General features: G+C 70.7%; 428 protein-coding genes, 5 tRNA genes, 2 pseudogenes and 4 riboswitches (2 of these 439 running past the window's edge). Of the genes and pseudogenes, 272 read left to right on the forward strand and 163 right to left on the reverse strand.

Features of this window, described 5'->3' with window-relative positions:
• Both LX12_RS01285 and LX12_RS01290 read left to right on the forward strand, forming a co-directional pair.
• A protein-coding gene (locus LX12_RS01285) for an acetoin utilization protein AcuC (protein WP_253652693.1) crosses the window boundary here: on the forward strand, window positions 1–743 show its 3' portion. 565 nt of this gene lie to the left of the window's left edge; 743 of the gene's 1,308 nt are visible here — the last part of the coding sequence; its start codon lies off the left edge, out of view; its stop codon occupies window positions 741–743.
• Complete coding sequence (locus LX12_RS01290) at window positions 736–3,435, forward strand: bifunctional acetate--CoA ligase family protein/GNAT family N-acetyltransferase (RefSeq protein WP_253652694.1); 2,700 nt, start codon at window positions 736–738, stop codon at window positions 3,433–3,435. The genes LX12_RS01285 and LX12_RS01290 overlap by 8 nt, the downstream gene beginning before the upstream one ends.
• 32 nt (window positions 3,436–3,467) lie before the next feature.
• Here the strand turns inward: LX12_RS01290 and LX12_RS01295 are convergent, their stop codons facing one another.
• From LX12_RS01295 to LX12_RS01305, 3 genes are all read right to left on the reverse strand, one after another.
• The gene (locus LX12_RS01295) at window positions 3,468–4,457 is read right to left on the reverse strand and encodes a sigma-70 family RNA polymerase sigma factor (protein WP_253652695.1); all 990 of its coding nucleotides are present in this window, start codon (window positions 4,455–4,457) and stop codon (window positions 3,468–3,470) included.
• 161 nt (window positions 4,458–4,618) lie between these two features.
• The gene (locus tag LX12_RS01300) at window positions 4,619–6,130 is read right to left on the reverse strand and encodes a DUF7782 domain-containing protein (RefSeq protein WP_372504893.1); all 1,512 of its coding nucleotides are present in this window, start codon (window positions 6,128–6,130) and stop codon (window positions 4,619–4,621) included.
• Window positions 6,127–6,540, reverse strand: a complete 414-nt coding sequence (locus LX12_RS01305) for a DUF3099 domain-containing protein (protein WP_253652696.1) — start codon at window positions 6,538–6,540, stop codon at window positions 6,127–6,129. Before LX12_RS01305 ends, LX12_RS01300 begins: the two co-directional genes overlap by 4 nt.
• A gap of 125 nt (window positions 6,541–6,665) precedes the next feature.
• On the opposite strand from LX12_RS01305, the gene LX12_RS01310 reads away from it, so the two are divergent.
• A complete protein-coding gene (locus tag LX12_RS01310; protein ID WP_253652697.1) occupies window positions 6,666–6,899 on the forward strand; it encodes a DUF3039 domain-containing protein in 234 nt (77 codons plus the stop codon).
• 6 nt (window positions 6,900–6,905) lie between these two features.
• On the opposite strand, the gene LX12_RS01315 is transcribed toward LX12_RS01310, so the two are convergent.
• A complete protein-coding gene (locus tag LX12_RS01315; RefSeq protein WP_372504894.1) occupies window positions 6,906–8,141 on the reverse strand; it encodes a YihY/virulence factor BrkB family protein in 1,236 nt (411 codons plus the stop codon).
• Between LX12_RS01315 and LX12_RS01320 the strand changes: the two genes are divergently transcribed.
• Window positions 8,116–9,825, forward strand: coding sequence for a DEAD/DEAH box helicase (locus tag LX12_RS01320; protein ID WP_372504914.1), 1,710 nt, complete (start codon window positions 8,116–8,118; stop codon window positions 9,823–9,825). The two genes, LX12_RS01315 and LX12_RS01320, sit on opposite strands and share 26 nt — an antisense overlap.
• A 68-nt stretch (window positions 9,826–9,893) precedes the next feature.
• Here the strand turns inward: LX12_RS01320 and LX12_RS01325 are convergent, their stop codons facing one another.
• A complete protein-coding gene (locus LX12_RS01325) occupies window positions 9,894–10,100 on the reverse strand; it encodes a DUF7455 domain-containing protein (RefSeq protein ID WP_253652699.1) in 207 nt (68 codons plus the stop codon).
• Window positions 10,101–10,280: 180 nt separating this feature from the next.
• On the opposite strand from LX12_RS01325, the gene LX12_RS22330 reads away from it, so the two are divergent.
• The gene (locus LX12_RS22330; protein ID WP_372504895.1) at window positions 10,281–11,597 is read left to right on the forward strand and encodes a DUF952 domain-containing protein; all 1,317 of its coding nucleotides are present in this window, start codon (window positions 10,281–10,283) and stop codon (window positions 11,595–11,597) included.
• A gap of 100 nt (window positions 11,598–11,697) precedes the next feature.
• Entirely contained in the window at window positions 11,698–12,246 is a 549-nt protein-coding gene (locus tag LX12_RS01340) for a hypothetical protein (protein WP_253652700.1), read from the forward strand.
• A gap of 61 nt (window positions 12,247–12,307) precedes the next feature.
• Here LX12_RS01340 and LX12_RS01345 read toward each other — a convergent pair whose 3' ends face one another.
• Both LX12_RS01345 and ppgK read right to left on the reverse strand, forming a co-directional pair.
• Window positions 12,308–13,678 carry an RNA polymerase sigma factor gene (locus LX12_RS01345; protein WP_253652701.1) on the reverse strand — a complete coding sequence of 457 codons (1,371 nt, stop codon included), beginning with the start codon at window positions 13,676–13,678 and terminating at the stop codon, window positions 12,308–12,310.
• Window positions 13,679–13,858: 180 nt separating this feature from the next.
• The gene (gene ppgK / locus LX12_RS01350; RefSeq protein ID WP_253652702.1) at window positions 13,859–14,653 is read right to left on the reverse strand and encodes a polyphosphate--glucose phosphotransferase; all 795 of its coding nucleotides are present in this window, start codon (window positions 14,651–14,653) and stop codon (window positions 13,859–13,861) included.
• Between the two features lie 176 nt (window positions 14,654–14,829).
• Here ppgK and LX12_RS01355 point away from each other — a divergent pair, with 176 nt between their 5' ends.
• A complete protein-coding gene (locus LX12_RS01355; protein ID WP_253652703.1) occupies window positions 14,830–15,681 on the forward strand; it encodes an inositol monophosphatase family protein in 852 nt (283 codons plus the stop codon).
• 16 nt (window positions 15,682–15,697) lie between these two features.
• Here LX12_RS01355 and cei read toward each other — a convergent pair whose 3' ends face one another.
• Window positions 15,698–16,402 (reverse strand): envelope integrity protein Cei, encoded by a 705-nt coding sequence (gene cei / locus LX12_RS01360; protein WP_253652704.1) that lies wholly within the window; start codon window positions 16,400–16,402, stop codon window positions 15,698–15,700.
• A 381-nt stretch (window positions 16,403–16,783) separates the two neighbouring features.
• Here cei and LX12_RS01365 point away from each other — a divergent pair, with 381 nt between their 5' ends.
• Window positions 16,784–17,083 (forward strand): DUF4193 domain-containing protein, encoded by a 300-nt coding sequence (locus LX12_RS01365; protein WP_253652705.1) that lies wholly within the window; start codon window positions 16,784–16,786, stop codon window positions 17,081–17,083.
• A 104-nt stretch (window positions 17,084–17,187) separates the two neighbouring features.
• On the opposite strand, the gene LX12_RS01370 is transcribed toward LX12_RS01365, so the two are convergent.
• Window positions 17,188–17,712, reverse strand: coding sequence for a DUF3093 domain-containing protein (locus LX12_RS01370; protein WP_253652706.1), 525 nt, complete (start codon window positions 17,710–17,712; stop codon window positions 17,188–17,190).
• 106 nt (window positions 17,713–17,818) lie between these two features.
• Between LX12_RS01370 and dut the strand changes: the two genes are divergently transcribed.
• A complete protein-coding gene (gene dut / locus LX12_RS01375) occupies window positions 17,819–18,307 on the forward strand; it encodes a dUTP diphosphatase (protein ID WP_253652707.1) in 489 nt (162 codons plus the stop codon).
• 2 nt (window positions 18,308–18,309) lie between these two features.
• Window positions 18,310–19,173, forward strand: a complete 864-nt coding sequence (locus LX12_RS01380) for a DUF3710 domain-containing protein (RefSeq protein WP_253652708.1) — start codon at window positions 18,310–18,312, stop codon at window positions 19,171–19,173.
• Between the two features lie 13 nt (window positions 19,174–19,186).
• Here LX12_RS01380 and LX12_RS01385 read toward each other — a convergent pair whose 3' ends face one another.
• A complete protein-coding gene (locus LX12_RS01385) occupies window positions 19,187–19,933 on the reverse strand; it encodes an alpha/beta fold hydrolase (protein ID WP_253652709.1) in 747 nt (248 codons plus the stop codon).
• A 182-nt stretch (window positions 19,934–20,115) separates the two neighbouring features.
• Here LX12_RS01385 and LX12_RS01390 point away from each other — a divergent pair, with 182 nt between their 5' ends.
• Together LX12_RS01390 and LX12_RS01395 are read left to right on the forward strand one after the other, a co-directional pair.
• On the forward strand, window positions 20,116–20,487 hold the full coding sequence (locus LX12_RS01390; RefSeq protein ID WP_253652710.1) for an OB-fold nucleic acid binding domain-containing protein: 372 nt from the start codon (window positions 20,116–20,118) through the stop codon (window positions 20,485–20,487).
• Between the two features lie 55 nt (window positions 20,488–20,542).
• A complete protein-coding gene (locus LX12_RS01395; protein ID WP_253653141.1) occupies window positions 20,543–21,229 on the forward strand; it encodes a DUF3159 domain-containing protein in 687 nt (228 codons plus the stop codon).
• Between the two features lie 10 nt (window positions 21,230–21,239).
• On the opposite strand, the gene LX12_RS01400 is transcribed toward LX12_RS01395, so the two are convergent.
• Both LX12_RS01400 and LX12_RS01405 read right to left on the reverse strand, forming a co-directional pair.
• Window positions 21,240–21,899 carry a potassium channel family protein gene (locus LX12_RS01400; protein ID WP_253652711.1) on the reverse strand — a complete coding sequence of 220 codons (660 nt, stop codon included), beginning with the start codon at window positions 21,897–21,899 and terminating at the stop codon, window positions 21,240–21,242.
• Window positions 21,896–22,561, reverse strand: a complete 666-nt coding sequence (locus LX12_RS01405) for a potassium channel family protein (RefSeq protein ID WP_253653142.1) — start codon at window positions 22,559–22,561, stop codon at window positions 21,896–21,898. Before LX12_RS01405 ends, LX12_RS01400 begins: the two co-directional genes overlap by 4 nt.
• A 122-nt stretch (window positions 22,562–22,683) precedes the next feature.
• Between LX12_RS01405 and LX12_RS01410 the strand changes: the two genes are divergently transcribed.
• From LX12_RS01410 to dxs, 3 genes are read left to right on the forward strand one after another with little or no spacing between them, the layout of a single operon-like run.
• Complete coding sequence (locus tag LX12_RS01410; RefSeq protein ID WP_253652712.1) at window positions 22,684–24,720, forward strand: APC family permease; 2,037 nt, start codon at window positions 22,684–22,686, stop codon at window positions 24,718–24,720.
• Window positions 24,717–25,991, forward strand: a complete 1,275-nt coding sequence (locus LX12_RS01415; RefSeq protein WP_253652713.1) for a class I SAM-dependent RNA methyltransferase — start codon at window positions 24,717–24,719, stop codon at window positions 25,989–25,991. Before LX12_RS01410 ends, LX12_RS01415 begins: the two co-directional genes overlap by 4 nt.
• A 54-nt stretch (window positions 25,992–26,045) precedes the next feature.
• Window positions 26,046–27,959, forward strand: a complete 1,914-nt coding sequence (dxs, locus tag LX12_RS01420) for a 1-deoxy-D-xylulose-5-phosphate synthase (protein WP_253652714.1) — start codon at window positions 26,046–26,048, stop codon at window positions 27,957–27,959.
• A 13-nt stretch (window positions 27,960–27,972) separates the two neighbouring features.
• Here dxs and LX12_RS01425 read toward each other — a convergent pair whose 3' ends face one another.
• Together LX12_RS01425 and LX12_RS01430 are read right to left on the reverse strand one after the other, a co-directional pair.
• Window positions 27,973–29,262 (reverse strand): HRDC domain-containing protein, encoded by a 1,290-nt coding sequence (locus LX12_RS01425; protein ID WP_253652715.1) that lies wholly within the window; start codon window positions 29,260–29,262, stop codon window positions 27,973–27,975.
• Window positions 29,263–29,267: 5 nt separating this feature from the next.
• On the reverse strand, window positions 29,268–29,879 hold the full coding sequence (locus LX12_RS01430; RefSeq protein ID WP_253652716.1) for a DUF3000 domain-containing protein: 612 nt from the start codon (window positions 29,877–29,879) through the stop codon (window positions 29,268–29,270).
• 120 nt (window positions 29,880–29,999) lie between these two features.
• On the opposite strand from LX12_RS01430, the gene hemE reads away from it, so the two are divergent.
• From hemE to hemQ, 3 genes are read left to right on the forward strand one after another with little or no spacing between them, the layout of a single operon-like run.
• Window positions 30,000–31,025: a uroporphyrinogen decarboxylase gene (gene hemE / locus LX12_RS01435; protein ID WP_253653143.1), complete on the forward strand. Its 1,026-nt coding sequence runs from the start codon at window positions 30,000–30,002 to the stop codon at window positions 31,023–31,025.
• A complete protein-coding gene (hemG, locus tag LX12_RS01440) occupies window positions 31,022–32,437 on the forward strand; it encodes a protoporphyrinogen oxidase (protein ID WP_253652717.1) in 1,416 nt (471 codons plus the stop codon). Before hemE ends, hemG begins: the two co-directional genes overlap by 4 nt.
• The gene (hemQ, locus tag LX12_RS01445) at window positions 32,434–33,129 is read left to right on the forward strand and encodes a hydrogen peroxide-dependent heme synthase (RefSeq protein WP_253652718.1); all 696 of its coding nucleotides are present in this window, start codon (window positions 32,434–32,436) and stop codon (window positions 33,127–33,129) included. Before hemG ends, hemQ begins: the two co-directional genes overlap by 4 nt.
• 9 nt (window positions 33,130–33,138) lie before the next feature.
• On the opposite strand, the gene msrB is transcribed toward hemQ, so the two are convergent.
• The 4 genes from msrB to LX12_RS01465 form a co-directional block, all read right to left on the reverse strand.
• The gene (gene msrB / locus LX12_RS01450) at window positions 33,139–33,564 is read right to left on the reverse strand and encodes a peptide-methionine (R)-S-oxide reductase MsrB (RefSeq protein WP_253652719.1); all 426 of its coding nucleotides are present in this window, start codon (window positions 33,562–33,564) and stop codon (window positions 33,139–33,141) included.
• Window positions 33,561–34,748, reverse strand: a complete 1,188-nt coding sequence (locus LX12_RS01455; RefSeq protein ID WP_253653144.1) for a glycosyltransferase family 87 protein — start codon at window positions 34,746–34,748, stop codon at window positions 33,561–33,563. The genes msrB and LX12_RS01455 overlap by 4 nt, the downstream gene beginning before the upstream one ends.
• 95 nt (window positions 34,749–34,843) lie before the next feature.
• Window positions 34,844–36,427, reverse strand: a complete 1,584-nt coding sequence (locus LX12_RS01460) for an alpha/beta hydrolase (protein WP_253652720.1) — start codon at window positions 36,425–36,427, stop codon at window positions 34,844–34,846.
• A 47-nt stretch (window positions 36,428–36,474) separates the two neighbouring features.
• A complete protein-coding gene (locus LX12_RS01465; RefSeq protein ID WP_253652721.1) occupies window positions 36,475–37,209 on the reverse strand; it encodes a pyrimidine reductase family protein in 735 nt (244 codons plus the stop codon).
• Between the two features lie 35 nt (window positions 37,210–37,244).
• On the opposite strand from LX12_RS01465, the gene zapE reads away from it, so the two are divergent.
• Complete coding sequence (gene zapE, locus LX12_RS01470; protein ID WP_253652722.1) at window positions 37,245–38,258, forward strand: cell division protein ZapE; 1,014 nt, start codon at window positions 37,245–37,247, stop codon at window positions 38,256–38,258.
• An 11-nt stretch (window positions 38,259–38,269) separates the two neighbouring features.
• Here the strand turns inward: zapE and LX12_RS01475 are convergent, their stop codons facing one another.
• The gene (locus tag LX12_RS01475; RefSeq protein ID WP_253652723.1) at window positions 38,270–38,827 is read right to left on the reverse strand and encodes a GNAT family N-acetyltransferase; all 558 of its coding nucleotides are present in this window, start codon (window positions 38,825–38,827) and stop codon (window positions 38,270–38,272) included.
• A 339-nt stretch (window positions 38,828–39,166) separates the two neighbouring features.
• On the opposite strand from LX12_RS01475, the gene LX12_RS01480 reads away from it, so the two are divergent.
• The 3 genes from LX12_RS01480 (at window position 39,167) to LX12_RS21845 (ending at window position 39,905) form a co-directional block, all read left to right on the forward strand.
• Window positions 39,167–39,397: a hypothetical protein gene (locus LX12_RS01480; RefSeq protein WP_253652724.1), complete on the forward strand. Its 231-nt coding sequence runs from the start codon at window positions 39,167–39,169 to the stop codon at window positions 39,395–39,397.
• Between the two features lie 123 nt (window positions 39,398–39,520).
• Window positions 39,521–39,655, forward strand: coding sequence for a hypothetical protein (locus LX12_RS21840; RefSeq protein ID WP_301284029.1), 135 nt, complete (start codon window positions 39,521–39,523; stop codon window positions 39,653–39,655).
• Window positions 39,656–39,779: 124 nt separating this feature from the next.
• Window positions 39,780–39,905: a hypothetical protein gene (locus LX12_RS21845; protein ID WP_301284030.1), complete on the forward strand. Its 126-nt coding sequence runs from the start codon at window positions 39,780–39,782 to the stop codon at window positions 39,903–39,905.
• 55 nt (window positions 39,906–39,960) lie between these two features.
• Here LX12_RS21845 and LX12_RS01485 read toward each other — a convergent pair.
• The 3 genes from LX12_RS01485 to LX12_RS01495 all read right to left on the reverse strand — a co-directional run bounded on the left by LX12_RS01485 (window position 39,961) and on the right by LX12_RS01495 (window position 40,222).
• Window positions 39,961–40,035, reverse strand: a tRNA-Val gene (locus tag LX12_RS01485).
• 19 nt (window positions 40,036–40,054) lie between these two features.
• Window positions 40,055–40,128, reverse strand: a tRNA-Cys gene (locus LX12_RS01490).
• Between the two features lie 21 nt (window positions 40,129–40,149).
• A tRNA-Gly gene (locus LX12_RS01495) sits at window positions 40,150–40,222 on the reverse strand.
• 195 nt (window positions 40,223–40,417) lie between these two features.
• On the opposite strand from LX12_RS01495, the gene LX12_RS01500 reads away from it, so the two are divergent.
• From LX12_RS01500 to LX12_RS01560, 13 genes and pseudogenes are all read left to right on the forward strand, one after another.
• A tRNA-Val gene (locus LX12_RS01500) sits at window positions 40,418–40,489 on the forward strand.
• A 99-nt stretch (window positions 40,490–40,588) separates the two neighbouring features.
• The gene (locus tag LX12_RS01505) at window positions 40,589–41,056 is read left to right on the forward strand and encodes a TIGR02611 family protein (protein ID WP_253652725.1); all 468 of its coding nucleotides are present in this window, start codon (window positions 40,589–40,591) and stop codon (window positions 41,054–41,056) included.
• Between the two features lie 111 nt (window positions 41,057–41,167).
• Window positions 41,168–43,222, forward strand: a complete 2,055-nt coding sequence (gene thrS / locus LX12_RS01510; RefSeq protein ID WP_253652726.1) for a threonine--tRNA ligase — start codon at window positions 41,168–41,170, stop codon at window positions 43,220–43,222.
• Window positions 43,219–43,776, forward strand: coding sequence for an ATP adenylyltransferase (locus LX12_RS01515; RefSeq protein WP_253652727.1), 558 nt, complete (start codon window positions 43,219–43,221; stop codon window positions 43,774–43,776). Before thrS ends, LX12_RS01515 begins: the two co-directional genes overlap by 4 nt.
• A 1-nt stretch (window position 43,777) precedes the next feature.
• A complete protein-coding gene (gene pgsA, locus LX12_RS01520) occupies window positions 43,778–44,452 on the forward strand; it encodes a phosphatidylinositol phosphate synthase (RefSeq protein ID WP_253652728.1) in 675 nt (224 codons plus the stop codon).
• The gene (locus LX12_RS01525; RefSeq protein WP_253652729.1) at window positions 44,449–45,372 is read left to right on the forward strand and encodes a phosphatidylinositol mannoside acyltransferase; all 924 of its coding nucleotides are present in this window, start codon (window positions 44,449–44,451) and stop codon (window positions 45,370–45,372) included. The genes pgsA and LX12_RS01525 overlap by 4 nt, the downstream gene beginning before the upstream one ends.
• Window positions 45,369–46,493, forward strand: coding sequence for a glycosyltransferase family 4 protein (locus LX12_RS01530; RefSeq protein WP_253652730.1), 1,125 nt, complete (start codon window positions 45,369–45,371; stop codon window positions 46,491–46,493). Before LX12_RS01525 ends, LX12_RS01530 begins: the two co-directional genes overlap by 4 nt.
• A gap of 30 nt (window positions 46,494–46,523) precedes the next feature.
• Window positions 46,524–47,012, forward strand: a pseudogene (locus tag LX12_RS01535) (exopolyphosphatase); the annotation flags it as partial.
• A 155-nt stretch (window positions 47,013–47,167) separates the two neighbouring features.
• A complete protein-coding gene (gene pdxS, locus LX12_RS01540) occupies window positions 47,168–48,100 on the forward strand; it encodes a pyridoxal 5'-phosphate synthase lyase subunit PdxS (protein ID WP_253652731.1) in 933 nt (310 codons plus the stop codon).
• Window positions 48,101–48,162: 62 nt separating this feature from the next.
• Window positions 48,163–48,948, forward strand: a complete 786-nt coding sequence (locus tag LX12_RS01545; RefSeq protein ID WP_253652732.1) for a PP2C family protein-serine/threonine phosphatase — start codon at window positions 48,163–48,165, stop codon at window positions 48,946–48,948.
• A gap of 91 nt (window positions 48,949–49,039) precedes the next feature.
• A complete protein-coding gene (locus LX12_RS01550) occupies window positions 49,040–49,900 on the forward strand; it encodes an acyl-CoA thioesterase (RefSeq protein WP_253652733.1) in 861 nt (286 codons plus the stop codon).
• Window positions 49,897–50,499: a pyridoxal 5'-phosphate synthase glutaminase subunit PdxT gene (pdxT, locus tag LX12_RS01555; RefSeq protein WP_253652734.1), complete on the forward strand. Its 603-nt coding sequence runs from the start codon at window positions 49,897–49,899 to the stop codon at window positions 50,497–50,499. Before LX12_RS01550 ends, pdxT begins: the two co-directional genes overlap by 4 nt.
• A 116-nt stretch (window positions 50,500–50,615) precedes the next feature.
• Window positions 50,616–51,368, forward strand: a complete 753-nt coding sequence (locus tag LX12_RS01560; RefSeq protein ID WP_253652735.1) for a YebC/PmpR family DNA-binding transcriptional regulator — start codon at window positions 50,616–50,618, stop codon at window positions 51,366–51,368.
• 7 nt (window positions 51,369–51,375) lie between these two features.
• Here the strand turns inward: LX12_RS01560 and LX12_RS01565 are convergent, their stop codons facing one another.
• Complete coding sequence (locus LX12_RS01565) at window positions 51,376–51,981, reverse strand: nucleoside/nucleotide kinase family protein (protein WP_253652736.1); 606 nt, start codon at window positions 51,979–51,981, stop codon at window positions 51,376–51,378.
• 128 nt (window positions 51,982–52,109) lie between these two features.
• On the opposite strand from LX12_RS01565, the gene ruvC reads away from it, so the two are divergent.
• The 8 genes from ruvC (at window position 52,110) to LX12_RS01605 (ending at window position 60,761) form a co-directional block, all read left to right on the forward strand.
• Window positions 52,110–52,655, forward strand: a complete 546-nt coding sequence (ruvC, locus tag LX12_RS01570; protein ID WP_253652737.1) for a crossover junction endodeoxyribonuclease RuvC — start codon at window positions 52,110–52,112, stop codon at window positions 52,653–52,655.
• Window positions 52,652–53,257, forward strand: a complete 606-nt coding sequence (ruvA, locus tag LX12_RS01575) for a Holliday junction branch migration protein RuvA (protein WP_253653145.1) — start codon at window positions 52,652–52,654, stop codon at window positions 53,255–53,257. Before ruvC ends, ruvA begins: the two co-directional genes overlap by 4 nt.
• On the forward strand, window positions 53,254–54,357 hold the full coding sequence (gene ruvB / locus LX12_RS01580) for a Holliday junction branch migration DNA helicase RuvB (RefSeq protein WP_253652738.1): 1,104 nt from the start codon (window positions 53,254–53,256) through the stop codon (window positions 54,355–54,357). The genes ruvA and ruvB overlap by 4 nt, the downstream gene beginning before the upstream one ends.
• Window positions 54,358–54,479: 122 nt before the next feature.
• The gene (gene yajC, locus LX12_RS01585) at window positions 54,480–54,848 is read left to right on the forward strand and encodes a preprotein translocase subunit YajC (RefSeq protein WP_253652739.1); all 369 of its coding nucleotides are present in this window, start codon (window positions 54,480–54,482) and stop codon (window positions 54,846–54,848) included.
• Between the two features lie 204 nt (window positions 54,849–55,052).
• Window positions 55,053–56,543: a protein translocase subunit SecD gene (secD, locus tag LX12_RS01590; RefSeq protein ID WP_253653146.1), complete on the forward strand. Its 1,491-nt coding sequence runs from the start codon at window positions 55,053–55,055 to the stop codon at window positions 56,541–56,543.
• Window positions 56,540–57,730, forward strand: a complete 1,191-nt coding sequence (secF, locus tag LX12_RS01595) for a protein translocase subunit SecF (RefSeq protein WP_253652740.1) — start codon at window positions 56,540–56,542, stop codon at window positions 57,728–57,730. Before secD ends, secF begins: the two co-directional genes overlap by 4 nt.
• Entirely contained in the window at window positions 57,727–58,290 is a 564-nt protein-coding gene (locus tag LX12_RS01600) for an adenine phosphoribosyltransferase (protein ID WP_253652741.1), read from the forward strand. Before secF ends, LX12_RS01600 begins: the two co-directional genes overlap by 4 nt.
• Window positions 58,291–58,319: 29 nt before the next feature.
• Window positions 58,320–60,761: a RelA/SpoT family protein gene (locus LX12_RS01605; protein ID WP_372504897.1), complete on the forward strand. Its 2,442-nt coding sequence runs from the start codon at window positions 58,320–58,322 to the stop codon at window positions 60,759–60,761.
• A gap of 230 nt (window positions 60,762–60,991) precedes the next feature.
• Here the strand turns inward: LX12_RS01605 and LX12_RS01610 are convergent, their stop codons facing one another.
• Complete coding sequence (locus tag LX12_RS01610; protein ID WP_253652742.1) at window positions 60,992–62,032, reverse strand: peptidylprolyl isomerase; 1,041 nt, start codon at window positions 62,030–62,032, stop codon at window positions 60,992–60,994.
• Between the two features lie 223 nt (window positions 62,033–62,255).
• On the opposite strand from LX12_RS01610, the gene LX12_RS01615 reads away from it, so the two are divergent.
• Together LX12_RS01615 and hisS are read left to right on the forward strand one after the other, a co-directional pair.
• Window positions 62,256–62,978, forward strand: a complete 723-nt coding sequence (locus LX12_RS01615; RefSeq protein ID WP_253652743.1) for an MBL fold metallo-hydrolase — start codon at window positions 62,256–62,258, stop codon at window positions 62,976–62,978.
• Window positions 62,975–64,279, forward strand: a complete 1,305-nt coding sequence (hisS, locus tag LX12_RS01620; RefSeq protein WP_253652744.1) for a histidine--tRNA ligase — start codon at window positions 62,975–62,977, stop codon at window positions 64,277–64,279. Before LX12_RS01615 ends, hisS begins: the two co-directional genes overlap by 4 nt.
• Before the next feature lie 18 nt (window positions 64,280–64,297).
• Here the strand turns inward: hisS and LX12_RS01625 are convergent, their stop codons facing one another.
• Genes LX12_RS01625 through ypfJ form a run of 3 tightly spaced genes read right to left on the reverse strand, consistent with a single transcriptional unit; the run spans window position 64,298 to window position 68,491 of the window.
• Window positions 64,298–65,941: an ABC-F family ATP-binding cassette domain-containing protein gene (locus tag LX12_RS01625; RefSeq protein WP_253652745.1), complete on the reverse strand. Its 1,644-nt coding sequence runs from the start codon at window positions 65,939–65,941 to the stop codon at window positions 64,298–64,300.
• Window positions 65,938–67,593 carry a DUF885 domain-containing protein gene (locus LX12_RS01630; RefSeq protein ID WP_253652746.1) on the reverse strand — a complete coding sequence of 552 codons (1,656 nt, stop codon included), beginning with the start codon at window positions 67,591–67,593 and terminating at the stop codon, window positions 65,938–65,940. The genes LX12_RS01625 and LX12_RS01630 overlap by 4 nt, the downstream gene beginning before the upstream one ends.
• 34 nt (window positions 67,594–67,627) lie before the next feature.
• Window positions 67,628–68,491 carry a KPN_02809 family neutral zinc metallopeptidase gene (gene ypfJ, locus LX12_RS01635; protein WP_253652747.1) on the reverse strand — a complete coding sequence of 288 codons (864 nt, stop codon included), beginning with the start codon at window positions 68,489–68,491 and terminating at the stop codon, window positions 67,628–67,630.
• A gap of 113 nt (window positions 68,492–68,604) precedes the next feature.
• Here ypfJ and aspS point away from each other — a divergent pair, with 113 nt between their 5' ends.
• From aspS to aroB, 15 genes are all read left to right on the forward strand, one after another.
• A complete protein-coding gene (aspS, locus tag LX12_RS01640) occupies window positions 68,605–70,398 on the forward strand; it encodes an aspartate--tRNA ligase (RefSeq protein ID WP_253653148.1) in 1,794 nt (597 codons plus the stop codon).
• 10 nt (window positions 70,399–70,408) lie between these two features.
• Window positions 70,409–71,338, forward strand: coding sequence for a DUF389 domain-containing protein (locus LX12_RS01645; protein WP_253652748.1), 930 nt, complete (start codon window positions 70,409–70,411; stop codon window positions 71,336–71,338).
• 142 nt (window positions 71,339–71,480) lie between these two features.
• Window positions 71,481–74,918 carry a transglutaminase family protein gene (locus LX12_RS01650; protein ID WP_253652749.1) on the forward strand — a complete coding sequence of 1,146 codons (3,438 nt, stop codon included), beginning with the start codon at window positions 71,481–71,483 and terminating at the stop codon, window positions 74,916–74,918.
• Complete coding sequence (locus LX12_RS01655) at window positions 74,915–77,563, forward strand: circularly permuted type 2 ATP-grasp protein (RefSeq protein ID WP_308213952.1); 2,649 nt, start codon at window positions 74,915–74,917, stop codon at window positions 77,561–77,563. Before LX12_RS01650 ends, LX12_RS01655 begins: the two co-directional genes overlap by 4 nt.
• A gap of 17 nt (window positions 77,564–77,580) precedes the next feature.
• Window positions 77,581–78,567 (forward strand): transglutaminase family protein, encoded by a 987-nt coding sequence (locus LX12_RS01660; protein ID WP_253652750.1) that lies wholly within the window; start codon window positions 77,581–77,583, stop codon window positions 78,565–78,567.
• 41 nt (window positions 78,568–78,608) lie between these two features.
• Window positions 78,609–79,742, forward strand: a complete 1,134-nt coding sequence (locus LX12_RS01665; RefSeq protein WP_253652751.1) for a hypothetical protein — start codon at window positions 78,609–78,611, stop codon at window positions 79,740–79,742.
• A 16-nt stretch (window positions 79,743–79,758) separates the two neighbouring features.
• Window positions 79,759–81,159 carry a replication-associated recombination protein A gene (locus tag LX12_RS01670; protein WP_372504898.1) on the forward strand — a complete coding sequence of 467 codons (1,401 nt, stop codon included), beginning with the start codon at window positions 79,759–79,761 and terminating at the stop codon, window positions 81,157–81,159.
• A gap of 234 nt (window positions 81,160–81,393) precedes the next feature.
• Window positions 81,394–84,063: an alanine--tRNA ligase gene (alaS, locus tag LX12_RS01680; RefSeq protein WP_253652752.1), complete on the forward strand. Its 2,670-nt coding sequence runs from the start codon at window positions 81,394–81,396 to the stop codon at window positions 84,061–84,063.
• Window positions 84,060–84,554: a Holliday junction resolvase RuvX gene (gene ruvX / locus LX12_RS01685; protein ID WP_253652753.1), complete on the forward strand. Its 495-nt coding sequence runs from the start codon at window positions 84,060–84,062 to the stop codon at window positions 84,552–84,554. Before alaS ends, ruvX begins: the two co-directional genes overlap by 4 nt.
• A complete protein-coding gene (locus LX12_RS22140) occupies window positions 84,551–86,260 on the forward strand; it encodes an endolytic transglycosylase MltG (RefSeq protein WP_253652754.1) in 1,710 nt (569 codons plus the stop codon). Before ruvX ends, LX12_RS22140 begins: the two co-directional genes overlap by 4 nt.
• A complete protein-coding gene (locus tag LX12_RS01695) occupies window positions 86,257–87,102 on the forward strand; it encodes a shikimate dehydrogenase (RefSeq protein ID WP_253652755.1) in 846 nt (281 codons plus the stop codon). Before LX12_RS22140 ends, LX12_RS01695 begins: the two co-directional genes overlap by 4 nt.
• A gap of 93 nt (window positions 87,103–87,195) precedes the next feature.
• Complete coding sequence (locus LX12_RS01700) at window positions 87,196–87,594, forward strand: A24 family peptidase (protein WP_253652756.1); 399 nt, start codon at window positions 87,196–87,198, stop codon at window positions 87,592–87,594.
• Between the two features lie 87 nt (window positions 87,595–87,681).
• Window positions 87,682–88,902 carry a chorismate synthase gene (gene aroC, locus LX12_RS01705; protein ID WP_308213953.1) on the forward strand — a complete coding sequence of 407 codons (1,221 nt, stop codon included), beginning with the start codon at window positions 87,682–87,684 and terminating at the stop codon, window positions 88,900–88,902.
• Entirely contained in the window at window positions 88,899–89,477 is a 579-nt protein-coding gene (locus tag LX12_RS01710; RefSeq protein WP_253652757.1) for a shikimate kinase, read from the forward strand. The genes aroC and LX12_RS01710 overlap by 4 nt, the downstream gene beginning before the upstream one ends.
• Window positions 89,474–90,589: a 3-dehydroquinate synthase gene (aroB, locus tag LX12_RS01715; protein WP_253652758.1), complete on the forward strand. Its 1,116-nt coding sequence runs from the start codon at window positions 89,474–89,476 to the stop codon at window positions 90,587–90,589. The genes LX12_RS01710 and aroB overlap by 4 nt, the downstream gene beginning before the upstream one ends.
• A gap of 1 nt (window position 90,590) precedes the next feature.
• Here the strand turns inward: aroB and LX12_RS01720 are convergent, their stop codons facing one another.
• A complete protein-coding gene (locus tag LX12_RS01720; protein ID WP_253652759.1) occupies window positions 90,591–91,076 on the reverse strand; it encodes a B-4DMT family transporter in 486 nt (161 codons plus the stop codon).
• Between the two features lie 82 nt (window positions 91,077–91,158).
• Between LX12_RS01720 and LX12_RS01725 the strand changes: the two genes are divergently transcribed.
• The 25 genes from LX12_RS01725 (at window position 91,159) to LX12_RS01845 (ending at window position 116,747) form a co-directional block, all read left to right on the forward strand.
• The gene (locus tag LX12_RS01725; protein ID WP_253652760.1) at window positions 91,159–92,274 is read left to right on the forward strand and encodes an aminopeptidase P family protein; all 1,116 of its coding nucleotides are present in this window, start codon (window positions 91,159–91,161) and stop codon (window positions 92,272–92,274) included.
• A 71-nt stretch (window positions 92,275–92,345) separates the two neighbouring features.
• A complete protein-coding gene (efp, locus tag LX12_RS01730) occupies window positions 92,346–92,909 on the forward strand; it encodes an elongation factor P (RefSeq protein ID WP_253652761.1) in 564 nt (187 codons plus the stop codon).
• A gap of 13 nt (window positions 92,910–92,922) precedes the next feature.
• Window positions 92,923–93,402, forward strand: a complete 480-nt coding sequence (gene nusB, locus LX12_RS01735; protein ID WP_253652762.1) for a transcription antitermination factor NusB — start codon at window positions 92,923–92,925, stop codon at window positions 93,400–93,402.
• A gap of 118 nt (window positions 93,403–93,520) precedes the next feature.
• The gene (pyrR, locus tag LX12_RS01740; protein ID WP_253652763.1) at window positions 93,521–94,114 is read left to right on the forward strand and encodes a bifunctional pyr operon transcriptional regulator/uracil phosphoribosyltransferase PyrR; all 594 of its coding nucleotides are present in this window, start codon (window positions 93,521–93,523) and stop codon (window positions 94,112–94,114) included.
• Window positions 94,114–95,055, forward strand: a complete 942-nt coding sequence (locus LX12_RS01745) for an aspartate carbamoyltransferase catalytic subunit (RefSeq protein WP_253652764.1) — start codon at window positions 94,114–94,116, stop codon at window positions 95,053–95,055. Before pyrR ends, LX12_RS01745 begins: the two co-directional genes overlap by 1 nt.
• A gap of 2 nt (window positions 95,056–95,057) precedes the next feature.
• Window positions 95,058–96,377: a dihydroorotase gene (locus LX12_RS01750; protein WP_372504899.1), complete on the forward strand. Its 1,320-nt coding sequence runs from the start codon at window positions 95,058–95,060 to the stop codon at window positions 96,375–96,377.
• Entirely contained in the window at window positions 96,374–96,940 is a 567-nt protein-coding gene (locus LX12_RS01755) for a PH-like domain-containing protein (protein WP_253652766.1), read from the forward strand. Before LX12_RS01750 ends, LX12_RS01755 begins: the two co-directional genes overlap by 4 nt.
• Window positions 96,937–98,118: a glutamine-hydrolyzing carbamoyl-phosphate synthase small subunit gene (carA, locus tag LX12_RS01760; RefSeq protein ID WP_253652767.1), complete on the forward strand. Its 1,182-nt coding sequence runs from the start codon at window positions 96,937–96,939 to the stop codon at window positions 98,116–98,118. Before LX12_RS01755 ends, carA begins: the two co-directional genes overlap by 4 nt.
• Window positions 98,118–101,444: a carbamoyl-phosphate synthase large subunit gene (carB, locus tag LX12_RS01765; RefSeq protein WP_253652768.1), complete on the forward strand. Its 3,327-nt coding sequence runs from the start codon at window positions 98,118–98,120 to the stop codon at window positions 101,442–101,444. Before carA ends, carB begins: the two co-directional genes overlap by 1 nt.
• Window positions 101,441–102,265, forward strand: a complete 825-nt coding sequence (gene pyrF, locus LX12_RS01770) for an orotidine-5'-phosphate decarboxylase (protein ID WP_253652769.1) — start codon at window positions 101,441–101,443, stop codon at window positions 102,263–102,265. Before carB ends, pyrF begins: the two co-directional genes overlap by 4 nt.
• A gap of 417 nt (window positions 102,266–102,682) precedes the next feature.
• Window positions 102,683–103,000, forward strand: coding sequence for an integration host factor, actinobacterial type (mihF, locus tag LX12_RS01775; protein WP_253652770.1), 318 nt, complete (start codon window positions 102,683–102,685; stop codon window positions 102,998–103,000).
• 79 nt (window positions 103,001–103,079) lie between these two features.
• The gene (gmk, locus tag LX12_RS01780) at window positions 103,080–103,673 is read left to right on the forward strand and encodes a guanylate kinase (protein ID WP_253652771.1); all 594 of its coding nucleotides are present in this window, start codon (window positions 103,080–103,082) and stop codon (window positions 103,671–103,673) included.
• Window positions 103,674–103,752: 79 nt separating this feature from the next.
• Window positions 103,753–104,040: a DNA-directed RNA polymerase subunit omega gene (gene rpoZ / locus LX12_RS01785; protein WP_253652772.1), complete on the forward strand. Its 288-nt coding sequence runs from the start codon at window positions 103,753–103,755 to the stop codon at window positions 104,038–104,040.
• Between the two features lie 37 nt (window positions 104,041–104,077).
• Window positions 104,078–105,343 (forward strand): bifunctional phosphopantothenoylcysteine decarboxylase/phosphopantothenate--cysteine ligase CoaBC, encoded by a 1,266-nt coding sequence (gene coaBC, locus LX12_RS01790; protein WP_253652773.1) that lies wholly within the window; start codon window positions 104,078–104,080, stop codon window positions 105,341–105,343.
• Between the two features lie 172 nt (window positions 105,344–105,515).
• Window positions 105,516–106,742 (forward strand): methionine adenosyltransferase, encoded by a 1,227-nt coding sequence (gene metK / locus LX12_RS01795; protein ID WP_253652774.1) that lies wholly within the window; start codon window positions 105,516–105,518, stop codon window positions 106,740–106,742.
• 58 nt (window positions 106,743–106,800) lie between these two features.
• Window positions 106,801–108,828: a primosomal protein N' gene (locus LX12_RS01800; RefSeq protein WP_253652775.1), complete on the forward strand. Its 2,028-nt coding sequence runs from the start codon at window positions 106,801–106,803 to the stop codon at window positions 108,826–108,828.
• Between the two features lie 75 nt (window positions 108,829–108,903).
• The gene (gene def / locus LX12_RS01805; RefSeq protein ID WP_253652776.1) at window positions 108,904–109,491 is read left to right on the forward strand and encodes a peptide deformylase; all 588 of its coding nucleotides are present in this window, start codon (window positions 108,904–108,906) and stop codon (window positions 109,489–109,491) included.
• Window positions 109,488–110,435 carry a methionyl-tRNA formyltransferase gene (locus tag LX12_RS01810; RefSeq protein WP_253652777.1) on the forward strand — a complete coding sequence of 316 codons (948 nt, stop codon included), beginning with the start codon at window positions 109,488–109,490 and terminating at the stop codon, window positions 110,433–110,435. Before def ends, LX12_RS01810 begins: the two co-directional genes overlap by 4 nt.
• Window positions 110,432–111,844: an RsmB/NOP family class I SAM-dependent RNA methyltransferase gene (locus LX12_RS01815; protein ID WP_253652778.1), complete on the forward strand. Its 1,413-nt coding sequence runs from the start codon at window positions 110,432–110,434 to the stop codon at window positions 111,842–111,844. The genes LX12_RS01810 and LX12_RS01815 overlap by 4 nt, the downstream gene beginning before the upstream one ends.
• A gap of 10 nt (window positions 111,845–111,854) precedes the next feature.
• Entirely contained in the window at window positions 111,855–112,544 is a 690-nt protein-coding gene (gene rpe, locus LX12_RS01820) for a ribulose-phosphate 3-epimerase (RefSeq protein WP_253652779.1), read from the forward strand.
• Window positions 112,545–112,597: 53 nt separating this feature from the next.
• A complete protein-coding gene (gene ribD / locus LX12_RS01825; protein WP_253653152.1) occupies window positions 112,598–113,584 on the forward strand; it encodes a bifunctional diaminohydroxyphosphoribosylaminopyrimidine deaminase/5-amino-6-(5-phosphoribosylamino)uracil reductase RibD in 987 nt (328 codons plus the stop codon).
• Between the two features lie 62 nt (window positions 113,585–113,646).
• Window positions 113,647–113,798: riboswitch (FMN riboswitch) on the forward strand.
• Between the two features lie 54 nt (window positions 113,799–113,852).
• Complete coding sequence (locus LX12_RS01830; RefSeq protein ID WP_253652780.1) at window positions 113,853–114,494, forward strand: riboflavin synthase; 642 nt, start codon at window positions 113,853–113,855, stop codon at window positions 114,492–114,494.
• Window positions 114,491–115,795, forward strand: a complete 1,305-nt coding sequence (locus LX12_RS01835; RefSeq protein ID WP_253652781.1) for a bifunctional 3,4-dihydroxy-2-butanone-4-phosphate synthase/GTP cyclohydrolase II — start codon at window positions 114,491–114,493, stop codon at window positions 115,793–115,795. Before LX12_RS01830 ends, LX12_RS01835 begins: the two co-directional genes overlap by 4 nt.
• Window positions 115,792–116,277 carry a 6,7-dimethyl-8-ribityllumazine synthase gene (gene ribH, locus LX12_RS01840; RefSeq protein ID WP_253652782.1) on the forward strand — a complete coding sequence of 162 codons (486 nt, stop codon included), beginning with the start codon at window positions 115,792–115,794 and terminating at the stop codon, window positions 116,275–116,277. Before LX12_RS01835 ends, ribH begins: the two co-directional genes overlap by 4 nt.
• Window positions 116,274–116,747 (forward strand): PH domain-containing protein, encoded by a 474-nt coding sequence (locus LX12_RS01845; RefSeq protein ID WP_253652783.1) that lies wholly within the window; start codon window positions 116,274–116,276, stop codon window positions 116,745–116,747. The genes ribH and LX12_RS01845 overlap by 4 nt, the downstream gene beginning before the upstream one ends.
• A 144-nt stretch (window positions 116,748–116,891) precedes the next feature.
• Here the strand turns inward: LX12_RS01845 and LX12_RS01850 are convergent, their stop codons facing one another.
• Window positions 116,892–118,880: a gamma-glutamyltransferase family protein gene (locus LX12_RS01850; RefSeq protein WP_253652784.1), complete on the reverse strand. Its 1,989-nt coding sequence runs from the start codon at window positions 118,878–118,880 to the stop codon at window positions 116,892–116,894.
• 107 nt (window positions 118,881–118,987) lie between these two features.
• On the opposite strand from LX12_RS01850, the gene uvrC reads away from it, so the two are divergent.
• From uvrC to ppc, 9 genes are all read left to right on the forward strand, one after another.
• Window positions 118,988–121,057: an excinuclease ABC subunit UvrC gene (gene uvrC, locus LX12_RS01855; protein ID WP_253652785.1), complete on the forward strand. Its 2,070-nt coding sequence runs from the start codon at window positions 118,988–118,990 to the stop codon at window positions 121,055–121,057.
• 26 nt (window positions 121,058–121,083) lie between these two features.
• Window positions 121,084–122,013, forward strand: a complete 930-nt coding sequence (gene rapZ, locus LX12_RS01860) for an RNase adapter RapZ (RefSeq protein ID WP_301284105.1) — start codon at window positions 121,084–121,086, stop codon at window positions 122,011–122,013.
• Window positions 122,010–123,053, forward strand: coding sequence for a gluconeogenesis factor YvcK family protein (locus LX12_RS01865; protein ID WP_253652787.1), 1,044 nt, complete (start codon window positions 122,010–122,012; stop codon window positions 123,051–123,053). Before rapZ ends, LX12_RS01865 begins: the two co-directional genes overlap by 4 nt.
• 88 nt (window positions 123,054–123,141) lie before the next feature.
• Entirely contained in the window at window positions 123,142–124,119 is a 978-nt protein-coding gene (whiA, locus tag LX12_RS01870) for a DNA-binding protein WhiA (protein ID WP_253653153.1), read from the forward strand.
• A gap of 113 nt (window positions 124,120–124,232) precedes the next feature.
• Window positions 124,233–125,249, forward strand: a complete 1,017-nt coding sequence (gene gap, locus LX12_RS01875; protein WP_253652788.1) for a type I glyceraldehyde-3-phosphate dehydrogenase — start codon at window positions 124,233–124,235, stop codon at window positions 125,247–125,249.
• A gap of 11 nt (window positions 125,250–125,260) precedes the next feature.
• The gene (locus LX12_RS01880; protein ID WP_253652789.1) at window positions 125,261–126,472 is read left to right on the forward strand and encodes a phosphoglycerate kinase; all 1,212 of its coding nucleotides are present in this window, start codon (window positions 125,261–125,263) and stop codon (window positions 126,470–126,472) included.
• Window positions 126,473–126,476: 4 nt separating this feature from the next.
• Window positions 126,477–127,265 carry a triose-phosphate isomerase gene (gene tpiA / locus LX12_RS01885; protein WP_253652790.1) on the forward strand — a complete coding sequence of 263 codons (789 nt, stop codon included), beginning with the start codon at window positions 126,477–126,479 and terminating at the stop codon, window positions 127,263–127,265.
• A 104-nt stretch (window positions 127,266–127,369) separates the two neighbouring features.
• Window positions 127,370–127,603: a preprotein translocase subunit SecG gene (secG, locus tag LX12_RS01890; protein ID WP_253652791.1), complete on the forward strand. Its 234-nt coding sequence runs from the start codon at window positions 127,370–127,372 to the stop codon at window positions 127,601–127,603.
• Window positions 127,604–127,671: 68 nt separating this feature from the next.
• Window positions 127,672–130,488, forward strand: a complete 2,817-nt coding sequence (gene ppc / locus LX12_RS01895; RefSeq protein WP_253652792.1) for a phosphoenolpyruvate carboxylase — start codon at window positions 127,672–127,674, stop codon at window positions 130,486–130,488.
• A 28-nt stretch (window positions 130,489–130,516) separates the two neighbouring features.
• Here ppc and LX12_RS01900 read toward each other — a convergent pair whose 3' ends face one another.
• On the reverse strand, window positions 130,517–132,247 hold the full coding sequence (locus tag LX12_RS01900; RefSeq protein ID WP_253652793.1) for a nitroreductase family deazaflavin-dependent oxidoreductase: 1,731 nt from the start codon (window positions 132,245–132,247) through the stop codon (window positions 130,517–130,519).
• A gap of 90 nt (window positions 132,248–132,337) precedes the next feature.
• On the opposite strand from LX12_RS01900, the gene LX12_RS01905 reads away from it, so the two are divergent.
• The gene (locus LX12_RS01905; protein WP_253652794.1) at window positions 132,338–132,886 is read left to right on the forward strand and encodes a TetR/AcrR family transcriptional regulator; all 549 of its coding nucleotides are present in this window, start codon (window positions 132,338–132,340) and stop codon (window positions 132,884–132,886) included.
• An 11-nt stretch (window positions 132,887–132,897) separates the two neighbouring features.
• Here the strand turns inward: LX12_RS01905 and pgl are convergent, their stop codons facing one another.
• From pgl to tkt, 5 genes are read right to left on the reverse strand one after another with little or no spacing between them, the layout of a single operon-like run.
• Window positions 132,898–133,638: a 6-phosphogluconolactonase gene (pgl, locus tag LX12_RS01910; RefSeq protein WP_253652795.1), complete on the reverse strand. Its 741-nt coding sequence runs from the start codon at window positions 133,636–133,638 to the stop codon at window positions 132,898–132,900.
• Window positions 133,635–134,558, reverse strand: coding sequence for a glucose-6-phosphate dehydrogenase assembly protein OpcA (gene opcA, locus LX12_RS01915; RefSeq protein WP_253652796.1), 924 nt, complete (start codon window positions 134,556–134,558; stop codon window positions 133,635–133,637). Before opcA ends, pgl begins: the two co-directional genes overlap by 4 nt.
• Window positions 134,559–134,589: 31 nt before the next feature.
• Window positions 134,590–136,131, reverse strand: coding sequence for a glucose-6-phosphate dehydrogenase (gene zwf / locus LX12_RS01920; RefSeq protein WP_253652797.1), 1,542 nt, complete (start codon window positions 136,129–136,131; stop codon window positions 134,590–134,592).
• Between the two features lie 7 nt (window positions 136,132–136,138).
• Window positions 136,139–137,257, reverse strand: a complete 1,119-nt coding sequence (gene tal / locus LX12_RS01925) for a transaldolase (RefSeq protein WP_253652798.1) — start codon at window positions 137,255–137,257, stop codon at window positions 136,139–136,141.
• The gene (gene tkt / locus LX12_RS01930; protein WP_253652799.1) at window positions 137,254–139,362 is read right to left on the reverse strand and encodes a transketolase; all 2,109 of its coding nucleotides are present in this window, start codon (window positions 139,360–139,362) and stop codon (window positions 137,254–137,256) included. Before tkt ends, tal begins: the two co-directional genes overlap by 4 nt.
• 293 nt (window positions 139,363–139,655) lie before the next feature.
• Here tkt and LX12_RS01935 point away from each other — a divergent pair, with 293 nt between their 5' ends.
• Window positions 139,656–140,633 (forward strand): heme o synthase, encoded by a 978-nt coding sequence (locus LX12_RS01935; protein WP_308213954.1) that lies wholly within the window; start codon window positions 139,656–139,658, stop codon window positions 140,631–140,633.
• 18 nt (window positions 140,634–140,651) lie between these two features.
• Here LX12_RS01935 and LX12_RS01940 read toward each other — a convergent pair whose 3' ends face one another.
• Entirely contained in the window at window positions 140,652–141,635 is a 984-nt protein-coding gene (locus LX12_RS01940) for a quinone oxidoreductase family protein (protein WP_253652800.1), read from the reverse strand.
• Window positions 141,636–141,695: 60 nt separating this feature from the next.
• Between LX12_RS01940 and LX12_RS01945 the strand changes: the two genes are divergently transcribed.
• Window positions 141,696–142,046, forward strand: a complete 351-nt coding sequence (locus tag LX12_RS01945; RefSeq protein WP_253652801.1) for a hypothetical protein — start codon at window positions 141,696–141,698, stop codon at window positions 142,044–142,046.
• On the opposite strand, the gene LX12_RS01950 is transcribed toward LX12_RS01945, so the two are convergent.
• Genes LX12_RS01950 through mptB form a run of 4 tightly spaced genes read right to left on the reverse strand, consistent with a single transcriptional unit; the run spans window position 142,047 to window position 146,629 of the window.
• Window positions 142,047–143,036, reverse strand: coding sequence for a COX15/CtaA family protein (locus LX12_RS01950; RefSeq protein WP_253653155.1), 990 nt, complete (start codon window positions 143,034–143,036; stop codon window positions 142,047–142,049). It abuts the gene before it with no gap.
• A gap of 26 nt (window positions 143,037–143,062) precedes the next feature.
• Window positions 143,063–143,866 (reverse strand): ABC transporter permease, encoded by an 804-nt coding sequence (locus LX12_RS01955; protein WP_253652802.1) that lies wholly within the window; start codon window positions 143,864–143,866, stop codon window positions 143,063–143,065.
• Entirely contained in the window at window positions 143,863–144,798 is a 936-nt protein-coding gene (locus LX12_RS01960; protein WP_253652803.1) for an ABC transporter ATP-binding protein, read from the reverse strand. The genes LX12_RS01955 and LX12_RS01960 overlap by 4 nt, the downstream gene beginning before the upstream one ends.
• 58 nt (window positions 144,799–144,856) lie before the next feature.
• Window positions 144,857–146,629 (reverse strand): polyprenol phosphomannose-dependent alpha 1,6 mannosyltransferase MptB, encoded by a 1,773-nt coding sequence (mptB, locus tag LX12_RS01965; RefSeq protein ID WP_372504915.1) that lies wholly within the window; start codon window positions 146,627–146,629, stop codon window positions 144,857–144,859.
• Between the two features lie 256 nt (window positions 146,630–146,885).
• Here mptB and LX12_RS01970 point away from each other — a divergent pair, with 256 nt between their 5' ends.
• Genes LX12_RS01970 through LX12_RS02010 form a run of 9 tightly spaced genes read left to right on the forward strand, consistent with a single transcriptional unit; the run spans window position 146,886 to window position 154,482 of the window.
• Complete coding sequence (locus LX12_RS01970) at window positions 146,886–147,698, forward strand: helix-turn-helix transcriptional regulator (RefSeq protein ID WP_253652804.1); 813 nt, start codon at window positions 146,886–146,888, stop codon at window positions 147,696–147,698.
• Window positions 147,685–149,136 (forward strand): Fe-S cluster assembly protein SufB, encoded by a 1,452-nt coding sequence (gene sufB, locus LX12_RS01975; protein ID WP_253652805.1) that lies wholly within the window; start codon window positions 147,685–147,687, stop codon window positions 149,134–149,136. The genes LX12_RS01970 and sufB overlap by 14 nt, the downstream gene beginning before the upstream one ends.
• A gap of 26 nt (window positions 149,137–149,162) precedes the next feature.
• The gene (sufD, locus tag LX12_RS01980) at window positions 149,163–150,353 is read left to right on the forward strand and encodes a Fe-S cluster assembly protein SufD (protein WP_253653157.1); all 1,191 of its coding nucleotides are present in this window, start codon (window positions 149,163–149,165) and stop codon (window positions 150,351–150,353) included.
• A 31-nt stretch (window positions 150,354–150,384) separates the two neighbouring features.
• The gene (gene sufC, locus LX12_RS01985; protein ID WP_253652806.1) at window positions 150,385–151,158 is read left to right on the forward strand and encodes a Fe-S cluster assembly ATPase SufC; all 774 of its coding nucleotides are present in this window, start codon (window positions 150,385–150,387) and stop codon (window positions 151,156–151,158) included.
• Window positions 151,159–151,194: 36 nt separating this feature from the next.
• A complete protein-coding gene (locus LX12_RS01990) occupies window positions 151,195–152,469 on the forward strand; it encodes a cysteine desulfurase (protein ID WP_253652807.1) in 1,275 nt (424 codons plus the stop codon).
• A 4-nt stretch (window positions 152,470–152,473) separates the two neighbouring features.
• A complete protein-coding gene (gene sufU / locus LX12_RS01995) occupies window positions 152,474–152,962 on the forward strand; it encodes a Fe-S cluster assembly sulfur transfer protein SufU (RefSeq protein WP_253652808.1) in 489 nt (162 codons plus the stop codon).
• On the forward strand, window positions 152,959–153,318 hold the full coding sequence (locus LX12_RS02000; protein WP_253652809.1) for a metal-sulfur cluster assembly factor: 360 nt from the start codon (window positions 152,959–152,961) through the stop codon (window positions 153,316–153,318). The genes sufU and LX12_RS02000 overlap by 4 nt, the downstream gene beginning before the upstream one ends.
• Window positions 153,319–153,364: 46 nt before the next feature.
• Complete coding sequence (locus LX12_RS02005) at window positions 153,365–154,063, forward strand: SDR family NAD(P)-dependent oxidoreductase (protein WP_253652810.1); 699 nt, start codon at window positions 153,365–153,367, stop codon at window positions 154,061–154,063.
• The gene (locus tag LX12_RS02010; RefSeq protein WP_253652811.1) at window positions 154,060–154,482 is read left to right on the forward strand and encodes a MarR family transcriptional regulator; all 423 of its coding nucleotides are present in this window, start codon (window positions 154,060–154,062) and stop codon (window positions 154,480–154,482) included. Before LX12_RS02005 ends, LX12_RS02010 begins: the two co-directional genes overlap by 4 nt.
• A 9-nt stretch (window positions 154,483–154,491) precedes the next feature.
• Here the strand turns inward: LX12_RS02010 and LX12_RS02015 are convergent, their stop codons facing one another.
• Window positions 154,492–155,685 carry a lycopene cyclase family protein gene (locus LX12_RS02015; protein ID WP_253652812.1) on the reverse strand — a complete coding sequence of 398 codons (1,194 nt, stop codon included), beginning with the start codon at window positions 155,683–155,685 and terminating at the stop codon, window positions 154,492–154,494.
• A complete protein-coding gene (locus LX12_RS02020; protein ID WP_253653158.1) occupies window positions 155,678–156,439 on the reverse strand; it encodes an SDR family oxidoreductase in 762 nt (253 codons plus the stop codon). Before LX12_RS02020 ends, LX12_RS02015 begins: the two co-directional genes overlap by 8 nt.
• 105 nt (window positions 156,440–156,544) lie before the next feature.
• Between LX12_RS02020 and LX12_RS02025 the strand changes: the two genes are divergently transcribed.
• A complete protein-coding gene (locus LX12_RS02025) occupies window positions 156,545–158,173 on the forward strand; it encodes an ABC-F family ATP-binding cassette domain-containing protein (RefSeq protein WP_253652813.1) in 1,629 nt (542 codons plus the stop codon).
• Window positions 158,174–158,179: 6 nt separating this feature from the next.
• Here the strand turns inward: LX12_RS02025 and LX12_RS02030 are convergent, their stop codons facing one another.
• From LX12_RS02030 to LX12_RS02040, 3 genes are all read right to left on the reverse strand, one after another.
• The gene (locus LX12_RS02030) at window positions 158,180–159,703 is read right to left on the reverse strand and encodes an acyl-CoA synthetase (protein ID WP_253652814.1); all 1,524 of its coding nucleotides are present in this window, start codon (window positions 159,701–159,703) and stop codon (window positions 158,180–158,182) included.
• Window positions 159,704–159,771: 68 nt separating this feature from the next.
• Window positions 159,772–160,344 carry a TetR/AcrR family transcriptional regulator gene (locus LX12_RS02035; RefSeq protein ID WP_253652815.1) on the reverse strand — a complete coding sequence of 191 codons (573 nt, stop codon included), beginning with the start codon at window positions 160,342–160,344 and terminating at the stop codon, window positions 159,772–159,774.
• 100 nt (window positions 160,345–160,444) lie between these two features.
• The gene (locus LX12_RS02040) at window positions 160,445–163,249 is read right to left on the reverse strand and encodes an aconitate hydratase (RefSeq protein WP_253652816.1); all 2,805 of its coding nucleotides are present in this window, start codon (window positions 163,247–163,249) and stop codon (window positions 160,445–160,447) included.
• 273 nt (window positions 163,250–163,522) lie between these two features.
• Here LX12_RS02040 and LX12_RS02045 point away from each other — a divergent pair, with 273 nt between their 5' ends.
• The 8 genes from LX12_RS02045 (at window position 163,523) to LX12_RS02080 (ending at window position 172,108) form a co-directional block, all read left to right on the forward strand.
• The gene (locus LX12_RS02045) at window positions 163,523–164,152 is read left to right on the forward strand and encodes an Rv1476 family membrane protein (protein ID WP_253652817.1); all 630 of its coding nucleotides are present in this window, start codon (window positions 163,523–163,525) and stop codon (window positions 164,150–164,152) included.
• A 317-nt stretch (window positions 164,153–164,469) separates the two neighbouring features.
• Complete coding sequence (locus LX12_RS02050; RefSeq protein ID WP_253652818.1) at window positions 164,470–166,086, forward strand: NlpC/P60 family protein; 1,617 nt, start codon at window positions 164,470–164,472, stop codon at window positions 166,084–166,086.
• Between the two features lie 127 nt (window positions 166,087–166,213).
• Window positions 166,214–167,392: an AAA family ATPase gene (locus LX12_RS02055; RefSeq protein ID WP_253652819.1), complete on the forward strand. Its 1,179-nt coding sequence runs from the start codon at window positions 166,214–166,216 to the stop codon at window positions 167,390–167,392.
• The gene (locus LX12_RS02060) at window positions 167,379–168,332 is read left to right on the forward strand and encodes a DUF58 domain-containing protein (RefSeq protein ID WP_253652820.1); all 954 of its coding nucleotides are present in this window, start codon (window positions 167,379–167,381) and stop codon (window positions 168,330–168,332) included. The genes LX12_RS02055 and LX12_RS02060 overlap by 14 nt, the downstream gene beginning before the upstream one ends.
• Window positions 168,329–169,303: a VWA domain-containing protein gene (locus tag LX12_RS02065; protein ID WP_253652821.1), complete on the forward strand. Its 975-nt coding sequence runs from the start codon at window positions 168,329–168,331 to the stop codon at window positions 169,301–169,303. The genes LX12_RS02060 and LX12_RS02065 overlap by 4 nt, the downstream gene beginning before the upstream one ends.
• 67 nt (window positions 169,304–169,370) lie before the next feature.
• Window positions 169,371–170,126: a 3-oxoacyl-ACP reductase FabG1 gene (gene fabG1, locus LX12_RS02070; RefSeq protein WP_253652822.1), complete on the forward strand. Its 756-nt coding sequence runs from the start codon at window positions 169,371–169,373 to the stop codon at window positions 170,124–170,126.
• Between the two features lie 72 nt (window positions 170,127–170,198).
• A complete protein-coding gene (gene inhA, locus LX12_RS02075) occupies window positions 170,199–171,032 on the forward strand; it encodes an NADH-dependent enoyl-ACP reductase InhA (RefSeq protein ID WP_253652823.1) in 834 nt (277 codons plus the stop codon).
• A 32-nt stretch (window positions 171,033–171,064) separates the two neighbouring features.
• On the forward strand, window positions 171,065–172,108 hold the full coding sequence (locus LX12_RS02080) for a ferrochelatase (protein WP_253653159.1): 1,044 nt from the start codon (window positions 171,065–171,067) through the stop codon (window positions 172,106–172,108).
• 31 nt (window positions 172,109–172,139) lie between these two features.
• On the opposite strand, the gene LX12_RS02085 is transcribed toward LX12_RS02080, so the two are convergent.
• Entirely contained in the window at window positions 172,140–172,958 is an 819-nt protein-coding gene (locus LX12_RS02085; RefSeq protein ID WP_505011336.1) for an Rv1486c family protein, read from the reverse strand.
• A gap of 111 nt (window positions 172,959–173,069) precedes the next feature.
• On the opposite strand from LX12_RS02085, the gene LX12_RS02090 reads away from it, so the two are divergent.
• From LX12_RS02090 to LX12_RS02100, 3 genes are all read left to right on the forward strand, one after another.
• Window positions 173,070–173,912, forward strand: coding sequence for a DUF3097 family protein (locus LX12_RS02090; RefSeq protein ID WP_253652825.1), 843 nt, complete (start codon window positions 173,070–173,072; stop codon window positions 173,910–173,912).
• Between the two features lie 114 nt (window positions 173,913–174,026).
• Window positions 174,027–174,455: an NfeD family protein gene (locus tag LX12_RS02095; RefSeq protein WP_253652826.1), complete on the forward strand. Its 429-nt coding sequence runs from the start codon at window positions 174,027–174,029 to the stop codon at window positions 174,453–174,455.
• Between the two features lie 39 nt (window positions 174,456–174,494).
• Window positions 174,495–175,697, forward strand: a complete 1,203-nt coding sequence (locus LX12_RS02100) for an SPFH domain-containing protein (protein WP_253652827.1) — start codon at window positions 174,495–174,497, stop codon at window positions 175,695–175,697.
• 9 nt (window positions 175,698–175,706) lie between these two features.
• Here the strand turns inward: LX12_RS02100 and LX12_RS02105 are convergent, their stop codons facing one another.
• Genes LX12_RS02105 through LX12_RS02120 form a run of 4 tightly spaced genes read right to left on the reverse strand, consistent with a single transcriptional unit; the run spans window position 175,707 to window position 178,224 of the window.
• Window positions 175,707–176,273 carry a chorismate mutase gene (locus tag LX12_RS02105; protein WP_253652828.1) on the reverse strand — a complete coding sequence of 189 codons (567 nt, stop codon included), beginning with the start codon at window positions 176,271–176,273 and terminating at the stop codon, window positions 175,707–175,709.
• A 10-nt stretch (window positions 176,274–176,283) separates the two neighbouring features.
• On the reverse strand, window positions 176,284–176,841 hold the full coding sequence (locus LX12_RS02110) for a hypothetical protein (RefSeq protein WP_253652829.1): 558 nt from the start codon (window positions 176,839–176,841) through the stop codon (window positions 176,284–176,286).
• On the reverse strand, window positions 176,838–177,437 hold the full coding sequence (locus LX12_RS02115; RefSeq protein ID WP_253652830.1) for a hypothetical protein: 600 nt from the start codon (window positions 177,435–177,437) through the stop codon (window positions 176,838–176,840). Before LX12_RS02115 ends, LX12_RS02110 begins: the two co-directional genes overlap by 4 nt.
• A gap of 49 nt (window positions 177,438–177,486) precedes the next feature.
• Window positions 177,487–178,224, reverse strand: coding sequence for a TVP38/TMEM64 family protein (locus LX12_RS02120; protein WP_253652831.1), 738 nt, complete (start codon window positions 178,222–178,224; stop codon window positions 177,487–177,489).
• A 186-nt stretch (window positions 178,225–178,410) separates the two neighbouring features.
• Here LX12_RS02120 and LX12_RS02125 point away from each other — a divergent pair, with 186 nt between their 5' ends.
• The 9 genes from LX12_RS02125 to LX12_RS02165 all read left to right on the forward strand — a co-directional run bounded on the left by LX12_RS02125 (window position 178,411) and on the right by LX12_RS02165 (window position 190,524).
• Window positions 178,411–180,330: a methylmalonyl-CoA mutase family protein gene (locus LX12_RS02125; RefSeq protein ID WP_372504902.1), complete on the forward strand. Its 1,920-nt coding sequence runs from the start codon at window positions 178,411–178,413 to the stop codon at window positions 180,328–180,330.
• On the forward strand, window positions 180,327–182,597 hold the full coding sequence (gene scpA, locus LX12_RS02130) for a methylmalonyl-CoA mutase (protein ID WP_253652832.1): 2,271 nt from the start codon (window positions 180,327–180,329) through the stop codon (window positions 182,595–182,597). The genes LX12_RS02125 and scpA overlap by 4 nt, the downstream gene beginning before the upstream one ends.
• Before the next feature lie 11 nt (window positions 182,598–182,608).
• Window positions 182,609–183,598 carry a methylmalonyl Co-A mutase-associated GTPase MeaB gene (gene meaB, locus LX12_RS02135; RefSeq protein WP_253652833.1) on the forward strand — a complete coding sequence of 330 codons (990 nt, stop codon included), beginning with the start codon at window positions 182,609–182,611 and terminating at the stop codon, window positions 183,596–183,598.
• Window positions 183,599–184,320: 722 nt separating this feature from the next.
• Window positions 184,321–185,232, forward strand: a complete 912-nt coding sequence (locus LX12_RS02140) for an LLM class flavin-dependent oxidoreductase (protein WP_253652834.1) — start codon at window positions 184,321–184,323, stop codon at window positions 185,230–185,232.
• On the forward strand, window positions 185,229–186,479 hold the full coding sequence (locus tag LX12_RS02145) for an amidohydrolase family protein (RefSeq protein WP_253652835.1): 1,251 nt from the start codon (window positions 185,229–185,231) through the stop codon (window positions 186,477–186,479). Before LX12_RS02140 ends, LX12_RS02145 begins: the two co-directional genes overlap by 4 nt.
• Window positions 186,480–186,573: 94 nt before the next feature.
• Window positions 186,574–186,750, forward strand: coding sequence for a hypothetical protein (locus tag LX12_RS02150; protein WP_253652836.1), 177 nt, complete (start codon window positions 186,574–186,576; stop codon window positions 186,748–186,750).
• Entirely contained in the window at window positions 186,747–187,994 is a 1,248-nt protein-coding gene (locus LX12_RS02155) for an FxsB family cyclophane-forming radical SAM/SPASM peptide maturase (RefSeq protein ID WP_253652837.1), read from the forward strand. Before LX12_RS02150 ends, LX12_RS02155 begins: the two co-directional genes overlap by 4 nt.
• Window positions 187,991–189,025: a radical SAM protein gene (locus tag LX12_RS02160; RefSeq protein ID WP_253652838.1), complete on the forward strand. Its 1,035-nt coding sequence runs from the start codon at window positions 187,991–187,993 to the stop codon at window positions 189,023–189,025. Before LX12_RS02155 ends, LX12_RS02160 begins: the two co-directional genes overlap by 4 nt.
• Before the next feature lie 80 nt (window positions 189,026–189,105).
• Window positions 189,106–190,524, forward strand: a complete 1,419-nt coding sequence (locus LX12_RS02165; protein WP_253652839.1) for a radical SAM/SPASM domain-containing protein — start codon at window positions 189,106–189,108, stop codon at window positions 190,522–190,524.
• A gap of 9 nt (window positions 190,525–190,533) precedes the next feature.
• Here the strand turns inward: LX12_RS02165 and LX12_RS02170 are convergent, their stop codons facing one another.
• Both LX12_RS02170 and LX12_RS22145 read right to left on the reverse strand, forming a co-directional pair.
• Window positions 190,534–191,325, reverse strand: coding sequence for a spermidine synthase (locus tag LX12_RS02170; protein ID WP_253652840.1), 792 nt, complete (start codon window positions 191,323–191,325; stop codon window positions 190,534–190,536).
• A gap of 652 nt (window positions 191,326–191,977) precedes the next feature.
• A complete protein-coding gene (locus LX12_RS22145) occupies window positions 191,978–193,039 on the reverse strand; it encodes an aKG-HExxH-type peptide beta-hydroxylase (protein WP_253652841.1) in 1,062 nt (353 codons plus the stop codon).
• A gap of 80 nt (window positions 193,040–193,119) precedes the next feature.
• On the opposite strand from LX12_RS22145, the gene LX12_RS02180 reads away from it, so the two are divergent.
• The 10 genes from LX12_RS02180 (at window position 193,120) to LX12_RS02225 (ending at window position 203,376) form a co-directional block, all read left to right on the forward strand.
• Window positions 193,120–193,983, forward strand: a complete 864-nt coding sequence (locus tag LX12_RS02180) for an LLM class F420-dependent oxidoreductase (RefSeq protein WP_253652842.1) — start codon at window positions 193,120–193,122, stop codon at window positions 193,981–193,983.
• A 277-nt stretch (window positions 193,984–194,260) separates the two neighbouring features.
• Window positions 194,261–195,157, forward strand: coding sequence for a carbon-nitrogen hydrolase family protein (locus tag LX12_RS02185; protein ID WP_253652843.1), 897 nt, complete (start codon window positions 194,261–194,263; stop codon window positions 195,155–195,157).
• The gene (locus LX12_RS02190) at window positions 195,150–195,464 is read left to right on the forward strand and encodes an MSMEG_0570 family nitrogen starvation response protein (RefSeq protein ID WP_253652844.1); all 315 of its coding nucleotides are present in this window, start codon (window positions 195,150–195,152) and stop codon (window positions 195,462–195,464) included. Before LX12_RS02185 ends, LX12_RS02190 begins: the two co-directional genes overlap by 8 nt.
• Complete coding sequence (locus LX12_RS02195) at window positions 195,461–196,738, forward strand: MSMEG_0569 family flavin-dependent oxidoreductase (RefSeq protein ID WP_253652845.1); 1,278 nt, start codon at window positions 195,461–195,463, stop codon at window positions 196,736–196,738. The genes LX12_RS02190 and LX12_RS02195 overlap by 4 nt, the downstream gene beginning before the upstream one ends.
• Before the next feature lie 3 nt (window positions 196,739–196,741).
• Window positions 196,742–198,157, forward strand: coding sequence for an AMP-binding protein (locus LX12_RS02200; RefSeq protein WP_253652846.1), 1,416 nt, complete (start codon window positions 196,742–196,744; stop codon window positions 198,155–198,157).
• 168 nt (window positions 198,158–198,325) lie between these two features.
• On the forward strand, window positions 198,326–198,850 hold the full coding sequence (locus tag LX12_RS02205; protein WP_253652847.1) for an MSMEG_0572/Sll0783 family nitrogen starvation response protein: 525 nt from the start codon (window positions 198,326–198,328) through the stop codon (window positions 198,848–198,850).
• A gap of 7 nt (window positions 198,851–198,857) precedes the next feature.
• Window positions 198,858–199,925 (forward strand): MSMEG_0568 family radical SAM protein, encoded by a 1,068-nt coding sequence (locus LX12_RS02210; RefSeq protein WP_253653161.1) that lies wholly within the window; start codon window positions 198,858–198,860, stop codon window positions 199,923–199,925.
• Window positions 199,922–201,361 carry an MSMEG_0567/sll0787 family protein gene (locus LX12_RS02215; RefSeq protein ID WP_253652848.1) on the forward strand — a complete coding sequence of 480 codons (1,440 nt, stop codon included), beginning with the start codon at window positions 199,922–199,924 and terminating at the stop codon, window positions 201,359–201,361. Before LX12_RS02210 ends, LX12_RS02215 begins: the two co-directional genes overlap by 4 nt.
• Before the next feature lie 42 nt (window positions 201,362–201,403).
• Window positions 201,404–202,288 (forward strand): carbon-nitrogen hydrolase family protein, encoded by an 885-nt coding sequence (locus LX12_RS02220; protein WP_253652849.1) that lies wholly within the window; start codon window positions 201,404–201,406, stop codon window positions 202,286–202,288.
• Window positions 202,285–203,376, forward strand: coding sequence for an MSMEG_0565 family glycosyltransferase (locus LX12_RS02225; RefSeq protein ID WP_253652850.1), 1,092 nt, complete (start codon window positions 202,285–202,287; stop codon window positions 203,374–203,376). The genes LX12_RS02220 and LX12_RS02225 overlap by 4 nt, the downstream gene beginning before the upstream one ends.
• On the opposite strand, the gene LX12_RS02230 is transcribed toward LX12_RS02225, so the two are convergent.
• The 3 genes from LX12_RS02230 to LX12_RS02240 are packed head-to-tail and all read right to left on the reverse strand — an operon-like array spanning window position 203,352 to window position 206,349.
• Window positions 203,352–204,413: a nucleoside hydrolase gene (locus tag LX12_RS02230; protein WP_253652851.1), complete on the reverse strand. Its 1,062-nt coding sequence runs from the start codon at window positions 204,411–204,413 to the stop codon at window positions 203,352–203,354. The genes LX12_RS02225 and LX12_RS02230 overlap by 25 nt on opposite strands.
• Before the next feature lie 11 nt (window positions 204,414–204,424).
• Window positions 204,425–204,901: a mycothiol transferase gene (locus LX12_RS02235; RefSeq protein WP_253652852.1), complete on the reverse strand. Its 477-nt coding sequence runs from the start codon at window positions 204,899–204,901 to the stop codon at window positions 204,425–204,427.
• The gene (locus LX12_RS02240) at window positions 204,895–206,349 is read right to left on the reverse strand and encodes an SDR family NAD(P)-dependent oxidoreductase (protein ID WP_253652853.1); all 1,455 of its coding nucleotides are present in this window, start codon (window positions 206,347–206,349) and stop codon (window positions 204,895–204,897) included. Before LX12_RS02240 ends, LX12_RS02235 begins: the two co-directional genes overlap by 7 nt.
• A 71-nt stretch (window positions 206,350–206,420) precedes the next feature.
• On the opposite strand from LX12_RS02240, the gene LX12_RS02245 reads away from it, so the two are divergent.
• Window positions 206,421–206,942, forward strand: coding sequence for a gluconokinase (locus tag LX12_RS02245; RefSeq protein WP_253652854.1), 522 nt, complete (start codon window positions 206,421–206,423; stop codon window positions 206,940–206,942).
• A 5-nt stretch (window positions 206,943–206,947) separates the two neighbouring features.
• Here the strand turns inward: LX12_RS02245 and LX12_RS02250 are convergent.
• Window positions 206,948–207,033, reverse strand: a tRNA-Leu gene (locus LX12_RS02250).
• An 86-nt stretch (window positions 207,034–207,119) separates the two neighbouring features.
• Between LX12_RS02250 and LX12_RS02255 the strand changes: the two genes are divergently transcribed.
• Window positions 207,120–208,460, forward strand: a complete 1,341-nt coding sequence (locus LX12_RS02255; RefSeq protein ID WP_253652855.1) for a M20/M25/M40 family metallo-hydrolase — start codon at window positions 207,120–207,122, stop codon at window positions 208,458–208,460.
• A gap of 11 nt (window positions 208,461–208,471) precedes the next feature.
• On the opposite strand, the gene LX12_RS02260 is transcribed toward LX12_RS02255, so the two are convergent.
• Entirely contained in the window at window positions 208,472–209,833 is a 1,362-nt protein-coding gene (locus tag LX12_RS02260) for an HNH endonuclease signature motif containing protein (RefSeq protein ID WP_253652856.1), read from the reverse strand.
• Between the two features lie 132 nt (window positions 209,834–209,965).
• Here LX12_RS02260 and LX12_RS02265 point away from each other — a divergent pair, with 132 nt between their 5' ends.
• Together LX12_RS02265 and LX12_RS02270 are read left to right on the forward strand one after the other, a co-directional pair.
• Window positions 209,966–210,460, forward strand: a complete 495-nt coding sequence (locus LX12_RS02265) for a hypothetical protein (protein WP_253652857.1) — start codon at window positions 209,966–209,968, stop codon at window positions 210,458–210,460.
• Window positions 210,461–210,565: 105 nt separating this feature from the next.
• Complete coding sequence (locus tag LX12_RS02270) at window positions 210,566–211,108, forward strand: YbhB/YbcL family Raf kinase inhibitor-like protein (RefSeq protein WP_253652858.1); 543 nt, start codon at window positions 210,566–210,568, stop codon at window positions 211,106–211,108.
• Between the two features lie 21 nt (window positions 211,109–211,129).
• Here the strand turns inward: LX12_RS02270 and LX12_RS02275 are convergent, their stop codons facing one another.
• Genes LX12_RS02275 through LX12_RS02285 form a run of 3 tightly spaced genes read right to left on the reverse strand, consistent with a single transcriptional unit; the run spans window position 211,130 to window position 213,582 of the window.
• Window positions 211,130–212,248, reverse strand: a complete 1,119-nt coding sequence (locus tag LX12_RS02275) for a quinone-dependent dihydroorotate dehydrogenase (protein ID WP_308213956.1) — start codon at window positions 212,246–212,248, stop codon at window positions 211,130–211,132.
• On the reverse strand, window positions 212,245–212,523 hold the full coding sequence (locus tag LX12_RS02280) for a DUF5703 family protein (protein ID WP_253652859.1): 279 nt from the start codon (window positions 212,521–212,523) through the stop codon (window positions 212,245–212,247). The genes LX12_RS02275 and LX12_RS02280 overlap by 4 nt, the downstream gene beginning before the upstream one ends.
• 24 nt (window positions 212,524–212,547) lie before the next feature.
• Window positions 212,548–213,582, reverse strand: a complete 1,035-nt coding sequence (locus tag LX12_RS02285; RefSeq protein ID WP_253652860.1) for an NHL repeat-containing protein — start codon at window positions 213,580–213,582, stop codon at window positions 212,548–212,550.
• 75 nt (window positions 213,583–213,657) lie between these two features.
• On the opposite strand from LX12_RS02285, the gene LX12_RS02290 reads away from it, so the two are divergent.
• The 6 genes from LX12_RS02290 to LX12_RS02315 all read left to right on the forward strand — a co-directional run bounded on the left by LX12_RS02290 (window position 213,658) and on the right by LX12_RS02315 (window position 218,530).
• Window positions 213,658–214,500, forward strand: a complete 843-nt coding sequence (locus tag LX12_RS02290; protein WP_253652861.1) for an undecaprenyl-diphosphate phosphatase — start codon at window positions 213,658–213,660, stop codon at window positions 214,498–214,500.
• Between the two features lie 25 nt (window positions 214,501–214,525).
• Window positions 214,526–215,251 carry an MSMEG_4193 family putative phosphomutase gene (locus LX12_RS02295; RefSeq protein ID WP_253652862.1) on the forward strand — a complete coding sequence of 242 codons (726 nt, stop codon included), beginning with the start codon at window positions 214,526–214,528 and terminating at the stop codon, window positions 215,249–215,251.
• 79 nt (window positions 215,252–215,330) lie between these two features.
• Window positions 215,331–216,008, forward strand: a complete 678-nt coding sequence (locus LX12_RS02300) for a DUF3090 domain-containing protein (protein WP_253652863.1) — start codon at window positions 215,331–215,333, stop codon at window positions 216,006–216,008.
• Window positions 216,005–216,862 carry an SCO1664 family protein gene (locus LX12_RS02305; protein ID WP_372504903.1) on the forward strand — a complete coding sequence of 286 codons (858 nt, stop codon included), beginning with the start codon at window positions 216,005–216,007 and terminating at the stop codon, window positions 216,860–216,862. The genes LX12_RS02300 and LX12_RS02305 overlap by 4 nt, the downstream gene beginning before the upstream one ends.
• A 75-nt stretch (window positions 216,863–216,937) precedes the next feature.
• On the forward strand, window positions 216,938–218,197 hold the full coding sequence (gene mshC / locus LX12_RS02310; protein WP_253652864.1) for a cysteine--1-D-myo-inosityl 2-amino-2-deoxy-alpha-D-glucopyranoside ligase: 1,260 nt from the start codon (window positions 216,938–216,940) through the stop codon (window positions 218,195–218,197).
• A gap of 9 nt (window positions 218,198–218,206) precedes the next feature.
• On the forward strand, window positions 218,207–218,530 hold the full coding sequence (locus LX12_RS02315; RefSeq protein WP_253652865.1) for a hypothetical protein: 324 nt from the start codon (window positions 218,207–218,209) through the stop codon (window positions 218,528–218,530).
• Here LX12_RS02315 and LX12_RS02320 read toward each other — a convergent pair.
• The 4 genes from LX12_RS02320 to LX12_RS02335 form a co-directional block, all read right to left on the reverse strand.
• Entirely contained in the window at window positions 218,523–218,861 is a 339-nt protein-coding gene (locus LX12_RS02320) for a Rieske (2Fe-2S) protein (RefSeq protein WP_253652866.1), read from the reverse strand. The genes LX12_RS02315 and LX12_RS02320 overlap by 8 nt on opposite strands.
• Window positions 218,858–221,335 (reverse strand): nitrite reductase large subunit NirB, encoded by a 2,478-nt coding sequence (gene nirB / locus LX12_RS02325; protein WP_308213957.1) that lies wholly within the window; start codon window positions 221,333–221,335, stop codon window positions 218,858–218,860. Before nirB ends, LX12_RS02320 begins: the two co-directional genes overlap by 4 nt.
• A 20-nt stretch (window positions 221,336–221,355) precedes the next feature.
• The gene (locus tag LX12_RS02330; RefSeq protein ID WP_253652867.1) at window positions 221,356–221,700 is read right to left on the reverse strand and encodes a molybdopterin oxidoreductase; all 345 of its coding nucleotides are present in this window, start codon (window positions 221,698–221,700) and stop codon (window positions 221,356–221,358) included.
• A 105-nt stretch (window positions 221,701–221,805) separates the two neighbouring features.
• Window positions 221,806–222,684, reverse strand: coding sequence for a PAC2 family protein (locus LX12_RS02335; RefSeq protein WP_253652868.1), 879 nt, complete (start codon window positions 222,682–222,684; stop codon window positions 221,806–221,808).
• Between the two features lie 51 nt (window positions 222,685–222,735).
• Between LX12_RS02335 and metH the strand changes: the two genes are divergently transcribed.
• Both metH and LX12_RS02345 read left to right on the forward strand, forming a co-directional pair.
• Window positions 222,736–226,344, forward strand: coding sequence for a methionine synthase (gene metH / locus LX12_RS02340; protein ID WP_253652869.1), 3,609 nt, complete (start codon window positions 222,736–222,738; stop codon window positions 226,342–226,344).
• 67 nt (window positions 226,345–226,411) lie between these two features.
• On the forward strand, window positions 226,412–227,857 hold the full coding sequence (locus tag LX12_RS02345; protein WP_308213958.1) for a putative hexosyltransferase: 1,446 nt from the start codon (window positions 226,412–226,414) through the stop codon (window positions 227,855–227,857).
• On the opposite strand, the gene LX12_RS02350 is transcribed toward LX12_RS02345, so the two are convergent.
• The gene (locus tag LX12_RS02350; protein WP_253652870.1) at window positions 227,803–229,356 is read right to left on the reverse strand and encodes an MFS transporter; all 1,554 of its coding nucleotides are present in this window, start codon (window positions 229,354–229,356) and stop codon (window positions 227,803–227,805) included. The genes LX12_RS02345 and LX12_RS02350 overlap by 55 nt on opposite strands.
• A gap of 97 nt (window positions 229,357–229,453) precedes the next feature.
• Between LX12_RS02350 and LX12_RS02355 the strand changes: the two genes are divergently transcribed.
• On the forward strand, window positions 229,454–230,506 hold the full coding sequence (locus LX12_RS02355) for an Lrp/AsnC family transcriptional regulator (protein ID WP_253652871.1): 1,053 nt from the start codon (window positions 229,454–229,456) through the stop codon (window positions 230,504–230,506).
• Here LX12_RS02355 and LX12_RS02360 read toward each other — a convergent pair.
• Window positions 230,488–231,069 (reverse strand): dihydrofolate reductase family protein, encoded by a 582-nt coding sequence (locus LX12_RS02360; protein ID WP_253652872.1) that lies wholly within the window; start codon window positions 231,067–231,069, stop codon window positions 230,488–230,490. The genes LX12_RS02355 and LX12_RS02360 overlap by 19 nt on opposite strands.
• Before the next feature lie 67 nt (window positions 231,070–231,136).
• On the opposite strand from LX12_RS02360, the gene LX12_RS02365 reads away from it, so the two are divergent.
• From LX12_RS02365 to hisG, 3 genes are read left to right on the forward strand one after another with little or no spacing between them, the layout of a single operon-like run.
• Entirely contained in the window at window positions 231,137–231,850 is a 714-nt protein-coding gene (locus LX12_RS02365; protein ID WP_253652873.1) for an HAD family hydrolase, read from the forward strand.
• A gap of 6 nt (window positions 231,851–231,856) precedes the next feature.
• Entirely contained in the window at window positions 231,857–232,120 is a 264-nt protein-coding gene (locus tag LX12_RS02370) for a phosphoribosyl-ATP diphosphatase (protein WP_253652874.1), read from the forward strand.
• A gap of 45 nt (window positions 232,121–232,165) precedes the next feature.
• On the forward strand, window positions 232,166–233,011 hold the full coding sequence (gene hisG / locus LX12_RS02375; RefSeq protein WP_253652875.1) for an ATP phosphoribosyltransferase: 846 nt from the start codon (window positions 232,166–232,168) through the stop codon (window positions 233,009–233,011).
• A gap of 4 nt (window positions 233,012–233,015) precedes the next feature.
• Here hisG and LX12_RS02380 read toward each other — a convergent pair whose 3' ends face one another.
• Window positions 233,016–233,831 (reverse strand): thioesterase family protein, encoded by an 816-nt coding sequence (locus tag LX12_RS02380; RefSeq protein ID WP_253652876.1) that lies wholly within the window; start codon window positions 233,829–233,831, stop codon window positions 233,016–233,018.
• Window positions 233,828–234,700, reverse strand: a complete 873-nt coding sequence (locus LX12_RS02385; protein WP_253653166.1) for a RecB family exonuclease — start codon at window positions 234,698–234,700, stop codon at window positions 233,828–233,830. Before LX12_RS02385 ends, LX12_RS02380 begins: the two co-directional genes overlap by 4 nt.
• A 129-nt stretch (window positions 234,701–234,829) precedes the next feature.
• Between LX12_RS02385 and LX12_RS02390 the strand changes: the two genes are divergently transcribed.
• From LX12_RS02390 to LX12_RS22150, 13 genes are all read left to right on the forward strand, one after another.
• On the forward strand, window positions 234,830–235,663 hold the full coding sequence (locus LX12_RS02390) for a tRNA (adenine-N1)-methyltransferase (protein ID WP_253652877.1): 834 nt from the start codon (window positions 234,830–234,832) through the stop codon (window positions 235,661–235,663).
• Between the two features lie 157 nt (window positions 235,664–235,820).
• On the forward strand, window positions 235,821–237,575 hold the full coding sequence (gene arc, locus LX12_RS02395; protein ID WP_253652878.1) for a proteasome ATPase: 1,755 nt from the start codon (window positions 235,821–235,823) through the stop codon (window positions 237,573–237,575).
• A gap of 94 nt (window positions 237,576–237,669) precedes the next feature.
• A complete protein-coding gene (gene dop / locus LX12_RS02400) occupies window positions 237,670–239,169 on the forward strand; it encodes a depupylase/deamidase Dop (RefSeq protein ID WP_253652879.1) in 1,500 nt (499 codons plus the stop codon).
• A gap of 117 nt (window positions 239,170–239,286) precedes the next feature.
• Entirely contained in the window at window positions 239,287–239,481 is a 195-nt protein-coding gene (locus tag LX12_RS02405) for a ubiquitin-like protein Pup (protein WP_253652880.1), read from the forward strand.
• Window positions 239,478–240,311: a proteasome subunit beta gene (gene prcB, locus LX12_RS02410; protein WP_253652881.1), complete on the forward strand. Its 834-nt coding sequence runs from the start codon at window positions 239,478–239,480 to the stop codon at window positions 240,309–240,311. The genes LX12_RS02405 and prcB overlap by 4 nt, the downstream gene beginning before the upstream one ends.
• Window positions 240,308–241,102, forward strand: a complete 795-nt coding sequence (prcA, locus tag LX12_RS02415; RefSeq protein ID WP_253652882.1) for a proteasome subunit alpha — start codon at window positions 240,308–240,310, stop codon at window positions 241,100–241,102. The genes prcB and prcA overlap by 4 nt, the downstream gene beginning before the upstream one ends.
• Before the next feature lie 60 nt (window positions 241,103–241,162).
• Window positions 241,163–242,521, forward strand: coding sequence for a Pup--protein ligase (pafA, locus tag LX12_RS02420; protein WP_253652883.1), 1,359 nt, complete (start codon window positions 241,163–241,165; stop codon window positions 242,519–242,521).
• A 66-nt stretch (window positions 242,522–242,587) separates the two neighbouring features.
• Window positions 242,588–243,577 carry a helix-turn-helix transcriptional regulator gene (locus LX12_RS02425; protein WP_253652884.1) on the forward strand — a complete coding sequence of 330 codons (990 nt, stop codon included), beginning with the start codon at window positions 242,588–242,590 and terminating at the stop codon, window positions 243,575–243,577.
• Window positions 243,574–244,551, forward strand: coding sequence for a helix-turn-helix transcriptional regulator (locus tag LX12_RS02430; protein ID WP_308213959.1), 978 nt, complete (start codon window positions 243,574–243,576; stop codon window positions 244,549–244,551). Before LX12_RS02425 ends, LX12_RS02430 begins: the two co-directional genes overlap by 4 nt.
• A 102-nt stretch (window positions 244,552–244,653) precedes the next feature.
• Window positions 244,654–244,926: a Sec-independent protein translocase subunit TatA gene (gene tatA, locus LX12_RS02435; protein WP_253652885.1), complete on the forward strand. Its 273-nt coding sequence runs from the start codon at window positions 244,654–244,656 to the stop codon at window positions 244,924–244,926.
• A 151-nt stretch (window positions 244,927–245,077) separates the two neighbouring features.
• Complete coding sequence (gene tatC, locus LX12_RS02440; RefSeq protein ID WP_253653168.1) at window positions 245,078–246,007, forward strand: twin-arginine translocase subunit TatC; 930 nt, start codon at window positions 245,078–245,080, stop codon at window positions 246,005–246,007.
• The gene (locus LX12_RS02445; protein WP_253652886.1) at window positions 245,994–248,837 is read left to right on the forward strand and encodes a DEAD/DEAH box helicase; all 2,844 of its coding nucleotides are present in this window, start codon (window positions 245,994–245,996) and stop codon (window positions 248,835–248,837) included. Before tatC ends, LX12_RS02445 begins: the two co-directional genes overlap by 14 nt.
• 109 nt (window positions 248,838–248,946) lie before the next feature.
• A complete protein-coding gene (locus tag LX12_RS22150) occupies window positions 248,947–249,669 on the forward strand; it encodes a DUF4333 domain-containing protein (RefSeq protein WP_253652887.1) in 723 nt (240 codons plus the stop codon).
• Between the two features lie 25 nt (window positions 249,670–249,694).
• Here LX12_RS22150 and LX12_RS02455 read toward each other — a convergent pair whose 3' ends face one another.
• Window positions 249,695–250,651 (reverse strand): 5'-3' exonuclease, encoded by a 957-nt coding sequence (locus tag LX12_RS02455; RefSeq protein WP_253653169.1) that lies wholly within the window; start codon window positions 250,649–250,651, stop codon window positions 249,695–249,697.
• A gap of 60 nt (window positions 250,652–250,711) precedes the next feature.
• Between LX12_RS02455 and LX12_RS02460 the strand changes: the two genes are divergently transcribed.
• Window positions 250,712–251,827 (forward strand): M24 family metallopeptidase, encoded by a 1,116-nt coding sequence (locus tag LX12_RS02460; RefSeq protein WP_253652888.1) that lies wholly within the window; start codon window positions 250,712–250,714, stop codon window positions 251,825–251,827.
• A 127-nt stretch (window positions 251,828–251,954) separates the two neighbouring features.
• Here LX12_RS02460 and LX12_RS02465 read toward each other — a convergent pair whose 3' ends face one another.
• Window positions 251,955–252,365 carry a pyridoxamine 5'-phosphate oxidase family protein gene (locus tag LX12_RS02465; protein ID WP_253652889.1) on the reverse strand — a complete coding sequence of 137 codons (411 nt, stop codon included), beginning with the start codon at window positions 252,363–252,365 and terminating at the stop codon, window positions 251,955–251,957.
• Between the two features lie 68 nt (window positions 252,366–252,433).
• On the opposite strand from LX12_RS02465, the gene dprE2 reads away from it, so the two are divergent.
• The 4 genes from dprE2 to LX12_RS02485 are packed head-to-tail and all read left to right on the forward strand — an operon-like array spanning window position 252,434 to window position 255,937.
• Window positions 252,434–253,216, forward strand: a complete 783-nt coding sequence (dprE2, locus tag LX12_RS02470; RefSeq protein ID WP_253652890.1) for a decaprenylphospho-beta-D-erythro-pentofuranosid-2-ulose 2-reductase — start codon at window positions 252,434–252,436, stop codon at window positions 253,214–253,216.
• Window positions 253,213–254,421: a precorrin-6y C5,15-methyltransferase (decarboxylating) subunit CbiE gene (gene cbiE / locus LX12_RS02475; protein ID WP_253652891.1), complete on the forward strand. Its 1,209-nt coding sequence runs from the start codon at window positions 253,213–253,215 to the stop codon at window positions 254,419–254,421. The genes dprE2 and cbiE overlap by 4 nt, the downstream gene beginning before the upstream one ends.
• The gene (gene cobM / locus LX12_RS02480) at window positions 254,418–255,176 is read left to right on the forward strand and encodes a precorrin-4 C(11)-methyltransferase (protein WP_253652892.1); all 759 of its coding nucleotides are present in this window, start codon (window positions 254,418–254,420) and stop codon (window positions 255,174–255,176) included. The genes cbiE and cobM overlap by 4 nt, the downstream gene beginning before the upstream one ends.
• Window positions 255,173–255,937, forward strand: coding sequence for a cobalt-precorrin-6A reductase (locus LX12_RS02485; protein WP_253652893.1), 765 nt, complete (start codon window positions 255,173–255,175; stop codon window positions 255,935–255,937). The genes cobM and LX12_RS02485 overlap by 4 nt, the downstream gene beginning before the upstream one ends.
• Here LX12_RS02485 and LX12_RS02490 read toward each other — a convergent pair.
• The 3 genes from LX12_RS02490 to cobG are packed head-to-tail and all read right to left on the reverse strand — an operon-like array spanning window position 255,885 to window position 259,211.
• A complete protein-coding gene (locus tag LX12_RS02490) occupies window positions 255,885–257,417 on the reverse strand; it encodes a precorrin-2 C(20)-methyltransferase (RefSeq protein ID WP_253652894.1) in 1,533 nt (510 codons plus the stop codon). The genes LX12_RS02485 and LX12_RS02490 overlap by 53 nt on opposite strands.
• On the reverse strand, window positions 257,414–258,037 hold the full coding sequence (locus LX12_RS02495; RefSeq protein ID WP_253652895.1) for a precorrin-8X methylmutase: 624 nt from the start codon (window positions 258,035–258,037) through the stop codon (window positions 257,414–257,416). Before LX12_RS02495 ends, LX12_RS02490 begins: the two co-directional genes overlap by 4 nt.
• Before the next feature lie 13 nt (window positions 258,038–258,050).
• The gene (gene cobG / locus LX12_RS02500; protein WP_253652896.1) at window positions 258,051–259,211 is read right to left on the reverse strand and encodes a precorrin-3B synthase; all 1,161 of its coding nucleotides are present in this window, start codon (window positions 259,209–259,211) and stop codon (window positions 258,051–258,053) included.
• 161 nt (window positions 259,212–259,372) lie between these two features.
• Here cobG and cobN point away from each other — a divergent pair, with 161 nt between their 5' ends.
• From cobN to LX12_RS02525, 5 genes are read left to right on the forward strand one after another with little or no spacing between them, the layout of a single operon-like run.
• Window positions 259,373–262,975, forward strand: a complete 3,603-nt coding sequence (gene cobN, locus LX12_RS02505; protein WP_253652897.1) for a cobaltochelatase subunit CobN — start codon at window positions 259,373–259,375, stop codon at window positions 262,973–262,975.
• 54 nt (window positions 262,976–263,029) lie between these two features.
• Window positions 263,030–263,497 carry an FxsA family protein gene (locus tag LX12_RS02510; protein WP_253652898.1) on the forward strand — a complete coding sequence of 156 codons (468 nt, stop codon included), beginning with the start codon at window positions 263,030–263,032 and terminating at the stop codon, window positions 263,495–263,497.
• A gap of 35 nt (window positions 263,498–263,532) precedes the next feature.
• Complete coding sequence (locus LX12_RS02515) at window positions 263,533–265,143, forward strand: amidohydrolase (protein ID WP_253652899.1); 1,611 nt, start codon at window positions 263,533–263,535, stop codon at window positions 265,141–265,143.
• Window positions 265,140–266,834 carry an apolipoprotein N-acyltransferase gene (gene lnt, locus LX12_RS02520; protein ID WP_372504904.1) on the forward strand — a complete coding sequence of 565 codons (1,695 nt, stop codon included), beginning with the start codon at window positions 265,140–265,142 and terminating at the stop codon, window positions 266,832–266,834. Before LX12_RS02515 ends, lnt begins: the two co-directional genes overlap by 4 nt.
• Window positions 266,815–267,648 (forward strand): polyprenol monophosphomannose synthase, encoded by an 834-nt coding sequence (locus LX12_RS02525; protein WP_253652900.1) that lies wholly within the window; start codon window positions 266,815–266,817, stop codon window positions 267,646–267,648. Before lnt ends, LX12_RS02525 begins: the two co-directional genes overlap by 20 nt.
• Window positions 267,649–267,719: 71 nt before the next feature.
• On the opposite strand, the gene LX12_RS02530 is transcribed toward LX12_RS02525, so the two are convergent.
• On the reverse strand, window positions 267,720–268,067 hold the full coding sequence (locus LX12_RS02530) for an RNA polymerase-binding protein RbpA (RefSeq protein ID WP_253652901.1): 348 nt from the start codon (window positions 268,065–268,067) through the stop codon (window positions 267,720–267,722).
• A 182-nt stretch (window positions 268,068–268,249) separates the two neighbouring features.
• Here LX12_RS02530 and LX12_RS02535 point away from each other — a divergent pair, with 182 nt between their 5' ends.
• The gene (locus LX12_RS02535) at window positions 268,250–268,585 is read left to right on the forward strand and encodes a hypothetical protein (protein WP_253652902.1); all 336 of its coding nucleotides are present in this window, start codon (window positions 268,250–268,252) and stop codon (window positions 268,583–268,585) included.
• Window positions 268,586–268,618: 33 nt separating this feature from the next.
• On the opposite strand, the gene LX12_RS02540 is transcribed toward LX12_RS02535, so the two are convergent.
• The 6 genes from LX12_RS02540 to LX12_RS02565 are packed head-to-tail and all read right to left on the reverse strand — an operon-like array spanning window position 268,619 to window position 275,473.
• Window positions 268,619–269,857 carry a TerD family protein gene (locus LX12_RS02540; RefSeq protein ID WP_253652903.1) on the reverse strand — a complete coding sequence of 413 codons (1,239 nt, stop codon included), beginning with the start codon at window positions 269,855–269,857 and terminating at the stop codon, window positions 268,619–268,621.
• Window positions 269,854–270,666, reverse strand: coding sequence for an HAD hydrolase family protein (locus LX12_RS02545; RefSeq protein WP_253652904.1), 813 nt, complete (start codon window positions 270,664–270,666; stop codon window positions 269,854–269,856). Before LX12_RS02545 ends, LX12_RS02540 begins: the two co-directional genes overlap by 4 nt.
• On the reverse strand, window positions 270,659–271,777 hold the full coding sequence (locus LX12_RS02550) for a cysteine protease StiP family protein (RefSeq protein WP_253652905.1): 1,119 nt from the start codon (window positions 271,775–271,777) through the stop codon (window positions 270,659–270,661). The genes LX12_RS02545 and LX12_RS02550 overlap by 8 nt, the downstream gene beginning before the upstream one ends.
• A complete protein-coding gene (locus tag LX12_RS02555; RefSeq protein ID WP_253652906.1) occupies window positions 271,774–273,048 on the reverse strand; it encodes a phosphoribosyltransferase family protein in 1,275 nt (424 codons plus the stop codon). Before LX12_RS02555 ends, LX12_RS02550 begins: the two co-directional genes overlap by 4 nt.
• Window positions 273,045–274,268 (reverse strand): HpcH/HpaI aldolase/citrate lyase family protein, encoded by a 1,224-nt coding sequence (locus LX12_RS02560; protein WP_253652907.1) that lies wholly within the window; start codon window positions 274,266–274,268, stop codon window positions 273,045–273,047. The genes LX12_RS02555 and LX12_RS02560 overlap by 4 nt, the downstream gene beginning before the upstream one ends.
• On the reverse strand, window positions 274,265–275,473 hold the full coding sequence (locus LX12_RS02565) for a hypothetical protein (RefSeq protein ID WP_253652908.1): 1,209 nt from the start codon (window positions 275,471–275,473) through the stop codon (window positions 274,265–274,267). Before LX12_RS02565 ends, LX12_RS02560 begins: the two co-directional genes overlap by 4 nt.
• A gap of 189 nt (window positions 275,474–275,662) precedes the next feature.
• Between LX12_RS02565 and LX12_RS02570 the strand changes: the two genes are divergently transcribed.
• From LX12_RS02570 to LX12_RS02585, 4 genes are all read left to right on the forward strand, one after another.
• Complete coding sequence (locus LX12_RS02570; protein ID WP_253652909.1) at window positions 275,663–276,238, forward strand: TerD family protein; 576 nt, start codon at window positions 275,663–275,665, stop codon at window positions 276,236–276,238.
• Between the two features lie 94 nt (window positions 276,239–276,332).
• Window positions 276,333–277,448, forward strand: coding sequence for a DUF475 domain-containing protein (locus tag LX12_RS02575; RefSeq protein WP_253652910.1), 1,116 nt, complete (start codon window positions 276,333–276,335; stop codon window positions 277,446–277,448).
• 47 nt (window positions 277,449–277,495) lie between these two features.
• Window positions 277,496–278,608, forward strand: a complete 1,113-nt coding sequence (locus tag LX12_RS02580) for a ferredoxin reductase (RefSeq protein ID WP_253652911.1) — start codon at window positions 277,496–277,498, stop codon at window positions 278,606–278,608.
• Between the two features lie 10 nt (window positions 278,609–278,618).
• The gene (locus LX12_RS02585) at window positions 278,619–279,458 is read left to right on the forward strand and encodes an adenylate/guanylate cyclase domain-containing protein (protein ID WP_372504905.1); all 840 of its coding nucleotides are present in this window, start codon (window positions 278,619–278,621) and stop codon (window positions 279,456–279,458) included.
• Window positions 279,459–279,471: 13 nt separating this feature from the next.
• Here the strand turns inward: LX12_RS02585 and LX12_RS02590 are convergent, their stop codons facing one another.
• Entirely contained in the window at window positions 279,472–280,155 is a 684-nt protein-coding gene (locus tag LX12_RS02590; RefSeq protein WP_253652912.1) for a YoaK family protein, read from the reverse strand.
• A gap of 176 nt (window positions 280,156–280,331) precedes the next feature.
• Between LX12_RS02590 and LX12_RS02595 the strand changes: the two genes are divergently transcribed.
• Window positions 280,332–281,429, forward strand: a complete 1,098-nt coding sequence (locus tag LX12_RS02595; protein ID WP_253652913.1) for a glycosyltransferase — start codon at window positions 280,332–280,334, stop codon at window positions 281,427–281,429.
• A 3-nt stretch (window positions 281,430–281,432) separates the two neighbouring features.
• Here LX12_RS02595 and LX12_RS02600 read toward each other — a convergent pair whose 3' ends face one another.
• Window positions 281,433–282,296: a cyclopropane mycolic acid synthase family methyltransferase gene (locus tag LX12_RS02600; RefSeq protein WP_253652914.1), complete on the reverse strand. Its 864-nt coding sequence runs from the start codon at window positions 282,294–282,296 to the stop codon at window positions 281,433–281,435.
• Between the two features lie 145 nt (window positions 282,297–282,441).
• Here LX12_RS02600 and LX12_RS02605 point away from each other — a divergent pair, with 145 nt between their 5' ends.
• Genes LX12_RS02605 through LX12_RS02615 form a run of 3 tightly spaced genes read left to right on the forward strand, consistent with a single transcriptional unit; the run spans window position 282,442 to window position 284,828 of the window.
• Window positions 282,442–282,870, forward strand: a complete 429-nt coding sequence (locus LX12_RS02605; protein ID WP_253652915.1) for a type II toxin-antitoxin system Rv0910 family toxin — start codon at window positions 282,442–282,444, stop codon at window positions 282,868–282,870.
• 49 nt (window positions 282,871–282,919) lie between these two features.
• On the forward strand, window positions 282,920–283,390 hold the full coding sequence (locus LX12_RS02610; RefSeq protein ID WP_253652916.1) for a nitroreductase family deazaflavin-dependent oxidoreductase: 471 nt from the start codon (window positions 282,920–282,922) through the stop codon (window positions 283,388–283,390).
• A 25-nt stretch (window positions 283,391–283,415) separates the two neighbouring features.
• Window positions 283,416–284,828, forward strand: coding sequence for a glucose-6-phosphate dehydrogenase (locus LX12_RS02615; protein ID WP_253652917.1), 1,413 nt, complete (start codon window positions 283,416–283,418; stop codon window positions 284,826–284,828).
• 277 nt (window positions 284,829–285,105) lie between these two features.
• Here LX12_RS02615 and cynS read toward each other — a convergent pair whose 3' ends face one another.
• The 4 genes from cynS to LX12_RS02635 all read right to left on the reverse strand — a co-directional run bounded on the left by cynS (window position 285,106) and on the right by LX12_RS02635 (window position 289,273).
• Window positions 285,106–285,558, reverse strand: coding sequence for a cyanase (gene cynS, locus LX12_RS02620; RefSeq protein ID WP_253652918.1), 453 nt, complete (start codon window positions 285,556–285,558; stop codon window positions 285,106–285,108).
• A 33-nt stretch (window positions 285,559–285,591) separates the two neighbouring features.
• A complete protein-coding gene (locus tag LX12_RS02625) occupies window positions 285,592–287,409 on the reverse strand; it encodes a glycoside hydrolase family 15 protein (protein ID WP_253652919.1) in 1,818 nt (605 codons plus the stop codon).
• 69 nt (window positions 287,410–287,478) lie between these two features.
• Window positions 287,479–287,979, reverse strand: coding sequence for a CoA-binding protein (locus LX12_RS02630; protein ID WP_253652920.1), 501 nt, complete (start codon window positions 287,977–287,979; stop codon window positions 287,479–287,481).
• Window positions 287,969–289,273 (reverse strand): O-acetylhomoserine aminocarboxypropyltransferase/cysteine synthase family protein, encoded by a 1,305-nt coding sequence (locus LX12_RS02635; protein WP_253652921.1) that lies wholly within the window; start codon window positions 289,271–289,273, stop codon window positions 287,969–287,971. The genes LX12_RS02630 and LX12_RS02635 overlap by 11 nt, the downstream gene beginning before the upstream one ends.
• A gap of 148 nt (window positions 289,274–289,421) precedes the next feature.
• On the opposite strand from LX12_RS02635, the gene LX12_RS02640 reads away from it, so the two are divergent.
• The 3 genes from LX12_RS02640 to car all read left to right on the forward strand — a co-directional run bounded on the left by LX12_RS02640 (window position 289,422) and on the right by car (window position 297,677).
• A complete protein-coding gene (locus LX12_RS02640; protein ID WP_253652922.1) occupies window positions 289,422–293,477 on the forward strand; it encodes a bifunctional nitrate reductase/sulfite reductase flavoprotein subunit alpha in 4,056 nt (1,351 codons plus the stop codon).
• Window positions 293,478–293,541: 64 nt separating this feature from the next.
• Complete coding sequence (locus tag LX12_RS02645) at window positions 293,542–293,946, forward strand: hypothetical protein (RefSeq protein WP_253652923.1); 405 nt, start codon at window positions 293,542–293,544, stop codon at window positions 293,944–293,946.
• Window positions 293,947–294,143: 197 nt separating this feature from the next.
• Window positions 294,144–297,677, forward strand: a complete 3,534-nt coding sequence (car, locus tag LX12_RS02650) for a carboxylic acid reductase (protein WP_253652924.1) — start codon at window positions 294,144–294,146, stop codon at window positions 297,675–297,677.
• Window positions 297,678–297,725: 48 nt separating this feature from the next.
• On the opposite strand, the gene LX12_RS02655 is transcribed toward car, so the two are convergent.
• A complete protein-coding gene (locus LX12_RS02655; protein ID WP_253653172.1) occupies window positions 297,726–299,030 on the reverse strand; it encodes a cytochrome P450 in 1,305 nt (434 codons plus the stop codon).
• Between the two features lie 107 nt (window positions 299,031–299,137).
• Between LX12_RS02655 and LX12_RS02660 the strand changes: the two genes are divergently transcribed.
• Entirely contained in the window at window positions 299,138–299,743 is a 606-nt protein-coding gene (locus LX12_RS02660; protein WP_253652925.1) for a luciferase domain-containing protein, read from the forward strand.
• Window positions 299,744–299,751: 8 nt separating this feature from the next.
• On the opposite strand, the gene LX12_RS02665 is transcribed toward LX12_RS02660, so the two are convergent.
• From LX12_RS02665 to LX12_RS02680, 4 genes are all read right to left on the reverse strand, one after another.
• The gene (locus LX12_RS02665) at window positions 299,752–300,762 is read right to left on the reverse strand and encodes a fumarylacetoacetate hydrolase family protein (RefSeq protein ID WP_253652926.1); all 1,011 of its coding nucleotides are present in this window, start codon (window positions 300,760–300,762) and stop codon (window positions 299,752–299,754) included.
• Between the two features lie 77 nt (window positions 300,763–300,839).
• Window positions 300,840–301,010, reverse strand: a complete 171-nt coding sequence (locus tag LX12_RS02670; protein ID WP_253652927.1) for a hypothetical protein — start codon at window positions 301,008–301,010, stop codon at window positions 300,840–300,842.
• 102 nt (window positions 301,011–301,112) lie between these two features.
• Window positions 301,113–302,246, reverse strand: coding sequence for a nitronate monooxygenase (locus LX12_RS02675; RefSeq protein ID WP_253652928.1), 1,134 nt, complete (start codon window positions 302,244–302,246; stop codon window positions 301,113–301,115).
• A 76-nt stretch (window positions 302,247–302,322) separates the two neighbouring features.
• Window positions 302,323–303,066, reverse strand: coding sequence for a dienelactone hydrolase family protein (locus tag LX12_RS02680; RefSeq protein WP_253652929.1), 744 nt, complete (start codon window positions 303,064–303,066; stop codon window positions 302,323–302,325).
• Between the two features lie 130 nt (window positions 303,067–303,196).
• On the opposite strand from LX12_RS02680, the gene LX12_RS02685 reads away from it, so the two are divergent.
• Window positions 303,197–303,856 carry an ANTAR domain-containing protein gene (locus tag LX12_RS02685; RefSeq protein WP_253652930.1) on the forward strand — a complete coding sequence of 220 codons (660 nt, stop codon included), beginning with the start codon at window positions 303,197–303,199 and terminating at the stop codon, window positions 303,854–303,856.
• An 18-nt stretch (window positions 303,857–303,874) separates the two neighbouring features.
• Here the strand turns inward: LX12_RS02685 and LX12_RS02690 are convergent, their stop codons facing one another.
• Both LX12_RS02690 and LX12_RS02695 read right to left on the reverse strand, forming a co-directional pair.
• A complete protein-coding gene (locus LX12_RS02690) occupies window positions 303,875–305,431 on the reverse strand; it encodes an AMP-binding protein (RefSeq protein WP_253652931.1) in 1,557 nt (518 codons plus the stop codon).
• Window positions 305,432–305,449: 18 nt separating this feature from the next.
• On the reverse strand, window positions 305,450–306,370 hold the full coding sequence (locus LX12_RS02695) for an AurF N-oxygenase family protein (RefSeq protein WP_253652932.1): 921 nt from the start codon (window positions 306,368–306,370) through the stop codon (window positions 305,450–305,452).
• A gap of 122 nt (window positions 306,371–306,492) precedes the next feature.
• On the opposite strand from LX12_RS02695, the gene LX12_RS02700 reads away from it, so the two are divergent.
• Window positions 306,493–307,140, forward strand: coding sequence for a GyrI-like domain-containing protein (locus tag LX12_RS02700; RefSeq protein ID WP_253652933.1), 648 nt, complete (start codon window positions 306,493–306,495; stop codon window positions 307,138–307,140).
• A 4-nt stretch (window positions 307,141–307,144) separates the two neighbouring features.
• Here the strand turns inward: LX12_RS02700 and LX12_RS02705 are convergent, their stop codons facing one another.
• The 3 genes and pseudogenes from LX12_RS02705 to LX12_RS02715 all read right to left on the reverse strand — a co-directional run.
• A complete protein-coding gene (locus LX12_RS02705) occupies window positions 307,145–308,440 on the reverse strand; it encodes a lipase family protein (RefSeq protein WP_253652934.1) in 1,296 nt (431 codons plus the stop codon).
• A 147-nt stretch (window positions 308,441–308,587) separates the two neighbouring features.
• Window positions 308,588–309,199 carry a lipase family protein gene (locus LX12_RS02710; RefSeq protein WP_253652935.1) on the reverse strand — a complete coding sequence of 204 codons (612 nt, stop codon included), beginning with the start codon at window positions 309,197–309,199 and terminating at the stop codon, window positions 308,588–308,590.
• 109 nt (window positions 309,200–309,308) lie between these two features.
• Window positions 309,309–309,425 (reverse strand): annotated as a pseudogene (locus LX12_RS02715) (hypothetical protein); the annotation flags it as partial.
• Between LX12_RS02715 and LX12_RS02720 the strand changes: the two are divergent.
• Window positions 309,370–309,570, forward strand: coding sequence for a hypothetical protein (locus LX12_RS02720; RefSeq protein ID WP_253652936.1), 201 nt, complete (start codon window positions 309,370–309,372; stop codon window positions 309,568–309,570). The pseudogene LX12_RS02715 and the gene LX12_RS02720 sit on opposite strands and share 56 nt — an antisense overlap.
• A gap of 499 nt (window positions 309,571–310,069) precedes the next feature.
• Here the strand turns inward: LX12_RS02720 and LX12_RS02725 are convergent, their stop codons facing one another.
• Window positions 310,070–310,780: a cutinase family protein gene (locus LX12_RS02725; RefSeq protein WP_253652937.1), complete on the reverse strand. Its 711-nt coding sequence runs from the start codon at window positions 310,778–310,780 to the stop codon at window positions 310,070–310,072.
• Between the two features lie 95 nt (window positions 310,781–310,875).
• Between LX12_RS02725 and LX12_RS02730 the strand changes: the two genes are divergently transcribed.
• Together LX12_RS02730 and LX12_RS02735 are read left to right on the forward strand one after the other, a co-directional pair.
• Window positions 310,876–311,760: an SDR family NAD(P)-dependent oxidoreductase gene (locus LX12_RS02730; RefSeq protein WP_253652938.1), complete on the forward strand. Its 885-nt coding sequence runs from the start codon at window positions 310,876–310,878 to the stop codon at window positions 311,758–311,760.
• A gap of 98 nt (window positions 311,761–311,858) precedes the next feature.
• The gene (locus tag LX12_RS02735; RefSeq protein WP_253652939.1) at window positions 311,859–312,407 is read left to right on the forward strand and encodes a hypothetical protein; all 549 of its coding nucleotides are present in this window, start codon (window positions 311,859–311,861) and stop codon (window positions 312,405–312,407) included.
• Window positions 312,408–312,457: 50 nt separating this feature from the next.
• On the opposite strand, the gene LX12_RS02740 is transcribed toward LX12_RS02735, so the two are convergent.
• Window positions 312,458–313,915, reverse strand: a complete 1,458-nt coding sequence (locus tag LX12_RS02740) for an MFS transporter (RefSeq protein ID WP_253652940.1) — start codon at window positions 313,913–313,915, stop codon at window positions 312,458–312,460.
• A 104-nt stretch (window positions 313,916–314,019) separates the two neighbouring features.
• The gene (locus LX12_RS02745; protein ID WP_253652941.1) at window positions 314,020–314,742 is read right to left on the reverse strand and encodes an aquaporin; all 723 of its coding nucleotides are present in this window, start codon (window positions 314,740–314,742) and stop codon (window positions 314,020–314,022) included.
• Window positions 314,743–314,903: 161 nt separating this feature from the next.
• Between LX12_RS02745 and LX12_RS02750 the strand changes: the two genes are divergently transcribed.
• Window positions 314,904–315,368 (forward strand): SRPBCC family protein, encoded by a 465-nt coding sequence (locus LX12_RS02750; RefSeq protein WP_253652942.1) that lies wholly within the window; start codon window positions 314,904–314,906, stop codon window positions 315,366–315,368.
• A 57-nt stretch (window positions 315,369–315,425) separates the two neighbouring features.
• Here LX12_RS02750 and LX12_RS02755 read toward each other — a convergent pair whose 3' ends face one another.
• Window positions 315,426–315,722 (reverse strand): DUF503 domain-containing protein, encoded by a 297-nt coding sequence (locus LX12_RS02755; protein ID WP_253652943.1) that lies wholly within the window; start codon window positions 315,720–315,722, stop codon window positions 315,426–315,428.
• 24 nt (window positions 315,723–315,746) lie between these two features.
• Entirely contained in the window at window positions 315,747–316,361 is a 615-nt protein-coding gene (locus tag LX12_RS02760; protein WP_253652944.1) for an NAD(P)H-dependent oxidoreductase, read from the reverse strand.
• A gap of 100 nt (window positions 316,362–316,461) precedes the next feature.
• On the opposite strand from LX12_RS02760, the gene LX12_RS02765 reads away from it, so the two are divergent.
• The 7 genes from LX12_RS02765 (at window position 316,462) to LX12_RS02790 (ending at window position 322,011) form a co-directional block, all read left to right on the forward strand.
• A complete protein-coding gene (locus LX12_RS02765) occupies window positions 316,462–317,040 on the forward strand; it encodes a TetR/AcrR family transcriptional regulator (protein ID WP_253652945.1) in 579 nt (192 codons plus the stop codon).
• 38 nt (window positions 317,041–317,078) lie between these two features.
• Window positions 317,079–318,218 carry a metallophosphoesterase gene (locus LX12_RS02770; RefSeq protein WP_253652946.1) on the forward strand — a complete coding sequence of 380 codons (1,140 nt, stop codon included), beginning with the start codon at window positions 317,079–317,081 and terminating at the stop codon, window positions 318,216–318,218.
• Between the two features lie 38 nt (window positions 318,219–318,256).
• Window positions 318,257–318,388, forward strand: a complete 132-nt coding sequence (locus tag LX12_RS21870; protein WP_301284038.1) for a hypothetical protein — start codon at window positions 318,257–318,259, stop codon at window positions 318,386–318,388.
• Window positions 318,389–318,393: 5 nt separating this feature from the next.
• A complete protein-coding gene (locus LX12_RS02775; protein WP_253652947.1) occupies window positions 318,394–319,428 on the forward strand; it encodes an LLM class flavin-dependent oxidoreductase in 1,035 nt (344 codons plus the stop codon).
• A gap of 63 nt (window positions 319,429–319,491) precedes the next feature.
• Window positions 319,492–320,106 (forward strand): class I SAM-dependent methyltransferase, encoded by a 615-nt coding sequence (locus LX12_RS02780; RefSeq protein ID WP_253652948.1) that lies wholly within the window; start codon window positions 319,492–319,494, stop codon window positions 320,104–320,106.
• Window positions 320,107–320,145: 39 nt separating this feature from the next.
• Window positions 320,146–321,639 (forward strand): glutaminase A, encoded by a 1,494-nt coding sequence (gene glsA, locus LX12_RS02785; protein WP_253652949.1) that lies wholly within the window; start codon window positions 320,146–320,148, stop codon window positions 321,637–321,639.
• 66 nt (window positions 321,640–321,705) lie between these two features.
• On the forward strand, window positions 321,706–322,011 hold the full coding sequence (locus LX12_RS02790) for a GlsB/YeaQ/YmgE family stress response membrane protein (RefSeq protein WP_253652950.1): 306 nt from the start codon (window positions 321,706–321,708) through the stop codon (window positions 322,009–322,011).
• A 15-nt stretch (window positions 322,012–322,026) separates the two neighbouring features.
• Here the strand turns inward: LX12_RS02790 and LX12_RS02795 are convergent, their stop codons facing one another.
• Window positions 322,027–323,484: an MFS transporter gene (locus tag LX12_RS02795; RefSeq protein WP_253652951.1), complete on the reverse strand. Its 1,458-nt coding sequence runs from the start codon at window positions 323,482–323,484 to the stop codon at window positions 322,027–322,029.
• Window positions 323,485–323,634: 150 nt separating this feature from the next.
• Between LX12_RS02795 and LX12_RS02800 the strand changes: the two genes are divergently transcribed.
• The 5 genes from LX12_RS02800 to mhpA all read left to right on the forward strand — a co-directional run bounded on the left by LX12_RS02800 (window position 323,635) and on the right by mhpA (window position 329,493).
• Complete coding sequence (locus tag LX12_RS02800) at window positions 323,635–324,525, forward strand: oxygenase MpaB family protein (RefSeq protein ID WP_253652952.1); 891 nt, start codon at window positions 323,635–323,637, stop codon at window positions 324,523–324,525.
• 70 nt (window positions 324,526–324,595) lie between these two features.
• Window positions 324,596–325,795, forward strand: a complete 1,200-nt coding sequence (locus tag LX12_RS22155; protein WP_253652953.1) for a cytochrome P450 — start codon at window positions 324,596–324,598, stop codon at window positions 325,793–325,795.
• A 73-nt stretch (window positions 325,796–325,868) separates the two neighbouring features.
• A complete protein-coding gene (locus LX12_RS02810) occupies window positions 325,869–327,005 on the forward strand; it encodes a VOC family protein (protein WP_253652954.1) in 1,137 nt (378 codons plus the stop codon).
• Window positions 327,002–327,940 carry a fumarylacetoacetate hydrolase family protein gene (locus tag LX12_RS02815; protein ID WP_253652955.1) on the forward strand — a complete coding sequence of 313 codons (939 nt, stop codon included), beginning with the start codon at window positions 327,002–327,004 and terminating at the stop codon, window positions 327,938–327,940. The genes LX12_RS02810 and LX12_RS02815 overlap by 4 nt, the downstream gene beginning before the upstream one ends.
• Window positions 327,937–329,493: a bifunctional 3-(3-hydroxy-phenyl)propionate/3-hydroxycinnamic acid hydroxylase MhpA gene (gene mhpA / locus LX12_RS02820; protein ID WP_253652956.1), complete on the forward strand. Its 1,557-nt coding sequence runs from the start codon at window positions 327,937–327,939 to the stop codon at window positions 329,491–329,493. Before LX12_RS02815 ends, mhpA begins: the two co-directional genes overlap by 4 nt.
• A 24-nt stretch (window positions 329,494–329,517) precedes the next feature.
• Here mhpA and LX12_RS02825 read toward each other — a convergent pair whose 3' ends face one another.
• A complete protein-coding gene (locus LX12_RS02825) occupies window positions 329,518–329,925 on the reverse strand; it encodes a hypothetical protein (protein ID WP_253652957.1) in 408 nt (135 codons plus the stop codon).
• 143 nt (window positions 329,926–330,068) lie between these two features.
• On the opposite strand from LX12_RS02825, the gene LX12_RS02830 reads away from it, so the two are divergent.
• Window positions 330,069–330,494 (forward strand): NAD(+)--rifampin ADP-ribosyltransferase, encoded by a 426-nt coding sequence (locus tag LX12_RS02830; RefSeq protein ID WP_253652958.1) that lies wholly within the window; start codon window positions 330,069–330,071, stop codon window positions 330,492–330,494.
• Here the strand turns inward: LX12_RS02830 and LX12_RS02835 are convergent.
• Complete coding sequence (locus tag LX12_RS02835; RefSeq protein ID WP_253652959.1) at window positions 330,487–331,020, reverse strand: DinB family protein; 534 nt, start codon at window positions 331,018–331,020, stop codon at window positions 330,487–330,489. The two genes, LX12_RS02830 and LX12_RS02835, sit on opposite strands and share 8 nt — an antisense overlap.
• Before the next feature lie 123 nt (window positions 331,021–331,143).
• On the opposite strand from LX12_RS02835, the gene LX12_RS02840 reads away from it, so the two are divergent.
• The gene (locus tag LX12_RS02840; protein WP_253652960.1) at window positions 331,144–332,178 is read left to right on the forward strand and encodes a zinc-binding dehydrogenase; all 1,035 of its coding nucleotides are present in this window, start codon (window positions 331,144–331,146) and stop codon (window positions 332,176–332,178) included.
• Between the two features lies 1 nt (window position 332,179).
• Here the strand turns inward: LX12_RS02840 and LX12_RS02845 are convergent, their stop codons facing one another.
• Window positions 332,180–332,668 carry a nuclear transport factor 2 family protein gene (locus LX12_RS02845; RefSeq protein WP_253652961.1) on the reverse strand — a complete coding sequence of 163 codons (489 nt, stop codon included), beginning with the start codon at window positions 332,666–332,668 and terminating at the stop codon, window positions 332,180–332,182.
• A 96-nt stretch (window positions 332,669–332,764) separates the two neighbouring features.
• Here LX12_RS02845 and LX12_RS02850 point away from each other — a divergent pair, with 96 nt between their 5' ends.
• The 9 genes from LX12_RS02850 to LX12_RS02890 all read left to right on the forward strand — a co-directional run bounded on the left by LX12_RS02850 (window position 332,765) and on the right by LX12_RS02890 (window position 339,501).
• Window positions 332,765–333,361 (forward strand): TetR/AcrR family transcriptional regulator, encoded by a 597-nt coding sequence (locus LX12_RS02850; RefSeq protein WP_253652962.1) that lies wholly within the window; start codon window positions 332,765–332,767, stop codon window positions 333,359–333,361.
• Between the two features lie 44 nt (window positions 333,362–333,405).
• A complete protein-coding gene (locus tag LX12_RS02855; protein WP_253652963.1) occupies window positions 333,406–333,591 on the forward strand; it encodes a hypothetical protein in 186 nt (61 codons plus the stop codon).
• Window positions 333,588–334,124: a DUF2231 domain-containing protein gene (locus tag LX12_RS02860; protein ID WP_253652964.1), complete on the forward strand. Its 537-nt coding sequence runs from the start codon at window positions 333,588–333,590 to the stop codon at window positions 334,122–334,124. Before LX12_RS02855 ends, LX12_RS02860 begins: the two co-directional genes overlap by 4 nt.
• Window positions 334,125–334,247: 123 nt before the next feature.
• A complete protein-coding gene (locus LX12_RS02865; protein ID WP_253652965.1) occupies window positions 334,248–334,544 on the forward strand; it encodes a putative quinol monooxygenase in 297 nt (98 codons plus the stop codon).
• 112 nt (window positions 334,545–334,656) lie between these two features.
• On the forward strand, window positions 334,657–335,808 hold the full coding sequence (locus tag LX12_RS02870) for a glutathione-independent formaldehyde dehydrogenase (RefSeq protein WP_253652966.1): 1,152 nt from the start codon (window positions 334,657–334,659) through the stop codon (window positions 335,806–335,808).
• 108 nt (window positions 335,809–335,916) lie between these two features.
• Window positions 335,917–336,492, forward strand: coding sequence for a type 1 glutamine amidotransferase domain-containing protein (locus tag LX12_RS02875; RefSeq protein WP_253652967.1), 576 nt, complete (start codon window positions 335,917–335,919; stop codon window positions 336,490–336,492).
• A gap of 451 nt (window positions 336,493–336,943) precedes the next feature.
• A complete protein-coding gene (locus tag LX12_RS02880) occupies window positions 336,944–337,654 on the forward strand; it encodes a phosphatidylserine decarboxylase (RefSeq protein ID WP_253652968.1) in 711 nt (236 codons plus the stop codon).
• A gap of 441 nt (window positions 337,655–338,095) precedes the next feature.
• Window positions 338,096–338,389, forward strand: coding sequence for a hypothetical protein (locus LX12_RS02885; protein WP_253652969.1), 294 nt, complete (start codon window positions 338,096–338,098; stop codon window positions 338,387–338,389).
• A 245-nt stretch (window positions 338,390–338,634) separates the two neighbouring features.
• Complete coding sequence (locus LX12_RS02890; RefSeq protein WP_253652970.1) at window positions 338,635–339,501, forward strand: glycosyltransferase family A protein; 867 nt, start codon at window positions 338,635–338,637, stop codon at window positions 339,499–339,501.
• Between the two features lie 16 nt (window positions 339,502–339,517).
• Here LX12_RS02890 and LX12_RS02895 read toward each other — a convergent pair whose 3' ends face one another.
• On the reverse strand, window positions 339,518–340,900 hold the full coding sequence (locus LX12_RS02895; RefSeq protein ID WP_253652971.1) for a wax ester/triacylglycerol synthase domain-containing protein: 1,383 nt from the start codon (window positions 340,898–340,900) through the stop codon (window positions 339,518–339,520).
• A gap of 176 nt (window positions 340,901–341,076) precedes the next feature.
• Here LX12_RS02895 and LX12_RS02900 point away from each other — a divergent pair, with 176 nt between their 5' ends.
• On the forward strand, window positions 341,077–342,468 hold the full coding sequence (locus LX12_RS02900; protein WP_253652972.1) for a hypothetical protein: 1,392 nt from the start codon (window positions 341,077–341,079) through the stop codon (window positions 342,466–342,468).
• Window positions 342,469–342,535: 67 nt separating this feature from the next.
• On the forward strand, window positions 342,536–343,402 hold the full coding sequence (locus tag LX12_RS02905; protein ID WP_253652973.1) for a glycosyltransferase family 2 protein: 867 nt from the start codon (window positions 342,536–342,538) through the stop codon (window positions 343,400–343,402).
• A gap of 226 nt (window positions 343,403–343,628) precedes the next feature.
• Here LX12_RS02905 and LX12_RS02910 read toward each other — a convergent pair whose 3' ends face one another.
• Both LX12_RS02910 and LX12_RS02915 read right to left on the reverse strand, forming a co-directional pair.
• On the reverse strand, window positions 343,629–344,057 hold the full coding sequence (locus LX12_RS02910) for a DUF6924 domain-containing protein (protein ID WP_253652974.1): 429 nt from the start codon (window positions 344,055–344,057) through the stop codon (window positions 343,629–343,631).
• A gap of 1,098 nt (window positions 344,058–345,155) precedes the next feature.
• Window positions 345,156–345,557 (reverse strand): hypothetical protein, encoded by a 402-nt coding sequence (locus tag LX12_RS02915; RefSeq protein ID WP_253652975.1) that lies wholly within the window; start codon window positions 345,555–345,557, stop codon window positions 345,156–345,158.
• A 451-nt stretch (window positions 345,558–346,008) separates the two neighbouring features.
• Here LX12_RS02915 and LX12_RS02920 point away from each other — a divergent pair, with 451 nt between their 5' ends.
• The 4 genes from LX12_RS02920 to LX12_RS02935 all read left to right on the forward strand — a co-directional run bounded on the left by LX12_RS02920 (window position 346,009) and on the right by LX12_RS02935 (window position 348,649).
• Window positions 346,009–346,602, forward strand: coding sequence for a hypothetical protein (locus LX12_RS02920; RefSeq protein ID WP_253652976.1), 594 nt, complete (start codon window positions 346,009–346,011; stop codon window positions 346,600–346,602).
• 152 nt (window positions 346,603–346,754) lie between these two features.
• The gene (locus LX12_RS02925; RefSeq protein WP_253652977.1) at window positions 346,755–346,982 is read left to right on the forward strand and encodes a hypothetical protein; all 228 of its coding nucleotides are present in this window, start codon (window positions 346,755–346,757) and stop codon (window positions 346,980–346,982) included.
• A 55-nt stretch (window positions 346,983–347,037) separates the two neighbouring features.
• On the forward strand, window positions 347,038–347,649 hold the full coding sequence (locus LX12_RS02930) for a hypothetical protein (RefSeq protein ID WP_253652978.1): 612 nt from the start codon (window positions 347,038–347,040) through the stop codon (window positions 347,647–347,649).
• A 403-nt stretch (window positions 347,650–348,052) separates the two neighbouring features.
• Window positions 348,053–348,649, forward strand: coding sequence for a hypothetical protein (locus tag LX12_RS02935; RefSeq protein ID WP_253652979.1), 597 nt, complete (start codon window positions 348,053–348,055; stop codon window positions 348,647–348,649).
• Window positions 348,650–348,680: 31 nt separating this feature from the next.
• On the opposite strand, the gene LX12_RS02940 is transcribed toward LX12_RS02935, so the two are convergent.
• On the reverse strand, window positions 348,681–349,256 hold the full coding sequence (locus LX12_RS02940) for a TetR/AcrR family transcriptional regulator (protein WP_253652980.1): 576 nt from the start codon (window positions 349,254–349,256) through the stop codon (window positions 348,681–348,683).
• A 128-nt stretch (window positions 349,257–349,384) separates the two neighbouring features.
• On the opposite strand from LX12_RS02940, the gene LX12_RS02945 reads away from it, so the two are divergent.
• The 3 genes from LX12_RS02945 (at window position 349,385) to LX12_RS02955 (ending at window position 352,171) form a co-directional block, all read left to right on the forward strand.
• Window positions 349,385–350,263 (forward strand): alpha/beta fold hydrolase, encoded by an 879-nt coding sequence (locus tag LX12_RS02945; RefSeq protein ID WP_372504906.1) that lies wholly within the window; start codon window positions 349,385–349,387, stop codon window positions 350,261–350,263.
• Window positions 350,264–350,324: 61 nt separating this feature from the next.
• Window positions 350,325–351,068: an SDR family oxidoreductase gene (locus LX12_RS02950; RefSeq protein ID WP_253652981.1), complete on the forward strand. Its 744-nt coding sequence runs from the start codon at window positions 350,325–350,327 to the stop codon at window positions 351,066–351,068.
• A 74-nt stretch (window positions 351,069–351,142) separates the two neighbouring features.
• A complete protein-coding gene (locus tag LX12_RS02955) occupies window positions 351,143–352,171 on the forward strand; it encodes an NADPH:quinone reductase (RefSeq protein ID WP_253652982.1) in 1,029 nt (342 codons plus the stop codon).
• Between the two features lie 39 nt (window positions 352,172–352,210).
• Here LX12_RS02955 and LX12_RS02960 read toward each other — a convergent pair whose 3' ends face one another.
• On the reverse strand, window positions 352,211–352,519 hold the full coding sequence (locus LX12_RS02960) for a hypothetical protein (protein WP_253652983.1): 309 nt from the start codon (window positions 352,517–352,519) through the stop codon (window positions 352,211–352,213).
• Between the two features lie 185 nt (window positions 352,520–352,704).
• Here LX12_RS02960 and LX12_RS02965 point away from each other — a divergent pair, with 185 nt between their 5' ends.
• The 3 genes from LX12_RS02965 (at window position 352,705) to LX12_RS02975 (ending at window position 355,602) form a co-directional block, all read left to right on the forward strand.
• Window positions 352,705–354,330, forward strand: a complete 1,626-nt coding sequence (locus LX12_RS02965; protein WP_253652984.1) for a bifunctional 3-(3-hydroxy-phenyl)propionate/3-hydroxycinnamic acid hydroxylase — start codon at window positions 352,705–352,707, stop codon at window positions 354,328–354,330.
• 86 nt (window positions 354,331–354,416) lie between these two features.
• Window positions 354,417–355,172 (forward strand): HD domain-containing protein, encoded by a 756-nt coding sequence (locus LX12_RS02970; RefSeq protein WP_253652985.1) that lies wholly within the window; start codon window positions 354,417–354,419, stop codon window positions 355,170–355,172.
• Window positions 355,173–355,344: 172 nt separating this feature from the next.
• On the forward strand, window positions 355,345–355,602 hold the full coding sequence (locus tag LX12_RS02975) for a hypothetical protein (protein ID WP_253652986.1): 258 nt from the start codon (window positions 355,345–355,347) through the stop codon (window positions 355,600–355,602).
• 25 nt (window positions 355,603–355,627) lie between these two features.
• Here the strand turns inward: LX12_RS02975 and LX12_RS02980 are convergent, their stop codons facing one another.
• Complete coding sequence (locus LX12_RS02980; protein WP_253652987.1) at window positions 355,628–356,410, reverse strand: COG4705 family protein; 783 nt, start codon at window positions 356,408–356,410, stop codon at window positions 355,628–355,630.
• 76 nt (window positions 356,411–356,486) lie between these two features.
• Between LX12_RS02980 and LX12_RS02985 the strand changes: the two genes are divergently transcribed.
• Window positions 356,487–357,632 carry an epoxide hydrolase family protein gene (locus tag LX12_RS02985; RefSeq protein WP_253652988.1) on the forward strand — a complete coding sequence of 382 codons (1,146 nt, stop codon included), beginning with the start codon at window positions 356,487–356,489 and terminating at the stop codon, window positions 357,630–357,632.
• A gap of 50 nt (window positions 357,633–357,682) precedes the next feature.
• Window positions 357,683–359,074 (forward strand): NAD(P)/FAD-dependent oxidoreductase, encoded by a 1,392-nt coding sequence (locus tag LX12_RS02990; protein ID WP_253652989.1) that lies wholly within the window; start codon window positions 357,683–357,685, stop codon window positions 359,072–359,074.
• Window positions 359,075–359,099: 25 nt separating this feature from the next.
• Here LX12_RS02990 and LX12_RS02995 read toward each other — a convergent pair whose 3' ends face one another.
• Together LX12_RS02995 and LX12_RS03000 are read right to left on the reverse strand one after the other, a co-directional pair.
• Window positions 359,100–359,870, reverse strand: a complete 771-nt coding sequence (locus tag LX12_RS02995) for an SDR family NAD(P)-dependent oxidoreductase (RefSeq protein WP_253652990.1) — start codon at window positions 359,868–359,870, stop codon at window positions 359,100–359,102.
• A gap of 97 nt (window positions 359,871–359,967) precedes the next feature.
• Window positions 359,968–360,849: an SDR family oxidoreductase gene (locus LX12_RS03000; protein ID WP_253652991.1), complete on the reverse strand. Its 882-nt coding sequence runs from the start codon at window positions 360,847–360,849 to the stop codon at window positions 359,968–359,970.
• A 121-nt stretch (window positions 360,850–360,970) separates the two neighbouring features.
• Here LX12_RS03000 and LX12_RS03005 point away from each other — a divergent pair, with 121 nt between their 5' ends.
• Window positions 360,971–361,546 (forward strand): TetR/AcrR family transcriptional regulator, encoded by a 576-nt coding sequence (locus tag LX12_RS03005; protein WP_253652992.1) that lies wholly within the window; start codon window positions 360,971–360,973, stop codon window positions 361,544–361,546.
• 52 nt (window positions 361,547–361,598) lie between these two features.
• Window positions 361,599–362,153 carry a YceI family protein gene (locus LX12_RS03010; protein WP_253652993.1) on the forward strand — a complete coding sequence of 185 codons (555 nt, stop codon included), beginning with the start codon at window positions 361,599–361,601 and terminating at the stop codon, window positions 362,151–362,153.
• 13 nt (window positions 362,154–362,166) lie between these two features.
• Here LX12_RS03010 and LX12_RS03015 read toward each other — a convergent pair whose 3' ends face one another.
• Both LX12_RS03015 and LX12_RS03020 read right to left on the reverse strand, forming a co-directional pair.
• Window positions 362,167–363,153 carry a phytanoyl-CoA dioxygenase family protein gene (locus LX12_RS03015; RefSeq protein ID WP_253652994.1) on the reverse strand — a complete coding sequence of 329 codons (987 nt, stop codon included), beginning with the start codon at window positions 363,151–363,153 and terminating at the stop codon, window positions 362,167–362,169.
• Window positions 363,144–363,956: a class I SAM-dependent methyltransferase gene (locus tag LX12_RS03020; RefSeq protein ID WP_253652995.1), complete on the reverse strand. Its 813-nt coding sequence runs from the start codon at window positions 363,954–363,956 to the stop codon at window positions 363,144–363,146. Before LX12_RS03020 ends, LX12_RS03015 begins: the two co-directional genes overlap by 10 nt.
• 70 nt (window positions 363,957–364,026) lie before the next feature.
• On the opposite strand from LX12_RS03020, the gene LX12_RS03025 reads away from it, so the two are divergent.
• Together LX12_RS03025 and LX12_RS03030 are read left to right on the forward strand one after the other, a co-directional pair.
• Complete coding sequence (locus LX12_RS03025) at window positions 364,027–364,887, forward strand: class I SAM-dependent methyltransferase (protein WP_253652996.1); 861 nt, start codon at window positions 364,027–364,029, stop codon at window positions 364,885–364,887.
• Window positions 364,888–365,154: 267 nt separating this feature from the next.
• Window positions 365,155–365,616 (forward strand): hypothetical protein, encoded by a 462-nt coding sequence (locus tag LX12_RS03030; RefSeq protein ID WP_253652997.1) that lies wholly within the window; start codon window positions 365,155–365,157, stop codon window positions 365,614–365,616.
• 17 nt (window positions 365,617–365,633) lie between these two features.
• Here LX12_RS03030 and LX12_RS03035 read toward each other — a convergent pair whose 3' ends face one another.
• Both LX12_RS03035 and LX12_RS03040 read right to left on the reverse strand, forming a co-directional pair.
• Window positions 365,634–366,041 (reverse strand): hypothetical protein, encoded by a 408-nt coding sequence (locus LX12_RS03035; protein ID WP_253652998.1) that lies wholly within the window; start codon window positions 366,039–366,041, stop codon window positions 365,634–365,636.
• Between the two features lie 109 nt (window positions 366,042–366,150).
• Window positions 366,151–367,101, reverse strand: coding sequence for an SDR family oxidoreductase (locus tag LX12_RS03040; protein ID WP_253652999.1), 951 nt, complete (start codon window positions 367,099–367,101; stop codon window positions 366,151–366,153).
• A gap of 174 nt (window positions 367,102–367,275) precedes the next feature.
• Here LX12_RS03040 and LX12_RS03045 point away from each other — a divergent pair, with 174 nt between their 5' ends.
• Window positions 367,276–368,109 carry a helix-turn-helix transcriptional regulator gene (locus LX12_RS03045; protein ID WP_253653000.1) on the forward strand — a complete coding sequence of 278 codons (834 nt, stop codon included), beginning with the start codon at window positions 367,276–367,278 and terminating at the stop codon, window positions 368,107–368,109.
• Between the two features lie 386 nt (window positions 368,110–368,495).
• On the opposite strand, the gene LX12_RS03050 is transcribed toward LX12_RS03045, so the two are convergent.
• The gene (locus tag LX12_RS03050; RefSeq protein ID WP_253653001.1) at window positions 368,496–370,421 is read right to left on the reverse strand and encodes a primary-amine oxidase; all 1,926 of its coding nucleotides are present in this window, start codon (window positions 370,419–370,421) and stop codon (window positions 368,496–368,498) included.
• A gap of 31 nt (window positions 370,422–370,452) precedes the next feature.
• Window positions 370,453–371,937, reverse strand: coding sequence for an APC family permease (locus tag LX12_RS03055; protein WP_253653002.1), 1,485 nt, complete (start codon window positions 371,935–371,937; stop codon window positions 370,453–370,455).
• Window positions 371,938–372,146: 209 nt separating this feature from the next.
• On the opposite strand from LX12_RS03055, the gene LX12_RS03060 reads away from it, so the two are divergent.
• The 7 genes from LX12_RS03060 to LX12_RS03090 are packed head-to-tail and all read left to right on the forward strand — an operon-like array spanning window position 372,147 to window position 378,864.
• Entirely contained in the window at window positions 372,147–373,613 is a 1,467-nt protein-coding gene (locus LX12_RS03060) for an APC family permease (protein ID WP_253653003.1), read from the forward strand.
• Complete coding sequence (locus tag LX12_RS03065; RefSeq protein ID WP_253653004.1) at window positions 373,610–374,293, forward strand: helix-turn-helix domain-containing protein; 684 nt, start codon at window positions 373,610–373,612, stop codon at window positions 374,291–374,293. Before LX12_RS03060 ends, LX12_RS03065 begins: the two co-directional genes overlap by 4 nt.
• 53 nt (window positions 374,294–374,346) lie before the next feature.
• Entirely contained in the window at window positions 374,347–375,720 is a 1,374-nt protein-coding gene (locus tag LX12_RS03070; RefSeq protein ID WP_253653005.1) for an APC family permease, read from the forward strand.
• 14 nt (window positions 375,721–375,734) lie between these two features.
• Window positions 375,735–376,211, forward strand: a complete 477-nt coding sequence (locus LX12_RS03075) for a nucleoside deaminase (RefSeq protein WP_253653006.1) — start codon at window positions 375,735–375,737, stop codon at window positions 376,209–376,211.
• A gap of 17 nt (window positions 376,212–376,228) precedes the next feature.
• Complete coding sequence (locus LX12_RS03080; RefSeq protein ID WP_253653007.1) at window positions 376,229–376,594, forward strand: UBP-type zinc finger domain-containing protein; 366 nt, start codon at window positions 376,229–376,231, stop codon at window positions 376,592–376,594.
• Window positions 376,595–376,625: 31 nt separating this feature from the next.
• Complete coding sequence (locus tag LX12_RS03085) at window positions 376,626–378,074, forward strand: MFS transporter (RefSeq protein ID WP_253653008.1); 1,449 nt, start codon at window positions 376,626–376,628, stop codon at window positions 378,072–378,074.
• 10 nt (window positions 378,075–378,084) lie between these two features.
• On the forward strand, window positions 378,085–378,864 hold the full coding sequence (locus LX12_RS03090) for a sulfite exporter TauE/SafE family protein (protein ID WP_253653009.1): 780 nt from the start codon (window positions 378,085–378,087) through the stop codon (window positions 378,862–378,864).
• Window positions 378,865–378,868: 4 nt separating this feature from the next.
• On the opposite strand, the gene LX12_RS03095 is transcribed toward LX12_RS03090, so the two are convergent.
• The 3 genes from LX12_RS03095 to LX12_RS03105 all read right to left on the reverse strand — a co-directional run bounded on the left by LX12_RS03095 (window position 378,869) and on the right by LX12_RS03105 (window position 381,897).
• Entirely contained in the window at window positions 378,869–379,663 is a 795-nt protein-coding gene (locus LX12_RS03095; RefSeq protein WP_253653010.1) for an SDR family NAD(P)-dependent oxidoreductase, read from the reverse strand.
• 72 nt (window positions 379,664–379,735) lie between these two features.
• Window positions 379,736–381,325: a carboxylesterase/lipase family protein gene (locus LX12_RS03100; RefSeq protein ID WP_253653011.1), complete on the reverse strand. Its 1,590-nt coding sequence runs from the start codon at window positions 381,323–381,325 to the stop codon at window positions 379,736–379,738.
• Between the two features lie 92 nt (window positions 381,326–381,417).
• Complete coding sequence (locus LX12_RS03105; RefSeq protein ID WP_253653012.1) at window positions 381,418–381,897, reverse strand: MarR family winged helix-turn-helix transcriptional regulator; 480 nt, start codon at window positions 381,895–381,897, stop codon at window positions 381,418–381,420.
• A gap of 44 nt (window positions 381,898–381,941) precedes the next feature.
• Here LX12_RS03105 and LX12_RS03110 point away from each other — a divergent pair, with 44 nt between their 5' ends.
• The 3 genes from LX12_RS03110 to LX12_RS03120 are packed head-to-tail and all read left to right on the forward strand — an operon-like array spanning window position 381,942 to window position 385,307.
• The gene (locus tag LX12_RS03110; RefSeq protein ID WP_253653013.1) at window positions 381,942–382,472 is read left to right on the forward strand and encodes a phenolic acid decarboxylase; all 531 of its coding nucleotides are present in this window, start codon (window positions 381,942–381,944) and stop codon (window positions 382,470–382,472) included.
• Entirely contained in the window at window positions 382,472–382,936 is a 465-nt protein-coding gene (locus tag LX12_RS03115) for a DUF3237 domain-containing protein (RefSeq protein ID WP_253653014.1), read from the forward strand. The genes LX12_RS03110 and LX12_RS03115 overlap by 1 nt, the downstream gene beginning before the upstream one ends.
• A gap of 40 nt (window positions 382,937–382,976) precedes the next feature.
• Complete coding sequence (locus LX12_RS03120) at window positions 382,977–385,307, forward strand: thiamine pyrophosphate-binding protein (protein ID WP_253653015.1); 2,331 nt, start codon at window positions 382,977–382,979, stop codon at window positions 385,305–385,307.
• Here LX12_RS03120 and LX12_RS03125 read toward each other — a convergent pair.
• Window positions 385,300–386,256, reverse strand: coding sequence for an NAD(P)/FAD-dependent oxidoreductase (locus LX12_RS03125; protein WP_253653016.1), 957 nt, complete (start codon window positions 386,254–386,256; stop codon window positions 385,300–385,302). The two genes, LX12_RS03120 and LX12_RS03125, sit on opposite strands and share 8 nt — an antisense overlap.
• Before the next feature lie 104 nt (window positions 386,257–386,360).
• On the opposite strand from LX12_RS03125, the gene LX12_RS03130 reads away from it, so the two are divergent.
• The gene (locus LX12_RS03130) at window positions 386,361–386,951 is read left to right on the forward strand and encodes a helix-turn-helix domain-containing protein (protein WP_253653017.1); all 591 of its coding nucleotides are present in this window, start codon (window positions 386,361–386,363) and stop codon (window positions 386,949–386,951) included.
• Window positions 386,952–386,955: 4 nt separating this feature from the next.
• Here the strand turns inward: LX12_RS03130 and LX12_RS03135 are convergent, their stop codons facing one another.
• Window positions 386,956–389,322, reverse strand: a complete 2,367-nt coding sequence (locus LX12_RS03135) for an ATP-binding cassette domain-containing protein (RefSeq protein WP_253653018.1) — start codon at window positions 389,320–389,322, stop codon at window positions 386,956–386,958.
• Window positions 389,323–389,332: 10 nt separating this feature from the next.
• Window positions 389,333–390,067 (reverse strand): acetoacetate decarboxylase family protein, encoded by a 735-nt coding sequence (locus tag LX12_RS03140; protein WP_253653174.1) that lies wholly within the window; start codon window positions 390,065–390,067, stop codon window positions 389,333–389,335.
• A 145-nt stretch (window positions 390,068–390,212) separates the two neighbouring features.
• Between LX12_RS03140 and LX12_RS03145 the strand changes: the two genes are divergently transcribed.
• The 3 genes from LX12_RS03145 to LX12_RS03155 are packed head-to-tail and all read left to right on the forward strand — an operon-like array spanning window position 390,213 to window position 393,464.
• The gene (locus LX12_RS03145) at window positions 390,213–391,421 is read left to right on the forward strand and encodes an alcohol dehydrogenase catalytic domain-containing protein (RefSeq protein ID WP_253653019.1); all 1,209 of its coding nucleotides are present in this window, start codon (window positions 390,213–390,215) and stop codon (window positions 391,419–391,421) included.
• Window positions 391,422–391,473: 52 nt separating this feature from the next.
• Window positions 391,474–392,358, forward strand: coding sequence for a DUF1295 domain-containing protein (locus tag LX12_RS03150; protein WP_253653020.1), 885 nt, complete (start codon window positions 391,474–391,476; stop codon window positions 392,356–392,358).
• Complete coding sequence (locus tag LX12_RS03155) at window positions 392,355–393,464, forward strand: FAD-dependent oxidoreductase (protein WP_253653021.1); 1,110 nt, start codon at window positions 392,355–392,357, stop codon at window positions 393,462–393,464. The genes LX12_RS03150 and LX12_RS03155 overlap by 4 nt, the downstream gene beginning before the upstream one ends.
• Window positions 393,465–393,712: 248 nt before the next feature.
• Here LX12_RS03155 and LX12_RS03160 read toward each other — a convergent pair whose 3' ends face one another.
• Entirely contained in the window at window positions 393,713–394,132 is a 420-nt protein-coding gene (locus tag LX12_RS03160) for a VOC family protein (protein WP_253653022.1), read from the reverse strand.
• A gap of 54 nt (window positions 394,133–394,186) precedes the next feature.
• On the opposite strand from LX12_RS03160, the gene LX12_RS03165 reads away from it, so the two are divergent.
• A complete protein-coding gene (locus LX12_RS03165; RefSeq protein WP_253653023.1) occupies window positions 394,187–395,248 on the forward strand; it encodes a YncE family protein in 1,062 nt (353 codons plus the stop codon).
• A gap of 54 nt (window positions 395,249–395,302) precedes the next feature.
• Here LX12_RS03165 and LX12_RS03170 read toward each other — a convergent pair whose 3' ends face one another.
• From LX12_RS03170 to htpG, 4 genes are all read right to left on the reverse strand, one after another.
• On the reverse strand, window positions 395,303–395,962 hold the full coding sequence (locus tag LX12_RS03170; protein ID WP_253653024.1) for an MspA family porin: 660 nt from the start codon (window positions 395,960–395,962) through the stop codon (window positions 395,303–395,305).
• A gap of 51 nt (window positions 395,963–396,013) precedes the next feature.
• On the reverse strand, window positions 396,014–396,721 hold the full coding sequence (locus tag LX12_RS03175; RefSeq protein WP_253653025.1) for an MspA family porin: 708 nt from the start codon (window positions 396,719–396,721) through the stop codon (window positions 396,014–396,016).
• A gap of 319 nt (window positions 396,722–397,040) precedes the next feature.
• Window positions 397,041–398,318: an ammonium transporter gene (locus LX12_RS03180; RefSeq protein WP_253653175.1), complete on the reverse strand. Its 1,278-nt coding sequence runs from the start codon at window positions 398,316–398,318 to the stop codon at window positions 397,041–397,043.
• A 73-nt stretch (window positions 398,319–398,391) separates the two neighbouring features.
• Complete coding sequence (gene htpG, locus LX12_RS03185) at window positions 398,392–400,371, reverse strand: molecular chaperone HtpG (RefSeq protein WP_253653026.1); 1,980 nt, start codon at window positions 400,369–400,371, stop codon at window positions 398,392–398,394.
• Between the two features lie 194 nt (window positions 400,372–400,565).
• On the opposite strand from htpG, the gene gad reads away from it, so the two are divergent.
• Genes gad through LX12_RS03200 form a run of 3 tightly spaced genes read left to right on the forward strand, consistent with a single transcriptional unit; the run spans window position 400,566 to window position 403,585 of the window.
• Entirely contained in the window at window positions 400,566–401,945 is a 1,380-nt protein-coding gene (gene gad, locus LX12_RS03190) for a glutamate decarboxylase (RefSeq protein WP_253653027.1), read from the forward strand.
• Window positions 401,946–402,000: 55 nt separating this feature from the next.
• The gene (locus LX12_RS03195; protein ID WP_253653028.1) at window positions 402,001–402,768 is read left to right on the forward strand and encodes a PIG-L family deacetylase; all 768 of its coding nucleotides are present in this window, start codon (window positions 402,001–402,003) and stop codon (window positions 402,766–402,768) included.
• Window positions 402,769–402,796: 28 nt separating this feature from the next.
• Window positions 402,797–403,585, forward strand: a complete 789-nt coding sequence (locus LX12_RS03200) for a glycosyltransferase family 2 protein (RefSeq protein ID WP_253653029.1) — start codon at window positions 402,797–402,799, stop codon at window positions 403,583–403,585.
• Here LX12_RS03200 and recD read toward each other — a convergent pair.
• The 7 genes from recD to LX12_RS03235 form a co-directional block, all read right to left on the reverse strand.
• The gene (recD, locus tag LX12_RS03205; protein ID WP_253653030.1) at window positions 403,582–405,387 is read right to left on the reverse strand and encodes an exodeoxyribonuclease V subunit alpha; all 1,806 of its coding nucleotides are present in this window, start codon (window positions 405,385–405,387) and stop codon (window positions 403,582–403,584) included. The genes LX12_RS03200 and recD overlap by 4 nt on opposite strands.
• Window positions 405,384–408,713: a UvrD-helicase domain-containing protein gene (locus LX12_RS03210; RefSeq protein WP_253653031.1), complete on the reverse strand. Its 3,330-nt coding sequence runs from the start codon at window positions 408,711–408,713 to the stop codon at window positions 405,384–405,386. Before LX12_RS03210 ends, recD begins: the two co-directional genes overlap by 4 nt.
• Window positions 408,710–412,018 carry an exodeoxyribonuclease V subunit gamma gene (gene recC, locus LX12_RS03215; RefSeq protein ID WP_253653032.1) on the reverse strand — a complete coding sequence of 1,103 codons (3,309 nt, stop codon included), beginning with the start codon at window positions 412,016–412,018 and terminating at the stop codon, window positions 408,710–408,712. Before recC ends, LX12_RS03210 begins: the two co-directional genes overlap by 4 nt.
• Window position 412,019: 1 nt before the next feature.
• Window positions 412,020–412,484 carry an acyl-CoA thioesterase gene (locus LX12_RS03220; protein WP_253653033.1) on the reverse strand — a complete coding sequence of 155 codons (465 nt, stop codon included), beginning with the start codon at window positions 412,482–412,484 and terminating at the stop codon, window positions 412,020–412,022.
• A gap of 149 nt (window positions 412,485–412,633) precedes the next feature.
• Window positions 412,634–413,878, reverse strand: coding sequence for an SAM-dependent methyltransferase (locus tag LX12_RS03225; protein WP_253653034.1), 1,245 nt, complete (start codon window positions 413,876–413,878; stop codon window positions 412,634–412,636).
• Window positions 413,875–414,642 (reverse strand): DUF1365 domain-containing protein, encoded by a 768-nt coding sequence (locus LX12_RS03230; protein WP_253653035.1) that lies wholly within the window; start codon window positions 414,640–414,642, stop codon window positions 413,875–413,877. The genes LX12_RS03225 and LX12_RS03230 overlap by 4 nt, the downstream gene beginning before the upstream one ends.
• Window positions 414,639–415,934: an NAD(P)/FAD-dependent oxidoreductase gene (locus tag LX12_RS03235; RefSeq protein WP_253653036.1), complete on the reverse strand. Its 1,296-nt coding sequence runs from the start codon at window positions 415,932–415,934 to the stop codon at window positions 414,639–414,641. Before LX12_RS03235 ends, LX12_RS03230 begins: the two co-directional genes overlap by 4 nt.
• A 176-nt stretch (window positions 415,935–416,110) precedes the next feature.
• On the opposite strand from LX12_RS03235, the gene LX12_RS03240 reads away from it, so the two are divergent.
• The 3 genes from LX12_RS03240 (at window position 416,111) to LX12_RS03250 (ending at window position 419,851) form a co-directional block, all read left to right on the forward strand.
• Entirely contained in the window at window positions 416,111–417,454 is a 1,344-nt protein-coding gene (locus LX12_RS03240; RefSeq protein ID WP_253653037.1) for a TIGR01777 family oxidoreductase, read from the forward strand.
• 165 nt (window positions 417,455–417,619) lie between these two features.
• Window positions 417,620–418,213, forward strand: coding sequence for a GNAT family N-acetyltransferase (locus LX12_RS03245; protein WP_253653038.1), 594 nt, complete (start codon window positions 417,620–417,622; stop codon window positions 418,211–418,213).
• Window positions 418,214–418,372: 159 nt separating this feature from the next.
• Entirely contained in the window at window positions 418,373–419,851 is a 1,479-nt protein-coding gene (locus LX12_RS03250; protein WP_253653039.1) for an NAD(P)/FAD-dependent oxidoreductase, read from the forward strand.
• Window positions 419,852–419,854: 3 nt separating this feature from the next.
• Here the strand turns inward: LX12_RS03250 and LX12_RS03255 are convergent, their stop codons facing one another.
• The 7 genes from LX12_RS03255 to LX12_RS03285 form a co-directional block, all read right to left on the reverse strand.
• Window positions 419,855–420,529 carry an urease accessory protein UreD gene (locus LX12_RS03255; protein ID WP_253653040.1) on the reverse strand — a complete coding sequence of 225 codons (675 nt, stop codon included), beginning with the start codon at window positions 420,527–420,529 and terminating at the stop codon, window positions 419,855–419,857.
• A gap of 5 nt (window positions 420,530–420,534) precedes the next feature.
• Window positions 420,535–421,212 (reverse strand): urease accessory protein UreG, encoded by a 678-nt coding sequence (gene ureG, locus LX12_RS03260; protein ID WP_253653041.1) that lies wholly within the window; start codon window positions 421,210–421,212, stop codon window positions 420,535–420,537.
• Between the two features lie 67 nt (window positions 421,213–421,279).
• Window positions 421,280–421,939: an urease accessory protein UreF gene (locus LX12_RS03265; protein ID WP_253653042.1), complete on the reverse strand. Its 660-nt coding sequence runs from the start codon at window positions 421,937–421,939 to the stop codon at window positions 421,280–421,282.
• A complete protein-coding gene (locus LX12_RS03270; protein WP_253653043.1) occupies window positions 421,939–423,660 on the reverse strand; it encodes an urease subunit alpha in 1,722 nt (573 codons plus the stop codon). The genes LX12_RS03265 and LX12_RS03270 overlap by 1 nt, the downstream gene beginning before the upstream one ends.
• A complete protein-coding gene (locus LX12_RS03275) occupies window positions 423,657–423,968 on the reverse strand; it encodes an urease subunit beta (RefSeq protein ID WP_253653044.1) in 312 nt (103 codons plus the stop codon). The genes LX12_RS03270 and LX12_RS03275 overlap by 4 nt, the downstream gene beginning before the upstream one ends.
• Window positions 423,965–424,267: an urease subunit gamma gene (locus tag LX12_RS03280; RefSeq protein ID WP_253653045.1), complete on the reverse strand. Its 303-nt coding sequence runs from the start codon at window positions 424,265–424,267 to the stop codon at window positions 423,965–423,967. The genes LX12_RS03275 and LX12_RS03280 overlap by 4 nt, the downstream gene beginning before the upstream one ends.
• A gap of 314 nt (window positions 424,268–424,581) precedes the next feature.
• Complete coding sequence (locus LX12_RS03285; RefSeq protein WP_253653046.1) at window positions 424,582–424,995, reverse strand: PaaI family thioesterase; 414 nt, start codon at window positions 424,993–424,995, stop codon at window positions 424,582–424,584.
• A 299-nt stretch (window positions 424,996–425,294) separates the two neighbouring features.
• On the opposite strand from LX12_RS03285, the gene LX12_RS03290 reads away from it, so the two are divergent.
• The 9 genes from LX12_RS03290 (at window position 425,295) to LX12_RS03330 (ending at window position 436,526) form a co-directional block, all read left to right on the forward strand.
• Complete coding sequence (locus LX12_RS03290; RefSeq protein WP_253653047.1) at window positions 425,295–425,684, forward strand: BlaI/MecI/CopY family transcriptional regulator; 390 nt, start codon at window positions 425,295–425,297, stop codon at window positions 425,682–425,684.
• Between the two features lie 135 nt (window positions 425,685–425,819).
• A complete protein-coding gene (locus tag LX12_RS03295) occupies window positions 425,820–426,767 on the forward strand; it encodes a M56 family metallopeptidase (RefSeq protein ID WP_253653048.1) in 948 nt (315 codons plus the stop codon).
• Between the two features lie 49 nt (window positions 426,768–426,816).
• Window positions 426,817–428,277 carry an NADP-dependent phosphogluconate dehydrogenase gene (gnd, locus tag LX12_RS03300; RefSeq protein ID WP_253653049.1) on the forward strand — a complete coding sequence of 487 codons (1,461 nt, stop codon included), beginning with the start codon at window positions 426,817–426,819 and terminating at the stop codon, window positions 428,275–428,277.
• A 9-nt stretch (window positions 428,278–428,286) separates the two neighbouring features.
• A complete protein-coding gene (guaB1, locus tag LX12_RS03305; RefSeq protein ID WP_253653050.1) occupies window positions 428,287–429,726 on the forward strand; it encodes a GMP reductase in 1,440 nt (479 codons plus the stop codon).
• A 7-nt stretch (window positions 429,727–429,733) separates the two neighbouring features.
• Window positions 429,734–431,131, forward strand: a complete 1,398-nt coding sequence (locus LX12_RS03310; RefSeq protein ID WP_253653051.1) for a hemolysin family protein — start codon at window positions 429,734–429,736, stop codon at window positions 431,129–431,131.
• Complete coding sequence (locus LX12_RS03315; RefSeq protein WP_253653052.1) at window positions 431,128–432,204, forward strand: hemolysin family protein; 1,077 nt, start codon at window positions 431,128–431,130, stop codon at window positions 432,202–432,204. Before LX12_RS03310 ends, LX12_RS03315 begins: the two co-directional genes overlap by 4 nt.
• On the forward strand, window positions 432,201–433,100 hold the full coding sequence (locus LX12_RS03320) for a 3-methyladenine DNA glycosylase (RefSeq protein ID WP_253653053.1): 900 nt from the start codon (window positions 432,201–432,203) through the stop codon (window positions 433,098–433,100). Before LX12_RS03315 ends, LX12_RS03320 begins: the two co-directional genes overlap by 4 nt.
• 78 nt (window positions 433,101–433,178) lie before the next feature.
• On the forward strand, window positions 433,179–435,341 hold the full coding sequence (locus LX12_RS03325) for a malate synthase G (protein ID WP_253653054.1): 2,163 nt from the start codon (window positions 433,179–433,181) through the stop codon (window positions 435,339–435,341).
• A gap of 12 nt (window positions 435,342–435,353) precedes the next feature.
• On the forward strand, window positions 435,354–436,526 hold the full coding sequence (locus LX12_RS03330) for a type 2 periplasmic-binding domain-containing protein (RefSeq protein WP_253653055.1): 1,173 nt from the start codon (window positions 435,354–435,356) through the stop codon (window positions 436,524–436,526).
• Window positions 436,527–436,593: 67 nt separating this feature from the next.
• Here the strand turns inward: LX12_RS03330 and gcvP are convergent, their stop codons facing one another.
• The 11 genes from gcvP to LX12_RS03385 all read right to left on the reverse strand — a co-directional run bounded on the left by gcvP (window position 436,594) and on the right by LX12_RS03385 (window position 448,482).
• Window positions 436,594–439,458 (reverse strand): aminomethyl-transferring glycine dehydrogenase, encoded by a 2,865-nt coding sequence (gene gcvP, locus LX12_RS03335; protein WP_253653056.1) that lies wholly within the window; start codon window positions 439,456–439,458, stop codon window positions 436,594–436,596.
• A gap of 52 nt (window positions 439,459–439,510) precedes the next feature.
• Window positions 439,511–439,623: riboswitch (glycine riboswitch) on the reverse strand.
• A riboswitch (glycine riboswitch) is annotated at window positions 439,624–439,724 on the reverse strand.
• A 28-nt stretch (window positions 439,725–439,752) separates the two neighbouring features.
• On the reverse strand, window positions 439,753–440,322 hold the full coding sequence (locus LX12_RS03340) for a MerR family transcriptional regulator (RefSeq protein ID WP_253653176.1): 570 nt from the start codon (window positions 440,320–440,322) through the stop codon (window positions 439,753–439,755).
• 386 nt (window positions 440,323–440,708) lie between these two features.
• Window positions 440,709–441,209 (reverse strand): bifunctional nuclease family protein, encoded by a 501-nt coding sequence (locus tag LX12_RS03345; protein WP_253653057.1) that lies wholly within the window; start codon window positions 441,207–441,209, stop codon window positions 440,709–440,711.
• Between the two features lie 143 nt (window positions 441,210–441,352).
• Window positions 441,353–442,036: a transcriptional regulator FtsR gene (gene ftsR, locus LX12_RS03350; RefSeq protein WP_253653177.1), complete on the reverse strand. Its 684-nt coding sequence runs from the start codon at window positions 442,034–442,036 to the stop codon at window positions 441,353–441,355.
• A 75-nt stretch (window positions 442,037–442,111) separates the two neighbouring features.
• Entirely contained in the window at window positions 442,112–442,570 is a 459-nt protein-coding gene (garA, locus tag LX12_RS03355) for a glycogen accumulation regulator GarA (protein ID WP_344017444.1), read from the reverse strand.
• Between the two features lie 200 nt (window positions 442,571–442,770).
• Window positions 442,771–443,175 (reverse strand): glycine cleavage system protein GcvH, encoded by a 405-nt coding sequence (gene gcvH / locus LX12_RS03360; RefSeq protein WP_253653059.1) that lies wholly within the window; start codon window positions 443,173–443,175, stop codon window positions 442,771–442,773.
• Between the two features lie 10 nt (window positions 443,176–443,185).
• A complete protein-coding gene (locus tag LX12_RS03365) occupies window positions 443,186–443,803 on the reverse strand; it encodes a CDP-alcohol phosphatidyltransferase family protein (protein ID WP_253653060.1) in 618 nt (205 codons plus the stop codon).
• Window positions 443,804–443,839: 36 nt separating this feature from the next.
• Window positions 443,840–446,239, reverse strand: a complete 2,400-nt coding sequence (secA2, locus tag LX12_RS03370) for an accessory Sec system translocase SecA2 (RefSeq protein WP_253653061.1) — start codon at window positions 446,237–446,239, stop codon at window positions 443,840–443,842.
• 161 nt (window positions 446,240–446,400) lie between these two features.
• Window positions 446,401–447,315 (reverse strand): alpha/beta hydrolase, encoded by a 915-nt coding sequence (locus LX12_RS03375; protein ID WP_253653062.1) that lies wholly within the window; start codon window positions 447,313–447,315, stop codon window positions 446,401–446,403.
• A 7-nt stretch (window positions 447,316–447,322) separates the two neighbouring features.
• Window positions 447,323–447,895: a DUF1990 domain-containing protein gene (locus LX12_RS03380; RefSeq protein WP_253653063.1), complete on the reverse strand. Its 573-nt coding sequence runs from the start codon at window positions 447,893–447,895 to the stop codon at window positions 447,323–447,325.
• Complete coding sequence (locus LX12_RS03385) at window positions 447,892–448,482, reverse strand: mismatch-specific DNA-glycosylase (protein ID WP_253653178.1); 591 nt, start codon at window positions 448,480–448,482, stop codon at window positions 447,892–447,894. Before LX12_RS03385 ends, LX12_RS03380 begins: the two co-directional genes overlap by 4 nt.
• Window positions 448,483–448,510: 28 nt before the next feature.
• Between LX12_RS03385 and LX12_RS03390 the strand changes: the two genes are divergently transcribed.
• Window positions 448,511–448,954, forward strand: coding sequence for a VOC family protein (locus tag LX12_RS03390; RefSeq protein ID WP_372504907.1), 444 nt, complete (start codon window positions 448,511–448,513; stop codon window positions 448,952–448,954).
• Between the two features lie 25 nt (window positions 448,955–448,979).
• On the opposite strand, the gene LX12_RS03395 is transcribed toward LX12_RS03390, so the two are convergent.
• From LX12_RS03395 to LX12_RS03415, 5 genes are all read right to left on the reverse strand, one after another.
• A complete protein-coding gene (locus LX12_RS03395; protein WP_253653064.1) occupies window positions 448,980–450,137 on the reverse strand; it encodes an endonuclease/exonuclease/phosphatase family protein in 1,158 nt (385 codons plus the stop codon).
• 15 nt (window positions 450,138–450,152) lie between these two features.
• Window positions 450,153–450,455 carry an antibiotic biosynthesis monooxygenase family protein gene (locus LX12_RS03400; RefSeq protein WP_253653065.1) on the reverse strand — a complete coding sequence of 101 codons (303 nt, stop codon included), beginning with the start codon at window positions 450,453–450,455 and terminating at the stop codon, window positions 450,153–450,155.
• Between the two features lie 22 nt (window positions 450,456–450,477).
• Window positions 450,478–450,972, reverse strand: coding sequence for a phospholipase A2 (locus LX12_RS03405; RefSeq protein ID WP_253653066.1), 495 nt, complete (start codon window positions 450,970–450,972; stop codon window positions 450,478–450,480).
• A gap of 80 nt (window positions 450,973–451,052) precedes the next feature.
• A complete protein-coding gene (locus tag LX12_RS03410; protein WP_253653067.1) occupies window positions 451,053–452,060 on the reverse strand; it encodes an alcohol dehydrogenase catalytic domain-containing protein in 1,008 nt (335 codons plus the stop codon).
• Between the two features lie 27 nt (window positions 452,061–452,087).
• The gene (locus LX12_RS03415) at window positions 452,088–453,059 is read right to left on the reverse strand and encodes an aldo/keto reductase (protein WP_253653068.1); all 972 of its coding nucleotides are present in this window, start codon (window positions 453,057–453,059) and stop codon (window positions 452,088–452,090) included.
• Window positions 453,060–453,560: 501 nt separating this feature from the next.
• Here LX12_RS03415 and LX12_RS03420 point away from each other — a divergent pair.
• A complete protein-coding gene (locus LX12_RS03420) occupies window positions 453,561–454,385 on the forward strand; it encodes an SDR family oxidoreductase (protein WP_253653180.1) in 825 nt (274 codons plus the stop codon).
• A gap of 51 nt (window positions 454,386–454,436) precedes the next feature.
• Window positions 454,437–455,903, forward strand: coding sequence for an aldehyde dehydrogenase family protein (locus LX12_RS03425; RefSeq protein WP_253653069.1), 1,467 nt, complete (start codon window positions 454,437–454,439; stop codon window positions 455,901–455,903).
• A gap of 43 nt (window positions 455,904–455,946) precedes the next feature.
• On the opposite strand, the gene LX12_RS03430 is transcribed toward LX12_RS03425, so the two are convergent.
• The 3 genes from LX12_RS03430 to LX12_RS03440 all read right to left on the reverse strand — a co-directional run bounded on the left by LX12_RS03430 (window position 455,947) and on the right by LX12_RS03440 (window position 459,839).
• Window positions 455,947–456,420, reverse strand: a complete 474-nt coding sequence (locus LX12_RS03430; RefSeq protein ID WP_253653070.1) for an OsmC family protein — start codon at window positions 456,418–456,420, stop codon at window positions 455,947–455,949.
• 105 nt (window positions 456,421–456,525) lie between these two features.
• On the reverse strand, window positions 456,526–458,070 hold the full coding sequence (locus LX12_RS03435) for a carboxylesterase/lipase family protein (protein ID WP_253653071.1): 1,545 nt from the start codon (window positions 458,068–458,070) through the stop codon (window positions 456,526–456,528).
• 23 nt (window positions 458,071–458,093) lie between these two features.
• Window positions 458,094–459,839 (reverse strand): DUF3556 domain-containing protein, encoded by a 1,746-nt coding sequence (locus tag LX12_RS03440; RefSeq protein WP_253653072.1) that lies wholly within the window; start codon window positions 459,837–459,839, stop codon window positions 458,094–458,096.
• A gap of 121 nt (window positions 459,840–459,960) precedes the next feature.
• A riboswitch (cobalamin riboswitch) is annotated at window positions 459,961–460,125 on the forward strand.
• Between the two features lie 208 nt (window positions 460,126–460,333).
• On the opposite strand from LX12_RS03440, the gene LX12_RS03445 reads away from it, so the two are divergent.
• A complete protein-coding gene (locus tag LX12_RS03445; protein WP_253653181.1) occupies window positions 460,334–461,338 on the forward strand; it encodes a FecCD family ABC transporter permease in 1,005 nt (334 codons plus the stop codon).
• Window positions 461,335–461,373, forward strand: the start of a protein-coding gene (locus LX12_RS03450) for an ABC transporter ATP-binding protein (RefSeq protein WP_253653073.1). 753 nt of this gene lie beyond the right edge of the window; the window shows 39 of its 792 coding nt (coding positions 1–39); it begins with the start codon at window positions 461,335–461,337; its stop codon lies off the right edge, out of view. Before LX12_RS03445 ends, LX12_RS03450 begins: the two co-directional genes overlap by 4 nt.

Genomic DNA, 461,373 nt, shown 5'->3' on the forward strand with positions numbered 1-461,373 from the left:
ACGTCGACGCGCACCACGGCGACGGCGTGCAGCGCCGGTTCGCCGCCGACCCACGGGTGCTGACCGTCTCGGTGCACCAGCACCCCGCGACCCTCTTCCCGGGCACGGGATACCCGGAGGAGGTCGGTGACGGCGACGCCGCCGGCACGTCGGTCAACCTGGCCCTGCCGCCGAGCACACCGGACCGTCTGTGGCTGCGGGCCTTCCACGCGGTCGTCCCGTCCGTCGTCGCCGACTTCGCGCCGCAGGTGATCGTGTCGCAGTGCGGTGTCGACAGTCATCGGGCCGACCCCCTGACCGACCTGCACCTGTCCGTCGACGGTCAGCGCGCGGCCATGCAGGCCATGCGCGACCTCGCCGACGAGCACTGCGACGGGCGGTGGCTGGCGGTCGGCGGCGGGGGGTACGGCGTCGTCGACGTGGTGCCGCGCAGCTGGACGCACCTGCTGGCGGTCGCCCTGGACCGCGACCTGGACCCGGCGACGCCGACTCCCGCCGCCTGGCGGGAGTCCGCCGCGCAGGCGGCGCTGACCGTGGCCGCCGACTTCGCCACCGATGTCGGGGTCGACACGATGGGCGACGGGGCGACGGTCGACTTCGACCGCTGGGAGGGCAACTGGGGACAGCAGGCACCCGAGGGGGTGTCGGCCCATCTGCAGCAGGCGACCGACGCCGCGATCATGGCGACCCGCTCCGCCGTGTTCCCACTGCGCGGTCTCGACCCGGGGGACCCGCGTGACTGACGACCCCGGCACGGCGCCGCCCCGCCGCCCCGACACCGGCGCCCCGTTCCCCCGGCACTGGAGTGCCGACGTCCTGGCCTCCGACGGTGGCACGGTGCACCTGCGCCCGATCTCACCGTCGGACGGGGATCGCGTCGTCGCCTTCCACGCCGGCCTGTCCGAACGCACCCGCTACATGCGGTGGTTCGGGCCCTACCCGGAGATGTCCGCGCGCGACGTCGCCCACATGACCGGCGTGGACCACCACGACCGCGTCGCGCTGGTCGCTGTCCTGGGCGGGCGCATCATCGCGATCGGCATCTACGAGAGCCTCGCGGGTTCGGGCCGCCCCCAGGCCGCCGAGGTCGCCTTCGTCGTCGCCGACGACCACCAGGGACGCGGGCTCGGGACCGTCCTGCTCGAACACCTCGCCGGGGCGGCCGCCGAGAACGGCTTCACCCTCTTCGAGGCGGAGGTGCTCGCCGAGAACCGCGCGATGCTGTCGGTGTTCCGCGACGCGGGGTACCAGCTGAGCCGCAGTTTCGACGGCTCGACCGTGCACGTCGAGTTCGCGATCGACCCGACCGACGCGTTGCTCGCCGTGCGCAACGCCCGCGAACTCGGGTCCGAGGCGCGCAGCGTCGCGAACCTCCTGCGCCCCGGGTCGGTCGCGATCATCGGCGCGTCCACCGATCCCCGGAAGGTGGGGAACGCGCTGCTGGCCAACGTGATCGCCGGCGGCTTCCAGGGGCCGGTGTTCCCGGTGAACGCCGAGGCGCGGGCGGTGCGCGGCATCCGCAGCTACCCGTCCGTGCGGGACATCCCCGACCCGGTGGACCTCGCGATCGTCGCCGTCCCCGCCGAGACGGTCGGCGACGTGCTGCAGGACTGTCTGGCCAAGAACGTCAAGACGATGGTCGTCGTGTCGGCGGGCTTCGCGGAGTCCGGCGAGGCCGGGGCCGTCGCCCAGCGCACCCTCGTCCACGAGATCCGCGCGCACGGGATGCGGCTCGTCGGGCCGAACGCGTTGGGTGTCATCAACACCGATCCCGAGGTCGCCCTGAACGCGACGCTCGCACCCCGTGTGCCCGGTCGGGGACGGGTCGGTTTCTTCTGCCAGTCCGGTGCCCTGGGGATCGCGATCCTCGACACCGCGGCCCGCCGACAGCTGGGGCTGTCGACTTTCGTGTCCGCAGGCAACCGCGCCGACCTGTCCGGCAACGACCTGCTGCAGTACTGGGACGCCGACGACGCGACCGACGTGATCCTGTTGTACCTGGAGAGCTTCGGCAACCCGCGCAAGTTCTCCCGCCTCGCTCGGCGGGTCTCCCGCAACAAGCCGATCATCGCGGTGAAGGCCGGACGGACCGCGGTGGCCCCGTCGCAGATCCGCAGCGACTCCGGCATCGACGACGAGAGCGCCCGGGCCGTGCTCGAGCAGTCGGGCGTGATCCAGGTCGACACCATCGCCGACCTCTTCGACAGTGCCTCCGTGCTCGCGCATCAGCCGTTGCCGGCCGGGCCGCGGGTCGCCGTCGTCGGCAACTCGACGGTGCTCGGCGTGCTCGCGTCGAGCGCGGGGGAGCCCTTCGGCCTCACCGTCGTCGCGCAGACCGACCTCGGCCCCGGCGCGGGTGTCGACGAGTTCGGGGCCGCCGTCCGCGCGGCCACGGGCGACGACGGCGTCGATGCGGTCATCGCGGTGTTCGTCCCGCCCGTCGCGGTCGGGGCCGAGGCCTACGCCCGCGCGCTGGTGGCCGCAGCCCGCGACTGCGGCAAGACCGTCGTGTCGACGTTCCTCGGTGTCGAGGGCATCCCCGACGCGTTGGCCGTGCACGACGACGGGGTCGCCGGCCGGGGATCGGTGCCGTCCTATCCGGGACCGGAGCGCGCTGCCGCGGCCGTCGGTCGGGCGTGGCGGTACGCACGGTGGCGGGCGCGTCCGGAGTCCGAGGTCGAACGGCCCGAGGGCCTCGACGTCGACCGCGCTCGGGCGCTCGTCGCCGCGGAATGGGGTGACTCGGTGGGCCACGGCGACGACGCCCGCGCGCTCGACGAGCCCACGTCGGCCGAGCTGTTGCGCTGCTACGGCATTGAGGTCGCGCCGTTCCGGGAGGTCACGACGGCCGACGAGGCGGTCCGCGCCGGTGCCGATCTGGGCTACCCCGTCGTGGTGAAGGCCGTCTCCGCGGTGTGGCGGGGACGACTCGACGGGGAGGGTGCGCGCCTCGACCTGCCGGGGCCGGACGCCGTGCGCGCCGCCTTCGCCGAGCTGGCGGCACTGACGGGGGAGAGTGCCCTGCACGTGCAACGCATGGCTCCCCGCGGGGTGCCCGTCGTCATCCGCGTGCGCGACGACCCGTCACTCGGGTCGCTCATCTCGTTCGGACTCGCCGGCGCCACCTTCGAGTTGCTCGGCGACCATGCCCACCGTGCGGTCCCGCTCACCGCCGTCGACGCCGACGAAATCCTGCTCGCGCCCCGCGCGGCACCGCTGCTCGACGGCTTCCGCGGGCAGGCCGCGGCCGACCGGTCGGCCGTCCGCGATCTGCTGGTGCGCGTGTCGGCACTCGCCGACGACCTGCCCGAGGTGCGGGAACTCGCGCTGGACCCGGTTCTCGCCGCGCCCGACGGCGCCACGGTCGTCTCGGCACGGATACGCCTCGGCCCGGTGCCGTCGAGGACGGACACCGGGCCGAGGCGGTTGAGCTGATCGCTCCGCGACCGCGCGGCTGAGCTGGGCTGTCAGCTGGCGTAGGCGCGCAGGCGATCGGCACGATCGCCCTGGCGCAGCTTCACCATCACCTCACGCTCGATCTGACGCACCCGCTCGCGCGAGAGGCCGAAGAGTCGGCCGATCTGGTCCAGGGTGCGGGGCTGCCCGTCGTCGAGGCCGAACCGCAGGCGGATGACCTGCTGCTCGCGCTCGTCGAGAGTGGCCAGCACCGACCGGACGTCGGTGTGCAGGAGACCGGCGATCACGGCGCTCTCCGCCGACGTGGCCTCGGCGTCCTCGATGAAATCGCCCAGCGGCGCCTCCTCGTCAGACCCGACCGGCATGTCCAGGCTCACCGGGTCGCGGCTGTGGTCGAGCAGGTCGGCGATCTTCTCGGCCGGGATGCCCGACTCGGCGGCGAGCTCGTCGTCGGTCGCCTCGCGGCCGAGCTGCTGGTGCAGCTCCCGCTTGATCCGGGCGAGCTTGTTCACCTGCTCGACGAGGTGGACGGGCAGGCGGATGGTGCGGCTCTGATCGGCCATGCCGCGGGTGATCGCCTGCCGGATCCACCAGGTGGCGTAGGTGGAGAACTTGAACCCCTTGGCGTAGTCGAACTTCTCCATCGCACGGATCAGACCGAGGTTGCCCTCCTGGATGAGGTCCAGCAGCGGCATGCCCCGGCCGGTGTAGCGCTTGGCGAGCGACACCACGAGGCGCAGGTTGGCCTCGAGCAGGTGCGCACGGGCCGACTCGCCCTCACGCACCAGCTGGGCCAGGTCGCGCTTCTTGGTGGCCGACAGACGCTTCTTGGTCGCGAGCACGTGCTTGGCGTACAGGCCGACCTCGATGGCCTTGGCCAGCTCGACCTCCTGCTCGGCGTTCAACAGGGCCGTGCGGCCGATCCCGTTCAGGTAGACACGGACCAGGTCGGCGGCGGGGCTCTGCGCGTCGAGGTCGGCGTCGGTCATCTGCGGGCGCGGCGTGTCCGACGTGCGGGTCGGAGCGGTGGTGCTGGGCATGGCGGCCTCCTCGCGAGCGTGGCGTCTTCACCGGGTACAACGGCATGCGGGGCGGGTTTAGTTCCCGGAAAGGTTGTTCACTTTCCCGATCGGCGACGCCCTGACCTGCACGGATTCCCGGGCCGATCTGAGAAGTTCCTAAGAGACCCGCACGCTGGAGCTCAGGCGGGGACGAGCACGCCGTGGCGGACGAGACCGGCGATCACCTCGCCCACCGACGCGGGGTCGATCTCCTCGCCGCGCGCGGCCCCCAGGAGGTCGACGACGTCGGCCACGGGCAGTCCGTCGTGCCGCAGTCCGGCGACCAGTGCGGCGACGCGATCGTCGACGTCGTGGGACCACCGCGGTCCGCCGGTCCGGACCAGACGGGTGGCCACCTCGACCCACGGGCCGGCGCGGTCCGACGTCGGCGGCGTCCACACACGGTCGAGCGCGACATCGGGGGCGGCGGCCAGGCGCGCGGTGAGGACGTCGTGGCGACGAAGCCACGCCACGCGGTCGAGGTAGGCGAGCGCCTCGTCGCCGAGCGGGTCGTCGAGCGCATGCGACAGTTCCTCGGCGAGCAGGTCGGTCGGTTCCCCCGTGGTGCGCAGGAACACGAATCCGAAGCCGATCCCCTCGACGTCGGAGCGGGCGAGATGGTCGAGCCACTCGTCGGCCAGCGCCGCGCCGCGCCCGGTGCGGGGGTCGTAGCCGGCGTCGCGCAACCAGGTGCCGACATACAGTGCGGGGTCGGCGACGTCGCGCTGCACTACCCACGCGTCGACGCCGTGGTCGGGGATCCAGGACGCGACCCGCTCACGCCAGTCGTCGCCGGTGACGACCCAGGACGCCAACATGCAGGCGATGCCGCCGTCGTTCAGGTGGTCGACGACGCCGGACACCATGACCTCGCTCGCACCGTCGAGGTCGAGCCCGGAGTCCCGGTAGCTGTGCGTCACGGTCGGGGGACCCACCACGAACGGCGGGTTCGCGACCACGCGGTCGAAGCGGCGTCCGGCCACCGGCTCGTACCACGACCCGCGGAGCAGGTCGGCGCGGTCGGCGCCGATCCCGTTGAGCGCCATGGTGGCGCGCGCCAGCGACAGCGCGCGATCGGTGATGTCGGTGGCGGTCACGTGGTCGGCGGTGTCCAGTGCGTGCACCGCCTGCACCCCGCACCCGGTCCCGACGTCGAGGACGGACCCGCGGGCGGGGATCGTCGCCCGCAACAGCGACAGAGAGGCGTGACCGACACCGAGCACGTGGTCGGGGGCGATGTCGACGGGACGCATCGAGCCGTCCAGATCCGACACCATCCACCGGGTGCCGTGTCCGGCGTCGAGGGGGCGGACGTCGACCGCCGCGCGCACCGAGTCCCCGTCCGCCTCCAGGAGTCCCGCGGCGACCGCGTCGTCCACCGCGATCGGACCCAACGCGGCGCCGACCGTCGAGCGATCGAGACTGTCATGCACCAGCAGCAGTCGGACGAGCGTGCCGAGTTCGCCTCCGTCGGCACATGCACGCCGCACCGGGACGGGTTCACCCCGTCCGAGTGCGGCGTGGACGTCGTCGCCCAAGAGGTCGAGCACGCCGTCGGCGTCGTAGCCGTGGGTGTGGAAGACGTCCAGCAGTCGCGGGGCGAGGTCGGCCAGGCCGTCCGTCGGGGTGTGCACCCGACCGGCGGTCGTCACCGCTGGTCGTCGGTGTGCGTACGCCGGTCCTCGCCGGCACGGGAGCCCATGTCGGGTGTGTCGAACTCGCCCGTGTCGAAGGTGCCCAGTTCGCGGTGGTTCCTGCCCGCGATGGCGGTCGCCGCGTGGTCGCCGGACCACTTGTACTGGCGCACCTCACCCTTCTCGCGCGGTGGGCGGTCGTTCGCGATGAGGACGGCGACCCAGGGCAGCGGGATGGACAGTGCGATGACGGCGAGGGCGAGCAGGCCGTTGCCGGTGGCGCCGTACACGACCCCGGCCAGGATGAGGGCCGGGACTCGGAAGGCCATCAGGCTCAGATAGCGACGCACCCGTGCCCGTTGCTGGTCCTCCTGGGACGGCTGCGCCTGGGTGATCAGGATCGCTTCGCGTGCCTCTTCGTGTGCCACGTACTCCACTGTTGCACTTTCCGTTCACCAGCGCATCGTCGCTGATAACACACCCCGTGACGGGAATGCTCCCGGGGTCTCGAGGGTCTGCTGCGCGGTGTGTCGTATCAGGCACAATGGTCCGCATGGGAACCCAGACGATCGAACGCCCGGACGTCGACACCGAGGAGACCACCGACGACGACGCGCCGAAGTTCTTCCACTACGTCAAGAAGAACAAGATCGCCGAGAGCGCCGTCATGGGGACCCACGTCGTGGCGCTGTGCGGGGAGACCTTCCCGGTGACGAAGTCGCCCAAGCCCGGATCGCCGGTGTGCCCGAAGTGCAAGAAGATCTACGAGAAGATGAAGAAGGACTGAGGTCCCTCACCGCTCGTCGTCGGGCCGCGGTGACCGGCGTATCGGTCCGCTCTGGAACTTCTTCGGCACCGCCCGCAGGCGGTCGGTGATGTCCGTGGTCTGCTGGGTGGCCCATTCCCGGACCTGTTCGATGTGCGTGGGCCCCGCCGCGGGCCAGATCGACTGGATGGCCGCGTTGAACTGTGCGCCGATCACGATCGCGAACCCGAGGAAGAACGTGAAGAGCAGGAACGCGATGGGGGTCGCGAGCGCGCCGTAGGAGTACCCGGTCTTGGTGATCGAGCCGAGATAGACGCGCAGACCCGCGCTCGCGAACCAGAACACGACCGCCGCGAGCACGGCCCCCGCGACCAGGCGGTGCCAGGGCAGCGGTTTCGGCAGCGACACGCGGTACAACGTCGTCAGGCCGAGGATCAGCAGCACGCCGACGGCGGGGTAGTAGGCGATGTGGATGATCTGCCCGCTCACGGGTTGCCACGAGTCCGGGGCGATGTCGGACGCGTAGGTGGGGCCCAGGGCGACGAGCGGCAGGATGAACGTCGACAGGATCAGGAACCCGATGTAGAGGTTCAGGGCGAAGATCCTCTGCCACACCGCGTGCCGCACGTTGTGTTGGTCGTGCGCCTTGTTGATCGAGTCGACGAAGCTCGACATCGCCGACGACCCCGACCACAGCGACAGCACGAAACCCAGGGAGATGAGTTCCCCGCGGCCGCGGGCGAGGACGTCGTTCACCGTGGGCGTGATGATCTCGGTGACCACGTTCTCCGAGAAGGTGCGGCCGGCGAAGCTGATGATGCGGCTGCGGATCATCTCGGTCGTGCCCGGCCCGAACCAGTCGCCGACGTAGCCGATCGAGCCGAGCACACCGAGGAGCAGGGGCGGGAGCGACAGCGTCTGCCAGAACGCGGCCTGCGCCGACATGCCGAAGATCGAGTCGTCCCAGGCCTTGACGATGGTGCGCCACACCAGGCGGGGGAGGGTACGCACCACCGGCGGACCGCCCGCGGACGACGCTGTCGTCGCGGGAGGCCGGGCATGGGTGGGGTCGATGGCGGCGATCCACCCATCGTCCCCGATGCCGACGCGCTCGGTGCGGATGCCCCCGCCGCCGTGTCGTGGATCCGACGGCGCGAGCCGGTACAGTCGACCGCGGCCGTCACCGGCTGCGGGCGTATGACACACGCCGGCACCGCGAGCACGCAGGAGTTCCCCGATTTCGCAGACCAGGGTCTTTGACACCGGCGGGTCGTTGCGGACGTGGCAGCGACGCGCGCTGACCAAGTACCTCGCCACCAAACCCCGCGACTTCCTCGCGGTGGCCACACCCGGCGCCGGCAAGACCACCTTCGGTCTGCGCATCGCGTGTGAGCTCCTCATGGACCGGACGGTCGAGACCGTCACCATCGTCGCCCCGACGGAGCACCTGAAATTCCAGTGGGCGCAAGCGGCCTCCCGTGTCGGGCTCGCCCTCGACCCGCGGTTCAGCAACACCACCGGCGTCACCAGCTCCGACTTCGACGGCGTCGTGGTCACCTACGCCCAGGTGGCCGCACACCCCAGCCGGCACCGGGTGCGCACCGAGAACCGGCGCACGCTGGTCATCCTCGACGAGATCCACCACGGCGGTGACGCGAAGACGTGGGGCGACGCGATCAGCGAGGCGTTCTCCGACGCCACACGCCGCCTCGCGCTGACCGGCACCCCGTTCCGCTCCGACGACTCGCAGATCCCGTTCGTGACCTACGAGCCGGACGGGACGGGCGCACTGCGGTCCAAGGCCGACCACAGCTATGGCTACTCCGATGCGCTCGCCGACGGTGTGGTGCGGCCGGTCGTGTTCCTCGCGTACTCGGGGGAGGCCAGCTGGCGCACCAACGCGGGGGAGGAGTTCACCGCCCGTCTCGGCGAACCGTTGTCGGCCGAGCACACCGCCCGTGCCTGGCGCACCGCGCTCGACCCGCACGGCGACTGGATCGCCGCCGTGCTGCGCGCCGCCGACACCCGACTGGGTCAGTTGCGCGCCTCGGGCGTGCCCGACGCCGGTGGGCTGGTCATCGCCGGTGACCAGAAGACCGCCCGCGACTACGCGGAACTGCTCGAGGCGATCTCGGGGACCACGCCCAGCGTCGTCCTCTCCGACGACCCGTCGTCGTCGTCGCGGATCGAGGAGTTCGCCCGGTCGGACGCACGGTGGATGGTGGCGGTGCGGATGGTGTCGGAGGGTGTCGACGTGCCGCGCCTGGCCGTCGGCGTCTATGCGACCAGTGCGTCGACCCCGCTGTACTTCGCGCAGGCGATCGGTCGCTTCGTGCGGTCGCGGCGCCCGGGGGAGACCGCGAGCGTGTTCCTGCCGTCGGTGCCGGTGCTGCTCCGTCTGGCGAGCGAGCTCGAGGCGCAACGCGACCACGTCCTGGGCAAGCCGCACCGCGAGTCGACCGGCTTGGACGACGAACTCATCGCGGCGGCGAACAAGCAGGAGGACGAGCCCGGCGACGACGACCCGGCGTTCATCTCGTTGCACGCCGACGCCGAACTCGACCAGGTGATCTTCGACGGGTCCTCGTTCGGGACGGCGACGTTCGCAGGCAGCGACGAGGAGTCGGACTATCTCGGCCTACCCGGCCTGCTGAATGCCGACCAGGTTCGCGACCTGCTACGCACCCGACAGAGTGAGCAGGTCGCCGCGCGGTCGGCCGCGGCGGAGGCGCCGTCGGCACCCCGACCCGACGCGACGACCGGTGCGCAGTTGACCGCGCTGCGCAAGGAGCTGAACAGCCTGGTGGCCATGCACCACCACCGCACCGGCAAGCCGCACGGTGTCGTCCACAACGAACTGCGGTCCAAGCTGGGCGGGCCACCGACGGCGATGGCAACCGCTGACCAACTGCGGGAACGGATCAGCGCGCTGCGACAGTGGCGGTGACCGAGACGACGATGGCGGTGACCGTGCTGAACACGGTCACCGCCATCGGTGGGTCTGTCGGTCTGACGTCAGACGAGTTCCTCCGAGTCGGTGGACACCGTCGCGCCGAGATCGGCGAGACGGGCCTCGTGCTCGTTGTAGTGGTGACGGCAGAACAGGAGTTCGCCCCCGGCGGGGAGAACGGCACGGACGCGGGCAGCGGCGCTGCACCGGTCACACCGATCGGCGGCGGTGAGGGGCATCGAGATCGTGGGCGTGGTGATGACGTCTGACATGACTCCTCCGTCCCGGGCCAGCGCGAGCGCTCCCCTTCGCGAACTCCTCCACCTGGAGTGGTGGGGTGATTCCACTCTGTCAGACGTTCGCGGAGTTCGTATTGTTCCCGCGTCCGCCGCATCCACGATTCATGCACACGTAACACGGGTCGAGAGATCGCTCACGCGCCCGGAGGTGTCGTGACACGGTCCCCGTCGACCTGGTCGTCGCGTCTGTCCGCGGCTCCGGTCTGGCCGGCGTTCGTCGCCGGTGCGGTCGCCCAGTACGGCGGCGCCGCGGTCGCCGTCGGACTGTTCACGCAGGCACCTCCGTCGATGGTGGGCTGGCTGCGCACGTTGTTCGGCGGGCTCGTCGTCGTCGCGGTGACGCGACCGTCGTGGGTGCTGTCCGCCCCGCGGCGGGTGGTGCGCGCGGCGATGCTCGGCCTCGTCACCCTCTCCATGAACATCGTTTTCTACGAAGCGATCTCGCGTGTGGACCTCGGTGTCGCGGTGGCCGTCGAGTTCCTCGGTCCCGTCGCCGTCGCGGCGGTCGGCACGAGGGGGGCGCGCGGCGCGGCGTCGCTGGTGGCCGTCGCCGTCGGGGTGGTCCTCGTGTCCGGCGCGCCGGCCGGCACGGTCACCGTCGGGGCGCTCTGGGCGGTCGGCGCCGGGGTGCTGTGGGGCGGGTACATCGTGCTCGGGGCGAGAGTGTCCGCGGCGCACGAGGGGGCGGTCGGCAGGGGCCGTCGCGGGATCGAGGATCTCGGCGTCGGACTGTCCGTGGCGGCGGTGGCGACCGCGCCCGTGGTGGTCGGTGTGAGTGTCCTCACCGGCGTGTCGACGCCGCCGGCAGCCGCCGTGGCCCTGTGCGTGGTCGTCGGGGTCCTGTCGAGTGCCGTCCCCTACGTGCTCGACCAGGTGGTGCTCACCCGGGTCGGCCGGGCCCGGTTCGCGCTGCTGCTCGCGTTGCTGCCCGTGACCGCCGCGCTGGTGGGCGCCGCGGCGCTCCGGCAGGCACCGTCGACCCCGGAGATCCTGGGGATCGCGGCGGTCGTCGGGGCGATCCTCCTCGCGCCCCGCGAGGTCCCGGCTTTCGGAACGCCGAGGTCGCCGCGACGCGGTGTGGCACCGTGGACGGTGATGCCGCAGCAGACGAACACGCCGCCCGGGCCCCTGGTCCACCTCTGCCCGAAGCCGACGTGGCTGGCCGCACACAGCCACGGACGGCTGGAACCGGATTCGTTGCACGACGTCGGCTTCATCCACCTCTCCGCCCTGTCCCAGGTGCACGTCCCCGCGAACGCGCTGTTCCGCGGCCGCGACGACCTCGTCCTGCTCGAGATCGACCCACAGCGGGTGCCGGCCGAGATCCGATGGGAGGACGGCGACCCGCCCCATCCGGACGGCTGGCAGTTCCCACACCTCTACGGTCCGCTGCCGGTCACCGCGGTGACCCACGTGCACCCGTACCGTCCCGGTCCCGACGGGACGTTCAGTTCGCGCGCCAGCTTCTGATAGACCTCGCCGGATACCGCGCGATCTCATCCCTCCGTCGGAGGGCGCTCCACCCTCCGGCCGATGCGCACGGCGTACCCGACCCGGCAGGGTCGCCGACATGGACGTCTCACCGGTTCTCGTCGCGATCGTCGCCTGCGAGGTGGGCTTCTGGCTGGTCCTCGGGGCAGGTCTGACGATTCGGTACGGCCTGCGACGCCCGTCGGCGTCGACCTGGGTCCTGCGGTGCGTCCCCGTCCTCGACGTGGCCCTGCTCGCCGCCGTGGCCGCGGACATCGCCGGCGGCGCGGAGGTGGGTCAGGTGCACCGGCTGGCCGGCATCTATCTCGGGGTCACCGTGGCGTTCGGACACAGCATCGTCGCGTGGGCCGACGTCCGGGCGGCGCATCGCTTCGCCGGGGGACCCCCGCCGGAACCGGCCCCGCGGGGGCGGGCGGCACTCGGACGCGAGATCGCCTCGTTCACACGGTGGATCGTCGCCGCCACGATCGCCCTCGCCGCGACGGGATTGCTCGCGATCACCGTCGCCGACGACCGGCAGGCGTCGGCGCTGTGGGGGATCGCGGGACCGCTCGGCGTCGTGACGGTGATCTGGGCGGTGACCGGTCCGCTCTGGGCCCTGGCCTCCCCGGCTCGCGCGGCGCGGTGAGGACCCCGCAGACGACGATCGCCCCGGGGATTCCCCGGGGCGATCGTCGTGTGGGTGCTGGTCAGTCGAGGTAGTCGCGCAGGACCTGCGACCGGCTCGGGTGCCGCAGCTTCGACATCGTCTTCGACTCGATCTGACGGATGCGCTCACGCGTCACGCCGTAGACCTGGCCGATCTCGTCGAGGGTGCGCGGCTGACCGTCGGTGAGGCCGAAACGCAGACGCACGACGCCGGCCTCGCGCTCGGAGAGCGTCTCGAGCACCGACTGCAGCTGATCCTGCAGGAGGGTGAACGAGACGGCGTCGACCGCGACGACGGCCTCGGAGTCCTCGATGAAGTCGCCGAGCTGGCTGTCGCCCTCGTCGCCGATGGTCTGGTCGAGCGAGATGGGCTCCCGTGCGTACTGCTGGATCTCCAGCACCTTCTCCGGGGTGATGTCCATCTCCTTGGCGAGCTCCTCGGGGGTGGGCTCGCGGCCCAGGTCCTGCAGGAGCTCACGCTGGATGCGACCGAGCTTGTTGATGACCTCGACCATGTGCACCGGGATGCGGATGGTGCGGGCCTGGTCGGCCATGGCGCGCGTGATGGCCTGGCGGATCCACCAGGTGGCGTACGTCGAGAACTTGTAGCCCTTGGTGTAGTCGAACTTCTCGACCGCGCGGATCAGACCGAGGTTGCCCTCCTGGATGAGGTCCAGGAACGCCATGCCGCGGCCGGTGTAGCGCTTGGCCAGGGAGACGACGAGTCGCAGGTTGGCCTCGAGCAGGTGGTTCTTGGCGCGGTTGCCGTCGCGGGAGATCCACGACAGGTCGCGACGCTGGGCGACGGTGAGCTTCTCGCCCGCCTCGGCCATCCGCTTCATCCGCTCGGTGGCGAACAGACCGGCCTCGATGCGCTTGGCCAGCTCCACCTCCTCCTCGGCGTTGAGGAGGGCGACCTTGCCGATCTGCTTCAGGTAGGCGCGGACCGAGTCGGCGGACGCGGTGAGCTCGGCGTCCTTGCGGGCCTGCCGCAGCGCCTCGGACTCGTCCTCGTCCCAGACGAAGTCGCCGGACTTCTTGTCCTCCTCGGAGGGCTCCTCGATCTCGTCCTCGTCGGCCTTGGCCGGCTTCTGCACCTTCGCGGTGGGCTCGGCCTCAGCGTCGTCGGAGTCGACGTCGTCGACGACGACCTCGTCGTCGGCACCGACCGCGTCGGGCCCGTCGATGTCGTCGATCGACTCCGGTGACTCGTCGACCTCGTCGGTGTCGGCGGGTGCGGAGGCGGCCTTCGCCGCGGCCTTGCGGGGTGCCTTCTTCGCCGGCGCCTTCTTGGCGGGTGCCTTTTTCGCCGCCGTCTTGCGCGCGGTCTTCTTCGCCGGCGCGCGCGGTGCGGTCACCTCGGCGGCGTCGTCTGCCGCGGTGTCCTGCTGGCGGGTTTTGGTGGCTGCCACGTACGACCTTTCGAGACGTCGTCCTGGGGGCGCAACACCGAGGCGGTCCTCGGCGGCGCGGGGGTCTTGTGTGGCCGGCGCACTGGCCGACCCGAGTCATTGTAGGCGATCAGGGCGCAGGTACCCGCCCGGCCGGACGGGACCGCCCGCCACGGCACGGGCTGTTGCCGGGCCCGGGGGTCAGGGTCGCAGGCCGGCGGTCACCGCCATCGCCGCGCCGACGATACCCGCCGTGTTCTGCAGCGTCGCGGGCACGACCGGGGTGCGGACGGTGAGGTGCGGCACCCACTTGTCGGCCTTGCGGCTGATGCCGCCGCCGACGATGAACAGGTCGGGCCAGAAGAGGTCCTCGTAGGCGTTCAACACGGTCGACACGTGCTTGGCCCACTTCTCGTACGACATCTCCTTGTCGTCCTTGACCTTGGACGACGCCTGGTGCTCGGCCTCCTTGCCGCCGACCTCCATGTGCCCGAGCTCGGTGTTGGGGACGAGGTTGCCGTGGAACAGGATCGCCGACCCGATCCCGGTCCCGAACGTGAGCAGCATGACCAGCCCGGACTTGTCCCGGCCGGCGCCGTAGGCGTCCTCGGCCATCCCGGCCGCGTCGGCGTCGTTGAGGACGCAGAACCCGCGGTCACCGAGCGTCGACGCCAGCAGCGGATAGGGATCGGTGCCGATCCACCCCTTGTCGATGTTGGCGGCGGTGCGCACCACCCCGCCGGACACGACGCTCGGCAGGGTCACACCGACCGGGCCGGTCCAGCCGAAGTGGTCGACGACCTCCTTGATCCCCCCGACGACGGCCTCCGGCGTCGACGGCTGGGGGGTGAGGACCTTGAACCGCTCACCGACGAGTTCCCCGGTGCCGAGGTCGACCACACCGCCCTTGATCCCCGAACCGCCGACGTCCACTCCGAACGCCTGGGTCGGGACGGCTGCGCCGGACGCGTCGTCTGCCGGGGTCTCGGGGGCCATGGTCGTCTCCTGGTTCTGCACGGCGTGCGGGGGACAGCGGGCGGGAGGACGGCAGGTCGGCGACGCCTGCGCGCCACGTCACACCGGTTCGCGCTCAAGGCTAGTCACGCGGCCTGTGCGGTGTCCTGGCGTCCACCGACGTCGCGGGTCGGTGGTCGTCGTGCTGACATTGTGGGGTGACGACAGCTGAGGAACTCGCCGCCATCGCGGTCGAGGTCGCCCGTGGTGCGGCCGACCATGTGCGTACGCGCAGGGCCGAACTCATCGACGACGTCTCGTCGGCCTTCCGGTCCGACGCGGTGACGACGAAGAGCACGCCCACCGACCCGGTGACGATCGTGGACACCGAGACCGAGGAGCTGATCCGGCGCGAGTTGGCGCGGCTGCGACCCGACGACGACGTCCTCGGGGAGGAGGACGGCGGGTCGGTGGACGTGCCCGACGGCGTGCGATGGGTGGTCGACCCGATCGACGGCACCGTCAACTTCCTGCACGGGGTGCCCGCCTACTCGGTGTCGGTCGCCGCGCAGGTCGGCGGCGAGTCGGTGGCCGGCGCCGTCGTCGACGTCGCGCGCGGCATGGTCTACCGGGCGCATCGCGGGGGCGGTGCCTGGCTCGAGGCGGGCGGCGGGACGGACCCGGTACGGCTGCGGGCGACACCCGTCGAGTCGGTCTCGATGGCCCTCGTCGCAACGGGTTTCAGCTATCAGGCCGACCGTCGCGCCGCGCAGGGGGCGCTGATCGCGGCGCTGCTGCCGCGGGTGCAGGACGTCCGACGCATCGGGTCGGCGGCACTGGACCTGTGCATGGTCGCGGCGGGGATGGTCGACGCCCACGTCGAACACGCGCTGAACCCGTGGGACTGGGCGGCGGGAGCTCTCGTCGCCGCGGAGGCGGGTGCGGTCGTCCGGACACCGGCGCCCACGTCGCGCAGCGCCGACGGGCTGCCGACCGTCGCGGTCGCCCCGGGGATCGCCGACGAGTTCCTCGCCCTGCTGGAGGAGTTGGGCGGGCTCGACCCGCTCTGACCGTCGGCGCCGGTGGTCAGCAGGCGCTGCTGTGCACCGCGCGCACGAGCGAGGGGTCGGCGCCGGTGGCCGCGCCGCCGGTGCGACCCGACGTGTCGGTGGACCGCAGGGCCTCGAGCACGGCCTGCTGGTCCTGGGTCTGCTCCTTGCTCGAGAACTGACGACCCAGCGCGAGGTCCACGACGGTGCCGGGGCGACCGTCGTCGACGAGTTCCGCGCACGGGACCGCGACCCACACGGCGGCGGCCGCGGCGCGTCCGGCCGGTCCGAACCGGATCTGACCGACGCAGTCGAGGTCCTGGTCCGGGTAGACGGTGTCGTCGGCGTACGGGGTGTCGGTCGCCGGCGTGAACCCCTGGCCGGTGAGGTCGTCGAGCACGCTGCGGGCCTCGCCTCGGCGGGCCGAGGCGTTGAGGACGCGCACCTGGAACGAGGCGAGGGGGGCGGGGGCGACCTCGACGAGCTGGTTCGCCGCGACGGTGGTTCGGGGTGCGGCGGAGGTGGGGGCCGCGGAGGACGACGCGGACGCCGACGGGGCGGTGGGCTGGTTGCACGTCGTCGCGACCGGGTCCGACGAGCCCTTGCTCAGCGCGCTCACCCACACGATCATCGCGAGGACGAGCAGCACGACGACGGCGATGACGAACGGCACCCATCGGCGACGCTGGAACGGCCGTCCGCGGTCGTCGGTCGGGTACCCCAGGGTGATCTGCGAAACCACGAGGCGTGAACTCTCCTCTGCGTGAACTCTCCCCGGGGGGACGTGCCGCCGGGACGGGCGACGCGCGTCACACAGTAGACGGCGGACCGGTGTGCGGCGCCGCGACAGGCGGTGGTTGACCCGCGGCTCGTCGCGAGCTAACCTCTGGCCGCCTTCGCGATGCAGAGATGTTGGACGATCAGTTCGGCAACAGTGGCGAACGTCACACCCCGCGACGTCGACGATGGCAATGAATTCGACAGGGATGTCGTTGCGAGATGGGCACTCCGCGGCTCGCGGAGACGACTCGAAGCAGCAGGGTCGACGACACCTCGACACCCCATCCACCGCGAACCCCGCGTGGGAGAGGTGTCACTCGATGGGATGGAGTGAAGGCGAAAGATGGCTACTGATTACGACGCTCCTCGCCGCACCGAGACCGAGGACCTCGGCGAGGACTCGCTCGAGGAACTGAAGGCTCGTCGCAGCGAGGCGCAGGCCGCCTCGGTCGACGTGGACGACAGCGACACCGCCGAGTCGTTCGAGCTGCCCGGCGCGGACCTCTCCGGTGAGGAGCTGTCGGTGCGTGTCGTGCCGAAGCAGGCCGACGAGTTCACCTGTACGAGTTGCTTCCTCGTGTACCACCGCAGTCGTCTGGCCCGTGAGAACGGCGCCACGCGGATCTGCGTCGACTGCGCGTAGGTCGCACCGGTCCGGTCCAGCGGTGGGCCGGACCCACCGACACGGACGGCGCCGCACCCCATCGGGGTGCGGCGCCGTCGTCGTGTCCGGGGTGCCGGCGACGGTCAGGCGCTGGGCGGGTCGAGCGCGGCGTCGGTGCGGCCGAGTGCCGCGATCAGCTCGGCGGGCCGTCGGGTGGAGACCAGCCAGTAGGGCGTCGGGTCGTCCGGGTCGTCGAGGACGACGAGCACCATCGTCTTCACCCACGCACGGTGCATCAGGTAGGCGGCCGGGTCGAGCTGGCGACCCAGCGCCGCGCTCTTCGCGGTGGCCGGGATCGACGCGGTGCGGGCGATGACCGACGGGGGCAGGTGGGCCTTGTTCGCCCACAGCTCCCCGTCGGCCGCGACACGCACGCGCGTCCGCCCCATCGACCACAGCAGCCACGCCGCGAGCAGGGCGACCAGGGGGTAGGCGATCGCCGAGACCGCCGCATGACGTGCCGCGAGCTGGATCTCGTAGCCGAACACCCCGACGACGACCGCAGCGGCGGCCCACCACCACAGGGGGACCGTCAGACGCTCGCTGAACCGGTCCTCCGCCGCGGACGGCGTCGACGTCGGATGCGGCGTGGCGTGCTGGTCACTCATGGGTCCTGCCGGGGGTCATCGGGTCTCACGGTTCGTCTCGGGGGCGGAAACGGGTCGGGCCCAGGGTGTCCCGGGTCGGCCACCGGCGCCAGCGTAGTCTTCTCCCGTGGCAGTCGACGCGCAGGTCAGCACGGTTGCGTTCCGACGACTCGATCCGAGTCTCCCGCCGCCGCGGCGCGCACACCCCGGTGACGCCGGGGTCGATCTCTGCAGTGCGATCTCGACCATCATCGGCCCGGGGGAGCGGGAACTGGTGCCGACGGGCGTCGCGGTGGCGCTGCCGATGGGCACCGTCGGCCTCATCCATCCCCGGTCGGGGTTGGCCGCTCGGGCGGGCCTGTCGATCGTGAACACGCCCGGGACGGTCGATGCCGGGTACCGCGGGGAGATCAAGGTCTGTCTGATCAACCTCGACCCGCGGGAGCCGATCGCGGTCACGAAGGGCGACCGCATCGCCCAGCTGCTGGTGCAGCGGGTGGAGCTGCCGGAGTTCGTCGAGGTCGACACACTCGACGAGACCAGCCGCGGGACAGGTGGGTACGGGTCGAGCGGCGGTCACGGACTGCTCGAGGCCGGCGACGAGCGGAGAGGGTGACGATGAGCGACGCGACGGAGGGACCGCGCATCGGCGACGGTGCGGGCCCCTACGACATCTCCGACCTCGGCGACGAGCTCGGGCTGGACAACTCCCACCTGGATCTCGGGTCGGTGCTCGTTCCCGTGGTCGAGGGTGGGCAGGTCACCGTCGAGATGACCGCCGACCACCAACCGCAGGCCGTCTACCTGGTCACCCCGCACGGACGGATCAGCGTCGCCGCGTTCGCGGCTCCGCGGTCGCCCGGGCTGTGGGCCGAGGTCGTCGGCGAGCTGGTGGAGTCGCTGCGCACCGACGGGGCGACCGCGGCGACGGAGTCGGGGCACTGGGGCCGCGAGGTGATCGGCACGGTGCCGGGCGCGGTGCACCGGTTCATCGGTGTCGACGGCCCCCGCTGGATGGTGCGCTGTGTGGCGAGCGCCCCGGCCGAGTCCGCCGACGACCTGGCGCTGGTCGCCCGCGCGGTGCTCAGCGAGACCGTCGTCCGCCGGGGGAGCGACCCGTTCCCCCCGCGTGAACCCCTGCCCGTCGTCCTGCCGCCCGTCCTGGCCGAGCAGGTCGCCGCGGCCCAGCAGCAGATGGCCGACCAGGGTGCCTTCGCCGAGAACGGCATGGTCGACCCCCAGGCACAGACACCCGTGCCGTCGGCGCCGGAGGCCCCGGCCCACGAGGTCGACGAAACCGACGCGGCCGACCCCGAGGGCGCGCTCGGACAGATCGCGCGGGCTCAGGTGGTGGCCGAGGACGGCGCCCCGGTCGTCGACCCGGCGGCACCCGCCCAGGGCGACGAGGCGCCGGCGCCGCAGGGCAAGCGTCGGTCGTCCGGGTCGGCAATGCAGCGTCTGCGTCGACGTCAGGGCCGCTGAGCGACAACAGTTCTCAGCGGGTCGGCGGACGCAGGTCTCGCAGGGCGTCGGCCGCCGCACGGCCGATCGAGCCGGGGTCCTCGGCCCAGGTGTCGAAGTCGATCACCCGGGGTGCCACGCCGAGCATCTCCGCCCAGCCGATCGCGACCTCGGTCGGGTGCACCGCATCGCCGTCGACCGCCACGACGGCGGTCGCGACACCGAGGTCGGCCGACCTGCTCATGTCGGCCGCCGTGGGCACCGACGCCGACGCCGCCTCACGGAGGTGCGGTGCGAGCAGATCACCGAGCGCCGTCCAGGACCGACCGAGTTCGTCCCCGAGCCACCCAGGACTCGAGGCCCGCATCGCCGCGATCGCGGCCGCGAGACCGTCCTGCTCGATCGCCGCGACCGTCGCGCGCGCTGCCGCCGCCGCGGGGGAGTGGCCGGCCCCGCCCGGCGGCCACGGGGGACTCGCCGCGACCACGGCGGCGCACGCCCCCGGCCGTGTCGCCGCCCAGTGCACCGCGACGCACGCGCCGATGGAGATCCCGGCCGCGATCACCGGGCCGTGCCGCGCGGCCTCGTCGAGGGCGTCCAGACAGGTCGCGACGATCCCGGCGGGGCCCGGGTCGACGGCGATCAGCGGCACGCCGACCGTCTCGGCCAGAGGGCCCAGCGCGCGTCGCGCGTAGTCCCCGTCCGAGCCGGCCCCGGGCATCGCCACCAGCGACGACGCGGTGATCGCGACCCGGTCCGGGGGGGTGTGGAAGGTGGCCATCCGACGATGGTCCCCCGCAGGTGGTGCGCTCGTTCGGCGAGGTCTACCCTGAGGGTCCGACGACGGCAGGGTGCCGTTGTCGCAGTGTTCCGACGACGCCGTCGGGACGTCAGAAGGGTGATGATGATCGGTGGCCGGAGGCCCGCAATGATCGTTCCCGTCCCGCACACCGGAGGCCGCGCATGACCGCCGCCGGATACCTCAAGCGTCTGAGCAAGCGGCTGACCGCCGACCTCGAGGAACTCGACGCCGAGCGGATCTCCGAACAGTCCCAGGCCACCGGTGCGCAGCGCGCGTGCGACTGCGGCCAGGGCGAGGAGGTCAGCATGCTCGGTGAGCTCCGTTCCGTGCAGACCTGTTCCAAGGCCGCGAAGACGGGCGTCGTCGCCGAGTTCTTCGACGGCACCGACGTCGTCGTGCTCAAGTGGATCGGCCGCAACCGCATCCCGGGCATCGAGCCGGGGCGCAAGCTGACCGTTCGCGGTCGCCTCGGGGTGAAGGACGGCGTGAAGGTCGTCTACAACCCCTACTACGAGCTCATCGGTGACGACTGACCCCTCCCGGTCGGGCGCGCCCGCGGACGACGCGACCGCCGGTGGCGGCCCGGGCGTGACGTCGGACGACGTCTCCGAGGCCGTGCCGACCCTCCTCGAGCAGATGGGTGGCATCGCCGGCCTGATCTACTCGACGGTCCCCATCGTGGTGTTCGTCGCCGTCAACGCGCTGTCTTCGCTGACGCCGGCGATCGTCGCCGCACTCGCCGTCGCGGTGCTCATCGCGATCGTCCGGGTCGTCCGCCGCGAACCGGTCCAGCCGGCGGTGTCCGGTGTCTTCGGTGTCGCGATCTGCGCCTTCATCGCCTACCGCACCGGAGACGCCAAGGGGTTCTTCCTCTTCGGGATCTGGAGCACCCTCGTCTACGCGGGTGCGTTCGCACTCTCGATCCTCGTGCGTTGGCCCCTCGTCGGCGTGATCTGGAACGTCGTGAACGGCAACGGCACCGACTGGCGTAAGCACCGGCGGACGCTGCTCGCCTACGACCTGGCGACCGCGGTGTGGGCCGTGTTGTTCGCGCTGCGGTACGTGGTGCAGTCGTTTCTGTACGACTCCGACCAGACCGGGTGGCTCGCCGCGGCGCGTATCGGGATGGGGTGGCCGCTGACGGCCGTGGCCGCGCTCGCGACCGTGCTGCTGGTCCGGTGGGCCGAACGGACCGAGGAGTCCGAGGACGCAGCCGACGACGCGAGCGTCGCCGGCGGCGAGATCAGCGGCGCGGAGACACCGCCGACCCGCTGACCGGCCGGGCTCAGGACTGCAGGATCGCGGCCTGGAGGTCGTCCTCGACCTCCGCCGGTGCGATGAACACGAGCTCGTCGCCGCCCTCGACCGGGTCGTCGGGTTGGGGCACGATCACCCGACCGCCCCGCAGGATCGCCACCAGCGCGGCGTCGCGGGGGAGCACCAACTTGCGGACGGGCTTGCCCGCGAACGACGTGTCCTGCGGCAGCGTGATCTCGACGAGGTTCGCCTGGCCCTGACGGAACGTCATGAGGCGCACCAGGTCACCCACGGAGACGGCCTCCTCCACCAGCGAGGCCAGGATGCGCGGGGTGGACACGGCGACGTCGACGCCCCAGTCCTCCCCGAACAGCCACTCGTTGCGCGGGTCGTTCACCCGCGCCACCACGCGCCCCACCGCGAACTCGGTCTTGGCGAGCAGGCTGACCACCAGGTTGGCCTTGTCGTCGCCCGTCGCGGCGATCACGACGTCGAACGTCTGCAGCTGCGCCTGCTCGAGGTTGTCGAGCTCGCAGGCGTCGGCGTGCACCCACGTGGCGCCGGCGACGGCGTCGACGTCGATGTTCTCCCGACGACGTTCCAGCAGGACGACGTCGTGGTCGCCGCCGATGAGTTCCCGCGCGATGGACCGGCCGACGGCACCGGCGCCGGCGATGGCGACCTTCATTCCCCGCCCTCCCGCTGCGCACCTGCGACCGCGAACGCCTCGTCGCGGTGGTCACGCAGGACGGCCACGTAGACCGTGTCGTCCTGCTGCAGGACGGTGCGCGGCTCGGGCAGCAGGCTCGAGCCCACCCGGCTGATGAACGCGATGCGCGCGCCCGTCTCCTCCTGAAAGACCTTCGCGGTCTGCCCGATCCAGCTCTCGTGCACCGTGATCTGGGTGACGAGCACCTGGCCGGACGGATCCCGCCACGCGGTGGCGGCGTCGCCCACGCCGAGCGCGGCGACGAAGCGCTGCGTCGTCCACGGGACCGTCGCGACGGTGGGGATGCCGAGGCGTTCGTAGACCGCCGCACGCTTGGCGTCGTAGATGCGGGCGACGACCCGCTCGACGCCGAAGGTCTCGCGGGCGACCCGGGCGGCGATGATGTTCGAGTTGTCCCCCGAGGAGACCGCGGCGAACGCGTCGGCGTCGGCGATACCGGCCGCCTCGAGGACGTCCCGGTCGAAGCCGACGCCGCGGACTGTGGTGCCGCCGTAGGACTGGCTGAGGCGCCGGAAGGCGGACTCCTCGCGGTCGACGACGGCGACCGTGTGGCCCTTGCTGTCGAGGGCCTGCGCGAGGGACGACCCCACGCGCCCACAGCCCATGATCACTACCCGCACCGTGTCTGTGCTCCTCATCCGGTGGACGATCGCTCGTCGTGGGTCGGGTGTGCATCCCGCCACGTGCGGCGAACGCTACCGCCCGGCGTCGACGATCGTGTGTCCGCGTCTAAGGTTGCCTGGTGTCCACGGTGTCCACCGTCTCGGTCGCGGCCAAACGGCTGTTGCTGGGCCGTCCGTTCCGCAGCGACAAGCTCGGGCACACGCTGCTGCCCAAGCGGATCGCCCTCCCCGTCTTCGCGTCCGACGCGATGTCCTCGGTGGCCTACGCGCCGCAGGAGATCTTCCTGGTCCTCTCCGTCGCCGGTCTGTCGGCGTACGCGTACACGCCGTGGATCGGTCTCGCTGTCGCGATCGTCATGGCCGTGGTCGTCGCCAGCTACCGGCAGAACGTGCACGCCTACCCCTCGGGCGGCGGCGACTACGAGGTCGCCACCGTCAACCTGGGCCCGAAGGCCGGACTGACCGTCGGCAGCGCACTCCTCGTCGACTACGTGCTGACGGTGGCGGTGTCGATCTCGTCGGCCGCGGAGAACATCGGGTCGGCGATCCCGTTCGTCGAGCAGCACCGCGTGCTGTTCTGTGTCGCGGCGATCGTCCTGCTCACCAGCGTGAACCTGCGCGGCATCCGGGAGTCCGGCACCGCGTTCGCCATCCCCACCTACGCGTTCATCGGCGGGATGGTGGTGATGTTGATCTGGGGGTTCGTGCAGATCTTCGCCCTCGGCGACTCGGTGCGGTCGGAGACCGCCGACTTCACGGTCAAGGCCGAGAACAGCCACCTCGTCGGCATCGCGTTCGTGTTCCTGATCGCCCGCGCGTTCTCCTCCGGGTGTGCCGCGCTCACCGGTGTGGAGGCGATCAGCAACGGTGTCCCGGCGTTCCAGAAGCCGAAGTCCCGCAACGCGGCGACGACACTGCTGCTGCTCGGCGGCATCGCGATCGTGTTGCTCATGGGCATCATCGTGCTGGCCCGCAGGATCGGCGCGAAGTACGTCGAGAACCCCTCGGCCGACCTCGTCGGCGCCCCCGACGGGTATCAGCAGAAGTCCCTGGTCGCGCAACTCGCGCACGCGGTCTTCGCCGACTTCACGCCGGGCTTCTACTTCGTCACCACGGTGACCGCGCTGATCCTCGTGCTCGCGGCCAACACCGCGTTCAACGGGTTCCCCGTGCTCGGGTCGGTCCTCGCGCAGGACCGCTACCTCCCGCGTCAGCTGCACACCCGCGGCGACCGTCTCGCCTTCAGCAACGGCATCCTCTTCCTCGCCGTCGCGGCCATCGCGTTCGTGGTCGCGTTCGGCGCACAGGTGACCGCGCTGATCCAGCTGTACATCGTCGGTGTCTTCGTCTCGTTCACGCTGTCGCAGATCGGCATGGTGCGGCACTGGACCCGCCACCTGCGGTCCGAGTCCGACCCGCAGGCCCGCGGTCGGATGCAGCGGTCGCGCGTGATCAACTCCATCGGCCTGTTGATGACGGGCACCGTGCTGATCATCGTGCTCATCACCAAGTTCCTCGCCGGGGCCTGGATCGCGATCGTGGCGATGGTGGCGATCTTCGGGCTGATGCAGCTCATCCATCGGCACTACGCCTCCGTACAGCACGAACTCGACACCACCGACGAGGACGTCGTGTTGCCCAGCCGCACGCACTCGGTGGTGCTCGTGTCGAAGATCCACCTGCCGACCAAGCGTGCTCTGGCCTACGCCCGCGCCACGCGCCCGGACACGCTCGAGGCCATCACGGTCAACGTCGACGACCGCGACACCCGGCGCCTGGTCGCCGAGTGGGAGGCCAGCGACCTGACCGTGCCGCTCAAGGTCATCGCGTCGCCGTACCGCGAGGTGACCCGACCGGTCATCGACTACGTGCGCCGTATCCGACGGGACTCGCCGCGCGACGTCATCACGGTGTTCATCCCCGAGTACGTCGTGGGGCACTGGTGGGAGCAGATCCTGCACAACCAGTCCGCGCTGCGCCTCAAGGGACGCCTGCTGTTCGAGCCCAACGTGATGGTCACCTCGGTGCCGTGGCAGCTGTCGTCGTCGGACCGGCGCAAGGACAACGACCGCGACTACAACGCCCCCGGCGACATGCGCCGCGGTGTGGTCGACATCCCGCCCGCGGCGATGTCCGCCGACGACCGCACCCCGTGACGGCCGAGTCGGCCGGCCCGGGCGCCGGGGACCTCGTCGAGTTGTCCGGGCTCCGTGCCGGCAACGGCGGCGTCATGGTGGGCCGCCACGACGGCCGCGTCGTGTTCGTGCGTGGAGCGCTGCCCGGCGAACGGGTCCGCGTCCGCGTCGTCGACGACCGACGGTCGTCGTACCTGACCGCGACCGTCGTCGACGTGCTCGACGCCTCGCCGCACCGCGTCACCGACCGCTGCCCGGCCGCCGCGGCGGGGGCGGGGTGTTGCGACCTCGCCCACGCCGACGACACCGTCGCGGCCGACATCCGGCTGACCGCCGTGCGGGACGTGCTGGCGCGGATCGGGAAACTGCCCGACGCGGTCGTCGCCGGCGTCCAGATGCAGGTCCTCGCGCCGACGTCGCACTACCGCACCCGGGTACGGATGCCGGTCGACGGCGCCGGGGTGGCCGGCGTGCACGTCCGCGCGGGCAGCGGCGTCGTCACCGACGCTCCCTGTGCGCAACCGGTCCCGGACCTCGTCGAGGCGGTGGGTCGGCGGTCGTGGACGCCGGGAGCGGAGGTCGTGGCGGTCCACGGTGACGACGGCGGGATCCACCTCGCCGAGCGCGCACCCGAGGCCGGTCGCCGAGGGTCGTCACGGGCGCGATCGCAGCGCGCCCGGTCGCGGAGACCGCGCCTGACGCCGCGGACGGTCGCAGGCGGCGACCACGTGACACGCCGCGTCGGGGGCCGCGAGTGGGCGGTGCCTGTCGCCGGCTTCTGGCAGGCGCACGTGCGTGGCGCCGACGCCTACAGCGCTCTCGTGGCGCAGATGGCCCGTGACGCCGCGCCGGATTCACGAAGCGCGTGGGACCTCTACGGCGGCGTCGGGGTGTTCGCGGGGTCTCTCGTCGACGCCCTGCCGTCGCTGGAGCACGTGACCGTGGTGGAATCCGACGCCGACGCCGTCGCCGCGGCGCGCGAGACCTTCGCCGGCGACGACCGCATCGCCTGCTACCGCGGGCCGGTGGGGCCCGCGCTGGGGTCGCTGCCCGGGCCGGACGTCGTCGTGACCGACCCACCGCGGTCCGGGCTCGGGGCCGACGTCGTGGCCGGGATCGTGTCGGCGCGACCGCGGGCGGTGGTGCACGTCGGGTGCGACCCGGCCGCCGCGGCCCGTGACCTCGGTCTCCTCGTCCGGCAGGGCTACGAGGTGGAGCGCGTCGTCGCCGTCGACGCGTTCGGTCTGACCCATCACGTCGAGGTGGTCGCCGCCCTCGTTTCCGTAGACTGATCGACACGATGTGCCCGGGCGGACGCCCAGGCGCGGAAGGGAGCGTCGAGGACGATGGGCGTGCTGGAACGTGTGGGGTCACCGCGGGACCTCCGGGACCTCACCGACGACGAGCTCGACGACCTCGCCTCGGAGATCCGCGCCTTCCTCATCGACAAGGTGTCGGCCGTCGGCGGACACCTCGGCCCGAACCTGGGTGTCGTCGAGCTGACGCTCGCGGTGCACCGCGTGTTCGACTCCCCACACGACGCGGTCATCTTCGACACCGGCCACCAGTCGTACGTGCACAAGATCGTCACCGGCCGCCGCGACGCCTTCGACACGCTTCGCCAGAAGGGTGGTCTCACCGGCTACCAGGAACGCGCGGAGAGCGAGCACGACTGGGTCGAGTCGTCCCATGCCTCGGCTGCGCTGTCGTACGCCGACGGGCTGAGCAAGGCCTTCGAACTCGACGACCTCGACCGGCACGTCGTGGCGATCGTCGGTGACGGCGCACTCACCGGCGGCATGTGCTGGGAGGCGCTCAACAACATCACCGCCGGCGACCGTCCCGTCGTCGTGGTCGTCAACGACAACGGCCGCTCCTACGCGCCGACCATCGGCGGGTTCGCCAAGAACCTCGCCGCGCTCCGGCTGCAGCCCGGCTACGAGAAGGTCCTCGGTGAGGCGCGCAAGGTGCTCACCGGTGTGCCGATGGTCGGTTCGCTGGCGTACGCGATCCTGCACAGCATGAAGAGCGGCGTGAAGGACTTCCTCGCGCCCCAGGCGATGTTCACCGACCTCGGCATCAAGTACGTCGGCCCCGTCGACGGTCACGACCGTGGCGCGATGGAGAGCGCGCTGGCGCACGCGAAGGCGTTCGGCGGACCCGTGATCGTGCACGCGGTCACCCGCAAGGGGATGGGCTACGCGCCGGCCGAGAACGACGAGGCCGACCAGATGCACGGCATCGGCATCATCGACCCGCGCACCGGTCGAGCGACGAGTGTGCCGCCGCAGGACTGGAGTTCGGTGTTCAGCTCCGCCCTCGTGGAGGCCGCGGCACGTCGGGAGGACGTGGTGGCGGTGGTCGCCGCGATGGCCGGGCCCACCGGTCTCGCGCCGTTCGCGGAGCGGTTCCCGGACCGCTTGTTCGACGTCGGCATCGCCGAGCAGCACGCCCTGACCTCCGCAGCGGGGCTCGCGCTCGGCGGCAAGCACCCCGTGGTCGCCATCTACTCGACCTTCCTCAACCGGGCGTTCGACCAGCTCCTGATGGACGTGGCGCTGCTGAAGCAGCCCGTGACCCTCGTGCTGGACCGTGCCGGTGTCACCGGCCCGGACGGTCCGAGCCACCACGGGATGTGGGACCTGTCCCTGATGGCGATCGTCCCGGGGATGCGGGTCGCCGCCCCCCGCGATGCCCTGCGGTTGCGTGAGGAGCTCGGCGAGGCCCTCGACACCGACACCGGTCCGACGGCGCTGCGCTACTCCAAGGGCGCTGTGCCCGAGGACATCCGGGCCGTCGAGCGTCTCGACGACGGCGTGGACGTGTTGCACCGGTCGTCCGGGTCCGATCCCGCGGACGTCCTCATCGTCGGTGTGGGCGCGTTCTGTGCGCTCGCCGTCGACACCGCCGAGCGGCTGGCGAAGCAAGGCATCCGGGCGACCGTGGTGGATCCGCGGTGGGTGCTGCCCGTGCCCGACAGCGTCGTGATGCTGGCCCGGGAGCACCGGCTCGTGGTGACCCTCGAGGACTCCGGGGTGCACGGCGGTGTCGGGTCGGCCGTCGCCTCGCGGCTCCACGCCGAGAACGTCGACGTGACCATCCAGCAGCGGGGCATCCCACAGGAGTTCCTCGAGCACGCCTCGCGCGGGGAGTTGCTCGCCGAGATGGGCCTGACCGCACAGGATCTCGCCCGTGGGATCACGGCCACGGTCGCCACCATGCAGTCGACGCCCCTGACCGACGACATCACCGCGCGCTGAGCGCGCGGCGGTCTCAGTCCGCCGTCTCGGTCCCCGCCGTCCGCAGTGCCTCGGCGACGACCGGCCCGCAGGTCTGTGCCTGCCACGGCCGTGCGCCGAGTGAGCGCAGCCGCTCGGCGACCGCCTCGTCGGTTGCGGGTTCCACACCGTCCCAACAGATCTGACGCAGGATGTCCGGCTGGAGGAGGTTCTCCACCGGCGTCGAGACCTGCTCCGACAGTGCGGCCATCGCCGGCCGGGCGGCGCCGATCCGCGCGGCGGCGGCCGGGTTGCGGTTCGACCACCGGTTGACCGCGGGCAGGCCCACGCTGCGGGCGGTGCGGGGTGGGAGCTCGGAGTCGGGCAGACGCCGCGCGCGGTCCAGTGCGTCGAACCACCGCCGTGCGGAACGACGTTGGCGGTGACCGCCGAAGACCGGGAGCGACGTGAGCTCCTCGACCGAGGTCGGCGCGGCGGTCGCCGCGGCGACGATCGCGGAGTCGGGCAGGACGCGACCGGGGGCGATGTCGCGCTGCTCGGCGACCTGTTCGCGGGCGGTCCACAGTTCGCGGACCGCGGCGAGCACGCGCGGGGACTTGACCGTGTGCAGCCCCGAGGTCCGTCGCCATCGGTCCGGTCGGGGTGCGGGCTCGGGCTTGGTGCGGACGTGGTCGAACTCCTGTGCCGCCCAGTCGGCCTTGCCGGCCTCGTCGAGCGCGGTGGCGACGGCGTCCCGCAGCTCGACGAGGACCTCGACGTCGAGCGCGGCGTAGTTCAGCCAGTCGTCGGGGAGGGGTCGCCGCGACCAGTCGGCGGCGCCGTGTCCCTTGGCCAGACCCATGCCGAGGAAGTGCGCCACCATCGCCGCCAGGTTCACGCGGGGCAGTCCGAGCAGCCGACCGCCCAGCTCGGTGTCGAACAGGTCGGCGCAGACGAAGTCGAGGTCACGCAGGCACGGTAGGTCCTGGTCGGCCGCGTGCAGCACCCACTGCGGCCCGTCGAGGGCCGCGATCAGCGGTGCGAGTGCGTCGGGGTGGTCGATCGGGTCGATGAGGAAAGACCCGGCGCCGCGGCGGCGGATCTGGATCAGGTACGCGCGGTTGGAATAGCGGAACCCCGACGCACGCTCGGTGTCGAGGGCGATCGGTCCCTCGCCCTCGGCGATGCGTCGCGCCGCGTCGGCGAACTCCTCGGGCAGCGACAGCACCGGCGGCACACCCTCGGCCGGGTGCTCCAGCGCCACGACGGTCGGCTCGTCGACCGCGGTGGGATCGTCGGCGGCGGTGTCGGTCCCCGAGGGATCACCGCCGGTGGGAGTGGTCATCCGCGTCAGGTGACGCGGTCGCCGACACCGAGTGTCGTCACACCGCTCGGCGGCAGACCCGCGGCCAGGGACAGGACGTCGCAGAACGCCTCGACGTGGGCGGCCAGATCCACCGACAACGCCGTCCACGACGCACGCAGCTCCAGCTGGTGGGCGCGCGGCGGTCCGGCGATGTCGCCGTAGCGGACCGACGTCGTCGAGGTCACCGTGCCGCCGAGCGCGGTGACGCTGTCCTCCGACAGCGGCCCACCGGACAGGGCGTCGACGAGCCAGCTCCACGCGACCTCCGGGAGCAGGGGATCGGTGGCCAGGGCGGCCTCCACCTCGGCCTGGATGAACGCGACGAGGCGCATCGTGCCGTTCCAGGCGTCCTGACCCTCGGGGTCGTAGAGGAGGATCAGTCGACCGAAGGCGCTGCCCTCGGAATCGGTGGGGATCTGCGCGGAGTCGGGGTCGATGGTGCGGACCTCCGCCCCGATCGCGTGGCTGAAGGGCGCGAGTCGCTGGGGCGGACGAATGCTGCCGACCTCGATGTCGGGGCGGATACGCGCAGCGTGCATCGAGTCGACGGCGCTACGGAAGTCGTCGGGCTCCGTGCGAGCCCCGGATGAGGTCACGTGAGGCACGGTAGGCCGAGCGACCCCCTGTGCGCAGGAGGCGCGCCGGGCGGGGACCTGCGGGCGCCGTGGGACCATGGGTGCGTGAAGACGCAGCAGACGCCGGGCAGTGTGCGCCGTATGCCCCTGATCGCGGCCGCGACCGGCGCCACCCCGTCCCGTCGTCCCATCTGGTTCATGCGTCAGGCCGGGCGGTCGCTGCCGGAGTACCGCGCCATCCGAGCCGACCGGGGGATGCTCGAGTCGTGCTTCGACGCCGACCTGCTCGCCGAGATCACCCTGCAGCCCGTTCGCCGTCACGGCGTCGACGCCGCCATCCTCTTCTCCGACATCGTCGTCCCGCTGCGTGCAGCGGGCATCGACCTCGACATCGTCGCCGGCACCGGTCCGGTGATCGCGTCGCCGGTTCGCGACCGGGGCGCGGTCGAGGCGATCCCGCGTCTGATCCCCGGCGAGGTCGGTTCGATCGCGACGGGCATCGGCACCATCCTCGGCGAGCTGCCCGAGGACACCGCACTCATCGGCTTCGCGGGTGCCCCGTTCACCCTCGCGTCCTACCTGGTGGAGGGCGGCCCGAGCCGCACCTACGAGCGCACGAAGGCGCTCATGCACGGGGATCCGCAGATCTGGGAGCGACTGCTCGCCGCCCTGGCCGACATCACCATCACCTTCCTGCGCGTCCAGCTCGACGCCGGTGTGCACGCGGTGCAGCTGTTCGACTCGTGGGCGGGTGCGCTGTCGCTGGCCGACTATCGCCGGTTCGTCGCGCCGCAGACCCGTCGTGTCCTCGCGGAGGTCGCCGAGTACGGGCGTCCCCGCATCCACTTCGGCGTCGGCACGGGGGAGTTGCTGCACGAGATGGGTGCCGTGGGCGCCGACGTCGTGGGCGTCGACTGGCGGATCCCGCTCGACGACGCCGCGCGGCGCGTCGGACCGGGGAAGGCGCTGCAGGGCAACATCGACCCGTCGATCCTGTCCGCGCCGTGGGAGGTCGTCGAGGCGGAGGTCCGCCGCGTGCTGGCCGAGGGCGAGGCCGCGGTCGCGGCGGGTGCCACCGGACACATCGTCAACCTCGGACACGGCGTGCTGCCGTCCACCGACCCCGACGTGCTGACCCGGATCGTCGAGCTCGTCCACACGGCATGAGCGACGGTCCCCGCGTCGCCGTCGTCGGTGCGGGCATCTCGGGACTGGCGGCCGCGCTCGCGCTGCGTGACGCGCTCGGGTCGACGGCCCGCATCGACGTCCTGGAGGGGTCGTCGCGGCCCGGAGGCCTGCTGACGTCGCGCTCCGTCGCGGGCGTCGACGTCGACGCGGGCGCGGAGTCGTTCATCGTCCGGCGTCCCGAGGCGGTGCGGCTGATCGAGCGGCTCGGGCTGTCGGGGCATGTCGTCACGCCGACGACCCGCCGCCCCGCCGTCCTCGCGCGCGGCGCCCTGCAGCCGCTGCCGCGTCCGACCGTGATGGGTATACCGGCCACGCCCGAGGCGGTGGCCGCGGTCGCCGACGCCGACGACCTCGCGACGATGGCATCCGAGCCGGACCGCCCGTGGTCGTGGACGCCGGGGGACGACGTCGCGATCGGCGAGCTCGTCGCCGACCGCTTCGGTCGCTCGGTCGTCGACCGCAGCGTCGACCCGATGCTGTCGGGGGTGTACTCCGCCCGCGCCGACGACATCGGACTGCGCGCGGCGTTGCCACAGATCGCCGCCCGCCTCGATGCCGGGGCGCCCAGCCTCACCGCGGCGGTGTCCGCCGTTCTGCCCCCACCGTCGGACGCGCCGGTCTTCGGCGCACTCGACGGCGGGTACCGCACGCTGATCGACGCTCTCGTCGACGCCGCCGGAGTCGAACCGCGCTACGACACGCCGGTCACCGCGATGACCCGGGACGGGAACGGGTGGGCGGTGTCGGTCGAGGGGGAGCCCGACCTCACCTGCGACGCCGTCGTGCTGGCGGTCCCGGCGCCCGCCGCGGCCGCTCTGCTCGATCCCGATGCGACGCAGTCTGTGTCGGCCCTGTCCCGGGTGCAGGTCGCCGGGTCTGCGCTGGTCGTGCTGGCGCTCGACGAGGCGACGACGCTGCCGGACCACTCGGGTGTCCTCGTGGCGACGGGGGAGGCGACGACCGCGAAGGCGATCACCCTGTCGTCGCAGAAGTGGCCGCATCTCGGCATTGGGCCGCGGTTGGTCCGGGTGTCGTTCGGACGCCTCGGCGACCCGGTCGATGCCGTCGCCGACGACGAGCTGATCGGCGCGGCCGTCACCGACCTCGGGCTCGTGTGCACCCTCGCCGGCGGGAGTGCGCCGCGACCGGACGAGGTGCTCGACGCCGTCGTGCAGCGGTGGCCGGTCGGGTTGCCGCGCTACGGGCCCGGGCATCTCGCCCTCGTCGCGGAGGCCGACGCCGCACTGCCGGACGGTGTCGCCACCTGCGGTGCCACCTACGCGGGCGTCGGCGTCCCCGCCTGCATCGCCCGCGCACAGGTCGCGGCGGCGCGCATCGTCACGCATCTCACGGCCGACGCCCCCGGCGCCGGTGGCACGATGGGCACATGAGCCGTCTCGACTACGCCGCGCTGAACTCCACCGTCCGCTACCTGATGTTCTCGGTGTTCGCGGTCCGTCCCGGTGAGCTCCCCGACGATCGCGCCGACGTCATCGCCGAGACGCGCGAGTTCGTCGACAAGCTCGAGACCAGCGGCGTCGTGGTCCGCGGTCTCTACGACGTCGCGGGGATGCGCGCCGACGCCGATTTCATGATCTGGTGGCACGCCGAACACATCGAGGACCTGCAGCGCGCCTACGCCGACTTCCGACGGTCGACGACCCTGGGGCGCGCGTGCACCGCGGTGTGGAGCAATGCGGCGCTCCACCGCCCGGCGGAGTTCAACAAGAGCCACGTTCCGGCGTTCCTCGCCGGGGAGGAGCCGGGTGCGTACATCTGCGTCTACCCGTTCGTCCGCAGCTACGAGTGGTACCTCCTGCCCGACGCCGAGCGGCGGAAGATGCTCGCCGACCACGGCAAGGCGGCCCGGGAGTACAAGGACGTCCGAGCGAACACCGTCGCGTCGTTCGCCCTGGGCGACTACGAGTGGATCCTCGCCTTCGAGGCCGCTGAACTGCACCGCATCGTCGACCTCATGCGCGACCTGCGTGCCACCGAGGCGCGGCTGCACGTCCGCGAGGAGATCCCGTTCTACACCGGCCCCCGCGTCGAGGTGGACCAGCTGGTCGCCGCGCTGCCCTGACGGTGGGGCTCAGGCCTCCTCCAGGCGCATCGAGATGGAATTGATGCAGTAGCGCAGGTCGGTCGGGGTGTCGTAGCCCTCGCCGGAGAACACGTGCCCGAGGTGGCTGCCGCAGTTCGCGCAGAGGACCTCGACGCGCAACATCCCCATCGACCGGTCCTCGCGCTCGATGATCGCGTCACCGGCGAGGGGGCTGAAGAACGACGGCCAGCCGCAGTGCGAGTCGAACTTCTGCTCGCTGCGGAAGAGCTCGGCGTCGCAGGCGCGGCAGCGGTAGACGCCCACGGTCTTGGTGTCGGTGTACTCACCGACGAAGGGCGCCTCGGTGCCTGCCTGCCGCAGCACCCGGTACTCCTCGGGGGTGAGCTGGGCGCGCCATTCCTCGTCGGATTTCTGGACGGGGGGAGTGATGCTGCTGGTGCGGTCGACGCTCATGCGTCCACGGTAGCGCGCGGGCTGTCGACCGCCGGGGTGTCGCGCTGGGCGCGGAGGTCCAACCAGCGGAACAGCAACACACAGAAGATGGCGATGAGCAGCAGTGACCATCCCCAGGTCACCTTGTTGTACTCGAGCATGCGGCCGAAGGCCGCGAACCGTTTCGAGATGAACGAGTCGAACGTCATGCACCCGACGACGCCCAGCCACGCGGGCCAGTTGCGCATCACCGACCCGGGCCGGACGACGGTCATCAACAGGGGGAACAGCATCATCGAGTAGTAGCCCTGGCCCAGCGAGGACACGAGGAACGAGGTGGCCAGGAGGACACCGCTCGAGGTGGCCGCCCACAGCAGCTCGTCGGTGCGGCGGTACTGCGTGTAGAGGAACCACAGGCAGAAGATCGCCATCAGCACGAACGCGATGCGGAGCACGTAGAGCAGCCACGACTGGACGCCGAAGTACGCGCCGTTGCCCGCGATCGAGCTGTTGTAGTAGTCCCGCGCCTCGCCGAGATACGGCACGGTGCGCTTGATGAAGTCGACCGGGTCGGCCGAGATCGGCCAGGCGAGGGCGGTGAGGACCAGCGGGATCCCGACGGCGCCGGCGAACACCCGCCACTGCCGGTTCAGCAGCGGCAGCAGGAGCAGCGGTGCGAGCACCGGCTTGACGGCCAGGGTGATGCCGATGGGGACCCCGGCCCACCAGTCGCGCCGCTTCAGCATCAGCATCAGGAACGCCACCTCGCCGAGCAGCACGAACGAGTTGAAGTTCGTGAAGATCAGTGTGTGCGCGACGGTCTCGGTGCAGAAGAAGAAGAACAGCACCACCGGGAAGGCGACCGAGCGGGCGTCGAAGCCGAACATCCGGATCAGCAGGTAGGCCGACGCGATGAGGGCGACCACGGACACAGCGATGAAGATCCAGCGGGCGCGTTCGGGATCGATGTAGGCCATCGGGGACATCAGCAGCGTGCCCGACGGCGGGTACAGGTAGTGCGGGTCGACGGTGTCGTAGTTCTCGCCGTACACCGCGCGCCCGTTGAGGAAGGCCAACGCCGCGTCGTAGACGGGGCGGAAGTCGTCGGTGCGATCGCCGTTGACGCCCATGATGATCGACCGCTGCAGGATGATCACGACGGTGATCGGCCACAGGATCAGCGCGACGATCCGCTGGGTGGACATCGAGGGGAACAGACGGGCATCGCTGCGCGCAGAGAGGTCAAGCGGCACCCGCGCACCGTACTACGACTCGCGCCGGCGTTCCCTGAGGCGGCGGGTCAGGACGGGCACGCGCCGGACGGCGGTACGTCGCCCGACCGTGCGTAGCGGTTCACGATGTCCGCGGCGCAGTCGGAGTGGGCGGTCACGCCGAAACCGGGCCCGTCGTAGGTGATGGTCGACGCGGTGCCACCGGCGGTGATGATCAGCGGGGTGAGGGCGCCCGCACCTGTGCCGCCGTTGATGGTGTCGAAGCCGCTGGTGAGCACCAGGAGGGGGACGTCAAAGCCGAGTGGGCGCGGCGCGGCGGGTCCGGCGGGCCACCCGGAGCACCGCAGCAGCGAGAGCGCCGTGTCGGACCCGGTGTAGGGGTACCGGCTCTGCCACGCCTGCTGCAGCGCGCTCACGTCGGAGCGACCGATCGAACTGCTCGCGTCGTTGCAGCGCGACAGGAGCTGGCCGTCGGTGCCGCGCAGTGCCCGTGCGCGGTCCACGGCGGCCGCGAATGCGGGTGACGCCGGCTCGGCCAGCAGCCCTGCGACGCGGGTGATCGTCGAAGCGCGGTCGGTGGTGGTCAGCGCGATCTCGGTGGACAGCGCTGCGAGCACGTCGCTGTCGGTGAGGTCGCCGAGACCCCCCTGCGCACCTCGCTGCACCAGCGAGCGGATCGCGGCACCCGGATCCGACCCGAGGGGGCAGCCCTGCGAGGCGCAGTCGGACGCGAACCCGGCGACGGCCGCGTCGGTGCCCGCGGCGACCTGTTGCGCGCGATCACGCACCGACGCCCCGTAGGCGGTGGGGGTGTCGAGGATCAGTCGCCCCACGCGATCGCGGTAGAGCCCGGCGTAGGCCAGCGCGACGTCGGCCCCCGAGCCCACGCCGAGGATGCCGATGCGGTCGACACCCCAGGTGCGGCGCAACTGCTCGAGGTCGCCCGCGGCGTTGGCGGAGGTGAACGCGAGTTGATAGGGGCTGATCGTCTCGGTGCAGGCGTCGGCGGCCTCACCGGCGGTGGTGGCGAGCAGGTCGCCCCGGGCCTGCGCGTCGCGGGTCGACGGGGTCAGGCCGTTGGCGAGGACCACCGACCGTTCCTGGCTGGTGAAGCAGTCCAGCGGACCGCTCGAGCCGGTCCCGCGTCGGTCGACGGCGACGAGCGGGTGGTCGGCGAGCAGCGCACGTCCCGGTCCGTCGGCCAGGAGCAGGCCGGCCACCGCCGACGGCATGTCGGTGCCGGAGGTGACGACGAGCGGCGCCCCGGACGCCGGGGTGGAGGTCAGTCGGAACCGGACGGCGGCCACGCTGACGGTGTCGCGTGTCGCGACGCCCGGGGTGACGGTCGCCTCGAATGTCGCGCAATCGACCCGGACGTCGCCGCCGGGCGCGGGCAGCCCGAACCGGGATGCCAGGTTCGTGGGACAGGTTCGCCACGCCAGATCGCTGCGCGGTGCCGACAGCGTCGGCGGTCGCGGGGGAGTGGACGTGGCGCCGGCCCCGGCGCCGCCGCCGTCCTGGACGATCAGCGGAGGGCCGGTGTCCGGACCGACGGCGCAGCCCGCCATGGTGATCGCAGCCAGCACCAGACAGAGCGCACCGAGGAGGCGACGGCGCGGTCGACGGGTCCGCGGCGTCGTGGTCGGGCGCATGTCGGCGACTGTAGTCACGTGGGCGTGGCGGCCCGCCTCGTCGCGGGTCAGCGGTCGTCGGTGGCCCGGGACCACCGTGTGAACAGGAACCCCTCGTCGTCGGCGAGGACGTGGTCGCGGGTCATCGTGCGGGGGTCGATCTCGTCGTCGCCGTGTGCGATACGCCCGGCGGACCCGGCGAGCATCGTGGGGCCGATGGTCAGGCACAGCTCGTCGACGAGGTCGGCGGCCGCGAGCCGGCCGAGCAGTCCGGGCCCGCCCTCGCTGAGCACACGCCACCGGCCGCGGGACGCGAGATGGGCGAGCGCGCGGGGCAACTCGACGTTGTCGCCCCCGCAGTCGACGAGGGTGGCCCCGGCGTCGACGAGGCGTCGCCGACGGTCCTCGGGCGCCGACGAGCAGGTGAGCACGGTGGTCTGCGGGGCGCGGACGGCCTCGGAGTCGGGGTCGAGGCTGAGCGAGCCGGACACGATCGCGAGCGTCGGCAGCGTCGGGTCGGATGGGTCGGCGTCGATCGGGCCGTAGCCCTCGCCGGTGACCGTGCCGGAGCCGACGAGGACGACGTCGGCGAGATCGCGCAGGACGCCGAAGATCCGCTTGTCCCCGTCGCCGCCGAGCCCGGCCGACGCGCCGTCGCGGTTCGCGGCACCGTCGAGGGAGGAGACCATGTTCACGCGCACGTGACACCGCGGATCGGGATGCTCGGGATCGGGGTACGCGTACAGCCGACGCAGCTCGGCGTCGTCGACTGTGACCTGGGTCGCCTTCTGGACGAGGTACATCCGTTCATTGTCCATGTCGTCGCTACTGTCAGCGGATGACCGCACGTCTTGTCGACCGCACGCCGCAGGTGTCGCCGGAGGACCTGGTGCACCAGATGGTGCCGCCGCCGATGTTCGACGACGTGAGTTTCGACTCCTACATCCCGGACCCGGACGAGCCGTCGCAGGCGGCGGCGGTCGAGGCAGGTCGCGAGTTCGTCGAGAAGGCGCAGAAGGCGCGGGCGGGCAAGAAGAGCCTTTTCGGCAAGCGCACACCGGGCCAGGGCGTCGGCCTCTACCTCGACGGCGGGTTCGGCGTCGGCAAGACCCACCTGCTCGCGTCGATCTTCCACCAGATGCCCGAGCCGAAGGCGTTCGCGACGTTCGTCGAGCTGACCCACGTCGTCGGTGCGCTGGGTTTCACCGCGTCGGTCGAACGGCTGTCGCAGCACAGCGTCATCTGCATCGACGAGTTCGAACTCGACGATCCCGGTGACACGATGCTCGTCTCCCGACTGCTCACCGAGCTGACCGCAAAGGGTGTCTCGATCGCCGCGACGTCGAACACGCTCCCGGGACAGCTGGGCGAGGGGCGGTTCGCCGCCCAGGACTTCCTGCGCGAGATCCGCAAGCTCGCCGGCGTCTTCGACACCGTGCGCGTCGACGGCCCCGACTACCGCCACCGCGACCTGCCACCCGCGCCCGAGCCCCACTCCGACGCCGAGCTCGCCGAGCTTGCCGACCGCACCGAGGGCGCCACGCTCGACGAGTTCGACGCGCTGTGCAAGCACCTGGGGACCCTGCACCCGTCGAAGTACAAAGCGCTGGTCGAGGGCGTCACGCTGGCCTGCGTATCCGGTGTGCACGCCGCCCCGGATCAGACCGTCGCGCTGCGGCTCGTCGTCCTCGCCGACCGCCTCTACGACGCGAACATCCCGCTGATGGTGTCGGGCGGCAAGCTCGACGAGCTGTTCACCGAGGAGATGCTCGCCGGCGGATACCGCAAGAAGTACCTGCGCGCGACGTCCCGCCTTCTCGCGCTGTCGCGGTTCGCCGAGTCGAAGAACTAGGCCGGGACCGACTAGTCGGGACGCGGGTCTGCGAGGTCGCGGACCATCACATAGTCGCGTTCCTCGATCCCGCCGAGCCAGAACGACTTCCGGCCGGCGATGCGGAAACCGGTCTTGGTGTAGAAGCGCTGGGCGCGGACGTTGACATTGCTCACACCGAGCCAGGCGGCGACGCTGCCGCGGTCGACGGCGCGGTCCAGCGACGCCGCGACGAGCGCCTGCGCGGTCCCCGTCCCGTGCGCGGCCGCCACGACGTAGACCTTCGAGATCTCGCTGACCGGTCGCATCGGGACCGCCTCGCGTACTTCGGGATCCGACGGGTCGGCGTGCACGACGAGGGTGTACCCGACGATGGCCCCGCCGGCGTCGCGGGCGATCAGCACATCACGGTCGGGTGCGGCGATGTGCTCGGCGAAGTGGGCGGGCGTGAGGTTCGCCGCGACGAACGCGTCGGTCGACTCGCTCGTCGTCCCGGGTGGACACGCGAGCGGGAACGTCACCGCCGCAACGGATGCCACGGCCGCGGAGTCGTCGACGTCGGTCACGGTCTCGATCTGCGGGGACGCCATGGGCACATCTCAGCACAGGAGACCGCGTCCGCGACGCGGCGGTCAAGACGCCCGTCCACACCCTCGCCGCCTGTGGACAGACCGATTGGCCGACGGCGGTGAGAACGTCATGGTTCCGTGCATGGACATCGACGACCCGATCCCGCCTCTCGAGACCGCCGAGGACCCGTTCACGTCTCCGGAGGAGCTCCGGCAGCGTTGGCGCGCCCTGATGGGACCGCTCGGCTTCTCGGAACCGCTCGTGTGGGTGGCGCCCGTGCATCCCGATCGCACGCTGCACAAGGCGCTGATCCAGGTGGAGCGGACTCTCGTGCCGAACCGTGTCTCGCCGACCTGCTCATGCTGCGGTTGTCGGAGCTGCTCGACGGTAGGGAGGACCACGTCTGTGGGTTCGCGCTGCTGCTGACACGACCTGGGCGCAACGGCGTCTCCCCGTGGGACCGCGGGTGGACCCGTCTGCTCGCGAATGCGGCCGGAGCCGTCGACGTGCCCCTCGAGCCGGTCTTCCGCGCGAATGCCCGGGACGGACGAGAGGTCCCCCTCGTCGTCGACGAGCGCCCCGCTGCATGAGCGACGCGGCGAACCAGTTGCGACGAGCCGAAACTTTGATGAATCGGATCAGATCTTCGCGATACGACACCTACGGTCGCGGTGCGGACGCCGTGGGGCATCCCGTTCGGGAAAGGATCGATCGTGGGCTCTCTGGAGAACATCAACGCACTGCTCACCCTGTGGAACAGTCTCGGCGGCGCCCCCAGCGCCGGCGTCGGCGGGTTGGGCCTCGCTCAGCTGCTCGGCGGCCTGTTCGGCGGCCTCCTGGGAGGCTGACCGCGTAGCTCGAACCACCCGCAACATCCGAAAAGTTTGTTAAATCGGACACAAACTTTGTCATTTGACATTTACCGTCACGGGACGGACGCACCGCCGCGTCCGATTCGGGAAAGGATCGACCATGGGTTCTTCAGACCTCGCCGCACTGCTCGGACTGCTGTCGTCGGGGAGCGCGGGTGGTGGCGACACCGAGCCGACCACCGGCCTCGGCGGTCTGCTGAGTGGCCTCCTCGGCCTGTTCGGCTGACCCTTCGACACGACGACGCCCCCGGAGCAGTGGCTCCGGGGGCGTCGTCGTGTTCTGGTGCGCGATACTGGGATTGAACCAGTGACCTCTTCCGTGTCAGGGAAGCGCTCTCCCACTGAGCTAATCGCGCGGGTATTGAGTTGACGATCTGGAGGCGGCGACGGGAATCGAACCCGTGTGCACGGCTTTGCAGGCCGTTGCCTCACCACTCGGCCACACCGCCACGGTGAAAATTCATCCTCCGAGCGGATGACGGGATTCGAACCCGCGACCCTCACCTTGGCAAGGTGATGCGCTACCAGCTGCGCTACATCCGCGTGCCCGCGCTGCCTTGTGGGCCTCGCGGTGCGAAAGGGAACACTATCCGAGGCCCGGACCGCTTACAAATCGCCTGGTGAGCGTCATTTCGCCGATCGGGTCCGGGTGGTGCGGGCGACAGGCCGGCGATGCGGGGGCACCGGAATCACCGTGATAGTGTTCTGCACCTGTCGGAGCGCATCGCCGCTCCACGCGGTCCCGTGGCTCAGTGGAAGAGCGTCCCGTTCACACCGGGGAGGTCGCTGGTTCGAACCCAGCCGGGACCACCCACCTCGCCCCAACACCCACCTTTCGGCTGTACCGCCGCCGGTGTCCGATTCCGTACTCTGTGAGGCGACCCTGTCGCCGACGCGAGGACGCCTGAGATGACCGAGCAGACCGACGCCGCGGTGTCCCGTCCCCGCGCGGCCGACGACGTCGACGAGCCCGGCAGCCTGCTTCCCGACAGCCTGCAGCGCCGGCGACAGAAGCTCGCGGAGAAGCCGGCGCTGGATCTCGCCTACCGGATCGGTGTCGGTGTCGTCGGCACCGCGGTGCTGATCGTCGGAGTCGTGCTGATCCCGTATCCCGGGCCGGGCTGGCTGATCGTGTTCGCGGGCCTCGGGATCCTCGCGACCGAGTTCAGCTGGGCGCACCGCCTTCTCCGGTTCGCCCGCGCCAAGTACGACGCCTTCGCCGAGTGGCTCAAGGTGCAGCACTGGTCGGTGCAGCTGCTGTTCGGGCTCTTCACGTTCGCCGTGGTCGTCGCGACCCTGTGGATCCTGGGCGCGCTGAAGCTGGCCGCGGGGTGGGTCGGCATCGAGTGGTCCTGGCTGGCCAGCCCACTGTTCTGACGCACCGCCGCCCGACGGCTCCGAGGCCGGCCCCGCGCGGCCGATACGATCTACCCGGCCGCCACCGGTGCCTGGTGACGGCTGCCCCGTCACCTGCGAGGAGTCACCACCGTGCCCGAGAACGTCCTGCCCGCATCCGTCCGCGTGTCGGCCGGGACCACTGCGGGCACCGCTCTGCGGGACGCGGGTGCGCCCAACAAGGGACCCGACGCCATCGTCGTCGTGCGTGACCCCGACGGCGCTCTGCACGACCTGTCGTGGGCGCCGGAAGCCGACGTCGACGTCGAACCGGTTCGCGCCGACTCCGAGGCCGGTCGCTCGGTCATCCGGCACTCGACCGCCCACGTGCTGGCCCAGGCCGTGCAGGAGCTGTTCCCCGACGCGAAGCTCGGCATCGGCCCGCCGATCACTGACGGCTTCTACTACGACTTCGACGTCGCCGAGCCCTTCACGCCCGAGGACCTCACGGCCCTCGAGAAGAAGATGAAGCAGATCATCAAGAGCGGCCAGCGGTTCTCGCGCCGGGTCTACGCGTCGCCGGAGGAGGCCAAGGCCGAACTCGCCGGCGAGCCGTACAAGCTCGAGCTCGTCGACGACAAGGGGTCGGCCGACGACCCCGAGGTGATGGAGGTCGGTGGGGGGGAGCTCACCGCCTACGACAACCTCAATCCGCGGACGGGTGAGCGCATCTGGGGCGACCTGTGTCGCGGCCCGCACGTGCCGACCACCAAGTACATCCCCGCCTTCAAGGTCACCCGTAGCTCGGCGGCGTACTGGCGTGGTGACCAGTCGAAGGCCGGCCTGCAGCGCATCTACGGCACCGCCTGGGAGTCGCAGGAGGCCCTCGACACCCACCTGGAGCGCCTGGCGGAGGCCGAGCGTCGCGACCATCGCCGCCTCGGCGCCGAGCTCGACCTGTTCAGCTTCCCCGACGAGATCGGTTCGGGGCTCCCGGTGTTCCATCCCCGGGGCGGGATCATCCGCAAGGAGCTCGAAGACTACTCGCGACTGCGCCACGCACAGGCCGGCTACGAGTTCGTCTACTCACCGCACGCCACGAAGGGCTCGCTGTTCGAGCTGTCCGGGCACCTCGACTGGTACGCGGAGGGCATGTATCCGCCCATGCAGCTCGACGAGGAGCGCAACGCCGACGGCACCATCCGGAAGCCCTCGGTGGACTACTACCTCAAGCCGATGAACTGCCCGATGCACAACCTGATCTACCGGTCGCGTGGGCGGTCGTACCGTGAGCTGCCGCTGCGGCTGTTCGAGTTCGGCACCGTCTACCGCTACGAGAAGTCGGGTGTCGTGCACGGTCTGACCCGTGCCCGCGGGTTCACCCAGGACGACGCCCACATCTACTGCACCCGCGAACAGATGGGCGACGAGGTGCGCTCGCTGCTGCAGTTCGTCCTCGACCTGCTGCGCGACTACGGCCTCGACGACTTCTACCTCGAGCTGTCCACGCGCAACCCGGAGAAGTCCATCGGTTCCGACGAGGCATGGGCCGAGGCGACCGAGGTGCTGCGCGACGCGGCGTCGAGCTTCGGTCTCGACCTCGTCGACGACCCCGGCGGCGCGGCGTTCTACGCGCCGAAGATCTCGGTGCAGGCCCGCGACGCGATCGGGCGCACCTGGCAGATGTCGACCATCCAGGTCGACCTGATGCTGCCCGACCGCTTCGAGCTGGAGTACACGGGCACCGACGGCGCCAAGCACCGTCCGGTGATGATCCACCGGGCGCTGTTCGGGTCGATCGAGCGCTTCTTCGGTGTCCTCACCGAGCACTACGCGGGGGCGTTCCCGGCGTGGTTGTCGCCGGTGCAGGTGGTCGGCATCCCGGTCGCCGAGGACTACGTACCGCACCTGCAGTCGGTGGTCGACGCCCTGCGCGAGCACGGGATCCGCGCCGAGGTCGACGCCTCGGAGGACCGGATGCAGAAGAAGATCCGCAACCACACCACGGGTAAGGTCCCGTTCATGATGCTCGCCGGCGACCGCGACCAGCAGGCCGGCGCCGTCAGCTTCCGGTTCCGCGACGGTACGCAGGTCAACGGCGTGCCGGTGGCCACCGCGGTCGACGCGATCGTCGACTGGGTGCGCACGCGCCGGAACGCGTCGCCGACGGAGGCGTTGTTCGAGAACCTGGTCCCGGGGTCGGCGTGAGTGACGACTCGATCCGCGACGAGGGGGCCGGTGAACCCGACCGGTTGACCCGACTGTGGAGTCCGCACCGGATGTCCTACATCACGGGGTCCATCAAGGCGCCCGCGGGCGGTTCCGCGGGCTCGAGCCATCCTTTCATCGACATCCCGCTCATGTCCGACGAGGACGGCCTCGTCGTCGCCCGCGGCGAGAGCGTCTACTGCGTGCTGAACCTGTACCCGTACAACCCGGGCCACTCGATGATCGTGCCGTACCGGCAGGTCGCCGACCTCGAGGACCTCACCCAGGCCGAGAGCACCGAGTTGATGGCCTTCACGCAGCGACTGATCCGCGCGATCAAGTCGGTGTCGCGGCCGCACGCCTTCAACGTCGGCCTCAATCTCGGTGCCGCGGCGGGTGGCTCGCTGGCCGAGCACCTGCACATGCACGTGGTGCCCCGGTGGGGTGGCGACGCCAACTTCATCACGGTCATCGGCGAGACCAAGGTGATGCCGCAGCTGCTCCGCGACACCCGCTCCCTGCTCGCGCAGGCGTGGATCGACGTCGAGGCCTGAGATGGCCCGTTTCCTGAGCATCCGTGGCCGCGCCGGCATGGGCCGCATCAACGAGCCCATCGCCCGGGCGCTGCTGCGGGTGGGTCTCACGCCCGACTCCATGACCATCATCGGGACGGTCGCATCGGTCGCGTCGGCGATCGCGCTGTTCCCGACCGGTCACCTGCTCATCGGGGCGCTGCTCATCTGGTTGTTCGTCATGTTCGACATGCTCGACGGCACCATGGCCCGCGCCCGCGGCGGCGGCACCCGCTACGGCGCCGTCCTCGACGCCACCTGTGATCGCATCGCCGACGGTGCGATCTTCGCCGCGCTCGGCTGGTGGTCGGTGGTGCACACCGATCACCCGGTCTTGTTCGTCGGTCTGATGATCTGCCTGGTCACCTCGCAGGTCATCTCCTACGCGAAGGCCCGCGCCGAGGCCAGCGGGCTGAACGGCAACGGTGGTCTCATCGAGCGCCCCGAACGCCTGATCATCATCCTGGTCGGCGCGGGCTTCACGGGGATGGGTCTGCCGTGGGCCGTCCACGTCGCGACGTGGGTGCTCGCCGTCGGCAGCGTCGTCACCGTCGGCCAGCGGATGCTGTCGATCTCACGATCCCCGGGTGCGCGCGACCTCCTCCCGCTGGGCACCCCGGCGCCCTCGCAGACCGGAGAGCAGGACCCGACCCGGTGAGTCTCGCCGAGCGCGCCGCCGACCTCGGCTACGGCGCGGGATGGTCCGTGGTCCGACGCCTGCCCGAGCCCTGGGTGCGCGCGGTCTTCGACGCCGCGGGCGGCCGAGCCGGGGCCAAGGGTGGCCCGGAACAGCTGCGGCGCAACCTCTCCCGTGTGCTCGGTGTCGACGCCGCAGAGGTCCCCGACGACCTCATGCGGGCCGCGACGCGGTCCTATACGCGGTACTGGCGCGAGGCGTTCCGCCTGCCCTCGATGGACTTCGCGCAGGCCGCGTCCCGCGTCCACGTCGCGCCGCAGGACCTCGCGAACTTCGAGGAGGCGTACGCCCGGGGCAAGGGCGTCGTGTTCGCGCTGCCACACAGCGGCAACTGGGACATGGCGGGCGTGTGGCTGGTGAACCGCATCGGCGGGTTCTCCACCGTCGCCGAGCGACTCAAGCCCGAGTCGCTGTTCGAACGGTTCGTCGCCTACCGCGAGAGCCTCGGATTCGAGATCTTCCCGCTGTCCGGCGGCGAGCAGCCGCCGTTCGGACAGCTCGCAGAGCGCCTCCGGGCAGGCAGGGTGGTGTGCCTGCTCGCCGAGCGCGATCTCGCCGAACACGGTGTGCCGGTGACGTTCTTCGGTGAGCCCACGCGCATGCCGGCCGGTCCCGCCAAGCTCGCCATCGAGACCGGGGCCGCGCTGCTCCCGGTCCACCACTGGTTCACCGACACCCACGGTTCGCAGATCTCGTGCGACCCGCCGGTCGACGTCTCGGGCGGGTTGCAGGCGGCGACACAGGCGATGGCCGACGTGTTCGCCCGCAACATCGCCGCGCACCCCCAGGACTGGCACATGCTGCAGCCGCTGTGGGAGGCCGACTGGTCCCGGGGTCGCCGCGAGCGACTCGGTGTGACGGGCGAGGATGGCGCGCCATGAGGATCGGCATGATCTGCCCGTACGCCTTCGACACCCCCGGCGGTGTCCAGGCGCACGTCGTCGAGCTCGCGCAGGTGTTCATCGAGCGCGGCCACACCGTCAGCGTCCTCGCGCCCGCCGGGGACGACGTCGCCCTGCCCGACTACGTCGTGTCCGTCGGTCCGGCGCTGGCCATCCCGTACAACGGCTCGGTCTCGCGGGTGAACTTCGGCCCCGAGGCCTACCGCCGTCTGCGGACGTGGTTGCGCGACGGGCAGTTCGACGTGTTGCACGTCCACGAGCCGAACGCGCCGAGCATCTCGATGTTGTCGCTCATGGTGGCGCAGGGCCCGATCGTCACCACGTTCCACACGTCGACGACGAAATCGTTGTGGCTGAGCATCTTCCAGGGCATCCTGCGGCCCTACCACGAGCGGATCGTCGGCAAGATCGCCGTGTCCGAGCTCGCCCGACGGTGGCAGATGGAGTCCCTCGGATCCGACGCGGTCGAGATCCCCAACGGCATCCACGTCGCGGCGTTCGCCGACGCCCAGCCACTCGACGGTCATGCCCGACGGGGCCGCACCATCCTGTTCCTCGGGCGCTACGACGAGCCCCGCAAGGGCATCGACGTCCTCATGCGCGCGCTGCCGTCGATCGTCTCGGCGATCCCGGACGTGCGCGTCCTGGTCGTCGGCACCGGGCACGAACGCGCGCTGCGTCGTCGCGCCGGCGCACTGTCCGACCACCTCGAGTTCCTGGGCCAGGTCGACGACGCGACCAAGGCCCGCGCCCTGGCGTCGGCCGACGTCTACGTCGCCCCCAACCTCGGTGGCGAGAGCTTCGGGATCGTGCTCGTCGAGGCGATGGCCTCGGGCGCGGCCGTGGTAGCCAGCGACCTCGACGCGTTCCGCCGTGTGCTCGACGACGGCCGAGCCGGCCGCCTGGTGCGGGCGGGGGAGCCGGCGGCGCTCTCGTCCGCCGTCGTCGACCTGCTCCGTGACGACGACGCCCGCGCGGCGCTCGTCGCCACCGCCCACGAGGTGGCCCTGCGCTACGACTGGTCGCGCATCGCCGACCGCATCCTGCAGGTCTACGAGACCGTGGTGGTCGGTGCGGACCCCGTGTTCGTCAGCGACTGAGCCCGTGACCCCGACCAGGAGAACCCGCCCATGACGGTGTCCGCACTGACCATCCTCGTGACCGCGATCGTGGTGGTCGTCGTCGGCGTCGGGGTGGGGTGGGTCTACAAGACGGCGAACCGTCTGGACCGACTGCACGTCCGGGTCGACCTCGCCTGGCAGGCTCTGGACGCCGCCCTGGCGCGGCGCGCGGTCGTGGCGCGCGCGATCGGAGCCGGGCTCGGTCCCGACGGTCGCGAGCTGATCGCCTCGGCCGACCGGGCCGAGCGTGCGGACCGCGAGGACCGGGAGGTCGCGGAGAACACGGTGTCGGCGCAGCTCTCCCAGGTCGACCACTCGACGCTCCGGGCGCAACTGGTGTCCGAACTCGCCGACGCCGAGACCCGCGTGATGATCTCGCGGCGCTTCTACAACGACGCGGTCCGCGACACCCTCGCGCTGCGGCGGCGCCGACCGGTCCGCTGGCTGCAGCTCGGCGGGACCGCCCCCGAGCCGCGCTACCTGGAGATCGTCGAGCGCGTCTCCTCCTGAACAGTTCGTTCGACATCTCACCTGTGAGCCCCCGCACTCCGCGTGGGTGAGGCCGGTGGGCGTACGCCTAAACTCTCGGTGGACACCAGCTGTACGCACTCGATGGTGCGCCGGATCGGCGCACGTCAGGAGACGAGAAGACGATGACCACCGTCAACGGACACGGGCCCGACGCGACCGAGGGCACCGCACCGACGGGAGCGGGCACCGCGCGCGTCAAGCGCGGCATGGCCGAGATGCTCAAGGGCGGCGTGATCATGGACGTCGTCACCCCCGAGCAGGCGAAGATCGCCGAGGACGCCGGTGCGGTCGCCGTCATGGCGCTCGAGCGAGTCCCCGCCGACATCCGTGCCGAGGGCGGCGTGTCGCGCATGAGCGACCCCGACATGATCGACGGCATCATCGCGGCCGTCTCGATCCCGGTGATGGCCAAGGCGCGCATCGGCCACTTCGTCGAGGCGCAGATCCTGCAGAGCCTCGGCGTCGACTACATCGACGAGTCCGAGGTGCTCACCCCGGCCGACTACACCCACCACATCGACAAGTTCGCCTTCACCGTCCCGTTCGTCTGCGGCGCGACCAACCTGGGCGAGGCGCTGCGGCGCATCACCGAGGGTGCGGCGATGATCCGGTCGAAGGGTGAGGCCGGCACCGGCGACGTCTCGAACGCGACGACCCACATGCGCACCATCGGCGGGGAAATCCGTCGTCTCACGTCGCTGCAGTCCGAGGAGCTCTACCGGGCGGCCAAGGACCTGCAGGCGCCGTACGAGCTCGTTGCCGAGGTCGCCCGCCTCGGGCGCCTGCCGGTCACGATGTTCACTGCCGGTGGCATCGCCACCCCGGCCGACGCCGCGATGATGATGCAGCTCGGCGCGGACGGCGTGTTCGTCGGCTCCGGCATCTTCAAGTCGGGCAACCCGGCCGAGCGTGCCGCGGCGATCGTGCAGGCCACCACCTTCCACGATGACCCCGACGTGCTGGCCAAGGTGTCGCGCGGCCTCGGCGAGGCGATGGTCGGCATCAACGTCGAGCAGCTGCCGCAGCCGCACCGGCTCGCCGAGCGCGGCTGGTAGGCACCGCACATGGGTCGGGGGACCACACGCGCACCGAGGTCGCCTCGTCCGGGGTCGGCGCGGTGAGCGCCGCGCCGATCCGCGACGCGACCGTCGCCGGTGTCCATCACCGCGGCGACCTCGAGTTGCTGTGGTCGGCGGTCAGCGACGTCGGGCTGGTCCGCGAGACCAACGAGGACGCCGCGCTGGTGTCAGAGGGTCGGTTCCTGCTCGCCGACGGCATGGGCGGACACGATCGCGGTGAGGTGGCCAGCGAGAGTGCGCTGAGCGCGCTCGGCGAGGTCGAACTCGCCGACATGGCGACCACCCGCGACGGCGTGGTCGCCGCCCTGGACTCCGCGCAGGAGACGATCGCGGGGATCTCGTCACGCAACGGCCGCCGGGCCGGCACCACCGTCACCGGCGCGGTCCTGGTCACCTACGACGACGCCGACCAGTGGTTGGTGCTCAACATCGGCGACTCGCGGACCTACCGCTGGTCCGACGGCACCCTCGAGCAGGTCACCGCCGACCACTCGCAGGTCCAGGAACTCGTCGACGCCGGATACCTCACCCCCGAGCAGGCCCGGGTCGACCCCCGGCGCAACGTCATCACCCGCGCGCTGGGTGCCGGCATGGACGCCGAGGCCGACTTCTTCCTGTTCCCGGTGGTGCGCGGGGACGTCCTGCTGGTGTGCTCCGACGGCCTGACCGGCGAACTCCCGGACGGTGAGATCGCCGCGATCGTCGCCGAGCACGCGACGACCGAGAACCCCGACCCCCAGGCGCTGGCCACCGAACTCGTCCAGGCGACGCTGTCGCTCGGCGCGCGGGACAACGTCACCGTCGTCGTCGTGATGGTGCGCTGACCCACATCCGACGACGCGGATGCGGGATCGCGCCGCGCCAGGTGAGAAGATCGTCCACCGTGACGAACGATCCCCGGGCGGTGCAGGGCTGATGGCGACCATCGAAGAGATCCTCGAACTCGAGCGCATCGACGCCGACATCTACCGCGGCAAGGCGTACACCAGCCAGCTGCAGCGCACGTTCGGCGGACAGGTCGCCGGTCAGGCTCTGGTGTCGGCGACGCACACCGTCGCCGACGAGTACCGCGTCCACTCGCTGCACGGCTACTTCCTGCGGCCCGGCAACCCCGACGCCCCCACCGTCTTCCTGGTCGACCGCATCCGGGACGGTCGCTCGTTCTGCACCCGCCGGGTCACCGGCGTGCAGGAGGGTGAGGCGATCTTCACGATGTCGGCGTCCTTCGGCAAGCCGTCGGAGGGCCTGGTCCACCAGGACACGATGCCCCAGGCACCCGACCCGGAGGGCCTGCCGGACGAGTCGACGACGATGACCGAGGCGCAGCGGTCGGTGTTCCGCGAGTGGGAGAACTTCGACCTGCGGATCGTGCCCCGCGACCAGCTGGTCACCCACCCGAACTTCGCTGCCCAGCAACGGGTCTGGTTCAAGTACCGGCACCCGCTGCCCGACGACCAGGTGTTCCACGTGTGCACCCTGGCCTACATGAGCGACATGACTCTGCTCGGCTCCGCCAAGGCCGCCCACCCCGGCGAGAACCCGCAGAGCGCCTCGCTCGACCACGCGATGTGGTTCCTGCGTCCGTTCCGTGCCGACGACTGGTTGCTGTACGACCAGACGTCGCCGTCGGCCGAGGACGGCCGCGCCCTCACCCAGGGCCGCATCTTCGACCGCGAGGGTCGGATGGTCGCCGCGGTCACGCAGGAGGGTCTCGCGCGCACCGGACGACCCATGCCCGTCGACCAGCACGCCAGACGCGCCGGTCAGGACGCGTGACGCCCCGCGTCGGGGTCCTCGCGCTGCAGGGCGACGTCCGCGAACACGTCTGGGCGCTCGCCGACGCGGGCGCGTCCGCGGTGGCCGTCCGACGGCCCGAGGAACTCGCCGACCTCGACGGCATCGTGCTGCCGGGTGGGGAGTCGACCACGATGAGCCGGCTGCTCGGCGTCGTCGGGTTGTTCGAGCCCCTGCGCGACGCGATCGCCGGCGGGCTGCCCGCGTACGGTTCGTGCGCCGGGATGATCCTGCTCGCGTCGGAGGTCCTCGACACCCGACCCGACGCCCGTCACCTCGACGCACTCGACATCACCGTGCGGCGCAACGCCTTCGGTCGGCAGGTGCAGTCCTTCGAGACCGACCTCCCGCTCGCCGGGCTCGACGACGGTCCCGTGCGCGCGGTGTTCATCCGCGCCCCGTGGGTGGAGGCGACAGGCCCGGACGTCGAGGTGCTCGCCCGGGTCCCGGACGGACCCGCGGCCGGTCGGGTGGTGGCCGTCCGACAGGGCCGGGTGCTCGCGACGTCGTTCCATCCCGAGGTCACCGGTGACCACCGGGTGCACCGTCTCTTCGTCGACATGGTCTCGGCGACCGTCTGAGGGCCGATGACGTGCGGGTAGACTCGGCCCGCTGAGGACGAGCGTGCACGCACCCCGGGTCGGCGGACGTCAGGTCCGGTGACGTCGCGGCGGGTGCGAGGAAAGGGGCATGTGCGATGAGCGGCCACTCCAAATGGGCCACCACCAAGCACAAGAAGGCGGTGATCGACGCCAAGCGCGGGAAGATGTTCGCCAAGCTGATCAAGAACATCGAGGTCGCGGCGCGCACCGGTGGCAGCGACCCCGCGGGCAACCCCACGCTCTACGACGCCATCCAGAAGGCGAAGAAGTCGTCGGTGCCCAACGACAACATCGAGCGTGCGCGCAAGCGCGGCGGTGGGGAAGAGGGCGGTGGCGCCGACTGGCAGACCATCACCTACGAGGGGTACGGCCCGAACGGTGTCGCGATCCTCATCGAGTGCCTGACCGACAACCGCAACCGCGCCGCCGGCGAGGTCCGCACCGCGATGACCCGCAACGGCGGGACCATGGCCGACCCCGGGTCGGTCGCCTACCTGTTCACCCGCAAGGGCGTGGTGACGCTGGAGAAGAACGGGCAGAGCGAGGACGACGTCCTGATGGCCGTGCTCGACGCCGGCGCCGAGGAGATCACCGATCTCGGTGACGCGTTCGAGATCCTCTCCGAGCCCACCGATCTCGTCGGCGTCCGCAGCGCGCTGCAGGAGGCCGGCATCGACTACGACTCGGCCGAGGCCAGCTTCCGCGCATCGGTCGACGTCCCCGTCGACGCCGAGGGTGCCCGCAAGGTGTTCAAGCTCATCGACGCCCTCGAGGACTGCGACGACGTCCAGGAGGTCTACTCCAACGTCGACGTCTCCGACGACGTGCTCGCCGAGATCGACGCCTGACCCGACCTCACGCCACCCGGACCGCCGGGCGGTCGGGGTGGTCCCATCGCACCTCGATGTCGGCGGGTCCCGTCTCGTCGGCCTGCTCGAGCAGCGGTGCGATCGTCCAGTGCTCCGCCTCCGGCGTGCGCCGTCGCAGCGCCCCCTCGGTCATGCGCAGCGCCACCGTCAGATCGACGTCCAGGCCGCTCCCGACGAGCATCGGGCCCGCGAGCACGATCACCTGATCGGGGCCTGCAGGACTCGGTTCGTCCCGGAACGAGCGGTCGCGCTCCGGATCCCACAGCCGCGGCAGCCATTCCCCGCGCGACCGCAGTGCGTCGATCACCTCCCGCCCGATCGCGGCGAGGTCGAACCAGGCGGTGCGATAGCTCTCCGCGTCGGTGTGTCCCCACTCCATCCGCGTCGAGGCGGGCCGCAGCCAGTGGTGGAGGTCGACGACGTCGGCGGCGCGCCCGGTGGCGCGCAGTCGGCGGGCGAGCGCGTCGGCGAGGGTGGCGGGCTCCGCGGCGTCGGCACCGTCGACCGCGACAACCCGCCGGCCCGGCAGGTCCGCGATCGCCGCGACACACTCGTCGACGAGACCGTCGGGGCTCAGAGGTCGGTAGCGCATCGCCGTCCATCCTCCCGTGACGTGTCGGCGGGACGCGGGGGCCCCGGCCGTGTCGGTACCGGGCTGAGACGGACCCGCTGGATAGGATCTCGAACAACTGTTCGTCTCGTCGGGAGCGGAGGTCGGGTGTGCGTGTGATGGGTGTCGACCCCGGACTGACCCGGTGCGGTATCGCGCTGGTCGAGTCCGGGGCGGGTCGCGCGGTCACCGCCCTCGACGTCGACGTGGTCCGCACGCCCACCTCGATGGATCTGGCCGAGCGGCTCCTCGCCGTGCACACCGCGGCCTGTCACTGGCTCGACACCCATCACCCCGACGTGGTCGCGGTCGAGCGGGTGTTCGCGCAGAACCAGGTGAGCACCGCGATGGGCACGGCGCAGGCCGGCGGGGTCATCGCGCTCGCGGCCGCGCAGCGCGGGATCCCCGTCCGCTTCCACACCCCCAGTGAGGTGAAGGCCGCGGTCACCGGGAGTGGTCGTGCGGACAAGGCCCAGGTGACGGCGATGGTGACGCGGATCCTCGGCATGCAGACGAAGCCGAAGCCCGCCGACGCGGCCGACGCGCTGGCGCTCGCCATCTGCCACTGCTGGCGCGGACCGATGGCCGAGCGCCTGGCCGCGGCGCAGGCACGGGCGGTCGGTGCGGGCACACGGAACTCGTGGGTGCAGCGGTGATCGCGTCGTTGCGGGGGCCGGTCGTCCACGTCGCCCTCGACCACCTCGTCATCGAGTGCGCCGGCGTCGGCTACCGCGTGCTCGCCACCCCGTCGACGCTCGCGAGCGTGCAGCGCGGCGCCGAGACGACGCTGCTCACCGCGATGATCGTCCGCGAGGACTCGATGACCCTGTACGGGTTCACCGAACCCGACGCGCGCGACCTGTTCGCGCTGCTGCAGACGGTCACCGGTGTCGGACCGCGTCTGGCGATGGCGACCCTGGCGGTGCTCGAGCCGTCGGCGCTGCGCGCGGCTCTCGCAGACTCTGACGTGAAGGCTTTGTGCACCGTGCCCGGGGTGGGGAAGCGCGTCGCCGAACGGCTCGTCGTCGAACTGCGCGACAAGGTCGACCGTCCGCAGTCCGGTGCGGCGGATCCCGCCGGGATCGGCCTCGCCGCGTCGATGAGCGTGCGCGACCAGGTGGTCGAGGCACTGGCCGGACTCGGGTTTCCCGTGCCGGCCGCGGAGAAGGCGGTCACCGCGGTCCTCGCCGACGACCCCGACGCCGACTCCGCCCGGGCGCTGCGCGCCGGGCTCGCGCTGCTGGGGAAGACCCGATGAGCGACGGGTACGACCCCACGGCGGGCGACGACGACCGGACGGTGAGCCCGTTCACCGTCGCATCCGACGGCGACCTCGACGCCGGTCTGCGACCGAAGTCGTTGGCGGACTTCATCGGTCAGCCGCGGGTGTGTGAGCAGCTGGAGCTGGTGCTCGCCGGCGCGCGCGGCCGTGGCGGTACCCCCGACCACATCCTGCTGTCGGGACCGCCGGGCCTGGGCAAGACGTCGCTGGCCATGATCATCGCCGGAGAGATGGGGTCGGCGATCCGCGTGACGTCGGGTCCGGCCCTCGAGCGCGCCGGTGACCTCGCCGCGATGCTGTCGAACCTCATCGAGGGCGACGTGCTGTTCATCGACGAGATCCACCGCATCGCGCGGCCGGCCGAGGAGATGCTCTACCTGGCGATGGAGGACTACCGCGTCGACGTCGTGGTGGGGAAGGGGCCGGGTGCGACGTCCATCCCACTCGACGTCGCACCGTTCACCCTCGTGGGCGCGACCACCCGGTCGGGGTCGCTGACCGGACCGCTGCGGGACCGGTTCGGGTTCACCGCGCACATGGAGTTCTACGAGCCGTCGGAGCTGGTCCGGGTCCTCGACCGGTCCGCCGGGATCCTGGGTGTCCGGATGGTCCCCGACGCCGCCGCCGAGATCGCGGGCCGCTCGCGGGGGACGCCGCGGATCGCGAACCGTCTGCTGCGACGCGTGCGCGACTACGCCGAGGTCCGGGGCGACGGGACCGTCACGCTCGCGGTCGCCCGCGCCGCGTTGGCGGTCTACGACGTCGACGAGCTCGGCTTCGACCGTCTCGACCGGGCCGTGCTCGACGCCCTGGTGCGCGGATTCGGGGGCGGGCCGGTCGGTGTCTCGACGCTGGCGGTGGCGGTCGGGGAGGAGCCCACGACCGTCGAGGAGGTGTGCGAGCCGTTCCTCGTCCGGGCCGGGATGATCGCACGGACCCCGCGCGGCCGGGTCGCGACCGCAGCGGCGTGGCACCACCTCGACCTGACCCCGCCTGCGGGGGCGATGACCGGCGCCTACGGGGTCCGGACCCGCGATCTGCAGAGCGAGGCCCTGTTCGACCCCGACGCCGGCTGACCGGGGAGTACCGCGATCTCGCGCCCGGAACGTCCGATTCTTGCGTGGGGTGGCACACTGGAGCGGTCCCGGCACGCCGTCGTGCGTCGCCCACCCGAGTTCGTCACGAGGTTCGTCACCCCATGGAATTCCTGTTCCCGGTCATCCTGCTCGTCCTGGTCGGCTTCATGCTGCTCACCGCCCGCCGCCAGAAGAAGGTGCAGGCGCAGACCCAGCAGATGCAGGACTCGCTGACCATCGGCGACCGCGTGCAGACCACCTCCGGCGTGTACGGCACCGTGACCGGCGTCGACGACGGTGTCGTCGACCTCGAGCTCGCCACCGGCTACGTCACCCGCTGGAACCGTCTGGCGGTCCGAGAGGTCGTGCACGAGGACGACCTGGCCGCGTCCTACCCTGGTGCGCCGACCTCGGTCGCGCCCTCCGACGACACCGAGGGCGGCGACGACCGCCCGGTCGCGCTCGAGAAGGACTCCGAGCGGGAGCGCTGACCGGCACACCGCGCCTCCTGCGCACGTCGGCGGTCGCCTCGGGGCGACGGCCGATGATGTCGCGTGTAGGCGCCACGTAGCCTGTCTGCGGACCGTCGGCACCCCGACGGCGTCCCCCCGCTTCACCGAGGAGTCGTTGCACTCGTGGCACCGTCCAAACGCGAGACCCCGCCCCTGGTCATCGTGGGCGCATTCCTGCTGCTCATGGTCATCGTCTACGTCCTCGTGTTCTTCACGGGCGGGGGCGGGACCAAGCCCAAGCTCGGCATCGACCTGCAGGGCGGCACCCGGGTCACGCTGACCGCGCGCACCCCGGACAACACGGCCCCGGCCAAGGACCAGCTCGACCGCGCCAAGCAGATCATCGAGCAGCGCGTCAACGGTCTCGGTGTGTCGGGCTCCGAGGTCATCATCGACGGCAACAACCTGGTCATCACCGTGCCCGGTACCGACGGTCGTCAGGCCCGCACCCTCGGCCAGACGGCTCGTCTCTACGTGCGACCCGTCGTCGACGTGAAGGCCGCGACGCCGATGCAGGCGGTGCAGCAGCCGGCGGGGGAGACGAACGCGCAGGCGATCGCGGCGGCGAAGGCCGCCCGCCAGGCCCCGGCGAACGCGAACACGACGCAGCTCGAGGCGCAGATGGCGAAGACGAACTGCAACCCCGGGAGCGCGGACCCGTTGCAGGGCAACGACGACCCGAACCAGTACCTGGTCGCCTGCTCGCAGGACGGCGCGCAGGTCTACCTGCTCGGCCCGGAGATCATCGACGGCCGCGACATCGCGAGCGCCACCGCCACCACCACGCAGCAGAGCGGCGCGTGGATCGTGCAGGTCGGCTTCAAGGGGGCGGCACAGAGCTTCTGGCCGAAGTACACCGGTGAGAACGTCGGCAAGCAGACCGCGTTCACCCTGGACTCGAAGGTGGTCAGCGCGCCGCAGATCCAGGGTGCGATCACCTCGCCGACCACCGAGATCAGCGGCAACTTCAGCCAGACCACGGCCACCGACCTGGCGAACGTCCTGAAGTACGGGTCGCTGCCGCTGTCGTTCAAGTCGTCCGACGCCGAGACCGTCTCCGCCACACTCGGTCTCGCGTCGCTGCGGGCGGGTCTGATCGCCGGTGCGATCGGTCTCGTCGCGGTGCTGGTGTACGCGCTCCTCTACTACCGCATGCTCGGCTTCCTCACGATGCTGTCGCTCATCGCCTCCGGTGTGATGGTGTACGGGATCCTCGTGCTGCTCGGACGGTGGATCAACTTCACCCTCGACCTGTCGGGCATCGCCGGCCTCATCATCGGCATCGGCATGACCGCCGACTCGTTCGTCGTGTACTTCGAACGGATCAAGGACGAGATGCGGGAGGGCAGGAGTTTCCGGTCCGCGGTGCCACGCGGTTGGGCACGCGCCCGGCGGACCATCTGGTCGGGCAACGCGGTCAGCTTCATCGCGGCCGCCGCGATCTACTTCCTCGCGATCGGCGAGGTCCGCGGGTTCGCGTTCACCCTGGGGCTCACGACGATCCTCGACATCGTGGTCGTGTTCCTGGTCACCCACCCGCTGGTCGTGCTGGCCAGCCGGTCGTCGTTCCTGTCGAAGCCGTCGGTCAACGGGCTCGGGGCCGTCACGCAGGTCGCCCGTGAGCGGCGTGCCGCGGCCACGGGTGCGACGAAGAAGGAGGAGGCGGTCCGATGAGCAAGGACACCGACACCCGCCGCGACACCGACATCGTCATCGAGGACGACGCCACCGAGGCGCGGAACCGGACCGTCGCGCAGAAGCACTCGCTGTTGTCCCGGCTCTACACCGGCACCGGTGCGTTCGAGATCGTCGGCAAGCGGCGGATGTGGTTCTCCATCACCGCCGGCATCGTCGCGATCTGCCTGCTGTCCATCGTGTTCCGCGGCTTCACCCTCGGCATCGACTTCGAGGGCGGCACCCAGATCTCGTTCAAGGACACCGCTCAGACGTCGACGTCGGCGGTGGAGTCGGTCTTCTCCGAGACCCTGGGTCGCGATGCCGAGTCGGTGCAGACCGCCGGGTCGGGATCGAGCGCCACCGTGCAGGTCCGTACGTCGACGCTGTCGCAGGCGGAGACCGAGAAGATCACCGCGGCGCTCGCGCAACGCTTCGGTCCGGCGTTGACCGCGGACGACATCAACTCCTCCGACGTGAGTTCGACGTGGGGTGGCGAGGTCACCCAGAAGGCCTTGATCGCACTGGCGGTGTTCCTCGCGATCGTGCTCGTCTACATCGCGGTGCGGTTCGACAAGGAGATGTCGGCGGCGGCGATGGCCACCATGATCTTCGACATCGTCGTCACCGCCGGCGTCTACTCGATCGTCGGCTTCGAGGTCACCCCGGCCACCGTGATCGGCCTGCTCACGATCCTCGGCTTCTCGCTCTACGACACCGTCGTCGTGTTCGACAAGGTGGAGGAGAACGTCCGAGGGGTTCTGCACACGACCCGTCGCACGTACGCCGAGCAGGCGAACCTCGCCGTGAACCAGACCCTCATGCGGTCGATCAACACGACGGTCATCTCCGTGCTGCCGATCATCGCGCTCATGGTGATCGCCGTGTGGTTGCTCGGCGTCGGCACGCTCAAGGACCTCGGTCTGATCCAGCTCGTCGGCGTCGTGGTGGGCACCTTCTCGTCGGTGGCGTTCGCGACGCCGCTGCTGGTCACGCTCAAGGAGCGCCGCAAGGACATCCGTGAGCACACGCAGCGGGTGCTGTCGCGCCGCGCCGGTGCCGATGCCCCGGCGGACGCCGCGACGGCGTCGGCGGGCGCGCGGACGTCGCTGTCGAAGGCCACGGCCACGGCCACGCCCCCCGCCGCGGGCGACCGCCCGTCGGGCAAGCGAAACCGTCGCCGGTGACCGCGTCCCAGACCGGCGACGCGCTCGCCCGGGCACGTCAGGCCATTGCCACCCACACGCGTCTCGTGCCGGACTTCCCGGAGCCGGGCATCCAGTTCAAGGACCTCACCCCGGTCCTCGCCGATCCCGAGGGCCTCGCCGCGGTGACCGCGGCACTGGCCGAGGCGGCCGGCGACGCCGACCTCGTCGCCGGGATCGACGCCCGCGGGTTCCTGCTCGGCGGGGCGATCGCGCTGCACCTCGGTGTCGGCGTCGTGGCGGTCCGCAAGGCCGGCAAGCTGCCCCCGCCGGTGCACGCCGAACGCTACGACCTCGAGTACGGCTCGGCCTGCCTGGAGATCCCGGCGGACGGCGTGTCGCTGGCCGGGCGGCGGGTGTTCGTCGTCGACGACGTCCTCGCGACCGGCGGGACGCTCAACGCGGCGATCGCCCTGCTGAGCGCGGCCGGTGCCCGCGTCGACGCCGCGGCCGTCGTGATGGAGATCGAGGGCCTCCCGGGCCGCGAGGCGGTCCGCACCGCACACCCCGACCTCGTGCTGACCGGTCTCACCACCGGGTGAGGACTACCATCGCCTCCGAGGAGGTGTAGATGGCCGACGACACCACCGCGGGTCCGCGCGACGCGTCCACCGACGTCGCCCCCGACACCGGTGTGTCCGAACCCGCCTCGCGCACCACCGCGACGGACGTCACGGCCACCGCCCCGGTCGTCCCCGAGCCCGCACCGACGGCGCCGATGCCCACCGCCGCCGAGTCCGTCGCCCAGACGTCGGGGTCGTCGGCGTCGCGCAGGGTCCGTGCCCGCCTCGCCCGCCGGATGACGGCGACGCGCAACCCGATCCGGCCCGTCCTCGAGCCGCTCGTCGCCCTGCATCGGGAGCTGTACCCCAAGGCCGACGTCGCACTGCTCCAGCGCGCCTACGACGTCGCCGAGCGCCACCACGACGGTCAGTTCCGCAAGTCCGGGGACCCGTACATCACCCACCCGCTCGCCGTCGCCACCATCCTCGCCGACCTCGGGATGGACACGACGACGCTCGTCGCCGCGCTCCTGCACGACACCGTCGAGGACACCGGGTACAGCCTGGACGCGCTCGCGACCGACTTCGGCGACGAGGTCGCCCACCTCGTCGACGGCGTCACCAAGCTCGACAAGGTCGCCCTCGGCCACGCCGCCGAGGCGGAGACCATCCGCAAGATGATCATCGCGATGGCCCGCGACCCCCGTGTGCTGGTCATCAAGGTCGCCGACCGCCTGCACAACATGCGCACCATGCGATTCCTGCCGCCGGAGAAGCAGGCACGCAAGGCCCGCGAGACGCTCGAGGTGATCGCCCCGCTCGCGCATCGCCTCGGCATGGCCACCGTGAAGTGGGAACTCGAGGACCTGGCGTTCGCGATCCTGCACCCCAAGCGGTACGAGGAGATCGTGCGGCTCGTCGCCGACCGCGCACCCTCTCGCGACACCTACCTCGCGAAGGTTCGCACCGAGATCACCGCGTCGCTGAACGCCGCGCGGATCACCGCGACCGTCGAGGGTCGCCCGAAGCACTACTGGTCGATCTACCAGAAGATGATCGTCAAGGGCCGCGAGTTCGACGACATCCACGACCTCGTCGGCATGCGCATCCTGTGCGACCAGATCCGCGACTGTTACGCGGCGGTCGGCGTCGTGCACTCGCTGTGGCAGCCGATGGCCGGCCGGTTCAAGGACTACATCGCGCAGCCGAGATTCGGTGTGTACCAGTCTCTCCACACGACGGTGGTCGGGCCCGAGGGCAAGCCGCTGGAGGTGCAGATCCGCACCCGCGACATGCACCGGACGGCCGAGTTCGGCATCGCCGCGCACTGGCGCTACAAGGAGACCCGTGGCCGCAACGGGGCCAAGGGCGACGACGCGGCCGAGATCGACGACATGGCGTGGATGCGTCAGCTGCTCGACTGGCAGCGGGAGGCCGCCGACCCGGGTGAGTTCCTGGAGTCGCTGCGCTACGACCTGGCGGTCAAGGAGATCTTCGTCTTCACCCCCAAGGGCGACGTGATCACCCTGCCCGCGGGGTCGACGCCGGTCGACTTCGCCTACGCGGTGCACACCGAGGTGGGTCACCGTTGCATCGGCGCCCGGGTGAACGGCCGCCTCGTCGCGCTCGAGCGCACGCTCGAGAACGGTGAGGTCGTCGAGGTGTTCACCTCGAAGGCGCCCAACGCCGGGCCGTCGCGGGACTGGCAGGGGTTCGTGGTGTCGCCGCGGGCCAAGGCCAAGATCCGGCAGTGGTTCGCGAAGGAGCGCCGCGAGGAGGCGCTCGAGGCGGGCAAGGACGCCATCGCAAAGGAGGTCCGCCGGGGCGGACTGCCGTTGCAGCGCCTGATGAACGCCGAGTCGATGGGCGCCATCGCCGCCGAGCTCCGCTACGCCGACGTCTCCGCGTTGTACACCGCAGTCGGGGAGGGGCACGTGTCCGCCCGTCACGTGGTGGGCCGCCTGGTCACCGCCCTCGGTGGAATGGACGACGCCGAGGAGGAGCTGGCCGAACGGTCGACGCCGTCGACGATGCCGTCGCGGCCCCGGCAGACGGGCGACGCCGGCGTCGTCGTACCCGGTGCCGACGGGGTGCTCGCGAAGCTCGCCAAGTGCTGCACGCCGGTGCCCGGCGACGAGATCATGGGCTTCGTCACGCGCGGTGGCGGCATCAGCGTCCATCGCACCGACTGCACGAACGCCGATGCGCTGCAACAACAGTCGGAACGCATCATCGAGGTCAAGTGGGCGCCGTCCCCGTCGTCGGTGTTCCTCGTCGCCATTCAGGTGGAGGCGCTCGACCGCTCACGGCTGCTGTCGGACGTGACCCGCGTGCTCGCCGACGAGCGCGTCAACATCCTGTCGGCGTCGGTGAACACCAGCCGCGACCGGGTGGCCATCAGCAAGTTCACTTTCGAGATGGGCGACCCCAAACACCTCGGTCACGTGCTCAACGTGGTCCGCAACGTCGAGGGCGTCTACGACGTCTACCGGGTGACGTCGGCCTCCTGAGGCACACGCCCCGACGAGACCTCGCCGAGCGTGCACCAGATCCGCGCCAGCGTGCACTTCTGACGCCACTCGACGCGACGACTGCACGACCGGCGCGATCTGATGCCCGGTCGACGGGATCTACTGCACGGTCGGGGAGTTCGCGCCGGGCGCGCCCTGGGGAGTTCGCGCCGGGCGCGCCCCGGGGAATTCGCGCCGGGCGCGCCCCGGGGAGTCGACGAGCGGCCAGGTCAGCTGACGGTGGCCTTCTCGATCGTCGTGGTGAGCTTCGGGGTGCCGTCGCCCGGGGTGGGGGCGTAGGTGACCGCGCCGGTGTTGGGGTCCTGCTGCGGGCGGATCGACGGGTTGATCCCGCCCTTCGAGATCTTGTCGAGAACCGACAGGCCGGCCTGGTCGACCGAGCCGACGACACTGTAGTTCGGCGGCAACTGGCTGTCGTTGATGACGATGAAAAGCTGCGACGACCCGGTGTTCGCGCCCTGCGTCTGACCGCCGGCGCCCGCCTGGTATTGGTTCGCGATGGCCACCGTGCCGCGCGGGTACACAGCGGTGGCCGGCACGCCGAGCGCGGCCAGCTGCGGGTCCTGGGGGACTGTCTTGAGGTTCGTCGGGAACTCGTCCGGGCTCGACCACCCGGGCCCGCCGGCGCCGGTGGCGGTGGGGTCACCGCACTGCAGCACGGCCACCTTGCCCGCCCCGCCCTCGGTGAGGCGGTGGCACGTCGTGTCGTTGTAGTAGCCCTCGGTGATCAGCGACGCGATCGCGCCGACGTTGCACGGCGCCTCGGCTCGCTTCAGCGTCATCGGGATGGTGCCCTGCGTCGTGTCGAACGTGGCCTGCAGGTCACCCTTCTTGAGCTGGCGGTCGGCGGGCAGCGGCGCCTTGCGCTGCTTGTCCTTGCCGGCGGCGATCTCGTTCCGGTACTGCTCGGCCAGGGTGCGCTGCTCCGGCGACAGGTTCGGCGGGATCTGCGGCAGGTTGGCGAACGGGTCCTGCCCGGCGGGCTCGGGCGTGTACTGGCACGCGGTGTAGCGGGCCCGCTCGCGGTCGTCGAGGACCTTCTTGGTGATCAGGGTGGCGCCGGTCGCGACCACGACAACCGCCACGACGATCGAGGTGGTCACGATGATGCGCTTTCGGCGACGCGCGGCCGCCTCCTGAGCGCCGAGCTTCTCCTCGAGCTTCCGCTTGGCCTCGGCACGTCGCTGTTCGTTGGTGAGCTGGTCGCCGCCGTCCGGGATGTCCTCGCCGGGATTCTCGGTGTTCGGCACAGCTCTCCTGACCTCGATCGATGACTCCTGGCCCGACGGGTGGTCGGGGCCCACGCAGGGGGCGCGGGGCGCGGTCGGCGGCCTGCCGACGGGCATCGCCCGGGCTGGGTCGCCGGTGTGAGTGTGCCAGCCCTCCCTGTGAATCGTCCCGACCGGGTCTCGGCGACGACGGCCTCCATCGCCGGTTTGCCATGATGGAGGTTCCGACCACGACGGGAGACGCATGCTGATCACCGGGTTCGCCGCGGGTGTGTTCGCGACGAACTGCTATGTCGTCGCCGATCGACCGGGTGCGGATGCGGTGATCATCGACCCCGGACAGGACGCGGCGCCCGCGGTGACCGAGCTGCTCACCGAGCACGGTCTCACCCCGGTCGCCGTACTGCTCACCCACGGCCACCTGGACCACACGTGGAACGCGGCCACGCTGTGCGAGCAGTTCGGGATCCCCGCCTACATCCACCCCGCCGACCGCCCGATGCTGGCCGATCCCGCGGCGGGCATCGGTCCGGCGTTGTCGTCGCTCATCGGTGACCTGACGTTCGCCGAGCCGGACAAGGTCGTCGAGTTCGTCGACGGCCAGGCTGTGGAACTCGCCGGCATCCGGTTCGACGTGGCGGAGGCGCCCGGCCACACGCAGGGGTCGGTGTTGCTCACCGTGACCGCGCCGACCGACGACGCCGAGGTACCGGTGTGCTTCTCCGGCGACGTACTCTTTGCGGGTTCCATCGGCCGGACGGACCTGCCGGGCGGCGACCACCAGCAGCTGCTGGGCAGCATCGCCGCCACGCTGCTCACCCGCTCCGACGACACCCAGGTGCTGCCCGGCCACGGGCCGCAGACGTCGGTGGGACGCGAGCGCGCCACCAACCCGTTCCTCGCCGATCTGCCGGGGGCCGGGCGCGACGCCGCCGCGCACCCCCGGAAAGGACGACACGGACTGTGAGCGCAGACGCGCCCGGCACGACCCCCACCACCGCGACCCCGTCGGCGTTCCAGGCGCCCCGCGGCGTCCCCGACTACCTCCCGCCGACGTCGGCGACCTTCCTCGCGGTGCGCGACACGCTGAGCCAGGCGGGACGCCTCGCCGGTTACTCCCATGTCGAGCTGCCGGTGTTCGAGGACACCGCGCTCTTCGCCCGCGGTGTCGGCGAGTCCACCGACGTGGTGTCGAAGGAGATGTACACCTTCGCCGACCGCGGCGAACGGTCGGTGACCCTGCGCCCGGAGGGCACGGCCGGCGTCATGCGCGCGGTGATCCAGCACGGTCTCGACCGCGGTCAGCTGCCGGTCAAGCTCACCTACCACGGCCCCTTCTTCCGGTACGAGAAGCCCCAGACCGGTCGCTACCGCCAGCTGCAGCAGGTCGGCGTCGAGGCCATCGGCGTCGACGACCCCGCGCTCGACGCGGAGGTGATCGCCATCGCCGACGAGGGCTACCGCAGGCTCGGGCTGACGGGCTACCGCCTGGAACTGACATCGCTCGGCGACGACACCTGCCGCCCGCAGTACCGGGAGGCATTGCAGCAGTTCCTGTTCGGCCTCGATCTCGACGAGGAGACCCGGCGGCGTGCGGAGATCAACCCGCTGCGCGTCCTCGACGACAAGCGGCCGGAGATCCGCGCCGCGACGGCCGACGCGCCGCTCATGCTGGACCATCTGTCGGAGTCGGTCGCCGAGCACTTCGCCGCGGTGCGACGGCATCTCGACGCCCTCGGGGTCCGCTACGAGATCAACCCGCGCCTGGTGCGCGGCCTCGACTACTACACGAAGACCACGTTCGAGTTCGTCCACGACGGGCTCGGGGCCCAGTCCGGCATCGGTGGCGGCGGTCGCTACGACGGGCTCATGCGGCACCTCGGCGGCAAGCAGGAGCTGTCGGGCATCGGCTATGGGCTCGGCGTCGACCGCACGGTGCTGGCGTTGGAGGCCGAGCAGCTGACCGCGACGACGGGCGGTCGGTGCACGGTGTTCGGCGTCCCGATGGGCGACGCCGCCCGTGATCGCATGGTCGCGCTCGCCGGCGAGTTCCGCGCCCGCGGCGTCGCGGTCGACATCGCCTACGGCGGACGGGGACTCAAGGGCGCGATGAAGGCCGCCGACCGCTCCGGTGCGCGCTGGGCGCTCGTGCTCGGCGACCGTGAGCTCGAGGCCGGACAGGTGGAGGTCAAGGACCTTTCCGACGGGTCGCAGCGCACGACGTCGCTCGACGCGGTCGTCGGCGAGATCGCCGCGCCTCAGGCCTGACCTGCCGTCCAGCGACGCTCAGACCAGCCGGTCGTCGAGCCGTCCTGCGTCCATCGTCCAGCGACGCGTGGCCCGGACGGTGTCGAGCATGCGGCGGTCGTGGGTGACCAGCAGCAGGGTGCCGTCGAACGTGTCCAGTGCGGACTCGAGCTGCTCGATGGCGGGCAGGTCGAGGTGGTTGGTCGGTTCGTCGAGGACCAGCAGGTTCACCCCACGGGCCTGAAGCAGGGCCAGGGCCGCGCGTGTGCGCTCGCCGGGGGAGAGGTCGGCGGCCGGTCGGAGCGCGTCGTCGCCGCGGAGCCCGAACTTCGCGAGGAGGGTGCGGACGTCGGCCTCCGTCTCGTCGGGAACCCGGTCGCGGAACGCCTCGGTGAGCGACTGCGGCCCGGTGAACGCCGCCCGCGCCTGGTCGATCTCGCCGAGCTCCACACCCGAGCCGGTCGAGACGGTGCCGCGATCCGGCGGGGTGCGTCCGAGGATCACCGACAGCAGCGTCGATTTCCCGGACCCGTTGCGGCCGGTCACCAGGATCCGGTCGCCCGCGTCGATGCTCGTCGAGATCGGTCCCAGGGTGAAGTCCCCGCGCTCGACGACGACGTCGTGCAGGGTCGCGACCACGCCGCCGCCGCGGGGCGCGCGGGCGATCTCCATGCGCAGCTCCCACTCCTTGCGGGGCTCCTCCACGACGTCGAGGCGCTCGATGCGCCGCTGGGTCTGCCGCGCCTTCGCGGCCTGCTTCTCCGTCGACTCCGCGCGGTGCTTCCGGGTGATGGTGTCGTTGTCGGTCGCCTTGCGGCGGGCGTTGCGGACCCCGTGTTCGAGCCAGTTGCGTTGCGTGCGTGCGCGTTCCTCGAGCCCCGCCTTGGTGTCGGCGTACTCCTCGTACCGCTCGCGGGCGTGCCGGCGCGCGATCTCGCGCTCGGCGAGGTACGCCTCGTACCCGCCGGAGTACGCCGCCACGGTGTTCTGCCCGCGGTCGAGCTCGACGATGCCGGTCGCGGTGCGCGCCAGGAACTCCCGGTCGTGGCTGACGAGCATCATCGCCGCGGGCGCCTCGGCGACGAAGCGTTCGAGCCGCGCGAGCCCGGCCAGGTCGAGGTCGTTGGTCGGCTCGTCGAGGAGCAGCACGTCGTGTCGCGACAACAGGATCGCGGCGAGACCGGCGCGGGCGGCCTGCCCGCCGGACAGTGCGGTCATCGCCGTGCCGGGGTCCACGTCGAGCCCGACGTCGGTGAGGACGCCCGCAACCCGGTCGTCGAGGTCGGCCCCGCCCAGGGCGAGCCAGCGCTCGAGCGCCGGGGTGTACGGGTCGTCGTCACCGACGGCGTCGGCGAGCGCCGCCGCCGCGTCGTCCATGGCCTGCTGTGCGTCGGTCACGCCGGTGCGTCGCGCGAGGAACGCGTGCACGGACTCGCCGGGTCGGCGGTCGACCTCCTGGGTCAGCAGCCCGACGGTCGCGTCGGGCGGTGTGACCGTGACCGCTCCGGTGTGGTCGGCGTCGGTGTTGCCCGCGATCACCCCGAGCAGCGTCGACTTCCCGGCACCGTTCGCGCCGACGAGGCCGACGACGTCGCCCGGTGCCACGACGAGGTCCAGACCCTCGAAGAGGACGCGGTTGCCCCGGGACGCCCCGACGTCGTCGAGGTGCAGGACCGCGCTCACGCCCCGATCAGTTCCGAGCGCAGCACGTCGAGGGTCACGCCACCGAGACGCAGTGCGCGCGTGTGGAACTCCTTGAGCGTCCCGTCGGGATGGGTGGCCCGGAACTCGTCGCGGGCCTGCTCCCACACGCGTTGGCCGAGTGCGTACGACGGCGCCTGACCGGGCCAACCGAGGTACCGGTTGCGCTCGAACATGAGGACCGTCCGGTCCATCGCGACGGCCTGCGACAGGAACGTCCACACCTTGTCGGCGTCCCACGTCCCGCCACCGACCGACTCGGGCGCGTCGAGGCCGCAGTGCAGGCCGATGTCCACGACGACGCGCGCCGCGCGCAGGCGCTGGGAGTCGAGCATGCCCATCCGGTCTCCGTCGTCGTCGAGCCAGCCGAGATCGGCCATGAGTCGCTCGGCGTAGAGGGCCCAGCCCTCGCCGTGGCCGGAGGTGAACGAGGCGAGCTTGCGCCAGCGGTTCAGTTCGGGGCTGACCATCGCCGACCCGATCTGCAGGTGGTGACCGGGCACGCCCTCGTGGAAGACGGTGGTCGTCTCCTGCCAGGTGTGGAACACGTCCTGTTCCGGCGGCACCGACCACCACATCCGGCCCGGGCGACGCATGTCCTCGCTCGGGGCGGTGTAGTAGATGATCCCCGTCGCGGACGGTGCGAGCATGCACTGCAGCGCGGTGAGATCCGACGGGATCTCGAAGTGCGTGTCGCGCACCGCGTCCAGGGACCGGTCCGACAGGTCCTGCATCCAGGCGACGAACGCGTCGCGGTCGGTGACGCGGTAGCGGGGGTCGTCGTCGAGGGCGGCGAGCGCGCCCGCCACCCCTGCTCCGGGGGCGATGCGTTCGGCCAGCACCTCCTGTTCGGCGACGATCCCCGCGAGGTGGTCCAGACCCCAGGCGTAGGCCTCGTCGGGATCGATCTCGGTGCCGACGAACTCGGCCGAGTGCAGTCGGTAGCGGTCCCGACCGACCGCGTCGGCGGGGTCCGCGCGGTCGGCGACGGACTCCCGCAGGTGCCGTTGCAGCCGCTCGAACGCCTCGCCGGCGGCGGCGTGGGCGAGGTCGAGGTGACGCTGCATCGACGCGTCCTGCGCCACGACGCGGTCGACGGTGGCCCGGACGGCGTCGGCGGCGGTGCCGCACTGGTCGGCGACGAGCCCGACCTGGCGGCGCGCGATGGGGGGACCCGAGGCCAGTCGGTGCTCAAGTCCGGCGATCACCGTGTCCACCGCGGTGGGGATCGCGGTGACACGCGCGAGCACGGCTCCGCGGTCGGCCTCGTCGTCGACGGGCATCAGGTCGAACACGTCCCGGATCGCCTGCAGCGGTGAGGCGATGACGTTGATCTCCCCGACGCGCAGGCCCGCGTCGTCGACGGCCACGGCACGCGACAGCTGGTCGGTCATGGTCGCGATCGTCACGCGGTCGACGTCGTCGGCGGGGGTCACCGCGGCCAGGCGCCGCAGGGTGTCGCGGAGGATGTCGGTCCGGTCGGCGACGGCGGCGGGGGAGAAGTCGGTGAGCCGGCTCTCGTGGCCCCCGACACCCAGATCGGTGGCGGCGATCGGATCGGCGGCGCACACGCGCGCGAGGTGGTCCTCGGCGATCGCGTCGACCTCGGTGGGTGTGCGGGCGGTCGTGCTCACGGACGGGTCCTCCTCGGGTCGGTGACGGTCGTGTCTACAGGCTGCGCGCCGAGAAGGTGTCGCACGACGCCGGGTCACCGGTGCGGTAGCCCGTCTGGAACCACCGCACACGTTGGGCCGAGGACCCGTGGGTCCAGCCCTCGGAGTCGTTCCTGCCGGACAACGTGTCGTCGCCGATGGCCTTCGCGGTCTGGATCACCTCGGAGATCTGCTCCTGCGAGATCGGCGCGAGCATCGCGTCGGGACCCTTGTCGGCGTGCTCGGCCCACACCCCGGCGTAGCAGTCGGCCTGCAGCTCGAGCCGTACCGAACCCGAGGTGGCGCCGCGTGATCCGAGGCGCTGCGCCTCCTCCATCGTGCCCATCAGGTTCTGGACGTGGTGGCCGAACTCGTGCGCGACCACGTACTCCTGGGCGAGCGGGCCGTTGCTCCCGCCGAGCTGGTCGGACAGCGTGGTGAAGAAGGTCGGGTCGAAGTAGGCGGTGCGGTCACCGGGGCAGTAGAACGGTCCGACCGACGACGTCGCCGAGCCGCATCCCCCGGTGCTCACCGCGTCGGAGAAGATCACGGTCTTCGGCTTCGTGTAGCCCTGCATCAGGGTCGGCCACACCTCGTCGAGGCTGTTGGTGGTGGCCACGATCCGACAGATCGTGTCGGTGTTGGCCTTCGCGATCGTGCAGCTGTCGATCTGCTGCTGGATGGCCTGGTTCGACGTGCCCTGCGGCGCCGCGGTCCCGCCGTCGCCGCCGAGGATGTCCCCGGGGTTCACGCCGAACAGCACCGCGACGATCGCGACGATGAGCCCGGCGCCGCCACCGAGGGCGATGCGCCCGCGCCCACCGCCCCCACCACCGGACACGCCACTGGTGTCGAGCGGTCCGTCTCCCTGGAACGTCATGCCACCCTCCCGTGCGCGCCGCCGACGGCCGTCGAGTCGGACATCTGATCGTACGTAGGATGAGCGGCGCCGTGGGGCCGACCGTCCCGCCCACCCGTCTCGAGAGGACACCAGTGCTGCGCACCCATTCCGCCGGATCCCTCCGTGCCGACGACGCCGGGGGATCGGTCACGGTCGTCGGCTGGGTGGCCCGTCGACGCGACCACGGTGGCGTGGTGTTCATCGACCTGCGCGACAGCACCGGCCTCGTGCAGGTCGTCTTCCGCGACGAGGCCGTCGCCGAGGCCGCCCACCGCCTGCGCGCGGAGTTCTGCGTCCGCGTCGTCGGCGACGTCGAGGTCCGCCCCGAGGGCAGCGAGAACGCCGCACTCGCGTCGGGCGCGATCGAGATCAACGCCACCGAGCTCGAGGTCCTCAACGCCGCCGCGCCGCTGCCGTTCCAACTGGACGAGGCGCCCGGTGAGGAGGCGCGTCTGCGCTACCGCTACCTCGACCTGCGTCGTGAGGGTCCCGGCAAGGCCCTGCGCCTGCGGTCGAAGGTGAACGCCGCCGCGCGCGGCGTGTTGGCCGAGCACGACTTCGTCGAGATCGAGACCCCGACGCTCACGCGGTCCACCCCCGAGGGCGCCCGCGACTTCCTCGTCCCGGCACGCCTGCGGCCCGGGTCGTTCTACGCGCTGCCGCAGAGCCCGCAGCTGTTCAAGCAGTTGCTGATGGTCGCGGGGATGGAGCGGTACTACCAGATCGCCCGCTGCTACCGCGACGAGGACTTCCGCGCCGACCGGCAACCGGAGTTCACCCAGCTCGACGTCGAGATGAGCTTCGTCGACCAGGACGACGTCATCGCCCTCGCCGAGGAGATCCTGGTCGCGCTGTGGTCGCTCATCGGCGTGCAGGTGCAGACGCCGATCCCGCGGATGACCTACGCCGACGCGATGCGCCGCTACGGCAGCGACAAGCCCGACCTGCGGTTCGACCTCGAACTCGTCGAGTGCACCGAATTCTTCGCCGACACCCCGTTCCGCGTGTTCCAGGCGCCCTACGTCGGCGCCGTCGTCATGCCCGGCGGCGCGAGCCAGCCCCGCCGCACGCTCGACGCCTGGCAGGAGTGGGCCAAGCAGCGCGGCGCGAAGGGACTGGCCTACGTGCTCGTCGCCGAGGACGGGACGCTCGGCGGGCCGGTCGCGAAGAACCTGTCCGACGCCGAGCGCGAGGGCCTCGCGGCCCACGTCGGCGCGAACCCCGGCGACTGCGTGTTCTTCGCCGCCGGGCCGGCGAAGGCGCAGCGTGCGCTGCTCGGTGCCGCGCGCGGCGAGATCGCATCCCGCCTGGGGCTCATCGACCCCGACGCGTGGGCGTTCACCTGGATCGTCGACGCGCCGCTGTTCGAGCCGACCGCCGACGCCACCGCGGGCGGCGACGTCGCGGTCGGGTCCGGCGCCTGGACCGCCGTGCACCACGCGTTCACCTCACCCAAGCCGGAGTCGCTCGACACGCTCGAGGAGGACCCCGGGGCCGCGCTCGCCTACGCGTACGACATCGTCTGCAACGGCAACGAGATCGGCGGCGGCAGCATCCGCATCCACCGTCGTGACGTGCAGGAACGGGTCTTCGCGATCATGGGCATCAGCGCCGAGGAGGCACAGGAGAAGTTCGGCTTCCTGCTCGACGCCTTCTCGTTCGGCGCCCCGCCGCACGGCGGCATCGCGTTCGGCTGGGACCGCATCACCGCGCTGCTCGCGGGCGAGTCCTCGATCCGCGAGGTCATCGCGTTCCCGAAGTCCGGCGGCGGCGTCGACCCGCTCACCGACGCGCCCGCGCCGATCACCGCGGCGCAGCGCAAGGAGTCGGGCATCGACGCGACGCCCGCCCCGCGCGGCGGCGACGCCGCACCCACCGCCGGCTGACCCCCGCCGCATGCTGCACCTGCGGGTGATCGTGCCGGCCGACGAGTCCGCCGAGATCGTCGACCATCTGCGGGACGCGGTCGGGGTCACGCACCTCGTCGTCAGCCCCGGTGCCGCGATCGAGCCCGCCGGGGACCTCGTGCAGGCCGACGTCACGCGCGAGGCGGCCGACGCGGTCCTCGACGCCCTGACCGCCCGGGGCCTGCAGCGCCGCGGCGCGATCACGATGGAGCCGCTGGACACGGTCCTGTCCGACGCCGCGGTGCGCGCCGAGAAGGAGGCGCCCGGCGACCCCGACGACGCGATCGTGTGGCACGAACTCACCGGCCGCACCCGCGACGACGCCACCCTCAGCGTCACGTTCCTCGCGTTCCTGACCATCGCGTGTCTGCTCGCGGCCGTCGGTGTCATCACCGATTCCCCGGTCACAGTGGTCGGCGCGATGGTGGTCGGACCCGAGTTCGGGCCCCTCGCCGGCATCGCCGTCGGGTTGGTGGCGCGTCGTGCCGACCTGGCGCGCCGGTCGCTGATCGCCCTGATGATCGGGTTCCCGCTCGCGATGGTCGTCACCGGACTGGCCGCGCTGCTCGGGGAGGTCAGCGGGCTGATCGAGCTGAGCGACGTCACCGCCGCCGACCAGGTCGACTTCATCTACCAGGTGGGCGTGTTCTCCTTCGTCGTCGCGGTGCTCGCCGGCGCGGCCGGGATGCTGTCGCTGGTGTCGGCGAAGTCCGCGGCCCTGGTCGGGGTGTTCATCTCGGTGACGACGGTGCCCGCGGCCGGGTACGCGGTGGTCGCGGCGACGCTCGGGCAGTGGGCGGTCGCCGCGGAGTCGGCCGCGCAGCTGGCGGTCAACATGGTCGGCATCGTGCTGGCCGGGGTGGGTGTTCTGTGGGCGCACCGAGCGGTCGGGCGACGGCGGTCGGCGCGCGTGGGCTGACGCGAAACCTCGTGGGCGAGCGGCCCGCCCGACGAGCGACGTCACACCTGCTCGTGCGGTGGACCGCGCGCGGGTGTGGTGGGATCGAGGGCACCGCCGGACACGGATCACTGGATGCCGGCGCCGGGAAGGACTCTCCGCCGTGACGATCAAGGTCGCCCTCGAGCACCGGACGAGCTACGCCTTCGACCGCCCCGTCACCATCCACCCGCACGTGGTCCGGTTGCGTCCGGCACCGCACTCGCGGACGCCGATCGAGGCGTACTCGCTGCGGGTGGAGCCCGACGGCCACTTCGTGAACTGGCAGCAGGACGCGTTCAGCAACTACCAGGCGCGCCTCGTGTTCCCGACCCCGGCGACCTCGCTGACGATCACCGTCGACCTCGTCGCCGACCTGACCGCGGTCAACCCGTTCGACTTCTTCGTCGAGGAGGCCGCGCAGGAGATCGGGTTCACCTACACCGACGATCTCCGGGCCGACTTGGAGCCGTACCTGCGTGATGTCACCCCGACCGGTCGGCACGCGGAACGGTCCGCGGGCGCGGACGGTCCCGCACCCCTGCTCGACGAGTGGGTGGCCGCGCACCGCCCGACACCGGGCACCGGGACCATCGACCACCTCGTCGCCGTCAACCAGGCGCTGCGCGACGACATCGGCTACACCGTGCGTCTCGAGGCCGGCGTGCAGACCCCCGAGCACACGCTGTCGACGGCGATCGGCTCGTGCCGCGACTCGGCCTGGCTGCTCGTCGCGATCCTGCGCCGCATGGGCCTCGCCGCGCGCTTCGTGTCGGGCTATCTCGTACAGCTCACCTCGGACGTCAAGGCCGTCGACGGCCCGTCGGGCCCGTCCGCGGACTTCACCGACCTGCACGCCTGGACCGAGGTGTACCTGCCCGGCGCCGGCTGGGTCGGCATGGATCCCACGTCGGGCCTGTTCGCGGGTGAGGGCCACATCCCGCTCGCCGCGACACCGGCGCCCGGCGGTGCCGCGCCGATCACCGGGGCAACCGGCCCGTGTCACGCCACGATGGACTTCTCGAACACCGTCACGCGGTTCCACGAGGACCCGCGGGTCACGTTGCCCTACACCGACGACCAGTGGCAGCGCGTCGTGGACCTCGGAGCCCACGTCGACGAGCTGATGACGACCCACGCGGTCGACCTGACCATGGGCGGCGAACCGACCTTCGTCTCCGTCGACGACCAGACCGCACCGGAGTGGACGACCGCGGCCGACGGCCCGCACAAGCGACGCCGCGCATCGGTGCTCGCGGAGAGCCTGCGCGAGAAGTACGCGCCGCGGGGACTCGTCCAGCGCAGCCAGGGCAAGTGGTACCCGGGGGAGCCGTTGCCGCGCTGGCAGATCGCGCTGATGTGGCGCACCGACGGCGAACCGCTGTGGACCCGGCCCGAACTGCTCGCCGACCCCTGGCCCGACGACGACGCCGCCCGCCGCTCCATGTCGGGCGAGGCCTCGACACCCACCGCCGCGTCGTCGGCGCGGTCGCGGGCGTTCACCGAGGCCATCGCCGCCGCACTGCACCTGCCCACGACGACCGTTCAGCCCGCCTACGAGGACCCGCTCGTCGCACTGGCGGAGTCGCTGCGTCGACCCGCGGGGACCCCGACACCCCCGGCGTCGGACACCGACGGCGGGGACACGCCCGATCTCGGACCCCACGTCGACTCCCCGGATCGACGGGCGGAGCTGCTCGCGGCCCTCGACGGCCCCGTCGTCGACGCCACCGCCCATGTGCTGCCGATCAGCCGCACCGAGGACGACGTGACGTGGGAGTCCATCCCGTGGGCGACGCGCCGCGAGCGGCTCGTGTTGACCGCCGGGACGTCCCCGGCCGGACTGCGGCTGCCGCTGGACTCGCTGTCGTGGTCGGCGCCGCCGGTGCTGCCCGACACCGACCCGACCGCACCGGCCCCGGCGCTGCGCGCGCCCGGGCCGCCGCCGGAGGTGACCATCGTGACGCCGGGGGCCACACCGCCGCCGCCGGCGCAGGACCCCGCCGACCGTCCGTTGCCGCGGACCGCGGTCGTCGTCGAGGTCCGTGACGACGTCCTGTACGCGTTCCTCCCGCCCACCCAGTCCCTCGACCACTTCGTCGACCTGGTGTCGGCGGTGGAGGAGGCCGCCGCCCGCACCGGAGACCCCGTCGTGGTGGAGGGATACGGCCCGCCCGCCGACGCGCGGCTCCAGTCGCTCTCGGTGACACCGGATCCCGGGGTCATCGAGGTCAACGTCCAGCCCACGGCCTCGTTCGCCGAGCAGTCGGAACTGTTGGGCGAGTTGTACTCCCAGGCGCGACTGGCCCGTCTGGGCACCGAGTCGTTCGACCTCGACGGCTCGCACGGGGGGACCGGCGGCGGCAACCACATCACGCTGGGCGGCGTCACCCCGGCGCGCTCGCCGCTCCTGCGTCGCCCCGACCTGCTGGTCTCGATGATCGCCTACTGGCAGCGGCACCCGTCGCTGTCCTACCTGTTCTCGGGCCGCTTCGTCGGGACGACGTCGCAGGCACCGCGGGTCGACGAGGGGCGGGAGGACGCCCTCTACGAACTCGAGATCGCGTTCGCCGAGATCGACCGTCTCGCCGGTGCCGGGCACACAGCGCCGTGGACCGTCGACCGTGCGCTGCGACATCTGCTCACCGACATCACCGGCAACACCCACCGGGCCGAGTTCTGCATCGACAAGCTCTACAGCCCGGACTCGGCGCGTGGCCGCCTGGGCCTGCTGGAGCTCCGCGCGTTCGAGATGCCGCCGCACCACCGGATGGCGATGGTGCAGTCGCTGCTGGTGCGGTGCCTGGTGATCTGGTTCTGGCAGCACCCGTTCCGTGGTCGCCTCATCCGGCACGGCGCGGAACTGCACGGCCGACACCTGTTGCCGCACCACGTGATCGCCGACATCGCCGCGGTCGCCGCCGACCTGCGCGACGCCGGGCTCGAGTTCGACACCGCCTGGCTCGACCCCTTCACCGAGTTCCGCTTCCCGCGGTTGGGGACCGTCGCGATCCGCAACCACGAGATCGAGCTGCGCGGTGCGATCGAGCCGTGGAACACGTTGGGGGAGGAGTCGACCGGCACCGGCACCGCGCGCTACGTCGACTCGTCCGTGGAGCGGGTGCAGGTGCGTGTCACCGGCAGCGACGACGACCGGTTCGTGCTCACGTGCAACGGGATCCCCGTCCCGCTGGCCGCCACCGAGCGTCCCGGGGAGCGGGTCGCCGGGATCCGGTTCCGTGCGTGGCAGCCGCCGAGCGCGCTGCACCCGACGATCACCGTCGACTCGCCGCTCGTGTTCGACCTCGTCGACACCGTCGCCGGCCGGTCGGTCGGCGGCGCGACCTACCACGTCGTGCACCCGGGCGGGCGCGCCTACGAACGTCCCCCGGTCAACGCGGTGGAGGCCGAGTCCCGGCGCAACGGTCGGTTCGAGGCGATCGGGCACACACCGGGGCCGGTCGACGTGGCCGCGATCCGGGAGATGCGGGCCCGCCTCGCCGTCGACCTCGGAGTGCCGGGGATCCTCGACCTCCGGCGAGCACGTACGGTCCTGAGGTGACATCGGCCCGGACACCCGTCGGCGCGACGTCGGCCCCGGTCGACGACACACAGGCCGCCGGCATCGTCGAGACCTATCGCGCCGACCGCTTCGGCCTGTTCGACGCCCGCGACCCCCGGCATCTGGGCGCGACCGGCCTGCCCCACGACGAGTTCGTCGACGCCGACGGCGGCATCCGCCCGCAGTGGTCGGAACTCGTCGACGCCTACGCCCGGGCCGGTGAACCCGGGCTGACGCGCACCGACGCACGGTTGGCCGCGATGGTCGCCGACGAGGGCATCACCTACACGCCGGTCGGCGACGGCATGGAGCTGCCGACGTCGCCGGTCCCGTGGCAGCTCGACAGCGTGCCCCTCGTCCTCGACGGCGAGACCTGGGCGACCGTGGAAGCCGGTGTGGCGCAACGGTGTCGGCTCCTCGACGCGCTGCTCGCCGACCTGTACGGCCCGCAGCGGACCCTCGAGGAGGGCATCGTCGCCCCGGAGATGGTGTTCGGCCACCCCGGCTGGATCGCCAAGGTGGGTGCCGGCGCGTCGGCCGGTGTCCGGTCGCTGGTGCTGCACGCCGCCGACCTCGGACGCCTGCCCGACGGGTCCGTCGCGGTGTGGGGTGACTACACCGGTGCGCCGTCGGGCATCGGGTACGCGATGGCCGACCGTCGGATCGTCTCCCGGGTGCTCGCCGGGCCGTTCGGACGCGCCGTACCCCGTCCGATCACGTCGTTCGCGGCAGCGCTGCGGGTCGCCCTCGTCGACGCCGCCCCGAGCGGTGTCGACGACCCCACGATCGTCGTGCTCAGCCCCGGATCCCTGTCGGAGACGTACTTCGACCAGGTCACCGTCGCGACCCACCTCGGCGTCCCGCTCGTCGAGGGCTCCGACCTGCTGGTCCGCAACGGTGCCGTCTACATGCGCTCGCTCGGCAGCTTCAAGCGCGTCGACGTCGTCCTGCGGCGCGTCGACGCCGCCTGGTGCGACCCCCTGGACCTGCGCACCGACTCCCGTCTCGGTGTCGCCGGGCTCGTCGAGGCGGTCGCGCGCGGCGCGGTCACCGTGGTGAACACCCTGGGCAGCGGCGTCGCGGAGAACCCCGCGCTGCACACCGTCGCCGACGCGCTCGCGCGGACCCTGCTCGACGAGGAGCTGATCCTGCGGCCCGTCGACTCCTGGTGGGCCGGGGATCCCACGGGCGCCGCCGAGGTCCGGCGACGGGCGGCCGACCTCGTCCTCGACAACGTGCGCACCGGTGAGCGGGTGATCGGCCCGGAACTCGACGCCGCCGCGCTCGACGCGACGCGCGACCGCGTCGAGGCACAGCCGTGGCAGTGGGTCGGACGCTCCTGCCCGGCGTTCTCGGTGAGCCCGAGCGCCGTGCGGTCCCCGGGCGGGACGTCGCGGCTGCGCCCGGCATCGGTGACCCTGCGCACCTTCGCGGTCGCGCACGGCACCGGCTACACGGTCATGCCGGGTGGTCTCGGACAGGTCCTCGCCGACGGCCCGGCGGGCGCGGGACTGCGGTCGGTGGCCGCCAAGGACGTGTGGGTGGTGGCGCCCGAGCCCGCCGGCGACGCCCGCGTCACCGAGACCTCGGTGGCCATGTCGGTGCCGAGCACCGGTGCCGCCATCGACCGGTCGGCGTTGTCGCCACGCGTCCTGGCCGACCTGTTCTGGCTCGGCCGCTACGGGGAGCGGACCGAGGCGACGGTCCGCATGGTGCGTGTGGCCTCCGAGCGCCACCAGGCGCAGCGGTACCGCCCCCGCGCCGACGACACCGCCGTCGTGGCCCGCTATCTCGCGGGTGTCGGTGCGGCCACCGGGACCGGTCACCTCATCGACGACGACGCCACGGACCTCACCGCCACGCTCGCGGCGATGACGACGGCGCGGACCGTCCCGGGGACCGTCGCGCACGCCCTCGACCGCCTCGCCTCGTCGGCCCGCGCGGTCCGTGACCAGATGTCGACGAGCACGTGGATGGTGCTGGGCACCGTCGAACGGGCCATGGCCGAACTCCGTGGCGGGGGACCGCCGGATCTCGGCGACCTCGCCCGCGGTCACGAGCAGATGCTGCACGGGATGCTCGCCCTGTCCGGTCTGCAGGCCGACTCGATGGTCCACGACCCCGGGTGGCTGTTCATGGACGCCGGGCGTCGGCTCGAGCGGATCATCCTGGTCGCCGAGCTGCTCCGCGGGATCGCCGCCCGGCGGTCGGACCCGGTCGTCGAGCAGGGCCTGCTCGAGGCGTTCCTCGTCGCCAACGAGTCCGCGGTCATCTACCGCCGGCGGAACCGCGCGGTCATGGGTCTGCGATCGGTCATCATGTTGTCCGTGCTCGACGAGACCAACCCGCGGTCGGTGATCTACCAGCTGGACGCGCTGCGCGACGACTGGGACGCGATGCCCGACGAGGTGCGTTCGGCGTCGGTGGAGCGCACCGTGGCCGACATGGTCGCCGACGTCCGGCGTGTGGAGATCGGCGACCTCGTCGCGACCGACGACACCGGTGTCCGCCGCGACCTGGACCGGCTGACGGCGGGACTCGCGGAGGGGGCACGGTCGGTGTCGGACCAGCTCGGCCGCACCCGTTTCGCGCCACCGCGTGACCTGCAGCCGCTGTGGGGCGGCGCGCGCGCCCTGGTCCCGTGACGCCGGGGTCCGCCACGGTGGACGCTGTCGCGGCGGGCACCCGTCGCTACGCCGTCACCCACCGCACCACCTACTCCTACGACGACGTCGTGAGCTCGTCGTTCGGTCGCTGTCATCTCCTGCCGCGTGACCTGCCGGGCCAGCGGGTTCTCGAGGCGGCCGTCGCCGTCGACCCCGAACCGGCCGACCGGTCCACCGGCACCGACGTGTTCGGCAACGCCGACACCTACTTCCACGTGCGCACCCCGCACCGGCGACTCGAGGTCACCGGCACCTCGATCGTCGACGTCGACCCGATCGCTTCCGACATCGTCGAGCGGGGTCCCGCCCTCGACGCGTGGGAGTCGCACCGGCCCGGCCGGGACCGACATCCCCGGTCGGTGGCGTTCGTCCTCGATCTCGACCCGCCGGAGATCACACCGGCCGTGCACGACTACGCCGCGCAGGTCCTCGTCCCCGGCCGGCCGCTGATCGACGTCGTCGTCGACCTCACGTCCCGGATCCACGCCGACTTCACCTACCGGTCCGGTTCGACGGCGGTGAGCACCCGTGTCGCGACGGTGATGCAGCGGCGCGAGGGGGTGTGTCAGGACTTCGCGCGTGTGGCCGTGGCCTGCCTGCGGAGTCACGGGCTGGCCGCGCGGTACGTGTCGGGGTATCTGGCGACCGAACCGCCACCCGGTCGCGACCGCGTCGTCGGCGCCGACGCCAGCCACGCGTGGGCGGCCGTCGGCACCTCCGACGGCCGCTGGATCGCGTTCGACCCGACCAACGACACGCTCGTGGGTGAGAGGCACGTCACAGTCGCCGTCGGACGGGACTATGATGACGTACCGCCCCTGCGGGGCGTGATCTACACCGACGCGACATCGAGCTCCATCGAGGTCTCCGTCGACGTCGCCCCGCAGCCGCCGACGCCCGAGAACCGGGCGGACACCCGCGCGCAAGCAGCGACGCCCGGGTCACCGCACACGACTACTGCGAACGGACCCGACACCGTGTGAGCGGATGGGCGTGTCCGTCGCGTTGGGTAGGTTGAACGGCGATGACCGTGATCAGCGAGACGCGCCTGTCGGGGGCCGTCCGGACCGCCGAGCGTGTCCTGAGTTCCCGTGCCGGGGTGCAGGTGGATCTCACCGACCCCGTCGATCTCGGGGGCAGCGGTCGCACCGACGTCGTCCGTGTCCGCGTCGCACCGAACCCGGTGACGATGGACCGCACGCTGGTGGTCAAGGTCTGGCCCGTCGACGAGCCGGGCGACGCCTTCGCCCGCGAGCTCGCCTCGTACAAGTACGCGACGGCCCTGCCGACGCCGTCGCGGCCGGGACCGCACCTCATCGCCTTCGACCACCGCGCCCGGGTCATCGTCCTCAGCGACCTCGGGCACGGACGGTCGATGGCCGAGATGCTCGCCGCGACCGACGTCGACGCCGCCCATCGCGCGGTGAGCGCCTGGGGGCAGGCCCTGGGCCGGATGCACGCGGCCACCGTCGGCGGCGAGCAGGACTTCGCCGCGCTGCTGCGCCACGGTCCGGACCGCAGCACCGCCGAGTCGCTCGCCGTCCACCTCGACACCGGGGTGGCGTTGGCGCCGGAGGTGCTCGCCGACGACCTCGGGGTGGGCGACGCGCCGGAGTTCGTGGAGGTGCTGCGCCGCGGGGCCGGGTTGGTCCGCGAGGGCGACCACCGCGCGTTCAGCCCGTCGGACGTCGGGCCGCCGAACATCCTCCTCAACGACGACGGCGTGCAGTTCATGGACTACGAGTGGGGCGGCTTCCGGGACGCCACGCTCGACATCGCCTACGCGTGTCTGACCTGCACCAGTGCGGTGGCGCCGTCGCTGGCCGCGCACCGCGACGAGCTCGTGACCGCCATGATCGACGCGTGGCGCTCGGAGGTGCAGTCGATCTGGCCGTCGCTCGGACACGACGGCGAGATGAACCGCAAGATGCTCGTCGCCCGCACCCTGTGGGTGTGGATGTCGACCCTGTGGATGCTGCCGGTGGACCTCGGCGACGACAGCCACGCCCGCGGCCTCGCGCTGCGCACGGGCGACCCGACCGTCGTCGTCGGCCGGTGGCGCGATCTCGCCGAGGCCGGTCGTCGTGTCGGCGTGCCCGAGGTGGCGGACTGCTCGGCGGCGATCGCCGAGGCGCTGGACGCCGCCTGGCTGCGGTGAGCCCTCGGGACGTCCCGTGACCGACACGGGGGAGAGGGGTCTGTTCGACCCTCCCGCGCCCGACCTCGACGAGGGCACCGGACCCCTCCTGATCGACACCTCGGGCCCACTCGCGGTACGCATGCGCCCGCGATCGCTCGACGAGGTCGTCGGGCAGGACCACCTGCTCGGCACCGGCTCCCCGCTCCGGCGGCTCGTCGAGGGCTCCGGGGCGGCGTCGGTGCTGCTCTACGGGCCGCCGGGGACCGGCAAGACCACGATGGCCTCGCTCATCTCGACGGCGACCGGCCGCCGGTTCGTGGCCCTGTCCGCGCTGTCGGCCGGTGTGAAGGAGGTCCGCGCGGTCATCGAGACCGCCCGGCGCGCGCTCGTCGCCGGTGAGCAGACGGTCCTGTTCATCGACGAGGTCCACCGCTTCTCGAAGACCCAGCAGGACGCCCTCCTCGACGCCGTCGAGAACCGCATCGTGCTGCTCGTCGCGGCCACCACCGAGAACCCGTCGTTCTCCGTCGTCGCCCCGCTGCTGTCGCGGTCGCTGGTCCTGCAGCTGAACCCCCTCGACGACGAGGCCGTGCGGACCGTCCTGCTGCGCGCCGTCGACGATCCGCGGGGCCTCGGGGGACGGGTCGTCGTCGCCGACGACGCGCTCGAGCACATCGTCGCGCTCGCCGGAGGGGACGCGCGTCGAGGTCTGACCGCGTTGGAGGTGGCCGCCGGCGCGGTGCAGGAGGGACCGCAGAACGGCCACGACGGACCACCGACGGTGGACCTCGCCGACGTCGAGGCCGCGATGGACCGGGCCGCGGTCCGCTACGACCGGGACGGCGACCAGCACTACGACGTCATCAGCGCGTTCATCAAGTCCATCCGTGGATCCGACGTGGACGCGGCCGTGCACTATCTGGCCCGGATGATCAGCGCGGGGGAGGACCCGCGGTTCATCGCGCGGCGGTTGATGATCCACGCCAGCGAGGACATCGGCATGGCCGACCCGACCGCGATCCAGGTCGCCGTCGCGGCGGCGCAGGTCGTCGCGCTCGTCGGCATGCCCGAGGCGCGCCTGGCCCTCACCCAGGCGACCATCCACCTGGCGACCGCACCCAAGTCGGGCGCGGTGGTCTCGGCGATCGGGGCGGCCATGTCCGACGTGGCCGCCGGGAAGGCGGGGGCCGTGCCCCCGCACCTGCGCGACGGGCACTACGCGGGCGCCGCGGCACTCGGCAACGCCCAGGGGTACCGCTACCCCCACGACGACCCCGACGGCGTCGTACGCCAGCAGTACCCCCCGGACCAGCTCGTCGGGACCGATTACTACGTGCCGACCGACCACGGCAACGAGCGCGGCCTGCGGTCGCGGGTGGAGCGGCTGCGCGCGATCGTCCGGGGCGGGCGGGACAGGAGAGCCGGGACGGACTGACCCCCCCGGGTGGGCGGGTTGGGTGGGCGGGCTCCCCCGGTAGGCGGGCTGGGTGGGCGGGCTCCCCCGGTAGGCGGGCTGGGTGGGCGGGCTCCCCCGGTAGGCGGGTTGGGTGGGCGGGCTCCCCCGGTAGGGTGGACACGCTCTCCCGGGCCCCTGTCGGCGGTCCGGTGCCACCGTGCGGCGTCGTCGGATCGACGACACCCACACCCCGACCGCAGAGGACGACGTCAGGTGCAGACCCACGAGATCAGGAAGCGATTCCTCGATCACTTCGTCGCGGCCGGTCACACCGAGATCCCCAGCGCGTCCCTCGTCCTCGACGACCCGAACCTGCTGTTCGTGAACGCCGGCATGGTGCCGTTCAAGCCGTATTTCCTCGGCGAGCGCACCCCGGAGTCGCCGCGCGCGACGTCGATCCAGAAGTGTGTCCGCACCCTCGACATCGAGGAGGTCGGCATCACCACCCGCCACAACACCTTCTTCCAGATGGCGGGCAACTTCTCCTTCGGCGACTACTTCAAGCGCGAGGCCATCGCGTTCGCGTGGTCGCTGCTGACGAACCCCGTCGCCGACGGCGGGTTCGGCATCGACCCGACCCGCCTGTGGCCGACGGTCTACCTCGACGACGACGAGGCCGAGGCCATCTGGCGCGACGAGATCGGGGTGCCCGCCGAGCGGATCCAGCGTCGCGGGATGAAGGACAACTACTGGTCGATGGGTGTCCCGGGGCCCTGCGGCCCGTGCTCGGAGATCTTCTACGACCGCGGCCCCGAGTACGGCGTCGAGGGCGGGCCCGAGGCCGACGAGGACCGCTACATCGAGATCTGGAACCTCGTGTTCATGCAGAACGAGCGGGGTGAGGGCGGGACCAAGGACGACTACCCGATCCTCGGTCCGCTGCCGCGACCCAACATCGACACCGGCATGGGCATCGAGCGCGTCGCGACGATCCTGCAGGGCGTCGACAACGTCTACGAGACCGACCTGCTCAAGCCCGTGATCGACACCGCCGCCCGACTCACCGGCCGCGCCTACGGCGCCGGCGGCGAGGACGGGCACGCCGCCGACGTGCGCTTCCGCGTCATCGCCGATCACGCCCGCACCGCGGTGATGCTCATCTCCGACGAGATCACCCCCGGCAACGACGGCCGCGGGTACGTGCTGCGTCGCCTGCTCCGCCGCATCGTCCGCTCGGCTCGGCTGCTCGGAGCCGACCAGCCCACGATGGGGGACTTCGTCGACACCGTCATCGCGACCATGTCGCCGTCGTATCCCGTTCTCGCCGAGAAGGCCTCGTCGATCCGCGCGACAGCGGTCGCGGAGGAACAAGCGTTCCTGCGGACGTTGGCCGACGGGTCGAAGCTGTTCGACGAGGCCGTCACCGCCACCCGCGACGCGGGCAGCACGGTCATCACGGGCAGCAAGGCCTTCGCACTGCACGACACCTATGGCTTCCCGATCGACCTCACGCTCGAGATGGCCGCCGAGGCCGGGCTGTCGGTGGACGAACAGGGATTCACCGACCTCATGGCCGAGCAGCGCCGCCGGGCGCAGGCCGACGCCAAGGGCAAGAAGACCGGGCACGCCGAGGAGTCCGTGTACCGCGAGTTCCTCGACCGCGGGCCCACCGAGTTCACCGGGTTCGACGAGCTGGTCAGCGACGCAACGGTTCTCGGGATCGTCGGGGGCGGCCTCACGCGGCCCGTCGCGACCGTCGGTGACCAGGTCGACATCGTGCTCGACCGCACCCCGCTCTACGCGGAGTCGGGCGGGCAGATGGCCGACATCGGCACCATCTCGACCTCCGCCGGCGCCCGCGCCCGTGTCACCGACGTGCAGAAGGTGGCCAAGTCCGTCTACCGGCACGTCGCGACCGTCGAGGCGGGCGAGTTCGTCGTCGGCGACGTCGTGCTCGCCGCGGTCGACCCGCAATACCGTCGCGGTGCCACCCAGGGACACTCCGGCACGCACCTCGTCGGCGCGGCCCTGCGTCAGGTGTTGGGTTCCGGTGCGACGCAGGCGGGTTCGCTCAACCGTCCGGGCTACCTCCGTTTCGACTTCCGCGCACAGGGACCGCTCAGCGACGCGCAGCGGGCCGAGGTCGAGGACATCACCAACTCCGCGGTCGAGTCCGACCACGAGGTGCACACCTTCGAGACCGGGCTCGACGAGGCCAAGGCGATGGGCGCCATGGCGCTGTTCGGGGAGAACTACGGCGACCGGGTGCGTGTCGTCGAGATCGGCGGCCCGTTCTCGATGGAGCTCTGCGGTGGCACCCACGTCGGGTCGTCGGCGCAGGTCGGTCCCGTGACCCTGCTCGGGGAGTCGTCGGTCGCGTCGGGCGTGCGTCGCGTCGAGGCCTACGTCGGACTCGACTCCTATCGGCACCTCGCCCGCGAGCGGGCTCTGCTCGCCGCGGTGAGCTCGACGTTGAAGGTCCCCGGCGAGGAGGTGCCCGATCGCGTCGCCACCCTCGTGGAGCGGTTGCGGGACGCCGAGAAGAGCCTCGAGAAGTTGAAGGCGGACGCGGCCCGTGCGTCCGCGGCGTCGGTCCTCGACGACGCCGAGCGCATCGGCGACACCCTGGTCGTCGCCGCCCGGCTGGCCGACGGACTCTCCGGCGGTGACCTGCGTGCGCTCGCCACCGACCTCCGTGCTCGTCTGGGCTCCCAGGCGGGCATCGTCGCGCTCTTCTCCGTCACCGACGGCAAGGTCCCGTTCGTGGTCGCGCTCACCGGTGCCGCCCGCGACGCCGGCCTGTCGGCAGGGGCGATCGTCGGCGACGTCGCACCGACGGTCGGCGGCCGCGGTGGTGGCAAGCCGGACCTCGCCCAGGGGTCGGGGACCGATCCCGACGGCATCGCGACCGCCCTCGCGCGCGTGCGGCAGGCGGCCGGATGACGGTCGCCGACGGGGAGCCCTCTCCGGCACGCCCGCGCGGACGTCGACTCGCCGTCGACGTGGGGAGTGTGCGCATCGGCGTCGCCGCATGTGATCCTGACGGGATGCTGGCGACACCGGTCGAGACCGTGCCCCGGGTCGGCGACGGACGCGACCTCGCCCGGATCGCGGCGCTCGTCGACGAATACGACGCCGTCGAGGTCATCGTCGGGCTGCCCACCACCCTGCGGGGTGACCACGGGCCGGCCGCCCAGACCGCCACGTCCTTCGCCGAGGCACTGCGTCGCCGCGTCGGCGACGTCCCGGTCACCCTCCACGACGAACGGATGACGACCGCACTGGCGAGTCGGTCCCTGCGCGCCGGGGGTCGGTCGTCCAAGCAGCAGCGCGCGATCATCGACCAGGCCGCCGCCGTCGAGATCCTGCAGTCGTGGCTCGATCGCCACCTGCGGCGTCCGGTCGTCGGCGACCCCGGGGCGGCCGACCGGTGAGCGACGAGAACCGGCATCGGCGCCGGGCCGACGACGGCACACCGAGCGAGCGGTTCCGTCTTCCCGCGGACGCCGGCCACCAGCCGCGGGCGCATCGTCGCGCACGGACGGCCGACGACACCGTGGACCCGCGCCTGCGCGGGCCGGTCCGTCCGGGGCCCGTCCGGCGCGAGTCCCCGGTCGACCCGACGGCGTCGGGCTGGACCGAACCGCGTCGTGCCCGACCCGAGGCGATCCCGCCCCGAGGACCGGCTGGAGCCCGGCCCGCCCGCGACCCCGGGTGGGAACGCCCGCTTCGCCGTCCGGCGCCGGACGGGTACGACCGTCCGACGGAGCGCGACGTCCGTCCGACCGCGGCGCCGCGCGACCCCGGTCGGCCCGTCGACGGTGAGCGTCCCCGGTCGTACGCCCCACGCGACGAGACCCCGCCCACCACCTCGTACGCCGATCCGCCCCGCGTCGACGACGGTGTCACCGACGTCGACGCGGCCACGGTGCCCACACGCGTCGTCGACGGTCGCCGACCGTCCCCGGCCCGCCCCCGGCGGCGCGGCACCACCGCGACCGTGCGACGACGTCGCCGCGTCGCGCTCGTCGGTGTCCTCGTGGTGATGGCGGTGCTGGTGTGCGGTGTCACCTACGCCGGACTGCGGCTCACCGGCTTCTTCGTCGACGACAAGGACTTCAGCGGCAGCACGGGCACCGGCGACGTGCTGGTGCAGATCCCCGACAATGCCCCGCTGAGCCAGTTCGGCCAGATCCTGACCGACCGCGGCGTCGTGGCGAGCGTCCGCGCCTTCACCGACGCCGCCGACGGCAAACCCATCTCCGCCGGGTTCTACAAGCTCCGCACCCGCATCTCGGCGGCGTCGGCGGTGTCCATGCTCGACGGTGACGACAACCGCGTGGGCCGGGTGGTCATCCCCGCCGGACGGCAGCTCGACACCAAGCAGTCCGCCGACGGGTCGGCCACCACCGGGATCTTCGCGATGGTCGCGCAGGCGACCACGGTCACCATCGACGGCACACGCCGCGGGGTCACCGCCGAACAGCTCGCGCAGGCAGCCGCCACGGCCACGCCCCAACAGCTCGGGGTGCCGTCGTGGGCGACGTCACGGGTGCAGGCCCTGACCGGCGACCACCGTCGGATCGAGGGCCTCATCGCGCCGGTCGCCTGGGAGGCGATCGACCCGTCGCTGTCCCCGGTCGACATGCTGCGCTACCTGATCTCGACCAGCGCGGGCTACTTCGAGCGCTGGGGACTGACGCGGGAGGGCAGCAGCGGGCTCAGCCCGTACGACACCCTCGTGGCCGCGTCGGTGGTCGAGAAGGAGGTCGCGAACCCCGACGACTACGGCAAGGTCGCCCGCGTCATCGTCAACCGGCTCGCGAAGAACCAGAAGCTCGAGATGGACTCGACCGCCAACTACACCGCCGCGGTGGTCAACATCGACGTGTCGGGGGACGCCTACACCGCCGACACGAAGTGGAACACCTACCAGGTGACGGGGCTGCCGGCGACGCCGATCGGGTCGGTGGGCGAGAACGTCGTCGCCCCCACGGTCGACCCGCCGGCGGGCAACTGGCTGTACTTCGTCGCGGTCGACTCGAAGGGCACCACGGACTTCACCGACGACTACCAGCAGCACCTGCGCAACCGACAGTTGGCGTGCGACAACAAGGTCCTCTCGGTCGGGTGTCGGTGACCGGTCCGGTCGGGGGAGTGCGGCACGCCGCGGTCCTGGGCCACCCCGTCGACCACTCACGCTCGCCCGACCTGCACCTGGCCGCCTATCGGGCCCTCGGGCTCGACGGCTGGACCTACGAGCGGATCGACTGCACCGCGGAGACGCTGCCCGGCCTGGTCGCAGGGCTCGACGAGTCGTGGGTCGGCCTGTCGGTGACGATGCCCGCCAAGGCCGCCGCCCTGGACTTCGCCGACACGGTCACCGACCGCGCCCGCCGCGTCGGATCCGCCAACACGCTGGTCCGGACGGATGCCGGTGCCTGGCATGCCGACTGCACGGACATCGACGGTGTCCGCGGGGCCCTCGACACGCTCGGCGCGGCCGACCTCGCCGCGGCACCCGCGGTGCTGCTGGGAGCCGGGGGCACCGCCCGTCCCGCCCTCGCCGCCCTGCACGCCGCCGGCGCGGGCGAGGTCGCCGTCGTCGTCCGCGACCCCGCTCGGGCCGGTGACCTCGTCCACCTGGCCGACGACCTGGGGGTCGCGGTCACGGTGGTCCCGTTCACCGACACCCCGGGACTGCGTGACCGGGCCGCCACGGCGGGTGTCGTGGTCAGCACCGTTCCCGCCGCGGCCGCCGCGGGGCTCGCCGAGGCCCTGGCCGGTGCCCCACGCCTCGTCGACGCCATCTACGACCCGTGGCCGACACCGCTGGCGCAGGCGGTGGCCGACCGCGGCGGCACGGTCGCCGGCGGACTGGTGATGCTGCTGCACCAGGCGTACGCGCAGGTCGAGGCCTTCACGGGTCGGCCCGCCCCGCGCGAGGCGATGGCGTCGGCGGTGGACGCGCACACGCGCTGACCCGCGTCCCCACATCCGGCGCCGTCCACAGGACGCCGCGCGCCGACCCACCGGTGAGGTCGGCCGGTCACCGGCACCGCCGACGATCACCGGGTGCAGACACCGATCGCCATGGCCGTACCCGTGCTGGTGTGGCTGCTCGTGCTGACCGGTACCGATCTGCGCGCGCGGCGACTCCCGAACACGCTGACGATGCCGGGGGTGATCGCCGCCGTCGTCGCCGGTGTGACGCATCCGTCGGTGGCGGTCGCCGTCGCGGTCGCCGCGTTGCCGTACCTGGTCGCGGTGCTCACCGGGAGCTGCGGTGCGGGCGACCTCAAGCTCGCCGTCGTGGCCGGGGCCCTCGCCGGGGACGCCCTGCGCGCCGGTGCCGTCGTCGCGCTCGCGGCGGCGCTCACCGTCGCCGCCATCGTGGTGCGTTGTCGGGACTGCCCGCGCACCGTGGCCCACGGTCCGGCGCTCGCCTCGGCGCTGCTCGTCCTCGTCGTGTGAGGTCGGTGGTCGTCTGCGGTCGGTCGTGGTGGCCGGGGGAGGGTCGGCGATGCGGGGGCGACGGGAGGGACGTGGGAGAATGGGCGCGTGTTGCGCTGGATCACCGCCGGAGAATCACACGGACCCGCCCTGGTCGCCCTGCTCGAGGGGATGGTGGCGGACGTCGCCGTGACGTCGGACGACGTCGCGGCGCAGCTCGCGCGACGGCGCCTCGGCTACGGCCGCGGCGCCCGCATGAAGTTCGAGGCCGACGCGGTGACCATCCTCGGCGGCGTGCGGCACGGCCGGACGCAGGGCGGGCCCGTCGCGATCCAGATCGCGAACACCGAGTGGCCCAAGTGGGAGACCGTCATGGCGGCCGACCCCGTCGACCCGGCCGAGCTCGACGGGGTCGCCCGCAACGCCCCACTGACCCGGCCCCGCCCCGGCCACGCCGACTACGCGGGGATGCTCAAGTACGGCTTCGACGACGCCCGCCCGGTCCTCGAGCGCGCGAGCGCCCGCGAGACGGCGGCCCGCGTCGCCGCCGCGACCGTCGCCCGCAACTTCCTGCGCCAGGTGGTCGGCGTCGAGATCCTGTCGCACGTCGTGACGATCGGTGCCTCGGAAGCCGTCGACGCACCGCCGCCGCGGCCGGAGGACCTCGAGCGGATCGACGCCAGCCCGGTCCGCGCGGCGACCCCGGAGGCCGAGGCGGCGATGATCGCCGAGATCGAGGCCGCGAAGAAGGACGGCGACACCCTCGGCGGCGTCGTCGAGGTGATCGCGACCGGGCTGCCGATCGGACTCGGGTCGCATGTCAGCGGCGAACAGCGGCTCGACGCCCGTCTCGCCGCGGCGCTCATGGGCATCCAGGCCATGAAGGGTGTCGAGGTGGGGGACGGCTTCGCCACCGCCCGCCGGCGCGGCAGCCTCGCCCACGACGAGATGGTGCCCGGCTCCGACGGCGTGCTGCGGTCGACGAACCGTGCCGGTGGACTCGAGGGCGGCATGACCAACGGCGAGGACCTCCGCGTCCGTGTCGCCATGAAGCCGATCTCCACCGTGCCCCGTGCCCTGTCCACCGTCGACATGGCCACCGGGGAACAGGCCCAGGCGATCCACCAGCGGTCCGACGTCTGCGCCGTCCCGGCCGCCGGGGTCGTCGCCGAGGCGATGGTCGCGCTCGTGCTCGCCCAGGCCGCCCTCGACAAGTTCGGTGGCGACTCGGCCCGGGAGACGGCCGACAACGTCGCGCGGTACAACGCCGCCGTCGCCGACCGCATGGCGGTCCTCGCCGCCGAGTCGGCCGCGCACGCCGGCCGGTGACCGGCTCGGCGACACCGGAGCCCGCCGGCCGCCGCCCCGTCGCGGTCCTGGTCGGCTTCATGGGGGCGGGGAAGTCGACGGTCGGCGCGGCACTCGCCCGTCTCCTCGACGCGCCGCTGGTGGACACCGACGCCGAGATCGTCCGCCGCGCCGGACGCCCGATCCCGCAGATCTTCGTCGACGACGGGGAGCAGGCGTTCCGGGACCTCGAGGCGCAGGTGGTCGCCGACGTCCTGGCCACGCACACCGGTGTCGTCGCGCTCGGCGGCGGAGCGGTCACCACCGCCGCCGTGCGCGAGGCCCTGGCGGGCCACGCGGTGGTGCACCTCGACATCACCCCCGAGGCCGGGTGGGCGCGGGTCCGTGGATCGGACCGCCCACTCCTGCGGGACGACGACGGGCGCGGCGCCGAGCAGCGGTACCGCGACCTGCACGCGGCGCGGCGCGCTCTGTACCGGTCGGTCACGGTGCACCACGTCGACGCGACGTCCGGGGACGCCGACCGACTCGCCCGTCGGATCGTCGCGGTGCTGGACGCAGACCATCTCGAACCGACAGCAGGGAGTCCGTCATGACCTCGCCCGAACCGGTCCGCATCCACGTCGCGACCGCCGACCCCTACGACGTGGTGATCGGTCGCGGGTTGCTCACCGACCTCGTCGAGGCCGCACGGGGTGCGTCGCGGGTGGCGATCCTCTACCAGCCCACCCTGGCGGCGACGGCCGAGGCGGTTCGGGCGGCGCTCGCCGACGCCGGACTCGACGCCCACCGCGTCGAGATCCCCGACGCGGAGGCCGGGAAGGACCTCGCGGTCGCCGCGTTCTGCTGGGAGGTCTTCGGGCGCATCGGCATCACCCGCAGCGACCTCGTCGTCGGACTGGGCGGCGGGGCCGCCACCGACCTCGCCGGGTTCGTCGCCGCCACCTGGATGCGGGGTGTCCCGGTGATGCACCTCCCGACGACGTTGCTCGGGATGGTCGACGCGGCGATCGGCGGCAAGACCGGGATCAACACCGACGCCGGCAAGAACCTCGTCGGTTCGTTCCACGAACCGGCCGCGGTGTTCGTCGACACCGGGACGCTCGAGACCGTGCCCCCGAACGAGATCGTCGCGGGGCTCGCCGAGGTCATCAAGACCGGGTTCATCGCCGACCCCGAGATCCTGGACATCATCGAGGCCGACCCCGCCGCCGCGACGGACCCCACCGGCACGGTGCTGCCGGAACTGATCCGTCGGTCCGTGCAGGTGAAGGCCGATGTCGTCGCGGCCGACCTCAAGGAGTCGTCGCTGCGGGAGATCCTCAACTACGGCCACACCCTCGGCCACGCCATCGAGCGCCGGGAGAAGTACCGGTGGCGTCACGGCGCGGCCGTCGCGGTGGGTCTGGTCTACGCCGCCGAACTCGGACGGCTGGCCGGTCGTCTGGACGACGCCACCGCCGATCGTCACCGGTCGATCTGTGAGCTCGTCGGACTGCCGACCACCTACGACCCGGACGCCTTCGGCGATCTGCTGCAGACGATGGGTGGGGACAAGAAGAACCGCGCCGGGGTGCTGCGGTTCGTCGTGCTCGACGGTCTCGCGAAGCCCGGACGGCTCGAGGGACCGGACCCGGGCCTGCTGGCCGCGGCGTACTCGGCGGTCGCGGGGTCGCCGACGACGGGGTCGAGCGGGATCCTGCTCTAGCTCAGGCGTTCTGCTTCTGCAGGCTGGGCCGGGTGTCCTCGGGCTCGTCGGCCTGCTCACGCCGCCGCTGGCGGCGGACGAAGAACCGTCCCACCGAGGCGCCGACCATCGCCGGGATGAAGACGAGGAGTGCGGTGAACGAGCCGCCGGCGAACAACTCGATGACGAAGCTGTTCTTGCCCATCCCCGCGAAGACGTGGTTGGCCAGTGCCCACCCGACGATGCCCGCGATGACCCCGGCGAGCAGGCCCGCCTTGAGCCACCGCATCGTGAGGTCCTCGTAGTCGTCGGGGTCGTCGTGGGCCCGCGCGTCGGCGATGCCGTCGATGCCCGCCCAGATCAGCGGGATGATCACCACGGCGGCGACCGCGAGCGTCTTCCACCACGTCCCGTTCAGGGGGCTGTGCACGATGGCCATCCCCAACAGCACACGGGCAACGATGTGGACGGCCGCCATCGGCAGGCCGCGGATCAACCACGACACCATGGCGCGAAGCGTAGCCCACGCCGCGCGCAGGATGTGCCGCACCACACAGTCCCGTCGTGCGCGCGCCGGTAGCGTGGCGTCGATGAACGCCCCGACCGTGACCGACCCGACGGACACCCACCGTCGCCGACGCGACCGCCTGCGTGCCCGGCTCGACGAGATCGGTGCCGACCACGTGCTCGTGTCCGATCTGGTCAACGTGCGGTACCTGTCGGGGTTCACCGGGTCGAACGCGGCGCTGGTCGTGGGATCCGACGCCGGCGCCGACGCCATCGCCACCGACGGCCGGTACATCACGCAGGTGGCCGACCAGGCGCCCGACCTCGAGGCCGTCATCGACCGCGCCTGCGCCCCGGCCCTGCTGTCCCGGGTGGCGTCGTCGGCCCCGACGGTGGCCGTCGAGGAACACGCGCTGACGGTCACCGCGTGGCGGGCTCTCGGCGACCTCGCCGAGGAGTCCGGCACCCGTCTCGTCGCGTCCGGACGGGTGGTCGAGGACCTGCGGACGGTGAAGGACGCCGACGAGATCGCACTGCTGCGTGAGGCCTGCCTCATCGGTGACACCGCGCTCGCCGCCCTCGTCGACGACGGTGTCCTCGCGCCCGGTCGCACCGAGCGGGAGGTCGCCCGGGCCCTGGAGTTCGGGATGTATGCGGCCGGCGCCGACGACATCGCGTTCGAGACCATCGTCGCCGCCGGTGCCAACTCCGCGATCCCGCACCACCGGCCGACCGACGCCGTGCTGTCCTCGGGGGACTTCGTGAAGATCGACTTCGGGTCGGTCGTCGGCGGGTACCACTCCGACATGACCCGGACGTTCGTGCTCGAGCGCGCCGCCGACTGGCAGCACGAGATCTACGAGCTGGTCGCCACCGCCCAACGGGCCGGACGTGAGGCACTGGCCCCCGGCGTGGAGGCCGCGGCCGTCGACGCCGCCGCGCGCTCGCTCATCGCCGACGCCGGGTACGGCGAGAACTACGTGCACGGTCTCGGCCACGGCGTCGGTCTGCAGATCCACGAAGCGCCGTCGATCGGCGCGAGCGCCCCGGGTACACTGCCCTGCGGTGCTGCAGTGACCGTCGAGCCCGGTGTGTACCTACCCGGCCGGGGCGGGGTGCGTATCGAGGACACCCTGGTCGTCCGCGAGGGCGACGCAGAACTGCTGACCACCACCGACAGGACATTCAGGATCGTCTGACCCGTGCGCGCCCCGCGCCGCCGGACGGTCGTGTGCCCGCGCGACGGGCGAGAGGGAGCGAGGCGTCACCAGTGGCAACCACCGCGGATTTCAAGAACGGGCTCGTGCTGCGCATGGACAACCAGCTGTGGCAGATCCAGGAGTTCCAGCACGTCAAGCCGGGCAAGGGCCCCGCGTTCGTGCGGACGAAGATCAAGAACGTGCTCAGCGGGAAGATCGTCGACAAGACGTTCAACGCCGGGGTCAAGGTGGAGACCGCCACCGTCGACCGTCGTGACATGACCTACCTCTACAACGACGGCTCGGACTTCGTGTTCATGGACTCCGAGAACTACGAGCAGGTCCCGGTCAGCCCGGAGACCCTCGGCGGCGGCGAGCGCTTCCTGCTGGAGAACATGAAGGTCCAGGTGGCGATGCACGATGGCACGCCGCTGTACGTCGAGCTCCCGGTCACCGTCGAGGTCGTCGTGGCCCAGACCGATCCCGGCGTGCAGGGCGACCGTTCCACCGGCGGCACCAAGCCGGCCACCCTGGAGACCGGCGCCGAGATCCAGGTCCCGCTGTTCATCAACACCGGCGACAAGCTCAAGGTCGACTCGCGCGACGGCAACTACCTCGGGCGCGTCAACTCGTGACCGACCACCGCCCGTGAAGAAGCCCGGTACCCGACACAAGGCGCGCAAGCGCGCCGTCGACCTGCTGTTCGAGGCGGAGGCCAAGAACGTCTCGCCGGTCGATCTCGTCGCCGAGCGTCGCGAGCTGGTGCGTTCCGACGAGAGCATCGGTGTCGTCGCCGAGTACACCGAACGCATCGTCGCCGGGGTGACCGCCGACGGCCCGCAGATCGACGCCGTGCTGACGTCGCACCTCAAGGAGTGGACGCTGCCGCGCCTGCCGGCGGTGGACCGCGCCATCCTGCGATTGGCCGCGTGGGAACTGTTCAACACCCCGGACGTCCCGCCCGTCGTCGTCGTGGACGAGGCGGTCGAGCTGGCCAAGGAGCTCTCCACCGACGAGTCGCCCGCGTTCGTCAACGGCGTCCTCGGCCGGATGGTCCACCTCGCCCCGCAGGTGCGTGCGGCCGCCGCGGCGCAGCCACGGGGCGAGACGCGCGACACATCCGACTGAGCACGGCTCGGACCGCCCGCGCGGCGCTGCTAGGCTTCTCACCGCCGGACCACCCTCCGGCGCGCAAGACATCCTTTAACGATCCGTCCCGTGAGGCGGAGAAGGAGGTCTCCCTTCGGTGAGCCCGTCGCACCCCGCGTCACCCGGATCGTCCCGGGTCCTGTTGGACGCCTCCGACGTCACCCGCACCATCGCCCGGATGGCGCACCAGATCATCGAGAAGACCGCCGTCGACTCCGACGACGCGCCCCGCGTGCAGATCATCGGCATCCCGACCCGCGGCCCCATCCTGGCCCAGCGGCTCGCCGACAAGATCGCCGAGTTCTCCGGTGTGCGACCGGGTGTGGGCTTTCTCGACATCACGCTCTACCGCGACGACCTCCGCGGGAAGCCCCACCGCCCGCTGGAGCGGACCTCGGTCCCCGCCGGTGGGGTCGACGGCGCGCTGGTCGTCCTCGTCGACGACGTGCTGTACTCCGGCCGCACCGTCCGCGCCGCGCTCGACGCCCTGCGCGACCTCGGTCGTCCCGCCGTGGTGCAGCTCGCGGTCCTCGTCGACCGCGGTCACCGGGAGCTGCCGATCCGCGCCGACTACGTCGGCAAGAACATCCCGACCGCCCGCTCCGAGGACGTCGGGGTGCGCCTGGTCGAGCGGGACGGGGTCGACGAGGTCGTCATCACCGACGGCCCGCGGGGCGGGGGTGCCCACTGATGCGGCACCTGCTCGGCGTCGACGACCTCGACGCCACCACCGCCACCGAGATCCTCGACGACGCAGAACGTTTCGAGCAGGCACTGCTCGGCCGCGAGGTCCGCAAGCTGCCCACGCTCCGCGGCCGCACCGTGATGACGGTCTTCTACGAGAACTCCACCCGCACGCGGGTCTCCTTCGAGGTGGCCGGCAAGTGGATGAGCGCCGACGTCATCAACGTCAGCGCGTCGAGTTCGTCGGCGGGCAAGGGGGAGTCGTTGCGGGACACCGCGAAGACCCTCCACGCCGCCGGTGCCGACGCACTGATCGTGCGCCACCCCGCCTCGGGTGCCGCGCACCAGATCGCGCGGTGGACGTCCGAGGAGGGCCCCGGCCCGTCGGTGATCAACGCCGGTGACGGCACGCACGAGCACCCCACGCAGGCACTGCTCGACGCGCTCACGCTCCGACAGCGCCTCGGGACGCTCGAGGGGAAGCGGATCGGCATCGTCGGCGACGTCCTGCACTCGCGGGTCGCGCGGTCGAACGCGCACCTGCTGTCGACGCTCGGCGCCACCGTGGTCCTCGTCGCCCCGCCCACCCTGCTGCCCGTCGGGGTGGAGCAGTGGCCGGTCCTCGTCGAGCACCACCTCGACGCGGCGCTGCCCGCGCTCGACGCGGTGATGATGCTGCGGGTGCAGGCCGAGCGCATGAACGGCGGCTTCTTCCCGTCGGCGCGCGAGTACTCGATCCGCTACGGGCTCAACGACCGTCGGCTCGCGCTCCTGCCGGACGAGGCGATCGTGCTGCACCCCGGCCCGATGCTGCGCGGCATGGAGATCGGGTTCTCGGTCGCCGACTCCCCGCGGGCGACGGTGCTGCAGCAGGTGACCAACGGGGTCCACGTCCGGATGGCGGTCCTGTTCCGACTGCTCGTCGGGACCGACGGAGAGGTGGGATGAGCATGGCCGGCTCCGACAACCAGACGCTCGTCACCGACGTCCGTCCCTACGGCGAGGGTGATGCTGTCAACGTGCTGATCCGCGACGGGGTCGTCGTCGAGATCGGTGCCGACCTGTCGGCAGACGCCGAGCAGACCGTCGACGGTCGTGGTGGTGTCCTGCTGCCCGGCTTCGTCGACCTGCACACGCATCTGCGCGAGCCGGGTCGCGAGGACACCGAGACCATCGAGACCGGTTCGCGCGCAGCCGCTCTCGGTGGCTACACCGCCGTCTTCGCGATGGCCAACACCGACCCGGTCGCCGACACCGCCGTGCTCACCGACCACGTGTGGGCCCGCGGGCAGAAGGTCGGTCTCGTGGACGTCCACCCGGTGGGTGCGGTGACCGTCGGCCTCGGCGGCACGCAGCTCGCCGAGCTCGGGGCCATGGCCGACGGCGTCGCCGGCGTGCGGATGTTCTCCGACGACGGCAAGTGCGTGCACGACCCGCTGCTCATGCGCCGCGCGCTGGAGTACGCCCGCGGGCTCGACGTGCTCATCGCACAGCACGCGGAGGAGCCGCGGCTGACCGTCGGCGCCGTGGCGCACGAGGGTGCGGCCGCCGCCCGTCTGGGCCTGGCCGGGTGGCCGCGGTCGGCGGAGGAGTCGATCGTCGCCCGGGACGCGATCCTCGCCCGCGACGCCGGTGCGCGGGTGCACATCTGCCACGCCTCGACCGCCGGGACCGTCGAGCTGCTGCGCTGGGCGAAGGCGCAGGGCATCGCGATCACCGCCGAGGTCACCCCGCACCACCTGTTCCTCGACGACTCCCGCCTGGCGACCTACGACCCGGTGAACAAGGTCAACCCGCCGTTGCGCGAGTCGTCGGACTGTGCGGCGCTGCGGGCGGCCCTCGCCGAGGGCGTGATCGACTGCGTTGCCACCGATCACGCGCCGCACGCCGACCAGGACAAGTGCTGCGAGTTCGCCGTCGCGCGCCCCGGGATGCTCGGGCTGCAGACGGCCCTGTCGGTCGTCGTCGCGACGATGGTCGCCCCGGCCGACGGCGCCGGGACGCTGGACTGGCGGGGCGTCGCCCGCGTCATGAGCGAACGCCCCGCGCAGATCGTCGGACTGCCCGACCAGGGTCGCCCGATCGAGGTGGGGGAACCGGCCAACCTCACCGTCGTCGACCCCGACGCGTCGTGGACGGTGGACGCGACCGCGCTGGTGAGCATCGGACGCAACTCGCCGTTCGACGGCATGGAGCTGCCGGCGCGGGTGCGCGCCACCCTGCTGCGCGGTCGGGTGACCGCCCTCGACGGAGCGGTGGTCGGCCGATGACCAGCGTCCTGATCGTCCTCGTGGTCCTGCTCGCCTGGGTCGGCGTCGTCGGGCTGATGCTGCGCGGCTGGCGCAACCGTGGCCACCGCCAGACCCAGCTCATCGGCGCGTTCCCCGAGGTCCCGGCCACGCTGTCGGTGCCGGAGCTCGGACCGCACACGGGCCTCTATCTCGGTTCGACCATCGCGCCGAGCTGGCAGGACCGCGTCGCCGTCGGCGACTACGGCGACCGTGCGACGACCGAGATCTCCGCCTACCGCGACGGCGTGCTCCTCGAGCGCTCCGGGGCGAACCCGATCTGGATCCCGGCGACGTCGATCACCGCGATCCGCACCGAACGCGGGATCGCCGGGAAGGTGATGACCGCCGACGGAGTGCTGGTGATCCGCTGGACGCTGCCGTCGGGAACCGAGATCGACTCCGGCATCCGCGCCGACGACAAGGGTGTCTACCCCGACTGGGTCGCCCGTGACCCGCGCCGACGTCCACCCCCGGACGACACCGGCGACCATCCCGACACCACCCCCACCGATCCGACCCCACCGGAGGACGACCGCCCATGACCGCCGCCGTACTGGTTCTCGAGAACGGGCAGGTCTTCACCGGCGCCGCGTTCGGCGCGACCGGCCAGACCCTCGGCGAGGCCGTGTTCTGCACCGCGATGACCGGTTACCAGGAGACGCTCACCGACCCCAGCTACCACCGTCAGATCGTGGTGGCGACCGCGCCGCAGATCGGCAACACCGGCTGGAACGACGAGGACGGTGAGAGCCGGGAGGGTGCCACCGACGGCACGAGCACCGGCGGACACATCTGGGTCGCCGGGTACGCCGTGCGCAATCCCGCACGGCGCGTGTCGAACTGGCGCGCCAACCGCAGCCTGGACGACGAACTCGAGCGCCAGGGGATCGTCGGCATCGCCGGCATCGACACCCGCGCCGTGACCCGGGTGCTCCGCGACCACGGCTCGATGCGGGCCGGGATCTTTTCCGGCGACGCACTCGCGCAGGGGGCGAACGGGCCCGACACCGACGCCCTGCTCGACCGCGTGCGGTCGCAGCCCTCGATGGCGGGCGCCGATCTCGCCGGTGAGGTGAGCGCCGACGACGGGTACGTCGTGGAGCCGGTCGGGGAGCACCGGCACACCGTGCTCGCGGTCGACCTCGGCATCAAGACGAACACCCCCCGGATGTTCGCGCAGCGCGGGATCCGGGTGCACGTGGTCCCCGCCGGCACCGACCTCGCCGCGATCGACGACATCGCCCCCGACGGTGTGTTCCTGTCGAACGGGCCGGGGGACCCCGCCACCGCCGACCGGCCCGTCGCGTTCGCGCAGGGCGTCCTCGAGCGGCAGATCCCGCTGTTCGGCATCTGCTTCGGCAACCAGATACTCGGCCGCGCTCTGGGTCTGGGCACCTACAAGATGCGGTTCGGGCATCGCGGCATCAACATCCCGGTCATCGACCACACCACCGGGCTCGTGTCCATCACCGCCCAGAACCACGGCTTCGCCCTGGAGGGGGAGGCCGGCGCCGAGTTCGACACCCCGTACGGCCGCGCGCGCGTCAGCCACACCTGCGCGAACGACGGCACCGTCGAGGGCGTGGAGCTGCTCGACGGTGGCGCCTTCTCCGTGCAGTACCACCCGGAGGCCGCGGCCGGACCCCACGACGCCGCCTACCTCTTCGACCGTTTCCTCGCACAGCTGGACGCGCGTGCCGCGCAGAAAGGCCGGGGCTGATGCCACGCCGTAGCGACCTGTCCCACGTCCTCGTCATCGGTTCCGGCCCGATCGTCATCGGTCAGGCCTGCGAGTTCGACTACTCGGGCACCCAGGCCTGCCGTGTGCTGCGGGCCGAGGGGCTGCGGGTCAGCCTGGTGAACTCCAACCCGGCGACGATCATGACCGACCCGGAGTTCGCCGACGCCACCTACGTCGAGCCCATCACGCCGGAGTTCATCGAGAAGGTCATCGAGACCGAGCGCGACAACGGTCACCCGATCGACGCGGTGCTGGGGACGCTCGGTGGTCAGACGGCGCTCAACGCCGCCGTGCAGCTGCACGAGCGGGGCATCCTCGCCAAGCACGGCATCGAGCTCATCGGCGCCGACTTCGACGCCATCCAGCGCGGCGAGGACCGGCAGAAGTTCAAGGACATCGTCGAGAAGGTCGGCGGGTCCAGCGCCCGCAGCCGTGTGTGCTTCACGATGGACGAGGTCCGCGAGACCGTCGCCGAGCTCGGCTTCCCGGTCGTCGTGCGTCCCTCGTTCACCATGGGCGGCCTCGGGTCGGGCATGGCCTACGACGAGTCCGACCTCGAGCGCATCGCGGGCGGCGGACTCGCCGCGTCGCCGACGGCCAACGTCCTCATCGAGGAGTCCATCCTCGGGTGGAAGGAGTACGAGCTCGAGCTGATGCGCGACGGCAACGACAACGTCGTCGTCGTCTGTTCCATCGAGAACGTCGACCCCGTCGGCGTGCACACCGGTGACTCGGTGACGGTCGCCCCCGCGATGACCCTCACCGACCGCGAGTACCAGGTGATGCGCGATCTCTCGCTGGCCATCATCCGCGAGGTCGGTGTCGACACCGGTGGCTGCAACATCCAGTTCGCCGTCGACCCCACCGACGGTCGCATCGTCGTCATCGAGATGAACCCGCGCGTGTCGCGGTCGTCGGCGCTGGCGTCGAAGGCCACCGGGTTCCCGATCGCCAAGATCGCCGCGAAACTCGCCGTCGGCTACCGACTCGACGAGATCGTCAACGACATCACCGGCGAGACCCCGGCCTGTTTCGAGCCGACCCTGGACTACGTCGTGGTGAAGGCGCCGCGCTTCGCCTTCGAGAAGTTCCCCGGCGCCGACGACACGCTGACCACCACCATGAAGTCGGTGGGCGAGGCGATGAGTCTCGGCCGCAGCTTCGCCGAGGCCCTCGGCAAGGTGATGCGGTCGTTGGAGACCAAGGCCGCCGGCTTCTGGACCGAGACGCGCCCCGAGGCGACCCTCGACGAGATCCTCACCGAGATCGCCACACCCCGCGACGGGCGGCTGTACCGCGTGATGGCCGCGTTCGACGCGGGCGCGAGCATCGAGCAGGTCTTCGACGCCACGAAGATCGACCCCTGGTTCCTCGCCGAGATCGCCGCGATCGGCGAGATGGGCCGTGCCGTCCGGGACGCCGACACCCTCGACGCGACACTGCTCCGCGAGGCGAAGGGCACCGGCCTGTCGGATCGCCAGATCGCCGCGCTGCGCGACGATCTCGCCGACGAGGCCGCCGTCGCGGCGCTGCGCCTGCAGCTGGGCGTGACGCCGGTCTACAAGACCGTAGACACGTGCGCGGCCGAGTTCGAGGCGAAGACGCCGTATCACTACTCGACCTACGAGACCGATCCCGCGGCCACCAGCGAGATCGCCCCGCAGACCGAGCGCGAGAAGGTCCTCATCCTCGGGTCGGGTCCGAACCGCATCGGTCAGGGCATCGAGTTCGACTACTCGTGCGTGCACGCCGCACTGACGTTGTCGCAGGCAGGGTTCGAGACGGTGATGGTCAACTGCAACCCCGAGACCGTCTCCACCGACTACGACACCGCCGATCGTCTCTACTTCGAGCCGCTGACGTTCGAGGACGTCATGGAGGTCTACCGCGCCGAGTGCGCGTCGGGCACCGTGCGCGGTGTCATCGTGCAGCTCGGCGGCCAGACCCCGCTCGGGCTCGCGCGGCGTCTCGAGGAGGCGGGGGTGCCGATCGTCGGCACGTCACCCGCCGCCATCGACCTCGCCGAGGACCGTGGCGAGTTCGGCCGCGTGCTCGACGAGGCGGGCCTGCCCGCCGCGAAGTACGGCACGGCGACCAGCTTCGACGAGGCGCGCGCCATCGCCGCCGACATCGGCTACCCGGTGCTCGTGCGCCCGTCGTACGTGCTCGGCGGCCGCGGGATGGAGATCGTCTACGACGAGCCGTCGCTCGAGGGCTACATCTCCCGCGCCACCGAACTCACCCCGGAGCACCCGGTCCTCGTCGACCGGTTCCTCGAGGACGCCGTCGAGATCGACGTCGACGCCCTGTGCGACGGCACCGAGGTCTACATCGGCGGCGTCATGGAACACATCGAGGAGGCGGGCATCCACTCCGGTGACTCGGCGTGCGCCCTGCCGCCGGTCGCGCTCGGCCGCACCGACGTCGCGGCGGTCCGCCGCTCCACCGAGGCGCTCGCGAAGGGCATCGGTGTGAAGGGTCTGCTCAACGTGCAGTTCGCCCTCAAGGACGACGTCCTCTACGTCCTCGAGGCCAACCCCCGCGCCAGCCGCACGGTGCCCTTCGTCTCGAAGGCGACCGCGGTGCAGCTGGCCAAGGCGTGTGCCCGGGTGATGCTCGGCTCGACGATCGCGGAGCTGCGCGAACAGGGGATCCTGCCCGCCACCGGCGACGGCGGCGAGTTGCCGGTGAACGCACCGATCGCCGTGAAGGAGGCGGTGCTGCCGTTCAACCGGTTCCGCCGCCTCGACGGCTCCGGTGTCGACTCGCTGCTGAGCCCGGAGATGAAGTCGACCGGCGAGGTCATGGGCATCGACGCCGACTTCGGACGGTCGTTCGCCAAGTCGCAGACCGCGGTGTCGGGATCGCTGCCCACCTCGGGTGCGATCTTCGTGTCGGTGGCCAACAAGGACAAGCGCGCACTGCTGTTCCCGGTGAAGCGTCTCGCCGACCTCGGATTCCAGATCCTCGCCACCGAGGGCACCGCAGAGGCGTTGCGCCGCAACGGCGTCGCGTGCACGCAGGTCCACAAGCACTCCGACACCGACCTGCCGCCGGGGGAGCGGACCATCGTCGAGACGATCCGCGCCGGCGAGGTGTCGATGGTCATCAACACCCCGTTCGGCAACTCCGGGCCTCGCGTCGACGGCTACGAGATCCGCAGTGCCGCCGTGTCGCAGAACATCCCGTGCATCACCACCGTGCAGGGCGCGAGCGCGGCGGTGCAGGGCATCGAGGCCGCCCTCGTCGGCGACATCGGGGTGCGCTCGCTGCAGGAGCGGCACGAGGCGATGCGCGGCGCATGACCGCGGACTTCGCGACCCGCGTCGCCGACGCCGTCGCCCGGCGAGGCCGGCTGTGCGTCGGCATCGACCCACACGCGCAGCTCCTCGCGTCGTGGGGGCTGACCGACGACGCCGCCGGGGTGCGGGCGTTCACCGAGACCGTGGTCGCGGCGATCGGACCGCACATCGCCGTGGCCAAACCGCAGGTGGCGTTCTACGAGCGCCACGGGTCGCGGGGCGTCGCGGTGCTGGAGGACGCCCTGACGTCCCTGCGGGAGGCCGGCGTGCTCGTCATCGCCGACGCCAAGCGCGGTGACATCGGGTCGACGATGGCCGCCTACGCCGACACCTGGCTCGGCGACGCGTCGCCCCTGCGGGCCGACGCGGTCACCGCCTCGCCCTACCTCGGGGTGGGCTCGCTCGACCCGGCCGTCGAGCTCGCCGACGCGACCGGTCGCGGGGTGGTCGTGCTCGCGCGGACCTCGAACCCGGAGGGCGGCGGTCTGCAGACCGCGACCGACGCCGCGGGGCGCACGGTCGCGCAGTCCGTCGTCGACGCCGCGGCTCGGCACAACGCCGACGGCCCGGCCAGCATCGGGCTGGTCGTGGGCGCGACCCGCGACCACGGCCTGGATCTGACGGGCGTCGGCGGTCCGGTCCTCGCGCCGGGACTCGGCGCGCAGGGCGCGACCCCCGACGACCTGGCCCGCGTCTTCCGCGGCGCCACCGACCTGCTGCTGCCCTCGGCGTCGCGTCAGGTCCTCGCCGCGGGCCCGGACGGCGCCGCGGTCGCCGCGGCGGCGCAACGCCTGCGCGACGAGGTCGAGACAGCCCTGTCCTGAGCCCCGCGGCCGGTGCCGGCGTCCTCCGACCGCAGGTCAGGGACGTGCGCGACACGCGCGGGCACGCACCGGATCGTGACGGGACACCCCCGGAACCCCCTGTCACACCCGTCACAGGACGGACTTCTCACCCCCGGACCGGCCCGTCGTCACCCTATGGCCGAGTTCTGTTGTGACACAGTGAGATCGAGCCGATCGCCCTGCGTCCGCGGGTGCGTCGGCCACAGGCGGGGGTTGTCCACCGGTGAGGCCCTACAACACCCTCTGTGGTGCGGAAATGCCGGGGTGGGGGTCGCAAACGGCAGGTTGCGTGGGTACGGTCTGGAATCGCTGTCGGCGATCGGTGACACCGGACACCGGCAGGCACATGGACCAGTGAGTGCTGCGAGACGCAGTTCTATGAGTACGGAGGAACCCGTGGCCCTTCCCCAGTTGACCGCCGAGCAGCGCGCCGCTGCTCTCGAGAAGGCAGCTGCTGCCCGCAAGGCGCGCGCCGAGCTCAAGGAGCGGCTCAAGCGTGGAGGCACCGATCTGTCGCAGGTGCTGAAGGACGCAGAGACCGACGAGATCCTCGGCAAGATGAAGGTCTCGGCCCTGCTGGAGGCGCTGCCGAAGGTGGGCAAGGTCAAGGCGCAGGAGATCATGACCGAGCTGGAGATCGCGCCGACCCGTCGTCTGCGTGGACTCGGCGATCGGCAGCGCAAGGCGCTGCTGGCCAAGTTCGACCAGAACTGAGGCCGACGTAGAAGCTCGTGGAGGTCCGGGTGCGGGGGAGACCCCGCCCCGGGCGTCCGACCGGAGGGGCCGACTGCTGGTGCTGGTCGGCCCCTCCGCCGTCGGCAAGTCCAGTGTCGTGCGGCGGGTGCGGGAACTTCTGCCCGAGCTGGTGTTCAGCGTCTCGGCGACCACCCGCGCACCGCGCGCCGGGGAGGTCGACGGCGTCGACTACCACTTCGTCACCGAGGACCGCTTCAGCGAGATGATCGCCGACGGCGAGCTGCTCGAGTGGGCGGAGATCCACGGCGGACTGCAGCGGTCGGGGACCCCCGCCGCGCCGGTCCGGGCGGCCATGGCCGCCGGGTCGCCGGTCCTCGTCGAGGTCGACATCGCCGGGGCCCGCGCCGTCCGACACGCCGTTCCGGAGTCCGTCTCGGTGTTCCTGGCCCCGCCCAGCTGGGACGAACTCGTGCGCCGACTCACCGGCCGCGCCACCGAGAGCGCCGAGGTCATCGCCCGTCGGCTGCAGACCGCGCGGGAGGAGATGGCCATCGCCGACGAGTTCGACCACGTCATCGTCAACGACCACGTCGACCGCGTCGCCCGCGAGTTGGTATCCTTGCTGGTCGGACATGACCGGAGCACCACGGCGGACGCACATGCGTCCGACCCCGCTCGTCCCCAGACCTGAGACATCCAGGCCGCCGCAGCGCGCGGCGACACATCGCGGCCGCCGCACGGACGGCCGCAGACCGTGAGGAACACATCTCGTGAGCACGCCCCTGAGCACGGACGCCACCACCCCCGCGTACGACACCCCGCTCGGCATCACCAACCCGCCGATCGACGAGCTCCTCGACCGCGCGTCCTCCAAGTACGCGCTGGTCATCTACGCGGCCAAGCGTGCGCGCCAGATCAACGACTACTACAACCAGCTCGGCGACGGCATCCTCGAGTACGTCGGCCCGCTGGTCGAGCCGGGTCTGCAGGAGAAGCCGCTGTCCATCGCGATGCGCGAGATCCACACCGACCTGCTCGAGCACACCGAGGGCGAGTGATCCGCACCGGATCCGCCCCGGCGTCCCGCACCCCTCGGTGACCGCACCGGCCGCTCGCAGCCGCATCGTCGTCGGTGTCGGCGGGGGCATCGCCGCGTACAAGGCGTGCTCGCTGATCCGCCACTTCACCGAGGCCGGCCACAGCGTCCGGGTGATCCCGACACGATCGGCGCTCGAGTTCGTCGGCGCCGCCACGTTCGAGGCGCTGTCGGGCAACCCGGTCACCCCGGAGGTCTTCGCCGACGTCGAGCACGTCCCGCACGTGCGACTCGGCCAGGAGGCCGACCTCGTCGTCGTGGCGCCGGCCACCGCGGACCTGATGGCCCGCGCCGCGGCCGGTCGCGCCGACGACCTGCTCACCGCGACGCTGCTCACCGCGCGCTGTCCGGTGGTCTATGCGCCGGCCATGCACACGGAGATGTGGGAGCACCCGGCCACCCAAGCCAACGTCGCCACCCTGCGCGCCCACGGCGCCACCGTCCTGCGTCCCGCGTCGGGACGACTGACCGGTCGGGACTCCGGCGCCGGCCGACTGCCCGAGCCGAGCGAGATCGGGCTGCTCGGCGACGTCCTGCTCGAGCGACCCGACGCCCTCCCGTTCGACCTGGCAGGACGACGCGTCCTGATCAGCGCCGGCGGCACCCGCGAACCCCTCGACCCGGTGCGGTTCCTCGGCAACCGCAGCTCGGGCAAACAGGGTTTCGCCCTGGCCCGGGCCGCCACCCACCGCGGCGCCGACGTCACGCTCGTCGCGGGCACGGCGACCGGCCTGGAGGCACCGTCGGGTGTCGAGCGTGTCGACATCACCACCGCCGAGCAGCTCTCCACCGAGATCACGACCCGCGCGGCCGATGCCGACGTGGTGATCATGGCCGCGGCGGTCGCCGACTTCCGGCCGGTGCACGTGGCCACCGCGAAGATCAAGAAGGAGCCGGGCGCCGACGCGACGCCGACGCCGATCGAGCTGGCGACCAACCCCGACATCCTGCGGGGCCTCGTCGCGGCACGGTCGGCGGGCGACGTCGCGGCCGACACCGTCATCGTCGGGTTCGCTGCCGAAACCGGTGACGAGCGCGGCGGCGTGCTCGACCACGGCCGGGAGAAGCTGGCCCGCAAGGGCTGCGACCTCCTCGTCGTCAACGCCGTCGGCGACGGCAAGGCGTTCGGCACCGACGACAACACCGGCTGGGTGCTGGCGTCGACGGGTGCCGAGACCGCCCTGCCGCTCGGGTCGAAAACACTCATGGCGAGCCGAATACTGGACGCCGTGACAGCCCTGCTGTCGGGACGTCGGACCGACTGACACCCACCGGAGTGCCCGGCCGTGCGGGTCACCGACCAGCGACGAGGGTGTGTAGGTTGTTGCTCTGGCAGGGGGAGAGACCACCCGGGGACGGGCCACCACCGCGGCGGGACACCCCGCCGCGCCACCGCCCCATGCGACGTCGACCGGCGTCGGACTTCGAGAGGAAATGATGACTGCAGGCCAGAGTCCCGCGGGGACGTCGCGACTGTTCACCAGCGAGTCGGTCACCGAGGGCCACCCGGACAAGATCTGCGACGCGATCAGCGACTCGATCCTCGACGCGCTGCTGGAGCAGGACCCCACCAGCCGCGTCGCCGTCGAGACCCTCGTGACCACCGGCCAGGTCCACGTCGCGGGCGAGGTCACGACCTCGGCCTACGCCGACATCCCCAAGATCGTCCGCGACAAGGTCCTCGAGATCGGCTACGACTCGTCGTCGAAGGGCTTCGACGGCGCGACCGCCGGCGTGAACGTCGCCATCGGTGCGCAGTCGCCCGACATCGCGCAGGGTGTCGACAACGCCTACGAGTCGCGCGTCGACGGCCAGACCGACGAGATCGACAAGCAGGGCGCCGGCGACCAGGGTCTGATGTTCGGCTACGCCACCGCCGAGACCCCGGAGTTCATGCCGGTGCCGATCGCGCTGGCCCACCGCCTGTCGCGCAAGCTCACCGAGGTCCGCAAGAACGGCACGCTGCCGTACCTGCGTCCCGACGGCAAGACCCAGGTCACCATCGAGTACGACGGTGACACCCCGGTCCGTCTCGACACGGTCGTCCTGTCGACGCAGCACGCCGCCGACATCGACCTCGTCAACATGCTGACCCCGGACATCAAGACGCACGTCGTCGACGCGGTCCTCGCCGATCTCGAGCTGCCGTCGCTGGACACCTCGAACCCGCGCCTGCTGGTCAACCCGACCGGCAAGTTCGTGCTCGGTGGCCCCATGGGCGACGCCGGACTCACCGGCCGCAAGATCATCGTCGACACCTACGGCGGCATGGCCCGCCACGGTGGTGGCGCGTTCTCCGGCAAGGACCCGTCGAAGGTCGACCGCAGCGCCGCGTACGCCATGCGCTGGGTCGCCAAGAACGCGGTCGCCGCGGGTCTCGCCAAGCGCATCGAGGTCCAGGTCGCCTACGCGATCGGCAAGGCCGCCCCGGTCGGCCTCTTCGTCGAGACGTTCGGCACCGAGGCCATCGACCCGGTGACGATCCGCGCCGCGATCTCGGAGGTCTTCGACCTGCGTCCGGGCGCGATCATCCGCGACCTGGACCTGCTGCGCCCGATCTACGGCCCGACCGCCGCGTACGGCCACTTCGGTCGCACCGACCTCGACCTGCCGTGGGAGCGCACCGACCGCGCCGACAAGCTGAAGGCGGCCGCGGGCATCTGAGTCCGCTCCCCGTCCCCGGCCCCGCCGGGACCCTCCCTCGACACCGACGCCACCGTCGATGAGCCCGCGCGCAGCCACCACCGCGCCCGCCGCCCATCTGCCGGTGGCGTCGGTGCTCGTCATGCTGGGCCTGTCGCACCTCGACCGACTCTTCGACTACGAGGTCGGCGCCGACCAGGACACCGACGCCGTGCCCGGTGCCCGCGTGCGGGTGCGGTTCGCCGGTCGCCTCGTCGACGGGTTCGTCGTCGAACGGATGGCGGGCACCGACCACCCCGGCAAGCTCGGTCGGCTCGACCGGGTGGTGTCACCGGAACCGGTGCTCACCCCGGAGGTCGCCGCGCTGTGCCGCGCGGTCGCCGACCGCTACGCCGGGACGCTGACCGACGTCGTGCGCCTCGCGATCCCCCCGAGGCACGCCCGCACCGAGGCCGCGCTGCCCGTCCAGGCGCCCGAGCATCCACCGCTCCCGGAACCCGACGACACCGCGTGGGCGGCCTATCGGGCCGGGCCGGCGCTGCTGACCGCCCTCGCCGACGGCGGGGCGCCCCGCGCCGCGTGGCAGTCGCTGCCCGGCGAGGACTGGCCGGCGCGCATCGCCGACCTCGCCCTCGCCACCGTCACCGGCGGACGCGGGGTCGTGGTCGTCGTCCCCGACCAGCGTGACCTCGACCGCGTCGACGCGGCCTGCCGGGACCTGCTCGGCGACCGCGTGGTCGCGCTGTCCGCCGGACTGGGACCGACCGCGCGCTACCGCCGGTGGCTGCAGGCGCTGCGCGGACACGCCGCCGTGGTCGTCGGGACCCGCAGCGCGGCGTTCGCACCCGTCCGCGATCTCGGACTGATGGTGGTGTGGGACGACGGCGACGACAGCCTGACCGAACCCCGCGCCCCCTACCCGCACCCACGGGAGGTCGCCGTCCTGCGCACCGCGGCGGCGTCGGCGGCGCTCGTCGTCGGCGGGATCGCGCGGACCGCCGAGACCCAGGTGCTGGTGACCTCCGGCTGGATGCACGACGTCGTCGCCGACCGCGCCGTCGTCCGTGACCGCGCCCCGCGCATCCGGGCCATCAGCGACGACGACCGCACCGTCGCCCGCGACCCGCTCGCGCGCGTCGCACGCCTGCCCGCGATCGCCTTCGACGCGGCCCGCGCGGCCCTCGCCGCCGACGCCCCCGTGCTGGTGAGCGTGCCCCGCCGGGGCTACCACCCGTCACTCGCCTGCGCGCGGTGCCGGACGCCGGCACGCTGCCGGCGGTGCCACGGCCCGCTGCGGGCCGACTCCGCCGACGCGACCACCACGCCGTCGCCGACGCTCACGTGCAACTGGTGCGGACGACGCGAGGCCTTCCGCTGCGTGGAGTGCGGCGACACGCGCCTGCGGGCGACCAGCACCGGCGCACGACGCACCGCGGAGGAGCTCGGCAAGGCGTTCCCGGGCGTCCCCGTCCTCACCTCCGGCGGCGACACGATCGCCGACCGCGTCGACCCCGGCGCGCGCCTGGTGGTCGCGACCCCCGGCTCCGAGCCCGTCGTCGACGGCGGCTACGGCGCGGCGATCCTCCTCGACACGTGGGCGCAGCTCGACCGCGCCGACCTGCGGGCGGGGGAGCAGACGTTCCGCCGGTGGACGTCGGTGCTCGCCGGCCTCCGTGCCGCGCGCGACGGCGGCACCGCGGTGGTCGTCGCCGACGCGGGACTGCCGGTCGTCCAGGCCGCCATCCGCTGGGATCCCGTCGGGTTCGCCGCGCAGGAACTGGCCCAACGCGCCGAGCTCGGGCTGCCACCCGCGGTGACCATGGTGTCCGTCGACGGCACCGACCGCTCGGTCGCGGCGTTCGTCGACGCCGTCGACCTCCCCACCGACGCCGAGACCCTCGGACCGGTCGACCTGCCCTCCGACGCCCGTCCGCCCGCCGGGTGGGACGGGGAGACCGAGGGCCCGCTCACCCGGGTGCTGCTGCGCATCCCGCGCAGCCACGGCCGGGACCTGGTGCGGGCGCTCAAGGTCGCGCAGGTGCACCGCTCGGCCCAGCACGACACCGGACCCCTGCGCATCCAGGTGGATCCGCCCACCATCGGCTGACAGGGCGGACCTCTTCGACGCCTAGACTCGACACCCGGTCCCGGATCCGGGACACGACCCGTGAGGAGGCTGTCGGTGGCGGTGCGTGCGATCCGGTTGTTCGGCGACCCGGTTCTGCGGACCCCGACCCCGCAGGTCACCGACTTCGGCCCCGAGCTGCACCGTCTCGTCGACGACATGCTCGAGACCATGGATGCCCACCACGGGGCGGGTCTGGCGGCCCCGCAGGTCGGGGTCGGTGCGCGCGTCTTCGTCTTCGACTGCGGCGGCCGGCGCGGACACGTCGTGAACCCCGTGTGGACCGCGTCGGACGACGAGACCCAGACCGGTGCGGAGGGGTGCCTGTCGATCCCCGGCGTCCAGGCCGCGTGCACCCGTGCCGCCCGCGTGCGAGTGAGCGGTGTCGACCGCGACGGCGCACCCGTGACCATGGAGGTCGACGGCATCCTCGCCCGGGCCGTCCAGCACGAGACCGACCATCTCGACGGCGTCCTGTTCCTGCAGCGGCTGTCGCCCGAGGCGCGCCGCGCGGCGATGCGCGTCATCCGCGCGACGCCGTGGTTCACCGCAGGGGAGACGGTCACGGAGAACCCGTCGACCGGGCGTCCCGTCTGGGTCGGCGACGGACTGCCCGCCGACGAACCCGCGGAGGCGCTGCGATGAGGATCGTGTTCGCGGGCACGCCCGAACCGGCGGTCCCGTCGCTGCGGGCGCTGCTCGCGTCGGCGCATCACGAGGTGGTCGGTGTGCTGACCCGTCCCGACGCGGTCGCCGGACGCGGCCGGACGGTCACGCGCTCGCCGATCGGGGTGGTCGCCGACGAGGCCGGTGTCGAGGTCGCGACACCGCGTCGCCTGCGCGACCCCGACGCCCGCGAGACGCTTGAGCGCTGGGCCCCCGACTGCGTGGCCGTCGTCGCCTACGGCGCCCTGGTCCCGCCCGATCTGCTCGACCTCCCCGGCCACGGGTGGATCAACCTGCACTTCTCGCTGCTGCCCGCGTGGCGGGGCGCGGCCCCGGTCCAGGCCGCGATCGCCGCCGGTGACGAGTTCACCGGCGCGAGCACCTTCCGCATCGAGGAGGGCCTCGACACCGGACCGGTGTTCGGCACGCTCACCGAACGCATTCGTCCCGACGACACCAGCGGCGCCCTCCTCGACCGCCTGGCCGACGCCGGGTCGCATCTGCTCGCGTCGACACTCGACGGGATCGAGGCCGGCGAGCTCGTCGCGGTGCCGCAACCCGCCGACGGGGTGAGCGTCGCCCCGAAGATCGAGGTCGCCGACGCGCAGGTGACCTGGAACCGGCCCGCGCACGTCGTGGACCGCCTCATCCGCTCACGCACCCCGGACCCGGGCGCCTGGACCCTGCTCGGCGACACCCGCATCAAGCTCGGGCCGGTGTCCCCGACCGCGGACGGTGACCTCCCCGCCGACGTCGGACCGCTCGCGCCGGGTGCGGTCGCCGCGACAAAGAAGGCGGTGTTCGTCGGCACGGCGTCGACCCCGGTGCGACTCGGCCAGGTCCAGCCGCCCGGCAAGAAGCCGATCCCCGCGGCCGACTGGGCCCGCGGCGCGCGCCTCGACGGGTCCACGGTGCTCGCGTGACCCGCCCGGCCCACCTCCGCGACAAGCCCGTCGACGCCGCCCGGGCGGTCGCCCGCGACGTCCTGCGTGCGGTCCGCGAACGCGACTCGTACGCCAACCTCGTCCTGCCCCGACTGCTCCGCGAGCGCCACGTCACCGGGCGTGACGCCGCGTTCGCCACCGAGCTCGCCTACGGGACCTGCCGCGCGGCGGGTGTCCTCGACGAGGTCATCGCCGCGGCGGCGCGGCGTCCGGTCGCCGAGATCGACCCGACGTTGCTCGACGTGCTCCGCCTGGGCACCTATCAGCTGCTGCGCACGCGCGTGGGATCCCATGCGGCCGTGTCGACCTCGGTCGACCTGGTGCGCTCGGAGGCCGGACAGGGCCCGGCCGGGTTCTGCAACGCCGTGCTGCGCAAGGTCTCCCAGCGCGACGACGACATGTGGACCGACGAGCTCGCACCCCCGATCGGCGAGGACCTCGTCGGCCACCTCGCGTTCCGGTACGCCCACCCGCGGTGGATCGCCGAGGTCTTCGCCGACGCGCTGAGCACGCCGCAGCGTCGGGTCGGGGCGGGGGAGCTGCAGGCGGCACTCGCCGCCGACGACGACCGGCCCGCGGTGCACCTCGTCGCCCGACCCGGGTTGATCACGGCCGACGAACTCGCGGCGGTGACCGGTGGCGAGGTCGGGCGGTGGTCGCCGTACTGCGTGTACCTGCCCGGCGGCGACCCCGGCGAGCTCGAGGCCGTGCGCGAACACATGGCTGGTGTGCAGGACGAGGGCTCCCAGCTCGTCGCCCGGGCCCTGTCGCTGGCGCCGCTCGACGGGCCGGACACCGGCCGGTGGCTCGATCTCTGCGCCGGGCCGGGCGGCAAGGCCGCGCTCCTGGGTGCGCTGGCCGACATCGATCTGGCTCACGTCGACGCCGTCGAACCCGCCGAGCACCGCGCCGACCTCATCCGGCAGGCCACCGACGGTCTGCCGGTGACGGTCCACGTCGCCGACGGTCGGGACAGCGGGCTCACCCCCGGCTACGACCGCATCCTCGTCGACGCGCCGTGCACCGGGCTGGGATCGCTCCGTCGGCGACCCGAGGCGCGGTGGCGACGGACCCCCGACGACGTGGCGCCGCTCGTCACGCTGCAACGCGAACTGCTCACCGCGGCGCTCGGGTTGCTGCGTCCGGGCGGAGCGCTGATCTACTCGACGTGCTCGCCGCACCCCGCCGAGACGCGCGGTGTCGTCGAGGCCGTGGTCGCCGAGACCGGTGCCCAGCTGCTCGACGCGCGTCCACTCGTCGGGGTGGAGTCGGGCGACGGGCCGCTGGAGGGCACCGTCCAGCTGTGGCCGCATCGGCACGGCACCGACGCGATGTTCCTCGCGCTGCTCACCGTGCCGGTGCCCGACAGCGCCCACGGCCCCTCATAGACTCCCGGCCATGCCTGCCGACGCCCCCGTGCGCCCTGATCAGCCGATGATCGCTCCGTCGATCCTGTCCGCCGACTTCGCCAACCTCGCCGCCGAGGCCGACGCCGTCCGCGGCAGCGACTGGCTGCACGTCGACGTGATGGACGCCCACTTCGTGCCCAACCTCACCCTCGGCCTGCCCGTCGTGCAGAGCCTGCTGGGTGCGACGGACATCCCCATCGACTGCCACCTCATGATCGAGGACCCGGCCCGCTGGGCCCCGCCCTACGCCGAGGCCGGCGCCCACAACGTCACCTTCCACGCCGAGGCCACCGACGACCCGACGGCCGTGGCCCGCGACATCCGCGCGGCCGGCGCGAAGGCGGGCCTGAGCATCAAACCCGGCACCGCGCTCGACCCCTACCTCGACATCCTGTCGTCGTTCGACACGCTGCTCGTGATGAGCGTCGAACCCGGGTTCGGCGGGCAGTCGTTCATACCCGACGTGCTCGACAAGGTGCGCACGCTGCGGCGGCGGATCGACACCGACGGGCTGCGGATCCTCGTCGAGATCGACGGCGGCATCAACGCCGACACCATCGAGCAGGCCGCGGAGGCCGGCGTCGACTGCTTCGTCGCGGGGTCCGCGGTCTACGGCGCCGACGACCCGGCCGGCGCCGTGTCCGCGCTGCGCGCGCAGGCCGCCCGCGCCCGCGGCTGATCTCGGTGACCCCCGACCCGCGCGGTACGCGTCCGGGCGACCTGACCGCCGCCATGGCCCTCGCGCTGGAGCAGGGCCTCGCCGCGTGCGGCGTCAGCACGCCGAACCCGCCGGTCGGGGCGGTCGTCCTCGACGCCGACGGTGTGGTGGTCGGGGCCGGGCACACGCAGCCCGTCGGGGGGCCACACGCCGAGGTGATGGCGCTGCGTCAGGCCGGGGGCGCGGCGCGCGGCGGGACCGCGGTGGTGACGCTCGAGCCGTGTGACCACACGGGCCGCACCGGACCCTGCACCCAGGCCCTGCTCGAGGCCGGCGTGGCGCGGGTCGTGTACGCCGTCGACGACCCCGATCCCGTCGCCGGCGGGGGAGCGCAGACCCTCCGCGCGGCGGGCGTCGACGTCGTCGCGGGGGAGTGCGCGGAGGCCGCCGCGTCCGGTGCGCTCGCGGGCTGGCTGCACCGGCGCCGGACCGGCCGGCCACGCGTCACCGCCAAGATCGCCGCCACCCTCGACGGCCGCGTCGCCGCTCCCGACGGGACCAGCCGCTGGATCACCGGACCGGCAGCCCGCGAGCACGTGCACGCCGAACGCGCGCGGCTCGACGCGATCGTCGTCGGCACCGGCACCGTGCGCGTCGACGACCCCGAACTGACCGCCCGCCACGACGACGGGTCACCGCGCCACCGCCAGCCCCGCCGGATCGTGCTGGGACGCAGCGGTGTCCCCGACCGCGCCCGGATGCGCGACACGGGGGAGCCCCCGGTCGAGGTCCTCTCCCATGACCCGCGGGACGTCCTGTCGGCCGCCGCTGACGCCCTCGACGTCCTCGTCGAGGGCGGTCCGACGGTTCTGGGTGCCTTCTTCGCTGCCGACCTCGTCGACCGTGTGCGGGTGTACCTCGCCCCGACGATCCTCGGCGCCGGTCGCGCGTCCGTCGACGACGTCACCGTCGGCACCCTCACCGACGCCCACCGATTCCACCGTGAGTCGGTGCTCGAGCTGGGTGACGACATTCTCATCACGCTGGTCGCAACCCGCTGACCGGCGGTTTCGGGCTGAACGCGTTCTGATCGGGACAGCTCGCTGTGCTAGCGTCGACACAGCGAAGTTCTCAGGGCGGGGTGCAATTCCCCACCGGCGGTGACGGTCTCCCACGACCGAAGCCCGCGAGCGCCCGGACCCCACAGGTCCGGGGTCAGCAGATCCGGTGCGACTCCGGAGCCGACGGTCACAGTCCGGATGAGAGAGAACGGACGTGGTCGTCCTCGACCACGAGACGTGCCGCCCTGAGCTGACGACAGGAGGCACGGTGTTCACCGGCATCATCGAGGAACGTGGCGAGATCGTGCGCCGCGAGGACCTCACCGACGCGGCCCGCTTTGTCATCCGCGGCCCGCTCGTCACCAGCGACGCCGGCCACGGTGACTCCATCGCCGTCAACGGCGTCTGTCTCACCGTCGTCTCCGCGCCCACCGACGGCACCTTCGCCGTCGACGTCATGGCCGAGACGCTCCGCCGCAGCTCGCTGGCCGCGCTCGACGCCGGCGCGCCCGTCAACCTCGAGCGCGCGATGGCTGCGGGCGGTCGTTTCGGCGGCCACATCGTCCAGGGCCACGTCGACGGCACCGGCACCGTCGCGACGATCAGCCCGTCGGAGAACTGGACCGTCATCCGCATCGCGATCCCCGCCGACCTCGCGCGCTACGTCGTCGAGAAGGGATCGATCACGGTCGACGGCGTCTCCCTCACCGTCTCGGCCACCCCGAACGACCCGACCGGCGACAGCTGGTTCGAGATCTCCCTCATCCCCACCACCCTCGACGTCACCACCCTCGGGCGGCTCGCGGTCGGGGACACCGTCAACCTGGAGGTCGACGTGATCGCCAAGTACGTCGAACGACTCGCCGCGCCGCACGCGCGCACCCCGCACGAGAGCGAGGCCTCGGCATGACCGACATCCACCCCGACACCGGGTCGCCGCGCACGGTCGTGCTCGACACCGTCGAGCGCGCGATCGCCGACATCGCCGCGGGCAAGGCCGTCGTCGTGGTCGACGACGAGGACCGCGAGAACGAGGGCGATCTCATCTTCGCCGCGGAGAAGGCCACGCCGGAGCTCGTCGCCTTCATGGTGCGGTACACCTCGGGGTACCTGTGCGTCCCGCTCGCCGGCGCCGACTGCGACCGCCTCGGGCTGCCCCCGATGTACTCGGTGAACCAGGACAAGCACGGGACGGCGTACACGGTCACCGTCGACGCCCGCAAAGGCATCGGCACCGGCATCTCCGCGTCCGACCGGGCCGCGACGATGCGCCTGCTGGCCGACCCGCAGAGCGACGCCGGTGACTTCACCCGCCCCGGGCACGTGGTGCCGCTGCGCGCCAAGGAGGGCGGCGTGCTGCGTCGTCCCGGACACACCGAGGCCGCCGTCGACCTCGCCCGCCTGGCCGGGCTGACGCCCGCCGGCGTCATCTGCGAGATCGTCTCGCAGAAGGACGAGGGCGACATGGCGCACGCCGAGGAGCTGCGCGGGTTCGCCGACGAACACGGCCTGGCCATGATCTCCATCGCCGACCTGATCGCGTGGCGCCGTCGCAACGAGAAGCACGTCGTGCGCGTCGCCGACGCGCGGATCCCCACCGCGCACGGCACCTTCCGGGCCGTCGGCTACACCAGCGTCTACGACGACGCCGAGCACGTCGCGCTCGTCCTCGGTGACATCGCCGGCCCGTCGCAGCGCGGTGAGGACGTGCTCGTGCGGGTGCACTCCGAGTGCCTCACCGGCGACGTCTTCGGCTCGCTGCGCTGTGACTGCGGTCCCCAGCTCGACGCGGCCATGGCCATGGTCGCCGCCGAGGGACGCGGCATCGTGCTCTACATGCGGGGACACGAGGGCCGTGGCATCGGCCTCATGCACAAGCTGCAGGCCTACCAACTGCAGGACGACGGGTCCGACACCGTCGACGCGAACCTGCAGCTCGGCCTCCCCGCCGACGCCCGCGACTACGGCCTCGGGGCGCAGATCCTCGTCGACCTCGGTGTCCGGTCGATGCGGCTGCTCACGAACAACCCGGCCAAGCGCGTCGGTCTCGAGGGCTACGGGCTGCAGATCGTCGACCGTGTGCCGATGCCCGTGCGCGCGACCCCGGAGAACCTGCGGTACTTGCGCACCAAGCGCGACCGGATGGGCCACGACCTCGTCGGACTCGACGACATCGGTCCCGGTGACGTGACGTCGGGGACGGGCGCGTGAGCGGCTCGGGCGAGCCCGTCGTCGAACTCGGGTCGGCGTCGGGGATGCGGCTGGCCATCGCGGCGTCGCAATGGCACGCGGAGATCTGCACCGCACTGCTCGACGGCGCGCTGCGCGTCGCGAAGGACGCCGGCCTCGCGGACCCCACCGTCGTACGGGTGGCCGGGGCGATCGAGCTGCCCGTCATCGTGCAGGCGTTGGCCCGCACCCATGACGCCGTCGTGGCGCTCGGCGTCGTGATCCGCGGCGAGACACCGCATTTCGAGTACGTGTGCGACGCCGTCACCGCCGGGCTGACCCGGGTGTCGCTCGACGAGTCGACGCCGGTCGGCAATGGCGTGCTCACCACCCTCGACGAGGCGCAGGCCCTGGCGCGGTCGGGACTGCCCGGCTCGAGCGAGGACAAGGGCGCCCAGGCCGCGACGGCCGCGTTGGCCTCGGCGATCACGTTGGCGGAGCTGTCCGCCCGGTCGGCGCGGTGAGCAGGACCTCGACCGGCGGGACCGGTGAGTGGGAGCTGCAGTACCGATCGACGCGGACCCCTCGGCTCGCCGTGATCGTCGCCGCGATCGTCTTCGCCGTCCACGTGGTGGTCGGTGTGCTGCTGCGGGTCTCGGACACCGGGGTGACGTTCCGTCTCTCCGACCAGATCGGGTTCGCGCTCATCGGTGCCGTGTGGGCCGCCGCGATCCTCACGTTCACCCGGCCGCGCATCCGCGCCGGCGCCCGCGGCGTCGAGATCCGGAACCTGGTGGGGGAGAAGTCGTTCGACTGGGATGTCGTCGAGGGCATCTGGTACCCCGACAAGGGCCGCTGGGCGCGGCTCGAACTCCCCGACGACGAGAACGTCCCCGTCATGGCAATCCAGGCCACCGACGGCCAACTCGCCGTCGAGGCGATGGAACGCTTCCGGGAGATCCACGCCCGGCACCGCGCCGACGCCCCCTCCTGACCCCGGCCCCACCCCGTCGAGTGGGCGCTTCCAGACGTCGGGTGTGCGTTTCCGGACGTCGGGTGGGCGTTTCCGGACGCGGGTCGTCGGTAGCCGCCCAGTCGACGTCCGTAGTCGCCCACTCGACGGGTGAGGACGGCCGATCTATCGGGTGTCGCCCTCCACGACACCCTCGCGGCGGGGGTCGGCGCCGCCGATCCAGCCGTCGCCGTCGCGCATGATCGCCCCGAGACCCGAACTCTGGTCCGCCACCGACACCTGGTGACTCTTGGCGCGCAGCTGCTGCACCAGCGGGTCCCGATCGCCGTTGTCGGCGGCGTCGATGTCGGGGTGCTCCCCGCCGACGTTGGTGGTCGGGGAGTTCGCGGCCCCGAAGTCGACCGCGCCGACCGCCTGTTGCGGGTCGAGACCCCAGTCGAGCATGGCCACGAGCGTCTTCACGACGAACTGGATGATCACCGAGCCGCCGGGGGAGCCCATCGTCCCGACCGGCGCGCCGCGGGACCCGTCGGGCTGGGCGGCGAACACCAGCGTCGGGGACATCGAACTGCGCGGCCGCTTGCCGGGTGCCACGCGGTTGGCCAGCGGTCGTCCGTCGTCGCCGGTCGGCGCGGCGGAGAAGTCGGTCAGCTGGTTGTTCAGCACGAACCCGTCGACGAGGTGGAACGAGCCGAACGACGACTCGACGGTCGTCGTCATCGACGCCATGTTCCCCTGCCGGTCGACGATGGAGATCTGGCTCGTGCCGTGCTCGGGGGTGTCGCGCCCGACCGGCACGTCACCGAGATCCCCGTGCGTCGCCGTGCCCATCGACCGGTTGCGGTCGATCAGTGCCGCCCGCGATCGCAGGTAGTCCGGGTTCAGCAGCGCCGCGGGCGATCCGTCCGGCAGCGGCACGAAGTCGGTGTCGGCGACGTAGGCGTCGCGGTCGGCGTAGGCCAGCCGTTCGGCCTCGGAGATCAGGTGCACCGCCTCCGCTGTGGGCCGGCCCCCGTTGCGGTCGAGGTCGGTGGGGCGCAGCGCCGACAGGTCGAACGACGACAGGATCCCCAGCGTCGACGCGACGGTGATCCCACCCGAGGACGGCGGCGGCATGCCGCACAGCACGTGGTCGCGGTACCGGGTGCACAGCGCCGTGCGCTTCTTCGCCCGGTACCCGGCGAGGTCGGCGAGTGTCGTGACCCCGGGGGTCATCGGTTCCGATGCGCCGGTGGGCGACAGCCGGGTGGTGCGCCCGATGGCCTCGACGACGTCGCGCGCGATGGCCCCGGTGTAGAAGGCATCGGGGCCGTCGGAGGCGATGGCGCCCAACGTCTTCGCGTACGCCGGGTTGGTCAGCACCGTGCCCGCGGGCTTCGGCGAGCCGTTCGGCTCGAGCAGGTACGAGCGCGCCTCCGGGTCCGACGCGAGGTCGTCGCGGCTGTCGGAGATCGCGGCCGCCATCCGTGGGCTGATCGCGAAGCCGTTGTCCGACAGCGCGATCGCGGGGTCGAAGAGGGAGCGCCAGGGCTTGGCGCCGTGGTCGTCGTGGGCCATCTCCAGCATCCGCAGCACGCCGGGCGTCCCGATGGACCGCCCGCTCGCCCGCGCCGAGGGGATCGGCGTCCGGGGATCGGTGGGGCTGATCTGCCGGAGGTACTCGCCGGTCGCGGCGGCGGGAGCCGTCTCGCGACCGTCGTAGGCCTGCACCGAGTTCGACGCCCTGTCGAAGTAGACGAGGAACGCACCACCACCGATACCTGTCGCCTGGGGTTCCACGAGACCGAGGACCGCCTGCGCGGCGACCAGGCCGTCGGCCGCCGTGCCGCCGTCGGCGACCACCTCGCACGCCGCGCGGGTCGCGAGCGGGTTCGCGGTGACGACGGCGAAGGACTTCGTGCGGACCGGGGACAATCCGGCGCGGTAGCCGGTCGCGACCTCGGGGGCGGTGGCGATGTCGCGCGAGGACGGACCCGCGGAGGCCGGTGCCCCCTGCGCTGCCGTCGACGCTCCCGGAGTGGTGGTCGTGCACACACCGGGCCCCGTGGTGTCGGGGGAGGACGTCGACGAACAGGCGCCGACCCCGAGCGCGACGACCGCCACGAGGCACCCGATCCGCACCACCGGCCGTGCCGGTCCACTGCGCTCCCGCATGTCGCGTCACCTTCTCCCGTCCGGGCCCTCCCGCCGTACGGACGGGGCCGTGCACTCCGGGACGCTAGCCCACCCGGGCCGTCGGAGTGGGGTACTAACCTGGACCGGTGCCCGATCCGACCACGTACCGCCCGGCGCCGGGGAGCATCCCCACCGACCCGGGCGTCTACAAGTTCCGGGATCCGCACGGACGCGTCATCTACGTCGGCAAGGCGAAGAACCTGCGGTCCCGCCTGACCTCGTACTTCCAGGACCTCTCCGGCCTGCACCCCCGCACCCGTCGCATGGTCACCACCGCCGGGTCTGTCGAGTGGACGGTCGTGACGACCGAGGTCGAGGCGCTGCAGCTCGAGTACAACTGGATCAAGCAGTTCGACCCGCGGTTCAACGTCCGCTACCGCGACGACAAGTCGTATCCGATGCTCGCGGTCACCCTGAACGAGGAGTACCCCCGGCTGTTCGTCTACCGAGGGCCGCGACGCAAGGGCGTCCGCTACTTCGGTCCCTATGCGCACGCGTGGGCGATCCGCGAGACGCTCGACCTGCTGACCCGTGTCTTCCCCGCTCGCACCTGCTCGGCGGGCGTGTTCAAACGGCACGGACAGATCGACCGGCCCTGCCTCCTCGGCTACATCGACAAGTGCTCCGCGCCGTGCGTGGGCCGTGTCGACGCGGCCGAGCACCGGCAGATCGTCGAGGACTTCTGCGACTTCCTCGCCGGTCGCACCGACCGGATGATCCGCAACCTCGAGACCCAGATGGCCTCGGCCGCCGAGGATCTCGACTTCGAACGCGCGGCGCGCCTGCGCGACGACGTCGGAGCCCTGAAGCGTGCACTGGAGAAGCAGGCCGTGGTCCTCGGCGACGGGACCGACGCCGACGTCATCGCGATGGTCGCCGACGACCTCGAGGTGTCGGTGCAGATGTTCCACGTGCGTGGAGGCCGTGTCCGTGGTCAGCGCGGCTGGGTCGTGGAACGGGTCGACGACCTGTCCGGCGGCGACGGCACCGCCACGGACGGCGACGGGACCGACGGCCCCGACCTGTCCGAGCAGGTGGCCCAGTTCCTCACCCAGTTCTACGGCGAACAGGTCGACCAGGCGGCCACCGTCGCCGATGGCGAGCCCGGTGGGGTCGAGTCGGTGCCGCGTCAGGTGCTGGTGCCGGTGCTCCCGCCCGACGCCGACGAGTTCTCCCGCTGGCTGTCGGGACTGCGCGGCGCGCAGGTGAGTCTGCGTGTGCCCCAGCGCGGTGACAAGAAAGCCCTCTTCGACACGGTGGCGCGCAACGCCGGTGAGGCGCTGACGCAGCACAAGCTCAAGCGCGCAGGCGATCTCACGACCCGCTCGGCCGCGCTCACCGAGATCCAGGAGACCCTCGGTCTCGACGACGCACCGCTGCGGATCGAGTGCATCGACATCTCGCACGTCCAGGGCACCGACGTCGTCGCGTCGCTCGTCGTGTTCGAGGACGGTCTGCCGCGCAAGTCCGACTACCGGCACTACAGCATCCGGGAGGCCGCCGGCGACGGCCGCAGCGACGACGTCGCGTCTATCGCCGAGGTCACCCGACGACGCTTCCTCCGTCACCGCGCCGACGCACACCGCAGCGATCCCGCCGACCCGACGGCCACCGTGTCCTCGTCGACCGGCGGGGACCCGATGCCCGACAACGGCGGTGACCTGGCACCGGAGGCCGCGATCGATCCGGCGACCGGCCGCCCGCGCCGGTTCGCGTACCCGCCCAACCTGTTCGTCGTCGACGGCGGTGGTCCGCAGGTGCGGGCGGCGGCCGAGGTCCTCGACGAGCTCGGCGTGACCGACGTGTCGGTGATCGGCCTCGCCAAGCGTCTCGAGGAGGTGTGGACCCCCGACGACGAGGACCCGGTCATCTTCCCGCGCTCGAGCGAGGCACTGTTCCTGCTGCAGCGTGTCCGCGACGAGGCACACCGCTTCGCGATCACCTACCACCGCAGCAAGCGCAGCAAGCGGATGACGGCCTCGGCGCTCGACGGCGTCCCGGGATTGGGGGAGACCCGACGCAAGGCGCTCGTCACCCACTTCGGTTCCGTCGCACGGCTGAAGCAGGCGTCGGTCGAGGAGATCGCCGGTGTCCCCGGCATCGGTCCGTCCACGGCGGCTGCCGTACAGCGTGCACTCGCGGAGCCGGCGTCGTGAGCGACGACACCCGCGACGCGCAGGGCATGCTGCTCGAGGACGGTGCGGGGCGTGACCTCGACGTCCTGCTCGTCACCGGCATGTCCGGCGCGGGGCGGGGGACCGTCGCACGGCTCCTCGAGGACCTCGGGTGGTACGTGACGGACAACGTGCCGTCGCCGCTGATCCCACGCACGGTGATCGTCGCCCGCCAGGAGACACCGGACACCAACCGTGTGGCCGTCGTGATGCGCACACCCACAGCGGCGTTCGCGGCCGGCGTCAGCGACGTCCGGTCCGACCTGGAGTCCACCGGTGCCGCCGTGCGCCTGCTCTTCCTCGACGCCGACGACGCCGCGCTCGTCCGCCGCTACGAGCAGGTGCGGCGACGTCACCCGTTCCAGCAGGACGGCACCCTCGTCGACGCGATCGCTCGGGAACGGGCGGCCCTGGCCGGGGTGTCGGAGTCGGCCGACCTCGCCGTCGACACCTCCGGGTTGTCGGTCACCGCGCTGCGCACCATCGTCGACAACGCCTTCGCCCAGCCGTCGGGGACCGACGTGCGGATCACGGTGCAGTCGTTCGGGTTCAAGTACGGACTGCCCATCGACGCCGACCTCGTCGCGGACGTCCGCTTCCTGCCCAACCCGTACTGGGTGGCCGAGCTGCGCGACCTCACCGGCCGCGACGACCCGGTGTCCACCTACGTCCTCGGTCAACCCGGCGCTGACGCCTGGCTGGAGGCCTACGAGCGCATCGTGCGCCTCACCGCCGAGGGGTACACGCGAGAGGGCAAGCGCTACATGACCGTGGCGATCGGCTGCACCGGCGGCAAGCACCGCAGCGTCGCGATGTCGACCGAGCTCGCCCGCCGCCTGTGCGCGCCGGCCGCCGACACCACGTGGCCCGGCGCCGACCGCGCCGACCTCACCCCGTTCGACGCCCGCGCCGTCCACCGCGACCTGGGCAGGGAATGACGACGCCCGCGCCGCGGTCCGCGGTCGCGCTCGGGGGCGGTCACGGTCTGTACGCCACCGTGACCGCACTGCGGCAGGTCTGCGAGCACGTCACCGCCGTCGTCACCGTCGCCGACGACGGCGGCTCGTCGGGTCGGCTGCGTTCCGAGCTCGCGGTGATCCCGCCGGGGGACCTGCGGATGGCGCTGGCCGCCCTGCTCGAGGCGGACGCCGACGGTCCCGACGACCCCGCCGCGCGGTGGGCGGCGGTGCTGCAGCACCGATTCCGCGGGCGCGGCGCACTCGCCGGACACCCCATCGGCAACCTCCTCCTGGCCGGACTGCAGGAACATCTCGGCGATCCCGTCACCGCGCTCGACGCCATGGTCGAGCTGTTCGGCGTCACCGGGCGGGTGCTGCCGATGTCCACGGTGCCGCTCGGCATCGAGGCCGACGTCTCCGGCCTCGAGGACGACCCCCGGATCAGTCGGTCGATCGCAGGACAGGTCGCGGTCGCGACCACCCCCGGCAAGGTCCGACGCGTCCGTCTGCTGCCGCCCGACCCACCCGCCTGCGACGCCGCCCTGGAGGCCATCGCGTCCGCGGATCTGGTCACGCTCGGGCCGGGGTCGTGGTTCTCCAGCGTCATCCCGCACGTCCTGGTGCCGGACCAACTCGCCGCACTGCGGGCGACGTCGGCGCGGCGGGTGTTGTTCGTGAACCTCGCGCCCGAACCGGGTGAGACGAGCGGTTTCTCGGTCGAGCGGCACCTGCACGTCCTGCACGCCCACGCCGACGACCTGCGCATCGACGACGTCGTCATCGACGGCGCATCGGTGCCCTCGGAACGAGAACGCGACCACGTGCGGCGCGCGGCCGACCGCTTCGGCGCCACCCTGCACGTGGCCGACCTCGCGCGTCCCGGGACGCAGACCCACGATCCGGGGAGAGTGGCAGCCATGGTGCATACGCTGACCGGGGCTCGACAGGGTGGCTACTCTGACGGGGCCGACCGGTCGGGCGGGGGTGACGCCGAGGGGACCGGACCGTCGCCGGGGTGATCCCCCGGCGCGACGGGGCACCACGCGGGGGAACGACGCGACGAGAGACTCCGGGCACACCCGGGCAGGAGGACGACAACCGGTGGCGATGACAGCGGCCGTCAAGGACGAGCTCAGTCGGCTCGTCGTGACCCAGACGAGTTGCCGGAAGGCCGAGGTGTCCGCGCTGCTCCGCTTCGCCGGCGGTCTCCACATCGTCGCGGGCCGTGTGATCGTCGAGGCCGAGGTCGATCTCGGCAACGTCGCGCGACGCCTGCGCAAGGAGATCTTCGACCTCTACGGCTACAACTCCGAGGTCCACGTGTTGCGCAGCGGCGGGATCCGCAAGGGCTCGCGCTACGTCGTCCGCGTCACGAAGGACGGCGAGGCGTTGGCGCGCCAGACGGGTCTGCTCGACCTGCGCGGGCGTCCCGTGCGGGGCCTGCCGGCGCAGGTCGTCGGCGGCGGTGTCGCCGACGCCGAGGCCGCCTGGCGCGGCGCGTTCCTCGCCCACGGCTCGCTCACCGAACCCGGACGGTCGTCGGCGCTGGAGGTCAGCTGTCCCGGGCCGGAGGCCGCGCTCGCCCTCGTCGGCGCCGCCCGACGCCTCGGCGTCCCCGCGAAGGCCCGCGAGGTCCGCGGCGCGGACCGCGTCGTCATCCGGGACGGCGAGGCCATCGGTGCGCTGCTGACCCGGATGGGCGCGCAGGACACCCGACTCACGTGGGAGGAGCGCCGGATGCGGCGCGAGGTGCGCGCCACCGCGAACCGTCTCGCCAACTTCGACGACGCGAACCTGCGGCGATCGGCCCGTGCCGCGGTGGCCGCCGCCGCCCGCGTCGAACGCGCGCTCGAGATCCTCGGCGACACCGTCCCCGACCACCTGCTCAACGCCGGCCGGCTGCGCGTCGAGCACCGGCAGGCGTCGCTGGAGGAGCTCGGTCAGCTGGCCGACCCGCCGATGACCAAGGACGCCGTCGCCGGTCGGATCCGGCGACTGCTGTCGATGGCGGACAAGAAGGCCGCGGCCGAGGGCATCCCCGACACCGAGTCCGCGGTCACCGCGGATCTGCTCGACGAGGCCTGAGCCCCGACCACGCGGCCGACGGACCGGCCGTCGCGGGTGCGGGCCCGCCCGATTAGGGTGATCGGTGACCGCGGGCCGGGTGGCTCGCACCGGTACTGCAGAGGGAGCACAACGTGACCGTTCGGGTAGGCGTCAACGGATTCGGCCGGATCGGTCGCAACTTCTTCCGCGCCGTCGAGGCCCAGAAGGCGCTCGGCAGCACCGACATCGAGATCGTCGCGGTCAACGACCTCACCGACAACGACACCCTCGCGCACCTGCTCAAGTTCGACTCGATCCTCGGCCGCCTGCCGCAGGACGTGAGCGCCTCGGGCGACACCATCACCGTCGGCGACCAGGAGATCAAGGGCCTCTCGGTCAAGGAGGGCCCGTCGGCGCTGCCGTGGGGCGACCTCGGTGTCGACGTCGTCGTCGAGTCGACCGGCATCTTCACCGCGCGCGACAAGGCCCAGGGCCACCTCGACGCCGGCGCGAAGAAGGTCATCATCTCCGCGCCCGCGTCCGACGAGGACATCACCATCGTGATGGGCGTCAACGACGACAAGTACGACGGCAGCCAGAACATCATCTCCAACGCCTCGTGCACCACGAACTGCCTCGGCCCGCTGGCCAAGGTCCTCAACGACGAGTTCGGCATCGTCAAGGGCCTCATGACCACGGTCCACGCCTACACGCAGGACCAGAACCTGCAGGACGGTCCGCACAAGGACCTGCGTCGCGCCCGCGCCGCCGCCATCAACGTCGTCCCGACCTCGACCGGTGCCGCGAAGGCGATCGGCCTGGTGCTGCCGGAGCTCAAGGGCAAGCTCGACGGGTACGCGCTGCGCGTGCCGATCCCGACCGGCTCGGTCACCGACCTCACCGCGCACCTGTCGAAGTCGGCGTCGGTCGAGGACATCAACGCCGCGATGAAGTCCGCCGCCGAGGGGAAGCTCAAGGGCATCCTCAAGTACTACGACGCGCCGATCGTCTCCTCCGACATCGTCACCGACCCGCACAGCTCGCTGTTCGACGCAGGCCTGACCAAGGTCATCGACGACCAGGCCAAGGTCGTCTCCTGGTACGACAACGAGTGGGGCTACTCCAACCGCCTGGTCGACCTCATCGGCCTCGTCGGCAAGTCCCTCTGAGGCGCACGTCCATGGCGCTGCAGACCCTGCAGGATCTCCTCGACGCCGGGGTGTCCGGCCGCATCGTGCTGGTGCGGTCGGACCTCAACGTCCCGCTCGACGGCTCCACCATCACCGACCCGGGGCGCATCGTGGCCTCGGCGCCGACCATCGCGAAGCTCGCGGAGGCCGGTGCGTCGGTGATCGTGACCGCGCACCTCGGTCGTCCGAGGGGTGAGCCCGACCCGAATTACTCGCTGGCGCCCGTCGCGCAGCGCCTGAGGGAGGAACTGGGCCGCAACGTCCAGCTCGCCTCCGACGTCGTCGGCACCGATGCGCTCGCCCGCGCCGAGGGTCTCACCGACGGCGACGTGCTGCTGCTCGAGAACGTGCGGTTCGACGCACGGGAGACGTCCAAGGACGCCTCGGAGCGCGAGTCGCTGGCGAAGGCCCTCGTCGAACTCGTCGGCGACGACGGCGCGTTCGTCTCCGATGGCTTCGGGGTGGTCCACCGCGAACAGGCCTCGGTGTACGACGTCGCGAAACTGTTGCCGCACTACGCCGGTGACCTCGTCCGCTCCGAGGTCGAGGTGCTGCGCAAGCTCACCGCCGAGGTCGAGCGGCCGTACGCCGTCGTGCTGGGCGGGTCCAAGGTCTCCGACAAGCTCGGGGTCATCGAGGCGCTGGCCCCGAAGGTCGACACGCTCGTCATCGGTGGCGGGATGGCGTTCACCTTCCTGGTGGCGCAGGGCTACTCGGTGGGCAGCTCGCTGCTGCAGGAGGACCAGGTCGACGTCTGCAAGGACCTGCTCGAGCGCTTCGGCGACGTCATCCACCTGCCGGTGGACGTCGTCGTCGCCGACTCCTTCTCCGCCGACGCGGAGGCGAAGACGGTCGCGTCGTCGGAGATCCCCGACGGCTGGATGGGTCTCGACATCGGCCCGGAGTCGGTGAAGCGCTTCGCGGCGGTGCTCTCGGGTGCACGCACGATCTTCTGGAACGGCCCGTCGGGCGTCTTCGAGTTCGCGAAGTTCTCCGCCGGTACCCGCGGTGTGGCCGAGGCGATCGCGCAGGCCACGACGCAGGGCGCCTTCAGCGTCGTCGGTGGCGGCGACTCCGCGGCGGCGGTCCGTTCGCTGGGCCTGCCGGACGACGGCTTCTCCCACATCTCGACCGGCGGCGGCGCGTCGCTGGAGTACCTGGAGGGCAAGCAGCTGCCCGGCCTGACGGTTCTGGAGGACTGAGCACGTGGCGACCCGCAAGCCGCTCATCGCCGGCAACTGGAAGTGCAACCTGAACCACCTCGAGGCGATCGCCCTGGTGCAGAAGATCGCGTTCGCGCTGCCGGCGAAGTACTTCGACCACGTCGACGTGACGGTGATCCCGCCGTTCACCGACATCCGCAGCGTGCAGACCGTCGTCGACGGCGACAAGCTGCTGCTCACCTACGGTGCGCAGGACCTGTCGCAGCACGACTCCGGTGCCTACACCGGGGAGATCAGCGGCGCGTTCCTCGCCAAGCTCGGCTGCACCTTCGTCGTCGTCGGGCACTCCGAGCGGCGGACGCTGCACGGCGAGACCGACGAGATCGTGCTGGCCAAGACCACGGCCGCTTTGCGGCACGAGCTCACCCCGATCGTCTGCATCGGGGAGGGGCTCGACGTCCGCGAGGCCGGGGATCACGTCGCGCACAACGTCGCGCAGCTGCGCGGGTCGCTGGCGGGTCTGACCGCCGAGCAGATCGCCCGCGTCGTCATCGCCTACGAGCCCGTCTGGGCCATCGGCACCGGGCGGGTGGCGTCGGCGTCGGACGCGCAGGAGGTCTGCGCCGCGGTGCGGGCGACGCTGCGTGAGCTCGCCGGGGACGACGTCGCCGGGTCGGTGCGCGTCCTCTACGGCGGGTCGGTGAACGCCAAGAACGTCGGTGAGATCGTCGGACAGCCCGACATCGACGGTGCCCTCGTCGGTGGCGCGTCACTGAAGTCCGACGAGTTCGCGACGCTGTCGGCCATCGCCGCGGGCGGGCCCCTGCCCTGACGGGCGTCCGGTCCTGACCCCTGGCCGGGTCGGCCGGGATCGGCACGTACACTCGCACGGTGCACGGCCGGGTCCGGTCGTGCCCGCGATCGGAGAGGATTCGAGTGAAGCTCGCGCTGGACATCGGACTGGTGATCACCAGCCTGCTGATGGTCGTCCTGGTGCTGCTGCACCGCGGCAAGGGTGGCGGCCTGTCGTCGCTGTTCGGCGGCGGCGTGCAGTCGAGCCTGTCCGGGTCGAGCGTCGTCGAGCGCAATCTCGACCGCCTGACGATCTTCGTCGGCGTCATCTGGTTCATCTTCATCCTGGGCATCGGTCTCGACATCAAGCTGTCCTGACCTGGCGTCACCGACCGCGCTGAGGCGCGTGGTGCGCGCGGTGCGGCCTCGCACGGGATACTGATGCGATGACCGACACCTCCACCGCATCCGAGACGTTCGCCGCACCGTCCGACGCCCCGGTCACCTCCACGGCCACCGGTCGCGCAGCGACCGAGCCCCTGCGGCAGGACATCCGGTTGCTCGGCGGTCTGCTCGGTGACGTGGTGCGGGAGCACGCCGGCGAGGAGATCTTCGACCTCGTCGAGAAGGCGCGCGTCGAGTCGTTCCGGGTGCGGCGGTCGGAGATCGACCGCGGTGAGCTCGCCGACGCGCTCGCCCGTGTCGACACCGCCGAGGCGATCCCGGTCATCCGGGCCTTCTCGCATTTCGGTCTGCTGGCCAACCTCGCCGAGGACATCCACCGCGAGCGGCGGCGCGCGATCCACGTGCGCGCCGGTGAGCCGCCGGTGCCCAGTTCGCTCGCCGCCACCTGGGCGAAGCTCGGCGCCGCCGATCTCGCCGACGAGCGGGTGGGTGAGGCGTTGTCGTCGGCCGCCGTCATCCCCGTGATCACCGCGCACCCGACGGAGACGCGGCGCCGGACGGTGTTCGAGGTGCAGCGCCGCATCACCGACCTCATGCGCTACCGCGATCGCACGGAGCTCACGCCGGACGAGGACGCCGAGGTGACCGCGGCCCTGCGCCGGCAGATCCTGACCCTGTGGCAGACCGCGCTGATCCGGCTGGAGCGTCTGCGGATCGAGGACGAGATCGAGGTCGGGCTGCGCTACTACGACGCGTCCTTCTTCGACGTGATCCCGTCGCTCAACGCCTCGCTGCGCGACCACCTCCGTCAGCAGTACCCCGCGGCCGGCCTCCCTGACGCCCCGATCGTGCGGATGGGTTCCTGGATCGGTGGCGACCGCGACGGCAACCCGTTCGTCACCGGCGACGTCGTCGCCCTGGCCACCGGACGCGCCGCACGGACGGCGCTGGACCACCACCTGACGGAGTTGACGCTCCTCGCGCAGGAGCTGAGCATGTCGTCGCGGCTGGTCACCGTGAGCGACGCTCTCCTGGAGCTCGGCGGCGCCGACTCCGGCGACGTCGCGGCGGACGAACCGTACCGACTCGCGCTGCGGCACATCCGTTCCCGCCTGCTGGCCACCGTCCGCGACCGGTTCGGTGACGACGCCGAGGATCCCGGCCCCCTCGACGACCCGAGCGCGTCGGCGTACGCCACCGCGGCCGAGCTGCTCGCCGATCTCGACGTCGTCGACGACTCGCTGCGGTCCAACCGTGACGGCGCGCTCGCCGACGACCGCCTGCTCCGGCTCCGGGAGTCGGTGCGCACGTTCGGCTTCCACCTCTCCGGGCTCGACATGCGGCAGAACTCCGACATGCACGAGGAGGTGGTCGCCGAGCTGTTCGCCTGGGCCGGTGTCCACGACGACTACGCGTCGCTGTCGGAGGACGAGCGCGTCGAGATCCTCACCCGCGAGCTGTCCCACCGTCGTCCGCTGCTCGGGCCGGGCGCCGAGCTGGGCGAACTCGCCACCAAGGAGATCGGCATCGTCCGCTCCGCGGCGCGGGCGGTCGCGTCCTACGGCCCGGAGGCCGTCCCCAACTACGTCATCAGCATGTGCACCTCGGTGAGCGACATGTTCGAGGCGCTGCTGCTGCTCAAGGAGGCCGGCCTGTTCGACCCGGCCGGCGGCGAGCCGCGCTGCACCGTCCGCGTCGTCCCGCTGTTCGAGACCATCGAGGACCTGCGCCAGGGCGCGACCACGCTGCGGGCCGTGCTCGACGTGCCGCTCTACCGGGCGCTCGTCGCGGCCCAGGGCGACACGCAGGAGATCATGCTCGGCTACTCCGACTCGAACAAGGACGGTGGCTACATGGCCGCCAACTGGGCGCTGTACCGCGCCGAGCTGGACCTCGTCGAGGCCGCCCGGGAGGCGGGGATCCGGTTGCGGCTCTTCCACGGTCGCGGTGGCACCGTCGGCCGCGGCGGGGGCCCGAGCTACGACGCGATCCTCGCGCAGCCCCCGGGCGCGGTGCAGGGTGCGCTGCGGATCACCGAGCAGGGCGAGGTGATCGCGGCCAAGTACGCCGAACCCGTTCTGGCGCGCCGCAACCTGGAGACCCTGGTCGCGGCGACGCTCGAGTCGACGCTGCTCGACGTGGAGGGTCTCGGCGACGACGCCGGCTCGGCGTACACCGACCTCGACGAGATCGCCGAGCTGGCGCGGTCGGCGTACGCGGCGCTCGTGCACGAGACGCCCGGCTTCGTCGAGTACTTCACCACCTCGACGCCGCTGTCGGAGATCGGTGCGCTGAACATCGGCAGCCGGCCGGCGTCGCGGAAGCAGACCGAGAAGATCTCCGATCTGCGCGCCATCCCGTGGGTGCTGTCGTGGACGCAGTGCCGCGTGATGTTGCCCGGCTGGTACGGGACGGGTTCGGCGTTCGAGCAGTGGATCGGTGATGACGATGCGCGTCTCGAGACGCTGCGAACGTACTACCGGCGGTGGCCCTTCTTCCGGACCGTGATGTCGAACATGGCCCAGGTGTTGGCCAAGTCCGATCTCGGCCTCGCCGAACGATATTCGCACCTCGTCTCCGACGAGGACCTGCGGTCGCGGGTGTTCGGGATGATCACCGAGGAACACCGTCGGACGGTGCGGATGTACTTCGCCATCACCGAGACCGACGACCTGCTCGCCGACAACCCCGCACTGGCCCGGTCGGTGTTCAACCGGTTCCCGTACCTCGAACCGCTCAACCTGCTGCAGCTGGAACTGTTGCGGCGCTTCCGGTCCGGCGACGACTCACCGCAGGTGCGCCGCGGCATCCAGCTGACGATGAACGGCCTCGCGACCGCCCTCCGCAACAGCGGGTAGAAGCCGACGGCGGCGCATCCGTGACCGGTCAGGGACGGGCGCCCGGGATGTCGGTGAAACTGATCCGCACCGAGATCGGCGTCGTCGCGGTCGCGCGTGCGACCGCGACGGCGAGGGGCCGCAGCGCGGGGTGGGAGGCGAAGGTCGCCGCCCGTGCGCGGACGTCGTCGTCGGGGACGAACGCGGCGGTGCCGGATCGCCAGCGGTCGCCCTGCCGGATGGACACCGCGGGATCCGCCGTGATGTTGGCGCCCCACCCGGAACGACGGCCGTGCTGACTGATCACCCAGGCGCCGGTGGTGTCGAACGCCGCCGTCACCGGCACCCGGCGTCGCAGGCCCGTCTTCCTGCCGGTGGTCTCGATCTCCGTCGCGAGGCTGGTGCGGATTCCCAGTCGTCCCAGCGCGCGCACCGTCGGGTTCGCCACGCGACGCCCGACCGCCCGCTCGACGCGGAACTTGCGGGCAGCGGTGTCCGTGGACTCGGTGACCCCGCGCCGCCGACTCCGGAGTGCGTCGAACCCGTTGCGGCGCAGTGTGCTGACCACCGTCCGACGGAGGGGCCGGTCGGGGTCGGGATCGTCTCCGTCACCCATCCGGTGCAGTTGATCGGTGTGCCACTGCAGATCCAGCGCCCCCTCCACCGTCCGTGCCGTCCGCGCGGCCCCCACCCGGGCGGGAACGGGCAATCGCAGCGATCCCGCGGGGAGCACCGTGGTGCCGCCGCGCAGGACAGCACCGGCCGCGTCCGGGAGCACCGCGGCCGGTCGTCCGATGCCGACCACGTCGCACAGCCCGTCCGCGATCGCCCGCGCCATCGTGTCGCGGGTCCGGAACCCACCGGTGACGGCGATCGGGATGTCCTTGGCCACCGCCCGGACGGTCTCGGCGTAGTCGAGGAAGTAGGCCTCGCGAGCACGGGTGCTGGCGGACTGCGCGCGACCCATCATCGCAGGCGATTCGTAGCTGCCGCCGCTGATCTCGAGGAGGTCGATGTCCTCGTCGGCGATCGCGTCGATCACCGCGCGGGAGTCGTCCTCGCTGAACCCGCCGCGTTGGAAATCCGCCGAGTTGAGCTTCACCCCGAGCGCGAAGCCCGGGCGGACCGCGTCCCGGATGGCATGGACGAGAGCGAGCAGGAACCGCATCCGACCGTCGATGTCACCACCCCACCGGTCGGTCCGATCGTTGCTGAGCGGGGAGAGGAACTGTGAGACGAGGTAACCGTGCGCGGCGTGGATCTGCACACCGTCGAATCCGGCTGCGTCGGCCAGCGCGGCCGCCGTGGCGAACCGCTCGACGATGTCGCCGATCTCGGCGTCGGTCAGCGCCCGCGGTGCCGGCACGCCCGGGATGGCCACACCGCGAGAGGAGGGTGCGACGGCGTGGTGGGTCGAGGCGAGGGGGCTGGCCTGGCGGCCGGGATGGTTGAGCTGCATCCACACCGGGCTACCGCCGTCCTGAACGGTCTTCGCCCAGCTACGGAACCCGTCGAGGTCGGAGTCCGCCTCGAGCACCACGTTGCCGGGTTCGCCGAGGTGACGTCGATCGACCATCACGTTCCCGGTCACGACCAGTCCGAACCCGCCCTCGGACCACCGGCGGTACAACGCGCCGATCCGCTCTCCCGGCAGGTGGTCGGCTCCGGCCAGCCCCTCGGACAGCGCCGACTTCATGATGCGGTTGCCGAGCACCTGGCCGTTCGGCAGGCGCAGCGGCGACGCGAGCGTCGCAGAGGGGGCGGGGGTGGTGCTCGTCATCGCGGTACCTTTCGACGGGGCGAGGTGCCGACGACGGTAATAGACCAATCGGTATACTTCAAGGCCGGGAGTGAGGTGGTTCGGTTGAGCGTGCGCGATCGTCTGGTCGACGCGACGGCCGCGTTGATCCGTCGCAACGGCGTCGCCGGCACGGGTCTGGCGGACATCCTCCAGTGCAGCGGGGTGGCCCGCCGCAGCGTCTACCTCACCTTCCCGGGCGGCAAGGAGGAACTGGTCGCGGCCGCCACCCGTGAGGTGGGTGCGTCGATGACCGCGCTCCTCGCCGCCGGAGGGCCGGTGGCCGGCTCTGTCCGTGACTTCGTCGACCTGTGGGCGGTCCGTCTGCGCGACAGCGGCTTCGCCGACGGGTGTCCGATCGTGGCCGCGGCACTGGGCCGACACTCCGCGAACGCCGCCGCCGACGCGGCCGGCGCGGTGTTCGCGGACTGGACGTCGGCGCTGATCGCACGACTCCGGGACGAGGGCTACGCCGAGGCCGACGCCCGCGACATCGCGACGATGGCGATCGTCAGCGTCGAGGGGGCCGTGGTCGTCGCGCAGGCGCGGCGGACCGCCGAGCCGCTGGAGGTCGTCGGTCGCGTCCTCGAGGAGATCGTCCGCGCACGCCGTCCGGTGTGAGTCGCTCCTCGTCAGAGGTCGGCGGAGGCGGCGGCGTCGACGAACCAGACGGTCGCCTCGGTGCCGCTCACCGACGCGCACGGCCATGCCGACGCGTCGCCCCCACCCACGCCGGCAGCGACTGCCTCCGCCTTCTCGGCTCCCGCGACGAGGAACCAGACCTGCCGGGCGCGGTTCACCGCCGGCACGGTCAACGTGATGCGCCGCGGCGGCGGCTTGGGGGAGTCCTCGACGGCCACGACGGTCGCCGACCGCTCAGCGAGCGCGTCGGTGTGCGGGAAGAGCGAGTTGATGTGTCCCTCGCCGCCCATGCCGAGCAGGTGGACGTCGAAGGCGGGGCTGTCGGCGCCGTCGCCGTGCTCGGCCAGCAGCCGCGCGTAGTCGGCGGCGGCCGCGTCGATGTCGTCGCCGAACGCCCCGTCGCTGGGCGCCATGACGAACACCCGGTCCGGGTCGACGTCGACGTGGGCGAGCAACGCGTCGCGGGCCTGACCGGAGTTGCGTTCGTCGTCGGCCTCGGGGACGAAGCGGTCGTCGCCGAACCAGATGTCCACCGACCGCCAGTCGATGTCGGAGCCGTTGTCGCGCAACCACTCCAGCAGCGCGATGCCGTTGCTGCCGCCGGTGAGCACCATCGACGCCGACCCCCGCTCACGCTGTGCCGCGACCACGGTCTCGACGAAGCGGCGGCCCGCGGCCTCCACCAACTCGGACGCGTCGGTCACCTCGACGACCTCGGGACGAGCGCTCACGCCGGGACCTCCGCTCCGGGACGGGTCAGGCGCTGCACACCCTGCAGCGCCAGGTGGTAGATCTCGTCGGGATCGAGCCGACGTAGTTCCTCCGCGATGCACTCGCGGGTGCCGCGCGTCGACATCGCGATGCGTCCGTCGGGCCGCCCCGGGTTCGACAGCACCGCGTTGTTGTTCTGGTCGACGGCGAGGACCAGCGGGCCGGAGTCGCGCTCGAGACGGATCTCGAAGCTGCCGACGCCGCGGTGGACGTCGACCCCCAGCTGCGCCTGCAGCCACCCGGCCAGCAGGTCGATCGACGGCGAGTGCGTCGGCCCGGTCACCGACGCCGACCGCACCGGCTCCAGCGGGGGACGGTCGAGCGCGGCGGTGAGGATGGCGCGCCAGTAGGTGATCTGCGACCACGCGAGGTCGGTGTCGCCGGGGGCGTACCCCTGCAACCGGGTCGCGAGGATGCCCTCCGGGTCGGCGGCGTGCGCGGCGTCGGTGATCCGTCGACCCGCGAGACGTCCCAGCGGATCCCGAGCGGGGTCGGCCGGGGCCTCACCGGGCCACCAGGTGACGACAGGGGTGTCCGGCAGCAGGAACGGCGTGACGACGCTGGCCGCGTGCTGGGTGAGGTCGCCGTAGAGCCGCAGCACCACGACCTCGGATGCACCCGCGTCGCCGCCGACGCGGATCTGCGCGTCGAGCCGTGTCGCGGCGGCGGGGTTGCCCAGCGACACGACGATGACGCGACAGGGGTGTTCGCGACTCGCGTCGTTCGCGGCGTCGATCGCACCCTCGGTGGGCTGACCCTCCGCGGCGCACACGACGAGCGTGAGCACACGACCGAGGGTGACCGCGCCGCCGGTCTCCCGGATCGACACGAGCTTCTTGCTGACCTTCTCGGTGGTCGTGGCGGGCAGGTCGAGGATCACCGCAACGGCTCCTTCGCGGACGGGGTGGGGGTCACGGTCGCCGCCAGGTGCGTCCGACGCGCGACATCATCTCGTCGGCCGAGCGCGGCCCCCAGGTGCCGGATTCGTAGGTGTCCGGGCGACCGGACGCCGCCCAGTGCTCGAGCACCGGGTCGAGGATCTTCCACGAGAGCTCGACCTCGTCGTTCACCGGGAACAGCGACGGCTCACCGAGCAGGACGTCGAGGATGAGCCGTTCGTAGGCCTCCGGGGACGACTCGGTGAACGCCTGCCCGTAGCTGAAGTCCATGTTCACGTCACGGACCTGCATGCTCGAGCCGGGCACCTTCGACCCGAACCGGAGCGTGATGCCCTCGTCGGGCTGGACCCGGATGACGAGGGCGTTCTCGCCGAGCTCCTCGGTCATCGTCTTGTCGAACGGCAGGTGCGGCGCCCGTTTGAACACGATCGCGATCTCGGTGACCCTGCGGCCCAACCGCTTTCCCGTCCGCAGGTAGAACGGCACGCCCGCCCACCGGCGACTGTCCACCTCGACGGCGATGGCGGCGTAGGTCTCGGTGATCGAGTCGGCCGCGAAACCCTCCTCGTCGACGAGGCCCGGCACCTCGGTGCTGCCCTGCCATCCCGGCCCGTACTGCCCACGGGCGGTGTTGAGCTCGAGCGGCAGGACGTTGCGGGTCGCAGAGAGGACCTTGATCTTCTCCGCCTGCAGTTCCTTGGGCTCGAACGACACCGGCTCCTCCATGGCCACCAGCGCCAGCAGCTGCAGCAGGTGGTTCTGGATGACGTCGCGGGCGGCGCCGATGCCGTCGTAGTACCCGGCGCGACCGCCCAGCCCGATGTCCTCGGCCATCGTGATCTGCACGTGGTCGACGTAGTGGCTGCTCCACAGCGGGTCGAACAGCTGGTTGGCGAAGCGCAGCGCCAGGATGTTCTGGACCGTCTCCTTGCCCAGGTAGTGGTCGATCCGGAACACCGCGTCCTCCGGGAAGACCCGGTTGACGACGGCGTTCAGTTCCTGGGCGCTGCGCAGGTCGTGGCCGAACGGCTTCTCGATGACGACCCGACGCCAGTGCTCCTCGGTCTGCTCGGCCAGACCCGACCGCTGCAACTGCTCGCAGACGGTGGGGAAGGCACCGGGCGGGATCGAGAGGTAGAACGCGTGGTTGCCGTCGGTGCCGCGCTGCCGGTCGAGCTCGGCGAGCACCTCCGAGAGCTGGTCGAACGCGGCGTCGTCGTCGAACGCCCCCTGGACGAAGCGGAACCCCTCCGACAGCCTCTCCCACACCTCCTCGCGGAACGGTGTCCGCGAGTGGTCGCGCACGGCGTCGTGCACGATCTGGCCGAAGTCCTGGTCGTCCCAGTCCCGTCGGGCGAAACCGACGAGGGCGAAGCTGGGCGGCAGGAGGCCGCGGTTGGCCAGGTCGTACACGGCCGGCATGAGCTTGCGGCGGGCCAGGTCACCGGTGACGCCGAAGATGACCAGGCTGCAGGGGCCGGCGATGCGGGGCAGACGCTTGTCGCGTGAGTCCCGCAGCGGGTTGGACCACCCTGTCTCGACGGTCGCTGTCACGCCCGCGTCAGCTCTTGGCGGAGTCGAGCTGCTCCTGGGTCGCGTCGAGCAGCTCACCCCAGGCCTTCTCGAACTTCTCGACGCCCTCGTTCTCGAGGGTGAGGAACACGTCGGTGAGGTCGATGCCGATCTCCGACAGCTTCGCGAAGACCTCCTCCGACTCCGGGCCGCGCCCGATGAGCGACTCGGTGTTCACCTCGCCGTGGTCGGCGAAGGCGTCCATCGTCTTCTCCGGCATCGTGTTCACGGTGTTCGGGGCGACGAGCTCGCTCACGTACAGCGTGTCCGGGTAGTCGGGGTTCTTCACACCGGTCGACGCCCACAGCGCGCGCTGCGGCAGTGCGCCGTCGGCGACGAGACCCTGGAAGCGCGACCCGACCTCGAACACCTGCTGGTAGGCGACGTACGCGAGGCGCGCGTTGGCCAGGGCGGCCTTGCCCTTCAGCTCGACGGCGTCGGGCGTGCCGATCGCGTCGAGACGCTTGTCGATCTCGGTGTCGACGCGCGAGACGAAGAACGACGCCACCGACAGCACCGTCGACAGGTCGTGGCCGGCGGCCTTGGCCTGCTCGATGCCGTCGAGGTAGGCGTCCATCACCGCCCGGTAGCGCTCGACGGAGAAGATCAGCGTCACGTTCACGCTGATGCCCTCGGCGAGGGTCTTCGTGATCGCCGGGATCCCCTCCTCGGTGGCGGGGATCTTGATGAACATGTTGGGCCGGTCGACCGTCTTCCACAGGTCGATCGCCTGCGCCGCGGTCTTGTCGGCGTCGTGGGCGATGCGCGGGTCCACCTCGATGGACACGCGGCCGTCGACACCGTTGGTGGCGTCGTACACCGGACGGAGCACGTCACACGCGTTGCGGACGTCGTCGGTGGTGACGGTGCGGATGGTCGAGTCGACGTCGGCCCCGCGGGCGGCGAGCTCACGGATCTGGTCGTCGTAGGCCGAGCCCGACGAGAGTGCGGCCTGGAAGATCGACGGGTTCGTCGTGACACCGACGACCGACTTGGTCTCGGTGAGCTCGAGCAGGTTGCCCGACGAGATGCGCTCGCGCGACAGGTCGTCGAGCCACACCGAGACTCCGGCGTCGGAGAGTGCCTTGAGGTTCGCGTTCTGGCTCATGCGGATTGTCCCTTCACGGTCGTGATGGAGCGCTGCGCTGCTGCGACGACGGCCTCGACGGTGAAGCCGTACTCGCGGAACAGCGTCTGGTAGTCGGCGGATTCCCCGAAGTGCTCCAGGGAGATGATCTCGCCGTGTCCGCCGACGATCGGGTACCACGGCATCGCGATGCCGGCCTCGACGGAGACGCGGGCGGTCACCGTCGGCGGGAGCACCTGGTCGCGGTAGTTCTGGTCCTGGCTCATGAACCACTCGATGCACGGCATCGAGACCACGCGGGCACCGATGCCCTTCTCCTCCAGCGACGCCGCACCGTCGACCGCGAGCGACAGCTCGGAGCCGGTGGCGACGATGATCACCTCGGGCTCGGGGGTCGAGGACTCCTTGAGCACGTAGCCGCCCTTGGCGACGCCCTCGGCCGAGGTGCCCTCGAGGATCGGGATGTTCTGACGGGTCAGCGCCAGGCCGACGGGGCCGCTGCTCGACGACCGCGCGATCACCGACTTCCACGCGTAGGCGGTCTCGTTGGCGTCACCGGGACGCACCACCGACAGGTTCGGGATCGCGCGCAGGGCGGCGAGGTGCTCGATCGGCTGGTGTGTCGGGCCGTCCTCGCCGAGCCCGATCGAGTCGTGGGTCCAGACGTAGATCGGGTCGATGTCCATCAGCGACGCCAGGCGCACCGCGGGGCGCATGTAGTCGGAGAACTGCATGAACGTGCCGCCGTAGACGCGGGTCGGGCCGTGCAGCACGATCCCGGACAGGATCGCGCCCATCGCGTGCTCGCGGACACCGAAGTGCAGCGTGCGGCCGTACGGCTCGGCGTCCCAGTCGTCGGTCGAGATCGACGTCGGACCGAAGGACTTCGCGCCCTCGATGGTGGTGTTGTTCGAGCCGGCGAGGTCGGCCGAGCCGCCCCACAGCTCGGGCAGGACGGGGCCGAGCGCGCCGAGCACCTTGCCCGACGCCGACCGGGTCGCGACCGCCTTGTCACCGGGGTTCCAGGACGGGAGCACGTCGGCCCAGCCCTCGGGCAGCTCGTCCTTGGTAAGCCGATCGAGCAGCGCGCGGCGCTCGGGGTTGGCCGACGACCACTTCTCGAACTCGGCGTCCCAGTCCTGGTGCGCGGCGCGCCCACGCTGCAACAGTTCGCGGGTGTGGGAGATGACCGCGTCGTCGACCTCGAAGGTCTTCTCCGGGTCGAAGCCGAGGATCTTCTTGACCTCGGCGACCTCGTCGTCTCCGAGTGCCGCACCGTGGGCGGCGCCGGTGTTCATCTTCGTCGGCGCCGGGAACCCGATGATGGTCCGCAGGATGATGATCGACGGCTTGTCGGTGACGGCCTTCGCCGCCTCGACGGCCTCGAGGATGCCGGTGACGTTCTCGCCGCCCTCGACGTACTGGACGTGCCAGCCGTAGGCCTCGTACCGCTTGGCGGTGTCCTCGGACAGAGCGATGTCGGTGTTGTGCTCGATGGAGATCTTGTTGTCGTCGTAGAAGACGATGAGGTTGCCGAGCTGCTGGGTGCCGGCCAGCGACGACGCCTCGCTGGTGACGCCCTCCTCGATGTCGCCGTCGGAGGCGATCACGTAGATGTGGTGGTCGAAGATGCTCTCGCCCTCGGGCGCGTCGGGGTCGAACAGTCCGCGTTCGCGGCGGGCGGCCATCGCCATGCCCACCGAGGACGCCAGGCCCTGCCCGAGCGGTCCGGTGGTGATCTCGACGCCGCGGGTGTGGCGGAACTCCGGGTGGCCGGGGGTCTTCGACTTGAACGTGCGCAGCGCCTCGAGGTCGGACAGTTCGAGTCCGAAGCCACCGAGGTAGAGCTGGATGTAGAGCGTGAGGCTCGAGTGCCCGCACGAGAGGATGAAGCGGTCGCGGCCCACCCACGCGGTGTCGTTCGGATCGTGGCGCATGATCCGCTGGAACAGCGTGTACGCCAGGGGAGCGAGGCTCATCGCGGTACCGGGGTGACCGGATCCACATTTCTGTACCGCGTCGGCGGCGAGGACGCGGACGGTGTCGACGGCGCGGGTGTCCACGTCGGTCCAGTCCGCCGGATGCGACGCCTGGGTGAGGGAACGGATCTCGTCTGTCACGGCCACGATGCGGGGATCTCCTGAGGTCGGTGCGGTGCGTCGGGGGGAATCGGCAGCGGTCCGCGCAGGTGTGCCGACCACGTACTCACCCTAGTCGCCGACGCCCTCGCCGCGATGCCCCCGCCGATGCCCGTGTGGGTCTCACGGCGGGGTGTCCGTTTGTCGTCGAGAGGGTGGGGCCGTCTACCATTCCCTGTAGTAGACGCGCGAGGCGACGCCGGTCGGCTCGGCCCGCGCGCGGACCAGCCGGGTGAGGCGTCGTCGACACCCCGGGACAGCGGGACGGTTCAGGAGAGTCAGTGGACATCGGGCACAGCGGCGCACGGACGTCGGCCGCGACCCGCACGGCTGACGCCCCCACGGCTCCCACCTCGCCGGCACGGCGGCTGCGCGACCTCGTCCTCGCCTACGTGGCGCTGACCAAGCCCCGCGTGATCGAGCTGCTGCTCGTCGCCACGGTGCCGGTGATGCTTCTGGCGGACCGCGGCTCGGTCGACATCGTCCTCATCGCCGTCACCCTCGTCGGGGGCTGGCTGGGTGCGGCGAGCGCCAACACCCTGAACATGGTCGTCGACGCCGACATCGACCAGAAGATGAAGCGGACGGCCCGCCGTCCGCTGGCCCGCCACGCCGTCGGACGCGGCCACGCGTTCGTGTTCGGTGTCGTGCTGGGCGCGGCGTCGTTCGCCGTGCTGTGGGCCTTCGCGAATCTGCTGGCCGCGCTGCTGGTGATGGCGACCATCGCCTTCTACGTCCTCGTCTACACAATGGTGTTGAAGCGGCGGACGTCGCAGAACGTGGTGTGGGGCGGCGCCGCCGGGTGCATGCCCACGCTCGTCGGCTGGGCCGCGGTGACCGGCAGCATCTCGTGGCAGCCGATCGTGCTGTTCCTGATCATCTTCTTCTGGACCCCGCCGCACACCTGGGCGCTCGCGATGCGCTACAAGGAGGACTACGCGGCGGCCGGCGTGCCGATGCTCCCGGTGGTCGCCACCGAACAGCAGGTGGCCAAGCAGATGGTCGTCTACACCTGGGCGACCGTCGCGGCGACGCTCGCGCTGGTCGCGGCGACCGGCTGGATCTACGCCGTGATCGCGGTGGCCGCCGGGGCGTGGTTCCTGCGCGCGGTGCACAAGCTGTACGCCGGGACGCGCCGCGGGGAGCCGATCGCTCCGCTCCGTGTCTTCCTGCAGTCGAACGAGTACCTCGCCGTGGTGTTCTGCGGCCTCGCCGTCGACTCGGTGATACACCTGCCCACGGTGCTGTCCACCCTCTGACCCACCCGGGCGGCGCGCTCAGGGGATGAGCGCGACCGACCCCGTGGTCTTCCGACCCTCCAGGTCGGCATGCGCCTGCGACGCCTCGTCGAGCGGGTAGCGGTGGTCGACCCGCATCGGCAGTCGCCCGTCTGCCACGGCCGCCATCACCTCCGACGTCCGGCGCGCGAACTCGTCGGTGTCGGCGATGTAGTGCGCGAGCGTCGGTCGCGTCACGAACAACGAGCCGAGACCGTTGAGCCGCTGCAGGTCGAACGGGGGCACCGGGCCGCTCGCGGCCCCGAACAGGGCCACCGTGCCCCGAATGGCCGTGGCGGCGAGGCTCTGCTCGAACGTGTCGGCACCGACGCCGTCGTAGGTGGCCACGACGCCCCTGCCGTCGGTGAGCTCGCGGACCCGCTCGGCGACGTCGTCGCCGTAGCGCAGGACGTGCGCCGCGCCGGCCTCGCGGGACAGCTGTTCCTTCTCGTCATTCGAGACCGTGGTGATCACACGGACGCCACGCGCGGTGGCGAGGCGGGTGAGGATCAGGCCCACGCCGCCGGCGCCGGCGTGCAGCAGCACGGTGTCGGGGCCACCGGCGTCGTCGCCGCCCCGGGGGTGCGACACCCCGTCGAGCAGGTAGTGGGCGGTGCATCCCTGCAGCAGGACGGAGGCGGCCACGGCGTCCTCCACACCCTCGGGGACGACCACCGTGCGGCGAGCGGGGACGACCGCGAGTTCGGCGTAGCTGCCGGGCGCGTCGCACCACGCGACCCGCGTCCCGACGGCCGGTTCGCTCACGCCGTCACCGACCGCGACGACCGTGCCCGCGCCCTCGGCGCCCGGGATGTAGGCCGGCTCGGACGGGTAGTAGCCCGAGCGGAGGTAGGTGTCGATGAAGTTGACGCCGACACCGCCGACGCGGACCAGGACCTCGCCCGGTCCGGGTGTGGGGTCGTCGACGGTCACGGTCTCGAGCACTTCGGGTCCGCCGTGGCGGGTGACATGGACTGCGCGCATGGGACCGTTCTACCGCCGGGGCGCAGGAGGCCGCGGGGCGGCCCCGATAGGATCACCGACATGGCTGACGACACCGCGACCGAATCCGCCCAGGCCACCGACGCCTCCGAGGCCGCGGTGCAGGCGCCCAAGAAGGCCGTCGCGGCGGCGACACGGTTCGTGCGACAGGGCGGCGGATCGGCGAAGGCCGTGATCGAGCCGATCGGCGCCGCGGGCGTGCGGATCCTCATGGTGGCCGAGGACGGCGGCGTCATCGGGGATCAGGTCGTGAAGGACGTCGCCTCGGCGCATGCGGTCGTCGACGCCGTCGAGGGACTCACCGCCGCCGAGTGGGACCGCGAGCTCAGCGCCGCCGCGACCCCCGCGCCCGGGCACTGGCGCAAGATGGCCGGCTGGGTCGCCAACACCTGATCAGCGGTCGGCACGCTCCGCGACGCCGGGCGTCTCCGCGGACTGCTCGCCGACCGGCAGCAGCCGTCGCGGCCGCATCGACATCCACAGCGCGGCGGTGGCGGCCACACAGACCGCTGCGCCCGCGACGTGCAGCACGACGAGCGCCTCGGGGATACCCGTGGCGTACTGGGTGATCCCGATGGCCGCCTGCACCACGATGGTCCCGACGACGACGTACAGCCGGCGGCGGATCGCGGCGGTCGCGCCGACCGCGGCCAGTCCGAAGCCGAGGGCGACGATCAGCGCCAGGTAGGCGACCATCATCTCGGCGTGGAAATGCACGAGCGTGGTGATCGCGACCGCCAGCCGCGGTACGGGCTTCTCGATGCTGGCGTCGCCGGCGTGCGGTCCGGCGCCGGTGACCATCGTCCCGGCGACGAGGACGACGGCCATCACGACGGCCGACAGCGCGGCGAGCCAGCGCAGCGGTGCCGGGACCAGCGGGATGGCCTCGCCGTCGTCGGGTTCGCGCACCTTCTCCAGCAGCAGCACCGAGAGCCAGACCATCGCCATCGACACCAGCAGGTGGATCGCGACGGTCCACCACAGCAGACCGGTGAGCACGGTGATGCCGCCGATGACGGCCTGCGCGACCGTCGAGAGCGGGATGAGCCACGCGTAGAACCGCACCTCACGACGACGGTCGGCCCGCGTCACCGCGATCACGATCGCGGCGGCGACGACCACGACGGCGAACGTCAGCATCCGGTTGCCGAACTCGACCGCCTGGTGGATGCCGGCGACCTCCTGGTGTGGTTCCGGGGTGAAGCTTCCCGGGAAACATTGGGGCCAGGTGGGACACCCGAGCCCGGAGGCGGTGACCCGCACGATGGAGCCGGTGACGGCGATGCCCGCCTGGGTCAGGACCACGAGGACGGCGATGACCGTCTGCACTCGGAGGGACACTGCGGGCAGGAGGTTCACCAGCCGGACGAAACCGCGATACAGCACGTCGTCGATGCTATCGCCGCGGCTCAGGTGAACCGAAACGAGCGGATGGCGGCGACCGCGGCGACGACTCCCCAGGCGATGAGGACACCGAAGCCCACCCAGTCGATCGACAACCGGGTGGCCTGGTGCAGGGCCTCGGCGAGTGCCCCCGACGGGGAGCAGCGGGCGACCCATCGCACCGCCTCGGGTACCGACGACCCGGCGACCACGAGACTGCCGATGCCGATGAAGACGAACCACGCGATGTTCGCGACCGCCAGGACGATCTCGGCCCGCAGGGTGCCGCCGAGCAGCAGGCCGAGCGCGGAGAACGTGAGCGTGCCGAGGGCGATCGCGACGGCGCCCACGAGCAGGCCGCCGAGGCCGACGTCCCAGCCGAACGCGACGCCGATCGCGCCGAGGACGACCGCCTGCAGCACCACCACGACGGCGACGGCGATCGACTTCCCGGCGATGACACCCCATCGGGGCAGCGGTGTGGCGCCGAGGCGTTTCAGGGCCCCGTAGCGACGGTCGAAGCCGACCGCGATCGCCTGCCCGGTGAACGCCGTCGACATGACCGCCACCGTCATGATCGCGGGGACGAACCGATCCGCGCGCGACTCCGCGCCCGTGGAGATGGGCAGCAGGCAGAGTCCGATCAGCATCGTGACCGGGATGAACATGGTCAGCAACAACTGCTCGCCGTTGCGCAGCAGCAACACCAGCTCCATGCGCGACTGCGCCAGCAGCATGCGCAGGACCGGCGCGGCGGCGGGTCGCGGGGTGAACAGGCCCGGGGTGAAGCGTCCCGCGGGTGCGGCGGCGCGGTGCGGGGTGTCGGTCATCCGCGGAGCTCCCGTCCGGTGAGGTCGAGGAAGACGTCCTCGAGGCTGCGCGTCTCCACCCGCATGTCGGTGGCCAGGACGTTGATCCGGGCACACCAGGCCGTCACCGCCGCGACCACCTCGGGGGTGACGGGTCCGGCGACGAGGTAAGTGCCGGGGGACACCTCCTCGGTGGAGTACTCCTCGGCGAGGATCGAGCGCAGCAGGTCGAGGTCGAGGCCACGGGGCGCCTTGAACCGCAGCTCGTTCTCCGCGCCGCGACTCGTCACCTCCGACGGCGTGCCGTGTGCGACGACGCGACCGCGGTCGATGATCACCAGGTCGTCGGCGAGTTGCTCGGCCTCGTCCATGAGGTGCGTGGTCAACAACACACAGACACCGTCGGCCCGCAGGCGGTCGATCAGCTCCCACACCAGGATCCGCGCGGCGGCGTCGAGGCCGGCGGTGGGCTCGTCGAGGAAGACCAGTTCCGGGCGACCGACGAGCGCGCAGGCCAGCCCGAGGCGCTGCTGCTGGCCGCCGGAGAGCCGCCGGTACGGCGTACGCTGGGCCTCCCGCAGGCCGAGGGTGTCCAGGAGCCAGTCAGGGTCGATGGGGTCGGCCGAGTAGGCGGCGCACAGGCGGAGCATCTCGCCGGCGCGGGCGCCCGGGTAGGCGCCGCCGCCCTGCAGCATCACGCCGATGCGGGGTCGCAGCGCCTCGTTGTCGGCGATCGGGTCGAGTCCGAGCACGCGCACCGTGCCGTCGTCGGGGGCGAGGAACCCCTCGCAGATCTCGACGGTCGTCGTCTTGCCCGCGCCGTTGGGACCGAGCAGTGCGACCACCTGACCGCGTTCCGCACGCAGGTCGATGCCGTCCACCGCGGTCGTCCCGTCGAAGCGTTTGACGAGGCCCGTGACGTCCAGCGCCGGGGCTCCGATCGGGCTGTTCACGCGCTCAACAGTAGGCGGACGGCCGCGCGCGATCGCCGGGGGGCGTGCCCGGCACGGGTCACCGGACCCGCTGGTCGGCGGCCACGACGCGGTCCGACGGGGCTGTCGACGACGTCGCGTCGTACGACGCGGTGTCGAGCGGGTCGGTCCGGTGGTCGCCGTGCTCGCCGGTCGGGTCGTCGTCGGGGGCGGGCGCGTTCCGGTCGCGCCGGCTGCGCGGACGCTCGAAGAACAGGGCGACGAGGACGGCGGTGAGCAGGATCGATGCGACGATCGCCTCGGCGAGCTGGAACCCGCGGGTACCCGCGCCGGTGGGCAGGACGACCACGGCGATCACCGCGGACACCGCGATCGCGACGAGTCGGAACCATCGGCCGGTCGCCCACGCGGCCAGCGGGATTATCGCCCACAGCAGGTACCACGCCTGCACGAACGGGAAGAACACGACGAACGTGGCCATCGCGATGCCGAGTGCGCCGAGCGGGTGCAGGCGCCCGGCGAGGGCCGCGAGCAGCCACCGGACGATGAACACGGCCGCGATGAGCTGCCCGATGGGACGGGCCACGTCGAGCATGGCCTGGGTGTGGTCGCCGAGACCGAGCAGGACGCCCACACGCCCGCCGGTGACGCCGAGCAGCGTCGGCATCGACATCCACGACCGGACGACGTCGCCGGTGCTCAGCGTCTTCGTCCAGCCGAAACCCAGACCGGTTCCGACGCAGATGCCGACGACCACGACGGCGAGCACCGCGAACAGCACCCCGGCCGCCCCGGCCAGGGCGATCACCGACTGTCGTGACCGCACCCACCACTGCGATCGGGGTGCGTGTCGGAGCGCGGGCAGGGTGGCGCCCCACCGGCGCGCGAGTCCGATGCCGACGAACCCGAGCGCGAGCAGGGAGGCGATCTTCACCATCGACGACGCCGCGATCACCACCACGCCGGCGAGGAACAGCCACCCCGTCGGTGACGGCAGCCACGACGGGACGCGGCGTAGACGGTTCGGGGAGTCCAGCGCGCGGAAGCAGAGTTCGATGCCGGCGAGCATCATGCCGAGCATCAGGGCCTCGTTGTGGATGCCCCCGACCAGATGCAGGATCAGCAACGGGTTCATCGCCCCGAGCCACAACGCGGCGACCGGTGACACCCCGCAGCGCCGGGCCAGGCGCGGCAACGCCCACACGATGAGGGCGACGCCGGCGAGCGCGACCACACGGTGCAGCAGGATCGCGGCGGACAGATCGTCGCCGGTGAGGTTCGTGATGCCCTTGCCCAGCCAGAGGAACAGCGGCCCGTATGGCGCGGGGGTGTCGCGCCAGAGGTTGGGCACCGACCGGGTGAAGACGTGGTCGACGCCGAGTCCGCGCACCGGGCTGATCACGTACGGGTCCATGCCCTTCGCCGCGATCGCGCTCTGGGCGAGGTAGGAGTAGATGTCCTTGCTCAGCAGCGGCGGTGCCACGACGATCGGCGCCAGCCAGACCAGCAGTGTCCGGTCCGCCTGTCGGCGCGTCATCCGTCGTTCGGGCCGGCGTCCGGCGGCGACCTCGACGGTGAGCCGGCCCACCGCGAACCGGCCCAGCATCAGCCAGGCCAGCACCAGGATGATCGTCCCGGAGATCGAGAGGGTGAGCGCCGTCGTCCACATGCGGGACGGCAGCGACAGCAGCCGCATCCCCGCGATGGGGTTCTGCAACACGGGCACCGCGCCGGTGCCGAGCGAGCCGACCAGGATCAGGATCGAGCCGACGGCGCCGAAGATCCGGATCCGCGCGAGGTCCCGGTTCTCGGCGGGCCGCAGCGGACCGACCTCGGGCTCGCGGTCGTGCATGCGGGCGAGCGACACGCCGTAGTCGCCGGGCAGGTCCGGGGGCGGCGCGGTCCGACGGCGTCGCAGACCCAGGTACTCGCCCACGACACGGACGCGCGCGGGAATCACGCCGCGGGCCCGCGGCCGGGGGTCTGCCACGAGTGCAGACTATCCGTCGGGCAGGCCGTGCCGGGCGTCGTCGTACCGCGTCTCGTGCCCGGCGGGGGATAGGTCACCCTTGCTGGCATCGCGTCGCGAATTAGGTGACACTTGTGTTGTGAAAACCTCGTCGGCAGGCGCGCGCTCGGTGGAGCCGCACGTCACGATCATCGCGGAGGGCCAGACCCGGTCCGCGGTGATCGCATTGCTGCTCGAGCACGGACCCAGCACCGCCGGCGAGATCGGCGAGGAACTCGGCATGAGCGCCGCGGGTGTGCGACGTCACCTCGACGCCCTGATCGCCGAGGGTCACGTCACGGCCGGCGAGTCGTCGCCGTACGTGCGCCGCGGCCGTGGGAGGCCCGCCAAGCAGTTCCGGCTGACCGCCTCCGGCCGGGGCCGCCTCCCGCACGCCTACGACGACCTCGCCGGTGCGGCCATGCGCCGTCTGCGTGAGCTCGGCGGGGACGACGCCGTCCGTGCCTTCGCGGCCGACCGGATCGACGACGTGGTCGGTGACGTCGAGCCGACCACGCCGGAGCAGGCCGAGCGCGACCCGGCCGCCGTCGAACGCACCGCGGCGCAGATCGCCGACGCGCTCACGCGGTCGGGGTTCTCCGCCGACACACGCCGCGTCGGCAACGGCGTCCAGATCTGCCAGCACCACTGCCCGGTGGGGCACGTCGCGCAGGAGTTCCCCGAACTCTGCGAGGCCGAGACGGCACGGTTCACCGCGCTGCTCGGCACGCACGTGCAGCGGCTGGCCACGATCGCCAACGGCGACTGCGCGTGCACCACCCATGTACCCCTGCCCACCCCCACGACCTCGCACCCCGGCCCCGGCCGGGCACGTGTGACCTCGGCGGCCGACGCACAGCCCCCGTCGCCGACCGCCACCATCCACCGAGAGGACACCGATGACCGTCACTGACCCCCGCACCCCCACCGGCGGGCCGACCCCGTTGACGCAAGAGGAGACCATCGCGTCGCTGGGGACGTACGGCTACGGCTGGGCCGACTCGGACGACGCCGGCGCCGCCGCGCAGCGCGGCCTGTCGGAGGCCGTCGTCGCCGACATCTCGGGCAAGAAGAACGAGCCCGAGTGGATGCTCGCCGCCCGTCTCAAGGCGCTGCAGACCTTCGAGCGCAAGCCGATGCCGACCTGGGGCAGCGACCTCGACGGCATCGACTTCGACAACATCAAGTACTTCGTGCGCTCGACGGAGAAGCAGGCCGCGTCCTGGGACGACCTGCCCGACGACATCAAGAACACCTACGACAAGCTCGGCATCCCCGAGGCGGAGAAGCAGCGTCTCGTGGCCGGTGTCGCGGCCCAGTACGAGTCGGAGGTCGTCTACCACCAGATCCGCGAGGACCTGGAGGAGAAGGGCGTCATCTTCGTCGACACCGACACCGGTCTGCGCGAGCACGAGGACCTGTTCCGGGAGTACTTCGGTTCGGTGATCCCGGCCGGCGACAACAAGTTCTCCGCGCTGAACACCGCCGTGTGGTCGGGTGGCTCGTTCATCTACGTGCCGAAGGGTGTCCACGTCGACATCCCGCTGCAGGCCTACTTCCGGATCAACACCGAGAACATGGGCCAGTTCGAGCGGACGCTGATCATCGTCGACGAGGGCGCCTACGTGCACTACGTCGAGGGCTGTACCGCGCCGATCTACAAGACCGACTCGCTGCACTCCGCGGTCGTCGAGATCATCGTGAAGAAGGGTGGTCGCTGCCGCTACACGACCATCCAGAACTGGTCGAACAACGTCTACAACCTGGTCACCAAGCGCGCGAAGGCCGAGGCCGGCGCGACCATGGAGTGGGTCGACGGCAACATCGGTTCCAAGGTCACGATGAAGTACCCGGCGGTGTGGATGACCGGTGAGCACGCCAAGGGCGAGGTGCTCTCGGTGGCGTTCGCCGGCCCGGGCCAGCACCAGGACACCGGTTCGAAGATGGTGCACCTCGCACCGCACACGTCGAGCAACATCGTCTCGAAGTCGGTCGCCCGCGGCGGTGGTCGCGCGTCCTACCGTGGCCTGATCCAGGTCAACCGTGGCGCGCACGGCAGCCGCTCGACGGTGAAGTGTGACGCACTGCTGGTCGACACGATCAGCCGCAGCGACACCTACCCCTACGTCGACATCCGCGAGGACGACGTGACGATGGGACACGAGGCGACCGTCTCGAAGGTCAGCGACGACCAGCTGTTCTACCTGATGAGCCGCGGCCTCACCGAGGACGAGGCGATGGCGATGGTGGTGCGCGGGTTCGTCGAGCCCATCGCCAAGGAACTGCCCATGGAGTACGCGCTCGAGCTGAACCGCCTCATCGAGCTGCAGATGGAAGGATCGGTCGGTTGAGTTCGGCCCAGGAGACGCCCAACGGTGTGGTCGGCGCGGTGGCGGGGGAGAACCCGCACCCCGTCGCCAACAAGGGCGAGTTGTTCACCTCGTACGACGTCGAGGCCTTCGAGGTCCCGTCGTCGAAGGACGAGGCGTGGCGGTTCACGCCGTTCCGCCGACTGCGCGGCCTGCACGACGGCTCGGCCACCGCGTCCGGGTCGGCGTCGATCGAGGTCTCGGGTGCCGGTGACGGCGTGACCGTCGAGACCGTCGGCCGCGAGGACTCCCGTCTCGGTGACGGTGGTGTCCCGTTCGACCGCATCGCCGCGGCGGCGTGGTCCGGGTTCACCGAGGCCACGGTCGTCTCGGTGGCGCGGGAGACCGAGCTCGCCGACCCGGTGACGGTCACCGTGACCGGCCCGGGCGAGGGCGTCACCGCGTACGGCCACCTCCAGATCCGGGTCGACCGGCACGCACGCGCCGTGGTCGTGCTCGACCAGGTCGGCAGCGGCACCTACGCCGAGAACGTCGAGTTCGTCGTCGGTGACGGTGCGTCGCTCACCGTCGTGAACGTCCACGACTGGGCCGACGACACCGTCCACGTCGCCGCGCACCACGTGCGGCTCGGCCGGGACGCGTCGATCAGGCACTTCGCGATCAGCCTCGGCGGCGACCTCGTGCGTCTGAGCCCGCTGGTCCACTACGACGGTCCGGGCGGCGACGCCGAACTGTGGGGCCTGTACTTCGCCGACGCCGGTCAGCACCTCGAGCAGCGGCTCCTCGTCGACCACTCCCAGCCGCACTGCCACTCGAACGTGGTCTACAAGGGTGCGCTGCAGGGTGACGTCGACGTCACCGGGCGGGCGACCGACCGGTCTCGCGAGGCGCACACCGTGTGGGTCGGCGACGTGTTGATCCGCGCCGAGGCCGAGGGCACCGACACGTTCGAGCTGAACCGCAACCTCGTCCTCACCGACGGCGCCCGCGCCGACTCGGTGCCGAACCTCGAGATCGAGACCGGCGAGATCGTCGGTGCCGGGCACGCCAGTGCCACAGGCCGTTTCGACGACGAGCAGCTGTTCTACCTGCAGGCCCGCGGAATCCCGGAGGACCAGGCACGCCGCCTCGTGGTGCGCGGCTTCTTCTCCGAGATCATCGCGAAGATCGGCGTGCCCGACCTGCGCGAGCGCCTCGAGGCCGCCATCGAGGCCGAGCTCGCCACCGCCGGCGTCTGACGCCCCCACCCACGACACACGAAGGAATTCCGTGACCACTCTCGAGATCCGCGACCTCCACGTCGACGTCGCCGGCAGCGACACCGACGCCGAGCCCATCCACATCCTCAAGGGCGTCGACCTGACGATCGAGTCGGGCCAGACCCACGCGATCATGGGCCCCAACGGCTCCGGCAAGTCGACACTGTCCTACGCCATCGCCGGCCACCCCAAGTACACCGTCACCTCCGGGTCGATCACCCTCGACGGCGAGGACGTGCTGGAGATGTCCGTCGACGAGCGCGCCCGCGCCGGCCTGTTCCTCGCGATGCAGTACCCCGTCGAGGTGCCGGGCGTGTCGATGTCGAACTTCCTGCGCACCGCGGCCACCGCGGTCCGTGGCGAGGCGCCGAAGCTCCGCCACTGGGTCAAGGAGACCAAGGAGGCGATGACCGAGCTCGAGATCGACGCGTCGTTCGGTGAGCGCAGCGTCAACGAGGGCTTCTCCGGCGGCGAGAAGAAGCGGCACGAGATCCTGCAGCTGGGGCTGCTCAAGCCGAAGATCGCCATCCTCGACGAGACCGACTCGGGCCTCGACGTCGACGCTCTGCGCGTCGTGTCCGAGGGCGTCAACAAGTACAAGGAGCGCGAGAACGGCGGCGTGCTGCTCATCACGCACTACACCCGCATCCTGCGCTACATCCAGCCGGAGTTCGTGCACGTGTTCGTCGGCGGCCGCGTCGTCGAGTCCGGCGGCCCGGAGCTCGCCGACGAGCTCGAGGAGAACGGCTACGTCCGCTTCACCGGGGCGGGAGCGTCGGCCTGACGCCCGACCCGACATCCACCGTCACGAGGTGATCGCATGACCAGCACCGTCGCATCGCCCGCGCTCGACGTCGAGGCGTTGCGCGCCGACTTCCCGATCCTGGGCCGCACGGTCCGGGACGGCAAACCGTTGGTGTACCTCGACTCCGGGGCCACGTCGCAGCGGCCGCTGCCCGTCCTCGACGCCGAGCGGGACTTCCTGCTGCACCACAACGCGGCGGTCCATCGGGGAGCCCATCAGCTCGCCGAGGAGGCCACCGACGCCTACGAGGGCGCCCGGGCGGACATCGCGTCCTTCGTCGGTGCCGCCGACGATGAGGTGGTGTTCACCAAGAACGCCACCGAGGCGATCAACCTGATCGCCTACACCCTCGGCGACGACCGGACCGCCCCGCTGCTCGGCGGGCACCGGCTCGGCGAGGGCGACACCGTCGTGGTCAGCGAGCTCGAGCACCACGCGAATCTCGTCCCGTGGCAGGAGTTGTGCCGTCGTACCGGTGCGACGCTGCGCTGGTTCGGCGTCACCGACGACGGTCGGATCGATCTCGACTCGCTCGAGCTCGACGACTCCGTCGCGGTGGTGGCGGTCACGCATCAGTCGAACGTGACCGGTGCCGTCACCGACGTCGCCGAGGTGGTGCGCCGCGCCCGAGCCGTGGGCGCCCTCGTCGTCCTCGACGCCTGCCAGTCGGTGCCGCACATGGCCGTCGACCTGCACGCTCTCGACGTCGACTTCGCCGCGTTCTCCGGACACAAGATGTTCGGGCCGTCGGGAGTCGGTGTGCTGTACGGGAAATCGGCGCTCCTAAAGCAGTTGCCCCCGTTCATCTCGGGTGGCTCGATGATCGAGACGGTGTCGATGGAGGTGTCGACGTATGCGGCTCCGCCGCAGCGGTTCGAGGCCGGCGTGCCGATGACGTCCCAGGTCGTTGGACTCGGTGCAGCGGTGCGGTACCTGCGCGACATCGGGATGGACGCCGTCGCGGCGCATGAACACGTCCTCACCGAACACGCCCTGGTGCGGCTCGGCGCCGTCGAGGGGCTGCGCATCGTCGGCCCGACCGATGCCACGGACCGCGGTGGCGCGGTGTCATTCGTCGTCGACGGCATCCACGCCCACGACCTGGGTCAGATCCTCGACGACGAGGGTGTGGCGATCCGTGTCGGTCACCACTGTGCGTGGCCGCTGCACAAGCGGTTCGGCGTCGCGGCGACGGCACGCGCGTCCTTCGCCGCGTACAACACCATCGCCGAGGTGGACGCCCTGGCCGAGGCGATCGGGACCGCACGACGGTTCTTCGGGGTGGGCTGATCCCATGCGGATGGAGCAGATGTACCAGGACGTGATCCTGGACCACTACAAGCACCCGCACGGTCGCGGGCTGCGGGAGCCGTTCGGCGCCGAGGTGCACCACGTCAACCCGACCTGCGGTGACGAGGTGACGCTGCGCGTCGCGGTCGCCGACGGCGCCGTCGCCGACATCTCCTACGACGGCCAGGGCTGCTCCATCTCCCAGGCCGCCACGTCCGTCCTCTACGACCAGGTCGTCGGGCAGTCGGTGACCGAGGCGCTCGACACCGTCGGCGCCTTCACCGACATGGTGACCTCTCGCGGCGAGGTGGACGGCGACGAGGACGTCATCGGCGACGGCATCGCGTTCGCCGGCGTCGCCAAGTACCCCGCCCGCGTCAAGTGCGCCCTGCTCGGGTGGATGGCCTTCAAGGACGCACTGGGTCGCACCGACGCCGAGGTCACCGACGCGACAATCCATCTCGACGAGACCACCACCAGGAGCACGACATGACAGACCAGACCACGCCGGTACCCGCGGAGGTCCAGACCTCGCTGCCCACGATCGACGACGTCGAGGAGGCCATGCGCGACGTCGTCGACCCGGAGCTCGGCATCAACGTCGTCGACCTCGGCCTCGTCTACGGCATCGACGTCGACACCGAGGCAGTGGCCAAGATCGACATGACCCTGACGTCCGCGGCCTGCCCGCTGACCGACGTCATCGAGGACCAGTCGCGCGCCGCGGTCGTCGCCAGCGGCCTGTGCACCGACATCGAGATTAACTGGGTTTGGCTGCCGCCGTGGGGCCCGGACAAGATCACCGACGACGGTCGCGAGCAGTTGCGCGCCCTGGGCTTCACCGTCTGAACGGAGCGCTTGACGCGAGATTGTTGTAGTACCCACAATGGTTGTCATGAGTACAACGATTGTGGGTGACGTCCTGATCGTCGGGGCATCCCGGGGGCTCGGAGCAGCTCTCGTGGAGCAGTGGGTGTCCGCCGGTCGCCACGTCGTGGCGACCAGTCGTGGCGGGCACACCCCGCTCGACGACATCGCGGCGACGGATCCCGGATCCGTCGAGGTCGAGCACGTCGACGTCACCGACGTCGACCAGATCGCGGCACTGCGCCGTCGACTCGACGGGCGGTCCTTCGGTCTGCTGTTCGTCAACGCCGGTGTCACCGACGAGGCCGACGCCACGGTGCCGGAGATCTCCACCGACGAGTTCGTGCGCCTGATGGTGACCAACGCGCTGAGTCCGTTGCGCGTCATCGACGCTCTCGAGGATCTCGTCGTGCCCGGCGGGATGATCGGCGTCATGTCGTCCGGGCAGGGGAGTGTCGCCAACAACACCCGCGGCGGCCACGAGGTCTACCGCGGCAGCAAGGCGGCACTGAACACCTTCGTCCGCAGCTACGTGGCCCGCCGCGGCGAGGACCGCGGACCGGTCGTGCTGATGGCGCCCGGATGGGTCCGGACGGGGCTGGGCGGCCCCGGCGCGCGGCTGACCATCGAGGACAGCGTCCCGGGGGTCGTCGCGACCCTGGACTCCCTCGTCGACCGTCCCGGTCTGCACTACGTCGACTACCAGGGCAGGACGGTCCCGTGGTGAGCGGCGATCCGGCGACCCGGGCGTGGACGTCGCTGTACGCGTTCGTCGAGGCGCAGGGCCGACGCGCGGAACTGGCCGAGGCGCTCGGGTTCTCGCTCGGCGGCGGACGCGGGAAGGTCCTGACCCGCCTGGGCGACGGGCCGCTCTCGCTGCGCGACATCGCCGTCGAGATCGGGGTGGACGCGCCCTACGCAACCGTCATCGTCGACAAGCTCGAGTCACACGGCCTGGTGGAACGCCGACCGCACCCCGACGACCGGCGGCGGAAACTGGTGGCCCTCACCGACACGGGGCGCCGCGCCCTCACCACCGTCGAGCAGATCCTGAGTCGTCCGCCCGCCGCGATGGAGCGGCTCACGGACGCACAACAGCGCACCCTTCTCGACCTCCTCGAGGAATTGACCGCCGACGACGCCTGATCCGCGTCGTCACCGGGTCCGGGTGGACCGCCAGGCCGGGCGCCGCATCGCACCGCGGGCGATCCGGACCGCCGCCGCGGGGCCGACGATCGGCATGAGGGCGGCCATCGCACCGGCCACCGCGCCGAGGTCGTCGCGGCCGCTGAGATAGGCGTCGCGACGGGCCGGATCGAGCAGGAAGAACCCGTCGAAGAAGCCGATGGTGGCCGCGGCGTCCATACACAGCATCGTGTTCAGCCCGCGACGCCGCAACGCGTGCACCGTCCGCGCCGACGACGGCCACAGGGCGTCGACGACGTCGGTCCCGTCGGCCACGGCCCGCACCACCACGTCGGCGAGGGCGAGCGAGACCGCGACGCTGTACCCGGTGGCCGGGTGCATCAGACCGCCCGCCGCGCCGAAGCGCACCGGGTCGGCGTGCCAGGGGCGTTCGCCGCCGCCGTCGAGCGCGAACCGCACCGACTCGCGCGGCGCCTCGGTCGCCACGTCACCGTCGAGGCCCGCGCGGGCCAGCCGCCGCAGCAGTCGGCCGCGTAGTTCGGCGACCGGGACGGGCGGATCCGCGGCCAGACACGTCTCCTCCAGCAGGACGGTGTCCTCGGCCACGGGGATCGCGTAGAGGAAGGTCGCGGGCAGTACGCGTCCCCGCCCGTCGACACCCGGGGTGTCCAGGGCGCGGCCGTCGGGATCGCGCCAGTCCATGAGCACGGCCTCGTCGTCGCCGAGAAGGGGTGCCGCCGTCGCGAAGTCGACGAAGATCCCCGACGCGGTCTGTGCCGGACCGGGGGTGTCCTGGCTGCCGCGGGCGTCGACGACGACATCCGCGGCGAGTACGCGCCCGTCGGCGAGCCGCACCGCGCGGGATGCGACGTCGGTGACCATCGCGCCGTACTCGGTGACCTCGCCGTCGAGCGCGAGCCGCAGAGCAACGGTGTCCAGCACGACGTAGGGCCGGTCGATGCGATGGCGCCGACCCGTGTACACCGTGACGGACCGGTGGCGTGTCGCGATCGCCTCCGGGGGCAACCACAGGGGCAGTTCGTCCTCCCACGCCGCGTACGTCGCCGACCACGGCCCGGCCGGGCGGGGGTCGACGATCGCGACGTCGATCCCGGCGAGCGACGCCCGGTGCGCGACCGCGCGGCCCGCGGGCCCGGCGCCGACGACGACGAGCCGGTGCAGCGCCGTCGGGCGATCAGCCACCGGCCAGCAGCCCGCCGTCGAGGGTGATGGTCTCGCCGCTGATCCATCCCGACCGCTCGTCGTCGACGAGGAACGCGACGAGCTCGGCGACGTCGGCGGGTGTGCCGAGTCGCTTCAGCGGGAAGCGGGACGCGACACCCTCCTCGTCGGCGCTGTAGAGCGCCTCGGCGAACTGTGTCTTGACGATGTTCGGGGCGATCGCGTTGACGCGGATGCCGGGACCGAGTTCGGCAGCGAGTTCCGCGGTCAGCCGGATCAGCGCCGCCTTCGACGCACCGTAGGCCGCGATGACCCGCGTCGACCGCAGACCCGCGGTGCTGGCGATGTTGACGACGGCGCCACCTGTGCGACCCATCCCCGCACGGTGGCACTCCTGCAGATAGCCGAGGGCGGCGACGACGTTGACGTCGAAGATCTTGCGGACGGCGTCGAGGTCGGCGTCCATCAGCGGGCCGTACACCGGGTTGATCCCGGTGTTGTTCACGAGGATGTCGACCGTTCCCCGGTCGCGGGCAGCGAGCTCCACCGCGGCGCGCCGATCGTCGGCGGAGCCGGTGTTGGCGACGATGGTCCGCACGTCGGCGTCCGGAGCCGCCTCGCGGATGGTCGCCTCCGCCGCGGCGAGGGCGTCGGGTTTGCGGCCCGTGACGGTCACCGTGGCACCCCGCGCGGCCAGCACGGATGCGGTGCCGAGACCGATCCCGCGGCTGCCGCCGGTCACGAGTGCGGTCCGTCCGGACAGGGGCTGTGTCACATCGGTCACACCCACGACGCTAGCCGACGCCGACGGGAGTCCTGCCAGGTCAGCCCCGCCGCGGCCGGCGGTACCGGTTTGCACCCGTCCGTAGACTGGACCGTCGTGATCACGGCAACGGACCTCGAGGTGCGGGCAGGGGTGCGGACCCTGCTCTCGGCGCCCGGCCCTGCGCTGCGCATCCAGCCCGGTGACCGGATCGGCCTCGTCGGCCGCAACGGTGCCGGCAAGACCACCACCATGCGGATCCTCGCCGGCGAGGGCGAGCCCTACGCCGGCAGCGTCGCACGCAGCGGGGACGTCGGCTACCTCCCGCAGGACCCCAAGGAGGGCGACCTGGGCGTCCTGGCGAAGGACAGGGTGCTCTCCGCGCGCGGGCTCGACGCGATGGTCCGGGACATGGAGAAGCAGCAGGCGCTGATGGCCGAGGCCGCCGACGACGCCACCCGCGACAAGGCGGTCGCGAGGTACGGACGCCTGGAGGAACGCTTCTCCGCGCTTGGGGGTTACGAGGCCGAGTCCGACGCCGCGCGCATCTGCCACAGCCTCGCCCTGCCCGATCGTGTCCTCGGCCAGCCGCTGTCGACGCTCTCGGGTGGCCAACGACGCCGCATCGAGCTGGCACGCATCCTCTTCGCCGCGTCGACCGGCGGGGGGAAGTCGAACACGACGCTGCTCCTGGACGAGCCGACGAACCACCTCGACGCCGACTCGATCTCCTGGCTGCGCACCTTCCTGCAGAACCACGACGGTGGTCTCGTCGTCATCAGCCACGACGTCGACCTCCTCGCCGACGTGGTGAACAAGGTGTGGTTCCTCGACGCCGTCCGGGGCGAGGCCGACGTCTACAACATGGGCTGGGCCAAGTACCTCGACGCGCGCGCGACCGACGAACAGCGACGCAAGCGTGAGCGTGCGAACGCGGAGAAGAAGGCGTCGGCGCTGCGGACGCAGGCCGCGAAACTGGGCGCGAAGGCCACCAAGGCCGCTGCGGCACAGCAGATGCTGAAGCGGGCGGACAAGATGATCGACGCCCTCGACGAGGAGCGCGTGGCCGACCGGACCGCGAAGATCCGGTTCCCGGAACCGACCGCGTGCGGCAAGACGCCGCTCATGGCCAGGGAGCTCACGAAGAACTACGGGTCGCTGGAGATCTTCACCGGCGTCGACCTCGCCATCGACCGCGGCAGCCGCGTCGTCGTGCTCGGGCTCAACGGTGCCGGCAAGACGACGCTCCTGAAACTGCTCGCCGGCGTCGAGAAGCCGGACCTCGGCACCATCGAACCCGGCTACGGCCTCAAGCTCGGGTACTTCGCCCAGGAGCACGACACCATCGACGACATGGCGTCGGTGTGGGAGAACATCCGCCACGCCGCGCCGGACGCGGGCGAGCAGGACCTGCGAGGGTTGTTGGGCGCGTTCATGTTCAGCGGTCCGCAGCTCGAGCAGCCGGCGGGGACGCTGTCGGGCGGCGAGAAGACGCGTCTCGCGCTGGCGGGCCTGGTGTCGTCGGCGGCGAACGTCCTGCTGCTCGACGAGCCGACGAACAACCTCGACCCGATCTCCCGCGAACAGGTGCTCGACGCGCTGCGGACCTACGCCGGGGCCGTCGTCCTGGTCACCCACGACCCGGGTGCGGCGGCGGCACTCGAGCCCGAACGGGTCATCCTCCTGCCCGACGGCACCGAGGACCACTGGTCCGCCGAGTACCAGGAGCTCATCGAGCTCGCGTAGCTCGCATCAGACGTAGGCGGCCCTGAGCTTTCCCTTCACCAGCTTGCCGGTCGCCGTGCGGGGCAGTTCGTCGACGAAGTCGTAGCTGCGCGGCACCTTGTAGGCGGCGAGCTGCCCGCGGACGAACGCGTCGAGCTCAGCGGCGAGTTCCGGTGAGCCCGTGTGCCCCTCCTCGAGCTGGACGCAGGCCTTCACCTCCTCGCCGAACTCGTCGTTCGGGACGCCGATCACCGCGACGTCGAACACGGCGGGGTGGCCGATGAGCACGTTCTCGGCCTCCTGCGGGTAGATGTTCACGCCGCCGGAGATGATCATGAACGCCTTGCGGTCGGTCAGGTAGAGGTAGCCGTCGGCGTCGACGTGGCCGATGTCGCCGGTGGTCGCCCACAGCTCGTGATCGGGATGCTCTGCGGCGCGGGTCTTCTCGGGGTCGTTGTGGTACTCGAAGGTCTTCGCCTCGCGCTCGAAGTACACCGTCCCGGTCTCGCCGACGGGTAGTTCCGCACCGGTGTCGTCGCAGACATGGATCACCCCGAGGAGCGGCTTGCCCACCGAACCCGGGTGCGCCAGCGCCTCCGCCGAGTCGATGAACGTGCCGCCGATCGCCTCGGTCGACGAGTAGTACTCGTAGATCACCGGGCCCCACCAGTCGATCATCGCCCGCTTGACGTGCACGGGACACGGGGCGGCGGCGTGGATCGCGGCCTTCATCGACGAGACGTCGTAGCGGTCGCGGACCTCCTTGGGCAGCTTCAGCATCCGCACGAACATGGTCGGCACCCACTGGCTGTGGGTGACGTGGTAGGTCTCGATGAGGCGCAGTGCCTCCTCGGGTTCGAAGCGGTCCATCACGATCACCGTGCCGCCCACCGACTGCGTCATCCCGCAATAGCGCAGCGGCGCAGCGTGATACAGCGGGGCGGGGGAGAGGTAGACGGTTGCGGCGTCGAACCCGTACATCCCGGAGAAGATCACCGTGTAGATGTCGGGGACCTCGTCGACCTCGCCATCCGGCAGCGGCGGCTGGATGCCCTTGGGTCGCCCCGTCGTACCCGACGAGTAGAGCATGTCGTGGCCGCGGGGCTGACTCGCCGGCTTCTCCGGCGAGGCCGCTGCCAGCACCTCGTCGTAGGACTCGAAACCGTCGATCCCACCCCAGGCGATCCGGTGTTCGAGGGTGGTGACCTCCGCGGCGTCGGCGACGGCGTCGGCCGACGCCGCGGAGGCGAACAGGACACGCGCACCGCAGTCGCCGAGGATGAAGTTCGTCTCGGCGGCGGTCAGGTGATGGTTCACCGGCGTGATGTAGAGCCCGGACCGCAGGGCGGCCCAGTAGACCTCGAACACGCGGAGGTCGTTGGTGGAGACCAGCGCGATGCAGTCGCCGCGCTGTAACCCCAGTTCCCGGAGGTGGTTCGCCAGCCGGATCGAGCGCTCGTCGAGCTCGGCGTAGGTGATCTGCTCACCCGTCGCCGGGAGGATGGCTGCGGGCTTGTCGGGCGTCGTCGCCGCGAACACTCCTGGGAACATGGCGACAGGATAACCACACCTATGGCCGCGATGGAACAAAACCGCGAAAGTGTCGCTTTGGGTTCCCGTCACTCGGTCCGCGACCGGCGGACCGACTCCTCCACGAGGTCGAGGACGGCGTGCAGATCCGAGCCGCGGTGACCCGAGGCCAATCGGGTGATCAGCCCGTCGAGGATGAGGTCGAGGTAGGCCACGATCACCTCGGTGGGCAGGTCGTCGCGCAGACGACCGGCACTGCGTTGGCGTTCGAGCCGTGCGAGGGTCGCGGCCTCGAGGTCGATCGACCGGGCCAGGAACTCCGACCGGAACTCGGGGTCGCTGCGCAGCTTCCGCGCGATCTCCAGCCGCGTGCCGAGCCAGTCGAAGTCCTCGGGGTGGTCGAGCATGTCGCGCATGACCTGCACGAGCCCCTGCTCGGCGGCGACGTCGGCCATGCGTTCGGCGTCCTCGTGCGCGAGCGCCAGGAACAGCGCCTCCTTGTCGCGGAAATGGTGGAAGATCGCACCCCGCGACAGACCGGTGGCCTCCTCCAGACGACGGACGGTCGCGCCGTCGTAGCCGTGCTCGGCGAAGCAGCGCCGGGAGCCGTCGAGGATCTCGCGACGACGCGCGGCGAGATGGTCCTCGCTCACCCGTGGCACGGCGTCACCCCCTTTCCTGCGGCGATCACGGTGGTGATGGTCGTGCGCCCCGGCTCTCGGGGGAGAACCGGGGCGCACGGACTCATGGGAACGGCGTGCCTCAGCTGCCGATCATGTTGCGCAGCACGTACTGCAGGATGCCGCCGTTGCGGTAGTAGTCGGCCTCGCCGGGCGTGTCGATGCGGACCTTCGCGTCGAACTCGACCTTGTTGCCGTCTTCCTTGGTGGCGACGACGTGCACCGTCTCCGGGGTGGTGCCGCTGTTCAGCTCCTCGATGCCGGTGATGTCGAACGTCTCCGTGCCGTCGAGGCCCAGCGACTTGTGCGACTCGCCCTCGGGGAACTGCAGCGGGATGACGCCCATGCCGATGAGGTTCGAGCGGTGGATGCGCTCGAAGCTCTCGGTGATGACCGCACGCACACCCAGCAGGCTGGTGCCCTTGGCCGCCCAGTCACGCGACGACCCGGTGCCGTACTCCTTGCCGCCGAGCACCACGAGCGGGGTGTTCTGCGCGGCGTAGTTCTGCGCTGCGTCGTAGATGAACGACTGCGGTCCACCGTCCTGGGTGAAGTCGCGGGTGTAGCCACCCGAGACCCCGTCCAGCAGCTGGTTCTGCAGGCGGATGTTGCCGAACGTCGAGCGGATCATCACCTCGTGGTTGCCGCGACGGGCACCCAGCGAGTTGTAGTCCTTGCGGGCCACACCGTTCTCGTCGAGGTACTGCGCCGCCGGGGTGCCCGGCTTGATCGTCGAGGCGGGGGAGATGTGGTCGGTGGTGACCGAGTCGCCCAGCTTCGCGAGCACGCGTGCACCGGTGATGTCGGTGACCGGTGCCGGCTCCCGCTCCATGCCCTCGAAGTACGGGGGCTTGCGCACGTAGGTCGACTTCTCGTCCCACTCGAACGTCTTGCCGTCCGGGGTGGGCAGGTTGCGCCAGCGCTCGTCGCCCTTGAAGACGTCGGCGTAGTCGGCCGCGTACTGCTCCGGCGAGATCGACTCGGCGATCGTCTTCTGGATCTCCTCACCCGAGGGCCAGATGTCCTTGAGGAAGACGTCGTTGCCGTCGGTGTCCTGTCCCAGCGGGTCGGACTCGAAGTCGAAGTCCATGGTCCCGGCCAGGGCGTAGGCGATGACCAGCGGCGGCGACGCCAGGTAGTTCATCTTGACGTCCTGGTTGATGCGGCCCTCGAAGTTGCGGTTGCCCGACAGCACCGCGGTGGCGGTGAGGTCGTTGTCGTTGATCGCCTTCGAGATCTCCTCGGGCAGCGGGCCCGAGTTGCCGATGCACGTCGTGCAGCCGTAGCCGACGAGGTAGAAGCCGAGCTTCTCCAGGTACGGCCACAGGCCGGCCTTCTCGTAGTAGCCGGTGACGACCTGCGACCCCGGGGCCATCGAGGTCTTCACCCACGGCTTGCTGGTCAGACCCTTCTCGACGGCGTTGCGCGCGAGCAGCGCGGCGCCGAGCATGACCGAGGGGTTCGAGGTGTTGGTGCAGCTCGTGATCGACGCGATCGTGACGATGCCGTGGTCGAGGATCATCTTCCCGCGCTCCGGCGAGTCGACGGTGACGGGGTTCGACGGGCGACCCTCGGCGTTGCGGGCCGCGGAGTGCAGCGGCTCGGCGTCGTCGTCGGCGAAGGACAGCGCAGCCGGGTCGGACGCGGGGAACGTGTCCTCGACGGCCTCGTCGAGCTTGGTGTGCTCGGGGGCGTTGCCGTTCTCGACGTAGTTGTGGATGTCCTTGCGGAAGGCGTTCTTCGCGTCCCACAGCTCGATGCGGTCCTGCGGGCGCTTCGGGCCCGCGATGGACGGGACGACGTCGGCGAGGTCGAGCTCGAGGTACTCGGAGTACACCGGCTCCTTCTCGCCGTCGTGCCACATGCCCTGTTCCTTGGCGTACGCCTCGACGAGGTCGAGCGTCTCCTGGCTGCGGCCGGTCAGCTTCAGGTAGCTGATGGTCTCCTCGTCGATGGGGAACATCGCGCAGGTCGAGCCGAACTCGGGGCTCATGTTGCCGATGGTGGCGCGGTTGGCCAGCGGCACCGCGGCCACACCCTTGCCGTAGAACTCGACGAACTTGCCGACGACACCGTGCTTGCGGAGCATCTCGGTGATCGTGAGGACGACGTCGGTGGCGGTCACGCCGGGCTTGGTCTCACCGGAGAGCTTGAAGCCGACGACGCGGGGGATGAGCATCGAGATCGGCTGCCCGAGCATTGCGGCCTCGGCCTCGATGCCGCCGACGCCCCAGCCCAGGACGCCCAGCCCGTTCTCCATCGTGGTGTGCGAGTCGGTGCCGACGCAGGTGTCCGGGTAGGCCACGCCGTCGCGGACCATGACCGAGCGCGCGAGGTGCTCGATGTTGACCTGGTGCACGATGCCGGTGCCCGGGGGGACGACCTTGAAGTCGTCGAACGCTCCCTGGCCCCAGCGGAGGAACTGGTAGCGCTCCTCGTTGCGCTGGTACTCGATCTCGACGTTGCGCTCGAACGCCTGCGCGTTGCCGAAGGCCTCGATGATGACCGAGTGGTCGATGACCATCTCGGCGGGGGCGAGCGGGTTCACCTTGTCGGGATCGCCGCCGAGTTCCTTGACCGCTTCACGCATGGTCGCGAGGTCGACGATGCAGGGCACGCCGGTGAAGTCCTGCATGATCACGCGGGCCGGGGTGAACTGGATCTCGATGCTGGGATCGGCCTCGGGGTCCCACCCGGCGATCGCCTGGATGTGGTCCTTGGTGATGTTCGCGCCGTCCTCGGTGCGCAGCAGGTTCTCGGCGAGCACCTTCAGCGCGTAGGGGAGGCGGTCGACGCCCTCCACGGCGCTCAGGCGGTAGATCTCGTACGAGTTGTCGCCGACCTGCAGGGTCCCCTTGGCTCCGAACGAATCAATTGACGAGCTCACGCAACACTCCACTCCTCGGTTCGTCGACGTCGGTGATCCGCCGACTCTCGTCGCCGGCGGGGCTGCGCCGGCGCTGATGTGTCCTGCGCCCCGCGGGCCGGCGGGGTGCGAACGTGCCCACAGTCTAGCAGTACGCGCGTACTGGTTGGGGCCATTGGGTGAATGGCGTCTCCCGGCGGGTGAACATCGCGGGGACGCCGCGCTGTCGTACTGTGCATCCGTCACCCCGGGCCTGCACCGGCCCGCATCCCGACGCCAGAGGAGCCACCGGTCATGACCGTCGGCATGCAGATCGCCGGCACGGACCCCGCGGACGTCCGCGGGATCCTGCACTCGGCGCCGGCGTTCACCGTGATCCCCGAGGACGTCGACCTGGGGTCGATCGCGAAGGATCTCGCCGGGGATCACGTGTCCGCCCCGAGTGGCGACGTGGCGGGCCTGGAACGCGTGGTGGCCGAGGCGAAGGCCAAGGGCCACGACATGAACTTCGTCGTGCTCGAGCAGGCGCAGCCCAACTTCACCTACTACCGCGACATCGCGACCGCGTTGCAGAAGCAGACCGGCGGGACCGTCGTCGTGTTCGGGCCGGACACCGTCGGCACCGCGTCGGACGACTTCAGCCGGGTGCAGCTGGAGCAGGCGCAGGACAACCTCACGGTGTCGCAGCCGGCGACCGGCGCCCAGCAGATGCTCGACCGGATGACCGAGCAGACGCAGATCCCGTGGACCGTCGTGACGCTCGTCCTCGTGGCCGTGGTCGCGGTCGGTGCCGTGGTCGCCCGCGTGCTGCAGGTGCGGCGTCGCCGCGCCGCCGCCCCGTCCGGCGCGACGTCGTCGGAGGCGTCCGCCGCCGTGTCGGGCGGCGTGGGAACCGAGGATCGGGACACCCCGCCGACGGCCTGATCGGCCCGTGGTGCACGCCTCCGTCTCGGTGGCGCATCCAACCTTTGCGATCGTGGATCAAATGACGCCGATGTCGTTCCGCTGATCAGCCCCCGGAACGAGCCCTCGGGCAGCATTTCCGCAGGTAATCACGCACTTGTAATTTGTTACTCGTGTTTCACTGGTGGCGATTGTGACGTACTGTTCCTCGTGTCATTGGTGGTGTTGATGGGGAAGTTGACACCTCCCGTGGCGCACTTCGGGGGTGGGTCGACGTTCGGCGGAGCCGTGGTGTCGCCACCCGCCGATCGCATGTCCGTTCTGCGAGGGAGTCATCTGTGAGGCGACGTTCCGCATGCGGTCGTCGGGAGTCGTTTCATCCCGCCGACCCGCGCCGCCATCCCGCCGTCGACCACGGCACCATCCACCCGACGGACCCCGGAGACGGACACCTCGTGCGGTCGGCGGCGCGTGGTCTGCGCGTTCTCACCGCCGCGACCGTGACCCTCCTCGTCGCCGTCGGTCTGCTCGGTGTCGGAGCGGGCGCCGTGGCGGCCGACCCGGCCGGACCCGCACCCCGCGGGCCGTCGGGCATCGCGGGGCTGATCAACCAGATCGCCGACGTCGACCAGCGTCTGGCCGACATCGACGCCTCTCTCGCGATCAAGCGGGAGGCCGCGAACCGTGCCCTCGTCGACCTGCAGACGTCGCGCGACCAGGAGCGGCTGTCGGTGCTGGCGGTCAACGGGTCGTCCGACGCGCTGAAGAAGGCCGACGCCCAGATCGCGACGGCGCAGAAGAACTTCGACGACTTCGTCCGGGACCTGTACCGCCAGGGCAGCAACCAGGCGTCGCTGGCGACCGTGTTCACCTCCGGCGACCCGGCCGCCGTGCTCGACCGCGCCGGCGTCATCGCCCAGCTGACGAAGGACCAGCAGGCGACCATCCAGCAGCTGAAGGTCTCGCGCAACGAGAAGGCGAACAAGCTCGCCACCGCGACGGCCACCCGCAAGTCGGCGGCACGCGCGGCCGAGCAGGCAGCCCAGCGCAAGCAGGACGCGGTCGACGCCATCGCGCAGACCGTCGCCGCAGCCAAGACGGAGTCCGCGACGAAGGCGCAGCTCAGCGCCGCCCGGGATGCGGCCCAGCAGCAACTCGACGCGCTGCGTGGACGGGTCCCGGCCGCCGCTCCCGTCACCGTCCCGGGCGGTGCTCCAGGCAGCACGCCCGCGGCGGCGCCGGCTCCGTCCCCGGGCGGGGTGGCCGCGGTCATCCCCGGCCGGGTGGACGCCGCGTCGCCCATCGACCCCCTGCGGGACGCGATCGTCACCGCAGCGCAGTCGGCGTTCCAGATCGCGGCCCAGGCCGCGGCCAAGCTCGCCGTCGACGCCGCGCAGCAGGTCGTCGCCCAGGTGATCGCCTCGATCACCGGCAACCACACCGACATCGACGGCACCGATGGTGGATCGGGTACGTCCTCCGGCGGGAGCGGTGGCGGCGGCGCCACCTCCGTCACGCCCGGTGTCACCGGCTCGGCCGCGGTCGAGATCGTCGTGAACCGCGCGCTGTCGCAGCTCGGTGTCCCGTACTCCTGGGGCGGCGGCAACGCCAACGGACCCACGAAGGGCATCCGCGACGGTGGCGTCGCCGACAGCTACGGCGACTACAACAAGGTCGGCTTCGACTGCTCGGGTCTGATGATGTACGCGTTCGCCGGCATCGGCATCTCGCTGCCGCACTACACCGGTTACCAGTACACGTCGGGTCCGCATGTGCCGCTCTCGCAGATGCAGCGGGGCGACATGATCTTCTACGGCCCCAACGCCAGCCAGCACGTCGCGCTCTACCTGGGGAACAACCAGATGGTCGAGGCGCCGGAATCGGGCTCCGTGGTGAAGATCTCGCCCCTGCGGACCAGCGGCGCGATGCCGTACGTCGTCCGTCTCACCGGATAGTCGCCGACGCCGCGCCCGCGGCGCCCGGGCGGGTGGCGACGAGACCGCTACCCTCGGGGGCGACAGGCGTGCGGGGGTCCCCGCACCGTGGAGGCCAGCAGGCGCGACGACCGGTGGAGGAGAGCGCGTGACCCAGACGCACGACGGTGGCGGGACCCGGACGGAACAGGACGGGGGTCTCACCGACGCCGACGTGAAGCTCCTCGAACGGGCCATGTTCGAGGTGAAGCGCGTGATCGTCGGGCAGGACGCCCTCGTCGAGCGCATCCTCGTCGGGCTGCTCGCCCGGGGTCACATCCTCCTCGAAGGTGTCCCCGGTGTCGCCAAGACGCTCGCGGTCGAGACCTTCGCCCGCGTGATCGGCGGGTCGTTCTCGCGCGTGCAGTTCACCCCCGACCTGGTGCCGACCGACCTCATCGGCACGCGCATCTACCGCCAGGGTCGGGAGTCCTTCGACACCGAGCTCGGTCCGGTGGTCGCGAACTTCCTGCTCGCCGACGAGATCAACCGCGCGCCCGCCAAGGTGCAGTCGGCGCTGCTCGAGGTGATGGCCGAGCGGCACCTGTCCATCGGCGGCGAGACCTTCCCCATGCCCGACCCGTTCCTGGTCATGGCGACGCAGAACCCCATCGAGAACGAGGGCGTCTACCCGCTGCCCGAGGCCCAGCGCGACCGCTTCCTGTTCAAGGTGCTCGTCGACTACCCGTCGGTGGAGGAGGAGCGAGAGATCGTCTACCGGATGGGCACCCGCCCGCCGCAGGCACACCAGGTGCTCGACCCCGCCGCGACGGTCCGACTGCAGGACCTCGCGTCGACCGTGTTCGTCCACCACGCTCTCGTCGACTACGTCGTGCGGGTCATCACCGCGACCCGGCGTCCGGAGACGGTCGGGCTCACCGACGTCGCGGGGTGGCTCGCCTACGGTGCGTCGCCGCGCGCGACCCTCGGCATCGTCGCCGCGGCCCGCGCCCTGGCCCTCGTGCGCGGTCGCGACTACGTGATCCCCACCGACGTGGTCGAGATCATCCCGGACGTGCTGCGCCACCGGCTCGTGCTCAGCTACGACGCGCTGGCCGACGAGGTCGACGCGGACCGTGTCATCACGCGCATCCTGCAGACCGTCGGGCTCCCGCAGGTCGCGTCGCAGCCCGTGGGCGGCCCGCCGCCCAGCCAGAACGGGCAACAGCGTCCGGCCGTGCCCGGCCCCGCGGTCCCGTACGGCGCGCCGCCGCAGCCGTATCCGCAGAACACGCCTCCGGCCGTCCCGAGCCCACCACCCGCCCCGGTCGCCGATGGCCGAGGCTGACCGCCTTCCGTCGTTCGGCGGCGGATCCCTCGACGACCCGACCCTGACCGCGGCGCTCAAGACCCTCGAGCTCACCGTCCGCCGCAAGCTCGACGGCGTGCTGCAGGGGGACCATCTGGGGCTCATCCCGGGACCGGGGTCCGAGCCGGGCGAGGCGCGTCCCTATCAGCCCGGTGACGACGTCCGACGCATGGACTGGTCGGTCACGGCCCGCACCACGCACCCGCACGTGCGCCAGATGGTCGCCGACCGCGAGCTCGAGACGTGGCTGGTGGTCGACATGTCCGCCAGCCTCGACTTCGGCACCACCGGCGGGACCAAGCGCGACCTCGCCGTCGCCGCGTGCTCGGCGATCGTGCACCTGACGCTGGGCGGCGGCAACCGGATCGGTGCGATCGTCGCGACCGGCGACCACATCGTGCGGGTGCCCGCACGGTCGGGCCGACCGCACGCGATGTCGCTGCTGGCGACCATCGCGTCCACCCGTCGCAGCTCCGAGGGTGTGCGCGGCGACCTCGCGGGGGCCGTCGACGCGCTGCGGCGGCCGCAGCGTCGCCGCGGCCTCGCGGTCGTCGTCAGCGACTTCCTCGGCCCGATCGACTGGGACCGTCCGTTGCGGGCCGTCGCCGGCCATCACGAGGTCCTCGGCGTCGAGGTGCTCGACCCCCGGGACCTCGAGCTGCCCGCCGTGGGCGAGATCATCCTGCGTGACGCCGAGAGCGGGCAGGTGCGGGAGCTGACCGTCACCGAGAAGGTCCGCACCGACTACGCGCGCGCCGCGGCCGCGCATCAGGCCGACGTGCATCGGGTGCTGCGCACGTGCGGTGCACCCACGATGAGCCTGCGTACCGACCGCGACTGGATCGCCGACGTCGTGCGGTTCGTCGCCCGCCGACGTCGCGGGCTCCACGCCGGCGCCGTGGCCGGGGCCGCACGATGATCGATCTCGCCACCCCGTGGTGGCTGTTGTTGCTGCTCGCCGTCGCGGCTCTCGCCGCGGGGTACGTCTACATGCAGCGGCGTCGGCACGCCCGGGCGGTGACGTTCGCGAACCTCGAACTGCTCGACACGGTGGTCCCGCCGCAGCGCAACCGGTTCGTCCACGTGCCGATCGCGCTGATGCTGGTCGGGTTGATCCTGCTGACCGTCGCGTTGGCCGGCCCGCAGGCCGACCGACGGGTTCCCCGCAACAAGGCCACCGTGATCCTCGTGATCGACGTGTCGCGGTCGATGAACTCCACCGACGTCGCGCCGTCCCGCATCCAGGCCGCCCAGCAGGCCGCGAAGAAGTTCGCCGACGACCTCACCGACGGCATCAACCTCGGACTGATCTCGTTCGCCGGGACCGCGGCGACGCTCGTGTCGCCCACGCCCGACCACGACGCCACCAAGGCCGCCGTCGACAAGCTGCAACTCGCCGACAAGACGGCCACCGGCGAGGGCATCTTCGCCGCGATCGAGCAGATCAAGACGCTCAACGCCGTGCTCGGCGGCGACAAGGGCGCCCCGCCGGCGCGGATCGTGCTCGAGTCCGACGGCAAGGAGACCGTCCCCGACGACCCCGACGACCCGCGCGGGGCCTTCACCGCCGCCCGCAAGGCGAAGGAGGAGAAGATCCCGGTCAACACGATCTCGTTCGGGACCCTTACCGGCACCGTCGATCTCGAGGGCGACCGCATCCCGGTGCCCGTCGACGACGCCTCCCTGGAACGGATCGCGAACCTCTCGGGTGGCGAGTTCTTCACCGCGTCGACCCTGGACGAGCTCACCCGCGTCTACGACACCCTGCAGGAGCAGATCGGCTTCGAGACGCAGCGCGGCGACAACTCGCGACCGTGGGTCATCGCCGGCACGATCCTGGTCATCATCGCGGCGATCGGCGCGATCGCCATGAACCGCCGGTTGCCGTGAGCGAAGGTCGCTCCACTCGCCGACCGCGGTGTCGTCGGGCCCGTGCGCAGGCGATAGGTTGACCGGCATGGCAGAGACCGCGTCCCAGCAGCCCCCCGCCACCACCCGCTCTGGCGGACCCTCCCGGTCGGTCCTCGTGACCGGCGGCAACCGGGGCATCGGCCTCGCGATCGCCCGGCGACTGTCCGAGGACGGCCACCGTGTCGCGGTGACCCACCGGTCGTCCGGTGCCCCCGAGGGCCTGTTCGGCGTCCAGTGCGACGTGACCGACTCCGCGGCCGTCGCCCGCGCGTTCGCCGAGATCGAGGAACACCAGGGTCCCGTCGAGGTGCTCGTCGCCAACGCGGGCACCACCGACGACACCCTGCTGATGCGGATGTCCGAGGAGCAGTTCGAGAAGGTTCTCGACGCCAACCTCACCGGCTCGTTCCGTGTCGCGAAGGCGGCGTGTCGGTCGATGCTGCGCAAGCGGTTCGGCCGCTTCATCTTCCTCGGCTCGGCCGTGGCGACGATGGGCACGCCGGGGCAGATCAACTACGCCTCGTCCAAGGCCGGGCTCATCGGCATGGCGCGGTCGCTCACCCGGGAGCTGGGCACCCGGTCCATCACCGCGAACGTCGTCGCACCGGGGTTCATCGACACCGACATGACCGCGGCCCTGCCCGACGAGTACCGCGAGCAGGTCACCAAGATCATCCCGGCCGGCCGGACCGGCAGCGCCGAGGAGGTCGCCGCCGTCGTGAGCTGGCTGGCGTCCGAGGACTCCGCCTACGTCTCCGGTGCCGTCATCCCGGTCGACGGCGGCCTGGGCATGGGGCACTGACACTTCCGACCACCGAGACGACCGACGCGGCAGCCCATCCCGCCGCGACCACACCGACGTGAGGGGACAGCCATGAGCGGACTGCTCGAGGGCAAGACCGTACTGATCACCGGCATCATCACCGATGCCTCCATCGCGTTCCACGCCGCGGCCATGGCGCAGGAGCAGGGGGCGACGGTCATCATCACCGGCATCCCGGAGCGACTGCGACTCATCGACCGCATCGCCCGACGGCTCCCGAAGGAGGTGCCGCCGGCGATCGGACTCGACATCACGAACGAGGAGGACCTCGCGGCCCTGGCCGACAAGGTCCGCGAGCTCGCCCCGCAGGGCGTCGACGGCGTCATGCACTCGATCGCGTTCGCACCGCGCACGCTGATGGGTCCCGACGCCAAGCCGTTCCTGGAGGGTCCCGGCCCCGACGCGGCCAAGGCGTTCGAGATCTCGGCCTGGAGCTACGCGTCCCTGGCCCGCGCCGTGCTGCCGGTGATGAACGAGGGCGGGTCGATCGTCGGGATGGACTTCGACCCGCGCACCGCCATGCCGTACTACAACTGGATGGGCGTCGCCAAGGCGGCGCTGGAGTCGGTCAACCGCTACGTCGCGCGGGAGGTGGGCGAGGCCAAGAAGATCCGCTCGAACCTGGTCGCGGCCGGCCCCATCAAGACGCTCGCCGCCAAGGCCATCGCCGGCACCGCCACCGACGACGCCAGGCAGCTCACCATGCTCAACGAGTACTGGGACGGCGCGTCGCCCATCGGCTGGGACGTCGACGACCCCACCGTCGTCGCGAAGTCGGTGTGCGCGTTGCTCTCCGACTGGCTGCCCGGGACGACGGGATCGATCGTGTACGTCGACGGCGGCGCGAGCCACAACACCTGGTTCCCGGAGAGCTTCGGCTCGTGACCGACCCGGGGACCGCGCCGTTCGACGCGGTGATGGTGCTGTCGTTCGGTGGCCCCGACGGGCCCGACGACGTGATGCCGTTCCTGGAGAACGTGACCCGCGGTCGTGGTGTGCCCCGCGAACGGCTGGCGTCGGTCGCCGAGCACTACATGCACTTCGGCGGCGTGTCGCCGATCAACCGGCTCAACCTCGACATCATCGACCGGTTGCGGACGGCGTTGCGGGACAACGCGATCGACCTGCCTGTGTTCTTCGGCAACCGCAACTGGCACCCGATGGTCGAGGACACCGTGGTGGAGATGTTCGACGCCGGCCACCGTCGGGTGCTGGTGTTCCCGACGTCGGCGTGGGGTGGCTACTCGGGGTGCGCGCAGTACCACGAGGACATCGGGCGCGCGCTGTCCGCGCTCGCCGAGCGGCGTCCCGCCTCCGTTGACGACCCGATGACGCTGCGGAAGCTGCCGCACTACTGGGACCGGCCGGAGATGATCGAGGCCGGCGCCGACGCCCTGCGCGCCGCCCGCGAGCGGTTGCCCGAGGACGTGCGGTCGACGGCACGTGTCGTCTTCACCGCGCACTCGGTGCCGTCGGCGGCCGACGCGGTGGCAGGGCCTCCCGCCGAGGGCGGACACCTCTACAGCCGCCAGGTCACCGCGGCCTCCGCGGCGGTCGCCGCCGCGGCCGGCGTCGACGACCACGACGTCGTGTGGCAGTCGCGGTCCGGTCCGCCGCAGGTCCCGTGGCTCGAACCGGACATCGTCGACCACCTCGAGGCGATCCACGCCGACGGCGCCCCCGGCGCGGTCGTCGCGCCGGTCGGCTTCGTCTCCGACCACCTCGAGGTGGTGTGGGATCTCGACACCGAGGCCGCCGAGAAGGCCGACGAACTGGGCATGCCCATGGCGCGTGCGGCGACCGTCGGAACCGACCCCCGGTACGTGTCGATGATCGTGGAGCTGATCCGCGACCAACTCGCCGGCGCGTCGACGGAGAGCACCGGGATGGGCTGCACCGACAACGGTCGGCGATGCGTCGAGGGCTGCTGCCCCCTCGTCCGGCCCCAGCGCCCGTCCTGACCGGTCGAGCGCGCGGACCGCGGCGGCGCGTCTATCGGCGTGGTGCCCGATCCGATTCCGCGACAACGGCGTTGAGCGCGGTCATCCGCGCGGTGCGGACCGTCCGGTGCAGATCGTCGAGGGCGCTCTCGACGCTGCCCTGACCTGTCGAGGACAGCCCCGTGCGGGGCCGTGCCGCGGCGGCGAGGTGGAGGATGGCGGCGATCTGCGCGGTCTGGCCGATCACCCGCACCACCCGGTCGCCCGCGTCCGGTGGCACGTCGAGCATCTCCGTCCGGGTCCGCGCGGCAAGACGCATGCGTAGATCCGATGCGGACCCGTCGCCCGACTCGATCCCCCCGACACGCGTGAGCAGCGCGGTGGCGTCGCGGACGGCCTCCTTCATCAGGAGCTCGGCCTCGCCCAGATCGCGGTCGGGCAGGCGCACCACGCTCCCCAGCGATCGCACCGTCCACGTCACCGAGCCCGGTCCCACCGTGCGGGCGTAGACCCCGACCGCCTCGTCGGAGAGGTCGCCGAGCCACAGGACGAGCACCGCGCCGGCGTCCAGCGCAGACCCGAGCGGCGCGCCGGTGAGCCCGAGCGTGTCACCGGGAGCGGGCAGCAGTACGCGCAGTCGCGCGGCGCGGCGGACGGCGCGCAACAGCACCCCGGTGCCGACCTCGGCGGCGGTCAGGTCGACGACGGCGGCAGCGTCGGGGTCGGCGGCCACCACGCGGTGCGCGGGCGCCACGTCGGCCAGGGCGTCGACGACGTCGTCCGGGGAGCAGAGGCCGGCACGCCACACCGAGCCCCAGGTGGCCAGCGCGGCGACGGCCGGGAGCCCGGCTTCCGCGACGTGGTCGGTCATCTCGCTCACCCCGGCCACGATAGCGACGGTCCGCGGCGGTGGGAGTGTGACGCCGTCCACGGTCCGGCGTGGCACCGGGGCGCCGCCGCGCCGACCTCCTACGGTCGCGTCATGGGTTTCTCCGACGACCGCTACGGCTTCGACGTCCTCGACGCAGGGGCCCGCCGCGCCCGGTCGGCGCCCGCGGTGCCCGTCGTCGACGCGGAGCGGGACCTGGTCGTCGAGGACGCCGCGACCGGCTTCTGCGGCGCCGTCGTGGGTTTCGAGAAGGGCTACGACGGCGACCACGTGCGTCTGGAGGACCGGCGCGGTGCCACCCGCATCTTCGCGATGCGTCCGTCGGCGTTCCTCATCGACGGCGCACCGGTGACCCTGCGCCGGCCGGTCGCGCGGGCTGCGGCCCCGGCCCGCACCGCGTCGGGCTCGGTCGCCCCGGCGTCGTCACGGGCACGGGTGGCCCGCGCGAGCCGCATCTTCGTCGAGGGGATCCACGACGCCGCACTGGTGGAACGCATCTGGGGTGACGACCTGCGCGCCGAGGGCGTGGTGGTGGAGGGGCTCGACGGCCTCGACAACCTCGACGACGTCCTCGCCGACTTCGCGCCGGGCCCGTCGCGGCGTGCGGGCGTGCTCGTCGACCACCTCGTCGCGGGCAGCAAGGAGAGCAGGCTGACCCGCGAGGTCGGCCCGCACGTGCTGGTGTGCGGGCACCCGTTCGTCGACATCTGGGAGGCCGTGAAGCCCGAGGTGCTCGGCATCGCCGAGTGGCCCCGCGTACCCCGCTCGGAGGAGTGGAAGGCCGGGGTCTGCCGTCGGTTGGGGTGGGGCACACCGACCGAGGGGTGGCGACGGGTGAACCGCGCCGTCTCCGACTACCGCGACATGCGGGTGGAGGTGCTGCGCAGTGTCGAGGAGCTCATCGATTTCGTGACCGCCGCGAGCGGCGACGGGTAGGCAGTCGCGAGCGGCGCCGGGTAGGCAGTCGCCGACGACGGCCGCCGAGCCACCGTCCGACGGGCGGTGCGTGCGAGACCTGGACGGGCGTCTGGTCTCTGGCACGATGGAGGCATGGCTGCGATCATCTGGCTGATCGCGGCGCTCGTCCTGGTCGGTGCCGAGGCGCTCAGCGGCGAACTGGTGCTGCTGATGCTGGCCGGTGGGGCGATCGCCGCCTCGGGCACCGCCGCGCTCACCGACCTCCCGGTCGTCGTGGACGCCGTCGTGTTCGCGGCCGTGAGCGTGTTGTTGCTGGCCGGTGTGCGGCCGGTCGCCAGGCGACACCTGTTGCGTCGGCCGACGCTCGCGACGAACGCCGAGGCGTTGCAGGGGAAGACCGCCGTGGTGACGACGACCGTGGACGCGCACGGTGGTCAGGTGCGTCTCGACGGGTCGATCTGGTCGGCCCGTCCACTGCACTCCGGCGACGTGTTCGCCGAGGGGGAGGACGTGATGGTCATGCAGATCGACGGGGCCACCGCGGTCGTCTGGAAGTCCTGATGTGACCGGTCGTCGACCGGTCGGGAGTAGGAGCGTGCCATGGAAGTCGGAGTGATCGTCGTCGTCGCGGTGGTGGTGCTGCTGGCGTTCGTCATCCTGTTCCGGTCGGTCGCGTTGATCCCGCAGGCCGAGGCCGCGGTCATCGAGCGGCTGGGGCGGTACACCAAGACCGTGTCGGGTCAGCTCACGCTGCTGGTGCCGTTCGTCGACCGGATCCGCGCCCGCGTGGACCTGCGGGAACAGGTGGTGTCGTTCCCGCCGCAGCCGGTGATCACCGAGGACAACCTGACGCTGTCGATCGACACGGTCGTCTACTTCCAGGTGACCGTGCCGCAGTCGGCGGTCTACGAGATCAACGACTACATCATCGGTGTGGAGCAGTTGGCCACCACGACGCTGCGCAACGTCGTCGGCGGCATGACGCTGGAGGAGACGCTGACCTCCCGCGACTCCATCAACGCGCAGCTGCGCGGGGTGTTGGACGAAGCGACCGGCCGGTGGGGCCTGCGGGTGGCCCGGGTCGAGTTGAAGAGCATCATGCCGCCGCCGTCGATCCAGGAGTCGATGGAGAAGCAGATGAAGGCCGACCGTGAGAAGCGCGCGATGATCCTCACCGCCGAGGGTCAGCGGGAGTCGTCGATCAAGACCGCCGAGGGCAACAAGCAGAGCCAGATCCTCGCGGCCGAGGGTGCGAAGCAGGCCGCGATCCTCGCCGCCGAGGCGGACCGCCAGTCCCGGATCCTGCGGGCGCAGGGTGACCGGGCCGCGCAGTACCTGAACGCCCAGGGCGAGGCCAAGTCGATCGAGAAGGTGTTCGCGGCGATCAAGGCGAGCCGGCCGACCCCGGAGTTGCTGGCCTACCAGTACCTGCAGAAGCTGCCCGAGATGGCGGCGGGCGAGGGCAATTCCGTGTGGGTGGTGCCGTCCGACTTCGGTTCGGCGCTGCAGGGTTTCGCGCGCTCGTTCGCGAACCAGGGCGATGACGGCGTGTTCCGCTACGAGCCGCCGCAGGACACGGCCACGACGACGTCGGGTGACGACTCCGAGGTCGACGACTGGTTCGACCTCGCCCCCGATCCGAAGGTGGCACAGGCCGTCGCCGAGGCCGAGGCGGTCGCACGCACGCCCGTCGCCCCGGAGATGGAGAGCCGACCGGCCAAGCCGGGCATCGGGGCCGCGTCGGACGTCCCCGCGGTCGGCGGCGGCTCCGACTCGTCGGACAGCGCGGCACCGACGGCCTGATCGGGTCGGTCAGCGGCAGAGTGATCTCGACGCCGACGCGAGCGCCACGGCGTGCAACGGGTCGAGCCGGTGGGTCGCCGTGGTGGTCGCGACCGCGGCGGCCACCTCCGCGAGGCACCCGGGTGCCCGGAGCGTGGCGTCGTCGCGGGCCAGTCCCGACACGAGGTCGCCGGTGAGTGCGGTGATCCGCGGTCGGACGTCGGCCAGGTCGGCCGGTGCCGTCGGGGCGGTCGCGGGCACGGTGCGCCACAGCGCGAGGAGCGTCCGCTGCACGGCCTTGCCCACCTCGATCTGGTCGCGGACGACGGTCATCACCCGGGCCGGGTCGAGTCCTGCGGTTCGTCCAGCGGCGACGGCCGCCGCGATGACCTGCGCCTCGCGGGCGGGGTCGTCGACGGGCGTCCCCGTCCGCCACTTCGCGGCGGCGACGGTGTCGGCGGTGGCGAGGCGATCGGCGACGATCCCGGTCAGGGCGCCGAGCGTGACGTGACGGTGCGGGGTGGCCGCGGCCGACGGGGCCGTCGCGACGAGCGCCGCGGCGACCGTCGCGACGACGGCGGGCAGGTGACGGGGCACGGGGGTCTCCTCAGGTGAGGGCGAGTCGGGCGACACCGGCGGCGGCGACGGCCCACAGCACCGAGGCGAAGGTGCCGATGATGAACTGCTCGCCGGCGTGCTGGTCACGGATCTCGGGGTAGCGGGCGAGGCCCTTCACGGCGAGGACGACCGCGATCCCCTCCGGCCATCCCGCGACGAGGGCCCCGACGACCGCGACGCGTTCGAGCACACCGATGACCCGTCCGCCCCGCAGCGGCCGAGAACGCAGGGCGGTGGTGTCGTCGTCTGTGGCCGCGGCTCCCGGTTCCTCCGCCGGTCGGTGGTCACGGTGGTCGACCTCGACGAGGTCGAACACCAGGGGGACCAGCCCCACCCCGCCGAACGCCGCGATCACGACGACGAGGGTGACCACGACCCCGCGCGTCGACCCCTCGGCGGGAGAGACGACCGCGGCGGCGACGGCCGCCGTCGCCAGCGTGACCGTCGCGACCACCACCGCCGCGGTGCGCAGGAAGCGACCGTGCGGGAGGGTCGACAGGACGGCGACCGCCGCGCACACCGCGAGACACACCACCGTGACCGTCATCGCGGACCCCCGGCCGCCGAGTCCGCCGCGGCCACGAGATGGATCGCGGCGACGCGGCCGTCCCGTTCCGCCTGCCACTCGGCGACGGAGAGTCGCTGCGAGACGGCCTGCTTGCTGATGCCCAGTTCGTCGGCGATGTCGCTCTGCGACGCCCCGGCCCGGATGCGGGCCACCGCCTGATGGCCCTCGTCGGACCGTCTCGCGACGACGATCGCCAGCAGGGCGAGCACCGCCGCGGCGTCGGCGGAGCGAGCCGGGTCGCCCCCGGCGACGCTCACGTTGCCCGGCGCCCGTTTGGCCCGGGTGACCGCGTCGCGGGCCGCCTCGAACGCGCGACCGCGTCCGGCGCGGGTGACCGAGGGCAGGGGGTGTTCGACGGCGCCCACCCCGACGCCGATGCTCCACCCGCCGAGCGCCACCAGGTCGAGGACGACGTCGACGACGACGCCGGGATCGTCGGCGACCGCCTGCACCTCGTCGCCGGCGGTGCGGTCGAAGCCGCGGAGGAGGGGGGCGTCGGCGAAACGCTCGACCAGTTCGGGCACGCGGTCACGGTCGCGCCGGCTCCGGCGCTGGTCGACCGTCAGAACGTACACACCGGTCAAGCTACTCGGGTTTACTCTGTGACTTCAAGCCGTCAGGCTTTCACGGACGGTCCGCGGTGACCGCGGCGCCTGTGTCAAGCCCGTCGACCTGACCCTGGGCTGTCGAGTCCGAAGCCTTGACGCCGTGCTCGTCGTCGCGCACCGGTGTGAGCGAGTCGACGCCGAGACCGACGACCCCCAGCACCACGCCGGCGATCGAGATCGCCAGACCCGCCGGGTGCGCGCTGCCCGACAGGACGCTGCCGAGCACCACCACCGAGACGGTGCCGGGCAGGATGCCCACCGCCGTCGCGACGGTGTACGGGATCAGACGGATCCGCGAGAGCGCGGCGCAATAGTTGATGACCGAGAAGGGTGCGGGAGCGATCAACCGCAGTGACCCGACCGCGAGCCACCCGCGCCGGGCCAGGCGGGCGTCGACCGCGCGCACCGCGGGGTGGGTGAGTCGAGGCGCGACGACATCCCGACCGATCGAGCGGACCAGCAGGAACGAGGCGACCGCGGCGATCATCGTGGCACCGAGCGCCACCACGAGACCCGTCACCGGACCGAAGAGGACGCCGGACGAGAGGGTGAACACGGTGCGGGGGATCGGGGCGACCGTGATCACCGCATAGGCGAGGAAGAAGACGACCACGAACCAGGGTCCGAGCGAGTCCGACCATGCACGGAAGCGGTCGACGCCCGGCAGTCCGACCACCGCGACGACGATCAGCGCGGCGATGAACACGACCGCCAGGGCGATCGGTCCCCACCATCTGCGCGCCGCCCGGATCACGCGGGCGAGGCTACCCGCCGACGCCGGGGCAGCTCCCGACCGAGCGTTCACACGGGTGTGATGGCCGTCTCACCCCGGTATGCGGTAAGACACAGGTGCAGCACCGGATCCGGCGGACGACCCCCCGCGCCCGCCGGAGCCGGACACGACGGTCGCCCGACCGTCGCCGAGGACAGGGAGTTCGCCGTGCCCCCACCATCCGACGCCTCCGCCCCCGACGTCGACCTGCGGGCCGCACGCCAGGCCTGGGACGACGCGGTCGCCGGCGTGCTCGCCAAGGCGCGGCGCACCGAGGCCGACCAGATCAGCCGGCCCGCGGCGGCGCACCTGCAGACGACCACCTACGACGGCACGGTCATCGACCCGCTCTACACACGGGCCGACGAGCTCCCCGAACCGCCGCTGCCGGGCGGGTTCCCCTTCGTCCGGGGCCGTGAGGCCACCCGTGACGTCATGCGCGGCTGGCACGTCACCACACGTCTCGGCGCGCTCGACGCCGATCCCGCGGACACGAACGCCGCGATCCTCGAGGCACTCACCACCGGCACCAGCGCGCTGTGGTTGACGCCGACCGCCGACCCCGGCGACCTGACCCGCATCCTCGACGGCGTCCTGCTCGACCTCGCTCCGCTCACCCTCGACGCCGGACCGCACACCACGGCGGCCGCGCACGCGCTCTTCGACCTCCTCGACGAGCGCGCGGCCGCACCCACATCCGGCTCCGCACCGGCACCCGACGCGAGCACCACCCGGATCACGCTGGGCGTCGACACCCTCACCGCGCAGTTCGCCGGCGTCGACGCGGTCACCCACGACGAGGCGATCGCCCTGACCCGGGCGGCCGTCGCGCGGCCCGAGGAGATCCGCGCACTCGTCGTCGACGCCACCGTCTTCCACGACGCGGGCGCCTCCGACGCGCAGGAGATCGGGGCCGCGATCGCCGCCGGACTGACCCATGTCCGGATGGCGGTCGAGGCGGGGCTGTCGATCGCCGACGTCCTCGACACGATCGCGTTCCGGTTCGCCGCCACCGACCAGCAGTTCGAGACCATCGCCAAGTTCCGTGCCGCACGCCGGGTCTGGGCCCGGGTCGCCGAGGTGCTCGGTGCACCCGACCACGGCGACGCCCCGACCCATGCGGTGACGTCGGCCGCGATGATGACCCGGCGTGACCCGTGGGTGAACATGCTGCGGACCACGCTCGCGGCGTTCGGCGCCGGACTCGGCGGGGCGGACCAGGTGACCGTCGCGCCGTTCGACTCGGCACTGCCGCCCGGCGCGCTCGGGGTGTCCCGGTCGTTCGCCCACCGCATGGCCGTCAACACCCAACTGCTGCTGCTGGAGGAGTCCCACCTCGGGCGTGTGCTCGACCCGGCTGCCGGCAGCTGGTACGTCGAGTCCCTGACCGACGCCACGGCACGCGCGGCGTGGGACGTGTTCACCGGCATCGAGGCACAGGGCGGCTACCGCGAGGCCCTCGCCTCCGGCGAGCTCGCCGCCGCCATCGCCGCGGTCCGTGACCGCCGGGCCGACGACGTCGCGCACCGGCGGCACGCCATCACCGGGGTGAGCGAGTTCCCCGACGTGGCCGAGAAACCCCTGCCCACGGCCGCCCCGTCGGCGGCCCGTCCCGTCGCCCGTCACGCCGAGCCGTTCGAGACCCTGCGCGACCGGTCCGACGCCCACCTCGCCGCGACCGGGTCCCGACCCACGGTGCTGCTGGCCCCGCTCGGCAGCCTCGCCGAGTACACCCCCCGCACCACCTTCACCACCAACCTCCTCGGCGCCGGCGGTGTCGGAGTCATCGACCCCGGGCCCGGTGCCGACCTCGCCGCAGCCGTCGCGGACACGGGATCGCCGGTCGCGGTGGTCTGCGGGACGGACAAGCGCTACGCGACCGAGGCCGGAGACACCGTGGCCGCGCTCCGGGCCGCCGGGGTGACCCGGGTGCTCCTGGCGGGCACCGAGAAGGCCGTCGCCGACCTCGAGGGCGATCGCCGACCCGACGGGTTCCTGTCCCTCGGCATCGACGCCGTGGCGGCGCTGACCGACATCCTCGACCTGCTGACCGCGCAGGACGCCGACACCGCGGGGGTCCCGGCATGACGACACACGACACCGAGCACGGCATCGGCAGCTTCGCCGACGTGCCCCTCGCCGACGAGACCACCGACACGGCGACCCCGCCGGGTCCCGGCGACGCCGACGCGCTCGCCGCGGCGGCCGCGAGCGCGCACGGCTACACCACCGACCAGATCTCGTGGACCACGCCCGAGGGCATCGAGGTGCCGCCGGTGTTCACGCGCGCCCACCGCGACGAGGTGGCCGCGGAGGGCTTCCCGATCGACACGGTGCCCGGCGCGACGCCGTTCCTGCGCGGGCCGTACCCCACGATGTACGTCAACCAGCCCTGGACGATCCGGCAGTACGCGGGGTTCTCGACGGCGGCGGAGTCCAACGCGTTCTACCGGCGCAACCTGGCGGCGGGCCAGAAGGGACTGTCGGTCGCGTTCGACCTCGCCACCCACCGTGGATACGACTCCGACCACCCGCGCGTCGCCGGTGACGTCGGCATGGCGGGCGTCGCCATCGACTCGATCCTCGACATGCGCCAGCTGTTCGACGGGATCGACCTCGGGTCGGTCTCGGTGTCGATGACCATGAACGGCGCGGTGCTGCCGATCCTCGCGCTCTACGTGGTGGCCGCCGAGGAGCAGGGCGTGCCGCCGGAGAAGCTCGCCGGGACCATCCAGAACGACATCCTCAAGGAGTTCATGGTCCGCAACACCTACATCTACCCGCCCGAACCGTCGGTGCGGATCATCTCCGACATCTTCGCCTACACGTCGCAGAGGATGCCGCGGTTCAACTCGATCTCGATCTCCGGCTACCACATCCAGGAGGCCGGGGCCACAGCCGATCTCGAGCTCGCGTACACCCTCGCCGACGGTGTCGAGTACATCCGGGCCGGTCTCGACGCGGGCCTCGACATCGACAGCTTCGCACCGCGGTTGTCGTTCTTCTGGGGCATCGGGATGAACTTCTTCATGGAGGTCGCGAAACTGCGTGCCGCTCGGCTCATCTGGAGCGAGCTGGTCGCTCAGTTCTCCCCGCAGAACCCGAAATCGCTGAGCCTGCGGACGCATTCGCAGACGTCGGGGTGGTCGCTGACAGCGCAGGACCCGTTCAACAACGTCGCCCGCACCTGTGTCGAGGCGATGGCCGCGACGCAGGGCCACACCCAGTCGCTGCACACCAACGCACTCGACGAGGCGCTCGCGCTGCCGACGGACTTCTCGGCCCGCATCGCCCGCAACACGCAGCTGCTGCTGCAGCAGGAGTCGGGCACCACCCGTCCGATCGACCCCTGGGGCGGCTCCTACTACGTCGAGTGGCTGACCCACCGGCTCGCCGAGAAGGCCAGGGCGCACATCGCCGAGGTCACCGAGGCCGGCGGCATGGCCAAGGCGATCAACGAGGGCATCCCGAAGCTGCGCATCGAGGAGGCCGCCGCGCGCACGCAGGCCCGGATCGACTCCGGCCGCCAGCCGGTGATCGGCGTGAACAAATACCAGGTCGAGTCCGACCAGGAGGTCGAGGTCCTCAAGGTCGAGAACAGCAAGGTCGCCGCCGAGCAACTCGAGAAGCTCGCCCGGCTGCGGTCCGAGCGGGACGGCGCCGCGGTGGAGCGTGCGCTCGCCGACCTGTCCCGCGCGGCGGCCCAGACCGGTCGCGGCGGGTCGCTCGACGACAACCTCATGGCGCTGGCCATCGAGGCCGCACGCCGACAGGCGACGGTCGGGGAGATCTCCGAGGCGTTGGAGAAGGTCTACGGTCGTCACCAGGCGGAGATCCGCACCATCAGCGGGGTATACCGACAGGAGGCCGGCCAGGTGGGCAACATCGACACGGCCACCGCCGTCGTCCGCGCCTTCGCCGAGGCGGAGGGTCGGCGCCCCCGTGTGCTCATCGCCAAGATGGGCCAGGACGGACACGACCGCGGCCAGAAGGTGATCGCGACCGCGTTCGCCGATCTCGGCTTCGACGTCGACGTGGGCCCGCTGTTCCAGACCCCCGACGAGGTGGCCCGTCAGGCGGCCGACAACGACGTGCACGTGGTCGGGGTCAGCTCGCTCGCGGCCGGTCACCTCACCCTGGTGCCCGCCCTGCGGGACGCCCTCGCGGCGGTCGGTCGCGAGGACATCATGATCGTCGTCGGCGGCGTCATCCCGCCCGGCGACTTCGACGCCCTGTACGCGGCCGGTGCCACGGCGATCTTCCCGCCCGGCACCGTCATCGCCGACAGCGCCGTCGAGCTCGTCACCAAGCTCGGGGAGTCCCTGGGCCACGACCTGTCCGCCGCGGCGGGGTAGCCCACACGCCGATGCCCGCACCCCCGATCGACCCCGGTGAGCTCGCCGCTGCCGTCCGGGCCGGCGACCGCGCCCGTCTCGCCCGCGCGATCACGCTGGTGGAGTCCACGCGTCCGGACCACCGGGCCGCGGCCCAGGAGATGCTGCTCGAGCTGACCCCGCACGCCGGCGACTCCTACCGCGTCGGTATCACCGGTGTCCCCGGGGTGGGCAAGTCGACGACCATCGAGGCGCTTGGCATGCACCTCATCGGTCAGGGTCACCGGGTGGCGGTGCTCGCGGTCGACCCGTCGTCGACGCGCACCGGCGGGTCGATCCTCGGTGACAAGACCCGGATGGGCCGTCTGTCGGTCCACCCCGACGCCTACATCCGTCCGTCGCCGACGTCGGGGACGCTCGGCGGCGTCGCGAAGGCCACCCGCGAGACGATGGTCGTGCTCGAGGCGGCGGGCTACGACGTCGTCATCGTGGAGACGGTGGGCGTGGGGCAGTCCGAGGTGACGGTGGCCAACATGGTCGACAGCTTCTGTTTCCTCACCCTTGCCCGCACCGGTGACTCCCTGCAGGGCATCAAGAAGGGCGTCCTGGAGCTCGCCGACATCGTCGTGGTGAACAAGGCCGACGGCAAGCACGAACGGGACGCCCGTTCGGCCGCCCGCGAACTACGTGGCGCCCTGCACCTGCTCTACCCGCACGACGCGCTGTGGCACCCGCCGGTGCTGACGATGAGCGCGCTCGAGGACGTCGGGGTGACCGAGTTCTGGGACACCGTGATGCAGCACAAGCAGGTTCTCGCCGACGCGGGCGAGTTCGCCGAGCGTCGACGGCGGCAACAGGTCCGGTGGATGTGGTCGATGGTGACCGACATCCTCACCGACCGCCTCGACACCGATCCCGGTGTGCGCGAGGCACGCCGGCGTGCCGAGGAGGCCGTCCGGTCGGGGGATCTGACCCCGGCGCTCGGCGCCCAGCAGATCGTCGAGGCCTTCGACGCGCGTTAATTGAGGCCGCCGACCGAGCGGGCCGCGTGACGTCACCTCCGAGAGCAGCGTTGACGGTAACTAGACCGAGACGACGGAAGTGCACTGAAAGAGTGCTTAGCAGAGAGCTCCACGTTCGGCGCGCGAATTGAAAGCGAATGCAGTGCAAAAACTGGCGCGCATTTTAAAGCCGGAGAAAATGCAGATTCGGCTCGCTTTCTGCAACGCAATAAGCAAAGGTAGGCTGCCTTTTCAAGGCCGAGGCCTCTCCGGGGCGGGAAACCTGTTGAAGTTTTGAGCTCCCGATGCTGCAAGGCCCACGGCTCCCGAACGTTCGACGGTTCACGCCTTGGTTCGGCAAGCTGAAATCTCCCGCACCTGCGCACCGCCTAGCTCGAAACAACGAGCGGAGATGAACGATGCCGAGTCGCGCGCCTGTAGCTCGAACGTATGAAACTACCTCCGAACACAGATGTCAGGCGGTCGCTCAACTCGTCAGCAACGCTTAGTATCCGGATTGCCGAGACAACGACCACAACGGGCTCTAGTGTCAGACCGGTCTGGCACGAGTTCGCTTGTTGCGGGGTTCGAGGTCCGGTTGAACTCGAAAGGAGGAATCTTGTGGCGAGGTTTGCCTACGGCCGTCGCGAGCGGCCGACACCTTTGCCCGTAGAAGGATTTCGCCGAATACGCGTCATGCGTCGCGACCAGTGACAGCGATAGCGGCTACTACCCAGGTAAGGGTGGGTCTTGGGCTCGGCCTGGGAGTCTCCTGGACCTCGAGCGCGGAATTCGCTCAGTTCGCGCGCTCCGCTGAAGCGACAGGTTGGGATTCAATATGGTTGTCTGAACATTTGACCGGACCAACACCCGCTGCCCTTCCCGCACTGGCCTACGCGGCTGCCGTCACATCCAACATCCGTCTTGGTACTTCAATAACCGTCGTGCCTGGGCGCAGCCCCGTCGAGCTTGCGAAGACGTTGTGGACGATTGCAGAGCTATGCGACGGTCGGCTTTTGCCGATCTTTGGGCTCGGAACAGCTGAGGACGCCGAGCACGCCGCTTTCAATGTCGGCCGGCGCCACAGGGGTCCATGGTTTGATGCCGCATTGCCCGTTATCCGCGCATTACTTCGCGGGGACCGTGTCACGGCATCCTCGCCATATTTCAACATTAGTGACACTTGCGTCACCGATGGTGGGGCGGCCGCGATTTCGGACCTCTGGATGGGTGGACGAAGTCAGACCGAACTGCGTCGCGTCGCCAAGCTTTCTGATGGCTGGCTTGCCAGCTTCGCCACTCCACTTCAAACGCGCAATTCGATCGCGTTTATTGTCAATCAGGCGGCCGAAATGGGCCGAGAATTTGACAAAGAACACTTTGGCCTGCTTCTTCCCTACGGCAGGCTGTCCCGGTCCGCGGCAATCGCCGACTTGCTCGACCACGCATATCCTGGGATCGACCCCGACGAACTGTGCCCTGTCGGCGTCGATGCTCTGCGTAGGGTGCTTGACGGCCACGCCAAGGCTGGGGTTACGAAGTTCATCCTGGTGCCCGACAATCGGCCTACGAACTGGAGCCTCGAACTTAAACTGCTACGTGACGACGTCGTGTCGGCGGCTGCACGGTCAGAAATTGTGAGGTTAGCGGAATGAGCACGAAGGCAACAAAACTTCCGATAATTGATGCCGATGCGCATGTAGTCGAGCCTTTCGATCTCTGGTCCGAGCGGATGCCGGCCGAGTTCCAGCACCTGGTCTGGCGACGCGAACTTGACGACGACGGCCGCGAGCGGCTGTATTACGACGGCGAGTTGCTGAACATCGAATGGTCCACCGGCACGCTGAGCACACCGGGGGCCGTGCAGGAGGGCGGCCGGCTCGACATCGACATCGAGACCGAGGTCGACGAGGGGGTGCGCGATCCGCACCGTCGGCTGGCACTGATGGATGAACAGGGCATTGCGGTCAGCGTGCTCTTCCCGTCGATGATGCTCGGACTATCCGACATGCGTGAGGATCGGATTCAGGTCGCTTACGCACGCGTGTACAACGACTGGGTCGCCGAACTCTGCTCGACAAATCCGTTGCGGCTCAAATGGGGCGCGGTGATTCCGGCCGGGGATATACCCGCTGCCGTAATAGAGGCAGAGCGTGCCATATCGGCCGGGGCACAGGCGGTAATGGTGCCTCCCATCTTCAACAAGCAGCATCTTTCGGTGGCCGATCCGGCGCTGGATGGACTGCACGGTCTGCTGGCCGAGGCGGGCGTGCCGCTCGTCGTACACGCGGTCAATCCCCACAATCGCTGCCTGTCGATTTACCCGCACTTGCGAGGTCGCGTTCAGTGGCAAATGGGCTACTCGTTTCAAAATCAGCTTGCGACAATGCACGTGCTCGACTCGGACCTGTTCGTCCGGCATCCGCGGTTGCGGATCGGGTTCTTCGAGGGCGATGTCGGTTGGGTGCCTCACTGGTTCAGCCGGCTCGACTTGACGCTCGCCAAGATGGCTTTAGTCGCAACACGGCGGGAGACGCCCGTCGTCAATGCATTTTTGCGCAACTGCGTGATGTCGGGCGATATGAACGATCCCCAATTGGCCGCTGCGGTGGACTATCTCGGATTGGGCGGCGTGTTGTTCGCCTCCGACTGGCCCCACCACGACGGCACCTGGCCGGACCCGATTGTCGCCATCCGCGAACACTCTGGGCTGACAGACGCGCAGAAGCGCGACTTGTTGGTCGATGCCCCAGCCAACTTTTTTGGCATTAACATCCCCGAGCTACTCGCCCGACTGCCCTCCGAGTGGAGCCTTGACGCTCCGCTCGCTACGATCCCGCCGCTCTTGCGGCAAGGGCGGGGCCCCGCCATCGATGCCGTGACTACCGCGGCAACACTTTGACCGTCCGACGAGAGGATCACCCGCTATCCCGCCATTTGCCTTCCGTTCAGTCATCTGACCTAGTAGCGCAGTAATTAGACCTTCAGAGGAGATCATGTCCATCAAGACCGGAGGATCGCTCAGCGACCTTTCTCGGACCGAAGCCGCGGACTCCATCGCCAGAACCGGCGAATCCGCGCTGGCGTTAGCGCTGCGGCGGGCGCGTGAAGACGATACGGACTCGCGCTCGCAGCACCACAGCTACAACAGCCACTCGTCGCACCCTTGGTGACAAACACGTTTCTCGGTACGCCGTCGGCGGCCATCAGGACTGCGCCGGAATGGCCGTCGGCGGCGCACTTCGACATCCCCACGATGCTCGCTGAAGGGTGGCGGTCCAGTCCCTTCACGGAGTTCGTGGTCAAGATCGCCAGTCGCTGCAATCTCGACTGCGACTACTGCTACATGTATCACGCGGCCGACCAGAGCTGGCGTTCGCAACCCAAGCTGATGAGCTTCGAGAACATCGGCTTGCTCGGCGAGCGCATCGCCCAACACGCGGAAACCCATTCGCTCACCCGCGTCGGCGTGTCCCTTCACGGCGGGGAACCCCTGCTAGCGGGAGCCGACTACGTCACCCGGTTCGCCGAGCTGATGAGGTCGAAGCTGGACGGGCAGTGCGAAATGTCGCTGGTGTGCCAATCCAACGCCACGCTCATTACCGTCGATCTGGCGCACGCGTTGCAGCGCAACGAGATTCGAGTCGGAGTGAGCCTGGACGGCGATCGCGCGGCGAACGATCGCCACCGGCGGTATCGGGACGGCCGGTCGAGCTTCGACGCGGTACTGAAGGGGATCGAGACCCTGCGTAGCGTCGACGAGCAGCTATTCTCCGGCATTCTGACCACGATCGACGTCCGCAACGATCCGGTCGCTACGTACGAGCAGATCGTCGCGCTGGACGTCGAACACTGCGATCTGCTTTTCCCCCACGCCAATTGGACCACGCCACCGCCGGCGAAGGGAAGCGAATCCACCACGCCGTACTCGGACTGGCTTATTCCGATCTTCGATCTCTGGTACCACCAGCCTCGACAACCGTTGAAATTGAGGATCTTTCGCGACATAATGAACCTTCTGCTCGGCGGCGTTGGCGGGTTCGAGATGGTCGGTCACGGACCGGTGACGTTAATAAGCATCGAGACGGATGGGTCAATCGAGCTCGTCGACACCCTCAAGACGACGTACGAGGGCGCTGCGAGCACATGTCTGACGCTGCGTGAATCGACACTTGATGCCGCGCTAGTGCATCCCGGGGTGGTGGCCCGGCAGATTGGACTCGATGCCCTGGCGCCGTCGTGTCTCGCGTGTAGATTTCGGGACGTTTGCGGTGGGGGAATGTACACCCACCGCTACCGGGCGGGTAGCGGCTTTAAGAACCCCAGCGTCTATTGCTCCGACTTATACAAGTTAATCGACCACATCGCAACCACCCTCGAGGCGGATCTCGTGGCCCTGAACAGGGCAGTCCAATGACAGCCTTCGGCGCCAACGCGCAGATCATGATCACCGAACGGTGCAATCTCAAATGTGTCCACTGTGCAGTGCCGGAGGAGAGCTCGCCTGCTGATACCGAGTTGACCACCGCTGAGTGGGGCGACTTCATCAAGCTCATCGCCGAGGGCGGCGTTGAAGCGTTGACCATCTCCGGGGGCGAGGCGACTCTGCGTGACGACGCTCCGTTGCTGCTCGAAGCCGCCGCCGCCGCACGTATCCCGCGGGTGACTCTGTTGACCAATGGGCTGCTCCGCAACTCAGTGATCACTGAACTCGTCGCCGTGCAACGACGCCATTCCAACGTCGGGATCCACGTCAGCCTAGATGGGGCCTCTACTGCTACCCACGACGTCATCCGTGGGCGTGGGACGTTTCGCGCGACCATGACCAGGATCGAGAGCCTGCGCGCCGCAGGTGGTGTCATCACTGGTGTGCACACGGTGCTGCACCGGGACAATGTCGACGAGTTCGAGGCGATAGTTGCGATGGTGTCTGAACTTGGCGCCTCCGTGTGGACCATTTTCCCCGTAGCAGCCCTGGGCCGCGCGCAGCAGAGCGCACTCACCAGCTTGACCGCGGAGCAGTGGGCAGACGTCACGGCACGGCTGGCACACGTAAGGAACGCCCTTGGTATCGACGTGGGACAGATGGGGCCTGTACTCAACGACGACTGGCCGGCCGATGCCTCCATCACACCGCGGGGGCGGAGCGAAGCCAGTAGCAACGTCGTAGTGGGTCCCGACGGCGCCATCTTCACGTGTCCACCGCTGCGCGATCACCTGATGGGCGACGTGCGCACCCAACGCACGGTCGACGACTGGCGTATCGCGCTGCAGATGGGCGAGGAGCTCACCGAATCAGTCTGTCGGAAATGTCAATTTAGGCTGCTGTGCACGGGTATCGATCCCGACCGACCGTTCCGTACAGTCGACACGCCGGAGTGGTCTGGGCGTCCAGACGAGATCCTGGCGCGACAGCCATCCATGACGAACTTGAGCGGAGGACACTGATGCCGGTATGGATTGATCCGGCGCATCCGTTGTCCCCTTGGCGCGCAGCAGTAGTTACCGATTTGCCGACGTCCGGAGCGGTGAGCGCAGCGCACTTGCACTGGCGCGCCGTCGACGACTTCTGGTTCGCGATCTCGGATCGCACCGGCGGTTGGGTGATGGCTACCAATGACGAGCGCCACGGAATTTGCTCCGCGCTCGACCGGGATGTCAGTGATGTCGAACGAGCCTCACTCGTGCGCGACTTCTGGCGGCGCGGCCTCGTCGAGGTCGATGGTCGAAACGTGGTCGAGGGCGCGGACTGGTCGGCCGCGATTGACGAAACCCGTTCCTACTACGGTCTGGTGCTAATCCTAAATTCCGGGTGCAACCTCGCGTGCACCTACTGCTACCTCGGACACTCAGCACCCGACCGGCGCAACGACATCGACCTCAACATCGCCCAAACCACGATCCTCGCCGCACTAGATCGCCCAGAAACGCAGGTCATCCTGGATTTTGGCGAAGTAGCGGCGGCCACCGCGCTGTTCTACGAACTCGCGACCTTCGCCGAGCGGTCGGCCGCGACGCTCGGAAAAAAGCTCCGCATCGCGATCCAGACAAACGCCACGACGCTCAACGATCGGCTAGTCGACTTCCTCGTCGAACGCGACGCCATCTTGGGGGTCAGCCTTGATGGCCCGCATGACATCCACGACAAGGCCCGGCCCACCCGCAGCGGCCGCGGTTCACACCGCACCGCCGTCGAGGCGCTGAAACGCTGTCGCGCAGCCGGTCTCGATTTCCACCTGATCGTAACCGTGGGCGCGCACAACGTCGGCTCGGCGTCCCGCGTGCTCGACGAGATCGCATCCATGGCGCCGAAGACATTCCTCTGCAAGCCGATCTTGGCTCACGGCGAGGCCAGTACCAGCTGGGACGACGTAGGTGCCAATAGCGACGACATTGCGGCTTTCCTCGCCAACTCGGTGCGCCGCGCCGCCCACGACGGGCTAGAAATGCTCGACCAGTCGGCTACGAAGTTCCTCAGCCGGATGATCGGAGAATCAAGCGGGTGGCGCGAATCATGTACGTCCCGAGACTGTGGTTCCGGCCGAAACATGCACGTACTCAGTGCCCGCGGGGAACTACACGCCTGCCCACGGTTCGTCGAGCCCGGTAAGGGTCGCCTCGCGACACCGAAAACCGTCGAGCTAGTGCTGCAGCGCAAGATCGACCTCGTCGGCGACGAGCTTCACCGGCAGCCGGAGACTTGCAAGGGGTGCCCGTGGTTGCGCAGTTGCGGCGGCGGATGCACTCTATCGGGCGACCCGGACTTCACGCCGCTCCCGGACCCACACTGCGCCTCGTACATGGCGCAGCACGAGGCGCTCGTCGATCACATTCTGCCGGAACTCATTTCTGGTCGGCTGCCCATTGACGGGCCATTGGCCGGTGGGCGGATTCGGGTCAGCAGCGAGGATGTGGCACCTACCCCGGTGCGCCAGTCGCAGTCTTAGGCCGCCGCGCTACCAGGACGCCCCAAGGGTCTCGCTAGGCGGGTCCGGCGAGGGTTTCGGGCTGGCGTCGGTGAGTACGTCCGCGGCTTCGCATATTGAGTCGAGTCGGGCTGCCGTACACCGAACGTAGCCGGAATCGACAGTAGTCACCGTGCTCAGTACATCCTCGGTAAGTGCGTCGCCGCGCGTACACAGCAGTGTGTAGTTGCCGAAGTACGGGTGGTGTGGCGACATTACAGTCATCCGCAGCGGGGTCGCGGCACGAATGGTGGCGCACACCCTAGCGACGTATTGCATGTCCGGATGGTCGATCAGCCCGTAGACCAGAATGCCTTCGTCACGCAGCGCGCAATTGAGCCGAGTCACGCACTCCGCCGTGGTGAGATCCTCCGGAACATGGCCCCCCGCAAAGGCGTCTACCACAATGAGGTCGGCCGAATTGGCTGGTAGTTCCTCGATGACCGGCCTGCCAAGCTCGTGTCGCAGCGTCAGTTTGGCGTCAGCAGGGAAGGAGACCCGTGCCAGCACCGCCTCAGTCATTGCCCTGTTGGGTTCCACAATCAGCTGCCTAGAGGCCGGATGGGCGTAGGCGAAGTAGCGGGCGAGCACCATACCCCCGCCGCCTATGTGTACGACATCAAGCGCAGCGGGTCTCTGATGATCGAACGCCGCAGCGATGTGGCGGAGGTACCCCCACGACAATTCATATGGATTCTGGACGACTATCCTTGATTGCGCGGCACGCCCAACAAACACCAGAAGAGCATCGCCATCGTGCTCGATTGTAAAGTTCTCATGCATAAGTGCACCTTAGTGTCCCAACTGCGGTAGGACTCCGAGTGAGCCTGGGAAAACTGATCAAATGAGATGTTCAACTGTCGAGACGAGCGGCGGCGCCCTCTGTAGTACTTAGACCGCCGAGACGGCATGCATATATAGGAGGAGTCGATCGCAGTAGATATCGGCCGCAGGCCGTGCGCGGTCCACACCGTACGCAGCGGCTTCGCGAAAATCGGCGACTGTCACCGCGGATACCTAGACGCAGTCGGGCATCCATTGCGGTCAATAGCTGGCGCGTAGAACTTGACCACAGAACATGACGGCTAAAGACCCGGCCTGACCTAATGCAGAATAGAGCGGGTAACCGCGCTGTAGACACAGCACCAAATCGATAATCGAACCTTGCAAACTTCGTGGCATCCGCGTCTCGAAATCAAGCAAACCCTATACCCTCAGTCGGCCATCGCCACGGGATCGGTCGATGTCGGACACCGATAAGTCAATCCGTACGGTCGAAAACCCTGATCGACTATACGGGATCGGAAGTGCACCTATTCCGCATCCGACATGCTTGCACCATACCTTGAATTCCTCCGCCGCCCATCGGCATCATTCTGGTGGTTGCGGCACTGCAAAAACTAGTTGCTCGGCTCCTCTGCCCGCAAGCAGCCGGTCACGAGCAAGCGGCCCGAGCGTCTTCGACGGCCGCCTCGGCCAGTTCCTCGCCCGCACTCGTTAATACGCCTGCTGCCAGCACTGCGGTCGCCGACTGGAGTACCTGGTTGGCGCGCCGCGAGATGAGTTCGTTCGCACGAGTCGATGCAACGCTGCGAGTCTTGCTTAGGTGAATCCAGAATCTCATTACGGCACTGAACGCAACGATTCCGTGCAGAACGGCCCGTGTCGGTCGCGTCGCCCCCTTCCATGGCGCATAAAACTCAGCTTCATTCTCAAGTTCGAACTCGCAGAGCTCTAGCGCCATGTTGAACAGGCTGTGATACGATTCGTGAACCATTGCTTCGGCGAAGCTAACGCGGTCCCATGTACCGGGCGAAATATAGGCCATACCGACGGCGTCAGTCAGCGATCCACTCTCGATCTCGAACTTGCTGGTGCGGCCATAAGCCTTCCCGTCGCGCTGGAGAAGCGGCACTACAACTGTGGTGAGAGCCGTCGCATTAATGAAGTCGCGGTTGTCGAGCTCAGCGATCAAAGCGGCCGAGTCGCTAACCAGTGCACGCCACTCACCGGTGATGTTGGGGTCCACGTGATCTGACCACGCGTTGAATGCCGGCTCGATGTTGTTCAGCTCGAATCCGTTGACCACTTCGAGCGCACGCATTGTTTTGGCCGAGTGATCCCACACCGATGCGGTCCCTGGAAGATGAACGCCCCCGGCCGTAAGGACACCGCGACTGCGCAGCGCGGCGATTGCGCCGACCTCGTCACCGGCGAGTAGCTGAAGTGCGGCTACGACAGGCGCCCAGTGCTTTGGTGCGGCCGACCCTGCTCTAGCCATAGATCCCACCGCAGGATGGGAAAAAACCTTCCGAATTGCCTCCGGTGGCGCGAGTTGAGATTCAGGCAACGGCGAAGCCGCACCGTACGTTTCGAGTCTTAAAGCGAATTCTCGCTCCGCCCACGCGACGCGCACAGGTTCGGGGTCGATTCGGCCCAACAGAGCAGGCACAAGATTCGTCAATGCCATGCTCAGCGGCCCTTTAGTCGTTGCCACGTGGCCAGCGTAGCGGCGGCCTGCGTTTGTCGATGACCAAATGGGGCAGCGGTCGGGCCAATCGACGATACGGTCACGCGATGGACTTGGGGCTGCACTACCACGACTTCCTCTCCTTCCCGCCCGAGCGGATCGGTACGACGATAGCCGCCACGGCTCGTGCGGCCGAGGACGTCGGCTTTACACTGTTCACCGTCGCCGACCACATGTTCCAGATGGAAATGATCGGCAGGGCCGAGGACCCGTTTTTGGAGAGCTACACCACCTTGGGCTTCCTCGCGGGGCAGACCAAGAGCATCACTCTGGCCGCGCTTGTCACTGCGGTGACATATCGGCATCCCGGGGTTCTAGTCAAGGCCATGACCACTTTGGACGTGCTTGCCGAGGGTAGAACAATACTTGGTCTCGGCGCCGCGTGGTATCAGCGCGAGCACGACGCGCTCGGGATTCCGTTTCCGCCAGCTGCAATCCGACTCGAGCGTTTGGAGGAGACGCTGCGTATCTGTAGGCAGATGTGGAGCGATGACCATGATGGGCCGTTCGAAGGCAAACACTTCCGACTTGCCGAGACGATCTGCCAACCACAGCCGTTGCGACCACCCCCAATCCTTATCGGTGGCTCAGGCGAGCGCCGACTGCTCCGGATTGTGGCCCAGTATGCCGACATATGGAACACCACAGATGGCCTCAGTCGGCTCCCCGGTAAGGTCGAAGTCCTTCGCAGGCACTGCGCGAGTGTCGATCGCGACTTTTCCCAGATCCGCCTGACGGCCTCTACTTTCGTCGATCCATTTTCAAACGTCGATGTGTTCTTGCGCCTGGTAGACAGCTATGCTGAGCTTGGCTTTACTTTGTTAACGGTAGGACCACTCCCAGGACGCACCGACCCTGTCGGATTCGTTGAGCGTTTCGGCGAAGATATTCTTCCTCGGATTTCTGACTGAAGTCCCGATTGAGTGATTGGGCTCGACATAATTCCAGCTTAACTGCCGGCAGGGCTATCGGAGGGTCCAGTTTTCCAAACGTGGGTTCGCGCTTAGACACTTCGACTCTCAAGAATCTCGGGTAGCGTCGTCCGGCCTAGCGGCAAAATCACCACTGTGAGGACACGGCAGCAGTGCATTTTTCTGTCGGTAACCACTACGCAACACCCGGACCGCTTACTGGGTAGACGCACACATCGTGGTGTGTGCTCCCGTCCCCCAGCAGCAGGAGAGTGCGATGACGACCATCGCCGCCGTGTCCGCGAACTTCACCCGCGACCTCGACCAGAACTACGCCCTCATCACCGATCTCGTCAGCCGGGCCCGGGCCCGCGGGGTCGACTTCCTCGTCCTCCCCGAGGCCGCCATCGGCGGCTACCTCTCGTCGTTGGGCAACCACGGTGACACACGCCGCGACGCGGCCGTGTCGCTGCCCCCGGCGATCTCCCTGGACGGCCCCGAGCTCGCGCGCGTCGGTGCCATCGCCGGCGACATGCTCGTCGCCATCGGCTTCTGCGAACTCGCCGAGGGCCCCGACGGGACCCCGACGCGGTTCAACGCGGCCGCCGTGCTCGACGGCAGCGGTATCTACGGCAACTACCGCAAGGTGCACCAGCCGTTGGGGGAGAACATGTCCTACGCCTCCGGCGACGGGTACGGCGTCTTCGACACGCCCGTCGGCCGCGTGGGCCTGCAGATCTGCTACGACAAGGCCTTCCCGGAGGCCGCGCGCGTCATGGCGCTCGATGGCGCGCAGATCATCGCGAGCCTCTCGGCGTGGCCCGCCGCACGCACCGCCACCGCCGAGGACCTCCAGCAGGACCGGTGGACCTACCGGTTCAACCTGTTCGACTCCGCCCGCGCCCTCGACAACCAGGTGTTCTGGGTGGCCTCGAACCAGTCCGGGACCTTCGGGTCGCTGCGCTACGTGGGCAACGCCAAGGTCGTCGACCCGGGCGGGAACGTCCTGGCCACCACACTTCTCGACTCCGGGATGGCGGTGGCCGACGTCGACATCGACGGCACGTTCGCCGCGATGCGCGCCGGGATGTTCCACCTGCGCGACCGTCGCCCCGACGTCTACGGCGCCCTGACCGAGATTGCCGTGACGCAGGGAGACCTGGCCCATGCCTGAGATGACCGTGACCGTCCGCTGGCCGGACGGCACCCGCGACGACTGCTACTCGCCGAGCCTGGTGATGCACGATCACCTGCGCGCCGGCACCGACTACACGGTGGCCGACTTCACCGACCGGGCGACGGTGGCCCTGGGGGAGGCGGCCGAGCGCGTTCGCGCCCGGTACGGGTTCGCGTGCACGTCGGCCATGGCCTCCGCGGAGCACATCCGCACCCGCGCGGAGCGGTTCGCCTCCGACGCGACCGTCACCGTCGTGGCGATGGAACCGCCGCTGCCGGCGACGGTCCCCGGAGCCACCCGATGAGCGCCCACGTCCCCGTCGCCGTCGTCGGCGGCGGGCAGGCGGGGCTCGCCGTCAGCTGGTACCTCGCCGAGTCCGGTGTCGACCACGTGGTCCTCGAGGCGCAGACCCCGATGCACCACTGGTCGGACACCCGCTGGGACGCCTTCACCCTCGTCACCCCGAACTGGCACTGCCGCCTGCCGGGCCACCCGTACGACGGGGACGACCCCGACGGCTTCATGACCCGCGACGAGGTCGTCGCCTGGCTCGACCGCTGGCTCGAGGACTTCCACCCACCGCTGCGCACCCACACGCGTGCCACCCGGCTCAAGCACGCCCCGGACGGCGGATGGGAACTCACCGTCGTCCCGGACGGCGGGGAGCCGCAGACGCTCACCTGCGACGAGGTGGTCGTCGCGACAGGCGGCTACCAGGTGCCGATCATCCCGCCGTACGCCGCACGCATCCCGGCCAGGATCGAACAGATCCACTCCGCCCAGTACCGCAACCCCGAGCAGCTGCCCGACGGCGCGGTGCTGGTCGTCGGGACCGGTCAGTCCGGTGCGCAGATCGCCGAGGACCTGCACCTCGCCGGGCGGACCGTGCACCTGGCGGTCGGCGGCGCCCCGCGCGTCGCGCGGTCCTACCGGGGACGCGACGTGATGACGTGGCTCGCCGACATGGGCCTCTACGACACCCCGGTCGCCCAGTACCCGGGTGGCGCGCCCGCACGGGAGAAGACCAACCACTACGTCACCGGCCGGGACGGCGGGCGCGACATCGACCTGCGTGCCTTCGCCCGCGAGGGCATGCAGCTGCACGGACAGCTCGTCGACTGTGACGGCGCGGCACTGCGATTCGCACCGACGCTCGCCGCGGCCCTGGACGCCGCCGACGCCGTCTACAACTCGATCTGCGCCGACATCGACCGCCACATCGAGCGCGAGGGCCTCGACGCCCCACCGCCGTCGCGGTACGAGCCCGTGTGGCGGCCCGAGACCGAACCCACCGAGGTCGACCTCGCGTCGGCAGGCATCACCTCGGTGGTGTGGGCCATCGGGTACCGCCCCGACTGGTCGTGGATCGAGGCCAGCGCCTTCGACGGGGCCGGTCGGCCGATGCAGACGCGCGGCATCAGCGAGGTGCCCGGCCTGAGCTTTGTCGGGCTCCCGTGGATGCACACCTGGGGATCGGGCCGGTTCATCGGGATCGACACCGACGCGCGTCATGTCGCCGACGTCGTCGCGCGGCGGGTCGGCGTCGCCGGCGGGCTCCGGCTGGCCGCCTCGGGGTGACGGGTGCCCGAGGCGGACAGGCCGATCGGTGACCTCGTCGCAGACCGCGCGCGACGAGAACCCGACGCGGTGCTCGTGGTCGACGCCGGTACCGGCGAGGAGATGACCGCGGCGGCGCTCGACGCGGCGGCGTCGACCCTGGCGCGTCGTCTCCGCGCTCTCGGGGTGACCCGGGACGACCCGGTGGTCGTCGCCCTGCCGACGTCGACGGCGGGCGTGGTCGCGGTCGTCGCGGTGTGGAAAGCCGGGGGAGTCCCGGTGCCGGTGTCCCCGCACCTGCCCGACGATGAGCGTGCCCACGTCGACGATCTCGCCCGCCCCGCGGCCGTGATCGGGAGACCCGCACCCGGGTCGACGCCACCGACGATCGAGACGGTGTCCGAGAACGGGGTCGACGCGGGAGACGGCGGACCGAACGGTCTGTGGGCGTCGGCGTGGAAGGCGACCACGTCGTCCGGCAGCACCGGACGGCGCAAGCTCGTGTGGTCGACGTCGCCGGCCCGCTTCGACCCCGATCGTCCGATCGCGCCGTTCCTGCCCGGGGGCGCGGTCCAGCTGGTGACCGCCGACCTGTGGCACTCGGCCGCCTTCACCTACGCCTTCCGCGGCCTGATGACCGATCACCGGATCGTGCTGGCGCCGTCCGTGTCCGCCGCAGACATCCCCGCGACGATCCGACGTCATGCCGTCACCTGGACGCTCATGGCACCGTCGCTGCTGCGTCGCATCGTCAGACTGCCCACCGAGCACCGCGGGGACGTCCCCACCCTGCGGTCCGTGGTGCACCTCGGGGCGCCGTGCCCCGCTGCCGACAAGCGTGCCCTCATCGATTGGCTGGGGCCCGAGCGGGTCGTCGAGGTGTACGCGAGCAGTGAGTCGTTCGGCCTCACCGTGATCACCGGGACGGAGTGGCTCGACCGTCCGGGCAGCGTCGGCCGGGGCGTCGGGGGGACACGGATCGCCGTCCGCGACGACGACGGCAGGGACCTGCCGACCGGTGAGGTCGGCACCGTGTGGATGCGCCGCGACGGCGGACCCCTCTACCGGTACGTCGGCGCGGAGTCGGCCCGGACCCACGACGGATGGGACACCGCAGGGGATCTCGGCCGACTCGACGACGACGGGTACCTCTACCTCGTGGGTCGGGTCACCGACCGACGTCCCTGCGGTGACACCGTCGTCGACCTCGCCGACGTCGAGGACCGTCTGCTGCGCCACCCCGACATCGTCGAATGCCTCGTCACCCTTCCCGACGAGGACGGTCTCGGCGCCGACCTCGTGCTGCACGGCGACGTCGACGAGTCGGCCGTCACGGACCACGCTCGTTCCGTGCTGGCCCGGTACTGCCGCCCGGCGCGGATCCGACTGCGTCGCACACCGATCCGCGACACCGCCGGCAAGGCACGCCGCCCGTCGTGACGACGACGACCGTGTGCGCCGCATGAAACCCGGTCGCAACACACGGATGTCGCTGTAACACAGCGTTGTTCCGCACCGAACCACCGCGCAACGCGACCACCGTTGACTGGTCCCCACCAGAGCCGGATCCCCGGTTCTCGGTCCGACACTCTCCTCCCGGAGGATCCCATGTCCGAGATCGACGACGCCATCGCCGCCAACATCGCCACCTCGCTCGCCGAGATCCCGCACCCCTCGCTGCCGAAGGGCTCGAACATCTACGGCGGCACCAAGTTGTTCCCCGACTACCAGGCCGAGGACGGCGAGACGTACTTCACCCTCGTGCACGGTATCGCGCACGAGTCGTCGGTGAGCTTCGTCGCCGTGCTGCAGGCCACACGCGCCCTGCGCAAGGGCTTCGAGTCCGCGATCTACTTCTACGGGCCCGGCGCCATCAACTGCCTGGCCACCCGCGGTTTCCCGACCACCGGCGACAGCGGCTTCCCGGGCGAGCAGAACATCAACAACTCGCTCGAGACGTTCATCGGCGAGGGCGGCACCGTCTACTGCTGCCGCTTCGGGCTCGCACTGCACGGTGGCCGCGAGGAGGATCTCATCGCCGGCGTGATCCCCGCGCACCCGCTCGACGTGCAGGACGCGATCATCCATTACGCACGCAAGGGCGCCATCATCAACTCCACGTACATGGTGTGAGGTGACCGTGGTCAGCCCGTCCTCGGTCTCCACCCGCGTCGACCTCGCGCTCCTCGGTATCCGCGGCGAACCGCCCGTGTCGAGGGGCGCGGGGGCCGGACCCAGCGCCGACGGTCACGTCGTCGTCGACGGCCTCGGAGCCGCGATCCCCCGGAACCCGCTGAGCCCCTACGTGTTCGACGGGGATCGCATCGTCCTCGACGGCTCGGACACCGGGCTGTCGGTGGAGGCGGTCGCGCGGCCGCGGTTCTACGACCTGCACACCGCCGACGGTGTCGCCTACGAGAAGATCGCGCGGTTGCACGGCCGCGACGTGCTGGCCACCACCGTCGTGCAGACCTGCGTCCGCTACGCCCCCGACCAACGGTGTCGCTTCTGCACGATCGAGGAGTCGCTGCGGTCGGGTGCGACGGTGGCGGTGAAGAAACCGGCCGACCTCGCCGAGGTCGCGCGGGCCGCCGTCGACCTCGACGGTGTGCGGCAGATGGTGATGACCACCGGCACGTCCAACGGGCGGGACCGCGGCGCCACGCACCTCGCCCGCTGTGTCCGCGCGGTGCGTGACGCGGTCCCGGATCTGCCGATCCAGGTCCAGTGCGAGCCGCCCGCGGATCTCGCGACGATCCGCGAGCTGCGCGACGCCGGTGCCGACGCGATCGGCATCCATGTGGAGTCCCTCGACGACGACGTGCGACGCCGGTGGATGCCGGGCAAGGCGTCGGTGCCTCTGTCGGAGTACCGCGCCGCCTGGGCCGAGGCGGTGCGGGTCTTCGGACGCAACCAGGTGTCGACCTACCTGATCGTGGGCCTCGGCGAGGACCCCGAGGAGCTGGTCGCGGGCGCGGGGGATCTGATCGACATGGGGGTCTACCCGTTCGTGGTGCCCTACCGGCCTCATCCCGGCTCGCTCGCGGTCGAGGTCGACGGTGTCGGCCCACCCGACGCCGCGGTCTACGAAAAGGTCGCCCGCGGCGTCGCGGACCGGCTGCAGGTCGCCGGGATGGCCGGGTCCGACCAGCGGGCCGGGTGCGCCGCGTGCGGGGCCTGCTCCGTGCTGCCGGCGGTGGGCGGATGATCGACGGACGCGCGCCGGCCCCGGTCGACCTGTCGGGCCCGATGTCGATCCTCGAGGGGTTGCCGCGCGCCACGACGGGCACCGCGGGGTTCCTCGTGCGGCCTGCGGAGACGACCGAGCACCACCGGAGGTACCGCTCCCTGCGGCGCGCCGTCTTCGTCGACGCGCAGGGTGTGTTCGAGCGCTCCGACGTCGACGAGATCGACATCGACGACCGCACCGTCGTCCTCGTCGCGATCGCCGGCGACGGCGACGTCGTCGGCGGGGTGCGTCTGGCGCCGGTGGGTGAGACCGACATCGGCTGGTGGACCGGCAGTCGACTGGTCGTCGCCCCCGACCACCGCGGGACCACCATCGCCTCGGCGTTGATCCGCGCGGCGGTCGCCCACGCCGAGGGCCGCGGCGTCCTGCGGTTCGACGCGTGCGTCAACGCCGCACACCGGGGACTGTTCACCCGGCTGGGGTGGACGGCCCACGGCGACACCACGATCGCCGACGTGCCGCACGTGCACATGCGCCGCCCGATGGACCGCATCGCCCGGACCGCGCACGCCACCAAGTCGTTCCTCGCCGACGTGCTGGCACCGCTGCGCACCCAGGCGGGCGGGCTCGGTCCCGCCGGGTTCGTCGGTGACGACGGTGTGCCGGTTCCCGGTGGGGACACCGTCGCGGCGTGCGACGCGATCCTGCCGTCGATGGTCGACCGCGACCCGTGGTGGGCCGGGTGGTGCTCGGTGCTGGTGAACGTCAACGACCTCGCCGCGATGGGTGCCGCGCCGACCGGTCTTCTCGACGCCGTCGGCGCGCGCACGACCTCGCAGCTCACACGCGTGGTCCGCGGGCTCGCCGCGGCCGCCGCCGCGTGGGATGTGCCGGTACTGGGTGGACACACGCAGGTCGGCGTCCCGGCGTCGCTGTCGGTCACCGCACTGGGTCGCGCGTCGCATCCCGTCCCGGCGGGCGGGGGGCGTGTCGGCGACGCGCTGCGCCTGACCGTCGACGTCACCGGCGGCTGGCGTCCCGGATACACCGGGGCGCAGTGGGACTCGACGTCGCGACGCGGCGCCGACGACCTGCGTGCGATGAACGGCGTGGTGCGGCACCTGTCGCCGCACGCCGCGAAGGACGTGTCGATGGCCGGGATCGTCGGGACCAGCGGGATGCTCGTCGAGGCGAGCGGTACCGGGGCGGTCGTCGACGTCGCCGCGGTCCCGCGACCGTCCGGCGCCGACATGGCCTCCTGGCTCACGTGTTTCCCGGGGTTCGGGATGCTCACCGCCGACGACCCCGGCACCGCGGCGCCGACGGTGCCCGCCGGTGTCGCGACCGCACCGGTCGGTCGGCTCACGGCGGAACCGGGCGTGCGTCTGCGCTGGCCCGACGGTGTCGAGACCGTCGCGGTGGGGTCGTCGGTCACCGGACTCGGTGCGGCGTGAGCGGATCGACGCGACGGACCCTGGGCTGACAGGCTGAGCAGCATGGGTCCCATCACGATCGGTGCGGTCGCGGCGCATTTCGGCCGCGACCTCGAGCGGTCCCTGGAGAAGGTCCTCGGCATCGTCGAGGCGGCCGCGCGCGACGGCGTCGACCTCCTGGTGCTCCCGCACGCCAGTCTCGGTGGGTACATCGGCGATCTGCGCGACCCCGACCTGACCGAGCTGCCGCCGCCGATCCACCTCGACGGCCCGGAACTGACCGCCGTCCGATCTGCGGCCGGGCCGATGACGGTCTGCCTCGGCCTCACCGAGGACGCCGGCGCCGGCCGGCGACACAACACCGCGGTGTGTCTCACCGGGAACGGCATCCTGGGCGTCCACCGCAAGGTGCATCAACCCGCCGGCGAGGCCCGCGCGTTCGCCCCCGGGGACCGCTTCGCGGCCTGCGACACCCCGGTCGGCAGGGTCGGCATGCTCATCGACTACGACAAGACGTTCCCGGAATCGGCACGGACCCTCGCGCTCGACGGCGCCCACGTACTGGCGATGCTGTCGGCGTGGCCGGCGAGTGTCACCGACCGCGCCTCCCGACTGCCCGCCGACCGTCAGTCCCGACTGTTCGACCTCTACGACGCCGCACGGGCCGCGGAGAACCAGGTCGTGGTGGCGTCGGCGAACCAGACCGGTGTGATGGGGTCGCTGCGCTTCCTCGGTCAGGCCAAGGTCGTCGGGCCGGGCGGCGAGACGTTGGCGACGACGCGGTCGAAGGGCGGCATGGCCACCGTGAGCATGGACGTCGACGCCGAGATCGCCCGTGCGCGACGTGTTCTCGACCATCTGACCGAACGCCGGGTCGACACCTACCGTTCGGGCCTCGACGTCACCACGCCCGGGTCGCACGACCCGACGGGAGGAGTGCTCACGTGAGGGTCGCGCTCGTCACCTATTCGACGCGTCCGCGCGGGGGCGTGGTGCACACCCTGAACCTCGCCGAGGCGCTGGCCCGGGCGGGCGCGCACGTCACCGTGTTCTCCCTCGCCCGCGACGGCGACCCCGGCTTCTTCCGACCCGTCGATCCTGCCGTCGACGTCCGCCTCGTGCCGTTCACCGCCCGCGACGACGAGTCCGTCGCCGACCGCATCGTGCGGTCGATCGCGGCGCTCGCCGACGGCGTCGACCGCGGCGGCCACGACATCGTGCATGCGCAGGACTGCATCAGCGCCAACGCGATCGGGACCTGCATCCGCACCGTGCACCACCTCGACACGTTCACGACCCCGGTCCTGGTGCGCTGCCACGAGAAGGCCATCGTCGATCCCTACGCCCACATCTGCGTCTCGGCCGCGGTGGCCGCGGAGGTGCAGGCCGGGTGGGGGATCGCACCCACCGTCATCCCCAACGGCGTCGACGCCGGCCGCTTCGCGTCGGCGGCGGGCGACGACGCCGCTGCGGTCGCCGCGCGTCACACATGGCGAGATCGTCTGGGCCGCTTCGTGCTCGCCGTCGGCGGCATCGAACCCCGCAAGGGCAGCATCGACCTCCTCGAGGCGTGGGCCGTCCTCCGGCGTCGCCATCCCGACGTCGACCTCGTCGTCGCGGGCGGGGAGACCCTGTTCGACTACCGCGACTACCGCGCGGCGTACGAGCGTCGTGCGGACGAGCTCGGTGCACACCCGACGGTGCTCGGCCCGGTGGCCGAGGACGCCTTGCCGTCGCTGGTCGCCGCCTGCGACGTGTTCGCCTTCCCGTCGGTCAAGGAGGGGTTCGGCCTGGCCGCGATGGAGGCACTCGCCTCGGGGCGGCCCGTCGTCACCCGGGACCTACCGGTCCTGCGAGAGGTGTTCGGCGACAGCGTGTCCTACGCAGCCGACGTCGACGCTCTCACCGATGCACTGTCGGACTCGCTGGAGCGCGCCGCGGACCCGGGTCCCGGGCGGGCGCTCGCGGAGTCGCTGACGTGGGATGCGGCTGCCGCCGCGCACCTGGAGTTCTACGCGCGCAACCCGACGCCCTGAGTGTCGTCGGGCGTGCGCCGGGCGAGGTCGGCGACGCGGTCGACGATGTCGTCGAGGACCGCGTCGGCGTCGGTCGCCGTGGCGATCCGGGCGTTCACCGGGCGACCCCACATGCCACGGGTGTCGGCGACCGTGGTGCCGCGGGTCAGCGCTCCGTCGACCTCCACGTCGACGACGGCGGGCCGCGTCGTCACGATGCCGGGGTCGACGGCGACCGCCGCGGCGAACGGGTCGTGCATGTGGCAGATGTATCCCTCGTCGTGGTCGGCGTGGAACTCGAAGTAGAAGCGGACCGCGTCGGTGACGTGTCGGACGACGGTGTTCGACGCGACCGATCGCGTCCCGTACTCGTCGTCGGGGCCGGGTTGCTCCACCGGCTCGCTCTCGGCCGCTGCGGCCAGCCGACCGAGGTGGTCGGGTGTGAACACGATGGACTCGGTGAGGTCCAGCGGGCACACGATGGGCTCGGGCGCGCCGTCGCGGCCGAACGCCGCGAAGACGGCCTTCGCGGCCTCGGGGTCGACCGCCACGTTCCACTCCGACGTCGGGGTGGTGTTGCCGGGGTGGTGGAAGGTGCCGCCCATGATCACCAGACGAGCCAGACGGGCGGGCAGGGCGGGGTCGGCCTCGACGGCCTGCGCCAACGTCGTCAGGGGACCGGTGACGAGGCCGACGACCTCGCCGGGGTGGCGGGTGGTGACGTCGATCCACCAGTCGACACCGGACCGCGACGACGCCGGACGTGCCGCGGTGGGCAGCTCCGCATAGCCGACGCCGAGCGGCCCGTGGGTGTCCTCGGTGGTGCGCAGCGGCGCGACAAGCGGATCCGTGGCACCGAGCGCGACGGGGATGTCCTCGCGGCCGCAGACCTCCATCCACGCGAGGTTGTTCGCGCACACGACGTCCGCCGGGACGTTGCCCGCGGTCGACACGACAGCGAGGAGCTCGGCCGCGGGGTGGGACAGCAGGTACAGGATCGCGAGGGAGTCGTCGATCCCGGTGTCGCAGTCGAGGATCAGCGGGACGGGCGTGGCCACGGTCGCCGACCCTAACCGTCTGCGGACGACGTCAGCAGGTCGCGGGTGATCTCGAGCTGGCCGAGGTGCTGGGACAGTTCCCGCACGACGTGCAGCAGCATCCACTCCGCCGACGCCTCTCTCACCGCTGCGGTCCGCGTGGACCCGACCGCCGTGCGGTCGCGCGGCCCCTCCTCGAGCGCGATCCGCACCCATCCCGGGACGCGGTCGGCGAGTTCGGTCAGGCGCGCCGCGACGTCGGCGACCCGTCCGGTGGCGGTGAACTCGCCGTCGCGGTCGCGCGGGATGCGCTCCCCGCCGACGACGCTGCCGAGCCAGAACTCGACGAGTCCCACGCAGTGGTTGGCGATGCCGTAGGGCGCGTTCGCACCGGGGAGGTCGGGTCGGCGGGCGGCCAGGTCGTCGCCGAGCCCGACGACGAGATCGGCGACGGCGGTGAGGTTCTCCTGCAGCAGCGCGATCGCGGCGTCGTGCAGTGGGGTCACCACGGGTGCACCCGGAAGTCCTTGAGGAAGCAGCCGGACAGGTCGATGCCGTTCTCCCCGTCGACGATCGGGTGGTAGATCCGCGCCGCGCCGTCGACGAGGTCGAGCGGGGCGCGGAACCCCTCGTCGGCCAGTCGGGTCTTCGTGGTGTGCGGACGTTCGTCGGTGATCCAGCCGGTGTCGACGGCGGTGACCAGCACGCCGTCGCGGGCGAGATCGCCGGCGGTGGTGCGCGTCAACATGTTCAGGGCCGCCTTGGCCATGTTGGTGTGCGGGTGGCCCGCACCCTTGTAACGACGCGAGAACACGCCCTCCATCGCGGACACGTTGACGACGTAGCGGCGGCGGGCGTCCGAGGCGCGCAGCGCGGGTGTGAGCCGCGACAGCAGTATGAACGGCGCGACGCTGTTGCACAGCTGCACCTCGAGCAGTTCCAGCGGGTCGACGTCGTCGACGGTCGCGACCCAGCTGTTGGTGGAGACGAGGTCGGGGAGGAGGCCACCGGCGTCGACGGCGGTGCCGTCGGCCAGCCGCGCCGGCGAGGCCGACCCACCGGTCATCGCCGCGACGGCGAGCGCGCGCGCACCGGCCGCCGACATCGCACCGGGCGTGTCGGTGGCCGACAGCAGCGCTGCCGGGTGTTCGGCGGTCTCCCCGACGGTGAGCACCGGGACCCGGGCCGCTGCGCCCGTGAGCGGGGCCTGTTCGGCGTCGACGAGCGAGCGGTAGGCGCCGGGGGAGCGTCGTACGGTCTGCGCCGCGTTGTTGATCAGGATGTCGAGCGGGCCGCCGGCGGCGACCTCGTCGGCGAGCGCCACGACCTGCGCTGGGTCCCGCAGGTCGATGCCGACGATGTGCAGCCGGTGCAGCCAGTCGTCGGCGTCGGGCCGGGCGGCGAACCGTCGGGCCGCGTCGCGGGGGAAGCGGGTCGTGATCGTCAGGTCGGCGCCGTCACGCAGCAACATCAGCGCGACGTGCATCCCGATCTTGGCCCGACCGCCGGTGAGCAGGGCCCGGCGACCGGTCAGGTCGACCCGCTGGTCGCGACGAGCCCCGTTGTCGCGCACACAGTCCGGGCACAGCTGGTGGTGGAAGGCGTCGACCTGGGTGTAGGCGCGCTTGCAGATGTAGCAGTCCTGCGGTCGGACGAGGTGGCCGGCGATGCCGGACCCCGACGGGGTCAGCGGCAGGCCGGCGGTCTCGTCGTCGATGCGATCGGGGGAGCCGGTGGCGGTCGCGTCGACGACGGCGCGGTCGGCGGCGATGCGTGCACGCCGGGCGCGGCGCTTCCGTGAGCGCTTCACCTCCTTGAACATCGCACCCACCGCGTGCTGCACCGCGACGGAGTCAGGATGCGTCGGGTCGAGGTCGGCGGCACGGTCGAGGATGCGACGGAGTTGCTCGAGGTCGTCGGCCCCGAGGCCCGGATCACGTGTCGTCTGCCCCGTCACGAGCGATCAGTGTAGGAAAGCGGCTCGCGGGACGCAGATCACGCCTCGCCCCGGTCGTGCTACAAGAGGGTGTGGACGACGCCGCGCCGACCGACCGCCACATCTGCGTCATGGGGGTGAGCGGGTCCGGGAAGACCACGATCGCCACCCGGCTCGCCGAACGGCTGGACCGCAGCTTCTGCGACGCCGACGACCTGCACCCGCAGAGCAACATCGACAAGATGGCCGCGGGGACCCCGCTCACCGACGACGACCGTCGCCCGTGGCTCGACGCCGTGGTCGCCTGGTGCGACGAGCAGGCCGCGGCGGGTGCGTCGACCGTGTTCGCCTGTTCGGCTCTGAAGCGCAGGTACCGCGACCACCTCGCGCAGGCGTCCGGTGGGGTGTTGTTCGTCGAGCTGGCGGTGCCCGAGGACGAACTGCGTCGCCGCCTCGAGTCGAGGACGGGTCACTACATGAAGGTCGCGATGCTGGCGTCGCAGCTGAAGACGTTCGAGGACCTGCAGCCCGACGAGAACGCGGTCACCGTCGACGCCACCGGTGAGATCGAGGAGACGGTCGCCGCCGCGCTGCGCGCCGCCGACGATCGGTGAGTGTGTGTCCGGAGGGGGACTTGAACCCCCACGCCCGTTAATAGGGCACTAGCACCTCAAGCTAGCGCGTCTGCCATTCCGCCACCCGGACATGTGCGCCGCCGCAGCAGCGCGTCGACCACACTAGCGGAGGGCGCGCGCGGTCCCCAAATCTCCCGGCGGTGACAGGATGGCCGGGTGACCGATGCCTCCACGCCCCGCGCCACCGACGAGGTGGTCGACCTGGTCAGCAGGTTGATCCGCTTCGACACCTCCAACACCGGCGAACTCGCGACGACCGCGGGCGAGGAGGAGTGCGCCCGCTGGGTGGCCGACCAGCTCGCCGAGGTCGGCTACGAGACCGAGTACGTCGAGTCGGGACAACCCGGCCGCGGCAACGTGTTCGCGCGGTTGCGTGGCTCCGACCCCGACCGCGGGACCCTGCTGCTGCACACCCACCTCGACGTGGTGCCCGCTCGACCCGAGGACTGGAGCGTGCACCCGTTCTCGGGGTCGGTGAAGGACGGCTACGTGTGGGGCCGCGGGGCCATCGACATGAAGGACATGGTCGGGATGGCCCTGGCTCTCGCCCGCCAGTTCGCCCGCGAGGGCACGACGCCACCGCGCGACATCCTGTTCGCGTTCCTGGCCGACGAGGAGGCCGGCGGCAAGTGGGGGTCGCACTGGCTCGTCGAGAACCGGCCCGACCTGTTCGAGGGCGTCACCGAGGCGGTCGGTGAGGTCGGCGGGTACTCGCTGACCGTCGACACCCCCGACGGAGACACCAAGCGGCTCTACCTCGTCGAGACTGCGGAGAAGGGCATCGCCTGGATGAAGCTGACCGCGTCGGCGACGGCGGGCCACGGGTCGTTCCTGCACGAGAACAACGCCGTCACGATCCTCGCCGAGGCCGTCGCCAAGCTCGGCCGCCATACGTTCCCCCTGGTGATGACCGATTCGGTGGGGGAGTTCCTGGCCGCGGTGTCCCAGGAGTCGACACTCGACCTCGACGCCTCGTCGCCGGACCTCGAGACCACGCTGTTCAAGCTCGGGTCGATCGCGCGGATCGTCGGCGCGACGCTGCGGGACACCGCCAACCCGACGATGCTCGACGCCGGCTACAAGGCCAACGTCATCCCGCAGACCGCGACCGCCGTCGTGGACTGCCGGGTGCTGCCGGGTCGGCAGGCGGAGTTCGAGGCCGAGGTCGACGCGATCATCGGGCCGGACGTCACCCGCGAATGGGTCACCAAGCTCGACTCGTACGAGACCACCTTCGACGGCGACCTCGTCGACGCCATGAACGACGCGATCCTGGCCTTCGACCCGGACGGCCGGACCGTCCCGTACATGCTGTCGGGCGGCACGGATGCCAAGGCGTTCGCCAAGTTGGGCATCCGCTGCTTCGGTTTCGCGCCGTTGCAGCTCCCGCCCGACCTCGACTTCGCTGCGCTGTTCCACGGCGTGGACGAGCGCGTCCCCGTCGACGGGCTGCTCTTCGGCGTGCAGGTGTTGGAACACTTCCTGCTGCACAGCTGACGCAGCACGGATCATGCAGCGTCGGTTCGTCGCGCGGGCGCGCGTGATCGGTGTTCGTGGCCGGTCGGCGTGCGGATCAGCGCCTCGTGGGTGTCGTCGTCATCGATCGACGTGGTGACCGCCCAGCCCGGGTTCTGTTTCTGCCGGTTGTGGGTTCGGCACAGGCCGTTTCCGTTCAGGCTGTCGGTCACCCCGCCGTCGACGTGCGGATGGGCGTGGTCGATCTCGGCGATCGGGGCGTCGCAGTAGGCCATCCGACACGACACGTCGCGCCGGGTGATGAAGCGACGCAGCCCTGTCGGGAAGATCCTCGCTCTCGACTCCATCGCGACGAGCGCACCCGACTCCGGGGCGGCGAACAGTCGCCGCAGCGTCACCAACGCGTCCGCGTCGAGCGTGTCGGATATCAGGCTCCGCGCCGTATCGGCCGGGACCGGTCCGTAGCCCGGAACCTCCGCCGCAGCATTGGAACCGGCGACGAGCGTGTCGGCAGACATGACGACGTCGACAGACACCGCCACGTCTTCTGCCGCGGCCTTGCCGGTCAGCCGTTCGAGGAGGGTGTCGGCCATGACCTGCGCGTGAGTCCGGTCCCCGTCGCCGACCAGCCCATCCGCATGCTGCTTCAGGGCGGCGTACGCCGCGATCCCGGCTGTCATCGGCAGCAGCGCCGAGAGCTGCACCATCGCATCGGGTTTCGGACGCATCGTCACGCGGCGGTCCTTCGGCGCTGAGGCGTTGTCATCCACCACAGCCTGTGGGTCACGTTCGTAGGTGATCCTTTTCGCCAGCGCCTCGAGCGCCCGGTCGCCGACACTCTCGAGCGTCGACGTATCGGCGCACAGCGCGTGATCGATGATCCGACGGTCCTCGACCTGCAGGTACGCCGTCTCGCGGACCAGGATCGTCGCCCGCCACTCCGACAGCGAACCCTCCCTCAGACGCGCGAAGGTGTTGGGCATTTCGCTCATCGCACGCGCGAACCCCAGATGCCGACCTCCGGCGTTGCCGGACGCCCGCCGCGCGAGTGCCACTTCCGCCGACAACCCGCGGCAGCGTCGCTCGACCGGCACACCCCGTTCAGACTCGGCGGCCGACCGGAGCTCCTGCAGGCGCAGAGTGTCCTCGGCCTGCCCCGCCGCACAGACGGCCTTGATCGACTCCATCAGCGAGATCCGGTCGACGGTCTCGGCTTCGTCGGCCGCAATCGGTAGATCGGCCAGCGCAGTCATCATCTCGCGCAGTGTCGCGCGGGCGTCGATGGCGCTGGTCGAGTTCATGAGTACATGTGTACACGAGGGCTCCGACAACGTGTCCGGGTCAAAGCTGTTCGTGCACAGAACAATTTGTATCCACAGCCCGACGTTCTCCAACCGCCCAACGGATGGTTCCAACCGCCCAACAGACGTCAGTCGATCGCGTGAACATCACGCTTCCTAGTAACGCTCACTATCGACCCCGGCGACCTCACAGATGTACAACACCCCACAGGAAGCGAGCGTCCGATGACCCCTCTTACGAAGTCCACCGTCCGTCGCGTCACCGCCACCGCAGCAGCGGTCGCGGCCGTCGCCGTCATACCGGTCGCCGGCGCGAACGCCGCCACCGGTGACGAGAGCGTGGCGTACTCACCGACCCTCACCATCCGCCCCGGACCGATCGGCTGCGCAGCCCTCATCCAGACCACGAAGCTCCCGCAGACGCGGTCCGGGGCCTACCGCGTCCAGATGAAGGTCGTCCCGTTCGGAATCGACTGCGGCTCGTTCAAGGTCGCCGTCGACTGGCGGAACACGACGGCCGGCGGCACCGGCGGTCAGGTGAACACCGTCTTGCCCGACGGGAGCATCGAAGGCGCCCCGGGCGGCGTGATCGACGGTTTCGGCTATGCCCCCGGCGCCGGACGGATCGTCTCGACCATTCACACCTATTCGCAATACGACGAGGCGGGCGAACAGCAGCTGCCCCACATCGCCGGCACCGCGACCTTCACACTGCGCTGACCACCGACGCTCCCGTCTCGGGAAGGCCCGGGGCGGGAGTGTGGTTGTGGTCCATGCAGGCGCGTGTCCGCGCGCCGTCGAGACGAGAGGATGTGCCTTACAGACATGTCGAGCTACAACCCGTACGACGCGCTCCCGGACCTCCCGACGTTCACCGTGACGTCGGAGAGCTTCACCGACGGTGACGCCTGGGGCTCACGGCAGGCCAGCGGCATGATGGGACCGGGCGGCGACGACGCGTCACCGCAGGTCAGCTGGTCGGGGTTCCCGGCCGAGACCAAGAGCTTCGCGGTCACCGTTTACGACCCCGACGCCCCGACCGCCTCGGGCTTCTGGCACTGGGCCGTCGCCGACATCCCCGTGTCCACCACGTCGCTGCCCGAGGGTGCCGGCGACGACACCGGCAGTGCCCTGCCCCAGGGCGCAGTGACCCTCGCGAACGACGGCGGGATGAAGCGCTTCGTCGGTGCCGCCCCGCCGCCCGGACACGGCCCGCACCGCTACTTTCTCGCCGTGCACGCCGTCGACGTCGAGTCGCTCGACCTGCCGGACGGGGCCACGCCTGCGTTCCTCGGTTTCAACCTGTTCAGTCACGCCATCGCGCGCGGCATCATCCACGCCACCTTCGAGGTGCCCGCGGACAGCTGATCCGAGCGGTGACCGCGCCCCTCACGCCTGTCGGGCGTGGGGGGCGTTCTCGCTCCCGACGGCCTCGGCGACGGACCGGAACCCGTTGTCGCGCAGACGCTGCGCGAGGCCGTCGTTTATGTCGCGGACCCACATCGGGCCGCCGTAGATGAAACCGGTGTAGCCCTGCAGCAGCGACGCGCCGGCGCGGATCCGTTCCCACGCCTGGTCCGCCGTCTCGATGCCCCCGACGGACACGAGCGGGAGACGCTCTCCGACACGGCCGTAGAGGCGCCGCAGCACCTCCAACGACCGGTCCGCCAGCGGCGCCCCCGACAGCCCACCGGCCCCCATGGCCGACACGGCAGCGGTGTCGGTGTGCAGACCGTCCCGCCCGATCGTGGTGTTGGTGCAGACGATCCCGTCGAGTCCCAGCTCGACGGCGAGGTCGGCGATGGCGTCGATGTCCTCGTCGGACAGGTCGGGGGCGATCTTCACCAGGACCGGGATGTCGACCGCCTCCTGGACCGCGGCCAACAGCGGTCGCAGGGACGCGACAGCCTGCAGATCGCGCAGCCCGGGGGTGTTCGGGGAACTGACGTTGACGACGAGGAAGTCGGCGACGGGGCCGAGCAACCGCGCGCTGTGCAGGTAGTCCTCGACGGCCTCGTCGGCCTCGACCACCTTCGTCTTGCCGATGTTGGCCCCGATCGGGACCGACTGCGGACCACCGAGCCGTCGGGACAGCCGATGCGCCGCCGCGGCCGCGCCGTGGTTGTTGAAGCCCATCCGGTTGATCAGCGCGCGGTCCTGCGGCAGGCGGAACAACCGCGGGCGGGGGTTGCCCGGCTGTGCCGCCCCGGTGACCGTGCCGACCTCGGCGAACCCGAAGCCCAGCGACCCCCACGCGTCGACGGCGCGGGCGTCCTTGTCGAATCCGGCCGCCAGCCCCATCGGCGCGGGGAAGTCGACCCCGAACACCGTCGTCGCCAGGACCGGATCGCGTCGGGCGAACACACGGGCCGTCTGCCGCGCGACACGCGGGCGGGCCAGGAACCCCGACAGCACCGCCGAGGCGACGGTGTGGATGCGCTCGGGGTCGACGAGGAACATCACCCGCAGAGCGAGGGGATAGAACAGTCGGTAGAGCGCGTCGATCACGAGTCGTCCCGGCCGGCGTCGGCCGACGAGCCGGGCCCGGTCCGCGGGCGTCGACGCTTGAGCAGCACCTTGCGGGTCCCGTCGGAGTACAGGCGGACGCGCGAAATCTCCCAGCCGCCGAACTCGGCCTCGATGGCCAGACGGACGGACGCGGTCACCCGCGTCACGTCGGGTGGGAGCCGTAGCGGGACGTATTCGTAGTCACCGCGCGTGTTCACCGACCACTCGCGGGGGAACCCGAGCGCCCGCCCACCGGTCGTCCCCGATCTGCGCATCTCGCCTCCTGCTGCTCGCCGGTGTCAGTACGCCGCCTGAAGGCCGTCCCCGAGGGCCGACACCAGGTAGACGACGCCGGACCCGCTGTCGACGGCCATCGCGTCGGCCTGACGCACGGTGGTCAACCGCTGACGCTCCACCGGGATTCCGGACGCCAGGTCGAAGCCGACGAGACCGTTGTCACCGGTCGTCGCGACCCAGGTCAGGTTGCGTGCGTCGTCGTATCCTACGGCGTACGGCCCGCCGGGCACCGGATAGCGGATCCGCATCACGATGGGGTCGCCGTAGAAGGCGACGACATCACCGGACCGGGTGTCGGTGACGAGGAACCGCCCGTAGTGGTCGACGGCCATGTTCGTGGCACCGTCCCCGGCCCGCAGGGCCACCCCGAGTGACGCGTCGGGGATGTCGACGGTGGTCACCGACGACTGCGCGCGGTCCAACGCGAGGACCTGGTCGTCGCGCCCCTGTCTCGGGTGGACCGCCAGCGCGTCGACCCGGACCAGCCCGCCGATGCGGGTCACCGGCGCGGTGGCGTTCGCCGGATCGACGACGGTGACCTCGCCCGTGGCGCTGCCCACGAGGACGCGCCCGTCGGACAGACGCGCCAGCGACAGCGGCTGGGACACCGGGACCGACCGCGCGGTCACCGCACCCGACGCGAGGTCCACGACGACCAGCCGGTCGGCCGCGGCCCCGACGAGCACGCCGTCGCGGTCGGCGCCGAGCACGTCGACGGCGGTCGGCAACGAGATGGTCCGCTGCGCAACGGGTCTGCGGGGGTCGGCGACCGAGTACACCGACACCGACGTCCGGTCCGCGCCGAGGACGGCCAGCCGCCGACCGAACGCGTCGAAGACGATCGACGACGACGCCGGCGCGGGCACGACCGTCCCCGACGGGGTCTGGGCCAGGGGAGGGGCGGCGAGCGGGGTCTGCGGCACGGTCGTCGCGACGTCCGGACGGGACGACCCGCCGCCGGAGCCGCAGGCGGCCGCCAGCGCCGTCGCCGCGACGATCACGACGGCGACGACCGCGCGCCGGGGGTGGACTGCCATGGCGTCCATAGTGCTGCACCCGTCGGGGGCCGCTGACCGGTGGAGCGGGAATGTCCGTGTCGTACGATCCTCGCCGTGACCGACGCGATGACGTGGACCCAGGCCGTCGTCCTCGGGGCCGTCCAGGGCCTCACCGAGTTCCTCCCGGTCAGTTCCTCGGGGCACCTGCGGATCGTGTCCGGGGTGTTCTTCGGCGACGACGCCGGTGCGTCCTTCACCGCCGTCACCCAGCTGGGCACCGAGGCGGCGGTGCTCCTCTACTTCCTTCGCGACATCGTGCGGATCGTGATCGCCTGGGTACGGGGCCTGCGCACGCCCGCTGAGCGCGGCCTGGACTACCGGATCGGGTGGTACGTGATCTTCGCCACCATCCCGATCGGCATCCTGGGTTTCGTGTTCAAGGACGAGATCCGTACGGGCGCACGCAATCTCTGGCTGATCGCGACGATGCTCATCGTGTTCTCCGCGGTCATCGTGCTGGCCGAGCGCTACGGCAGCCGCCGTCGGCCGATCGAGGAGCTCACCCTGCGCGACGGTCTCACGATGGGCCTGGCGCAGTGCCTCGCGCTGATCCCCGGGGTGTCCCGGTCGGGCGCGACGGCCAGTGCAGGCCTGTTCCTCGGCCTGGAACGGGCGGCGGCCGTCCGCTTCTCGTTCCTGCTCGCCATCCCCGCGGTGACCGCGTCGGGTCTGTTCAGCCTCCCCGACGCCTTCTCGCCCAGCGGCGAGGGCCTCGAGGCATCGGGGCCGCAGCTGCTCGTCGCGACGGTCATCTCGTTCGTCATCGGGTTCGCGTCGATCGCCTGGCTGTTGAAGTTCGTCGAACGCCATTCGTTGAACTGGTTCGTCGGCTACCGCGTCGTGGTCGGCGTGATCGTGCTGATCCTGCTGTCGGCGGGGGTCGTCAGCGCCACCTGAGCCGCGCAATGCCTAGTGTGAGTGCGTGACCGTCATCCTCCTGCGCCACGGGCGCTCGACCGCCAACACCTCGGGGGTGCTGGCCGGGCGCAGCGGGGGAGTGGACCTCGACGACACCGGCCGCTCCCAGGCCGACGCCGTCGTCGAGCGCCTCGCCGACGTCGCCGAGGTGGTCGGCATCGTGCGTTCGCCGCTGCAGCGGTGTCAGCAGACCGTCGAGCCGCTGGCCCGTGCCCGCGACATCGAGCCGATCGTCGACGACCGCCTGGTCGAGGTCGACTACGGCTCGTGGACCGGGCGCAAGATCACCGACCTGGTCGGCGAGGACCTGTGGAAGACGGTGCAGCAGCAACCGTCGGCCGCCGTCTTCCCCGACGGTGAGGGTCTCGCGGACGTGCAGGCCCGGGCGGTGCGGGCGATCCGAGAGCTCGACGCCCGCCTCGCCGGTGCCGACCGCTCCGGTGTGTGGGTGGCGTGCACGCACGGCGACGTCATCAAGGCCATCGTGGCCGACGCGATGGGCGTGCACCTCGACTCGTTCCAACGGATCGTCGTCGAGCCGTCGTCGATGAGCGTCATCCGCTACAGCTCCGCACGGCCCTACGTCCACGGGGTGAACTCGACGACGGGGCGCCCGCCGGTGCCCCCGCCGCCGCCGAAGCCCGCCGAGGGCCAGGCGGCGACGCCGCCCGCCGACGACGCGGTGATCGGCGGGTCGACCGGTGCGCCGACGGAGGCGGTACGGCCATGACCGACCGGCGCGGAACTGCAATGATCGAGGCAGGGCCCGACATCGGCCACCACAGGACCACGAGCAGCGAGGAGGTGTGATGCCCAGGGCCATCCACGTCTTCCGGAGCCCGGACCGTTTCGTCGCCGGGACCGTCGGGACGCCCGGTGACCGCACGTTCTACCTCCAGGCCACCCACGAGGCGCGGGTCGTCTCCGTCCTGTTGGAGAAGCAACAGGTGCAGATCCTCGCCGAGCGCATCGGGGCACTGCTCGAGGAGATCCACCGCCGGTTCGGCACGCCGCTGCCGCCAGAGGACGACCACGTCGAGGACCTCCGTCCGCTGACGATGCCGGTCGACGCGGAGTTCCGCGTCGGCACCATGGGCCTGGGCTGGGATGCCGAGTCCGAGGCCGTCGTCGTCGAACTGCTCGCGATCACCGAGGGAGACTTCGACGAGAGCGTCGTCCTCGACGACACCGAGGAGGGGCCCGACGCCGTGCGGGTGTTCCTCTCCACCACCGCCGCCCGCGAGTTCGCCGCCCGCTCGACGCGCGTCATCTCGGCCGGGCGGGAACCGTGCCCGCTGTGCGGTCAGCCGCTCGACGCGACCGGCCACATGTGCGTGCGCACCAACGGGTTCAAGCGTGACGTCGCGTTCGACAAGTCGCTCGACTTCGTCGACCCGGACGTCTTCGACGACCCCGACCTCCGCGACGCGCTCGAGGAGGACCCCGAGGACGACGATCCCGACGACCCGGGGCCCGCACGTCCATGACGTCGGCGTCCGACCGACCCGACCCGGGCGAGGACACCGCGACGCCCACCGACGTCATGACGCTGCTCACCACCGGTGAGCTCGAGCTCATCGGCCAGGTCCGGTCCGCCAGCAACGCCACGCTGGTGTGCGACGCGGTGCTCGGCGACGAACGGTTGCGGTGCGTCTACAAGCCCGTCCGCGGCGAACAACCGCTGTGGGACTTCCCCGACGGGACGCTCGCCGGCCGCGAGGTCGCGTCGTACCGGATCAGCGCCGCACTCGGCTGGTCGGTCATCCCCGAGACGGTCCTGCGGGACGGGAAGTTCGGGCCCGGGATGGTCCAGCGGTGGATCGACACGCCCGAGCCGCGCGACGTCGTGCCCGACCGTCTCGACCTCGTCGACCTCTGTCCGGCCGACCTCGTGCCCGACGACTACCGGCGCATCCTCGAGGCCTACGACGCCCGTGGCGAGGAGGTGACGCTGGTGCACGCCGACGACCCCCGCCTCCTGCGGATGGCCGTGCTCGACGTGGTCATCAACAATGCCGACCGCAAGGGCGGTCACGTGCTCGAGGGACTCGACGGGAACGTCTACGGCGTCGACCACGGCATCTGCCTGCACGTCGAGGACAAGCTGCGCACCGTGCTGTGGGGGTGGGCCGGTGAGGTGGTCCCCGCCCACCTCGTCTCCGACGTCGCCGGACTCTGCGACGCCCTCGCCGGCGACACCACCGACCTGTCCGTCGAGCTGGCCCGGCTCATCACGCCCGCCGAGGTCGCGGCGCTGCGCGAGCGCGCCGAGTACCTCGTCGAGGTCCCCGAGATGCCGACGCCCGCCCGGTCGCGTCCGATTCCCTGGCCCGCGTTCTAGACCGTCCCGGGCACGAGGCGATGGCTGCACACGGCCGCTGATCACGCCCGCGGCGGACGACCATATGGTGGTGCCATGCAGTCGTGGTCGCGTGTCGAGGTCCGGTCGGTGCCGGGCACAGGTCCCCAGCTCCGTCTCCACGACACCTCGGACGCGGAGGTCCGCCCCGTCACGCCCGGGCCGACGGCCACGATGTACGTCTGCGGCATCACGCCCTACGACGCGACGCACCTCGGCCACGCGGCGACCTACCTGACCTTCGACCTCATCCACCGCCTGTGGCTCGACGCCGGACACGACGTGCGCTACGTGCAGAACGTCACCGACGTCGACGACCCGCTGTTCGAGCGGGCCGAGCGTGACGGCATCGACTGGCGCGACCTCGGTGAGCGCGAGACCCGCCTCTTCCGCGACGACATGGCCGCGCTGCGCGTGCTCCCGCCCCACCACTACACCGGTGCGGTCGAGTCGGTGGACGAGGTGATCGAGCTCGTCGGCAAGCTCGTCGCGTCGGGCGCGGCCTACGTGGTCGACGACGCCGAACACCCCGACATCTACTTCCGCACCGACGCCACACCGCAGTTCGGCTACGAGTCGAACTACGACCGCGCCACCATGGAGACCTTCTTCGCCGAACGTGGCGGCGACCCCGCCCGCCCGGGCAAGCGCGATCCGCTGGACGCGCTCATCTGGCGAGCCGCCCGCGACGGCGAGCCGTCGTGGGACTCACCGCACGGCCCGGGCCGTCCCGGCTGGCACATCGAGTGCGCGGCGATCGCGCTCAACCGTCTCGGCGCACCGATCGACGTGCAGGGCGGCGGCAGCGACCTGATCTTCCCGCACCACGAGTTCTCCGCGGCGCACGCCGAGGCCGTCACCGGCGAGCGCCGCTTCGCCGGGCACTACGTGCACACCGGGATGATCGGTCTCGACGGCGAGAAGATGTCGAAGAGCCTGGGCAACCTGGTGTTCGTGTCGAAGCTGACCGCCGCGGGCGTCGATCCCGGGGCGATCCGGTTGGCCGTCTTCGCCGACCACTACCGCGCCGACCGCATGTGGACCGACGCCGTGCTCGACGCGGGCGTCGCCCGGCTGAGCCGCTGGCGCGACGCCGTCGCCCGCGGCACCGGCCCCGACCCCGACGACGTCGTCCTGCGGCTGCGCACCCATCTCGCCGACGACCTCGACACCCCGAAGGCGCTCGCCGCGATCGACGGGTGGGTCACCGACGTGGAGCGCGGGATCGGGTCGGTGCCCGACGCGGGTGAGCGGATCGCCGACGCGGTCGACGCGTTGCTCGGTGTCGAGCTGCGTCAGGGATCCGGACCGAAGTAGGTTTGCCCGGTGGCCCATCTCACCGAACTGGACCCCGACACCTCCGAGGGCGTGTGGACGGTGGTCACCCGCACCTCGACCTACCTCCTCGACTTCGAGGAGATGACGCTGCTCCGCGCCCCCGGCGTGGGTGGGCCGCCGCCCGGCGCGGACGGCGACGATCCATGGGCGGTCAGCCAGTTGCGGCGCGACTCCGAGGACATCCCGCTGCTCGGCGTGAAGTCGTGCCGGATCGGGGAGTCCGCCCAGTTCTGGGTCCGCGCCGTCGACGACCCCGACGTGCGGACGTGGCGCATCACCACCCCCGTCGTGTCGATCGAGCGGATCAGCTGAGGTCCGCGGTCAGCCGTACCGCGACCCGATCCCCGTCGACCCGGGCCGCGAACACCTCCAGCGACCCGATGCCGTCGTCGGTGCACGAGCCGTCGGCGAAGCGGAACCGGTACTGGTGCAACGGACACACCACCGTCTCGGTGTCGATCTGACCGTCCGCGACGGGCCCGCCCCGATGCGGACACACCGCTCCGGTGGCGCGGACCGTGCCGTCGGAGAGACGGAACACCGCGACCTGCCGCCCGTCGACGACGTAGGTACGCCCTTCGCCCGGCGTCAGGTCCGCGATCGACCCGACGACGACCCAGCCCGGCGCGGTGTCGGTGGTCATCGGGCCGGCACGGTCGGGAGCGGCAACAGCGGCAGGGCCGAGGCGAACTGGGCCGGTGACCGCGGCGCCTCCCGCTCACGCCACGGGTCGCGGTACCCGGCGACCGCGGCCTCGATGCGCTCCTGCAGTCCGGCGACGACGCCGTCGCGGTCGTCGACGAGCACCGCACGCAGTTCCTCGATCCCGACGCGCGGCACCCACGCGTAGGTCCGCTCCAGCCATCGCGCCTGCTCGCGGTAGTGCTGGACGAACAGACCGATCAACCGGATCACCTCGTCGCCGGAGTCGACGGTTGCCAGCAGGTCACCCTTGCGGACGTGCGCACCGGCCGCGCCACCGACGTAGATCTCCCAGCGGTCGGAGGCGGCCCCACCGTCACCGACGGCCACCGCCCCGATGTCCTTGCACAGGGCCTCGGCGCAGTTGCGGGGACACCCGGTGACGGCGAGCTTCAGTTTCGCGGGCGTCTCGAGCCCCATGAACCTCTTCTCCACGGCGACGCCGAGCGCGGTGGAGTCACCCAGCCCGTAGCGGCAGTAGTCGGTGCCGACGCAGGTCTTCACCGTCCGCATGCTCTTGCCGTAGGCGTATCCCGACGGCATGTCGAGGTCGGCCCACACCTTCGGCAGGTCCTCCTTGCGGACCCCGAGCAGATCGATGCGTTGGCCACCGGTGATCTTGACCATCGGGACGGAGTACTTCTCGGCGACGTCGGCGATGCGCCGCAGCTGCGCGGGACTGGTCACGCCGCCAGCGATCTGGGGGACCACCGAGAACGTCCCGTCGCGCTGGATGTTCGCGTGCACCCGGTCGTTGATGAACAGGGCGCCGCGTTCGTCGGTCCAGTCGGGACCCCAGACGACCCGCAGCAGCGAGGCCAGCGGCATCTTGGCGGTCGCGTCCTCACCGTCGGGCGCGAGTGCGGCGAACACCTCCGACACCGAGCGCAGGTCCGACGCCCGGATCGCGCCGATCAGTTCGGGTTTCGTCATCGGGATGCACGGCACGTAGCGCTCCGCGGACGGGTCGGCACCGAGCCCGCCTCCCGACGCGTGGTCGACGATGTCGGCGACGAGGCCCTTGCAGGAGCCGCATCCCTTCCCGGCGCGGGTGGCCGCCACGACCTCGGCGAGGCTCGACGCACCGCCGCGGACGCACCCGACGATCTGTCCCTTGGTCACGCCGTTGCAGTTGCACACCTGCGCGTCGTCGGCGAGTTCGGCCGCACCGGTCTCCGCGCTCGGGGCACCGAGGTCGAACAGCATGCTGATCCGTTCCTCGGGCAGCGGCACCTTGTCGTCGAACGCCTGCGTCAGGAAGTTCGCCTTGCTGATGTCGCCGAGGAGCATCGCCCCGATGAGCTTGTCGTCGCGGACCACGACGGACTTGTAGGTGCCGCTGCGGGGTTCGTAGAACTGCACGAACTCGTCGTCGTCGCGCTCGGGGCCCTGGACCCCCATCGCCGCGACGTCGACGCCGGCGACCTTCAGCTTCGTCGCCGTCCGCGACCCGTGATAGGTCGCGCGCGGGTCCGCGCCGGTGAGGACGTCGGCGAGGACGACCGCCTGCTCCCACAGCGGCGCGACGAGCCCGTAGACCTCGCCGCGGTGCTGCGCGCACTCGCCGACCGCGAACACCGAACTCTCGTCCTCGCAGCGCATCTGGTCGTCGACGACGATCCCGCGCTCGATGACCAGTCCCGCACGGCGGGCGAGCTCGACGTTCGGCCGGATCCCCGCGGTGATCACCACCATGTCGGCGTCGAGCCGACCGCCGTCGGTGAACGCCACCCCGCTCACGTCGCCGCGGTCGTCCCGGAGGACGGCCGACGTACGCCGGGAGGTGTGCACCCCGACACCGAGCGATTCGATCTTGCGGCGCAGGACGCGTCCCGCGCGCTCGTCGAGCTGCTGGTTCATCAGGTGCCCGGGGGAGTGCACCACGTCGACCGTGACGCCCTGCGTCCGCAGACCGTGCGCCGCCTCCAGACCCAGCAGCCCGCCGCCGACGACGACCGCGCGCGTCCCGTCGCGGGCGCTCGCCATCTGCAGCATCCCGTTGGTGTCGGCGATGGTCCGGAACCCGAACACCCCGCGGGCGAGCCGTCCGTCGGGTTCGCGCAGACCGTCCATGTTCGGGAAGTGGGTGAGGCTGCCGGTCGCGACGACGAGGACGTCGTAGCCGATGACGAGGTCGCTCTCACAGGTCACCGTCTTCGCGAACCGGTCGATGGCCACCACACGGTCCCCGGCGTGCAGCGTTATGCCGTTCTCGGCGTACCAGGCCATCGGGTTGAGCATCAGGTCGTCGTCGTCCAGCGACTGCTCCCCGGCGAGGACGTGCGAGAGCATGATCCGGTTGTAGTTGCCGTAGGGCTCGTCGCCCACCATCGTGATGTCGAACATCTCGCCGCCGCCGCGGGCGAGGATCTCCTCGACGGTCCGCGCGCCTGCCATGCCGTTGCCGACGACCACGAGCCGACGGCGCCCGCCGCTCAGAAGACCACCATCCCGAAGTCCACGACCATCTCCCCGGTGCACCCGGCGGGTGCGGCGAAGACCAGTTCCAGCGTGGAGTCGGGGTCGACGTCCTCGACGACTCGCAGCGGGATGTTGACCGCACCGCGCGCTCCCATCGGGAACAGGCGCATCGTCCGTCCGTCGCACGTCAGTGCCACGTGGACGAGTTCGTCCGACGAGTTGCCGCCGCGGAAGTACAGCGGCTGGGCGGTGAGGCCCGACGGGACGACGTACCGCAGCGAGGGATGCAGGGGGGCCGGCGTGGCCAGGCCCGTGCCCGCGAACGGGAACACGCCCTGCAGGAAGTGGGGTGTGGACATGCGTTCACCCTGCTGGCACGACGTCAACCGACCTTTGCCGCGCCGTAACGGCTCGGTTGTCGGCAACTCACGGCCCGCGCGCCCGCGGGGTGAACTGCGGTGGGCTCAGCCTCCGAAGGAGCCCGGTCCGCGTCGACGCAGGTAGCGCTCGAACTCGGCGGCCAGGGCGTCGCCGTCGATCTTGCTCATCGCGTCCTCGACGCTGACCTCGGCGTCACCGCGCTCCTCGAGCCCGCGGACGTACTCGGCGATCTCCTCGTCGTCCTCGGTCATCTCGGTGACCGCCTGCTCCCACTCCTCGGCCTGCGCGGGCAGGTCACCGAGCGGCACCTCGAGGTCGAGGACCTCCTCGACCCGCGAGAGCAGCGCGACGGTGGCCTTGGGGTTGGGCGGCGTCGAGACGTAATGCGGGACCGCGGCCCAGAACGACACCGCGGGGATGCCCTCGGCGACGCACAGGTGTTGCAGCACACCGGTGATGCCAGTCGGCCCCTCGTAGCGACTCTCCTGCAGGTTGTAGCTGAGGGCCGAGTCCTTGCTGTAGGTGGTGCCGGTCACCGGCACCGGCCGCGTGTGCGGGGCGTCGGCCAACAGTGCGCCGAGGATGACCATCGTCTGCACGTCGAGACGACGTGCGACATCGATGATCTCCGCGCAGAACTGACGCCACCGCATGTTCGGCTCGATGCCGCGCAACAGCACCACATCGTGATCCGACCCGGGAGGGCTACACCACGAGATCGACGTGGCCGGCCACTCGATACGTCGCGTCACCCCGTCGACCTGCTTTACGATGGGACGGTTGACCTGGAAGTCGTAGTAGTCGTCGGAATCGATCTCGACGAGGGGGAGGGCATCCCAGATCAGCGCCAGATGCTCGACCGCGCCGCTCGCGGCGTCGCCGGCGTCGTTCCAGCCCTCGAAGGCCGCGACCAGGATCGGCGCCCGCAGGGTGGGCAGTGGGGACGACTGGTCAGCTGTCACCGACCCAGCCTACGACCGATGACCGAAACGGAGCGAACTACCCTGAGCACCATGTCTGTCTCCACCGGAACCGACTCGTACGACTCGGCGTTTCTCGATGCGCTGGGCAAGCGCGTCCTCATCGGCGACGGGGCGATGGGGACGATGCTGCAGGCCTCCGACCTGACCCTGGACGACTTCCAGGGGCTCGAGGGCTGCAACGAGATCCTCAACGTCACCCGCCCGGAGGTGCTCGCGGGCATCCACCGCGCCTATTTCGAGGCCGGTGCCGACGCGGTGGAGACCAACACCTTCGGGTGCAACCTCTCTAACCTCGGCGACTACGACATCGCCGACCGCATCCGCGAGCTCGCCCGCGAGGGCGTCGCGATCGCCCGCGGCGTCGCCGACGAGATGGGTCCGGGCGACGACGGCATCCCGCGGTTCGTCCTGGGCTCGGTCGGCCCGGGCACCAAACTCCCCAGCCTCGGCCACACCACGTACGCGGTGATCCGCGACGCGTACATGGAGTGCGCGCTCGGCATGATCGAGGCCGGGGCCGACGCGATCCTCGTCGAGACCTCGCAGGACCTGCTGCAGGTGAAGGCGGCCGTCGTCGCCGCGCGCCGGGCGATGGAGAAGCTCGGCCGTCGCATCCCCGTCATCTCGCACGTCACCGTCGAGACGACCGGCACGATGCTGCTCGGCTCCGAGATCGGTGCCGCCCTGGCATCCATCGAGCCGCTCGGCATCGACCTCATCGGTCTCAACTGCGCGACCGGACCGGCGGAGATGAGCGAGCACCTGCGCTACCTGTCGCAGCACGCCCGCATCCCGGTGTCGGTGATGCCGAACGCCGGTCTGCCGCAGCTCGGCCCGAACGGCGCCGAGTACCCGCTCGGCGCCGACGAACTCGCCGAGGCCCTGACCGGGTTCGTCGGCGACTACGGCCTGTCCTTCGTGGGCGGCTGCTGCGGCACCACCCCGGACCACATCCGCGCCGTCGCCGACGCCGTGAAGACGGCGCCCCGCGGCAGCCGTACCCCGGTCCACGAGCCGGAGATCTCGTCGCTGTACGCGGCGGTCCCGTTCGAGCAGGAGAACAGCTTCCTCATGGTGGGGGAGCGCACGAACTCGAACGGGTCCAAGGCGTTCCGCGAGGCCATGCTCGCCGGCGACCACCAGAAGTGCCTGGACATCGCCAAGGACCAGACGCGCGACGGCGCGCACATGCTCGACCTCAACGTCGACTACGTCGGTCGTGACGGCGCCGAGGACATGACGGCGCTCGCGTCAAAGTTGGCCACCTCGTCGACGCTGCCGATCATGCTCGACTCGACCGAGCCCGACGTCCTGCGTGCGGGCCTCGAGGCGCTCGGCGGACGGTGCGCGGTCAACTCGGTGAACTACGAGGACGGCGACGGGCCCGACTCGCGGTTCCAGAAGATCATGCGGTTGGTCGTCGAGCACGGTGCCGCCGTCGTCGCGCTCACCATCGACGAGGAAGGTCAGGCGCGGACCGCGGACTGGAAGGTCCGCGTCGCCGAACGCCTCATCGAGGACATCACCACCAACTGGGGTCTGACCGACGAGGACATCATCATCGATGCCCTGACGTTCCCGATCTCCACCGGTCAGGAGGAGACCCGTCGGGACGGCATCGAGACGATCGAGGCGATCCGCAGGATCAAGGAGTCCCACCCGGACATCCACTTCACGCTGGGCATCTCGAACATCTCGTTCGGTCTGAACCCCGCGGCGCGGCAGGTGCTGAACTCGGTGTTCCTGCACGAGTGCGTCCAGGTCGGGTTGGACACCGCGATCGTCCACGCCTCGAAGATCCTGCCGATGGCCCGGATCCCCGACGACCAGCGCGAGGTCGCGCTCGACCTCGTCTACAACCGTCGGGGCGCCGAGGGCGTGCGCAGCGAGGGCGACGAGAACTACGATCCGCTGCAGACCCTGATGGGTCTGTTCGAGGGCGTCTCGGCGGCCTCGGCCCGGGAGACCCGCGCCGAGGAACTCGCGAAGCTGCCGCTGTTCGAGCGGCTCGAGCAGCGCATCGTCGACGGCGAGCGCAACGGCCTCGAGGCCGACCTCGACGAGGCGATGACGCAGGTCCCGCCGCTGAAGATCATCAACGAGACACTGCTGTCGGGGATGAAGACGGTCGGCGAGCTGTTCGGCTCGGGCCAGATGCAGCTGCCGTTCGTGCTGCAGTCGGCCGAGGTGATGAAGACCTCGGTGGCGCACCTCGAGCCGCACATGGAGGCCTCCGACGAGGACGGCAAGGGCCGCATCGTGCTCGCCACGGTCAAGGGCGACGTCCACGACATCGGCAAGAACCTCGTCGACATCATCCTGTCCAACAACGGCTACGAGGTCGTCAACATCGGCATCAAGCAGCCGATCTCGACCATCCTCGAGGTCGCCGAGGACAAGCGCGCCGACGTGATCGGGATGTCCGGTCTGCTGGTGAAGTCCACGGTGGTGATGAAGGAGAACCTGCAGGAGATCAACGCCCGCGGGCTCGCCGAGAACTACCCCGTGCTCCTCGGCGGCGCCGCGCTGACGCGCTCCTACGTCGAGAACGATCTCACCGAGACCTACGAGGGCGACGTGCACTACGCACGCGACGCGTTCGAGGGTCTGCGGCTCATGGACGAGATCATGACGACCAAGCGCGGCGGGGCGACCACGGTCGACCCGGAGGCGAAGGCCGCGGCCGACGCGAAGGCGGCCGAGCGGAAGGCCCGCCACGAGCGGTCGGCGCGCATCGCGGCCAAGCGCAAGGCCGAGCAGACGCCGGTCGAGGTGCCGGAGAGATCGGACGTGGCCGCGGACAACGAGATCCCGGTGCCGCCGTTCTGGGGTACCCGCATCGTCAAGGGCATCCCCGTCGCGGAGTACCGCGGTCTGCTGGACGAGCGCGCCCTGTTCCTCGGCCAGTGGGGTCTGCGCGGTGCCCGCGGCGGCGACGGCCCCAGCTACGAGGAGCTCGTCGAGTCGGAGGGACGTCCCCGCTTCCGCGAGTGGATCGACCGCCTGTCGACGGCGAACATCCTGCAGCACGCTGCCGTCGTCTACGGGTACTTCCCGGCGGTGAGCGAGGGCGACACCGTCCACGTGCTCACCGAGCCGGACCCCGACGCCGACGTCCGGTTCAGCTTCGACTTCCCGCGTCAGCAGCGGTCCCGGTTCCTGTGCATCGCCGACTTCATCGCGTCACGGGACCGTGCGCGCGAGCTGGGTCGGGTCGACGTGCTGCCGTTCCAGCTGGTCACCATGGGTCAGCCCATCGCCGACTTCGCCAACGACCTGTTCGCGAAGGACGCCTACCGCGACTACCTCGAGGTGCACGGCATCGGCGTGCAGCTGACCGAGGCGCTCGCGGAGTACTGGCACCAGCGGGTGCGCTCGGAGCTGACGTTCGACGGCGGCTCCGTCGCCTCGGACGACCCGGACTCCCCGCAGGGTTTCTTCGACCTCGAGTACCGCGGCGCGCGCTACTCCTTCGGGTACGGCGCCTGCCCCGACCTCGAGGACCGCGCGAAGATGATCGAACTCCTTGAGCCCGGTCGGATCGGCGTCGAGCTCTCCGAGGAGTTGCAGCTGCACCCCGAGCAGTCGACGGACGCCTTCGTCCTGCACCACCCGGAGGCGAAGTACTTCAACGTCTGAGCCGTTGACGGCGGGCTGGGAGGTCGCTCACACCGTCCTCCCAGCCTGACCGCTCAGGGTGTCGGGTATGACCGCTGTGCTCGCCGACCCGGCCACTACGACCGATGCCGACGCTGATCGGTGGTCACTGATGACGCGTCCACCACGGATCGTCCGCTGGGCTGCGGTCGTCGCGGTCCTCACGGTCGCCCTGCTGGTGCGCTGGCAGTTCGTGCACGTCGAGACCCTGGACTACCGGGCGTTCCTCAGCCGGTGGTACGACACCCTCGACCAGCAGGGCGTCAGCGCGTTCCGATCGCGCTTCGCCGACTACAACTACCCGTACCTGTACCTGATCGCGGGACTGGCGTGGCTGCACATCCCGTCGTTGGTCGGCATCAAGGCGCTGTCGATCGCGGCCGACGTCGTGCTCGCCGCGATCGCCGCCCGGATCGCGGCACTGCGGTCGCCGAACCCCTGGGTGCCGATCGGCGCGTTCACGCTCGTGCTGTTCCTGCCCTCGGTGATCGCGAACAGCGCGTGGTGGGGCCAGGCCGACGGCATCTACACCGCGTGCGCGCTGGCCGGGATCCTGTTCCTGCTCCGGGGTGGTCGTGGGCACCGTCGCCGTGACGCGCTCATCGCCTGCGCGCTGTTCGGGCTCGCGGTGTCGTTCAAGCTGCAGGCGGTGTTCGTCCTCCCGGTCCTCGCCTGGGTCGTCCTGCGCCGCCGCGTGCCCTGGTACGCGGTGCTGATGCTCCCGCTCGTCTACGTCGCACTCGACGTCCCCGTCCTGATCGCCGGGGCGCCCTGGCGGGAGGTCTTCTCGGTGTACCTGAGTCAGACAGACTCCTACCGGCAGTTGACGCTCGGCGCGGCCAACCTCTACCAGTTGATCCCTCTGTCCGGTGACGTGACCTGGGCGGCGTACAAGGGCATCGGCGCCGCACTGGTCGTCGTGGTCGGGTTCCTGCTCTGGTCGGTGGTCCGTCGGCCCGCGGTGACCGACGCGTCGATCCTGGTCGTCGCGGCCGCGTCCGCGATCGTGGTGCCGTTCCTGCTCCCGGCCATGCACGACCGGTACTTCTACGCCGCCGAGGTGCTCAGCGTGATCGCCGCGTTCTTCCTGCCTCTGCGCTACGCGCTCATCCCGGTGCTCGTGCAGGCGGCGGCGATCGGCGTCTACCACTCGTCGCTCACCGGCGATCAGGGCGGGATGCGCGGTGGCGGCATGGGGTCCGGCGGTGGCGGTGGATTCGGCGGGGGTGGTCCGCGGCCCGACGGCGCGGGGCCGGGCGCCGGCTCCCGACCCGGTGGGTTCCGGCCCGAGGGAGGCGGTGGCGGGCCGGGGCGTTCCGGCGGTGCAGGGTCGTCCGGGTACACCTCCGGCCGCGGCGACACGGCCCTCACCGTCTACGCGTCGATGATGGCGTGCGCCGCGGCCGGGGTGGTGGTCGCGCTGCGTCGGGTGCTGCGTCGTCAGGCGGTCTCGACGCGGTCGCCGGACGAGTCCAGCTGGGCAGCCGGCGCCTGAGCGGCGACGAAGTCGCGGCTGCGGACGAGCAGCAGTGCGCAGACCCCGCCCACGACGGCGACCGCGGCGCTGACCACGAACAGCGTGTTCATCCCGTCGGCGAAGGCGGTGCGGATCGCGTCCCCGACGAGGGCCCGTTGCTGGCCGGGCAGCGCACCGAGTGCCCGCGGGATCGAACCGTCGTGGACTGCGTCGGCGAGACCTGCTGCGCGGGAACGCAGTTCCGGTGATCCGGCCAGGGACGCCTCCAGCGAGGAGCGCACCCGCGCGGCGAACAGCGAGCCGTAGACGGCGATGCCCACCGCGATGCCGACCTGGCGGCAGGTGTTGTTCACACCGGACGCCATCCCCGAACGGTGATGGTCGACCACGCCGACCGCGGTCGACGCCAGCGGCGGGTTGACCAGACCGCTGCCGACGCCGGCGACGAGGAACCCGACCGCGAGGTGCGTCCACGACGACGCCCCGTCGAGACCGGCGCACAGGGCCAGACCGACGCCGACGAGCAGGAGGCCCGGGCCGACGAGCCAGCGGACGGGCAGCGTGTGGGCGAGTCGGCCGGACAGGGTCGCGACCACCATGGTCGCGCCGGAGATCAGCACCAACCGCAGACCGGCCTCCAGCGAGGAGTACCCGAGACCGTCCTGCAGGTAGAGCACGACGTACAGCAGCATCGCGAACAGCGAGCCGTTCATCGCGAACGCGGCCAGCGAGCCGCCGACGAACGTCGGGGTGCGGAGCAGCGACAGGTCGAACATCGGCTCGCGCACGGTTCTCTCGACCGCGACGAACGCGAGGAGCAGGACCGCGCCGATCACGAACGACCCCACCACGATCGGGTCACCCCAGGAGCGGCTGCCCGTCTCGATGAACCCGAAGACCACGGCGAGCAGACCCACGGTCAGCGTCAGGACGCCGGGGACGTCGACCCGGCGGGGGTGCTCCGCCCGCGACTCGGCGATGACACGTGTGCCCCACAGGGCGAGGAGTCCCACCGGGAGGTTGACGAGGAAGATCCATCGCCACGACAGCCCGGTCGTCAACACCCCTCCCAGGATGGGGCCGAGCGCGGTCGCGACACCGGTGACCGCACCCCACGCGCCGAACGCGACACCGCGGTCACGGCCCTGGTAGAGCACCGAGAGCAACGCCAGCGAGGTCGCGAACAACATGGCCCCGCCGACGCCCTGCACGGCGCGTGCCGCGATGAGGAGGCCGGGATCGCCCGCCAGTCCACACAGCACCGAGGCGGCGGTGAACAGAGCCAGACCGAGCGCGAAGACGCGTCGTCGACCGACCCGGTCGGCGATCGACCCGGCGGTCAGGAGGAGGGACGCCAACGCGAGCGCATAGGCGTCGGTCACCCACTGGAGCTGGTCGAAACCGGCTCCGAGGGAGCGCTGGATGTCGGGGAGCGCGACCACGACGATGGTCACGTCCAGCAGGAACATGAAGGTGGCGGTGCACACCACGGCCAGGGGCCACCATTTGCGGGACACGGTCGGACCTCTCGATCGGGGACTTCGGACGCGCAGAGCATCGACCCCGACCTCCGCAGCAGGCGCCCGGGACTGTGCCCGGCGTACGATCACCACGATGAGCGCGCCGTCCGCGTCCGGATCCGTCGTCCTGGACCCCGTCGACGAACAGATCGTGCATGCCCTCCAGATCGCGCCGCGGGTGGGATTCGCACGGCTGGGCGAGGTGCTCGAGATCGGGGAGACCACCGCGGCCCGGCGCTATCGCCGCCTCCGGCGGAGCGGACTGGTGCGGGTGACGCTGGCCGTCGACCCGGCGGCGCTCGGCCTCACCGTCTGGCACGCCCGCATCCGCTGCCGACCCGAGGGTGCGGAGGTGGTGGCGGAGGCGTTGAGTCGACGCGACGACGTGTCGTGGGTCGCCGTCGACGCGAGCGGGTGGGAGGTGACCTGCTCGGTCCGATCGACCGCGGGGGACGAGGCACAGCGCCTCATCACCCGGCAGCTGCCGAAGTCACAGTCCGTGCTCGACGTCGAGGTCGCGGCACTGCTGCACACCTTCGTGGGCGGGAGCGCGACCGACTGGGCGGCGTGGTCGACGCCGCTGTCCGCGGCGCAGCAGGAGGCGTTGGCGCCCGACACGCCACCGGTGGCGTCGGCCGGTGACGTCGCGACGACCGTCCGCCCCGAGGACCGCGCGGTGCTCGACGCACTCGCCCGCGACGGCCGGACCCCGTACGCCGCCCTGGCCCGTCTCACCGACAGCACCCCCGGCCGGGTACGGCGACGCGTGGAGGCGCTCCTGGCTGCGGGCATCACCTACTTCGACGTCGACGTCGCGACGGCCGCGTCCGGGATCCGCACCGTCGTCGCGCTCTGGCTGTCGGTGACGCCGGGATCACTCGCGAGGGTCGGCACCGCCCTCGCCGACCACCCGCACGTCCCGTTCGCCGCTGCCGTCACCGGCCGCCACAACCTCACGGCATCGCTCGCCACCCGCGGCTTCGGCGACGTCTACGACACGATCACGACGACGCTCGCCGACCTCGACGGCATCGTCGGCTACGAGGTCGTGCCCGTCGGCCGGCGGATCAAGTTCGCCGACGCCCGCGTCGTCGGTGACCGCCTCGCACCCCCCGAGCCCGTCCGGGCTCAGCGCGCCCGGCGGTAGTCGACGACCCGGACGCCCGAGGAGAACGACTCCTCGCCGGCGACCGTCCACCGGTCGGGGCCGGGCCCGGCGAAGAGCGGCCGACCACCGTCGCCGATCACCACCGGGTTCACCTTGAGGACCATGCGGTCGATCTCGTCGCGCAGCGTCGAGGCGAGGACCCCGCCCCCGCACAGCCAGATGTCGGCGTCCGATCGCCGTCTCTTGGCGTCCCGGACGGCCGCGACCGGGTCCGCGGTCACCTCGACGTCGGGTCCCACCGGTGGCGCGGACCGTGACACGACGATCTGCCGCAGATGCGGGTAGGGGCTGAGCAGGCCGAGCGGCACGCCGACGCCGTGGGTGGCCCGTCCCATGACCACCGTGTCGAACACGTCGAGCGCGGGCGTCAGGCCCATCGCGGCCAGGGCCGGCGCGGGCAGCGCATCGCGGAACCGTCCGGTGACCACCGCCATGTGGTCGCCCTCGACCGGGAACATCGAGAAGTCGCCGTCCGCGGCAGCGATGCGGCCGTCGAGCGACACGGCGACGTAGTAGACGAGGTCGGGACGGCCGTCGGGCATGGATCACTTCTACCGTCCCGGCGGGCGGGAACGGCGACGGCGCGACAGTAGGCAAGGATGGGACGTCATGAGCAGCCTGCCGCGCGCCGTCCTCTGGGACATGGACGGGACCCTTCTCGACTCCGAGAAGCTGTGGGACGTCGCCATGGCGGACCTGGCCGCGAAGCTGGGGGCGACGATGACCCAGGAGCTGCGGCAGTCGACCCTCGGCAACTCGATGACCAACGCACTGAACCGGCTGTTCGACGCGGCGGGCATCGCCGGGGCCGACCGTGATCACGAGCGGGAGGCGCAGTGGCTGCGCGACCGCGTGACGGAGTTGTTCGCCGACGGGATCCCGTGGCGCGACGGCGCCCGCGATGCGCTGGAGCTCGTCGCCGGGCTGGACATCCCGATGGTGGTCGTCACCAACACCGATCGGGTGCTGACCGAGAAGGCCCTCCCGACCATCGGCCCCGAACGATTCGTCGCGACGTTCTGCGGTGACGAGGTACCGCACGGCAAGCCCGCACCCGACCTGTACCTCGCCGCCGCGGCACACCTGGGGCTGGCACCGTCGCAGTGCCTCGTCGTCGAGGACTCACCGACCGGCTCCGCCGCTGCCGAGGCGGCCGGATGTCCGACGCTCGTCGTCCCGTCGGACGCACCCGTGCCCGCCGCGGAGGGGCGGGTCCTGAGGGAGAGCCTCGTGGGACTCGACGCGCAGACCCTCGCCGAGGTGTTCCGCCTCGCCGGCGGTGCCTCCGGCGGCGAGGTCGATCCCGCACCCGTGGGAGACTGAGCCACCGTGAAGACCTTCGACGAGCTGTTCGCCGAGCTCTCCGACCGCGCCACGACCCGACCGGAGGGCAGCGGGACCGTCGCCGCCCTCGACAAGGGCGTCCACCACCTCGGCAAGAAGATCGTCGAGGAGGCCGGTGAGGTGTGGCTCGCCGCGGAGTACGAGTCCGACGAGTCGCTGTCGGAGGAGATAAGTCAGTTGCTGTACTGGCTGCAGGTCGTGATGATCAGTCGCGGCCTGACACCGGCCGACGTGTACCGACACCTGTAGCCCCGCGGTCCGGCCCCCACCACGATCACGACGAACGAGAGAACGATGCTGCGCGTAGCCGTCCCCAACAAGGGCGCGTTGTCCGAGGCGGCCGCCGCCATCCTGGCCGAGGCCGGGTACCGGCGTCGCACCGACGCCAAGGACCTCACCGTCCTCGACTCGTCCAACGACGTCGAGTTCTTCTTCCTCCGCCCGAAGGACATCGCGATCTACGTGGGGTCGGGCGAACTCGACCTCGGGATCACCGGCCGGGACCTCGCGTGGGAATCACAGGCGCCCGTGGTCGAACGACTCGCGTTGGGGTTCGGCGCCTCCACGTTCCGCTACGCCGGGCCCGCCGAGACCCCGATGACCGTCGACGACCTCGCAGGGAAGCGGATCGCCACGTCGTTCGGGAACATCGTCGCCGCCGACCTCGCCAAGCGCGGGATCAGCGCGGAGATCATCCGTCTCGACGGCGCCGTGGAGATCTCCATCGCCCTCGGCGTCGCCGACGCCGTCGCCGACGTCGTCGGGTCGGGGCGCACCCTGCGACAGCACGGACTCGCGGCGTTCGGCGAGGTGATGTGCGAGTCGGAGGCGATCCTCATCCACGGTGCGGACAAGGAGCCCTCGGCGGCCGCGAACGGCCTCATCGCTCGCGTGCAGGGCGTCGTCGTGGCCCAGCAGTACGTGATGATGGACTACGACTGCCGCAAGGACCTGCTCGACGACGCCGTCGCCATCACGCCGGGTCTGGAGTCGCCGACCATCGCACCGATGGCCGACGAGAACTGGGTCGCGGTGCGCGCCATGGTCCCTCGCTCCGGCCACCAGGCCGTCATGGACGAGCTCTCGGCCCTCGGCGCGAAGGCGATCCTCGTCACCGACATCCGATCCTGCCGCTTCTGATCGCTCAGGGCTGCGGCGCGATCAGCACCGTCTGCGACGACCGTCCCACCCGGCCGGACCCGTCGTACAGATCGGCGCCGGTGTAGCCGTAGCCGTCGGGACCGGCGACCAGCTGCGCGTCGACGCCGACCCAGTCGCCGACGGGCCTACGCACGAGGTGGATGGTCGTGTCGGTGTTCATCCACTGCCACTGCCTCGCCGACAGGCGGCTGCCCAGCCCGTTGGCGATGTCGACGACGCAACAGAACCGCGCGTAGGGACCGGCGTCCTCGCCCGCGACGAGCGGATACCGCGGGCGCAGCCACGTCGGGCCGGGGTCGTGGACCCCGACGACGTCGACGGCGGCGATGAATCCCGTGTGCCCCCAGCCCTGGTCGACCCATTCGGCGGGACGGTCGTCACCCGTTCCGACCGGTGCGTCGACGGCCGTCGACGACGGCGCGGCGATCCCCGCGGTGTCGCCCGTCGCCAGCACCCACGCCGACGCACGGGCGGCGGTACGGAAACCGCCGCGGGCCACGCGCACGTCGAGATCGGCCTCGACCAGCGAGATCCGCCGGCCCGGCCGGACGATGCGCGCCCGCACCCGGTTCTCCTCGAGACCGACCGCACCGAGGATGTCGATCGTGATCCGCGAGATGGCCGTCCCCGCAGGCACTCCCGCTCGCTCGATCGCCCACACCAGCAGCGCGGACGGAGGGCCGCCGTGCTGCAGGGTGTCGGCCCAGACGCTCACCGTGTGCTCGGTGGGCTGCACGTGTGTCCATCCGTCGTCCTCGCCGAGCGGCGTGTAGAACGACGGGCCGGCCGCGCCGGTCACAGGGCGACGCGGTCGGCGGCGGTGTCCTCGCCGGGTGTCGTCGGCCAGCCCGGGTAGTCGGGGATCGAGCCGCCGAACTCGGGGCAGAACGCCTTGTGGTCGCAGAACCGGCACATCGACGACCGCTTGGGGCGGAAGTCGCCGGTGGCGCCGGCGTCGAGGATGGCCCGCCAGATCGCGGTGAGCGTCCCGGCGAAGCGCTCGAGCTCGTCGCGGTCGGGGGTGTAGCGCAGCTGCTGTCCGTCGGCGAGGTACATCAGCTGCAGACGGTGGGGGACCACGCCCCGCAGCCGGAGGATGGCCAACGCGTAGAACTTCATCTGGAACAGGGCCCGCGCCTCGAACGACTCGCCCGGCGCACGGCCGGTCTTGTAGTCGACCACGCGGATCTCGCCGGTCGGCGCGACGTCGATGCGGTCGACGAAACCGCGCAGCGCCACGTCGTCGGCGAGGTCGACCTCGACGCGCAGCTCGCAGCTCTGCGCGTCGAACGCGGTGGGGTCCTCCATGCGGTAGTAGGTCTCGATCAGGCGGTGCGCGTCGGCGAGGAACCCGGCGACACCCTCGGCCGGGACGAGGTCCCGCAGCTCCGGCTCCTTCTCGCACAGCGCATCCCACGCGGCGTCGACCAGTTCGTCGGCGGTCTCGCGGGTCCGCAGCGGTGCCGGGAGGTCGAAGAGGTGCTCGAGGGCCGAGTGCACCACCGTGCCGCGGACCTGGGCGGTGGTCGACGGCTCGGCGAGACGGTCGATGGCGCGGTAGCGGTACAGCAGCGGACACTGCTTGAAGTCGGCCGCGCGCGACGGTGACAGGGCCGGGCGACGGGGCACGACCGGCGGGTCGCCGATCGCGGTGGGGCAGGAGGGGATCTCCCGCCCGGCCGGGACGAACGTCACGGTGTCCGTCACCGCGGGTCGGGTGGGTGCAGGGTCGCCGCAGATCACGTCGCTCACACCTGGCAGGGTAAGCCCGGTGTACGACAGAGGCCGGGAGGCGCGATGACCCACGATCCCGCCTTCGCCGTCGGTGACCGCGTCCAGCTCACCGACACCAAGGGCCGCAAGTTCACCGTCCACCTCGAGCCGGGGAAGTCGTTCTTCACCCATCACGGGGCGATCGCGCACGACGACCTGATCGGCGCGGACGAGGGCAGCATCGTCTCGTCCACCGGTGGTGCCCAGTACCTCGCGCTGCGGCCCCTGCTCGTCGACTACGTGCTGTCGATGCCGCGCGGGGCGCAGGTGATCTACCCCAAGGACGCGGCGCAGATCATCACCGAGGGCGACATCCACCCCGGCTGCACCGTGCTCGAGGCCGGCGCCGGGTCCGGCGCCCTCACGTGTTCCCTGCTGCGGGCGGTCGGACCCGAGGGACGCGTCCTGTCCTACGAGGTCCGCGACGACCACGCCGAGCACGCCGTCCGCAACGTCGAGACGTTCTTCGGCGGCCGTCCCCCGAACTGGGAGCTGACCGTCGCCGACATCCGGGACCACCCCGAGCGGACGGAGAAGGTCGACCGGGTCGTGCTCGACATGCTCGCCCCCTGGGAGACACTCGACGTCGTCGCCGAGACCATCCGCCCCGGGGGCGTGCTCATCGTCTATGTGGCAACGGTCACACAGCTCTCGCGGGTGGTCGAGGGCCTCCGCGAGCAGGAGTGCTGGACCGAGCCGCGCGCCTGGGAGTCCCTGGTCCGCGACTGGAACGTCGTCGGCCTGGCGGTACGGCCCTCGCACAAGATGCACGGCCACACCGCGTTCCTGGTCACGGCCCGACGGCTCGCCCCCGGCACCGTCACCCTGCGCCCGGCGCGGCGGCCCAGCCGCGGCTGAGAGCGGTCCCGCGCGCCCTCGCCGGCATTCCCCTGGGTGTCCAGAATGCGGGACGCCCGGCGGGTCCGCGCACGCCTGCCCCGCGTACATCGCTGCACGCCGGTAGCGTGGAAGGACGGTGAGCCCGATTGCGACTCACCGGCGAGAGGAGTCAGCAATGACCGAATCCGACCGTCGTGACAACGCCCGTCCCGAGAACGCCGCGGACCGAGCAGGTCGCCCCGGACACGGCCGTGTCCCCATCCCCGACACCGGTGGGCTCGACCGCCCCCTGAGCGGTGATCTCCAGGAGCGCGTGGACACGCTGACGGCCCGCAACGCGAAACTGCTCGACACCCTCAAGGACGCGCGCCAGCAGCTGCTCGCGCTGCGTGAGGAGGTCGATCGTCTCGGACAGCCGCCGAGCGGGTACGGCGTGCTCCTCGCCACCTACGAGGACTCGACCGTCGACGTGTTCACCTCCGGTCGCAAGATGCGTCTGACGGTCTCGCCCAACATCGACGTCGAGCTGCTGCGCCGCGGTCAGACGGTCCGCCTCAACGAGGCACTCACCATCGTCGAGGCCTGCGACTTCGACACGGTCGGCGAGATCAGCACCCTGCGGGAGGTCCTGGGCACCGGTGATCGCGCCCTCGTCGTCGGGCACGCCGACGAGGAACGGGTCGTCTGGCTCGCCGAGCCGCTGATGGGCGAGGTCGACGGCGAGGACGGCAAGCGCGCCCTGCGCCCCGGCGACTCGCTGCTCATCGACACCAAGGCCGGCTTCGCGTTCGAGCGCGTCCCGAAGGCCGAGGTCGAGGACCTCGTGCTCGAGGAGGTCCCGGACGTCGGCTACAACGACATCGGTGGCCTGGGCCGGCAGATCGAGCAGATCCGCGACGCCGTCGAGCTGCCGTTCCTGCACAAGGACCTGTTCCGCGACTACTCGCTGCGTCCGCCGAAGGGCGTGCTGCTCTACGGCCCGCCCGGGTGCGGCAAGACGCTCATCGCCAAAGCCGTCGCGAACTCGCTGGCGAAGAAGATCGCCCAGGCGCGCGGCGACGACGCCCGCGAGGCGAAGTCGTACTTCCTCAACATCAAGGGCCCCGAGCTGCTCAACAAGTTCGTCGGTGAGACCGAGCGGCACATCCGCCTGATCTTCCAGCGGGCCCGTGAGAAGGCGTCCGAGGGCACCCCGGTGATCGTGTTCTTCGACGAGATGGACTCGATCTTCCGGACGCGCGGCTCGGGTGTCTCCTCCGATGTCGAGACCACCGTGGTCCCGCAGCTGCTCAGCGAGATCGACGGTGTCGAGGGGCTCGAGAACGTCATCGTCATCGGCGCGTCGAACCGCGAGGACATGATCGACCCCGCGATCCTGCGCCCCGGTCGACTCGACGTGAAGATCAAGATCGAGCGTCCCGACGCGGAGTCGGCGATCGACATCTTCTCGAAGTACCTCACCGACAGCCTGCCGATCAACGCCGACGACATCGCCGAGTTCCACGGCGACCGCAGCGCGTGCGTGCAGGCGATGATCGAGCGCGTCGTCGAGCGCATGTACGCCGAGAACGAGGACAACCGGTTCCTGGAGGTCACCTACGCCAACGGCGACAAGGAGATCATGTACTTCAAGGACTTCAACTCCGGTGCCATGATCCAGAACGTCGTGGACCGGGCGAAGAAGTACGCGATCAAGTCGCAGCTGGAGACCGGTGCGCCAGGTCTGCGGGTGCAGCACCTGTTCGACTCCATCCTCGACGAGTTCGCCGAGAACGAGGACCTGCCCAACACCACGAATCCCGATGACTGGGCACGGATCTCGGGCAAGAAGGGCGAGCGGATCGTCTACATCCGCACGCTGGTCACCGGCAAGAGCGCCGGCGCCAGCCGCGCCATCGACACGGAGACGAACACCGGCCAGTACCTCTGACCGACTCCAACGCCGACCCCGACGCCGGCCCGTCCACCGATCACGGACGGGTCGGCGTCGGCCGTCTGTCGGCGTGACGCCTAGGCTCGACGACGTGCAGCGCATCATCGGAACCGAGGTCGAGTACGGCATCTCGGCCCCCAACGACCCGGGCGCCAACCCCATCATGACCTCGACGCAGGCGGTGCTGGCCTACGCCGCCGCGGCGGGCGTGCCCCGCGCGAAGCGGACGCGCTGGGACTACGAGGTGGAGTCACCACTGCGTGACGCGCGCGGGTTCGACCTCGGCCGGTCGTCGGGTCCGGCCCCCATCATCGACGCCGACGAGGTCGGCGCCGCGAACATGATCCTCACCAACGGCGCCCGGCTCTACGTCGACCACGCTCACCCCGAGTACTCCGCGCCCGAGGTCACCGACCCGATGGACGCGGTGATCTGGGACAAGGCGGGAGAGCGGGTGATGGAGGCCGCGGCCCGGCACGTCGCGAGCGTGCCCGGCGCCCCGCGACTGCAGCTGTACAAGAACAACATCGACGGCAAGGGCGCGTCGTACGGCACGCACGAGAACTACCTGATGGCCCGCGACACCCCGTTCACCGCGGTGATCGCCGGCCTCACGCCGTTCTTCGCGACGCGTCAGGTCTTCACCGGCTCGGGCCGTGTCGGCATCGGGCAGTCGGGGGACGAGGCGGGCTTCCAGCTCTCGCAGCGTGCCGACTACATCGAGGTCGAGGTCGGCCTGGAGACGACACTCAAGCGCGGCATCATCAACACCCGCGACGAGCCGCACGCCGACCCCGACCGATACCGCCGACTGCACGTCATCATCGGCGACGCGAACCTGGCGGAGACCGCCACCTATCTCAAGGTCGGCACCACGTCGCTCGTCCTCGACCTCGTCGAGGCCGGTGTGGACCTCTCCGACCTGGAGCTGGCCCGTCCGGTGACCGCGGTGCACCGCATCAGCCACGACCCGACCCTCACCGGCACCGTCGCCCTGGCCGACGGCCGCGAGGTCACCGCGCTGTCGGTGCAGCGGATCTACCACGAGCGGTGCGCGGAGTTCGCCCGCGATCGCGGGATCGACGACCCCCGCGCCCAACACGTGCTCGACACGTGGGTCGACGTCCTCGACCGTCTCGAGCGGGACCCGATGGAGTGCGCCGACATCCTCGACTGGCCGGCGAAGCTGCGCCTGCTCGAGGGGTTCCGGACTCGCGAGGGACTCGGGTGGAGCGCTCCCCGGCTGCAGCTGGTGGACCTGCAGTACTCCGACGTCCGGCTCGACAAGGGCCTCTACAACCGCCTCGTGGCGCGGGGGTCCATGAAGCGCCTCGTGACCGAGCAGCAGGTCACCGACGCCATCTCGAGCCCGCCGGAGAACACCCGCGCCTACTTCCGCGGCGAGTGCCTGCGCCGGTTCGGCGCCGACATCGCGGCGGCCAGCTGGGACTCGGTCATCTTCGACCTCGGCGGCGACTCCCTGGTCCGCATCCCGACCCTGGAACCGTTGCGCGGCAGCCGCGCCCACGTCGGCGCACTGCTCGACTCGGTCGACTCGGCGGCCGAACTGGTCGACCAGCTCACCACCTGACCCCCGCCCGGGCAGGGGCCCGCACGTCCCGCGGGGGCGCAACGCCTGCCGGTAGGGTGGTCACACGGACTCCCCGGGCCCTCGCGGCCCCGGGATCGCAGGATCGAGGAGGCAGCAATGGCGCAGGAGCAGACGCGGCGCAGCGGTGGCGGGGACGACGACTCCGCCGACGGCCCGGACACCGCCGCCGGGCAGGAACGACGCGAGAAGCTGGCCGACGACACCGACGACCTGCTGGACGAGATCGACGACGTGCTCGAGGAGAACGCCGAGGACTTCGTGCGCGCGTACGTGCAGAAAGGCGGCCAGTGAGCGGACAGCTCGACGGAATCGGCCGGGACATCTCGTCCTTCACCGACCACCTGCGGCGCACCGCACCGGAACTGCTCCCCGACACCACCCACGTCGTGTCACCCACCGACTCCATCCCGCACGGCACCACCATCGTGGCCGTCGCGTTCCCGGGCGGTGTGCTGATCGCGGGTGACCGTCGGGCCACGGCGGGCAACATGATCGCCAGCCGCGACATCCGCAAGACGTTCGTCACCGACGAGTACTCCGCCGCCGGCATCGCCGGGACCGCGGGCATCGCCGTGGAGATGGTCCGACTGTTCGCGGTCGAACTGGAGCACTACGAGAAGATCGAGGGCCGTCCGCTCACCCTCGACGGCAAGGTGACACGCCTGGCCACCATGGTGCGGTCGAACCTCGGTGCCGCACTGCAGGGCCTGGTCGCCATCCCGATGCTCGTCGGGTTCGACCCCGAGGGCACCGATCCCGCCCGTCCCGGTCGGATCTTCTCCTTCGACGTCGCCGGGGACCGGCACGAGGAGTTCGGCGGCTACCAGGCCATCGGGTCGGGCTCGGTGTTCGCCAAGTCGTCGCTGAAGAAGCTGTACCGGGCCGATCTCGACGCCGCGTCGGCGCTGCGCATCGCGGTCGAGGCCCTCTACGACGCCGCCGACGACGACTCCGCCACCGGCGGACCGGATCTCGTGCGCCGTATCGTTCCGACCGCCGTCGCCATCGATGCCGACGGTGCCCGCGAGGTGCCGTCCACGGAGATCGAGGAGGCCGCACGGGCCGTGATCGCCGACCGAACCGCCGCCCACGACGCCGCGTTCGGGGGTGACGCGTCATGACGTTCCCGTACTACGCCAGTGCCGAGCAGATCATGCGCGACCGCTCGGAGCTCGCCCGCAAAGGCATCGCGCGCGGGCGCAGCGTCATCGTGCTGACCTACGCCGACGGCGTGCTGTTCGTCGCGGAGAACCCGTCGAACGCGTTGCGCAAGGTCAGCGAGATCTACGACCGCATCGGCTTCGCCGCGGTCGGCAAGTACAACGAGTTCGAGACCCTCCGCAAGGCGGGCATCCAGCTCGCCGACGTCCGCGGCTACAGCTACGACCGCGCCGACGTGAACGGTCTGTCGCTGGCGAACGCGTACGCCAACACCCTGGGGTCGGTGTTCACCGAGCAGCCGAAGCCGTTCGAGGTCGAACTCTGCGTCGCCGAGGTCGCCCAGCCGGGCAAGACGACACCGTCGCAGCTGTACCGCATCACCTACGACGGGTCCATCGCCGACGAGACCCGCTTCCTGGTGATGGGCGGCTCCACCGAGTCGATCACGACGGCGATGAAAGACGCCTACGACGCCGAGGCCGACCTCGCGACCGCCCTGACCGGTGCGGTCACCGCGCTGGGTGCGCCCCCGGCCGCGACCAACGGGTCGTCGTCGCAGCCGACAGCCGAACCGCGTGTGCTGGCCGCCGGCGACCTGGAGGTCGCCGTCCTCGACCGCTCGCGTCCCCGTCGGGCGTTCCGGCGCCTGACCACCGACGCGGTCGCGGCAATCCTGCCGGCCCCGCCGGCCGACACCGCCGAGGGCGACGCCCCCGACGCGTCCGACCCGTCGGGGGACACGACCTCCTGACGCGGCCGCCCCGACCGCTCATCCCGGCCGGCCGCCGATCGCACCGGTAGTGTCGACGAGGTGGATCGTCGCATCATGGGCATCGAGACCGAGTTCGGCGTGACCTGCACCTTTCACGGTCATCGCCGCCTCAGCCCCGACGAGGTCGCCCGCTACCTGTTCCGACGGGTCGTGTCGTGGGGCCGGTCGTCGAACGTCTTCCTGCAGAACGGCGCGCGCCTCTACCTCGACGTGGGCTCGCACCCGGAGTACGCCACCGCCGAGTGCGACGGGTTGGTCCAGCTGATCAACCACGATCGCGCCGGCGAGCTGGTGCTGGAGGAGCTCCTCGTCGACGCCGAGCGCCGTCTCGCCGACGAGGGGATCGGCGGTGACATCTACCTGTTCAAGAACAACACCGACTCGGCCGGGAACTCCTACGGCTGCCACGAGAACTACCTGGTCGTGCGGGCGGGGGAGTTCTCGCGCATCTCCGACGTCCTGCTCCCGTTCCTGGTGACCCGCCAGCTCATCTGCGGCGCGGGCAAGGTGCTGCAGACCCCCAAGGCCGCCACCTACTGCCTGTCGCAGCGTGCCGAGCACATCTGGGAAGGCGTCTCGAGCGCGACCACCCGGTCGCGGCCGATCATCAACACCCGCGACGAGCCGCACGCCGACGCCGAGAAGTACCGGCGCCTGCACGTGATCGTCGGCGACTCGAACATGGCCGAGACCACCACGATGCTCAAGGTGGGGTCCGCCGCCCTGGTGCTCGAGATGATCGAGGCCGGGGTCTCGTTCCGGGACTTCGCCCTCGACAACCCGATCCGCGCCATCCGCGAGGTCAGCCACGACACCACCGGACGGCGTCCCGTGCGTCTCGCCGGTGGCCGCCAGGCGAGTGCGCTGGACATCCAGCGGGAGTATCACGCCCGGGCCGTCGAGCACATGCGTGACCGCCGCCCCGATCCCGAGATGGAGCTCGTCGTCGACCTGTGGGGTCGCACGCTCGACGCCGTCGAGTCGCAGGACTTCTCGTCGGTCGACACCGAGATCGACTGGGTCATCAAGCGCAAGCTGTTCCAGCGGTACCAGGACCGCTACGACATGGATCTGGCCGACCCGAAGATCGCCCAGCTCGACCTGGCGTTCCACGACATCAAGCGGGGACGCGGTGTGTTCGACGTGATGTCACGCAAGGGGCTGGTCCGCCGGATCACCACCGACGAGGACATCAAGGCCGCGGTCGAGGAGCCACCGCAGACGACCCGGGCCAAGCTCCGCGGCGACTTCATCGCCGCGGCGCAGAAGGCGGGCCGCGACTTCACCGTCGACTGGGTGCACCTCAAGCTCAACGACCAGGCCCAGCGGACCGTGCTGTGCAAGGACCCGTTCCGCAACGTCGACGAGCGGGTCGATCGCCTCATCGCGTCCATGTGAGCACCGGCTCGACACGGCCGGTCGTGTCCGCTTCGGTGACCGTTGCCGTGCCCTAGGCTGCGACGAGTGGCGACCTCCAAGATCGAACGGTTGATGAACCTCGTCATCTGCCTGTTGTCGACCGAGCACTACCTCACCGCGGACAAGATCCGGACCCTGGTCAAGGGCTACGACGACTCGAGGAGCACCGAGGCGTTCAACCGGATGTTCGAGCGCGACAAGAACGAACTCCGTGATCTCGGCATCCCGCTGGAGACCGGCCGGCACCTCGGCTCGGAGATCGAGGGCTACCGCGTCAACCGCAGTGCCTACGAGCTGCCGGCCATCGACCTCGACCGCGACGAGTCGGCCGCGGTGACGATGGCCGCGGCGCTGTGGGACGACCCGTCGATGGCGTCGGTGGCCCGTACCGCGTTGCTGAAACTGCGCGCGGGTGGCGTCGAGCTCGTCGCCGACACCGATCTCACCGTCGGCGTGCGCGCCGCGACACCGCGCGCGATGGGGTCGGAGGCCGTCGTCGCGGTGCTCCTGCGGGCCGTCGAGAACCAGCTCCCGGTGACCTTCTCCCACCGGCCGTCGCCCACCGCCGAGCCGACCACCCGACGTCTCGAGCCGTGGGGTGTCGTCACCCACCGCGGCCGGTGGTACGTCGTCGGCCACGACCTCGACCGCGGGAAGACCCGGACGTTCCGGCTGTCGCGCATCCTCGAACCCGTCGAGATCGGGACGGCCACGTTCACCCGCCCCGACGACGTCGACGTGCGCGCACTCGTCGCGGCGGCAGCGGGCTTCGCCGACTCCGGCGACCGCGGCGTCGCCCGGGTGTGGGTCGCCGAGGGGCGTGGGGGAGGTGTGCGCCGCGCCGCGACCGACCTCGAGCCGTCGGAGCGCGGTGGGCGTGCCGGTGCGATCGTCTCGCTGCGCGAGTGGTCGGCGGACAGCCTGGCGCGTCAGGTGGTGGGACTCGGGGAGGACGCCGTGGCGCTGGAGCCGCCGGTCCTCGTCGACCTGGTCGTCGCCGGGCTCCGCGGCGCACTCGCGGGGGCGGACGCGTGAGCGGCGCGCCAACCCGTCTGTCGCGGTTGCTGGCGATGGTGCCGTACTTCCTCGCCCATCCCGGGGTGGCGAAGACCCAGGCCGCCGCCGACCTCGGCGTGACGCCGGCCCAGTTGCAGGACGACCTCATGCAGCTGTGGATGTGCGGCTTGCCCGGCTACTCGCCCGGCGACCTCATCGACCTCGACTTCATGGACCGCGACACCGTGGACGTCACCTTCTCGGCAGGCATGGATCGCCCCCTGCGGCTCACGCCGGCCGAGGCCTCGGTGCTCCTCATGGCGCTACGCGCATTGCTCGACATGGGCGGCGTCGTCGACCCCGACGCGGCCCAGCGTGCGATCGCCAAGATCGAGCGGGCCGTCGGCGACGCGGCTCTGGGTTCGGCCTCGTCGACCGCACCCTCGCCTCCGGCCACGTCCGCGGACGGGTGGGACGGCGTCGTCCGCGACGCGCTGCGCACGCACCGCGCGCTGTGGTTGCGGTACTACTCGGCGTCACGGGACGCCGTGTCCGAGCGCACCGTCGACCCCATCCGCATCCAGGCCGTCGACGGACAGAGCTACCTCGAGGGGTGGTGCCGCGAGAGCGAGGGCGTCCGTCTCTTCCGCTTCGACCGCATCGACGAGGCGCGGCTGCTCGACGAACCCGCCGACGATCACGCGGCGTCGGACCGGGGGTCGTCGTCGCTCTCGCTGTTCGGCGACGACGTCGAGTCGCTGCCCACCGTCGACCTGCTCATCGAGCCGGACGTCGCCTGGGTCGTCGACTACCACCTGATCGACGTCGTCGACCCCGGCGCCGACGGCGGACCGCTGCGCGGACGCATGACCTACGGCTCCGACGAGTGGCTGACGCGGTTCCTGCTCGGTTTCGGCGGTCGGATCCGGCCGGTCGACGCGCCCGGCGTCGGCGCGGAGATCCACCGACGCGCGCAGGCCGCCCTGCACGCGTATCCCGACGTCACGGCCTGACCCACCGCCCGAGGAGTTCACCTCGAGCCCGGCCGACGGCTCCCGCCGGGACACCTCCCGTCCGGTAGCATCGGCACCAGTCGACGCGCGAAAGGAAGGCCAATGGGCGCCATCCAGCCATGGCACATCATCATCGTGGTGATCGTGTTCCTCATCCTCTTCGGGTCGAAGAAGCTCCCCGACGCCGCCCGCGGCCTCGGTCGATCGATGCGCATCTTCAAGTCCGAGGTCAAGGAGATGCAGAACGACGGCAAGAAGGACGAGCACGCCGAGTCCGAGGACGTCGCTCCGCGACAGATCCCCGCACCGACCCCGACCGACTCGACCGGCCACACCACCTCGTCGCAGTCCGACGGGGAACGCCGCAGCGCCTGACCCCGCCGCACCACGTCGCTGCACGCCCGGCCCGTCGGGTCGGGCGTCCCGCGTGACCGTGGTGCCCTTCCGACTGGTGGTTCCCTGACCCGTGGTCCGCATACCCCTGGATCCGCGCCGTCGTCGGCGTCACGTCAACCCCGACGGCACCATGTCGCTCGTCGAGCACCTGTACGAGCTCCGACGTCGACTCGTCATCTCCGTCGTCGCGATCGCGCTGACGACGATCATCGGTTTCGTCTGGTACTCGCACGGCGTGTTCCGGATCGAGTCGCTCGGCGAATTGTTGCGCGGTCCCTACTGTTCGCTGCCGCCGAGTTCCCGCGCGACCCTCACGCCGGGCGACGAGTGCCGACTCCTCGCGACCGGACCGTTCGACCAGTTCCTGCTGCGCCTCAAGGTCGGTGCCACCGCAGGCGTCGTGCTCGCGTGTCCGGTCTGGTTCTACCAACTGTGGCAGTTCATCACCCCGGGCCTGCACAAGAACGAACGCCGCTACGGGCTGTCGTTCGTGTCCGCGGCGGCGGTGCTGTTCGTGGCCGGCACCGTGCTCGCCTACCTCGTGGTGGCGAAGGCGTTCCACTTCCTGCTCACCGTGGGCAACGACGTCCAGGTGACGGCGCTCGCCGGTGACCAGTACTTCACCTTCATGCTGCACCTGCTGATCATCTTCGGCGTCAGCTTCGAGGTCCCGCTGCTGATCATCGCCCTCAACCTCATCGGGGTCCTCAGCTACGCGCGACTCAAGGCCTGGCGGCGGGGCCTGACGTTCGGATTGTTCGTGTTCGCCGCCGTCGTCACCCCCGGCTCCGACCCGTTCACGATGCTCGCGCTGGCGCTGGCCCTCACCGTGCTGTTCGAGCTCGCGGTGCAGTTCACCCGCATCCACGACCGCCGCAAGGCGCGCCGGGTGGGCGAGAACTGGGACCACCTGTCCGACGAAGAGGCCTCCCCCCTGGACCACCGCCCGGAGATGGTCGGTGCGAGCTCGCCGGTGGCCGCGAGCGGACCCGTGTCGGCGAGCCCGATGACCGCGTCACGCCGACCCGTCAGCGCGTCGGACCTCGATGACGTCCTCTGACCCGGACCTCGACGACCTGGGAGCAGGCCCCTCCGCCCTCGTCGCCTCCCGGCCGCGGCTGCTCGAGTTCACCGATCGGCTCGACTTCGGCCTCGACCCGTTCCAGCTCGCCGCCTGCTCGGCGCTCGAGGACGGCCACGGTGTCCTGGTGTGCGCGCCGACCGGTGCCGGGAAGACGATCGTCGGCGAGTTCGCCGTCCACCTCGCGCTCGCGGCGGGCTCGAAGTGCTTCTACACCACCCCGATCAAGGCACTGAGCAACCAGAAGTACGCCGACCTCGTCGCCGTCCACGGCCACGACGCGGTCGGCCTGCTCACCGGCGACTCGTCGATCAACCCGCACGCACCCGTGGTCGTGATGACCACCGAGGTCGTCCGCAACATGATCTACGCGAACTCGCCTGCGCTGCAGGGACTGTCGCACGTGGTCATGGACGAGGTGCACTTCCTGGCTGACCGTTTCCGCGGCGCCGTCTGGGAGGAGGTGATCCTCCACCTCGACCCGGGGGTCAAGGTGGTCAGCCTGTCGGCGACCGTCAGCAACGCCGAGGAGTTCGGCGACTGGATCAAGACCGTCCGCGGTGACACCACCGTCGTCGTCGACGAGCACCGGCCCGTCCCGCTGTGGCAGCACATGATGGTCGGCAACCGCATCCTCGACCTGTTCGACCGCAGGTCCCGGCCCGGCGCCAAGCCCGAGGTCAACCCCGAGCTGACGCGCTACATCAAGCAGCGCGAGATGGTCGACGACCACGACCGCGTGCACGGCCGCGGGCCGCGAGCCGGGCGTGGTCGTCACGGCACCAGGGGCGGGGTCCGCACCGGCGCGGTCGTGTCGCGTCCCGACCTCATCGCCCGGCTCGACCGCGAGGGTCTGTTGCCCGCGATCACCTTCGTCTTCTCGCGCGCCGGCTGCGACGCCGCCCTCGACCAGTGTCTGCGGTCCGGGCTGAACCTGCTGCGCCCGGACGAGGCCGGCGAGGTCGAGGCGGTGGTGGAGAAGCACGTCGGGGAGTTGTCCGACGCCGACCGGGAGGTGCTGCGCGTCGACCGGTGGGCGTCGGCGCTGGCCCGGGGGTTCGCCGCACACCACGCCGGCATGCTCCCCGCCTTCCGTCACGCCGTCGAGGAACTGTTCGTGCGTGGTCTGGTGCGCGCCGTGTTCGCCACCGAGACGCTGGCCCTCGGCATCAACATGCCCGCGCGGTCGGTCGTGCTCGAACGGCTCGTGAAGTTCAACGGCGAGGCACACGTCGACCTGACGCCGGGTGAGTTCACCCAGCTCACCGGACGCGCCGGCCGCCGGGGCATCGACGTCGAGGGCCACGCTGTGGTGGTCTGGTCACCCGAGCTGGACCCCGGTCGCGTCGCGGGGCTCGCCGGGGCGCGCACGTTCCCGCTCCGCAGCTCGTTCGCGCCGGAGTACAACATGGCGATCAACCTCATCGATCGTGTCGGGTTCGACGGTGCCAAGAACCTGCTCGAGCGGTCGTTCGCCCAGTTCCAGGCGGACCGGTCGGTGGTCGGTCAGCATCGGCGGATCGACGCGACGCGCGCGACCCTCCGGACGGTGGACGCCGAGCTCACCGGTCGCGCGGGCTCCCTCGGCATCGACGCCGGCGACCTCGATCCCGACCCCGCCTCCGGTCCCGACGGATACGCCGGGTTCTTCGGGTACATGCGCCTCCGCCAGAGCATCCGGGCCCGGGAACGGGACCTCAAGTTCCGGACACGGATGGACCGGCAGGACTCCGTCGTCGACGACCTGTTCGGTCTGAAGCGTGGCCACGTCATCGCTCTGCGGGGTGGACGGCACCGCGGACTGGCGGTCGTCGTCGAACAGGCCTCCGATCGCCGCGACCCGCGTCCACTGGTGCTCTGTGAGGACGCGTGGTGTGGCCGCGTGGGTGCTCGGGACTTCGTGAACCCGCCCGAGGTCCTCGGCGACATGCGGCTGGGCGAGCAGGTCGACCGCCGCACCGGGAAGGGCCGACGCGACCTCGCGTCGTCGTTGCGCAACACCGGTATCGAGATGCCGAGGGGTCGCCCCGCCAAGCGGGCCCCGGCCGCCGACGACGGCCAGTTGGCGGACCTGCGAGCGCGGCTGCGGGCGCACCCGGCGCACGACATCTCCGGATCCGACGAACTCTTCCGGCTCGCCGAGCGACGGGCCCGGGTCCAGCGGGACCTCGACGGCCTCGTCGAGGGGGTCCGCACCCGCACCTCGACGCTGTCGGTCACGTTCGATCGCGTGGTCGCGGTCCTCGAGCACCTCGGATATCTCGTGCGCGACGGCGAGTCGCTGACGGTGACCGCGTCGGGCGCCGCCCTGGCGCGGGTCTACAGCGAGAGCGACCTGCTCATCTGCGAATGTCTGCGCGGTGGCATCTGGGAGGGACTGACCGCGCCGCAACTGGCCGCGGTGGTGTCGTCGACGGTGTACGAGTCCCGGCGCGACGCCTACGCCGGTGCGGACCTCGTGACGGGCGACGACGCCGTGCGCGACGCGCTCACCGCCACCCACCGTGCCTGGCGTGCGCTGTCGGTGGTCGAGGAGCGCCATCACGTGACGGTGACCCGCGAACCGGACGCCGGTTTCGCGCTCGCCACGCACCTCTGGGCGTCCGGGCGGCCGCTGGCCGAGGTGCTGGCCGTGGCCGGTGACCGCGGACGGCCGCTGCCCGCAGGCGATTTCGTGCGGTGGTCGCGGCAGGTGATCGACCTGTTGGAGCAGATCCGCATCGCCGCGGCAGGGACGCCGGTCGCCGCGACCGCCCGCGCCGCGGCCCGCGCGGTCACCCGCGGGGTGGTTGCGGTCGAGATCGGCTGACCCGACGGGACGGCCCGCGCCGCACGTGCCGGAGCTACCGGGGCGAGCCGGGGTGGTGCGGTATCTTCGGTCGCGGACCAGGGCGTCCGCGCGCGGGTGCGGTCGCAGCGTGACGACAGTGCGGGAGGGCTCGATGACCGATCCCCGGACACCGGGCCCCGCCGACGGGGGCGGGCGCGGACCCGACGAGCAGACGCAGGCGTGGCAGGACCCGGCGCGTGCGCACGACCAGGATCAGTACGGGCAGCAGCCGCAGTACGGCGGGCACCCGGGGCAGGCCCCCTGGGGTCAGCAGGGGTATGGCCAGCAGCCGCCGCCCCAGTACGGACAGCAACCGTACGGTCAGCAGCCGCCGCCCCAGTACGGACAGCAACCGTACGGTCAGCAGCCGCCGCCGCAGTACGGACAGCAGCCCTACGGCCAGCAGCCCTACGGCCAGCAGCCCTACGCGCAGTCCGCCGGGTCGGCGCCGGGACAGGACGCGTTCGCGTCGATGGCACCGTCGAAGGCGCGCCGGCCGATGCTGTTCGGCGTCATCGGCGGGGTGGTCGCGCTCGTCGTCGTCCTGGCGATCACGGCGTTCTGGGCGCCGGGATTCGCGGTGACCACCGAGCTGTCGCGCTCGGCGGCCGAGAACGGTGTGCGGTCGATACTCGTCCGCGACTACCAGGCCACCGACGTCTCGAGCGTGCAATGCCCGGACGGGCAGAAGGTCGAGAAGGGGTCGAGCTTCCGCTGCAGCGCCACCATCGCGGGGGCACAGCAGCAGGTGACCGTCACGTTCCTCGACGACAACGGCACGTACCAGGTCGGACGGCCGGCCCCGAACTGATCCGTCGCGGTCTGACCGCTCGGGGTCAGAAGCGCTCGTCCCATCCGAACGCGGCGGCCACGCGGTTGACCGACGAGCCGACGCCGAGTTCCTCCACGAGCGCTGCGAGCGCATGCGGATCGGCGGGGCCGTCGGGCACCAGAGCCGGTACCGCACCGGATTCCCAGGCGATGTCGGCGTCGGTGCGCACGAACACGACGGTGCGGGCCGCGTCGAGGTAGTCGTGGGCGTCATTGATCGACGCCGCGATCCGCGCCGAGATGCGCTTGTCGCGGGCACGCGCGGCCTCCTCCACGCCGTCGAGGTCGCCGAACTCGCGCAGGAGCTTCGCCGCGGTCTTCTCGCCGACCCCGGCGACGCCGGGCAAACCGTCGGAGGGATCGCCCCGCAGGATCGCCAACTCCGCGTACGCGCTGCCCGGATGCTGTTGCGGCACACCGTACTTCTGGGCGACCTCGTCGGGTCCGAACATCTCCGCGCGCGTCACACCGCGACCGACGTAGAGCACCCGCACGGCCACCGGGTCGTCGCGGACGACCTGCAGCAGGTCGCGGTCCCCGCTGACCACGACGACCGGGTCGTCGGTCTCCGCGTCGGCGAGCGTCCCGATCACGTCGTCGGCCTCGCAGTCGGGTGCACCCGCGCTGGCGATCCCGGCGGCGGCGAGGACGTCGGCGATCATCGCGACCTGGGGCGTGAGCGTGTCGGGTACCTCCTCGACGAACTCCTCGCCGTCGGCGGTCGGCACCACCTCGGCGACACGGTGCGCCTTGTACGACGGGATCAGTGCCACGCGGAACTCGGGGCGCCAGTCCACGTCGAGACACGTGACCAGTCGTCGGGGACGTTCCCGCTCCACGAGGACCGCGATCATGTCGAGGAAGCCGCGCAGTGCGTTGACGGGCCGGCCGTCGGGTGCGGTGATCTTCTCGGGGATCCCGTGGAACGCGCGGAACCAGAGGCTGGCGCCGTCGAGCAGCATCAGGGGAGCGGCCATGGTCGATCACTGTGCCAGACCTCGGGTCGTGACAGGCTGGACGCCATGAGCGAGTCCCGATTCCCGTCCTCGGTCTACGCCGATCGCCTGTCCCGTGCCGCGACCCACGCCCGCGACGCCGGCCTCGACGCCCTGGTCATCGGGCCCGGGCCGGATCTCGACTACCTGACGGGGTCGCGGGCCAGTACTTTCGAGCGACTCCTCGCGTTGGTGGTTCCGTCGTCGGGCGACCCGTGGGTCGTCGTGCCGCGCTTGGAACTCGCGGCACTGCGGGCGTCCGCGGTCGGTGACCTCGGCATCGCGACCCGCGACTGGGTCGACGGAGACGATCCCTACGGGCTCGCGTTGCAGGGGGTGTCCCCGCGGTCGGCGCTGGCCGTCTCCGACGCCGTCCCCGCCCTGCACCTGCTGCCCCTCGCCGACCGCAACGAGACCGTGCCGGTGCTCGCGACCGATGTGCTGCGGCACCTGCGGATGACCAAGGACGACGCCGAGATCGACGCGCTCCGACGCGCGGGGGCCGCGATCGACCGCGTGCACGCGCAGGTATCGGGTTTCCTCGCTGCCGGCCGCACCGAGCGGGAGGTCGCCGCCGACATCACCGCGGCGATCGTCGCCGAGGGCCACTCCCACGCGGAGTTCGTCATCGTCGGGTCGGGGCCGAACGGTGCCGACCCGCACCACGAGGTGTCCGACCGCGTCATCGAGGCCGGCGACGTGGTGGTCGTCGACATCGGCGGCCCCGTCGCGCCGGGCTACTTCTCCGACTCGACGCGCACCTACGTCGTCGGGACACCCCGCGACGACGTCGCCGAGCGCTGCGCGATCCTCGAACGCGCTCAGCAGGCCGCGGTCGACGTGGTGCGGCCGGGCATCGAGGCGCAGGCCGTCGACGCCGCGGCGCGATCCGTGCTGGCCGAGGCCGGGCTCGCCGACGCCTTCATCCACCGCACCGGCCACGGGATCGGGCTGTCGGTGCACGAGGAGCCCTACATCGTGGCGGGCAACAGCACCGTTCTCACCGAGGGCATGGCCTTCTCCATCGAGCCGGGAATCTACTTCTCCGGCGAGTGGGGCGCGCGGATCGAGGACATCGTGGTCGTCACCGCCGACGGCTGCGAGGCCGTCAACGCCCGTCCCCACGGCCTCACCGCCGTCTGACCCCGCACACAACTCGCCGAGCGTGCATTCGATCCCGCCGAGCGTGCGGAAAACACCCGCCGAGCGTGCGGAAGATACCCGCCGAGTGTGCGGAAGATACCCGCCGAGTGTGCGGAAGGCGCCGCGGTCAGTCCTTCTCGCCGAGCAGGGTGCGTGACCCGAGTACGCGCGTGACCTCGAACTCGATGACGACGCGACGCGGGTTCGGCTTCGGCTGCCGGTAACGGGCGGCGTACCGACGTTCGGCCTCGGCGATCCCCTCGGGGTCGCGGTTCACCCGAGCCGGGCCCTCCAGGGTGAGCCACCGCGGGCCGTCGACGTGTGTGGCGGCGGCATACCCCGACCGCTCGGCGTTGCGGACCTTCTGGCTTCCCTCGACGGTGATGACCCGCGCGAGTCGACGTTCCGGCTCGTAGGTGACACCCACCGCCACCGAGTGCGGCGTCCCGTCCGCGCGGAGCGTCACCAGGCTCGCCAGGTGTCGGTCGGTGAGGAACTCGAGGGCCGTGTCGGTGAGGTCGGAGGCGTCGCGGGGCACGGTGGTCAGGGTAGCCAGCCACCTCGCCACGGCACCGGTGCGGGAGGAGCCGACACCGCGGTGGGAGAATGCTCGACGTGCTGCGCAGACCACCGACCACCGACGGCGTCGTGGTCCTGTTCGGCGGACGTAGCGAGATCGGCATCGAGGTCGCGCGGCGCGTGGCCGACGGCGCCGTCGTCGTCCTCGCGGCCCGCCGGCCCGACGACCTCGCCGACCAGCGACGGGTCCTGACCGAGGCCGGCGCGAAAGCGGTCCATACCGTCGCGTTCGACGCCGACGACACCGACACACACCCGGCCCTCGTCGACGCGATCGTCGCCGAGCACGGCCGGATCGGCATCGCCATCATCGCGTTCGGGATCCTGGGTGACGCCGCTCGCGCCGAGACCGATCATGCCCACGCGCTGCAGATCGCGCACACCGACTACCTCGCGCAGATCAGTGTCCTCACCCCACTCACGCAGGCGATGCGCCGACAGGCCTCCGGCGCCATCGTCGTCTTCTCGTCGGTCGCCGGTGTTCGCGTGCGTCGCGCGAACTACGTCTACGGCTCGACGAAAGCCGGTCTCGACGGCTTCGCGTCGGGGCTCTCGGATGCGCTGCACGGCAGCGGCGTGCATCTCCTGCTCGCGCGGCCGGGTTTCGTCGTCGGGGCGATGACCCGCGACCTGATGGCGTCCGGGGTCGATCCCGCACCGATGTCGAGCACCGCCGACCAGGTCGGCGAGGCCGTCGTGCACGCACTGCGCCGAGGACGCCGCACGGTCTGGATCCCCGGGGCCCTGCGACCGGTGTTCGCCGTCATGCGTGTGCTGCCGCAACCGATCTGGCGGCGGATGCCGCGATGACCACGCCGACGGTCGTCGTCGTCGGCGTCGGGGCCGACGGCTGGCCCGGCCTGTCCCCGCGGTCGCGGGACGAACTCCTCGGCGCGACGATCATCGCCGGATCGACCCGCCAACTCGCGCTCCTGCCCGACGATGTGTCCGCCCGGCGACACACGTGGACGACGCCCATGCTCGACGACCTCGACGCTCTGATCACCCACACCGCCGGAACCGTGCACGTGCTGGCCAGTGGTGACCCGATGTTCCACGGGGTCGGCGCGACGATCGTCCGGCGCATCGGCGCCGACCGGGTCCACGTCCTCCCCGCGGTGTCCAGCGCCTCGCTGGCCGCCGCGCGCATCGGCTGGGACCTCGCCCGGACCACGGTGATCTCGGTCGTCACCGACCCGGTCGAGTCCGTCCTCGCCGAGGCCGGGGACGGCCTGCGACTGCTCGTCCTCGGGCGCGACGCCGACACCCCCGCTGAGCTGGCGCAGGTGCTCTCCGCGAACGGCTTCGGGCGGTCGACGCTGACCGTGCTGTCCGCGCTCGGCGGCCCGGGGGAGTCGACGACGACCGGTCGCGCCGACGCCTGGGCGCATCCGGCGAGCGAGCCGCTGACCGTGATCGCCGTCGAGTGCGTCGGGCCGCGCCTGATCCGCTCGGCAGGACTCGACGACGACGTCTACGACAACGACGGACAACTCACCAAGGCCGGTGTCCGTGCGCTCACCATCGCGGCACTGCAGCCGGCGGCGGGGGAGACGTTGTGGGACATCGGCAGCGGCGCCGGTTCCATCGCGATCGAGTGGTGTCGCAGCGACAGGCGGTGTCGCGCACGGACGTTCGAGGCCGACGAGACCCGACGTGCGCGGATCGCGCGGAACGCCGCGCACCATGGCGTCTCCCGCTCACTGGCCGTCGACGGCGCAGCCCCCGACTCCTTCCCGCCCGACGAGACACCCGACGCCGTCTTCGTCGGCGGGGGCCTCACCGACCCGGGCATGGTGGACGCGTGCTGGGCGGCCCTGCGACCCGGCGGGCGTCTGGTCGCCAACGCGGTCACCGTCGAGTCGGAGCACCTCGTGGTCGCCGAGCAGCGCGCTCGCGGCGGTGACCTCCGCCGCATCCACCTGGAATCCGCCGCACCGCTGGGCACCATGACCGCCTGGCGCCCTGTCCTTCCCGTCACCCAGTGGATCGCCCGCAGACCGGAGGAGCCGTGACCGTCTTCTTCGTCGGCGCCGGACCGGGCGCACCCGACCTGCTGACGCTGCGCGCCGTCGAGACCCTGAAACGATGCCGCACATGCCTGTTCGCGGGATCGCTCGTGCCCGCCGAGGTGCTGGCGCACTGCCCCGACGACGCCGTGCTCGTCGACACCGCGCGGATGCCGCTCGACGAGATCGTCGGGCACATCCGCACCGCCCACGACGCCGGTCACGACGTCGCCCGGCTGCACTCCGGCGACACCTCGCTGTACTCCGCCATGGCCGAACAGATCCGAGCGCTCGACACGATCGGCATCGACCACGTCGTCGTGCCCGGCGTCCCGGCCTTCGCCGCTGTAGCGGCCTCGCTCGGACGCGAACTGACGGTGCCCGGCGTCGGGCAGTCGCTGCTCATCACCCGCGTCTCCACGCTGTCCACCGACATGCCGCCGGGGGAGACATTGGCGGAACTGGCCCGCACCGGCGTCACCCTCGCACTCCATCTCGCCGCCCGGCAGGTCGACGCCGTGCAGGCAGACCTCGTGGCCACCTACGGACCGGACTGCCCGTGCGCGGTCGTCGCGTTCGCCAGCCGCGAGAACGAGACGATCGTGCGCTGCACCCTGTCCGAACTCGCCGAGCGCACCCGACAGGCCGGCATCGTGAAGACCGCGGTGATCCTGGTCGGCCGGGTGCTCGGCGCGTCGGGTTTCCCCGACAGCTACCTGTACTCGGCCGCGCGGATGACGAAGCTGTCGGAATCGCCGTGACCGGGCCCGTCCTCCTCCTGGGTGGCACCGGCGAAGCCCGATCGCTCGCGGCACTCCTGGTCGACGCCGGCACCCCCGTCGTCTCCTCGCTGGCCGGTCGGGTGACGCAGCCCCGTCTGCCGGTCGGACAGGTCCGGATCGGCGGTTTCGGCGGCGTCGACGGGCTGCGCGACTGGATCGTCGAGCACCGGTCCCCGGTCCTCGTCGACGCCACCCACCCGTTCGCCAGGACCATCTCCCACAACGCGGCGCGCGCCGCCACGCTCGCCGGCGTCCCCCTGATCGCTCTTCGACGACCCGCCTGGCAACCCGGCCCCCGTGACCGGTGGACCGTGGTCGACGACGTCGCCGCCGCCGCCGAGGTCGTCGCCGACCGCGGCGGGCGGGTCCTGCTGACGACCGGCCGGCAGGATGTCGGGGCGTTCGCCGCGGTGCACACCGCCTGGTTCCTGATCCGGGTCGTCGACCCGCCCACCGCCGATCTGCCGCCGCACCACCAGATCCTGCGCAGCCGCGGACCCTACGACCTGGACTCGGAGCGGACGCTGCTGCAGGACAACAGGATCGACCTCGTCGTCACCAAGAACTCCGGCGGTGAGCTGACCCGGGCCAAGCTGACCGCCGCGGCCGACCTCGGACTCGAAGTGGTGATGGTGCGACGCCCCCCGACGCCGGCAGTCGACCACGAGGTCACCACCGTCGACGAGGTCATGGCCGTGCTGCGGCAGATCCTGACGAGTCCTCGTACCGACGGGACGTGAACACAGCCCGGCCGGCCGCACGCTCGACCACCGTCGTGGTCGACGACCCCACGATCAGCAGTGTGCGCATGTCGACGACGCCCGGGTCCATCTCACCCGCGGTGGTCACCGTGACCGTCTCGGTCGGCCCACCGACGTCCCGGCCGAGGATGACGACGCGATCCGGAGAAGCCAGCTCGATCACCATCTCGCGTAGCGCCGCGACCTGCCAGGTCCGCTCGCGAGAGGCGGGGTTGTACACAGCGATGACCATGTCGGAGGCCAGTGCCGAACGGAGGCGGCGGACCACGATCTCCCACGACTTCAGCCGGTCCGACAGGGAGATGACCGCGAAGTCGTGTCCGAGTGGGGCCCCGACCGCCGCGGCGACCGCGCTGGCCGCCGTGACACCGGGCACGACGCGCACCGGAACGTGCGACCACTCGTCGTCGGCGGCCATCTCGACCACGGCGGTGGCCATGGCGAACACGCCGGGATCGCCGGACGACACCACGACGACCTGACCGCCGCGCGCGGCCAGATCCAGTGCCATGCAGGCCCGTTCGGACTCGACCTTGTTGTCGCTGGCGTGCACACGCTGGCCGGGTCGTGGCACGACCCGACGCAGGTAGGTCGCGTAACCGACCAGGTCCGTCGCACGCGAGAGCTCTGCGGAGACCTCGGGCGTCGTCCATCGGTCGGCGCCGGGCCCGAGACCGACGACGACGACCTCACCGACCGAGACGTCCTGCGGGACGACGCCGCCCGTGGTGACGGCGTTGAGCCGGCCCGGGACGACGACCATGGAGAAGTACGGCACCGTCGACGCGTCGACGTCGCGTACGGGCACCACCCGCTGGCGATCGGTCGACGCCCGCTCGACATACCAGGCGCGATCGGCGACACCGGCGATCTCCAACGCCTCCCGCACGGCGGCGAAAGTCCGGCCCAACTTCATGATCGCGACCGCATCCGCGTCACGCAGACGGCGCACCAACTCGTCGCGGGGGAGGGTGCCCGGCAGGATCGTGGTCGTCTCGTCGGCCTCGACCCAGGGCAGCCCGACGGCCGCGACCGCCGCGCTCGGCGACGTCACGCCCGGGATGATCTCGACCGGGAACTCCCCGACGAGGCGCTTGTGCATGTGCATGAAGCTCGAGTAGAAGAGCGGATCGCCCTCGGCGAGCAGCGCCACCGACTTTCCGGCGCGCAGGTGGACGGCCAACCGCTCGGCGGCCTGTGTGTAGAACTCGTCGAGCGCGCCACGGTATCCGCCCGGGTGGTCGGTCGTCTCGGTGGTGACGGGGTAGCGCAGCTCCTCGCGGACCTGCCCCTCGCGCAGGTACGGCTCGGCCACTCCCAATGCGATCGAGTTGCCGTGCTGCGCACAGTGATACGCGACGACGTCGGCCTCGCCGATCACCCTCGCCGCTTTCACGGTGACGAGTTCGCTGTCCCCGGGCCCGAGTCCGACGCCCCAGAGCGTTCCGGGCGCGGTCATTCGACGGGGCTCGCGAGTGCGTTGACCGCTGCCGCGGTGATGGCCGACCCGCCGCGCCGCCCGAGCACGGTGACGTAATCGAGGTCATGCCGTTCTGCCAGTGCCGCAGCGGATTCCGCGGCACCGATGAACCCGACCGGCGCGCCGACGACGACCGCGGGACGCGGCGCCCCGGCGTCGATCAACTCCAACAGCGCGTACAGAGCGGTCGGCGCGTTGCCGATGGCCACCACGGCACCCTCCAGCATCGGCTGCCAGAGATGGACGGCGGCCGCGGTGCGGGTGGTCGCGAGCTCCCGTGCGAGATCGGGGGTGCGGGGATCGCCGAGCATGCACAGCACGTCGTTGTCGACGGGGAGCCGGCGCCGCGTCACCCCCGACGCGACCATCGTCGCGTCACACAGGATCGGGGCACCGGCCTGCAGTGCAGCGCGAGCGCGGGTGACGGCGCCGTCGGTGATCCGGACGTCCTCGACGAGATCGACCTGGCCGCAGGCGTGGATCATCCGGACGACGACCTTCTCCGTCTCCGGGTCGAGCCCGTCGAGCCGCGCCTCGCTGCGGATGGTCGCGAACGACTGCCGGTAGATCTCGGCGCCGTCGTGGATGTAGTCGTACATGTCGGGCCTCACCCTAGAGGTGTCCCGCGGCAGGGCCCTCACCCGTCCGAGCGCGGGTGTACCCGTCGGGTCCGGCCTCCACGCGCAGGTGGGGACCGTGCGGGCTCCCGCAGCCCCGCTCACAGCCGATCCAGTGCTCCCGCTCACCGGTGTCGCCGGACGCGACGTGCTCGACGAGGTCGCCACGGACGTCGGCGTGCGAGCGGGCGCACCCCGGTGAGCCGGCGCACGCACTCACCCGCGCCCAGGGCGAGGAGGCGTCGTAGATGACGCCCATCGGCGCCAACACCCGCACCACGGTCTCGGCGACGCCGTCCGACAGGTCGCAGACGAGGACCTCGCGGTCGGGGGTGATCACGATGGGGTGGTCGATCGCCGCGAGGAACTCGGCGGTGCGGGCGGGGATGCGCGCCAGTTCGACGACGGCGCCGAGCAGAACACCTCCGTCGTCCTGGTCGAACCACCCCACGATGGGGCCGTCATGGGGGACCACCGGGGTGGGCTCGCCCTGGGCCGGGTGCGTCGCCTCGTCGACCAGCTCGACCAGGTCGGTGAGTCTTGTGTCGTCGAGGTCGGCGATCCGCCACCGATCACAGCGCAGGCGCACGAACTCCCGCGCGACGCCGAGGAGGACGGCGACGGCGTCGGTGGACGCGACCAGCCGACCCGTGCGGCGTCCACCGAGGACGATCTCGACGGTGTCCGCGTCGACCGCGAGCACGCCGACGTCCGGCCGGTGGGCGAGGACGTCGCCGTGGCCGTCGTCGAACCCGAACAGGAACCGGCCGGGCAGGACGGCCAGGTCGAAGTCGTCGACCAGCGCGGCGTCGAGGTCGGCGGCGAGCGGCCGGACGTCGCCGAGTCCGCCGAGGCGCCCCGACAGCGGCGACACCATCGCGTTGCGCACCCGGTCGTGCGCACCCGACGGCAGCAGACCGGCCTCACGCAGACCGCTGATCGCGTCCTCGTCGACCTCGGTCAGCCCGCGGACCTGCACGTTGGCGCGCCCGGTCAGTTCGAGGTGGTCGTCGCCGTGCTCCGCGGCGAACGCGGCCAGCGCCTGCATCTGCGTCGGGGTCACCGCACCGCCGGGGAGTCGGATGCGGGCCACGAGTCCGTCGGCCGCGGGGTGCGGATCGAGCACACCGGGGCAGCGGTCACTCGGTCGGGACATCACTCCAGGCTAGGGTGAGGACCATCCGATCGGGCAGTCGGGAAGCCGGTGCGAGGCCGGCACGGTCGCGCCACTGTGTGGCACCGCGTCGCGGTGCCGAGTCAGACCCCTCTCCCGATGACCGTCGACGCCGGGCGCGAGCACCCGGTCGGGAGGCACCGTTGATCGTCCTGTTGTCCACCTCGGACACCGACCTCATCACCGCGAAGGTGTCCGGCGCCGACTACCGCGTCGCGAACCCGGCACGCCTGTTGCCCGAGACCGACCTGCCCGGCCTGCTCGACGGTGCGGACCTCGTCGTCGTGCGCATCCTCGGAGGCCGACGCGCATGGGAGTCCGGCCTCGACGCGGTGCTCGCCCACCGTCTGCCGACGGTGGTGCTGTCGGGTGAGCAGCTGCCCGACCCCGACCTGATGTCGCTGTCGACGGTGCCCGGCGGCGTCGCCGCGGAGGCGCACAACTACCTCGCCCAGGGCGGCGTCGACAACCTCGTCGCGCTGCACGGCTTCCTGTCCGACACGGTGCTGATGACCGGCGCGGTGTTCGCGCCGCCCACGGTGACGCCGCACTGGGGCGTGCTCGACCGACCGAGCCCGGGCGACGACCTCACCGGCCCCACCGTCGCCGTGCTCTACTACCGCGCCCAGCACCTCGCCGGGAACGTCGGATACATCCACGCTCTCTGCGACGCGATCGACGCGCGAGGGGCGCGCGCGCTGCCGATCTTCTGCGCCTCCCTGCGCACCGCCCCCGACGACCTGCTCGACACGCTGCGACAGGCCGACGCACTCGTCGTGACGGTCTTGGCCGCCGGTGGTGCGGTACCGGCGACAGCATCGGCCGGCGAGGACGACGACGCCTGGAACATCGAGAAACTCGCCTCGCTGGACGTCCCCATCCTGCAGGGCCTGTGCCTCACGTCGTCGCGGTCCGACTGGGCCGACAACGACGACGGCCTCTCGCCGCTCGACGTCGCGACCCAGGTCGCGGTCCCCGAGTTCGACGGCCGCATCATCACGGTCCCGTTCTCGTTCAAGGAGTTCGGCGACGACGGCCTGCCGTGGTACGCCCCCGACCACGAGCGGTGCGCCCGCGTCGCGGGTATCGCGACCTCCTACGCGCGACTCCGGTCGACGCCGCCGCCGCAGCGCCGCATCGCGATCATGCTGTCCGCGTACCCGACGAAGCACGCCCGCATCGGCAACGCCGTCGGCCTGGACACCCCGGCCAGCGTGCTGGCGCTGCTGCGCGCGATGCGCGACGCCGGCTACGACATCGGACCGGAATCGGGGCCCGACGCGATCCCCGGCCTCGCCGAGGACGACTCCGACGCTCTCATCCACGCGCTGATCGCCGCGGGTGGTCAGGACCCCGACTGGCTCACCGAAGAGGCCCTCGCGGCGAACCCGATCCGGCTGTCGGCGCAGCACTACCGGCCCTGGTTCGACGGACTGGACGATGACCTGCGCTCGGACATGGTCGAGCACTGGGGCCCGGCCCCCGGCGAGCTCTACGTCGACCGGTCGGCGAACCCCGAGGGCGACGTCGTGATCGCGGCGAAGACGTTCGGCAACACCGTGTTGATGGTCCAGCCGCCCCGCGGGTTCGGCGAGAACCCGGTGGCCATCTACCACGATCCCGATCTGCCGCCGTCGCACCACTACCTGGCCTGCTATCGCTGGATCGCCGACCGCGACAACGGGTTCGGTGCCGACGCGGTGGTGCACGTGGGCAAGCACGGCAACCTGGAATGGCTGCCGGGCAAGACCCTGGGCATGTCGGCGGCGTGCGGCACCGACGCCGCGATCGGCGACCTGCCGCTGATCTACCCGTTCCTCGTCAACGACCCGGGTGAGGGCACGCAGGCCAAGCGGCGCGCCCACGCGACCCTGGTCGACCACCTGATCCCGCCGATGGCCCGCGCCGAGAGCTACGGCGACATCGCCCGCCTCGAGCAGCTGCTCGACGAGCACGCGAACATCTCGACCCTCGACCCGTCGAAGCTGCCGGCCATCCGCCAGCAGATCTGGACGCTGCTGCAGGCGGCGAAGATGGACGCCGACCTCGGTCTCACCGAGCGACCCGACGAAGAGGTCTTCGACGACATGCTCCTGCACGTCGACGGCTGGCTCTGCGAGATCAAGGACGTCCAGATCCGCGACGGGCTGCACGTGCTGGGCTCCGCACCCACCGACGACGTCGAGGTCGACCTGGTCCTCGCGATGCTGCGCGCCCGACAGCTCTGGGGCGGCACCTGCAGCCTGCCCGGGTTGCGGGAGGCGCTGGGACTCGCCGAGGGGCAGGCGACCCGCGACGACACCGACCGCGTCGAGACGGTCGCCCGTGAACTGGTCGCGGCCTGCGGCAAGGCCGACTGGGCCCGCGAGGAGGTCGCGACGATCGCCGCCGACCACCCCACCGCGGTGGGGGAGATCCTCGACTTCGCCGCCACCGAGGTCGTCCCGCGCCTGCGCCAGACCAGCGGAGAGGTGAGCCGGGTCCTGCACGCCCTCGACGGCGGGTTCATCCCCGCCGGCCCCAGCGGGTCGCCGCTGCGCGGGTTGATCAACGTGCTGCCGACCGGCCGCAACTTCTACTCCGTCGACCCCAAGGCCGTCCCGTCGCGCCTCGCCTGGGAGACCGGTCGCGCCATGGCCGACTCCCTGCTCGAGCGGTACCTCGCCGACCACGGCGAGTACCCGCGGTCGGTGGGCCTGTCGGTGTGGGGCACCAGCGCGATGCGGACCTCCGGTGACGACATCGCCGAGGTCCTCGCCCTCATGGGCGTCATGCCGGTGTGGGACGAGGCGTCCCGTCGTGTCCGTGACCTCGAGGTCATCGGGCTCGACGAGCTCGGCCGTCCCCGCGTCGACGTCACCGTCCGCATCTCCGGGTTCTTCCGCGACGCGTTCCCGCACGTGGTCACCATGCTCGACGACGCCGTGCGACTCGTCGCCGAGCTCGACGAGTCCGACGACGACAACTTCGTCGCCGCGCACACCCGCGCCGACATCGCCGCACACGGCGACACCCGCCGCGCCACGACGCGGGTGTTCGGCTCGAAACCGGGCACCTACGGCGCCGGGCTGCTGCAGCTCATCGACTCGAAGGAATGGCGGACCGACGAGGACATGGCCGCGGTCTACACCGCGTGGGGCGGCTACGCCTACGGGCGAGGACTCGACGGCGTGGCGGCCGTCGACGACATGCGCTCGGCGTATCGGCGGATCGCGGTCGCGGCCAAGAACACCGACACCCGCGAGCACGACATCGCCGACTCCGACGACTACTTCCAGTACCACGGCGGCATGGTCGCCACCGTCCGCGCGCTCACGGGACGGTCACCGGAGGCCTACATCGGCGACAGCACCCGTCCGGACACCGTGAAGACCCGCACGCTGTCGGAGGAGACGTCGCGAGTGTTCCGCGCCCGGGTGGTGAACCCGCGCTGGATCGCCGCGATGCAGCGCCACGGGTACAAGGGTGCGTTCGAGATGGCCGCGACCGTGGACTACCTGTTCGGGTACGACGCGACCACCGACGTCGTCGCGGACTGGATGTACGAGCAGCTCGCCGAGTCCTACGTCTTTGACGAGACGAACCGGGAGTTCCTCCAGCGGTCCAACCCGTGGGCGCTGCACGGCATCGCCGAGCGGTTGCTCGAGGCGTCCGGCCGCGACATGTGGAAGAACCCCGAGCCTGAGACGCTCGGGCGCCTGCAGCAGGTGTTCCTCGAGACCGAGGGCGACATCGAGGGCGGCTGACGCACCGATGCCGGGATCCGGGAGAAAATCCGGCGTCCCGGTCGTTGGGGGGACATGAAGCTCGCAGTGTTCGTCGGATACGTCGCCGTGGAGGTCGCGGCCTTCGTGGGGCTGGTGTACGCCATCGGCTTCTGGTGGACGCTGCTGCTCACGCTGGCCGCGATCGTCCTCGGCGTCGCGGTGCTGCGCCGGCAGGGCGCGCGGATCTTCGCCGAGATGCGCCTTGCCCAGTCGGACCCGGGGGCCGCCGCGCGATCACTCACCGATGCGGCCTTGCTCGCCTTCGCGACCGTGCTGTTCTTCGTCCCGGGCCTGGTCACGACGGTCGTCGGCATCCTCCTGATGCTGCCGCCGGTGCGTGCTCTCGCCCGACCCGCCGTGGCGGCCGTCGGCGCGCGGCGGATGACGCGCGTCGTGGACCGGTTCGGCCCGATGACCGGCCGCGGCGTCACGGTGATCGACGGCGAGGTCGTCGACCCCTACCCGCCGACGTCCACCACGGATCGGTACCGACTGCGCTGACGGCCTCTCGGGGGCACAGGGCAGACTGGTCCCTCGTGGGAACGCAACTGTTCGTCGGGGGACACGTCTACACGCCGTCGTCCCCGGACGCCACGGCCATCGCGATCACCGACGGCGTGGTGTCGTGGGTCGGTACCGACGACGTCGGCCGTGCTCTGCACGAGGGTGTCGAGACCGAGGATCTCGAGGGCGCCTTCGTCGCACCTGCCTTCGTCGACAGCCACGTGCACCTGACGTCCACCGGACTCGCGCTCGAGGGGCTCGACCTCGACGACGCCCGCGACCGGCACGACTGCCTCGACCGTCTCCGCCGTCACGTCGCCGACACACCCCCCGGCGACCTGGTCTGGGGCCTGGGCTGGGACGCGTCCCGCTGGACCGACGACACGCCGCCCTCGACCGACGAGATCGACGCCGTCGTCGGTGACCGGCCCGTGTACCTGGCCCGGATCGACGAGCACTCGGCCGTCGCCTCGTCGGCCCTGCGCCTCATCGCGGGCGGTCTCCCCGACGCGCAGGGGTTCCACCCGCAGATGCCGCTGACCGCAGAGGCCCACCACCTCGTCCGCGCCGCGGCGCGGGAGCTGCTGAGCCCGGTGCAACGGGAGCGCGCACAGCGGCGCGCACTCGACGACGCGCTCGCCCACGGCGTCGTCGCGGTGCACGAGAACGGCGGCCCCGACATCAGCGGGCTGAACGACCTCGCCGCGCTGTCCGTCCTCGACCACCCCGTCGAGGTGCGCCGCTACTGGGGGCAGGCCGTGGCCGATGCCGACGACGCCCGTGCGCTGCTGCACGCGACCGGTGCCCACGGGTTGGCGGGCGACCTGTTCATCGACGGGGCCATCGGGTCCCACACCGCGTGGCTGCGCGAGCCGTACACCGACCATCCCGGACACCGCGGGGTGTCCTACCTCGACCACGACACGGTCCTGGCCCACCTGCGCGCCTGCACCGAGGCCGGCATCCAGGCGGGGTTCCACCTCATCGGCGACGCCGCGACCCAGTGCCTCGTCGACGCGCTGTCGGTCGTGGTGGAGGAGTTCGGCAGCGTGGCGGTCGCCCGCTGCGCGCACCGCGTGGAGCACGCCGAGATGGTCGACACCCAGGCGGCGCAGACCCTGGCCCGCGCGGGTGTCACCGCGAGCATGCAACCGCTGTTCGACGCGCTCTGGGGCGGACCCGGTGACCTGTACGAGCAGCGTCTGGGCACACCGCGCGGCACCGGCCTCAACGACTTCGCGTCGCTGGCGCGTGCGGGGGTCACCCTCGCGTTCAGCTCGGACTCGCCGGTGACGGGCATCGACCCGTGGGCGCAGATCCGCGCCGCGGTCCACCACCACAACCCCGTCAGTGCCGTCTCCCCGCGCGCCGCGTTCGCCGCGTGCACCCGAGGCGGTTGGCGTGCGGCGGGCGAGCGGGACCCGATGCTCGGGACGCTCGTCCCCGGTGCGCCCGCCGACATCGCGTTCTGGGACGCCGGTGACCTGGTCACCGCGGGATCGGCGGAATCGGTACAGCGCTGGTCGACCGATCCGCGCTCGCGGACACCACCCCTGCCCGACGTCACCCCGGGCGTCGACCTGCCGACCTGCCGACGGGTGCTGCGCGCCGGCACCGAGATCCACCGTCGGTCGGGGTCGTGACCGCGACGACGACCCGCGCGCCGGAACCCGCCCCGACCCGATCCCGACGCCCGGCGACAGACCCGCTCGTCCGGGTCGGTGCAGCCGCGGTCGGCGGGTTCGCGCTGTGGGGTGCGTTCCCCCCGCGCAACCTGTGGTGGCTCGCCGTCCTCGGGCTCGCGCTGCTGTACGCGACGCTCGCGGTCGGGCGCCCGCGCGCCCGTGTCGGTGCGCTGTGCGGTCTCGTGTTCGGGTTGTGCTTCTGGCTCCCGCTGCTGCCGTGGGTCGGTGTCTACGTCGGGCCGTTGCCGTGGGTCGCGCTCGCCGTCGCGCTCGCGCTCTACGGCGCCGCGTTCGGGGCGCTGGCGACGGTGACGATGCGACTGCCCGTCGCCCCGGTGTGGTTCGCGACGGTGTGGATCGCGGTCGAGTGGGCTCGCTCGTCGTTCCCGTTCGGCGGGTTCCCCTGGGGGGCCACCGCGTTCGGTCAGGTGGGCAGCCCTCTGCTCCCGGTCGCCGCACTCGGGGGAGTCCCGCTGCTCGGGCTGGCCGTGGCGCTCACCGCATCCGGCCTCGCCGAGGTCGTGCGGCTCGTCGTCACGCGCGGCGCGCAGCCGTGGTCGTCGCTGGTCCGGCCCGCAGCCGTCGCGGCGATCTGCGCCGTCGTGGGTCCTCTCGTCGCCGGGGTGATGTGGCCGTCGGTGCACGCCGCGGACCGTCCCGGGCCGGCGTCGTCGCGGATCACCGTCGCGGCCGTGCAGGGCAACGTGCCACGCCTCGGCCTCGACTTCGCCGCGCAACGCCGCGCGGTCCTCGACAACCACGTGCGCGAGACATTGCGTCTGGCCGACGCCATCCGCGCCGGTCGCGTCGCGCGCCCCGACGTCGTCCTGTGGCCGGAGAACGCCTCCGACATCGACCCGCTCGAGAACGACGACGCCGCCACCGAGATCACCGCGGCGTCACAGGCCGTCGGGGCGCCCATCCTGGTGGGCACGCTGATCCTGAACGCCGACGGGCGGCCCACGAACACGGTGCTGCTCTGGGACAGCGACCGCGGGCCCGTCGGCCGTTACGACAAGCACATCGTGCAGCCGTTCGGCGAGTACCTGCCGTGGCGCTCGTTCTTCCGCCACTTCTCCTCCTACGCCGACCAGGCGGGCAACTTCCGCCCCGGCACGGGACGGTCCGTGCTCGACGTCCCGGTGGACGGACGGTCGCAACCGGTCCCGATCGGGGTGTCGACGTGCTGGGAGATCGCGTTCGACCGCTCACCGCGCGCCGCCGTCGACGAGGGCGCGCAGCTCCTCTACGTCCCGACGAACAACGCCACCTTCGGCCGCACCCAGATGACCTACCAGCAGCTGGCGATGTCGCAGGTGCGCGCCGTCGAACTCGGCCGCAGCGTGGTGGTGGCCGCGACCACCGGTGTCAGCGCGATCGTGGCCCCGGACGGGCGGGTGCAGCAGCGCTCGCAGTTCTTCACGCCGGCGGTGCTCACCGCCGACCTCACACTGCGGACGCAGACCACACCGGCCGCACGTCTGGGCCTCGCGCCACAGGTGACGATCGTGGTGATCGCCGTCGCGGGGTTTTTGGTCGCGCTCGCCCGCCGTACTAGGTTGAGGAAACGTTTGCGCCGGGCCCCCCGCGCCGACGGAGACACACCTGCCCTCACCGCCGAGGAGATCGATGACACCCCGCACCCCTGACGCGTCGGAGTCGGCTGACCCGACCGCATCGGCCGGGGCGCCCGCGACGGTCGGACCCGACGGGTCCGGTGCGCTGGTCATCATCCCCACGTACAACGAACGCGAGAACCTGCCGCTCATCGTCGAACGCCTCCACGGCGCCCTCGCCGGGGCACACGTCCTCGTCGTCGACGACGGCAGCCCCGACGGCACCGGTGACCTGGCCGACTCGCTGGCCTCCCGCGACGCCGACGGCCGACCGGCCACGCGCATCCACGTCCTGCACCGCGCCGAGAAGAGCGGACTGGGCGGGGCCTACATCGCCGGGTTCGGCTGGGGCCTCGAGCGGGACTACACGGTCCTGGTCGAGATGGACGCCGACGGCAGCCACGCCCCGGAGCAGCTGCACCGCCTGTTGGAGAAGGTCAACGCCGGCAACGACCTCGTCATCGGGTCCCGCTACGTCCCCGGCGGGGCACTGGTCAACTGGCCGCGTCGGCGCAAGTGGTTGTCGCAGGGCGCCAACACCTACTCGCGGCTGGCGCTCGGGGTGCAGGTCCGCGACATCACCGCGGGTTACCGCGCCTATCGCCGTGAGGTGCTGCAGAAGATCGACCTCGACTCGGTCGACTCGCACGGGTACTGCTTCCAGATCGACCTCGCGTGGCGGGCCATCCAGGCCGGCTTCCGCGTCGCCGAGGTGCCCATCACGTTCACCGAGAGGCAGATCGGTGAGTCGAAGATGAGCGGCGACGTCATCGGCGAGGCGTTCATGAAGGTGCTCGAGTGGGGGATGGCCCACCGGGTGGAGAAGTTCCGCCGACGGTCGCGCTGACGCGCGTTCGACCCCTCCAGACGACGACGGGCCCCGGCATCAGCCGGGGCCCGTCGTGTCGGTCGGTGACGTCAGCCGGCGGACACGCCGCGACGACGCTGCTTGAGCAGCTCGAGCCGCTCGTTGAGCAGCTCCTCCAACTCGGCCTCGCTGCGGCGCTCGAGGAGCATGTCCCAGTGGGTGCGCGGCGGCTTGACCTTCTTCTCCTCGGGCTCGGCGCCCTCGAGGAGGGTGCCCTCCATGCCGTTCTTGCACGGCCACGTCGAGGGGATCTCGGCGTCGTCGGCGAACGGCACGTCGAAGATCTCGCCGTTGTCCGTGCGGTACTGCACGATGCGACGCGGCGCGAGGTCGTGGTCGCGGTCGGTCTCGTAGCTGACGGCTCCGAGGCGGCTGCCGCGGAGTACTCGATCTGCCATGGTCGGTCCTTCCTGCGAGGTGCTCGTGATGGTGTCGGGCGGGTGGGACGCTCTCGTCGCCGGTGACCCCGACTCGTCGGGAGCCGTCTGGCCGGACACGACTGTCACAGAGCAGAACAGGGACATACTACGCCCCGCGCGCGGTGAGTCCCACCCGGCGCGGGCGGCGTATCGTGCGCCGCGTGGAGACGACGACCCGGCGCCGACCGCAGGCCTGCGGATGGTGCGGTCAGCCCGTCCCGGACTCCGGCGTCGGCCGGCGGCGCCTCTACTGCAAGCAGTCGTGTCGGCAGCGGGCCTACGAACAGCGATCGGTCACGCAGGGCACGTCGGTCCCGGACGACGCGCTGATCCTCAGCCGGGGTGAGGTGGACGCGCTGGTCGACCGCCTGTTCACCCTGCGATGCGCCGCCGAGGACGTCGCGACCGCCGTGGCCGAGGCCGCTCCGCACGACGAACTGGCCGACCTGTGTCGGGAGCTGCTCGACCGCGCCGCCGAGGCCGAACGCCTGCGGTAGCCCTCGTCGGACGGCAGGTCGTCGGCCCGCGGGTCAGAGGAAGCGCTCGACCTGCTTCGCCGCCTCACCGGGATGCCGCGCCTGGATGCCGTCGCCGATCGCCTGCAGCGACCACCCCGACGCCGACCGCGACACCTTCGCCATCACGACGCCGGTGAACGGCATCCCGCCGGCGAGGGTGTAGCGCGCGAGTTCGTGGCCGGTCGTGTCGTCGACGAGCCGGCAGAACGCGTTCTCCACCTGCTCGAAGGTATGCCCCTGGTAGGACGTCACCACGAACAGCACCTGCGTGACCGCCGGTGGGACGCGTGTGAGGTCGACGTCGATGACCTCGTCGTCGCCCTCGCCCTCGCCGGTGAGGTTGTCGCCGTGGTGTCGGATCGACCCGTCCTTGCTGATGAGCTGGCCGTAGTAGGCGAGGTCGCCGAGGCGGGAACCGGCGTACATCATCGCCGACGCGTCGAGGTCGATGTTGGCGCCACGGCCACCACCACCGAACAGACCGCGCTTGACGACCACGGGATCCCACCCGAGACCCATCCTGATGCGCGTGAGGGCGACCCCGCCGTCCTTCTTCAGCGACACCGTCTGACCCTTGGTCAGGCTGACCGGCCTGTCCTTGCTGAGGCTGACCTCGCCGGTCGACGCGGTCGGCCACGGCTGCGACCCGCCGGACGGCGCCTGCGGGGCGGCCGGACGCGGTGTGGGCGCAGCCGGAGGCGGCGTGGGAGCCCGCGGCGGGGTGGGGGCCTGCGGTGCCGGGGTGGGGGTGGCCGCGGGACCCGGCGCGTCGTCGACGGAGACGCCGTGGTCGGTGACGAGCGCGGCGAACCCGCCCGCGTACCCCTGGCCCACCGCGCGGACCTTCCACCCGTCGCCGCGTCGATAGACCTCCGCCGCGATGACGATCGACTCGGTCGCGAGGCCGTCGATCCGGTACTCGTAGGTCTCCGACCCCGACGCGATCCGCGTCACCGGCGGCGTGACGGCGCCGAACGTGCCGGAGTCCAGCGTGATGACGGCCCGGATCTGGTCGATGTCGGCGGGGATGGCGGCGAGGTCGATCCGCAGGGTGCCGCCGGCGCCGGCGACGAGGGTGACACCGGGGGCCGACGGCTGGTTGTAGAACACGAAGTCCGCGTCGGTGCGGACCTTGCCCGACGACGTCACCAGCAGTGCCGACAGGTCGGACGACGCGGCCACCTGCACGGTCACCTCGACGCTGCTCGACGGCAGCGGTCCGTTCTGTCCCTTGATCAGCGCGGTCGTCATGGGTTCCCGTCTCGGTCGTCGGTCCAGGTCAGCAGGGTCGCCACGATCTCCTCGGAGGCCGCGACGCCGGAGGCACTCGAAACGGACAACGTCGGATGGTGCCACGAGAGTTCCTCGAGCTCACCGTGTCGCGGGCGGATCGCCCGGTGCGCGCGCTCGAGCACCGGCCGGTCGAGTGCGCCGTCACCGGCGGCGACGACCCTGTCGGCGGGGACGCCGGTGCGGGCCGCGATCTCCGCGACCGCCGCCCACTTGGTCACCGCGTCGGGCATCACATAGACCTTGCGGCCCTGTCGGGACACGTTCCACCCGTCGGCCTCGGCCCACACACGCCACCGTTCGACGAGGTCGTCGGGGGCCGTCGCCGGGTCGATGACCGCGTAGCAGAACAGGTCGTCGGCGACGCGCGCGGCGCGCAGCCAGACCGGGTCGGCGTCGGCGACGATGCGCTCGTACACCGTCGCGACCGGGAGGGAACCGGACACCGCGGCGTCGATCTGCTTGCGCCACAGGGGGTCCGGCGCCCCGTCGACGAGGATCTCCCCACCGTTGGCGGCCACGGCGAACGGCCGCGGACGACCCGGGAACCGCACCCGCCGGTACTGTGCGACGGTCCGGGTGGTCACCGGGACGACGAGCGCCTGCTCGTCGAGCTCGTCGAGGAGGTCGACGGTGACGGGGCTCATGTACGACAGCGGGCGGTCGTCGAGGTGCTCGACACAGCGCAACCCCTCGACCGGGACCCCGGCCGAGGCGGCGGAGAAGATCAGCGTGCGATCGAGGTCGACGGCCGCGATCGCGTCACTCACGTCCCGACTCCTTGATGAGTCCGACGCAGGCATAGGCGAGGTCGGGGTCGACCTCGACCGGGACGCCGCGTGCGGCCGCGAGGGCGAGGATGTGGCGCAGGGCGGGGTCGTCGGGGTCGCGGACGAGGACCCGCCACGGGACCCGCCGCAGGAGCACGCGCGTCGTCTCGCCCACGCCGGGCTTGACGAAGTTGACCGACGAGATGGCGAACTCGGCGCGGATGCGCTCGACCGACGCCCATCCGCGGAAGTCCGGGGTGCGGTCCGCCGCGCGGATCGAGTCGACCTGCGCCGCGGCGTCGTCGGCGACGTCGGGGAAGCAGGCCGACACGGTGTCGAGCAGGTGGTTCGAGACGTCGGCGTCGGCGAGGTCGCGGTAGAACTTCGCGCCGTGGAACTGTCCGGGCGCCAGCAGGCGGTCGTTGAGCACCGTCCGCGACACCAGGCCGGAGACGGTCGAGTTCAGACACGCGGACGCGATGAGGAAGTCGTCGCGGGTGCCGAAGGTGCGAACGCAGTATCCGGGGTCGGCGAGTACGGCGAGGTCCGGGTCGCACCGGGGGCCGCCGGCGCGGGCGAGGTCGTCGAGCGCGACGGTCAGTTCACGGGTGATCGCGCCCTTGCCCGTCCACCCGTCGACGAAGACGATGTCGGTCGGGCGGTGGTGCTCGGCGAGCCAGCCGACGGCCGCGGCGTCGATGCCGCGGTCCCGGACGATCGACACCGCCAGGTGCGGCAGGTCGAGACCGTGCCGAACGCGCGCCCACCGGCGCATCAGGATGCCGACCGGGGTGCCGGCGCGGGCGAGGGACGCGAGCACGACGTCGGTCCCGCGTTCGGCGAGGACGAGGTCGGTCACCGTCGCGACGGCGGTGGCCAGCACCGGTGCCGTCTCCTGCAGAACCTGCTCGAACAGCTCCCGGTAGGCGGCATCGGGCTGGAACTCGTGCGGCAGGGACTCCGCGTAATGGGCGGTACCGGCCTGGATAGCGGTCTCCCGCTCGACCACGTCGGCCTCGAGGTCGACGTGCGAGAGGTCGGTCAGCAACCAGCCCACCTCGTCGGGCGCGTAGCTCCCGAAAGCGGGCCCACGCAGGGGTTCCTGGCTCACTCGATCGCCTCGTGAGCGTCGGCGCGTGCGCGGGCCAGCGCGTCGAACGACGTCCCGCCCGAAACGACGAGCAGCAGGTCGCGACCGTCGGCGGTCAATGCCTCCACGACGCCGCCCGGAGCGACGAGCGCTGCGGTGTCGGAGGGTGGGTCGACGATGAGCACACGCTGCGTCCGCGGGTCGTCGGCGGCGGCGTTGTAGAGGTGCCGCGTGCCGTGGCGTCCCCGTGCGGAGTCGGGTTCGGGTGCGGTGAAGGCGTATCCGTGTCTCAGGGGGTAGCCGTCGCGGTCGGCCACGAACGCGGGGGAGCGGGTGGTGGTCTGCGACGTCACCGACCAGCCGCGGTCCTCCAGGGCCGCGCCGACCCGCAGCGGCAGGTACATGAACTCCTCGTGCCCGACCACCACGACGGCGCGACCGGGGTCGAGGTGCTCGGCGATCGCGTCGGCGACGGGTGCGGTCGCCCGGTCCGCCGCCTGCGCCTCACGCTCGAGCGTCCCGTGTCGTCCGCTGTCGGGCACGTCGGCGGGCCACGCGGTGCGCAGGCGCGTCACCGTCCCCTCCGAGCCGCCGACGTCGGGGGACGGAGGGTCGGGGAGTGCGGCGACACGGTCGACCAGATCGGGCGGGATGACGGCGGAACCCGTTGCCAGCGCGACGAACTCGACCCGTACACCGGAGCGTCGCGCAAGGGCGTCGCAGCGGGCGCGGTCGTCGTCGCCGCGCAGGTCCACCAGTGCCGCGACCACCCACGACGACGCCCGCACGGTCGGCTGCAGGGCGGCGACCGCGGCGATCGCCGTCGCGCCGGTGGAGATCTCGTCGTCGACGAGCACGCACGGCGTGTCGGCCGGGAGCAGACCACGGGACGTGGGTTGCACGAGGTGGTCGGTGGCGTGCGAGTGCCCCTCGACGAACCGCGCCGTGGTCGGCACGGCGGGTACCGCACGGCGCGTGGACTGCAGGTACACCGGCGCGTGCAGCCGGCGAGCGACGCAGTGGCCGAGGCCCGTCGCGGTCTCGGCGAACCCGAACACGGTCGGGGTGCCCACGTCGATGTGCGTCGTCGCCACGACGTGGTCGGCCAGCGCCTCGGCGGCGGCGGCGATCCGCGACGGCGCCACCGGGATGTGTTTGCCGAGCACCGTCGAGACCCAGAGATGCGCGCGACGCGGGTTGCGGCGGAGACCGGGTCGGACCAGGTCGTCGACCGTCCATCCCGGGACACCGCCGGTGGCCGTGATCTGCAGTCCCGCGGTGGGATCGCTCACCGGTCCACCACCGCGGTGAGAACCTCGATGATGCCCACCTCGGGACGGGTCACCCCGAACGCCTCGGCGCGGAGCAGCGTGCGGATCGCCCAGTTCCGGTGCGGGCGACGCTCGTTCATCTTGTTGCGGTACGTCGACGCGAGGACGCCGCCCTCGGTGACGCCGTCGCCATCGCCGGGGGCGTCGTCCTCGTCGCGTCCGAGCACCGCCAGCGCGTCGACGTACTCCTCGTGACTGACGGTGCTGGTGGCGTTGACGACGTTGACGTGTGTGGGGTGGATGACCGTCTTGCCCAGCAGGCCGTTCGCGCGGTCGAGGACGATCTCGCGCAGCATGCCGTCGAGGTCACGGCTGACCAGGTGGCGTCGGAACCGGACGGCGTCGAGTTCCTCGAACGGCGTGTTGCGCAACAGCGGGCGGAACATGCGCTCGTGGGCGTTGTAGTACTCCCACACCGGGCCGGTGATGGTGAACCCGGTGCCGTCGTGCCGGCCCAGCCGGGTCACGACGGCGGCGATCACCGAGGCGACCGGGTGCACGTCGTAGATGGTCAGGTCGGGATCACGACGGATCCCGAACGTGCCGCTGAGGTCGGTGGCCCCGATGCGGACCGCCAACACCCGGTCGCGGTGCTCGTCGAGAAGCTCTGCGATCCCGGCCAGCTCCTCGGCGCGGGTGTCGGGGTGGACCACCCGCGGCGACTCGATGATCGGCATCGCGTACAACGGCCCGTGTGGGGTCGGGAGAGCGGCCGCGATGCGGTCGAGGTGGTCCGCACCGTCGGCGACACCGAACTTGGGCAGCGCGAACCCGCTCAGCGCGTCGGTTCCCACGCCGGCGCCGTCGAGAACGGCGTCGATCTGTTCGGCCGACCGGACGCGGACGAACACCATCGGCGCCGCGTCGGTGCCCGACAGGTCGTCGAGCGTCGCGCCCACGGCGGCGAGGCCCGCGTCCACCTGGTCGTCGGGCACGGCATCTTCGAGGTCGAGGACGACCGATGCCGTGCCCGCCCGCGCGGCGCGCATCACCGACCCGGTGAGGTCGGGCCGGACCGAGGGGATGTACAGCGTCGCGCCGAGGGCGGCGGCGACCTGGTCGCGGGACCCGGCCAACGGGATCGGTCGGGGCGGCCGGTGGAAGAGACGGTGGCGCTCGTCGTCGGTGAGCATGGGGAAGTGGGTCACCGACCGCCCGACCGCAGCCGCGGGTCGTCTCATCGCACGCCCGACTTCATCTTGGCCACGACGTCGGCGACGAACTCCGCCACCGAGTCCAGTTCCCGCACATAGGCGAGGTAGTCGGGGTGGCGGCCGGTCAGACCCGCGGTCGCGCGGTCGACGCGGTTCGCGGCCGCGTCGATCACCGACCCCCAGCGCGCCACCAGGCGGCGGTCCACGGCGAGGAGCTGGGCGTCACGGATGGCGAAACGTGTCCGGCGTTCGACGGCACCGGGGTCGTCGCGGACCGACCGCAGCAGCTCCAAGCGGTCGGTGACGCCGTCGACGAGGGCCTCGGCACGGGCGAGATCGTCGCGCGCCGCCCCGATCTCGGCCGCGGCGGCCTCGGGATCGGAGGCGGAGACGGCAGCGGCGGCCCGGATGTGTTCGTCCGCGCGGTCGAGGGCCTCGCGCCCACGACGGTCGTCGCCGACGACGTCCTCGGAACACGCGGCCGAGAACTCCCGCAGCAGAGCGGAGTAGGCGTCGGGCAACCGCTCGGCCCGGGTGGCCACCGCCGACCGTCGCGTGCGGACCGAGGCCAGCGCACGGGTGACCTCGGCGGTGCGCCCGGGTGCGCGGTCGACCGCGTCGCGCAGTGCCTCGGTCGTCGCGACGAGTCGCTCGGTCGCCCGAGCGACGTCGCCCGGACGGCCTTGCGCCCGCGCCTGGCCGACCGCGTCGCGCGCGACCTCCGTGTCCCGCATCGCGGAACGCACCGAGGCGTAGGACTGCGCGGCGGTCGGCAGCCCACCGACCGCGGCGAGAGCCTGCTCGGCGGCCTGCAGTGCCTGCGTCGCACGGGTGGGCAGCGCCGCCGCGGCCGAGCGCGCGTGCTCGACGGACGTGGCGTGACGCTCGTAGAAGGCGTCGAGTCGGGTCGCCCTGTCGTGCAGGGCGGCGGTGCACCGCTGCAGGTCCGTCACGGTCGGCGCCGGCACGGGGGCCGCCGTCGGGTCCGGGTCGGCAGAGAGCCGGAGGTAGTCGTCGATCGTGGCGTACACCTCTTCACGCAGAGGTGCGAACGCGGTGACCAGATCCGGGTGCAGGCCGAGGTCGCGCGCGGCGTCGACGCCGTCGTCGATCACCGACAGTCGCCGGTCGAGATCGAGGAAGGCGCGCACCATCTCGGCACGGGCGGTCTCCACCGGACCGTCGGAGGGGCCGGCGGTGCGTGCATCACGCCGGAACCACCCACTGACCACGCCGCGATCGTACTGGTGCACCCACCCGGCACGTCCGGCTCGGCCGGGCACATCCGACCTTCGGAGGATGACCGGGATGTCGGGTCTCCGCGTACCGTGGTGGCGACGACCGGGGTGGGTGGCCACCGCGCACCCCGCCGCAGCACGACCCCGCCCCGGGGAGGTCCCGGCCGGCGAGAAAGGACCGACATGGGCGTCAGTTTGAGCAAGGGCGGCAACGTCTCCCTCACCAAGGAGGCACCGCACCTGACCGCGGTGTCGGTGGGGCTCGGATGGGACATCCGCACCACCACCGGGACCGACTTCGACCTGGACGCGAGCGCCATCGCCGTCGGCACCGACAAGAAGGTGTTGTCGGACAAGCACTTCGTCTTCTTCAACAACCTGACGTCGCCCGACGGCTCCATCGAGCACACCGGCGACAACCTCACCGGTGAGGGCGAGGGCGACGACGAGGTCATCAAGGTGAACCTCGCGGCGGTGCCGCCGGAGGTCGACTCGATCGTCTTCCCCGTCTCGATCTACGACGCCGACTCGCGGTCGCAGTCGTTCGGTCAGGTGCGCAACGCGTTCATCCGCGTCGTCGACCAGTCGAACAGCAACGAGATCGCCCGCTACGACCTGTCGGAGGACGCCTCGACCGAGACCGCCATGGTCTTCGGCGAGCTGTACCGCAACGGGTCGGAGTGGAAGTTCCGCGCCGTCGGTCAGGGGTACGCCTCCGGACTCGCGGGGATCGCCCGCGACTACGGTGTGAACGTCTGACGACCCGCACCACACATCTCGTCGGCACAGCCCGGGGAGACGCCACCGTCGGCGTCCCCCGGGCTGTGCCACGCCAGAGGAAAGGCCCACACCTGTGGTAGTCCGCATCTTCGGGATATCGGTCGCCGTGACCGCCGTGTCCCTCGTGGTCGCGTTCATCTACGGCAGCTGGGAGGCGGTCGCGCTGTGCGCCATCCTCGGCGTGCTCGAGGTGTCGCTCTCCTTCGACAACGCGGTCATCAACGCGACCGTCCTCGAGCGGATGAGTGACTTCTGGCAGAAGATCTTCCTCACCGTCGGCATCCTCATCGCCGTGTTCGGCATGCGGCTGCTGTTCCCGCTGGTCATCGTGTGGATCACGGCGGGCCTGAACCCGGTGCGCGCTTTCGACCTCGCCATGAACCCCCCGCCGGAGGGCTCGGGGCAGGAGTCCTACGAGCAGATCCTCACCGACGCGCATCCGCAGATCGCCGCGTTCGGCGGGATGTTCCTGTTCATGCTGTTCCTCAACTTCATCCTGTCCGAGCGGGAGACCACGTGGCTGGACTGGCTGGAGAAGCCACTCGCCGCGATCGGGCGCCTCGACCAGCTCGCCGTGGTCATCGCGGGCGGCACCCTCGTGCTCGTCGCGGAGTTCCTCGCCGACGACACCCACCGCGCCACGATCCTCATCTCGGGCACGCTCGGGATGATCACCTACATCACCGTCGACGGCCTCGGATCGCTGTTCCACACCGACCAGATCGCCGAGGAGAACGGCGACCAGTCCGGTGAGGGCGCGCCTGCCCGCGGACCGTCGGGGGTGGCGAAGGCGACGGGCAAGGCCGCGTTCTTCCTGTTCCTCTACCTCGAGGTCCTCGACGCGTCGTTCTCCTTCGACGGCGTCATCGGCGCGTTCGCCATCACCGCCGACCCGATCATCATCGCGCTCGGCCTCGGATTCATCGGCGCGATGTTCGTCCGATCGATCACGATCTACCTGGTCCGCACCGGCAGCCTCGCCGAGTACCGCTACCTCGAGCACGGCGCCCACTGGGCGATCGGCGCCCTGGCCGTCATCCTGTTCGTGTCGATCGAGTACCACATCAACGAGGTGATCACCGGTCTGATCGGGGTGGCCTTCATCGGCGCGGCCTTCCTCACCAGCATCGCGGCGAATCGGCGTGAGCGGGCCGCGGAGACGACGCGCGAGACCACCTCCGTCGCCTGACACCTCCGGGACCACGCCCAGAACGGCCACGAGGAGATTCGAGGACCATGGACCTGCTCCGTTGGAGTCGCCGCCCCGCCGAGGGTGTCGCGGCCACGACGCCGCACGCCCCGGTGATCCGGGGGCTGCTCGCCCGCGCGACGACCCCGCTGCTCCCGGACGACTACCTGCATCTGCTGAACCCGCTGTGGTCGGCGCGGGAACTGCGCGGTCGGGTGGTGTCGGTCCGCAAGGAGACCGCCGACTCGGCGACGGTCGAGATCGAGACCGGCTGGGGTTTCTCCCACGACTACCGCCCGGGGCAGTACGTCGGCATCGGTGTCCAGATCGAGGGCCGCTGGCACTGGCGCTCCTACTCGTTGACGTCGATCGGCACGGCCGCGCGCAAGCGGATCACGGTTACGGTCAAGGCCAACCCCGACGGGTTCCTCTCGTCGCACCTCGTCGACGGGCTCGCGCCGGGGACGGTGATCCGGCTCGCCGCCCCCCGGGGTGACTTCGTCCTGCCGAGCCCGCCGCCGGAGCGTCTGCTGTTCGTCACCGCCGGCAGCGGCATCACGCCGGTGATGGCCATGCTGCGTAGCCTGCGCGACCGGGGCACCCTGCCCGACGTGGTGCACGTGCACTCCGCACCCACCCGGGACGACGTCATCTTCGCCGACGAGCTGGCCGAGCTCGCCGCGACCGCCGACTCGTACACCCTGCACCTGCAGCTGACGCGCGAGATGGGGAAGGTCGATCTCACCGCCCTCGACGACGTCGTACCCGACTGGCGCGAGCGGTCCACCTGGGCGTGCGGACCGATCCGGATGCTCGACGACGTCGAGCACGTCTTCGCCGACGCCGGGGTCGCCGACAACCTGCACATCGAGCGGTTCGCGATCGACCGCGACGCCGCACGGGGTGAGGGCGGGACGCTGACGTTCACGCGGTCCGAGCGGTCGGTGGAGATCGACGGTGCGACCACCATCCTCGAGGCGGGCGAGTCCCTGGGCGTCTCACTGCCGTTCGGCTGCCGGATGGGCATCTGCCAGTCGTGCGTCGTGCCCCTCGAATCCGGCCACACCCGCGACCTGCGGTCGGGGGAGGAGCACCGCGAGGGCGAGCGGATCCAGACCTGCGTCTCGACGGTGTCGGGCGCGTGTTCCATCGACCTGTGACGAGGCATCGGTGAGCGACGACGGAGCCCCCGCGGACGGCGACGGTCGCGACCGGGCTCGGCGCGCCGGCAGGGCGCTGGCGACCGGGCTGACCCGCGCACGGGAGTGGGCCTCGCGCGTGAACCACACCGAGACCGTGATCCGGGCGGCACGGTCGGCCCGCACCCGCGCGCCCGGCGACCTGCCCGTGATGGACTTCTCGGCACCCGCCATGCGCTACAGCGATCGCCTGGCGCGGCTGATCGGCGGCGGCGACGAACCCACCGCGGTCCGCGAGCTCGGCCTCACGGCCGTGCAGATGTGGCAGGCACTCGGCGGTCGTCGGCAGGCCGACGACGACCCCCCGCGACCGGTGACGATCCTGTTCACCGACCTCGTGAACTTCTCCACGTGGGCGCTCGACGCCGGCGACGACAAGGTCCTCGACCTCGTGCGCCGGGTGAACGCGGCCACCACCGAGGTGGTGCGCCACCGGGGTGGGCGCGTCGTCAAGTCGCTCGGGGACGGCGTGATGGCCGTGTTCCTCGACGGTGCCGACGCGATCGAGGCGGCGCACGAGGCCGGTGTCGCCGTCAGCGCGATCACCGTCGACGGGTACCGGCCGGCCCTGCGGGCCGGTCTGCACACCGGCACGCCCCGTCGCGACGGCGACGACTACCTCGGGGTGGACGTGAACATCGCCGCGCGCGTCGCCGACGCGGCCGGCGCCGGCGAGGTGCTCGCGACCAGCGCCACCCTCGACGCGACCGACGGCGACAAGTACGTGCGACGGCGGCGTCGGTTCCGTGCCAAGGGGACACCGCGTGACCTGGTGGTCTACGCGGTGGTCCCTCGGTACGAGTCCCGCTGAGCGGGGGAGGTGGTCAGCCCAGGATGCTGGCGCGCTCGTCGAGCCGGTAGGTGTACAGCGCGACACCGCCGCAGATCACCGTCGCCGCCAGGAGCATCTGGCCACCGGTGATCACCAGGCTGACGATCCCGCCGATCACGCCACCGACGACGAACGCCAGCCACAGCAGGAAGTACCCGTTCCACTCCTTGGCCTGACCGCCGCTGATGTGACGCTCGATGCCCTGACCGAGCTTCACCAACGTGCCCGTGACGTAGCTGAGCGGGACCGACACCTCGCCCTTCTTGTCGTCGCAAAACGAGGTGTTCAGCGCGCCGATGCCGAAGGCGACGAACAGGATCGGGATGAACGTCACCGCCGGCGCGTTGAAGCCCGCCGTCACGAAGTCGACCCCGGTGGCGATGGCCAGGCTGATGGTGGTGAGCATCGTCGCGCCATGCGGATGGTTCACCCACACGTGCCGCCGCAGCAGCGACGCGACCACGACGCCCGCCACGAAAGTGACGGTGATCAGGATCGCGGCCGTCGCCATGGCCGGCCGTCCGACGAGATACCCGAGGGCGGCGCGCTCGGCGTTGCCTGTCATGAAGGTCACGAAGTAGCCGGTGGTCTGGATGAACGCCGCCGCCCCCACCAGGCCCGCCATCGCGGCGAGCACCCACGAGACCACTGCTTCTGGATCCCCGATCGGTTTCATGACATCCGAGGCTAACCACGCATGCCGCATTTCGCCGTTTCGCCCGTGTTACACAGCGTCTTCTCAGGAATGAGTTGTGCCACATCACCATCGAGGTCGTGACAGTTGTGGCGACGTTGCGTTCCCGGCCATCTGACGGACACCTCCCGGCGAGGGGAGCGGGTGACACTGCGGGCGTGCGCATCGTGCAGGTCGCCAACTTCTACGGGCCCCGGTCCGGTGGGTTGCGTACCGCCGTCGACCAACTCGGGCACGGTTACGTGCAACGCGGACACCAGGTCTCGCTCGTCGTCCCCGGACGGCACCCCGGCGAGGAGATGCTCGCGTCGGGCGTGCACCGGGTCACCGTCGCCGCGCCGTCCATCCCGTGGACCGGTGGCTACCGTGTCGCCGATCCCCGGCGCGTGCGGGACGTCGTGCGGGGTCTGGCACCCGACGCCCTCGAGGTGTCGGACCGTCTCACCCTCCGAGGCCTCGGGCCCTGGGCCCGGCGTCACGGTGCCGCGGCAGTCATGATCTCGCACGAGCGCCTCGATCGGCTTCTCGCACAGGCGATGCCGCGAGCCTGGGCCCGCGCCGCGGCCGACGTCGCCAACGCACGCTCCGCGGCGGCCTACGACGCGGTGGTGTGCACCACCGAGTTCGCCCGCGCCGAGTTCGACCGCATCGGCGCGCGCAACGTGCACCGCGTCCCGCTCGGTGTCGACCTCGACCTGTTCCACCCGCGGCGTCGCGACTCCGTCGGCGGCGGACGGTGGCGCGACGGCGACGGACCCCTGCTCGTGCACTGTGGGCGACTGTCGGTGGAGAAGCACGTCGAGCGCAGCATCGACGCCTGCGCCGGTCTCCTCGAGGCGGGTGTCGCGGCGCGCCTGGTGATCGCCGGCGACGGGCCCCGCCGCCCCGCCCTCGTCCGTCGTGCCGCCGGGTTGCCGGTCGAGTTCACCGGGTTCCTGCAGACCCGCGACGAGGTGGCCGACCTCCTCGCCGCCGCCGACGTCGCGATGGCCCCGGGACCGCACGAGACGTTCTGCCTGTCGGCCCTCGAGTCGCTCGCCGCGGGCACACCGGTGGTGGCGTCGCGCACGTCGGCGGTCGCGGAGATCGTCACCGCCGACTGCGGGGCGGTCGCGCCGAACACCGCCGCCGCGTTCACCGAGGGCGTACGCACCGTGCTCGACCTCGCCGATGCTCGCAAGCGCGCCCGGCAACGGGCCGAGACCTTCGGGTGGCCGACGACGGTCGAGAGGATGCTGGACGTCCTCAGCGCCTGAGCGTCACTTCTGCAGGGTGAACTGCATGACGTCGATGTAGCCGTTGCGGAAGTAGTCCGCGCAGCCGGTCAGGTACTTCATGTAGGTGTCGAAGACGTCGCGGTTGGCGATGCGGACCGCGTCCTCCTCGCGCTCCTTCAGCGACGCGGCCCAGGTGTCGAGGGTGCGGGCGTAGTGCTGCTGCAGCGGCTGGATGCGCTCGACGGTGAACCCGACGCGGGTGCTCTCACGCTCGACGTCGTGCGGCTCGGGCAGCTGTCCGCCCGGGAAGATCTCGTTGGCGATGAACCGCGCGAAGGCCAACACGTCGCGCGTGATCGGCAGGCCCTTCTCGCGGATCACGTGGCGGTTGAAGGCGACGATCGTGTGCAGGAGCATCGTGCCGTCGTCGGGGAGGAGGCCGTAGGTCTTCTCGAAGAAGGCCGGGTAGCGCTCGGCGCGGAAGTGCTCGAAGGCACCGATGCTGACGATGCGGTCGACGGGCTCGTCGAACTCCTCCCAGCCCTGCAGGCGCACCTCGGCCTTCCGACCCGCGGGGGTCGACGCGGAGAGGGACTCGTTGACGAGCTCGTACTGGTTCTTGCTCAGCGTCAGACCGATGACGTCGACGTCGTACTTCTCCATCGCGCGCTTGATGGTGGTGCCCCACCCGCAGCCGATGTCGAGCAGGCGCATCCCCGGCTCGAGACCGAGCTTGCCGAGCGACAGGTCGATCTTCGCGTACTGCGCCTGCTCGAGGGTGTAGTCGTCCTCCTTGAAGTACGCGCAGCTGTACATGCGGGACGGGTCGAGGAACAGGTCGAAGAAGTCGTTCGACAGGTCGTAGTGGGCCTGCACGTCCTCGTAGAACGGGTCGAGCTCGGTCATGACGCCACCTTCCGGTCGGGTTCTCGCCGTCGCGCGGGGCGCGACGCAACGGCCTGAAGGGTACCCGTGGGACACGTCACAACCATGCGTGGCCCGGGCCCGACGGGGTACGCCGTAGCGTCGTCGACGGAGCAGAGGAGCAGCGGTGGCAGATCTGGACGTGACCGTCCGCAGCGATGTGGACCCGGCCACGGCGTGGGCACTCGCGTCGGACCTGAGGCGGTTCGACGAGTGGCTGACCATCTTCGGCGGTTGGAAGTCCGACGTCCCCGACGAGATCGCCGAGGGCACGAGCGTCAAGTCGCTCATCAAGGTGAAGGGGTTCCGCAACACCATCGCCTGGCGCGTGACGCGGTATGACGAACCCACCCGTATCGGACTGGAGGGCAGTGGTCGGGGAGGCGTGCGCATCACCCTCGACCTCACCGTCTCCCCGGACGGCGACGGCTCACGGTTCCGGGTCGCCGCCGAGCTGACCGGCGGGCTGCTCAGCGGGCCCGTCGGCCGCATGGTCGCCAAGGTCATCGAGGGCGACGTACGTCGCTCCGTCGACAACCTCGCCGCCCTGCGCTGACCCGCCGCCGCGTAGCGTCAGACCCCTGGACTCGCATGAAGGGATCACCATGGGTCTGTTGACACCGCTCGCCGTCCGCATCGGGGCGATCGGCTGGATGCCGAGACTGCTGCCCGTCATCGAGAAGACCGACGTTCGGCTGCAACGGATCTCGGGTGGCAAGGTGTCGGTCCTCGACATCGCCGGACTGCCCAACCTCATCCTGCGGGTCCCCGGCCGCAAGTCCGGCGTCGTCCGGTCGACCCCGCTGCTGTGCGTTCCCCGCGACGGCGACTGGCTGATCGCGGGGTCCTACTTCGGGAACCCGAAGATGCCCGCCTGGGTGCACAATCTGCGCGCCACCGACACCGCCGAGATCGTCCGCGGCGGGACACCGATCCGCGTGCGGTGGCGCGAGCTCGCCGACGCCGACCGGGCACGGGCGTGGCAGGACCTCCTCGACACCTGGCCCAACTTCCGGCTGTACGAACAGCGCACCGACCGTGTCATACCGGTCTTCTCGCTCACGGCCGTCGACTGACCCCGCCGTCTGGCAAGGTGGAACCATGCCCGACACCCCCACGGTCTTCGTGTTGTTCGGCGCCACCGGCGATCTCGCCAAGCGGATGGTGCTGCCCGCCTTCTACCAACTGGAGCAGCGCGGGCTGCTCCCCGAGCGGTGGCGACTGGTCGGCAACGGCCGCGGGCAGCGCAGCGACGACGAATTCCGCGACCACGTCCGGTCGTCGCTGGAGGAGTTCGGCGACGGGGTCGGCGACACGTGGGACGCGTTCGCGGCGAACCTGCGCTTCGCCGGCGGCGGGTTCACCGTCGACGATCCGGGGCAACTGCCCGACGTCGTCGACGAGATCCGCAACGAGGACGACCTGGGCGGCGACGACGTGCAGCTCGTCCACTACATCGCGTTGCCGCCCAGCACGTTCACCGACTACACCCGCGCGCTGGGCGAGCACGGCCTGGCCGAGGGGTCGCGGGTCGTCTACGAGAAGCCGTTCGGCACCTCGCAGAAGACGTTCACCGAACTCGACGAGGCGGTCCACGCCGTGTTCGACGAGTCGCAGGTGTACCGGATCGACCACTTCCTGGGCAAGGAGAGCACGCAGAACCTGCACATCCTCCGGTTCGCCAACGGCATGTTCGCCGGGCTGTGGAACCGCGAACACGTCGAGCAGGTGCAGATCGACATCCCCGAGACGCTCGACATCGACGACCGCGCCGAGTTCTACGACGCGACCGGCGCCGTCCTCGACATGGTGGTGACCCACCTGTTCCAGGTGGCGGCCGAGGTCGCGATGGAGCCACCGCTGAGCCTCGGCGCCGACGACCTGCAGTCGGCGCGTGAGTCGGTGATCGCCGCGTTCCGACCGATCGACACCGACGAGGTCGTCCTCGGCCAGTTCGAGGGCTACCGCGAGACCGAGGGCGTCGCCGACGACTCGACCACCGACACGTTCGTCGCCGCACGGCTGTGGGTCGACACCGATCGCTGGCGCGACGTGCCCTTCGTGCTCCGCACCGGCAAGAAGATGGGCGTCTCGGCGCAGCGGGTGACGTTGGTCTTCCGACGCCCCGAGGACGGGCCCATCACGCACATCCCGCAGGGCGGTGCGGCGCTCACCTTCGACCTGTCCGGCGACGGCCAGATCGACATCACGGTCACGGTGAAGGAGCCCGGTCCCGGCGAGGACCTGGCGATCGCCCATTTGGACCTCCCGCTGGACACCGTCGACTCCGACAACGGCGGCGCGCTGTCGCCGTACGCGCGGCTGCTGAACGACGTCCTCGACGGCGACCGGTCGCTGTTCACCCGGCCCGACGGCCTGGCTCACGTGTGGGAGGTCGCGCAGCCCCTGCTCGACAACCCGCCGTCGGTGCAGCCGTACCCCGCCGGCTCGATGGGACCCGGCGCCGCCGACCAGCTCGCGGCACCGATCGGTTGGTTCGTCACCGGCAAGTGACCCCACCCGTCGGGTGACCGCCGTTCGTCGGGCACCCGGAGCCGTTCGTTGGGCACCCGGAGCCGTTCGTTGGGCACCCGGAGCCGTTCGTTGGGCACCCGGAGCCGTTCGTTGGGCACTTGGAACTAATCGTCGGGCGCCCGGAGCATTCTCGCGACGTGTCATCGACCCGGCTGCCCAACGAACGGGCCCTGCTGCCCAACGAACGGGCCCTGCTGCCCGACGAACGGTTCCTGCTGCCCAACGAACGGTTCGGGGGGTGAGCCGTCGGCGGGTGTCAGTCGGCCGAGACCCAGTCGTAGGGGAGGAACTTCCCGTCGAGGGTGATGACGACGCGATCGCCGGACGGGTGCGGCTTCTTGTCGATGTCGACGCTGAAGTTGATCGCGCTCATGATGCCGTCCCCGAACTGCTCGTGGATCAGCTCCTTCAGCGCGGGCCCGTACACGGCGAGGGCCTCGTAGAGCCGATAGATCGTCGGATCGTTGCGCACCACGTCGCGATCGGTCCCGCGGACCGGGACCGCACCGAGGATCGGCACCAGATCCGGCGAGAGCCCGAGCTTCTCGAGAAGCACCTCGGCCTCGGGGCGCGGGATCGGGTGCTGGCCGAGCAGTGCGGCTGTCGTCCACACGACGGGCCGGTCGACGGCGTCCGCCAGTGACTGCCACGTCAGTCCGAGCTCCACGCGTCGAGCGGCGATGGTGCGGGTCACGTCTTCTCGTGTCATGGCACCAGGATCACGCAGAACCGGTCCGGGCGCTCAGTCTCCCAGTTCCCGATCCAGGTTGTAGGCCGCGCTGATCAGGGCGAGGTGGGTGAACGCCTGCGGGAAGTTGCCGAGTTGCTCGCCGGTGAGTCCGACCTGCTCGGCGTAGAGGCCAAGGTGGTTGGCGTGGGTGAACATCTTCTCCATGGCCAGGCGGGCGTCGGGCCGACGGCCGACGCGCGTCAACGCCTCGACGTACCAGAACGAGCACAGCGAGAACGTCCCCTCGGTGCCGCTCAGTCCGTCGTCGTGATCACTGGAGTCATAGCGGAACACCAGCGAGTCGCTCACCAGTTGCTCCTCGATCGCCTTCAGCGTCGACAGGAACCGAGGGTCGGTGGGGGACAGCAGTTTCACGGCCGGGACCAACAGCAGGGACGCGTCGAGTCGATCGGATTCGAAGGTCTGCGTGAAGGACTCGCGGTCGGCGTCCCACCCCTTCTGCATGATCTGGTCGAAGATGGCGTCGCGGGTCTTCATCCACGTCCCGACGTCCCCGGGCAGACCGCGCTGTCGGCTCATGCGGATCATCCGCTCGAACGCGACCCAGCACATGAGGCGCGAGTAGACGAAGTTCTGCGACTCCGACCGCACCTCCCAGATGCTCTCGTCGGGCTGATCCCAGTTGTCGGTGAGCCAGTCGAGCACACCGCACAGTTCGTGCCAGGAGTTCCACGAGATACCGGCGCCGTACTTGTTGAACAGGTACACCGAGTCGATCAGCTCGCCGTAGATGTCGAGTTGCAGCTGGTTGCTGGCCTCGTTGCCGACGTTGACCGGCCTCGACCCGCGGTAACCTTCCCAGTGGTCGAGTGGCTTCTCCTGCGGCGGCGACTCCCCGTCGATGGTGTACATCAGCCGCAGCGGACGTCCGCCGTCGGTGTCGCCGTCGCTGAAACGACGGGTGAGCCACCCCATGAAGGCGGCGGCCTCGTCGTTGAAACCCAGGCGCAGCAGGCCGTACAGCGAGAACGCGGCATCCCGGATCCAGACGTAGCGGTAGTCCCAGTTGCGTTCACCGCCGATCTCCTCCGGAAGGGCCGTCGTGACCGACGCGACGATCGCCCCGGTCGGCTCGTGCGTCATGAGCTTGAGCGCAAGGGCTGAGCGGTGCACCATCTCGCGCCATCGGCCGCGGTAGTTCGACTGTCCCAGCCACGACTGCCAGAACCGCACGGTCGCGTGGATGATGTGCTCGGAGGAGTCGGAATCGATCTCGTCGTCGGGGATCTCGTCGACGCCGAGGGAGAAGGTGGCGGCCTCACCCACACCGAGCCGGACGCGGGCGGTCACGACGTCGTCGGAGACCTCGAGCGGGACGTCCGAGGCGAGATGCAGGGTCAGATCGCCGCCGGACAGGGTGACATGGGTGTCGTCGACGACCGACGTGGTGTGCGCGGCGCGGCCGTAGTCGAACGCCGGGTGCAGGCGCATGGCCATCCGCACCCGACCACGGACGCACTCGATCCGTCGGATGATGCGTGTCCGGTGATCGGGATCCTTCGGCTTCGCCAGGGGCATGAGGTCCTGCACCTCGGCGACGCCGTCCTCGCTCATGAAACGGGTGACGAGGACGTTCGAGTCGGGCAGGTAGAACTGCTTGGTCGAGACGAGTCCGTCCACCATCGAGACGTCCCAGGAGCCGCCCCCGTCGGCGTCGAGCAACGACCCGAACACACTGGGCGAGTCGAACCGCGGACAGCAGAACCAGTCGATGCTCCCGCTGATGCCGACGAGCGCCGCGGTCCGCAGGTCCCCGATCACCCCGTGGTCGGCGATGGGCAGGTACCGGGGCGTGTCGTCGTCGCTCACATCGACCATCGTGTCATCGCACGCGATAGAGACCGCCCGACGCGCCCGTGAGCAGCACCGACGGGTTCCTCAGAGACCGCTGCGACGCCGCGAGTCGATCACGCCGGTGTCGAACCCGGCGAGGTGCAGGCCCCCGTGGAACCGCGCGTGCTCGATCTTGACGCAGCGGTCCATCACGACGGACAGGCCGGCCTCCTCGGCGCGCCGGGCGACGTCCTCGTGCCACAGGCCCAGCTGCAGCCACAGCGTCGACGCGCCGACCGCGAGCGTGTCGTCCAGCACCGAGGGGAGATCGTCGTGGCGTCGGAAGACGTCGACCATGTCGGGGACGCCGGGCAGCTCCGACAGGCTCGGGTAGACCGGGGTGCCGTCGATCTCGTCGATCGTCGGGTTCACCAGCCACACGGTGTAGTCCGAGGTGGACGTGAGGTAGCGGTTGACGAAGTAGCTGGCTCGGGCGGGGTTCGCCGACGCGCCGACGATCGCGATGGTGCGGGTGCCGAGCAGGATCTCGCGCCGGCGGGCGGCGGACGGGCCCTGCCAGGTGCGCTGCGCGGTGTCAGCGGACATCGTCGGCCTCCTTCGTCGCGGCCGTCAGGGCCTGGTCGAGGTCCCACAGGATGTCGTCGAGGTCCTCGATCCCGACGCTGATGCGCACGAGGTCGTCGGGGACGCCCGCGGCCAGCAGTTGCTCCGGCGTGAGCTGCCGATGGGTGGTGCTGGCCGGGTGGATGACCAGCGTGCGCACGTCGCCGATGTTGGCGACATGGCTTGCCAGACGGACGTTCTCGACGAGCGCGCGCCCGGCGACGTGGCCCCCGCGGACCCGGAAGGCGAACACCGCGCCGGGACCCTTCGGCAGGTACCGTGCTGCGCGGTCGTGATGCGGGTGATCTGCCAGCCCGGCGTACGCGACCGATTCCACGCGCGCGTCGCGGGCCAGCGACTCCGCCACCGCCTGCGCATTGGCGACATGTGCGTCCATCCGCTGGGGCAGGGTCTCGACGCCCTGCAGCAACTGGAACGCCGAGGTGGGGGACAGGCTCGCCCCGAGATCCCGGACCTGCTCACTGCGGACCTTGGTGAGGAACCCGTACTCGCCGAAGTTGCCCCACCAGCTCAGCCCGCCGTAGGAGGGGACCGGCTCGGTCATGGCCGGGAATTGCCCGTTGCCCCAGTCGAATCGGCCCGACTCGACGACGACGCCACCCAAGGTGGTCCCGTGCCCGCCGAGGAACTTCGTCGCCGAGTGCACGACGACGTCGGCGCCGAACTCGATCGGCCGGCAGAGCCACGGGGTGGCCATCGTCGCGTCGACGACGAAGGGCAGGCCGCGCTCGTGCGCGACGGCGGCGAGCCCCTCCAGGTCGGCGATGTCGCCGGACGGGTTGCCGATCACCTCGGCGTAGACGAGCTTGGTGCGGTCGGTGATCGCGGCGGCGTAGTCGGCGGGGTCGGTGCCGGGGACGAACGTCGTCTCGATCCCGAACCGCCGCAGGGTGACGTCGAGCTGGGTCACGGTGCCCCCGTAGAGCCCGGCCGCGGCGACGATGTGGTCGCCGGCCGCGCACAACGTCGCGAACACCGCGAACTCCGCCGACAGCCCGCTCGCCGTGGCGACGGCACCGATCCCGCCGTCGAGGCTGGCGATGCGTTCCTCGAACGCCGCCACCGTGGGGTTGCCGATCCGCGAGTACACGTTGCCGTACTTCTGCAGCGCGAAGAGATCGCCGGCGTCGTCCGCGTCGGCGAAGACGTAGCTGGCGGTCTGGTAGATCGGCACCGCACGGGCACCGGTCGTCGGGTCGACGCGGGCGCCGGCGTGGATGGCGCGTGTCCTCAGCCCGAAGGCGTGTTCGCTCACCTGCCGATTTCTACCAGCCGACGGACCGACGCAGGTGAGCGCACCGATGCCTGCCTCACCGTTCGGTTCTGCTCGCCGTGAGGAAAAAGTCACGCCCGACTCACAGCGCGGCAACCGCCCTGATCGGACGGGCCGCCACAGTGGCCGCATGGTCTCGACGGCTGGAGTGCGATCGGTGTGCGGGTACTGCGGCGTCGGCTGCGGCATCGTCCTGCAGCCCGGCGTCCGCGACGACGGCACCGCCGGGGTGCTCTCGGTCGTCGGCGACCGTGAGCACTCCGCGAACCGCGGTCGGCTGTGCACCAAAGGGGCCACCACGGCGGACATGCTCCGTGCATCGGGCCGACTCACCACCGCCCTCGTCCGGCCCGACCGGGACGGTCCCGCGCAGCCGGCGTCGACGTCGGAGGCGATCCGCGACACCGCCGCGCGGCTGCGGGCCATCATCGACGAACACGGCCCGGAGGCCGTGGGTGTCTACGTGTCGGGGCAGATGACCACCGAGGCGCAGTACCTCGCCACGAAGCTGGTCAAGGGATTCCTGGGCACCAACGCGATCGAGTCGAACTCGCGGCTGTGCATGGCCAGTGCGGGCACCGGCTACAAGCAGTCGCTCGGCGCCGACGGGCCGCCCGGCTCCTACGACGACCTCGACCACGCCGACGTCTTCCTCGTCATCGGGTCGAACATGGCCGACTGCCACCCGATCCTGCATCTGCGCATGCTCGATCGTGCCCGGGAGGGCGCCAAGGTCATCGTCGTCGACCCGCGCCGCACCGCCACCGCGGACAAGGCCGACCTGCACCTGCAGACCCGGCCCGGATCCGACCTGTGGCTCCTCAACGGCCTCCTGCATCTGCTCGTCGCCGATGGTCACGTCGACGAGGAGTTCATCGCGTCGGCGACCGAGGGGTGGGACGACCTCGCGTCGTCGCTCGACGCGTATCCGCCCGCGGTCGTCGCGGAGCAGTGCGGCATCGACGAGGCCGACCTGCGGACGGCCGCCACGTGGATCGGCGAGGCGGACGACTGGATGAGCCTGTGGACGATGGGCCTCAACCAGTCGACCCACGGCACGTGGAACACCAACGCCCTGTGCAACCTGCACCTCGCCACCGGCGCCATCTGTCGCACGGGCAGCGGCCCGTTCTCACTGACCGGGCAGCCGAACGCGATGGGTGGCCGCGAGATGGGCTACATGGGGCCCGGGCTCCCCGGCCAGCGGTCGGTGTTCGACGACGACGACCGCGCACTGGTCGAGGATCTGTGGGGTGTTCCGCGGGGGACCATCTCGACACACGTCGGCGGCGGGACCGTCGACATGTTCGAGCGGATGGCGGCCGGGGAGATCCGGGCCGCGTGGATCATCTGCACCAACCCCGTCGCCAGCGTCGCGAACCGGTCGACGGTGATCGAGGGGTTGCGGCGCGCCGACCTCGTCGTCGTGCAGGACGTCTACGGCGACACCGAGACCACCGAATACGCCGACGTCGTGCTCCCGGCCGCCATGTGGTCGGAGACGCACGGTGTGATGGTCAACTCCGAACGCTCGGTGACGCTGTGCCGACCCGCGTCCCCACCACCGGGCGAGGCACTGCCGGACTGGCGCATCATCGCCGAGATCGCCGACGGGCTCGGCTTCGGCGAGCACTTCGCCTACGAGGACGCCGAAGCCGTCTTCGACGAGATCCGCCGGTTCCACAACCCGCGCACCGGCTGGGATCTACGCGGGATGAGTTATGCGAGCCTCGCCGACGGCCCGGTCCAGTGGCCGTGTCCGCCGCAGGAGCCGGACCGACGGCATCCCATCCGCTACCTCGGTCCCGACGGCGGTGTCCCGACGTTCCCGACGTCGTCGGGCCGGGCGCGCTTCCTGGCCCGGCCCGCCGTCGACCCGGCCGAGATGCCCGACGACGAGCACCCGTTCGTCCTCAACACCGGACGGCTCCCGCACCAGTGGCACACGATGACCAAGACCGGTCGCGTGGCGAAACTGCAGAAACTGAACCCCGCGCCCTTCGTCGAGCTCCATCCCGAGGACGCCCGCACCCTGTCCGTGGTCGACGGGGACACCGTCGAGATCGCTTCGCGGCGTGGACGGTCCGTCCTCCCGGCCGTCGTGACCGACCGGGTGCTGCCGGGGTCGGTGTTCGTCCCGTTCCACTTCGCCGACCGGTTCGCCGCGGACGTCGCGGTGAACGCGGTGACCAACGACGCGGTCGACGCCGACTCGCGCCAGCCCGAGTTCAAGGCGTGCGCGGTGCGGCTCACGCGCGTGGCCGCCGCGCCGGGGTCCGCCGACGTCTCGCCCCGGGTCGAGCCCTCCGACCGCGAGCGGCGGCCGACGGACCTCGCCCGGGCACTGGGTCTCCCTGACGCGCGGAGCCCCGTGGAGCCGACGGGGCTCGAGGCCGACTGGCTCGCCGGGTTCGTCACCGGCCTCGACGCACGCCCGGTCGCCGCGGGAGAGGTCCCCACGATCCCGTCGGCGGCGCCACTGCGACCGTCGGTCCGCGCCCACGTCGACGGCGTCCTCGCCGGGATGTACGCCCGCACCACCCTGGGTCCCGCTGCGGCACAGGACGCCGACGAACCGTCGACACCGGTCACGGTGCTGTGGGCCTCGCAGACAGGGACCGCCGAGGAGGTCGTCGAGACGGTGGCCGGCCGGCTCCGCGCCGCCGGGTCGACCGTGGTGACGCGTCCGATGGACGAGGTCACCCCGCGTGATCTCACCGGGCTCGCGACCGTGGTGGTGGTCAGCTCCACGACCGGCGACGGCGACGCCCCCGACAACGGTGCCGCATTCTGGTCCGCGCTCGCCGAGTCCGACGTCGACCTGTCCGGACTGCGGTATTCGGTTCTCGCTCTCGGTGATTCGTCCTACGCCGACTTCTGCGGGCACGGACGCCGACTCGACGGCCGCCTCGCCGAACTGGGGGCTGCGCGTCTCGCCGATCGCGTCGACTGCGAGCCCGAGTACGAGGACGCCGCCGCGCGCTGGATCGACGCGGTCGTCGGCGCGATCGGAACGGACCCGGCCGCATCGCAGTCGGCAACCGACACGGGCGCGCCGACCACGCCCCGCTACGACCGGACGTCGCCGCTGGTGTCCTCGCTGGTCCGCAACCAACGGGTCACGCTCGAGGGCTCCCGCAAGGACGTACGCACCGTCGGGGTCGCGATCCCCGCCGGCACCCTGACCTACGAGACCGGTGACGCGCTCGGGGTGTGGCCGCGCAACAGCGAGGCATTGGTCGGGGAGTGGTTGGAACGCACCGGCCTCGACGGTGCCGACACCGTCGACCTGCCCGCGACCGGTCGGATCGCGCTCCGCGACGCCCTGCGCGACCACCTCGAGATCGCCAAGATCACGCCCGACCTCATGCGGTTCGTCATCGCCCGCACCGGCGACGTCGACCTCGAGGCGATGATGCTCCCCGAGAACCGCGAGGCGTTCGACGAGTGGGCCTGGGGGCGCCAGTCGGTCGACCTGCTGGCCCTCCATCCGGTGCGCGCATCCGCCGAGGACTGGCTCGCGGTGCTGACGCCCCTGCGCCCGCGGCTGTACTCGATCTCCTCCAGCCCGCGACAGCACCCCGACGAGATCCAGCTGACGGTGTCGGCCGTGCGCTACAACGTCCACGGCACCCCCCGGCGCGGCGTCTGTTCGACCTATCTCGCCGACCACGCCGAGGACTCCGACGTCCGCGTGTTCGTGCGCCGGTCGTCGACGTTCCGGCCGCCCACGGACCCGTCCACCCCGCTCGTCATGGTGGGGCCGGGAACCGGCATCGCGCCGTTCCGGGCGTTCCTGCAGGAGCGACGGGCCCGGGGCCACGACGGGCCGAACTGGCTGTTCTTCGGCGAACAGCACGAGGCCACCGACTTCTACTACCGCGACGAACTCGACGAGCTGCGCGCAGCCGGTGTGCTGACACGCCTCGACGTGGCGTTCTCCCGCGACCAGTCGGAGAAGGTGTACGTGCAGGACCGCATGCGGGAACACGGTGCCGAGTTGTTCCGCTGGCTGCAGCGCGGTGCCGTCTTCTGCGTGTGCGGCGACGCCGAGCGCATGGCTCGCGACGTGCACGACGCGCTGGTGGGTGTCGTCGCTGAACACGGCCGTCTGGCACCGCAGAGCGCGGAGGCCTACGTCAAGGCGCTCGCGGCCGACAAGCGTTACCTGCGCGACGTGTACTGACGCCGCGTCGCCCGCCCCCGCCCGACAGCGTCGCCGCACCCCGTCGCGGCGATACCATCGCGGTGTGACGACGCTCGGGGCGGTGCTGCTCACCGTCGTCGACGTGCTCATCGTGCTCGGCTGGTTCTGGTCCGCCGCGCGGGCGTGGCGCGCACCCGACGACCCCGATCTCGAACTCGCCATCGAGGCGTCCCGCCACCGCGGCGCCGACACCCGGGACCAGGCCCGCCGCGACGCCGTGGACTGGAAGGTGCGGTTGGAGAACCGCGCCGGGTACCCCGCGTTCGGCTCGGCGATCCTCAGCGGTATCGCGGTCGGGTTCAGCGGCAACGCCGTCGGGGCCGCGACGTCTCGCTTCGACGCCTGGATCGTGGAGGCGATCATGTTCGTCGTGTCGCTCACCGTCGCCTTCGTGAGCCGCCTCGTGACGGCCAAACGCATCGAACGACGCCTGTCGGCCCTGCGCTGACGCACGACCGGCGAAACGGTCCATTCGGACCAATCGCGCGAAAGTCACTGCGCACATTGGTGATTCACGACCGTGGAGAGCTTGGTCACACCGTCCTGGCGGAATATCCGCACCGGGGTTAGTAATTAGTTGTACTAAGCTCACGATCAGGGTGAGTGTCTGGTCTTGCGCACCAGGGGAGTGACAGGAGGACACCGATGACCACGAACGACGTCACCACCACCGACGAGGCCCGCGACCGGCGTATCGCCGAGCGCCGCGCGCGACTCGTCGACACGGACCCGCAGTTCCGGGACGCGGCGCCCGATCCCGACCTCGCCGAGCGCGTCCTGGCGAGCGACCTCCCCCTCGCGCAGGTCATCGAGGAGATCCTGTCGACCTACGCCGACCGACCTGCGCTCGGGCGTCGCGCCACCGAGGTCGTCACCGGAGACGACGGGTCCGCATCCGTCCGTCTGCGGGACGAGTTCGAGACGGTGTCCTACCGCGACCTCGCCGACCGTGTCCGCGCCGTCGCCGCGGCCTGGCACTCCGACGGGCTGGAGGCCGGCGAGCTCGTCGCCACCCTCGGCTTCACCAGCGTCGACTACGCGACGCTCGATCTCGCATGCATCCACCTCGGCCTCGTCACCGTCCCGCTGCAGACCAGTTCCGCACCCGCGCAGCTCCTGCCGATCCTCGCCGAGACGACACCGACCGTGCTCGCCGTCGGGATCGACCACATCGACGACGTCGTGGAGCTCGCGACGACCGACCACCGACCCCGTCGCGTCGTCCTGTTCGACCACGACTCTCGAGACGACGCACAACGCCGCGCCGTCGAGAAGGCCACGGCGGCACTGCGCGACGCCGACATCGCGGTCGAGACCATCGACGAGGTACTCGCCCGCGGTCGAGACCTGCCGGCGGCACCGGCATTCGGCACCGACGGCGTCGACCACTCCGAGGACCTGGCCAACCTCATCTACACCTCCGGCAGCACCGGGGCACCCAAGGGCGCCATGTACCCGGTGAAGGGTGTCCGCCGCCTGTGGACCACGTTCTGGTTCACCGGCGATCCGACCCTGCCAGGGATCACCGTCAACTACATGCCGATGAGCCACGTCGCCGGTCGAGCCCTCCTCGCGAAGACTCTCGCCACCGGCGGCACCGCGTACTTCGTCGCGGCCAGCGACCTGTCCACGCTCATGGACGACATCGCCCTCGTGCGCCCGACCGACCTCATGCTCGTCCCGCGGGTGTGCGACATGATCCACCAGCGGTACGTCAGCGCGCTGGACCGTCGGGCGTCCGACGGCGACGCGTCGGATCGGTTGAGGGCCGAGGTGATGCAGACGATCCGCGACGAGGTCCTCGGCGGCCGCGTGCTCTCGGCGATGTGCGGGACGGCGCCGCTGGCGCCGGAGATGGCCGACTTCATCGCCGACTGCCTCGACGTGCATCTCATCGACGGCTACGGCTCCACCGAGGCGGGGTCGGTGCTGATCGACGGACACATCACCCGCCCGCCGGTGATCGACTACAAGCTCGTCGACGTCCCGGAACTCGGCTACCACGTCGACGACTCCCCGCATCCCCGCGGCGAGCTCCTCATCAAGTCCGAGTCGATGTTCCCCGGCTACTACAAGCGTCCCGAGACCACCGCGGAGGTGTTCGACGCAGACGGGTGGTACCAGACCGGCGACATCATGGCCGAACTCGGTCCCGACCACCTCGTCTACCTGGATCGTCGGAAGAACGTCCTCAAGCTGGCACAGGGCGAGTTCGTCGCACTGTCCCGTGTGGAGGCCGTGTTCGCCGCCGCGCCGGGCGTCGGACAGATCTTCGTGTACGGCAACAGCTCCCGGTCGTTCCTGCTGGCGGTCGTCGTACCCACCGACGAGGCCGTCGCCGCGGCTGCCGACGAGGCCGCGCTGCACGACGCCATCGTCGACGCCCTGAAGTCGAGCGGGCGCGACGCCGGGCTCAACTCCTACGAGATCCCCCGCGACGTCATCGTGGAGCACACACCGTTCAGCCGCGACAACGGACTGCTGTCCGGTGTCGGCAAGGTCCTGCGGCCCAAGCTGATCGAGCACTACGGGGACCGTCTGGAACAGATGTACCGCGATCTCGCCGACGGTCAGACCGAGGAACTGCGGCGCCTGCGTCGTGAGGCGGCGGATCGGCCCGTCGTCGAGACCGTCGGCCGGGCGGCCGCCGCGGTGATCGGCGGTGGGACGTCGGCGCTGTCGGCCGACGCCCGGTTCTCCGATCTCGGCGGGGACTCGTTGTCCGCGTTGAGCTTCTCCACCCTCCTGGCGGAGATCTTCGAGGTCGAGGTGCCGGTCGGCCTGCTCATGGGCGCCGCGACGGACATGGGTGCCATCGCCGCGCACATCGAGGCCGTCCGCTCGGGAGACGACGCGGTGCCCACCTTCGCCTCCGTCCACGGGGCGGGAGCCTCGACGGTCCGAGCAGCAGATCTGACGCTGGAAAAGTTCCTCGACGCCGACCTCCTCGAGACGGCACCCACCCTCCCCGCCGCACCGGAGTCGCCGACGACCGTGCTCCTGACCGGCGCGAACGGGTACCTCGGCCGATTCCTGTGCCTGGAATGGCTCGAGCGGCTCGACGCGCTGGACGGGACCCTCGTCTGTGTCGTCCGCGGCCGAGACACCGCCGACGCTCGCCGTCGTCTGGAGTCGGTGTTCGACTCGGGCGACGCGACGCTGAGTGCCCGGTTCCGGGAACTCGCCGGGCGACGACTCGAGGTGCTCGCCGGCGACATCGCGAGCCCCCGTCTGGGTCTCGACGAGACCACCTGGACACGACTCGCGCAGGTCGTCGACCGCATCGTGCACCCCGCGGCCCTGGTGAACCACGTCCTTCCCTACGACCAGCTGTTCGGCCCGAACGTCGTCGGCACCGCCGAGGTCATCCGGTTGGCCCTGACGACGCAGCGCAAGCCCGTCACGTACCTGTCGACGGTGGGCGTCGCCGAGCAGGGCGGACCCGACGTCCTCGACGAGGATCTCGACATCCGGCAGGCCAGCAGCGAACGGGCCGTGGCCGATTCGTACGCGAACGGGTACGGCACCAGCAAGTGGGCGGGCGAGGTCCTCCTGCGGGAGGCGCACGACCTGTGCGAGCTCCCCGTCGCGGTCTTCCGGTCGGACATGATCCTGGCCCACAGCACGTTCACCGGTCAGCTCAACGTCCCCGACGTGTTCTCGCGGCTGGTCCTCACCGTGCTCGCCACCGGGCTCGCGCCGGCGTCGTTCTACCGTCGCGAGGCGGACGGGTCACGGTCGCGGGCGCACTACGACGGTCTGCCCGCCGACTTCACCGCCCGGGCGATCACCCAGCTCGGGGTGGCGGTGTCGAAGGGGTTCGAGACCTTCAACGTGGTCAACCCGCACGACGACGGCATCTCCCTCGACACGGTCGTGGACTGGATGCAGGAGGACGGCGTGCGGATCACCCGGATCGACGACCACGAGACCTGGGTCGACCGGTTCGAGACAGCGATTCGCGGTCTCCCCGAACGCATCCGTCAGGCATCGGTGGCGCCGCTGATGGACGCCTACCGGGCGCCGCAGGAGCCCGAACGCGGGTCGGCGATCCCGTCGACGCGGTTCGTCGCCGCGGTCGCGGACGCGGGACTCGGTGACGGCGGCGAGATCCCGCACCTGTCGCACGCTCTGATCACCAAGTACGTCTCGGATCTGAGGTCGCTCGGACTGGCCTGAGCGCCGCCGCGCGGACCCGGTCGACGTCGTCGACCGGGTCCGTGTGCGTCAGGCGTGCGCGCCGCTGCGTTCGCCGAGTGTCACCGGCATCGACGAATAGCCCTGCAGCACACGGGTGTCGCGGCGGACGGGCCGTCCGGCCTCCCGCAGGTCGGGATACCGGTCGAACAGGGCACGCAGACCCACCTCGGTCTCGGCGCGAGCGAGCGCCGCACCGAGACAGAAGTGTCGTCCCCCGGAGAACGAGTGGTGCTTGTTCGCGTTGGGGCGGGTGACGTCGAACCGGTCGGGGTCGGCGAAGACCGCCGGGTCACGGTTGGCGCCCGCCAGCACCAGGACGATGAGTTCGCCGCGGTCGAAGGACACCTCGCCGACGGTGGTGGGTCGCACCGCCGAGCGGGCGGTGAGCTGGACCGGTGAACGCAGACGCAGCATCTCGTCGGCGGCGTTGGGCCACAACGACGGGTCGTCCCGCAGCAGCACAAGCTGATCGGGATGGTGTGTCAACAGGTCGATCCCGCTGCCGAGGATGTTCACCGTGGTCTCGAAACCGGCGGCGAGCACGAGTCCCGCGATCCCGCGCAGTTCCTCCTCGGTGAGCGACACCCCGTTGTCCGTGGCGGTGATGAGCTGGCTCATCAGGTCGTCACCGGGGGAGCGGCGCAATGTCGCGAGGTGGTCGGCGAGCCACTCGTTGAACCCCTCGATGCCGTGCTCCACCCGACGGAACTGTCCCCACGGGAGCCCGAGATCCAGGCTGGGGGCGGCGAGTTCGCCGAAGTGCAGCACCTGGTCGCGCTCGGACTCCGGGACGCCGAGGATGTCGCCGATCACGGTCACCGGGAGCTTGGCGCAGTAGCGCTCCACGATGTCGACGGTCCCGGTGGTCCCGTCGAGGTCGTCGAGGAGTCGCCGCGCGGTGTCCTCGACGTTCTCCCGCATCGCCGCGACGGCACGCGCGGTGAACACCGACGAGACCATCTTCCGGTAACTGGTGTGCTCGGGCGGTTCGGTGGCGAGCAGCGACGGGGGACGGAGTGGGTGCAGCGCGGTCGAGCGGGTGCGCCGTTCGATCGCCCCGAGCGGCCCGGGGAGTCGGGACCCGAGGATGATCGTGCGGAAGTCGTCGGACCGCAGCACCTCGTGCACGACCGCGTGGTCGACGGTGACAGCGGCGAGTCTTCCCTGGACGACGGGGCCGCGCGCACGGATGTCGGCGAACAGGCCCGTCGGGTCCTCGCGGACCCCGGGGTCACCGATGAGGCGCGCCTGCAGGTCCCCCGCGGCCGCCGCGCGACCCGCCAGCAGCCGCAGGAAGCCGTGCATCACGAACCATCGCAGCATCAGTCTCATCGTCGGATCCCGTCGGTCGTCGTGGATGAGGTCGTCGCGCTCGTCGCCATGATGCCCCAGGATGACGGTGCGGTCATTCGTCGAACCCACGACATCGGAGGAACGGGATGCGGGCCATGGTGGCGGACTACCGGGCGTGGCGGGCACTGGGTCCGGGCGGCCTCCCAGCCAACCCCCTCGGCTGGGCGGCCACGACCGCGCTCGGGAGGCTGGGTCGCGACACCCTGAGTGTCGCAGGTGATCCCGCGCCGTCCCCGGACCTGTCCCTGCCCGACCGGGGAGCCCGCCCGGCGATGGCCCCGTACCCGGTGCCGCACCGACAACTCGACCAGATCCCGGACGCCTCGATCGTCGACGACCTCGTCGCCCGGGTGGATGCGCTCGGCCGCGAGAGCGGGAACCGGCTCGCGCGCAGCCGGTTCGAACGCCACCACGACGCCGTGGTCGTCGACGACCCGCTGTCGCCGTGGGCTCGCCGTTCCGGCGGCGAGGTCGCCCACGTCCACCCGGGTCAGGGATCGCTGCACGTCGTCGCGGCGCCGTCCGACGTCGCGACGATCGTCGGTGCGCGATGGGGTGAGCGGCATCCGCTCGCCGGCCGACCGCTGCTCCGACTGCCCGACGGGTACCTCTTCCTCTACGCACCGCGTGACGCGTCCGAACTCGACACCGTGGTGCGGATCGTCGAACGCGTGGTCGCGACCGCCCGCTGACCGCATCGTCACCGCGGCGTGCTCGCGGTCGACGGAGCCCCGACGCGGTTGCTCACCGATCCGATGCGGTCGATGGACAGCGTCACCGTCTGGCCGGGTCTGATCCACCGGTCGATCTCCAGGCCCGACCCCGAGGGCAGGGTGCCGGAGGTGGCGAGCTCGCCGGGGCCGATCTCCTCCCCGCGGGAGGCGTAGGACAGCCAGTCGCCGGGTGACCACCGCATCCCGGCCGTCGACGTCGAGGCCCAGGTCTCGCCGTCCACGACGACGGACGCGTCGAGGTCGTCGAGGTGGGGCAGGATCTCGTCGGGGGTCACCATCACCGCGCCCATGGTGCTGGCGAAGGTCTTCGTCTTCACGACCGGGCCGAACGAGCTTCGGCGGTGCTCGTCCCACTGGACGTCGCGGGCGCTCACGTCGTTGAACACGACGAAGCCGCCGATGGCCGCGGTCGCCTGCGCCGGGGTCGCGTCGCGGATCGGGTGGTCCACGACGACGCCGAACTCCAGCTCGTAGTCGAGCAGGTCGGTGTAGTCGGGCCAGGGGATCTCGTCGCCGTCGGCGCGGATGGTCCGGTGGTTGCCGGTGTAGTAGTCCGGATGGTCGCCGAAGGCCGCTCCCGGTCGCAGCGCGGGGAAGGTCCGGCGCCCGACGGTCTCGTAGGCGCGGATGAACGGCCATGCCGCGCGCAGGTTCCGGCGCACCAGGCTGTGGGCCGCCTGTACCCAGTGCTTCTCCCACCCGAGGAAACATCGCAGAGACGTGACGTCGACGGGGAGCGCCGGCGCCGGGGTGACCATCGCGACCTGTTCGCCGACCGCACGGTCGGCGAGACGCTGCGCCATGTCCCGCCCGCGTTCACGGGCGGCGAGGAGGTCGACCAGGTCCTGCGTCAGCGGCCCGCGCACCGACCGGTCGAACACGGCCGCCGCCGCGTCGAGGTCGACCCACGTGTCGCTCGGACCGTGGTGGACGGCGACCACTCGACGGTCACCGTCGCAGATCCGTCGGACACGCATCGTGCGACCTCCCACGCCGTCGGCGGTGAGCGGCGCCCACCGTCCTCACCGAATCTACAGGCGTTGAGGAACCGGGGTCAGTCCTCCTGCACCTCGGCGGCGTGCGGGTACTCGTCGTCGTCCACGTCGACGACGAACTCCTGCTCGAGGACGTCACCTTCGGCACCCTCCGGGACCGGCTTGTCCGGGACGGAGTCCACGGGCAGAGCACCGGCGTCGGGATCGGTCGCATCGGGATCGATGGTCATCGTTCCTCCTTCCGTCGGGATTCCGGCCGACCAGGGTAACGACCTCCGACGGGGTCCGTCATCCACCGACAGAGGTCGCGCGGCGCCGCCGCGCCGGCAGGCTCAGACGCCGGCCGCTGCGCTGTTGATCTCGTCGAGCGTGCTCGTGGCCTCGAGGTACTCCTGCACCCAGCGTTCGATCACGGCCGAGGTCTTCTCGACCTTGCGGAACTGGCCGACGACCTGTCCGACCGGGTTGAACGCGACGTCGACGGTCTGATCCGGGTACTTGTGCGTCGCCGCGACGGCCATGCCGGAGACCATGTACTGCAGGGGCATGCCGAGCGGGTCGGGGTTCTCCGGCTTCTCCCAGGCCTCGGTCCAGTCGTTCCTCAGCATGCGACACGGCTTGCCCGTGAACGACCGGCTGCGCACGGTGTCCCGGCTCGACGCGTCGATGTAGGCCTGCTGCTGTCGGGCCGTGTTCGCCGACTCCTCGACGATCAGCCACTGCGACCCCGACCACGCGCCCTGTGTGCCGAGCGCGAGCGCCGCCGCGATCTGCTGCCCACTGCCGATGCCACCGGCGGCGAGCACGGGGATGGGTGCGACCTCCTTGACCACCTGCGGCCACAGCACGATCGAGCCGACCTCCCCGCAGTGGCCGCCGCCCTCACCGCCCTGCGCGATGATGATGTCCACACCGGCGTCGGCGTGCTTGCGCGCCTGATACGGGGAGCCGCACAGGGCTGCGACCTTGCGACCGGTCGCCTGGATCCGCTCGATCATGTCCACCGGTGGGGTGCCCAGCGCGTTCGCGATCAGCCGCACCTTGTCGTGCTGCAGGGCGATGTCGACCTGCGGTGTCGCGGTGGCCTCGGTCCACCCCAGCAGTTGCAGGCTGTTGTCGTCACCCTCGGCGAGCGGGACACCGTGGTCGGTGAGCAACCTGCGGCCGAACTCGAGGGTCTCCTGCGGGACCATCGACCGCAGCATCTCCGCGAGTTCGTCCCCCGACAGGTTCGAGTCCATCCCCTCGTACTTGCTGGGGATCACGATGTCCACGCCGTACGGACGGTCGCCGATGTGCTCGTCGATCCACCGCAACTCGACCTCGAGCTCCTCGGGCGTGTACCCGACGGCACCGAGCACGCCGAAGCCGCCGGCCTTGCTGACCGCGACGACGACGTCGCGGCAGTGGGTGAACGCGAAGATCGGGTACTCGATCCCCAGGGTGTCGCAGAGCGGTGTGTGCACGGTCGTCCTCTCGGGCCAAAGCTAGAACGTGTTCTAGTTTAGGTCACGGCGGCCGGCGACGGAACCCGACCGGACGTCAGCGCAGGGTGCGGGCGAACAACGCCTCGAGTTCGGCGAACGACCGCTCCGCGCCCGCCTCCTGGTACATCGAGGTGTCGGCCATCGAATAGCCGTGTGGAGCGTCGGGGTAGATCTCGTTGGTCGCCGTGAGACCCGCGTCGGAGAGCGCGCGGCCGAGTTCGGCGACCGCCTCCGGGGGCATCGACGAGTCGTTGTCGGCGTGGCCGAAGACGAACTCCGCCGTGGCCGAGGCCAGCTGTCGATGCGGGCTGGAGGGATCGTCGGTCACGAGGCCGCCGCCGTGGAACCCGGCAGCCGCAGCGACCACCTCCGGGTGCCGCGCGGCGAAGAACGTCGCGACCCGCGCGCCCATGCAGTACCCGACACATCCGATCGTCGAGCCCGTCACGCCGTCGAGGCTCTGCACCGCCGTCCGGTAGGCATCGAGGTCACCGGCGAGGTCCTGGCGGAACAGCGAGCCCACCCGCGGCATCGCGGTCGCGAAGAACGCGTCGCGCGCGCCGTCGACACGGAGGTCGTCGTGCGGGCGCACGTCGTCGACGGCGCCGTCGCGGTAGAAGAGATTGGGGGTGAGGACGACGTATCCCCAGGACGCGATGCGTTCGGCCATCTCGATCAGCGTCGGCCGGACCCCGATCGCGTCCATGAAGAGGACCACCCCGGGCCCGGACCCCGTCTGCGGTCGAGCGATGTGGGCCTCGGTGTCCCCGTCACCCGCGGGGATCGTCGTGAGCAGCATGCCTCGACGGTAGCGCCGCCACGCCGGAGCAGGGTGCGACCGAGCATTTCCGAAGGGTGGGTAAAGTGCTCCCTCGGCGGTATAGGAGCTCGGCGCCGGTGATTCTTCTTTGCATGCGAAGGAACAGCCGTTGGCAGACTCAGCCCATCCGACATCCGGTGTGCAGCCGGAGGTCCCGCCGACCGCGGGTGCATTCCGATACGTCCTCGCCGACTCCCGGTGGGAGTTGTCGGCGTCCCTGACTGCGCTGCTCGACGGCGCCGGGGCCCCGCGCGAGGACGAAACCTCCGCCCCCACAACGCCGGTCGACAGCACCGCCGGACCGTTGGACACCGCGGACATCCGTGCGGCGATGGAACGGCTCGCGGCCGCCGGACGCCCGAGCGCGACGCGACATCGGATCACCGACCGGGCGAACGTGCCTCGGCACGTGGTGATCGTGGGTGACCGCGTCACCACCGACGACGGCGCCGTCGTGGGTGTGTCGGGGTACGTGGTCGACGTCACCACCGTGTTCGACGAGGCGTTGGAGAACCTCGACGCCGAGGTCAGCGACTTCGTGGAGCACCGCTCGGTGATCGAGCAGGCGAAGGGGATGATGATGCTGGCCTACGGATTCGGCGACCGTCACGCCTACGACGTGCTGGCGTGGCGCTCCCAGCACACGAACACCAAGGTCCGGGTCCTCGCCGCCGCCGTCGTGCGGGATGTCCCGTCGTCGGTGACCCTCGGCGACTCCGACCGGGCCGCCTTCGACAACATCCTGCTGACCGCACACGAGAACGACTGACCACCCTCGGCGAGGACGTCAGCCTGCCGACTCCGCCTCGCGCAGTGCGTTCTTGCGGACCTTGCCGGTCGACGTCCGAGGGAGCGCGTCGGTGAAGACGATCTCGCGGGGCGCCTTGAACGCGGCCAGCCGCGCCCGGACGTGCGCGACGAGGGTGTCGGAGTCGACCGACGCGTCCTCGCGTGTCACGACGAACGCCTTGGGCCGCTCACCCCACTTCTCGTCGGGCACACCGATGACCACGACGTCGGCGACGTCGGGGTGGGATGCGAGGGCCTGTTCGACCTCGATGGTCGAGATGTTCTCGCCCCCGGAGATCACGATGTCCTTGGCGCGGTCGAGCAGCTGGACGTAGCCGTCGGGGTGCATGACCCCGAGGTCGCCCGAGTGGAACCAACCACCGGCGAACGCCTCGGCCGTCGCGTCGATGTCGTCGAGGTACCCCTTCATCACCCCGTTGCCACGCATGACGATCTCGCCCATCTCGACCCCGTCGGGCTCGACGTCGACGAGTGTCCCGTCGTCGGCCGTCTCACGCCGGACCACACGCATCCGATCGGCCGTGATCATCCCGGCGCCCTGCCGCGCCATCTGGACGTTCAGTTCGTCGGCGGTCAGCGACGACCACTCGTCGCGCGGCTCGCAGATCGAGTACGGCCCGTAGGTCTCGGTCAGCCCGTACACGTGGACGAGGGTGGCGCCGAGGTCGCGGATCTGGCCCACCACCGTGGGACTCGGTGGGGCACCGGCGGTCACGACGGTCAGCGGCCGGTCGAGGTGGTGGGCATGCGGGGCGGTCGCGAGGGTGGTGAGGACGGTCGGCGCACCGCACAGGTGGTCGATCCGCTCGTCGTCGACCAGTCGCCAGATCGCGTCGCCGCGCACCGCGCGCAGGCACACATGTGTCGCTGCCGCGGCGGTCACGGCCCAGGTGGTGCACCACCCGTTGCAGTGGAACATCGGCAGCGTCCACAGGTACCGACTCCCGTGGACGAATCCCTGGTGGTGCATCTCGCCGAGCGCGTTCAGGTACGCACCGCGGTGGGTGTACATGACGCCTTTGGGTCGTCCGGTGGTGCCGGAGGTGTAGTTCACCGTGATGGTGGCGGTCTCGTCCTCGACCTCCCACGCCAGACGCTCGTCGGTCGCGCGGTCGAGGAACTCCTCGTGGCCCGTGTCGAGGTCGACGACCTCGGACACGGTGAGGTCGACACCGTCGAGCGCGGCCAGGAGATCGCTGTCGCCGAACAGGATCCGCGACGAGGAGTGTTCGCAGATGTATGCGACCTCCTGCGGTGAGAGGCGGGTGTTGACCGCGACGAGGACCGCACCGGCCAGCGGCACCCCGAAGTGCGCGACGAGGAGTTCGAGTCGGTTGGTCGCGAGGAACGCGACGCGCTCACCCGCCCCGACACCCGATGCGCGGATCGCCGATGCGAGGCGTTGCGCCGCGTCGGCCAGCTCCGAGTTCGTGATGCGGCGGTCGCCGTCGACCACGGCCTCCGCATCGGGGTGGACCTCGGCGGCTCGCTCGAGGAAGCGCAGGGGTGTGAGCGGCGTGTCCAGTCCGGCCATCCTGCGATGGTAGACCGGTCAGAGCAGGTGGCACCGGCGATATATCCGGCTCGCCGCCGGCGTCAGGAGACCGACCTCGTCGAGGAATTGCATGAGGTGCACACAGCTCCCGCGCAGCATCGCGTGGCGGTGCTCGTTGGCCAGCATCTCGCCGACGGCGCGCCGTCTGTCGAGTCCCGCGTCGGTGAATGCCTGCGGTCGGACGAGGTTGATGACGATCATCTCCGCACCCAGCGCGACGAGGACGGCGCTGCTCGCCCTGCGGAATCGGCCGGCGCCGACCATCGCCTCGCGCACCTGCTCGCGCGCGAAGCGCATGTGGCGGGACTCCTCGAGCACGTGCACCTCGTTGACCGTCTGGATGAGGGGCAGCACCCGCGGGTCGCCGAGCGATCCCCGCTGCAGCACGTCGAGGATCTCCTCGGCGACCAGGATGCCCGCATAGGCCACCTCGCCCCGGGCGACGTTCATGAACACCCGCCCCATCCGGGCCACCTTCGGCGACGGGTGGTACGACCGCCCGACGATGCGCTGCGAGGCGGCGGAGAACATGAGCGAGTGTCGGCACTCGTCGGCGATCTCGGTCATGGCGAACGTGAACTCGGGGGAGTGGGCCGCGACGGCTCGCTGGTCGCGTATCACCAACTGCTGCAGCATCATCTCGAACCACACGCAGATGGTCATCACCGACGCCATCTCGTGCCGGGTGAGTCGGACGCGCTGATCGTCGGTGAGCTCCTCCCAGTAGGCGGTGCCGTACAACGCCGACCACTCGGGACTGCACCCGTGCTTGTCCGGGTCGAGGGGAGCGGTCCAGTCGATCTCGGTCATCGCGTTGCGCGACGCCACCAGCGACGAGTCGACGAGACGCTGCGCGACCTCGTCCATCCCCGCGTCCACCCGACTGGGCGCCGGATCGGTCCCTGCCAGCGTCGTCATACATCGCTCCCATCGCCCACAGTGCCATTGGTTGATGTCATCGTAGCTGTGTCTGTGACCGATGGGAACAGACACTCACCGGAGCGCCGCGACCGGCGGGCAGCGGCACTACGGTGATCGCCGTGGACCGACCAGCCCGCGGATCCGACCTGACCACCGTCGACCTCCGTCGCGAGGTGCCGGGCTATTCGGCACGACGCGACCGGTTCTCACTCGTCGAGATCCCGCGTGTGCGCTGTCTGATGATCGACGGCCGCGGCGACCCCAACACGGAACCGGCCTACACCGACGCCGTGGCCACCCTCTACCCGATGGCCTACGCCCTGAGGTCACGCAGTCGCGACCGGCACGGGACGGATGTGCGGGTCATGCCGCTCGAGGCGCTGTGGTGGGCCGACGACCCGTCAGCGTTCACCACCCGGCGCGACAAGTCCCGGTGGCACTGGACCGTACTGATGCTCGTCGCGCCCTGGCTCGACGCCGACGACGTCGCGGCGGCGGCCGATGCGGTCGCGGCACGGGGCCGCGGCCTGCGACTCGCCGATCTGCGCCACGACGACCTCGACGAGGGGTTGGTGATGCAGACCCTGCACGTCGGCCCCTACGACGCCGAGGGTCCGGTTCTCGCGAGGATGCACGACGTGGAGATCCCGGAGCGCGGCCTGACGATGACCGGCCGCCACCACGAGATCTATCTCGGCGACCCGCGTCGGGCGGCCCCGGAGCGGCTGCGCACCATCCTGCGGCAACCGGTCCGGCCCGCGCCGTGACCGGTCAGCGACAGGTCGTCGGGGCCGGCTTGCCGTCGAACCGGTCCTGCAGCCACTGCAGCGCGGGGAAGAAGCCGATCGCCGCGGCGCTGAGATGTTCCGGGGCGGGCGTCGACAGCTGGAGCACGCGAGTCCCGGCGCTGCAGTACCGGGCCATCGTCTGGTTCAGGAACGCCACCGAGATCAGCGGGTCGGTCGGGGAGTGGAACTCGAGGATCGGCGCGGTCGGTGTCTCCGGCATGTAGCCGATCGAGTTGTCCCGCAACACCTTTCGCGTCGACGGGTCATTGAGCAGATCGAAGTTCGTCGCCAGCATCCGAGCCGTCTTGCCGAAACCGACGGTCAGGATCTCGTTGGTGCAGGCGTTCGCCATCTGGGCACGCGTCTGCAACCCCAGCCAATTCAGGTGCTTGCTGATCGGCAGTTCCTCCGGGTACTCACGCTCGAGGCCCAGTGCCGCCGCCATCGCCAGCCCGAACGCGGGATGCGTCTTCTCGGTGCCGATCGCCTGGGCCATCTGCTCGAGGTTCGTCGGTACGCCACCCTCGGCCGAGCCGACGAGGTTCACGTCCGGGGCGTACGTCGGTTGTTGCGCCGCGGCCGACGCGGTCGCCATCCCGCCACCGGAGTACCCGGACATGCCGACCCGGGACTTCTGCAGCCGCAGCGGAGCCCACCGTGTCGCGGCCCGGATCCCGTCGAGAATGACGTGACCGCTCTGGCGGACGGCGCCGTACGCCGAGCGCTCGCCGAGGTGATCGGGCACGGCGATCGCCCACCCGCGCAGCAACGCGAAGTTGAAGCCCCACGGGTCGACCGGGGACGCCGAGAAGTCCAGTGAGGTGTACACGCTGTGCGAGGCCTGACACCGCATCCCCAGGGCATTGGTGATCATCTGGTAGGAGAGCAGCGGCACGTTCGCGGGCCGGTTCAGCGGCGCCATCACGAGGGTCACACCCACCATCGGCGCGCCGTGGGAATCGGTTGTCTTGTAGCGGATCTGCCAGGTCTCCGACGGGACGACACGGAAGGGTTGGGGCTTGCGTTCGGCCCCGATCACGTCGCCGTCGCGCATCGCGGCGAGGTTCGCGGGATGGCGGTACAGCGGGCCGGGGTCGGAGTAGGACGGACCCAGCTCGGAGGCCGGGGGCAGCGGCGGCGTCGGGACGCCAGGCAGAGCCGGGAGCGCCGGCGCGGGTGGTGGCACCGGCGCGGCGATCGCCGTCGCCGAGCCGCAGATGACCAGTGCCGCAGCCGCGGTGACGACGATCGCCACCCGACGGACGCGGCGGAACCTCACAGGTAGCACTCGTTCCCCCCTCGATCGTGGCCGAGGCGGCCACCGGGGCGAGTGTGCGTTCAGTTGTGGCCGGTGCCACAACGGGAGTTGAGTTCGGTGATGTGTACCAGTCCCGGGCTCGTGCGGCGCATCATCGCAACAAGACGCTCATCGACACGTGGTCGGGGCCGGCTTGCCGTCGAACCTGTCCTGCAGCCACTGGAACGCAGGCAGGAAGCCCACCCCCGCCGCGCTCAGGTGCTCGGGCGCGGGTGTCGCCAACTGGTAGACGCGTGTCCCGGCGCGGCAGTAGCGGGCCATCGTCTGGTTCAGCGTTCCGACCGAGATGAGTGGATCGGTCGGCGAGTGGAACTCGAACACCGGCGCCGTCGGGGTCTCGGGCATGAACCCGATCGAGTTCTCCCGGAGGATCTGTCGCACATCCGGGTCCTTCAGCACGTCGAAGTTCCGTGCGAGCATGCGCGCTGTCTTGCCGAATCCGACCACCAGGATCTCGTTCGTGCAGGCGTTCGCCATCTGCGCACGGGTCTGCAACCCGAGCCAGTTCAGCTGTTTGCTGACCGGGAGCCGGTCGGGATACTCGCGTTCCAGACCGAGCGCCGCGGCCATGGCGAGACCGAATGCGGGGTGTCCGTTGTCGGTGCCGACGACCTCGGCCATCTGTTCGAGGTTGGTCGGCACGCCTCCCTCGACCGATCCGACGAGGTCGACGTCCGGTGCGTACGTCGGCTGTTGCGCGGCCGCGGACGCCGTGGCCATCCCGCCGCCCGAGTAGCCCGCGAGGGCGACCGGGGACTTCGCCAGTCCCAGCGGAGCCCACCGCGCGGATGCCGTCGAGTACGACGTGCCCGCTCATACGGACGGCCCCGTAGCTGGTCCGCTCACCGAGGTGATCGGGGATCGCTATCGCCCATCCCCGCAAGAGAGGAATGTTGAACCCGGGCGGGTCTGCCGGCGACGCCGAGAAGTCGAGCGGGTTGTACATCGCCTGCGACGGCTGGCACCGCATGCCGAGGGCGTTGGTGATCATCTGGTACGACAGCAGCGGAGTCTTCGCCGAGCGATGGAACGGGAGCATCACCAGGGTGACACCGACCATCGGGATGCCCTGCGAGTCCGTCGTCTTGTAGCGGATCTGCCAGGTCTCGACGGGCAGCACCCTCGGCGGGGCCGGCTTGCGGACGGCCCCGATGACATCGCCGTCGCGCATCGAGGCGAGGTTCGCAGGATGCCGGTACAGGGGGCCGGGATCCGAGTAGGACGGTCCGATCGACGACGCGGGCGGCAACGGGGGCGTCGCGACCCCCGGCAGCGCAGGCAACTGGGGGACCACCGGTTGTGCGGCGGCCGTGCCGCCGGCCATCAGGGCCACGACGAGGGCGACGATCAGCACCGAAGTGCCCCGCCGACCCGACAGGAGATGTGTCACGAGTCCCCCTGACGGCGCCCCGGTGCCGTCGACCTGGGTGATCTCTGTGTGAGATCACCATTACTCGAGGACCGTACAGTGAGAACCTCCATCCGGCTCGGCGAACTTTGGACTGTCCCACAACGGCATTACGGAGCGGACGCGGCGCAGACGAGAACACCCCGACGACAGAAGTCGTCGGGGTGCTCAGAGGAGATCGTTCAGCCGCGTACCGCCCGCGCCGCGAAGCCCGCGCCACGGATCACGTCACCGTTCACCGCGTAGAGGACATGCAGCGGGCCGGGGCCGGCGAGCCGGGCGCCGTTGCAGATGTTGTCGCCGGCGATGCAGTACCGCGCGGTGCGCGAGGTGAGTGCCGGCTGGACCACGACCGGCGGCGCACCGGCGTCGGCGAGGAACCGTGCCGACGGCGGCGCGAACAAGACGACCGCGGCGATCTTCTGCAGCAGCGCCGGCGCCAGCGGACGGGGGGTGTAGGTCCGGTACTCCGGTGGCAGGGTGACGCTGGGACTGACGGCGTACCCGGCGACGACAGCGCCCTGCGAGTAGCCGCCGAGGACGACCCGCGTGCCGGGGCAGGCCGAGGCCAGGAACGCGATCCGACGCTGAACGTCCTCGACCCCGGTGATGACGGAGCGTGCGGTACCGATGCGGTCGGTGAAGCTGGCCGACGCGGGGTAGTTCACGCCGTACTGCGCGACGGACCGGCCGGGCAGCTGCGATCGCAGCGACGCGAGGAACGCCGAACCCGTCAGGCCGACGGGCGGCGCCGGTTCGGCGGTCCCGCGGGCGAAGATCACCTCGACGTTCGAGCACGGCGCGGCGGAGGCGGGGGCTGCACCGGTGAGGACGACACCGGCGGTCGCCACCGCGACGCCGACGGACAGGGACGCGAGCAGTCGCTTGATCACGAAACGGATCGTACGGGACCCATCCCGCCCGGGGCAGCGGTCACCACGAGCCCGCCCGGGTTTCGGCCCGGGTCGGCCGCGGGTATCGCCGGTGCATGGAGAGAACGACATCCCGCACCGTTCTGATCACCGGTGCGTCGCGGGGGATCGGGGAGAGGACGGCACTGCGTTTCGCGGAGTCCGGGGCGCGCCTGGTGGTGGTCGCCCGCGGACGCGCCGCTTTGGAGGACGTGGCCGACCGCTGTCGCATCGCCGGGGCGCCCGACGTCCTCGTCCTCCCCGCGGACATCGGTGACCCCGATGCCGTGCGAGGCGTCTTCGACGCCGCGCTGGACCGCTTCGGCCATCTCGACGTGGTCGTACAGAACGCGTCCGTCGCCGCCTTCGGGCGTTTCACCGACATCCCCGCCCACGTGTTCGACGCCGTTCTGCGCGTGAACGTCCTCGGGGCGGCGAGTGTCTGTCGAGAGGCACTGCAGCATTTCCGGGAGCGCGGGCGCGGCAGCCTCGTCGTCGTCGGATCCCTCCTGGGCCACGCCGCCGTGCCGTTGATGTCGCCTTATGTGATGAGCAAGTTCGCCGTCACCGCTCTGGTCCGGATCCTTCGCCAGGAGACGCGCGCCGACCGGGACATCACCATGCACGGCATCTGGCCCGGAGCGGTCGACACGGCGATCTACCCGTTGTCGGCCAACTACTCCGGACGGCTCGCGCGCGTGCTCCCGCTGAACGACCCACCCGACAAGATGGCACGCGCGATCGTGGACATCTCGTCCCGACGCAGTCGCGACCGGCAGGTGGGTCTGGCCAACCGGCCGATGCTGCTGGGATACCGCCTGCTGCCGTGGGCGTTCGACGTCATGGTCCGCCCGATGATGGGCGTCCTGAGCTTCACGCGCGATCGACTCGACCCGACTCCCGGCAACGTCGAGGCACCGACAGACGTCCCCGCCGTCGCACGGGGGCACGCGCCCCGCTGAGGCGCGTCACGTTCCCCGACGAACCGGACACGACGTTTCCGGGTGCCCGACACCGGGCATCCACCGACACGACCGACCCGTCCCACGAAAGCGAGATCATGGCACGCGCAACGATCTTCCATCAGCTCCACGACCTGGGCGCCGCAGCCTGGTTCGGCGGCACCCTCGCCAACGCTGTGGCACTGAACCCCGCGGCTGCGAGTGCCGGCCGTCCGGAGGCCGTGGGGGCGGTCACGAACGCGGGGTGGGATCGGTGGACCCCCGTCAACGCCGCCGCGATCGGCGCGCACCTCGTCGGCGCCGCCGGCCTGATGAAACACGACGTCGGACGCGCACGGGTGCAGAAGGGGGTGCCGACGATGGCGATCACGAAGACGGCGCTGACAGCGGCGGCGCTCGGGGTCACCGGGTGGTCGCGGCTCCTGGGCAGCACCGTGTCCGACCACGGTGCCGTGCCCGCCGCCGGCGGCACCGAGCCGTCCTCGTCCACCCCGGCCGACGTCGCGTCGGCGCAGCGGATGCTCGCCCGACTGCAGTGGGCCGTCCCGGCACTGACGGGCGCGATCGTGGCCATCGGGTCGTTCGCGGCGGAACAGTACCGACCCGAGGAGGTCGGACGGGGCCTGGTGCAGCGCATCGTCGGCTGACACGAACGGGTCCCGCGGGCTGCACGCACCCGCGGGACCCGAACGGGGGATCAGACCTCGACCGGCACCGTCCGCTGCGGCATCGCCTGTGCCGCGCACCCTCCCGCGGCGATCAGACCCATCATCACGACGAACGCCAGACGGTAGCCCGCCTCGAGACCGTGGTCCTCCGCGACGGAGCTGTAGACCGTCCCGACGACCGCCGCTCCGAGCGCGACCGACAGCGCCTGGGCGGTCGTGAACACGCCGGACGCGGCGCCGGCGAGGCGTACCGGAACGTCGTGCAGGACAAGCAGTCCCGACGAACCGACGATGGCCCCGAAGCCGAGACCGGCGACGACCAGCGCGACCGCGAACCACAGACCCGGGTGCGCCGACCCTTCTGCGACCACCATCAGCGCCATCCCGAGCACCAGCACCGCCGCGCCCACCTGCAGGACGTGCTTCCCGATCCGCGCGGCGAGGACCGTCGCCGCCAGGCCCGCGGACACCGGCACCGCGAGCGAGAACGGGATCCACATCAGACCGGTGTGCAGAACCGACCAGCCGAGAGCGGCCTGGACGTGCAGTGACTGGACGAGGAAGTAGCCGCCGACGGGAACCGTGAGGAGCGCGAACGCACCGATGCCGCGAGCGAACGACGGTGCCGTGAACAGCGCCGGCGGCACCATCGCCTCGACACCCGAGCGGGCGAGAGAGGTCTGACGCCGCGCGAACGCCGACAGGCCCAGCGCACCGACGGCCATGAGGACGAAACCCCAGACAGGCCAGTCGTTCTCGGGCCCGAGCGTGATCGGCACCAACACCGCGGCCAGAGAGGCCGCGAGGAGCACGGCCGAACCGATCGTGATGGGGGAGTGCCGTTCCGCACGTGTCTCGGGGATGAAGGCCAGGGCCGCCGCGATCGCGATCGCGGCCAACGGGACGTTGATCAGGAAGATCGGTCGCCAACCGAGGCCGTACCAGTCACCGCTCGTGATCACCGCGCCGAGCACCGGTCCGACGACCGCGGCCAGTCCGATCACCGAGGTGAACATGCCCATCGCACGCCCGCGCTCGGCCGGCGGGTACAGCACCTGGATGTTGCTGAGCACCTGCGGGACCATCAACGCGGCGGCGGCTCCCTGGACGAGTCGGAACACCACCAGCTCGGCCGGTCCGCCGGCCAGGCCGCAGGCCAGCGAGGCGAGCCCGAAGGCCGCGAGCCCGATGACGAATATCTTCTTGCGGCCCACGTTGTCACCGAGACGGGCGCCGAGGACGAGTCCCACTGCGTACGCGAGTGGGTAACCCGCCACCACCCACTGAAGGCTCGCGGTCGAGGCGCCGAGATCCTCCTGCAGAGTCCGCAACGCCACGTTCACCACCGTCGCGTCCATGAGTTCCATGAAAGAGGCCGCGAGCAGGCAGATGAGCGCGATGGTGCGCGCACGGCCCGTCGGGAACGAGGTGGTCGGGGCCGGCGACGTCGGGTCGTCGCGAACCGGGTCGATCGATGCTGTGGTCATCGGGTTCTCCTGTCGTGTGGGGCGAACGTCGATGACGCTAGGAATCAATCAGGACAGGTTCGGTCCTCTGCTCCCGGGCGTCGGCGGATCTCGTCGTCGGCGCCTCAGGCCGCGACCGCCTCCTCGCGACCGGAGACCGCTCGGTGCAGCAGGGCCCCCACGACGCCGCCGACGAGCGGGAAGACGATGAACACCCAGAGATGCCCCAGAGCGGTTCGGCCGGCGAAGAGCGCGGGCCCCAACGACCGGGCAGGGTTGACCGACGTCGAGTCGATGCCGATCGCGACGAGATGCGCGACGACGAGGGTGGCGCCGATGGCCACGCCCGCACCCGCCGGGGTGGCGATGGAGTCGGTGGCCGCGAACACCACGAACACGAGGACGGCGGTCAGCACGATCTCGATCACCGCCACCGGGAGCAGCCCGTATCCGCCGGTCGACTGCGCCCCGTAACCGTTGGTGCCGAGACCGTCGACGTCGACCGAGTACCCGGGTCGGCCGGATGCCACGAGCAGCACGACCGCCGCTCCGACGATCGCGCCGATGACCTGCGCGACAACGTACCCGACCGCCGTCACCGGACTGATGCGGCGACGGATGGCCATGGCGAGGGTGATCGCCGGGTTCACGTGGCACCCGGAGATCGGTCCGATCGCATAGACCAGGGCGGCCAGCGTGAGTCCGAAGGCGAGAGCGATACCGATGGTGCCCACCGTCTTGCCGGCGAGAACCGCGGTGCCCACACCGCCGATGACGAGGACCGCTGTCCCGATCGCCTCGGCGAGGACGGGCGTCAGCAGCTGGGTCCGACTCTGCGTGTCTGTCATGGGATCCACCTCTTCCTGTCGACCGGACTTCTCCCGGATCGACGATGTAGTCGCAGCACGCATGCGGTTCCGCACCCATCTCGGCGATGTGATCTGTGCCACACGCGGCGACGGGTGCGGGGGTCGTTGCCGCGCCGGTGGATCACGGGCAGTGTGGTGCCATGACCGACACCACACACGTCACCGTCGAGCGCACGATCGAGGCGCCCGTCGATGCCGTCTTCGACGTCCTGTCCAACCCGGAGCGCCACCAGGAGCTCGACGGCGCCGGCTTCATCCGCGGCGTCGACCACGCCGACCGCATCCAGAAAGTCGGCGACGTGTTCACCATGAACATGGAGGGTGACCACATGGGCGGCCAGTACCAGACCGACAACCACGTCACCGGCTACGCCAAGGACAAGCTGCTCGCGTGGAAGACCGCACCCGCCGGCACCGAGCCTCCGGGGTGGGAATGGGTGTGGGAGCTGGAGTCCCAGGGCCCGAACGAGACGCTGGTCCGGCACACCTACGACTGGTCGAAGGTGGAGGACAAGAAGCTGCTGGAGCAGGTCGGGTTCCCGTTGGTGACCGAGGCGCAGCTGCAGGACACCCTCGGCCGCCTCGCCGCCGCAGCGACGGCCTGACACCGCCCGTCACGCCCGTCCCCGCCGATGGCGGGGGCGGGCGTCGTCGCTCCGGTGTCAGATCTCGTCGGCGCGGACGAGTCGTCGTCGCACCGAGAGCAGTTGCATCTCAGGGCGACTCGCCGCGTGTCGCTCGATCCGGTCGAGGATCTCGGTGACATGCGCGCTGTCGGGTGCGACGACCGAGGCGCCGACCGTCGTGCGTCGATGGAGGTCGAGGTGGTCCACCTCGGCAGCCGAGACCGCGAACCGTCGTCGCATCTCGGCCACCACCGGACGCACCACCGACCGCTTTTCCTTGAGCGAGTGCACGTCACCGAGCAGGAAATCGACCTCGATCCATCCGATCCACATCGACGACGACGCTACGCCGTCGCCTCACCCCGCCACGACGTCGGCGGCAGTCGCCACCGCGCGGCGACCGACGGCGTCGGCGATCTCCTCCACTCGTGCCGCGAGTACCTCGCCGTCAGCGGTGTCCGACTCGTGCACGGTCGCGATGACGCCGGAGTTCATCCCGCAGTACCCGAGGACCCCGGTCTCGATCTGCGTCGTCATGGCAACGTCGTATCCGCGTCGACGGAACCCGTCGGCGTCCTCGCCGGCGACCATCACCATGTGCACCGTCAGGTGACCGAGCAGGCGTCGGAACGGCACGGCCCGGTCGTCGAAGGCCCAGCCGCGGACGAACACCCGGTCGACCCATCCCTTCAGCAACGCCGGCATCGACCGCCAGTAGACCGGGAACACCAGAACCAGGTCGTCCACACCGTCCAGACGCGCCTGTTCCGCGCGCACGTCCGCAGGAAGCGGCCCGGCGTCGCGGTACCGACGGCGGTCTGCGAGCGAGAACCGTGGATCGAATCCCTCCGCCGCGAGATCCGCGATCTGCGCCGCTTCCCCGCGGTCGTGGATGCTCGCCGCAACCGAACGGGCGACGTGGTGGGTCAGCGAGCCCGGATCGGGATGGGCGACGACGACGAGCGCGGTCATGACAGACGATCCCTTCGACGACTATCGTGTACCTCGAGTAGGTTACCAAACGTAGGTTACCCGCGGTACACAGGATCGAGGACCGATGGCTCGTGAACGGATGGCACGACCCGACCGCCGCCGGCACCTGATCGGGATCGCGTGGTCGATCGTGCGCGACCATGGTGCCGACGAGTTGACGTTGCCCCGACTCGCGGTCGAGGCCGACATCACGAAACCCGTTGTCTACAGTCATTTCCCCTCGCGCGCCGCGCTTCTCGCCGCCCTGTTCGAGGAGTACGACGAACGTCAGGTCGTCGCGCTCCAGGACGCCGTCGACCACGCCGGTTCGACCCTGACTGCACGAGCCGAGGCGGTCGCCGCGTCCTTCGTGGACTGCGTCGTCGGACAGGGGCGTGAACTGGTCGGCGTGACCGCGGCACTCGAGGGAACCGCGGAACTCGCCGAGGTCAAGCGCAACTCGGACGCCGCCTACGCCGAACAGGTGACGTCGATCCTCGCCGGCGCCCGGGGCGGCGCCGCGCTCCCACCGGCGAGCCTGACGGGGATCCTCGGGGCCGCAGAGGCTCTCGGCGCCGCTGCGGCGGCCGGGGAGATGGACCGCGACACCGCCGTCGACGAGCTCACGTCCGTGATCGAGTCGACGGTGGCGCGACGCCGTCCTCGATCACGACGGTAGGTCCGACGCCCTCGGCGCTGCGTATCCTCGACCACACCATGGGTCAGGTGATCGTCGTCGCGGTGATGCTCGTCCTCGTCGTGGCCGTGCTGCATCGCCGCTACGTCCGGTCGGCCCGTCTCCCGCGCGCCGTGGCGGTCGCGGTGGACGGGGTCATCGGCGTCGGCACGACTCTGGCAGTCGTCGGCGTCCTGTCGGGGCGCGCTCTCGATCCCGTGTGGGCGCGGTGGCCCGCCCTCCTGGGCTGGACCTGGATGGCGGCGGTCCTGTACCTGGTCCTCGGAACCGTGCTGGTCGGCGTGCTGACGCTCACGATGCGGTCCGTCGCCGGCCTGCGAGAGCGCGACTCGACCGCAGCGCGACTGCGGGTCCACCGGATCGGGTCCGCCACCGTCGCGGTCATCTCGTTCGTGACGGTGGGCTACGGACTGGCCGAGGCGGCAGACCCCCGCGTCACCCGGACGACGGTCACGCTGGATCGACTTCCGTCCGAGTTCGACGGTGTGCGTGTGGCTCTCGTGTCCGATCTGCACGCAGGGCCCGCGCGGGGTGCCTCGTTCGTGCAAAAGGTGGTGGACGAGATCCGCGGACAGTCACCCGACATGATCGTGCTCGCCGGAGACCTCACCGACGGGACCGTCGAGCTGGTGGGCGGGGACCTGGCGCCGCTGCGTGATCTGTCCGCACCGCTGGGTGTGTTCGCGGTGAGCGGCAATCACGAGTTCTACGCCGACGACGGCGGCCGGTGGCTGGACCTGTGGAGCGATCTCGGTGTGACCGTCCTGCGCAACGAGCGCCGCTCGGTGGAGCGAGGCGGCGCGAGCATCGACGTCGTCGGGATCAACGACGCCACCGCACCCGCCCCGTATCAGCCGGACCTGGACCGCGCCCTGGCCGGGCGTGACCCGGACCGACTCGCGTTCCTCGTCGCGCATCAACCGCGCCAGGCGTTCGAGGCATCGGAGAGGGGAGTGGATCTCCAGGTGTCCGGGCACACGCACGCGGGACAGATCTGGCCGATCCGGTACCTCGTCCCGCTGCAACAACCGACCGTCGAGGGGCTCGACAGGGTCGGTTCCACGGCGGTCTACACGAGCCGGGGCGCCGGGGCCTGGGGCCCACCCGTGCGTGTCGGGGCGCCTCCCGAGGTCGCGGTGCTGGAACTGCGGGCCGCCTGATCGCCACCTCCGGCCGCCCGCCGCGACACAATGGTGCGATGAGTGACGCCAGCAAGCCGGAACACGACGACGACGAGAAGGAACAGCCGGCACCGGGTCCGGCCGATCACGGCGGCAGTGGCGGGATGGCCACCCGCGAGCTCGACGCGCACGACGACGAGACGGACTGAGTCGCATGCAGATCGGCATCGACAACTTCGTCTCCGCGGTCGTCGAGTACGACACGGGCCGCGAGATCGGCGCTCGCCAGCGCGTCGCACACCTGCTCGAGGAGGTCGAGCTCGCCGACCGTTCGGGCGTCGACGTCTACGGGATCGGCGAACACCACCGCGCCGAGTTCTACGACTCGGCGCCGACCGTCCTGCTGGGCGCGGCCGCCGCGCGCACCGAACGCATCCGGTTGACCAGCGCGGTGTCGGTGCTGTCCGCCGACGACCCGGTGCGCCTGCACCAGCAGTTCGCCACCATCGACCTGATCTCGGGCGGCCGCGCGGAGATGGTGGTCGGCAGAGGCTCGTTCACCGAGGCGTTCCCGTTGTTCGGCCTCGATCTGCAGGACTACGACTCCCTGTTCGCCGCGAAGCTGGACCTTCTCTTGCGGATCCGTGAGAACCCGTCGTCGGTGACATGGAGCGGCGCCCACCGGCCGTCGCTGCGCGGCCAGGGCGTCCATCCGATGCCGGTGCAGGACCCGATCCCGATGTGGCTCGGTGTGGGTGGGAGCCCCGAATCGTTCATCCGGGCGGGCATGCTCGGGCTGCCGCTGATGGTCGCGATCATCGGCGGCGAGCCGCGACGCTTCCGTCCGCTCGTCGACCTCTACCGCCAGGCCGGCGAACGGTCGGGGTTCGACCCGTCACAGCTCCCGGTGGGGGTCCATGCACCCGGCCTCGTCGCCGACACCGACGACGAGGCCGTCGCCGCTGCCTATCCCGGCTGGGCCGACCTGTTCGGCCGCATCGGTCGGGAGCGCGGTTTCGGCGCACCGGGTCGCGCGGAGTTCGACGCGATGGCCGGACCACACGGCGCCATGTTCGTCGGGTCGCCGCAGACGGTGGCCGAGAAGATCGCCCGTGTGTCCGACGACCTGGGCGGGCTCGCCCGGCTGACCGTCCAGATGACGAACACCAAGCTCCCGCACGACGCGATGCTGCGCGGTATCGAGTTGCTGGGATCCGAGGTGGCACCCCACGTGCGACAGGGTCGCTGAGTCGTCGCACTAGGATGGCGTCGTCGGGGCTGACGAGGTGCCTCGCGTCTCAGGATGGGGCACATGGGCTTTCAGCAGTTACAGGACATCGTCGACGACGCCCGGGCGAACGGGCAGTACGTCGAGGGGTCGGCGAACGCGACCGAGCTCGCCGCGCTGACGTCCCTGGCGAGCACTCCGGGGATCCGACGCGTCGTCGAGATCGGGTTCAACGCAGGGTTCTCCAGCCATGCCTTCCTCAGTGCACACCCCGACATCGTCGTCACCTCGTTCGATCTCGGGGAGCACAGCTACGGTTCGCGGGCGAAAGCCCAGATCGACCAGGATTTCCCCGGCCGACACACCCTGATCACCGGTGACTCGCTCACGACTGTGCCGGCGTTCGCCGAGGCACATCCGGGCGAGACGTTCGACCTGATCTTCATCGACGGCGGCCACTCCTACGAGGTCGCGAGCGCCGACATCCGCAACATGGCTCGCGTCGCCGACAGCGACACCGTCGTGGTGATCGACGACCTCCTTCCGCACAGGCTGTGGGGGGAAGGTGTCATCAAGGCCTGGGACGAGGCGATCGCGACGGGCGTCGTCGCGCAGACCACGCTCTACGCCGACGGGGCCGAGGTCGACGTCGTCGGACCCGACGCCGCTCGCGCCTGGGCCGTGGGTCGGTACCTCTGACCGCGTCGAGCGGCCGCGACCGTCTGCTTGGATGACCGGGTGGAGTCGGTGGTCGAGCGGTATCTCGCGCGGATCGAGTCCGGCTGCCTGCCACTGGGGGCGGGTGTCGTCGCCGACTACATCCCCGAACTGGCACGGGTGGACCCCGACCGGTTCGCGGTCTCGCTGGTGGTCCACGACGGGCACATCTACTCGGTGGGCGACAGCGACACCCAGTTCACCATCCAGTCCATCTCGAAGGCGCTGACCTACGCGTTGGCCCTGCGCGAGTGCGGCGTCGACGTCGTCGACGCCACCATCGGGGTCGAGCCGTCCGGTGAGGCGTTCAACGAGATCAGCGTCGACCACTCGACGCGCAGACCGCGCAACCCGATGATCAACGCCGGCGCTCTCACCGCGGCAGCGCTCCTGATCCGTCCGGAGACGATGCCGACGGCGCCGACGACGCGGCAGGAGTGGGCCCCGCATCTCGACGCCGCGTTCGCACGCATCCTCGACTTCTACTCGGGCTGCGCCGGTCGGCAGCTGTCCATGGACGCTGCCGTCTATCGGTCCGAGATGGCGACGGGCTCACGCAACCGCGCCATCGCGTACATGCTCCAGAGCTTCGGCGTCTTCCCGCCGCATCCGCAGGCGACCGTCGATCTCTACGTGCGCCAGTGCTCGGTCCGCGTGACGTCGGACGACCTCGCGGTCATCGGCTCCACGTTCGCCAACGGAGGGGTGAACCCTCGGACCGGTCGACGCATGGTCGACGGGCAAATCGCGCGCCGCGTGCTCAGCGTCATGACCACCTGCGGGATGTACGACGGCGCGGGGGACTGGGTGACCAGCGTCGGCCTCCCCGCCAAGAGCGGTGTCGGCGGCGGGATCCTCGCGGTCCTTCCCGGGCAGCTCGGGATCGGTGTGTTCTCGCCGCGCCTCGACGAACACGGCAACAGCGTCCGAGGTGTCCGCGCCTGCCGACTGCTGTCGGAAGATCTCGGCCTGCACATGTTCACCGTCGCCCGCGAGAGCCGCGTGACCATCCGGTCGGTCTACGACGGACGCGAGCTGGAGTCGGCGGATCGTCAACGCACACCGCGCGAGGCGGGGTACCTCCGCGCGCATCGAGAACGCATCCGCGTCCTCGAACTGCAGGGCGACCTCACCTTCTCGGGCGTCGAAAGCGTTGTGCGCCGGGTCGAGTCGCTTCGCGAACGCGCCGACGTCATCGTGGTCGACCTGAGCCGCGTCGGTGTCGTCGACGACGTCTCCCGCAGACTGCTCGTCGCAGTGTTGCGCGCCCGCGGCGATCACGCGCCGCAATGGGTCGTCGTCGACCCCGACGGCGTCCTGTCGCGCTCGTCGAGCAGTCGGCGCACCGCTGCCGACGATTCCATCGATGACGGTGACGCCGTCATCACGTCGTCGATCGCCGAGGCCGCGATGGCCGCAGAGGACGTGGTGATCGCTCGCGCGGACGCACCTCTGTCCGAACCACGGCACCCTCACCCCGCGAGCCCCCATACTGAGGGCAGCCCGGCCCAGTGACGCACCGGCCACGGTGTGGTGCTGGTCGGGGAGACCGCAGATGACCGTGACCGGAAGGACGTTCCCATGAGCACCACCGCAGCAGCCGTCGAGGTCCTGGCGGAGCGATCGACCACCACCACCAGCGTCGGCGTCATCGGCTACATCATCATCGGTGGTCTCGCGGGATGGGTCGCCAGCAAGATCATGGGCACCGACAAGCAGATGGGCATCGGGCTCAACATCGTCGTCGGCGTCATCGGCGCGTTCCTCGGTGGATTCCTGCTGAGCTTCGCTTTCGACACCGCGAGCGGCGGATGGTTCTTCACGTTCCTGACCGCGCTCCTGGGCTCGGTCATCCTGCTCTACATCGTGAAACTGGTCCGGCGCTAGCAGCGTTCGGAACGCTCACGCCTTGACACCGCGCGAGTCGGTGAGGGTGAGTGCCCCGAATCCGGCGATGACACCGACGACGACCGCCAGTACGCCGTAGGTGATGCGCTCGCCGTGGAAGAACGAGTCGACGAGCGCGGAACCCCATGCACCGGAGGGCAGTTGCGCGGTCACCAGCACCGCGATGGCCGTACCGACGACGGCGGTCCCGACGCTGGTGCCGACCTCCTGCGCGGTGTCGTTGAGCGCCGTGCCCATCGACGTGCGGTTGGCGGGCATGGCGTCGACGAGAGCGACGGCGCAGACCGTCATCACGGTCCGTAGACCGATCGTCATCAGGACCATCGACACCGCGATCACCGCGTAGCCGTGCGCGACGCCCCAGGACAGGCCCGCCAACGACAGCGCGAGGAAGCCGGCGCCGATGAGGCAGGCGAAGCGGTGGCCGAACCTCTCGACGAGCTTCTCGGAGAGCGGTGACGCGCCCAGCATCGTCACGATGATCGGGAGGTTGGCCAGGCCGGCGCGCACCGGACTCCACCCGTACGCGTACTGGAAGTGCAGGATCAGGCCGAACATGACGGCCGCCATGGCGATCGAGGTGCCCACCTGGGCGATCGCGGCGCCGCGCACGGTCCCGTTCGCGAACAGTCGCAGGTCGAGCATGGGCGCGACGCTGCGTCGTTCGTGCCACACGAAGGTTGCCGCGGCCACGATCGCGCCGACGATGGACATCAGGGTGACCGGGGAGCTCCACCCGTTGTCGACGCCGCTGGTGAGCGACCAGCACGCCAACCCGATCGTGACGATGCTCATCAGCGCCCCCGGGATGTCGAGGCGGTCGGCGGTGAGGCCGTCCCGGCGATCCGCGGCGACACCCCAGTACACGCCGAGACCTGCGATCAGTGCGATCGGCGCGTTGACGACGAGGAGCCACTCCCACCGGATGTGCGCCAGCGCGGTCCCGCCGAGGAGCGGCCCGAGGACGAACCCGGCCATGCCGACGGTGATCATCACGGTCATCGCGCGCATGCGCAGCGTCTTGTCGTCGAACAGGCGGAAGACGAGGGAGTTCGTGATCGGGGCCATCGCGGCCGCGGCCACACCGAGCGCGGCGCGCAGGGCGATCAACTCGCTCGTCGAGTCGACGGCCAGCACGGCGAGGCTGAGGACACCGAACGCGGCGAGACCCACCAGCAGCACGCGACGTCGGCCGAACCGGTCCGCGATGGAACCGGCGGTGAGCAACAACCCGCCGAAGGTGAGGGAGTAGGCACCGGTGACCCACTGCAGGTCGGTGGTGCCGCCGCCCAGTGCGCGACCGATGGTCGGCAGGGCGATGGACAGGAGGGTGTTGTCGACCATCTCGACGAAGAACGCCAGACAGAGGGCGGCGAGCGGGATCCACGCCGAAGCCAACGACGTGTAGGTACGGGTGGCGGTCTCCGGGGACGCAGCCGGGGCGAGGCTCATGAGGTCTCCTCTCGGGTGGGGGTTCGAGAGGACGCTAGGAAGCGCGGCTGTCGTCCCGCTGTCGCGCGCTGTCGCCCACCTGTCGTCGGCGACGGCGGCCGCGGTGCCGCGCGGCGACGCGCCCGTGACGACCGGGCGCAGACTGGAGAGATGACCCCGTTCGGTTCGGTCCAACAGCGCGTCGGCGAGATGATCTTCGACCGGGTCGCGGGCGAGGAGGGGCCGCAGCGGCGCGATCGCATCCACCTGACGCCCGGCCCCCGACGCTTCGCGCCCGGCTCGGCGATCCTCCGGGTGCACAGCGACGCGTCGATGTTCGTCGGCGGCATGCGCGCGTTGCTCCTGCAGTCGTTGCACCCGCTCGCCATGGCTGCGGTCGACCAGCACTCGGGCTATCGGGGCGATCCATGGGGACGGCTGCAACGGACCAGCACGTTCCTCGCCGAGACCACTTTCGGCACGATCGACGACGCCGACCGGGCCATCCGCATCGTGCGTGCGGTGCACAAGCGCATCACCGGGGTCGCACCCGACGGGCGGCCCTACGCCGCGTCCGACCCGCACCTGATCCGGTGGGTGCACCTCGCCGAGATCGACAGCTTCCTGCGTGCGCACGACCGGTACGGCGCTGATCCGCTGGACGCGGCGGGCCGCGACGAGTACGTCCGCCAGACCGCGTTCGTAGCGCGGGGACTCGGAGCCGTCGACGTTCCCGAGACGGTGGCGGAGCTCGACGCCGCTCTCGCGTCCTACCGGCCCGAGCTGCGGGGCACCGCGGCCGCTCGTCGGGCAGCGCGTTTCATCCTGCTCACGCCGCCCATACCGGTGGCGTTGCGTCCCGCGTACGGCCTGCTGTCCTCGGTGGCGGTCTCGATGATGCCGTGGTGGACCCGATTCCCCCTGCGCCTGCCCTACCTCCCGGTCACCGAGGCGACTGCTGTGCGGGCCGGGGGCATCGCCATGACGACGGCGATCCGCTGGGCGCTCGGCTCGGGTGAGGTGAGGGCAGCCGACCGCTCGGGCGACGCGATCGAGGACTGACCGTCGGAGCCTCGTTGACACCACCGGGCACGTAGGTGAAGATTTCGTCATCGATGACGGAGGTGTTCACGTGGGTGTTCGTTCAGCTGTGTTCCCGAGCCGGTCGACGCATCGGGGGGCACCCGTCATCGACGTCGACCTCTACGGCGACCACGCCGTCGACAACGCGCAGGACGTGTACCGCCTGATCCGTGACGCCGGCCCGGTGGTGTGGCTGCCGCGGCACCGGGTGTTCGCGATGGGCCGGTTCGACGACGTGCGGGCGGCGCTCCGGGACGACGCCGGTTTCCGGAGCGGCAAAGGCGTCGCGGCGAACCCGGTGGCGAACACGTTGGGGCACTTCACCACCCTCTCCAGCGACGGCGACACCCACATGCGACGTCGGATGATCCTCATGCAGTCACTCACGTCGCGCGCGATCCGCCCGTCGCTGCCGACCCTGGAACGAGAGGCGGCCGCGACCGTCGACCGGCTGCTCGCCCGCGACAGCTTCGACGGCATCGCCGACTTCGCCACCCGGCTGCCCGTGCAGGCCGTCGCCGAGCTCGTCGGCGTCCGGGTCACACCCGAGCAGATGCTGACCTGGGGAAGGGCCACGTTCGACGGCCTCGGGCCGACGAACGGCCGCGCACTGAAGTCGTTGCGAAGCGCCTTGGGATTGTTCTCCTACACGGTGCGACTCGACCGGCGGCACGTCACACCCGACGGGTGGGCGTCGACCGTGCTCGACGCCGCCGACCGCGGCGAGATCAGCCGCATCGAGGCCAAGAACATGATCATCGACTTCGTCGCACCCAGCCTCGACACCACGATCCTGGCGACCGGCCGGCTGCTCTGGAGCCTGGGCACCCACCCGCAGGCGTGGCAGCAGATGCGCGACGAGCCGGACCTCATCCCGACTGCAGTCGTCGAGGCCGTCCGCCTGGCGTCGCCGGTGCGGACGTTCACTCGCAGCGTCACGAGGGAGACCACGATCGGTGATGTGCGACTCCGCGCCGGCGATCGCATCGCACTGCTGTTCGCCGCAGCCAACAGCGACGAGCGACATTTCGACGACCCCGAGAGGTTCTCGCTCGACCAGCGCGGCGGCAACGTCGGGTGGGGGCACGGGGTGCACACCTGCGTCGGCATGCAGCTGGCCAAGCTCGAGATGCAGACGCTGTTGCGGGCCATGGTCGACAGGGTCGACCGGATCACCGTCGACGAGCCGGTGCTGCTGCGGAACAACTGTCTGCAGGGTCTCGAGTCGTTTCGCGCCTCCTTCTCCTGAGGTCCGGAACCGTGCCTTGACTGACACCATCGTCGTAGGTGACAATATCGTCAGAAACTAGGGAGTTGTCACCATGACCGTCACGCACGACGTCCACGAGGGCCTGCACGCCGACGAGGGGGCACTGCCGGGGGAACACCCCGGACGCCACCCCGACCCGGTGGTGAAGGTGCACGACATCGCGTGGTTGGAGTTCGACAAGCCCGACCTGGTCCGCACCGCCGCTTTCGCGGTCGACTTCGGGTTCGTCCCCACCCTGCAGACGCGCGACGAACTGCACCTGCGGGGAGCGCTGCCGGGGTCACCGTGCGTGATCGTCCGTCGGGCGAACCGCACCGCGTTCACCGGTGTGGCCTTCCGCGCGGCCGACGACGCGGACCTGCACACCCTCGCGGCCGAATGGGGCCGACCGGTCGAACCGCTCGGTGACGCCCTGGGCGGACGGGCGGTGACGACCAGGGAACCCAGCGGGTGCCGGGTGCGGGTGGTCGCCGGGGTCACCGACTGGCCCGGGTTGCCACTCCAGGACACGAGGGCGTTCAATGTCGCCCGCACGATCGAGCGCGCCAACGACACCCAGCGTCCTCCGCGCGCCCCGGCAGTGGTCGAGCGCCTCGGCCACGTCGTACTCCAGTCGACGCGCTATCTGGAGTCCCTCAACTGGTATCTGCGCAACCTCGGGTTGATCGTCAGCGATTTCCTGTACTACCCGGGACAGCGTGACCGCGGCCCGGTGATGAGCTTCATCCGGTGCGACCGGGCAACCGAGCCGGCCGACCACCACACGCTGGCGTTGACCCTCGGACCCGCGGACCGCTACGTGCACTCGGCCTACCAGGTGTGCGATCTCGACGCCCTCGCCGCGGGCGGCGAATTCCTCACCGAGCGCGGCTACCACCGCTCCTGGGGCGTCGGCCGTCACATCCAGGGCAGTCAGATCTTCGACTACTGGCGGGATCCGGACGGCTTCCTCGTCGAACACTTCACGGACGGTGACCGGTTCGACGACACGGTCACGGCCGGGTGGGCGCCGATGACGGCGTCCGGTCTCAATCAGTGGGGACCGCCGGCCACGGCGGACTTCCTCGGCGTCAAGCCCGGGAAGGCCGCGCTGCGCGAGTTCGCCGCGATCCTCTCCTCGTTGCGAGAGTCCGACAACGAGTTCGACGTCCACCGCCTCCTCGGTCTGATGAAAGTGGCCCGCTCATGAGCATCTCCGTCCTGCGCACCGCCGACGCGTGGTGGGTCTCCCTGCCCGGCGGCGCCCGCCGCGTCGACACCGTCGCGGCCACGACCGCCGATCTCATCGCCGATCGGGGCGCGGTCGAGTCCGCGGTGTCCGGTTCCGGCGACCTCGTCGACCCCTCGACGCTCGCCCTTGTGTCACCGGTGACCGCACCGTGTCGGGTGATCGCCCAGATGACGAACTACGTCTCGCACGTGAAGGATTCGGGCATGGACCCCGACACGGTCCCGCTCACCTTCTTCCGCAAGTCCTCCGGGTCGATCTCGGGCCCGTACGACGACGTCGTCAAGCCGGCCCACGTCGACCTACTCGACTACGAGGTCGAGATCGGGCTGGTCTTCGGTCGGACCGTGGCCGTGGGCACCCACATCGACGAGGACACCCTGGCCGAGTCGGTCGCGGGGCTCGTCGTGACCAACGACGTGTCCGCACGGGACGTCCAGCTGCCGAAGACCCAGTTCTACGAGGCGAAGTCGTACCCGACCTTCACGCCGGTCGGCCCGGCACTGGTCCTGCTCGAACCAGGGGAGTGGGAGAAGTTCGCGACCCTGACGTTGCAACTGCGCGTCAACGGCGTCACCCGACAGAACAGCACCGTGGCCGACATGATCTACAAGCCGCTGCAGACCCTGCGCGAACTCAATCGTTTCCAGCGCGTCGATCCCGGTGACCTGCTCCTCACCGGCACGCCCGGGGGCACGGCTCTCACGGCGCCGCCCAAGCCGGTCGAGATAATCGGCGCGTTGCTGCCCCCGCACGTGAAGTGGAAGGCGTTCTTCCGCCGCCAGGCGTCCAACCCGAAGTATCTGCGCGACGGCGACATCGTCGAGGCGACGGTGCGATCCGGGGACGGCATCATCGACCTGGGCACCCAGAAGACCATGGTGCGGCACGCATGATCACGCACGCCCCCGTGCTGATCGTCGGCGCGGGTCCCACCGGGCTGACCGCGGCGGCCTTGCTGGCCGATCACGGTGTGCCGTCGGTGATCCTGGAGCGGTGGGACGACGTGTACCCGCAGCCCCGCGCCGTCCACCTCGACGACGAGGTCTACCGCGTCCTCGGCCGGCTCGGCCTCGCCGAGGAGTTCGCATCCATCTCGCGACCGGGTCACGGGCTGCGCCTCGTCACGCGAGATCTGCAGGTGCTCGCGGAGTTCCGTCGCGACCCCGACGGCGGGGTGCACGGGTACCCGGCAGCGTCGATGTTCGACCAGCCGGACCTCGAGCGACTGCTGCGGTCGGCCATCGCACGCCGCTCCGACCTCATCACGCTGCGCGGTGGGGTCGAGGTCCACTCGATCGACCAGTCGTCGTCGGGGGTGACCGTGTCGGCCTCGGATCGTCACTCCGGCGCACCGTTGTCGTTCGACGGCTCGTACCTCCTCGGGTGCGACGGCGCCGGGAGTCTGGCCAGAGAATCGATCGGAGGGTCATGGCGTGACCTCGGCTTCAGCCAGCGGTGGCTCGTCGTCGACATCGAGACCGCCGAGGATCTCGACCAGTGGGACGGGGTGCATCAGGTCTGCGACACCGACCGCGCAGCGACCTACATGCGCATCGGCGACAAGCGGTACCGCTGGGAGTTCCGACTGCTCGACGACGAATCCGCCGACGACTACTCCTCGGTCGAGGCGGTGGCGCCGCTGATCGGTCCGTGGCTGCCCGCGAACAGCGAAGGCTCGCTGACGCTGATCCGCTCGGCGGAGTACACCTTCCGTGCGCGCTGCGCGCAGACGTGGCGGGACCGACGGGTGTTCCTCCTCGGTGACGCCGCCCACCTCACGCCACCCTTCATCGGGCAGGGGATGGGCGCCGGCATCCGTGACGCGGCCAATCTGAGCTGGAAACTCGCTGCCGTCCTCGCCGGCGGTGTGCCGGAGTCGTCGCTCGACAGCTACGAACAGGAACGGATACCCCACGCGCTCTCGATGATCCGACTCGCGGTCGGCGTCGGTGTCGCCATGACACGAGGTGGGAACGGGGGAGATCTGCTGCGGCGCGTGATCGCACCCCGGATGGCGCGGATCCCGGGGTTGTCGGCGCGGGTGACCGACAGCGCCACGCCGTCGCTGGGCACGTCGTACCACGTGCGGCACGGCGCGGTCGCCGACCTGTTGCCGTCGGTGGTGCTGGGCGCCGCGCGCGGTGCGGCAGGACTGCCGGGGACGCTGGCGCCGAATGTGATCGTCGAGTCGGGGAGGGGACGACTCGACGACTTCCTCGACCGGTGCATGATCGTCACCCTCGACGAACCGTCGCCCGATCAGCGGTTCGAGATCGTGCGTCGCGGCGCCGGAGTCCTCACCGTCGGCGGAGAAACGCCGTTGGGGGCGTGGCTGATCGGACATCGCGCACGCGCCGCGCTGATCAGACCCGATTCGACGGTGATGGCTGCCGGCACCGACATCGACGCGATCTACACCGTCACACCGACTCTCATGGGCGCGTAGAACGCCCCCAGCACTCCGTGGCTGTCAGGGCTCCACGACGAAGAACGCACCGGCCAGGCTCGGCGTCGCGCCGTCCAGACCCACCGATATCCGCCATGTACCGGCCTGATCGAGCGAGACCGGGAGTGCGACCGGGAAGACCGTCGGCTGCAACGGTCGGTCGGCGCCGGGGCCGTCCCAGGACGAGACCAGTTCGAACACGTGACGCTCGGGGTCGGTGGATCCGTCGGGACGCGTCAACTCGATGCGCACATCCATCTGCGCACCGGACTCGGCGGTCGTGTCCCGTAACGCACCGACCGCGGCGTAGAGCTCGATGTCCTGCGGCAGGCTCGTGGGCGAGAACTCGTACGCACCGAAGTTCTTCACGTCGAGTGTGGTGGTGCTGTGGGCCATGGCCTCGGCGAGTCCGAACGCGGTCAGTTGTGGCATGCGGCCGAGGGTACGACACCCGGTGAACCGGTTCGTGACTCCCTCCATCTCCACCATAGACGCGGAGCAGGGCCTTGCCGCAAGACCCCGCTGATGGTGCAGAATGCCTCCGCCGCTGGTGAAGTCACGAGGTCGGAGAGAGAATGCGCATTGCTCACAAGCCCCTCGACGAGGGCCCGCTCTTCCATGGCACCCGCGCCCAGGTGCAGCCCGGCGATCTGCTCACCGCGGGGTTCCGGTCGAACTATCGACCGGAGATCGTCATGAACCACATCTATTTCACGGCGCTGCGCGACGGCGCCGGGCTGGCTGCGGAGATCGCCGCCATGGACGTCGCGGGAGCAACACCCCATGTCTACGAGGTGGTCCCGACGGGCCGGTTCGAGGACGACCCGAACGTCACGGACAAGAAGTTCCCCGGGAACCCCACGCGATCGTTCCGCAGCGCGGATCCGCTGAGGGTGGTCCGGGAGGTGCACGACTGGACCCGCCTGAGCGACGCCGACCGTCAGATGTGGCGGGAACGCCTCGGCGCGATCCGAGACCGTCGCGGCGAGATCATCAACTGACGAAGCGTCGACCCGTCACGTCGACCAGGTGATGTATCGGGTCGTGGACGAAGTAGCGACCCAACGACTCGACGGTGAAGACGCTGCCGTCACTGCGATGGCCGGTGCGACCGAGTGCGTCCACGGGGACCGCGCGAAAGGCGTCGGCGATCGCGTGGCCGGCCTCGGCGAGTTCGCGCAGGACCGTCGTCGGGTCCTGCTCGCCGTACCGCTCGGCGACGGCGGTCGCGTCCTGGTCCCAGTCGTCGAAGGCTGGATCGATGAGAGTAGTCATCGCGTCGAGGCGCACCGCGAAACGGCGGAACACGTCACGGACGTGCGCCGCGTACTCGAGCGGCGACCACGTCGCGTCGTCAGGGCGCGCCGACGGATCCGACAACTCCAGGGCCGCAGGCCACCGACCGACGTTGTCGACGACGAGGCCGGGTATCTCGCGAAAGGGAAGCGACGACGCGTCGAAACCGCACGCATCGCAGCGTCGCTGCAGCACCCATGTCCAGTTCTTCGTGTCGGGATCGATCGGCATGGTCGAACGCTAATCGCGCGGCGCGCCGTGCGGCGGTGTATGAGACGGTGCCGCCGACATGTGGCAGAGGACTTACGGGGGTTGTCGGGCGTTGTACGTTCAGCACATGCAGGGAGCACAACGATGAAGGCGACACTCATCTACGGCAAGGGCGACATCCGGGTCGAGAACGTGCCCGACCCGGAGATCAAGGACCCCACCGACGCGCTGGTACGCGTGGCGCGGTCGTGCATCTGCGGCAGCGACCTGTGGCCCTACGGGTCGAAGAAGCCGTCGGACAAGGGCGCCCGTATCGGACACGAATTCCTCGGGATCATCGAGGACGTCGGCTCCGAGGTCGGCGATCTCACGCGCGGCGATCTCGTCGTGGCGCCGTTCGTCTGGGCCGACAACACCTGCGACTTCTGCCGCGAGGGCCTGCACACGTCCTGTCGGCACGGTGGCGGCTGGGGCATGGGCGGCGTCGACGGCGGACAGGGCGAGGCCGTCCGCGTCCCGCAGGCGCAGGGCACGCTGGTCAAGCTTCCCGTCGCCGAGGACTCCGCCCTGCTCCCGTCACTCCTGACGCTGTCGGACGTGTTCTCGACCGGCCATCACTGCGCGGTGACCGCCGGCGTGCAGGAGGGTGACACGGTCACCGTGATCGGTGACGGTGCGGTCGGACTGTCGGCGGTGCTCGCCGCGAAGCGACTCGGCGCCGACCAGATCATCCTGATGGGCCGTCACACCGCACGGACCGACCTCGGTCGTGAGTTCGGCGCCACCGACGTCGTCGAGGAGCGCGGCGACGAGGGAGTCGAGAAGGTCCGCGACCTGACCGGCGGGGACGGCACCCGCAGGGTCCTCGAGTGCGTCGGCCACGAGGCGGCTCTCGACATGGCGTTCGGCGCGGTCCGAGCCGGTGGCACGGTCAGCCGTGTCGGCGTCCCGCAGTACGACAAGGTGACCGCGGGCCGCCAGTTCTTCATGGACAACATCACCCTCACCGGTGGCGTCGCGCCCGCGCGGGCGTACATCGAGGAACTCATGCCCGACGTGCTCGACGGGAAGGTCGAACCCGGCAAGGTCTTCGACGTCACGATCGGACTCGACGAGGTCCCTGGCGGCTACCAGAAGATGGCCGACCGCGAGGCGCTCAAGGTGCTCATCGCGCCGTGAGTCAGAGACCGAGGTCCGACAGGCCGGGGTGATCCTCCGGACGCGGGCCACCGCGGTCCCAGTGGAACTTGCGGTCCTCCTCACGGATCGGCACGTCGTTGATGCTGGCGTGGCGGTGAGTCATGTAGCCGGCGTCGTCGAACGCCCAGTTCTCGTTCCCGTAGGCGCGGAACCACTCGCCGGTGTCGAGGTGGTACTCGTAGGCGAAGCGCACGGCGATGCGATCGTCGCCGAACGCCCACAGCTCCTTGATCAACCGGTATTCGTGCTCGCGCTCCCACTTGCGCGTCAGGAACTGCACGATGGCCTCGCGACCGGCGAAGAACTCCGAACGATTTCGCCATCGACTGTCGGGGGAGTAGGCCATCGAGACGCGCTGCGGATCACGCGTGTTCCAGGCGTCTTCCGCCTTGCGGACCTTCACGATCGCGGACTCGAGGGTGAACGGCGGGACGGGTGGGCGCGGTTCGGTCGGCGCGGAATCGGTCATCGGCACGTCGCTTTCTCTCGGCACCTCATATGTAGAACGGTCTGTCTACACCGCAGACCGTAGCCGTGGTGGACAGACCTGTCTACCCTATGGTCCATGACTGTCGGCGCCATCCTGGATCCTCCGGTCGACGTGCCGTCGCTTCCCGCACGCGATCGGATCCTCGCCACCGCCTACCGCCTCTTCTATCGGGACGGGATCCGCGCAACCGGTGTCGACCGGGTCATCGCGGAGGCCGGGGTCACGAAAGTGACGTTCTACCGCCACTTCACCGGTAAGAACGCGCTGATCGTGGCTTTCCTCGAACTGCGCCACGAACGCTGGATGGACTGGTTCCGGGATGCGCTGCGACGGCATTCGACGACTGCGCGAAAAAGATCGCCCGTCGTCACGGCGGTGGAGGAGTGGCTGGGATCGCCGAGCTTCCGCGGGTGTGCCTTCATCAACAGCGTCAACGAGTTGGGAGCCGAACTCCCCGAGATCCACGAGATCGCACAGCGACACAAAGAAGCGATGGTGGAAGCGATCCGCGAGGCGCTGCCGGTCGGCCCCCATCGCTCGCAGACGGCGCGTGCGCTCGGCGTCGCGGTCGACGGCGCAGTCGTGCACGCCCAGTACACCCGCGATGTTGCTGCTGCCGTCGAGGCACTGGGCACCATCGCTGCTCGCGTGACGGCCGACAGGCGGCGGTGACGAGATCATGGTTTCGGCAGCGTGCCGACGGGTAGTCCACCGACATGTCAGACGAGCAGGCACGTGGCGACAGCGACGACGTCTACGAGGAACCGGTTCGCGACCAGGCGAGTGATTCGGACTCCGACCCTGACGCCGACCCCGACATGCTCACGTCGGGGGAGCGCGGGCAGAACTCGGATCAAGCCGAGGGTGACGACGATCCCGCCGAGACGGGGTCGCAGTCGTGACCGGCGGATCGCCGATAGGTCGAGTTCTGGCTGCAGCCGAGGGACTGTCGTCGCTCGACGGCGTCGCGTCGACGGTGTCTCGCCTTCTGTCGCCCGTTCTCAGCGGGGGACTGGGCGACGTCCTGCGGGGCTCCTGGTTGGGACACCCCCTGCATCCGGTGCTGGTGACCGTGCCGATCGGCGCCTGGACCGCGGTACCGCTCTTCGACCTCACCGGCCAACCCGTCGCAGCGCAACGTCTCACGGCGCTGGGTCTCGCCGCGGCCGTTCCCGCTGCCACTGCAGGGCTTGCCGAGTACACGACCCTCGACGCCCCGCAACGCCGCGTCGCACTCGTCCACGCGTCGACCAACTCGGTGGCTGTGACCGCATTGGCCGCGTCAATGGTCGCTCGCAGCAGGGACCTCACCGGACGAGCGCTCGCCTTGACGATTGTGGGCCTCGGCGTGACCGGCGTGTCAGGAGCACTGGGTGGCCACCTCTCGTACGTGCAAGCCGCAGGCGTGCAGCGGGAATCCCGTCCCTCGGCATAGGCACCGGTCGACACCCACCGCTGGGCGCGCGTGATGGTGGACGACTTCCCCTGGGCCAGTTTTGCGACCGGATCACCGGGAACCCACCACCTACCGTGTCACCGAATTCAGGAGGCTGACCGAATGGTGAACAAGGCGCTGCTGGTCCGAGTGGAAGCAAAGCCCGGCAAGGAAGGTGCGGTGGAGGAATTCCTCCGCTCGGCCCTGCCGCTGGTAGAGCAGGAGCCGGGGACGCGACCGTGGCTGGCGGTGCGCTTCGGGCCGTCGACCTTCGGCATCGTCGACGCGTTCCCCGACGAGGACGCCCGTGAGACGCATCTGAACGGTCCCATCGGCAAGGCACTCGGCGAGCGAGCCGACGAGCTCTTCGCCGGCGCGCCGGAGATCAGCTTCCTCGACGTGGTCGCCGACAAGCTCTGACCCACCCGAGCGCGGGAACGGTCTCCGCGATGCGACCTCTCCCCACACCGTTTACCACCGGTGGTCCCGGGCATTGCTGGAGTGTCGAGCTCAACCGATCGAGGAGGCACCCATGAGAGCAATCGTGTACGACGGACCGCGCGAGGTCAGCGTCAAGGACGTCCCGGACCCGACGATCGAACGACCCACCGACGTACTCGTCCGTATCACCGCGACCAACATCTGCGGTTCGGACCTCCACATGTACGAGGGCAGAACCGATTTCGAGACAGGACGGTGCTTCGGACACGAGAACCTCGGCGAGGTCGTCGAGGTCGGGAGCGGCGTGGACAAGGTCACGGTGGGAGAGCGGGTCGTTCTGCCGTTCAACATCTCCTGCGGGTTCTGCAAGAACTGCGAGAGAGGATTCACCAACTACTGCCTGACGACCCATCCCGATCCGCAGATGGCCGGGGCCGCTTATGGGTTCGCCGACATGGGTCCGTGGCAGGGCGGCCAGGCGGAGTATCTCCGCGTGCCGTACGGCGACCACAACTGCTTGCGGCTGGGTGAGGATTCGGTCGACAAGGAGAACGACTACGTCATGGTGGCCGACATCTTCCCGACCGGGTATCACGCCACCGAGATGGCCGGCGTCGTCCCCGGGGACTCGGTGGTGATCTACGGGGGTGGCCCGGTGGGACTGATGGCCGCCCTGTCCGCGACGATCAAGGGCGCGTCGAAGGTGATGGTGGTCGATCGCCACCCTGATCGGCTCCGTCTCGCCGAAGAGATCGGCGCGTTGGCCGTCGACGACTCGAAGGTCGACCCCGTCGAATTCGTCCTCGATCAGACCATGGCCCTCGGGGCCGACCGCGGGTGCGAGTGCGTGGGCTATCAGGCGCACGACCCGCAGGGGACCGAGCATCCGAACATGGTGCTCAACAGCTTGGTGAAGTCGGTCCGTTTCACCGGCGGCATCGGCTCGGTCGGGGTGTACGTCCCCCAGGATCCGGGCGGCGCGGACGATCTGGCCAAGAACGGGGAAGTCGCGTTCGACTACGGGCTGCACTGGTTCAAGGGTCAGAGCCTGGGCAGCGGGCAGTGCCCGGTCAAGCGGTACAACCGGCGCCTGCGCGACCTGATCGCCGCGGACAAGGCGACGCCGTCATGGATCGTCTCCCACGACCTGCCCCTGGAACAGGGCCCGGACGCGTACCAGCACTTCGACAACCGGGACGACGGCTGGACGAAGGTCGTACTCCACCCCGCCGCCTCGAACTGACGCGAGGCGAGTGACGAACGCGTCGCACCACAGCTCATCGGGCGGCGCGGAGTTCCGACGGTCGACCGACAGGGCGGACCGTCACACCTTCACGAGAGGACATTCACCATGGCAGACGAATTGAGCGGTACACGCGTCGCGATTCTGGCGGCGGACGGCGTCGAGCGAGTCGAACTGGAACAACCCCGACAGGCGGTGCAGGATGCCGGCGGTTCCACGCAGTTGCTGTCACTGCACGACGGCGAGATCCAGGCTCGCGACCACGATCTCGACTCGGCCGGCACCTTTTCCGTCGATGCACTGGTGCGGTCCGCGTCGGTCGACGACTACGACGCGCTGTTGCTCCCCGGTGGGACGGTGAACCCCGACCAGCTGCGGACCGATGACGAGGCCGTCTCCTTCGTCCGCGACTTCGTGACATCCGGGAAACCGGTGGCGTCGATCTGCCACGGTCCGTGGACACTCATCGAGGCCGGTGTGGCGAAGGGCCGAACGCTCACCTCGTTCCCCAGCATTCGCACCGACCTGCGCAATGCCGGTGCGAACGTGGTGGACGAGGAGGTGGTCCGGAACGGGAACCTCGTCACGAGCCGCTCGCCGGACGACCTCCCTGCGTTCTGTGCAGCGATCGTGGAGCTGTTCGGCGCGGCCGCGCAGCGAACCGGTCGGGGAGGCGGCGCCTGAGCCCACCGCGGGTGGCCGGCCGCACCACGGTGTACCGGCCACCACCTCGCCGAGACTCCCTACTTCAGCGCGCATCCAGGAAGGGTTCTGCTTGCTGCTCACCGACGCTCCCGGGCGGACATGACCGATCACCTCACTCCCATCAGTGATCTCGAGGACCTTCTCGACGCAGACGCGGACCTGAGAGCGTTTCTGTCGCAGTCGTTGCAGATGGCGAGCCCGTGCGCGATCCGACCTGAAACAGCAGCTCTACGACGCGCTGCAGTGGCCGACCACCATCGCGGAGTACAAGGACTACCTCCGGTGGTTCCTCCGGTGGATCCCACGACAATCCGACGCGGAAGCGTGGGCGGAGGGATCGCCCGGCGAGAGGCAGGCTCGTGAGGTCAGCGACCGGCTGGCGCACTTCTTCTGGCTCGTCGACCAGCACCCGGACCATTCGGATCGCGCTGTGGAGAGTTCGCCGGCGTTCGGCGACTGGCTGACCCGTTTCGCCCGGGAGTGGGGGTCGTACCTCGACTCTCCCGACTCGTTCGACGAAGACATCTTGCGATCGTTCGTGGACGACTCACCGGAGTATGCCGTCCAGGACTCGATGATCGACAGCAGGCCGAACATGCCCAGTGGCTGGTTGACGTTCAACCAGTTCTTCGCCCGTGAACTCAACAGCGGCCTCCGACCCATCGCGGAACCGAATCGCAACAGCACGGTGGTGTCTTTCGCGGATTGCTCTTTCCAGCATGTCTACGAGATCGGCAGCGATTCGGCCATTCCCGCGACCCGCATCAAGGGCACCCACACGTACGGGACCGTCACTCAGCTGATGCAGGGCAGCGATTACGCAGACCGCTACGCGGGCGGTACCTTCGCGCACTACATGCTGCCGCCGTCCGCATATCACCGATTCCACGTACCGGTGTCGGGCACCGTTCTGGAAGCCTTCACGATCATCGGCCAGGTGTATCCCTCTGTGGGAATGGCATACGTGGCGTCGGTGCGCCTGACCGCCGCGCCCGGCGGGTTCGTGGCGAAGGGCGACGAGTTCGGCTATTTCCAGTTCGGAGGATCCGACATCATCGTCTTGTTCCCGTTGGCACTCGATCCCGACGTCGACCGCGACGACACTGCACGAAAGATGGGGTCCGTGATAGCGACCGTCTGAGCCGACAGAGCACACGTCGAGCGATGTGCCTCGTCGCGGACACGAGTCATGCAGGTCTCGACAATGTCGAGATCCAGATCCCAGACATCGGCGAGGATTCGACGCATCCACCCGGTGGCGCGATCCCACCCCACGGTGGTGTCCCGGGCGCGTAGTTGCCACCCCGCACCGAGACAAGCACAGCGGGCTTGCCCGCGAGAGCCGGGACGACGGTCGCATCGAAGCGCGGGTCGTTCATGCCGACGTCAACCCAGGTCTTGAAGTGCTGGCACACCGAAGTCGTAGAGCGGCACCGCGAACAAAAGTGCGTCTGCGGAAGTCACCGCGTCGGCGAGTTCGGCCGCCAAGGCCAGCGCCCCGCGTTGTTCCGGCGACCGCTGATCCACGGGGGTGTAACCGGCGAAAGCTGTGTCGCCCAGCGGATATCGGCTCGGTGCCGACGTGCCGCCGGATGACGTGGTCGTCGGGATGACCTGCCGTCCACTCCTGATCGACGATGTCGACGATCGCCCGGCTGTGCGAGCCCTCGGCGCGGATGCTGGCGTCGAGGCGGAAGAGCGGACCGCGGTCCCGCGTCAGCAGAATGACGACGTCCACATGGCCGGAGACCTTAGCCCGAGCCGGCCGGCAGTCCGCATGAAAATCATCGACGATGGCGTTGTGCTGCGCCCAACCAGATCAATTGTCGAGATGGCCGAACAGGTCGGGATAGGGGCGAACGACCGAAGGCCGTGACGAGACGGCCCATTGTCGGCGGATGGCCACGCAAGATTTTTCGCAGTTGCGGTCCACGCCATGGCAGGTGTTCCGCGCAATATGGGTGTGACTACCATGGCCGTTATGGGGGCGTTGTGCGTGACGTCCGCGTTGTGGTGACAGATTATTTCCCATCAGGGCTGCTAGGCGGGAAGTTGTAGGGCCCGTTCTCGAGGCAACTCGCCCACGGATCGGATTTGCACATGGTCAGACCATCGTTGTCAGTGATCGTTCCAGCGTTCAATGAGCAGGAATTGATCTCCGAGTGTCTGCACGCATTGTTCGACCAGGATGAGCCGGTCGACGAGATCGTCGTCGTGGACAACAATTCGACCGATCGCACACTTGCGGCTGTGCAGAAAGCAGCAGCCGGAGACCAGTCCGTTCGCGTGGTCCGGGCGTCCGATCAGGGCGTCATCAATGCACGGTCTGAGGGGTTCGACAGCGCGACTGGTCAGGTGATGGCTCGCGTCGACGCGGACACCCGGGTCGACGTCACCTGGGCGCGGGCCGTGCGTGACTTCTTCGAGACCTTCGGAGACCACTTCGACGCCGGCTCCGGCATGTGTTGGGCCTACGACCTGCCGTTCCAGGGCCCGTTTCGTCGCCAGCAGGGGCGAATCGCAGCCGAGACCACCAGGGCACTGGGCGAGGGAGACATGTCTGCCGCCGAGATCGGTCGGCTGTTCGGGTCGAACATGGCCATCACCCGCGATGCGTGGCTGCGCGTCCGCGGCGCGCGTTCTCGTCGGACCGACGTGTTCGAGGACCTCGACCTGACGCTGACGTTGTTGGCGGAGGGGTGTTCGATCGGCCTGATCCCCGAGGCGAGCGCCTCCATCTCGGGGCGCCGTTACCTGTCGCCCCCGGCAGCGTATCTACGGTATTGCTGGCGTGATCAGCGCACGCTGCGAGCGCGTGGACTTCGGAGCGCTGCACGCAGGGCCGTGCTGCGCACCGTGTTTGTCCAGATGCCCTTCTACTTCGCCATGTGGCTGCCGTTCCGTGCGTTCGATCCGTCGACGGGGCGAATGCGTGTGAACCGCTTGTTGCGCAGATCGCCGCAACGGGTGCTGCCGAGCGGCGAGTGACCGTGACCTATCGGGCTCAGGCCAGGTGCGTGGCGGCGTGGTGGTCGTCGAACGAACGTGCTATGTAGCCGAGGTAGGCGTCGACGTCGGGCATCACGCTGGCGTCGGTGGTGATCGACACCGACAGCCGGTCGTGCACGCTTCGGATGGAATGCGCGAGCAGGCAGCCGGTGCCGATGGTCTGCATGCCGAACATCGTTGCAATCGGAAGACCGGCCATGCTGGTCACGCCCCGGGTGGGCCCGATGTTCGTGATGGCCACGTTGCCGGTGGCCGCGTGCCCGTTGAGGCGAGAGGATCGAGACAAGGCGCCCAGCGCACGCAACAGAGGGGCGGGCAGTCCTGTCTCAGCGGCTTCTGCGTGTCGTGCATTCACCTTTTCCTTGGCGTCGGCAGCAGATGCACTGATCGCCGCCACCCGCACTCGAGGATCGGCGATATCGGTGTGCAGGTCGACGATCGAGGCTGCGAACTGGTTGACGACACCGGTGGCACCGCCTTGCGTGGCGATCGGGACCAGTGCCGCGAGCGTCGGCCCGTATGGTTCCTCGAGATCTGCGAGGTACTGCCGCAAGGCACTGCCGATGACCGACAGCATCACGTCGTTGATGGTCGCACCCGGACACCCACGTTTGATCTGCTGGGCGCGAGTCAGGGACAGCTCCACGAATGAGCAGGTCCGTGCGCCTCGCATCGGGCCGGAGAATCGTGTGTGCGGCCACGGGCCGGGCTTCTCGAGCTCACTGCGCGCTGCCGGATCGCGTCGGTTGGCGCGACCGCGGCCGATCGCCGCGGTGAGGAAGCGCCACCATGTGACGGGCGAGCGCACGAGTTCGCGGCCGAACAATTCCATACGGCCGGCGTGGGAGGTCCCGGCGGACCAGACGTCCGGTGCAGGGCCCCGTTCGTCGGTGGGGTCGGCGAGCGTGTACCGGGTCAGTTGCGTCCAGCGAGTCCCGTCGAACGCTGCGTGGTGCCACATGATGGCGAGGATGGTCGATGCGCCCGTCTGACCAGGCACCCCGCTGACATCAGGCAGCAGGTGGGCGAACCACAGCGGCATGTCGAGGGGAAGCCGGCGGTCGCCGATGTCGGCCAAGGCACGGGTGGCCTCGTGCCAGGTGAGGCCCGCCGGATGACGTCGGTAGTGCCGCGCCACGGTGAAATCGGGGTCGAGCTGCCAGTAGGGCAGGCCCAGCGAGAGCGGCACGAAATGCACGCGGCATCTCAGGTGCTCGTCGAGGTCGGCCATGGCGCGCAACCGCGACCGAACGTTCTCGTCCGTCAGTGGCAGGGCGTCGACGGGGTGGTCGAGCACCCACGCCGAGATGACGGTTGCCGATGAGTGCCGATCCCCGAGGAAGAGATACGCCGCGTCCCGTGAAGACAACTGCCGCATCAGCCCTCATTCCCGTCACGCGTCCCCCAAGTACGACCGCACCACGTGTGGCGAGGCGACAGTGCGCAGCGCCGATGAGCGTATCCAGATTCTGGAGGATCCGGCACGAGAACGGGACAACGAGGATTGCCTGCAATCGGCGACACCCCGGGACCGACCTCTGTCAGGCTTCGACGATGCCGGGCTCACAAACACTCCCGTCGCCACCGGATATCGAGCGTTCGGCCCGTTGGCTGAGCCAGGACGTTCGCCGCGCGACTCGCGATGATCCCCTCGAGGTTCAGCGACGTGCGCGGCGGCGCCTCACCGATGTCGTTCGCCACGCGAAGGCCAACTCGCCGGTCTTCGCCGACTTGTATGCCTCACTTCCACCCACCGCCGAGATCGCCGAGTTTCCCACCACCGACAAGTCGATGCTGATGGCCGCGTTCGACGAATGGTCCTGCGACCGCAGGATCACAGGGGAGGCCGCGGAGCGCTTCTCCTCCAGTGAACGCGTCGGCGAACGGTTCTTGGGCGAGTACCTCTACAGCGAGTCGTCGGGCACGACAGGTTTGAGAGGAAGGTTCGTGACGGAGGATCGTGCCCTCGCAGTGCTGCACGCGTTGCGGTCGCGGATCCCCTCCCCGTCAGCGATGGCCTTGGCCCGCCTTGTCGCGAAACGTGGTCGGTCAGCCGCAATCATCAATCTGAAGGGCCATCATCTCGGTTCCGCGTACTACCGCCGCGTCGAGGGCGAACCGCGGCAGAACCGACGTGTCCTGTCGGTCACCGACCCCGTATCCGAGATCGCCACACAGTTGTCGGAACTGGACCCAGCAACCATCAGCTCGTACGGCTCCGTGCTCAGCCTCCTCGCCGAGCGTCAGCTCGCCGGGCTCGTCGACATAGATCCCGTTGTCCTGGTTCCGTTCTCCGAGACGGTCACCGGCGCGGCCCGCCGTCGGCTTCACCAGGCATGGCCGCGCACGACCATCGTGGAACGGTACGTCGCGAACGAATGCATGTTCATCTCAGCTCGATGCGACCACGGGTCACACCACCTCAACGCAGACTGGGTCATCCTCGAGCCCATCGACTCCGTCGGCCGACCAGTACCTCCGGGCGTGGAATCGGACACGGTGCTGCTGACAACCTTGTTCCGCCGAGTCCAACCCATCATCCGATACGACCTCGGCGACCGGGTTCGGTTCCACGAACAACGATGTCCGTGCGGAAACCAGCTGCCGGCCTTCGACGTCCTGGGACGTAGCGGGGGACTATTGACCTTCCCGACCCGGCACGGCCCCCGCACGATCTCACCCACAGTGCTGACCGTGGTCCTCGACGAACTCGCCGATGCGGCAACCTCGCAGTTGCTGGTGGACAGCGACGAACACGTCACGATCCACCTCACCACTCACCACGACGCAGACCAGGCCCACACCGCGGCCGCCGCACACACAGCGGTGCGGTCCGCCTTCCATGCCGCGGACATCACCACCGTCACAGTCGACGTCACACTGGGCAGCCCGATCCGCACCCCAGGCGGCAAGCTCAGCCGAATAGTCGACCGCCGTGACACCTGAGGCTGCCTGGCCGGCTCGACTGCCATCTGCCGGCTCGAGAACCGGACAATTGCACTAAGGTCATCGCGTGCGAATCTCCGTCGTCCTCCCGGCACACAACGAGGCGGACGTCATCACCGACTGCCTTGCGCGCCTGACGGCGCAGGACGGGCCCATCCACGAAATTCTCGTCGTCGACAACAACAGCACCGACTCGACGGCGGACCTGGTCGCACATGCACGCGTCTCCGACCCCCGGATCGCATTGCTGAGCGAACCTCGACCCGGGGTGGCGTACGCGCGCTACGCCGGGTTCGCGGCGTCGACAGGCGACGTCATCGCCAGCATCGACAGCGATACCCGCGTCGAGCCAGGGTGGGCCGTCGCAATCGCCACGGCCTTCGCCGACCACCCCGAGATGGTGGCCGGCACCTATCCGATGCTGATGTTCGACCTGCCATTCCAGCGGGCCTACGCACGAAGGATCCAGCGCCTCGACGCACGGACCCGACGCCGGCTCGAACGAGGCCTACTCACCCCTGTTCCCGCCCTGTCCGGGGCCAACTCCGTTATCCGGCGCGACGCCTGGCAGAACATCGCACACCAGGTGAGCTATCGACCCGACCTCTTCGAAGATCTCGACCGCTCACTGCTGTTGCGCGACGCCGGACATCCGCTCGCCGTCGTACCCGGAATGGCGGCAACAGTTTCCGGACGACGCCTGCTGTCGGGGCCACGCGCCCTGCACCGATACGCCGCGTGCGGACCCAGAACCTATCTGCTGCACGGGAAACGGGGGATGGCGATCGCAGCATGGCTCGCGAACATCTTTGCCCTGCTCCGCACCGTGGTGTTGTTACCCGCAAATCGAGCCTGGGACCCGACACGCAACGAATTCTCTCTTCGTCGCCTCATCAGAGGCCACTGGCACGAGCGACACTCGCCGATCGGATGAGACGCCTGATCTATCGACTCCAGCCGTTGCACCACCAGCCGACATCCATCGACGGCGTGGAATGGGGGGACCGACGCGCGATCAGGTGGTGTCGACACGATCGAGAACGGTCACACGCAGCGGGCTCGGATGTACTGGTCACACCGCATATTCCACTGCTGCATATTCAGATGCGGATGGTCTACGAACGACGGTTGGCGGTGAGATAGGGCGGCGGGGGCCGGTCCTAGAAGCCACGGAAAATCCCGTCGTCGCTTGCGTTGTCGGCGAAGTCGCGGAAGTCCATGTTGGCCAGGCTGAGGTTGTTCTCGATCGACCACATCTCAGAGGGGATCACTCGGACCGTCCGACCGGGCTCGTGGCCGGTGTCCACGGGCCCGGTGTCGACCGCGAGGATGGGGTGTTCCGGGTGGGTCATCGTGACGTGATCGGCGATGAAGACGTAGTAGGGCGGGGGAGGGCTGACGTCCGTGATGAACTGCTCGGCGGTGATGCCGTCCCAGGCGATGTCGTCGACCGGGAGCAGATCGGCCATGAACTCGTCCGGGGTCGACGGCGCTTGCGCGTCCTCGACAAGCTGCTGCCAGGCGGCGTCGTCGGTGAAGTCGGCCCGGATGAGGACAGATGCGTCGTCGAGTAGTGCTGGCCTGGTCACAGATGACTCCTTGAGTGAGTGGTCGTAGACGGGTGCGCGCCGCCCGGTAGAGGGCCAGCATCAGCACCCTATACGGACGAACAGGACAAGAACGGTGACCGCGGCGCACTCGGTGCGTGAGTATCTACGCCCATTAACGCTGGCGGCGCTGCGTACGCTCAGTGCGTGGTTGGTGACGACTGGTTGTGCTCGTTCTGTGGCGCAACGCCGTCGTGGTCACACCGCTTAGACCCAGGAAAAGTTCACTATCGGCACTACGGCAAGGGCCACACTGTCGGCGATCGACAGGCACTGTGCCAGCTGCGTCAGGACGCGTACCAGTCGGAGGACGAGGAACGTGCGGTAGCCCGGATGACGCTGTACGTCATCCGGATTCGCGGGTAGGCCGATTAAAGTTGACATAATGTATCTTATCGGCGTCGAAGGGCTGGGACGACAACATCTGTGACCCGCGCTGACCGCAGATTTCGAAATTCCCACCGTCAACGCAGATCTCGCGTCACCGCAGATCTCGCGTCGACGCGCATCAGCCTCACCGGCCCGTCAGTCACGTCGCGCTGCGCGTGAACCAATCGATTCGCAGAACGTCAGGCGTCGCGTCGTCGCTGCCAACGGCGTCTACTGTCGGGTCACCAGATCGCACCCTTCGACAGTGCTCGAGCTCATCTTCTCAACCCGAGAACAGCCCTATTCGCCAAAGCAAAACGTCACGGTGACGAATTAGGGGAGCTCAAGCCCCCAGCGAGCAGTCCGACTGCGAACGGGGCCGGGGCCACCAGTGGCTCTAAGACGGTCTGCTTCAAGACGGCTGCTGGTAGCGGCTGCCTGCGTCATCGCTCGCGACGAGCTGTAGCTCTTTGCTCCCCGGCGGGATGTCGCCGCGAGAAGTACGAACCAACAGAGATGTACGGATCGGCACCACGTACCGCTTCGACATGGTGACGCACTGGGGCGCCGACGAGACCATGCTTGCCGGCGAGTTTCGGCAGGCTGCGCCCGGGTCGCGCACACCGTCCAACTGCGGGTCCAGCTGGCCACGAGAAGGGCCTCTTGCTCGAAGAGGTAGTCGTGGTGGCCCGTTCAGAGAAGTTACGGCGACTACCCAACGATGCGGACCACCGCGTCGATCAGAGCCGACGCGTTGTTGTTGGCGTCTGCTTCGGAGATGGGTTTGTCTCCGTGAACAGGGATGACGGTGTACCAGTTCTCCCTCTGCAAGTAACGGGTGAAGAACAGGTACCACTGTCCAATCTCCAAGGGCCGATCACCGCCGAAAGAGATGTACCGGTCACCGAATCGGCCACCTTGTTGATTGAGTACGACCGTCTGCGGAACGGTCCCCTTCACATTCAGGCCAGTTGTCACCCGGTACTGGGTCTCCGGCAGCGACCCGAGAGCTTTTACACCCGACTGGCCGTCGATTCTGCCCGTGAAAATGTTAGTCGACAAGGCAACGAGGTTGTAGGGGTCGGAGACATCGGCGACGTGGTCGATGGGCACGGTGACTGTCTGCGGCGAACTCTCGATGTCACTTGGGGTCGTGAACTGGGCGTCCTCTCCCCCATCGCACCCCGCAACCACGAGAAGCGCCAGAATGACACCTGCCTGCCATGTCAAGTGGATCGCAGAACGCCGGACTCGCCGCATCGCAATAGGATTCCTTCAACGAGGTGGTCGGTCAGCAAGAATATCGTCGCGCCTGTCGGCGCCCCAAGTCGCAACAACACTCAGGGCTCCTCAATATTCTTTTGACCCTCGGCGCGGTCGTGGCCGCGGAAGCGTGGCCGCATCACGGCCCATTCCACTTCGCACCGGGCGTCGCGCCGCGACCTCGGTCACGTGAAGACACTGGCAGGTCGTCGCAGGGCCAACTTGCACCGTCGACCATCCCCCTACACCCGATGCATTCGGCGCCGTAGCTGCCACCGACGGGTTGCTGCATGCTTCTTGTGTGAACACGGGCGACAGGACACGCGGGCCGAGTGGGCGGTTCGCCCAGATCTTCACTGACGACGGTCTCCGGGGCCGCGTCCGCCGACATATCGCGATCTATGCGATCGCCACATTTTTAGTTCTGTTCAGCGCGGCTTGTGGCAGCGGCTCCTCGGGTACCGCATCCCTCAGCGAATCGCAGGCGGCGAAGGCGCTGTCCGATCAGGACATTCACATACCGGACGAGTGGTCGTTCGGCCAAATGGATGAGGGCCGTGTATTTGTCGGGGCCCCGAGCTACACGGGCCGATACGACTCCCCCGCCGGCTCAAACCGCAGTAAAGTTCCTGCGGCAGAATTGCTTACCCGCAATCTCGCGAGCGCCAATCCCTCCTTTCCGTCCCTCTGGCGACCCGGGTGCGATGACCTGACGTTGTACGGACTCCGGCGTGGATACCTCGGCTTCGCCTGTTCTCAGGGCATGGAGCTGTTCATATCAACCCGCACGGCCGACGGAATACCCTCGACACCAAACGCCCCAGACAGCAAGACGCTGCTCCTGACCCACGACGGCAGCAGCGCTCATCTGTTCGTGATCGTTCAGGGCCATTAGCGCGCACCCGCGGTCGGCAGCGAGCCGACCAGTGCGAGTTCGCAGTCGCTGCCAACACGGTGCTGGCAATGTCGTCATCACCGCGAAGCCCGTGATCTCGCCGGTGCGTTCAATCCAATTCCAGAGTTGCTCCCTGACGCCACAGTGGACCTATGAGTAGGAAGACCAACCACGCAACGTTTCACATCGTCTTGCCGGCGCACCTCCACGGTCCTGAACTCAGCGAGCGCATCGAGAAGGCCGTGCGCGAAGAGGCCGGCCGCGTTGGAGCCGTCTCCACCGGCGACGTCAGTGTCACCGGCAGCCTCCCCCACGACAACAGAACCGTCGAGCACACCGTTCGAGTTCGGCTTTACTTCGGTGGCCCCGCCTCCCGCTGACACCGCGACCCGGAATGTGGCGACAGCACAGCGCCGGAGATGACAACCTCGGCACGTGAGCGTGCACCCCTGCCCGGACAAGACAGCAGCAGACTGGCTGCTGGCCTCGGATTGCGACTGGTTCGACCTCGTCACTAGCGGGTCGACGGGCTTTGAGGCCTACGCTCGACTGCGCTTCATCCGCGACCCAGCCTTCCCCGGCGAAAAGCACAGCGACGTCGACTTCACCCCAGACGGGCCAGGACCGACCGAGCTCTGGCAACTCGCGGTCGCCGTCGAACACCTCGCCACCCACACAGCCACCCCCGACAATCTGTACTTCCTCATCTGGGACGGCTGGCCGGGCTCGTACGACACCGCCGGCGCCGCTCAGGTGTTGCTCAAGGACGACCGGTTCGGCGTCGTTCGCCGCTACCACCTGTTCACCGGCGACTCGGACCTATTCTCCTGGGAGACCCACAGCCCGAGGGCGTCACCACGATCCGAGCTCCCGGATCCGGCGTTCACCTGGCCCGCCGACCGCGCCTGGTGCATCGCCGATGACATCGACCCCCACTTCGCCACCATCGCCGCCACTCTCCCGGCAATCTACGTTCTGGGCACCGAGAACCGCATCGATGTCACCCCACCCGAAGACCGAACAGTAGGACCACCCCTCTGGTTCTGACGAGCCTTTCAACCGCCCGCTGACCCGCGAGGATCTGTCAGTCTCAACCTGACACGTCTCAGTACCAGTGAACTGGGACGAGTTGAACTAACTGAGATATGTTGCGTCGCAGTGTCCTTTGCTACGTGCACGGGCGTCGAGCGGTCTCGATTCATCCCGCGGCCCCGCCGAAGCGCCGCATCACGCACAATCACCCTCCCTCGACAGTCTCGGCAGCACCGAGCCCGTACTAGTGTGCAGGAATGCTGGTGCTCGCCGAAGCTGGGATCTCCGAGTGCTCGCGGGCCGACACACACTTGCGGCTGGGCGTGAGACCTCGCGATGGTGGTGGCCACGTTCCCGATTTGGGGTCTCAGTACCGAGTTCGGGCGCACTCCCGTGGATGTTCGAAACGTTCCTCAGCGTGAGGCTCACGCTGCGCACACTGGTCGGCATCCTCGTCGTCACCGGGGTGACTGTCGGTGTACTCGGGGCGGTCGGGTGGCGCTACGCCACCCGCCGACTTGTCGTGATCGCCGACCCCCCACCCACGCCACCCGGGAGCACGGGCCTTGTGTTCACCGGCCCTCTGAATGTGGTCGCAGGACCACAGTGGTGGCCGGGCCTACTCCTGTTGCCCGCCACGGGGATTGTCGTCGCCACGGCCGTGGGGACGCTCGTCTGGGCCCTGCTCACATTAAGGTCGGGCCCGTGGGCGACGTGGCTCACGCTCGCATCGGCTGCGACCGCCACAGGTATCTGCGTCGCCATCGCCACTCTGTGGCTGACCGACGAGCGACGACCGGCCGTACTCGTGCGAACCGAGGAGGGATCGGACGCGGGAGCGACCACCACTCCCCTGACAGAGGGCCTCTGGGACCGCGAATGGGCTCCCATCGGCCTGTGGTTCCCTGTTGTCGGGATCCTGGTTGCACTCGTCATCACGGCCGCGCTCTACGGGATCCACCTACTGGCACAGCGCACCTCGCGGCCACGGTTCGAGCCCCGCGACAACACGTGACACCGGACGGCCGAGGCGACACCGTCCGAATTCACGCCTGGTCGAGGAGCATCTCGACGGTCGTCTTGGCCAGGGTCCACGGGTCGTCGTCGTCCAACGACGTGGACAGTGCTGCGGCGCCTTCGTAGATCAGAGCGATCTGGCGACCGAGGAGGCTCGGCTCCTCCACCCCGCAGTCGCGGCACAGGTCGATGATCGCCTCGGCGAATGCCCGCTTCTGGACGTGGACGAACTCCGCGACCTCGGGCATCGCTGACGCCGCCTCGACTGCGGCATTGTGAAACGGGCAGCCCCGCAACGGGCCATCGCGACGGCCCTTCACCGTGAACAGTGCGAGCAGCCGCTCGCGAGGGTCGTCACCGCCGCCCGACCGAGGGTCGGAGACGCCATCCAACAAGAAGACGAGGTACTGCTTCACCAGTTCGGTCTTGCTCGGGAAGTACTTGTACAGAGTGCGTTTCGACACCTCGGCCGTATCCGCGATCAACTCGACACCGGTCGCGTTGATGCCCTCGACGTAGAACAGCGTCGCCGCAGCCGCGAGGATACGGTCGCGCGGACTCGGACGCCCGGCAGTCTGCGCCGCCGCCTCCCGCGTCGTCGTCATCTCACCCACCGATCTGTCGTGTCGTCACCGTGTGCCCAGCGTGCCCGAAAACCGATCAGTTTACAAGGCGGGCCGAGCCCGCTACCGTCCTCGGTACACCGATCAGTTTCCATGCCGAGGAGGCAGCTGTGACGCACACCGACACCGGACGCGGATTCACACCGGGAGGTGCCGACGTCTCGTGGGCCACGGTCCCGACACAGACGGTCACCGTCGGTGGCACGCCGTTCGTGTACCGCGAGTACGGCCCGACAGGCGGCGTCCCCGTGGTGTTCCTGAACCACCTCGGCGCGAACCTGGACAACTGGGATCCCCGCGTCGTCGACGGGATCGCCGCGTTCCACCACGTGATCACGTTCGACAACCGCGGCGTCGGCGCGTCTGCCGGCCGCACCCCGACGAGCATCGAGGCGATGGCCGACGACGCGATCGCATTCATCGAGGCACTGGGCCTCATGAAGGTGCATCTCCTGGGCTTCTCCCTCGGAGGCTTCCTCGTGCAGGTCATCGCCGAGCGTCGGCCCGAGCTCGTCGCCAGGATCGTCCTCGCCGGGACAGGTCCCGCCGGCGGGACCGGCATCGACAGAGTCACCCGGATCACGATCGCCGACAGCATCACCGCCCTGCTGACGGGCAAAGACCCCAAGCAGAACCTGTTCTTCACCCGCACCGACAACGGCAAGGCGGCGGGACGAGAATTCATCGCGCGGCTCGAGGAGAGATCGACCCAGCGCGACAAAGCCGTGTCGCTGAGAACGTTTCGGGCCCAGCTCCGCGCGATCCACACCTGGGGCACGAGCACCCCGGCGGATCTGAGCACCATCACCCGCCCGGCGCTCGTCGTCAACGGCGACGACGACCGGATGGTGCCCACCAGCAACTCCCACGATCTCGCCCGACGACTTCCCGATGCGGTGCTGCACATCTACGGCGACGCCGGCCATGGGGGGATCTTCCAGGCTCACCGCGAATTCGTGTCCGACGTCCTGCTGTTCCTGACGAGCTGAGTCACCCCCGCCGTCGCGATCAGGCGGCGACGTCCCACCATCCCCACAGAAGGAGTCACACATGCCCACCATCGACGACGCCGTCGTCCTCGTGACCGGCGCCAACGGCGGCCTCGGCGAACACTTCGTCCGGCAGGCCCTCGCCCGCGGCGCGCGCAAGGTCTATGCCGCAGCCCGGCGACCGCGCGACTGGGGTGACGACCGCATCGTGCCGATCGCACTCGACGTCACAAACACGCGCTCCCGCGCCGACGCTGTCGCCAGGGCGGCCGACACCACGATCCTGATCAACAACGCGGGAACACTGCCACCGACGGCAAGCCTGCTCGACCTCGAGGAGGCTGACCTGCGCGCCACGATGGAGACGAACTTCTTCGCCCCGGTGCTGCTGGCGCGCGCCTTCGCCTCGACACTGAACTCCGCGCAGAACGCCGCACTCGTCGACGTGCACTCTGTGGCCAGCTGGTACGCCTTCGGCGGTGCCTACAGCGCCTCCAAGGCCGCTCTCTGGTCGGCGACCAACGCGCTGCGACTCGAATTCTCGACGACAGGCGTGCATGTCGTCGGTGTCCACATGGGGTACGTCGACACCCCCATGGCCGCGGGCGCCCCGGGACCGAAACTTCGCCCCGAAGACCTCGTGGCGGCCGTCTACGACACCCTTCTCGCCGGCGGCTACGAGGTGATCGGTGACGACCTCACCGCCTCGGTGAAAGCCGCACTCGCGAGCCCCGTCGAAGCGCTCTACCCCGAGCTCGCCGCCCCGCCGACGACTACCAGTCCGTCACCGGCAGCCGCCGACTGAACGGCCGGCGTCACATCGGCCCGGCGCCCGACCACGACCCGGGTCGCGAATACATTCCATGGAAAGTAGTTTGGATGTGGCTCGAACGAACCACCATCGACGCCGACTGCAAAGGTGACCACATGCGTGCGGCGTTCTACGAGAGTCAGGGCCCGGCCGCGGAGGTGTTGCAGCTGGGCGATCTCGACGAGCGAACCCCCAGTGACGGCGAGGTGCGTGTGCGGCTCACCCACTCGGGCATCAACCCGGGCGATGTCAAGAAGCGGCAGGCATGGCTGGGTGCTCCGATGGCGTTCGACCGGATCGTGCCGCACAGCGATGGAGCCGGATTCATAGAAGCCGTGGGCCCGGGCGTGGACCCCGCGCGGGTGGGCCGCCGGGTGTGGGTTCATGGCGCCCAGTCCTACCGCGACTTCGGCACAGCGGCACAGTCCACGGTGGTCCCCGACGACCGCGCGATCGAACTCCCCGATGCCGTCTCCAACGCGGTGGGCGCCTGCCTGGGCATCCCTGGCATCACCGCGCATCGCGCCGTGTTCGCCGACGGCCCGGTCGACGGTGCCGTCGTGCTGGTCCATGGCGTCCTCGGCGCTGTCGGATCCCTGGCGGCGCAGCTCGCGCGACGAGGTGGCGCGACCGTGATCGGCACCGTCCGCAGAGACACCGACATCGACCGCGTCGGGCCGGGAATCGCCGACGTCGTGGTCTCCACTGCAGCCGGAGTGGAGGAACGGGTCCACGAGGCCGCACCCGCGGGCGTGAACAGGATCATCGAGGTCGCACTGTCGGCCAACGTGGACCTCGACTCTCGGATCGTGGCTGACGATGCCGTGATCGCGGCCTACGGCAGCCCTGACGCACGTCCCACCATCCCACTGTGGCCCCTGCTGTTCGCCAACGTGTCGATCCGACTGCTCGGTAGCGACGACTTCCCCGCAGCTGCGAAGAACGCGGCAGCGCAGGAACTCTCGGCGGCAGCGGCCGACAGTCCTCAGCTTGTCGGCCCCATCCGCGAGTTCCCCCTCGAGGAGATCGCCGCCGCCCATGAACTGATCGAGAACGGCCGACCCGGCGGACGCGTCGTACTCACCATCGACAGCTGAGGTCACCCACGCGGCCGGCTCGGTTCGCGCCGCGGGCAACTATCCGGTCGCTCCGCCGGCCGTCAGGCGACGCGAGAGCCGGAGCACCGCCGTGACGACAACGGCGGCGACGAGGCCTGCAACGAATGCCGCGAACGCGTTGTCCTGCAGCGCATACCCGGCTGGATACCCGTCATGACGACGAACACGGTCCACGTGAGCACCGCTACTGCGGACGCCCGCCGCGACCACGACGGGCTCACTCGGAATCGCGGGCAGGAACGAGTCCACGAACGAGACACCGACCAGGATGACGTACAGCCACGGCGAGGAAACCACCGCCTCAGCGGCGTGGAGCCAGTCGGTCATCAGCCGTCGTTCCCCTTACTCGTGGGGCAGAGCGTGCGGTGTCGCGTCGTCGACGGGTCTCCGTGCTTGACCCAGATGACGCAATAAGTGACGATTCGTTCACTTATGATGAGAACCTACACCAGCCCCGGGCCCCGCGATGGCGTGCTCAGCCCGTCGGCGACCCCGTAGGACAGGAGCGCGCAGTGACCATCGACAACCCCGTAAGCCCGGCATGCGAGGACACCGTTGATCTCGCGATCATCGGTTTCGGTCCGGCGGGTGCGACGGCCGCGAACTTCGCGGGCCAGTTCGGACTGCGCGCCGTGGTGATCGAACGAGACACGGACGTGTACCCCCGCCAGCGAGCCATCGCGATGGACGACCAGGCGCTGCGTGTCGTCCGTGCCATCGGGCTCTACGACGAGATCACCGCGCGTATGCACATGGGTGTCACTGCCCGGTTCATCGGCGTCGACGGTCGACCGTTCCTGTCGACGCCGACCGCACCGACCGACGAATGCGGTGACCCCCTGGCGAACTTCTTCTACCAACCCTGGTTGGAGGGCACGCTACGCGGAGGCGTCTCGCGCTACGACGACGTGGAGGTCATCACGGGGCACGAGGGGCGCCTCGTCGACCAGGACAGCGACGGGGTCACCGTCGACATCGTCCCCACCCGACGACAACGCGCGACACGACGCATCCGCGCTCGGTATGTGATGGCGTGCGACGGTGGGAGCAGTCCGACACGCAAGGCCGTCGGCGGCACTTTCGCCGGCTCCTCCTACTCCGAACAGTGGATGGACATCCAGGCAGAAGTGAAGCGACCGTTGCCGTTCGATCCGCACTTCGACTTCCTCTGCAACCCGGAACGCCCCGGCGTGCGCTGCCCGTGTCCCGGTGGTCACTTCCGCTGGGAGTGGCGGATCAACGAGGGCGAGACCGTCGAGCAGATGCTCTCCGACGAGACGATCTGGTCGATGCTGCGGGCGGAGGGGATCAGTCCCGACGACATCGACATCAAGCGCACCTGGACCTACACCTTCCACGTTCGCAAGGCTGCGCGCTGGCGCATCGGACGGGTACTTCTCGCCGGTGACGCCGCGCACGTCATGCCGCCGTTCGCCGGACAAGGCATCTCCGGTGCTCTCCGTGATGTCGCGAACGTCATGTGGAAGCTTTCGGACGTCGTCGCCGGCCGCGCAGACCCGGCGCTTCTCGACACCTATCAGACCGAACGCGAAGCCCATCACGACGCCATGCTGCGGCGTGCAGAGATGTTCGGCCGAATGGTCATGCCGCCCAACCGAATCGTGGCCCGCGCTCGCGACATCTCGGTCCGGGCACTTGCCCCGACGAGCCCGGGGCGACTCCTCGTGGGACGAATGGCCCGCCCACCCAGGCTGAGCCCGGGTTTCACCGACGCCGGCCGAGACCGCAGCCCCGCTGTCGGGCACCTGCTGAAGGCGGCGACAGTCGCCTCCCCGGGGATCGTGCAACACCGCATCGACGAAGCCCTCGGACCGGGTTGGGCGATCCTCGGACTCGGTCGCAACCCGTCCACCGAGATCCCCCGCCACATCCTCGCCGCCTGGAAGACGTTCGAGCCCCGGCTGGTCACCATCCGCCCCGGGACGTCTGTCGTCGCGGACGGAGAACTCGGCGACCCCGTCGGCGAGCTCTGGGACTGGATGCGGGAACGCAGGGTGCGGTTCCTCGTCGTGCGACCTGATCGCTACGTGCACAGCGCCGCCTGTCGCGCCGCAGACTTGCCACTCCCTGCGCCGAGGTACTCGGCGGTCGACAGCAGCCCGGTGCAGACGGCATAGTCGGCAGCACCGCCGAGCCCGCCGCGGACGCCCGAGGTCATGCGTGGGCCCGTCAGCTGTGACTGCTGATCGAGGAAGGCTCCGTCATGCCGGCACCCGCGGGAATCGACTACTCCTGGGCCATCCAGACCGGTGGGGTGCTGACCAGCGCCCAGAAGCGCGCACTGTTCACGCCACTGGTGCAGACCGTGCTGAAGTATCCCGGTCTGCGCGCGCGGTTGGTCCTTGGACGGCGCGGTCACGGGGGTTTCGATCTCGACACCCTCCGCCTGCCTGATTCGCGACTCGCCCGCGATGCCCAGGAGATGGCACATGAGTCCATCCCCTCCTTCCTCGTGAACCACTCCTATCGCGTGTTCCTGTTCGGCACCGCATTGGCGCGCCTGGACGGCATCTCGATCGACGACGAGGCGGTGTTCGTCGCCTCGATGCTGCACGACCTGCACCTCGGCGACCCGGCGCCTGGCGGACGGTGCTTCGCTGTCGCGGGCGGCGAGAGGGCCGAGGCCTTCGCGGTGGCGCACGACGTCTCGCCGGAGCGTGCGCGACGCATCGGAGCCGAGGTGTCGGGACATGTCACCGTCGGCGGGTACGACGACCTGTCTGGCGAGGGTGGCTTCGTGGGGGCAGGCGCCGTCCTCGATCTCCTGGGATTACGACTGGACGAGCTGCGGAAAGACTTCGTCGACGCGGTTCTCGCGCAGCAGCCGCGTGACGGGTTCAAGAGAGACATCGCGGCCACATGGAAGACCGAGTCGCGCGCGGTGCCGGACGGCCGCGCCGCATGGTTGAGGCGCTACGCCATGATGCTCACTCTCGTGCGTATCGCCCCGATGCAGTGAGGCAACCGGCACGCACCTCGTGACCCGTCCGATCACGCGGGCCGTCGTCGCCACGATCGCCGACGACCACGAACGTCCGCGAGCGCAGGGCCGAGTCGGCGCGCCGGTGTCGATCACACGGATCACACCGGACTCGGGCGCAGAACCGCACGCACGGCGTTACCGTCGGCTGGTGTCCGACGCGGAGACCGACCCCCCAGCCGATCCCAGCCGTGCCCAGGCGATCGCATTCGTCGGTCATCTGGAGGCGTTGGCCACGCAACTCGCGCAGCAGGTCGAAGCGCTCGAGGCGTCCGCGGCTGATCCTCTCGCCCGCCGACGTCAACGACTCGTCGACGACGCGAAGCAGCGGCGTCTGGAGCTGTACGAGACGCGGCACCACATCGAGGCCCTGCAGTCGCGCTACGGGCTGGAACCCTGTACGTCGTGAACGAACGACGAGCACGGGGTCGGGCCTAGACGTGTTCGCGGTGTCGGTCCTGGCGGGTGAGAACTGCCGTCAGCAGGACGATCGCGACGATCCAGCCGGCGGTCACCGGACCGGTACCCCATCCCAGACCTCCGTGTTTGGTGTCGGCGAGCCAATCGGCACCCGACGCACCGAGCGGTCGGGTGAGGACGTACGCCGCCCAGAACGCCGCGACAGCGTTCATCCCGAGTCGCCATGCGACCAGCGGTATGCAGATCGCGACGGCGAAGAGGATCGTCGACGCCAGGTAGCCCAGGCCGAGCGACGCCGCGGTCCAGTCGCCCAGAGCGGTGCCCAGCGCGAACGTCGCGCACACGGTTGCCCAGTACCAGAGCTCCGAGCGGCGGGTGACGATGGCGTGGACGTCGAGGGTGCCGGTGTCGCGATGCCAGAGAACCAGGATGCCCGCGACAGCGACCCCGAACGCGATGCTCGAGGCGATGTACGGGACGCCGACGGCATGGATGACGTCGGCGACGACAGTGCCGAACACACTGACCATGCTCACCGCGAGCCAATATCTCCACTCACGGAACGCGCCGGCGCGGAACAGGATGGCAAACGCGGCGAGGAACGCAGCAAGGATGAGGGCACCCGCCAGGACCTCTGGGAGATGGGTCCCCAGGAAGTCCGACAGCGTCTCCCCCATGCCGGTGGTGAGCACCTTGATGACCCAGAACAGGACCGTGACCTCGGGGACCCGGAGCCATTCGCCGGTTGATCGGCTGGGCGTGGCGGAACCGGTGGCGTTGCGATCGGCGGACGTCATGCCGGGGAGGGTCGCACGGCCACGCTGAGAGGACGCTGAACGATCGGCGGGCGGCTGTCGCGCGCACACTGAGGTGATGAGCGCTCTCGACGACGCCGTGACCCCGTTTCGCATCGACGTACCCCAGGCCGATCTCGACGACCTGGCCGACCGATTGGGACGCACCCGGTGGGCCGAGCCCGAAACGGTCGACGACACCAGCCAGGGTGTGCCCGAGGCCTTCCTACGGCGACTGGTCGACCACTGGCTGCATGGGTACGACTGGCGTCGCATCGAGCGTCGACTGAACGAGCTCCCCCAGTTCCGCGTCACCGTCCGGGGTGGCGGGGACGACGCGCTCGCGGTCCACGTCATCCACGTCCGATCGCAGCGTCCCGACGCGACGCCGTTGCTGATGACGCACGGGTGGCCGGGGTCGGTGCTGGAGTTCCTCGACGTCATCGAGCCCTTGACCGCCCCGGCTGCCGACCAGCCGGCGTTCCACCTCGTGCTGCCGACGTTGCCGGGCTTCGGTTTCAGCGACAAGCCGACGTCCACCGGGTGGGGAGTCGGTCGAATCGCGAGGGCCTGGGCAGAACTCATGGCGACGCTCGGGTACGAGCGGTACGCCGCCCAGGGCGGCGACTGGGGATCGATCGTCACCAGCGCGCTCGGCGCGGTGGACACCGAGCACTTGACCGGGATCCATCTCAACATGCCGTTGGCGCAACCGGACCGCGACGACGAGCCCACCGAGGCGGAGCAGGAGATCATCGCCCATCTGCGACGGCACCGGCGCGAGAAGACCGGCTACATGAAAGAACAGTCGACCCGTCCACAGACCATCGGCTACTCGCTCGTCGACTCCCCCGTCGGCCTGGCGGCCTGGATCGTCGAGAAGTTCTGGGACTGGACCGACCACGACGGCGACCCGACGAGCATCCTCACGCCCGACCAGATGCTCGACGCCGTGATGATGTACTGGCTCCCAGCGACCGGAGCGTCGTCGGCACGTCTCTACTGGGAGGCGCCGCGGTCGTCCTGGCAGTCGGACATCGGCGTGCCCGTGGGCATCTCGATGTTCCCGAAGGAGATCAACAGGACGTCGGAACGCTGGGCCCGCAAGCACTACCCCTCGCTGACCTACTGGAACGAGCTGAGCCGCGGCGGACATTTCGCCGCCCTGGAACAACCCACCTCCTTCGTCGACGAGATCCGCTCCTGGAGCCGAACGCTGGACTGATCTTCGGCGGAGCCGGTGTGGCTCACCTCACGCGTGGCATAGTCGATGCAATGGAGCGCGACGACGACATCGAGGTCGACTATCTGGTCGTCGGCGCGGGCGCCGTCGGGATGGCGTTCGTCGACACCCTCCTCGCCGAGACGACGGCGACCGTCGCCCTCGTCGACAGGTACAGCCGACCGGGCGGGCACTGGAACCGGGCCTACCCGTTCGTCCGACTGCATCAGCCGTCGGCGTTCTACGGCGTGAACTCACTGGCGCTCGGTGTGGGCCGCCTCGACACCGAGGGCGGCAACGCCGGACTGCAGGGACTCGCCTCCGGCGCCGAGGTCGTCGCCTATTTCGACCGGGTGATGCAGGAGCGATTTCTCCCCACCGGCCGAGTGCACTGGCTCCCCGAGCACGAGTTCGACGGATCGGACGTGGTGCCTCGCGCCGGCGGTGCGCGGCAACGGATCCGAGCGGCGAAGACGGTCGACGCGGCGCACAGCGAGGTCACCGTGCCCTCGATGCGCCCACCGTCGTACGACGTGGCCGACGGGGCCGTGTGCGTCGCCCCGAACGCGCTGCCCGACGTGGTCCGTGACGACGCGCAGTACGTCGTGATCGGAGCGGGCAAGACCGGGATCGACGCCTGTCTCTGGTTGCTCGACGCCGGCATCGACCCGGACTCGATCCGATGGATCATGCCGCGCGACTCCTGGTTCCTCGACCGACGCAACATCCAGCCCGTGGAGGACAGCTTCGAGAGCACCGTCGGCGGGTACGCGCTGCAACTGGAGGCCTCCGCGCTGGCGACGTCGGTGCCCGACCTCTTCCGTCGGCTCGAGGAGACCGGCCAGTTGCTCCGACTGGATCCCGACGTCACACCGACCATGTACCGCTGTGCCACGGTGACGAAGGCCGAGCTGGAACAACTGCGCACCATCTCCGGCGTCGTGCGCTCGGGTCGCGTCCGCGCCGTCGGTCTCGACGCCATCGAGTTGGACGACGGGTCGATCCCCACGTCCCGCGACGTGGTGCACGTCGATTGCACTGCAGACGGATTCCGGCGACGGTCCCCGGAACCCGTGTTCGACGGCGACCGCATCACCCTGCAGAGCGTCCGGACCTGTCAGCAGGTGTTCAGCGCCGCCATGGTGGCGCATGTCGAGGCGGTGTACACCGACGAGGCCGAGAAGAACGTCCTCTGCGCGGTGATCCCGTCCCCGGACGCCGACATCGACTGGCTGCGAACGACACTCGTCAACACCGAGAGCACCATCCGGTGGGCGGGAGAACCGAGGATCGCGTCGTGGCTGGAGGATGCCCGACTGAACAGCGTGAAGACCGGCCTCACCGGTGCGCCCACACCTGCCCAGATCGGCGTGCTGCGCACCATCGTCCGCCACATGACCGGTGCCGTGGACAACCTCCGCCGCCTTCTCGCCGAGGTCGACTGAGCGACCCCAACCGCCCGCACAAAGGTCAGAGACGCACGCCTCCCGACGCCTCGATCCGCTGACCGGTGATCCACGACCCCGACGCGGTCGCGAGTCCGACGATGGCCGAACCGATGTCCTCGGGAGTGGCCAGTCGCCGCAGAGCGGCGGAGTCGATCATCACCTGCTGCAGGCCCGGATCCGAACGGAGATGGCCGCCACCGAAATCGGTGGGCACCGCACCCGCCGCCACCACGTTCGCGGTGATCCCCCGCTCGCCGTACTCGAGAGCCTGGTAGCGCGTGAGGACCTCGAGCGCCCCCTTCGCCGCGGCATACGGACCCGATCGCGGAAAGGCCATACGGGTGAGCGCAGTCGAGACGTTGATGATCCGACCGCCGTCACGCAGAAGCGGTTCCAGGGTCTGCGTGAGGAACAGCGGCCCCTTGAGGTGCACTGCAAGCACCTGATCGACCTCGTCCTCGGTGACCTCGCTGAGCTGGCTGTACAGCGCCGTGCCCGCGTTGTTGACGAGGATGTCGAATCGCCCGTCGGGAAGTCGGTCACGCACCGCATCTCGGAACGCCGGGAACGAGCTCATGTCGGTCGTGTCGAGCCGCAGCGCGGTCCCCCGCCGGCCTCGGGCCCCGATCTCGCCGACGACGGCGTCGGCGTCGCCTGCGCCGTTCCGGTAGGTGACGACGACGTCGACACCGGCATCGGCCAGGGCGAGCGCGGTGGCTCGCCCCAGTCCGCGGCTCCCGCCGGTGACGAGTGCTGTCGTGGTGGATGTGGTGGGGTCAGGTGAGGTGGTCATGTCCCCACCGTGCGCATGGCCCCGTACTGCGACCAGGGAGTCGTCATCGGGGGATCGACGGTCCCACCCTGCGACAGAGGCGCCACCGGGACCCGACTCACGACGTGTAATGACCGGCGTCGAGATCGTCCAGCAACGACGGACCGGTGGGCTCCCAGCCCATCTGCTCGCGCGTCAGTGCACTCGACGCCGGTTGGTCACCACCCAGCAGCGCACCGAACACCCCGAGTTCGGCAGGGTCGACATCGGACAGCGGGAGCCCGGTCTTGCGGGCGATCACCGACGCGACGTCGCCCATCGCGACACCCCCTTCGGCGACCGCGTGCAGAACCGCTCGCGCGGGGGCGTTCTCGAGCGCCAGTCGGAACAGGTGCGCCGCATCGAGGACGTGGACCGCCGGCCACCGGTTGCTGCCGTCGCCGACGTAGGCGGCGACACCCAGCTGACGATCGAGTCCGACGAGGGCGGTGATGAGACCGTTGCGGTCACCCTGCCCGTGCACGGTCCTGGGCATCCGGACGAGACCGGATCGGATCCCGCGATCCGACAGGGCCAGAACGGCATCCGCTGTCTTCGCCCGCGCGCCGGCGGGCCCGTCGGGGTCCAGCGGATCACGCTCGGTCGACAGCGATCCGAGGTTGGTCGGCGTACCGGACGAGGCGAAGAACGCCTTCCCCGAGCCCTGGAGCGCGTCACCGATCGCACCGAGCAGTCGCACCTCGTTGTCGACCACCTCGTCGAACTCGGAGAAGTCGAGCGTGAACGCGAGATGGGCGGTCGCATCGGCGCGCCCCGCCTCGGCGACGATCAGATCGTGGTCGCCCATGTCCCCGCGGACGGCGGTCCCGCCGAGCGCGGCGATCCGCTCGGCGGACGCCTCCGAGCGGGCGAGGCCGACGACCTCGTGTCCGGACGCGACGAGGTCCCGCGTCAGAGCGGTCCCGATCCACCCCGATGCCCCGGTGATGAACACGCGCATGGTGATTCCTCCTGGTCGATTCGCCGGACACTCCGCGACGAGATCCGAACACGTGATGTGACTCGGTAACATCGAGCGTACACGCTGATGTGACCGAGTGTCATCACGTAGGCTGACGGCCATGGCACGGTGGGAACCCGACGCGCGCGGCAGGCTGCTGCACGCTGCGCTGGACCTCTTCGCCGAGCAGGGCTACGACGCGACCACCGCGGCCCAGATCGCCGAGCGCGCGAGCCTGACGAAGACGACCTTGTTCCGACAGTTCGCCGACAAGCGCGAGATCCTGTTCCAGGGGCAGGCCGCGTCGGTCGCCACCGCGGACGCCGCGGTCCGGGGCGCACCGGCCGGGGCGCATCCGATCGACGCGCTGCGGACCGGGCTCGACGCACTCGCCGAGGATCACGTTCCCGAACAGCGGGAGATCGGCCGACGTGCCGAGGCGATCACGGCGACCAGTGCGGAACTCCAGGAACGCGCGGCGTTCAAGCGGTCCGCGATCAGCGCCGCACTGGCCGCCGCGCTCGCCGAACGTGTGGACGACGGCGTCGCAGGCGTTCTCGCCGACATCGGCACGCGCGCGTACTACCGCGGGTTCGCCGAGTGGGCGCGGACGGACGACGACACCGACCTCGCCGCCCTCGTCCGCCGACACCTCGATCAGCTGCTGGCCGACCTGCGCCCACTGCTGTCGGAGTGACCCCGGCGCGGGCGGACGCCGCTCACACCGGCCGCGCACGTAGCGTGGCGGCATGGCCGATCCGCGCTGGACTCTCACACCGACCGACGACGCAGTGCTCGAGATCCGTACCGACGTGACCGGCAAGGCCGCCACGATGGGTCACCGTCTGACGATCGAGGTCACCCGCTGGCGCGCTGACGTCCGCGGGGACGATGATCGCCCGACCTCGGTCGAGCTCACGGCCGAGGTGGACTCGCTCGACGTCGTGCACGGAGAGGGTGGTGTCACCCCGCTGCTGGGCCCGGAGAAGGCCGTCGCGCGGTCCAACGCACTCAAGACGCTCGATGCGAAGCGCCACCCGCGCATCGTGTTCCGCGCCGACACGATCGACACCACGGGATCCGGCATGCGCCTGCGCGGGACTCTCGAGATCCACGGGGTGACCCGTGACCACACCGTCGAGCTCACGGTCGAGGAGGACGGCGCGACACGACGGCTGTCGACGGAATCGGTGGTGCGGCAGACGGATTTCGACGTCAAGCCCTACTCGCAACTGCTCGGCGCGATGAAGGTGGTCGACGAGGTCACCGTCGCCTTCACCGCCACCGTGCCCGCCGACGACTGATCGTCGGCGGACCTCATGCGGAGCGGCCGACCACCGGGTTGAGGTCGGAGACCGCGAGACCACCGGGTTCGATCCCCGGGAGGAACTCCCGCCATGTTCCGCTGATGAGGGTGGGTGAATCGACAACGCGCGCACCGTCGGCGAAGTAGGTGGTGGCCAGCGCGCGACGCGGCTGGGTCGTGAGGTTGGGCCCCGCGGTGTGGAAACACAGCGCGGAGTGGAACGACACGTCACCCACCGCGAACGGCCCGGCCTCGACCGCGACCTCCCGTTCGACGAACCGCCGTGCGACGGCCTCGTCGTAGGACGTACCGACCTTGTCGAACTCCAGGTCGGACACCTCGGCCAGCACGTCTCGACCCCGGGCGAACGACAACGGACCCATCCGACCGGGGATGGCCGACATGGGGATCCACGCCGTGACCGCCTGGGTGGTCTGCAGCGGGAAGTGCTCGGCGTCGTGGTGCCAGGGCGTACGGCCGCAGCCGGGCTCCTTCGACAGGGCGTTGTCGTGGTAGAGCCGGACGGCGGGCTCGCCGAGCAGTGCGGCCGCCAGCCCCCCGATCCGCGGCGACAGGGCGACGGCACGCATGAGGTCGTCGTGGAGCCACATCTGTTCCAGCGCCGTGAATCTGCCCGCGACGTCGTCTCCGTGCTCCGCGTGCAGCAGCTCCTCGAGGCGCTCGGCGAGCCGGCGCACCACGGCCGGTGAGAGGACACCCGGCAGGCGGACGAACGCGTCGCGGGCGAATGCCTCCACCACGGTCGGATCGAGGTCGTAGGGCTCGGCGAGCTCACGCTCGACCTGCTCGTCGCTCGCCGGGGCGACGTCCGGCAGACCCGGACCGTCGACGAGGTCGGCCGGCACCGCGTCGTTGGCGGCCAACGTCACGTACCAGTCCCACCAGTCCTGGTCGTCGCCGGCCCAGTCCTGGTCGATACCGCCGCCGCGGTTCTGCTCGGGCAGTCGGTCATTCGTCGTCGGGTCGCTCAGAGCCACAGCAGGGCCGCCTCGTGGGAGAAGGTGTAGGAACCGGACGTGTCGCGACAGGAGGCGAGGTAGTCGCCCAGCACGGGCGCCGCCTCCATCTCCTCCAGCGACACGGTGTCGTCGAAGGCGCAGCGTTGCAGGAACCCCTCGGCCACACCGCGATCAGACGTGCTCGTGGTGTAGGTGATGCGCTGGTCGCGGACGTCGGCGCCTGCGCGACCCAGCGCGTCGCGCACCTGTTCCGCGGTCGTGTACGGCGTCGCATCGTGGATCCCGGCACGGAAGGCGTCGTAGAACGCGAGGTAGTGCGACCCCGCGGCCGCCTGCGCGACGAGACCGAGGCCACCGGGGGCCAGTGCGGCGACGAAACGCTCCGCCGCGGCGTCCAGGTCGGCCGGGGGCAGCGCGTAGAGCGCGTGCGTGGCCCACACGACGTCGTAGCCGACGTACTCCGCGGGCAGGTCCTGCAGGGTCGTCACGAGCTCGTTGCGGGCCACGAACGGCGGACCGAGCGCAGCCTTGGCCTCGGCGACGGAGAAGTCCGACGGGTCGAGGAGGTCGTAGGCGACGTCGGGCACCACGGACAGGTCCGTGTGGCGCCGCAACGCGGTGGGGAACTTGCCGCTGCCGCAGGCCACGTCGAGCAGCGACCACCCGTCGTGTGCGTGGTCGGCGAGCAGTCGTGGCCAGTCCGCTGCCGCGGCCAGCTGCCGATAGTCCTCGGTGGCCAGGGCGTAGAACGCCTCCATCTCCGCCCGGCCCGCCTCGCTCCAGTGCGCGAGACTCCGCTCGGCTGTGTCCTCGGCGCTCACACCAGTTCTCGATTCGTCATGGATGCGGTATCGACCCCCGTGATCGATGTGTCGTGGTTCACTCGATCTGGTGACGAGCCTAGCCACTCCCCCGCCGACCGAGATCGCGGCCGATCTCCTGGACGACCTCCGGACCGCTCGACGGGGTGCCGTGGCACTCCCCGCGCTGGAACCCGCCACCTACGCGCGCGACCACGCCGCCTTCGAGTTGCTGTCGGACCAACGCGGCCTCATCGCAGGTCACCTGGCCGGGCGTCTGGCGGGGATGGGTGACGGACCACTGTCGATCCTGTCGGTCGGATGCGGTGACGGCTCGCTCGACGCGCGGCTGGCCGCCGGCCTCGTCGCCGCCGCGCCGGGCCGTCCGGTGCGCTACGTGGGCGTCGAGCCGTGGGAGGGCAGCGCCGCGCTGTTCGTCGAGCGGATGTCGTCGCTCGACGCGCCGGAGGTCAGCGCGGAGGTCCACGTCGCGGCGTTCGCGGACGTCTCGCTGGACGAGATGTTCGACGTCGTCGTGTTCGTGCACTCGATGTACTACGTCGCCGACGTCGGTACCGCCTTGCGCGCGGCCCTCGCGCTGCTCCGTCCCGGGGGGGAGCTGTGGGTCCTGAACGCGCCCAAGGCGGCGCTGAACGCCCTCGTCGACGTGCTGGCGCCGCCGCAGGAGAACCACCGGCAGTGGTTCAGCGCCGACGTGGGTGAGGCGTTCGCCGACGTCGGGATCATCCTCGAGGAGGCGGTCACCCTCGACGCGCTCGTCGACCTCCTCGCGACCACCGACGAGGTGCTGGACTTCGCGGTCCAGGCGCGCCTCACCCCGGAGTTGCGCGACCCCGTGCGCGCCTACTTGCGGGCGGTGGCGGTCCCCGCCCGGGATGGATCGTCCCGTGTCCCCCACCCCGTAGACGTGTTCCGCGCGATCCGGCACTGAGCCGCGGGCGGTCATCGCGGGATGTGGGCGACCGCCTCGATCGCGACGCGCAGATCCGGGTTCGACAACGGCGCCAACACGGTCGAGCGGGCCGGGTGCGGCTCGCTGAAGTACTCGCGTTACACCGCGTTCATGCGGTCGACCAGCGTGGTGTGGCGACCGGCACCGGTGTCGTCGATCCGACGACACACGGGTAGCAACGGTAACGACTGCGGGAACGACGACGATCTCCGGTCGTACGGATGAACAGGACGACCGGAGGTCATCATGAGAACACGCCGAGGAATTGCTGGGACCCTCCGCACGATCGCCACCGCAGCCGCGATCGCCGCGTCGACGACCGCGGCGGGTCACGCCGCGGCGTCACCCGCGACCGCGGTACCGCAGGTGTCCGTGGACATCCCGTCGCAGTGGTTGTTCTTCTCCGATCCGTATCCGTTCGGGCTGGAGACCATCCACGTCGTCCGGGAGGCGCCCGGCGTGCTCGCTCTGTCCCTCGGTCCGTATTGCACACCGCCGCACGTACCCACACCCTCGTGCACGGGCGGACCGATCGAGGTGCCCGCGAACGTGGCGTGGGTGAACCTGTCCACCGGAGCGACCGGGACGGTCAGCGTGCCGGCATTGGCATCGTCGCCGGTCCGGGTCACGACGGGGCGTGGACTGATCGCCATCGGGGGCGCGCTGGCGGGCTTCGGACTGCCCGGCGCGGCGACGATCTCGGCCTGACCGACCAGAACGGACCGTCAGTCGGCGCCGGGGGTCAACAGCGAGCACGGCTTGCGGTACGGCTCCCGGCTCGACGTGGCGGTCGAGGTCGCCGGGTAGTACTGCCGGTAGTGCTGCCGCTTGATGCGGGCGATGTGCTCCTGCAGCGTGCGGTCACCCTTGGCCATCGCGCGAGCACGGATCGAGTAGATCACCACGCCGTAGGCCACGACCCACACCGCCAGCGCGACGATCCCGGGGACGGTGAGTCCGGTCGCGAGACCGGCCAGCCCCAGCGCCAGCGCGGCCGATCCCAGCATGAACGCGGCCCATCCGACCTGCCCCCAGACCGCGGCCCGTCGCAACCGCGCGCGCCGCATCCGGGCGGCGCTCATCGGCTGCTTGTGGTGCAGATGCGGGGCGTGAAAACTCATCGTGACGGCCATGGCGCGAACCTCCTGCGCGTGTGATCTGGACCACATGTTCAACAGCGAGCGTCACCAGGTATTTCCCGTGGAGATGAGCGAAACCTGAGAATTCGCGCCTCGCGCGTTGTCAGGCCTCCGCGGACGTGGGGAACCGGACGTCGACGAGGCGTTGCGACTCCTCCCAGATGCGTGCAGCGTCGGCGGTGGACTCCAGACGCGAGTACAGCTTCTGGGTGCCCGGGACGCCGCCGAGGTGCCCCAGGCCGGTCGGCCCGTAGAGCGTCCCGTCGACGGCGTCGGGATCGGTCGCGGCGAGCAGCGCCGGCAGCGCTGCCGTCTGCGGGGTGCCGACGACCAGTCCGCGGGCTGACAGCCACCGGATCAGGCGCACCGATCGCGTGTCGTCGTCGCGACCCACCTCGGGCCGCGCCGACAGCAGGCTCGTCGGCGCGACGCCGGGATGCGCCAGGACGCTCGTGATCCCCCAGCCCTGCGCCTGACTGCGACGACCGAGCTCGACGGCGAACAGGCCCATGGCGATCTTCGACTGGCTGTAGGCGGCCATCCCGTCGTAGGACCGCTCCCAGTTCAGGTCGGCCCAGTTGATGGACCCCCGGTTCGCGGCGACGCTGATCTGCGACACGACGCGCGCGCGACCGGCTCGCAACAGCGGCATCAGACCGGCGATCAGTGCGACGTGCCCGAGGTGGTTCGTGCCGAACTGCACCTCGAACCCGTCGGCCGTCTCCTGTCGTGACGGCGGCGTCATCAGCCCCGCGTTGTCGAGCAGCACGTCGACGGGGATCCCCTCCTCACGCAGTGCCGAGGCGAGAGCAGCGACCGACGACAGCGAGGACAGGTCCAGTTCACGTAGCGCGACCCGGGCGCCCGGTGACTGCGCACGGATACGCTCGACGGCGGCACGGCCCTTCTCCTGGTTGCGGACAGGCAGGACGAGATCGGCTCCCGCGGCGGCGAGCCGGGCCGCGATGTGGAGACCGATGCCGTCGCTTCCCCCGGTCAGCACGACACGACGGTCGGTCAGGTCGGGGACGGTGATGTCGACTGTGCGTGCCATGGGAGCTCCTTCGAGGTCGTGTCCCCCCACCCTGATCCCGGGTGCATCTCGGAGCCAGGACCCGCCGATCCACCCCACCTGACCGAGGCGTCGCGCCGAGGGGTGGATCGACAAGGCGTGGCTCACCTCGACGGCTGCGGCGAGAATCGTCGGCATGATCGTCGAGGTGCGACCGTGATCGACCGCCCCGGACTGGCCGAGTTCCTCCGCCGTCGCCGAGTCGCGTTGCAGCCGGAGGACGTCGGGCTCCCCCGGGGTGCGCGCCGGCGGACGGACGGTCTGCGGCGCGAGGAGGTCGCGGCGATGTGCCACATGTCGACCGACTACTACGCGCGGCTCGAGCGCGGTACCGGGCCGAACCCGTCGGAACAGATGATGGCGTCGATCGCCCAGGGGCTCCACCTGTCGATGGCCGAGCGCGACCACCTGTTCCGACTGGCCGGCCACCGACCGCCGTCCACGGGCGCGTCCGGCGACCACATCGGCCCGGGACTGTTACGGATCCTCGACAGGCTCGACGACACCCCGGCCGAGATCGTCACCGAACTCGGAGAGACCCTGCGGCAGAGCCCGCTCGGGGTCGCTCTCACCGGTGACCTCACCCGGTACACCGGGCCGTCGCGGAGCCTGGGCTACCGCTGGTTCACCGATCCGGCGACGCGGGCCCTCTACGCCGAGGAGGACCACGCGTTCCTGTCCCGGATGTTCGCCTCCGGCCTGCGGGAGAACATCGCCGTCCGCGGGAGACCGTCGCGCGGTGCGGACCTGGCCGACCTGCTGCTCGGCGAGAGCGAGGAGTTCCGTGCCGTGTGGGAGCGCCACGAGGTCGGGATCCGCCCCCTCGAGGTGAAGCACCTCGTCCACCCGCAGCTCGGCCCCCTCGAGCTCGCCTGCCAGACCCTCATCGACCCGTCACAGTCCCACTACCTGCTCGTGTACACCGCGATCCCGGGGTCGCGCTCGCACGAGATGCTGCAAATGCTCCCGGCGCTCGCACCGTCGGGGTGAGCGCCCAGATCGCAACCACCGCCAGTGCGAGACCGGCGGACGCGATCGCCATCGACGCCGTCGTCAGCGCCGAACCCGACGACCCCGACGGCATGGTCATCCCGTGCCCGACGTGCCCCCCACGAGAACCCGACATGGCGAGATGGGCGCCCAGCATCAGCGCCTCGGTGACCGCCGTCGTGACCCACCTCGTGAGGTGGGGTGATCTGGCGAGACCGACCCCGCACCAGAGGCAACCGACGGCCGTGGCGAGCAGCGCGACGTGGACCGGGCTCGGCATCGTCGTGACCATCGCGACATGGACCGCCGCCGCGGCGACCGCCAACACGGCGGCGACCGCCCCACCGATCCGGTGCAGGCCGCGGAAGGCCTGCACCGGATCGCCGTCACGAGCAACCGTGGTCACAGTGCGCAGCGGTCGACGGCGGGACGTTCATCACCGGGTTGGCGTCGAAGAAGTTGTAGGGCTTCAACGTGAACCCGGCGTAGTCGGTCGGCATCACCGGCCAGTCCTCGGCACGCGGGAAGTGCGTGAGGCCGAAGGTGTGCCATACGACGATGTCCTCGCCGTCGAGCGGACGGTCGTCGGCCATGTACCCGACGACCCCCTGGGACCCGTCGCTCTGGTTGACGAAATCGCCGGCCGCGTACCGCTGGTGGACGTCGTAGCGCGTCACCCACACCTGATTCGTCGTGAAGGGTGCCCGTTTCGCGATCGACGACGTGGGATCGGCGAGCAGCGTGGGCGATTGCTGGGCGTGCAGGGCGTAACTCGTCGGCGCACCCATCCGATTGGTCCTCTCGGTGCTCGCGATGTGCCAGGTGCGACCCACCTCCGCGTTCGCACGACGGACCCCGTCCCGCTCCGACCCGATCCTGCTGGCGCGCATGGTGAACGCGTTGCCCCACGGGTTGTCGTCGCCGACGGGAACGGTCACCGCATCGACCTCGTCGACGGCGTTCGCCACACCGTCGACGGTCATGTCGAGGCGGGCGTTGAACAGGTGCTGGTGGTACGGCAGTCCCAGACCCGGGGCGACATGACTCTGGTAGGGCGAGCCCTCGGGTGGGTACGCCGCGGTGAACGCGACACCGGTGAGCTTCGCCTCGAGCTCGATCGTCCCGTCGAGGTAGAGGTACCAGTAGAAGCCGTAGTCGTAGTTGCCGACGGTGGTGAAGAAGCTGATCACGAGCCGGCGCTGTCGGCGGACCTCGCTGGACCCGGTGAAGATGTCGCTGTGCTTCCACAGCGTGCCGTAGTCCTCCTCGTGCATGCAGATCGCGTTCTCGATGACCCGCGGGCTGCCCTGCTCGTCGGCGAGCACGGCGTCGAAGTAGTGGATCTCGCCGAGGCAGTCGCAGCCGAGCGTCAACGAGTTGGTGTAGCGGCCGTAGACGTACTCACCGGTGTCGAAGTAGTTCTGCCAGAACCGGTTCGGGGAGGGATCACCGTAGGGCACCACCATCTCGTTGATCGACCCGCGGTACATCACCGGGCGGTCGAGGTAACTCAGCTGACGCAGCACGAGCCCTTCGCGGGCGTCGAACGAGATGTCGAGCTTCCAGTTCGCCCACTCGATGTGCTCCCCGTCGACGGTGAAGCTCGGTCCCTCGGGCTGGGTGATCTCGATGGGCGTGAGTCCCTCGAGCGGCGGGCCGGCGACCGCGGGATCGTCGAAGTTGCCGGACTCGCGCGGCACGTCGTAGACGCGATAGTCGATGAGGTCGACCAGCTCGCGGGCGATGATGTCGACGTAGGCGCAGAGACCGTCGACGGGGTGTGCCCAGGGGTGGTCCTTCGGGTGGTCCATGACGAACGCGAACGAGCGGACCATCCGCCGGCCCTCCTCGCCGGGCAGGTCGTAGGTACCCGCGGACAGCGGCACCGCGACGGTCGTCGCCGGATCTATGCCGCGGGCCTCCAGCGCCGCGATCCAGCGCGGTTCGCCGGCCAAGAACTGCCCGACGATCTCGAACTCCTCGTCGAGGATCGGGACCTGACCCACCGCGGCGTCGATCGCCCGCGCCGTGACCGTCTCGGCCTCGAGATCGACCAGGGCATCGGAGCTGTCGCCGGTTGCGATGTCGAGCAGGAGCGCCCGCGATCTCCGTATCGGTGCCGGCGCCTCACCTGCCTGGAAGGCCAGGACGTCAGCCTTGTCCGGCTCGTCCAGGCCGACGTAGACGAATCGTGTGGTCGGGGTGAGCAGCCCGGCGTCGGCGAGAGCCTTACGGGTGATGCGGATCTCGTCGGCCGTGAGGCTGCCGAGCACACCGGTCGCGGTGGTGGGGGCGGTGTCGAATGTGGTCATGGTCCGTCTTCCGGTCGGGGGTCAGGGTCGGTCAGAGCGAGATTGCGTCGGTGAGGGTGTCGTAGGCGACGGGATCGCGTCGGGCGATGATGCGCGCCTGGACGACGCCGATCACGATGCTGAGCACCACCAGGGCGATGAAGATGTCGGCGAGGGTGGAGGATCCGCCGATGAGGGTCGCGAAATTGGCCACCACGATCACGAGGATCGCGATGAGGCCGACGAGTCCGAGCACCGGTGAGACGAGCGACTGCCACGCCCCGACCGCGGACCGGTTGCGTCGGAAGTACACGATCACGGCGAGACAGGTCAGCGCCATGAGGACGACGATGCCCAGCGTGGCGATCCCGGAGAACCAGGCGAACACCTGCAACTCGGGGTCGAGTCGGCACGCCGCGAACACGGCGACCAGGACGGCGGCGGTGGCGGTCTGCACCAGCGAGGACACATGGGGTGAGCGGTGTCGACCATGGACCGCAGCGAAGCGCGACGGCATCGCGGTCGCCGACGCCATCGAGTGCTGGTACCGGGTGATCACGTTGTGGAAGCTCAGGATGCACGCGAACAGGCTCGTCAGCAGCAGGACGTGGACCGTCACGTCAGCCCATCCCCCGAGGTAGTCCCGTGCGGTGGCCATGATCATCCCGGCGGGATCGGCGGCGGCCGCGGGCACCACCTTGTCGACGCCCCATGCCTGCACGAGCGACCACGACGACAGCGTGTAGAAGACGCCGATGATCGCGACCGCGGCATAGGTGGCCCGCGGGATCGTCCGGTCGGGGTCGCGGGCCTCGCTGCGGAAGATCGCGGTGGACTCGAACCCGATGAACCCGGCCACCGCGAACATCAGACCGATGCCCGGGGAGCCCGACAGGAACTGGTTCGGGGTGAACGACTCCGCGTTCAGGCCCGAGTGCCCTCCCTTCACGATCACCGCGACGTCGAGCAGCAGGACGATGCCGACCTCCGCGGCGAGCAGCACGCCGAGCACCCTGCTGCTCAGCTCGATGTCGCGGTATCCCAGGTAGCCGGTGACGGCGACGACGACGAGACTCCACGTCCACCACGGGACCGACGGCCCACCGAGATCGACGATCGAACTCTGCAGGGCGCCGCCGAGATAGCCGTAGACCGCAGCCTGGATGAGCGTGTACGTGAGCAGCGCGAGGTGGGCGGTCCCCAGCCCCATGGGACGACCCAGGCCGTACCCGACGTAGGTGAAGAACGCGCCGGGGCGAGGCACGAAACGCGACATGGTGCTCAGGCCGACAGCGAAGAACAACAACACGATCGCCGACACCAGGAACATCATCGGGACCCCCGCGCCGTTGCCGAGCAGGATCGCGATCGGGACCGCCCCACCGACCACGGTCAGCGGTGCGGCGGCGGCGACGACCATGAAGACGATCGACCCGACGCCCAGCGATCCTCTGAGCGCGCCGGTTCGTGTGGGCGGGTGTGGTGCAGCCCCCGCGACGGGGACAGGTGCGCCGGCCGGCGCGATCTCGGTTGCCATAGGTGGTTCTCCCCGGTGTCGGTGGTCGCACGCGGAGGCGACCCGTGTGGCGACAACCCTGGCGGGGCGTCGAGGCGGCACCGTTGCTTGCCGGTAACGCGTCTGCGCCGACGGTGGGACGCCCGACCACAGGCCGTCCCAGCGCGCGACACGGCCAGCACACCGCCGGGTAACACCGCCGAAACCGCGCATCTCTAGCGTGCGGCGCCATGGCGATCGTCCCGTCCGCGCAGCCGCTCGACATGGCCCGCCTGGGTGCGCGCAGCCGGCTCGCCGGTCTCGACCGACGGTCGCTCGGGCGCGCGGAGGTCACCGCACAGTCCGTGTCGGTGATGGCGCCGTGCGCGGCGGGCGCGACGGTGCCCCTGTTGATCGCGGAATCCGGGGCCACCCTCGTCGGGAGCATCGTGGTGGCGGTGTTCCTGGCCGGGCTCGTCTCCCGCGTGCTGACCGAGTTCGCCTCCCGCCTCGCCGCTCCCGGCGCGCTGTACACGTACGCCGCCAAGGGCCTCGGACCCGCCGCGGGGTTCGCGACCGCCGCGGCGATGATCCTCGGATACGGCGCGCTCGCCATGTTCACCCTCACCGAGTCGGCCACCTACCTGCTCCGGGTCGTCGGCGTCGATCGACCGCCGACTGCCGTCCTGGTGGCGGCGATCGTCACGATCGGGGCCGGGAGCAGCGTCGTCCTGCTGCGTGGGATCCGGGCGTCGGCCCGGGTGAGCCTCGTGGTCGAGGTGGTCGCGGTGACGATCCTCGTGGTCGTCGCGGTCACCGTGGTGGTGACCGTCCGTGGCGGCGTCGACCTGTCGGTGCTCGCGGCGGCGCCCACCGGCCCGACCGACTTCGCCACCGGCGTGGCGCTGGCGACCTGTGCACTGATCGGCTTCGAGAGCGCGGCGTCGTTGTCGGTGGAGGCGCGCGCCCCGCTGCGCTCCGTGCCGTCGGCGATCCGGGGGTCCCTCGTCTTCGGTGCCGTCGTCGTCCTCGTCGTCGCGGTGGCCCAGGACGTGGCGCGCGGGTCCGGGACATCACCCGGTGACGGCAACCTCGACGTGCTCGTCGCCCGCGTCGCCGACGGCTGGTTCGCGCCCGTGGTCGACCTCGGGGTGGTCGCGTCGTTCCTGGCGTGCACGCTGGCGTGCGTCACCGCGCTCGCGCGGCTGCTCCTGTCGTTGTCGCGAGAGGGATTGCTACCGGGGCGGGTGGGCAGCACACACGTGCGGTTCAAGACGCCTGTCGCGGCGATCACCGCAGCCATGACGGTGATCGTCGCCGTCCCCGTCACGATCGCCGCGTGCGGCGTCGGACTCCGGCCGATGGTCGGCTCGCTCGCGGCCGCGCCGGTCATCGGGTTCATCACGTCGTATGTGATCGTCAGCGTCGCGGCGCCGTTCTTCTTGCACCGCGTGGGCGAACTCCGTGCGCGGGCCGTGCTGGTGGCAGCCGGTGCCGCGCTCTCCTTCGGGTTCGTGGGGATCGTCTTCGTCGGGGCGACCGTCGACTCCGCCTGGGGGATGGGGGCCATCGGGGCCCTGGTCTGGTTCCTGGCGGCCGCGGCGATCTATGTCGTCCTGCGTCTGCGACGACCGCGACGGCTGGCCGGCATCGGTGTGCACGACACCCCCACGCGCGCTGATCTGTGGAGCGGTCACACCGACCGCACGGCGCCGTGAGCGGCTTCGGCGGCGACGGGGCCTCCCGCTCGGTGATCTCCGCGCTCGAGCTCATCGAGGAGGTCGCGGCGAGCGGTCCCGGCGTGAGTGCCAACGAGCTCGCCCGCAACCTGGGGTTGCCCCGCTCGACCACCTACCGGCTCGTCAACCTGCTCGCGCAGGAGGAGTATCTCGTGCGCACACCCGATCTAGGCGGCTTCGCGCTCGGCAGGAAGGTGGACAGGTTGATCGGTACCGCCGCGGCGGCGACGGTCCCGGACCGGGTCCGGGCGGTGCTCGACGAGGCGCGATCGGGCATGCGCTTCGGGGTGCATCTCTTCGGGTACATGCGCGTCGGGACGCCCCGGGCCCGCATCACACCCATGGACATCGACCCCGACTATCCCCTCTCCGACGCCGGACGGATACTGCGTGACCACCGCGCCTCCGCCGTCGGGCGTCTGCTCCTCGCCCACGACTCGACGCATCGATCGCAGTCCATCGGCCCGACCACGCAGGTCGGATCGCTCGTCCCGGGGTTCGGGTGCATCGCGGTCCCCGTGCTGTCGCGGGACGGCAGCCTGCGCGGCGCACTGGCCGTGGCCGCGCCCGAGCATCGCATCCGGGCGCCGGAGGTGATCCTCGCGTCGCTCGAACCCACGCGGACCACGCTCGCCGGGCTCGTCGACGCCATGGCCTGAGGCCCGCGAGACCTCGACGGTTGACCGGCCGTCGACGGGGTACCCCCGCCGGGATGACCGTGGAGAGGGCCCGGGACGGGCAGGATGTCGAGTCGGGCGGAGACGCCGGCACCCCGTTGCGCCGAGCGATCACGGGCAGGTTGTTGTTCGTCTTCATCCTCGGCGATGTCCTGGGGGCAGGCATCTACGCCCTCGTCGGCGAGATCGCCGGCGAGGTCGGTGGCGCAGTCTGGGTCCCCATGCTGCTGGCGTTGGTGATGGCGCTGCTCACCGCCGCGTCCTACGCCGAGCTGGTCACCAAGTACCCGCGTGCGGGCGGCGCCGCGGTGTTCGCCCGGCGTGCCTATCGCTCACCGTTCGTGTCGTTCCTCGTGGGGTTCTGCACTCCCGCCGCGGGAGTCACCAGCGCCGCCGGCCTCGCGGTCGCGTTCGCCGGGGACTACCTGCAGGCGCTCGTCGACGTGCCCACGTCCGTCGCCTCCCTCGTCTTCCTGGCCGTGGTCGCGGTGCTGAACGCGCGGGGAATCCAGGAGTCGTTGCGCGCCAACGTCGTCATGACCCTCGTCGAGGTGTCCGGGCTGATGCTCGTGGTCGTCCTGGCGGGCATCGTCCTCGGTCGCGGCGACGGAGACGTGGGCCGAGTGGTCGAGTTCGACTCGTCGTCGACCCCGGCCCTCGCCGTCCTCGGCGCCGCACTGCTCGCCTTCTACTCGTTCGTCGGTTTCGAGACGTCGGCCAACGTGGCCGAGGAACTGAAGGACGTCCGCCGCGTGTACCCGCGGGCGCTGTTCACCGCGTTGGTCGCCGCGGGGTTCCTGTACGTCCTGGTGGGTCTGGCCATCTCGGTCGTGGCCCCCGCCGATCGCCTGGCGGCGTCGTCCGGGCCGCTGCTCGACGTGGTGGCGATCGCCGACGTCGGTGTCCCGGCGCGCCTGTTCTCCGTCATCGCGCTGGTCGCCGTGGCGAACGGTGCACTCCTCACGATGATCATGGCGTCGCGCCTGACCTTCGGGATGGCCCGCGAGGGCCTCCTCCCCTCGCCCCTCGCACGGGTGTTGCCCCATCGCAAGACCCCGTGGACCGCCATCGTCGCGACCACCGCAGTGGCGATGCTCCTGTCCGCGACGGGTTCCGTCGCCGCGCTGGCCGAGACCGTCGTCCTGCTCCTGCTCGTCGTCTTCGTCAGCACCAACCTCGCGGTCCTGGTCCTGCGTCGGGACCATCATGCGGGCGAGCACTTCCGTGCACCGACGATCGTGCTCGTCCTCGCGCTCGGGACATGTGTCGCGCTGATGACGCAGCAGTCGGCGTCGACGTGGCTGCGCGCGGGCGGGTTGCTCCTGGTGGGCGTCGTGCTCTACGGCCTCACCCGGCTCGCGGGTCGGCGCCGGTCGGTCGCGACACCGGGCACCGACCGCGAGGCGTGACCTACGCTGCGGACATGGCGATCTCCGACGACGACGTCGACCACGTCCGCCGCTGCGTCGAGCTGGCCCGTGAGGCGGTCGACGCCGGTGACGAGCCGTTCGGCTCCGTGCTCGTCGATGCCGCCGGGCGTCGTCTGTTCGAGGACCGCAACCGGGTGGGCGGCGGCGACCCGACGCGCCACCCCGAGCTCGCGATCGCGCTCTGGGCCGTCGAGAACCTGACCCCGGACGACCGCGCGGACACGACGACGTACACGTCCGGGGAACACTGCCCGATGTGCGCAGCCGCGCACGCGTGGGTGGGACTGGGACGGATCGTCTACGCGGTGTCGGCAGCACAGCTGACCGGGTGGTTGCGCGAATGGGACGCCCCGGCGGCGCCGGTCGCCCCGCTGCCCATCACGACCGTGGCACCCGGGCTCGTGGCCGACGGGCCCGTCGACGAGGTCGTTGAGACGATGAAGGCGCTGCACCGCGCAGCGCTGCGGTGAGGCCAGGAGGTCCGGAGATGACCGACACGACCGGGATCGACCCCTCCCGTCCGCCCAGCGGCGAAGGCTGCCTCGACTGCGAGTCCGCGCAGGGCTGGTGGTTCCACCTCCGGCGGTGCGCCCAATGCGGACACGTCGGGTGTTGCGACGACTCCCTGGGTGCGCATGCGACCGCCCACGCGCACGAGTCGGGCCACCCCGTGGTGCAGAGCTTCGAACCGGGCGAGGACTGGTTCTACAGCTACGCGACGAACACGATGGTGACCGGACCGGAACTCGCGCCGCCCCAGTCCCACCCGGTGGACCAGACTGCGCCCGGACCCCGGGATCGCGTCCCCGACGACTGGCAGGAGATTCTGATCCGCCACCGTGGAAACGGTTGACGCGCGCCGTCTCCGCCGTAGCGTTCGAGGGATGAGCACGTCCCCCGAGACCCGTCCGACGATCACCATCTCGTCACCCGGTGACGTCATCGCCGTCGTCAACTCCGGTCGTCTCGTCCCCCGCCGTCCGCGTCTCATGCTTGCTGTCGCTCTCGGCAGCATCTTCGTCGACGGGTGGGATCTCGGCAGTTTCGGGCTGGGCGCCCAGCAGATCCGCCAGGACTTCGACCTCGGCACCGGAAACTGGGGGCTCGACAGCCTCCCGTTCGTCAGTGCGTCGGTGCTCGTCGGCGCCCTCATCGGCGGTCTCGTCGGCGGCTGGCTCACCGACCGCGTCGGGCGCTATCGCATGATGATCCTCGACCTGGTGCTGCTCGTGTTCGCCGCGGCGGCAGCGGGTCTCGCGCCGAACGTCGAGAGTTTCGTGGCCTTCCGCTTCCTCATGGGTCTCGGGGTCGGACTCGACGTCCCGGTCGCGCTCGCCTTCATCGCCGAGGTCAGCGCGCTGGCCACCAAGGGCCGCAACGTCAACTTCGCGCAGGTCATGTCGACGGGGGCGTCCGCGGTCGTGTTCGCCGTCGCGCTCGGCATCCACGCCCTGGGGGTCGAGCAGGGCCTGTGGCGGTGGGCGATCGGGCTGGGCGCAGTGCCCGCCCTGCTCGTGCTGAGCCTGCGGTACTTCGCCTCGGTCGAGAGCCCGATGTGGGTGGCGCGGCACGGCTCCGTCGGCGAGTCTGTCGAGATCCTGCAGAAGACGTACGTTCTCGACGACGTGCGCCTCGTCGTCACCGACGACGCCGAGCGTGCCCCCAAGCCTCGGGCCACCCGACCCGGCGACGTCGTCGCACTCTTCGGTTCCCCGTTCGGGCGTCGGACACTGCTGGTCAGCGTCCTCGTCGTCACGCAGGCCGTCGAGTTCTACGCCATCTCCCTGTACACGCCGACGATCCTCACCCAACTGTTCGGTGCGAACCACCTCGCCGCCGTGCTCGCCGTCTCCGCGGCGGTGAACATCGTCGGCGCCGTCGGCGCGTACGCCTGCACACGCGTCGTCCAACGCACCGGGATCCGTGTCATCGCGGCGATCGGATTCGTCGGCACCGCAACCGCTCTCGCGCTCATCGCGGGCCTCTACGGGGTCCTGGCATCCGGGGTGGCGGCCGTGTTGATCGCCGCGTTCTACTTCCTGCACAATCTGGGCCCCGGCTACGCGGGGACGGCGATGGGCACGCTCTCCTACCCGACCGACGTACGCGGGACGGCCGGCGGCTACACCCAGGCCGTCACCCGCGTCGGCGGGATCGTCGGCGCGTACGCCTTCCCCGTCCTCACCGCTGCCCACGGCCAGCGCTTCACGATCGGGGCCATCATCGTCGCCCCCGTCGTGGCGCTCGTGGCGCTCGCTCTCATCCGGTGGGATCCCATCGGACAGGACGTGGACGCCGACGCCGTCGGGATACCCACGACCGCCGGCACGTAGCGTCGGGCGGGTGTCCGCCGTCGAAGCCGTTGTCGTCCTCGTCGCAGGGATCGGCGCCGGCGCCATCAACGCCGTGGTCGGTTCGGGCACGCTCGTCACCTTCCCCACGCTCGTGGCGTTCGGGTACCCGGCCCAGATCGCGACGATGTCGAACGCGGTCGGCCTGGTCGCGGGCGGGGTCTCGGGCACGTGGGGATACCGACGCGAGTTGCGCGGACAGGGCCGCCGCCTGGCCTGGCAGACACCGGCGTCTCTCGTCGGTGCGCTGATCGGCGCGTGGCTGCTGCTCCACCTGCCGCCGTCAGTTTTCGAGGCGGTGGTCCCGGTCCTGCTGATCGCCGCCCTGGTGCTGTTGGTCCTGCAACCACGGATCCAGGGGTGGGTGCGGTCGCGGTCCGACGGCGCAGCGCCGTCCGCCGCTCACATCACCCGGACGCGGACGGTCGTGCTCACCGTCGCGACGTTCGCGATCGGTGTCTATGGCGGCTATTTCACCGCCGCGCAGGGGATCCTGCTCATGGCCGCGATGGGCGTCATCCTGCCCGAGTCGATGCAGCGGATGAACGCCGCCAAGAACCTGCTGTCGCTGGTCGTCAACGTCGTCGCCGCCGTCGCCTTCATCGTGGTCGCCCCCGACCGGATCAGTTGGGCAGCAGCCGGGTTGATCGCCGTCGGATCCCTGCTCGGCGGAGCGGTGGGTGCGCGCTACGGGCGTCGCCTCTCGCCGACGGCGCTGCGCGCGGTCATCGTCGTGGTCGGGGTCATCGGGTTGTGGCGGTTGCTCGCCTGAGCGGTCAGGGCAGGATCGCGTCGACGTACCCGCCGTCGACGCGCACCGCGCCGCCGGTGGTGGCCGACGCCAGGTCCGAACTCAGATAGACGACCATGTTCGCGATCTCCTCGGGCTCGATCAGCCGCTGCAGCAACGACTGCGGGCGATGCAGCCGCATGAACTCACGTTGCGCCTCGTCCCACGGGAGGTCGCGGTCGACGAGTTGGTACACGAAGTCCTCGACCCCAGCGGTGTGGGTCGGACCGGCGATCACCGAGTTGACCGTCACCCCCGTCCCGGCGGCCTCCTTGGCGAACCCGCGCGACACCGCGAGCAGGGCGGTCTTCGACATCCCGTAGTGGATCATCTCCCGGGGGATGACGATCGCCGAGTCGCTCGCGATCGACAGGACGCGGCCCCGGCCGCGTTCGATCATCCCCGGCAGGTAGGTCCGGATGAGGCGGGTCGCGCTGAGGACGTTCACCTCGAAGAAGCGCCGCCACTCGTCGTCGGTGATGTCCAGCGCGTCCGTCGCCTCGAAGATGCCGAGGTTGTTGACCAGGATGTCGACGTCGGGGAGGACGGCGAGCACCGCGTCCGCACCCTCCGGGGTGGACAGGTCACCGGGTGCGGCGACGAGATCGGCGCCCTCGATGCTCGTCTCCAGGGACTCGATGGCCGACCTCACCGACTGCTCCCCGCGGCCGTTGATCGCCACACGGGCGCCCGCGCGGGCCAGTCCGGTCGCGATGGCCGACCCGATCCCCTGGGTCGATCCCGTCACCAGTGCCGTGCGTCCATCCAGGTCGATTCTCATGCCGTCCTTCCGTCGTGGGGGTCGTCGACCCACGCACAACGCACGTCACCGCGCGCCGCTTCCCGGCTGCGGTCACGACAGCCAGAACCCGCAGTGGTGGGCCTCGGCGAAGCCCGACCGCATCGCGGATCCGGGGACGTCGAGAGCAAGGAAGCGCTGCGTCGACGGCGACCACGCCGTCCACGCGGGGAGACCCGGCGCGTTCGGGTCACCGGTGCGCGCGAACGTCGACCACTGCCGCTTCATCTGCGCGGCGAACGACGCCGACGCGCCCGTCCAGGGCACGAATATCCCGCCGAGCCGGTTGAACAGGTACGGGATGTCCGCGGCGTGGAACGCACCCGGCAGGGCCGGGTTCGCACCCAGGGGCTGCGCCCGGAGCTCGTACTGCCACACACGCGCACCGCCGGCCGTCGCGGCCTCCGTCGTCACCTGGGCGGCACAGGCGAACAGTGAGTCGGTGTAGACCGCGGCCAGCGCACCTGCCGCGCTGCCGTACCGCGACACCGGATAGAGCGCCAGGACCCGGTCGGCGCGATCGGGGTACAGCGACCGGACGGTCTGGGCGTAGGACTGCTCCGTCGTGACCCGTTGTCGACTCACGTACTCGAACAACGCGACGAACGTCGCGCCCTCGTTCGCGTTGCTGCCCACGATCAGTGGCATCCCGGCCGCCGCCCCGCCACGCAACGCGTCCTCCGGGGTGCGGTCCAGCACCGTTCCGTCGAGGAACGGGGTCCAGGTCACGGCGGCCGAATCGAACTTCGTGGTCGGGGAATCGAGCAGCCGGTCGATCGGGAGGCGTCGGAGACAGGCCAACCGGGTACGCGCGTCCGCGCAGCCGACACCCGCGGCGTAGTCGATCGATCGACGTACGCCCTCCGCCTGCGACGGCGGCACCAGCGGACTGCGCGCGCACCCGCCACTCTGGACGATCGCTCGACGGAACAGCCCGCGGGACCCGGGTGCGGCGAGCTGGAGGCACACACTCATCCCGCCCGCGGACTCACCGAAGATCGTCACGTCTCGCGGGTTTCCGCCGAAGGCTCCGATGTTGTCGTGCACCCACCGCAGCGCGAACTGCTGGTCGGCGATGCCGAATGTCCCACTCACGCCGCCGTTCTGGGCCGCCAGTTCGGGCAACGCGAGGAACCCGAACGGCCCGACGCGGTAGTTCGGCACGGCGACGATGACGTCCCCGCTGCGCGCGATCTCCGAGGGGGCGTCGTACTGGGAGTCGGACCCGAGGACGAACGCCCCGCCGTAGAGGTACACCATCACCGGCAGGTCCCGACCGGCCGCGTTCTCCGGGACGTACAGGTCGACGGACAGGCAGTCCTCGCTCGTCGGACTCGGGATCGGCACCTCGGACGGGATGGTGACACCCGGCGCCGGCAGTGCCTGCGGGCACTGCGGTCCGTGCTGCGTCGCGGCGCGGACACCCGGCCACGGACGCGCCCGGCCCGGCGGCGCGAACCGCGCCGCCGACGCGAACGGCACCCCGAGGTATGTGTCGACCCCGTCCCGGTCGACGCCGGTGACCGCTCCCCCGGTCACGCGGACGGCGGTCGGCGTCGCCTGCGCGGCGGGGAAGGCCACCACCAGACCCAGGGCCGCCAGGAGGATCGCCAGAACAGTCGTCGTCCGTCGAGATGTGCTCACGTCCGGCCCCTTTCGTCGGGGTCCAGTCCTAACGCAGTCGACGGTCTCGTGGGTCGATTTTGTGACAAAACAGCATCGCCGACGCGGGGCACCTACGAGGCGGAGTGACGCTCCACAGCGTCCGCGGACGACATCGCGACCAGCGCCGCGGTCAGTTTCTCCAGCGCCGGCAGGGCCGCGACGACCGCGCGCCGTGCGTCGGCGTCGAGCGAGCCGAGCGCGTCGGCCAGCACCTGTCGGCTCGCGCGGTCGTAACGGGCGAGGAGTTCGAGCGCGCGGGGGGTCGGTCGGATGACCACCCGTCGCAGGTCGTCCCCGACGTGCTCCCGCTCGACGAGACCCTGCCGCTGCATCGTGGTCACGAGGTTGCTCGTCGTCGGACGGGCGAGGCGTAGCCGCGCGGCGAGGTCGCCGGAGGCCAGCGGGGTCTCGGCGGCGAGGGCGCGCAACACCTCGATCTGCGCCTCGGGCAGGTCGGGAAGGTCCGCGGCCACCCGAACCGCACGCAGCACCGCGCGGCGCAGCGGGCCTGTCATCCGACCCACTCGGACCGCGTCGTCGGTGTCCGTCATCACGACTCCTGCCTGTGCTAAATATTTTGTGGCAAAATCATCTCATGTCCACGATCACCACCTCAGTCGCTCAGCCCGTTCCCCCACAGGACCTCGACGGCATCGTCGGCCACCGGTTCATCTACACCTACGCCAACGGCTGGCAGTACGAGATGTACGTCAAGAACGCGACGACCATCGACTATCGCATCCACACCGGCGTGGTGGGCGGCCGTTGGGTGAAGGATCAGGAGGTCGACCTCGTCGCCCTCGACGACGACGTCTACAAGGTCTCGTGGAACGAGCCCACCGGGACGTCGGTCGTGGTCAACGTCCTCCCCGGCCGCCGCCGGCTGCACGGCACGATCTTCTTCCCGAAGTGGGTGGAGGACGACGGGTCGAAGACGGTGCTGTTCCAGAACGACCACCTCGACGAGATGCGTCGATTCCGCGACGAGGGTCCGACGTACCCGATCTACGTCGTCCCCGAGTTCGCCCACATCACCCTGTTCGAGCACGTCGGGACCGACGACGAGTCGGTGATCTCGGTGGCCCCGGGTGATCTGCCCGAAGGCTTCGCCGACCGCACCAACTGATGGACCCGGCGCCTCCCCCGCTGCGGTTCGTCACGCGGTTGACCGTGCGCGTCGCCGGCCCCGTCGATCTCGGCGAGTTCCCCACGGGTCGCCGGCGGGTGGTCCCGATCCTCGGTGGGCACGCGACAGGGCCGGGGGTGTCGGGCACCATCCGCCCGGTCGGCGCCGACACCCAGACACTGCGGGCGCCCGACGTCATGGAACTCGACGCGCAGTACCTGATCGACACCGACGACGGCGCGGTGATCGAGGTGCGCAATCGCGGGCTCCGCGTGGCGTCACCGTCCGACACGGCGGCGTTGCTGCGCGGCGAACCCGTGCCACCCACGCGCGTCTACTTCCGCACCACGCCGCTCCTGTCCGCGGACCACCCCGACTGGGCCTGGCTGTCCCGGACGGTGTTCGTCGCCACGGCCGTGCGGCAGCCCGAGGTAGTGCTGGTCGACGTCCACCGGGTCGACTGACACCGCCTCCCGGCCGGGTGCCGTCCGTAACCTTGGCGGCATGAGCACGGACCTCACCGAGGACAGCCGGGACGTCGGCGGCGACACCGCCCATCTGGAGACGATCGCACGGCGCGTCCTGTGGACCTCGACGGCGATGATCCACCATGCCAACCGCGTTCGACCGAACCCGAGCGGCCTCAAGGTCGGCGGCCACCAGGCGTCGTGCGCCTCGATGGTCCACATCATGACGTCGCTGTGGTTCGGACAGCTGCAGGCGGGTGACCGGGTGTCGGTGAAGCCGCACGCCTCGCCGGTGTTGCACGCGATCAACCACCTGTTGGGGGACCTCGACGAGCGGTGGTTGCCGACGCTCCGGGAGTACGGCGGCCTGCAGTCCTACCCGAGCCGGTCGAAGGACCCCGACCGCGTCGACTACTCCACCGGGTCGGTGGGCATCGGTGCGACAGCTCCGCTGTGGGGAGCGATCGCCCGGCGCTACGTCGACACCTCCTTCGGCACCACGGGCACCGGCCGGCAGTACTCCCTCGTCGGCGACGCCGAACTCGACGAGGGTGCCGTGTGGGAGGCCATCCTCGACCCGGCCGTCTCCGAACTCGGCGAGATCGTGTGGATCGTCGACCTGAACCGGCAGTCGCTGGACCGGGTGGTGCCGAACATCGCCGCCCGCAAGCTGGCCGACATGTTCTCCGCTGCGGGGTGGCAGGTGCTCACCGTCGCGTTCGGTCGGACGCTCGAGCATCTCTTCGCCCGTCCCGGCGGCGATGCGCTGCGGCGGCGGATCCTCGACATGCCCAACCCCGAGTACCAACGACTGCTGCGGTGCTCGGGACCCGAACTGCGCGAGCGCCTCCCCGGGGACGGCCCCGACGCGGACACCGTCGCCGCTGTCGTCGCCGACCTCGACGACGACGCCCTCGTCGGTGCGGTCGCGAACCTGGGCGGGCACGACATCGACGCACTGCGCGACGCCTACGCGCGTATCGACGATCATCGGCCGACGGTGATCCTGGCCTACACCGTGAAGGGCTTCGGTCTGCCGATCCAGGGGCATCCGCAGAACCACTCGTCGCTGCTGAGCGTCGAGCAGTTCGCCGAGCTCGCGGTAACCCTCGGTGAGGACGCCGACAAACCGTGGCGACGCTTCGATCCCGAGTCCCCCGAGGGGCGGATCTGCGCAGAGACCGCGCGGCGTCTCGAACGCCCACCGGTGCCGCCGCTGCCCCGCCTCGAGGTGCCCCGGGACGTCGATCGCACCCCGTCGGCGACGTCCACGACACAGGCCGCACTCGGTCGGGTGCTGCTCGACCTGTCGCGGGAGGCACCGGAGATCGCCGAGCGGGTGGTCACCGTCAGCCCCGACGTCAGCTCGACCACGAACCTCGCCGGCTGGTTGAACAAGGTGGGCGTGTGGTCCGCGGCCGAACGCCGCGACTGGTTCGCCGACGACGCCGAGACGATCATGCACTGGCGCGAACGACCCACCGGCCAGCACATGGAGCTCGGTATCGCCGAGACCAACCTCGTCGGCCTGCTCGGCGAGCTCGGCGCGACGTGGAGTCGGTGGGGTCAGCCCTTGCTCCCGATCGGTGTCCTCTACGACCCGTTCGTCGAACGCGCGCTCGAGCCGTGGTCGTTCGGCGTCTACGCCGGTGGCCAGTCCATCCTCGTCGGTACACCGTCGGGCGTGAGCCTCGCCTCCGAAGGTGGTGCGCATCAGTCGATCACCACCCCGTCGGTCGGACTCGAACAGCCAGGGTGCATCACCTACGAGCCGGCGTTCGCGATCGAGGTGCAGTGGATCCTGCTCGACTGCCTCGCCCACCTCGGCCGCCCGCACGGCCGGTCGGCGTACCTGCGGTTGTCGACGCGGCCGGTGGAACAGCAGCTCGCGGCAGTCCCCGACGACCCCGCCGCCCGCGAGCGCCGACGGCGCCAGGTCGTGGCGGGCGCGTACCGGCTGCGTACCGCACAGGGGCGGCCCGAAGCGACCATCGTCACGATGGGCGCGATGGCGACCGAGGCCGTGCGGGCCGCGGATCGCCTGCGCACCATGGAGATCGACGTCGACGTCGTGTGCGTCACGAGCCCGGGACTGCTGTTCGCGGCGACGCAGGCCCGCGAGGGGCGGCACGACGCGCCGACGTGGATCCTCGACAGCGTGTTCCCGCCCGACCGCGCGACGCCGATGGTCACGGTCCTCGACGGCCACCCGCACACCCTCGCCTTCCTCGCGACCATCAACCGGGTCCGTCTACGGGCGTTGGGTGTGGCCAGCTTCGGGCAGGCCGGCGCACTCGACGACACCTACCGCCACCACGGCATCGACACCGACAGCATCGTCCGGGCGACCCTCGACGCGATCAGCTGACAACGGCCTCGCGTCGCGCCGCCACGGCCCGCGCGGTGTCCTCGGCGACGAGGTCGGCGTTGATGTGGGCCCCGGCCATCGCGCCCTGAGCGGCCGATGCACCCACCTGCGCCATCAGGTCCCCGGCGTTGCCCGCCACCCACACACCGGGGACGTCGGTCAGGCCGGTCGGACTCGCCGCCACATGGGTACCGACGCCCATCGGGTGGTCCGTCGCGACGAGACCCACCCCCGCGGCGACGGCGACGCGAGCCTCCATCCGCGGCGCCACCGCGACCGCGTCGCGTGCGACGACGATCCCGTCGTCGAGACGCACCCCCGCGAGCCGCCCATCGGCCACCTCGAGCGCGACGACGGCGCCGTCGAGCACACGGATGTCGCGCGCCGCCAGCTTTTCTCGGGCCTCGGCGTCGAGTACGGTGCCCTGCGCGAAGTACACGACGTCGTCGCTGAGCTGCCGGAACAACAGCGCGTGGTGCAGCGACGCGGGGCCGCTCGCGACGATGCCGATCGCGCGATCGCGGACCTCCCAGCCGTGACAGTACGGACAGTGCAGCACGTCGATCCCCCACAGCTCCGTCATGCCCGGGATGGGCGGCAGGACGTCGGTGAGGCCGGTGGCCACGAGGACGCGTCGCGCGCCGATGGTCGAGCCGTCGTCGAGCCGGGCGCGGAACCCCGACGTCACGTCCCCCGACAGCTCCGCGACGCGCCCGTCGACGACACGACCGCCGTACCCGGTCACCTCACGGCGACCCTGCGCCAGCAGATCCCCCGGTGCAACGCCCTCCCGAGCGAAGAGCCCGTGCACCCCGTCCGCCGGGGCGTTGCGCGGATCCCCGGCGTCGACGACGACCACCGATCGGCGCGAGCGCGCCAGCATCAGCGCGCCGTTCAACCCGGCGGCCCCGCCGCCGATCACCACGACATCCACCGTGTCGGTGTCCATCTCGTTCCCCTCTCGCTGCGCGCACCCGGTCGGGCGCTGACACGACGATGCGCCCGCATCGCGCTTATGGCAAACCTCTTCCCGGTTATGGCACACTCGCCGTCATGGACGAGCAGACCGATCAGGCGATCGCCGCGGCCGGACCCCGCCTGCGCGAGCTGCGTCAGCACCGGGAGCTCACGCTCGAGGAGGTGTCGGAACAGACCGGGATCTCCCGGAGCACGCTCTCGCGTCTGGAATCGGGTGGACGTCGCGCGAGCCTGGAACTGCTGCTGCCGCTGGCGCGCCTCTACGGCGTGACGCTCGACGAGCTGGTCGACGCCCCGTTCACCGGCGACCCCCGGGTGACGTTGCGCGCGACGCGCCACGGCGACCGGACCGTCCTCCCACTCACCCGTCGACCCGGCGGGATCCAGGCGTTCAAGGTCGTCCTCGACGCGTCCGACCCGTCCACCGAACCGTCGCCCCGCACCCACACCGGATACGAATGGCTCTATGTCCTCGACGGCAGGCTGCGACTGATCCTCGGCGAGCACGACATCGTCCTCGGCGCCGGGGAAGCCGCCGAGTTCGACACCCGGCTCCCCCACTGGTTCGGCTCCGCCGACGGTCGCGCGGTCGAGTTCCTCAGCCTCTTCGGCAAGCAGGGCGAGCGGGCGCACCTGCGTGCCGCCCCGCCCGGTCGCCGGAGCTGATCGCTCAGGCCCCGACGTAGGCCGCGAGATGCTCGCCGGTCAGCGTCGACCGCGCGGCGACCAGATCGGCCGGGGTTCCCTCGAAGACGACCCGACCGCCGTCGTGCCCGGCGCCGGGTCCGAGGTCGACGATCCAGTCGGCGTGCGACATCACCGCCTGGTGGTGTTCGATCACGATCACGCTCTTCCCGCTGTCGACCAGTCGGTCGAGCAGGCCGAGGAGCTGTTCGACGTCGGCGAGGTGCAGACCCGTCGTGGGCTCGTCGAGCACGTAGACGTCGCCCTTGTCCCCCATCTGGGAGGCCAACTTCAGGCGTTGGCGCTCGCCGCCCGACAGGGTCGTCAGCGGTTGCCCGAGGCGGATGTAACCGAGGCCCACGTCGTCCATCCGGCCCAGGATCGTCGCCGCCGCAGGCACTCTCGCCTCGCCCTCGGAGAAGAACGCCCGGGCCTGGGCCACCGACATCCCGAGTACCTCGCTGATGTCGCGACCACCGAAGGTCAGCTCGAGGACCTCGGCCAGGAACCGGCGGCCCTCGCACACCTCGCAGGTGGTCGCCACGCCCGCCATCATGGCGAGGTCGGAGTAGACGACACCGGCGCCGGTGCAGTTGGGGCACGCACCGTCGGAGTTCGGCGAGAACATCGCGGGTCTCACCCCGTTGGCCTTCGCAAACGCCTTCCGGATCGGCTCGAGCAGACCCGTGTAGGTGGCGGGGTTGCTACGGCGGGAGCCCTTGATCGCGGTCTGGTCGATCCAGACGACGTCGTCGCGCTTCGCGACCGATCCCGCGATCAGCGAGCTCTTCCCCGACCCGGCCACGCCGGTGATCACGACCAGGGCGCCGAGCGGGATGTCGACGTCGACGTGGCGGAGATTGTGCGTCGACGCGCCCCGCACCTCGATGACCCCCGTGGCCGTGCGCAGCTCGGGCTTGAGCGATGCGCGATCGTCGAGGTGGCGCCCGGTGAGGGTGTCCGCGGTGTGGAGTTCGTCGACGGAGCCCTCGAAGACGATCTGACCGCCCTCGGTGCCGGCGCGGGGTCCGAGGTCGACGACGTGGTCGGCGATGGCGATCGCCTCCGGCTTGTGCTCGACGACGAGCACGGTGTTCCCCTTGTCCCGCAACGCGATCAACAAGTCGTTCATCCGCGCGATGTCGTGCGGGTGGAGGCCGACGGTGGGCTCGTCGAAGACGTAGGTGATGTCGGTCAGCGACGACCCGAGATGACGGATCAGTTTCGTGCGCTGCGCCTCGCCCCCGGACAACGTCCCGGCCGGACGGTCGAGCGACAGGTAGCCCAGGCCGATGTCCACGAAGGAGTCGAGGGTCTGCCGCAGCGTCGTGAGCAGCGGCGCGACCGACGGCTCGTCGAGCTCGGCCGCCCAGGCCGCGAGGTCGCTGATCTGCATCGCGCAGACGTCGGCGATGCTGCGCCCGCGGATCAGCGAGGACCGCGCGAGCTCGGACAGACGCGTGCCGTCGCACTCGGGACACGTGTCGAAGGTGATGGCACGGTCGACGAAGGCCCGGATGTGCGGCTGCATCGCCTCCCGGTCCTTGCTCAGCATCGACTTCTGGATCTTGGGGATCAGTCCCTCGTAGGTGACGTTGATGCCCTCGACCTTGATCCGCGTCGGCTCCTTGAACAGCAGCGCGTCGAGTTCCTTCTTCGTGAATCGCGCGATGGGCTTGTCGGCGTCGAAGAAGCCGCACCCGCGGAAGATCCGGCCGTACCACCCGTCCATCGTGTACCCGGGGATGGTCAACGCGCCCTCCGACAACGACTTCGACGCGTCGTAGAGCGCCGTGAGATCGAAGTCGGAGACCGATCCGCGCCCCTCGCAGCGGGGGCACATGCCGCCGGTGATCTCGAACGAGGCGCGCTGCTTGACCGTGCGACCGGCCTTCTCGACGGTGACCGCCCCCGCTCCGCTGACCGAGGCGACGTTGAACGAGAACGCCTGCGGCGAACCGACATGCGGTTCGCCGAGACGGCTGAACAGGATCCGCAACAACGCGTTCGCGTCGGTCGCGGTGCCGACCGTGGACCGGACGTTGGCGCCCATCCGTTCCTGGTCGACGATGATCGCCGTCGTGAGGTTCTCGAGCAGGTCGACGTCGGGCCGGGTCAGGGTGGGCATGAAGCCCTGCACGAAGGCGCTGTAGGTCTCGTTGATCATCCGCTGCGACTCCGCGGCGATGGTGCCGAACACCAGCGAACTCTTGCCCGAGCCGGACACGCCCGTGAAGACGGTCAGCCGGCGCTTGGGGATGTCGAGGTCGACCTCGCGCAGGTTGTTGACACGCGCGCCGCGCACGCGGATCACGTCGTGGGAATCGGCCACATGCGGACGGGATGCGGTCATGCCCCGCACCCTAGTGGCCCGACGACGTCACCACCTCGGCGTCGCCGAACGTCATCGACAGGTGCCCGATCGACGACGACATCAGCGTGGCGCCGATGTCGAGGCCCTTCAGTTCGTCGGCGAACTCGTGGTCCCCCAGCGCGATCCGAGCGCCACCCGGTCGGGTCCGGACCGACTCGGCGCGCATGGTCCACGGCGTCGCACGCAGGGTGCCGCCCAGGAACGAGTACGCGGTGAGCGTCGTCGAGGACGACGAGTCGGGGACGGACACGCCGCGGGCCAGCCGGAGGTCGAGGATGTCACGGCCGTCGGCGCGGACCGATCCGTGCGGCCGGACCGAGCGGTGACGACAGTCGAAGTCGGCGAGCGTCTTCGGGAACCCCCAGATCTCGCGGCCCGCGGCGAGCGTGAACTGCCCGTCGACGGGCAGGCGGTGGATGTACGCGCAGACCTCGCCACGGAGCACGGCACGCATGCCCGTGGCGCCTGCACCGGGCCGGTGGTGACGGACGAGGAAACAGACCCCGAACTCGTTGTACGGGCCGAGGTCGCCGTCGACGTAGTCGACGAAGACGAGCGCGCAGGCCGCGCGGCCGGGCCGCCAGGTCACCGGGTGCAGGCCGGTCGGTGCGAGCAGGGTCGACGTGGCGCGGGCGTCGACCGACACCATCGCGGTGAAGGCCGTCGCGTGCCGGATCTGCACCGGCGCGGGCACCGTCTCCCCGAGGACCGTGTGGCCACCCATCGCACCGGACACCCGACACCTCCTGCGTCTCGTCGTCACCCCCAGAAGACCATCCTTGCGACCCCCGTGTCTCGCCGACACGGGTTTGTCGTGCGTCCGACCGGGAAGCCGCAGGTGGACACCCACCATCGACGAGAGGCCCCGCATGAAGGCGATCGTGTTCCATGACATCGGAGACATCCGACTCGACGACGTCCCCGACCCCCGGATCGAGGAACCGACCGACGCGATCGTGCGCATCACGACGTCGGCGATCTGCGGCACCGACCTGCACCTCATCCGCGGCACGATGCCGGGGATGGTCCCCGGAACCATCCTCGGACACGAGGCCGTCGGCGAGGTCGTCGAGACCGGCGCCGACGTGCGCGGCCTCACCGCGGGCGATCGGGTCGTCGTGTGTTCGACGGTCGGTTGTGGACGCTGCTCGTACTGCCGCGCGGGCTACTACGCGCAGTGCGACGTCGCGAACCCGAACGGTCCGTCGGCGGGGACCTGCTTCTTCGGTGGCCCGCAGTCGACGGGCCCCGTGAACGGGCTGCAGGCGGGATACGCCCGGATCCCCTTCGCCCAGACGACGCTGGTGCCGGTACCCGACTCCGTCTCCGACGACGCCGCCATCCTCGTCTCCGACGTCCTGCCGACGGGCTGGTTCGGCGCCCGCCTCGCCCAGGTGTCCCAGGGCGACACGGTCGCGGTGTTCGGTGCCGGCGTCGTCGGGCAGTGCGCGATCGCCTCGGCGAAGGCGCAGGGCGCGACGCGCGTCCTCGCCGTCGACTGTCTGCCCGACCGCCTCGAGACCGCGCGCCGCCAGAACGCCGAATGCATCGACTTCTCCGCCGAGGACCCGGTGGAGGTGATCCGCCACCTGACCGGCGGCATCGGCGTGGACCGGGTCGTCGACGCCGTGGGCGTCGACGCGTACCGACCGACCTCGGGCCCGGCGGCCGACGCCCTGCCGGAGGATCCCGACCGCCTCGACGCCGAACGCGCCCACACCGCTCCCGACGCCGATCCGTCGGGCGACACGTGGGTTCCCGGGGACTCACCCAGCCTCGCGGCACGCTGGGCGGTGCAGTCGGTGGCGAAGGCGGGCACCGTCGGGGTGATCGGGGTGTACCCACCCACGTTCGACGCCTTCCCCTTCGGCGAGGCGATGAACCGCAACCTGACCATCCAGGCCGGCAACTGCAACCACCGCCGGTACATCCCGAGCCTGCTGCACCGCGTGGCCCGCGGCGACCTCGACCCCACCCGGTTCATCACGCAGGTCGCCACGACGGCGGAGATGCCCGACGCCTACGCGGCGTTCGACCGACGTCAGCAGGGATGGCTGAAGACGGTCGTGCCCATGTAGTGGACCGCCGAACCGGACAGGGCGCCGTCGGTGCTGTGGCAGCATCACGCGGATGAGCAGGTCGACGTCCTTCGTCCGCGTCGGTGTCGCGTACGTGGTGGCGATCGCCGTTGCCGCGGTGTGGTTGTGGCTCGGCCTACGGACCTCGTCGGCCCTGTGGGACGCGGCGATCGCCGACGTGCTCGCGACCCTCGTGGTGTTCGGGTTCAGTCGTGCGCACCGGAACTCGAGCTTCTACGACGCCTACTGGAGCGTCATCCCTCCCCTGCTCGTCGGGTTCTGGTGGTGGCGGTCGGACGCCGGCGCCGGCGACCCGACGGCGTGGGTCGTGATGGTCGTCGTCCTGGTGTGGGCGATCCGGCTGACCGCGAACTGGGCGATCGGGTTCCCGGGCCTGCACCACGAGGACTGGCGCTACCCGATGCTGCGCGAACGCGCCGGGCGGTTCGAGGCCGTCGTCGACCTCGTCGCGATTCACCTGGTCCCGACGCTGCAGGTGTTCCTGGGCTGCGTCCCGGCCTACCTCGCGGTGACCCACCGGCCGGTCGCCGTGCCGTGGCTGGTCGTCGTCGCGGCGGTGGCGGGTCTCGCCGCGGTCGCCCTGGAGTGGGCGGCCGACCGGCAGATGCGCGCCTTCGTCGCGGTCAAACAGCCGGGGCAGGCGATGGATCGGGGGTTGTGGGCGTGGTCGCGGCACCCGAACTACTTCGGTGAGTTCGGTTTCTGGGTCGGGCTCTACCTGTTCGGCGTCGCCGTGACCCCCGGCGACGCGTGGTGGTCATGGATCGGGGCCGGCGCGATGCTGGCGATGTTCCTCGGCGCGAGCATCCCGATGATGGAGGAGCGCAGTCTCGCGTCGCGGCCGTCGTACGCCGACGTCGTGGACAGGGTGTCGCGCTTCGTCCCCCGGCCGCCGCGGGCGGCGGCCGGTCGGTGACCCGTCCGACCGTCCTGGTGGCGGGCATGGGTGACGTCGGGACGCTGACCGCCATGCACCTCGCGCGCCACGTCGACGTCGTCGGGGTGGCGACGACACCCGGCCTGGTCAGCGGCCAGGAACTCGGCCTGCGTCTGTCCGACCCGGACCGGTGGTCGCAGGACTACTGGGTCGACTATCGCCGGTACCGCCGACTCGACGGGGTCGAGATCGTGCGGGGTCGGGTGTCCGGCGTCGACGGCGCGACGCAGACGGCCGGCATCGTCTCCGACCGGGGCGAGACCGAACGACGGTGGGACGCGCTGGTGATCGCCACCGGCGTCACCAACGGGTTCTGGCGGTCGCCCGACGTCCTCGACGCCGCCGGCGTCGACTCAGGGCTGCGGACCCACCACGAGGCTGTCCGCACCGCGCGGCGTGTGGCGGTGATCGGTGGCGGCGCGGCGGCCGTCGCGGCAGCGGCCGGTGTGGCGGCACGGGTCCCCGCCGCCCGCGTCGACCTGTACTTCCCCGGCGAGCGACCGCTGCGCGACCACCACCCGCGGACGTGGTCCACCGTCCAGCGTCGTCTGGAGGATCTGGGCGTCGGCCTCCATCCCGGCCACCGCGCGGGCGTCCCGCCCAACGCCGACCGGGCAGGCGTCGGGCCGGGTGTCGTCGAGTGGACCACCGGCCAGCCCGGTGTCGCGGCCGACGCGATCGTCTGGGCCATCGGCCGGGCCGTCCCCCACACGGGATGGCTTCCCGAGACCGTCCTCGACGAGGACGGGTTCGTCCGCGTCGACCCGACGCTCCGCGTCCCGGGCCTCCCGCACACGTTCGCTGTGGGTGACGTCGCGGCCACTGATCCCCTCCGCGGTTCGGCGCGCAACCGGGCGGATCGTCTCGTCGCCCACAACGTCCGCGCCGACCTCGCCGGCCGTCGGCTCCGGTGCTACCGCCCCCGCACCACACGATGGGGCTCGGTCCTCGGTCCGCAGCCGGACGGCCTCGAGGTGTTCACCCCGGCGGGGATCGGCGTCCGCATCCCCCGGCCCGTCGTCGACCGCGTCCTGCGGCCGTGGATCGTGAACCGCGGGATCTACGGAGGGATCCGCCCGCGCTGACCGTCACCCGTTCGTTGGGCAGTTGGAACCACTCGTTGGGCAGTTGGAGCTACTCGTTGGGCGCCCGGAACCGTTCGTTGGGCGCTCGGAACCGTTCGTTGGGCACTTGGAGCCACTCGTTGGGCACGTGCGAGCACGACCGGCGGGTCTTTCTGCCCTTCCGCGCGCTCCTGCTGCCCAACGAACGGTTCCTGGTGCCCAACGATTGGTTCCTGGTGCCCAACGAACGGGGTCGGGGCGGTCGGCCGTCAGCCCTTCGGCGGCGCGGTCAGCTCGAGGGCGATGTTGTCGGGGTCGCGGAACTCGAGGATGGAGATGCCACCGGCGTCCTTTATCCCCTCGTGTTCGATGCCGAGACGGTCGAGCGTCGCCACCGCCGCCTCGAGGTCGTCCGCGGAGGCGAGCGCGAAACTCAGATGGTCCAGGCCCGTGCGGTTCTCGTCGAACGAGTCGTCGCCGACCGGCCGCAGACCGAACAGGCCGCCCGCGAACTGGTAGATCACGCCGCCGAACAGGAACCACAGCTGCTCGCGCGTCTTCTCGTCGGCGTCGGCGGGCAACTCGTAGGCGACGTCGAAGCCGAACACGTCGTCGTAGAACTTCCGCGACCGCTCGATGTCACGCACGGTGATCCGGACGTGGTGGAACCCTGTCGGCGAGATGGTCACGGTCGATCCTCCTGGTCGGCTCCACTGTGTGCCGCCGATCGGCACACTGGGGTCATGCCTACCAAGACCCGCACGGCTGCCCTTCATTCCCTCGCGGTCCTGACCTGCATCGGACTGGTGTCCGCATGCGGGTCCGACGGCGGCGGTTCGCCGGCCCCCTCCAGCGCGTCGTCGACGCCGGTGGCCGCCGAGCCGGCCGTCGCACCCACCCCGACCACGCGCCCGATCGGCACCGTGATCGAGGTCGGCAACGAGCCCGAGGGCGTGCAGATCGGCACGTCGGGCATCGCGGCGGTCGGCGTCCGACGACCCGACGGCATCGCGCTGGTCGACGTCGCCGCGCGACGCCTCATCCGCACGGTGTCCACCCAGGGCGCACCCCGACACCTCGAACTGGCCGGGCCCGACGGGCCCGTGATCCTCCCGTTGGAGACCGCCGACATCGTGACGACGATGACCTTCGACGGGCGGTTCGGCCCGATCGCCCGCAACGTCGGCAACCTGCCGCATGACGTCGTCCTCACCTCCGACGGCACATACGTCGGGACCAACGAGCACGGCGGCGGCGCGCTCTTCATCAGAGACGGGCGCGTGATCGCCTCGTTGCCCGCGCCTCCACCCCAGCCGGGTGGCGTCGCGGCCGTGGGCCGTTACGCTGCGATGGCCGACGTGCAGGGCAACGGCGTCTACGTCTACGACGGCACCACCCGAACGGAGGTGGCTCGCAAGCAGATCGGCGTCCGGCTCACCCACGCGCAGGCCATGAGCGACGGGTTGGTCGCGTTCGCCGACACCGACGGCAGTGCGGTCCTCGTCGAGCGCATCACCCCGCAGGTCGTCGACGTCGCTCGGATCCCGACGGCGGGCAAGCCCTACGGACTGGGCTGGCAGGTGTCGACGAAGACGCTGTTCGTGACGTCCACCGCCACGAACACGCTGCAGGTGATCGACATGAGCGATCCCGCACGTCCCCGGGTACGCGGGTCGGTTCCGACGGTGCAGCAACCGAACTCGGTGTCCGCGGACCCGACGACCGGCACGGTGGTGGTCACCGGGAGCGCTCCGGGTGAGGCCAGCTCGCTGCAGATCATCCCCGCCGACCTGCTCCCCCGCTGACACGACGATGCCCCCGACCGGTCGGCCGGGGGCACCGTCGTGATGGGGCGGCGATCAGCCGATGCTGAACGGCTTGCCGTAGAACGTGACCTGCTTGTCGACGTTCGAGGTGCGAACGCGGACGACGGCGATCGAACGGGCCTGGGCGTACCCGGCACATCCGGTCAGCTGCAGCTGCGAGCCCGTGTAGCTCAGCTTGAGCTTGGTGCCCTCGTAGTCGACGTTGTTCGTGTACTGCTGTGCACCGAAGTCGTCGGCCTTCTCGACCTGGTTGATGAAGTACTGGGTCGCCTGACCCGGCCCGAGGACGAGCGCCTGGTTGGCACCGGCACCGGTCGCCGTACTGGTGCCTGCGAGATTCTCCGTCGTGGTACCGGTGAGCCCGGTCGTCGTCGAGGAGATGTTGACCTGGCAGCCGACGATGTACCCGGCCTGGATCCGGATCTTCGCCTTCTTGCTCGAGGTCACCTGGTATCGCGCGGAGACCTGCGCTGCGCGGTGCAGCGGGGTGCCGCCGAGCGACGGCGCGATGACCGCGGTCTCGCCGGTGCGGGCGATCGACACCTTGGTGCCGTCCTGGAGGGTGGTGCTCTGGACCTGGTCCGGCAGCTTGACGAAGACGTCGGCGTTGGCCGAGCCCTGGGCGAGCAGAGCCGCTGCGGCGGCGAGCGCTGCGCTGGTGCCGGCGACCCCGAGTGCGCGGCGAGAAACCATGTGAGACATGTTCATTCTTCCTTGTGAGTCTGCAGTTCGTGGATGGAGGGGTCAGCCGATGGAGAACGGCTTGCCGTACAGGGTGACCTTCTGCTGGTTCTCACCGGTCGTCTCGACCACCGAGTACGAGCGAGCCTGGGCGTATCCGCCACATCCCTGGACCTGCAGCTGCGCGCGGTCGTAGGAGATGTAGTAGGTGCCCTTCTTCTCGATGTTCTTCGAGTTGACGACCACGAACGACACCGCACCCGGGGTCAGCGGAAGGGAGAACGAGCCGTTCAGGGTGGCCGTGGGGAGCGCTGCCCCGATGTTCGCGACGCTCAGTCCGCCACCGAGAGTGAGGTTTCCGACGGCCACCTGGCAACCCACGATGTAGCCGGTCGACAGCGTGGCGGCAGCCCCGTTGGTCTCGGTCGAGTTCGTGCCGAGGGTGCCCGAGGTCGAGCTGCTCTCCGACTGTGCGCCGCGGTTCGGACCGGCCTTCTTGTCCTTGAGGTTCGGGGCGTACAGGGTGATGTCCGCCGACAGCCACGCGGTGCGGCCTGCGCCGTTCGCCGCGAGCGAGGGCGAGATCTGGGCGAACTCGTTGCTGCGCGTCAGGACGATGCCGTCGTCGCCGCGGATGGCCCCGTTGGGCAGCTTGACGAAGGTGTCGGCGTTGGCGGCGCCCTGCGACACGAGACCGACGGCGGTGGCGCCGATCACGGCCATCGTCCCCAGCGTGCCGGCTCGCCGGAGCGCGGTGGAGTTCTTGCTCATCTGATCCTCTTTCGGATGCTCTGCCCGCCCCCGAGCGGGGCGTGTGTTCGTGACATGAACGGAACCGACAGCGCGACCACGGGGCTCGCTGCGCTGTTGTCGATCGGCAGAATCGTGGCGGGGTCAGGCGAACGTCAGGTGAACGACGGGCCGTGTTTCGGTGACATGCCTGCCGGTTTCCTGTGAACGGATGGCGTTCTGGGTCACGAAAGCGGTCAAACCGTAACCGTAAGCGCGGCTGACGATTTGAGACCGCGGATCAGTCACTCGGTGTTCATCGCGGCGTTCCCACCGCGTCGCCACGTACCGTGCGGACGTACTAGAGCTCGCGCCGTCCGCCGCGGGTCATGAGCATGTCGTAGGCGGTCTCGGCGTGCTCGGCGTCGTCGATGCCGTCGAGTTCGTCCTGCGGGTCGGACCGCACACCGATCGTGCGCTTGAGGACGAGCGCGATGACCGTGGTGGCGACGAGGGCGTAGAGGCCCACCGCCAGTACGGCGACGATCTGGCGCCACAACTGGTCGACGCCACCCCCGTAGAGGAGGCCGTCGACGCCGGCCGGGGCCGACGCGCTCGCGACCAGACCGATCATCACGGTGCCGACGATCCCCGCGACGAGGTGGACACCGACGACGTCGAGCGAGTCGTCGTACCCGAGGCGATATTTCAGCTCGATGGCGAGTGAGCTGATGGCCCCGGCGGCGATCCCGATGAGGATCGCCCCGATCGGCGTGACCGACGAACACGACGGCGTGATGGCAACCAGGCCCGCGACGACGCCGGATGCGGCGCCGAACGACGTCGGCTTGCCGTGCCGGATCTTCTCGACGACGAGCCAGCTGAGCAGCGACACCGCCCCGGCACCGAGCGTGTTAACGAGCGCGACGGCGGCGGTTCCGTCGGCCGCGAGCGCCGACCCGGCGTTGAAGCCGAACCAGCCGAGCCAGAGCAGTCCGGCGCCGAGCATGACGGCGGGGAGGTTGTGTGGCCGCATGGGGTCACGCGGCCAGCCCCGACGCTTGCCGACGACGATCGCCAACGCCAGCGCCGACGCGCCCGAGTTGACCTCGACGGCGGTGCCGCCGGCGAAGTCGATGGCACCGAGGTGGTTCGCGATCCACCCACCGTGGGTGGATGCGAGGCCGTCGAGCGCGAACACCCAGTGCGCGACCGGGAAGTAGACGACCGTCGCCCAGAGGGCGGCGAACACGAGCCATGCCGTGTACTTCATCCGGTCGGCGACCGCACCGGCGATCAGCGCGACGGTGACCATGGCGAAGCCGGCCTGGAACATGACGAACACGACCGCCGGGATCGTCCCGACCAGCGGGATCGACACCGTCGCACCGTTCGTCGCCAGGTACGTGCCGGTGACCAATCCGCGCAGGCCGGCGAACTGCGTCGGGTTGCCGATGACGCCACCGATGTCGTCACCGAACGCCAGCGAATACCCGAACACGACCCAGAGAACCCACACGACGCCGACGGCCGACAGGCACATCATCATCATGTTGAGGACCGATTTGGCGCGCACCATCCCGCCGTAGAAGAACGCCAGGGCCGGCGTCATCACGAGAACCAGTGCGGCGCTGGTCATCACCCAGGCGGTGTTGGCGGCATCCGGTGCGCCGAGCAGCGGGTATCCCACGGTGTCGCTCCCCCCGTCCCGCTCAGACCGTCGCCGTCAGGCGGGCGGCGAGGAGCTTCGCGAAGTGGGCCGGGTCGTCGAGTTCACCACCTTCGGCGATCACCGCCATCCCGTAGAGGAGGCGTGCGGTGTCGGCGAGCGACTCGTCGTCCTTCGTCGAAGCCCTCGCATCCCGCAGCGCGGTCACCAGCGGATGGTCGGGGTTGAGCTCCAGGATGCGCTTGGACGGCGGCAGGAACTGGCCGGAGGCCCGGTAGAGCTTCTCCAGCTGCGGGGAGAAGCTGAACGTGTCCCCGACGAGACAGGCGGGCGAGTCGATGAGGCGCGTCGACAGGCGCGTCTGGGAGACGTTGTCCGACAACGTCTCCGTCAGCCACGTCGTCAGGTCGGAGAATTGCTCCTCCTTCTCCGCGCGCTCCTTCTCCGCTGCGTCCTTCTCCTCCTGCGTCTTGCCCTCGTCGTCGTCGAGGTCGACCTCACCCTTGGCGATGGAGCGCAGCGGCTTGCCGTCGAAGTCCGGGACGTTGCCCGTCCACACCTCGTCGACGGGATCGCCGAGCAGGAGCACCTCGATGCCGCGGGCGCGGAACGCCTCCATGTGCGGCGAGTTCTCCATCGCCGACCGCGACTCGCCGGTGATGTAGTAGATCTCGGTCTGGTTCGGCTTCATCCGCGCGACGTAGTCCTCGAGCGAGGTCGCCGTCTCCGGGTCGTGGGTCGACTCGAACGCCGAGATCCCGAGGATCGCGTCGCGGTTGTCGGTGTCGGCGATCAGACCTTCCTTGATCGCGCGTCCGAACTGGTTCCACAGCGTGGTGTAGTCGTCGGGACGTTCGGTGCGGATGTCCTTGATCGTCGACAGCACCTTCTTGGTGAGCCGACGACGGATCGCACGGATCTGTCGGTCCTGCTGCAGGATCTCGCGGGACACGTTGAGCGACAGGTCGGCCGCGTCGACGACACCCTTGACGAAGCGCAGGTACTCGGGGATGAGTTCCTCGCAGTCGTCCATGATGAACACGCGCTTCACGTAGAGGTGGATGCCGTGCGAGCGCTCGCGCATGAAGAGGTCGAACGGCGCCTGGCTCGGGATGAACAGCAGCGCCTGGTACTCGAACGTCCCCTCCGCGCGCAGCGCGATGGTCTCCAGCGGCTCGTCCCACGCGTGGCTGACGTGCCGGTAGAACTGCGTGTACTCCTCGGCGTCGACCTCGTCCTTGGGACGGGCCCACAGGGCCTTCATCGAGTTGAGCGTCTGCGTCTCGACGACGGTCTTCTCGGTCGGCTCCGCGTCGTCGTCGCCGTCGCCCGACTCCGTCTCGACAGCCTCCACCCTCTCCGTCCGCTCGACGTCCATCCGGATCGGCCAGGCGATGAAGTCGGAGTAGCGCTTGACGAGCTCCCGGATCTTGCTCTCCGAGACGTAGTCGTACAGGTGGTCGTCGGTGTCGACGGGCTTCAGGTCGAGCGTGACCGACGTGCCCTGCGGCGCGTCCTCGACCGCTTCGATCGTGTAGGTGCCCTCACCCGACGACCGCCACCGCGTGCCCTCCGACTCGCCGGCCTTGCGGGTCACCAGCGTGACGGTGTCGGCGACCATGAACGTCGAGTAGAAGCCGATGCCGAACTGGCCGATGAGGTCCGCCGACGCGGCCGCGTCCTTCGCCTCGGCCAGCTTGGCCCGCAGCTCGGCGGTGCCCGAGCGGGCGAGCGTGCCGATGAGGCCGACGACGTCCTCACGGGACATGCCGATGCCGTTGTCGCGGATGGTCAGCCGGCGGTTCTCGACGTCACGCTCGATCGTGATGTGGAGGTCGGAGGTGTCGACCTCGAGGTCCTTGTCCTGGAACGCGGCGAGCCGCACCTTGTCCAGGGCGTCGGAGGCGTTGGAGACGAGCTCCCGCAGGAAGCTGTCCTTGTTCGAGTAGACCGAGTGGACCATGAGGTCCAACAGCTGGCGGGTCTCGGCCTGGAATTCACGTTCTTCGACGGGAGCGTTCACGGCTGCGGTCTCCTGTGTCACCTCGGCCGGCGGCTGCCGGCACCCCTGTTGCCCATGCGGACCGAACATCCGGTCCGGCGCAGGGATTTTACCGATCCGTCCGACCTCACCTGGACCGGCCCCGCGCCGTCACCGTGATCGTGTAAGCCGGTGTACGACGAGCCCGCGCAGCACCGACACACCGGAGACAAGTCATGACCGATACGCCCGGATCCGACAGCGACACCCACCTCGCGCCCGCCTACACCGGTCGACTCTCCCGGGACCGCATCCCCGCGCTGCGGATGCCGGAGTCCTCCATGGACCCCGACGCCGCGTACCGCTTCATCCACGACGAGATGATGTTCGACGGCGCCTCCCGGATGAACCTCGCGACCTTCGTGACGACGTGGATGGATCCGCAGGCCGAGAAGCTGATGGCCGAGACGTTCGACAAGAACATGATCGACAAGGACGAGTACCCGGCGACGTCGGCGATCGAGTCCCGGTGCGTGTCGATGGTCGCCGACCTGTTCAACGCCCCCGACCTCGATCCCGCCGACCCGTCGAGCGCGACCGGCGTGACCACCATCGGCTCGAGCGAGGCCGTGATGCTCGCGGGGCTGGCACTGAAGTGGCGGTGGCGGGCAGCCGGACGCGGGTCGGGCACCCCGAACCTCGTGCTGGGGTCGAACGTGCAGGTGGTGTGGGAGAAGTTCTGCCGCTACTTCGACGTCGATGCGAAGTACCTCCCCGTCGAACGGGGCCGCTACGTCATCACGCCCGAGCAGGTCACCGACGCCGTCGACGAGAACACGATCGGCGTCGTCGCGATCCTGGGCACCACCTACACCGGCGAGCTCGAGCCCGTCGCCGAGATCGTCGCCGCGCTCGACCAGCTCGCGTCGTCCGGCGGCCCCGACGTCCCCGTCCACGTCGACGCGGCCAGCGGGGGCTTCGTGGTGCCGTTCCTCGACCCGGAACTGGAGTGGGACTTCCGGCTGCCCCGCGTGAAGTCCATCAACGCCAGCGGCCACAAGTACGGGCTGACCTACCCGGGCATCGGGTTCGCCGTGTGGCGGACCCCGGAGGACCTGCCCGAGGACCTGGTGTTCCACGTCAACTACCTCGGCGGGGACATGCCGACGTTCACGCTGAACTTCTCCCGGCCGGGCAACCAGGTGGTCGGGCAGTACTACAACTTCCTGCGCCTGGGCCGCGAGGGTTACCGGCAGATCATGCAGACGCTGGCGGACACGGCGCAGTGGCTCGCCCACGAGATCGGGCAGATGGACGTGTTCGAGGTCGTCACCGACGGCAGCGGCATCCCGGTGCTCACGTTCACCACGGCACCGGAGGTCGGGTTCAGCGTGTTCGACGTGTCGCGCGGGCTGTCGACGTTCGGGTGGCAGGTGCCGGCCTACACGATGCCCGACGACGCCACCGACGTCGCCGTGCTGCGCATCGTCGTCCGGGAGGGGTTCTCCGGCGACATGGCGCGCCACCTCGCCGACAACCTGCGCACCGTGGTCGACGGGCTGCACACGGCGCACACCACCGGACATCTCCCCCGCCGCAAGCACTTCGCGCACTGACCCGGCCCCCCGGCGGCGGCACGGCCGCGCAGCGTCTCCCCCTACGCTGGGGAGGATGACCGTGCCCCCCGGGTCCGTGATGTTCGTCCACGCCCATCCCGACGACGAGTCGCTGTGGACGGGCGGCACCATCGCGCGCCTCGCGGACGCCGGCGCGACGCTGTCGACGCTGTGCCTGACCTGGGCGGACGGGACGAAGCGTCACGCGGAGCTGCAGCGCGCGCTCGCGGCGCTCGGGGCTCCGCCCGCGACCGCGCTGGGATACGCCGACCGTGGGTTCGCCGACTCGGCGCCCGGCGCCCCCCGCCTCTGCGACGCAGACTTCGACGTCGTGGTCATGCAGGTCGCCGGCGCGATCCGCACCCACCGGCCGGACGTCGTGGTGACATACGACGCCTACGGCGTGTACGGGCACCCCGACCACATCCGCACCAACCGCGTCACCCTCGCCGCCGTCGACGCCGCGGCGACGTCGTCGATCTACCCCGACGCCGGACTCGCCTGGCAGGTGCGGTCGGCGTATCTCACCACCGTGCCGACGTCGACGATGGAGGCCATCCGCCGGCGCATCGGCACCGACCCCGACGCCCCGCCCGCGGGGACGCCCGACGAGGACATCGACCTGTCGGTGGACGTCGCCGACTGGGTCGATCGCAAGTGGTCGGCGATCGTCGAACACCGATCCGAGATGGACCGCAGCACCGCGCTCAAAGCGCTTCTCGCACTCGACGAGGAGACCCGCCGTCGGCTGCTGCGCGTCGAGTACTACCTGCGACGCGACCTGGTCCCCGGCGGGTGTGCACTGGTGGTCGAGCCGGGCTAGACATCTGTGCGGTCGGTACCCTCCGCGCATGGACTTCAGCTTCGTCATGCTGACGTGGAACCGTCCCACCTTCCTGGACGCGTGCCTCACCAGCCTGCTGTCGGCCATCGCCGACCGGGAGCGGTGCGAGATCCTCGTCGTCGACAACGGGTCCGACGCCGCGACGAAGGAGGTCCTGGCCCGGTACGCGGGTGAGCAGAACCTCCGGGTCACCACCCTCGCGGAGAACGAGGGCCTGCAGGCGTATCACCGGCTGTTCGCGGCCGCCCGGGGGAAGTACGTCGTCGTGGTCGACGACGACGTCCTCGAGTTCCCCCACGGCCTCGACGCGATCTTCGACCGCTACATGACGGCCTTCACCGACTACGGATTCCTGTGCCTGAACGTGGTGCAGAACGAACACACCGACGGTGCGAAGCCGCCGGCGGACGCGTACACACTCGATGTCCGAGGCGACCTGACCGTCGAGCGCGGACCGGCCGGCGGGTGGTGCGCCTGCTTCCGGCGCCGTCACCACACCCTGCTCAGACCGCTGATCCGACGGCGCACGGTGTCGATGGCGAGCGGTGAGGACGGCATGCTCTCGACCGTCTTCGCGACGTACCTGCGCAAGAAGCACGGCGTCATCCGTGACCACGTCTGCTTCCACGCGTCGGGTCCGTACTACGCGGCGCGGTACGGACACCTCGATCGGGAGATCGAGAAGTACCGCTCGGCCGGGCTGAGCGAGCTCGTCACCGCGTACGAGGACCACCGCGACGGGGACGGGACCGGGGAGAGGAACCGACCCGACCGGATGACCCGGCCGCCCGGCTAGCCGCGGTCCTCCAGCACCTCCAGATCAGTCCGGAGGCCACTGGCGCGCAGCACCTTCCTCGCGACACCGGCACGGAGGTCGTCGGCGGCGCCCACCAGGGTGACGGAGTCCACCGCCCGCGTGATCGCGGTGTAGAGCAGTTCCCTCGTCAGCAGTGCCGACCGTCCCGGCGGGATGACGACGGTGACCGCGCCGTACTGGCTGCCCTGGCTGCGGTGGATGGTGGTCGCGTACGCCGACACGACACCGCGCAGGGTCCGAGGCCGGACCAGCCGCGGTCCGTCACCCGGCCCCACACCGGGGAACGCGACCATCGGTTCCCCGTCGACCGTCACCACCACGCCGGTGTCGCCGTTGTGCAGTCCGGCACGACGATCGGTCTCGGTCAGCAGGACCGGTCGCCCGGCGTACCACGGACGCGCGGGGTTGTCGTCGACTCCGGCAGCGCGCGCGACGACGCTCTGCCAGGGGGCGACACCCGCCGGTCCCCGACGGTGCGCGCACAGCACGCGGTGGCTGTCGAGCGCCGCGAGAGCGCCGACGGCGTCGCCCACATGGGCCGCTGCCGTCATCGCACGCACCCATCGGGTGGTCGCGGCCAGGACACCGGCGGTACCGGCGTCGCTCTCGGTGACGAGGCGAACCTCCGCCTCGGCGGCGCCGTCCCGACCCTCCGCCAGCTGCTCGACGACGGCGTCGGCGTCGCCGTCGCGGACCGCGTCGGCGAGCGCACCGATCCGCCCGCCGAAACGTCGGCGCCGTCGCAGCGACACCACCGCGCCCGACGTCCCCGTGTCGCCCGATCCGACGCTGTGGACGAGGTCGGCCAGGACGGCCCCGGCGTCGACCGAGGCCAGTTGATCGGGGTCGCCCACGAGGATCAGCCGCGCCGACGGGCGCACCGCGTCGAGCAGTCGGAACATCATCGTCAGCGACACCATCGACGCCTCGTCGACGATGACGACGTCGTGGGGAAGCCGGTGCGCCGCGGAGTGCCGGAATCGTCGACCATCGGGCAGGGGCCCGAGCAGCCGGTTGATCGTCACCGCGCGCACCGGCGGGAGACGCAGGTCGGCCTGCCCGCTGACGGCGGCCTGCAGGGCCGCGGCCGCCCGTCCGGTCGGGGCGCAGAGTCCGACCCGCAGGCCCGGCCCGTCGATTCCCTCGAGCAGCGCGATGATGCGCGCGACGGTGTGTGTCTTGCCCGTGCCCGGACCGCCCGCGAGCACCGTCGTGCGGTGGGTCGCCGCGGTACGGGCGCCGAGCGCCTGCAGGTCCGGCTCGTCCGCGCCGTCGTCGGGGAACAGAGCGCGGACCGCGGCGTCGACGGCGCTCTGGTCGACCGTCGGTGGGTCCGCGGCGCGGGCGGCGAGAACCTCGCGGACCCTCGCCTCCTGCCGGAAGTACTTGTCGAGGTAGACCAGGACCGCGTCGTCGGCGGTGCGCACGAGGCGCAGCGGGGCGAGTCCACCGGGCCCGGCGTTCGTCACCGGGGACGAGCGCAGGGCCTCGACGAGTGGGGCGGGGTCCGGCCAGGGCAGATCCGCGACATCGACGCCGTCGGGGGCGTCCCGGTCGGGTGGGATGTCGCGCAGGCGGGCGACGTCGACGCACACCGACCCCGCCCGCAGCGCGCGCACGGTCAGCGCCACGAGCAGTTCCACGGGCGCTGCGACCCCGCCGACGAGACGGACGAGCCGCCGAGCGACCTGGACGTCGGCGACACCGATCACGCCGGCGTCGGCGAACGTCGCGACCAGATCGTCTGTGGCGGGCGAGGATCGCACCGTCTCGGCGGTCATCCACGTCCTCCCAGCAGATCCGACAGCGCCACGACGAGGTCGCCGGGCAGATCCCACCGCACGACGCCGATCCCCGGTGGCGTCTCGGGCCCCGCCATCCCCCGCACGAACAGGTAGTGCACCGGGCCGAGACGCCGCTGCGCCTGACCATCGGCCAGACGCCACCGCAGGTAGCGGTACAGCGCCACCGCGTACAGCATGGCCTGGAGGGGGTAGTGCGACCGGATCATCTCCGCGGTCATCGAGGGCTGGTCGTAGTCGAGCGCCGACAGGTCCCCCGGGCCCATCCGGTTGGTCTTGTAGTCGACGACGAGGTAGCGCGTGTCCGCGCCGTCGCCGACGCCGAGGACGCCGTCGATGCTGCCGGTGAGGAATCCCCGGAGCTCGGGGTCACCGAGTTCGCGCAGCACCCCGGCGTAGGCCCGCATCGGATCGTTGTGCGCGAGGTGCCGTTCCATCAGGCCTGCGATCGCCTCGACGGCACCATCGTCCGCCGACAGCGGGAACTCGAAGTCGACCTCGGCGAGACGACGACGCAGGGGGACGTCGAGCAGTCGGAGGTCGCCGGCGCCCGGGAGGTGCAGTGGTGTCGAGACGACGGCGTGCAGCGCGTCGACGAGGTGGCCGAGGTCGAGATCGAGGCCGGCCGCGGCGACCGCCGGTGCCGCGCAGCGTGCCAGCTCGGCGCGGATGTCGGGTGCGTCCACGTCGACGGTCTCGAGCACCGCGTGCACCAGGGTTCCGAACGCCGCGCCGAAGGGCAGTCCGTTCATCGGCGACGGCAGCACGAGATCGGCGGCGGCGCCGTCGGACTCGGCGGGCTGGTCGTCGTCGAGGTCCGCCTCGGTCGGTTCGTCCTCGACCGTCAGCGGGTCCGGCTCGGAGGTGACACCGGGAGCCGCGTCGTGGGCGGCGGCGACGAGGGCCGTGTAGGAAGTCCGTCGCCACCCGGCGTCGATCGTGCGATCGAGGTGGGCGGCGCGCAGTGTGACGGGTCGGTCGGTCCCGGTGTCGTCGTCGACGACGGTGTCCGACGACCCGGATGCGCCCTGGGACACGACGATCGGGGCCGGTGACCGCGCCGCCCAGTCGGTGAGGTGGTCGATCGCCTCGGCGTCGGTCGGGATCTGCGCCGACGCCGCCGGGTCGGGACCGGTCACGGCGCGCGACGGCCGCGCGAACAGGAGGCGGTGCAGCGGCGACTGTCGCACCGAGGACCCGGGCGCCCACCACAGCGTCACCGCCGATCGCGCCCGGGTGACCGCGACGTAGAAGAGCCGCAACTCCTCCCCCGAGTCCTCGGCCTCGGCGGCCGACCGGCGCCGCGGGTACCCGGGCGCCTCGGGTCCGCCGACGTCCAGGACACGACGGTTCTGCTCGTCGTGGAACTCCAGCGTCTGCGGCGACGGCATCCTCGCCGAGTCCCACCCGAACGGCACGTGCACGATCGGGAACTCCAGCCCCTTGCTGCCGTGGACGGTCATGATCGTCACCGCGTGGGCGTCGCGGTCGAGCCGCCGGCTCTGCTCGGCCTGGTCACCCACGGTCGGGTCCTCCCGCCGTTCGGAGAACCAGCGCACCAGCCCGGGGAGCCCGGCGCGCTCGGTGACCATGTGCCGGTGGCACAGCGACGCCAGGTGGAGGTGGTCGGTCATCGCGCGTTCGCCGTCGTGGGTGGACAGCACGCGGGCGTAGAGGTCGCGGCGCAGCGTCAGACGCTCCACCATCGCGGCGAACCCCGACCGTTCCACGGTCTCGGCGAGGTCGGCGACGAGATCGGACGCCGCGTCCGGGGGGCCGTCGGCGGCGGCGATGTCGGCCGGCGACCACCCCAGCAGCGGCGTGAGCGCGGCGAGGGCCACCCGGTCGGCGCGCGTCGGCTGCTCGAGCGCCCGGAGGAGGTGGAACCAGTCGCGCGCGGCGTCGGTGGAGAAGACGCTGACCCCCGCACCGACCACGGACGCGACGCCGTGGTCACGCAGCGCTGTCTGCAGCGGCTCGATCACCTTGCGTGTGCGCACCAGCACGGCGATGTCGGAGGGGCGCACCGGGCGCTCCCCGTCGGGCGTCGACAGCGTCGGGGGGTCCGCGAGAAGGGCGGCGATGTCGTCGGCGACGTCGGTCACCACGGATCGGCGGAGGGCGTCGAGCTTCGGCAGCCCGGACCGTGAGTCCTGCGGCCCGTGCCCGCTGCGCCGCACCACCTTCAGGCGCAGAGGCGGCAGGCCGTCGATGCGGGCGCCGTGTCGGGCGTCGACGCCGCGCACGACGATGTCGGGGTGTCCGAGCTGGGCGCCGCCGTAGAGGTGGTCGAGTGCGGACACCAGGGCGGCGTCGGTGCGCCAGTTCGTCGTGAGGCGGCGGTTCTGGTCGGCGACGCGGGAGGCGTCGAGGTAGGCCAGCACCTCGGCACCCCGGAACTTGTAGATCGACTGCTTCGGGTCGCCGACGAGCGTCAACGCGACATGTCCGTGGAAGCACCGGCGCAGGATCTCCCACTGCACCGGGTCGGTGTCCTGGAACTCGTCGACGAGAACGGCCCGGAAGTGACGGCGGATCCGCGCGCAGGCCGCCTCGCCGTGGACCGGATCGCACACGACGTCCCGCAGCAGCGACTGCAGCTCGTCGTAGTCGCGGATCCGGCTCATCCGCTTGCGGCGCTGCACCTCTCGGCGGACGGTCTCGACGAACCGCACGCGCAGCGCCTCGGGCGTGTCGTCCGCGGCGTCGTCGGGGACGATGCGCGCCGCGGCCTGACGCACCGCGGCGCGCGCGATGGTGCGGGCGGTGTCGGCGGGGAACGGCGGCGGGCTGTTCGCGAACCACTTCAGGTGCACGTCACCGGCGACCTCGTTCACGAGGTCGTCGACCTCCTCGACCAGGGTAAGCCCCTCCTCGCGGTCGCCGGCGACGCCGAGCGCGTCGAGCATGCGCGAGCAGAAGGTGTGCGTCGTGCTCACCGTCGCTGCGTCGAAATCGGAGAGAGCGGCGGCGATGCGCTCGCGGCGGAGCGCCAGCTCGGCCGCGTCCACCGCCGCGACGACCGCGACGAGGGTGTCGTCGGACGTCTCCGGGTGCGCGAGACCGACGGCGAGGGAGCGCAACCGCTCCCGCGTGCGTTCCCGCAGCTCGGCGGTGGCCATCCGGCTGAACGTCACCAGCAACAGCGACTCGACCGGGACGCCCTCGGCCACGTACCGGGCGGCCAGGGCCACGATGGCATGGGTCTTCCCGGTCCCCGCCGACGCCTCCAGAACCGTGGTGCCGGTGGGCAGGGGGTCGGCGAGCGTGAACGGTCGCGCCTCGGTGTGCGTGCGGTCGCTCATCGGGTCGTCGTCGTCTCGTGCGCGGTGAGCGGCTGCCAGATGCGGGCGGCGATGTCGCGCAGGTCGGTGTCGGAGGCGGCGATCTCGTCGAACCCGCCAGGGAAGACGAACTGCTCGAAGCGGTCGGTGTGCTCGCCGAACCGGCTCTCGTAGTCGGCGCGGGCGGCGTCCAGCGCCGGTTCGTGGTCGACGCCGCGTCCGCGACGCTCGGCGTAGGCGGCGGTCGCCGAGACGGGTGCCGGCAACGGCGCCTGCAGGCCCCGATCACGCAGGGCGACGAGGCCGGCGAGGAGGGCGATGGGATCGTCGGGGACGGTCAGGTCCGCGACGGCGATCGCGGTTCCTCGCCCTCGACCCACGGTCCGGGCCCCGACGATCCCGGGAACCGATGCGGCGGTGGCCAGCAGGGTCGCCCAGGCCGCGACGCGGCGCTTGGCGGAGAGTCGCGAGAACGACGCGGTGACCGTCCGCAGTCCGGTGTCGGTGTGGCGCAGCGAGTCCACGGTGCCGGTGACGCGTCGCCCGTCGGGCAACGTCACGTCGACGTCGACGGTGACGCGCGGGGTGAGTGCCTCGGGCCCGGCGGCACCCACGATGCGGTCGACCACGTCGACGATGTCGTCGAGAGCACGCAGACCGAAGTCGAAGGGCGGCAACACACCCCGCCGCAACTCGACGGCACGCAGCGTCGTGAGGTCGATGCCGTCGAGCCTGCGCGAGAGGATGCGGTCGCCGATGCCCCATCGCTCGAGGGAGTCGAGGTCGGCGGACATCGCGTCCGGGAGGACGTCCTCGGCCTCGGGGACGCCGGTGTGCAGTCGCTGCCGCAGGAAACCGCGGGTCGGGTGCTCCAGGAAGGCGACGAGATCGCCGAGATCGACGTCGGCATGGGCCATCTCGTCGGTCAGGGGGATCGGGGTGCGATCGAACGCCAGCGTGCCCGACGACGGCCCGAGCAACGCCCGGGCACCGGCGAGGGCGACGGTGTCGTACGAGAACGGGTGGGGCGTCGGATCCGTCGCACCGGCGACGGGTTCGGTGGTGAACGACGCGGGGTCGAACGCGTGCAGCGGATGGCGCGTCACGATCGCGTCCGGACCGTCGGCGCCGGTCAGGGTGACCAGCGTGTCCAGCAGTTCGCTCACCGGGACCGACGGCGGCCTGCGCAGGCCGGACACCGGGTCGGTCCCGGTGAAGCACACGGCCAGTCGGTCGGTGGCGGACATGATCGTGTCCATCAGCAGCTGGCGGTCCTCCGCGCGCGGATCACGTTCCCCGACGACCGGATCGCGGCCCAGGACGTCGTCGCCGTCGGCGCGGGTCGCCCGCGGGTAGGTGTCGTCGTCGAGTCCGAGCAGGACGACGGCGCGGTGCGGCACCGACCGCATGGGCACCATCGAGCAGACCGTGAGTTCGCCGGTGCGGAAGTTGGCGCGGGTGGGCCGCGCGGCGACCATCTCGTCGAGCAGGGAGGTGACGTCGGCGCGGCGGAGGGTGAGCGTCCCGCCGTGGTCGAACGCGGCGTCGATCTCGGCGATCGCGCGGGCCGTCTGCCACGCCTCCGTCCGGTCGCTCTCGGTGAGATCGGTGACGACCCGGATGAGCGCGTCGCGCCACTCGTCGTTGGTGTGGACGCCGCTGAGGTCTCCGACGCACCGCTCGAGGCGGTCGACGAGATCGACGAAGCGGCCGACGAGATCGACGTCGGCGCTCTCGATATCGGCCAGCGGCAGGGCGCGGTCGATCCAGCCGTCGAGCTCGTCGGCGACCACACCGAGTGCCAGGCGGTCGATGCCGGTCTCCATCGTGTTCTGCGGGAACCCGCCCAGCCCGAACGCCCTGCGTTGCGGCTCCCCCAGTCCCCATCGCACGCCCGCGCGGACGAGCCAGTCGTCGATGCGCTCCAGTGCGTCGTCGTCCAGACCGAATCGGCGCGCGACGGGTTCGCGCGCCGCGAGGTCGGCGACGTCGCCGGCGGTGATGCGCGATCCGGCCAGGGCGTGGACGGCGACGACGGTGTCGAGCACGGCGTTGGTCGCCGTCAGCCCGCGGTCGGCGAGGCGGACCCGCAACCGGTGCGCGGGATGGGTGGTGGCGTCCTGGCCGAACGACGCGGCGACGAGTGGCGCGAACAGCTCGATGTCGGGGCACATCACCACGACGTCGCGCGGGGTGAGCGTGGGGTCGTCGGCGAACATGCGCACGATGACGTCACGCGCGACCTCGACCTGCCGGGCGGGTCCGTGGCAGGCGTGGACGGTGACGGTCCCGTCGGCGACAGCCGAGCCCGACGACGGGGGTTCGTCGGCCTCGATGCCGGACTGGAGGCGCCCGAGCAGGGTCGCCGGCCGCTCGGACGGGAGCGGGTGGTGCAGGTCGTCGTCGACGACGGCCCCGAGGCGGTGGCGTGTCTCGCGGACCTCGCGGGAGAGACTGGCCACCAACGGATGTGGGGAGAGCGCACGCCGCAGGTCGCGCCGACGGACGGCTCCCCCGGCGACCTCCGACCGCCAGAGCGCGTCGGACGGATGCGGCAGGAAGACGTGCACGTCCCGGTGCGCGGCCACCGCCGACAGCACTGCGAGCTGCTGCGTGGTCAGGCGGGTCGGTCCGAACAGCGCGACGCGCGCGGGCAGGTCGACCGACGTGGGGTCCTGCCGGATGCGGGCGCAGAGGTCGTCGAGCATCTCGGCGGGTGACGGGGTGCCGATCCGGTCGCGCAGGGCGCGCCACACCACCGGCTGCCACAGCAGGTCGTCGTCGACCGGGCGCGGTGACCCGTCGTCGTCGGTGACGCCGTCGATGTCGTCACCCCGGGTCCAGGCGGACAGCATCGCGGGGCGGGACGCCGCATAGGCGCGGAACAGGCGGGTGAGGTGGCCGGCGGTGGCCCACCGGCGGCCCGCGCGATGCGCGTCGACGGTCGGTCCGTCGACGCCGAGATGTCGGGCGAGGACCGCACACCCGGGCAGTCCTGCGCACTCGTCGACGACGTCGAGCAGGTGCCAGCGCACCCGGGCAGTCGCCCACGGGTCCTCGACCATGCGATGACCGCGGACGCCGGACAGCACCCCGTCGACGAGATCGGAGGCGGACCGGAAGTCGATGTTGGCCGCGACACCGTCGTCGGCACCGGGTGTCGCGCCGAGCGTCAGGGCGAGGCGCTGCGCCAGCCACCGCTCGACACCCTTCGCGGGCACCGCGACCACCTCCGCGGCGAACGGGTCGATGAGGGGCTGCACGAGGATGCCCGCGAGCGCGTCCGCGAGGACGTCGGTGCGGGGCGATCGGTGCAGCGTGAACACGTCAGGCCCGGGCGCCCGACCGACTGCGCAGCGGCAGGGGTTCCCGGATGCGGGCGGTCATCGTGGCGACGACGTCACCGGGGAGCGGTGTGGGGCGGCCGGTGCCGTCCACGCGTACGAGCGTGGTCTCGGCCTGGGCGTACGCGGTGCCGTCGGGGCTGCCGAGACGCGCGGCGAAGTCGAACGATGTGCGCCCGACCCGGCTCAGCCACACCGTGCAGACCACGCCGTCCTCGGTGTACGGCATGGTCGCGAGGAACTCGACCTCCTGGCGGACGACGACGAGTCCGCCCTCCAGCACGTCACGGCCGTCGTTCCCCTCGGCGTCGCGCGCGAGCAGTCGGTGCGACGCCCGGACCCGCGACTCCTCGAAGAGCCGCGCGATGGCGACGTTGTTGATGTGGGCGTTGGTGTCCATGTCGCCCCACCGCAACTGCAGGGACACGGTCACGACGTCGTCGGACATGCGGACAGACTATCGGCGCCGTCCGACGCCCGGCTCCCGCCGTCGACCGTGCACCAGATCCGCCGATCGTGCGCGAAACACGCGCCGAGCGGGCAGCACAGGTTCGTCGGTCCCGACCCTCGCGTGGTCGGTCAGAGCACCCTCGCCGATCAGCGACGGGTGAACTGCAGCTGGGAGACCTGCAGGTAGCCCGACGCGAACCCGGCCTCGCAGTAGGCGAGGTAGTACTCCCACATGCGACGGAACGTCTCGTCGAAGCCGCTGTGCACGGCGCCGGCCGACTCCCACGACGCGATGAACCGGTGCCGCCAGCGACGCAGGGTCTCGGCGTAGTGCTGACCGAGGTCGCTGCGGTCGGTGCGCACCAACCCGGTGTGCGCCGCCAGGGTCTCGTCGATCGCCTGCAGCGACGGGATCAGCCCACCGGGGAAGATGTACTTCTGGATCCACCCGAACGACCGGCGGGTGGCCACCATCCGGGAGTGGTCCATCAGGATCGCCTGGATTGCGACGGTCCCGCCGGGCGCCAGCAGTTCGTCGATGGCCGCGAAGTACGTGGGCCAGTACTCCTCGCCGACGGCCTCGATCATCTCGACGCTGACGATCGCGTCGAACTGTCCGGTGACGTCGCGGTAGTCCTGCAGGCGGATGTCGATGCGGTCGGTGAGACCGGCCGCGGCGATACGTTCCTGTGCCAGCTCCCGCTGCTCGGTGGACAGGGTGATCGTCGTGACGTGGGCCCCGCGCTGCGCGGCGCGGATCGCGAGTGCGCCCCACCCGCTGCCGATCTCGAGAACACGGGTCCCGCTGCCGACGTGTGCCATGTCGAGGATCGCGTCGATCTTGCGCAGCTGTGCCGCCTCGAGATCCTGGCCCTCGAACGGCATCGACTCGTCGAACTTCGCCGCGCTGTAGGACATCGTCGGGTCGAGGAACGACGCGAACATCTCGTTGGAGAGGTCGTAGTGCGCCCCGATGTTGCGTCGGGAGCCCTCGCGTGAGTTCTTCGTGGCGGCGGGGATGCGCTTGTCGACGACGGCGCGCAGCTTCCAGATCGGTTCCGGGACGAGCGATGTCATCCGCTCGGCGAACGGGGTGAGCGCCGCGCCGAGGTCGCTGCCGGGCGCGGCGCGCCAGTCACCGGCCATGTAGGCCTCGCCGAGGCCGATCTTCGGGTTGTGGCTGATGCGGTCGTAGAACGCCCGGGGCCGCACGATCTCGAGGACCTGGCTGTCCGGCCCGCCCGCGCCGCGCACGGTGCCGTCCGGGAACCGGACGTGGACGGGCGCCTTGCCGATGGCGTAGTCCATGAGCCAGCGTGCGATGGGCACCTTGACCCAGGTGCCCGCGAGCAGCGGGCGACGTACGGCGAAGGGGTCGGCGAGTCCGGTCATCTCTGGATCTCCTGGGCTGGGGTGTGCACCGGTCGTGGGACGACCGGCAGTCGGCGGAGCCACAGCCACACGCCGTGCACCGTGATGAGGGTGCGGGCGCGCTGCGGCATGACGGGCATGGTGATCACGGCGCGCAGCAGGCGCCGTGGGGTCGCGGGTCGGGGTGCGCCGGTGAAGGACGCGTGGAACGGGGCGTGTCCGTCGCGGTCGAGACGGATCGAGACGGCGACGGCGTCGTCGCGGAGGACGAAGCGCATGCGGTACGTCCCGGACACGTCGTTGAACGGCGAGACGTAGAAGGTCTTCTCGGTCTCGACGGTGCCGTGGGCGTCGGGGTGCAGCAGGTACGCGGTGCGCTCACCGTAGGTGTTGTGCACCTCGGCGACGAGGCACACGACGGAGCCGTCGGGGCCCAGGCACCAGAAGACCGACAACGGGTCGAACACGTAGCCCAGCACGCGGGCGTTGGCGAGCATGAGGATCCGCGAACCGGCGGGGAGGTGCACACCCTGGGCAGTGAGGAATCGCTCCACGTTCGCGCGGATGCCCGCCGGTCCCCCACCGTCGTCACGACCGATGTGGTCCGCGGCGCGGAAGTCGGCGAAGGGGCGCAACAACGCCGGCGGCCGCGGCGGGTCGTCGAGGTCGATGAGCCACTGGTAGGCCCTGTGGGAGAAGCGGTGTCGCACCGGCGACCGCCGCTCGTGGGCCACCTCGCCGACGACCAGCGCCGGCAGACGGGGCAGGACGGGGCGGGTGGTCACCAGTGGGCACCGAGACGTTCGGCGGCGGCCACACCCGATCGGCAGCCGTCCTCGTGGAAACCCCAGCCGTGGTAGGCGCCCGCGTACACCGTCGTGTCGGTGGCGATCTGCGGCAGGTCACGTTGCGCCGCAACGGCTGCCGGTGTGTACACCGGGTGTGCGTAGTCCATGACCGCGATGATCGACCCCGGGTCGATGCGGTCGGTGGCGTTCAGGGTGACCAGGTAGTCGGTGTCGCCGGGCAGGTTCTGCAGGCGGTTCATCCAGTAGGTGACGACGGGCGGTTCGTCGGAGGTGCCGACGTCCCCGGGCACGAGGTAGTTCCACGACGCGCGGGCACGCGGGGTCCGCGGCAGGAGGCTCGCGTCGGTGTGCAGCACGGCCTCGTTGGGCGAGTACCGGAACGCCGACAGGGTCGACTTCTCCTCGGGCGTCGGGTCGGCGAGCATCGCGAGCGCCTGATCGGGGTGCACCGCGATCACCACGGCGTCGAAGCGGTGTCGGGCACCCTGACCGTCGGTGATCACCACCCCGTCCTCGGCGTCGGGGTCGGTCCGGCTGATCCGGGTGACGGGGCTCGAGGTGCGCACGTCGTGGAGTCGGTCGGCGAGGCGCCGGACGTACTCGTGCGATCCGCCGGTCACCGTGTACCACTGCGGCGACCCCGTCACCGACAGCATGCCGTGGTTGCGCAGGAACGCGAACAGGTACCGCGCGGGGTAGTCCATCGCCGTCTCGCTGCCCGACGACCACACGCACGACACGAGCGGGACCGCGTAGTGGCGGCGGAAGAACTCCCCGAACCGGTGCCGCGCGAGGAACTCGCCGAACGTGGTGAGGTCGCTGTCGGCGGTCTCGTCGAGGAACCGCGCCGCGAGGCGGTGGAACCGCTTGACGCCGAGCAGCATCCCGAGGAAGCGGGGGTCGGCCAGACGCCACGGCTGCGCGAGTACCCCCCCGGCACCGCGGCCGCCGGCGTACTCGAAGCCGCCCACCGCGTCGCGGATGCTCATGCTCATCTCGGTCGGCTGCGTCTCGACGCCGAGCTCACCGAACAGCCGCCGGAGCAGCGGATAGGTCTCCTCGTTGTGGACGATGAACCCGGTGTCGACCGCGATGTCGCCGTCGGGGCCGGGGACGCGATGGGTGTGGGCGTGGCCGCCGAGCCGGTCGTCGGCCTCGAACACCGTCACCCGCGACGACCGCGAGAGGATGTGGGCGGCGGTGAGTCCCGAGACCCCCGATCCGACCACGGCGACGGTCCTGTCGCCTCCGCCCGTGATGTCCGCCATCGCAACGTCCTCGCCTTCGTCTGTCGTCCGGTGCCGGGTCGCCGATGGGCGGTGCGGTCAGCACATTATCGGCACGCGTGACCTCACTGCTGCGTTCGGAGTGTGGCCACGCCCGGATGGGGTGACGGCCTTCACGTCGGACCGGGACGGCCCGCACGCCGCCTACTGTGGAATGCGTGAGCATCCACCGCACCACGGTCGTCCCGGGCGCCATCGACGACGTCTTCGCCTGGCACGAACGTCCGGGTGCGTTCCGGCGCCTCTCCCCGCCTGGGTCACCGATCGGGCTGCGGTCGGAGGCGACCTCGATCCGCGACGGACAGGCCGTCCTCGCCCTGCCGGGCGGCCTCAGCTGGGTGGCGTCGCACGAGCCGTCCGGGTACCGCCCGCCGTTCCAGTTCGTCGACCGGCTCAGCAATTTCCCCCTGCGGGTCCTCACCCCGTGGAAGCACACCCACGGGTTCGAGGCCGTGGACGACACCCACACCCGCATCATCGACCACGTCGAGACCCGCGTGCCCGGGTTCGCACTCGCCCCGATGTTCGACTATCGCCACCGTCAGCTCGCCGACGACCTCGCCACGCAGGCGTGGGCGCGCGATCTGTCGCCCGACCCGCTGGTCATCGGCATCACCGGCGCCTCCGGGACCATCGGTCAGGCGTTGTCGGCGTTGGTGACCACCGGTGGCCACCGCGTCGTGTCGCTGGTGCGACGGGAGCCCCGGGGACCCGACGAGCGACGGTGGGACCCCGACGCCCCCGACTCCGATCTCCTCGACGGCCTCGACGTCGTCGTCCACCTCGCGGGCGCGTCGATCGCCGGCCGGTTCACGGACTCCCACGTCGCGGCGGTCCGCGACAGTCGCGTCGGGCCCACCCGGCTGCTGGCCGAGGTCGCCGCCGACGCCCACGCCGCCGGTCGCGGACCGTCGGTGTTCGTGGCCGGTTCGGCCATCGGGTACTACGGCGACATCCGGGGCGACGAGGAGCTCACCGAGGACAGCGAACCCGGCACCGGTGTCGTCGCCGACATCGTGCGCGACTGGGAGGCGGCCGCAGCCCCCGCACGCGAGGCGGGTCTGCGCGTGCCGGTGATCCGGACCGGCGTGGTGCAGGCCGCGGCGGGCGGCATGCTCGCGCTGCTGCGCCCCCTGTTCACGGCGGGCCTGGGCGGTCGGATCGGCGGCGGTCGGCAGTGGTTGTCGTGGATCGGGATCGACGACGTGTGCGACGTCTTCTACCGTGCCGCCCTCGACGACCGCGTCGACGGCCCGGTCAACGCCGTCGCCCCCGACCCGGTCCGCAACGCCGAGTTCACCCGCACCCTCGGCCACGTGCTGCACCGTCCGACGGTGCTGCCCGTCCCGGCGATCGCCCCCGAACTGGTGCTCACCCGCACGGGGGCGCGGTCACTGGCCCTGGCCGACCAACGCGTCGTACCGACCCGTCTGACCGCCCTGGGTCACACCTTCCGGATGCCCGATCTCGAGCAGGTGCTGCGCCACCAGCTCGGTCACTGAGTCCCGCGCCGGAGCTCGCCGAGCACGCCCGGCGCCACGACACCCGGTCGGACGGGTGCACGACACGACGTCGATCAACCCGGTGACCGGGATGCCGGCGCCCTAGGATGAGACCACCCCGCGGGCGGTGATGGGCGTCCGCGCAGCATCGTCGGAGGTGGGTCGTTGATCATCGACACCCCTCACCTGCGTCTGCGGCCGGTGACCACCGCCGACGTCGACGACCTCGTCGACCTCGACAGCGACCCCGCGGTGATGCGGTACGTCTCCGGCGGTGCGCCGACCCCACCGGAGACCATCGCCCACTGGGTCGTCCCCCGCGCGATCGCGGCGCTCGCCGCCGGGATCGGTGCCGGCATGTGGATGGCCCACGACCGGGCCGAGCAGTTCGTCGGGTGGTTCGCGCTGCGGGCGCCACGCCACAGCGCCGCGCCCGAACTCGAGCTCGCCTACCGCCTGCGGCGGACGGCGTGGGGACTCGGCTACGGCACCGACGGATCGCGTGCACTGCTGCGTCATGCCTTCGAGACCGGACCCACCGACCGCGTGTTCGCGGGGACCATGGCGGTGAACGCCGCGTCGCGGCGCGTGATGGAGAAGTCGGGCATGCGGCTCGCGGCGCTGCACCAGGCCGACGACCCCGCGGTCGACGGATACGAGCGCGGCGAGGTCGAGTACGAGATCCTCCGTCGGCAGTGGGAGTCCGGTGAGCTCGCCTGGGCACCGCGACGCGCCCGGCACACGCACCTCATCGCCTGACGAGGTCGCCCGCGAAACGTCTGCCCTCGCGCGCGTGGTCGTCGCGTCCATTGACTACCGTTGGGGCAGAGCGGACGGCATCGACGACGCCGTGACACCACCCCCGTCACGGCACCAGGGACCGCCCGGCTGCCACCAGCGACAACACAGGAGCACCGCATGAACGCTTCCACCGAGGCGCGTCCGCACCGCGTGGTCATCATCGGGTCCGGATTCGGTGGCCTGTTCGGCGCACAACGCCTGCGCAAGGCGAACGTCGAGGTCACCCTGATCGCCCGCACCACCCACCACCTCTTCCAGCCGATGCTGTACCAGGTGGCGACCGGCATCGTCAGCGAGGGCGAGATCGCGCCGGCCACCCGTCAGGTGCTGCGCCGCCAGAAGAACGCCACCGTCCTGCTCGGCGACGTCGAGAAGATCGACCTCGAGCGCAAGGTGGTCACGTCCCGCCTGCTCACCCGCATGACGGAGACGCCGTACGACAGCCTCATCATCGCTGCGGGCGCGGCGCAGTCCTACTTCGGCAACGATCACTTCGCCGAGTTCGCGCCCGGCATGAAGACCATCGACGACGCGCTCGAGCTGCGCGGACGCATCCTCGGCGCCTTCGAGCAGGCCGAGCTGTCGACCGACCCGGAGGAGCGTGCACGTCTGCTCACGTTCGTCGTCGTCGGCGCCGGACCCACCGGTGTCGAACTCGCCGGCCAGATCGCCGAGATGTCGGACAAGACCCTGAAGGACGCGTTCCGCAACATCGACCCGACACAGGCCCGCGTGATCCTCCTCGACGCCGCGCCGGCCGTGCTGCCGCCGATGGGCGAGAACCTGGGCACCAAGGCGGCGCGTCGCCTGGAGAAGCTGGGCGTCGAGATCCAGCTCAACGCGATGGTCGTCGACCTCGACTACGACGGCCTCACCGTCAAGGAGAAGGACGGCACCACCCGACGCATCGAGTCGCAGTGCAAGGTGTGGTCGGCCGGTGTCGCCGCGAGCCCGCTGGGCAAGCAGCTCGCCGAGCAGAGCGAGGCCGAACTCGACCGTGCCGGCCGCGTGAAGGTGGGCCAGGACCTCACCATCCCGGGTCATCCCGAGGTGTTCGTCGTCGGCGACATGATGTCGGTCGAGAACGTCCCCGGGCAGGCGCAGGGCGCCATCCAGGGCGGGCGGTACGCCGCCGACGCGATCGTGGCCGGACTCAAGGGGCAGTCGCCCGAACAGCGGACCCCGTTCAAGTACAAGGACAAGGGCTCGATGGCCACGGTGTCGCGGTTCAGCGCCGTGATGAGCGTCCCGATCCCGTTCACACAGAAGCGCTTCGAGACCGAGGGCTTCTTCGCCTGGATGGGGTGGCTGGCGCTGCACCTGGTCTACATCGTCGGGTTCCGCAGCCGCCTGTCGACGATCATCGACTGGGCCGTCGCCTTCAGCACCTGGGGGCGTTCGCAGCTCACCGTCACCGAACAGCAGGTCTACGCCCGCACGGCGATGGATCACCTGCACCACCTCGAGGCGGAGAACAAGCTCGACGACAAGCCGGCCATCCCGGCCATCGCCGAACCGGACCCGGAGCCGACGACCCCGGGCGCCGACTCCACCACCGACGCCGACGCGAAGGACGAGGCGCGCGCGACGGGCTGACGCTCAGCGTCCGATCGTGTCCTCCGCGGCCCGCGCCTGCGCCACGGTCCGTCCCAGAGCCGTTGTCAGTGCGGCGCCGCCGGCGAGGGCCATGCGGGTCGCGGTTCGCGAGGACGACACGTCACCACCGCGGACGTCGGGGTAGACGAACCGGCTGACGACGGCGCGGTGGTCGTCGTCGAGCACCGATCCCGCCCCGAGTTCGAGTCGGTGCCGCAACAGGGGTGTGTCGTCGACGTCGACCCACAGCCGGCCGGACCACGCGCCACCGGTCTCACCGTGTCGTCCGATCTGCGCGCTCTCCTCCACCGTGACGGTCGCGCTGCGTGCCACCCGCACCCGGGTCGTGGTGTCGTGGCGAGCCGTCGCGGCGACGACGGTCGCCTGCGGTGCGAGACACAGGGCCGCGTCGTCGGCGACGTCGACGGACCACTCGGCGGAGGAGTACGGGTCGGTCCGGGACGGCAGCGCGATGGTCGCCGCCACCGTGCCGAGCCACAGACGCGCCCCCGCCTCGACCTCGATCCGGATGTCGATGCGGTCCCCACCCAACGGCGTCGCCGCCGTCGAGATCAAGTGCAGCGCATCGACACCCGTACGACGCACGGCGAGACCGCCGACGGCGCATGACCACGGCGCCCGGCCGGCCCGCGCGACCACGTGGACGACGGTGTGCACCGGCGTCAGTGCACCTCGGCGAGCTGTCGCCGGACCCAGCCCAGGACGTCGGTCGCCGCCGGGTCCTGCGTCAGCGAGATCAGGGCCGTCGGCCGGTCGCCGCGCACCGCGGCGGCGTCGCGCTCCATCACCGACAGATCGGCCCCGACAAGCGGCGCGAGGTCGGTCTTGTTGACCACCAGCAGATCCGAGAACGTGACGCCGGGGCCGCCCTTGCGGGGCACCTTGTCGCCGCCGGCGACGTCGATCACGAAGATCTGCACGTCGATGAGGCCCGTGGAGAACGTCGCGGTGAGGTTGTCGCCGCCGGACTCGACGAGGATCAGGTCGAGCGGCGGGTTGTGCTCGACGAGGTCGTCGATGGCGTCGAGGTTGGCGGTGATGTCGTCGCGGATCGCGGTGTGCGGGCACCCACCGGTCTGGACCGCGGTGATCCGTTCGTCGGGCAGGACGGCGTTGCGCCGCAGGAAGTCCGCGTCCTCGGTGGTGTAGATGTCGTTGGTCAGCACGGCCACCGACAGCTCGTCGCGCAGCTGACGGCACAGCGCGGCGACCAACGCCGTCTTGCCGGACCCGACGGGCCCGCCGATCCCGACGCGCAGGGCCTCCCCGGGTTGTCGGTTGCGCCGCGGCCGGTCGGGGGCGTGGCTGTGCGGCTGTCCGTCGATCAGATGCGGGGGCATCGGTGTCACCGTCCTTCTGTGAGCGCTGCGTCGCGCGGGTGGGGCCTGGGGTGGCTCGTCGCGATCGTCACGACGCGAAGAGGGGCATGTCGCGACGTTCGTGCCGTTCGGCGAGCACGTCGTAGACCGGGTCGGAGAGGTCGGCGAGGTCGGCGGCCGCCGCGTCGGCGGTCTGCGTGCACAGCTCGGCGAGGTCCATGGTGATCATGGCGACGTCGGCGGGGTCGAGCGCGAGCAGCCGTTGTCCGGCGGTCGCCGATCCGGTCATCGCGGTGTAGACGTGCACCAGCGCGACGTGCCGCCCCGACATGCCGCACAGGGCACCGACGGTCCCCGCGATCACCGGCAGGTGGGATCGCGGTGTGTGTCCGGAGAAGTCGTGGTCGGGCCACCGGCGACGGGCCAGTCGGACCATCCCGCGACCCTGTGCGAGCGAGGCGGCGCGCGCCGCCGACGACGGTGTGCGGGCGTCCGTCTCGACCTGGGCGTCGGCAGGTGTCAGGCGCCCGTCGGCCACCGCGGCGGCGATCGACCCGGCGACCAGCGCGCCCGTCACGATGCGGCGCCGCAGGTATGCCTCGAGATCGGCCGCGTCGACGACGGCACCGTCGGCGATGGCCTGCTCCACCCCGCCGGAGTGCACGTGTCCACCGACCGGCAGTCGGGAGTCGGCCAGGGTCAGCAGCATCGCGAGGGGGCCGTCGGGCGACGGCACGGGGCTCGGCATCAGAACAGGAAGTAGCGCTGCGCCATGGGCAGGGTCTGCGCCGGCGCCTCGGTCCAGACCTCCCCGTCGATCGAGACGGTGAAGGTGTCGGGGTCGACGCGGATGTCGGGGGTGGCGTCGTTGCGGGGCATGTCGGCCTTGCCGATCGATCGCACGTTCTTCACCGCGGCGAGACGTCGTCGCACGCCGAGGCGCTCGGCGAGGCCGTCGTCGAGGGCCTGCTGCGCCACGAAGGTCAGCGACGTGGCCGCCGCCACCGGCGGCGCGGCACCGAACATGGGGCGGTTGAGGACCGGCTGGGGTGTCGGGATGGACGCGTTGGCGTCGCCCATGGCAGCCCAGGCGATCGCGCCGCCCTTGACGACGACGTGCGGCCGGATCCCGAAGAAGGCGGGCTCCCACAGCACGAGGTCGGCGAGCTTGCCCACCTCGACCGATCCGATCTCGTGGTCGAGACCATGGGCGACCGCCGGGCAGATCGTGTACTTGGCGACGTAGCGTTGCGCCCGGTTGTTGTCGGCGCGACCGTCGCCCTCGAGGCTGCCGCGGCGGGCCTTCATCGCGTGCGCCGTCTGCCAGGTCCGGAGCACCACCTCGCCGATGCGGCCCATGGCCTGCGCGTCGGAGCCGATCATCGAGATCGCACCCATGTCGTGCAGCAGGTCCTCGGCGGCGATTGTCGACGGGCGGATGCGGCTCTCCGCGAACGCGAGGTCCTCCGGGACGCTCGGGTTCAGGTGGTGGCACACCATCAGCATGTCGAGGTGCTCGTCGAGGGTGTTCACCGTGTGCGGGCGCGTCGGGTTCGTCGAGCTGGGCAGCACGTTGGGATGGCTTGCGACGGTGATGATGTCGGGTGCGTGACCACCGCCGGCGCCCTCGGTGTGATAGGCGTGGATCCCGCGTCCGGCGATGGCCCCGAGCGTCTGCTCGACGTAGCCCGCCTCGTTGAGGGTGTCGGAGTGCAGAGCCACCTGCAGACCGCTCTCGTCGGCGATCCGCAGCGCGGCGTCGATGGCCGCCGGGGTGCTGCCCCAGTCCTCGTGCACCTTGAAACCCGATGCGCCGGCGAGGATCTGCTCGCGCATCGAGTCCAGTCCGACGGTGTTGCCCTTGCCGAGCAGCGCGATGTTCAGCGGCCAGTGGTCGGTGGCGGCGATCATCGACGCGAGATGCCATGCCCCGGGCGTCACCGTCGTCGCCTTGCTGCCCTCGGCCGGACCCGTGCCGCCGCCGATCAGGGTCGTGACACCGTTCGACAGCGCCTCGTCCATGATCTGCGGACAGATGAAGTGGACGTGACAGTCGATCGCGCCCGCGGTGACGATCTTGCCGTTGCCGGCGATGATCTCGGTGCTCGGGCCGATGACGAGGTCGGGGTGGACGCCGTCCATCGTGTCGGGGTTGCCCGCCTTGCCCAGCGCGACGATGCGACCGTCGCGGATCCCGAGGTCGGCCTTGACGATCCCCCAGTGGTCGAGCACGACGACACCGGTGATCACGGTGTCCGGGGTGCCCTGCGCGCGGGTGGCCCGCGACTGGCCCATGGACTCGCGGATCACCTTGCCGCCACCGAAGACGGCTTCCTCCCCCGCGAGTCCCGGTCCGCCACAGCGGTCCTCGGTGATCTCGACGAGGAGGTCGGTGTCGGCCAGACGGATCCGGTCACCGACCGTCGGCCCGAACAGCTGCGCGTACCGCTCCCGGCTCAGTGAACTCATCGCCCCAACTCCCCCGGTGCGTCGAGGGACAGCCCCGGGACGACGCGTGCGCCGGCGATCGGGACCAGCGACACCGTCATGTCGATCCCGGGCTCGAAGCGCACCGCGGTGCCGGCCGGGATGTCGAGGCGCAGGCCGTGCGCCGCGGCGCGGTCGAACTCCAAGGCGGCGTTGGCCTGCGGGAAGTGGTAGTGGCTGCCGACCTGGACCGGCCGGTCGCCGGCGTTGACGACGGTCAGCTCGGTCACCGGTGCGCCGGCGTTGATCTCGATGTCGCCCTCGTCGCAGAGGACCTCGCCCGGGATCACGCGATCGGCTCGTGGACGGTGACGAGCTTGGTGCCGTCGGGGAAGGTGGCCTCCACCTGCACGTCGTGGATCATCTCGGGCACCCCGTCCATCACGTCGGACCGTGCGAGCACACTGCGGCCGCTGGTCATCAGGTCCGCCACGGATCGACCGTCACGGGCTCCCTCGAGGACGTGGTCGGTGATGACCGCGATCGCCTCCGGGTGGTTGAGCTTGAGCCCTCTACCCTGTCGACGACGCGCGAGTTCGGCTGCGTAGGAGATCATCAGCCGTTCCTGCTCGTGCGGCGTCAACCTCATCGCATCACTCCTCCGCTGCGGACCGGCGCCCGATCGTGTCGGTCATCGTGCCACGCACCCGCCACCCCGTCGCGGCGAACACGGCCGCCTCCCATCGGTCGGCCACCCCAAGCCGTTCGTTGGGCACCCGGAGCCGTTCGTTGGGCACCCGGAGCCAATGGTTGGGCACCCGGAGCCGATGGTTGGGCTCCCGGAGCCGTTCGTCGGGCACCCCGGGGCACCGCGATCGTTCCTACCGCCCAGCGAACGGTTCCAACCGCCCACTAGACGGTTCCAACCGCCCAAAGAACGGTTCCTGCTGCCCAACCGACGGGTCAGCGACCGGGTTGGTCGAGGTTCGCCAGTCGCACCCGGCCCTGCGCGACGAGACGGCCGTCGGCGTCGGTGATGTCGACCTGCCACAGCTGCTGTGAGCGCCCGCGGTGGACGGGTGTGGCCTGACCGGTCACCTCACCCTCGCTGACGGCCTTGATGAAATCGGTCGAGTTGTTCACCCCGACGACGCGCGGCGGCAGACCCTGGTCCTGCAGCCACTGCGCGGCGGACATGCTCGCGAGGCTCTCCACGAGCGCGCAGTGCACACCGCCGTGGACGATCCCGAACGGCTGGTGGTGCTCCGGACGGACCGTGAACGAGGCACGCGACCCGTCCCCGCTCACGTGCTCCCACCGGAAGGACAGGTGGCTGTCGAGGCCGGCGCCGATCAGGTTCTCGTCGAGAGAGGTCATCACCGGAGCCTAATCACGGGCCCACACCCCCCACCCCGGGACACCGACAGGCCCCGTACCGAATCCGGTACGGGGCCTGCCGTGGCGTGGACCGGGGGTCTCTGCAGCCCTCAGGACGCTCGCGCGGTCCGACGTGATGATGAAGATAGGCTATCCTTACCTTCATGGTCAAGACCTACGCCTCCGTCACCTCGGCGCCCCGTCGACCCGGTTCGCTCGAGTCGACGGGTCGGGATGTCGGACGATCTGGCCGCATGGCGGGAGCGCGGCGTGCACGTCCGGTCGGTAGAGTCAAGAAGATGAGCGGTTTGGGAGACCTCGAGCGCGCGGTGATGGACAATCTCTGGTCCAGTGACGAGCCGCTGACGGTGCGGCAGGTGCACGCCGCCCTGTCCGAGGACCGCGACCTCGCCTACACGACCGTGATGACCGTGCTGCAGCGCCTGGCGAAGAAGAACCTCGTCACCCAGATCCGCGACGACCGCGCCCACCGCTACTCCCCCACGCACCCCCGCGAGGACCTCGTCGCCAGCCTGATGGTCGACGCCCTGAGCGAGGCCGACGAGTCGACGTCGCGGCACGCCGCGCTGGTGTCGTTCGTCGGTCGCGTCGGAGCCGACGAGGCAGCCGCGCTGCGTCGCGCCCTCGACGAGTTGGAAGCGGCCCGTGGAGACTCCGACCGCTCGTGATCTCGGTCCGCACGACCGCCGGGAGACCACCGTCCGGCGGGTATCGTAAGGGGTGTCCGGACCGTTGATCCGGACCGCCTCCGACCACCGCCCGGCGCGTCGTGGGCGATGTCGACACCGCAGTGAGGACACCCGATGACCGCCGCGGCGTTCGGGCTGATGGCACTGGTCCTCGTGGGCCCCGTGCCCGACCGCCTGTCCCGTGCCACCTGGCCGCTGCACGCCCCGCGTGCGGCCATGGCGTTGTGGCAGGCCATCGCTCTCGCCGCCGTGCTCTCGGCGTTCAGCTGCGGTCTCGCCATCGCGGCCAACCTCCTGGTCATCGGCCCCGACGGACGACCCAAGACCAACCCGCTCGACGAGATCGACTCGCTCGGCATCGTGCTGTGGTCGATCTACGTCGGCGTCTTCGTGCTGACGCTCTTCATCGGTGCGCGACTGATGTACACCGTCGTCCGTGTCGGGGTGCGCACCCGCGCACGTCGCGCCGCGCACCGCACCCTGATCGACCTGCTGGACAAGCTCGACCGTCGTGACTGTGACGGCGCGCTGCGCGCGCGGGACGTCCGCATGCTCGCCGTCGAGCAGCCCATCGCCTACTGCCTGCCCGGGCTCCGACAGCGCGTGGTGCTGAGCGAGGGCGTGATCGCGCGGTTGTCCCACGACGAGCTGGAGGCGGTCATCACCCACGAGCGCGCCCATCTGCGCGCGCGCCACGACCTCGTCCTCGAGGCGTTCATCGCCGTGCACGAGGCGTTCCCCCGGTTCATCCGCAGCCGGTCGGCGCTCGGGGCGGTGCAACTGCTCGTGGAGGTCCTCGCCGACGACCACGCCGTGCGCGCCACCGGGCCCACGCCGCTGGGCCGCGCCCTGGTCGCCTGCGCCGACTCGGTCGCCCCGCGCGGCGCGCTCGCCGTCGGCGGTCCGACCACCCTGACCCGCGTCCGGCGACTCTGCCACGACTCACCGGCGCGCTGGCCCTCCGTGGCCGCCTACACCGCCGCTGCGGGGATCCTCGTGCTGCCGACGCTCGCCGTCGCGATCCCGTGGCTGACCGAGCTCAGCCGACTCGTCACCGCGTGAGTCGTCGTCCCGGGAATCGTCGTCGGCGCACAGGTCATAGGCTGGGGACATGACACAGACCTCGGGTGACTCCTCGACCACCGCGCGCGCCCAGATCGGCGTGACGGGACTGGCCGTCATGGGGTCCAACATCGCGCGCAACCTCGCCCGACACGGACACACCGTCGCCCTGCACAACCGGACGACCGCCAAGACCGACGCCCTCCTCGAGAAGCACGGCGACGAGGGTGATTTCGTGCGCACCGAGTCCATGGAGGAGTTCGTCGCCGCGTTGGAGAAGCCGCGCCGCGTGCTCATCATGGTCAAGGCGGGCGACGCCACCGACGCCGTCATCTCCGAGCTGGCCGACCTCATGGAGGACGGCGACGTCATCATCGACGGTGGCAACTCGCTCTACACCGACACCATCCGCCGCGAGAAGGAGATGAGCGAGCGCAACCTCAACTTCGTCGGCGCCGGCATCTCCGGCGGCGAGGTCGGTGCGCTCGAGGGTCCGTCGATCATGCCCGGCGGTCCCGCCGAGGCCTACGAGTCACTCGGCCCGCTGCTGGAGTCGATCTCCGCCCACGTCGACGGCGAGCCGTGCTGCACCCACATCGGCCCCGACGGCTCCGGCCACTTCGTCAAGATGGTCCACAACGGCATCGAGTACGCCGACATGCAGCTCATCGGTGAGGCCTACGACCTGCTGCGCCGCGCGCTCGGCCTCGACGTCGAGCAGATCGCCGACGTCTTCCGCGACTGGAACTCCGGCGACCTGGAGAGCTACCTCGTCGAGATCACCGCCGAGGTGCTGTCGCAGAAGGACGCCGAGACCGGCAAGCCGCTCGTCGACGTCATCGTCGACGCCGCCGGACAGAAGGGCACCGGGCGCTGGACCGTGAAGTCCGCGCTCGACCTCGGGGTGCCGGTCACCGGCATCGGTGAGGCCGTCTTCGCGCGCGCCCTGTCCAGCGAACTGGACCAGCGGTCCGCCGCGACCGACCTCAAGCCGGGTGTCATCGGCGAGCAGCCCGCCGACACCGACGCGTTCGTCTCCGACGTCCGCGCCGCGCTCTACGCGTCGAAGGTCATCGCCTACGCACAGGGCTTCGACCAGATCCGCGCCGGCAGCGAGGAGTACGGCTGGGACCTGCACCCCGGCGCGATGGCCACCATCTGGCGCGGCGGCTGCATCATCCGCGCGCAGTTCCTCAACCGCATCCGCGACGCCTACGACGAGAACCCCGACCTGAAGAGCCTTCTGCTCGCGCCGTACTTCCGCGACGCGGTCGAGGAGGGCGTCGAGAGCTGGCGTCGTGTCGTCACCACCGCGGCGGGCCTGGGGATCCCGGTCCCGGCGTTCGCGTCGTCGCTGTCGTACTACGACGGTCTGCGCTCCGAGCGGCTGCCAGCCGCCCTCACCCAGGGCCTGCGCGACTACTTCGGTGCCCACACCTACCAGCGCGTCGACAAGGAGGGCACGTTCCACACCCTGTGGAGCGAGGACCGCTCCGAGGTGGAGGCCTGAGACACCGCCGTGCGTTTCCTCGACGGACACCAGATCACGACCGATCTCACCTATGACGACGTCTTCGTCGTGCCGGGGCGCAGCGATGTCGCGTCCCGGTTCGACGTCGACCTGACCACCTCCGACGGAACCGGCGCGACCATCCCGATCGTCGTCGCGAACATGACGGCGGTCGCGGGCAAGCGCATGGCCGAGACCGTCGCGCGGCGCGGCGGGATCGTCGTGCTGCCGCAGGACCTCCCGGCAGCGGCCGCCGCCGAGTCGATCGCGACGGTGAAGAGCCGCGACCTCGTCGCCGACACGCCGGTCACGCTCGGCCCCGACGACGCCGTCTCCGACGCACTGGCACTGCTGCCCAAGCGTGCCCACGGTGCGGGCGTCGTGGTCGACGGCGACGGACGCGCACTCGGCGTCGTCACCGCCGAGGCCTGCACCGGGGTCGACCGGTTCGCGCGGCTGTCCGAGGTCCTCGACCCGGCGATCGTGACGCTGCCCGTCGACACCGAGCCCCGGAAGGTGTTCGACGCCCTGTCCGACCAGCACCTCGGGGTCGCGGTGCTCACCGCGCCCGACGGCACGATGGTCGGCGTGCTCACGCGGACGGGCGCGGTCCGCGCGGGGATCTACACGCCGAACACCGACGGCCACGGGCGTCTGCGGGTGGCCGCGGCCATCGGCATCAACGGCGACGTCGCGGGCAAGGCGGCCGCCCTGGCCCGCGCCGGTGCCGACCTGTTGGTCGTCGACACGGCGCACGGTCACCAGGAGAAGATGATCGCCGCCGTCCGCGCGGTCGCCGAGGCCGATCTCGGCCTGCCGATCGCCGCCGGCAACGTCGTCTCCGCGCAGGGCACCACCGACCTCCTCGACGCGGGCGCGTCGATCATCAAGGTCGGTGTCGGCCCGGGCGCGATGTGCACCACCCGCATGATGACCGGCGTCGGACGTCCGCAGTTCTCGGCGGTCGCCGAGTGCGCGGCCGTCGCGCGTGCCCGCGGCGCGCACGTCTGGGCCGACGGCGGTGTCCGGCACCCCCGCGACGTGGCGTTGGCGCTCGCCGCCGGCGCGTCGAACGTGATGATCGGGTCGTGGTTCGCCGGTACGCACGAGTCCCCGGGCGACCTGCACCACGACCCGTCAGGGCGTGCCTACAAGGAGAGTTTCGGGATGGCGTCGAAGCGCGCCGTCGCCGCGCGGACCGCGGGCGACAGCGCCTTCGACCGTGCCCGCAAGGGCCTGTTCGAGGAGGGGATCTCGAGCTCGCGGATCCTGCTCGACCCGGCCCGACCCGGCGTGGAGGACCTCATCGACCACATCTGTTCCGGTGTGCGCAGCACCGCCACCTACGTCGGGGCACGCACCCTCGACGAGCTGCACGAGCGCGTCGTGCTGGGGGTGCAGTCGGCCGCCGGGTTCGCGGAGGGACGCCCCCTGCCGACCGGGTGGTGACCCCGGCGTGCAGACCCTGATCATCGTCGGGAGCCTGGTCGGGTTCATCGCACTGACCCTCGGGACGGCGCTGTTCGTCGCGGCCGAGTTCTCGCTCACCGCGCTCGAACGGTCCACTGTCGACGCCGACCTGCACCGCCGCGACGACCGACGGGCCCGACAGGTCGCCCGCGCGCACCGCACGCTGTCGTTCCAGCTGTCGGGCGCGCAGCTGGGCATCACGATCACGACACTGGTTACCGGCTACATCGCCGAGCCGGTGTTGGCGCAGCTGTTCGGCCCGGCGCTGGAGGCCGTGGGCGCCGGGGACGAGCTCACCGACGTGCTGTCGATCATCCTGGCGCTCGTCGTGGCGACCTCGCTGTCGATGGTGCTCGGCGAACTCATCCCCAAGAACGCAGCAATCGCGCGGCCGTTGCCGACGGCGCGGGCCACCGCGGGCCCGATGGTCGGGTTCTCGGCGGTGTTCTCCTGGGCGATCCGCGGGACCAACGGGACCGCCAACTGGGTCGTCCGCCGGCTCGGCATCGAGCCGGCGGAGGAACTGCGCTCGGCGCGGTCGCCGGAGGAACTGGGCTCGCTCGTGCGGAACTCGGCGCGTGAGGGGTCCCTCGACCAGGGCACGGCCATCCTCGTCGGCCGGTCGCTGCGGTTCGGGGAGCGCACCGCCGAGGAACTGATGACGCCGCGGTCGACGGTCGAGGCACTCGACGAGACCGCCGACGTACGCGACCTCATCCTCGCCGCGTCGCAGACGGGCTTCAGCCGCTTCCCGGTCGTCGTCGACGGCGACCTCGACAACATCCGCGGGTTCGTGCACATCAAGCAGGCGTTCACGCTCCCGGTCGCCCAGCGACGGTCGACGACGATGCGCGACATCGCCCGCCCCGTACCCGTGGTCCCCGACAGCCTCGACGGCGACACCCTGATGGCCCGCATCCGCGGCGACGGGCTGCAGGTCGCGGTCGTCGTCGACGAGTACGGCGGGACCGCCGGGATCGTCACCACCGAGGACCTCATCGAGGAGATCGTCGGCGACGTCACCGACGAGCACGACGACGAGCAGGCCGACGTGTCCCGGTCCGACGACGGGTGGATCTGTTCGGGCCTGCTGCGCATCGACGAACTGACGACGGCGACCGGATACCACGCGCCGGAGGGCGACTACGACACCCTCGGCGGTCTCGTCGTCGCCCTGCTGGGACGCATCGCGCAGGAGGGTGACGTCGTCGCGCTGCCCGAGCGCCACGAACTGGAGGATGAGTCCGGGCCCGACCCGGTGCCCCCGACACCGCGGTGGCAGGCCCGTGTGGTGCGCATGGACGGACGCCGCGTGGACGTCGTCGCGATCTCCGCGCTGGAGGAGGACACGCCCGCCGGGCCGACCTCCGAGGAGGCGTCGTGAACGACTGGCTCGGGGTGCTCGTCGCCGTCGCACTGCTCGCCGGCAACGCCTTCTTCGTCGGGGCCGAGTTCTCGCTGATCTCGGCGCGCCGGGACCGTCTGGAGACCCTGGCCGAGCAGGGGAAGAGCCGCGCCCGCACGGTGATCCGTGCCGGTCAGGACCTGTCGCTGATGCTGGCCGGCGCGCAGCTCGGCATCACGATCTGTTCGATCCTGCTCGGCCGGGTCGGCGAACCGGCGGTGGCGCACCTCATCGAGGCCCCGATGGACCTCGTCGGCATCCCCGACGCGCTGCTGCACCCGATCGGGTTCACCATTGCGCTGATCCTGGTGGTGGCGCTGCACATCCTGCTCGGCGAGATGGTCCCGAAGAACATCGCCCTCGCCGGCCCGGAGGCGTCGGCGATGCTGCTGGTGCCGGTGCACCTCGCGTGGATCCGGATCGCCAAGCCGTTCATCGCCTTCTACAACCTCGCCGCCAACCTCGCGCTCCGCGTCCTGCGGATCACGCCGCGCGACGAACTCGACGCGACGGTGTCGGCCGGTGAGCTCGCCGAGATGATCGGCGAGTCCCGCGAGGAGGGCCTCATCGACGCCGAGGAGCACGAGCGGCTGACCCGCGCTCTGCGCACCGCCGGGCGCACGGTCTCCGAGGTCGCGATCCCCCTCGCCGACCTGCGCAGCGTCCGGGCCACGACCGACCCCGCGACCGGTCGCCGCGGGCCGACGCTCGGGTCGATCGAGCGGGCGGTGTCGGAGACGGGGTTCTCGCGGTTCCCGGTCCGTGGCACCGACGGCACCTTCACCGGCTACCTGCACCTCAAGGACGTGCTCGACGAGATCCTCGACGAGAGCGTCGGTCCGGACACGATCATCGGCGCCGACACCATCCGGCCGCTGCCGGTGATCTCCGGCGACACCTCGCTCGACGAGGCGACCGCGTCCCTGCGCCGCACGAGCGCCCACCTGGGGACCGTCGTCGACGGCAACGGGCGCACCACCGGGATCGTCGCGCTCGAGGACCTGGTGGAGGAGTTCGTCGGCACCGTCCGCGACGAGACCCACCGGATATGAGGGTCCTCGCCGTCGACGAGTGGACGGCACGGGCCGACGCCCACGTCGCCCGCGTCGACGCGCTGCTCGACGACCACCCCCGCCGACTGCCCGACGGGCGCGACCACCCGGTGTGGCAGTTCCTGTTCCGCTACTACAGCCACAAACCCGCCCGACTGCGCCGGTGGCACCCCGGGTTCGGCGTCGGACTCGCCGGGGCACCGGACCACCGCGACTGGCCGCACTACGTCCGCGTCGACGAGGCGTCGACCGGCCCGGTGGTCACCGTCGGCCGCGATCACCTCGACGCCCGGCGCGACGCCGTCGACCACGTCACCCGACTGCTCGCGGCGACGGCGGGTCGCGCGCCGCGGTGGAACTGTTTCGGACTGCACGAGTGGGCGATGGTCTACCGCGACGGCGATGCGCGGCGGCACGAGGTCCCCCTGCGACTGGGCGCCGCCGGGACCGATCGGGTCGTCGAACGCCAGGGACTGCGCTGCACGCACTTCGACGCCTTCCGGTTCTTCTCCGACGACGCGGTCGGCCGCAACGCGCGACCGCTGTCGCGGGACACCCAGGTGACCAGCGAGCAGCCGGGCTGCGTGCACGCGGGGATGGACCTCTACAAGTGGGCCACCAAGCTCGAGGCGCTCGTCGGGTCCGACGTCGTCGTCGACGCGCTCGCCCTGGCGTTCGACCTCCGCGAGCTCGACATGCGGGCCAGCCCGTACGACCTCCGCGACCTCGGGTTCGCACCGGTGACGGTCGAGACGCCCCGAGGACGGGCCGAGTACGTCGCCCACCAACGACGACTGGCCGATCGCGCGGCGGCGATCCGTCGTGATCTGCTCGACCGGTGCCGGTCCCTGGCGTCGGCCACCACCGTGGGCGAGCCGCTCCCTACCCCTGAGTAGCATTGATGCCCGGATCACCGCGAGGACACCAGCCGTCTCCGTGACCGGAGGAGATCGGCAACCAGCGAAAGAGGAGCCATGACCGAACGCGTCACCGTCGGCGGGGTGCAGGTCGCCACCGTCCTGCACGACTTCATCACCTCCGAGGCACTGCCCGGCACCGGGGTGGATGCCGACGCGTTCTGGGACGGCGTGGGCCGCCTCATCACCGATCTCGCCCCGCGCAACCGCGAGCTGCTCGCCGTCCGCGACGACCTGCAGAGCAAGATCGACGACTGGCACCACGAGAACGGCGAAATCGACCCGGGCGCCTACAAGGCGTTCCTGCAGGAGATCGGCTACCTGGTCCCCGTGCCGGAGGACTTCCAGATCGGCACCGAGAACGTCGACACGGAGATCACCAGCACCGCGGGCCCGCAGTTGGTGGTGCCCGTCCTCAACGCCCGGTTCGCGCTGAACGCGTCCAACGCCCGCTGGGGCTCGCTGTACGACGCGCTCTACGGCACCGACGCCATCCCGGAGACCGACGGCGCCGAGAAGGGCACCTCGTACAACAAGGTCCGCGGCGACAAGGTCATCGCCTACGCGAAGGACTTCCTCGACGGTGCCGTGCCGCTGGAGAGCGGCAAGTGGGCCGACGTCACCGGCCTCGCCGTCGACGGGTCGTCGCTGGCGGTCACCACCGGTGACTCCTCGACGACCCTCGCCGATCCCGCCGCGTTCGTCGGGTACCTCGGCGACGCCGGGTCCCCGAGCGGCGTGCTGCTGCGCCACAACGGGCTCCACCTCGAGGTGCAGATCGACGCCGACTCGCCGATCGGCTCGACCGATCCCGCGGGCATCAAGGACGTCCTGGTCGAGTCGGCGATCACCACGATCATGGACTTCGAGGACTCGGTCGCCGCGGTCGACGCCGAGGACAAGGTGCTCGGCTACCGGAACTGGCTGGGGCTCAACAAGGGCGACCTCGCCGAGGACGTCACCAAGGGCGGGAAGACCTTCACCCGTACGCTCAACCCGGACCGCGTCTACACCAAGCCCGGCGGCGGCGAGCTCACCCTGCCCGGTCGCTCACTGCTGTTCGTGCGCAACGTCGGTCACCTGATGACCAACGACGCGATCCTCGACGCGAACGGCGACGAGGTGCCCGAGGGCATCCTCGACGCCGTCTTCACCTCGCTCATCGGCATCCACGGCATGTCGAGCGAGGGTCTGCAGAACTCGCGGACCGGGTCGATCTACATCGTGAAGCCGAAGATGCACGGCCCCGACGAGGTCGCGTTCACCGTCGAGCTGTTCGGTCGCGTCGAGGAGATCCTGGGCCTGCCGACCACCACGCTGAAGGTCGGCATCATGGACGAGGAGCGCCGCACCACGGTGAACCTCAAGGCCTGCATCAAGGCCGCCGCCGACCGCGTCGTGTTCATCAACACCGGCTTCCTCGACCGCACGGGCGACGAGATCCACACCTCCATGGAGGCCGGCGCCGTCATCCGCAAGGCGGAGATGAAGGCGCAGACCTGGATCAAGGCCTACGAGGACTCCAACGTCGACATCGGCCTGCACGCCGGCCTCGCGCACCACGCCCAGATCGGCAAGGGCATGTGGGCCATGCCCGACCTGATGGCCGACATGCTGGAGCAGAAGATCGGTCACCCGAAGTCGGGTGCGACCACGGCCTGGGTGCCCTCCCCGACCGCCGCGACCCTGCACGCCCTGCACTACCACCAGGTCGACGTGTTCGAGCGTCAGGACGAGATCGCCAAGCGCGACCCGGCGTCGGTCGACGACATCCTGCAGATCCCGCTCGCCAAGGACACGAACTGGTCCGACGAGGAGCGCAAGCAGGAGCTCGACAACAACTGCCAGTCGATCCTCGGCTACGTCGTCCGCTGGATCGACCAGGGTGTCGGCTGCTCGAAGGTGCCCGACATCCACGACGTCGCCCTCATGGAGGACCGTGCGACGCTGCGCATCTCGAGCCAGCTGCTCGCGAACTGGTTGCGGCACGGGATCATCACCGAGGACCAGGTCGTCGAATCGCTGCAGCGCATGGCCGCCGTCGTCGACGAGCAGAACTCCGGGGACTCCGCGTACCGGCCGATGGCCCCGGACTTCGACTCCAGCATCGCCTTCCAGGCGGCCAAGGACCTCATCCTCGAGGGCACGTCGCAGCCGAGCGGCTACACCGAGCCGATCCTGCACCGACGCCGTCGGGAGTTCAAGGCCGCCAACGCCTGAGGGCCCTGACGCATGGCCCGGCACCGCACGGACAGCGCCCGACGCCGCGGCATCAGCCGCGGGTTGGCGCTGTCCGTCGCGGCGCTGGTGGTGGTCGCGGTGTTGGTGGTCGTGTGGGTCGTCCTCGGTCGCAGTCTGCGTGAGGACTCGACGGCCGCGGCCCAGAGCTGCGTGGAGGGACCGGAGACGGTCTCGGTCGTCGCCGACGCGGACATCGCCGAGCCGCTGGCCCGGATCGCCGCGGCGTACTCCGCGACGAAACCGGTCGTGCGGGACAAGTGCATCACCGTGTCGGTCCGTCCCGTCGACCCGAAGACGACCCTCGACGGGCTGACCGGTACCTGGGACACCGCGTCGATGGGCGCGTATCCGGCCGCGTGGGTGCCCGCGTCGTCGGTGTGGAGTGCGCAGCTGCTCGCGGCGAGGTCGTCGGTCGTCGACGGGGACCCCGAGTCGCTGGTCACCTCGCCGGTCGTCCTGGCCGTGGCGCCGCAGTTCGCGCGTGCCGCCGCGGGAAAGCTGGCGTGGATCGAGGTGCCCACCCTCGCTCGTGACGACGACGGGCTGGCGCGCCTCGGCCTCACCGGGTGGGGTCGGCTGCGGCTGGCGCTGCCTGCTGGTCCCGGGACGGATGCGACGGTCCTCGCCGCACAGGCCGTCGCCACCGCGGTCAGCCGTGTCGGTTCGGCCGGTCTCACGCTCGACGACGCACGCTCGGCCCAGGTCACCTCGACGATCACGGCGCTGCGCGCGCAGGCACCGCAGTCGGTGGGCGGCAGCGCGACGCGCACCCTGTCGGCGATCGTGGACGGCGATCCGGCCCGCGCACGCGTCCACGCCGTGCCGATCACCGAACAGGCCCTCTACGCCGCGACGCAGCGGTCGGGCGCCGCGGCGGTCGTCGAACTGCTGCCCACCGGCTTCACACCCTCGGCCGACCATCCGGTCGTCGACCTGACGGGGCCCCAGGTCGACGCGGCGGCGGCGGAGTCGGTGACAGCCTTCTTCAAGTTCGCCCGCATGCCCGAGCAGCTCGCGGCCCTCACGCGGCTCGGCTTCCGCGGCGCCGCGACCGCGGCGTCACCGAACTCCGCCGTCTCGTTCCCCGCGGTGGAGAACCCCATGCCGGCGGGCGAGCCTGCCGCCCTGGCCGAGATCGCCCGGCAGGTCTACGCGGCACGCTGACCGCGTAGGCCTGGTCGCGACTCAGGCCTCGCCGAAGGCCCGCCGTCAGGCTCCCCGATGGCCTTCGTCAGGCCTCGCTGAAGGCGCTGATGGGCGGGCAGCTGCAGACCAGGTTGCGGTCGCCGTAGACGCCGTCGATACGACGCACCGCGGGCCACACCTTCTCCCGTGCACCGGCCGACGGCCGGCCGTTCGGGAACGCGGCCTGCTCGCGGCTGTACGGGTGCTCCCACTCGGCCACGAGGCACTCCGAGGTGTGCGGGGCACCACGCAGCGGGTTGTCGTCGACGGTGTAGGTGCCGTCGGCGACCTGCTCGATCTCGGCGCGGATCGACACCATCGCCTCGCAGAACGCGTCGATTTCGTCGAGGTTCTCGCTCTCGGTGGGCTCCACCATGAGCGTCCCGCTCACCGGGAAGCTCATCGTCGGCGCGTGGAACCCGTAGTCCGCCAGCCGCTTCGCCACGTCGTCGACGGTGACGCCGGTCGCCTTGGTGATCGGACGCAGATCGAGGATGCACTCGTGGGCGACCCAGCCGTTCTCGCCGGTGTAGAGCACCGGGAAGTGGTCGGCGAGGCGCCGCGCGATGTAGTTCGCCGACGCGATCGCGGTGAGCGTCGCCCGACGGAGGCCCTGCGCACCCATCATGCGGATGTAGGCGTAGGTGATCGGCAGGATCGACGCCGAACCGTACGGCGCGGCGGAGATGGTCATCGACCCCGGCAACGCGTCGGCCAACGGGTGGCCGGGCAGGAACTCCGCCAGGTGCTCGCGCACTCCGATCGGACCGACGCCGGGTCCCCCACCGCCGTGGGGGATGCAGAAGGTCTTGTGCAGGTTGAGGTGGCTGACGTCGCCGCCGAACTTGCCCGGCCGGGCGACCCCGACCAGCGCGTTGAGGTTCGCACCGTCGACGTACACCTGACCACCGGCGTCGTGCACGGCACCGCAGATCTCGGCGACCTCGTGCTCGAACACGCCGTGGGTCGACGGGTAGGTGATCATGATCGCCGCGAGCGACTCCGCGTGGGTGGCGATCTTCTCCTTGAGGTCGGCGGTGTCGACGTCACCGTTGGCGCGGCACGCGACCACCACGACGCGCATCCCGGCCATGACGGCCGACGCGGCGTTGGTGCCGTGCGCCGACGACGGGATCAGGCACACGTCGCGGCTCTCGTCGCCGCGGCTCAGGTGGTATTTGCGGATCGCCAGCAGCCCGGCGTACTCGCCCTGCGATCCGGCGTTGGGCTGCAGGCTGATCCGGTCGTAGCCGGTGATGTCGGCCAGCCACGTCTCGAGCCGCTCGATCATGGTGCGCATGCCGACGGTGTCCTCCGACGGCGCGAACGGGTGCAGGTTCGCGATGCCGGGCCAGGTGATGGGCTCCATCTCCGCGGCCGCGTTGAGCTTCATCGTGCACGAACCCAGCGGGATCATGCTGCGGTCGAGTGCGATGTCCTTGTCGGACAGACGACGCAGGTAGCGGAGCATCGACGTCTCGGTCCGGTACCTGTGGAACGCCGGGTGGGTGAGGAACTCGCTCGTCCGCTCCGGCCCGACCGGCGCCTCGGCCACCTCCCCCGACAGCTCGGCCCCGAACGCGACGAGGACACCCGCGACGTGCTCGTCGGTGGTCGTCTCGTCGCAGGCGATGCCGACATGGTCGGCGTCGACGCGCCGCAGGTTGATGCCGGCGTCGCGCTTCGCGGCCTCGACGACCTGATCGGCGCGGTCGGGCACCCGGGCGAGGACGGTGTCGAAGAACGTGTCGTGCACCACTTCGACGCCGGCGTCGCGCAGACGGCCGGCGACCACGGACGCAAGCGTGTGGACGCGCCGCGCGATGGCGGTGAGGCCGTCGGGACCGTGGTAGCTGGCGTACATCGCGGCGAGCACGGCGAGGAGCACCTGGGCGGTGCAGATGTTGCTCGTGGCCTTCTCGCGGCGGATGTGCTGCTCCCGCGTCTGCAGCGACAGGCGGTAGGCGAGGTTGCCGTCGGCGTCCTTGGACACGCCGACCAGGCGGCCGGGCAACTGGCGCGCATGCTGGGTGCGCACCGCGAGATAGCCCGCGTGCGGACCGCCGAAGCCCATCGGGACACCGAAGCGCTGGGTGGTGCCGAAGCACGCGTCGGCGCCCTGCTCTCCGGGCGAGGTGATGAGGGTCAGCGCGAGCAGGTCGGCGCCGACGGCCACGAGCGCATCACGCTCATGGGCGGCGGCGATGATCGGCGCGAGGTCGACGACACGACCCGAGGCGCCGGGGACCTGGGTGAGGACGCCGCAGAAATCGCCGTCGGGCAGGCCCTGCGAGAGGTCGGCGCGGACGACCTCGATGCCCAGCGGCTCGGCACGCGTCTCGATGACCGCGAGGGTCTGCGGGAAGACATCGTCGTCGACGACGAACCGCGGCGACTTGTTCTTGGTGGCGCGACGCAACAGGGTCATCGCCTCGGCGGCCGCGGTGCCCTCGTCGAGCATCGACGCGTTGGCGACGTCCATGCCGGTCAGGTCGGAGACCATCGTCTGGAAGTTGAGCAGCGCCTCGAGGCGGCCCTGGCTGATCTCGGGCTGGTACGGCGTGTACGCGGTGTACCAGGCGGGGTTCTCGACGATGTTCCGGCGCAGCACGGCCGGGGTGTGGGTGCCGTAGTAGCCCAGGCCGATCATCGACGGCGCGGCGGTGTTCTGCGACGCGAGGTCGGCGAGCTCGGCGAGGGCCTCGACCTCGGTGGCCGCGGGCGGGAGGATGTCGAGCCCGGTGGCGTCGGCCGGGTCGGCGATCGACGACGGGACGACACGGGTCGCGAGGTCCTCCAGCGAGTCGATCCCGAGCGCGTCGAGGATGCGGCCCAGGTCGTGGTCGTCGGGGCCGATGTGGCGGTCGGCGAAGGCGTCGGTGACGTCGGCGATACGGGTCTGTTCGGACACGGGTGGGACCTCCCCTGGTGCATGCCCGACGATGCCGCCGGGCAGCGGTTGGTCCTCCCCCTCTGTCCTGCCCGTCGAGGACGGGCGCCTGAGAGATTGAGCCGCGGGCGGCGGCCTTTCACCGTGGGCGGACGATGCGGACACCGTCACTTTCCAGAGACGCCGGGGTGCGGCACGGTCCCGGGTGCCTGAGAGATTGACGGAGAGGTGTTGCTCCTTCGGCGGCCGCGACCGATCGGGTCGCGACACTCTCCCATGCCGCTGCGACGTGGGGCCGAGTTTACCCCGGTGGTGCTACCCCGTGCGACGTGCGCGGGTCTTGCGGCGGGCGGCGAGCTCGTCCTCGGGGGCCGTCTCGCTGACCGCGCCGTCGGCCCGCTCGCCCGGGAAGTCGGCGATCGTCCCCGACAACTCGCGCATGGCACCGGCGACGGCGATGCCGAACACACCCTGCCCGCCCTGCAGCAGGTCGACGACCTCCTCGGCCGACGTGCACTCGTAGACGGTGGTGCCGTCGGAGAAGAGGGTGATCCGGGCCAGGTCCTCGACCCCGCGCTTGCGCAGGTGGTCGACGGCGACACGGATGTTCTGCAGCGAGATGCCGGTGTCGAGCAGTCGCTTGACGATCTTCAGGACGAGGATGTCCTTGAACGAGTACAGGCGCTGACTGCCGCTGCCCGCCGCGCCCCGGATCGACGGGACCACGAGCGAGGTGCGCGCCCAGTAGTCGAGCTGGCGGTAGGTGATGCCCGCGATCTGGCAGGCGCTCGGCACGCGGTAGCCGACCAGCTCGTCGGGGACGGTGTCGTTCGGGAACACCCCGGGGGCGACGTCGTCGAGGGTGCCCTGCTGGGGTCGCGTCACCGGCGCCTGCTCGGTCCGGGTCGCGACGTCGTCGGCGGTGTCCGGGCCCTGCGTGGTTGGCTCGTCGCCCACGGCGTGCTCCTGGGATGCTGGGGTCTGTCCCTCGGCGTGAACCTGAGCGGACGGATGGCGAAACACCATCGGTGCAACTCAGGGTACCCCTGCGACCCGACCCTGGGTGTCGTCCCGCGATCTCGCGGGTTCGAGGGGAACGCTATGGCCCCGCGACGCGCCGATCAACGCGACTCGCCCGCCCGAGAAGTCTCAATCTCAGCTTGAGGGTGAACCGTGACCCCGGGGAGATGCTTCCGTGATCAGGCTCCGCCTGTCACACCGGATCAGGCTCCGCCTGTCACACAGGATCAGGCTCCGCCTGTCACACAGGATCAGGCTCCGCCTGAGGCCTTGAAGTCGTCGGGCGAGATGTTGTCCAGGAACTCCTTGAACTTCTCCACCTCGTCCTCCTTGACCTCCTCGGAGTCGGCTGACTCCTCGTCGGGGATGATCAGGCCCGCCTCGGTGAGGACGCCCTCCTCGGCGATGATCGGCACCTCGGCGCGCATCGCGACCGCGACGGCGTCCGACGGCCGCGCCGACACGCGCAGCTCACCGCCGAAGATCATCTCGGCGTAGAAGGTGCCCTCCTGCATGTCGACGATGCGCACCTCGACGAGTTCCTGGCCGAACGCGGTCACGAGGTTGACGATCAGGTCGTGGGTGAGCGGCCGGGGCGGCTCGACGCCCTTCTGCTTCAGGGCGATCGAAGCGGCCTCGCTCTGGCCGATCCAGATCGGGAGATAGCGCTCCCCGTCGACCTCGCGGAGCAGCAACACGGGCTGACCCTGTGGTGGTTCCACGCGGATCCCGACGACGTGCATCTCACCCATGGTCACTCTCCCGCCTGCCAAGGGGCACATCTCACAGCGCGACGCGCCTGTCGAACAGCACCGACCGGCACGTGGGGTACGGGCCGGTCGATCATGGTCGACGCTACACCTCACGGGCGCGACCCACCGGGGCGTGCGCGGGCTCAGTCCAGGGCATCGCGCACAGCGGCTTTCACCAGCTGTGTGTGCAGGGTGACGGTCAACGCGGCCACCTCGCGGGTGAGTTCCTCGGCCCGGTCGCGGGCGCCGGCGCCCTTGCTCTTCGCGATCGGGTTCGCGATCTGGGCGACCAGACCGGCCTCGCGGTCGGCGGAGACCTTGAACGCGCGCAGGTGCCTCGCCTCGAGGCCGTAGTCGGCGAGCGCTGCGGCCGCCTCGACCAGCCGGACCGCGTCCTCGTCGAAGAACCCGCCGGGTCCGGGTGTGAGCAGACCGGCGGCGAGGAGTTCGGACACGAACTCGGCGTCGGCCCCGGTGCGCTCGACCAGCGCCTCGCGCGACACGCGACCACCCGCGCTCTCGAAGTCCATCGCGGGGGCCACCCACGACTTCGCCGTCGACAGCAACCGCGGGGTGCCCGGGTCGACGCGTTCGCCACGGTCGATGGCCTCGAGCTGGTCCTTGATGACCTTCAGCGGCAGATAGCGGTCCCGCTGGGCGGTGAGGACGAAGCGCAGCCGTTCACAGTCGTCGGCGGTGAACCGTCGGTAGCCCGACGGTGACCGCTGGGGCGTGATGAGCCCCTCCGCCTCGAGGAAGCGGATCTTCGAGATGGTGACGTCGGGGAAATCCGGACGGAGCCGGTCGAGGACGGCGCCGATGGACATCGACCCCTCGCCGGCTCCCGCCCGACCGCCCGCGCGGGCGGCCCCGCCACCGGTGGACGGCGCGGTCACGACCGGTTACCCGGCCGCCGACGATCCGTCGCCGGAGGGTCCGCTGAGGAACACCAGACGGAACTTGCCGATCTGCACCTCGTCGCCGTTGGCCAGGACCGCCGAGTCGACGGGCTCCCGGTTCACGTAGGTGCCGTTCAGCGAGCCGACGTCGACGACCTGGAACTCGTTGTCCGCGAGACGGAACTCCGCGTGGCGACGGGAGACGGTCACGTCGTCGAGGAAGATGTCGCTGTCGGGGTGGCGACCCGCCGACGTGGTGGTCTGATCGAGGAGGAAGCGCGACCCGGCGTTCGGCCCACGCTTGACGACGAGCAGCGCGGTACCCGGCGAGAGACGTTCGACGGCGGCCTCGGCGGTGTCGGTCGTCGATCCCCCGGAAGCGTCGAGTTCCTTGATGAAATCGGCGCGGAAGACCGACGTCGTCTCCACGGGCGCGTCGTAGTCCTTCTCGTTGTCGCTCACCAACCACTCCTTCTCGGGTTCTCGTGACCTGTCGATGCAGGTCGCGCGTGTCGGGTCGACAGCGGTGGCGCATGTCGACCCGGTTGTCCGTGGTGATCCCCGGCGGCCGGGGTGCCTGTCGACGCGGTGGTGGTCCGCGTCAGGTGCTCCCGAGGTCCGCTCGTGCCCATCTGACCGTACCCTGCCGGGCCCCGGCCGGATCAGCTGTCGATGACCTTGCGGTAGCCGTCGGCGTCGAGCAGGCCGCCGAGCACCGCGTCGAGGTCGGTGCCGTCGGAGACGGCGATCTCGATGAGCCACCCGTCGCCGTACGGCGCGGAGTTCACCAGTTCCGGCGTGCTCTCCAGGGCGTCGTTCACCGCGGCCACCGAGCCCTCGAGCGGGCCGTAGATGTCCGACACGCTCTTGGTCGACTCGACCTCGGCGAACGACTCGCCCGCGGTCACATCGTCGTCGACGGCGGGCAGCTGCACGAACACGACGTCGCCGAGCTGATCCTGTGCGTAGGCGGTGATCCCGACCCGGACCCGATCCGGTCCGAGCTGCTCGATCCACTCGTGTTCGACGGTGTAGCGCAGGTTCCCGGGGACCTCGATCTCACTCACGCCGTGAACCCTATCGTGCCCGCGGCACGTGCCGGACGACGAGCACCACCTGCCACCAGTACTGCACGAACGACCACACGTACATGCCGGTGCCCCAGATGAGGAAGGCCCATCCGATCGGGTGGAACACGTCGCCGAGCCAGTTGTCGATCTGTCCGCCGAGCACGAACGGGAACCCGTACATCAGCGAGAACGTCGCCGCCTTGCCCACGTAGGTGACCGGCAGCGCGGTCAACCCGCGCGTGCGCAGGATCGGAACCGCGGCCAGCAGCAACAGATCCCGTCCGATGAGGACCCCGATGAGCCACCAGGGGACGATGTCGCGCACCCCGAGGCAGATCGGGATGACGATCATGTAGATCCGGTCGGCGGCCGGGTCGAGCAGGGCGCCGAGCGACGACGACTGGTCCAACAGTCGGGCGAGTTTGCCGTCGGCCCAGTCCGACGCACCGGACACCAGGAGGATCGCGAACGACCACCCGTAGGCGTGCTCGAACACCAACAGCCACACGAACACCGGCACGAGCACCAGACGCAGCAGGCTCAGTGCGTTGGGGACCGTGACGACGCGGTCCGACATGACGGGCTCGACCGCCCCGGGTGCCCGCGTGGAGCCCTCGGAATCCATGGCGCCCAGCCTGTCACACCACCGACGGGCCCGGGGTCAGCGGAAGATGCCGATGATCCCCTGCAGCGTCTTCGCCCCGCCCGACGCGAACGGGTTGTCGTGGACCATGTAGGTCCACGTCGTCGTCGAGCGACGCAGGTCCGCGCCCTCGAGGTCGACGCCGTCGGCGGTGATGGTCGCCTCGCGGAAGGTGGTGCGCGCCTTCTCCACCGCCTCGGCGGGAAGGGTCGCGAAGGCGTCGAGGATCAGCTTGTGGAACTCGTCGAGCGGGCTCTCCCGGCCGATCGACCGCAGGTGGATGCTGGCGCGCACATCGGCGACGAAGGCCAGGTGATCGGCCCAGGCGCGGTCGAGGTGGTACAGCACGATCTCGCGGGCCGCCTGCACGAGGACGTCACGCGGCACCGGGTCGGTCTTCACGGCCACCGCCGAGGCCTGCGCGCCGTCGGACTCGTCGGCAGCGTCCTCAGGAGTCGTCGACGAGCCGGCCGTCCCCGTCAGCTCGGCGTACCGCTGCGGCTCGGACTCCTCGAACTCCGTCAGGGCGATGTCGGTGGTGAGCACCTCCATGCGGCGCTTGACGACGATGTCGCGCTGCTGGTTGACCAGCTTGTTGTAGCGCCAGGTGTTCGCGTGCAGCTCGAGCATGATGCCCTCGGCCACACGCTGCGCCTGCTCGATGAGCTCGATGCCGCGCTCCCCCATCGACCCGTCCTCGTTCTCCGACTCTGGATCCCGCTTGAACGACAGGTTCTTGGTGACCACCGGGTCCTGCAGCGAGGAGAAGAACACGCTGCGCCCCGGGTCACCCTGACGACCCGCACGTCCGCGCAGCTGGCTGTCGAGCCGCTCGGTGTCGTGACGTCCGGTCCCGACGACGCACAGACCGCCGAGTTCGACGATCTGGTCGCGGGCACCGGTCGACTTGCCGTCCTTCTCGCCGCGGCTGCCGCCGAGCTTGATGTCGGTGCCGCGACCGGCCATCTGCGTCGAGACCGTGACGGCGTCGAGTGCGCCGGCCTCGGCGATGATGACCGCCTCCTCGGCGTCGTTCTTGGCGTTGAGGACGACACTGCTGACGCCTGCCCGCTCGAGCAGCAGCGCCAGCTCCTCCGACTCGGCGACGTCGTGGGTGCCGATGAGCACCGGCTGGCCGGTCTCGTGGATCTCCTTGACGAACTCGACGATCGCCTCGGCCTTGTGGAACTTGGTGTCGTACACGCGATCGGGCTCGTCGACACGGATGTTGTCGGTGTTCGGCGGGATCTGCGAGACGGCGAGGTCGTAGAACTGGCGGAACTGCTCGCCGGCGGCGAGGGCGGTGCCGGTCATGCCGCACACCGTCGGGTAGCGACCGATGAGCGCCTGGACGGTCATCGTGTCGATGACCTCGCCCGAATCCGTCTGCGCCAGGCCCTCTTTCATCTCCACGGCCGCCTGCAGGCCGTCGGGCCAGCGCTGCAGCTGGGCGACACGGCCGCGGGAGGAGTTGATGAGGTGCACGCCGCCGTCGCGGACGATGTAGTGGACGTCGCGTTCGACGAGGATGTGCGCGTGCATGGCGATGGTGACGTGCACGAGCGTGGTGCCGACGTGCTCCTCGGAGTAGAGGTCGATGCCGCCGAGCTCGGCCTCGACGAACTCCGCGCCCTCGTCGGTGAGGAATACGTTGCGGCCCTCGGTGTCGATCTCGTAGTGGTTCTTCTTCAGCTTGGCCACGGTGTCGTGGATGAGCTTGTCGGGCACCTCGCCGGTGGTGGCGCCGGCCAGGATGAGGGGCACCAGCGCCTCGTCGACGAGCACCGAGTCGGCCTCGTCGATGATCGCCACGTCCGGTGTCGGGGAGACCAGGTCCTCCTCGCGGGTGACCAGCTGGTCGCGCAGGACGTCGAACCCGATCTCGTTCACCGAGGCGTAGGTGACGTCGGCGGCGTAGGCGGTACGGCGCTCGTCCTTCGTCGACGACTCCGACACCGAGCCGGAGGTCATGTCGAACAGGTCGAACAGGGGCTTCATCCACTCCGCGTCGCGCGTGGCGAGGTAGTCGTTGACGGAGATGACATGCACGCGGCGGCCCAGCAGCACGTAGCCGACGGCCGCGATCGCGCCCGACAGGGTCTTGCCCTCACCGGTCGCCATCTCGACGATGTCGCCCTCGAGCAGGCGCAGCGCGCCCTGCAGCTGGACGTCGAAGGGGCGCATCTGCAGCGAGCGCTCGGCACCCTCGCGGACCAGGGCCAGGAACTTCGCGCGGTCGTCCCCCGCGGGATCGGTGATGTCCAGTTTCTCCGCCGCCGACGCGAACTCGTCGTCGGACAACCCCGCGGCCCAGTCGTCGTGCGAGGAGGCCTTGGTGATGAGGGCGACCGACTTCGACTGGTTGCGCGTCGCCTGCGCGCCCAGCATCCGCCACATCCTGTTGGAGAGCTTGCCCACTGACCGATCACTCCTGTCTGACGTGCACGGGGGCCTGCCCGCCCCGCGCCCCGTGGCCGACCCCACCGTACGCGGGACGGCCCGCCGACCTGCGGGAGATCACGCCGTCGAGGTCACACCCCTTCGACGACGTCGACTCAGACCCCGCCGACGACGTCGACTCAGACCCCGCCGACGACTTCGTCGAGGAAGTCGACGTAATCGGCGACCGCGGTCTCGAAGGCGTCGCCGAGATAGATGTCGAAGTGGCCGACCGGGTAGCGCTTGATCACGGCGTTCGGCATGCGTTCGGCGTGCTTGATCGTCGCGGCGGCCGGGGCCACGGTGTCGTTCTCGCAGACGCCGAACAGGACCGGCGCCGTCACCGACCTCGCGACCTTGCCCGGCTTGTCCCGCGGGATCCGCAGGGCCACGGCCGCGGCGACCTCGTCGGAGAAGGACATCCCCTCGGGCACGAGGGCGAGGTAGCCGTCGAGCGCGTCGGGGGTGTTCATCAGGGCGGTCTGGCCGGGTCGTCCCGCCAGCGGCACCAACACCCGGGGCTTGTGGCGTGCGGCGGCGAGCGTGTCGGCGACGGCGCGGGCGGTGACGGCGAGCGACGACGGCCCCATGCTGGCGCGTGCCGAGGCGATCCCGTCGGTGAAGGGGCACTGCGCGATCGCCGCGGCGACGCGCGGGTCCTGCGCCGCGATGACCAGCACGTGTCCGCCGCCGAACGAGGACCCGAAGAGGACGACACGGTCGGGGTCGACACCCGGCAGCGACCGCGCGTGGGCGATGGCGGCGTGCCAGTCCTCCCGTTGACGGTCGACGTCGAGGAGCTGGCGCGGCTCGCCGCCGCTGGCACCGAAGTGCCGGTAGTCGAAGGCCAGCGCGTGGTATCCCGCGTCGGCGAACCGCTCCGCATAGGCGTCGAGCCGCATCTCCTTCACCGCGCCGAGGCCGTGGCCCAGCACCACGATCGGGCGTCGTTCACCGTCGGCCGCCTCGGCCCGGTACAGCCACCCCGCGCAGCGGGTGCCGTGCGAGTCGACCGTGATGTCCTCGCGTGGATACGCCTCGGGCCCCGTCGTCATGGGGTGATTATGTCGCGGGCCACACGCCGGGTCGCAGCGACCTGATCGCCGCCACGTAGCGCCGGGCCATGATCCGTTGGGCGACCCGACCGATCGGCCCGCCCACCCGCGTCAGCAGCGACCCCGGCCGCGAGAACGCCGTGACCGCCAGGCGCACGGTGCCGTCGTCGTCGAGGTGGACGAGGAACGCCTCCTCCCCGTCCTCGGGATGGCCGGGCAGCGTGCCGTACACGAAGCCCGCCCGGTTCGGTTCGTCGACGACGCGCACCACCCGCACCGGGGCGCGCAGGGCCAGCGGCCCCGGACCGAGCACGACGTCGGCGACGGTGCCCTCCACCAGCGGGTCGTCGGTCGCCGCGACGCGCGCCCCCGATCGCAGCTGCACCTGCCAGGCGAGCACCGCCGCGGCGCACTGCTCGAAGCGCTCACGTCCGTGTCCGACGGCACCGTCGTGGTGCAGATGGTGATAGCCCGACGGCAGTCCGGTGAGCGTCGCCCCGACGTCGCGATAGGTCAGGTCGGCGGCGCGCAGGTCCGCGGCGCGGTCGGGTGCCAACGGGGTCGAGCGCTGCTCGGTCATGCCCCACCGTATCGCCGCGGGTGCACATGGAGTCCGGCCGCGACGCCCGCCTCACGGTAGTGGCGGGCGAGGGTGTCGACGGTCTCGTGCGCGTTGAGTCCACTGGGGTTCGGGACCACCCACAGTCGTGCCCCGGCCAGGTCCTCCGGTTGCTCCCCCGTGGCCGCCTTGCGACGCCCGAACCCGGTGCGGTACGCCGTGATCCCCGCGACCGCGACCACCCGCGGCCCGACGGCACGCACCGTCTCCTCGAGGCGGCGCGCGCCGGCGCGCAGCTCGTCGTCGTCGAGTTCGTCGGCGCGTGCGGTGGCCCGCGCGACGATGTTCGTGATGCCGATGCCGGCGCCGAGCAGCACCTCGCGGTCGGTCGGCGACATCCCCGACGAGGCGTCGATCACGCGGTCGACGAGGCCGCCGCGGAACAGGGCCGGGTAGAAGCGGTTGCCGGGCCGGGCGAAGTGGGCGCCGGTCGCCGCGGTCCACAGGCTCGGGTTGATGCCGACGAACAGAAGCCGGCACCGGTCGTCGACGAGGTCGTCGACGACGGCGTTCTCGTGGGCGAGCAACTCGTCACGACGGAACCCGATGACGTGTCCTCCCGTCTACGGTCGAGCCATGACCGGTGCTCCCCTGGACCGACGTGTGCACTTCATGACGCTGGCGACCGCCGATCTCGACGCGGCGCGCCGCTTCTACGTCGACGGGCTCGGCTGGGAACCGCTGCTCGACGTCGCCGACGAGATCGTCTTCTTCCAGGTGGCACCCGGCCTGGTGCTCGGCTTCTTCGAGGCCGAGAAGTTCGCGGCCGACGTTGCGGGCGCGACCACGAACATCGTCGCGGGGGTGACGCTCGCGCACAACGTCGGCGACCGCGACGCGGTGCACGCCGTCGTCGACCGGATGGCAGCCTCCGGCGGCACCGTGGTGACCGCGCCGGAGGACGGAGCGTTCGGCGGCATCTTCCACGCGATCGTCCGGGACCCGAACGGCGTGGTCTGGGAGGTCGCCCACAACCCCGGGTGGCACGTCGACGACGACGGCACGGTCCACCTCGGCTGAGTCGTCGACCGGGTGCCGGACCACGTCAGGGACGCAGTTCGAGGTCGATCACGACCGGTGAGTGGTCGCTGACGGGCGGCGTCCCCTCGGGGCGGTCGACGACGGCGGCGTCGAGGACGGTGAACTGGGCGGACGCATACACCCGATCGCTCGTCGGACGCGTCGCGACACCGGCGTCGCTGAGTCCCACCGCCTGTGCCAGCCGCGTCTCCGCGGCGTACTCGGCGGAGTCGCGTTGCGTGTTGAAGTCCGCACCCACCACGGTGGGTCCCGGCCAGAGTCGGACGGTGTCGAGCACGGGCGCCACCTGACGGGCCACCTCGTCGACGCCGTCGTGCGGAGAGCTGAAGTGCCCCGAGACGATCCGGATCGCGGTCCCCGCCGGTGTCACCGCCATGGCGTCGGCGGCGCCCCGCGGCTGGTGTTCGGTGGTCGTCGGGAACCAGCGACGACGCAGTCCCCAGCGACCACCCGCGGCGCCGGCCCACAGCGCGAGGGCAGAGCGGGCGCGTCGGGCCCAGTCGTCACCGAACGCGTCGCCGATCCGCAGTCCGCGGGCATCGGTGAGCGTGATGCCGTGGAAGGTCAGGATCCCCGGCCCCTCCTGCCGCCCGTAGACCTTCTCCGCGGTGACGGACATCGTCGCGCCGGTGGGGTGCAGGCGGCGGGCCAGCGCGCGCAGCGTGTCGCTGAACGTCGACCGCAGCGCGAACCGGTCGAGCTCCTGGAGCAGCACGATGTCGGGGTCGAGGTCGGCGATCGCCTGCGCCAACCGGTCGAGCTTGGCCGGGGTCGCGAGGAACTCCCCCGAGCCGCCCATCCCGCCGTGCACGTTGAACTCGACGACGCGGATGCGTTCGGGCGCGCGGACCGCGGGATCCGCAGCGGCCCGGACCGGCACGACCGGTGTCCGTGGACCGATGGCGGTCGCCGCGGCAGCGGCTCCCAGAGCAGTCGCCGCGCCCAGCGCGGCCCCGGCCCGCGGCCGCGACCACACCGACCCGACTGCGGCGCCGATCGCTGTCGCGGGCACCGGCCACCACCCGCGGTCACGGATCGCGGTGCCCACCGTCTCCACCAGTCCCGGGCGGTGACGGGGTGCGGGGATCGGCGGGAGTGCGGCGCCCCGGACGCGCGGGACGCGTCGGACACCGTGCACGCGCGGTTCGACCGTGAGAGCCATCGCCGACCGCCGGCGTCAGATCTCGAACTGGACGCGCGCGATCTGTTCGGCGACGGCGCCGATCTCGGCACGGTGCACGTTGTGTTCGGCGTCGACGTCGTAGCCGCGGTAGTCCTCGGCGGTCGCCCAGTCGTTGGTGATCGCGAAGTCCCAGCCGCCGTCCCGGAGACCGGCGTCCAGGCCGGTGTGGTTGGCGAGACACCCGGGGAGGTCCAGCGCGGCGATCCCTGCGAGAGCGCCCTCGAGGCGGGCCCGGTCCTGCGTGGCCTGCTCACCCTCGGCGGCGCGCAGCCGCCCCATCACGACGTTGCGGATCATGGGGCGAGTATGCGCCAGGGCGTCAGAGGTGTGCCGCGGTGACCGCCGCCCAGTAGATGTCGGCGGTCGCCGCGCAGGTGGAGTACCCGGTGCCGCTCGTGCCGTAGGCGTACGCGCAGTTCGTCTTCAGGTCCGTGCGCAGGGCGGCGTCGCAGGCGGTGTACGACGTCCCCGCACGGTCGGCCGCGTCGTAGCAGAGGTCGTGGCGCGCGCAGGGTCCGCGAAAGTCCGCTGCGAAGTAGCTGTCCGGCGACGACGTGCAGTAGTCTTGTCGCGCAACGGGTTCCAGGCTCGTGTTGTAGACGTATTCGCTCGGGACGGTGACGAAGGCGGTCGCTCGCAGCGTGGTCCGCGACTGCTGTGACAGCGGCGGCCCCGGGTACACCTGCGACGCGGCCTGCACCTCCGGCGAGATCGGGTACTGCTCGGTCGGTGTCGCGTGGGCGAGTGCTCCGTCGCCGACGAGGGCGAACACGACGAGCGCGGACGCGGCGATCAGGGCATGCAGCTTGGTCATGAGCGAAGCGAACCATCTCGCGTCGTCCCTGCGCCGTGACTCCGCTGAACCGCCGGTGAACGCTCACCGACAGGTGCGCCTCAGATCCGGATCACCGTGACGCCACCGGCACCCGCGCCGGGGCGACCGAGGTCGGCGAGCCGTCCGGGCGCGTCCGCCAGTCCGATGACCTCGCCGAGCAACCGCTGCGGCGCGAGCCGTCCGGCGGCGATGTCGGCGAGCATCGCTGGGTACTCGTGCGCGGCCATGCCGTGGCTGCCGAGTACCTGCAATTCCCGGGCGACGACGGCGCCCATGGGGACGGCGGGGTCGACGTCGGCGCCGAGCAACCCGACCTGCACATGTCGACCGCGGGGCCGCAGGGTCCCGATCGAGGCGCGCATGGTGGCCGGTGAGCCGAACGCGTCCAGCGAGCAGTCGATCTCGTCGAGCCCGTCGGCGGATTCGGCCACCTGCGCCGCACCCACGTCGAGGGCGAGGGCCCGGCTCGTCGCCGACGGGTCGATGCCGACGACGCTCGCGCCCCGTGCGGCGGCGATCATGACGGCGGCCAGACCCACCCCGCCGCAACCGTGGACGGCGACGCGCTCCCCGGCCTGTACCGCGCCAACCGCCGTGACAGCGCGGTAGGCGGTGGCGAACCGGCACCCGAGACCGGCGGCGGCCTCGTCGGACACCGCGTCGGGGACGGCGACGAGGTTGACGTCGGCGTGGCGAAGGGCGACGAGGTCGGCGAACGAGCCGGCGTGGGTGAAGCCTGGTTGCTCCTGTCGCTCGCACACCTGGTGATCGCCCCGACGACAGCTGCGACAGGTCCCGCAGGCGCACACGAAGGGCGCGGTGACGCGATCTCCGGGCGACCATCGGGTCACGCCCGCGCCGACCTCGACGACCGTGCCGACCAGTTCGTGGCCGGGCACGCTCGGCAGCGGGATGTCGGGGTCGTGCCCCTGCCAGCCGTGCCAGTCCGATCGGCACAGTCCCGTCGCCGCGACGGCGACGACGACACCGTCGTCGGGGCACACCGGGGGTGCGACGTCGCGGAGTTCGATGGGGCCGCCGAAGCGCTCGTACACGACTGCTCTCACGGCCTCAGCCTGCCGCAGCGACCGCTCTCAGGAGAAGCCGACGATCGGGCGCGGGCGGTAGTGCTGCTCGAGCGTCGCGATCTCGTCGTCGGAGAGCGACACGTCCAGCGCCGCGACGGCGTCGTCGACGTGACCGACCTTGCCTGCACCGATGATCGGCGCGGTGACCACCGGCTTGTGCAACACCCACGCCAGGGCGATCTGCGCGCGCGGCACACCGCGTTTCCCGGCCAGGTCCGACACCGCGTCGACGGTGGCCTTGTCGCCCTCGTCGTAGAGGGTCGAGCCGAACTGGTCGGTCTGGCTCCGCGTCGTCTCGGTGTCCCAGTCGCGGGTGAGCCGACCGCGCGCGAGCGGACTCCACGGGATGACGCCGATGCCCTGGTCGGCGCAGAGCGGGTGCATCTCGCGCTCCTCCTCGCGGTACAGGAGGTTGTAGTGGTCCTGCATGGAGATGAACCGGCTCCAGCCGTGCAGCTCGGAGGTGTACAGCGACTTCGAGAACTGCCACGCGAACATCGAGGACGCCCCGATGTAGCGGGCCTTGCCCGCCTTCACGACGTCGTGCAGCGCCTCGATCGTCTCCTCGATCGGCGTCGTCGGATCCCACCGGTGGATCTGGTAGAGGTCCACGTAGTCCGTTCCGAGTCGCCGCAGACTGGCGTCGATCTCGGTCATGATCGCCTTGCGCGACGATCCGCGCTCATTCGGATGCGGGCGACCGTTGTTGTAGACCTTGGTCGCGAGCACGATGTCGTCGCGGTCGGCGAAGTCGCGCAGTGCCCGTCCGACGATCTCCTCGCTCGATCCCGCGGAGTACACGTTGGCGGTGTCGAAGAAGGTGATCCCCTGCTCCAGGGCGTGCCGGATGATGTCCCGGGACTGGTCCTCCGGCAGCGTCCACTCGTGCGGTCCCTGGTCCGGCTCGCCGAAACTCATGCAGCCCAGGCAGATCCGCGACACCTTCAGTCCGCTGCGCCCGACGTTCACGTAGTCCACGACACTCTCCTCACTCCGACGTCTCTCCCGTCGACGCTAGCCACGGTCGTCGGTTGCGGCACGAACCGGACATAGGCTCGCAGCGTGGAAGGCACCGTGATCGTCGTCGACGCCGCGAACGTGGTGGGGTCACGACCCGACGGGTGGTGGCGTGACCGACGCGGTGCGACGGAGCGGCTGCGGGACGAGATCGCCGGTCTCGCCGCGACCGGTGTCGACGGTTCGGGACCGGGGAGGGTGCTTCTCGTCGTCGAGGGTGCGGCGCGCGGCGTCGCGTCGACACCGACCGTCGAGGTGGTCGAGGCCGACGGGTCCGGAGACGACGCGATAGTGGCCGTAGTGGCCGGCCTCGACACGGTGAGCGACTGTGTCGTCGTCACCGCCGACCGCGAATTGCGCCGCCGGGTCGGGGAACTCGGCGCGCGGGTCACCGGGCCCCGGTCGGTCCGGGGGCGGCCCGGTCCGGGAAGGGTGAACCGGACATCGTCGTTGGCCCCGCACATGGCTGAGAAGATCTGGTTCATCACCGGCACCTCCCGAGGCTTCGGACGCGAGTGGGCCGTCGCGGCGCTCGACCGGGGCGACAGGGTCGCGGCCACCGCCCGCGACACGTCCTCGCTCGACGACCTCGTGGAGAGGTACGGCGACGCGATCCTGCCCATCGAGCTCGACGTCACCGACCGCGACGCCGACTTCGCCGCCGTCGCCCGCGCCCACGACCATTTCGGACGCCTCGACGTGGTGGTGAACAACGCGGGGTACGGCCTGTTCGGCTTCGTCGAGGAGGTGAGCGAGTCGGAGGCCCGCGCCCAGATCGAGACGAACGTCTTCGGTGCGCTGTGGGTCACCCAGGCGGCGCTGCCGTACCTGCGCGAGCAGCGGTCCGGCCACATCGTCCAGGTGTCGTCGATCGGCGGCATCAGCGCGTTCCCGAACGTCGGGCTGTACCACGCCAGCAAGTGGGCGCTGGAGGGGTTCTCGCAGTCGCTCGCGCAGGAGGTCGAGTCGTTCGGCATCCACGTCACGCTGGTCGAGCCCGGCGGGTTCTCCACCGACTGGGGCGGATCGTCGGCGAAGCGGGCGACGCCCATCGACGCCTACGCCGAGATCCACGAGGCCGCGGACGAGGCTCGCGCGCAGCGGTCGACGACGCCGGGTGACCCGACCGCATCCGGGCGGGCCATCCTGAAGGTCGTCGACGCCGAGACCCCTCCGCTGCGCGTGTTCTTCGGGGAGGCCCCGCTCGGCATCGCCAAATCGGACTACGAGAAGCGACTGGCGACCTGGGAGGAGTGGCAACCCGTCGCCGTCGAGGCCCAGGGCTGATCGTCGCCCCGCGCGTTTGACGTGCCCCGGTCGGCGGGCACCCGCCCGGGCATGACGAGCACACAGTCGGCCGTATTCGACACGATGCCCATCGCCGGCGACTGGCGCCGCGGTAGGGCGAAGTCGGTGACGACCGACCTGGACCCCTACACCGGCGAGACCATCGTCGAGATCGCGAACGCGTCCACCGACGATGTCGACGACGCGTTCGCAGCGGCCGCCGACGCGCAGCGCGCGTGGGCGGCTCGGTCGGCGTCCGACCGCGCCGAGGTCTTCGTCGAGGCCGCGGCGGTGATGACCCGGCGCAAGGACGAGATCGTCGGGTGGTTCACCCGCGAGCTCGGCGCCATCCGACCGCGGGCGGAATGGGAGTGGCTGGCCGTCCGGGCGGTGATGCTCGAGTCGGCGTCCTGTCCCGGCCGCGTCGCGGGGCGGATGCTGCCCGGGGATCTCATCGACGGCAAGGAGAACCGGGTCTACCGGCGTCCGTTGGGCACGGTCGGGGTGATCAGCCCGTGGAACTTCCCGATGCAGCTCTCCAACCGATCGGTCGCGCCCGCACTCGCGGTCGGCAACGCGGTGGTGCTCAAACCCGCCAGCGACTCCCCCGTCACCGGGGGACTGCTCCTCGCGCAGATCTTCGACGAGGCGGGCCTCCCGCCCGGCCTGCTCAGTGTCGTCGTCGGGAAGTCCTCGGAGATCGGTGACCACCTGGCGGGGCATCCGTCGTCGCGGCTGACCTCGTTCACGGGGTCGACCGAGGTGGGTGAACACCTGGCGCAGCAGTCACCCCTGACGAAGAAGTCGTTGGAACTCGGCGGGAACGGCCCGCTCGTCGTCCTCGACGACGCCGACGTCGACCGCGCCGTCGACGCGGCGGTCTTCGGGTCGTTCTTCCACCAGGGTCAGGTGTGCATGGCGACGAACCGCATCATCGTCGACGACAGCATCCACGACCAGTTCGTCGACAAACTGTGCGCGCGGACGACCGCGTTGCGCGTGGGCGATCCCCGCGATGCCGACACGCAGATCGGCCCGATCATCAACTCCTCACAACGGGACTCGATCCGCGACAAGATCTCCCAGGCCCACGACGACGGCGCCGAGGTGGTCGGCGGCGGTGAGCCGACAGGGCCGTCGGGGCTGGTCCTCCCGCCGTGCGTGGTCGTGGGCGACAACTCGGTCGCCACTGCGCGCGAGGAAGTGTTCGGTCCGGTGGCCACGGTCATCCGCGCCGACGACGAGGATCACGCCGTGGCGATCGCCAACGACACCGACTACGGGCTGTCGAGCGCGGTATTCAGCGCCGACGTCGACCGCGCGGTGCAGTGCGGCCTCCGCATCGAGGCCGGCATGACCCACGTCAACGACACCACGATCAACGACGAACCCAACACCGCGTTCGGTGGCGAGAAGGCCTCCGGCATCGGTCGCTTCGGCGGCGAGTGGGCCATCGAGGAGTTCACGACCGACCACTGGGTCGGGATACAGCGGACCCGACGCGACTACGCGATCTGAGCGCGGTCACGCCGGGTCCGGCGAGGTGTCGGGGAGGGCGGTGTCAGCCCAGTTCCGCCTGCGTCCAGTTGCTGGAGAAGTCGAGGCCGGACCGGATGTAGAGCTGGCTGACCGGGCAGCGACGCTCGACCTCGGAGACGAACTTCTGGAAGGTCGCCTCGTCGGCATCCGACTGCACGGTCACGTCGACGGTCACCTTGTCGAAGTTGGCGTTGCCCTCCGCGCCGGTCACGAACACCGCCGTGTCGAGGTCACCTTGGATGCGGAAGGTGAACTCGCCCAGCGAGATGCCCAGGTCCTTGGCGACGATGGACGCGGTCACCTGGTTGCACGAGGTCAGCGCACCCAGTGCGTACAGCAGCGGGCTGGGCGCGGCGTCCTTGCCGCCGAACGCCGGGTAGGCGTCGGTGTCGAACTCGTGCTTGTTGTCGCCCTGAGCGATCAGGTGCTGCGCGACCCCGGAACCGGTCGCCTCCACGACGAAGGGGACGACGGACGTGCGGATCGTGCTGGACATGGACGGCCCTTTCGATTGCTGACGGAACCGGTCCAGGATGCCTCATGGCACGCGTGCGGGGAGCGGGTTGCGATCAGCGCGACCGGAACCCGGCCGACGGGAACATCAGCGGAAGCTGAGGGGTTCGTCGCCCCAGGCGGCCCGGAGACCCGCGTCGACGTCGGCCACACGATCGCCGGCGTCGATGACCAGGGCTCGTCGGGTCTGCGTGTCCCATGCGGGCCAGATCGGATCGACGGCTCCCCCGTCGGGACGGCCCGTGGCCGCGAAGGTCGTCCATCGCCGCTGCATCCGTTCCGACACCCGACGTGCGACCGCATGACCGCCGAGGAGGAACTCGACGCTGCGCTTGCGCGACCGCACACCGCCGAACACGTAGCCGAGCTCGGTCGCGTGGGTCGCCCCGATGCCCAGCGCCTTCAGCAGCCGGGACGCCCAGTCGTAGCGGTACAGGTAGACCGGGGCGACCGTGCTGTGCCCGTCGGCGAGCCACACCGTCGGCATCCGGAAAGCGAGGTCGCGGGCGACGGCCAGGCCGCGGGCCTTCTCGCGGACCCGGGAGTAGGCCGACATGACGTCCTCCTCGGCCGGGATGACGAGTTCCGGCCGCTCGACGGCGATCTGGGAGAACATGGCGCGGATGGCGTCGGCCTTGATGGGGATGATCGGTGACCGGATGAGACGGAACAGCGCCGCCTCGTGCTTGTTCGTCCCGATCACCAACGGGACCGGTGCCGCGCGACCCGCCCGGAACGCGTCGATCGGGTACTCCGACAGGACGTCGCCGTCGACGACGGGCGCGAAGGCCAGGCGACCCGGCGCGGCCGTCGGGACGGCGTCGAAGAGTGCATTCGAGGCCTTCAGCAAGGTCTCGACCGGGAGGTCTCGCAGCCGGGAGACGTCCTCGGGCGCCACCCCGACCTTCTCGAGGAACTGCTCGGCCACGATCCGAGCCCGCGCGGCGTCATAGATCGACGTCGCGGGCGAACTCTGGGCGATCGCCCGGTGATAGAGCCCGCGTGCGGACGGCACCGCCATCAGCGTCGTCACCATGCCCCCGCCGGCCGACTCGCCGAACACGGTCACCGACTCCGGGTCCCCGCCGAACGCGGCGATGTTGTCGCGCACCCACTCCAGCGACGCGATGACGTCGCGCAGCGCCAGGTTGGTGTCGAAGGTCTGCGTCTCGTCGCCGAACGAGGTCAGCTCGAGGAACCCCAACGGGCCGAGGCGGTAGTTGATCGTGACGAGGACGACCTCGCCGTCGCGGACGAGCCGCGGCCCGTCGTAGATCGGCTGACTGCCCGACCCGACGATGTAGGCGCCACCGTGGATCCACACCATCACCGGCCTGAGCGTGTCCGGTCCTGCCGATTCCGGTGCCGCGACGTTGAGCACCAGGCAGTCCTCGGAGACGCTCACCCCCTCGCCGATGTCGAACATCGGGAACCGTGGTTGTGGTGCCGCGGGGCCGAAGGTGGACGCGTCGCGGACGCCCGTCCACGGCTCCGGCGGCCGGGGTGCCCGCCACCGCAGGTCGTCGACCGGGGGTGCGGCGTACGGGATGCCCTTCCAGCGACGGATGCCGGTGTGGGCGTCGACGGTGCCGCGCACCGTGCCCTGCGCGGTCGCGACCTCGAGTGAACTCACCCGACCATTCTCCCCGAGGCCGGTCAGACCTCGGCCGATGCCTCCCGCGTCCAGGTGACGGTCACCGGCAGGTCGTCGTCCCACGGTTGCCGGGTGGCCATGTCGGCGACGCGCATCTCGCCGCGTTCGAACTCCCCTGTCGCGGCGTCGACGAGGCGGTAGCGCTGCCGTTGACGGTGGATCGGCTGCGCCTCGAGCAGCACCACCCGGACCTCGCCGGGCTCGAAGTGACACCGACGCTGCAGCGACGCGATCAGCTGTTCGTTCGACAGATGGCCGTCGCCGAAGTTCCACCCCATCGCCATGCTGCAGATGCGTTCACCGTCGGTGAGGACGTAGTCCGTCTCCGGTCGACCGGCCATCGCCCGGTGGGCCAGCGTGAACAGCGCGCGACCGTGGGTGTTGAAGGCGCGGAACGCATATCCCTTGTACATGGCGATCTGAGCGCCCTCCAGACCGCCGTAGACCCGCTCGAGCTGGGAGGCCGGCAGCGCCGCGATCGCGACGATCCCCGCCTCGAGTTTCGCCGACGCGGCCGGGGTCACGCACCACAGGCCCGTGTCCCAGTTGCCCGCGTAGTAGCGCATGCCGGGCAGGAACGACACGAGGTCCGGACGGAGGTTGCCCAGCACCACCGTGCCCGCGCTCACGGCGACCAGCGCGATCACCCAGCCGGGGTTCTCGAGGTCGCCGAGTCCGAGGTCGGCGTGGCCGACGAAGAGCGCCACCACGCCGAACATCATGAAGACGTTCCACTCCAGGGGCACGCCCATCGGGATCGCGGAGAGGATCGCGAAGTGGAAGATCAGCATGACCGCCGCCGCGACCCAGGTGAGCCACCCGCCCGTCGAGGCGAACAGCACCAGGCCGACGCACATCTCGATCACGGTGCTGGCGTGGGCGATCCACCGGGCGGGTCGGCCGGGGCGCAGGTCGTCGGGGAAGTTCTCGAAGAACGATCGCTTGAGGCGTTTGGTCCGGATGATCGGGTTGTTCGACATCATCGTCGACACGACGAACGGGAAGTGCTTGTTCAGCTTCGACGTCGCCGCACCCATCCAGATGACGACGAACAGCAGCTTGCTCGCGACGATCACGTCGGGCGCGGTGAACAGGAACGTCACCGCGAAGGCGCCGTAGACCTCACCGCGGGCGGCCAGGAAGATCGTCTTGTCCCGTAGTCCGATCACCGCGAGCAGCGCGAGGATCGTCCAGATCTGCCAGTGCGGCAGCAGCCCGACAGTGGTGTCGAGCGACGGTTGCGGCCCGGTGCCGCCGCTCGCGAGGGCGATCACCAGCATCACCAGCAGTGCCCCGTAGACGAGAACGTCGACGGGTGTCCGTTCGTCGCCCCGGGTGAGCGGGATCCGTCCCGGCCAGGGCGGCTGACGGATCGTCTTGGGGCGCAGCCAGTACAGGATCGAGCCCATCGGCGGGAAGAAGCGGTTGTTCAGCGGGCCGAAGCCGCATCCGAGGCCGATGACCTCGAACAGCATCGTGTAGAGGACGACCTTCTGGAACACGATCGGCTCGTCGTACCACCGCGCGACGTCGGCGAACCCGCCGACGCCGGGTGTGGCCGCCGCGATCGCCCACGCCACCAGGACGTAGACGGCGATCTTGAGGACGTAGAAGAGGTGCAACACCACCGGCGTGCCGAACCCGACCTCGGCCCAGTGGTGGGCCATCGGACGGATCTTCTCCGACCGCGTTCCCCGGCTCCACTTCGCGAAGTCCACCTGCGGGGAGTCCTGCGTGATGAATCCCATGGTCTCAGCACGCTAGCAACCAAGCGCTCGCTTGGTCTGCAGTTCGCGGAGACAGATGACAGCGCGTGTAGCGTCACCCGCGACGTCGGTGTGTCCCGACGCCCCTCCGCACGCACCACCGCGGTCGGCGACGGGACACGGCAAGAGGGAATCCGGTGCGAATCCGGAACTGCCCCGCAGCGGTGATCGGGAACGACGCGACGGACACGCACTGGCTCGCGCCGGGAAGCAGTCGCAGGTAGGTGGCATCGACCGATGCCGTGCCCGGGAGTCCGAAGACCTGCCGGTGTCGGCCGCGCCGGCGAAGGTGCGGTCGCTCATCGGCCTCGTGGGACATGGCTGGTGCGGCACAGCCCTGGTGATCCGTGGCGTCCGCCCCCGGATCGGTTCGGCCGTCTGCGCCCTTCCGTCGACCGCGATCGACGGAAGGTCCGTACGTGGTCGTCGGACGACAGGCCCTCACCGGGGACACCGGTGGCCGCCTCGCGCCTGTGATGGTCCTGTCCGTGGTGGCTCTGGTCGTCGTCGGGCTGGTCGGTCTCGTGGTCGGCACCGTGCCCATCCCCGCCCGGGACGCACTGGGCTATCTGTGGGCCGACCTCTCCGGGGGCCGAGTCCACGCCTCCGCGGTCCCGGACTATCGGATCGTCGTCGAGTCCCGATTGCCCCGTGTCCTCACCGGCGCCGCCGCCGGGGCGGGGCTCGGTGTGGCGGGCGTCGTCATCCAGGCGGTGGTGCGGAACCCCCTTGCCGACCCGTACGTGCTGGGCATCTCGTCGGGGGCGTCGGTGGGTGCGACGGCCGTCGTCCTGTTCGGGGCTCTCGGCGGCCTGGGCATGTACGCCCTGCCGTCGGCGGCGTTCCTCGGGGCGGTCGTCGCGACTCTCGTGGTCCTGCTCCTGGCGCGGACCCCGTCGGGGCTCGAACCGCTCCGTCTGGTCCTCATGGGAACCGCCCTGGGCTATGGGTTCTCGGCCGTCACGACGGTCCTGGTCTTCCTGGCGCCTGCAGGCGACGCCGCGCGCAGCGTCATGTTCTGGCTCCTGGGCAGCCTCGCCGCCGCCGACTGGCACTCGGTCTGGCTCGTCGGCATCGTCGCGGTCGCGGGCTCGGGACTGGCCCTGCTCGGCGCCCGTCACCTCGACGCGCTGGCGATGGGCGACGACGTCGCGGCGAGCCTCGGCGTCCACGCCGGACGCTTCCGTCTGCTGCTGTTCCTCGGTGCCGCCGGCGTCGTGGGGGTGATCGTGTCCGTCTGCGGCGCCATCGGTTTCGTGGGGCTCGTGCTGCCGCACGTCGCCCGACTGCTGGTCGGGTCGGGGCATCGACGCGTGCTGGTCCTCACGCCGGTGCTCGGCGCGGCGTTCCTCGTCGCCGCAGACATCGTCGCGCGCACGGTGGTCCCGCCCTACGACCTCCCGATCGGTGCGATCACGGCTGCCGTCGGCGTGCCCGCGTTCGTGCTCCTCATGCTGCGTCGACAACGGACCGTCGCGTGACCACGACCGACGCTCCGGCCGTCCGCTACGACGAG

Origin of the sequence: Williamsia serinedens (assembly GCF_024171725.1) — a bacterium.
GTDB lineage: Bacteria > Actinomycetota > Actinomycetes > Mycobacteriales > Mycobacteriaceae > Williamsia_A > Williamsia_A serinedens.

What these genes read in the sequence shown, in the direction of transcription:
- LX12_RS03285 (WP_253653046.1), bottom strand. Translation starts at nt 424,995, where the DNA reads ATGACCTCTCTCGACGAGAACCTGATCGGCGCCGGCCTCGACAGCCAC.
- LX12_RS03420 (WP_253653180.1), top strand. Translation starts at nt 453,561, where the DNA reads ATGGCTGAGAAGATCTGGTTCATCACCGGCACCTCCCGAGGCTTCGGA.
- LX12_RS02600 (WP_253652914.1), bottom strand. Translation starts at nt 282,296, where the DNA reads ATGACCGAGCTCGACCCGTTCTACGAGGACGTGCAGGCCCACTACGAC.
- LX12_RS03075 (WP_253653006.1), top strand. Translation starts at nt 375,735, where the DNA reads ATGGCGATCTCCGACGACGACGTCGACCACGTCCGCCGCTGCGTCGAG.
- LX12_RS02005 (WP_253652810.1), top strand. Translation starts at nt 153,365, where the DNA reads ATGAGTACAACGATTGTGGGTGACGTCCTGATCGTCGGGGCATCCCGG.
- aroB (WP_253652758.1), top strand. Translation starts at nt 89,474, where the DNA reads ATGACCTCGCCCGAACCGGTCCGCATCCACGTCGCGACCGCCGACCCC.
- LX12_RS02825 (WP_253652957.1), bottom strand. Translation starts at nt 329,925, where the DNA reads ATGCCACAACTGACCGCGTTCGGACTCGCCGAGGCCATGGCCCACAGC.
- LX12_RS01340 (WP_253652700.1), top strand. Translation starts at nt 11,698, where the DNA reads ATGGACGTCTCACCGGTTCTCGTCGCGATCGTCGCCTGCGAGGTGGGC.
- ruvB (WP_253652738.1), top strand. Translation starts at nt 53,254, where the DNA reads ATGAGCGACGGGTACGACCCCACGGCGGGCGACGACGACCGGACGGTG.
- LX12_RS02345 (WP_308213958.1), top strand. Translation starts at nt 226,412, where the DNA reads ATGACCGCTGTGCTCGCCGACCCGGCCACTACGACCGATGCCGACGCT.
- gad (WP_253653027.1), top strand. Translation starts at nt 400,566, where the DNA reads ATGACCGATACGCCCGGATCCGACAGCGACACCCACCTCGCGCCCGCC.
- LX12_RS03195 (WP_253653028.1), top strand. Translation starts at nt 402,001, where the DNA reads ATGACCGTGCCCCCCGGGTCCGTGATGTTCGTCCACGCCCATCCCGAC.
- LX12_RS03000 (WP_253652991.1), bottom strand. Translation starts at nt 360,849, where the DNA reads ATGCGCGTGTTCATCACCGGGGCATCGGGGTGGATCGGGACCGCTCTG.
- LX12_RS02630 (WP_253652920.1), bottom strand. Translation starts at nt 287,979, where the DNA reads ATGTCCGCTGACACCGCGCAGCGCACCTGGCAGGGCCCGTCCGCCGCC.
- LX12_RS02960 (WP_253652983.1), bottom strand. Translation starts at nt 352,519, where the DNA reads ATGACCGACTGGCTCCACGCCGCTGAGGCGGTGGTTTCCTCGCCGTGG.
- LX12_RS03425 (WP_253653069.1), top strand. Translation starts at nt 454,437, where the DNA reads ATGACGAGCACACAGTCGGCCGTATTCGACACGATGCCCATCGCCGGC.
- LX12_RS03290 (WP_253653047.1), top strand. Translation starts at nt 425,295, where the DNA reads ATGAGCGGTTTGGGAGACCTCGAGCGCGCGGTGATGGACAATCTCTGG.
- LX12_RS01900 (WP_253652793.1), bottom strand. Translation starts at nt 132,247, where the DNA reads ATGACGAGCACCACCCCCGCCCCCTCTGCGACGCTCGCGTCGCCGCTG.
- hemE (WP_253653143.1), top strand. Translation starts at nt 30,000, where the DNA reads ATGCCCCTGATCGCGGCCGCGACCGGCGCCACCCCGTCCCGTCGTCCC.
- LX12_RS03295 (WP_253653048.1), top strand. Translation starts at nt 425,820, where the DNA reads ATGACCGCCGCGGCGTTCGGGCTGATGGCACTGGTCCTCGTGGGCCCC.
- LX12_RS03170 (WP_253653024.1), bottom strand. Translation starts at nt 395,962, where the DNA reads ATGGTTTCTCGCCGCGCACTCGGGGTCGCCGGCACCAGCGCAGCGCTC.
- LX12_RS02390 (WP_253652877.1), top strand. Translation starts at nt 234,830, where the DNA reads ATGACCCACGATCCCGCCTTCGCCGTCGGTGACCGCGTCCAGCTCACC.
- LX12_RS02560 (WP_253652907.1), bottom strand. Translation starts at nt 274,268, where the DNA reads ATGAGACGACCCGCGGCTGCGGTCGGGCGGTCGGTGACCCACTTCCCC.
- secF (WP_253652740.1), top strand. Translation starts at nt 56,540, where the DNA reads ATGAGCAAGGACACCGACACCCGCCGCGACACCGACATCGTCATCGAG.
- LX12_RS01550 (WP_253652733.1), top strand. Translation starts at nt 49,040, where the DNA reads ATGGCGACCATCGAAGAGATCCTCGAACTCGAGCGCATCGACGCCGAC.
- LX12_RS01725 (WP_253652760.1), top strand. Translation starts at nt 91,159, where the DNA reads ATGAACGCCCCGACCGTGACCGACCCGACGGACACCCACCGTCGCCGA.
- LX12_RS02670 (WP_253652927.1), bottom strand. Translation starts at nt 301,010, where the DNA reads ATGACCATCGATCCCGATGCGACCGATCCCGACGCCGGTGCTCTGCCC.
- car (WP_253652924.1), top strand. Translation starts at nt 294,144, where the DNA reads ATGACCACGAACGACGTCACCACCACCGACGAGGCCCGCGACCGGCGT.
- LX12_RS02695 (WP_253652932.1), bottom strand. Translation starts at nt 306,370, where the DNA reads ATGACGACGCTGGCAGGGACCGATCCGGCGCCCAGTCGGGTGGACGCG.
- LX12_RS03325 (WP_253653054.1), top strand. Translation starts at nt 433,179, where the DNA reads ATGACCGAACGCGTCACCGTCGGCGGGGTGCAGGTCGCCACCGTCCTG.
- LX12_RS01755 (WP_253652766.1), top strand. Translation starts at nt 96,374, where the DNA reads ATGACCAGCGTCCTGATCGTCCTCGTGGTCCTGCTCGCCTGGGTCGGC.
- LX12_RS01810 (WP_253652777.1), top strand. Translation starts at nt 109,488, where the DNA reads ATGAGGATCGTGTTCGCGGGCACGCCCGAACCGGCGGTCCCGTCGCTG.
- LX12_RS02955 (WP_253652982.1), top strand. Translation starts at nt 351,143, where the DNA reads ATGTGGCTCGAACGAACCACCATCGACGCCGACTGCAAAGGTGACCAC.
- LX12_RS01380 (WP_253652708.1), top strand. Translation starts at nt 18,310, where the DNA reads ATGAGCGACGCGACGGAGGGACCGCGCATCGGCGACGGTGCGGGCCCC.
- LX12_RS03095 (WP_253653010.1), bottom strand. Translation starts at nt 379,663, where the DNA reads ATGAGAATCGACCTGGATGGACGCACGGCACTGGTGACGGGATCGACC.
- tatA (WP_253652885.1), top strand. Translation starts at nt 244,654, where the DNA reads ATGGGCGCCATCCAGCCATGGCACATCATCATCGTGGTGATCGTGTTC.
- LX12_RS01945 (WP_253652801.1), top strand. Translation starts at nt 141,696, where the DNA reads ATGGCTGACGACACCGCGACCGAATCCGCCCAGGCCACCGACGCCTCC.
- LX12_RS02680 (WP_253652929.1), bottom strand. Translation starts at nt 303,066, where the DNA reads ATGCTGCTCACGACGATCCCCGCGGGTGACGGGGACACCGAGGCCCAC.
- LX12_RS02090 (WP_253652825.1), top strand. Translation starts at nt 173,070, where the DNA reads ATGGGTTTCTCCGACGACCGCTACGGCTTCGACGTCCTCGACGCAGGG.
- LX12_RS02855 (WP_253652963.1), top strand. Translation starts at nt 333,406, where the DNA reads ATGTCAGACGAGCAGGCACGTGGCGACAGCGACGACGTCTACGAGGAA.
- LX12_RS02750 (WP_253652942.1), top strand. Translation starts at nt 314,904, where the DNA reads ATGACCGACACCACACACGTCACCGTCGAGCGCACGATCGAGGCGCCC.
- LX12_RS02365 (WP_253652873.1), top strand. Translation starts at nt 231,137, where the DNA reads ATGAGCAGCCTGCCGCGCGCCGTCCTCTGGGACATGGACGGGACCCTT.
- ppc (WP_253652792.1), top strand. Translation starts at nt 127,672, where the DNA reads ATGACCGACACCTCCACCGCATCCGAGACGTTCGCCGCACCGTCCGAC.
- LX12_RS02875 (WP_253652967.1), top strand. Translation starts at nt 335,917, where the DNA reads ATGGCAGACGAATTGAGCGGTACACGCGTCGCGATTCTGGCGGCGGAC.
- LX12_RS02215 (WP_253652848.1), top strand. Translation starts at nt 199,922, where the DNA reads ATGATCGACGGACGCGCGCCGGCCCCGGTCGACCTGTCGGGCCCGATG.
- LX12_RS02980 (WP_253652987.1), bottom strand. Translation starts at nt 356,410, where the DNA reads ATGACGTCCGCCGATCGCAACGCCACCGGTTCCGCCACGCCCAGCCGA.
- LX12_RS02095 (WP_253652826.1), top strand. Translation starts at nt 174,027, where the DNA reads ATGGCTGCGATCATCTGGCTGATCGCGGCGCTCGTCCTGGTCGGTGCC.
- LX12_RS01800 (WP_253652775.1), top strand. Translation starts at nt 106,801, where the DNA reads ATGAGCCCGCGCGCAGCCACCACCGCGCCCGCCGCCCATCTGCCGGTG.
- LX12_RS02925 (WP_253652977.1), top strand. Translation starts at nt 346,755, where the DNA reads ATGAGTAGGAAGACCAACCACGCAACGTTTCACATCGTCTTGCCGGCG.
- LX12_RS03280 (WP_253653045.1), bottom strand. Translation starts at nt 424,267, where the DNA reads ATGAGGTTGACGCCGCACGAGCAGGAACGGCTGATGATCTCCTACGCA.
- secD (WP_253653146.1), top strand. Translation starts at nt 55,053, where the DNA reads ATGGTCATCGTCTACGTCCTCGTGTTCTTCACGGGCGGGGGCGGGACC.
- LX12_RS03445 (WP_253653181.1), top strand. Translation starts at nt 460,334, where the DNA reads ATGGTCCTGTCCGTGGTGGCTCTGGTCGTCGTCGGGCTGGTCGGTCTC.
- inhA (WP_253652823.1), top strand. Translation starts at nt 170,199, where the DNA reads ATGAGCGGACTGCTCGAGGGCAAGACCGTACTGATCACCGGCATCATC.
- LX12_RS03055 (WP_253653002.1), bottom strand. Translation starts at nt 371,937, where the DNA reads ATGGCAACCGAGATCGCGCCGGCCGGCGCACCTGTCCCCGTCGCGGGG.
- LX12_RS02525 (WP_253652900.1), top strand. Translation starts at nt 266,815, where the DNA reads ATGACACCCCGCACCCCTGACGCGTCGGAGTCGGCTGACCCGACCGCA.
- metH (WP_253652869.1), top strand. Translation starts at nt 222,736, where the DNA reads ATGTCTGTCTCCACCGGAACCGACTCGTACGACTCGGCGTTTCTCGAT.
- LX12_RS02665 (WP_253652926.1), bottom strand. Translation starts at nt 300,762, where the DNA reads ATGCGTGTCCGACGGATCTGCGACGGTGACCGTCGAGTGGTCGCCGTC.
- LX12_RS03110 (WP_253653013.1), top strand. Translation starts at nt 381,942, where the DNA reads ATGTCCACGATCACCACCTCAGTCGCTCAGCCCGTTCCCCCACAGGAC.
- LX12_RS03140 (WP_253653174.1), bottom strand. Translation starts at nt 390,067, where the DNA reads ATGGGTGGCCACACGGTCCTCGGGGAGACGGTGCCCGCGCCGGTGCAG.
- LX12_RS03150 (WP_253653020.1), top strand. Translation starts at nt 391,474, where the DNA reads ATGAGCAGGTCGACGTCCTTCGTCCGCGTCGGTGTCGCGTACGTGGTG.
- LX12_RS02895 (WP_253652971.1), bottom strand. Translation starts at nt 340,900, where the DNA reads ATGCGGCAGTTGTCTTCACGGGACGCGGCGTATCTCTTCCTCGGGGAT.
- LX12_RS03405 (WP_253653066.1), bottom strand. Translation starts at nt 450,972, where the DNA reads ATGACCAAGCTGCATGCCCTGATCGCCGCGTCCGCGCTCGTCGTGTTC.
- LX12_RS02460 (WP_253652888.1), top strand. Translation starts at nt 250,712, where the DNA reads ATGAGCGAGTCCCGATTCCCGTCCTCGGTCTACGCCGATCGCCTGTCC.
- LX12_RS03395 (WP_253653064.1), bottom strand. Translation starts at nt 450,137, where the DNA reads ATGGCTCTCACGGTCGAACCGCGCGTGCACGGTGTCCGACGCGTCCCG.
- LX12_RS03345 (WP_253653057.1), bottom strand. Translation starts at nt 441,209, where the DNA reads ATGGGTGAGATGCACGTCGTCGGGATCCGCGTGGAACCACCACAGGGT.
- LX12_RS02100 (WP_253652827.1), top strand. Translation starts at nt 174,495, where the DNA reads ATGGAAGTCGGAGTGATCGTCGTCGTCGCGGTGGTGGTGCTGCTGGCG.
- LX12_RS02085 (WP_505011336.1), bottom strand. Translation starts at nt 172,958, where the DNA reads ATGACCGACCACGTCGCGGAAGCCGGGCTCCCGGCCGTCGCCGCGCTG.
- LX12_RS01475 (WP_253652723.1), bottom strand. Translation starts at nt 38,827, where the DNA reads ATGGCGTCCCCGCAGATCGAGACCGTGACCGACGTCGACGACTCCGCG.
- prcA (WP_253652882.1), top strand. Translation starts at nt 240,308, where the DNA reads ATGACGTTCCCGTACTACGCCAGTGCCGAGCAGATCATGCGCGACCGC.
- LX12_RS01955 (WP_253652802.1), bottom strand. Translation starts at nt 143,866, where the DNA reads ATGACCGACACCCCGCACCGCGCCGCCGCACCCGCGGGACGCTTCACC.
- rpe (WP_253652779.1), top strand. Translation starts at nt 111,855, where the DNA reads ATGCCTGCCGACGCCCCCGTGCGCCCTGATCAGCCGATGATCGCTCCG.
- LX12_RS02740 (WP_253652940.1), bottom strand. Translation starts at nt 313,915, where the DNA reads ATGACCACAGCATCGATCGACCCGGTTCGCGACGACCCGACGTCGCCG.
- LX12_RS01865 (WP_253652787.1), top strand. Translation starts at nt 122,010, where the DNA reads ATGACGACGCCCGCGCCGCGGTCCGCGGTCGCGCTCGGGGGCGGTCAC.
- carB (WP_253652768.1), top strand. Translation starts at nt 98,118, where the DNA reads ATGCCACGCCGTAGCGACCTGTCCCACGTCCTCGTCATCGGTTCCGGC.
- LX12_RS02320 (WP_253652866.1), bottom strand. Translation starts at nt 218,861, where the DNA reads ATGACCACCGACACCGCGCCGGGCTGGGTCGTCGTCGGGTCGATCGCG.
- LX12_RS01560 (WP_253652735.1), top strand. Translation starts at nt 50,616, where the DNA reads ATGAGCGGCCACTCCAAATGGGCCACCACCAAGCACAAGAAGGCGGTG.
- dxs (WP_253652714.1), top strand. Translation starts at nt 26,046, where the DNA reads ATGGGCGTGCTGGAACGTGTGGGGTCACCGCGGGACCTCCGGGACCTC.
- LX12_RS03180 (WP_253653175.1), bottom strand. Translation starts at nt 398,318, where the DNA reads ATGACCAGCGCCGCACTGGTTCTCGTGATGACGCCGGCCCTGGCGTTC.
- LX12_RS03250 (WP_253653039.1), top strand. Translation starts at nt 418,373, where the DNA reads ATGAACGCTTCCACCGAGGCGCGTCCGCACCGCGTGGTCATCATCGGG.
- LX12_RS02405 (WP_253652880.1), top strand. Translation starts at nt 239,287, where the DNA reads ATGGCGCAGGAGCAGACGCGGCGCAGCGGTGGCGGGGACGACGACTCC.
- LX12_RS21845 (WP_301284030.1), top strand. Translation starts at nt 39,780, where the DNA reads ATGGGTTCTTCAGACCTCGCCGCACTGCTCGGACTGCTGTCGTCGGGG.
- LX12_RS02755 (WP_253652943.1), bottom strand. Translation starts at nt 315,722, where the DNA reads ATGTGGATCGGATGGATCGAGGTCGATTTCCTGCTCGGTGACGTGCAC.
- LX12_RS03135 (WP_253653018.1), bottom strand. Translation starts at nt 389,322, where the DNA reads ATGACCGCATCCCGTCCGCATGTGGCCGATTCCCACGACGTGATCCGC.
- LX12_RS03175 (WP_253653025.1), bottom strand. Translation starts at nt 396,721, where the DNA reads ATGAGCAAGAACTCCACCGCGCTCCGGCGAGCCGGCACGCTGGGGACG.
- LX12_RS03130 (WP_253653017.1), top strand. Translation starts at nt 386,361, where the DNA reads ATGGACGAGCAGACCGATCAGGCGATCGCCGCGGCCGGACCCCGCCTG.
- LX12_RS02170 (WP_253652840.1), bottom strand. Translation starts at nt 191,325, where the DNA reads ATGCATGAGAACTTTACAATCGAGCACGATGGCGATGCTCTTCTGGTG.
- LX12_RS03165 (WP_253653023.1), top strand. Translation starts at nt 394,187, where the DNA reads ATGCCTACCAAGACCCGCACGGCTGCCCTTCATTCCCTCGCGGTCCTG.
- tatC (WP_253653168.1), top strand. Translation starts at nt 245,078, where the DNA reads ATGTCGCTCGTCGAGCACCTGTACGAGCTCCGACGTCGACTCGTCATC.
- LX12_RS02840 (WP_253652960.1), top strand. Translation starts at nt 331,144, where the DNA reads ATGAAGGCGACACTCATCTACGGCAAGGGCGACATCCGGGTCGAGAAC.
- LX12_RS03115 (WP_253653014.1), top strand. Translation starts at nt 382,472, where the DNA reads ATGGACCCGGCGCCTCCCCCGCTGCGGTTCGTCACGCGGTTGACCGTG.
- LX12_RS02455 (WP_253653169.1), bottom strand. Translation starts at nt 250,651, where the DNA reads ATGCTGCTCGACGGCGCCAGCCTCTGGTTCCGCGCGTTCCACGGGATC.
- ruvX (WP_253652753.1), top strand. Translation starts at nt 84,060, where the DNA reads ATGACGGTCGCCGACGGGGAGCCCTCTCCGGCACGCCCGCGCGGACGT.
- LX12_RS21870 (WP_301284038.1), top strand. Translation starts at nt 318,257, where the DNA reads ATGAGTGACGCCAGCAAGCCGGAACACGACGACGACGAGAAGGAACAG.
- LX12_RS02690 (WP_253652931.1), bottom strand. Translation starts at nt 305,431, where the DNA reads ATGGCCGGACTGGACACGCCGCTCACACCCCTGCGCTTCCTCGAGCGA.
- LX12_RS02815 (WP_253652955.1), top strand. Translation starts at nt 327,002, where the DNA reads ATGAGCATCTCCGTCCTGCGCACCGCCGACGCGTGGTGGGTCTCCCTG.
- LX12_RS03070 (WP_253653005.1), top strand. Translation starts at nt 374,347, where the DNA reads ATGACCGTGGAGAGGGCCCGGGACGGGCAGGATGTCGAGTCGGGCGGA.
- LX12_RS01390 (WP_253652710.1), top strand. Translation starts at nt 20,116, where the DNA reads ATGACCGCCGCCGGATACCTCAAGCGTCTGAGCAAGCGGCTGACCGCC.
- LX12_RS03050 (WP_253653001.1), bottom strand. Translation starts at nt 370,421, where the DNA reads ATGACCACATTCGACACCGCCCCCACCACCGCGACCGGTGTGCTCGGC.
- mhpA (WP_253652956.1), top strand. Translation starts at nt 327,937, where the DNA reads ATGATCACGCACGCCCCCGTGCTGATCGTCGGCGCGGGTCCCACCGGG.
- rapZ (WP_301284105.1), top strand. Translation starts at nt 121,084, where the DNA reads ATGCTGCTCGAGGACGGTGCGGGGCGTGACCTCGACGTCCTGCTCGTC.
- LX12_RS02080 (WP_253653159.1), top strand. Translation starts at nt 171,065, where the DNA reads ATGGTGCTGTCGTTCGGTGGCCCCGACGGGCCCGACGACGTGATGCCG.
- LX12_RS02580 (WP_253652911.1), top strand. Translation starts at nt 277,496, where the DNA reads ATGGACCTGCTCCGTTGGAGTCGCCGCCCCGCCGAGGGTGTCGCGGCC.
- LX12_RS02270 (WP_253652858.1), top strand. Translation starts at nt 210,566, where the DNA reads ATGTCGAGCTACAACCCGTACGACGCGCTCCCGGACCTCCCGACGTTC.
- LX12_RS03320 (WP_253653053.1), top strand. Translation starts at nt 432,201, where the DNA reads ATGAGGGTCCTCGCCGTCGACGAGTGGACGGCACGGGCCGACGCCCAC.
- LX12_RS02280 (WP_253652859.1), bottom strand. Translation starts at nt 212,523, where the DNA reads ATGCGCAGATCGGGGACGACCGGTGGGCGGGCGCTCGGGTTCCCCCGC.
- LX12_RS03210 (WP_253653031.1), bottom strand. Translation starts at nt 408,713, where the DNA reads ATGAGCGACCGCACGCACACCGAGGCGCGACCGTTCACGCTCGCCGAC.
- LX12_RS02190 (WP_253652844.1), top strand. Translation starts at nt 195,150, where the DNA reads ATGCCTGAGATGACCGTGACCGTCCGCTGGCCGGACGGCACCCGCGAC.
- dprE2 (WP_253652890.1), top strand. Translation starts at nt 252,434, where the DNA reads ATGCTCGACGTGCTGCGCAGACCACCGACCACCGACGGCGTCGTGGTC.
- LX12_RS01880 (WP_253652789.1), top strand. Translation starts at nt 125,261, where the DNA reads ATGGCGCTGCAGACCCTGCAGGATCTCCTCGACGCCGGGGTGTCCGGC.
- LX12_RS03105 (WP_253653012.1), bottom strand. Translation starts at nt 381,897, where the DNA reads ATGACGGACACCGACGACGCGGTCCGAGTGGGTCGGATGACAGGCCCG.
- LX12_RS01365 (WP_253652705.1), top strand. Translation starts at nt 16,784, where the DNA reads ATGGCTACTGATTACGACGCTCCTCGCCGCACCGAGACCGAGGACCTC.
- yajC (WP_253652739.1), top strand. Translation starts at nt 54,480, where the DNA reads ATGGAATTCCTGTTCCCGGTCATCCTGCTCGTCCTGGTCGGCTTCATG.
- LX12_RS02540 (WP_253652903.1), bottom strand. Translation starts at nt 269,857, where the DNA reads ATGACGACCGCGCTGATCAAGGGACAGAACGGACCGCTGCCGTCGAGC.
- LX12_RS03035 (WP_253652998.1), bottom strand. Translation starts at nt 366,041, where the DNA reads ATGGCCGTCACGATGAGTTTTCACGCCCCGCATCTGCACCACAAGCAG.
- tal (WP_253652798.1), bottom strand. Translation starts at nt 137,257, where the DNA reads ATGAGCCAGAACGCGAACCTCAAGGCACTCTCCGACGCCGGAGTCTCG.
- LX12_RS03120 (WP_253653015.1), top strand. Translation starts at nt 382,977, where the DNA reads ATGAGCACGGACCTCACCGAGGACAGCCGGGACGTCGGCGGCGACACC.
- gnd (WP_253653049.1), top strand. Translation starts at nt 426,817, where the DNA reads ATGACACAGACCTCGGGTGACTCCTCGACCACCGCGCGCGCCCAGATC.
- LX12_RS02845 (WP_253652961.1), bottom strand. Translation starts at nt 332,668, where the DNA reads ATGACCGATTCCGCGCCGACCGAACCGCGCCCACCCGTCCCGCCGTTC.
- pgsA (WP_253652728.1), top strand. Translation starts at nt 43,778, where the DNA reads ATGGCCCGTTTCCTGAGCATCCGTGGCCGCGCCGGCATGGGCCGCATC.
- LX12_RS03010 (WP_253652993.1), top strand. Translation starts at nt 361,599, where the DNA reads ATGGCCGATCCGCGCTGGACTCTCACACCGACCGACGACGCAGTGCTC.
- LX12_RS03400 (WP_253653065.1), bottom strand. Translation starts at nt 450,455, where the DNA reads ATGATCCGCAACGTCGTGATGGGGCGGCTGCGCGCCGCCGAGGGTGAG.
- LX12_RS02570 (WP_253652909.1), top strand. Translation starts at nt 275,663, where the DNA reads ATGGGCGTCAGTTTGAGCAAGGGCGGCAACGTCTCCCTCACCAAGGAG.
- ribD (WP_253653152.1), top strand. Translation starts at nt 112,598, where the DNA reads ATGGCCCTCGCGCTGGAGCAGGGCCTCGCCGCGTGCGGCGTCAGCACG.
- cbiE (WP_253652891.1), top strand. Translation starts at nt 253,213, where the DNA reads ATGACCACGCCGACGGTCGTCGTCGTCGGCGTCGGGGCCGACGGCTGG.
- LX12_RS03085 (WP_253653008.1), top strand. Translation starts at nt 376,626, where the DNA reads ATGAGCACGTCCCCCGAGACCCGTCCGACGATCACCATCTCGTCACCC.
- LX12_RS02745 (WP_253652941.1), bottom strand. Translation starts at nt 314,742, where the DNA reads ATGACAGACACGCAGAGTCGGACCCAGCTGCTGACGCCCGTCCTCGCC.
- LX12_RS01325 (WP_253652699.1), bottom strand. Translation starts at nt 10,100, where the DNA reads ATGTCAGACGTCATCACCACGCCCACGATCTCGATGCCCCTCACCGCC.
- LX12_RS03005 (WP_253652992.1), top strand. Translation starts at nt 360,971, where the DNA reads ATGGCACGGTGGGAACCCGACGCGCGCGGCAGGCTGCTGCACGCTGCG.
- LX12_RS03060 (WP_253653003.1), top strand. Translation starts at nt 372,147, where the DNA reads ATGGCGATCGTCCCGTCCGCGCAGCCGCTCGACATGGCCCGCCTGGGT.
- LX12_RS02060 (WP_253652820.1), top strand. Translation starts at nt 167,379, where the DNA reads ATGGCCGAGGCTGACCGCCTTCCGTCGTTCGGCGGCGGATCCCTCGAC.
- ureG (WP_253653041.1), bottom strand. Translation starts at nt 421,212, where the DNA reads ATGCCCCCGCATCTGATCGACGGACAGCCGCACAGCCACGCCCCCGAC.
- LX12_RS02445 (WP_253652886.1), top strand. Translation starts at nt 245,994, where the DNA reads ATGACGTCCTCTGACCCGGACCTCGACGACCTGGGAGCAGGCCCCTCC.
- LX12_RS02730 (WP_253652938.1), top strand. Translation starts at nt 310,876, where the DNA reads ATGGAGAGAACGACATCCCGCACCGTTCTGATCACCGGTGCGTCGCGG.
- ypfJ (WP_253652747.1), bottom strand. Translation starts at nt 68,491, where the DNA reads ATGACGTTCCAGGGAGACGGACCGCTCGACACCAGTGGCGTGTCCGGT.
- LX12_RS02950 (WP_253652981.1), top strand. Translation starts at nt 350,325, where the DNA reads ATGCCCACCATCGACGACGCCGTCGTCCTCGTGACCGGCGCCAACGGC.
- LX12_RS03390 (WP_372504907.1), top strand. Translation starts at nt 448,511, where the DNA reads ATGACCGGTGCTCCCCTGGACCGACGTGTGCACTTCATGACGCTGGCG.
- meaB (WP_253652833.1), top strand. Translation starts at nt 182,609, where the DNA reads ATGCCCGCACCCCCGATCGACCCCGGTGAGCTCGCCGCTGCCGTCCGG.
- LX12_RS02640 (WP_253652922.1), top strand. Translation starts at nt 289,422, where the DNA reads ATGGTCTCGACGGCTGGAGTGCGATCGGTGTGCGGGTACTGCGGCGTC.
- LX12_RS01750 (WP_372504899.1), top strand. Translation starts at nt 95,058, where the DNA reads ATGGCCGGCTCCGACAACCAGACGCTCGTCACCGACGTCCGTCCCTAC.
- cynS (WP_253652918.1), bottom strand. Translation starts at nt 285,558, where the DNA reads ATGACACGAGAAGACGTGACCCGCACCATCGCCGCTCGACGCGTGGAG.
- sufU (WP_253652808.1), top strand. Translation starts at nt 152,474, where the DNA reads ATGCGGATGGAGCAGATGTACCAGGACGTGATCCTGGACCACTACAAG.
- LX12_RS02735 (WP_253652939.1), top strand. Translation starts at nt 311,859, where the DNA reads ATGGCACGCGCAACGATCTTCCATCAGCTCCACGACCTGGGCGCCGCA.
- LX12_RS02150 (WP_253652836.1), top strand. Translation starts at nt 186,574, where the DNA reads ATGTCCATCAAGACCGGAGGATCGCTCAGCGACCTTTCTCGGACCGAA.
- cobG (WP_253652896.1), bottom strand. Translation starts at nt 259,211, where the DNA reads ATGTCCCGACCGAGTGACCGCTGCCCCGGTGTGCTCGATCCGCACCCC.
- LX12_RS02300 (WP_253652863.1), top strand. Translation starts at nt 215,331, where the DNA reads ATGCCCAGGGCCATCCACGTCTTCCGGAGCCCGGACCGTTTCGTCGCC.
- LX12_RS01665 (WP_253652751.1), top strand. Translation starts at nt 78,609, where the DNA reads ATGACCGTGATCAGCGAGACGCGCCTGTCGGGGGCCGTCCGGACCGCC.
- LX12_RS02160 (WP_253652838.1), top strand. Translation starts at nt 187,991, where the DNA reads ATGACAGCCTTCGGCGCCAACGCGCAGATCATGATCACCGAACGGTGC.
- LX12_RS02835 (WP_253652959.1), bottom strand. Translation starts at nt 331,020, where the DNA reads ATGCCGATCGATCCCGACACGAAGAACTGGACATGGGTGCTGCAGCGA.
- LX12_RS02030 (WP_253652814.1), bottom strand. Translation starts at nt 159,703, where the DNA reads ATGTTCCCAGGAGTGTTCGCGGCGACGACGCCCGACAAGCCCGCAGCC.
- LX12_RS02360 (WP_253652872.1), bottom strand. Translation starts at nt 231,069, where the DNA reads ATGCCCGACGGCCGTCCCGACCTCGTCTACTACGTCGCCGTGTCGCTC.
- LX12_RS02795 (WP_253652951.1), bottom strand. Translation starts at nt 323,484, where the DNA reads ATGAGCCTCGCCCCGGCTGCGTCCCCGGAGACCGCCACCCGTACCTAC.
- sufB (WP_253652805.1), top strand. Translation starts at nt 147,685, where the DNA reads ATGACCGTCACTGACCCCCGCACCCCCACCGGCGGGCCGACCCCGTTG.
- LX12_RS03265 (WP_253653042.1), bottom strand. Translation starts at nt 421,939, where the DNA reads ATGCCGAGCCCCGTGCCGTCGCCCGACGGCCCCCTCGCGATGCTGCTG.
- LX12_RS02000 (WP_253652809.1), top strand. Translation starts at nt 152,959, where the DNA reads ATGACAGACCAGACCACGCCGGTACCCGCGGAGGTCCAGACCTCGCTG.
- LX12_RS01605 (WP_372504897.1), top strand. Translation starts at nt 58,320, where the DNA reads ATGGCCGACGACACCACCGCGGGTCCGCGCGACGCGTCCACCGACGTC.
- LX12_RS02610 (WP_253652916.1), top strand. Translation starts at nt 282,920, where the DNA reads ATGGGTCTGTTGACACCGCTCGCCGTCCGCATCGGGGCGATCGGCTGG.
- LX12_RS01480 (WP_253652724.1), top strand. Translation starts at nt 39,167, where the DNA reads ATGCTGCGGTTGTCGGAGCTGCTCGACGGTAGGGAGGACCACGTCTGT.
- LX12_RS03440 (WP_253653072.1), bottom strand. Translation starts at nt 459,839, where the DNA reads ATGGGATTCATCACGCAGGACTCCCCGCAGGTGGACTTCGCGAAGTGG.
- LX12_RS02655 (WP_253653172.1), bottom strand. Translation starts at nt 299,030, where the DNA reads ATGAGACTGATGCTGCGATGGTTCGTGATGCACGGCTTCCTGCGGCTG.
- LX12_RS03380 (WP_253653063.1), bottom strand. Translation starts at nt 447,895, where the DNA reads ATGACCGAGCAGCGCTCGACCCCGTTGGCACCCGACCGCGCCGCGGAC.
- LX12_RS01990 (WP_253652807.1), top strand. Translation starts at nt 151,195, where the DNA reads ATGACCAGCACCGTCGCATCGCCCGCGCTCGACGTCGAGGCGTTGCGC.
- LX12_RS01505 (WP_253652725.1), top strand. Translation starts at nt 40,589, where the DNA reads ATGACCGAGCAGACCGACGCCGCGGTGTCCCGTCCCCGCGCGGCCGAC.
- LX12_RS02490 (WP_253652894.1), bottom strand. Translation starts at nt 257,417, where the DNA reads ATGACCGCGCCCGGAACGCTCTGGGGCGTCGGACTCGGGCCCGGGGAC.
- LX12_RS03225 (WP_253653034.1), bottom strand. Translation starts at nt 413,878, where the DNA reads ATGACCGGACTCGCCGACCCCTTCGCCGTACGTCGCCCGCTGCTCGCG.
- LX12_RS02940 (WP_253652980.1), bottom strand. Translation starts at nt 349,256, where the DNA reads ATGACGACGACGCGGGAGGCGGCGGCGCAGACTGCCGGGCGTCCGAGT.
- LX12_RS02355 (WP_253652871.1), top strand. Translation starts at nt 229,454, where the DNA reads ATGAGCGCGCCGTCCGCGTCCGGATCCGTCGTCCTGGACCCCGTCGAC.
- LX12_RS02510 (WP_253652898.1), top strand. Translation starts at nt 263,030, where the DNA reads ATGAAGCTCGCAGTGTTCGTCGGATACGTCGCCGTGGAGGTCGCGGCC.
- LX12_RS02710 (WP_253652935.1), bottom strand. Translation starts at nt 309,199, where the DNA reads ATGGCCACGGCGTCCGCGGCCGCGCAACAGCCGACGTACGCACCGGAC.
- LX12_RS03365 (WP_253653060.1), bottom strand. Translation starts at nt 443,803, where the DNA reads ATGGATTCCGAGGGCTCCACGCGGGCACCCGGGGCGGTCGAGCCCGTC.
- LX12_RS03375 (WP_253653062.1), bottom strand. Translation starts at nt 447,315, where the DNA reads ATGACGACGGGGCCCGAGGCGTATCCACGCGAGGACATCACGGTCGAC.
- recD (WP_253653030.1), bottom strand. Translation starts at nt 405,387, where the DNA reads ATGACCGCCGAGACGGTGCGATCCTCGCCCGCCACAGACGATCTGGTC.
- LX12_RS01720 (WP_253652759.1), bottom strand. Translation starts at nt 91,076, where the DNA reads ATGGTGTCGTGGTTGATCCGCGGCCTGCCGATGGCGGCCGTCCACATC.
- LX12_RS02865 (WP_253652965.1), top strand. Translation starts at nt 334,248, where the DNA reads ATGGTGAACAAGGCGCTGCTGGTCCGAGTGGAAGCAAAGCCCGGCAAG.
- LX12_RS02615 (WP_253652917.1), top strand. Translation starts at nt 283,416, where the DNA reads ATGCCCGACACCCCCACGGTCTTCGTGTTGTTCGGCGCCACCGGCGAT.
- LX12_RS02720 (WP_253652936.1), top strand. Translation starts at nt 309,370, where the DNA reads ATGTTGAACCCGGGCGGGTCTGCCGGCGACGCCGAGAAGTCGAGCGGG.
- LX12_RS02045 (WP_253652817.1), top strand. Translation starts at nt 163,523, where the DNA reads ATGACCGTCGGCATGCAGATCGCCGGCACGGACCCCGCGGACGTCCGC.
- LX12_RS02790 (WP_253652950.1), top strand. Translation starts at nt 321,706, where the DNA reads ATGAGCACCACCGCAGCAGCCGTCGAGGTCCTGGCGGAGCGATCGACC.
- hisG (WP_253652875.1), top strand. Translation starts at nt 232,166, where the DNA reads ATGCTGCGCGTAGCCGTCCCCAACAAGGGCGCGTTGTCCGAGGCGGCC.
- LX12_RS01530 (WP_253652730.1), top strand. Translation starts at nt 45,369, where the DNA reads ATGAGGATCGGCATGATCTGCCCGTACGCCTTCGACACCCCCGGCGGT.
- LX12_RS03220 (WP_253653033.1), bottom strand. Translation starts at nt 412,484, where the DNA reads ATGTCCGACGACGTCGTGACCGTGTCCCTGCAGTTGCGGTGGGGCGAC.
- LX12_RS01385 (WP_253652709.1), bottom strand. Translation starts at nt 19,933, where the DNA reads ATGGCCACCTTCCACACCCCCCCGGACCGGGTCGCGATCACCGCGTCG.
- scpA (WP_253652832.1), top strand. Translation starts at nt 180,327, where the DNA reads ATGACGACACACGACACCGAGCACGGCATCGGCAGCTTCGCCGACGTG.
- LX12_RS01745 (WP_253652764.1), top strand. Translation starts at nt 94,114, where the DNA reads ATGCGGCACCTGCTCGGCGTCGACGACCTCGACGCCACCACCGCCACC.
- ppgK (WP_253652702.1), bottom strand. Translation starts at nt 14,653, where the DNA reads ATGGCCCCCGAGACCCCGGCAGACGACGCGTCCGGCGCAGCCGTCCCG.
- LX12_RS02145 (WP_253652835.1), top strand. Translation starts at nt 185,229, where the DNA reads ATGAGCACGAAGGCAACAAAACTTCCGATAATTGATGCCGATGCGCAT.
- LX12_RS01455 (WP_253653144.1), bottom strand. Translation starts at nt 34,748, where the DNA reads ATGTCCACCCAGCGGATCGTCGCGCTGATCCTGTGGCCGATCACCGTC.
- fabG1 (WP_253652822.1), top strand. Translation starts at nt 169,371, where the DNA reads ATGGCAGAGACCGCGTCCCAGCAGCCCCCCGCCACCACCCGCTCTGGC.
- LX12_RS01310 (WP_253652697.1), top strand. Translation starts at nt 6,666, where the DNA reads ATGGGAACCCAGACGATCGAACGCCCGGACGTCGACACCGAGGAGACC.
- arc (WP_253652878.1), top strand. Translation starts at nt 235,821, where the DNA reads ATGACCGAATCCGACCGTCGTGACAACGCCCGTCCCGAGAACGCCGCG.
- LX12_RS01370 (WP_253652706.1), bottom strand. Translation starts at nt 17,712, where the DNA reads ATGAGTGACCAGCACGCCACGCCGCATCCGACGTCGACGCCGTCCGCG.
- LX12_RS01850 (WP_253652784.1), bottom strand. Translation starts at nt 118,880, where the DNA reads ATGCGGGAGCGCAGTGGACCGGCACGGCCGGTGGTGCGGATCGGGTGC.
- hemQ (WP_253652718.1), top strand. Translation starts at nt 32,434, where the DNA reads ATGAGCCGTCTCGACTACGCCGCGCTGAACTCCACCGTCCGCTACCTG.
- LX12_RS02530 (WP_253652901.1), bottom strand. Translation starts at nt 268,067, where the DNA reads ATGGCAGATCGAGTACTCCGCGGCAGCCGCCTCGGAGCCGTCAGCTAC.
- LX12_RS01465 (WP_253652721.1), bottom strand. Translation starts at nt 37,209, where the DNA reads ATGTACCTCGTCCAGAAGGCGACCCAGGTCACAGTCGACGACGCCGAG.
- LX12_RS01940 (WP_253652800.1), bottom strand. Translation starts at nt 141,635, where the DNA reads ATGCGCGCAGTCCATGTCACCCGCCACGGCGGACCCGAAGTGCTCGAG.
- LX12_RS02220 (WP_253652849.1), top strand. Translation starts at nt 201,404, where the DNA reads ATGGGTCCCATCACGATCGGTGCGGTCGCGGCGCATTTCGGCCGCGAC.
- LX12_RS02810 (WP_253652954.1), top strand. Translation starts at nt 325,869, where the DNA reads ATGACCGTCACGCACGACGTCCACGAGGGCCTGCACGCCGACGAGGGG.
- LX12_RS03030 (WP_253652997.1), top strand. Translation starts at nt 365,155, where the DNA reads ATGAGAACACGCCGAGGAATTGCTGGGACCCTCCGCACGATCGCCACC.
- LX12_RS02495 (WP_253652895.1), bottom strand. Translation starts at nt 258,037, where the DNA reads ATGTACGACTACATCCACGACGGCGCCGAGATCTACCGGCAGTCGTTC.
- LX12_RS02265 (WP_253652857.1), top strand. Translation starts at nt 209,966, where the DNA reads ATGACCCCTCTTACGAAGTCCACCGTCCGTCGCGTCACCGCCACCGCA.
- metK (WP_253652774.1), top strand. Translation starts at nt 105,516, where the DNA reads ATGACTGCAGGCCAGAGTCCCGCGGGGACGTCGCGACTGTTCACCAGC.
- mptB (WP_372504915.1), bottom strand. Translation starts at nt 146,629, where the DNA reads ATGCACGACCGCGAGCCCGAGGTCGGTCCGCTGCGGCCCGCCGAGAAC.
- LX12_RS02830 (WP_253652958.1), top strand. Translation starts at nt 330,069, where the DNA reads ATGCGCATTGCTCACAAGCCCCTCGACGAGGGCCCGCTCTTCCATGGC.
- LX12_RS02660 (WP_253652925.1), top strand. Translation starts at nt 299,138, where the DNA reads ATGCGGGCCATGGTGGCGGACTACCGGGCGTGGCGGGCACTGGGTCCG.
- LX12_RS01295 (WP_253652695.1), bottom strand. Translation starts at nt 4,457, where the DNA reads ATGCCCAGCACCACCGCTCCGACCCGCACGTCGGACACGCCGCGCCCG.
- LX12_RS02765 (WP_253652945.1), top strand. Translation starts at nt 316,462, where the DNA reads ATGGCACGACCCGACCGCCGCCGGCACCTGATCGGGATCGCGTGGTCG.
- LX12_RS02970 (WP_253652985.1), top strand. Translation starts at nt 354,417, where the DNA reads ATGCCGGCACCCGCGGGAATCGACTACTCCTGGGCCATCCAGACCGGT.
- LX12_RS01425 (WP_253652715.1), bottom strand. Translation starts at nt 29,262, where the DNA reads ATGACCACTCCCACCGGCGGTGATCCCTCGGGGACCGACACCGCCGCC.
- carA (WP_253652767.1), top strand. Translation starts at nt 96,937, where the DNA reads ATGACCGCCGCCGTACTGGTTCTCGAGAACGGGCAGGTCTTCACCGGC.
- LX12_RS02990 (WP_253652989.1), top strand. Translation starts at nt 357,683, where the DNA reads ATGGAGCGCGACGACGACATCGAGGTCGACTATCTGGTCGTCGGCGCG.
- whiA (WP_253653153.1), top strand. Translation starts at nt 123,142, where the DNA reads ATGACAGCGGCCGTCAAGGACGAGCTCAGTCGGCTCGTCGTGACCCAG.
- pdxS (WP_253652731.1), top strand. Translation starts at nt 47,168, where the DNA reads ATGACCACCGTCAACGGACACGGGCCCGACGCGACCGAGGGCACCGCA.
- msrB (WP_253652719.1), bottom strand. Translation starts at nt 33,564, where the DNA reads ATGAGCGTCGACCGCACCAGCAGCATCACTCCCCCCGTCCAGAAATCC.
- LX12_RS02065 (WP_253652821.1), top strand. Translation starts at nt 168,329, where the DNA reads ATGATCGATCTCGCCACCCCGTGGTGGCTGTTGTTGCTGCTCGCCGTC.
- LX12_RS02775 (WP_253652947.1), top strand. Translation starts at nt 318,394, where the DNA reads ATGCAGATCGGCATCGACAACTTCGTCTCCGCGGTCGTCGAGTACGAC.
- ftsR (WP_253653177.1), bottom strand. Translation starts at nt 442,036, where the DNA reads ATGTCCATCGGCGCCGTCCTCGACCGGCTCCGTCCGGATTTCCCCGAC.
- LX12_RS01645 (WP_253652748.1), top strand. Translation starts at nt 70,409, where the DNA reads ATGCTGCACCTGCGGGTGATCGTGCCGGCCGACGAGTCCGCCGAGATC.
- LX12_RS03125 (WP_253653016.1), bottom strand. Translation starts at nt 386,256, where the DNA reads ATGGACACCGACACGGTGGATGTCGTGGTGATCGGCGGCGGGGCCGCC.
- LX12_RS02760 (WP_253652944.1), bottom strand. Translation starts at nt 316,361, where the DNA reads ATGACCGCGCTCGTCGTCGTCGCCCATCCCGATCCGGGCTCGCTGACC.
- LX12_RS02110 (WP_253652829.1), bottom strand. Translation starts at nt 176,841, where the DNA reads ATGACGGTCACGGTGGTGTGTCTCGCGGTGTGCGCGGCGGTCGCCGTC.
- LX12_RS01460 (WP_253652720.1), bottom strand. Translation starts at nt 36,427, where the DNA reads ATGCGCCCGACCACGACGCCGCGGACCCGTCGACCGCGCCGTCGCCTC.
- LX12_RS02995 (WP_253652990.1), bottom strand. Translation starts at nt 359,870, where the DNA reads ATGACCACCTCACCTGACCCCACCACATCCACCACGACAGCACTCGTC.
- LX12_RS02870 (WP_253652966.1), top strand. Translation starts at nt 334,657, where the DNA reads ATGAGAGCAATCGTGTACGACGGACCGCGCGAGGTCAGCGTCAAGGAC.
- hemG (WP_253652717.1), top strand. Translation starts at nt 31,022, where the DNA reads ATGAGCGACGGTCCCCGCGTCGCCGTCGTCGGTGCGGGCATCTCGGGA.
- LX12_RS01565 (WP_253652736.1), bottom strand. Translation starts at nt 51,981, where the DNA reads ATGCGCTACCGACCTCTGAGCCCCGACGGTCTCGTCGACGAGTGTGTC.
- LX12_RS03430 (WP_253653070.1), bottom strand. Translation starts at nt 456,420, where the DNA reads ATGTCCAGCACGATCCGCACGTCCGTCGTCCCCTTCGTCGTGGAGGCG.
- LX12_RS02985 (WP_253652988.1), top strand. Translation starts at nt 356,487, where the DNA reads ATGAGCGCTCTCGACGACGCCGTGACCCCGTTTCGCATCGACGTACCC.
- LX12_RS03145 (WP_253653019.1), top strand. Translation starts at nt 390,213, where the DNA reads ATGAAGGCGATCGTGTTCCATGACATCGGAGACATCCGACTCGACGAC.
- LX12_RS02850 (WP_253652962.1), top strand. Translation starts at nt 332,765, where the DNA reads ATGACTGTCGGCGCCATCCTGGATCCTCCGGTCGACGTGCCGTCGCTT.
- LX12_RS02195 (WP_253652845.1), top strand. Translation starts at nt 195,461, where the DNA reads ATGAGCGCCCACGTCCCCGTCGCCGTCGTCGGCGGCGGGCAGGCGGGG.
- LX12_RS02590 (WP_253652912.1), bottom strand. Translation starts at nt 280,155, where the DNA reads ATGAAACCGATCGGGGATCCAGAAGCAGTGGTCTCGTGGGTGCTCGCC.
- LX12_RS03235 (WP_253653036.1), bottom strand. Translation starts at nt 415,934, where the DNA reads ATGGCGGACATCACGGGCGGAGGCGACAGGACCGTCGCCGTGGTCGGA.
- LX12_RS02900 (WP_253652972.1), top strand. Translation starts at nt 341,077, where the DNA reads ATGCCGGGCTCACAAACACTCCCGTCGCCACCGGATATCGAGCGTTCG.
- zapE (WP_253652722.1), top strand. Translation starts at nt 37,245, where the DNA reads ATGACCGCACGTCTTGTCGACCGCACGCCGCAGGTGTCGCCGGAGGAC.
- LX12_RS02180 (WP_253652842.1), top strand. Translation starts at nt 193,120, where the DNA reads ATGGACTTGGGGCTGCACTACCACGACTTCCTCTCCTTCCCGCCCGAG.
- LX12_RS01615 (WP_253652743.1), top strand. Translation starts at nt 62,256, where the DNA reads ATGCTGATCACCGGGTTCGCCGCGGGTGTGTTCGCGACGAACTGCTAT.
- LX12_RS03270 (WP_253653043.1), bottom strand. Translation starts at nt 423,660, where the DNA reads ATGAGTTCACTGAGCCGGGAGCGGTACGCGCAGCTGTTCGGGCCGACG.
- pyrF (WP_253652769.1), top strand. Translation starts at nt 101,441, where the DNA reads ATGACCGCGGACTTCGCGACCCGCGTCGCCGACGCCGTCGCCCGGCGA.
- LX12_RS02770 (WP_253652946.1), top strand. Translation starts at nt 317,079, where the DNA reads ATGGGTCAGGTGATCGTCGTCGCGGTGATGCTCGTCCTCGTCGTGGCC.
- LX12_RS02330 (WP_253652867.1), bottom strand. Translation starts at nt 221,700, where the DNA reads ATGTCCACACCCCACTTCCTGCAGGGCGTGTTCCCGTTCGCGGGCACG.
- LX12_RS01835 (WP_253652781.1), top strand. Translation starts at nt 114,491, where the DNA reads ATGACCGACATCCACCCCGACACCGGGTCGCCGCGCACGGTCGTGCTC.
- LX12_RS02185 (WP_253652843.1), top strand. Translation starts at nt 194,261, where the DNA reads ATGACGACCATCGCCGCCGTGTCCGCGAACTTCACCCGCGACCTCGAC.
- LX12_RS03080 (WP_253653007.1), top strand. Translation starts at nt 376,229, where the DNA reads ATGACCGACACGACCGGGATCGACCCCTCCCGTCCGCCCAGCGGCGAA.
- LX12_RS01400 (WP_253652711.1), bottom strand. Translation starts at nt 21,899, where the DNA reads ATGAAGGTCGCCATCGCCGGCGCCGGTGCCGTCGGCCGGTCCATCGCG.
- LX12_RS02305 (WP_372504903.1), top strand. Translation starts at nt 216,005, where the DNA reads ATGACGTCGGCGTCCGACCGACCCGACCCGGGCGAGGACACCGCGACG.
- mshC (WP_253652864.1), top strand. Translation starts at nt 216,938, where the DNA reads ATGCAGTCGTGGTCGCGTGTCGAGGTCCGGTCGGTGCCGGGCACAGGT.
- LX12_RS02285 (WP_253652860.1), bottom strand. Translation starts at nt 213,582, where the DNA reads ATGGCAGTCCACCCCCGGCGCGCGGTCGTCGCCGTCGTGATCGTCGCG.
- LX12_RS03200 (WP_253653029.1), top strand. Translation starts at nt 402,797, where the DNA reads ATGGACTTCAGCTTCGTCATGCTGACGTGGAACCGTCCCACCTTCCTG.
- LX12_RS03330 (WP_253653055.1), top strand. Translation starts at nt 435,354, where the DNA reads ATGGCCCGGCACCGCACGGACAGCGCCCGACGCCGCGGCATCAGCCGC.
- LX12_RS02205 (WP_253652847.1), top strand. Translation starts at nt 198,326, where the DNA reads ATGTCCGAGATCGACGACGCCATCGCCGCCAACATCGCCACCTCGCTC.
- LX12_RS02780 (WP_253652948.1), top strand. Translation starts at nt 319,492, where the DNA reads ATGGGCTTTCAGCAGTTACAGGACATCGTCGACGACGCCCGGGCGAAC.
- LX12_RS03040 (WP_253652999.1), bottom strand. Translation starts at nt 367,101, where the DNA reads ATGGCACGCACAGTCGACATCACCGTCCCCGACCTGACCGACCGTCGT.
- LX12_RS02800 (WP_253652952.1), top strand. Translation starts at nt 323,635, where the DNA reads ATGACCCCGTTCGGTTCGGTCCAACAGCGCGTCGGCGAGATGATCTTC.